The 355,020-nt window shown below is 66.2% G+C and carries 319 protein-coding genes, 6 tRNA genes and 6 pseudogenes; 150 read left to right on the top strand and 181 right to left on the bottom strand.

Features of this window, described 5'->3' with window-relative positions; all coding sequences use genetic code 11:
- From HOP52_RS05590 to hutI, 3 genes are all read right to left on the bottom strand, one after another.
- Positions 1-157: hypothetical protein (locus HOP52_RS05590; protein WP_238976384.1), on the bottom strand; the 157-nt coding region annotated here is incomplete at its 3' end.
- A 28-nt stretch (positions 158-185) separates the two neighbouring features.
- Complete coding sequence (gene hutG, locus HOP52_RS05585; RefSeq protein WP_238976359.1) at positions 186-1,136, bottom strand: formimidoylglutamase; 951 nt, start codon at positions 1,134-1,136, stop codon at positions 186-188.
- Positions 1,129-2,364 (bottom strand): imidazolonepropionase, encoded by a 1,236-nt coding sequence (gene hutI / locus HOP52_RS05580; RefSeq protein WP_238976357.1) that lies wholly within the window; start codon positions 2,362-2,364, stop codon positions 1,129-1,131. The genes hutG and hutI overlap by 8 nt, the downstream gene beginning before the upstream one ends.
- 323 nt (positions 2,365-2,687) lie before the next feature.
- On the opposite strand from hutI, the gene HOP52_RS05575 reads away from it, so the two are divergent.
- Positions 2,688-4,016, top strand: a complete 1,329-nt coding sequence (locus HOP52_RS05575; protein ID WP_238976356.1) for a YjiH family protein — start codon at positions 2,688-2,690, stop codon at positions 4,014-4,016.
- A 77-nt stretch (positions 4,017-4,093) separates the two neighbouring features.
- On the opposite strand, the gene HOP52_RS05570 is transcribed toward HOP52_RS05575, so the two are convergent.
- Both HOP52_RS05570 and hutC read right to left on the bottom strand, forming a co-directional pair.
- Entirely contained in the window at positions 4,094-4,579 is a 486-nt protein-coding gene (locus HOP52_RS05570) for a cupredoxin domain-containing protein (RefSeq protein WP_238976354.1), read from the bottom strand.
- Between the two features lie 272 nt (positions 4,580-4,851).
- Positions 4,852-5,568, bottom strand: a complete 717-nt coding sequence (gene hutC / locus HOP52_RS05565) for a histidine utilization repressor (protein ID WP_238976352.1) — start codon at positions 5,566-5,568, stop codon at positions 4,852-4,854.
- Positions 5,569-5,818: 250 nt separating this feature from the next.
- Between hutC and rluF the strand changes: the two genes are divergently transcribed.
- Together rluF and HOP52_RS05555 are read left to right on the top strand one after the other, a co-directional pair.
- On the top strand, positions 5,819-6,925 hold the full coding sequence (rluF, locus tag HOP52_RS05560) for a 23S rRNA pseudouridine(2604) synthase RluF (RefSeq protein WP_238976351.1): 1,107 nt from the start codon (positions 5,819-5,821) through the stop codon (positions 6,923-6,925).
- A gap of 23 nt (positions 6,926-6,948) precedes the next feature.
- A complete protein-coding gene (locus tag HOP52_RS05555) occupies positions 6,949-7,551 on the top strand; it encodes a DUF938 domain-containing protein (RefSeq protein ID WP_238976349.1) in 603 nt (200 codons plus the stop codon).
- 15 nt (positions 7,552-7,566) lie between these two features.
- Here HOP52_RS05555 and HOP52_RS05550 read toward each other — a convergent pair whose 3' ends face one another.
- On the bottom strand, positions 7,567-7,761 hold the full coding sequence (locus HOP52_RS05550; protein ID WP_238976348.1) for a hypothetical protein: 195 nt from the start codon (positions 7,759-7,761) through the stop codon (positions 7,567-7,569).
- A gap of 274 nt (positions 7,762-8,035) precedes the next feature.
- On the opposite strand from HOP52_RS05550, the gene HOP52_RS05545 reads away from it, so the two are divergent.
- Positions 8,036-8,515 carry a hypothetical protein gene (locus tag HOP52_RS05545; RefSeq protein WP_238976346.1) on the top strand — a complete coding sequence of 160 codons (480 nt, stop codon included), beginning with the start codon at positions 8,036-8,038 and terminating at the stop codon, positions 8,513-8,515.
- Between the two features lie 131 nt (positions 8,516-8,646).
- On the opposite strand, the pseudogene HOP52_RS05540 reads toward HOP52_RS05545, so the two are convergent.
- Positions 8,647-8,772: pseudogene (locus HOP52_RS05540) on the bottom strand (aldehyde dehydrogenase family protein); the annotation flags it as partial.
- Positions 8,773-8,796: 24 nt separating this feature from the next.
- On the opposite strand from HOP52_RS05540, the gene HOP52_RS19835 reads away from it, so the two are divergent.
- Entirely contained in the window at positions 8,797-8,958 is a 162-nt protein-coding gene (locus tag HOP52_RS19835; protein ID WP_459076822.1) for a hypothetical protein, read from the top strand.
- A 33-nt stretch (positions 8,959-8,991) separates the two neighbouring features.
- Here HOP52_RS19835 and HOP52_RS05535 read toward each other — a convergent pair whose 3' ends face one another.
- Positions 8,992-10,149, bottom strand: coding sequence for a transposase (locus tag HOP52_RS05535; protein WP_238976344.1), 1,158 nt, complete (start codon positions 10,147-10,149; stop codon positions 8,992-8,994).
- Between the two features lie 192 nt (positions 10,150-10,341).
- Here HOP52_RS05535 and HOP52_RS05530 point away from each other — a divergent pair, with 192 nt between their 5' ends.
- A complete protein-coding gene (locus HOP52_RS05530) occupies positions 10,342-10,521 on the top strand; it encodes a TyrR/PhhR family helix-turn-helix DNA-binding protein (protein ID WP_238976343.1) in 180 nt (59 codons plus the stop codon).
- 43 nt (positions 10,522-10,564) lie between these two features.
- Here the strand turns inward: HOP52_RS05530 and HOP52_RS05525 are convergent, their stop codons facing one another.
- The 8 genes from HOP52_RS05525 to HOP52_RS05490 all read right to left on the bottom strand — a co-directional run bounded on the left by HOP52_RS05525 (position 10,565) and on the right by HOP52_RS05490 (position 19,607).
- Entirely contained in the window at positions 10,565-11,671 is a 1,107-nt protein-coding gene (locus HOP52_RS05525; RefSeq protein ID WP_238976341.1) for a pyridoxal phosphate-dependent aminotransferase, read from the bottom strand.
- A gap of 54 nt (positions 11,672-11,725) precedes the next feature.
- Positions 11,726-12,184, bottom strand: a complete 459-nt coding sequence (locus HOP52_RS05520; protein ID WP_238976339.1) for a GNAT family N-acetyltransferase — start codon at positions 12,182-12,184, stop codon at positions 11,726-11,728.
- Entirely contained in the window at positions 12,181-13,107 is a 927-nt protein-coding gene (locus HOP52_RS05515) for a DMT family transporter (protein ID WP_238976338.1), read from the bottom strand. The genes HOP52_RS05520 and HOP52_RS05515 overlap by 4 nt, the downstream gene beginning before the upstream one ends.
- A gap of 7 nt (positions 13,108-13,114) precedes the next feature.
- Positions 13,115-14,506: an FAD-binding oxidoreductase gene (locus HOP52_RS05510; RefSeq protein ID WP_238976337.1), complete on the bottom strand. Its 1,392-nt coding sequence runs from the start codon at positions 14,504-14,506 to the stop codon at positions 13,115-13,117.
- A gap of 17 nt (positions 14,507-14,523) precedes the next feature.
- The gene (locus HOP52_RS05505) at positions 14,524-16,140 is read right to left on the bottom strand and encodes an ABC transporter ATP-binding protein (protein WP_238976336.1); all 1,617 of its coding nucleotides are present in this window, start codon (positions 16,138-16,140) and stop codon (positions 14,524-14,526) included.
- Between the two features lie 12 nt (positions 16,141-16,152).
- Positions 16,153-16,989 carry an ABC transporter permease gene (locus HOP52_RS05500; protein WP_238976334.1) on the bottom strand — a complete coding sequence of 279 codons (837 nt, stop codon included), beginning with the start codon at positions 16,987-16,989 and terminating at the stop codon, positions 16,153-16,155.
- Positions 16,986-17,963, bottom strand: coding sequence for an ABC transporter permease (locus tag HOP52_RS05495; RefSeq protein ID WP_238976332.1), 978 nt, complete (start codon positions 17,961-17,963; stop codon positions 16,986-16,988). Before HOP52_RS05495 ends, HOP52_RS05500 begins: the two co-directional genes overlap by 4 nt.
- A gap of 90 nt (positions 17,964-18,053) precedes the next feature.
- On the bottom strand, positions 18,054-19,607 hold the full coding sequence (locus HOP52_RS05490) for an ABC transporter substrate-binding protein (protein WP_238976383.1): 1,554 nt from the start codon (positions 19,605-19,607) through the stop codon (positions 18,054-18,056).
- A 191-nt stretch (positions 19,608-19,798) separates the two neighbouring features.
- Between HOP52_RS05490 and HOP52_RS05485 the strand changes: the two genes are divergently transcribed.
- Entirely contained in the window at positions 19,799-20,482 is a 684-nt protein-coding gene (locus tag HOP52_RS05485) for a GntR family transcriptional regulator (protein WP_238976330.1), read from the top strand.
- Positions 20,483-20,566: 84 nt separating this feature from the next.
- On the opposite strand, the gene HOP52_RS05480 is transcribed toward HOP52_RS05485, so the two are convergent.
- Complete coding sequence (locus HOP52_RS05480) at positions 20,567-21,772, bottom strand: CaiB/BaiF CoA transferase family protein (protein WP_238976328.1); 1,206 nt, start codon at positions 21,770-21,772, stop codon at positions 20,567-20,569.
- A 285-nt stretch (positions 21,773-22,057) separates the two neighbouring features.
- Between HOP52_RS05480 and HOP52_RS05475 the strand changes: the two genes are divergently transcribed.
- Positions 22,058-22,519, top strand: a complete 462-nt coding sequence (locus HOP52_RS05475; RefSeq protein ID WP_238976326.1) for a tellurite resistance TerB family protein — start codon at positions 22,058-22,060, stop codon at positions 22,517-22,519.
- 124 nt (positions 22,520-22,643) lie between these two features.
- Entirely contained in the window at positions 22,644-23,894 is a 1,251-nt protein-coding gene (locus tag HOP52_RS05470; RefSeq protein ID WP_238976324.1) for an NAD(P)/FAD-dependent oxidoreductase, read from the top strand.
- Between the two features lie 11 nt (positions 23,895-23,905).
- On the opposite strand, the gene HOP52_RS05465 is transcribed toward HOP52_RS05470, so the two are convergent.
- The gene (locus HOP52_RS05465; RefSeq protein WP_238976323.1) at positions 23,906-24,319 is read right to left on the bottom strand and encodes a hypothetical protein; all 414 of its coding nucleotides are present in this window, start codon (positions 24,317-24,319) and stop codon (positions 23,906-23,908) included.
- Positions 24,320-24,486: 167 nt separating this feature from the next.
- Between HOP52_RS05465 and pyrC the strand changes: the two genes are divergently transcribed.
- The gene (pyrC, locus tag HOP52_RS05460) at positions 24,487-25,524 is read left to right on the top strand and encodes a dihydroorotase (protein ID WP_238976321.1); all 1,038 of its coding nucleotides are present in this window, start codon (positions 24,487-24,489) and stop codon (positions 25,522-25,524) included.
- Between the two features lie 72 nt (positions 25,525-25,596).
- Here the strand turns inward: pyrC and mtnN are convergent, their stop codons facing one another.
- Together mtnN and folD are read right to left on the bottom strand one after the other, a co-directional pair.
- Positions 25,597-26,337 (bottom strand): 5'-methylthioadenosine/S-adenosylhomocysteine nucleosidase, encoded by a 741-nt coding sequence (gene mtnN, locus HOP52_RS05455; protein ID WP_238976319.1) that lies wholly within the window; start codon positions 26,335-26,337, stop codon positions 25,597-25,599.
- Between the two features lie 109 nt (positions 26,338-26,446).
- Complete coding sequence (folD, locus tag HOP52_RS05450) at positions 26,447-27,313, bottom strand: bifunctional methylenetetrahydrofolate dehydrogenase/methenyltetrahydrofolate cyclohydrolase FolD (RefSeq protein WP_238976317.1); 867 nt, start codon at positions 27,311-27,313, stop codon at positions 26,447-26,449.
- A gap of 227 nt (positions 27,314-27,540) precedes the next feature.
- Between folD and HOP52_RS05445 the strand changes: the two genes are divergently transcribed.
- The 11 genes from HOP52_RS05445 (at position 27,541) to HOP52_RS05395 (ending at position 37,941) form a co-directional block, all read left to right on the top strand.
- Positions 27,541-27,617 (top strand) — tRNA-Pro (locus HOP52_RS05445).
- A 68-nt stretch (positions 27,618-27,685) separates the two neighbouring features.
- A tRNA-Arg gene (locus tag HOP52_RS05440) sits at positions 27,686-27,762 on the top strand.
- Between the two features lie 48 nt (positions 27,763-27,810).
- Positions 27,811-27,885 (top strand) — tRNA-His (locus HOP52_RS05435).
- Positions 27,886-27,912: 27 nt separating this feature from the next.
- Positions 27,913-27,987 (top strand) — tRNA-His (locus HOP52_RS05430).
- Positions 27,988-28,273: 286 nt separating this feature from the next.
- Positions 28,274-29,644 (top strand): trigger factor, encoded by a 1,371-nt coding sequence (gene tig / locus HOP52_RS05425; protein WP_238976316.1) that lies wholly within the window; start codon positions 28,274-28,276, stop codon positions 29,642-29,644.
- 93 nt (positions 29,645-29,737) lie between these two features.
- A complete protein-coding gene (gene clpP / locus HOP52_RS05420; RefSeq protein WP_238976315.1) occupies positions 29,738-30,358 on the top strand; it encodes an ATP-dependent Clp endopeptidase proteolytic subunit ClpP in 621 nt (206 codons plus the stop codon).
- Positions 30,359-30,434: 76 nt separating this feature from the next.
- A complete protein-coding gene (clpX, locus tag HOP52_RS05415; protein WP_238976313.1) occupies positions 30,435-31,712 on the top strand; it encodes an ATP-dependent Clp protease ATP-binding subunit ClpX in 1,278 nt (425 codons plus the stop codon).
- Between the two features lie 153 nt (positions 31,713-31,865).
- On the top strand, positions 31,866-34,274 hold the full coding sequence (gene lon, locus HOP52_RS05410; protein ID WP_238976311.1) for an endopeptidase La: 2,409 nt from the start codon (positions 31,866-31,868) through the stop codon (positions 34,272-34,274).
- A gap of 176 nt (positions 34,275-34,450) precedes the next feature.
- On the top strand, positions 34,451-34,723 hold the full coding sequence (locus tag HOP52_RS05405) for an HU family DNA-binding protein (protein WP_238976310.1): 273 nt from the start codon (positions 34,451-34,453) through the stop codon (positions 34,721-34,723).
- 191 nt (positions 34,724-34,914) lie between these two features.
- Positions 34,915-36,732: a SurA N-terminal domain-containing protein gene (locus HOP52_RS05400; protein WP_238976308.1), complete on the top strand. Its 1,818-nt coding sequence runs from the start codon at positions 34,915-34,917 to the stop codon at positions 36,730-36,732.
- Positions 36,733-36,900: 168 nt separating this feature from the next.
- Entirely contained in the window at positions 36,901-37,941 is a 1,041-nt protein-coding gene (locus HOP52_RS05395; protein ID WP_238976307.1) for a CobW family GTP-binding protein, read from the top strand.
- A 37-nt stretch (positions 37,942-37,978) separates the two neighbouring features.
- Here the strand turns inward: HOP52_RS05395 and HOP52_RS05390 are convergent, their stop codons facing one another.
- Positions 37,979-38,740 (bottom strand): UDP-2,3-diacylglucosamine diphosphatase, encoded by a 762-nt coding sequence (locus HOP52_RS05390; RefSeq protein ID WP_238976306.1) that lies wholly within the window; start codon positions 38,738-38,740, stop codon positions 37,979-37,981.
- A gap of 84 nt (positions 38,741-38,824) precedes the next feature.
- Positions 38,825-39,322, bottom strand: coding sequence for a peptidylprolyl isomerase (locus tag HOP52_RS05385; RefSeq protein ID WP_238976303.1), 498 nt, complete (start codon positions 39,320-39,322; stop codon positions 38,825-38,827).
- Positions 39,323-39,653: 331 nt separating this feature from the next.
- On the opposite strand from HOP52_RS05385, the gene HOP52_RS05380 reads away from it, so the two are divergent.
- From HOP52_RS05380 to HOP52_RS05345, 8 genes are all read left to right on the top strand, one after another.
- Positions 39,654-41,351: a glutamine--tRNA ligase/YqeY domain fusion protein gene (locus HOP52_RS05380; protein WP_238976302.1), complete on the top strand. Its 1,698-nt coding sequence runs from the start codon at positions 39,654-39,656 to the stop codon at positions 41,349-41,351.
- A gap of 1 nt (position 41,352) precedes the next feature.
- A complete protein-coding gene (gene cysS, locus HOP52_RS05375; RefSeq protein ID WP_238976301.1) occupies positions 41,353-42,747 on the top strand; it encodes a cysteine--tRNA ligase in 1,395 nt (464 codons plus the stop codon).
- Between the two features lie 189 nt (positions 42,748-42,936).
- Complete coding sequence (locus HOP52_RS05370) at positions 42,937-44,283, top strand: type II toxin-antitoxin system HipA family toxin (RefSeq protein ID WP_238976299.1); 1,347 nt, start codon at positions 42,937-42,939, stop codon at positions 44,281-44,283.
- The gene (locus HOP52_RS05365) at positions 44,280-44,585 is read left to right on the top strand and encodes a helix-turn-helix domain-containing protein (RefSeq protein ID WP_238976297.1); all 306 of its coding nucleotides are present in this window, start codon (positions 44,280-44,282) and stop codon (positions 44,583-44,585) included. The genes HOP52_RS05370 and HOP52_RS05365 overlap by 4 nt, the downstream gene beginning before the upstream one ends.
- Before the next feature lie 12 nt (positions 44,586-44,597).
- Positions 44,598-46,142 carry a TIGR02677 family protein gene (locus HOP52_RS05360; protein WP_238976296.1) on the top strand — a complete coding sequence of 515 codons (1,545 nt, stop codon included), beginning with the start codon at positions 44,598-44,600 and terminating at the stop codon, positions 46,140-46,142.
- A complete protein-coding gene (locus HOP52_RS05355; RefSeq protein ID WP_238976295.1) occupies positions 46,130-47,386 on the top strand; it encodes a TIGR02678 family protein in 1,257 nt (418 codons plus the stop codon). Before HOP52_RS05360 ends, HOP52_RS05355 begins: the two co-directional genes overlap by 13 nt.
- Entirely contained in the window at positions 47,379-51,533 is a 4,155-nt protein-coding gene (locus HOP52_RS05350) for a TIGR02680 family protein (protein ID WP_238976294.1), read from the top strand. The genes HOP52_RS05355 and HOP52_RS05350 overlap by 8 nt, the downstream gene beginning before the upstream one ends.
- Positions 51,533-52,777, top strand: coding sequence for a TIGR02679 family protein (locus HOP52_RS05345; protein ID WP_238976292.1), 1,245 nt, complete (start codon positions 51,533-51,535; stop codon positions 52,775-52,777). Before HOP52_RS05350 ends, HOP52_RS05345 begins: the two co-directional genes overlap by 1 nt.
- Here the strand turns inward: HOP52_RS05345 and HOP52_RS05340 are convergent.
- Positions 52,768-53,739 (bottom strand): DUF1853 family protein, encoded by a 972-nt coding sequence (locus HOP52_RS05340; protein ID WP_238976290.1) that lies wholly within the window; start codon positions 53,737-53,739, stop codon positions 52,768-52,770. The genes HOP52_RS05345 and HOP52_RS05340 overlap by 10 nt on opposite strands.
- 92 nt (positions 53,740-53,831) lie before the next feature.
- On the opposite strand from HOP52_RS05340, the gene osmF reads away from it, so the two are divergent.
- The 8 genes from osmF to HOP52_RS05300 all read left to right on the top strand — a co-directional run bounded on the left by osmF (position 53,832) and on the right by HOP52_RS05300 (position 63,627).
- On the top strand, positions 53,832-54,749 hold the full coding sequence (gene osmF / locus HOP52_RS05335) for a glycine betaine ABC transporter substrate-binding protein OsmF (protein ID WP_238976288.1): 918 nt from the start codon (positions 53,832-53,834) through the stop codon (positions 54,747-54,749).
- Positions 54,750-54,800: 51 nt separating this feature from the next.
- Positions 54,801-55,922, top strand: coding sequence for an ABC transporter permease (locus tag HOP52_RS05330; RefSeq protein ID WP_238976381.1), 1,122 nt, complete (start codon positions 54,801-54,803; stop codon positions 55,920-55,922).
- Positions 55,919-56,860 carry an ABC transporter ATP-binding protein gene (locus HOP52_RS05325; protein WP_238976286.1) on the top strand — a complete coding sequence of 314 codons (942 nt, stop codon included), beginning with the start codon at positions 55,919-55,921 and terminating at the stop codon, positions 56,858-56,860. The genes HOP52_RS05330 and HOP52_RS05325 overlap by 4 nt, the downstream gene beginning before the upstream one ends.
- A 47-nt stretch (positions 56,861-56,907) precedes the next feature.
- Positions 56,908-57,615 carry an ABC transporter permease gene (locus HOP52_RS05320; protein WP_238976284.1) on the top strand — a complete coding sequence of 236 codons (708 nt, stop codon included), beginning with the start codon at positions 56,908-56,910 and terminating at the stop codon, positions 57,613-57,615.
- 225 nt (positions 57,616-57,840) lie between these two features.
- Positions 57,841-59,067 carry a thiamine pyrophosphate-dependent dehydrogenase E1 component subunit alpha gene (locus tag HOP52_RS05315; protein WP_238976283.1) on the top strand — a complete coding sequence of 409 codons (1,227 nt, stop codon included), beginning with the start codon at positions 57,841-57,843 and terminating at the stop codon, positions 59,065-59,067.
- 1 nt (position 59,068) lies between these two features.
- Positions 59,069-60,046, top strand: coding sequence for an alpha-ketoacid dehydrogenase subunit beta (locus HOP52_RS05310; RefSeq protein ID WP_238976281.1), 978 nt, complete (start codon positions 59,069-59,071; stop codon positions 60,044-60,046).
- 28 nt (positions 60,047-60,074) lie between these two features.
- Positions 60,075-61,712, top strand: coding sequence for a dihydrolipoyllysine-residue acetyltransferase (locus HOP52_RS05305; RefSeq protein ID WP_238976279.1), 1,638 nt, complete (start codon positions 60,075-60,077; stop codon positions 61,710-61,712).
- A gap of 70 nt (positions 61,713-61,782) precedes the next feature.
- Positions 61,783-63,627 carry a protein kinase domain-containing protein gene (locus tag HOP52_RS05300; protein WP_238976278.1) on the top strand — a complete coding sequence of 615 codons (1,845 nt, stop codon included), beginning with the start codon at positions 61,783-61,785 and terminating at the stop codon, positions 63,625-63,627.
- A 1-nt stretch (position 63,628) separates the two neighbouring features.
- On the opposite strand, the gene HOP52_RS05295 is transcribed toward HOP52_RS05300, so the two are convergent.
- The 4 genes from HOP52_RS05295 to HOP52_RS05280 are packed head-to-tail and all read right to left on the bottom strand — an operon-like array spanning position 63,629 to position 67,093.
- Positions 63,629-64,162, bottom strand: a complete 534-nt coding sequence (locus HOP52_RS05295; RefSeq protein WP_238976277.1) for a winged helix DNA-binding protein — start codon at positions 64,160-64,162, stop codon at positions 63,629-63,631.
- Positions 64,162-65,460 carry a TRAP transporter large permease gene (locus tag HOP52_RS05290; RefSeq protein ID WP_238976276.1) on the bottom strand — a complete coding sequence of 433 codons (1,299 nt, stop codon included), beginning with the start codon at positions 65,458-65,460 and terminating at the stop codon, positions 64,162-64,164. The genes HOP52_RS05295 and HOP52_RS05290 overlap by 1 nt, the downstream gene beginning before the upstream one ends.
- A 16-nt stretch (positions 65,461-65,476) precedes the next feature.
- Positions 65,477-66,028 (bottom strand): TRAP transporter small permease, encoded by a 552-nt coding sequence (locus HOP52_RS05285; RefSeq protein ID WP_238976274.1) that lies wholly within the window; start codon positions 66,026-66,028, stop codon positions 65,477-65,479.
- A gap of 60 nt (positions 66,029-66,088) precedes the next feature.
- The gene (locus HOP52_RS05280; RefSeq protein WP_238976272.1) at positions 66,089-67,093 is read right to left on the bottom strand and encodes a TRAP transporter substrate-binding protein; all 1,005 of its coding nucleotides are present in this window, start codon (positions 67,091-67,093) and stop codon (positions 66,089-66,091) included.
- A 219-nt stretch (positions 67,094-67,312) separates the two neighbouring features.
- On the opposite strand from HOP52_RS05280, the gene HOP52_RS05275 reads away from it, so the two are divergent.
- Genes HOP52_RS05275 through HOP52_RS05265 form a run of 3 tightly spaced genes read left to right on the top strand, consistent with a single transcriptional unit; the run spans position 67,313 to position 69,761 of the window.
- Positions 67,313-68,068: a 5-oxoprolinase subunit PxpA gene (locus tag HOP52_RS05275; protein WP_238976270.1), complete on the top strand. Its 756-nt coding sequence runs from the start codon at positions 67,313-67,315 to the stop codon at positions 68,066-68,068.
- Positions 68,065-68,793, top strand: coding sequence for a 5-oxoprolinase subunit PxpB (gene pxpB, locus HOP52_RS05270; protein ID WP_238976268.1), 729 nt, complete (start codon positions 68,065-68,067; stop codon positions 68,791-68,793). Before HOP52_RS05275 ends, pxpB begins: the two co-directional genes overlap by 4 nt.
- Positions 68,790-69,761 carry a 5-oxoprolinase subunit C family protein gene (locus HOP52_RS05265; protein WP_238976266.1) on the top strand — a complete coding sequence of 324 codons (972 nt, stop codon included), beginning with the start codon at positions 68,790-68,792 and terminating at the stop codon, positions 69,759-69,761. The genes pxpB and HOP52_RS05265 overlap by 4 nt, the downstream gene beginning before the upstream one ends.
- A gap of 5 nt (positions 69,762-69,766) precedes the next feature.
- Here the strand turns inward: HOP52_RS05265 and HOP52_RS05260 are convergent, their stop codons facing one another.
- From HOP52_RS05260 to HOP52_RS05230, 7 genes are all read right to left on the bottom strand, one after another.
- Positions 69,767-69,988, bottom strand: a complete 222-nt coding sequence (locus HOP52_RS05260) for a hypothetical protein (protein WP_238976265.1) — start codon at positions 69,986-69,988, stop codon at positions 69,767-69,769.
- 244 nt (positions 69,989-70,232) lie between these two features.
- Entirely contained in the window at positions 70,233-70,919 is a 687-nt protein-coding gene (csiR, locus tag HOP52_RS05255; RefSeq protein ID WP_238976264.1) for a DNA-binding transcriptional regulator CsiR, read from the bottom strand.
- A 116-nt stretch (positions 70,920-71,035) separates the two neighbouring features.
- Entirely contained in the window at positions 71,036-71,650 is a 615-nt protein-coding gene (locus HOP52_RS05250; protein WP_238976262.1) for an ABC-type transport auxiliary lipoprotein family protein, read from the bottom strand.
- Positions 71,647-72,585: an MlaD family protein gene (locus tag HOP52_RS05245; protein WP_238976260.1), complete on the bottom strand. Its 939-nt coding sequence runs from the start codon at positions 72,583-72,585 to the stop codon at positions 71,647-71,649. Before HOP52_RS05245 ends, HOP52_RS05250 begins: the two co-directional genes overlap by 4 nt.
- 5 nt (positions 72,586-72,590) lie before the next feature.
- The gene (locus HOP52_RS05240; RefSeq protein WP_238976258.1) at positions 72,591-73,376 is read right to left on the bottom strand and encodes an ABC transporter ATP-binding protein; all 786 of its coding nucleotides are present in this window, start codon (positions 73,374-73,376) and stop codon (positions 72,591-72,593) included.
- The gene (locus tag HOP52_RS05235; protein ID WP_238976256.1) at positions 73,373-74,494 is read right to left on the bottom strand and encodes an MlaE family ABC transporter permease; all 1,122 of its coding nucleotides are present in this window, start codon (positions 74,492-74,494) and stop codon (positions 73,373-73,375) included. Before HOP52_RS05235 ends, HOP52_RS05240 begins: the two co-directional genes overlap by 4 nt.
- Before the next feature lie 63 nt (positions 74,495-74,557).
- Positions 74,558-76,270 carry a SulP family inorganic anion transporter gene (locus HOP52_RS05230; RefSeq protein WP_238976254.1) on the bottom strand — a complete coding sequence of 571 codons (1,713 nt, stop codon included), beginning with the start codon at positions 76,268-76,270 and terminating at the stop codon, positions 74,558-74,560.
- 130 nt (positions 76,271-76,400) lie between these two features.
- Between HOP52_RS05230 and HOP52_RS05225 the strand changes: the two genes are divergently transcribed.
- Positions 76,401-77,675 carry an O-acetylhomoserine aminocarboxypropyltransferase/cysteine synthase family protein gene (locus HOP52_RS05225; protein WP_238976252.1) on the top strand — a complete coding sequence of 425 codons (1,275 nt, stop codon included), beginning with the start codon at positions 76,401-76,403 and terminating at the stop codon, positions 77,673-77,675.
- A 198-nt stretch (positions 77,676-77,873) separates the two neighbouring features.
- Positions 77,874-79,475: a methyl-accepting chemotaxis protein gene (locus HOP52_RS05220; protein ID WP_238976251.1), complete on the top strand. Its 1,602-nt coding sequence runs from the start codon at positions 77,874-77,876 to the stop codon at positions 79,473-79,475.
- A 150-nt stretch (positions 79,476-79,625) separates the two neighbouring features.
- Here HOP52_RS05220 and rarD read toward each other — a convergent pair whose 3' ends face one another.
- Positions 79,626-80,543, bottom strand: coding sequence for an EamA family transporter RarD (rarD, locus tag HOP52_RS05215; protein WP_238976250.1), 918 nt, complete (start codon positions 80,541-80,543; stop codon positions 79,626-79,628).
- 142 nt (positions 80,544-80,685) lie between these two features.
- Between rarD and HOP52_RS05210 the strand changes: the two genes are divergently transcribed.
- Together HOP52_RS05210 and HOP52_RS05205 are read left to right on the top strand one after the other, a co-directional pair.
- Positions 80,686-81,501, top strand: coding sequence for an amidohydrolase (locus HOP52_RS05210; RefSeq protein ID WP_238976249.1), 816 nt, complete (start codon positions 80,686-80,688; stop codon positions 81,499-81,501).
- Entirely contained in the window at positions 81,501-82,199 is a 699-nt protein-coding gene (locus HOP52_RS05205; protein ID WP_238976247.1) for a pseudouridine synthase, read from the top strand. The genes HOP52_RS05210 and HOP52_RS05205 overlap by 1 nt, the downstream gene beginning before the upstream one ends.
- Positions 82,200-82,274: 75 nt before the next feature.
- On the opposite strand, the gene HOP52_RS05200 is transcribed toward HOP52_RS05205, so the two are convergent.
- From HOP52_RS05200 to gloB, 6 genes are all read right to left on the bottom strand, one after another.
- A complete protein-coding gene (locus HOP52_RS05200) occupies positions 82,275-83,873 on the bottom strand; it encodes an ABC transporter ATP-binding protein (RefSeq protein WP_238976245.1) in 1,599 nt (532 codons plus the stop codon).
- The gene (locus HOP52_RS05195; protein WP_238976244.1) at positions 83,866-84,960 is read right to left on the bottom strand and encodes an ABC transporter permease; all 1,095 of its coding nucleotides are present in this window, start codon (positions 84,958-84,960) and stop codon (positions 83,866-83,868) included. Before HOP52_RS05195 ends, HOP52_RS05200 begins: the two co-directional genes overlap by 8 nt.
- Before the next feature lie 4 nt (positions 84,961-84,964).
- Positions 84,965-86,038, bottom strand: coding sequence for a microcin C ABC transporter permease YejB (locus tag HOP52_RS05190; RefSeq protein ID WP_238976243.1), 1,074 nt, complete (start codon positions 86,036-86,038; stop codon positions 84,965-84,967).
- A gap of 21 nt (positions 86,039-86,059) precedes the next feature.
- Positions 86,060-87,901 carry an extracellular solute-binding protein gene (locus tag HOP52_RS05185; RefSeq protein WP_238976241.1) on the bottom strand — a complete coding sequence of 614 codons (1,842 nt, stop codon included), beginning with the start codon at positions 87,899-87,901 and terminating at the stop codon, positions 86,060-86,062.
- 105 nt (positions 87,902-88,006) lie between these two features.
- Complete coding sequence (locus HOP52_RS05180; RefSeq protein ID WP_238976239.1) at positions 88,007-89,164, bottom strand: transglycosylase SLT domain-containing protein; 1,158 nt, start codon at positions 89,162-89,164, stop codon at positions 88,007-88,009.
- Between the two features lie 70 nt (positions 89,165-89,234).
- Positions 89,235-90,002, bottom strand: coding sequence for a hydroxyacylglutathione hydrolase (gene gloB, locus HOP52_RS05175; RefSeq protein ID WP_238976237.1), 768 nt, complete (start codon positions 90,000-90,002; stop codon positions 89,235-89,237).
- Positions 90,003-90,206: 204 nt separating this feature from the next.
- Between gloB and HOP52_RS05170 the strand changes: the two genes are divergently transcribed.
- From HOP52_RS05170 to nudC, 4 genes are read left to right on the top strand one after another with little or no spacing between them, the layout of a single operon-like run.
- Positions 90,207-90,980, top strand: a complete 774-nt coding sequence (locus HOP52_RS05170) for a methyltransferase domain-containing protein (protein WP_238976235.1) — start codon at positions 90,207-90,209, stop codon at positions 90,978-90,980.
- Positions 90,973-91,458 (top strand): ribonuclease HI, encoded by a 486-nt coding sequence (gene rnhA / locus HOP52_RS05165; RefSeq protein WP_238976234.1) that lies wholly within the window; start codon positions 90,973-90,975, stop codon positions 91,456-91,458. The genes HOP52_RS05170 and rnhA overlap by 8 nt, the downstream gene beginning before the upstream one ends.
- 50 nt (positions 91,459-91,508) lie before the next feature.
- Entirely contained in the window at positions 91,509-92,270 is a 762-nt protein-coding gene (gene dnaQ / locus HOP52_RS05160; protein ID WP_238976233.1) for a DNA polymerase III subunit epsilon, read from the top strand.
- Positions 92,270-93,043, top strand: a complete 774-nt coding sequence (gene nudC / locus HOP52_RS05155; RefSeq protein ID WP_238976380.1) for an NAD(+) diphosphatase — start codon at positions 92,270-92,272, stop codon at positions 93,041-93,043. Before dnaQ ends, nudC begins: the two co-directional genes overlap by 1 nt.
- A gap of 59 nt (positions 93,044-93,102) precedes the next feature.
- Here the strand turns inward: nudC and HOP52_RS05150 are convergent, their stop codons facing one another.
- Positions 93,103-93,414: an SCP2 sterol-binding domain-containing protein gene (locus HOP52_RS05150; RefSeq protein WP_238976231.1), complete on the bottom strand. Its 312-nt coding sequence runs from the start codon at positions 93,412-93,414 to the stop codon at positions 93,103-93,105.
- A 163-nt stretch (positions 93,415-93,577) separates the two neighbouring features.
- Here HOP52_RS05150 and sohB point away from each other — a divergent pair, with 163 nt between their 5' ends.
- On the top strand, positions 93,578-94,633 hold the full coding sequence (gene sohB / locus HOP52_RS05145; protein ID WP_238976229.1) for a protease SohB: 1,056 nt from the start codon (positions 93,578-93,580) through the stop codon (positions 94,631-94,633).
- Between the two features lie 3 nt (positions 94,634-94,636).
- On the opposite strand, the gene HOP52_RS05140 is transcribed toward sohB, so the two are convergent.
- Positions 94,637-94,957 carry an ArsR/SmtB family transcription factor gene (locus HOP52_RS05140; RefSeq protein WP_238976227.1) on the bottom strand — a complete coding sequence of 107 codons (321 nt, stop codon included), beginning with the start codon at positions 94,955-94,957 and terminating at the stop codon, positions 94,637-94,639.
- Positions 94,958-95,304: 347 nt separating this feature from the next.
- On the opposite strand from HOP52_RS05140, the gene HOP52_RS05135 reads away from it, so the two are divergent.
- Positions 95,305-97,215, top strand: a complete 1,911-nt coding sequence (locus HOP52_RS05135; protein ID WP_238976225.1) for a propionyl-CoA synthetase — start codon at positions 95,305-95,307, stop codon at positions 97,213-97,215.
- 239 nt (positions 97,216-97,454) lie between these two features.
- Positions 97,455-98,243 carry an alpha/beta fold hydrolase gene (locus HOP52_RS05130; protein ID WP_238976223.1) on the top strand — a complete coding sequence of 263 codons (789 nt, stop codon included), beginning with the start codon at positions 97,455-97,457 and terminating at the stop codon, positions 98,241-98,243.
- On the opposite strand, the gene HOP52_RS05125 is transcribed toward HOP52_RS05130, so the two are convergent.
- Complete coding sequence (locus tag HOP52_RS05125) at positions 98,237-99,385, bottom strand: ABC transporter substrate-binding protein (RefSeq protein WP_238976222.1); 1,149 nt, start codon at positions 99,383-99,385, stop codon at positions 98,237-98,239. The two genes, HOP52_RS05130 and HOP52_RS05125, sit on opposite strands and share 7 nt — an antisense overlap.
- A gap of 290 nt (positions 99,386-99,675) precedes the next feature.
- Between HOP52_RS05125 and HOP52_RS05120 the strand changes: the two genes are divergently transcribed.
- Positions 99,676-101,382 (top strand): potassium/proton antiporter, encoded by a 1,707-nt coding sequence (locus HOP52_RS05120; RefSeq protein ID WP_238976220.1) that lies wholly within the window; start codon positions 99,676-99,678, stop codon positions 101,380-101,382.
- A 51-nt stretch (positions 101,383-101,433) separates the two neighbouring features.
- On the opposite strand, the gene HOP52_RS05115 is transcribed toward HOP52_RS05120, so the two are convergent.
- Positions 101,434-101,979 (bottom strand): YaeQ family protein, encoded by a 546-nt coding sequence (locus tag HOP52_RS05115; RefSeq protein WP_275298070.1) that lies wholly within the window; start codon positions 101,977-101,979, stop codon positions 101,434-101,436.
- 189 nt (positions 101,980-102,168) lie between these two features.
- Here HOP52_RS05115 and HOP52_RS05110 point away from each other — a divergent pair, with 189 nt between their 5' ends.
- Positions 102,169-102,828, top strand: coding sequence for a metallophosphoesterase (locus tag HOP52_RS05110; RefSeq protein WP_238976217.1), 660 nt, complete (start codon positions 102,169-102,171; stop codon positions 102,826-102,828).
- A 108-nt stretch (positions 102,829-102,936) separates the two neighbouring features.
- On the opposite strand, the gene HOP52_RS05105 is transcribed toward HOP52_RS05110, so the two are convergent.
- Positions 102,937-103,026: transfer RNA gene (locus HOP52_RS05105), tRNA-Ser, on the bottom strand.
- 75 nt (positions 103,027-103,101) lie between these two features.
- Here HOP52_RS05105 and HOP52_RS05100 point away from each other — a divergent pair.
- The 7 genes from HOP52_RS05100 to HOP52_RS05070 all read left to right on the top strand — a co-directional run bounded on the left by HOP52_RS05100 (position 103,102) and on the right by HOP52_RS05070 (position 106,441).
- On the top strand, positions 103,102-103,548 hold the full coding sequence (locus HOP52_RS05100; protein ID WP_238976215.1) for an NUDIX hydrolase: 447 nt from the start codon (positions 103,102-103,104) through the stop codon (positions 103,546-103,548).
- 109 nt (positions 103,549-103,657) lie between these two features.
- Complete coding sequence (locus HOP52_RS05095; RefSeq protein WP_238976213.1) at positions 103,658-104,329, top strand: Bax inhibitor-1/YccA family protein; 672 nt, start codon at positions 103,658-103,660, stop codon at positions 104,327-104,329.
- A gap of 75 nt (positions 104,330-104,404) precedes the next feature.
- Positions 104,405-104,797, top strand: a complete 393-nt coding sequence (gene tusD, locus HOP52_RS05090; protein WP_238976212.1) for a sulfurtransferase complex subunit TusD — start codon at positions 104,405-104,407, stop codon at positions 104,795-104,797.
- A 9-nt stretch (positions 104,798-104,806) separates the two neighbouring features.
- On the top strand, positions 104,807-105,187 hold the full coding sequence (gene tusC / locus HOP52_RS05085) for a sulfurtransferase complex subunit TusC (RefSeq protein ID WP_238976210.1): 381 nt from the start codon (positions 104,807-104,809) through the stop codon (positions 105,185-105,187).
- A 33-nt stretch (positions 105,188-105,220) separates the two neighbouring features.
- Positions 105,221-105,511: a sulfurtransferase complex subunit TusB gene (gene tusB, locus HOP52_RS05080; RefSeq protein WP_238976208.1), complete on the top strand. Its 291-nt coding sequence runs from the start codon at positions 105,221-105,223 to the stop codon at positions 105,509-105,511.
- Positions 105,511-105,864: a TusE/DsrC/DsvC family sulfur relay protein gene (locus HOP52_RS05075; RefSeq protein ID WP_238976206.1), complete on the top strand. Its 354-nt coding sequence runs from the start codon at positions 105,511-105,513 to the stop codon at positions 105,862-105,864. The genes tusB and HOP52_RS05075 overlap by 1 nt, the downstream gene beginning before the upstream one ends.
- A 10-nt stretch (positions 105,865-105,874) precedes the next feature.
- Positions 105,875-106,441, top strand: a complete 567-nt coding sequence (locus tag HOP52_RS05070; RefSeq protein ID WP_238976204.1) for an acyl carrier protein phosphodiesterase — start codon at positions 105,875-105,877, stop codon at positions 106,439-106,441.
- A gap of 196 nt (positions 106,442-106,637) precedes the next feature.
- Here the strand turns inward: HOP52_RS05070 and HOP52_RS05065 are convergent, their stop codons facing one another.
- Genes HOP52_RS05065 through HOP52_RS05055 form a run of 3 tightly spaced genes read right to left on the bottom strand, consistent with a single transcriptional unit; the run spans position 106,638 to position 108,688 of the window.
- Positions 106,638-107,846: a molybdopterin molybdotransferase MoeA gene (locus HOP52_RS05065; RefSeq protein ID WP_238976203.1), complete on the bottom strand. Its 1,209-nt coding sequence runs from the start codon at positions 107,844-107,846 to the stop codon at positions 106,638-106,640.
- Positions 107,839-108,360, bottom strand: a complete 522-nt coding sequence (moaB, locus tag HOP52_RS05060) for a molybdenum cofactor biosynthesis protein B (protein ID WP_238976201.1) — start codon at positions 108,358-108,360, stop codon at positions 107,839-107,841. Before moaB ends, HOP52_RS05065 begins: the two co-directional genes overlap by 8 nt.
- A gap of 1 nt (position 108,361) precedes the next feature.
- Positions 108,362-108,688, bottom strand: a complete 327-nt coding sequence (locus HOP52_RS05055; RefSeq protein ID WP_238976199.1) for a DUF1244 domain-containing protein — start codon at positions 108,686-108,688, stop codon at positions 108,362-108,364.
- Positions 108,689-108,855: 167 nt separating this feature from the next.
- Between HOP52_RS05055 and HOP52_RS05050 the strand changes: the two genes are divergently transcribed.
- Complete coding sequence (locus HOP52_RS05050; protein WP_238976198.1) at positions 108,856-109,701, top strand: formate dehydrogenase accessory sulfurtransferase FdhD; 846 nt, start codon at positions 108,856-108,858, stop codon at positions 109,699-109,701.
- 17 nt (positions 109,702-109,718) lie between these two features.
- Here the strand turns inward: HOP52_RS05050 and HOP52_RS05045 are convergent, their stop codons facing one another.
- Together HOP52_RS05045 and HOP52_RS05040 are read right to left on the bottom strand one after the other, a co-directional pair.
- Positions 109,719-110,351, bottom strand: a complete 633-nt coding sequence (locus HOP52_RS05045) for a helix-turn-helix domain-containing protein (protein WP_238976196.1) — start codon at positions 110,349-110,351, stop codon at positions 109,719-109,721.
- Between the two features lie 116 nt (positions 110,352-110,467).
- Complete coding sequence (locus HOP52_RS05040; protein WP_238976195.1) at positions 110,468-111,403, bottom strand: histone deacetylase family protein; 936 nt, start codon at positions 111,401-111,403, stop codon at positions 110,468-110,470.
- 110 nt (positions 111,404-111,513) lie between these two features.
- Here HOP52_RS05040 and HOP52_RS05035 point away from each other — a divergent pair, with 110 nt between their 5' ends.
- Positions 111,514-114,261: a bifunctional acetate--CoA ligase family protein/GNAT family N-acetyltransferase gene (locus HOP52_RS05035; RefSeq protein ID WP_238976194.1), complete on the top strand. Its 2,748-nt coding sequence runs from the start codon at positions 111,514-111,516 to the stop codon at positions 114,259-114,261.
- 60 nt (positions 114,262-114,321) lie between these two features.
- On the opposite strand, the gene pdxH is transcribed toward HOP52_RS05035, so the two are convergent.
- Positions 114,322-114,963, bottom strand: coding sequence for a pyridoxamine 5'-phosphate oxidase (gene pdxH, locus HOP52_RS05030; protein WP_238976192.1), 642 nt, complete (start codon positions 114,961-114,963; stop codon positions 114,322-114,324).
- Positions 114,964-115,099: 136 nt separating this feature from the next.
- Between pdxH and HOP52_RS05025 the strand changes: the two genes are divergently transcribed.
- Positions 115,100-115,780, top strand: coding sequence for a cytochrome b/b6 domain-containing protein (locus HOP52_RS05025; protein ID WP_238976190.1), 681 nt, complete (start codon positions 115,100-115,102; stop codon positions 115,778-115,780).
- Between the two features lie 79 nt (positions 115,781-115,859).
- Here HOP52_RS05025 and HOP52_RS05020 read toward each other — a convergent pair whose 3' ends face one another.
- The 5 genes from HOP52_RS05020 to HOP52_RS05000 all read right to left on the bottom strand — a co-directional run bounded on the left by HOP52_RS05020 (position 115,860) and on the right by HOP52_RS05000 (position 118,321).
- A complete protein-coding gene (locus tag HOP52_RS05020; protein WP_238976189.1) occupies positions 115,860-116,333 on the bottom strand; it encodes a c-type cytochrome in 474 nt (157 codons plus the stop codon).
- A gap of 93 nt (positions 116,334-116,426) precedes the next feature.
- Positions 116,427-116,828, bottom strand: coding sequence for a DUF2069 domain-containing protein (locus tag HOP52_RS05015; protein ID WP_238976187.1), 402 nt, complete (start codon positions 116,826-116,828; stop codon positions 116,427-116,429).
- Positions 116,825-117,448 (bottom strand): NAD(P)H:quinone oxidoreductase, encoded by a 624-nt coding sequence (gene wrbA / locus HOP52_RS05010; protein WP_238976186.1) that lies wholly within the window; start codon positions 117,446-117,448, stop codon positions 116,825-116,827. The genes HOP52_RS05015 and wrbA overlap by 4 nt, the downstream gene beginning before the upstream one ends.
- Positions 117,449-117,493: 45 nt before the next feature.
- On the bottom strand, positions 117,494-117,847 hold the full coding sequence (gene arsC / locus HOP52_RS05005) for an arsenate reductase (glutaredoxin) (RefSeq protein WP_238976184.1): 354 nt from the start codon (positions 117,845-117,847) through the stop codon (positions 117,494-117,496).
- Positions 117,848-117,880: 33 nt separating this feature from the next.
- Positions 117,881-118,321: a gamma-glutamylcyclotransferase family protein gene (locus HOP52_RS05000; protein ID WP_238976183.1), complete on the bottom strand. Its 441-nt coding sequence runs from the start codon at positions 118,319-118,321 to the stop codon at positions 117,881-117,883.
- Between the two features lie 121 nt (positions 118,322-118,442).
- On the opposite strand from HOP52_RS05000, the gene smrA reads away from it, so the two are divergent.
- Positions 118,443-119,036, top strand: a complete 594-nt coding sequence (gene smrA, locus HOP52_RS04995; RefSeq protein ID WP_238976181.1) for a DNA endonuclease SmrA — start codon at positions 118,443-118,445, stop codon at positions 119,034-119,036.
- A 67-nt stretch (positions 119,037-119,103) separates the two neighbouring features.
- Here smrA and HOP52_RS04990 read toward each other — a convergent pair whose 3' ends face one another.
- The 4 genes from HOP52_RS04990 to metH form a co-directional block, all read right to left on the bottom strand.
- A complete protein-coding gene (locus HOP52_RS04990) occupies positions 119,104-119,640 on the bottom strand; it encodes a DUF934 domain-containing protein (RefSeq protein ID WP_238976180.1) in 537 nt (178 codons plus the stop codon).
- Positions 119,633-121,285 (bottom strand): nitrite/sulfite reductase, encoded by a 1,653-nt coding sequence (locus HOP52_RS04985; RefSeq protein ID WP_238976179.1) that lies wholly within the window; start codon positions 121,283-121,285, stop codon positions 119,633-119,635. Before HOP52_RS04985 ends, HOP52_RS04990 begins: the two co-directional genes overlap by 8 nt.
- 137 nt (positions 121,286-121,422) lie before the next feature.
- On the bottom strand, positions 121,423-122,778 hold the full coding sequence (locus HOP52_RS04980; protein ID WP_238976379.1) for an MATE family efflux transporter: 1,356 nt from the start codon (positions 122,776-122,778) through the stop codon (positions 121,423-121,425).
- Positions 122,779-122,786: 8 nt separating this feature from the next.
- Positions 122,787-126,488, bottom strand: coding sequence for a methionine synthase (gene metH / locus HOP52_RS04975; RefSeq protein ID WP_238976177.1), 3,702 nt, complete (start codon positions 126,486-126,488; stop codon positions 122,787-122,789).
- Positions 126,489-126,729: 241 nt separating this feature from the next.
- On the opposite strand from metH, the gene nfuA reads away from it, so the two are divergent.
- Positions 126,730-127,320 carry a Fe-S biogenesis protein NfuA gene (gene nfuA / locus HOP52_RS04970; RefSeq protein WP_238976175.1) on the top strand — a complete coding sequence of 197 codons (591 nt, stop codon included), beginning with the start codon at positions 126,730-126,732 and terminating at the stop codon, positions 127,318-127,320.
- Between the two features lie 27 nt (positions 127,321-127,347).
- Here nfuA and HOP52_RS04965 read toward each other — a convergent pair whose 3' ends face one another.
- Positions 127,348-128,430, bottom strand: a complete 1,083-nt coding sequence (locus tag HOP52_RS04965; RefSeq protein ID WP_238976174.1) for a DNA-binding protein — start codon at positions 128,428-128,430, stop codon at positions 127,348-127,350.
- Between the two features lie 309 nt (positions 128,431-128,739).
- Here HOP52_RS04965 and HOP52_RS04960 point away from each other — a divergent pair, with 309 nt between their 5' ends.
- Complete coding sequence (locus tag HOP52_RS04960; protein WP_422677687.1) at positions 128,740-129,948, top strand: tyrosine-type recombinase/integrase; 1,209 nt, start codon at positions 128,740-128,742, stop codon at positions 129,946-129,948.
- Between the two features lie 28 nt (positions 129,949-129,976).
- A complete protein-coding gene (locus HOP52_RS04955) occupies positions 129,977-130,402 on the top strand; it encodes a SufE family protein (RefSeq protein WP_238976173.1) in 426 nt (141 codons plus the stop codon).
- A 131-nt stretch (positions 130,403-130,533) separates the two neighbouring features.
- On the opposite strand, the gene yidD is transcribed toward HOP52_RS04955, so the two are convergent.
- From yidD to gorA, 10 genes are all read right to left on the bottom strand, one after another.
- Entirely contained in the window at positions 130,534-130,881 is a 348-nt protein-coding gene (gene yidD, locus HOP52_RS04950; RefSeq protein ID WP_422677686.1) for a membrane protein insertion efficiency factor YidD, read from the bottom strand.
- Between the two features lie 14 nt (positions 130,882-130,895).
- Entirely contained in the window at positions 130,896-131,336 is a 441-nt protein-coding gene (hisI, locus tag HOP52_RS04945) for a phosphoribosyl-AMP cyclohydrolase (protein WP_238976171.1), read from the bottom strand.
- Between the two features lie 44 nt (positions 131,337-131,380).
- Positions 131,381-131,836: a Fur family transcriptional regulator gene (locus HOP52_RS04940; protein WP_238976169.1), complete on the bottom strand. Its 456-nt coding sequence runs from the start codon at positions 131,834-131,836 to the stop codon at positions 131,381-131,383.
- A gap of 33 nt (positions 131,837-131,869) precedes the next feature.
- Positions 131,870-132,871: an alpha-L-glutamate ligase-like protein gene (locus HOP52_RS04935; RefSeq protein WP_238976167.1), complete on the bottom strand. Its 1,002-nt coding sequence runs from the start codon at positions 132,869-132,871 to the stop codon at positions 131,870-131,872.
- Between the two features lie 4 nt (positions 132,872-132,875).
- Positions 132,876-134,381 carry an inactive transglutaminase family protein gene (locus HOP52_RS04930; protein WP_238976165.1) on the bottom strand — a complete coding sequence of 502 codons (1,506 nt, stop codon included), beginning with the start codon at positions 134,379-134,381 and terminating at the stop codon, positions 132,876-132,878.
- A 32-nt stretch (positions 134,382-134,413) separates the two neighbouring features.
- A complete protein-coding gene (locus HOP52_RS04925) occupies positions 134,414-135,265 on the bottom strand; it encodes a putative ATP-dependent zinc protease (protein ID WP_238976164.1) in 852 nt (283 codons plus the stop codon).
- Positions 135,266-135,585: 320 nt separating this feature from the next.
- Entirely contained in the window at positions 135,586-135,996 is a 411-nt protein-coding gene (locus tag HOP52_RS04920) for an ectoine synthase (protein ID WP_238976162.1), read from the bottom strand.
- 138 nt (positions 135,997-136,134) lie between these two features.
- Complete coding sequence (ectB, locus tag HOP52_RS04915) at positions 136,135-137,400, bottom strand: diaminobutyrate--2-oxoglutarate transaminase (RefSeq protein ID WP_238976160.1); 1,266 nt, start codon at positions 137,398-137,400, stop codon at positions 136,135-136,137.
- 97 nt (positions 137,401-137,497) lie between these two features.
- A complete protein-coding gene (gene ectA, locus HOP52_RS04910; RefSeq protein ID WP_238976159.1) occupies positions 137,498-138,076 on the bottom strand; it encodes a diaminobutyrate acetyltransferase in 579 nt (192 codons plus the stop codon).
- A gap of 225 nt (positions 138,077-138,301) precedes the next feature.
- Positions 138,302-139,663 (bottom strand): glutathione-disulfide reductase, encoded by a 1,362-nt coding sequence (gorA, locus tag HOP52_RS04905; protein ID WP_238976158.1) that lies wholly within the window; start codon positions 139,661-139,663, stop codon positions 138,302-138,304.
- Between the two features lie 122 nt (positions 139,664-139,785).
- Between gorA and can the strand changes: the two genes are divergently transcribed.
- The 10 genes from can (at position 139,786) to HOP52_RS04855 (ending at position 149,925) form a co-directional block, all read left to right on the top strand.
- On the top strand, positions 139,786-140,433 hold the full coding sequence (gene can, locus HOP52_RS04900; protein WP_238976156.1) for a carbonate dehydratase: 648 nt from the start codon (positions 139,786-139,788) through the stop codon (positions 140,431-140,433).
- A gap of 161 nt (positions 140,434-140,594) precedes the next feature.
- The gene (locus HOP52_RS04895) at positions 140,595-142,163 is read left to right on the top strand and encodes an ABC transporter substrate-binding protein (protein ID WP_238976155.1); all 1,569 of its coding nucleotides are present in this window, start codon (positions 140,595-140,597) and stop codon (positions 142,161-142,163) included.
- Between the two features lie 79 nt (positions 142,164-142,242).
- Positions 142,243-143,292: an ABC transporter permease gene (locus tag HOP52_RS04890; RefSeq protein ID WP_238976153.1), complete on the top strand. Its 1,050-nt coding sequence runs from the start codon at positions 142,243-142,245 to the stop codon at positions 143,290-143,292.
- Positions 143,289-144,245 (top strand): ABC transporter permease, encoded by a 957-nt coding sequence (locus HOP52_RS04885; RefSeq protein WP_238976152.1) that lies wholly within the window; start codon positions 143,289-143,291, stop codon positions 144,243-144,245. The genes HOP52_RS04890 and HOP52_RS04885 overlap by 4 nt, the downstream gene beginning before the upstream one ends.
- 10 nt (positions 144,246-144,255) lie before the next feature.
- Positions 144,256-145,278: an ABC transporter ATP-binding protein gene (locus HOP52_RS04880; RefSeq protein ID WP_238976150.1), complete on the top strand. Its 1,023-nt coding sequence runs from the start codon at positions 144,256-144,258 to the stop codon at positions 145,276-145,278.
- Positions 145,275-146,333: an ABC transporter ATP-binding protein gene (locus HOP52_RS04875; RefSeq protein WP_238976148.1), complete on the top strand. Its 1,059-nt coding sequence runs from the start codon at positions 145,275-145,277 to the stop codon at positions 146,331-146,333. Before HOP52_RS04880 ends, HOP52_RS04875 begins: the two co-directional genes overlap by 4 nt.
- A gap of 78 nt (positions 146,334-146,411) precedes the next feature.
- Positions 146,412-147,329 (top strand): LysR family transcriptional regulator, encoded by a 918-nt coding sequence (locus tag HOP52_RS04870; protein ID WP_238976146.1) that lies wholly within the window; start codon positions 146,412-146,414, stop codon positions 147,327-147,329.
- A gap of 31 nt (positions 147,330-147,360) precedes the next feature.
- Positions 147,361-148,671, top strand: a complete 1,311-nt coding sequence (pepQ, locus tag HOP52_RS04865; protein ID WP_238976144.1) for a Xaa-Pro dipeptidase — start codon at positions 147,361-147,363, stop codon at positions 148,669-148,671.
- 272 nt (positions 148,672-148,943) lie between these two features.
- Positions 148,944-149,507: a hypothetical protein gene (locus HOP52_RS04860; RefSeq protein ID WP_238976142.1), complete on the top strand. Its 564-nt coding sequence runs from the start codon at positions 148,944-148,946 to the stop codon at positions 149,505-149,507.
- 139 nt (positions 149,508-149,646) lie between these two features.
- Positions 149,647-149,925 (top strand): helix-turn-helix domain-containing protein, encoded by a 279-nt coding sequence (locus HOP52_RS04855; RefSeq protein WP_238976141.1) that lies wholly within the window; start codon positions 149,647-149,649, stop codon positions 149,923-149,925.
- 33 nt (positions 149,926-149,958) lie between these two features.
- On the opposite strand, the gene msrA is transcribed toward HOP52_RS04855, so the two are convergent.
- From msrA to galU, 6 genes are all read right to left on the bottom strand, one after another.
- The gene (gene msrA / locus HOP52_RS04850; protein ID WP_238976139.1) at positions 149,959-150,573 is read right to left on the bottom strand and encodes a peptide-methionine (S)-S-oxide reductase MsrA; all 615 of its coding nucleotides are present in this window, start codon (positions 150,571-150,573) and stop codon (positions 149,959-149,961) included.
- Between the two features lie 2 nt (positions 150,574-150,575).
- On the bottom strand, positions 150,576-154,595 hold the full coding sequence (gene tamB, locus HOP52_RS04845) for an autotransporter assembly complex protein TamB (RefSeq protein ID WP_309674561.1): 4,020 nt from the start codon (positions 154,593-154,595) through the stop codon (positions 150,576-150,578).
- 41 nt (positions 154,596-154,636) lie between these two features.
- Complete coding sequence (gene tamA / locus HOP52_RS04840) at positions 154,637-156,454, bottom strand: autotransporter assembly complex protein TamA (RefSeq protein ID WP_238976138.1); 1,818 nt, start codon at positions 156,452-156,454, stop codon at positions 154,637-154,639.
- A 157-nt stretch (positions 156,455-156,611) separates the two neighbouring features.
- Positions 156,612-157,544 carry a coiled-coil domain-containing protein gene (locus HOP52_RS04835; protein WP_238976137.1) on the bottom strand — a complete coding sequence of 311 codons (933 nt, stop codon included), beginning with the start codon at positions 157,542-157,544 and terminating at the stop codon, positions 156,612-156,614.
- A gap of 79 nt (positions 157,545-157,623) precedes the next feature.
- On the bottom strand, positions 157,624-158,937 hold the full coding sequence (locus HOP52_RS04830; RefSeq protein ID WP_238976135.1) for a UDP binding domain-containing protein: 1,314 nt from the start codon (positions 158,935-158,937) through the stop codon (positions 157,624-157,626).
- A 5-nt stretch (positions 158,938-158,942) separates the two neighbouring features.
- A complete protein-coding gene (gene galU / locus HOP52_RS04825; protein WP_238976134.1) occupies positions 158,943-159,833 on the bottom strand; it encodes a UTP--glucose-1-phosphate uridylyltransferase GalU in 891 nt (296 codons plus the stop codon).
- Between the two features lie 175 nt (positions 159,834-160,008).
- Between galU and ubiG the strand changes: the two genes are divergently transcribed.
- A complete protein-coding gene (ubiG, locus tag HOP52_RS04820; RefSeq protein ID WP_238976133.1) occupies positions 160,009-160,749 on the top strand; it encodes a bifunctional 2-polyprenyl-6-hydroxyphenol methylase/3-demethylubiquinol 3-O-methyltransferase UbiG in 741 nt (246 codons plus the stop codon).
- A complete protein-coding gene (locus HOP52_RS04815) occupies positions 160,749-161,402 on the top strand; it encodes an HAD-IA family hydrolase (protein WP_238976132.1) in 654 nt (217 codons plus the stop codon). Before ubiG ends, HOP52_RS04815 begins: the two co-directional genes overlap by 1 nt.
- 45 nt (positions 161,403-161,447) lie before the next feature.
- Here the strand turns inward: HOP52_RS04815 and HOP52_RS04810 are convergent, their stop codons facing one another.
- From HOP52_RS04810 to HOP52_RS04750, 13 genes are all read right to left on the bottom strand, one after another.
- The gene (locus HOP52_RS04810) at positions 161,448-162,212 is read right to left on the bottom strand and encodes a YciK family oxidoreductase (protein ID WP_238976131.1); all 765 of its coding nucleotides are present in this window, start codon (positions 162,210-162,212) and stop codon (positions 161,448-161,450) included.
- Positions 162,213-162,238: 26 nt separating this feature from the next.
- Entirely contained in the window at positions 162,239-163,009 is a 771-nt protein-coding gene (gene ybgF, locus HOP52_RS04805) for a tol-pal system protein YbgF (RefSeq protein WP_238976130.1), read from the bottom strand.
- Between the two features lie 36 nt (positions 163,010-163,045).
- Positions 163,046-163,585 (bottom strand): peptidoglycan-associated lipoprotein Pal, encoded by a 540-nt coding sequence (gene pal / locus HOP52_RS04800; protein WP_238976129.1) that lies wholly within the window; start codon positions 163,583-163,585, stop codon positions 163,046-163,048.
- A gap of 44 nt (positions 163,586-163,629) precedes the next feature.
- Positions 163,630-164,907 (bottom strand): Tol-Pal system beta propeller repeat protein TolB, encoded by a 1,278-nt coding sequence (gene tolB / locus HOP52_RS04795; RefSeq protein WP_422677685.1) that lies wholly within the window; start codon positions 164,905-164,907, stop codon positions 163,630-163,632.
- A gap of 11 nt (positions 164,908-164,918) precedes the next feature.
- Positions 164,919-166,175: a cell envelope integrity protein TolA gene (gene tolA, locus HOP52_RS04790; RefSeq protein WP_238976127.1), complete on the bottom strand. Its 1,257-nt coding sequence runs from the start codon at positions 166,173-166,175 to the stop codon at positions 164,919-164,921.
- A gap of 16 nt (positions 166,176-166,191) precedes the next feature.
- Positions 166,192-166,629, bottom strand: coding sequence for a protein TolR (gene tolR, locus HOP52_RS04785; RefSeq protein ID WP_238976126.1), 438 nt, complete (start codon positions 166,627-166,629; stop codon positions 166,192-166,194).
- 11 nt (positions 166,630-166,640) lie between these two features.
- Positions 166,641-167,336, bottom strand: coding sequence for a protein TolQ (tolQ, locus tag HOP52_RS04780; RefSeq protein WP_275298069.1), 696 nt, complete (start codon positions 167,334-167,336; stop codon positions 166,641-166,643).
- Between the two features lie 17 nt (positions 167,337-167,353).
- Complete coding sequence (ybgC, locus tag HOP52_RS04775) at positions 167,354-167,749, bottom strand: tol-pal system-associated acyl-CoA thioesterase (RefSeq protein ID WP_309674554.1); 396 nt, start codon at positions 167,747-167,749, stop codon at positions 167,354-167,356.
- Complete coding sequence (gene ruvB / locus HOP52_RS04770; RefSeq protein WP_238976124.1) at positions 167,746-168,783, bottom strand: Holliday junction branch migration DNA helicase RuvB; 1,038 nt, start codon at positions 168,781-168,783, stop codon at positions 167,746-167,748. The genes ybgC and ruvB overlap by 4 nt, the downstream gene beginning before the upstream one ends.
- A 47-nt stretch (positions 168,784-168,830) precedes the next feature.
- On the bottom strand, positions 168,831-169,445 hold the full coding sequence (ruvA, locus tag HOP52_RS04765; protein WP_238976123.1) for a Holliday junction branch migration protein RuvA: 615 nt from the start codon (positions 169,443-169,445) through the stop codon (positions 168,831-168,833).
- 171 nt (positions 169,446-169,616) lie between these two features.
- On the bottom strand, positions 169,617-170,159 hold the full coding sequence (gene ruvC, locus HOP52_RS04760) for a crossover junction endodeoxyribonuclease RuvC (RefSeq protein ID WP_238976371.1): 543 nt from the start codon (positions 170,157-170,159) through the stop codon (positions 169,617-169,619).
- Positions 170,160-170,449: 290 nt separating this feature from the next.
- The gene (gene aspS, locus HOP52_RS04755; RefSeq protein ID WP_238976122.1) at positions 170,450-172,231 is read right to left on the bottom strand and encodes an aspartate--tRNA ligase; all 1,782 of its coding nucleotides are present in this window, start codon (positions 172,229-172,231) and stop codon (positions 170,450-170,452) included.
- Positions 172,232-172,282: 51 nt separating this feature from the next.
- Entirely contained in the window at positions 172,283-172,561 is a 279-nt protein-coding gene (locus tag HOP52_RS04750) for an FmdB family zinc ribbon protein (RefSeq protein ID WP_238976121.1), read from the bottom strand.
- A gap of 155 nt (positions 172,562-172,716) precedes the next feature.
- Here HOP52_RS04750 and HOP52_RS04745 point away from each other — a divergent pair, with 155 nt between their 5' ends.
- The 3 genes from HOP52_RS04745 (at position 172,717) to HOP52_RS04735 (ending at position 175,687) form a co-directional block, all read left to right on the top strand.
- Positions 172,717-173,652: a D-2-hydroxyacid dehydrogenase gene (locus HOP52_RS04745; RefSeq protein ID WP_238976120.1), complete on the top strand. Its 936-nt coding sequence runs from the start codon at positions 172,717-172,719 to the stop codon at positions 173,650-173,652.
- Positions 173,653-173,803: 151 nt separating this feature from the next.
- Positions 173,804-174,709: a ribokinase gene (locus tag HOP52_RS04740; protein ID WP_238976119.1), complete on the top strand. Its 906-nt coding sequence runs from the start codon at positions 173,804-173,806 to the stop codon at positions 174,707-174,709.
- A gap of 36 nt (positions 174,710-174,745) precedes the next feature.
- The gene (locus HOP52_RS04735) at positions 174,746-175,687 is read left to right on the top strand and encodes a nucleoside hydrolase (RefSeq protein WP_238976118.1); all 942 of its coding nucleotides are present in this window, start codon (positions 174,746-174,748) and stop codon (positions 175,685-175,687) included.
- Positions 175,688-175,710: 23 nt separating this feature from the next.
- On the opposite strand, the gene yccX is transcribed toward HOP52_RS04735, so the two are convergent.
- Entirely contained in the window at positions 175,711-175,983 is a 273-nt protein-coding gene (gene yccX / locus HOP52_RS04730; RefSeq protein ID WP_238976117.1) for an acylphosphatase, read from the bottom strand.
- A gap of 182 nt (positions 175,984-176,165) precedes the next feature.
- On the opposite strand from yccX, the gene HOP52_RS04725 reads away from it, so the two are divergent.
- Positions 176,166-177,206, top strand: a complete 1,041-nt coding sequence (locus HOP52_RS04725; protein WP_238976116.1) for a Glu/Leu/Phe/Val family dehydrogenase — start codon at positions 176,166-176,168, stop codon at positions 177,204-177,206.
- 43 nt (positions 177,207-177,249) lie between these two features.
- Here the strand turns inward: HOP52_RS04725 and HOP52_RS04720 are convergent, their stop codons facing one another.
- Entirely contained in the window at positions 177,250-178,155 is a 906-nt protein-coding gene (locus HOP52_RS04720) for a YihY/virulence factor BrkB family protein (protein ID WP_238976115.1), read from the bottom strand.
- A gap of 294 nt (positions 178,156-178,449) precedes the next feature.
- On the opposite strand from HOP52_RS04720, the gene HOP52_RS04715 reads away from it, so the two are divergent.
- Complete coding sequence (locus HOP52_RS04715; RefSeq protein WP_238976114.1) at positions 178,450-179,526, top strand: bifunctional nicotinamide-nucleotide adenylyltransferase/Nudix hydroxylase; 1,077 nt, start codon at positions 178,450-178,452, stop codon at positions 179,524-179,526.
- A 139-nt stretch (positions 179,527-179,665) separates the two neighbouring features.
- Here the strand turns inward: HOP52_RS04715 and HOP52_RS04710 are convergent, their stop codons facing one another.
- From HOP52_RS04710 to HOP52_RS04680, 7 genes are all read right to left on the bottom strand, one after another.
- The gene (locus tag HOP52_RS04710; RefSeq protein ID WP_238976113.1) at positions 179,666-180,583 is read right to left on the bottom strand and encodes a LysR substrate-binding domain-containing protein; all 918 of its coding nucleotides are present in this window, start codon (positions 180,581-180,583) and stop codon (positions 179,666-179,668) included.
- Between the two features lie 112 nt (positions 180,584-180,695).
- Positions 180,696-182,114, bottom strand: coding sequence for a cardiolipin synthase (gene cls / locus HOP52_RS04705; protein WP_238976112.1), 1,419 nt, complete (start codon positions 182,112-182,114; stop codon positions 180,696-180,698).
- A gap of 244 nt (positions 182,115-182,358) precedes the next feature.
- Positions 182,359-183,864: a fumarate hydratase gene (locus HOP52_RS04700; RefSeq protein WP_238976111.1), complete on the bottom strand. Its 1,506-nt coding sequence runs from the start codon at positions 183,862-183,864 to the stop codon at positions 182,359-182,361.
- 207 nt (positions 183,865-184,071) lie between these two features.
- A complete protein-coding gene (gene nei / locus HOP52_RS04695) occupies positions 184,072-184,896 on the bottom strand; it encodes an endonuclease VIII (RefSeq protein WP_238976110.1) in 825 nt (274 codons plus the stop codon).
- Positions 184,897-185,144: 248 nt separating this feature from the next.
- A complete protein-coding gene (gene uvrB, locus HOP52_RS04690) occupies positions 185,145-187,166 on the bottom strand; it encodes an excinuclease ABC subunit UvrB (protein ID WP_238976109.1) in 2,022 nt (673 codons plus the stop codon).
- Positions 187,167-187,232: 66 nt separating this feature from the next.
- Entirely contained in the window at positions 187,233-187,640 is a 408-nt protein-coding gene (locus tag HOP52_RS04685; RefSeq protein WP_238976108.1) for an OsmC family protein, read from the bottom strand.
- The gene (locus HOP52_RS04680) at positions 187,641-187,838 is read right to left on the bottom strand and encodes a hypothetical protein (protein WP_238976107.1); all 198 of its coding nucleotides are present in this window, start codon (positions 187,836-187,838) and stop codon (positions 187,641-187,643) included.
- A 145-nt stretch (positions 187,839-187,983) separates the two neighbouring features.
- Between HOP52_RS04680 and ygfZ the strand changes: the two genes are divergently transcribed.
- Positions 187,984-189,033: a CAF17-like 4Fe-4S cluster assembly/insertion protein YgfZ gene (gene ygfZ, locus HOP52_RS04675; protein ID WP_238976106.1), complete on the top strand. Its 1,050-nt coding sequence runs from the start codon at positions 187,984-187,986 to the stop codon at positions 189,031-189,033.
- Positions 189,034-189,046: 13 nt separating this feature from the next.
- On the opposite strand, the gene HOP52_RS04670 is transcribed toward ygfZ, so the two are convergent.
- The 3 genes from HOP52_RS04670 to HOP52_RS04660 form a co-directional block, all read right to left on the bottom strand.
- On the bottom strand, positions 189,047-189,835 hold the full coding sequence (locus HOP52_RS04670; RefSeq protein WP_238976105.1) for a TatD family hydrolase: 789 nt from the start codon (positions 189,833-189,835) through the stop codon (positions 189,047-189,049).
- A gap of 269 nt (positions 189,836-190,104) precedes the next feature.
- Complete coding sequence (gene prfC / locus HOP52_RS04665) at positions 190,105-191,694, bottom strand: peptide chain release factor 3 (protein ID WP_238976104.1); 1,590 nt, start codon at positions 191,692-191,694, stop codon at positions 190,105-190,107.
- A gap of 288 nt (positions 191,695-191,982) precedes the next feature.
- Positions 191,983-192,468, bottom strand: a complete 486-nt coding sequence (locus HOP52_RS04660; RefSeq protein WP_238976103.1) for a methylenetetrahydrofolate reductase C-terminal domain-containing protein — start codon at positions 192,466-192,468, stop codon at positions 191,983-191,985.
- 510 nt (positions 192,469-192,978) lie between these two features.
- Between HOP52_RS04660 and HOP52_RS04655 the strand changes: the two genes are divergently transcribed.
- Together HOP52_RS04655 and HOP52_RS04650 are read left to right on the top strand one after the other, a co-directional pair.
- On the top strand, positions 192,979-194,241 hold the full coding sequence (locus tag HOP52_RS04655) for an ATP-binding protein (protein ID WP_238976102.1): 1,263 nt from the start codon (positions 192,979-192,981) through the stop codon (positions 194,239-194,241).
- Between the two features lie 24 nt (positions 194,242-194,265).
- Positions 194,266-194,805 carry a response regulator transcription factor gene (locus tag HOP52_RS04650; RefSeq protein WP_238976101.1) on the top strand — a complete coding sequence of 180 codons (540 nt, stop codon included), beginning with the start codon at positions 194,266-194,268 and terminating at the stop codon, positions 194,803-194,805.
- 33 nt (positions 194,806-194,838) lie between these two features.
- Here HOP52_RS04650 and HOP52_RS04645 read toward each other — a convergent pair whose 3' ends face one another.
- Both HOP52_RS04645 and hybE read right to left on the bottom strand, forming a co-directional pair.
- Positions 194,839-195,612 (bottom strand): 3-hydroxybutyrate dehydrogenase, encoded by a 774-nt coding sequence (locus tag HOP52_RS04645; RefSeq protein ID WP_238976100.1) that lies wholly within the window; start codon positions 195,610-195,612, stop codon positions 194,839-194,841.
- 92 nt (positions 195,613-195,704) lie between these two features.
- Complete coding sequence (gene hybE, locus HOP52_RS04640; protein ID WP_238976099.1) at positions 195,705-196,139, bottom strand: [NiFe]-hydrogenase assembly chaperone HybE; 435 nt, start codon at positions 196,137-196,139, stop codon at positions 195,705-195,707.
- A gap of 100 nt (positions 196,140-196,239) precedes the next feature.
- On the opposite strand from hybE, the gene HOP52_RS04635 reads away from it, so the two are divergent.
- The 3 genes from HOP52_RS04635 to HOP52_RS04625 all read left to right on the top strand — a co-directional run bounded on the left by HOP52_RS04635 (position 196,240) and on the right by HOP52_RS04625 (position 198,337).
- Positions 196,240-197,061 carry an inositol monophosphatase family protein gene (locus HOP52_RS04635; protein ID WP_238976098.1) on the top strand — a complete coding sequence of 274 codons (822 nt, stop codon included), beginning with the start codon at positions 196,240-196,242 and terminating at the stop codon, positions 197,059-197,061.
- Positions 197,062-197,159: 98 nt separating this feature from the next.
- Positions 197,160-197,435, top strand: coding sequence for a GrxA family glutaredoxin (locus tag HOP52_RS04630; RefSeq protein ID WP_238976097.1), 276 nt, complete (start codon positions 197,160-197,162; stop codon positions 197,433-197,435).
- 134 nt (positions 197,436-197,569) lie between these two features.
- The gene (locus tag HOP52_RS04625; protein ID WP_238976096.1) at positions 197,570-198,337 is read left to right on the top strand and encodes a VOC family protein; all 768 of its coding nucleotides are present in this window, start codon (positions 197,570-197,572) and stop codon (positions 198,335-198,337) included.
- Positions 198,338-198,515: 178 nt separating this feature from the next.
- Here HOP52_RS04625 and HOP52_RS04620 read toward each other — a convergent pair whose 3' ends face one another.
- The gene (locus HOP52_RS04620; protein ID WP_238976095.1) at positions 198,516-199,181 is read right to left on the bottom strand and encodes a CoA transferase subunit B; all 666 of its coding nucleotides are present in this window, start codon (positions 199,179-199,181) and stop codon (positions 198,516-198,518) included.
- 72 nt (positions 199,182-199,253) lie between these two features.
- On the bottom strand, positions 199,254-199,955 hold the full coding sequence (locus tag HOP52_RS04615) for a CoA transferase subunit A (RefSeq protein ID WP_238976094.1): 702 nt from the start codon (positions 199,953-199,955) through the stop codon (positions 199,254-199,256).
- A 132-nt stretch (positions 199,956-200,087) separates the two neighbouring features.
- Between HOP52_RS04615 and HOP52_RS04610 the strand changes: the two genes are divergently transcribed.
- From HOP52_RS04610 to HOP52_RS04595, 4 genes are all read left to right on the top strand, one after another.
- Positions 200,088-200,996, top strand: a complete 909-nt coding sequence (locus HOP52_RS04610; RefSeq protein ID WP_238976369.1) for a LysR family transcriptional regulator — start codon at positions 200,088-200,090, stop codon at positions 200,994-200,996.
- 103 nt (positions 200,997-201,099) lie between these two features.
- Positions 201,100-201,969, top strand: a complete 870-nt coding sequence (locus HOP52_RS04605; RefSeq protein WP_238976093.1) for an acyltransferase — start codon at positions 201,100-201,102, stop codon at positions 201,967-201,969.
- Positions 201,918-202,880 carry a LysM peptidoglycan-binding domain-containing protein gene (locus HOP52_RS04600; RefSeq protein ID WP_238976092.1) on the top strand — a complete coding sequence of 321 codons (963 nt, stop codon included), beginning with the start codon at positions 201,918-201,920 and terminating at the stop codon, positions 202,878-202,880. The genes HOP52_RS04605 and HOP52_RS04600 overlap by 52 nt, the downstream gene beginning before the upstream one ends.
- A gap of 11 nt (positions 202,881-202,891) precedes the next feature.
- Positions 202,892-203,500, top strand: a complete 609-nt coding sequence (locus tag HOP52_RS04595) for an alpha-ketoglutarate-dependent dioxygenase AlkB family protein (protein ID WP_238976091.1) — start codon at positions 202,892-202,894, stop codon at positions 203,498-203,500.
- Between the two features lie 176 nt (positions 203,501-203,676).
- Here the strand turns inward: HOP52_RS04595 and gcvT are convergent, their stop codons facing one another.
- Entirely contained in the window at positions 203,677-204,789 is a 1,113-nt protein-coding gene (gene gcvT / locus HOP52_RS04590; protein WP_238976090.1) for a glycine cleavage system aminomethyltransferase GcvT, read from the bottom strand.
- A 118-nt stretch (positions 204,790-204,907) separates the two neighbouring features.
- Positions 204,908-206,314, bottom strand: a complete 1,407-nt coding sequence (locus HOP52_RS04585) for an alanine/glycine:cation symporter family protein (protein ID WP_238976089.1) — start codon at positions 206,312-206,314, stop codon at positions 204,908-204,910.
- A gap of 637 nt (positions 206,315-206,951) precedes the next feature.
- On the opposite strand from HOP52_RS04585, the gene gcvH reads away from it, so the two are divergent.
- Both gcvH and gcvP read left to right on the top strand, forming a co-directional pair.
- Complete coding sequence (gene gcvH / locus HOP52_RS04580) at positions 206,952-207,344, top strand: glycine cleavage system protein GcvH (RefSeq protein ID WP_238976088.1); 393 nt, start codon at positions 206,952-206,954, stop codon at positions 207,342-207,344.
- Positions 207,345-207,418: 74 nt separating this feature from the next.
- Complete coding sequence (gene gcvP, locus HOP52_RS04575) at positions 207,419-210,313, top strand: aminomethyl-transferring glycine dehydrogenase (RefSeq protein WP_238976087.1); 2,895 nt, start codon at positions 207,419-207,421, stop codon at positions 210,311-210,313.
- Positions 210,314-210,398: 85 nt separating this feature from the next.
- Here the strand turns inward: gcvP and HOP52_RS04570 are convergent, their stop codons facing one another.
- Complete coding sequence (locus HOP52_RS04570; protein WP_238976086.1) at positions 210,399-211,313, bottom strand: LysR family transcriptional regulator; 915 nt, start codon at positions 211,311-211,313, stop codon at positions 210,399-210,401.
- A gap of 153 nt (positions 211,314-211,466) precedes the next feature.
- Here HOP52_RS04570 and ppnN point away from each other — a divergent pair, with 153 nt between their 5' ends.
- Positions 211,467-212,855 (top strand): nucleotide 5'-monophosphate nucleosidase PpnN, encoded by a 1,389-nt coding sequence (gene ppnN / locus HOP52_RS04565; RefSeq protein ID WP_238976085.1) that lies wholly within the window; start codon positions 211,467-211,469, stop codon positions 212,853-212,855.
- A gap of 117 nt (positions 212,856-212,972) precedes the next feature.
- Here the strand turns inward: ppnN and HOP52_RS04560 are convergent, their stop codons facing one another.
- Positions 212,973-213,335, bottom strand: a complete 363-nt coding sequence (locus tag HOP52_RS04560) for a hypothetical protein (protein ID WP_309674535.1) — start codon at positions 213,333-213,335, stop codon at positions 212,973-212,975.
- A gap of 2 nt (positions 213,336-213,337) precedes the next feature.
- Positions 213,338-213,802 (bottom strand): flavodoxin domain-containing protein, encoded by a 465-nt coding sequence (locus HOP52_RS04555; protein WP_238976083.1) that lies wholly within the window; start codon positions 213,800-213,802, stop codon positions 213,338-213,340.
- Between the two features lie 140 nt (positions 213,803-213,942).
- On the opposite strand from HOP52_RS04555, the gene HOP52_RS04550 reads away from it, so the two are divergent.
- Positions 213,943-214,152 (top strand): DUF2788 domain-containing protein, encoded by a 210-nt coding sequence (locus HOP52_RS04550; protein ID WP_238976082.1) that lies wholly within the window; start codon positions 213,943-213,945, stop codon positions 214,150-214,152.
- A gap of 98 nt (positions 214,153-214,250) precedes the next feature.
- Here HOP52_RS04550 and ihfA read toward each other — a convergent pair whose 3' ends face one another.
- The 14 genes from ihfA to HOP52_RS04480 all read right to left on the bottom strand — a co-directional run bounded on the left by ihfA (position 214,251) and on the right by HOP52_RS04480 (position 227,342).
- Positions 214,251-214,610 (bottom strand): integration host factor subunit alpha, encoded by a 360-nt coding sequence (gene ihfA, locus HOP52_RS04545; protein ID WP_275298076.1) that lies wholly within the window; start codon positions 214,608-214,610, stop codon positions 214,251-214,253.
- Positions 214,607-216,988 (bottom strand): phenylalanine--tRNA ligase subunit beta, encoded by a 2,382-nt coding sequence (gene pheT, locus HOP52_RS04540; protein WP_238976080.1) that lies wholly within the window; start codon positions 216,986-216,988, stop codon positions 214,607-214,609. Before pheT ends, ihfA begins: the two co-directional genes overlap by 4 nt.
- Before the next feature lie 43 nt (positions 216,989-217,031).
- Entirely contained in the window at positions 217,032-218,051 is a 1,020-nt protein-coding gene (gene pheS / locus HOP52_RS04535) for a phenylalanine--tRNA ligase subunit alpha (RefSeq protein ID WP_238976079.1), read from the bottom strand.
- A gap of 186 nt (positions 218,052-218,237) precedes the next feature.
- Entirely contained in the window at positions 218,238-218,591 is a 354-nt protein-coding gene (rplT, locus tag HOP52_RS04530; protein WP_013332273.1) for a 50S ribosomal protein L20, read from the bottom strand.
- Between the two features lie 37 nt (positions 218,592-218,628).
- Positions 218,629-218,823: a 50S ribosomal protein L35 gene (rpmI, locus tag HOP52_RS04525; protein WP_238976078.1), complete on the bottom strand. Its 195-nt coding sequence runs from the start codon at positions 218,821-218,823 to the stop codon at positions 218,629-218,631.
- Between the two features lie 87 nt (positions 218,824-218,910).
- Positions 218,911-219,450, bottom strand: a complete 540-nt coding sequence (gene infC / locus HOP52_RS04520) for a translation initiation factor IF-3 (protein WP_309674564.1) — start codon at positions 219,448-219,450, stop codon at positions 218,911-218,913.
- Between the two features lie 34 nt (positions 219,451-219,484).
- A complete protein-coding gene (thrS, locus tag HOP52_RS04515) occupies positions 219,485-221,383 on the bottom strand; it encodes a threonine--tRNA ligase (RefSeq protein ID WP_238976076.1) in 1,899 nt (632 codons plus the stop codon).
- Between the two features lie 273 nt (positions 221,384-221,656).
- Positions 221,657-222,316 (bottom strand): OmpA family protein, encoded by a 660-nt coding sequence (locus HOP52_RS04510; RefSeq protein WP_238976075.1) that lies wholly within the window; start codon positions 222,314-222,316, stop codon positions 221,657-221,659.
- 264 nt (positions 222,317-222,580) lie between these two features.
- Complete coding sequence (locus tag HOP52_RS04505) at positions 222,581-223,048, bottom strand: DUF2489 domain-containing protein (RefSeq protein ID WP_238976074.1); 468 nt, start codon at positions 223,046-223,048, stop codon at positions 222,581-222,583.
- Positions 223,049-223,115: 67 nt separating this feature from the next.
- Entirely contained in the window at positions 223,116-223,904 is a 789-nt protein-coding gene (gene cysQ / locus HOP52_RS04500) for a 3'(2'),5'-bisphosphate nucleotidase CysQ (RefSeq protein ID WP_238976073.1), read from the bottom strand.
- On the bottom strand, positions 223,901-224,779 hold the full coding sequence (cyoE, locus tag HOP52_RS04495) for a heme o synthase (protein ID WP_238976368.1): 879 nt from the start codon (positions 224,777-224,779) through the stop codon (positions 223,901-223,903). The genes cysQ and cyoE overlap by 4 nt, the downstream gene beginning before the upstream one ends.
- A 58-nt stretch (positions 224,780-224,837) precedes the next feature.
- On the bottom strand, positions 224,838-225,890 hold the full coding sequence (locus HOP52_RS04490) for a COX15/CtaA family protein (RefSeq protein ID WP_238976072.1): 1,053 nt from the start codon (positions 225,888-225,890) through the stop codon (positions 224,838-224,840).
- 118 nt (positions 225,891-226,008) lie between these two features.
- Positions 226,009-226,581, bottom strand: coding sequence for a hypothetical protein (locus HOP52_RS04485; RefSeq protein WP_309674530.1), 573 nt, complete (start codon positions 226,579-226,581; stop codon positions 226,009-226,011).
- A complete protein-coding gene (locus HOP52_RS04480; RefSeq protein WP_238976071.1) occupies positions 226,563-227,342 on the bottom strand; it encodes an SURF1 family protein in 780 nt (259 codons plus the stop codon). Before HOP52_RS04480 ends, HOP52_RS04485 begins: the two co-directional genes overlap by 19 nt.
- Between HOP52_RS04480 and HOP52_RS04475 the strand changes: the two genes are divergently transcribed.
- Positions 227,341-227,535: a DUF2909 family protein gene (locus HOP52_RS04475; protein WP_238976070.1), complete on the top strand. Its 195-nt coding sequence runs from the start codon at positions 227,341-227,343 to the stop codon at positions 227,533-227,535. The two genes, HOP52_RS04480 and HOP52_RS04475, sit on opposite strands and share 2 nt — an antisense overlap.
- A 96-nt stretch (positions 227,536-227,631) precedes the next feature.
- Here HOP52_RS04475 and HOP52_RS04470 read toward each other — a convergent pair whose 3' ends face one another.
- The 5 genes from HOP52_RS04470 to HOP52_RS04450 form a co-directional block, all read right to left on the bottom strand.
- Positions 227,632-228,489 carry a cytochrome c oxidase subunit 3 gene (locus HOP52_RS04470; protein WP_238976069.1) on the bottom strand — a complete coding sequence of 286 codons (858 nt, stop codon included), beginning with the start codon at positions 228,487-228,489 and terminating at the stop codon, positions 227,632-227,634.
- Complete coding sequence (locus HOP52_RS04465) at positions 228,486-229,085, bottom strand: cytochrome c oxidase assembly protein (RefSeq protein ID WP_238976068.1); 600 nt, start codon at positions 229,083-229,085, stop codon at positions 228,486-228,488. Before HOP52_RS04465 ends, HOP52_RS04470 begins: the two co-directional genes overlap by 4 nt.
- A 31-nt stretch (positions 229,086-229,116) precedes the next feature.
- Entirely contained in the window at positions 229,117-230,751 is a 1,635-nt protein-coding gene (ctaD, locus tag HOP52_RS04460) for a cytochrome c oxidase subunit I (protein WP_238976067.1), read from the bottom strand.
- Between the two features lie 76 nt (positions 230,752-230,827).
- Positions 230,828-231,946, bottom strand: a complete 1,119-nt coding sequence (gene coxB / locus HOP52_RS04455; protein WP_238976066.1) for a cytochrome c oxidase subunit II — start codon at positions 231,944-231,946, stop codon at positions 230,828-230,830.
- Positions 231,947-232,132: 186 nt separating this feature from the next.
- Positions 232,133-232,306, bottom strand: a complete 174-nt coding sequence (locus tag HOP52_RS04450; RefSeq protein ID WP_238976065.1) for a DUF2970 domain-containing protein — start codon at positions 232,304-232,306, stop codon at positions 232,133-232,135.
- Between the two features lie 207 nt (positions 232,307-232,513).
- On the opposite strand from HOP52_RS04450, the gene HOP52_RS04445 reads away from it, so the two are divergent.
- Positions 232,514-232,870, top strand: coding sequence for a hypothetical protein (locus HOP52_RS04445; RefSeq protein WP_238976064.1), 357 nt, complete (start codon positions 232,514-232,516; stop codon positions 232,868-232,870).
- An 86-nt stretch (positions 232,871-232,956) separates the two neighbouring features.
- Here the strand turns inward: HOP52_RS04445 and HOP52_RS04440 are convergent, their stop codons facing one another.
- From HOP52_RS04440 to HOP52_RS04405, 8 genes are all read right to left on the bottom strand, one after another.
- On the bottom strand, positions 232,957-233,688 hold the full coding sequence (locus HOP52_RS04440; RefSeq protein ID WP_238976063.1) for an LrgB family protein: 732 nt from the start codon (positions 233,686-233,688) through the stop codon (positions 232,957-232,959).
- On the bottom strand, positions 233,685-234,047 hold the full coding sequence (locus tag HOP52_RS04435; RefSeq protein WP_238976062.1) for a CidA/LrgA family protein: 363 nt from the start codon (positions 234,045-234,047) through the stop codon (positions 233,685-233,687). The genes HOP52_RS04440 and HOP52_RS04435 overlap by 4 nt, the downstream gene beginning before the upstream one ends.
- A 66-nt stretch (positions 234,048-234,113) precedes the next feature.
- Positions 234,114-235,742: a BCCT family transporter gene (locus HOP52_RS04430; protein WP_238976061.1), complete on the bottom strand. Its 1,629-nt coding sequence runs from the start codon at positions 235,740-235,742 to the stop codon at positions 234,114-234,116.
- Positions 235,743-235,847: 105 nt separating this feature from the next.
- On the bottom strand, positions 235,848-236,165 hold the full coding sequence (locus tag HOP52_RS04425; protein ID WP_238976060.1) for a cytochrome C oxidase subunit IV family protein: 318 nt from the start codon (positions 236,163-236,165) through the stop codon (positions 235,848-235,850).
- Between the two features lie 16 nt (positions 236,166-236,181).
- The gene (locus HOP52_RS04420) at positions 236,182-236,889 is read right to left on the bottom strand and encodes a cytochrome c oxidase subunit 3 (RefSeq protein WP_238976059.1); all 708 of its coding nucleotides are present in this window, start codon (positions 236,887-236,889) and stop codon (positions 236,182-236,184) included.
- Between the two features lie 31 nt (positions 236,890-236,920).
- Positions 236,921-237,604: a cytochrome c oxidase subunit 3 gene (locus tag HOP52_RS04415; RefSeq protein WP_238976058.1), complete on the bottom strand. Its 684-nt coding sequence runs from the start codon at positions 237,602-237,604 to the stop codon at positions 236,921-236,923.
- Positions 237,601-239,415, bottom strand: a complete 1,815-nt coding sequence (locus HOP52_RS04410) for a cytochrome c oxidase subunit I (RefSeq protein ID WP_238976057.1) — start codon at positions 239,413-239,415, stop codon at positions 237,601-237,603. The genes HOP52_RS04415 and HOP52_RS04410 overlap by 4 nt, the downstream gene beginning before the upstream one ends.
- Before the next feature lie 3 nt (positions 239,416-239,418).
- Positions 239,419-240,819, bottom strand: a complete 1,401-nt coding sequence (locus HOP52_RS04405; RefSeq protein ID WP_238976056.1) for a c-type cytochrome — start codon at positions 240,817-240,819, stop codon at positions 239,419-239,421.
- Positions 240,820-241,098: 279 nt separating this feature from the next.
- Here HOP52_RS04405 and HOP52_RS04400 point away from each other — a divergent pair.
- Positions 241,099-241,175: transfer RNA gene (locus HOP52_RS04400), tRNA-Pro, on the top strand.
- A 530-nt stretch (positions 241,176-241,705) separates the two neighbouring features.
- Here the strand turns inward: HOP52_RS04400 and HOP52_RS04395 are convergent.
- On the bottom strand, positions 241,706-242,182 hold the full coding sequence (locus HOP52_RS04395; protein ID WP_238976055.1) for a hypothetical protein: 477 nt from the start codon (positions 242,180-242,182) through the stop codon (positions 241,706-241,708).
- A 7-nt stretch (positions 242,183-242,189) separates the two neighbouring features.
- Positions 242,190-242,483 carry a hypothetical protein gene (locus tag HOP52_RS04390; protein ID WP_238976054.1) on the bottom strand — a complete coding sequence of 98 codons (294 nt, stop codon included), beginning with the start codon at positions 242,481-242,483 and terminating at the stop codon, positions 242,190-242,192.
- A gap of 371 nt (positions 242,484-242,854) precedes the next feature.
- On the opposite strand from HOP52_RS04390, the gene HOP52_RS04385 reads away from it, so the two are divergent.
- Positions 242,855-243,667 (top strand): helix-turn-helix domain-containing protein, encoded by an 813-nt coding sequence (locus tag HOP52_RS04385; protein ID WP_238976053.1) that lies wholly within the window; start codon positions 242,855-242,857, stop codon positions 243,665-243,667.
- 237 nt (positions 243,668-243,904) lie between these two features.
- Here the strand turns inward: HOP52_RS04385 and HOP52_RS04380 are convergent, their stop codons facing one another.
- The 7 genes and pseudogenes from HOP52_RS04380 to HOP52_RS19695 form a co-directional block, all read right to left on the bottom strand.
- Complete coding sequence (locus HOP52_RS04380) at positions 243,905-244,285, bottom strand: histone-like nucleoid-structuring protein, MvaT/MvaU family (RefSeq protein ID WP_238976052.1); 381 nt, start codon at positions 244,283-244,285, stop codon at positions 243,905-243,907.
- Between the two features lie 376 nt (positions 244,286-244,661).
- Complete coding sequence (locus HOP52_RS04375) at positions 244,662-245,246, bottom strand: anti-virulence regulator CigR family protein (RefSeq protein ID WP_422677689.1); 585 nt, start codon at positions 245,244-245,246, stop codon at positions 244,662-244,664.
- Positions 245,247-245,384: 138 nt separating this feature from the next.
- Positions 245,385-245,999 carry a PAS domain-containing protein gene (locus tag HOP52_RS19700; RefSeq protein ID WP_309674523.1) on the bottom strand — a complete coding sequence of 205 codons (615 nt, stop codon included), beginning with the start codon at positions 245,997-245,999 and terminating at the stop codon, positions 245,385-245,387.
- Between the two features lie 71 nt (positions 246,000-246,070).
- Complete coding sequence (locus HOP52_RS04360) at positions 246,071-247,666, bottom strand: methyl-accepting chemotaxis protein (RefSeq protein WP_238976050.1); 1,596 nt, start codon at positions 247,664-247,666, stop codon at positions 246,071-246,073.
- Positions 247,667-248,252: 586 nt separating this feature from the next.
- Positions 248,253-248,351 (bottom strand): annotated as a pseudogene (locus HOP52_RS19770) (type II toxin-antitoxin system RelE family toxin); the annotation flags it as partial.
- 29 nt (positions 248,352-248,380) lie between these two features.
- Positions 248,381-249,439, bottom strand: a complete 1,059-nt coding sequence (locus tag HOP52_RS04355) for a transposase (RefSeq protein ID WP_238976049.1) — start codon at positions 249,437-249,439, stop codon at positions 248,381-248,383.
- Between the two features lie 187 nt (positions 249,440-249,626).
- Complete coding sequence (locus HOP52_RS19695; protein WP_422677684.1) at positions 249,627-250,013, bottom strand: prepilin-type N-terminal cleavage/methylation domain-containing protein; 387 nt, start codon at positions 250,011-250,013, stop codon at positions 249,627-249,629.
- 339 nt (positions 250,014-250,352) lie between these two features.
- Between HOP52_RS19695 and pilB the strand changes: the two genes are divergently transcribed.
- The 8 genes from pilB to HOP52_RS04310 all read left to right on the top strand — a co-directional run bounded on the left by pilB (position 250,353) and on the right by HOP52_RS04310 (position 259,479).
- Positions 250,353-252,119, top strand: a complete 1,767-nt coding sequence (gene pilB / locus HOP52_RS04345) for a type IV-A pilus assembly ATPase PilB (RefSeq protein WP_238976048.1) — start codon at positions 250,353-250,355, stop codon at positions 252,117-252,119.
- Between the two features lie 63 nt (positions 252,120-252,182).
- Positions 252,183-253,415 carry a type II secretion system F family protein gene (locus tag HOP52_RS04340; RefSeq protein ID WP_238976047.1) on the top strand — a complete coding sequence of 411 codons (1,233 nt, stop codon included), beginning with the start codon at positions 252,183-252,185 and terminating at the stop codon, positions 253,413-253,415.
- 152 nt (positions 253,416-253,567) lie between these two features.
- Complete coding sequence (locus HOP52_RS04335) at positions 253,568-254,413, top strand: prepilin peptidase (RefSeq protein ID WP_238976364.1); 846 nt, start codon at positions 253,568-253,570, stop codon at positions 254,411-254,413.
- Positions 254,414-254,423: 10 nt separating this feature from the next.
- Complete coding sequence (gene coaE, locus HOP52_RS04330; RefSeq protein WP_238976046.1) at positions 254,424-255,056, top strand: dephospho-CoA kinase; 633 nt, start codon at positions 254,424-254,426, stop codon at positions 255,054-255,056.
- 28 nt (positions 255,057-255,084) lie between these two features.
- A complete protein-coding gene (gene yacG, locus HOP52_RS04325; protein WP_238976045.1) occupies positions 255,085-255,312 on the top strand; it encodes a DNA gyrase inhibitor YacG in 228 nt (75 codons plus the stop codon).
- Complete coding sequence (locus HOP52_RS04320; RefSeq protein WP_238976044.1) at positions 255,309-256,199, top strand: DNA replication terminus site-binding protein; 891 nt, start codon at positions 255,309-255,311, stop codon at positions 256,197-256,199. Before yacG ends, HOP52_RS04320 begins: the two co-directional genes overlap by 4 nt.
- 96 nt (positions 256,200-256,295) lie before the next feature.
- Positions 256,296-258,716 (top strand): Lon protease family protein, encoded by a 2,421-nt coding sequence (locus HOP52_RS04315; protein WP_238976043.1) that lies wholly within the window; start codon positions 256,296-256,298, stop codon positions 258,714-258,716.
- Positions 258,706-259,479: a universal stress protein gene (locus HOP52_RS04310; protein ID WP_238976042.1), complete on the top strand. Its 774-nt coding sequence runs from the start codon at positions 258,706-258,708 to the stop codon at positions 259,477-259,479. Before HOP52_RS04315 ends, HOP52_RS04310 begins: the two co-directional genes overlap by 11 nt.
- A 10-nt stretch (positions 259,480-259,489) precedes the next feature.
- On the opposite strand, the gene HOP52_RS04305 is transcribed toward HOP52_RS04310, so the two are convergent.
- From HOP52_RS04305 to trhP, 3 genes are read right to left on the bottom strand one after another with little or no spacing between them, the layout of a single operon-like run.
- Positions 259,490-259,681: a DUF2283 domain-containing protein gene (locus HOP52_RS04305; protein ID WP_238976041.1), complete on the bottom strand. Its 192-nt coding sequence runs from the start codon at positions 259,679-259,681 to the stop codon at positions 259,490-259,492.
- A gap of 2 nt (positions 259,682-259,683) precedes the next feature.
- On the bottom strand, positions 259,684-259,938 hold the full coding sequence (locus tag HOP52_RS04300) for a DUF4258 domain-containing protein (RefSeq protein WP_238976040.1): 255 nt from the start codon (positions 259,936-259,938) through the stop codon (positions 259,684-259,686).
- Between the two features lie 40 nt (positions 259,939-259,978).
- Positions 259,979-261,403 carry a prephenate-dependent tRNA uridine(34) hydroxylase TrhP gene (gene trhP, locus HOP52_RS04295; protein ID WP_238976039.1) on the bottom strand — a complete coding sequence of 475 codons (1,425 nt, stop codon included), beginning with the start codon at positions 261,401-261,403 and terminating at the stop codon, positions 259,979-259,981.
- A gap of 231 nt (positions 261,404-261,634) precedes the next feature.
- Between trhP and HOP52_RS04290 the strand changes: the two genes are divergently transcribed.
- The 5 genes from HOP52_RS04290 to HOP52_RS04270 are packed head-to-tail and all read left to right on the top strand — an operon-like array spanning position 261,635 to position 268,660.
- Entirely contained in the window at positions 261,635-262,795 is a 1,161-nt protein-coding gene (locus HOP52_RS04290) for a TAXI family TRAP transporter solute-binding subunit (protein WP_238976038.1), read from the top strand.
- A gap of 46 nt (positions 262,796-262,841) precedes the next feature.
- Complete coding sequence (locus HOP52_RS04285; protein WP_238976037.1) at positions 262,842-264,851, top strand: TRAP transporter permease; 2,010 nt, start codon at positions 262,842-262,844, stop codon at positions 264,849-264,851.
- Between the two features lie 44 nt (positions 264,852-264,895).
- Complete coding sequence (locus HOP52_RS04280) at positions 264,896-266,335, top strand: enoyl-CoA hydratase/isomerase family protein (RefSeq protein WP_238976036.1); 1,440 nt, start codon at positions 264,896-264,898, stop codon at positions 266,333-266,335.
- Complete coding sequence (locus tag HOP52_RS04275) at positions 266,332-267,528, top strand: acyl-CoA dehydrogenase family protein (protein ID WP_238976035.1); 1,197 nt, start codon at positions 266,332-266,334, stop codon at positions 267,526-267,528. Before HOP52_RS04280 ends, HOP52_RS04275 begins: the two co-directional genes overlap by 4 nt.
- 10 nt (positions 267,529-267,538) lie before the next feature.
- A complete protein-coding gene (locus tag HOP52_RS04270) occupies positions 267,539-268,660 on the top strand; it encodes an acyl-CoA dehydrogenase family protein (RefSeq protein ID WP_238976034.1) in 1,122 nt (373 codons plus the stop codon).
- Between the two features lie 237 nt (positions 268,661-268,897).
- Here the strand turns inward: HOP52_RS04270 and HOP52_RS04265 are convergent.
- Positions 268,898-269,080: pseudogene (locus HOP52_RS04265) on the bottom strand (electron transfer flavoprotein subunit alpha/FixB family protein); the annotation flags it as partial.
- A gap of 135 nt (positions 269,081-269,215) precedes the next feature.
- Between HOP52_RS04265 and HOP52_RS04260 the strand changes: the two are divergent.
- Positions 269,216-269,474, top strand: a pseudogene (locus HOP52_RS04260) (STAS domain-containing protein); the annotation flags it as partial.
- A 110-nt stretch (positions 269,475-269,584) separates the two neighbouring features.
- Here the strand turns inward: HOP52_RS04260 and HOP52_RS04255 are convergent.
- The gene (locus HOP52_RS04255; RefSeq protein WP_238976033.1) at positions 269,585-270,274 is read right to left on the bottom strand and encodes a TetR/AcrR family transcriptional regulator; all 690 of its coding nucleotides are present in this window, start codon (positions 270,272-270,274) and stop codon (positions 269,585-269,587) included.
- Positions 270,275-270,734: 460 nt separating this feature from the next.
- Here HOP52_RS04255 and HOP52_RS04250 point away from each other — a divergent pair, with 460 nt between their 5' ends.
- The 10 genes from HOP52_RS04250 (at position 270,735) to HOP52_RS04205 (ending at position 288,657) form a co-directional block, all read left to right on the top strand.
- Complete coding sequence (locus tag HOP52_RS04250; RefSeq protein ID WP_238976032.1) at positions 270,735-272,312, top strand: DUF1302 domain-containing protein; 1,578 nt, start codon at positions 270,735-270,737, stop codon at positions 272,310-272,312.
- 31 nt (positions 272,313-272,343) lie between these two features.
- Positions 272,344-273,681 (top strand): DUF1329 domain-containing protein, encoded by a 1,338-nt coding sequence (locus HOP52_RS04245; RefSeq protein WP_238976031.1) that lies wholly within the window; start codon positions 272,344-272,346, stop codon positions 273,679-273,681.
- Between the two features lie 65 nt (positions 273,682-273,746).
- Positions 273,747-274,901 carry a WD40/YVTN/BNR-like repeat-containing protein gene (locus HOP52_RS04240; protein WP_238976030.1) on the top strand — a complete coding sequence of 385 codons (1,155 nt, stop codon included), beginning with the start codon at positions 273,747-273,749 and terminating at the stop codon, positions 274,899-274,901.
- Positions 274,902-274,913: 12 nt separating this feature from the next.
- Entirely contained in the window at positions 274,914-277,361 is a 2,448-nt protein-coding gene (locus tag HOP52_RS04235; protein WP_238976029.1) for an efflux RND transporter permease subunit, read from the top strand.
- 105 nt (positions 277,362-277,466) lie between these two features.
- On the top strand, positions 277,467-280,211 hold the full coding sequence (locus tag HOP52_RS04230; protein ID WP_238976028.1) for a LuxR C-terminal-related transcriptional regulator: 2,745 nt from the start codon (positions 277,467-277,469) through the stop codon (positions 280,209-280,211).
- A gap of 90 nt (positions 280,212-280,301) precedes the next feature.
- Positions 280,302-281,957 (top strand): fatty acid--CoA ligase, encoded by a 1,656-nt coding sequence (locus HOP52_RS04225; RefSeq protein ID WP_238976027.1) that lies wholly within the window; start codon positions 280,302-280,304, stop codon positions 281,955-281,957.
- Between the two features lie 190 nt (positions 281,958-282,147).
- Positions 282,148-283,953, top strand: coding sequence for an FAD-dependent oxidoreductase (locus HOP52_RS04220; protein WP_238976026.1), 1,806 nt, complete (start codon positions 282,148-282,150; stop codon positions 283,951-283,953).
- Positions 283,950-285,404: a coniferyl aldehyde dehydrogenase gene (locus HOP52_RS04215; RefSeq protein WP_238976025.1), complete on the top strand. Its 1,455-nt coding sequence runs from the start codon at positions 283,950-283,952 to the stop codon at positions 285,402-285,404. The genes HOP52_RS04220 and HOP52_RS04215 overlap by 4 nt, the downstream gene beginning before the upstream one ends.
- A gap of 441 nt (positions 285,405-285,845) precedes the next feature.
- Positions 285,846-287,588: an alkyl sulfatase dimerization domain-containing protein gene (locus tag HOP52_RS04210; protein WP_238976024.1), complete on the top strand. Its 1,743-nt coding sequence runs from the start codon at positions 285,846-285,848 to the stop codon at positions 287,586-287,588.
- 148 nt (positions 287,589-287,736) lie between these two features.
- Positions 287,737-288,657, top strand: a complete 921-nt coding sequence (locus HOP52_RS04205; RefSeq protein WP_238976023.1) for a LysR family transcriptional regulator — start codon at positions 287,737-287,739, stop codon at positions 288,655-288,657.
- A 69-nt stretch (positions 288,658-288,726) separates the two neighbouring features.
- On the opposite strand, the gene HOP52_RS04200 is transcribed toward HOP52_RS04205, so the two are convergent.
- Together HOP52_RS04200 and HOP52_RS04195 are read right to left on the bottom strand one after the other, a co-directional pair.
- Positions 288,727-289,002, bottom strand: coding sequence for an MDR/zinc-dependent alcohol dehydrogenase-like family protein (locus tag HOP52_RS04200; protein WP_238976022.1), 276 nt, complete (start codon positions 289,000-289,002; stop codon positions 288,727-288,729).
- 223 nt (positions 289,003-289,225) lie between these two features.
- The gene (locus tag HOP52_RS04195) at positions 289,226-289,558 is read right to left on the bottom strand and encodes a cupin domain-containing protein (protein ID WP_238976021.1); all 333 of its coding nucleotides are present in this window, start codon (positions 289,556-289,558) and stop codon (positions 289,226-289,228) included.
- Positions 289,559-289,790: 232 nt separating this feature from the next.
- Here HOP52_RS04195 and HOP52_RS04190 point away from each other — a divergent pair, with 232 nt between their 5' ends.
- The 5 genes from HOP52_RS04190 (at position 289,791) to HOP52_RS04170 (ending at position 296,943) form a co-directional block, all read left to right on the top strand.
- Complete coding sequence (locus HOP52_RS04190; protein WP_238976020.1) at positions 289,791-291,593, top strand: acyl-CoA dehydrogenase; 1,803 nt, start codon at positions 289,791-289,793, stop codon at positions 291,591-291,593.
- 79 nt (positions 291,594-291,672) lie between these two features.
- The gene (locus HOP52_RS04185; protein WP_238976019.1) at positions 291,673-293,802 is read left to right on the top strand and encodes a 3-hydroxyacyl-CoA dehydrogenase NAD-binding domain-containing protein; all 2,130 of its coding nucleotides are present in this window, start codon (positions 291,673-291,675) and stop codon (positions 293,800-293,802) included.
- A 38-nt stretch (positions 293,803-293,840) separates the two neighbouring features.
- A complete protein-coding gene (locus HOP52_RS04180) occupies positions 293,841-295,025 on the top strand; it encodes an acetyl-CoA C-acyltransferase (protein ID WP_238976018.1) in 1,185 nt (394 codons plus the stop codon).
- Positions 295,026-295,270: 245 nt separating this feature from the next.
- Complete coding sequence (locus HOP52_RS04175; RefSeq protein ID WP_238976017.1) at positions 295,271-296,044, top strand: SDR family NAD(P)-dependent oxidoreductase; 774 nt, start codon at positions 295,271-295,273, stop codon at positions 296,042-296,044.
- A gap of 119 nt (positions 296,045-296,163) precedes the next feature.
- Positions 296,164-296,943 (top strand): enoyl-CoA hydratase/isomerase family protein, encoded by a 780-nt coding sequence (locus HOP52_RS04170; protein ID WP_238976016.1) that lies wholly within the window; start codon positions 296,164-296,166, stop codon positions 296,941-296,943.
- Positions 296,944-297,052: 109 nt separating this feature from the next.
- Here the strand turns inward: HOP52_RS04170 and HOP52_RS04165 are convergent, their stop codons facing one another.
- The 3 genes and pseudogenes from HOP52_RS04165 to HOP52_RS04155 all read right to left on the bottom strand — a co-directional run bounded on the left by HOP52_RS04165 (position 297,053) and on the right by HOP52_RS04155 (position 299,224).
- On the bottom strand, positions 297,053-297,475 hold the full coding sequence (locus HOP52_RS04165; protein WP_422677683.1) for an NAD(P)H-dependent flavin oxidoreductase: 423 nt from the start codon (positions 297,473-297,475) through the stop codon (positions 297,053-297,055).
- Positions 297,476-297,528: 53 nt separating this feature from the next.
- Positions 297,529-298,463 (bottom strand): annotated as a pseudogene (locus tag HOP52_RS04160) (electron transfer flavoprotein subunit alpha/FixB family protein).
- Positions 298,460-299,224 (bottom strand): electron transfer flavoprotein subunit beta/FixA family protein, encoded by a 765-nt coding sequence (locus HOP52_RS04155; protein ID WP_238976015.1) that lies wholly within the window; start codon positions 299,222-299,224, stop codon positions 298,460-298,462. The pseudogene HOP52_RS04160 and the gene HOP52_RS04155 overlap by 4 nt, the downstream one beginning before the upstream one ends.
- Before the next feature lie 561 nt (positions 299,225-299,785).
- Between HOP52_RS04155 and HOP52_RS04150 the strand changes: the two genes are divergently transcribed.
- The 4 genes from HOP52_RS04150 to HOP52_RS04135 all read left to right on the top strand — a co-directional run bounded on the left by HOP52_RS04150 (position 299,786) and on the right by HOP52_RS04135 (position 303,984).
- Positions 299,786-301,189 (top strand): solute carrier family 23 protein, encoded by a 1,404-nt coding sequence (locus tag HOP52_RS04150; protein ID WP_238976014.1) that lies wholly within the window; start codon positions 299,786-299,788, stop codon positions 301,187-301,189.
- A gap of 188 nt (positions 301,190-301,377) precedes the next feature.
- Positions 301,378-303,171, top strand: a complete 1,794-nt coding sequence (locus HOP52_RS04145) for an acyl-CoA dehydrogenase C-terminal domain-containing protein (RefSeq protein WP_238976013.1) — start codon at positions 301,378-301,380, stop codon at positions 303,169-303,171.
- Between the two features lie 190 nt (positions 303,172-303,361).
- The gene (locus HOP52_RS04140; RefSeq protein ID WP_238976012.1) at positions 303,362-303,745 is read left to right on the top strand and encodes a hypothetical protein; all 384 of its coding nucleotides are present in this window, start codon (positions 303,362-303,364) and stop codon (positions 303,743-303,745) included.
- 8 nt (positions 303,746-303,753) lie between these two features.
- Complete coding sequence (locus HOP52_RS04135; protein WP_238976011.1) at positions 303,754-303,984, top strand: hypothetical protein; 231 nt, start codon at positions 303,754-303,756, stop codon at positions 303,982-303,984.
- 279 nt (positions 303,985-304,263) lie between these two features.
- On the opposite strand, the gene HOP52_RS04130 is transcribed toward HOP52_RS04135, so the two are convergent.
- The 7 genes from HOP52_RS04130 to HOP52_RS04100 all read right to left on the bottom strand — a co-directional run bounded on the left by HOP52_RS04130 (position 304,264) and on the right by HOP52_RS04100 (position 311,850).
- Complete coding sequence (locus HOP52_RS04130) at positions 304,264-305,202, bottom strand: electron transfer flavoprotein subunit alpha/FixB family protein (RefSeq protein ID WP_238976010.1); 939 nt, start codon at positions 305,200-305,202, stop codon at positions 304,264-304,266.
- A 14-nt stretch (positions 305,203-305,216) separates the two neighbouring features.
- Positions 305,217-305,966 (bottom strand): electron transfer flavoprotein subunit beta/FixA family protein, encoded by a 750-nt coding sequence (locus HOP52_RS04125; protein WP_238976009.1) that lies wholly within the window; start codon positions 305,964-305,966, stop codon positions 305,217-305,219.
- Positions 305,967-305,979: 13 nt separating this feature from the next.
- Positions 305,980-307,161, bottom strand: coding sequence for an acyl-CoA dehydrogenase (locus HOP52_RS04120; RefSeq protein WP_238976008.1), 1,182 nt, complete (start codon positions 307,159-307,161; stop codon positions 305,980-305,982).
- Positions 307,162-307,290: 129 nt separating this feature from the next.
- A complete protein-coding gene (locus HOP52_RS04115; RefSeq protein WP_238976007.1) occupies positions 307,291-308,673 on the bottom strand; it encodes a hypothetical protein in 1,383 nt (460 codons plus the stop codon).
- Positions 308,670-309,101 (bottom strand): PaaI family thioesterase, encoded by a 432-nt coding sequence (locus tag HOP52_RS04110; protein ID WP_238976006.1) that lies wholly within the window; start codon positions 309,099-309,101, stop codon positions 308,670-308,672. The genes HOP52_RS04115 and HOP52_RS04110 overlap by 4 nt, the downstream gene beginning before the upstream one ends.
- Positions 309,098-310,699: a class I adenylate-forming enzyme family protein gene (locus tag HOP52_RS04105; RefSeq protein ID WP_238976005.1), complete on the bottom strand. Its 1,602-nt coding sequence runs from the start codon at positions 310,697-310,699 to the stop codon at positions 309,098-309,100. The genes HOP52_RS04110 and HOP52_RS04105 overlap by 4 nt, the downstream gene beginning before the upstream one ends.
- Positions 310,699-311,850: an acyl-CoA dehydrogenase family protein gene (locus HOP52_RS04100; protein ID WP_238976004.1), complete on the bottom strand. Its 1,152-nt coding sequence runs from the start codon at positions 311,848-311,850 to the stop codon at positions 310,699-310,701. The genes HOP52_RS04105 and HOP52_RS04100 overlap by 1 nt, the downstream gene beginning before the upstream one ends.
- Positions 311,851-312,061: 211 nt before the next feature.
- Here HOP52_RS04100 and HOP52_RS04095 point away from each other — a divergent pair, with 211 nt between their 5' ends.
- Positions 312,062-313,609: a 3-hydroxyacyl-CoA dehydrogenase gene (locus HOP52_RS04095; RefSeq protein ID WP_238976003.1), complete on the top strand. Its 1,548-nt coding sequence runs from the start codon at positions 312,062-312,064 to the stop codon at positions 313,607-313,609.
- Positions 313,610-313,620: 11 nt separating this feature from the next.
- Positions 313,621-314,829, top strand: coding sequence for a 3-oxoadipyl-CoA thiolase (locus HOP52_RS04090; RefSeq protein WP_238976002.1), 1,209 nt, complete (start codon positions 313,621-313,623; stop codon positions 314,827-314,829).
- Positions 314,830-314,935: 106 nt separating this feature from the next.
- On the opposite strand, the gene HOP52_RS04085 is transcribed toward HOP52_RS04090, so the two are convergent.
- Genes HOP52_RS04085 through HOP52_RS19690 form a run of 4 tightly spaced genes read right to left on the bottom strand, consistent with a single transcriptional unit; the run spans position 314,936 to position 321,065 of the window.
- Complete coding sequence (locus HOP52_RS04085; protein WP_238976001.1) at positions 314,936-316,864, bottom strand: TRAP transporter permease; 1,929 nt, start codon at positions 316,862-316,864, stop codon at positions 314,936-314,938.
- A 50-nt stretch (positions 316,865-316,914) separates the two neighbouring features.
- Positions 316,915-318,042 carry a TAXI family TRAP transporter solute-binding subunit gene (locus HOP52_RS04080; protein ID WP_238976000.1) on the bottom strand — a complete coding sequence of 376 codons (1,128 nt, stop codon included), beginning with the start codon at positions 318,040-318,042 and terminating at the stop codon, positions 316,915-316,917.
- 60 nt (positions 318,043-318,102) lie between these two features.
- Positions 318,103-319,299 carry a CaiB/BaiF CoA transferase family protein gene (locus HOP52_RS04075; RefSeq protein WP_238975999.1) on the bottom strand — a complete coding sequence of 399 codons (1,197 nt, stop codon included), beginning with the start codon at positions 319,297-319,299 and terminating at the stop codon, positions 318,103-318,105.
- A complete protein-coding gene (locus HOP52_RS19690; RefSeq protein WP_238975998.1) occupies positions 319,296-321,065 on the bottom strand; it encodes an acyl-CoA dehydrogenase family protein in 1,770 nt (589 codons plus the stop codon). The genes HOP52_RS04075 and HOP52_RS19690 overlap by 4 nt, the downstream gene beginning before the upstream one ends.
- Before the next feature lie 133 nt (positions 321,066-321,198).
- Between HOP52_RS19690 and HOP52_RS04065 the strand changes: the two genes are divergently transcribed.
- The 6 genes from HOP52_RS04065 (at position 321,199) to HOP52_RS04040 (ending at position 325,583) form a co-directional block, all read left to right on the top strand.
- Positions 321,199-322,098, top strand: coding sequence for a LysR family transcriptional regulator (locus tag HOP52_RS04065; protein ID WP_238975997.1), 900 nt, complete (start codon positions 321,199-321,201; stop codon positions 322,096-322,098).
- Positions 322,099-322,143: 45 nt separating this feature from the next.
- The gene (locus HOP52_RS04060) at positions 322,144-322,965 is read left to right on the top strand and encodes an IclR family transcriptional regulator (protein WP_238975996.1); all 822 of its coding nucleotides are present in this window, start codon (positions 322,144-322,146) and stop codon (positions 322,963-322,965) included.
- Positions 322,966-323,120: 155 nt separating this feature from the next.
- Positions 323,121-323,831: a 7-cyano-7-deazaguanine synthase QueC gene (queC, locus tag HOP52_RS04055; RefSeq protein ID WP_238975995.1), complete on the top strand. Its 711-nt coding sequence runs from the start codon at positions 323,121-323,123 to the stop codon at positions 323,829-323,831.
- The gene (gene queE / locus HOP52_RS04050; protein ID WP_238975994.1) at positions 323,831-324,475 is read left to right on the top strand and encodes a 7-carboxy-7-deazaguanine synthase; all 645 of its coding nucleotides are present in this window, start codon (positions 323,831-323,833) and stop codon (positions 324,473-324,475) included. Before queC ends, queE begins: the two co-directional genes overlap by 1 nt.
- On the top strand, positions 324,475-325,320 hold the full coding sequence (locus HOP52_RS04045) for a 6-carboxytetrahydropterin synthase (protein ID WP_238975993.1): 846 nt from the start codon (positions 324,475-324,477) through the stop codon (positions 325,318-325,320). The genes queE and HOP52_RS04045 overlap by 1 nt, the downstream gene beginning before the upstream one ends.
- Entirely contained in the window at positions 325,317-325,583 is a 267-nt protein-coding gene (locus HOP52_RS04040) for a YkgJ family cysteine cluster protein (protein ID WP_238975992.1), read from the top strand. Before HOP52_RS04045 ends, HOP52_RS04040 begins: the two co-directional genes overlap by 4 nt.
- Before the next feature lie 96 nt (positions 325,584-325,679).
- On the opposite strand, the gene HOP52_RS04035 is transcribed toward HOP52_RS04040, so the two are convergent.
- The 3 genes and pseudogenes from HOP52_RS04035 to HOP52_RS04025 all read right to left on the bottom strand — a co-directional run.
- Positions 325,680-329,597, bottom strand: coding sequence for an ATP-binding protein (locus HOP52_RS04035; protein WP_238975991.1), 3,918 nt, complete (start codon positions 329,595-329,597; stop codon positions 325,680-325,682).
- Between the two features lie 29 nt (positions 329,598-329,626).
- A complete protein-coding gene (locus tag HOP52_RS04030; protein ID WP_422677688.1) occupies positions 329,627-330,211 on the bottom strand; it encodes a MiaE family protein in 585 nt (194 codons plus the stop codon).
- Positions 330,212-330,598: 387 nt separating this feature from the next.
- Positions 330,599-330,742: pseudogene (locus tag HOP52_RS04025) on the bottom strand (DUF1289 domain-containing protein); the annotation flags it as partial.
- A 266-nt stretch (positions 330,743-331,008) separates the two neighbouring features.
- On the opposite strand from HOP52_RS04025, the gene acnB reads away from it, so the two are divergent.
- On the top strand, positions 331,009-333,612 hold the full coding sequence (acnB, locus tag HOP52_RS04020) for a bifunctional aconitate hydratase 2/2-methylisocitrate dehydratase (RefSeq protein WP_238975990.1): 2,604 nt from the start codon (positions 331,009-331,011) through the stop codon (positions 333,610-333,612).
- Positions 333,613-333,764: 152 nt separating this feature from the next.
- Here the strand turns inward: acnB and HOP52_RS04015 are convergent, their stop codons facing one another.
- Positions 333,765-334,361 carry a biliverdin-producing heme oxygenase gene (locus tag HOP52_RS04015; RefSeq protein WP_238975989.1) on the bottom strand — a complete coding sequence of 199 codons (597 nt, stop codon included), beginning with the start codon at positions 334,359-334,361 and terminating at the stop codon, positions 333,765-333,767.
- A gap of 170 nt (positions 334,362-334,531) precedes the next feature.
- Here HOP52_RS04015 and HOP52_RS04010 point away from each other — a divergent pair, with 170 nt between their 5' ends.
- The 3 genes from HOP52_RS04010 to HOP52_RS04000 all read left to right on the top strand — a co-directional run bounded on the left by HOP52_RS04010 (position 334,532) and on the right by HOP52_RS04000 (position 339,156).
- Entirely contained in the window at positions 334,532-336,604 is a 2,073-nt protein-coding gene (locus HOP52_RS04010) for a sensor domain-containing diguanylate cyclase (protein WP_238975988.1), read from the top strand.
- A gap of 81 nt (positions 336,605-336,685) precedes the next feature.
- Positions 336,686-337,174 carry a ribonuclease E activity regulator RraA gene (gene rraA, locus HOP52_RS04005; protein WP_238975987.1) on the top strand — a complete coding sequence of 163 codons (489 nt, stop codon included), beginning with the start codon at positions 336,686-336,688 and terminating at the stop codon, positions 337,172-337,174.
- A 98-nt stretch (positions 337,175-337,272) separates the two neighbouring features.
- Entirely contained in the window at positions 337,273-339,156 is a 1,884-nt protein-coding gene (locus tag HOP52_RS04000) for a glycerophosphodiester phosphodiesterase family protein (RefSeq protein ID WP_238975986.1), read from the top strand.
- Between the two features lie 71 nt (positions 339,157-339,227).
- Here the strand turns inward: HOP52_RS04000 and ggt are convergent, their stop codons facing one another.
- Positions 339,228-341,054, bottom strand: a complete 1,827-nt coding sequence (gene ggt / locus HOP52_RS03995) for a gamma-glutamyltransferase (protein ID WP_238975985.1) — start codon at positions 341,052-341,054, stop codon at positions 339,228-339,230.
- A gap of 139 nt (positions 341,055-341,193) precedes the next feature.
- Positions 341,194-343,566, bottom strand: coding sequence for a phosphoenolpyruvate synthase (ppsA, locus tag HOP52_RS03990; RefSeq protein ID WP_238975984.1), 2,373 nt, complete (start codon positions 343,564-343,566; stop codon positions 341,194-341,196).
- A gap of 246 nt (positions 343,567-343,812) precedes the next feature.
- On the opposite strand from ppsA, the gene ppsR reads away from it, so the two are divergent.
- On the top strand, positions 343,813-344,646 hold the full coding sequence (gene ppsR / locus HOP52_RS03985) for a posphoenolpyruvate synthetase regulatory kinase/phosphorylase PpsR (protein ID WP_238975983.1): 834 nt from the start codon (positions 343,813-343,815) through the stop codon (positions 344,644-344,646).
- A 126-nt stretch (positions 344,647-344,772) separates the two neighbouring features.
- On the opposite strand, the gene HOP52_RS03980 is transcribed toward ppsR, so the two are convergent.
- The 6 genes from HOP52_RS03980 to HOP52_RS03955 form a co-directional block, all read right to left on the bottom strand.
- The gene (locus tag HOP52_RS03980; protein ID WP_238975982.1) at positions 344,773-345,978 is read right to left on the bottom strand and encodes a CaiB/BaiF CoA transferase family protein; all 1,206 of its coding nucleotides are present in this window, start codon (positions 345,976-345,978) and stop codon (positions 344,773-344,775) included.
- A gap of 243 nt (positions 345,979-346,221) precedes the next feature.
- Positions 346,222-347,403 (bottom strand): acyl-CoA dehydrogenase, encoded by a 1,182-nt coding sequence (locus HOP52_RS03975; RefSeq protein WP_238975981.1) that lies wholly within the window; start codon positions 347,401-347,403, stop codon positions 346,222-346,224.
- Positions 347,404-347,508: 105 nt separating this feature from the next.
- Complete coding sequence (locus HOP52_RS03970) at positions 347,509-348,891, bottom strand: MATE family efflux transporter (RefSeq protein ID WP_238975980.1); 1,383 nt, start codon at positions 348,889-348,891, stop codon at positions 347,509-347,511.
- Positions 348,892-349,023: 132 nt separating this feature from the next.
- Complete coding sequence (gene mmsB, locus HOP52_RS03965; protein WP_238975979.1) at positions 349,024-349,926, bottom strand: 3-hydroxyisobutyrate dehydrogenase; 903 nt, start codon at positions 349,924-349,926, stop codon at positions 349,024-349,026.
- A gap of 65 nt (positions 349,927-349,991) precedes the next feature.
- Entirely contained in the window at positions 349,992-351,146 is a 1,155-nt protein-coding gene (locus tag HOP52_RS03960) for an enoyl-CoA hydratase/isomerase family protein (RefSeq protein ID WP_238975978.1), read from the bottom strand.
- Between the two features lie 33 nt (positions 351,147-351,179).
- Entirely contained in the window at positions 351,180-352,346 is a 1,167-nt protein-coding gene (locus tag HOP52_RS03955) for an acyl-CoA dehydrogenase family protein (RefSeq protein WP_238975977.1), read from the bottom strand.
- A gap of 266 nt (positions 352,347-352,612) precedes the next feature.
- Between HOP52_RS03955 and HOP52_RS03950 the strand changes: the two genes are divergently transcribed.
- Both HOP52_RS03950 and HOP52_RS03945 read left to right on the top strand, forming a co-directional pair.
- Positions 352,613-353,065 carry a MerR family transcriptional regulator gene (locus tag HOP52_RS03950; RefSeq protein ID WP_275298066.1) on the top strand — a complete coding sequence of 151 codons (453 nt, stop codon included), beginning with the start codon at positions 352,613-352,615 and terminating at the stop codon, positions 353,063-353,065.
- A gap of 124 nt (positions 353,066-353,189) precedes the next feature.
- Positions 353,190-354,881, top strand: a complete 1,692-nt coding sequence (locus HOP52_RS03945) for an AMP-binding protein (RefSeq protein WP_238975976.1) — start codon at positions 353,190-353,192, stop codon at positions 354,879-354,881.
- The last annotated feature ends 139 nt before the right edge of the window (positions 354,882-355,020 follow it).

Raw genomic sequence — 355,020 nt, 5'->3', positions numbered from 1 at the left:
CCACCAGGTCCTCGGGGCGCTCGGCCACGTCCGGGTGGAGGTTGTTCATCAGCATGCGCAGCGGCGCCTCGGTGAGCCAGCTCTTGCAGCTGAGCTCGGTGCCGGTGGGGGCGGCGATCTTACGGGACGGGTCGTGACGCTTGTCGGAGAGGGTCATGGTCAAGGGCCTCGTGTTGTGGATCATGTCAGCTGTTCAGGGTCAGGTGGTGGATCAGCCGCGCCGCCGCCTTGGCGGTGTGGCCGTCGATGTCGAAGTCGGGGTTGAGCTCGGCCAGGTCGACCAGGGCCAGCTTGCCGCTGTCGCGGACCCGGCTGAGGAGCGGTTCGAGCAGGGCCAGCGGCACGCCGTGGGCGGCGGGGGCGCTGACGCCGGGGGCCTCGGCGGCGGGCAGCACGTCCAGGTCGAGGGTCAGGTAGATCAGGTCGCAGCGGCCGATAAAGGCGTCCAGCTCGCTACCGACGGCCGCCAGGCGGGCCGGGGTGATCTCGTGGTCCTCGCGGACCAGCACCCCAAGCTCCTGGGCACGGTTAAAGAGCGCCCGGGTGTTGGCGGCCCGACTCACACCCAAACAGGCGTAGTGGAAGGGCCAGCCGCGGGACTCGCAGCCCTCGGCGATCTGGGCGAAGGGGGTGCCGGAGGAGCGGACATGGGCCGGGTCGCGCAGGTCGAAGTGGGCATCGAAGTTGATGATGCCGACCCTGGGCGCCGGGCCGTCGCCGGCCTCCAGGTGACGGGCCAGGCCCGACCAGCTGCCGAAGGCCACCTCGTGGCCACCGCCCAGCACGATGGGCAGCAGACTCTTGGCGAGCAGGGCGTCGACCCGCTCGGCCAATCGCCCCTGGGCGGCTTCCATGTCGCTGTCGCCGTGGCAGGCGATATCGCCGGCATCATAGGCGGGGCCGAGGCGGTGCCAGGCCAGGGGCGCCAGGGCCTTGCGCAGGGCCCGGGGGCCCTTGGCGGCGCCGACACGGCCCTGGTTGCGAGCCACGCCGGCGTCGCAGGCGAAGCCCACCAGGGCCACGCCGGGGGTGGCGGGGGCCTGGGGGAGCGGCTCGACCACCTGGTGCCAGCGCAGGCTATCCGCCTCGGGATCCTCGCGGCCGGCCCAGGGGGACATATCGATGGGCTTAGTCATGGGTCACCTCCCCGTTAAACACCCGCTGGCGCAGGCGGCCGGGCTGGACCGCATAGGCCAGCGCCGCTGGGGTGTCGACGTTCCACAGGCAGAGATCCGCCGGCGCACCGGCCTCGATCCGCCCCAGCGCCAGGTCACTGAATCGCCGATCGTCAAGCCCTAGGGCCCGGGCGCCATGGGCGGTCATGCCGGCCAGGGCCTCCTGGGGCGTCAGGCGGAACAGGGTGCAGGCGAAGTTGAGCATCAGGGTGGGGTCGAAGATCGGCGAGCTGCCCGGATTGGCGTCGGTGGCCACGGCCATGGGGACCCCGGCCTCGCGCAGGGCGGCGATGGGCGGCAGCTTGGTCTCGCGCAGGGTGTGGAAGGCCCCGGGCAGCAGCACGGCGACGCTGCCGGCCTCGCGCAGGGCGGCCACGCCGGCCTCGTCCAGGTACTCGATATGATCGGCGGACAGCGCCCCATGCCGCGCCGCCATGGCGCTGCCGCCCAGGTTGGAGAGCTGCTCGGCGTGGGCCTTGATGGGCAGGCCGTGGGCCTCGGCAGCCTCGAAGACGCGCTCGCACTGGGCCACCGAGAAGGCGATGGTTTCGCAGAAGACGTCCACGGCGTCGGCCAGGCCCTCGGCGGCGGCCGCCGGGATCATCTCCTCGCAGACCAGGCGAATATAGCCGTCGCTGTCGTCCTTGAACTCCGGGGGCAGGGCGTGGGCGCCGAGCAGGGTGGTGACCACCCGCACCGGCAAGGCTTCGCCCAGGCGCCGGGCGACCCGCAGCATCTTCAGCTCGTCGGCCACGCTCAGGCCGTAGCCGGACTTGATCTCCACCGTGGTCACGCCCTCGTCGATCAGCGCCTGAAGGCGCGGCCGGGCGGCGGCGAAGAGCGTCTCCTCGCTGGCCTCACGGGTGGCGGCGACGGTGCTGAGGATGCCGCCGCCACGGCGGGCGATCTCTTCGTAGCTGACACCCTCGAGGCGCTGCTCGAATTCGTCGGCCCGGGAGCCGCCGAAGACCAGGTGGGTATGGCAGTCCACCAGGCCGGGGGTCATGACCCCGCCGCTGGCCATCACCGTGCAGCCGGCGAGGGTCTCGGGGTCGAGCTCGCTCATTGGCGCCACCCGCTCGATGCGCTCGCCGGCCACGATCACCCCCATGGGGGCGGGTAGGGTGGCGATCCCATCGAACAGGGTGATATCGCGCCAGATCATTCGGGTTGGCTGGTTGCCTGGCATGGCGGCCTCCTCGCTGGGCTGAGTCATGTATATACAATTAGCGTAGCCGGAAAAAGCCGTCAAGTCACCCCGTGGGGCGGTATCTCCCGTGACGGAAGTTGTGGCGTCACAGCCGCTATTAAATAGATGTTAATCAGTGGTGTAGAAGAATTCGTCTTGGGCGCGCGACGTCGATATGGGATGGGTTTAGACTAAAGTCTAAGGCGTTTCGGTAGGCGTGGTGGGCGCATTTGTCTATTGTATTGTATATACATGGCAAGGACGCCGCTCCACCCGTTCCCTGCCCATGACGCGGGCCAACAATCACAAGCGAGGCATTACCCGTGGACACTTCTTCCTTCAAGGCATCCTCTGAGCGGCGAGGCTCCGTCGCCACCATCCTGAAACTCTTCGTGCCCAGTCTGCTGGGCATCCTGATCTTCTTCGTGCCCGTCGAGCTCGGCGGGCGCAACACCATCCTGCTCGACCATATGGTCACCGGCGCGAGGGGGCTGCTGGGTGAGGCCAGCGGCTTCTATGCCCTGGCGCTGATCGTGGCCGGGGCCGCCTATCCGCTGATCAAGGGCTACTGGCGGCGCAGTCTCACCGAGCGCATCTTTACCGTGCTGAAGATCGCCGGGGTGGCCGCGGCGCTGATGGCGCTGACCGGCTGGGGGCCGGCTTTCCTGCGCGAGCCGGACATGCTGCCCTTCCTGTTCGACAAGCTGGTGATCCCGGTGGGGTTGATCGTGCCCATCGGCGCGATCTTCCTGGCGCTGTTGATCAGTTACGGCCTGCTGGAGCTGATCGGGGTGCTGGTGCAGCCGGTGATGCGGCCCATCTGGCGCACTCCGGGGCGCAGCGCTATCGATGCGGTGGCCTCTTTCGTGGGCAGCTACTCCATCGGTCTGCTGATCACCAATCGGGTCTATCAGGCCGGGCAGTACTCGGCCCGGGAGGCGGCGATCATCGCCACCGGTTTCTCCACTGTCTCCGCCACCTTCATGATCATCGTGGCCCGGACCCTCGACCTGATGAGCGTCTGGAACTACTACTTCTGGCTGGCACTCGCGATCACCTTCATCGTCACCGCCATCACCGTGCGCTTGCCGCCGCTGTCGCGCATGGATGATGGCAAGGGCGACGGCGAGCCGGCGGCCGTCCCCGGCAAGCGGCTGACGACCGCCTGGCAGACCGGCCTGGCGGTGGCCGAGAAGGCGCCGGGCCTGCATCGCAGCGTGGCGCTCAATTTCAAGGAGGGGCTGGTGATGGCGATCAGCATCCTGCCGTCGATCATGTCGGTGGGCCTCTTGGGGCTGCTCGCCGCCAAGTACACGCCGCTCTTCGAGTGGCTGGGCTGGCTCTTCTACCCCTTCGTCGCCATCTGGGGGCTCGACGATGCACCGGCCCTGGCCCAGGCGGCCGCCTCGGGGCTCGCCGAGATGTTCCTGCCGGCGCTGCTGATGGCCGAAGCGGAGTTCGTGGCGCGCTTCGCCGCCGGGGTGGTCTCGGTATCGGCGGTGCTCTTTTTCTCCGCCTCGATCCCCTGCATCCTCTCCACCAGCATCCCGCTCTCGGTGGGGCGCATGCTGGTGATCTGGTTCATTCGCGTGGCGTTGAGCCTGCTGCTGGCCGTGCCGGCGGGTTACCTGGTACTGGCCGTATCAGGCTAAGCGATAACGATCCGAGGATAGAGCGATCGCAGCGGGGCCGGGAGATATCCCGGCCTCAGCGCGTGGCAGGGGAGGTGCTAGGATTCCTTGGCCGAGGCTGGTTGGACCAGCAGCTGCGCCGTCATCGAGGGCTGGTGCTCCGCGCAGATCACGTTGAACAGCCCCGGCTTGTCGGCGGTGAAGACGACCCGTGTCAGTTCGCCGCGGCGCACGACGAACTCCAGGTCGTAGCCTTCGATGAGGGTGCTGTGGTGATCGCCGTTGATGCCGAAGAACTCCAGGGCGACCCGTTCTCCTTCGTTCACGACGATGACCCCCGGCGCCCATTGGTAGCTGCGGGCCCGCCATTCGCCGGTATTATCGGGAGGCGTCAGCCGGTAACCGCCGCCGGCTTCGAGGTCGGGATACGTTTCCAGGGTATCGGGGAAGGGGGTACGCTCCTGTGATCGGCGCATCTCATATTCGACCGATGTGATGGTGATAATGCGATCGACGCTATCGCCCTGGGCGCTGACTGATATCGCGACTAGCGCGGCAGCGGCAAGATGGAAGGCATTCCTCATGGGCAATTCTCCATGTCATTGTTCTTGTGGTAGCGCATTGACTGCTTATCCGCAGGCTCGGTGCAGCCGGGGAGGAGGGCTGCGGCACGCTGGTGGGGCGATGGCCGTACCTATCGGAGATAGCTTAGGTAACCCTTACCGCAGGCGGACATGAGACCTTGGTGTCCTTGCCATCCTCTTGTGGTCGTGGTGTGCAAGCAGCAGTCACCAAGAGCCCCTAGCGAGGCCATGGGGGGCCGCCACGGCCTCCCACCACTTGTGTGCCTGTGCAGTCAGCGTGGGTCCCGATGCACCGACGAGCGCAGCTTGTAGCGATCGCCCGGGTGGATCAGTCGCGCATAGCTGATCAATTGCTCGCCGGACCAGGTGCGGCGCACCATGCTCAAGCAAGGGGTGGCGGTGTCGATGGCCAGCCAGTCGGCGGTCTGGGCATCCACCAGCACCGCCTCGACGATATGCTCGATATCGGTGATGGGGCAGGCGGCCACCAGCACCTCGTTGGGGGTGTGGCGGGAAAAGTCGCTCTCCAGGTAGTCGGGCACCCAGCGCGGATTGACGTAGCGGTTCTCCAACTGGATGGGCACGTCGTCCTCGTAGTGCACCAGCAGGGTATGGAAGACCCGGCTCCCCAGGCGCATGCCCAGGCGCAGGGCCACCTCGTCGTCCGCCTCGATCGCCTCACGGGTCAACACCTCGTTGCGATAGGCGTGGCCCCGGCCCCGCACCTCCTCGGCGATATTGTGCACGTCGAGCAGCGGCGACTCCGCCTTGCGGTCGGTGACGAAGGTCCCCAGGCCCGGCTGGCGGGTCAGATAGCCCTTCTGCACCAGGTCGCGGATCGCCTTGTTGGCGGTCATGCGGCTGACCCCGAAGTCCCGGGCCAGCTGCTCCTCCGGGGGAATCTGGTGGTGGGCCGGCCAGTCGCCGCCGTGAATTTTCTCCAGCAGGTGCTGCTGGATCTGCAGGTAGAGCGGGGGTGAGCTGCCCATGGTCTGCGCCGAGTCCTTTCACAACCAGCAAATGTATAGACGAATAGTCTACCTGGCTCAGGGACGTCAGGCACGCGACATTCGGCCCCGCGGCGTGAGTCTGGCGTTCCATCGGGCCGGGGCGATGGTCGCCGGTTGGTGCCGTCGTGAGTCGGCATGCTATGTTGTCGCCACGCAAGTGACAGCGCGCCCTGGGTGCCCCACCAAGGGGATCGGGCGGGCGGAATGACCCGGGAGCTCTTGGACGGCTATGGCCCGCAAACCATCGACACGCATCAATAAATACATCAGCGAGAGCGGCCTGTGCTCACGCCGCGAGGCGGATCGCTACGTGGAGCAGGGCAATGTCCAGCTCAACGGCAGGCGCGCCACCACCGGGGACCAGGTGTATCCGGGCGATGTGGTGAAGGTCAACGGCCAGCTGATCGAACCCCAGGAGGCCGAAGACTTGGTCTGCATCGCGCTCAACAAGCCGGTGGGGATTGTCAGCACCACCGAGCCCAGCGAAAAGGCCAACATCGTGGATTTCGTCAAGCACGGGGTCCGCATTTTCCCCATTGGCCGCCTGGACAAGGATTCCCAAGGGCTGATCTTCTTGACCAACAACGGCGACCTGGTCAACAAGATTCTCAGGGCCAGCAACAACCACGAGAAGGAGTACCGGGTCACGGTGGACAAGCCGATCACCGACGACTTCATCGCGGGGATGGCGGCCGGGGTGCCGATCCTGGGCCAAGTCACCAAGCGCTGCCGCGTGGTCAAGGAGTCCACCTTCGACTTCAGTATCACCCTGGTGCAGGGGCTGAATCGCCAGATTCGTCGCATGTGCGAGGTCTTCGGCTATGAGGTCACCCGGCTCGAGCGCATTCGCATCATGAACGTGACGCTCAAGGGGCTGGCCCTGGGCGACTGGCGCGACCTGACCCCAAGCGAGGTCGAGACCCTCATCGCGCTCACCGAGGATTCCAGCGCCGAGGCGCAGGAGACCCGCCGGCCGGGCGCGGGGAAGCGTGCCGCCGGCAAGCGTCGAAGCACCGCTCGGGGGGCGGCGCCTCGCTCGGCGAAAATGTCATCGGGGGCGGGAAGGTCGACCTCCGGCAAGAAGGCCGCGGGCGGTAAGCAGGTCGCGGCAAAACCCGCGGGCGCAAAGCCGTCGCCCAAGCAGCGGGCCGCGAAGCCATCGGTGAAGAAGACCGGGAAGGGCGCTGCCAAGGGGGGGCATGCACAGGCGGCGGGCAAGCAGACCGCGAAGGGGGCCCGGGGACAGCGCCAGGCCGGTCCGTCTCAAAAGCCCGGCGGTCGTTCGGCCAAGCCTGGCAAGCCGGGCAGGGGCCGCGGGTCGAAGTCGGGACGTTAGCCGTTCACTAGGGGGAAAATGCCATGTCCGCTGCTCGCCTGAAAAGTCCCGCTGCCGGGCGCAATCGTCAGCCGATCCTCGAGGTGCTGCAGCAGGTGCTGCCGACCGAGGCCCGGGTGCTGGAGGTGGCCAGCGGCAGCGGCGAGCACGGGGTTCACTGCGCCGCCGCCATGCCCGGGTGGAGATGGCAGCCCAGCGACCCCAATCCCCATGCGCGCGCCTCGATCGACGCCTGGCGTGAGCATAGCGGGCTGTGCAACCTGCAGGCGCCTCTGGCGCTGGACGTGACGCTGAGCTGCCCGCCGGGGCCTTTCGACGCCGTGGTGGCGATCAATCTGATTCATATCTCGCCCTGGGAGGTGACCGAGGCGCTGATGGCCTGCGCCGGGCAGCGACTCACCCCGGGCGGCGTGCTGTATCTCTACGGCCCCTATCGGCGCGACGGGCGCCATACCTCGCCCAGCAATGCGGCCTTCGATGCCGACCTCAAGGCGCGGGATCCCCGCTGGGGCGTCCGCGACCTCGAGACGGTGGTGGCCGAGGCCGAGCGTCACGGGCTGCGGCTCTCGCGGGTGGTGGCGATGCCCGCCAATAACCTGAGCGTGGTGCTGCGCCGCGGCGGTTGATCCAACTCGTTGAGCCTACTCCTCGATCTCACCGGGTACGCGGTAGCGTACCCCCTCGGCCTGGCGGTCGTCCTCGTAGCGGTGGGTCTCCGGCTCGGCGGGGACGCCCCAGAGTGTTTCACGGCTGCCGTCTTGGAAGGTGTAGGTGGTGCAGCCGGCCAGCAGGGCGAGGGCCAGGCCGGCGACGGCCAGCGCAATCGAGCGATTCATGCGGCGTCCTTGGTGGTGGAGTGGGGTGGTCTCGGACGAGGCGTCGTCACGGCCTCATCATCGCCTGCTCGGGCCGCCGATCACAAGTGGCCATGTCGCCTTCAGCCCGACCAGCCCGCGAGGAAAGGTAGGAGGCCGAGCGGCAAGGGCGATGCTACGTCATCACGTCGTCGAAGCAATGCCCCAGCCACTACAAACCGTTACCCCGGGGGGTGTCGTCGGCGGGGGCAAACGCGTTAGGGTAAGCGTATCCATGTATGGCAACGGAGATTTCATGACCTCAGCCAAGTATTTCGCAGCGGCGCTACTGGCGCTGGCCATGGCGGCCCCGGCGGCGGCTCAACAGATGGCCCCGCAGGGTGCTCCCCCGACCCCGGAGCAGCAGGTGGACCAGCTCGATGAGCTGCTCAACCTCGAGGCTGGACAGCGCCAGGAGCTGGTCTCGCTGTTGACCGAGATGCAGAACGGCATGCAGCAACAGCAGCAGGAGGCCCAGGCGCTGCAGCAGCAGCTGCATGCGCATATCGGCCCCGACTTCGACGAGCAGGCGATTCGTCAGGATGCCGCGCGCCTCGGTGAGCTAACCGGTGAAATGGCGGCCAACAACGTGCTGTTCCAGGCGCGGATGGAGTCGGTCTTCACCGAGGAACAGCGCGCCGAGCTGGAGCGTCAGGCCCAGCAGCGCGAGCAGCAGATGCGCCAGATGCGGGAGCAGATGCAGCAGCAACAGCAACAACAACAGGCACCGCAGTAAGCGCGGCGCCTGGGCGGTGACCCGTCAAGTCACCGCCCCCACGCAAAACGGCGGCCCATTAAGGGCCGCCGTTTTGCGTGGGGCATGCCTGCACCCTGCCTGAACGGCGAGTGCCGGTGCCACGACTGCCCTCAGCTTGCCGGTCCCACCAGATGCTTGACCTCCAGATAGGCGGCAAGCCCCCACGGGCCGAGCTCGCGGCCGATGCCGCTGCGCTTGAAGCCGCCCCAGCCGGTTTCGGGCGGCAGAAGCTGCTCCACGGCAGCGTCTGGTCGACGCTGATGAGCGGCGACTGGCCGGGCAACGTGCACGAACTCGAGAACTGGCTCGAGCGTGCCTGGCTTTCCAGTCCCGAGGTTGACAATCCTCCTCTCCCTGAAGGAAGAGGATCCCCGGGTTGTCGCCTTCCCGGTTCCTGCTTCAACGCCCGTTGCCCTTGGTGATGACACCGCCGGTCTTACACAGGCTCCACAGGCTTAACCTCCCGTGTGCCCCACGGTAGTTTGCTCGTGATGGCGGAGTTTGTCGGCCCCCGCCAGGATCGCCTTACCCGCCTGCAAGATGTTGCGGGCGGCATTGATGTCGCGGTCGATGCCTTCGGCGCCACAGGCCGCGCAGTCCCAGGTGCGGACGCTTAGCGGCAACTTGTCGGCGATATGGCCGCAGTGAAAACAGCGCTTCGAGCTGGGATACCACTTGTCGATCTGAACGAAATCGCGACCGTACCACTCGGCCTTGTAGGCAAGCTGAAGTGTGAGCTGATGCCAGCCCACATCGCTGATCGCCTTGGCCAGTGAATGGTTCTGGAGTAGGTTCTTGACCTGCAAGCTCTCCGCCGCAACGACTTGGTTTTCGTGAATGAGTTGCGTGGTGAGCTTATGGATGGCGTCGAGACGCTGGTCAGCCAGCTTGGCGTGCAGTCGTGCCACCCGATGCCGGGCCTTGGCCCGGTTACTGGAGCCACGCTGCTTGCGTGACAGCGCCCGCTGGGCGCAGGCCAGCTTGCGCTCGGTGCGGCGCAGGAAGCGTGGGTTGGGGATCTTGGCACCGTCGCTGGTAATGACGCGATGCGTCAGCCCCAGGTCGATGCCGACCATCATCGGCGTCACCGGCAGCGCGGCCTGCTCCTCTTCCACCAGGAAGCTGACATGATAGCGGCCGGCGGTATCGAGGCTGACGGTGATGCTGCTCGGCTCGCCGCTGAAACGCCGGCTCCAGCGGATGTCCAGCGGGTCTTTCTGCTTGGCCAGCCACAGCTGACCGTCGCGCCAGCGGAAGCCGTTGGCCATGTAGGTGGCTGACTGCTTGCGGTGCTTCTTCTTGAAGGTGGGGTAGCGGGCCTGCCCTTTGAAGAAGTTGGCAAAGGCCCGATCCAAGTGGCGCAACGACTGCTGGAGGCAGACGTTGGAGACTTCGGCCAGGAACGCCGTCTCCGGCTGCTTCTTGAGGGTGGTGAGCGCCTTGGCGGTGGCATTGTAGCCCATCCGCTCCTGGCGCTCGTACCAGGCATCCGTGCGCTCGCGAAGGAAGTGGTTGTAGACGTACCGCACGCAGCCAAACGTCCGGGCAAGCTGTTCGGCCTGCTCGGGCGTTGGGTAGAAACGATAGCGATAAGCGCGAAGCACGGTAGCCATGGAGTCAATCTAGCGTGCTATGTTTAGCCTATCAACAGAGGCGCTGCCGCGCCTCGCGCTACCCTTCCTCGCACTAAAAGTACGAGGTTTGACGCGCATTCTGATCAGATACTGGCCCCGACTCTGGGGGAGCCCCACGCTGGAGCCGAGGCGTCGTCAACTCGGCCTGCCGAAGGTGTGGGGCTGGCGCCCATGCAAGCCGGTGAGACCCTCAAGGCTTACCTCGCCCGAGCCGAGCGGGACGTGCTGGCCGCGCTGTGCAAGACGCAGCCCAGCACCTATGCCCTCGCCGAGCAGCTGGGAATCAGTCAGCCCAGCGTGGTGCGCAAGCTCAGGCGCCATGGGTTGACGATAGGTCGGCCTGCCGGGTGAGCCGCGTTTCTCCCGGCGCCACTCGGGCGATTGTCCGGCCGCCTCAACCCTGGCCCAGGGCTCGCTCAAGGATCTCGAAGCGCCCCGGCTGCAGGGCATCCTCCACCGCGGTGATGCGCAGGATATGCCCCAGGTCCGGATGGGCGGGGCGGGCGATCAGCCGGCCGGCCTCGAGCAGCTCACGGTTGAGGCGACCCGCCAGGTCGGCATCGGCGAGGCGCAGGGCGATGAAATTGGTGGCGCTGGGCAGCACCTCGGTGCCGAGCCCGCGGAAGTAGTCGGCGAGCCGATCGCGACGTGCCTTGACGTCGCCGATATGCCGAACCACTTCGTCGTTGTGGTCGAGCACCGTCTCGGCGGCGGCCTGGGTTAGAGTCGAGACGGCGTAGTGAATCCGCACCTTCATCATCACCGCCAGAGTCTCCGGCTCGGCGATAGCGTAGCCGATGCGCAGGCCGGCCAGGCCGTGGGCCTTGGAGAGGGTGCGCAGGCGCACTACGCCGGGCAGTACTTCCCGGCTGAAGGGGGAATCGGCATCGTCGCGAAAGTCGTGGTAGGCCTCGTCGAGCAGCAGCCAGCAGTCATCGGGCAGCGCCTCGCGCAGGCGGCGGATGGCGTCGTCGTCGTGAAGATGGCCGCTGGGGTTGTCGGGGTTGGCCAGATAGACCAGCCGCGCGTCTTCCTTGATGGCCGCGCTGAGCAGGCGTTCCAGGTCGGGGGCGAGCACCCCCGGCGCTTCATGGTAGGGGGGCTCCACCAGTTGGCAGCCGTGTCCCTGGGCAAAGTAGCCGAAGGTTGGGTAGGTGCCGCCGGCGCTGATCACGCGGTCGCCGGCGACGGTCAGCGCGCGCAGCGCCAGCGCCATCAGGCTGTCGGCACCGGCGTCCACCAGGGTGTGTTCCAGTGCCAGGCCGTGCAGGGTCTGCAGCCGCTGGCGGACCCCCAGGGCTTCGGAGTCCCCGTAGCAGTAGACATGCTCGGCCAATGCGTCGCCGAAGCGCTCGCGCAGGGCCCGGTGCGGCATGTCCAGGCCCTCGTTGGAGCCCAGGCGATGGGGAATTTCGCGGCCGATGCGGCGCTCCAGCACCTTGATGCCGGGGAAGGGGTTGTCGGGGCCTTGGCCGGTGAGGTGGTCGGGAAAGCGGGGCATAGGGAGCCTATCGAATCATCCAGGGTGAAGGGAAGGGAGGCGAGCAGGCGCGGCTCAGTCGGCCGCCGTTACGGTCAGTTCATAGGTCTGCCAATCGGTATGACGCGCGCAGCGGTCGTAGACGGCGCGGGCCCGGTAGTTGTGCTCGCGGGTGATCCAGCGTACCAGCGGCCAGCCCTGACGGCGCGCCTCTTCGCCCAGCGCTTCCAGCATGGTATCGACGGTGCCGCTGCCGCGATGGGCAGGGTCGACGAAGAGGTCGTCGAGAAAACCGATACGGGTGCCGCGCAGCGGCGAGGGCATGGCCCGGTAGTGCATCAGGCCGATGGCCTCGCCCGCGCTGCTGCGGGCCAGGCGGCAGTAGAAGGGCTCGTCCGGTGCGTGAATCCAGCCCCATACGGTGTCGAGGATCTCCTCGCTCATGGGCTTGCCATAGTAGTCGGCGTAGCCTCGGTAGAGGCGCTGCCAGTCGGCGCGATCCTGCTCGGTGGGGGAATAAAGCGATGTGGTCATGCTGACGGTCTCCTCTGAGTCATGACGATACCCACAGCCGACAGGGTAAAGGCAAGGGCTACCAGCACTCTTAAGCTGAGCGGCTCGCCGAGCAGCAGGGCGGCGCTGATCACGCCGACCACCGGAATGATCAGGGTGCTGATTGTCGACTGGCCGATGGTCAGGCGATTGACGTTGCGAAACCACAGCATCTGGGCGAGGCAGATGGCGAAGATCAGATGGTAGCCGAGCCCCAGCCAGGTAGTGGCTTGCCAGTGGGATGGCGCAGGGGGGGATTCGAGCCCGATGGCGAGCAGCACCATGGGAATGGCGCAGAGCGCGAACTGCCAGCCGGTGATGACCACCGGATGGCTCTCCCAGGCGCCGCGCCGCTTGATCAGCACGGTGCCGAAGGCCCAGGAGAGTGCGGCCCCCAGCACGAACAGCGGCCCGACGAGCCCGTCGAGACCGGCGGCCATGGCGGCCGGGCCGAGCAGCAGCAGCAGGCCCGCCTGGCCCAGGCCGAGCCCCAGCCACTGGCGCCCTGTGACCCGCTCGCCGAGCAGGCCGATGGCCATTAGCAGGGCCCAGCAGGGCATGGTGAAGGCGATGATGGCCGCCTGGGAGGTGGGCATGTTGAGCTGGGCGAAGGCGGTGCCGATGTTGAAACCGAGAATGGTGAAGACGCCGGCCACCGCCAGCCAGGGCCACTCCTGGCGGCTGACGCGCAGCGGCAGCCGGCGGACCCAGGCCCAGCCCAGCAGCACCAGGGCGCCGCTGGTGAAACCGATGGCGCGTAGGCTGAAGGGCGGCAGGTCCATCAGGGCGAAGCGCACCGCCGGCCAGTTGCCGCCCCAGAACAGACCGATGGCGGCGATCAGCAGGGTTGCCGAGACGCCGGGGCGAGCCAGTAGCCTGGTGGCCAAGGAGGGAGACATCGACATGGGCGTCTCAGGCGTCCGGCGCCAGGACCTTGTGGCGGTTGAGCAGTCCCTGGGGGTCCAATGCCCGCTTGAGGGTGCGCATCAGGGCGATCTCTTCGGGGCTTCGCGACACCGCCAGGTAGTCGCGCTTTTCCAGGCCGATGCCGTGTTCGGCGGAAATCGAGCCGCCGAGCTCGGCCAGGGGGGCGTAGACCCGCCGCTCGACGGCTCGGCGCGTCTCGGGGTCACTGCTGCCCACGCTGATCGAGACGTGCAGGTTGCCGTCGCCCAGGTGGCCGAAGACCACCATCCGGGCCTGGGGCCATTGCTGGATGAGGGCGGTTTCAAGGGCGTCCACATAGGCTTGCATGGCAGGAATCGGCAGGCTGATGTCGAAGGTGAACATGGGGGCCAGCGCCTCCAGCAGTCCCTCGATATCCTCGCGGATGGCCCACAGGCCCTGACGCTGGGCGTTGGAGTGGGCCACCACGGCGTCGTGGATCAGGCCGGCGTCGAAGGCCGACGCCAGCGCCTGATTGAAGCGTGCCGCGTTGCTTTCATCCTCCACGCCGAGCGATTCGATCAGCGCATAGTAGGGGGATGTCGTGGCCAGCGGCGGGGCATGCCGGCCGCTCTCTTCGGTGAGCAGGCGATAGTGGCTTTGCCACATCACCTCGAAAGCGCCCAAGGCGCCGCCCAGCTGGTGCCCCATCTGCTGCAAGAGCCCGGTCAGCGCCTCGAAGGAGGGGCAGGCCACCAGTGCCGTCTGCTCGCTGGGCAGGATCGGCTGCAGCTTGAGGACGGCGCGAGTGACGATCCCCAGGGTACCCTCGCTGCCGATGAACAGCTGCTTGAGGTCGTAGCCGGCGTTGTTCTTGAGCATGCGGTTCATCGAGCTGACCACGCTGCCGTCGGCGAGCACCGCCTCGAGCCCCAGCACCTGCTGGCGCATCATGCCGTAGCGGATCACCCGCACGCCGCCGGCGTTGGTGGCGATATTGCCGCCGATCGTACAGGAGCCGCGGGCGCCCAGGTCCAGCGGGAACTGCAGGTCGTGGCCCGCGGCAGCCTCCTGGACCCGCTGCAGCGCCACCCCGGCCTGGACGGTCATGGTGCCGCCCACCGGATCGATGGCCTCGATGGCGGTCATTCGCTCCAGGGAAATGACGACTTCGTCGGGGGCCGCCTCGCCACCGTGCACCAGCCCCGTCAGGCCGCCATGGGTCACCACCGGCTGGTCGGCGTCATGGCACAGGCGCATGACCGCGGCCAGCTCGTCGGTGTCGGCGGGGCGCACGATGGCGCCGGCCCGACAGCCGGCGCCGGTCATCCAGTCGACGGGCCGGGCGGCGACGTCATCGCCGGTGAGCAGGCCGGCGCGGCCGACACGGTCGGCGATATCCTTCAAGAGTGCATCCATGGGGTGTCCTGTGTGCGTCACGCGCTGGCCAGCTCCGTTGCTCGGCCGGGAATGGCGTCCAGCAGCTGCTTGGTATAGGCCTCCTGGGGCGAGAGGAAGACCGCCTCGGCGCTGCCCTGCTCGACGATGCGGCCGTGCTGCATGACGATGATGCGGTCGCAGATCTGGGCGGCGACGCGCAGGTCATGGGTGATGAACAGCAGCGACAGCGACAGCTTCTGCTTGAGATCCTCCAGCAGCTCGAGGATCTGCGCCTGGATCGAGACGTCCAGTGCCGAGACCGCTTCGTCGGCGACGATCAGCTCGGGATTCAGCGCCAGGGCCCGGGCGATGCCGATACGCTGGCGCTGGCCGCCGGAAAACTCATGCGGAAAGCGGTCCACGGCGACAGCGCCGAGGCCCACCAGGTCGAGCAGTTCGCCGGCCTGTTTCATGGCGTCTCGGCGGGAGACACCGTTGGCCATGGGGCCCTGGGCGATGGCGTAGCCGACCCGGGTCCGCGGATTGAGCGAGGCGTAGGGGTCCTGGAAGATCATCTGCACCCGCCAGCGCTGGCGGCGCAGTTCACTCTTATTGAGCGCCGAAAAGTCGGTGCCGGAGAGCAGCAGGGTACCGCTGTCGGGCCGCTCCAGGCGCACCACGCAGCGGCCCAGGGTCGACTTTCCCGAGCCCGATTCGCCGACGATGCCGACGGTTTCACCGGGCGCCAGCTGGAAGGAGACGTCGCGCAGCGCCACCACCTCCCGGGCCGGCTTGAAGAGCCCGCCCCGGGAGCGGAATACTTTGTTGAGGTCCCGCACTTCCAGCAGCGGTGCCTGCTGCCTGGGGCTCTGGGCCTGGGGAATGAGGTTGCTGGGAATGGCCTCGATCAGCGCCCGGGTATAGGCGTGTTGGGGGTGGTTGAGCACCTCGTCGGCACTGCCCAGCTCGACGATCCTGCCTTCGCGCATCACGCAGACCCGGCTGGCCACCTCGGCCACCACGCCGAAGTCGTGGGTGATAAACATCACTGCCATGCCGCGACGCTGCTGCAGGTCGCGGATCAACTCGAGGATCTGCGCCTGGGTGGTGACATCGAGCGCGGTAGTCGGTTCGTCGGCGATCAGCAGCTCGGGCTCCAGGGCCAGCGCCATGGCGATCATCACCCGCTGGCGCTGGCCGCCGGAGAGCTGGAAGGGGTAGGCGCGAATGGCCTTGTCGGGCTGGGGAATGCCGACCTCTTCCAGCAGCGCGAGGGCCCTTGCCTGGCGCTCCTTGGCGGAATATTGGCCATGGGCCTCGAAGACCTCGGCGATCTGGGCGCCGACCCGCATCAAGGGGTTCAAGGCGGTCATCGGCTCCTGGAAGATCATGCCGATGCGCAGGCCGCGCAGCCGGCGGTGCTGCTTCTCGGTGAGCGTGAGCAGGTTCTGACCGTCGAAGATCACCTCGCCGTGGGTGGCCCGCACGCCCTTGGGCAGCAGGCCCATGAGGGCGTTGGCGGCCATCGACTTGCCGGAGCCGGATTCGCCCACCACGCACATGATCTCGCCGCGCTCCACGTCATAGCTGACGTCTTCCACGGCATACCGGCGGTCGGCGCCCTTGGGCAGGGCAATGGTCAGGTCGCGAATGCTCAACAGGGGGTCGGTCATGGGAGGTTCCTCTCAGGAGCGTTCGCGGGCAAGTTTGGGATTCAAGGCGTCATCGAGCCCTTCCCCCACCAGGTTCAGCGCCAGCACCGTAAGCAGGATGGCCACCCCGGGGAAGAAGCTCAGCCACCAGGCCTGGCGGATCACGGTGCGCGCCGCGCCGATCATGTAGCCCCAGGACATCACGTTGGGATCGCCGAGGCCGAGAAAGGAGAGCGCGGACTCCAGCAGTATCGCCGTGGCCACCATCAGCGAGGCCAGCACGATGATCGGCGACAGGGTATTGGGCAGGATCTGGCGCAGGATGATGGTGCGGTTGGTCTGGCCGACAAGCCGTGCCGCCTCCACGTATTCGCGATGGCGCAGCGACATGAACTCGGCGCGGACCAGGCGTGCCACCGGGGGCCAGCTGACGATGGCGATGGCCAGCACGATGGAGGTGATGCTGGGCTGCATGATCGCCACCAGCACGATGGCCAGGGCGAAGTTGGGAATGGTCTGGAAGAACTCGGTGAAGCGCATCAGGGCGTCATCGACCAGGCCGCCATAGTAGCCGGCGATGGCGCCCAGGGGTACGCCGATCATCAGTGCCACGCTGGTCGAGACGAGCCCGATCAGCAGCGAGACCCAGGCGCCGTGCATGATCCCGGCGGCGACGTTGCGCCCCATGGTGTCGGTGCCGAGCGGAAAGCCCTCGACCTCCATGGGGGGCAGGAAGGGCCGCTGGACCATGCGCCAGGGGGATTCGGGAAACACGAAGGGTGCCAGTATCGCCATCAGGATGATCGTCATCAGGATGATCAGCCCGACCAGGGCGCCGCGGTTCTGAGCAAAGCGGGCAAAAAAACTCATGACGCCTCCTTGATGCGTGGGTCGGCCAGCCGGTAGACCAGGTCGGTGATGATGTTGAAGACAATGACCAGTGCCGCGGAGAAGAAGAAGATGCCCAGCAGCAGGTTGTAGTCGCGCTGCTGCAGTGCCTCGAACATCAGTCGGCCGATACCGGGCCAGGCGAATACCGTCTCGGTGAGGATGGCGCCGCCCACCATCTGTCCCGCCTGCAGGCCGGCCAGGGTGATGATCGGTAGCAGGGCATTGCGCAGGATGTGACGGCGCTGGATGACGCTGTTCTTGAGGCCCTTGGCGCGGGCGGTCTTGACGAAGTCCTGCTGACTGGCCTCGAGCATGGAGGCGCGGGTCATTCGCGTGTAGATCGCCATGAAGAAGAGCGCCAGGGTGGTGGCCGGCAGGACCAGGTGCTTGGCCACATCGAGCACCAGTGCCATGCCGGTGTGGCCGGCACCCACGGTGTACATGCCGTAGGCGGGCAGCAGGTCCAGGTAGACCGAGAAGAGCACCACCGACATCAGCGCGACCCAGAACAGCGGGGTGGCGTAGAACAGCAGCGCCAAGGCCATGATGATCGAGCCGGAGGGCTTCTTGACGCGGGCGGCGGCCAGGGAGCCGGCCACGATGCCCAGTGCCAGGGAGAGCACGAAGGCCGTGCCGGTGAGCAGCAGGGTGGCCGGCAGGCGGGCGAGGATCAGGTCGAGGACGGGCATCTGCTGGCGATAGGAGAAGCCGAAGTCGAGCATGGCAACGCCCGAGACGTAGCGCCACAGCTGCACGTACATGGGCTGGTCGAGGCCGAAGCGCTCGCGTAGCTGGCGCAGAAACTCCTCGTCGGTGGCGCCGGCTTCGCCGGCGAGAATCGCGGCGGGGTCACCGGGGGCCAGCTGAATCAGCACGAAGTTGAAGATGATGATCATGAACAGCACGACGACGGCCTTCAACAGCCGCATCGTGATCAGTCGGACGTAGAGCATGCGAAGGCCTCGGCGGCAAGGGGGACGCGATGACTAGTGGGAGGGGCGACCTTCGCCGCCCCTCTATCAGATCAAGCCGATGTCGATGTTTCAGCGGTCGAGCCAGGCGTCCTTGAAGCCGTCGTTGACCCCCACCCCTGAGGTGATCAGGTTGCGGACGTCGCAGCGATAGATGGTCGGAAAACCGAGCTCCATCAGCCAGCCCACCGGCACGTCCTCGTGGATGATTTGCTGGGCCTCGTGATACAGGGCCTCGCGCTCCTCCTCGGGGAAGGCGGTGGCGGCGGCGTTGAACAGCTCGTCGACCCGCTCGTTCTCGTAGCCGCCGACGTTGTTCCAGGGCGAGCCCCGCTCGATATTGTCGGACAGGTAGGAGCGGGTGATGCCCAGCGCCGGGTCGCCGTACTGGTAGAGGAAGGTAAACGCCAGGTCGTAGTCCCACTCCGAGAGTCGCTGGTTCCAGCCGCCCACGTCGGTGGACTGGGTGCGCACGTTGACGCCCACCTCGCGCAGGTTCTGCTGTACCGCCTCGGCCCAGCGGGTCCAGGTCTCGCCGTAGGGCAGCGGCAGCAGGCGCACCTCCTCGCCGTCATAGCCCATCTCGTCGAGCAGCTCACGGGCGCGTTCGGGATTGTGATCGTAGGGGTCCAGCCCGTCGTGCTGGAAGCGGGCGTTGGAGCCGAACGCCGAGAGGGGCACCTGGCCCAGCTCGTTCCACAGCACGCTGTGGGCGAAGTCGCGATCCATGGCGTACATCACCGCCTGGCGGAAGCGCTTGTCGGCGGTGGGACCCTCGCGGTTGTTCATCCACAGCATGGCGAAGGGGCTGAAGTATTCGTGCCCTTTATCGGTGATGCAGGTGTTGTCCATGGCGGAGAGCCGGGGGATGTCGAAGTTCTCCACGGTGCCGTTGGGCAGCACGTCCACGGTGCCGTTTTCGTAGGCCACGGCGCGGGAGGCGCCATCGGGGATGATGTGCCAGTTGATGCCGTCCAGGTAGGGCAGCCCTTCCTCGTAGTAGTCGTCGTTGCGAACCAGCTGGATGACGGTGCCGCGGTCCCAGTTCTCGAACTTGAAGGGGCCGGTGCCGATGGGATGGTTGTTGTGCTCGTTGTCCCGGAAGTCGGTGCCTTCATAGAGGTGTTTGGGCACCATGGTGAAGGTCCCTGCCTCGAAGGAGAGCAGGAAGGGGCCAAAGGGCTCGGCGAGGGTGAACACCACGGTGTGGTCGTCGGTGGCCTCGATGCTTTCGACATGCTGAAGCACGGCCCGGGCACTGGGGTTCAGCTCGCGATGAAAGGCATCGGCCGAAAACACCACGTCTTCGGCGGTGAACGGCTCGCCGTCGTGCCAAAGCACGCCTTCCCGTAGCTGGAAGGTCCAGGTCAGGCCGTCGTCGCTGACTTCCCAGGACTCGGCGAGCTGCGGCATCGGTTCGAGGTCGGTGGAGTAGCGCAGCAGGCCCTCGTAGATGTTGCCGGCCACGGTGCGCGTTGGAGCGTTCTGGATCATGCCCAGCACCAGGCCCGGGGGTTCGGGCTGGATGATGGTGTTGATGGTGCCACCGCTTTTCGGCTCGTCGGCACTGGCGAAGGTGGCGGTAAAGGCGATGGCGGCGATGGCGGTGGCCAACGGGGTCTTCATCATGGTGCGGTACCTTGTTGTTGTGTCGTTGCCATGGACGGGATTCCATCGAATCGGCCTCTCTGGGCGACCGATGGCGAAGCAGCCTTCTTGAACATAGCAGCGGTTGGGAAAACTGTCGACAGTCGACATCGTGACTCGTTGCGCCATACTGACGGCAGCGATTCGCGATGCTATAGAGCCTAGCCAGTATGTCCTCATCCAGCGGCGTTGGAGATTTCACGGTCATTCAGCAGCGCAACCTGGTGGACCAGGTCGCCGACCTTCTCACCCAGGCCATCATCGACCAGCGTTTTGCTCCTGGGGAGCGCCTGTCGGAGGTGCAGCTGTCGCGGGAACTGGGGGTGAGCCGTGCACCGGTCCGCGAAGCGGCGCGGCTGCTGGAGAGCCGCGGGCTGCTGGTCAGCCAGCCGCGCCGGGGCTTCTTCGTACGCGCGCTCGATGCCCGAGAGCTGGACGATATCTTCGACCTGCGGCTGTGTCTGGAGCGTCACGCCATCGAGCGGCTAGCGCTCGACGCCTCGTCAGCTACTCTGGCCGCCCTTGCCCGCCAGGTGGAGGTGCTGTGCGAGGCGGCGGTGAGCGGTAACGAGAGCCGGCGTATCGAGGAGGACCTGAACTTCCACCGGCTGCTCATCGCCTCGGCGGGCAATCGCCGCCTGCTCAAGACTTTCGATGACCTGGCCCACGAGCTGCGCCTGTGCATCACCCTGATCACCAAGACCCATGAGAGTCCCGACACCATCGCCGACAGCCACCAGTGGCTGCTCGATGCCCTGGCCAGCGGCTCGCCGGCGCGTTGCCGTGAGGCCATCGATTACCATATTGGCGTGGCCAGGGACTACGTGGTGCGGGGGATCGGCGATTCAACATGAAAGGCGACGCTCCGGGTCATCGTCTGGGCATGGGATAGCGCCGGTCCGCCTTGCCTACCATCAATCCGCCTCGAAGTGGCCCGATCAGATGATGCCGGCCTGGCGCAGCTTCTCGCGTGTGGCGGTATCGATGCCCAGTTCGTCGAGCACCTCGTCGGTGTGCTGGCCCAGCGCGGGGCCGCCGTTGCCCAGCCGTCCCGGCGTAGCGCTGAGCTTGGGCAGCACTCCCGGCACCTTGAGGGGCTTGCCGTTGGGTCGGGTGATGCTCTGGATCATCTCGCGGGCCAGATAGTGGGGATCGTGGGCGATGTCGGCGGCGGTATAGGGGTAGCCGGCCGGCACACGGGCGGCATCGAGCCGGGTGAGAATGTCATCGCGTTCGTGCTGAAGGGTCCATGTCTCGATGGCGCTGTCGATACGCTTGGCCTGTCGGGCTCGCCCGTCATTATGAGCGAGCGCCGGGTCGTCGGCGAGATCGGGGCGTTTGATCACCTGCATCAGGCGCTTGAAGATGCTGTCACCGTTGCCCGCGATCAGTACGTAGTCGCCGCTGCGCGTACGGTAGGCGTTCGAAGGTGTGATGCCGGGCAGGGCGCTGCCGCTCGGCTGGCGGATTTCACCGCTGGCATCGTACTCGGGCAGCAGGCTTTCCATCATGGCGAAGACCGACTCGTACAGCGCGATGTCGACCTCCTGGCCCTGGCCGCTGCGGGCACGCTCCTGAAGGGCGAGCAGGGTGCCGATGACGGCATACAGGGCCGACAGCGAGTCGCCGATGCTGACCCCGACCCGCACCGAGGGTTGGTCGAGGTGGCCGGTGAGATAGCGCAGGCCGCCCATGGCTTCGCCGATGACGCCGAAGCCGGGCTTGTCCCGATAGGGGCCGGTCTGACCGTAGCCCGAGACGCGCACCATGATCAGGCCGGGGTTGATGGCACAGAGCGCTTCCCAGCCGAGCCCCCAGGACTCCAGCGTACCCGGGCGGAAATTCTCCACCAGGACGTCGGCCTCGGCGACCAGGCGGCGTACCAGGTCCTGGCCCTCCGCACTGCGCAGGTCCAGCGAAACCGAGCGCTTGTTGCGGGTCTGAACATGCCACCAGAGCGAGGTGCCGTCCTCGATCATTCGCCATTTGCGAAGCGGGTCGCCGGTACCGGGCGGTTCGATCTTGATCACATCGGCGCCGAATTCGCCGAGCAGCTTGGTGGCGAAGGGGCCGGCGATCAGCTGGCCCAGCTCGAGAACCTTCAGGCCATCCAGCGGCAGGCGCCGGAGATCCGGTGTTGTCATGATTGGCACTCCTTGGGCGGGATAGGATCAGCATGGGCGAGAGCGAGCGGCTCAACAATTCAGTAAAAATCCGCGAGAACCCTCACCCGCTAGGGCGGGGAGCAGTCACGAAAGGGGAAGTGTGATGTCGTGCTCAACGAAGCCTTGTCGTAGCATGGTGCTTCCCTGCCTGGCGAGCCAGGAGGCGCGGTGCGCCGATTCGACTTTGTCACCCCCCAGGTGGCCCCGGACGGAACGCACGGAGCCGCCGTGGGTCACAAGCGAGAACCTCGCAGGGGATTCCACATGCTCGATACCATCCAGCGTTTCTTCCAGCAGACCCTGGCCGAACCCGAGGCCGCGTCCGATCCTGCTCCGACCCTGGAGCTGGCCGCAGCGGCGCTGCTCTGCGAGGTGATGCGGGCCGACTACCATACCGACCAGACCCAGCTCGAGGCCCTTCGCGAGCTGCTCAAGACCCATTTCAAGCTGTCGGCGACGGCGGTGGAGGAGCTGATGGAGATGGCCCGCGAGGAGGTGGAAGCCGCGGTCGACCACTACCAGTTCGTCAGCCTGATCAAGCAGCACTACTCCTATGATCAGCGCTGCGAGCTGGTGCGCATGATGTGGGTGCTGGCCTACGCCGACGGCGGTCACAATGCCCTGGAGGAGCATCGCATTCGCCGTCTAGCCGACCTGCTGCATGTCAGCCATTCCGACTTCATTCGCACCAAACTGCAGGTGCAGGAGGCCGGCGGCATGGCCTGAGCATCGCCATCGCGCCTTGCCATGGCGCCGATCCCGGCGGCGGGTTTCGTCGCGGGCTGCTAGAATGGCCGCTTCGCTCCGGAGTCATTGTCGGAGCTTTTCGTCTGTGAAACGGAGGAGCGGCATGTCTCGCGAAACCATCGTCCTCGGGGCCGGTATGGTCGGAGTTTCCATCGCTTGGCACCTGGCCCGCCGCGGCCGGTCGGTGCTGCTGGTGGATCGCCGGCCGCCGGGGCGGGAGACCTCGTTTGGCAACGGTGGGCTGATTCAGCGCGAGGCGGTGCGTCCCTATCCCTTTCCCCGCGAGGTCGGCAAGCTGCTCAAGGTGCTGCCCAACCGTCGGGCCGACATCCGCTACAGCCTGGGCGGGATACTGAAGGCGGCGGGGCCGCTGTTCAGCTATTGGCGCCACTCGGCGTCCAATCAGCATGCGCGGATCATTCCCGAATATGCCTCGCTGATCATGCTCTCCACCCAGGAGCATGAGCCGATGATCGAGGCGGCGGGGGCGTCTGAGCTGGTGAGAAAAGAGGGCTGGCTGGAGGTCTATCGCAGCGCAGCCGAACTCGACGCCCGTGCCGAAGAGGCGCGCGACGCCGAGCAGCGCTTCGGCGTGACCCACGACCTGCTGGATCAGGCGGCGCTTCGCCAGCGCGAGCCGCGGCTGTCCGAGCGTCCGGTGGGTGCGATTCACTGGACCAACGCCTGGAGCGTGGCGGACCCTGGTGGTCTGGTGGCGGCCTATGCCGAGCTCTTCGAGCGTGAAGGCGGTCGCTTCCTGCAGGCGGACGTTCGCGGCCTGAGCCGGACCGGCAAGGGCTGGCGGCTTGAGACCGATGCCGGTGCCCAGGAGGCGGAGGAGGTCGTGGTGGCGCTGGGCCCCTGGGCCGGCCAGATGCTCGAGCCGCTCGGCTACCGGCTGCCGACCTTCGTCAAGCGCGGCTATCACATGCACTACGCTGCTCGGGAGGGGCAGCGTCTTCACCACTGGCTGCTGGACGCCGAGGTGGGCTATATCCTGGCTCCCATGAGCGCCGGCATACGCTTGACCACCGGGGCCGAGTTGAAACCGCTCGATGCGCCGCCGGATTACGGCCAGCTGGCGGCGGCCGAGCGGGTGGCCCGGGAGCTATATCCGGCGCTGGGCGAGCGCCTCGACGATGAGCCCTGGAAGGGCGCGCGGCCCTGCCTGCCGGACATGAAGCCGATCATCGGCCCGGCCCCTCGGCACGACGGGCTCTGGCTAGCCTTCGGTCACGGCCACCAGGGTTTTACCCTGGGGCCGGCGACCGGGCGCCTGCTCGCCGAGATGATGGAAGGGGAGGCACCGGCGGTCGACATGACCCCCTTCCGTGCCGACCGTTTCGGCCGCTGATTGGCCAGGCCTCAGCGACGCCGGCTGAGCTGGTGGATGATGAACTTCATCACCAGTGTCATCACATAGACCACCCAGCCGGCGGTGGCGAGCACGTTGAACAGCAGCATTTTCTGCTGAGCGCTGAGCGGCGCGAACAGCCACTCCAGCACGATGCCCAGCAGGAGCGCCAGGGCCATGGGCAGGGCCAGGATATGCATCCACATCTCGGTGCGTCGCTTGCGCACGTGATAGCGGCTGAGATGAACGCGAAAGGGGCGGTGCACGAAGCTGACCAGGATCATCGCGCCCAGGGCGAGCAGGGCGGCAAGGAAGGGTTCGATGCTATCCATCCGGGCCGAAATGCTGATCGACCAGAACACCAGTATCCACATGAGACCGGCCAGAATGGCTACGATATCGGCATAGTGGCGTACCCTGGGCATGGCGACTCTTCCTGACGACGATGAACGGCGAAGATGATACGGGAAAATGCGCCGAGGTGCTGCCGGTCTCGCGGCTGACAGGGCATGGCGGCAGATCCCGGCAGCGCTTCGCCGCTGGCCTCCGGTATACTGTTGCCGCCCAATCCACGCTGACGACAGGACATGCCGTGAACGCTATTACCCTGACCCGCCCCGATGACTGGCATCTGCATCTGCGCGATGGCGAGGCGCTGAACGCCGTGGTGGCCGCCACCGCTCGCCAGATGGGGCGCGCCATCATCATGCCCAACCTCAAGCCGCCGGTGACCACCACCGAGCAGGCGCTGGCCTATCGCGAGCGTATCCTGGCCGCACTGCCGGCGGGCTCCTCCTTCGAACCGCTGATGACCCTCTACCTCACCGACATGACCTCGGCGGAGGAGATCGAGCGGGCCAAGGCCAGCGGCCTGGTGCAGGCGGTGAAGCTCTATCCGGCCGGAGCCACGACCAATTCGGACTCCGGTGTGACCGACCTGGCCCACTGCGATGCGGCAATTGCCGCCATGGCGCGTCTTGGCGTGCCGCTGCTGGTTCACGGCGAAGTGACCGACGCCGAGATCGATATCTTCGATCGTGAGGCGGTGTTCATCGAGCGGGTGATGAAACCGCTGCTGGCGCGTCATCCCGACCTCAAGGTGGTCTTCGAGCATATCACCACCGCCGATGCCGCCGAGTTCGTCGCCCAGGCGCCGGCCAATGTCGCGGCCACCATCACCGCCCATCATTTGCTGTTCAACCGCAATCACATGCTGGTGGGCGGCATTCGTCCGCACTACTACTGCCTGCCGATCCTCAAGCGCGAGCGTCACCGGCAAGCGCTACTGGCGGCGGCCACTTCGGGCAGCCCCAAGTTCTTCCTGGGAACCGACAGCGCTCCCCATGCCCAGGGCGACAAGGAGAGCGCCTGTGGCTGTGCCGGGGCCTATACCGCGCCGGCGGCCATCGAGCTGTATGCCACCGCCTTTGAACAGGCCGGTGCCCTGGAGCGGCTGGAGGGCTTTGCCAGCCACTTTGGCCCCGACTTCTACGGCCTGCCGCGCAATGCGGACACCGTCACTCTGGTGCGCGAGCCCTGGCGGATGCCGGATACGCTGCCCTATGCCGGCGACCAGCAGATCGTGCCCCTCAAGGCCGGCGAGACGCTGGACTGGAAGCTTGGCGACTGAGCGGAGACGATTCGACCGATGCAAGACGCCAGCGGCCGCCCTCGGGCGGCCGCTCTTTCGTCGGGCCGGGAGCTAGCCCGCCACTGTCTCGGCGTCGGCGGGCTGGCTATGGTTGGCCAGGCGGGCCACCATCGTTTCGACCATGCGCGCCGAATGGGCCGCGGCCTGTTCGAGGAACTGCTCGAAGGAGAGGTGGTTATCGCCGCCGCCGGCGATGTCCGACAGCGAGCGGATGACCACGAAGGGGCAGCCGTACAGATGGCAGGTCTGGGCGATGGCGGCGGCCTCCATCTCGGCGGCCATCATGGTCGGAAAGCGGCTGCGTGTCTTGGATACCAACTCGGGACAGGCCATGAAGACGTCGCCGGTGGCAATCAGGCCCTCGGCCACCCGCACCTCGCCCAGCGCCTCGACGCACTCCCGCGCCAGCGTCACCAGCCGTTCATCGGGCAGGTAGGCGGCGGGCATGTCGGGGACCTGGCCGTGCTCGTAGCCGAAGACCACCGCGTCCACATCGTGGTGGCGCACCTCGGTGGACACTACCACGTCACCGATCGACAGCCCCTCACCGAAACCACCGGCCGAGCCGGTGTTGATGATCGCCTCGGGCTTATAGACATCCAGCAGTAGGGTGGTGCCGATGGCGGCGTTCACCTTGCCGATGCCGGACTGCAGGATCACCACGTCGACGCCGTGCAGGCGGCCGTGGTGGAAGGTGCAGCCGACATGGGACCGCGTACGCCGCCCTTCGAGCAGTGAGGCGAGATAGGCCACTTCCTGGGCCATGGCGCCGATGATGCCGATGCGTTTCATTGTGAGTCCTGTCTCCATAAGCCTGGTCGCACGTGCAGCCTGGTCGATGGCCGAGGCTGCGGGGCCGGCAAGGCGGAAGCGCGAAGTCTAGCGAAGGTGCGCTCGGCTGTCAGGCCGGGGTCATGGTGTCGTGCAGATCCGCGGCGGATAGGGTGTTCTCCAGCAGCGAGGCCACCGTCATGGGGCCGACCCCCCCCGGTACCGGGGTGATCCAGGCAGCGCGGCGGGCGGCGACGTCGAATTCGACATCGCCGACCAGCCGGCCGTCCTCTTCGCGATTGATGCCCACATCGATCACGATGGCGCCATCGCGCACCCATTCGCCCTTGACCAGCCCCGGCTTTCCAACCGCAACCACCAGCAGTTCGGCGCGTCGCACGTGCGCTTCCAGATTGCGCGTGAAACGGTGGCAGACGGTGGTGGTGCAGCCGGCCAGCATCAGTTCCAGGGCCATGGGCCGGCCGACGATGTTGGACGCGCCCACCACGGTGGCGTCCAGACCGCGGACGTCTAGGCCGCTCTCCTGGAGCAGGGTCATGATGCCCTTGGGGGTGCAGGGGCGCAGCATCGGCAGCCGCTGAGCGAGGCGGCCCAGGTTGTAGGGGTGGAAGCCGTCGACATCCTTGTGGGGCAGGATGCGTTCCAGGATGGGGCGGGGGTCAAGGTGCTCAGGCAGCGGCAGCTGGACGAGGATGCCGTCGATGCGGGAGTCGCTGTTCAGCTCGTCGACCAGCCGCTCCAATGCTTGCTGGCTGGTATCGACCGGCAGCGCGTGCTGGAAGGAGAGGATGCCGGCCTGCTCGCAGGCGCGGTGCTTGTTATTGACGTAGACATGAGACGCCGGGTCATCGCCCACCAGGACGACGGCCAGGCCGGGAGTCCGCTTGCCCTCCGCCTGGCGCGCTTTCACCCGGTGCGCGACCTGCTGGCGGACTTGGGCGGCAATGGCCTTGCCATCGATGAGTTGGGCGGTCATCGTCTCTCCCCCGTTGGTGAGTAGTGAACGGCTCGGGCCGCCGGTCCGGGGCTCTGCCGGGATTCCTGGCGGTCCTGCATGGCTGGCGATTTTCGCATGCCGAGGCCCTCAGGCAAAGGGCAAAAGGCCCGCCACGTCAGGCGGCTATTGACCGGCGGTGATTCTCGCGTAGAATACGCAGCGCTCGATGAGGCCCTGTGGCGGCATCGAGGCCGTGCGAAGGCCGGCGGGGTGTAGCGCAGTCTGGTAGCGCGCCTGCTTTGGGAGCAGGATGTCGGGGGTTCAAATCCCTCCACCCCGACCACAACTTCCTGTTTGTGCTCGGAATTTTATCAATCAGGGGTTGCGGTCAGGCGCCATGAGACGTAGAATGCGCCCATAGCTCAACCGGATAGAGCAACGGCCTTCTAAGCCGTAGGTTGCAGGTTCGAGTCCTGCTGGGCGTGCCACCTAGGTGCGTTCGTGGCGGCGATCCGGATTGAGTGTTTGTCGATATGGTGGATGTAGCTCAGTGGTAGAGCCCCGGATTGTGGCTCCGGTGGTCGTGGGTTCGATCCCCATCATCCACCCCACATCGACGCTTGTTGGTTCTTGCAATGGTGGATGTAGCTCAGTGGTAGAGCCCCGGATTGTGGCTCCGGTGGTCGTGGGTTCGATCCCCATCATCCACCCCATTGCATCGGATTTGGCTGCTGTTCCTTTCTCTCGTGTTTCCCTGGTTGGGTCTATTCCGGTTGCCGATGCGCTGCTGTGCGCTGTCGCGACGCCGCGTCGTCGGTGAGCCTGCGGTGGCTTGTCGCGGGCTTGTCCGCCTTCTCCCCTTGAAACCTTGAAATTGTGCTGCAGGGCCCCCATTCAGTCGGGGTGACGCTTGCCAGCGCAAGGCGGGATTCTTAGAATCAGCCTTTTGACCTTTTCTACGCATTCAACAGAACGCCCCCAGTCGGTAGAGGACTATTCATGCAAGTTTCCGTCGAAACGACCTCCCAGATCGAACGCCGTGTCACGTTTCAGGTGCCTGCGGCCGAGGTCGACGAAGCCGTCGAGGCACGCCTCAAGGACACGGCCAAGAACGTGCGCCTGAACGGCTTCCGCAAGGGTCGTGTGCCCATGTCCGTGGTGCGTCAGCGCTATGGTCGCGATGTGCGCGACGAAGTGGTGGGCGAGCTGATGCGCGAGCGCTATGTTCGTGCCATTACCGAGCAGAACCTCAATCCGGCCGGTTTCCCGAGCATCGAGCCCAAGGTCAACGAGACCGGCAAGGATCTCGAGTTCGTTGCCTCGCTGGAGGTCTATCCGGAGATCGAGCTGGCGTCGATCGAGGGCGCCGAAGTGGAGCGTCCGGTGGTCGAGGTGACGGAAGCCGACGTCGACGAGATGATCGACACCCTGCGCAAGCAGAACGCCGCCTGGGAAGAGGTGGCGCGCGCGGCGCAAGAGGGGGATCAGGTCACCATCGACTTCCAGGGCTTCCTGGGCGATGAACCTTTCGAGGGCGGCAGTGCCGAAGGGCACGATCTGGTGATCGGCTCCGGCAGCTTCATTCCCGGCTTCGAGGAGCAGCTGGTGGGCGCGGCGGCCGGCGAGGAGAAGGAGATCCAGGTCACCTTCCCCGAAGACTATCAGGCGGAGCACCTGGCCGGTAAGGACGCGACCTTCAAGGTCAAGGTCCACAAGGTCAGCGGCCAGGCACTGCCGGAGATCGATGCCGAGTTCATCCAGCGCTTCGGCGTCGAGGATGGCGACCTCGACAAGTTCCGCGAAGAGGTCAAGCGCAACATGAGCCGCGAGGCCAAGCAGGCCATCGACAACCGCGTCAAGCAGCAGGTGCTCGAAGCGCTCAAGAAGGCCAACGACGTGCCGGTGCCCCAGACGCTGGTGCAGCAGGAGACCGATGCCCTCAAGCGTCAGGCGGCCCAGCAGTTTGGCCTGGGGGAGGACTTCGACGTCTCCCAGCTGCCCAACGAGCTGTTTGCCGATCAGGCCAAGGGGCGCGTGCAGGTGGGGCTGCTGCTGGCCGAAGTGATCAAGGCCGGTGAGCTCGATGCCGACGATGACGAGATCAGGGGCCGTGTCGAGGAGCTCGCCGAACAGTATCAGGACCCCCAGCAGGTCGTTGACTATTATATGAGCAACGACCAGCTGAAGGCCCAGGTCAAGTCAGCGATCCTGGAAGAGAAGGCCGTCGACAAGCTGCTGGAGCAGGCCAGCGTCAAGGACGTGGAAATGAGCTATCAGCAGGCCCTCGCGGCGGCTCAGCAGCAGGCCGAGCAGGATGACGCCGAGGACGAAGCGCAGACTGCTTCGGAAGACGAGCAGAGCAAGGCCTGACACTCCGGCCAGAGTTCCCTTCCGGGCGGCCGGGCAGGCCCCCGGGAGGTGGCGCGATAGCTTCCATTCATCGGATGCAAGGACATCACATTGATGAGCAATGAGTTCGAGACCCTGAACGCTGGCGGCCTGGTGCCGATGGTGGTCGAGCAGAGCGCGCGCGGCGAGCGGGCCTATGACATCTATTCCCGCCTGCTCAAGGAGCGCGTGATCTTCCTGGTGGGTCCGGTGGAAGACTACATGGCCAACCTGGTGGTGGCACAGTTGCTGTTCCTGGAGTCCGAGAACCCGGACAAGGATATCCACCTGTATATCAATTCGCCGGGTGGCGCGGTGACCGCCGGCATGGCGATCTATGACACCATGCAGTTCATCAAGCCCGATGTGTCTACCGTCTGTGTCGGCCAGGCGGCCAGCATGGGTGCCCTGCTGCTGGCCGGCGGTGCCGCGGGCAAGCGCTACTGCCTGGCCAACTCGCGGATGATGATCCATCAGCCGCTGGGTGGCTATCAGGGGCAGGCGTCGGATATCGAGATCCATACCCGCGAGATCCTGGGGATCCGCGATCGGCTGAACCGGATCCTGGCCCACCATACCGGTCAGGACTTCGAGACCATCGCGCGGGACACCGATCGCGACAACTTCATGGATGGCGAGCAGGCGGTAGAGTACGGGCTGATCGACGCCACGCTGGATAAGCGGCCGACATCCTGATAGCGTGATTTCTATACACGCCCCAAATACGTGATTCCCGGCGGCACCAGGCCGCCGAAGCGACAGAGGTACGCGAATGGCCGACGGCAAAGGCAAGGACGAAGGCGGTAAGCTGCTCTACTGCTCGTTCTGCGGCAAGAACCAGAACGAGGTACGCAAGCTGATTGCCGGCCCGTCCGTGTATATCTGCGACGAGTGTGTCGATCTGTGTAACGACATCATTCGCGAGGAAGTTCTCGATGCCGATGCCGAGAGCGATGAGGAGCGTCTGCCCGTTCCTCGCGAGATTCGTCGCACCCTGGACGACTACGTGATCGGGCAGGATCGTGCCAAGACGGTGCTGTCCGTGGCGGTCTACAACCATTACAAGCGTCTGCGTGCCGGCATCAAGGGCGATGACGTCGAACTGGGCAAGTCCAATATCCTGCTCATCGGTCCCACCGGCAGCGGCAAGACCTTGCTCGCGGAGACCATGGCGCGGCTGCTCAACGTGCCGTTCACCATCGCCGATGCCACCACCCTGACCGAAGCCGGCTATGTGGGTGAGGACGTCGAGAACATCATCCAGAAGCTGCTGCAGAAGTGCGACTACGATGTGGAGAAGGCCCAGCGCGGCATCGTCTATATCGACGAGATCGACAAGATCTCGCGCAAGTCGGACAACCCCTCGATCACTCGCGATGTGTCGGGAGAGGGCGTGCAGCAGGCGCTGCTCAAGCTGATCGAGGGGACGACCGCCTCGGTGCCGCCCCAGGGCGGGCGCAAGCATCCGCAGCAGGAATTCCTGCAGGTCGACACCGCCAACATCCTGTTCATCGTCGGCGGCGCCTTCGCCGGCCTCGACAAGGTCATTCGCGACCGTGCCGAGAAGGGCGGTATCGGCTTCAATGCCACGGTGAAGAGCAAGGATGAGGCGAAGGGGGTCGGCGACCTGCTGCTCGACGTCGAGCCCGAGGATCTGGTCAAGTTCGGCCTGATTCCCGAGTTCGTCGGTCGTCTGCCGGTGATCGCCACCCTGACCGAGCTGACCGAGGATGCCCTGGTCCAGATCCTGACCGAGCCGAAGAATTCGCTGGTCAAGCAGTATGCCCGGCTGTTCGACATGGAGGGCGTGGAGCTCGAGTTCCGCGACGATGCGCTGCGGGCGGTGGCCGGTAGGGCCATGGCGCGCAAGACCGGCGCTCGCGGCCTGCGCTCCATTCTCGAGTCGGTGCTGCTCGATACCATGTATGAAATTCCCTCCATGGAAGGGGTGACCAAGGTGATCATCGATGCCTCGGTCATCGCCGGCGAGAGTGAGCCGCTGCTCCTCTATTCCCAGCAGGAGCAGCGGGTCGACGGCACCGACGGCTGAAGCCGGTTGGGCTTCCCGCTCGACACCGCTGACGTGGAAAGGGGTCGCCTGGGCGGCCCCTTTCCGCGTGCGCTGCCTGTCTTGCCCTTGCAATGGGGCGTCCACGCCCCCATTCCTTCCGTATCCACCCGATTCGTTTGAGGAACGTCTGCGATGCAGCAGAACGCCGACCAGACCTTGAGTCTGCCCCTCCTGCCACTGCGCGATGTGGTCGTCTATCCGCAGATGGTGATACCGCTGTTCGTTGGCCGGGAAAAGTCGATCCAGGCGCTCGATGCGGCCATGGCGGCCGACAAGCGCGTGCTGCTGGTGGCCCAGCGAGAAGCCGGTCAGGATGACCCCGGCACCGAGGATCTCTTCGCCATCGGCACCGTGGCCGAGATCATGCAGCTGCTCAAGCTGCCGGACGGCACCGTGAAGGTGCTGATCGAGGGCACGTCGCGTGCCGACGTGCGCGAGGTGCATCACATCGACCAGGGCTACAGCCTGGCCGAGGCGGTGCTGCGCGACAGTCAACCGCTCTCCGAGCGCGAGCAGGATGCGCTGGTGCGCGTACTGCTCAACCAGTTCGAACAGTACGTCAAGCTCTCCAAGAAGGTGCCCAACGAGGTCCTCAACTCCCTGTCGGGCATCGAGGATCCCAGCCGCCTGGTCGATACCATCTGCGCCCACCTGTCGCTGAAGATCGGCGACAAGCAGGAGCTGCTGGAGATGGACCGCGTGCGCGACCGTATCGAGCACCTAATGGCGTTGATCGAGTCCGAGATCGACCTGCTCCAGGTGGAGAAGCGGATTCGTTCGCGGGTCAAGGACCAGATGGAGAAGTCCCAGCGCGAGTACTATCTCAATGAGCAGATGAAGGCCATCCAGAAGGAGATGGGCGAGCTCGAGAACGTGCCCAACGAGGCCGAGAAGTACGAGAAGGCCATCGAGGAATCGGGCATGCCCAAGGAGGCGCGTGACAAGGCGACCCAGGAGCTGGGCAAGCTGAAGATGATGTCGCCCAACTCCGCCGAGGCCACGGTGGTGCGCTCCTACCTCGACTGGCTGGTGTCGGTGCCCTGGAAGAAACGTACCCGGGTCAAGCATGACCTGGTGCATGCGCACAAGGTGCTGGATGAGGACCACTACGGCCTGGACGAGGTCAAGGAGCGGATCCTGGAGTACCTGGCCGTGCAGAAGCGGGTCAAGAAGCTCAAGGGGCCGGTGCTCTGCCTGGTGGGCCCGCCCGGGGTCGGCAAGACCTCGCTTGGGCAGTCGATTGCCCGGGCCACCAACCGCAAATATGTGCGCCTGGCGCTGGGTGGAGTGCGTGACGAGTCCGAGATCCGCGGCCATCGCCGCACCTACATCGGTTCGCTGCCCGGCAAGATGATCCAGCGCATGAGCAAGGCGGGGGTGAAAAACCCGCTGTTCCTGCTCGATGAGGTCGACAAGATCGGCATGGATCACCGCGGTGACCCGGCATCGGCATTGCTCGAGGTGCTCGATCCGGAGCAGAACGACAAGTTCAGCGACCACTATCTCGAGCTGGACTACGATCTGTCCGACGTCATGTTCATCTGCACCGCCAACTCCATGAATATTCCCGGTCCGCTGCTGGACCGCATGGAGATCATCCGCCTGCCCGGCTACACCGAGGATGAGAAGCTGGCCATCGCCCGGCGCTACCTGGTGCCCAAACAGCTGACCGCCAATGGGTTCAAGGATGATGAGCTGAGCTTCTCCGACGAGGCGCTGCTGGAGCTGATCCGCTACTACACCCGTGAGGCAGGGGTGCGTGAGTTGGAGCGCCAGATCGCCAAGGTGTGCCGCAAGGTGCTGCGCCAGCGCCTGGAGGCCGAGGGCAAGGAGGGCGCCCAGGCCGCACAGACGCTGTCGGCGGCCGATATCGAGGCCCATGCCGGCGTTCGGCGCTATAGCTACGGCCTGGCCGACCTCGAGGACCAGGTGGGTCGCGTCACTGGCCTGGCCTGGACCTCCGTGGGGGGCGAGCTGCTCAGCATCGAGTCGGTGGTGACGCCGGGCAAGGGGCGCATCAACAAGACCGGCTCGCTCGGCGACGTCATGAAGGAGTCGGTCAGTGCCGCCCATACCGTGGTCAGGGCGCGTGCCGACAGGGTGGGGATCGACCCCGAGCGCTTCGAGAAGGAAGACCTGCACATTCATGTGCCCGAGGGGGCAACGCCCAAGGACGGTCCCAGCGCCGGCATCGCCATGGTCACCGCCATGGTCTCCGCCTACACCGGACGGCCGGTGCGCTGCGACCTGGCCATGACCGGTGAAGTGAACCTGCGCGGGGAGGTCATGCCCATCGGCGGGTTGAAGGAGAAATTGCTGGCCGCTCGGCGGGGTGGTATAAAGTCCGTGCTTATTCCGGAAGAGAACCGCCGGGACCTCAAGGAGGTGCCGGACAATATCAAGGACGCACTGGATATCCGGCCCGTCCGCTGGATCGACGAGGTGCTGGAGGCAGCGCTGGCCGAAAGGGGCGATGCCAAAGGCGATGAATCACGAGCGGAAGACTCGACATCCTCGCCCTCGATGATCAGCACGCATTGATGATGATTTTCGTGCCATGACCGGGGTGAAACCCCGGCATGGCGCGGTTTTGCGCCGCAGTTTGCTTGACACATCTTTTACGGCATTGCTATAAACTGCAGCCATGCTGTGATCGCGTTGCTCGCCGAACGTTGCGCTGATTAGAGCCATTTTCCGAAACAGTCAAGGGGTGAAGTGTGAACAAATCCGAGCTGATCGAAGCCATCGCCGCGTCTGCCGATATTCCCAAGGCCGCGGCGACTCGTGCGCTGGATGCCATGGTCGATACCGTCGCCGATAGCCTCAAGAACGGCGAGACCGTTTCCCTGGTGGGCTTTGGCACCTTCTCCGTCAAGGAGCGTGCGGCGCGCACCGGGCGCAACCCGCAGACCGGCGAGCCGATTCAGATCAGCGCAGCCAAGGTGCCGACCTTCAAGGCCGGCAAGGCGCTCAAGGACTCCGTGAACTGAGCCGACGGGCCGTTTGCGCCGAAGACAGTTGAAGTCGTCAGACGCGCTGACGACGGCAAGACACAGGCGCATCGCCATGGCGATGCGCCTTCTTTATGGGCTGGTAGGCCGCCCACACCGTGGTCGAGGCATCGCCGCAAGGCGTATACTATGGCGCGACTGCCAGCCAACCATCATCAGCCGAGGCCTGCATGCTGCAAAGTATTCGTGATCGTTCCAGAAGTTGGGGCGCCAAGATCATCGTCGGCGCCGTGGTCGTGACCATGGCGCTGTTCGGCGTCGAGTCGCTGGTCGGGCTGTTTGGCGGAAGCGGTGACGAGGTGGCCAAGGTCAATGGCCAGACGATCACGCGCCAGCAGCTCGAGATGGAGGTCCAGCGGGCGATTCGCACCGGCCAGGTCCCTCCCGAGCAGGAGCGGGCGCTGCGCGGGCAGGTGCTCGACGAGCTGATCGGCGAACGTCTGCTCACCGCTTTCGCCGAGGACGGTGGCCTTTATCTCTCCGAGGAGCAGCTCGATCAGGTGATCGTGACCCTGCCGGAATTCCAGGACCAGAGCGGTCGTTTCGACAGCGACCTGTTCCGCAATCGCTTGGCCAGCGCCGGCTTCACGCCAACCAGCTTTCGGGAAGCGCTGAGGGTCGATCTCAAGCGTCAGCAGCTGCAGCAGGGCCTGGCGGTCAGCGACTTCACCCTTCCGAGCGAACGCGAGACGCTGGCGGCGCTGCAGCGCCAGACCCGCAGCTTCCGCCACCATACGCTCGACGTTGAGGACCTGCCCGAGCCGGTCAGCGTCAGCGAGGCCGACCTCCTGGCCTATTACGAGGACAACGCCGAGCGCTATCAGCGTCCCGAGCAGGTACGGCTCGAGTACGTCATCGTCGATCGTGAAGAGATGGCCGAGCGGGTCGAGATCAGCGAGGCGTCGCTACGAGACGCCTGGGAGGCGCGAGGGCGCGACGCGGATCGACGTGTGTCCCACATCATGGTCACCTTCAACGGTGAACGAAGCCGCGACGAGGCCGTTACGCGACTCGAGGCGGTGCGCGAGCGACTGGCCGAGGGCGATGCCTTCGCCGATCTGGCCCAGGAGTATTCGGATGATCCCTCGACGGCCGAGCAGGGTGGTGATCTCGGAGTGATCAGTCGCGGCTTCTTTGGTGACGACTTCGATGAGGCTGCATTCGGTATCGGTCCCGGGCAGGTGTCGAGCATCGTCGAGACCAGCAGCGGCCTGCATCTGGTCAAGGTGACCGAGCTCGATCAGCCGCCGCTGGAGGAGATGCGCGATGAGCTCACCCGCGAGCTGGCGCTCGCCCAGGTCAGCGATACCTTCAATCGACGCGTGCAGACGCTGATCGACGAAAGCTTTGCCGCCGATGACCTGGCCAGCGTCGCCGAGAGCCTCGACCTGCAGCTCTACCAGAGCGACTGGGTGTCCCGCGACGGCGGCGAGGGGGTTCTCTCCGAGCCGGGCGTCATGAGCGAGGCCTTCAGCGAGGACGTGCTCGTCGAGGGCTTCAACAGCGAGGTCATCGAACTCGATCAGGATCGTCGCATGGTGCTGCGGGTCGCCGAGCATCGTGAGGCCACGGTGCTGCCCCTCGATGACGTTCGCGATCAGGTCATGGCGGCCGTGGAGCGCCGCAAGCAGCGCGAGGCGCTGCTCGAAGTGGCACGCGAGCGTGTCGACGAGCTGCGCGCCGGGGCCGACCCCGAGCTCGACTGGGAGCGTGTCGAAGGCGCAACCCGGCAGAGCGGTCAGGTGCCCCAGGCCGTACTGCGGGCGGCTTTCCGGCTGCCGCATCCCGCGGATGACCAGCCGGTCTTCGGTCACGCCAGCGATGGCGACCGGGTGGTGCTGATTGCCCTGGAGGCCGTCGATGAGGGTGAGATCGACCCTCAGGTGGAAGCCTTCGTGGCGCGGATGGCCGAGCAGCTGCGCGGGCAGGCCGCTGTCCAGGGGCTGCAGGTGCACCTTCGCGATACCGCCGACATCGAACGCCGCTGACAGAGGGTGTCGCGAGAAGGGGTGCTTGAGCGCCCCTTTCTTTCGGCGTGACTTTATACCGTTATCTATGCTGTCCATTGCTTTGTGGGAGACATCGTCGACAGGCTGTAGGCGCAATGGCCTAGATGTTATCCTGTAACATTAATTCTTTCTTGGGGGCTGACGTCCATGGCCAATGCGCCGCTTGAAGCGATTCCCGTTCATCTGATTACCGGCTTTCTCGGCAGTGGCAAGAGTACGCTGATCCGGCAATTGATCGAGCAGAAGCCGGCGCATGAGACTTGGGCCATCGTGATCAACGAGTTCGGCCAGGTCGGCATCGACCAGACGATGTTCGCCGAGCGCCGCGATCTGGTGGTGAAGGGGCTGCCCGGCGGCTGCCTCTGCTGTCAGCTGGCCTTCGTGATGCAGGCCTCGCTGGTCAATCTGCTGCATCGTCATCGTCCCGATCGGGTGATCATCGAGCCCTCCGGGCTGGGGCATCCGGCGGGGCTGCTCGACGTGCTGCGCGGCGAAGCGTTCCAAGGGGTGCTGGAGGTTCGCGATATCATCGCGGTGCTCGATCCGCGGCGCCTCGACGATCCGCGCGTCCTGGAGCACGAGACCTTTCGTGATCAGCTGGCGATGGCCGATGCGGTGGCCTTGACCATGACCGACCTGGTGTCGGCTGACAAGCGAGACGCCGCCCGACGCTGGGCACTGGATCACTGGCCGCGCCGCAAATGGGTGGTCGATGCCCCGCACGGTGCGTTGCCGATGGCCCGGCTGACGGCAAGCGATACCAGCCGTGCGCCGCGCGGTGCTGTCGATCACCGCCATGCGGCGCTTCGCGTCGACGTTGGGGAAGGGGGGCTGCCCGAGGGCGATGAGTCGCCGCTACCCGAGCCGGGACGGCCACAGCGCGAGGCCGGCGCTGCGCTGGGGTTTGCCACCCTGGGCTGGCGCTGGCATCCGGCGGATCGTTTCGATCTGGATCGGCTGAGTGCGCTGCTCGGCGACCTGCCTGCCGGGCTGCGTATCAAGGGGGTGCTGCATACCGAGGCGGGTTGGAAGCTCTACAACCGCGCCGAGGGCGCGGTGAGCCTGAGTTCCAGCGTTTGGCGTCGCGACTCGCGTCTGGAGATCATCGGCGACAGCGCCCGCCTGCCGCCTGCCACGGAGCTGGAAGCGGCGCTGGCCGCCTGCAGGCTGGCGCCAGCGTCCGAGTGAGTCGAGCCGACGGCCGTGCTGACGTGGGGGCGCTCGGTTAGCTGAGGGGAAAACGGTTCAGCTGCGGCTGGCCGCCCTCGTCGGCGACGATCTCCCAGCCCTCCGTGGGCCGCCAGTCGCCCAGCACCATCCGCGTGGCGGGGCGTTCGTCGATGGTGAGTTCGTGCACCGCCGGCCGATGCGTATGCCCGTGGATCAGCGTGGTGACGCCGTGTTCGCGCATCACGCGAACCACTTCGTCCGGCGTCACGTCCATGATGTCGTCGGCCTTGTTGGACGTGGCCTCGCCGGATTGATCGCGAAGCTGCTTGGCCAGGGCGATGCGCTCGAGAATCGGCATCGCCAGGACCTGCTGCTGCCAGGCCGGATGGCGCGCCTGGGCGCGAAAGCGCATGTAGGCCTCATCGCGGGTGCAGAGGCTGTCGCCGTGCATCAGCAGCACCGATTGCCCATCGATGGCAACCACGGCCGGATCGGCCAGCAGCTGGGCGCCGGCGGCCCGGGCGAAGCGCTCGCCAAGCAGGAAGTCGCGGTTGCCGTGCATCAGGTAGATGTCGGTGCCGTTGTCGGAGAGTCGCTTGAGGGCCGTGGCGACACGCGCTGCGAGGAGCGCATTGCCGGTGGGGTCGCTTTCGGCCAGATCGAGCAGGTCGTCGCCGATCCAGGCTTCGAACAGATCGCCAAGGATATACAGTGCGTTGGCACCCTGGGCGCGCTCCTGCAGCCAGCGCAAGAAGCCCTCAGTGATCTCGGGGGCATCGGGTTGCAGGTGCAGGTCGGAAATCAGCAGTGTGGTCATGAGGGGTGTCGATCCTGGTCCGGGCGAGGCGTGGCGAACACGATGCCCGCCCGGGGCGGGCATCGCTGTCTCGGGCGTGGGCCATCAAGCGTCCTTGACGTAGGCCTTCTGGATGACCACGTCCTCGGCGGGCACATCGGCATGCATGCCGCGGCGGGTGGTGGACACCGACTTGATCTTCTCGACCACCTCCATGCCGTCGACTACCTCGCCGAACACGCAGTAGCCCCAGCCCTGGATGGACTTGCCGCTGTGGTTCAGGAAGTCGTTGTCGGCGACGTTGATGAAGAACTGGGCGGTGGCGGAGTGGGGGTCCTGGGTGCGGGCCATGGCCAGGGTGCCGGTAGTGTTCTTCAGGCCGTTGTCGGCCTCGTTCTCGATGGGGTCGCGGGTGGGCTTCTGGTTGAAATCGGTATCGAAGCCGCCGCCCTGCACCATGAAGCCGTCGATGACGCGGTGGAAGAGGGTGTCGTCATAGAAGCCATCGCGCACGTACTGCTCGAAGTTGGCGGCTGTCTTGGGCGCCTTGTCATGGTTCAGCTCAACGCCGATATCGCCGAAATTGGTCTGTAGAACGATCATCGATAAGTTCCTGTCCAGTAAAGGGGGTCACGCCTTGGCGTTGCCCGTGGGCGTGACGCTATAATAGCGGTTTTGCTTCGATGCGCGAAGCGAGCACCGGGATGTTCAGGGCTATCGCAGACAGCGGCATCGCTCGGGGCTTATCCGGCGGCAGGCCTGCGAGGAGGCGCTGTGAACCCCTCCCTGGGCGCTACCGACGCCATCCCTGGCGTAGGACCTCCTCTCCGGCCTGCCCCCGGCGCCCCTCGCTGTGGGCAACTCCGTTAGCCCTGGAAGTCGCCAACGCTCGCCGCCAGGCCCGCACCTTCAACCAGAGGTTGTTTTTCCAACCATGACCACCGACACCACCAGCGCGCCGAATTTCATCCGTAACCAGATCCGCGAGGAGATCGAGGCCGGCCGCACCGGCAAGATCGTGACTCGCTTCCCGCCGGAGCCCAACGGCTTCCTGCATATCGGCCACGCCAAGTCGATCTGTCTCAACTTCGGCCTGGCCGAGCAGTTCGGTGGTGACTGTCACCTGCGCTTCGACGATACCAACCCGGCCAAGGAGGAGCAGGCCTACATCGACGCCATCAAGGAGGACGTGGAGTGGCTGGGCTTCCAGTGGGCCGGGCCGGTGCGTCACGCCTCGGACTACTTCGACCAGCTCTACGCCTGGGCTCAGCATCTGGTGCGCGAGGGCAAGGCCTATGTCGACGACCTCTCGCCCGAGGAGATGCGCGAGTATCGCGGCACCCTGACCGAGCCGGGGCGGCCGAGTCCTTACCGAGAGCGCGGCGTGGAGGAGAACCTCGACCTGCTCGAGCGCATGCGCGCAGGCGAGTTCGCCGAGGGCGAAAAGGTACTGCGGGCGAGGATCGACATGGCCTCGCCCAACATCAATCTGCGCGATCCGATCCTCTATCGGATCCGCCACGCCCATCACCACCAGACCGGCGACAAGTGGAAGATCTATCCGTCCTACGACTTCACCCACGGACAGTCCGACGCCATCGAGGGCATCACTCACTCCATCTGTACCCTGGAGTTCGAGGATCATCGCCCCCTCTACGAGTGGTTCCTGGATAACCTGCCGGTGCCGGCAAAGCCGCGCCAGATCGAGTTCGCGCGGCTCAACCTCAACTACACCCTGACCTCCAAGCGCAAGCTCAAGCTGCTGGTGGATGAGGGCATCGTCGACGGCTGGGACGACCCGCGCCTGCCGACTATCTCCGGGATGCGTCGCCGCGGCTACACGCCGGCCTCGATTCGCCGGTTCTGCGAGATGATTGGGGTGACCCGGGCCGACGGCGGGCTGGTGGATATCGCCATGCTCTACCATGCGATCCGCGCCGACCTGGAAGACAATGCGCCCCGGGCCATGGCGGTACTCAAGCCCTTGAAGGTGGTGCTGACCAATGTGCCGGAGGGGCAGGAAGAGGTCTATGAGGTGCCGGGGCATCCGGCCCGGGATGATCTGGGCGTGCGCCGGATCCCCTTTACCCGGGAGCTCTATATCGACCAGGACGACTTCATGGAGGAGCCGCCCAAGAAGTTCTTCCGCCTGGCCCCCGGCAAGGAGGTGCGCCTGCGCAACAGCTACGTGATCCGCTGTGACGAGGTGGTCAAGAACGACGCCGGAGAGGTCGTGGAGCTGCGCTGCTCGGTGGACTTCGACACCCTGGGCAAGAACCCCGAAGGCCGCAAGGTGAAGGGGGTGATCCACTGGGTCAGCGCCACGCACGGCGTGCCCATGGAAGTGCGCCTCTACGACAATCTCTTCCAGGTGGAGCAGCCGGACAAGGACAAGGACGCCGACTTCCTCGACCACCTCAATCCCGACTCGCTGGTGGTCTGCCAGGCCATCGGCGAGCCGAGCCTGGCCGAGGTCACGCCGGAAAGCCGCTTCCAGTTCGAGCGGGTCGGCTACTTCTGCGCCGACCGTCACGCCTGTCGCGAGGGCCGGCTGGTGTTCAATCGCACCGTGGGGCTCAAGGACAGTTGGGCGAAGATCCAGAAGAAAGCGCACGATCAAAAGAAGGGCTGATATGCAGATCTACAATACGCTGACCCGTCGCAAGGAAGCCTTCACGCCCATCGAGCCGGGCAAGGTGCGCATGTACGTCTGCGGCATGACCGTCTATGACTACTGCCATCTGGGTCACGCCCGGGTGATGGTGGCGTTCGACGTTATTACCCGCTATCTGCGGCAGCGCGGCTATGACGTCACCTACGTGCGCAATATCACCGACATCGACGACAAGATCCTCAGGCGCGCCGAGGAGAACGGTGAGCCGATCGACTCGCTGACCGAGCGCATGATCGCCGCCATGCACGAGGATGAGGCGCGCCTCTCCGTGCTGCGGCCCGACCACGAGCCCCGTGCCACCGGCCATATCGGTGAGATCATCAGGATGATCGAGACACTGATCACCAAGGGCTATGCCTACGCGGCGGACAACGGCGACGTCTACTACCGGGTGCGCAAGTTCGAAGGCTACGGCAAGCTCAATAACCGCGACCCCGATGAGATGCGTTCCGGCGCTCGGGTCGAGGTGGATGAGCACAAGGAGGACCCCCTGGACTTCGTGCTGTGGAAGGCGGCCAAGCCCGGGGAGGCGAGCCACTGGCCGTCGCCCTGGGGCGATGGGCGTCCCGGCTGGCATATCGAGTGCTCGGCCATGTCCACCTGCTGTCTGGGTGAGACCTTCGACATCCACGGCGGCGGGCCGGATCTGACCTTCCCCCACCATGAGAACGAGATCGCCCAGTCGGAGGCGGCCACCGGCAAGACCTACGTCAACACCTGGATGCATGCCGGGGCGGTGCGGGTCAACCAGGAGAAGATGTCCAAGTCGCTGGGCAACTTCTTCACCATCCGGGAGGTGCTCGAGCACCATGACCCGGAGGTGGTGCGCTATCTGCTGGTGGCCAGCCACTATCGCAGCCCCATCAACTACGCCCCGGAGTCGCTTGCCGAGGCGCGCAAGTCGCTGGAGCGTTTCTATAATGCGCTGGCGGACGTTGCGCCCAGGGAGGGCGCCATCGATGCCCGCTTCGCCGAGCGCTTCACCGTGGCCATGGACGACGACTTCAACACGCCGGAAGCGCTCTCGGTGCTCTTCGAGCTGGCCCGCGAGCTCAACCGTGCCAAGAAGGAGGCGCCGGAACAGGCCCCGGCGCTCGCCGCCGAGCTTCGCCACCTGGGGGGCGTGCTGGGACTGCTGCAGCAGGATCCCTCCACCTTCCTCAAGGGGGGGGCCGGCGAACTGCCGCTGGCCGAGTCCGAGATCGAGGCGCGCATCGCTGCCCGCGCCGCGGCCAAGCAGGCCAAGGACTTCGCCGCCGCCGATGCGATCCGCGACGAGCTCGCCGCGCTCGGGATCATCCTCAAGGACTCCCGCGAGGGTACCGCCTGGGTGTACGAGAAGCCCGAGGGGTAGCTCCGCGCCGCCAGCTGGCAGACGCCCGGCCCACCGCAAGGTGTGCCGGGCGTTTTGCTGAGCGGCCTGCTGGATTGGGTGTGCATATTTCTGCTCAAATATCCTGTCTATCGAATAGACTGTGAGTCATACTGCTCAAAAATGCGTTGCACTGCCATTTATGAGCATAATTTTGCGCAGGAGGGTGTCTTGGTACTGACGATACAGATTCATTTCGACCAAGCCTGGCGCGATGCGGCCGAGCTGACACTGCCGGAACCTGAGCGTGGTGTGCGAGGCACCTCACGTCTGCGTTATTCACCTGACTACGCCCTCGACCGGATGTTTCGGGATGACCTGCACGCCTGCAGCATGCTGCTTCCGGTGGAGCTGATGCTGACCCACGAGTCACCGCGCTGGTTCGGCTTTCTGGAAGACATCATGCCGGCAGGCGCCAGCCGCCGCTTCTGGGTCAACTACCTGGGGCTGCAGGATCTCCCGGAAGGGCACCAGGACACCGAGCTGCTGGCCCGTGGCACCATCGCGCCGATAGGCAACCTGCGGATCAAGGAAGCCGTGCCCGACCCCTCGGCCAAGGATGTGCTGGGGGAGCGACGCTTTGCCATGCGGAGCGTAGTGGAGCGAGATACGGACTTTCTGGAATATGCTCAGCAGATGGGGGCCGCCAGCGGTGGTGCCACCGGAGCGGGCGGTGAGGCTCCCAAGCTGCTGCTGCGCCTTTCCGGCGACGAAGAGGTCTGGATCGACACCTGGCAGGATGACTGTCACCAGCCGGATATTCCGATGTTGGTGAAGTTTCCGCGTGGACGGCGCTCCATCGATGACTGCGATATCCTGCGCGCGGAGTATCACTATTACCAGGAGCTGGCGGCGCTGGGTGTCGATACGATCGGGACGAGCGATATGCGATTGGTCGAGGGGGAGCGTTACCCCTCCCTGTGGCTGCCCCGCTTCGATATGCAGTACCTCGACGGCGCCTGGGTTCACTATGGCCTGGAGTCGGTTTATTCGTTGATGGAGGCGGCGCCCGGCAGTTTCCTCAAGCATGGGGACACGCTACGCCGGCTGGTTGGTCTGATGGAAGGGCAGCACCGGGTGCGAGAGCTGGGCGCCGTCTTCGACGCTCAGGCCTTCGTCATCGAATGGGTCAGGCGCGACCTGCTGAATGTGGCCTTCGGTAACTCCGATAATCATGGCCGCAATTCGGCGCTGCTCAAGCGGCCGGAGGGTAGCTGGCTCTCGCCGGTCTATGACTTTGCCCCGATGAAAGCGGATCCAGAAGGGGTGACCCGCACCACCCAGTGGGGAGCGCCGCTAGAGGTAGGCGGTGAGTTCGACTGGGTCGCCATTGCGGACTCCCTTGGCGACCTGGCGGAGCCCGATCGACTCCTGGCAGAGCTGCGGCAGCTTGCTGTCGCGCTGGAGGGGTTGGATGAGCGACTGGCGGCGAGAGGCGTGCCGGCGCGTATTCTCGATATGCCTGCCGTGGGGCTTCGCTCCCTGGATGAGCGGCTGCGCCGCTGGGGCCTGCTATGAGATCCCGCTACCCCGATGATCCCGAAGCGGCGCTGGTGGCCCTGCTCCGCAAGCTCTACGCCGGCGACCTGACCGAAGGCCAGCTATTGAGGTCGCTGAGGCGCGATGTGCTGGGGCTCTCTCAAACACGCTATGCCGAAATGGTCGGCATCAGCCGTCGCACCCTTTCCGACCTTGAGAGGGACACGGGCAGCGTCACCCTGGAGGTCATGAACCGTGCCTTCAAGCCGCTGGGCCTGGAGGTGAGTCTGGTGCCACGCAAGAGGAGCCTGCTGAAGCAGGCGCTGATACCCATCGAATAAACCGGAGCCAGCTTGGACTATACCCCCTTCAGCTATGTCACCGCCGAGAAGGCCGACCTCTACCGCCGGGTGATGCGCGCCTTCGTGGAGGCGAAGTCCCACTTTCTGGTGCATCTGCGCCCGGAGGATGTGCAGCAGCAGGTAGGCGAGCCGGAGCTTGCCACCGTGCAGGCGGCCCTGACCCAGCTGGTGACCTGGGGCAACCTGGACGCCGAGCGCGACAATGCCCGGGTGACCAGCGTGGAGGACTACTATCGCGCCCTCTACGTCTATCAGATCACCCGCCAGGGCGAGGCGGTGGAGGCGGCATTGGCCACCTTCGAGCAGGAACTGGGGCGGCGCGGCGCCCTGCAGAGCGTGGCGCTGGAGGATATCCGCACCCGCCTACGCGCCCTGCTGACCCTGGCCCAGAGCGACGCGCCCTCGGCTACCGAGAGTCAGCTACTGCTGCGCGACCTGGCCGGGGTCTTCGCCGACCTGGCCGAGAATGCTCGGGCCTTCATGACCGGGCTGAACCGCACCCTGGAGGGGCAGGGCAGCGATGCCGACGCCTTCTTGCTCTACAAGGAGCGGGTGATCGGCTATATCGAGCGCTTCCTCGGCGACCTGACCACCGCCTCCGGCGAGATCGCCGAGCTGATCCGCGCCCTGGATGGCGACGGCGATGCAGAAGCGCCGGTGGCCCGACTGCTGCGTCAGGCCGCCGAGCGCGAACTCACCGACCTGGCCCCGGGCGAGTCCCCGGACGACGAGGAGCGCGCCCAGGCCTTCGCCGAGGCGTGGCGGCGCTGGCACGGCCACTGGGAGGGGCTGCGCGCCTGGTTCCTCGACCAGCCGGGGCGCCAGGCCCAGGCCCGGCTGCTGCGCAGCAGCGCCCGGCGCGCCGTGACCCAGCTGCTGGAGATGGTCGGCCGCCTCAACGAGCGGCGCATGGCGCGCAGCGACCGCTCGGCGGACTTCCGCACCCTGGCGCGCTGGTTCCTGGAGTGTGACAACGACGGCGAGGCCCACCGCCTGTGGCGCACCGCCTTCGGCCTGACGCCGGCCCGCCACCTGGTGATCGACGCCGAGACCGCCGAGCAGTGGCAGCAGACGCCGGTACCGGCCACCACACCCTGGGCCGAAGCGCCGGGCCTGCAGGTACAGGCACGGCTGCGCGCCACCGGCAGCTACCAGAAGCCCGGCGCGCCGCCCAAGCTGCGCAGTCGCGCCCGGGAGCGCGAGCTGCTGGCCCGCCAGCTTGCCGAGGAAGCCAGTGCGGCCCGGGCCGCCCGGCGTCAGCTGGTGGAGCGTCGCGCCGAGCGGCTCTCCGAGCTGGGCACGCTCGACGACGGCGCCTTTCGCCTGTTGCTCAACCTGCTCGGCGATGCGTTGGCGGCAAGCCCCGGGGATGACACGGCGGTGACCACCACCACCGGCGATGGTAGCCTGCGCATCACCCTGGCGCCCCTGGGACCAGAGACCACCGCGACCCTGCGCACCGACGCCGGGGAGCTCAGCGGTCGTGACTACCGCCTGGAGATCGTCGATCTGGAGGAGAGCCCATGGACGAGCTGAGCGATGCCCTGACGCGCCAGCGTCAGGAGGAGCAGCGGCGTGCCCTGCGCGCCCTGCTGGCCCGGCCGCTGATCCGCAGCGATGATCCCGTCTTTCCCCTGATCCGTCGCCATGGGGCGACGCTGCGCGACTGGCTGGCCCGGGAGACCGGCTGGCATCTGCAGAGCGAGCGCGACTTCGTGCGCCTGCACAAGCGCCCCGCCGATCTCGGCGACCCCACTCGCCCGGCGGTGGTGGGCCGCGGCACCCAGCGCAAGACCTTCAATCGCCGCCGCTATGCGCTCTTTTGCCTGCTGCTGGCCGACCTCGAGCGGGGCGATGCCCAGATCACCCTGGGCCGCCTGGGCGAGGGACTGGGCCAGGCGGTCGGCGACCCGGGGCTGGCCGAGCGGGGGCTGGCGTTCTCCCTGGACCACCAGGAGGCGCGGCGGGATCTGGTGGTGGTAGTGCGCCTGCTGATGGAGCTCGGCGTGCTGTTGCGCGTGGCCGGCGACGAGGAGCAGTTCCTGCGCCGCGGCCTGGAGGGCGACGTGCTCTACGACGTGGATCGCCGACTGCTCTCGGCGCTGCTGGTCACTGCCCGGGGCCCCTCCCTGGTGGCCTTGAACGGCGCCGATGGCGAGCTCGACCTGGACGCGCGTCTGCGCGCGCTGAGCGAGACCTTCGTGCCGGATACCCCCGACGGGCGCAACCGTGAGCTGCGGCATCGCCTGGCGCGGCGCCTGCTGGATGATCCGGTGATCTACCGGGAGACGCTCGACGAGGACGAGGCCGCCTACCTGGCCAATCAGCGCGGGCCCCTGCTGCGCCGGCTGCAGCAGGCCACGGGCCTGGTGGCCGAGGTGCGTGCCGAGGGGCTGGCGCTGGTGGACCCCGAGGGGGAGCTGACCGACGAGAAGCTGCCGGCCGAGGGCACCGAGGGCCACCTGGCGCTGCTCATGGCCGAGCGGCTGGCCGCTGCCGGCCCCGACGGCCTCGCGCTCCAGGAGGCCGAGGCCTGGATCCAGGAGTGGCAGCAGACGTTTCGCCGCTACTGGCGCAAGTCCGCCTGCGAGCCGGGGGCCGCCCACGGCCTGGCCCGCCAGACCCTGGCTCGCTTGGCGGCGCTGGGCCTGGTGAAGCGCCAGGGCGAGTGCGTCCTGCCGCGGCCGGCGCTGGGGCGCTTCTGCGTTGAGTCGCCCTCTCTCCCCGATGTTCCCGACAACCCCCAACCCGATCTGGCCGAGTCCGCTTTCAATGATTGAGCTTCCCGAATCGCAAAGCCAGCGCTGGCAGCCTCTGCGCTGCGGCCTGGTGGAGATTTTCTACTACGACGAGGAGACCTTCCACTTCCACGATGGCCGGCTGCTGCTGCGCGGCAACAATGGCACCGGCAAGTCCAAGGTGATGGCGCTGACCCTGCCGTTTCTGCTCGATGGTCAACTGATCCCCTCCCGGGTGGAGCCCGACGGCGACAGCGCCAAGCGCATGGAGTGGAACCTGCTGGTGGGCGAGTATCAGGAGCGTCTGGGCTACACCTGGCTGGAATTCGGGCGTCAGGGGGAGGCGGGGCCCGAGACCTTCACGGTGGGCTGCGGCCTCAAGGCGGTGGCGGGGCGTCCGGTGCGCTCCTGGTTCTTCACCACGCCCCAGCGCATCGGCCGCGACCTCTTTTTGATTGACAAAGGACGCAGCCTCAGCCGAGAGCGCTTGGGCCAGTCACTGGGCAGCCAGGGGCAGCTGTATGATCGCGCCGCGGACTACCGGCGCGCCATCGACGAGCGGCTCTTTCGCCTGGGTGAGCAGCGCTATGGCGCCCTGCTCGATCTGCTGCTGCAGCTGCGCCAGCCGCAGCTGGCCAAGAAGCCCGACCCCAACCGCCTCTCCCAGGCGCTCAGCGACGCCCTACCGCCCCTGGGGCGTGGCCTGATCGGCGAGGTCGCTGAGGCCTACCGCAGCCTGGATGTCTATCGCGAGGAGATTCAGGGGCTGGAGGAGACCGCCCGGGCGGTGGACGCCTTCCTGGGGCACTACCGCCACTATGCCGGCATCGCGGTGCGCCGCCGGGCCGAGGGGCTGACTGGCGCCAACGCTGAGTACGAGCGGGTTCGCCTGCAGCTGGGGCGCGATCGCCAGGCCCACGAGCAGACCCTGGAGACCCGCGATGCCCTCGGCGCATCGCGGGAGGCCCTGGCCGGGCGGCAGCGTGACCTGGCGGCCCGCCAGCGCACCCTGGAGGCCAGCGACGCCATGCGCTCGGCGGAGGCGCTGGGCAACGCCGAGGAGTTGGCGCGGCAGCGCCGTAACCAGGCCGAGCGCCAAGCGCATCAGTTGGACCGGGAGCAAGAGAACCATCGGCGCGCCGAAACGCGCCTCGCCGAGGCCGAGCAGGCCCTGGAGACCGACGTCTCGGCGCTGGCACGCAAGCGAGAGGCGAGCGCCGAGCTCGCCGATGGGGCCGGCGTGGGGGCCGAGCATCGCCGGCAGGTGGCGGTGATGCTGCCGGCAGCGGACAGCGCCGACCCGGCACCTCCCGCCCCTGGAGAGATCGACGCCCTGCAGCAGGCCCTGCGGGACCTGCATCGCCGCCGCGAGGAGGGCGTGACCTACCTCAATCGCCGCCTCGACGAGGTGGGGCGCGGCGAGGGGGCCTTCCATCGGGTCGAGCATGAGGCGCGCCGGGAGGAGGAGACCCTGGCGAGTCGCGAGGAGGAGTGGCAGGAAGCGCTGACCGTTCGCCTGGAAGCCGCCGAGGCGCTCCAGGCAAGCTGGCGTGAGCGCTTCGCCACCCTCAAGGAGCTGACCCCCGAAGACCCCGAGGCGCTGCTCGCCGAGCTGGCGCCCTGGTGCGACCACCTGAGCGGCAGTGACCCCGCCGAGGCAGGACTCTCGGCGGCCCGGGACGCCCGGCGAGAGGGCCTGAACCAGCAGCGCCATGGGTTGGCGCAGCAGCGTCGGGAGCTCGACGCCGAGCGCGCCGAGCGGGAAGCGGAGCGCCGCCGCCTGGAGGCCGGCGATGAGCGGACACCGCCCGAGCCCTACACCCGCGGCGAGGGCGCCCGTGACGCTCGCCCGGGCGCGCCGCTATGGCAACTGGTGGATTTCCACCCTTCCCTGGGTGAGGGCCAGCGTGCCGGACTGGAGGCGGCCCTGGAGGCCGCGGGACTGCTCGACGCCTGGGTACTGCCGGAGGGTGAGCTGCTCGCCCCCGACACCTGGGACACCCTGCTGGCGCCGATGGCCGATGGCGATGCCCCTATGGGGGAGGCGAGCCTGGCCGGCGCCCTGCGCGCCGATCCCCCCGCCCACTCCCCGGTCGCCGCCGACGTCGTCGAGCGGCTGCTGGCCGGCATCGGCCTGGGGGATTCCGAGGCCTTCGCCTGGGTGAGCCCCGACGGGGCCTGGCGGCTGGGCCAGCTCAGCGGCCGCTGGGGCAAGCCGGCGGCGGTCTATATCGGTCATGCGGCGCGGGAGGCCGCCCGGCAGCGCCGGTTGATCGAGATCCAGCAGGCATTGGACGCCCTGGCCACTCAGGACGCCGAGATAGTGGCGGCGCTCGAGATCCTGGAGGCGCGCCTCCAGGTCGTCGAGCAGGAGTGGCAGCAGCGCCCCACTGCCCAGGCGCTGCGCGACGCCCATGCCAACGAGGCGGCGGCGCGGCGCGCCCGGGACACCCAGGCCGATCGCCTGGACCAGGCCCGCGAGGCGCTGGAGGAGGCTCGTGAGGCGCTGGAGGCCCTGCGCGGCGAGCTCTACCAGGCCGCCGAGGATCTGCGCCTGCCCGCCGAGCGCGAGCCCCTGGGCCGGATCCAGGCCGCGCTCAACGACTATCGGCTCGCCGCCAGCGAGCTGGTGCAGGCCATCACGACCTGGCGACAGGCGAAGACACGCCATGACGAGCAGCTGCAGGAGCGGCAGGTGGCAGGCGAGGCGCTGCAGCAGGCCCAGTGGGAGCACGCCGAGGCCCTCGAGCAGGCCCGGGAGGCCGAGGTACGCCGGGATACCCTGCGCGAGACCATGGGCGCCGAGGTGCAGGAGCTGGAGCGTCAGCTGGCGGCCATCCAGGAACGTAGCGAGGCGCTGACCCTGGAGCAGCGCGAGCAGGCGCAACGCTTCGAGACGCTGCTGGGCGAGGTGGCGCGTTTGGCCGAGAAGGTGGCCCACGGTGAGCAGCGCCTGGCGGAGCTGGATGAGCGCCGAGCCGAGATGATCGCCGCCTTCCGTGCCCTGGTGGAGGAGGGGCTGCTGCGCGTCGCCGCCCCCGAGGCCTTCGCGGCGGAGGAGCCCGCCTCCTGGGCGGCGGATCCCGCCGTACGCCTGGCCCGCGCCGCCGCCCAGGCGACTGCCGGCGCCGACGCCTCCGACGAGAGCTGGCACGCCCATCAGGGGCGGCTCCACGAGCACATCAAGGGGCTCACCGATGTGCTCTCCCGCGGCGGCCACGACTGCCTCGCGGAGGCCCGCGACGACCTGTTGCTGGTGCGCATCGTCTTCCAGGGGCGGCGCCAGGACCCCGATGCCCTGTTTCGCCAGCTCAACGACGAGATCGGCCAACGCCAGGCGCTGCTCAATGCCCGCGAGCGGGAGCTGCTCGAGACCTACCTGATCGACGAGGTGGCCAGCCATATCCAGGAGTGTATCACCGCCACCGAGCGCCATGTGCTAGCCATGAACCGCGAACTGGAGAGCCGTCCCACCAGTACCGGCATGCGGCTGCGCATCCGCTGGCAGCCGCTGACCGAAGGCCAGATCGCCGGCGGTATGGCGGCGCCAGCGGGGCTGGCCGACGTCTGTCAACGGCTGCGTCGCCAGGCCCTGGATGCCTGGTCGCCGGAGGATCGCGAGGTGGTGGGCGACTTCCTCCGCCGACGCATCGAGGAGGCGCGGGCCAGCGACGAAGGCGGCGCCCTCCAGGAGATCCTCGAGCGCGCCCTAGACTACCGTTTCTGGCACCGCTTCGTGGTGGAGCGCCACCAGAACGGTCAGTGGCGTCCCGCCTATGGTCCTGCCTCCGGGGGCGAGCGGGCCCTGGTGATCACCCTGCCGCTGTTCGCCGCCGCGGCCAGCCATTACGGCAGCGCCCATGAGGATGCGCCGCGCCTGGTGATGCTCGATGAGGTGTTCGCCGGCATCGATGACGACGCCCGGGCCAAGAGCATGGGGCTGCTGGCCCAGTTCGACCTGGACGCCGTCATGACCTCGGAGCGGGAGTGGGGCTGCTATCCGGACGTGCCGGGGCTGGCTATCGCCCAGCTGGTACGCCGGGAAGGCGTCGATGCCGTCCACGTCACCCGCTGGAAGTGGGACGGCAAGCGCCGGGTGCGGGATGAGCTGCCCGCCAGTCAGATGCGGGAGCCGCAGCGGGAAGCCATTGGCAGTGAGTCGGAGGGCGGCATGGATAGCCTGTTCTGATGGACCTCGAACGCCTGCAGCGCCTGCTGGGTGGCTCTGGGCTTGCCCGTCTGCGCCAGCGTTTATCCCGCAAGCTGATGCGCGATGGCGAGGGACGTCTGACCCTCAGCCGGGTCAGCGACACGGAGCGTGCCGCCGTCGAACGACTAGTCGGGCGGGCCCCTCGCCAGGGGAAGTCGCTGAGCGTTGATCTCGAGGCGCTCTCCCATGCCCTGGCGCGAGCCGGCGTGGCCAGCGATCTGAGGGCCGCCCTGGAGGCGCTGGATGGCCCCCTGGTGGACGGCCGGGCCGAGCGCGAGGAGGTACGGCGACGCTGGCGCGAGCTGCTCGACGCCTATCATCCCGAGGCCGAGCGTCTGGAGGTGAGCGGCTGGCTGGAGGATCTGCGCGGTGGTGGCCAGCTCAAGCGCCTGGCGGGACGCAGCGAACGGCAGGGCCGACGGCTGCTCGAGCAGTCGCTCAGCGTGCTCAAGCGACTACCGACACAGGGCATGACGCTTAGCACCCTGGCAGCCGAGTGCCTGGGGGATGCCCACGCCCTGGATGCCGGACGGCCCGTCTCGGCACTGGTGCGGCGCGCCCTGGCCCGCCACTGGCGTGGTGGCGTGGCCCTGCCACACCCCGATGAGCGCTCGATATGGGCCCATGCCGGCGTGCTGCTGGGCGGCGATATCACCAGCGCGGTGCTGATCCACCGTCTGCCACTGCTTGGCGAACACGCCCTGGACCCGGCGCTGAGGCAGTACCATGATCTTGCCGAACCGGCCTGGTTGACCCTGCGTCAGCTGCTTCGCCATCCGCCGCAGTGGGATGTGGCGGGGCGTCAGGTTTTTGTCTGCGAGAACCCCGCCGTGGTGGCCGAGGCCGCCGAATGTCTGGGGTCGAGGTGTGCTCCCTTGATGACCACCTGGGGGCGCCCCGGTGCCGCCGCGTTGACGCTTCTCGAACAGCTGCAAGCCGCCGGTGCCGTGCTGTACTACCACGGGGACTTCGACTGGGCGGGTGTCAGCATTGCCAACTCGCTTCTGACGCGCTTCGCCATGCGTCCCTGGCGGATGAAGGCAGTCGATCTCGAGGAATGTGTCCGTCTGCCCGGCAGGCCACTGGAGGGAAAGCCGCTGGATGCCTGCTGGGACCCTCAGCTGCGCGCTGTCCTGGAAGCACGGAACAGGGCACTGCATGAGGAGCAGTTGATCGAGACACTGCTGGAGGATCTCCGGCTGCCGGTACGCCCTCAGGTGTAGGGAGGCAATGGAATCTGCCTTGGCCAGTCGTCGGCGACGACGAACAGCCGCCGCCAGCCGCGCTCGGCGTGCCAGAGGGCCAGCTGGGTTGGTGAGGCCGGTTTTCTGAAGTGCTCCGCCAGCCGTGCCTCGAGCTCCCGCAGCGCCAGCAGCCGCTCAGGGCGGGGTAGGGCGAGCCAGTGGGGCTTGGTTAGCCAGGCGCCCCGGGTCCCGGCGGCCAGGCCGTCGCGATAGCTGCGCCATTGTCGCCAGAACAGCCAGGTGCCGCGCAGGTGCGTGTGGCAGGCATCGAGCGGTGCCGGCAGGTGAAAACGCCAGGGGTAGAACAGCACCCCGGGCATGGCCAGCTGGGGATGGATGACCAAGGGACGGTCGGCGCCTACCGCATCGCTGCCCAGCAACTCGAATAGCGCCTGCCGGGTCTCCGGCCGCTCGGTCAGGCGCAGCTGATGGTGGTGCAGGCGATGGCGTTTACTGGCCAGGCTGTCGGCACCGCCGGGGCCGATCCAGCGTGCCTGATGGGTGTCACCGCCCGGACCTTCCGGCAGGCCCAGGTAGAACTTGATGGCCACTTCCAGGTGGATGTGGGCGGGGTCTTCACGGCGGCGGTAGAGCAGGTCCAGTTCCCCCAGCGTCTGCTTGCCGCTCTGCACCCGCAGGTTGTGGGCCAGCAGCTGGGTTGCCGGGGCGGTATCGAGCAAAAACTGCCAGAGCCGCTCATGATAGAGCCCCATGCGGCCGTTGACGGTATTGCCGACCCGGCGCTCCAGCGGCTCGGGATTGGCCTCCAGTGCCAGCAGGAAGTCGCGGAAGCGGGCGTCGTCCGCCAGCCCCAGCTGCTCCCGGGTGGGGCGCCCCTGCCACCGTGTCGCGATCAGGTCCGGAGCAAGCACGACCCACGCCAGGTCTCTCACCAGCGGGTGGTGGCAGCAGTCCAGAGGGGCGGTGGGGCGTTGCAGCATGATGAAGGGGATCCGCGTTGAGAATCGGGTCTGACAGGCAAACTGTACACGCCTTATACTCAGCGTACATTCACAACCGATGGGGGATAGCGATGAACCGCTCCCTGACCGGCTTGGCGGCACTGGCCGCCGGCTCGCTACTCACCCTAGCCACCGCCCAGGCCAGCGATCCCGTGGTGGTGTCATCCAAGATCGATACCGAAGGCTCGGTGCTCGGACAGCTGATTCTGCAGCGCCTCGAGCAGGGTGGGATCGAGACCCGCGACCGCCTGCAGCTCGGCGGCACCAGCATCGTGCGTGGTGCACTGCTGGCCGACGAGATCGATCTCTATCCGGAGTATACCGGCAACGGTGCCTTCTTCTTCGACATGACCGACAGCGATGTTTGGCACGACCCCGAACAGGCGCTGGCGACCGTGCGCGAGCGTGATGCTGACAACGGCCTGGTGTGGCTGACCCCGGCGGATGCCAACAACACCTGGGCGATGAGCGTGCGCGGCGACCTGGCCCGCGAGCACGGTCTGGCGACCCTGGAGGATCTGGCGGTCTTTCTCGGCGAGGGTGGCGACTTCAAGTTTGCCGCCAGCGCGGAGTTCGTCGAGTCCGAGCAGGCCCTTCCGGCTTTCCAGCGCGCCTACGGCTTCGAACTCAGCTCGGATCAGCTGCTGGTGCTGTCCGGCGGGAACACCGCCGCCACCATGCGTGCCGCGGCCCAGCAGACCAGCGGCGTCAATGCGGCGATGACCTATGGCACCGATGGCGGCCTGGGAGCCCTGGATCTGGTGGTGCTGGAGGACACCCTTGGCGTGCAGCCGGTCTATCAGCCGGCCCCGGTGGTCCGCGAGTCCGTACTCGAGGCCCATCCGCAGATCGAGTCGCTGCTGGCCCCGGTGTTCCAGGCCTTGGATCTGGAGACCCTGCAGCGGCTCAACGGGGAGGTGGCGGTCAATGGCCTGGACCCTCGTCAGGTGGCAGCCGACTTCCTTGCCAAGCTGGACGCAGCGGAATAGGTCGTGGCGGCTGAGCGACACGCTTCGCCCAACTGGGTACTGCTGAGCCTGATGCTGGCAGGGCTCCTGGCCTGGCTGTCACTCGATGCGGTCAGTGTCGCCCCCAACCGTATCGTGGCGGGGGCGCCCCACCGTGCCTATGAGGTCATGGGGGGCTGGCCGATGTTGCTGGTCACGCTGCCGATGCTGGGGGTTATGGCCCTGGCCTGGCGCCCCGACAGCCGACGCCTGCGCCTGGCGGTGGCGCTGGTGGTGGCCTTGCTGGCGGCGCTGCCGCTGTGGCTTGCCGCGGCGGTGTGGGCCTTGGTGGATCCCTCGCTCCCCCAGGCGCGGCTGGGGATCGGTGCATCGGTCTGGCTGCTGCTGTTCCTGTGGCTGCTGGTGCTGCTGGAGCTGCGCACCCGCCTGGGGCTCGCGCGGTGGCAAGGTTGGGCGCTGCTGCTGCCGGTCCTGGCCGCCTGGTGGCTGGCGCTGGCCCACTGGCTGGAACCCCTGGCGCTCAACCGTGAGTACCAGGGACGCAGCGATCAGTTCGTCGCCGCTATCGGCTATCACCTTGCCTTGGTGGGCGCCGCCGTGGGGGCGAGCCTGCTGCTGGGGGTTGCCCTGGCGCTGGCCATGCGGCGTCATGCCGGCCTGCAGCGGGCCGGGTTCGCGGTGCTCAACTTCCTGCAGACCATTCCCAGCCTGGCGCTGTTCGGCCTGCTGCTGGCGCCGCTGGCCTGGCTCTCGGCCCGGGTCGAGTGGCTCTCGGCGCTGGGCGTGAGCGGCATCGGCTGGGCACCCGCCTGGCTGGCCCTGGTGGCCTACAGCCTGCTGCCCATGGTGCGTAATACCTTCGTGGCGCTGGAAGGGGTAGACGCGGGGGTGCTCGAATCGGCTCGCGGCATGGGCATGAGCCGCCAGCAGGTCTTCTGGCAAGTGCGCCTGCCCCTGGCACTGCCGGTGATCCTCGAAGGGGTGCGTATCACCACGGTGCAGGCGATCGGGCTCACCGCCGTGGCGGCGCTGATCGGTGCCGGCGGGCTCGGCACCTTCATCTTCCAGGGCCTGGGGCAGGCGGCCATGGACCTGGTGCTGCTGGGCGCCTTGCCGATCATCGCCCTGGCGCTGCTGGCCGACGCGCTGTTCGGGGCCCTGGCGGACGGCCTGCGCCATGGAGGGGCGAGATGATCGAACTGTTCGACGTGACCAAGCGCTTTGGCGACGAGATCGCCGTGAACGACATTTCACTGCGCGTCGAGAAAGGCGAGCTGTGTGCCCTGGTGGGCACTTCCGGGTGCGGCAAGTCCACCACCCTGCGGATGATCAATCGCCTGATCGAACACAGCGAGGGCGAGATTCACCTCGACGGCCAGCCGGTGAGGACCTTCAACGAGCAGCTCCTGCGTCGCCGCATCGGCTATGTGATCCAGAGCACCGGGCTCTTCCCCCACTGGACGGTGGCACGCAACATCGGCCTGGTGCCGCGGCTGCTCAAGTGGCCCAGGACGCGTATCCGCGAGCGCGTGGCGGAGCTGATGGGGCTGCTCGGCCTGCCGCCGGCGGAGTTCGCCGCCAAGTATCCGCATCAGCTCTCCGGCGGCCAGGCGCAGCGGGTCGGGGTGGCCCGCGCGCTGGCCGCCGACCCGGAGATCCTGCTGATGGACGAGCCCTTCGGGGCGCTGGACCCCATTACCCGGGAATCGCTGCAGCATGAGCTGCGCGATCTGCAGGCGCGTCTGCACAAGACCATTGTCTTCGTTACCCACGACATGGACGAAGCCCTGGCCCTGGCGGATCGGCTGGTGGTGATGCATCGGGGGCGCATCGTCCAGCAGGGCCGCCCCATCGAGCTGCTGCGCGAACCGGTCGACAACTTCGTGGCCTCGCTGCTGGGGGGCGTCGAGCGTGGTCTCAAGGAGGCGGGCTTGACGCGCGTCAGCGAGCGGATGCTGCCGCTGGGGCCGCGCCTGTTGGCCCGTGAACGGGTGGCGCAGACGGCGCCGCTGCGCGATGCCCTGTCGATGATGCTATGGCACCGGGTCGACCGCCTGACGGTGGTGGATGACGACGATATCCCCATCGGCGAGCTGTCGCTGCGCCGGCTGGTGGGGGGGAGGCCGGAGTGAATCGCGCAGTGCGGTCTTCCCCCCCGGTGTCCGGATGGCGCTGGGCCATGCCGCTGCTTTGGCTGGGCCTGCTGCTGGCGGCGACCCTCGGCATGGAGCAGTTGGAAGGCGTGTTGCGGCTGATCGAACCCGATAGCCGCGAGGTGATCTACCGTCGCGACACTTTCCTGGCGCTGCTGGTACAGCATGTCATGGTGGTGTTGGTGGCGTCGCTGCTGGCCGTCGCTATCGGCGTCGGCGCCGCCATTGCCGTGACCCGGCCGGCCGGCCGGGATTTTCGCCCGCTGGTCGGCCAGCTCGCCTCCATCGGCCAGACTTTCCCGCCGGTGGCGGTGCTGGCGCTGGCGGTGCCGGTGCTGGGTTTCGGTACCCTGCCAATCATCATGGCGCTATTGCTCTACGGGCTGCTGCCGATCGTGCGCAACACCCTGGCCGGCATCGAGGGCATTGATCCTGCCGTCCACGAGGCGGCACGCGGCATGGGCATGACCGGTGTTCAGGTCCTGCGCCAGGTGGAGCTGCCGCTGGCGGCGCCGGTCATCCTGGCCGGAATCCGCACCTCGGTGACCATCAATATCGCCACGGCGGCCATCGGCGCCACCGTGGGGGCCAGCAACCTCGGTGATCCGATCATCTCCGGCATCGTCAATGGCAACACCGCCTATGTGGTGCAGGGCGCCGTGCTGATCGGCCTGCTGGCGATCAGCGTCGACAGCCTCTTTGAGCGCTTCATGCCGCGCCTGGCACCTCGCTGATCGGGCTGGGTACGTCACCGTCAGAAGGTACTTTGGCAGAGCAATCCTCAGCTTTTTGACTGGCCGGCAGCAAAATAGATGCGTTCGGCGCCGTTTTACGTTAACGTCAACTGCGATCCGTTGGCTGAACGCTGGAGCTAACCCCTGGCGTGCGGCTACAGTAGAGTCAACACTGCCCTCACAAGGGGCGGTTTCTCCTCCTGCCACTACCCAAGGACCAGGATGATGACAACAACACAAGACACCCATTCGCTGGCCTTCATGACCGGCGACGAGTTCCATATTCCGACCTTTCGGCTCCTGCAGCAGGACGGCACCCTCTTCGAGGGAGCCGAGGCGCCCGACCTCGATCAGCAGAAGGCGCTGCGCATCTACCGCGCCATGCTGTTCACCCGGGTGCTCGACGAGCGCATGCTGGCGGCCCAGCGTCAGGGCCGGCTCTCCTTCTACATGCAGTGCACCGGAGAGGAGGCGGCGGTCATCGGCGCCGCGGCGGCCCTGGACGATGCCGACATGATCATGGCGCAGTATCGTGAGCAGGGCGCGCTGGCCTATCGTGGCTTTACCTACGACGAGTTCATGAACCAGCTGTTCGGTAATGAGCTCGATTACGGCAAGGGCCGCCAGATGCCGATCCACTACGGATCGCGCAAGCTCCACTACATGACCATCTCCTCGCCGCTGGCCACCCAGATCCCCCAGGCCGCAGGCTATGCCTATGGGCAGAAGCTGGCCGGCGAGGGCCACTGCACCATTACCTTCTTTGGCGAGGGGGCGGCCTCGGAGGGTGATTTCCATGCCGCCCTCAACATGGCCTCGGTGCACAAGGCGCCGGTGATCTTCTTCTGTCGCAACAACGGCTATGCGATTTCCACGCCGGCCAGCGAGCAGTTTGCCGCCGACGGCATCGCCCCGCGCGCCTTCGGCTACCGCATGCACGTGATCCGCGTCGACGGCAACGATGTCCTGGCGGTCTATCAGGCCACCCAGCAGGCGCGCGTCATCGCCGTGGAGCAGAACCAGCCGGTGCTGATCGAGGCCATGACCTATCGCCTGGCCGCCCACTCCTCCTCGGACGACCCCTCCGGCTACCGCTCGCGCAAGGAAGAGGAAGCCTGGCGCGAGAAGGACCCCATTCTGCGCATGCAGCGCTGGCTGATCGACCTGGGGTGGTGGAGCGAAGACGAGGAGAAGGCCCTTCAGGAGAGCCTGCGTCGCGAGGTCCTCGAGACCCTCAAGCGCGCCGAGAAACGGCCGCCGCCGCCCCTGGATAGCCTGGTCAGCGACGTCTATGCCGATGTTACCCCGGCGCTGCAGCGTCAGCTCGACCGCCTCAAGTCGCACATTCGCCGCCACCCGGAGGCCTATCCGAAGGGGGCACGGTCACTCGACCCGGATGTCAGCGCAACGGCGGATGCCGACAAGCCCAATGGCGAGCAGGGAGGAGCCTGAAATGCCCAAGATGAACATGCTGCAGGCGATCAACAATGCCCTCGACATCGCCATGGCCGAGGATGAAAAGGTGCTCTGCTTCGGCGAGGACGTGGGAGTGTTCGGTGGCGTCTTCCGCGCCACCAGCCATCTCCAGGAGAAGTACGGCCGCGCCCGCTGCTTCAATACGCCGCTGGTCGAGCAGGGCATCATCGGTTTCGCCAACGGCCTGGCCGCCCAGGGCTCGGTGCCGGTGGCCGAAATTCAGTTTGCCGACTATATCTTTCCGGCCTTCGACCAGATCGTCAACGAAACGGCCAAGTTCCGCTTTCGTTCCGGGGATCTGTTCAACGTCGGTGGCCTGACCATCCGCACTCCCTACGGTGGTGGGATCTCCGGCGGGCTCTACCACTCCCAATCGCCTGAAGCCTACTTCGCCCATACGCCGGGTCTCAAGATCGTGGTGCCCCGCAATCCCTACCAGGCCAAGGGCCTGCTGCTCTCCGCGATCCGCGATCCGGATCCGGTCATCTTCTTCGAACCCAAGCGGCTCTATCGCGCCTCCACCGGCGAGGTGCCGGAAGACGATTACCAGCTGCCGATCGGGGAGGCCGAGGTGACGAAGGAGGGCAGCGACATCACGGTGCTCGGCTGGGGCGCGCAGATGGAGCTGATCGAGAAGGCCGTGGAGATGGCCGAAAAGGTGGGCATTTCCTGCGAGGTGATCGACCTGCGTTCGATCTTGCCCTGGGACGAGGACAGCGTAGTCGAGTCGGTGCTCAAGACCGGTCGCTTGCTGATCAGCCATGAGGCGCCCCGCACCGGCGGCTTCGCCGGCGAGATCGCCGCCACGATCCAGGAGCGCTGCTTCCTGTACCTGGAGTCGCCCATCGAGCGGGTGACCGGCCTGGACACTCCCTTCCCGCTGACGCTGGAGAAGGAGTACATGCCGGACCACCTCAAGATCTACGAGGCCATTCGGGCCTGCGTGGAATTCTGACGTTCGATATCAGGACAGGAGATGCAAGATGAGTGACTTCATGCTGCCCGATATCGGCGAAGGTATCGTGGAATGCGAAATCGTCGACTGGCGAGTCGCCGAGGGCGATGTCATCGAGGAAGACCAGCCGGTGGTCGAGGTGATGACCGACAAGGCGCTGGTGGAGATCACCGCCCCGGAGGCGGGGCGGGTGACCCGGCTGTATGTCCCCAAGGGGGAGATCGCCAAGGTGCATGCGCCACTATTTGCCTATGAAACGGAGGGGGCAGCGGTGAGCGCCGAGACGGCCGAGCCGCCGCGGCCGGTCGCCGACACGGCGGACGAGGTGGCGAGCCCGGCGGCGGAAGCCCCGGCGCCCACGTCGCAGTCCCCCGCAACGGCTTCATCCGCTGCCGCGACGAAGGATTTCATCCTGCCCGACATTGGCGAGGGCATCGTCGAGTGCGAGGTGGTCGAGTGGCGCGTGGCCGAGGGCGAGACGATCGAGGAGGACCAGCCGCTGGTCGATGTCATGACCGACAAGGCGCTGGTGGAGATCACCGCGCCCGAGGCCGGGCAGGTGACCAAGCTGTACGTCCCCAAGGGCGAGATCGCCAAGGTGCATGCGCCGTTGTTTGCCTATCGGCCGGCCCAGGCCGACCCGGCAAGCCAGCCGGCACCCGCCCCGTCAGCGGCCGCCCCAGCGAGCCCCGCCGCCAAGCCGGTGACGGCCGCCCCGGTAGCCAGCGGTGGGCGCGGCCCCTACGGGCGGGTACCGGCCAGTCCCGCGGTACGTCGCCTGGTGCGTGAACACGGTGTTTCGCTGGAGGCTATTCCCGGCTCCGGCAAGGATGGCCGGGTGCTCAAGGAGGATGTGCTGCGCTTCCTCGAGCAGGGCGCCGAGACGTCGGCGCCCAGTGATCGGCAGGCTGCCGGCGAAGCCGCGGCCCGGCCGGCCGCGCGCGCCGCAGCCCCGGAGGGCGAGGTACGCGTCGAGCCGATTCGCGGCATGCGGGCGGTGATGGCCCGGCGCATGGTGGAGTCCGCCAGCACCATCCCGCACTTCCAGTACGGTGAGGAGATCGATGTTACCGAGCTGCTGGCGCTGCGCCAGCGACTCAAGCCCCAGGCCGAGGCTCAGGGCACCCGGCTGACGCTGATGCCGCTGTTCATGAAGGCCATGGCGCTGGCGGTGCAGGAGCACCCGATCCTCAACGCGAGGCTCAATGCTGACGTCAGCGAGATCCACTACCTGCCGTCGTGCAACGTGGGCATGGCGGTGGATAGCCGTTCAGGCCTGCTGGTGCCCAACGTCAAGGGCGTCGAGCGTCGCACCCTGCTCGACGTGGCGCGGGAGGTCGAGCGGCTGACCACCTCGGCGCGGGAGGGCCGCGTCGACCAGGCTGATCTCAAGGATGGCACTATTACCATCTCCAACATCGGCGCACTGGGCGGCACCTATGCGGCGCCGATCATCAACGCCCCGGAGCTGGCCATCGTTGCCATCGGCAAGACCCAGTGGCTGCCGCGCTTCGACGACCGGGGCGAGGTGACGCGACGAGCGATCATGACCGTGACCTGGGCCGGGGATCACCGGGTGATCGATGGCGGCACCATCGCCCGCTTCTGCAACGCCTGGAAAGGGTATCTGGAGAGCCCGGAAACGATGCTCCTCCACCTTGGGTGAGACACGCCGGTTCATGTCGTATCGCTTCGACCGCGACCTGGACCGGCGCAATCTGATGAGCAGGTGACGTATGACCCAGGCGCCTCTCCAGCAGTTCTATATCCCCGAAGAGCAGTCGATCTATCTGCTCAGTCACGACGATGCCCGCAAGCTCAAGGAGTGGGTGGCGCTCTGTCAGGCTCAGCTCGAGCAACTGGGCTATCGCGACATCGCGCTGATCGGCAAGGGTGCCTACGGCTTCGTCTTCGCCGGGGTCACGGCGCTGGGGGCGGAATACGTCTTCAAGTTCACCCGGGTCAACCTGCCCCAGCATCTCCAGGACCGCCTCGAGGAGGAGGCCTTCATGCTGGAGCAGGTCGACCATCCGCGAGTGCCGAGGCTGATCGTCTTCCAGCGGGTGCGCAATCAGTCGATCCTGGTCATGGAGCGCGCTCCCGGGCTCAACCTGGAGGAGGTGTCGCTGCGCGAGGGGCGCCTGTCGCCGCGTCTGGTGGTGCATATTGCCGATCAGCTCGCCGATATCCTGCGCACCCTGCGCAAGGAGTCGGGGCCGGCGGGCAAGCCCATCGTGCATGGCGACATCAAGCCCTCCAACCTGGTGTTCGATGCCGCCAGCGAAGCCATCGCCCTGATCGACTGGGGGTCGTCGGTGTTCGCCCAGTTGGACGCCAACCGGCAGTTCGTGGCGTCCAACGTCATGGAGCTGATGTCGGACAACCTGCAGCAGACCAATGCGCGCCTGGGTGATGTCTACTTCATCGGCGAGGAGCAGTTGAACGGTGCCTTGTCGTCGCCGCGTTTCGACGAGCAGGGCGCCGCCGGCACCCTCTATGCCCTGGCCTCGGCGCAGTCATGCCGCTTTGGCCACCGGGCGATTCCGGCCACTTCGCTGGGCCTGCCCATGGAGTTCGCCCGCATGCTCGACGGCATGCTCGACCCCGATCCGCGCATCCGCTGGCGGGCGGGGGACCACTTCATCAGTGAAATGCCCAGGCTGGCGCGGCTGGTGATGATCGACCTTCCCGAACCGGCGGAAACGCCGCTGGTGCCCGCCTGGGTGCGACCCTCGAACCGTGAGATCGACACCGTGGTGTACAGCTCGCGCAAGGCGTTCCTGCGCGAGGAGGGGGGCGAGGAGACCCTCAACGACGTCAACGACGTCCAGCTCGACCGCTATTACAAGAACTTCATGCAGGGCATGGGCGAAACCGAAAAGGCCTTCCTGGCGGCGGTCAGCCGCTTGGGGAAATATCCGGTGGTGGGTGGGCTGGCGGTTCGCTGGGAAGCCGAGGGGGTGTATATCGATACCTCGCTCAGCCTGCACGACCCGACGCTCAAGCCGGCCTTCGTGGCGGCGGTGAACAACATGGTCAACCTGGCGCGCGCCATCTACCGCCAGGGGATCTTCAAGAGCTGCCTGTTCAATGCCCGCGATACCCTGCACCTGGACCGCGACGATCCCACCCAGCCCTTCGTGCTGGCGCCGGACATGCGGCTGCGCTACGAGGTCAGCGCCGTGCCCGAGCTCGAGGACCGCTCACGCCTGCACAGCTACTTCGAGGATGGGCCGGACCCGGAGGAGTTCCTGGTACTGCCCGAGGCGATCATCGCCTCGCTGGAGGCGCTCAACGAGATCCACCATACCGGGATGATCATCTTCGAGGCACTCCCCCAGCACCTCAAGATTCACAGCTACTATCGGCTGCTCGACCCGTCGCGGGAAGCGGAGTTTCGCCGGCGGCTCGACGACATCCTGGCCGCCGTGGGGCTGATCGAGGGCCTGGGGGTTTCCGGGTTCATGAAGATGCCCTACAAGGATACCCGCTTCTTCGCCCATACGGAGCGACAGCCGGAGCGCTACTATCCGCGTGACCCTCGGGCGGTGCTGGCCGATGCCAGGCGGGAGGGAGGCTGACTCACAGCGAGGCGGCGGCTCTGGCGGCCTGGTCGTAGAGCCCCGACATGGCGCGCAGCATGCCGGCTAATCGGCTCATCTCTTCACCCTCGATCCCCAGCGACGAAAGCGACTCCACCAGGCAGTCTTCGCGAATCTCGGCATAGCGCTGGCAGACCTCACGGCCCTTGTCGGTGGTGCGAAAGAAGGTCTCCTTGCCGTGCTTCTCACTGGCTACGAGCTCTAGTTTGGCGAGCTTCTTCAGCGCATAGGTCACCGTGTGAGAGTCTTCGACGTTCAGCACCAGACAGATATCGGCGAGCCGTTTGGCGCGCTTGCGGTGGTTGACGCTGTGCACGACCAGCACATCGAGCGAGCTGAGCTCGGGATATCCGGTCGCTGTCATGCAGCGCACCATCCAGCGGTTGAAGGCATTGGAGGCGATGATCAGTCCAAATTCGAACTCGGACTGTTCCATGGCACGGTGGGAGAGGTGTTCGGACGAGACGATGGGGCCGCGTGAGCGGCCCCTGTCCCGATCGGGTGTGTCGGTCATCAGCGTCGACTCATGGCTTCTGGCAGGTAGGTGACGATTTCCGGGAAGATCGAGATCAGCACCACGCCCACCATCATCAGGAAGAAGAAGGGCATGGCCGCCCAGGCGATGCTGAGGAGGTCCTTCCCCGTCATCCCCTGAAGGACGAAGAGATTGAAGCCGACCGGGGGCGTGATCTGCGACATCTCCACCACGATCACCAGGTAGATGCCGAACCATATCAGGTCGATACCCGCCGCTTCCACCATGGGCAGCATGATGGAGGTGGTTAGGACCACCACCGAGATGCCGTCCAGGAAGCAGCCCAGGATGATGAAGAAGACCGTCAGGGCGGCAAGCAGCATCCAGGGGGAGAGCTCCATGGTGCCGATCCAGGCGGCCAGCTCCCGGGGCAGGCCGGTGAAGCCCATGGCGGCGGTCAAGAAGGCGGCGCCGGCCAGGATGAAGGCGATCATGGTCGAGGTGCGCACGGCGCCCAGGACCGCATCGCGAAATACCGCCATGTTCATGCTGCCCTGCACCTTGGCGAGTATCAGCGACAGAACGACGCCGACGGCGGCCGCTTCAGTGGGGGAGGCCAGGCCGGTATAGATCGATCCGATCACGCCCACGATCAGCGCCAGCATGGGCAGCAGCCGGCGGGCGCGGCGCAGCTTTTCGGTGAAGGGCAGGCGCTCTTCGGCGCTGGGCACCCGGTCCGGATAGCGCCACGCCCAGACCATCAGATAGAGCGCAAACAGTGAGATCAGCATCAGCCCCGGGAAGACGCCGGCCATGAACAGCCGTGCAATGGACTGGTCGGTGGCCACGGCAAAGACGATGAGGATGATGGAGGGAGGAATCAGCAGTCCAAGAGTGGCGGAGCCGGCCAGGGTCCCGATCACCAGCCGCTCGTCATAGCCGCGACGGGTCAGCTCGGGGATGGTCATCTTGCCCATGGTGGCGCAGGTCGCCGCCGAGGAGCCGGAAACCGCGGCGAAGAGGCCGCAGCCCACCACATTGGTGTGCAGTAGGCGACCGGGAATGCGCTGCATCCAGGGCGACAGTCCGGTGAACATGTCGTCAGCGAGCCTGGAGCGGAACAGGATTTCTCCCATCCAGATGAACATCGGTAGGGCCGTGAGCTCCCAGCTGTAGCTGGAGCCCCAAATATTGGAGGCCATGACGTCACCGGTGGGTATCGAGGTGAACTGTGAGAGCCCGAGCCAGCCAAGTCCGAGCAGGGAGAAGGCGACCCAGACGCCGCTGCCGAGCAGCATCAGCAGGACCGCGAAGAGAATGATCATCATCAGGAGCATAGGGGGTCTCCGGGGCTCACTCGTGGCCGCTGTCGTCGATGGTGAAGGTGCCGGGGCGAGTCACCGCAATGCGCAGGGTGTACAGCCAGGTTTCGATAAGCGCCAGGCAGAATAGGACGACCCCGGTCAGCATGGCGGTCTGCGGGATCCAGAGCGGAATGCGCAGGAGGCCATAGGAGGTTTCGCCGAAGGTGATGCTGTCATCCAGCAGCCAGTAGAGGTTTCTTGCCAGGTAGAGGCAAAGCGCGAGGGCTATGCTGAGACAGAAGATCTCGATCCAGGCGCGGGGCGCCGGGGCGAGCCGGCCGATCAGCAGGGTGACGCGAATATGGCCGCCGTGCACGAAGGTGTAGGCAAGCCCAAGGAAGCTGGCGCCGACCAGCAGGAAGCCGGAGATTTCGGAGAGGCCTGGAATCGCCAGGCCGATACGGTCGCCGCCGATTGCAACGGCGGCACGGTCGATCATGCGCCCGATGATCTGGGCGGTGATCAAGGCGCAGATGAAGGTCAAGCAGGCGGCAGCCAGATAGCCGCCGAGCGTATAGAGAGGGCGGAGTCGGTAGCGCATTTGAGGGGTCCCGTGGTGGTCGAGTAGCGCCTCGGGAGGGGCCGAGGCGCTCGGGAAGGATTACTCCCGGATGGCCTCATAGGCCTCGAGGATTTCCGCGCCCTGGTCGCCGGCGCGCTCCGACCACTCCTGGGTCATGGTGGCGCCGACATCGCGCAGCAGTTCTTCAAGGGCGGGAGAGGGCATGCTGACGTGAATACCGTTCTCCTCCAGCACGGCGATGGCGTCGTCGGTCTCCTGGCGGCTCATCGTCCAGCCGCGCTTCTCGGCGGCCTCGGCGGCCTCGAGCACCGACTGCTGGGTCGCCTCATCGAGCTGGGAGAAGGCGCGCTCGCTGACGATGACCATGTTCTTGGGCAGCCAGAGCTGAGCGTGATTGAAGTGGCTCAGGTAGTCCCAGGCCTTGGTATCGGCACCGGTGGCGGGAGAGGTCACCATCGCCTCGACGCGGCCCGTGCTGAAGGCGGTGGGAATGTCGGAAACCTCGACCTGGGTCGGTACGGCGCCGGTCAGCTGAGCGAGACGCTCGCTGGCGGTGTTGTAGGCCCGCATGCTCAGGTTGCGCAGGTCGCCCGGCTCCTCGACGAGCTGGTTAGTGTAGATGCCCTGGGGCGGCCAGGGCACGGCGAACAGAATGCGCAGCTGCTGCTTGGCCAGCTCCTCGGCGATGATCTCGCGAGACGCCTCCCAGAGCGCCCAGGCCTCTTCATAGCTGGCGGCCAGGTACGGCACCGAATCGACCTCGTAGATGGCGTTCTCGTTGGCCAGCCGCGACATGATCAGCTCGCCGATGGGCACGATGCCGCGGCGCACGGAGTTCTTGATCTCGGCGTGGCCAATCAGGGAGTTATTGGAGTGGACGGTGATGTCCAGCTCGCCATCGGTGCGCTCGCGGACGTCGTCGGCAAACTCACGAATGTTTACGGTGTGGAAGGTGCGGTCGCCATAGGGCGTCGGCATGTCCCAGCTAGTGGCGGCCTGGGTGCCGGTGCTCAGGGTGGCCAGGCCGGCGCCGAGCGCTGCAGCCAGAGTGAGGTGGGGGAGGCGAGAGAAACCGGTTGTCATGGTGAATCCTCGGCTGATGGAAGTTGTTGTCGAGTCGAGTTGAAGCCGTCTGCAGGGCCCAATGGCCCGCCTGGCGTCCCTGTCAGCATAGCGGCCGTTCGAGAGGAAGGTTAGGGATTTAGGTAGCAATTAGTCAACGCTATGTAGACTAATGGGTGATGTTTTGAAGTAAAAACGTTGATAAATTCACGACGTTTTCACAGCAAACCAGGGAGAGCCATGATGACGCTGCTGCTCAATGCCGATATGGGGGAAAGCTACGGCCCCTGGGTGATGGGGCTCGACCATGAGGTGATGCCCCACGTGGACCTGGCCAATGTCGCCTGCGGCTTCCACGCCTCTGATCCCGACGTGATGCGCCGCACGGTTCGCCTGGCGAAGCAGCACGGTGTTCGGATCGGCGCCCATCCGGCCTATCCGGACCTGGTCGGCTTTGGGCGTCGTTCCATGGCCTGTTCGCCCGAGGAGATCGAGAACCTGGTGCTCTATCAGCTGGGGGCGCTTTACGGTATGTGCCGGGCCGAAGGCCATGCGCTCAGCTATGTGAAACCCCACGGGGCGCTCTACAACGACATGGCCCGGGATCCTGTGATCATGACCGCGGTGATGCGGGCGATCCTGGCTTTCGATCCCGCGCTGCCATTGATGAGCATGGCGACCCGCGACACTTCGGCGGTCAGAAAGCTGGCGGCTGAACACGGTGTCACCCTGTGGTTCGAAGCCTTCGCCGACCGCGCCTATGACGGCGAGGGTCGGCTGGTGTCACGCCGGGAGGTAGGAGCGGTCCATCACGATGCCGAGCTCATCGTCGGTCAGGCGACGCGCATCGCCCGGGGGCATCCGCTGACCGCCAAGGATGGCAGTCAACTGGTTCTGGCTGCCGATACCCTCTGCGTACATGGCGACAACCCCGAGTCCATTGCTGCGGTGAAGGCGATTCGCCAGGCCCTGCGCGATCTCGGGACGGTCTCATGAGTCGTACCGCTGCCATGGCCCTGCCGCGCATCGAGTCCGCCGGCCTGGACGGCTGGATGGTGAGGCTCTTCGAGCGAATCGACGAGACCAATCTGGGCTGGATCATTGCTCTGACGCGGCGCTGCGAGGCGGCCTTCGGCGAGGCCTTGGTGGACCTGGTGCCCTCCTACACCACCCTGCTGGTGGTCTTCGATCCGCTCAGGCTCTCCCCCGAAGAGGCCTATCGTTGCCTGCAGGGGCTGCTGGGCGACCTGGTGCCGGATGAACAGTCCGACGCTGGAGATATCCTTGAGCTGCCCACCTGGTACGACCCAAGCGTGGGGCCGGACCTTGAGCGGGTTGCAAGATACGCGGGCATGAGCGTGGAGGAGGTGATCGCCTGCCACGCTGACACCGCCTATCGCGTCTTTGCGCTCGGCTTCGCCCCCGGCTTCGCCTTCATGGGGCTGCTGGATGAGCGTCTGGAGGTGCCGCGGCTCGATACTCCCCGCCAGCGGGTGCCCGTCAACAGCGTGGCCATCGCCGGGCGACAGACCGCTGCCTATCCGGCGGTGACCCCGGGCGGCTGGAACCTGCTGGGTCGCACCTCGGTGCGGCTCTTCGACCGCGACCGGGAAGGTTTCAGCCTGCTGGCCGTTGGTGACCGGGTGCGTTTCGTGCCGGTGAGGCGAGAGGCCTTCGAGGCACAGGGAGGCGATACCACCCCGATGGAGGCAGGGCGATGAAGAAGTATACCGTTATCGGTTTCTGCGTCGAACAGGCGGGTCCCCTGGCGCTGCTACAGGATGCTGGGCGATTCGGCGTGCGTCGCCTGGGGGTTACCCAGGGCGGGCCGGCCGATCTCTATGGTTGGGCCTGGGCCAATCACCTGGCTGGTAACCCTTGGGGAGCGCCCGCACTGGAGGTCACCTTCGGCGGCCTGACCCTGGTGGCCGAGCGGGAGCTGACCATCGCGGTGGCGGGTGCTGACCTCGGCGCCACCCTGGACGGTGCCGAGTTGCCGCTGTGGCAGCGAGTCACCTGCAAGGAAGGGCAGCGGTTGCGCTTTACCGCACCCCGCAACGGGCTTCGCGCCTACCTGGCGGTGGCTGGCGGCTTCGTCGCCGAGCCGGTGCTTGGCAGCGTGGCCTGCGTGGTGCGTGAGGGACTGGGTGGGTTTGATGGGCAGGGCAGCAAGCTGGCCGAGGGAGACCGCCTGAGCGTGGGGGAGGCGTCGTTCGCTGGTGCCTCGATCAGCGAGGCCCCTCAGGAAGCGCGTTTCGACTACCGGGCTCCCGCGAGGCTCTCGCTGCTGCCCGGCGCCCAGGTCGGCGAATTCACCGGACAAAGTTTGTTCCAGGCTTTCAACGCCGCCTGGCGGGTGGATGATCGCGCTGACCGGATGGGGGTGCGGCTGACCGGGCCCCGGCTGCGGTGCCGCATCGAATCACTGATCTCGGAGGGAATCGGCCTTGGGGCCGTGCAGGTGCCGCCGGACGGCCAGCCCATCGCGCTGCTCAATGACCGTCAGACCATCGGCGGCTACCCGCGCCTGGGGGCGCTGACACCCTTGGCCGCGTCGCGTCTGGCCCAGTGCCTGCCGGGCCAGGAGGTCCAGCTGGTGGCTGCCTCACGGGAAGGCTGCCTAGCCGAGCACCGGCGCTTCCTGGCAAGTGTCGCAACCCCATCGGTCAGTGCATACCATCCGCCGTGACCGGCTTATGCACCCAGGCCGCTTTCTCGAAGCACCTGATCGAGGCTCGGAGCAGCGCCCGTAGCGGGGCGTTTCTCGGCGCCTTCCACGAGCAGCTGGCTCTCGAGGTCGGCGAGGCCGGTGGCGACGCAGCGTTCGATCAGCACCGACTTGCTCATGCCGGTCTGCTGGCAGAGCCGCTCGAGACGGGCTTCGATGTCATGGGAAAACCGCAGCAAGTGTGGCATGTCGATATCTCCTTGGCGCGCGTCCCCGGGTAGCCTGTGATCGGACCCATGACGCGCTGGCTATGCCATCAAGATAAAACGCATGTTTGAGTTTGTCACCTTTCGAGTCTGCCTGCCGATGGTGACACTGCGATGACTGCCGCGGTTATCCGCGCCCGCTCCCTTCGATCCTGACGCTGATGGCCATGGTGGCCAGTGTCTATTGGCTGGCGCAGGCCAATGAAGCCGCTGCCGGGGAGACCGCCTAGGCCAGCCCCTGGCGCTTCATGACCTCGGTAATGATGGGCACCGGAGTCATCAGGTGGTCGCGCATCATCTCGGCGGCGCGCTCGGCTTGGCGCTGGAGGATCACCTCGACCAGGGCGGCATGCTCCTGGCGCTTGCGCTCGAGCGCGGCTTCCGAGAGCACGGTCTCGCGCAGCCACAGGTGGCGGTAGCGTTCGACCTGGTCGAACAGGCCTTCACGTACCTGCAGCAGGTTGTGGGAATTGCAGCCGCTGGCGATGGCGGTGTGAAACGCCTTGTGACGGGTATCCCAGACCTCCATGAGCTCGTCCGGGGTATTGACCTCCATCACCTTGGCCAGGGTGTGGGCCTTGGCCAGGATCTCCGCCTCCCAGGCATCGTCGCCGCGCTCGATGGCGAGCCGCAGGATCAACCCCTCTAGCTGGGCGCGGGCGTCATACAGGTCGGCGAGCTCGGCCAGCGACATGGGGGCAACGCGATAGCCGCGCTGGCTGATGGCCACCACCAGACGCTCGGCCACTAGCTGCGAAAGCGCCTCGCGCAGCGGACCGATGCCCAGCTCGTATCGCTCCTTGAGCGCGCTCATCAGCAGTTTCTCGCCCGGCGGGAAGACGCCGCGGATGATGTCGCGCTTCAGCCAGCGGTAGGCCGTGATGCCGAGGTTTTGTCGGGGGGAGGTGTCCATGATCGGTATTCCTTGCCTTTACCGAACATGATACCGAATTGTGAGCTAAGCCGGTAACCGTCGATATTGCCAATAGGCATTGAGCCTCTTAAGAAGTATCGATGTCGCGCGGTCTGCTAACGGTGCCGGTGCGCCTCGCCCAGGGTCCAGTCCACCAGCTCCTGGACCAGGCGGTCCGTGGCCAGACCGAGCGCCGCGACCACATCCCCGATCTCGGTCGTTGCGGCGGCTTGGCGCTGGGAGAAGCGCTGGCTGGCCAGCAGTCGCCGGGAGCGGGAATCGACCAGCCGCACGTCGATCGTTACCACCGCGTCGGGAAGGTCGTTGATATATTCGCTCTGGAAAGCGCGCAGGTCGCTGACCAGGGTCAGGTCGCTGGGTAGCGACGACTCCCCATGGGTGAGGCGTGACAGACGGCCATCCTCGCGAAAGCCATCCAGTAGGCGGTCGCGGAGCAGCACCGGGGCGTCATCCGTCCAGCGCGCTCCCTGGTAGACGCTGGGGCGATGGGGCTCGGGCAGGACCACGATCCGCGCACTGTCGAGCAGGCGGCCGGCTTGCGGAGTGGCCAGGTGAAGGGTCATCTCCGGGGCGGTACCGACCGCGGTGCCTTCGGCCAGCGGCTCGGCGGGCAGGGCGTAGAGGCTTGATGGCTCGCGCGTCGGTACCAGGGTGCAGGCGCCGAGCAGCGACACTGCCAGCAGCAGCGAGGCGATGGTCAGGTGTCTCATGGTGAGAACTCCTCGATGCCGTCGCGGCCCATCAGGAAGTCGGCGGGGCTTTCCTCGAGACGGCGAACGATCCGGTTCAGGGTCCCGAGGGTGCGGCGCAGCTCCGCCGAGGCGGGCCCCAGCCCCTGGATTCCCTGCAGGCCGCTTTCCAGCGCACCCTGATGATCGGCCAGCAGCGACTCGAGCCCGCGGGCGGTGCGGGCGAGGCTCTCAGTGGTCTCCCGGGCGCCGAGCACGATGCGTTCGCCCTGGTTGTCGAGCAGGGTGCCGGTCTGGCGCGTCACGGCGCCAAGCTCGCCGATCGCACCGATTGCCTCCTCGATGAGTGCTTCGAGCTGCTCCATCAGCTGTGAGGAGCCGCCGCCCAGGGCCGCAAGCTGGTCACTGGTGCGCTCCAGGTTGGCGATGATGCGGGTCACCTTGGCGGTGTTCTCTTCCGAGAGTAGCGCCTCCAGGCCGGCCAGCACACTGTTGACGCTGGCCATCAGCTCTTCGCTATCCTCGAGCAGCGCGCCGATCGGGGAGGGGTCGGCCACGATACGCGGCGGCCGCTCTCCCACGGCGAGCAGCGGCGGGCTTTCCGGCGTGCCGCCGTGGAGCTGAATGGACATGCTCCCGGTGATATTGGCCAGCGCCAGGCGCGCTCGGGTGTCCTGCTTGACCGGCACGTCACTGCGGACCCGGATGCGGGCCAGCACGTTGCGCGGATCCGTTGGGTCGAGCCGTAGGTCGGTGACATCGCCGACCCGCACGCCGCTGTACTCCACGGCGTTGCCAACGCTCAGCCCGCTGACCGAGCGATCGAAGAACACCTCGAAGTGGGCGAAATCCCGGTCGGCGGTGCCTTGCCCCAGCCAGACGGCAAACAGTACGCCGCCGGCAGCGGCCAGCACGGTAAAGAGGCCGATAATGACATGGTGGGCGCGGGTTTCCATGGGTGTTACTCCTTTCGCTGCGCGGCCTGGCTGGCTGCGCGTCCCCTGGGACCGTGAAAGTAGTCGCGAATCCACTCATTGTCGGTGGCTTCCACCACCGCGAGGCGTTCGGCGACCAGTACTCGCCGGTCTGACAGCACTGCCACCCTGTCGCAGGTACTGTACAGCGTATCGAGATCGTGGGTGACAAGAAAGACGCTCAGTCCCAGAGCATCGCGCAGGGTCAGCAGCAGGCGGTCGAAGGCGCCGGCGCCAATGGGGTCGAGCCCGGCCGTCGGTTCGTCGAGGAACAGTACCTCGGGGTCCATGGCCAGGGCCCGCGCCAGGGCCGCTCGTTTGACCATCCCGCCGGAGAGGGCATCCGGGGTGAGCCGGGCCGCCTGGGGGGGAAGACCGACCAGGGCCAGCTTGACCCGGGCCAGATGCTCGGCATCGGCGCGCGTGAGCCCGCTGTGCTCGATCAGCGGCAGGGCAACGTTCTCCTGGAGGTTGAGCGAGGTAAACAGGGCGCCGCGCTGGAACAGCACGCCGAAGCGGCGCTCGAGTCGTGAGCGCTCATCGGCAGGCAGGCGCTGCAGATCCTCGCCGAGTACCCGGATGCTGCCGGCATCGGGGCGCTTGAGCCCGACGATGCTGCGCAGCAGGACCGACTTGCCGGTTCCCGAGCCGCCGACCACGCCGAGTATCTCGCCGCGGTAAATGTCCAGGTCGAGGTTCTCGTGCACGCAATGGCTGCCGAAGCGGTTGACCAGGTCGCGCACCTCAATGACCGTCTCGCCGGCGCCGCTCACCAGCCCATCTCCATGAAGAAGAGCGCGGCCAGGGCATCGAGCAGGATGACCATGAAGATCGACTGTACCACGCTGGAGGTGGTGTGCTCCCCGACCGACTGGGCGCTGCCGGCGGCCTTGAAGCCTTCCAGGCAGCCGATCACCGCGATCAGGAAGGCGAACAGCGGCGCCTTGGCGAGGCCGACCAGGAAGTGGTTGAGCGGGATGTCGCGCTGCAGGATGGCCAGGAACTGCGCAAGGGGGATCTCCAGCGCCAGGCTGCATACCAGGGCGCCCCCCAGCATACCGCTGAGCATGCCGACCAGGGTCAGGATCGGCAAGCTGATCATCATCGCCAGCACCCGCGGCAGCACCAGCAGCTCTACCGGGCTCAGGCCCAGGGTGCGGATGGCATCGAGCTCCTCGTTGGCCTTCATGGCGCCGATCTGGGCGGTAAAGGCGCTGGCGGTTCGCCCCGCCAGCAGGATGGCCGCCAGCAGCACGCCGAACTCCCGCAGGAAGGAGTAGGCCACCAGGTTGACCGTGTAGATGGTGGCGCCGAAGTCCCGGAGCACGGTGGCGCCGAGAAAGGCCACCACGGCACCGACCAGGAAGGTGAGCAGGGCCACGATGGGAATGGCGTTGAGCCCGCTCTGCTGCAGCTGGGCCACCAGCGCGGTGATACGCCAGCGGCGGGGGCGCAGCAGCCCGCTTACCAGGCTGGCCAGCGTCACGCCGATGAAGCCGATCAGTTGAAACTGCTGATGCCCCAAGCCGGCGACCCGCTGGCCGAGGTCGGCCAGGGCGGCCAGCGGCGGAAAGACCGAGGGCGGGGCAATGTCGAGTGGCTCGCGCATGGCATCGGCGACCGCCACCAGCAGCGCCTGCTGTTCGGCGGGCAGGGCCGGGGCCCAGTCGCCCACCCTGAGCACCCGCTGGGCCCCGAGCAGCTCCACCAACAGCACGGCGCCGGAGGTGTCGAGCCGGCCAAGCGGCGTCAGATCCAGCGTCTCGGTGCCGCGCACCTTCGCCACCTCGCGCCTTAGCCGTGAGTGGTGGGGCAGCGTCCAGTCGCCGACGGCGCGCAGACCCTCGTCTCCCTGCTCGAGGGTGCCGGCATGTGTCGCGGTATGAGTCATCGGATCCCCCCTCGCTCCCTGAAGGTGGCCGTCATGGCAAGGCATGTGCCGGCCACTATAGCGTCATGTGGCGTCACGTGACAGCTCGTGCCAGGCGGCGTAGGTGCTGAGAAACACCCGACCGGTCATGTCATCGAGGAAGTCGCTGCGCTTGAGCCGGTCCATCACCGGCCCCTTGACCTCGGCCAGATGGAGGGTGACGCCAGAGTCCTTGAGCCGGGCGTTGATGGCGTCGAGGCTCTCCAGTGCCGAGGCATCGATCAGGTTCACCGCCGAGCAGATCAGCACCACGTGTTCGAGCGCCGGTCGGCTGGCCACTAGGGCATAGACGGTGTCCTCCAGGTAGCGGGCGTTGGCGAAGTAGAGGCTCTCGTCGATGCGCAGCAGCGCCACGTGGCTGGCGCTTTCGGTGTCGTGGCGCTCGACGTTGCGGAAGTGCTCTGTGCCGGGTATCCGGCCGACCAGGGCGCTGTGGGGGCGGCTGGTGCGATACAAAAAGAGCCCGATGGAGAGCAGCACCCCGGCGATGATGCCGGCCTCGACGCCCTCGACCAAGGTTAGGACGATGGTCACCGCCATCGCCGAAAAGTCGCTGCGGGAGTAGCGCCAGGTTTGGCGAATCATGGGAATATCGACCAGGGTCAGCACCGCGACGCTGATCGTGGCGGCCAGGGTGGCGATCGGCAGATGGTAGAGCAGCGGTGTCAGGGCCAGGGTGACGGCGGCGATGCCGAGGGCGGCGAAGAGCCCCGCCATCGGCGTCTGGGCGCCGGCGTCGAAGTTGATGACCGTGCGTGACAGGCCGCCGGTGACCGGCATGCCGGCCGAGAAGGCCGCGGCGATGTTGGAGCCCCCCAGGGCGACCAGTTCCTGATTGGGCGAGATGCGCTGGCGGCGCTTGGCGGCCAGCATCTGGCCCATGGAGACCGACTCGACAAACCCTACCATGCTGATCAATAGCGCCGGGACCAGCAGGGCCCGCCATAGCGAAGTGTCGTAGCCAGGCAGGGTGAAGGGCGGCAGCCCGCCGGGGATGTCGCCGATCACCGCCACGCCCCGCTGGTCCAGCGCCAGCCACCAGGCAAGCAGGGTGGTGACCACCACGGCGAGCACCGGCCCGGCCCTTGCCAGCAGCGCGGCCAGTGCGGTGGGAAGCCCAAGCCGCAGCAGTGCCGCCTTGCCCCGCCGGCGCACCCAGACCAGAAAGACCAGGGTCCCGCCTCCAATGGCAAGTGTCGGCCAGTGGGTCTCGCCGATGTTGCCGGCCAGGCTTAGGCTGAGGCTGGCCACCGTATAGCCGCTGGCCTCCACCCCGAGCAGATGGGCGGCCTGGCTGGCGGCGATCAGGATGCCCGAGGCGGAGAGGAAGCCGGCGATCACCGGATGGCTCAAAAAGTTGGTGAAAAAACCCAGGCGCAGCAGACCCATGAGGGTCAACATCCCGCCGGAGAGCAGCGACAGAACCAGGGCCGCCTGGAGATACTCCGGTGTGCCGGGGGTGGCCACCCCCGCCAGCGCGGCGCCGGTCATCAGCGCAATGATCGCCACCGGCCCCACGGCCAGCGTGCTGCTGGTTCCCAGCAGGGTATAGGCAAGCAGCGGCAGGATGCTGGCATAGAGGCCGACCACCGCCGGCAGGCCGGCGAGGATGGCGTAGGCCAGCGACTGGGGGATGACCATCACGGTGACGATCACCCCGGCCAGCAGATCGGCGCCGCACAGCCGGCGGTTGTAGTGGGGCAGCCAGGTGAGAATGGGCAGGTAACGCTTGAGCATGCGGTTTCGCCGTTGGGTCAGGGGAGAGCGGGCGATAGCGGTTTTCCATCGAGACTAAACGATATTGGTGCCCGGGGTGAGTGTTGGGTAGCATCGGATGACATTCCAGACACACCAGCAAGGACACGCCATGAAGCTCGAGACCCTCGCCCTGCACCACGGCTACCAGCCCGACAATCAGAACGCCGTGGCCGTGCCCATCCATCAGACCACGTCCTTCGCTTTCGACAGTGCCCAGCACGGTGCCGACCTCTTCGACCTCAAGGTCGAGGGCAACATCTATTCGCGGATCATGAACCCCACCTGCGCGGTGCTCGAGCAGCGTCTGGCGGCGCTGGAGGGGGGGATCGCCGGCCTGGCGGTGGCCTCGGGCATGGCGGCCATCACCTATGCGATCCAGACTATTGCCGAAGTCGGCGACAACATCGTCTCGATCAGCGAGCTCTACGGTGGCACCTACAACCTGTTCGCCCATACGCTGCCGCGCCAGGGCATTGAGGTGCGCTTTGCCGATAAGGACGATCTCGCCGGCATCGAGTCGCTGATCGATGCGCGCACCAAGGCGGTCTTCTGTGAGAGCGTGGGCAACCCCTCCGGCAGCGTGGTGGACTTGGCGAGACTCGCCGAAGTGGCGCACCGCCACGGGGTGCCGGTGATCGTCGACAACACCGTGCCGACGCCTTTCCTGTGGCGACCCATCGAGCACGGCGCCGATATCGTGGTGCACTCCGCCACCAAGTATATCGGCGGGCACGGCACCACCGTAGGCGGGGTGATCGTCGATTCCGGCAAGTTCCCCTGGGCCGAGCACGCCGAGCGCTTCCCGCTACTCAACGAGCCGGATGTCTCCTATCACGGGGTCTGCTATACCCGGGACCTGGGCGAAGCCGCCTTTATCGGCCGTGCCCGGGTGGTGCCGCTGCGCAACATGGGGGCGGCGCTCTCGGCCCAGGCGGCCTGGAACCTGCTGCAGGGGCTGGAAACCTTGTCGCTGCGCATCGAGCGTGTCTGCGACAACGCCCTGACGGTCGCCCGTTATCTCCAGGACCATCCGCTGGTCACCTGGGTCCAGTATGCCGGCCTGCCGGACCACAAGGACCACGGCCTGGCCCAGGAATACATGGGCGGTCGGGCTTCGGGCATCCTTAGCTTCGGCATCCAGGGCGGGCGCGAAGCCGGTGCCCGCTTCTACGACGCGCTGGGACTGATCCTGCGCCTGGTCAATATCGGCGACGCCAAGACCTGCTCGTCGATCCCCGCCTCCACCACCCATCGTCAGCTCAATGACGAAGAGCTCAAGGCGGCCGGGGTCACCGCCGACATGGTGCGCCTCTCCATCGGCATCGAGCATGTCGACGACATCATCGCCGACCTGGATCAGGCGCTGGCCGCCAGCCAAGCCTGACACCCGCCGCCATGCTGTCACTTCGCCGCCGCCCACCCGGGCGGCGGCGGTCCGTTGGGACGGAGGCGAGCACCTGTTATCGGCAGAGACGGCAGTCACTTGAGTCGGGCTTTGGTCTGTCAGGCCAAAGTACAAGACAGCCCTCGATGACAAGGCGGTAAGCTGCTTGGCACATCAATAACAAAGAGGGATGTCGCCATGCGGATGCTGATGTGGCTGGCAGGCTTGATTCTGCTCGCTGCTGGCCTTTTCTTGCTGAGTCTGGTCGGGGAGGCGCGCTTGGCCGCCGCGGCCCTGATCTGCGGTGTGCTGGCCGGCGCGCTGCTGGCGCTGTCGGGGGTGGTCGGGGTGTTCCGGGCCAGCGCCAATGAGCTGGAAGAGGCGCGGGTGAGCGCCTGGATGGCGCCAACCCGGGACTACCTGTCGCTGCGTCGCATGGCCCATGGCTTGATCGACCGGGCCAGCAATGCCGCCATTGCCTCGGCCGAGGTATCCCACCACGCCGATCAGATGGACCAGCGTCTGGACCGTCAGGAGGCGGTGGTACGTGAAGCCTCGTCGAGCATGGCCGCGATCACCTCGGCCATCGAGCAGGTCGCCGCCAGCGCCTCCAATGTGGCGACCCTGGCGAGTCGGTCTCGTGACGCAAGTCATGTCAGCCGTGAGTCGCTGGACCAGGTGATCGAGGAGATGCAGGCCCTGGCGGAGCGTTCCGAGGAGGCGCTGGGGCTGCTCAACGCGCTCAGCGAGAAGGCCGACAGCGTGCGCCATGTGACCTCGCTGATCGAGGAGATCGCCGAACAGACCAATCTGCTGTCGCTGAATGCCTCCATCGAGGCGGCGCGCGCCGGCGAGCATGGCCGAGGGTTCGCCGTGGTTGCCGGCGAGGTACGCCAGCTGGCCGGACGCACCGCAGATGCGACACGCAACGTGGAGGCGCTGGTTGGCGACATCGGTGAGAGCAGCCATCGCGTGGTGGACACCATCGGCCACCTGATGCAGCGGGTGGGGGAGCGGGCCAAGGAGATGCACGGTGTGGGAGAGCAGCTCTCCTCGATTACCGGCGATTTCGATCAGGTCGAGAGCGAGATCCGCTCCATTGCCGAGGCCATGGATGACACCAACCGCCATACCCAGCGGGTCGCCGGCACCCTGACGACCCTGGAGACGGAGACCGAGGAGGGCAACCGCGATATGCACGGGCTGGCCTGCCAGGCGCGCTCGCTGATGGAGGCGGCGGAAGCCGTGGACGGTGCCCTGGCCCAGCAGCGCCTGGAAGGGCGCCACCAGCAGGCGCTGGAGGCGGCCCGACAGGCGGCGGAGCGGGTCGGCAAGCTGCTCGAAGGAGCCCTCAAGCGCGGCGAGCTGGATGAGCGCAGCCTGTTCGAGCCGCGCTATACACCCATTGCCGGCACCAACCCCGTGCTCTACCGAACCGAGTACGACAGCTTCACCGATCAGCACTTCCCCGACATTCAGGAGCCGATGCTCGACGAGCTGGGGCTGGCCTACGCCATTGGCATCGATCGCCGGGGCTATGTGCCGACCCACAACCGCAAGGTCAGCCAGCCGCCGAAGGGCGACTATGAGCACGACCTGAAATTCTGCCGCAGCAAGCGGATCTACGAGGATCCCACCGGCCAGCGCTGCGCGACCCATCAGGAACCGCTGCTGCTGCAGACCTACAAGCGGGATACCGGCGAGATCATGCACGACCTCTCGGTGCCGGTCTTCGTGGCGGGCAAGCACTGGGGCGGTTTCCGGGTCGGCTACCAGCCCGAGCAGCCCGAGGCGGCCTGACCCGGTCAGTCGCGATACTGACGCAGAAAGCGCCGGTCCAGCCCTTCCAGGCCGGCCCGCGTCCGGGCTCACGGCAGCGCCAGGCTCTCGACAAGCGTCGGCGGCGACCGCTGGCCCAAAAAAGGCAGGTTGCGAACAGCGCTCGGGGGGTCAGCGAGGCTTGCCAGCCGGCACGGCGCTCGCCCGAGACTGCCAGGCCGACCAGGAGTAGAGTGCCAGACTCGCCCAGATCATCATGAAGGAGGCCAACTGGACGGGCACCAGCGGCTCGCGAAACACCAGCAAAGCGATGAAGAACTGGATGGTCGGGTTGAGGTACATCAGAAAGCCCAGGGTGGCCAGCCGCAGGCGCCGGGCGGCGCCGGCGAAGGCCAGCAGCGGCAGGGCGGTGACGACGCCGCTGGCCATCAGCAGCAGGCTGGCGTTCGGGGCCGAGAAGAAATTCGATAGCTCGGCCATCGACAGCCAGGTCAGGGCCATTAGCGCCAGGGGCAGCAGCAGCAGGGTCTCCACGAACAGCCCCGAGAGACCGTCCAGCGGCACCTGCTTGCGCAGCAGGCCGTAGGTGCCGAAGCTCAGCGCCAGGATCAGGCCGATCCAGGGCACCTTGCCCAGCAGCACCAGCTGGATGGCGATGGCCAGCGCCGCTATCAGTACCGCAATTCGCTGTAGGCCGGCCATGCGTTCGCGCAGCACCAGCAGGCCTAGCGCCACGTTGACCAGCGGGGTCAGGAAGTAGCCGAGGCTGGCCTGGAACACCTGGCGGGTTTCCACCGCATAGATATAGACCCCCCAGTTGACGGCGATCAGCACCGCGCAGCCCAGCACCCGCCATAGCCGCTGCGGTTCGGCCAGTGCCAGGCGAACCGGCCCCCAGCGACGCAGCAGCGAGACCACGCCGATCAGGAACAGGCAGGACCAGAGCACGCGGTGGATCAAGATCTCGAAGGCGGGAACCCCCTCGAAGAGGGCGAAGAACAGCGGGAAGCAGCCCCACATGACGTAGGCCGCCAGGCCGTATGTCACGCCGTGGGCGGTTTCGCGATCCGGAAGGGATTGGGTCGGCATGGGACACTCGTGCAAAAGCCAATAACTTAGCAGCCTATTGGACTGGACGCCATCCGGCGTGTCGCTTGTCGGCGGGCTGACGAAAGTGGCGCGCTGCGTTAGGCTGAACGCCATGGCCGACATCACCGTAAGGGACCCCGAAATGAGCGAGCTGCGTACGACTCTGGTGCAGTGCGACCTGCGCTGGGAAGACCCGGAAGCCAACTGCCGGATGCTGGAAGAGACGCTCGGCGAACTGGGCCAGGCGGATACCGACCTGATCGTGCTGCCGGAGATGTTTGCCACCGGCTTCACGATGAATTCTCGCGAGATGGCCGAACCCATGGCCGAGAGCCGCAGCGTGGCGTGGCTACAGGAGCAGGCGCGTCGGCGCGGCTGCGTGGTGACCGGCAGCGTGGCGGTGTATGAGGAGGGCAACTACTTCAATCGCCTGATCTGGGCACGCCCCGACGGCAGCCTGGTGCACTACGACAAGCGCCACCTGTTCCGCATGGCCGGTGAGCACGAGCGTTACTCTATGGGGCATGAGCGCGTGATCGTCACCCTCCATGGCTTTCGCATCCTGCTCAGCGTCTGCTATGACCTGCGCTTTCCGGTGTGGCTGCGCCAGCAACCGGGCCCCGGCGAGCACTTCGAATACGATGCCCTGCTGTGTGTGGCCAACTGGCCGGCACCGCGCCGCCACCCCTGGCGTATCCTGCTGCAGGCGCGGGCGATCGAGAACCTCTGCCCGGTGATCGGCGTCAATCGCGTCGGCGAGGATGCCAACGGCATGGCCTATGCCGGCGACTCGATGCTGGTGGATTTCAAGGGCGAGACGCTGATCGACGAGCCCGCCGACCGGCCGTTCGTCCAGACCGGCACCCTGTCCCGGGACGCACTCGACGCTTTCCGCGAGAAGTTCCCCGCCTGGCGCGACGCCGACCACTTCAGCGTTGCCGACGGGGTGGGCTTCTGATGCGACTCGACCGTTTCCTGGCCGAGACCACCGAGCTGACCCGCAGCCTGGCCAAGAAGGCGCTGCAGCGCGGCGAGGTGTGCGTCGACGGGGAGACCGTCAGGCAGGCGGCCACCCAGGTAGACGAGAGGAGCCAAGTGACCTGGAGGGGTGAACCGCTGGCGCTGGTGGGACTGCGCTATGTCATGCTCCATAAACCGGCGGGAGTGGAGTGCAGCGCGCGCCGCGGGCTCTACCCGCTGGCCAGGGACCTCATCGAGCTGCCGCGGGTGGAGCGTTTGCAGACGGTGGGGCGGCTCGATGTCGATACCTCCGGCCTGGTGCTGCTCACCGACGACGGCCAGTGGTCCCACCGGGTCACCTCGCCTCGCAAGCGCTGTGGCAAGGTGTACCGCGTGACTCTGGCCGAGCCCCTGGAAGGGGAAGCGTTGGCGGCGGCGGTCGCCCACTTCGCCGATGGCGTGCTGCTCGACGGCGAAGCGAAACCCACGCGCCCGGCGGACCTGATCATGCGCTCGCCCACGGAGGCTGAACTGACCCTCTATGAGGGCAAGTATCACCAAGTCAAGCGCATGTTCGCCGCGCTCGGCAATCGGGTCATCGCACTGCATCGGGAGTCGATCGGCCCGCTGTTGTTGGGCGACCTGGCTAGCGGCGAGTGGCGCGAGCTCGATGCGAGGGAAGTGGCGCTGTTCTAAATCAGCGCCGGGGGATTATACCGTTATCTTCCTTGCTCGAACACTCTAAAACGGCCTTGGTGCTAAACCAGATCTTCAGGCCGCGGGGGAAAGCCCTGCGGCGCTCACCAAGGCTCGCGTGTAGTCGTTAGTAGGGCGCTCCAGCACTGTGCGACAATCGCCACTCTCCACCACTTCGCCATCCTTCAGGACCATCACGCGGTGGGCCATGGCCCTCACCACGGCCAGGTCATGGCTGATGAAGAGATAGCTGAGTCCGCGCCGTGACTGCAGGTCGCGCAGCAGCTCGACCAGCTGCTTCTGCACGGTGCGATCCAGCGCCGAGGTGGGCTCGTCGAGTACCACCAGCTCCGGCTCGAGGATGATCGCCCGGGCCACGGCGATGCGCTGACGTTGGCCGCCCGAGAACTCATGGGGATAGCGGGATGCGCAGTCGGCCGGCAAGCCGACCTCCTTGAGGGTCGCTTGCACACGCCACGATACCTCGGCGTCACTCAGGGAGGGGGAGTGGTAGCGCAGCCCTTCGCTGATGATCTCCGATACCGGCAGTCGCGGTGACAGCGAGCCGAAGGGATCCTGGAAGACCACCTGGAAGCGGTGACGCTGGCGGCGCAGCTCGCCGCCGCTCAGCCGGTCGAGGCGCACATCGCCGAAGCGTATCTCCCCGCGACTCTCGGTGAGTCGCATCAGCGCCAGGGCCAGGGTGGTCTTGCCGGAGCCCGACTCGCCGACGATCCCCAGGGTTTCTCCCGGGGCGAGGGTCAGCGTCAGCGGTTTGACCGCCTCGAAGGCCGGCGGTCGTTTGGCAAAGAGGCGCTTCGGCCGCGGGAAGCTGACCGATACGTCGTTGGCCTGCAGCAGCGGCTGAGACGATGCCACCGGCGCGGGCTGGCCCGCGGGCTCGGCCTCGATGAGGGTCCGGGTATAGGCGCTGCGCGGCGATCGGAACACCTCGGCGACCCCACCGGCTTCCTGTTCGCGCCCCCCATACAGCACGCAGACGCGGTCGGCGTGACGGCGCACCAGATTGAGGTCGTGGGTAATGAACAGCATGCCCATGCCGTATCGCTGGCGCAGCTCGTCGAGCAGGGCGAGGATCTCCTGCTGCACGGTGACATCGAGCGCGGTGGTCGGCTCGTCGGCGATCAGCAGCTCCGGTTCGTTGGCGATGGCCATGGCGATCATCACCCGCTGACGCTGTCCCCCGGAGAGCTGGTGGGGCCAGGCGCCGAGCAGCTCATCGGGACGCGGCAGCTTGACCTGGGCGAGCAGCTCCCGGGTTCTTTCGCGTGCCCCTCGGCCCGACAGCCCCTGATGCAGGCGCAGAGTCTCGCCGATCTGCTTGGCTACGGTGTGCAGCGGATTGAGCGAGGTCATCGGCTCCTGGAAGATGAAGCCGACTCGCCCCCCGCGCAGGGCCTGCCAGTCGCGGCGCCGCAGCCGGTTGAGGTCCGTGTCACCCAGCCAGCGCTGCCCCTCGATGCGTGCGTTGTCGGGCAGCAGGTTCATGGCCCCCAGAGCGCTCACCGATTTGCCCGACCCGGATTCGCCGACCAGTGCCAGGGTTTCACCGCGGTGCACTTCGAGGCTGAGGCGCTCCACCACGGTCGACCGATCGAAGGCCACGCTGAAATTCTCCAGACGCAGCAGGGCAGGAGGGGTTCTGTCACGCATCGGTCTGGGTCCTCGGCAACGGGGTGGCAGGCGCACTCAGCTGAATATGGCGCGGGTCGAAGGCATCGCGCAGCCCCTCGCCGATGAACACCAGCAGCGACAGCATCAGCGACAGGCTGACGAAGGCGGTAATGCCGAGCCAGGGGGCGTGCAGGTTGTTCTTGCCCTGGGCGACCAGCTCGCCCAGGGAGGGCGAGCCCGGTGGCAGGCCGAAGCCGAGGAAATCCAGGGCGGTGAGGGTGGTGATGGCCCCGGTGAACAGGAAGGGGATGAAGGTCAGCGTCGCCACCATGGCATTGGGCAGCACATGGCGCCACATGATCAGGTGTGACGGCAGCCCCATCGCCTTGGCGGCCCGCACATACTCGAGGTTGCGGGCGCGCAGGAATTCCGCGCGCACCACATCGACCAGCCCCAGCCAGGAGAACAGCAGCATGATGCCGAGCAGCCACCAAAAGCCGGGCTGCACGAAGCTTGCCAGGATGATCAGCAGGAAGAGCACCGGCAGTCCCGACCAGATCTCGGTCAGGCGCTGGCCGATCAGGTCGGTCTTGCCGCCGAAATAGCCCTGGATCCCCCCGATCACCACGCCCATCACCAGCGAGCCGGCGGTCAGCACCAGGGCGAAGGCCACCGAGAGGCGAAAGCCGTAGATGACCCGCGCCAGGACGTCGCGCCCCTGGTCGTCGGTGCCCAGCCAGTGCCGGCCATCGGGCGCTGCCGGGGAGGGACGCATCATCTGCATGTCCAGGGTCTGGTAGGAGAAGGGAATTGGCGGCCACAGGGCCCAGCCGTGCTCGGCGATCTGCGCCTGGATGAAGGGGTCGTGATAGTCGGTGCGGGTCGGCAGGAAACCGCCAAACTCGGTCTCCGGGTAGTCCACCAGCAGCGGTACGTACCACTCGCCGTCATAGTGCATGATCAGCGGCTTGTCGTTGGCGATGAGCTCGGCAACCAGGCTCACCGCGAACAGGGCGAGGAACAGCCACAGCGACACCCAGGCACGCCGGTTGCCGCGAAAGACGGCCAGCCGGCGCCGGGTGATGGGGGAGAGACGATCCGTCAAGGTCGTGGAATGAGGGGTCATCGGCTCAGGACTCCCTTGTCTCGAAGTCGATGCGCGGGTCCACCCACACATAGGTCAGGTCGGAGATCAACTTGAGGATCAGCCCGATCAGCGTATAGAGGAAAAGGGTGCCGAAGATCACCGGGTAGTCGCGTTGCATCACCGCCTCGAAGCCGAGCAGGCCAAGCCCCTCCAGCGAGAAGATCACCTCGATCAGCAGCGACCCGGTGAAGAAGATGGTCACCAGGGCGCCGGGCAGGCCGGCGATGATGATCAGCATGGCGTTGCGAAACACATGGCCGTAGAGCACGCCGCGGTCGCTGGCCCCCTTGGCTCGGGCGGTGAGCACGTACTGCTTGTGAATCTCGTCGAGAAAGCTGTTCTTGGTCAGCATGGTCAGAGTGGCGAAGCTGCCGATGGTCATGGCCACCACCGGCAGGGTGATGTGCCAGAAGTAGTCCTTCACCTTGCCCCAGGCCGAGAGCTCATGAAAGTCGGGGGATGTGAGCCCACGTAAGGGAAAGAAATCCCAGTAGCTGCCCCCGGCAAACAGCACGATCAGCAGGATGGCGAACAGAAAGCCGGGGATGGCGTAGCCAACGATCACCAGCCCGGATGTCCAGACATCGAAGCGTGAGCCATGGCGCAGTGCCTTGCGGATACCCAGCGGGATCGAGATCAGATAGACCAGCAGGGTGGTCCATAGGCCGAGCGAGATCGATACCGGCAGCCGTTCGATCATCAGCTCGATGACCGGCCGGTCGCGGAAGAAACTGTTGCCGAAATCGAAGGTGGCGTAGTCGCGCATCATGCCGAGAAAGCGCACATGGGCGGGCTGGTCGAATCCGAACTGCGCCTCGAGCTGCTCGATGAAGCGCGGGTCGACCCCGCGGGCGCCGCGCGATTCGTCACGTACCACCACATCGCCGCCGCCGGCGTCGAGTCGCGTGCTGGCCATGCTGTCGACGCCCTCGAAGCGGGCCAGCATCTGGTCGATGGGGCCGCCGGGGGCGGCCTGGACGATGATGAAGTTGAGCAGCATGATGCCGATCAGGGTCGGTATCATCAGCAGCAGACGGCGCAGGATATAGCGGCTCACGATGGCACTTTCCTTATGGCCTCAGCGACGGCGCAGCCGACGGTTGATCTCGGCTTCGCGTTCGACGTCGACCCACCAGGCGGAGAGGTCGAGCCCATAGGTCGGGAAGGGTTCGGGATAGCCGAACTTGTCCCAGACCGCGATGCGGGTCTCGCCGGAGTGATAGTGGGGAATCATCACGAAATTCCACAGCAGCACCCGGTCCAGGGCGCGTGCGATGGTGTTGAGCTCTTCGCGACTGTCGGCGCGAATCATGCGCTCGACCAGGTCGTCCACCACCGGGTCGGCGAGCCCCATCAGGTTACGGCTCTGCGGGCTCTCGGCGAAGTCGCTGGTCCAGAACTCGCGCTGCTCGTTGCCCGGATTATTGGATTGCGGAAACTGCCCGGTGACGATGTCGAAATCGAAGCTGCGCAGCCGGTTGAGGTATTGGTTGATGTCGACGATGCGCAGACTGCCCTGGATGCCCAGGCGCGACATGTTGCGCAGCATCGGCTGGACCACACGCTCGAGGCCGCTGTCGAAGAGCAGCACCTCCAGGCTCAGCGGCTCCCCGGTCTCGCTGTGCACCAGCCGGCCCCCCTCGACCGCATAGCCCGCCTCCTGGAGCAGTTCGAAAGCCAGTCGCAGGCGTTCGCGCAGCTCGCGCGGATGTTCGATGGGCGTTGGCTCTTCGAACACTCGCTCAGGCAGGGCGTCGCGATGGGGCTCGAGCAGTGCCAGTTCGGCTTCGCTCGGCAGCCCCCGGGCGGCCATCTCCGAATTCTGGAAGAAGCTTTCGGTGCGCCGATAGGCGTCGTAGAAGATATTGGCATTGAGCCAGGGGAAGTCGAACGTCAGGCTCAGCGCTTCGCGAACGCGCGGGTCCTCGAAGGTGTCGTGGCGCAGGTTGAAGACGAATGCCTGCATGGTGGCCGGCTGACCATCTGGCACGGTGATGCGCTTGACCAGCCCATCACGATAGGCCGGGAAGTCGTAGCCGATGGCCCAGGTGGCGGCCCGGGCATCGGTGCGGTAGTCCATGACCCCGGCCTTGAAGGCTTCCCAGGCGATGTCGCGGTCGCGGTAGTAGTCGTAGATCAGGCGGTCGATATTGTGACGCCCGCGATTCACCGGCAGGTCCTTTCCCCAGTACGCCGGGTCGCGCTCAAAGACGATCCGCCTCCCGGGGTCCACCTCGCCGATGCGATAGGGCCCCGAACCGGGGTGGCGTGCCAGGGTCGGAGCGCTGAAGTCGCGCTCCTCCCAGTAGTGCTTGGGCAGGACCGGCAGCTGGCCGACGATCAGCGGCAGCTCGCGGGAGTGATTGCTGCGGAAGGTGAAGCGCACGGTGTGCGCGTCCAGGGCTTCGACGCCCTCCACATCGGCATAATAGGCACGATAGAAGGGGTTGCCTTCATCGCGCAGCAGCTCGAAGCTGAAGACCACGTCCTCGGCGCCGAGCGGCTCGCCGTCGTGGAAGTGCGCCTCGGGACGCAGGTCGAACTCGATCCAGTAGCGCTCGGGATCCAGGCGTATTCCTTCGGCCAGCAGACCGTAGACGCTGAACGGCTCGTCGGGGTTGCCCTCGACCAGGGTGTCGTAGATCTGTCCGAGGCCGATGGCGGGGGTGCCGCGAATGATGAAGGGGTTGGTGGAATCGAAGCTGCTACCCACGGCCGCCCGGGTGATGCTGCCGCCCCGGGGGGCGTCGGGCTCAACGTGGGGAAAATGGGAAAAGTCCTCGGCCAACGCCGGCTCGTCATAGAGTGCGAGGCCGTGGACCGTCGGCACTTCGGCGGTCGCGGCGGCCTGCAGCGAGCCGAGGCCGCCAGCCACGGCGACGACGATGCCGAATAGCTGGCGACGTAGTGCTTGGGTCATCGATGCCTTCCTTGAGGGGTCCCGGCCCGGTCTCCCGGGCATGACAACCGCCATAAGGTGTCAGGCCGGCCGTGACTTGTAAACCACTACTCCTCTATCAGGCGCTTACCGTGACGCCAAGCTGCGGCGAGGTACCTCGAGCGTCTCTCCTTCCTGGATGACGTCGCCGTTGAGGCCGTTGTGCTGCCTGAGTTCGGCCACGCTGATGCCGTAGCGAGAGGCGATGGACGAGAGGCTGTCGCCACGCTGTACCAGGTGCTGCTCGGCGCCTCCCGGCGACGGTTCTGTGGTTGGCGTATTCAGCCGCGCCAGAACCACCTCTTCGTACTCGGCCGGTACCAGGACGACTTCGGAAGTCGAAGGATGGGCGCTGCCGTTGGACAGGGCGGGATTCAGTGCCGCAAGCTCGCTACGACTGACCCCGGCCTGGCTGGCCAGCTGGCCCAGGTCGAGGGGCCGGTCCACCGGTATCTTGGCGAAGGCCGGGGTATCCTCGATGTCGGGTAGCTCGACGCCATGGGCTTCCGGCTCGGCAATGATCGCCGCGATGGCGTGGAGCTTGGGGACGTACTGCATGGTTTCGTTCGGCAGCCGGAGGTGCCAGTAGTCGGTGGGCTCACCCCGCGAGCCTGCGGCATGGCGCGCCCGGTTCACGGTTCCCGCTCCCGCGTTGTAGGCGGCCAGCGAGAGCTCCAGGTCCCCCTCATACCACTGCTCGGCCTGAAGCTCGATATAGTCCAGGGCCGCACGGGTAGCGGCCACCACGTCCAGCCGACCGTCATAGCCGCGCTGGCGACGCAGGCCCAGGGCATCGCCGGTGCCGGGCATGAACTGCCAGAGGCCCGCGGCGCCGCGATGGCTGCGCGCCTTGGGATCGAAAGAGCTCTCGACGAACGGAATCAGGGCGATCTCGCCGGGCAGGCCGCGGGCTTCTACCTGCGCGATGATCCAGGCCATCCAGGGCCGGGCGCGCTCGGTGATCTCCACCACGTTGTGGGGATTGGCGCGGTAGTGCTCGATCCAGCGTTGAACCCGTTCGTCGTGAGCCCTCTCCTGCCACGCCAGGTTGTCACGCAGCCGGGCCCAGGTATCGCCGGGGCTGGGCTTGAGCTCCAGGGCATCCCAGAAGTGGTGCTCCTGTATAGGAAGGGCGGTTGTCGGTGTGGCGGCCTGGCTGGCGGAACCCGCTATTACCAGGGCGCCGATCAGGGCGATGCTGCTGGCCAGGCCGATAGCCCGGCCCCTTGCCGTTCGATAGGTCATGCCTTCTCCTCCTGGCCGCTGGGCGGGATCGGGGAACCCGATGCCTCACCGCGGCGTCCGGGATAGTGGATCAGAAGTGGTTTTTCCAGGCTCGCAGGGTCGCGAAGGTGGCCTGGTCGCTGTCGGTGTCGCCGTGGGCCGCCGCGGCGCTGCGCACCTCGGGGGCGGCACAGCGCAGGAAGGGGTTGATACGCCGTTCACGCCCCAGGTGGCTGGGCAGGGTAGGGCGATCGAGTTCCCGGGCGCGCTCGGTGTTGGCCAAGGCCGTCGCCACGTCGGGGTTGTGAGGATCGGCGGCGCTGGCGAAGCGCAGGTTGGCCAGGGTGTATTCGTGTGCGGCGAATACCAGGGTGTCATCGGGCAGCTCGGCGAGACGCTGCAGCGAGTGGTACATCTGTTCCGGAGTGCCCTCGAACAGCCGGCCGCAGCCGCCGGAGAAGAGGGTGTCGCCGCAGAACAGCAGCGGCGGGATGCCGGCCGTGAAGAAGGCAATGTGGTCCAGGGTGTGGCCGGGGACTTCCATCACCTCGAAGCGGCGGCCCATGACCCGGCAGGTGTCGCCTTCGCCGACTCGCTCGTCGATACCTGCAATCTTGGGATTGTGCGGGCCGATGACGCGGGGGGAGTAGCGGCGTATCAGTTCCGGCAGGCCCCCCACATGATCCTGGTGATGATGAGTGATGAGTACGCTGCCCAGGGTGAGGTTCTCGCGCTCCAGCGTCTGAATGACCGGGTCCGCGTCACCGGGGTCCACGACACAGACCGCGGTGTCCGCATCCTGACGGAGTAGCCAGATATAGTTGTCGCCAAAAGCGGGAATCGGTGTCACGCTCAGCATGGGCAGTATGTCCTCGTCGCGTCGTCAACCGGATAAGCGGCATGGCGCCGCAGGAGCAGGGCACTCGTTCCAGGCCATCGCCCGGCTGCGAGCCCAAGCGAACCCAAGAGGCGGGCTCGAGGAGCTGTTGGCCAGGCGGCTGGGTGCTGCCAACATGACGCTATTGGCCTGCAAAACCGGGAATCTTGGAGGGTCTGGCAGACAATGTCAAACGCGCACGATGCCATTGCACTGGCACGCCTGTTTCGCGAGGGACGCCGCTACTGGGCGACGGACGACGGCAGTGCACACTGGCGCAGCGAGCGTGCCTGCCTCGGTCCCGTCTGTGAGCAGCTGCACGGTGGACACAGCCTGGAACTCGGCATGGCGCCCACGCTGATCGACATGTGCCCGATACGCCACGGCATGCGCTGGGCGCCGACCGCAGAGCTGGCCGAGGACCCTGCCACCCTGGTGTGCCCCCACGATGCGCTACCGCTGCCCGACGAGAGCCTCCACCTCGTGGTTCTGCATCATCTGCTGGAGATCCTGCCGAACCCCCATCGTCTGCTGCATGAGGCCGCTCGCGTCACCGCGCCAGATGGACGTCTGATCATCTTCGGCTGGGCGCCGCTGGGGGCGGCTGCCCTGTCTCGCGCCTTGCCGGGGCGTCGCCGGCGGCTGCCCTGGCGTGGCCAGTGGCGGACCCCGGGGCGTCTGCGGGACTGGCTGGCGTTTGTCGACTTCCAGATCGAGCGGGTAGACTATTGCGGATTCCACCTGCCCGGCAGCCTGCCGCGCAATGCCACGCTGGAAACCTTGGGACGTCGACACAATGTCCCGCTGGGCGACAGCTACATCATCTGTGCCCGACGCCGCTCGCAGCGGGTGCAAACACAGAAGCCGCGCCTGCGCCTGGGCGGTGCGCTCGGCGGCACTGCCCTGGGCCATGCCACCCGCGTCGGGCGACAAAGCGAAAGGACCACAGAGGTTGAATGAATCCCGCCAAAGTGACCCGCTACCGCGGGTCACCGTCTATACCGATGGCGCCTGTCGCGGCAATCCCGGGCCGGGCGGCTGGGGTGCCGTGCTCATCAGCGGTCGCCACGAGAAGATCCTGAACGGCTTCGAGCCCAAGACCACCAACAATCGCATGGAGCTGATGGCGGCGATCATGGCGCTGCGTGAGCTGAAGCGCGAGTGCGAGGTCGAACTGTGGACCGACTCCGAGTATCTGCGCAAGGGGATCACGGAGTGGATTCACGGTTGGATCAAGCGGGGCTGGAAGACCGCTGCCCGCCAGCCGGTCAAGAATGCCGAGCTGTGGCGTGAGCTGCTGGCCGAGACCGAACGCCACCGGATTCATTGGCACTGGGTCAAGGGGCATAGCGGACATCCGGGCAACGAGCGTGCCGACGCCCTGGCCAATGAAGCCATCGATGCGCAGCGTGGCGTCGCCCGGTCTACCGTCGAGTAGTCGGCGGCTCCCCCTCCACATCCCGAACCACCCGATTCACGAGCGAGCCAATGCGCCAGATTGTCCTGGATACCGAGACCACCGGCATCGACCCGAAAGAGGGCCATCGCCTGATCGAGATTGGCGCGGTGGAGCTGGTCAACCGCCGCCTCACCGGCAACAACTACCATCAGTACATCAACCCCGAGCGGGAGATCGAGGCCGAAGCGGTCGGGGTGCACGGCATCACCAATGAGCGGGTGGCCGACGAGCCGCGTTTCGCCGAGATTGCCGATGCGTTCTGGGAATACATTCGCGGCGCCGAGCTGGTCATTCACAATGCCGCCTTCGACGTCGGCTTCATCGACCACGAGTTCGAACTGCTGCGGGCCGAACGCCGCGAGCCGCGACTGGGGCCGGTGGCCGAGCACTGCCGCATTCTGGATACCCTGAAGCTGGCCCGTGACCGGCACCCGGGGCAGCGCAACAACCTCGACGCACTGTGCAAGCGCTACGAGATCGACAACGGCCGCCGGGTGCTTCACGGCGCCCTGCTTGACGCCGAGATTCTTGCCGAGGTCTACCTGGCCATGACCGGCGGGCAGACCGCCCTGACGCTGGATGCCGAGCACCGCGGGGGCAATGAAGCCCACACCGGCGGGCTGGCGATTCGCCGGCTGTCGCTCTCCCCCGGCAGTCTGCGTGTCCCGCAGCCCGCCGAGGAGGAGTGGGCCGCCCATCGCGCCAAGCTGGAGCAGATCCGCCAGGCGGCGGGCAACTGCTGCTGGGACGAACTGGCAGCGTCGCCGAGTCAGGACAAGGCCGGGGTATGATGCTGCGCCGTGAACTGCCGCCTGCGGACTGCGTGGGTCGGGTGATTCGCGTCGCCCAGGGACGCATTGCGCCGGGGCCGGATGGCTCTCCGCTTCAGCCCGAGCAGCGCTGGGGCAAGCAGCTTCAGCCGCTGTGCTACTGGAACGATACCCCGGTGGCCCTGGCGCTGGAAGCCGAGCCCGAGGAGGCTTGGCCGGATGGCAGGTGCTGGCTGTCACAGCTGGCGGAATCCTGGTTCCCGCTGCTCTCCACGGCGCTGCAGGTGGCGGCCTGGCTGCACGATCACCGCTTCTGTGGCCGCTGCGGGGCCCCGGCCTCGCCCCTGGATGCCGAGTTTGCCATGCGCTGCCAGCACTGCGGGCACCGCAACTATCCCCGCATTTCACCCTGCATCATCACGCTGGTGACCCACGGGGAATCCCTGCTGCTGGCCAGAAGCCCGCGCTTCCCGCCGGGGCGCTACTCGACGCTGGCGGGCTTCATCGAGCCGGGCGAGTCGGCCGAGGACGCGGTGCGGCGCGAGATATTCGAAGAGGTGGGGCTGACGGTGGGGCGAGTGCGCTACTATCGCAGCCAACCCTGGCCCTTCCCGCACTCGTTGATGCTGGGCTTCTTTGCCGAAGCCGCCAGTCGGCGAATTCGCATCGACGGGGTGGAGATCGCCGACGCCGCCTGGTTCAGCCCGCGCCAGCTCCCTCAGCTTCCCCCGCTCTATTCGATCTCACGGGCGCTGATCGAAACACATCTCGCCGAGGTGGGCGGGGGGCAGTAAGCCGTCTCGGCGGGGCCGCCCGTAGGGCGGCCCGCGGCGATGTGACGCGTCCCGGGCGTTCAGCGGGCCGGGAACAGGCTGGTCAGCTTGGTGGCCAGCATCACGTTGCCGGTTGCCTTGAGCTTACCGGTCATGAAGGCGGTCATGCCGTTGATCTGGCCGTTCATCACCCCTTTCAAGGTATCGGTGCTCAGGCTCAGGGTGACGCTGGGGTCATCATGCTCGCCGTCTTCGATCATCAGGCTGCCATCCTTGACCACCAGATAGTGGCTGCCGGCATCGCTGAAATGGAACTGGAAGACATCGTCCAAGCCTTGGGCGGCCTGAGGATCGAATCGGTCATGCAGCTTTTCAAGGGTGGTGCTGGACATCTGCGGCTTTCCTCTGTGAAAGGGGCTGGGTATGCGGGTCGCGGCAGGGCAGGGCCCGAACTCGGTCGAGAATATTTCAAACGATTGTTTCAATCAAGGCCATTGTGTCGGCCGACTGCCGTCGGCAGGATGATGGCATCATCAGGGAAGCGAGGGAATCGAGGTGAACGATTGGCTGTTGGATATCGGGATGTTCGTGGTCCAGCTGATGATCCTGGTGCTGGCGGTGGGCCTGGCGGTGGGCCTGGTGGTGGCCGTGATCGCCCGGGTACGCGGCGAGGGTGGCGAGCGGATGCGGCTGCGCCTGGAGGAGCTCAATCAGAGCCGCGAGTATCGGCGGCGGCGGCTGGCCCTGGCGGCGACCGAGCCCAGTGCCCGCAAACGCCTGCTCAAGGCGTTTCGACGCAATGACAAGGCTCGGGGGTGCCGCGGTGGAGACAAGCAGAAGGGGATGCCGCGACAGACGGTCTGGGTGCTGGCATTTCGTGGCGATCTCAAGGCCAGCGGGGCCGGGCGTCTGGCCGAGGAGATTTCCGCCGTGACCGCGGCCGCCGAGGAGGGCGACGAGGTCGTGGTTCGGCTGGAGTCGGCGGGAGGCCTGGTGCACGCCTACGGCCTGGCCGCCGCCCAGCTTGACCGCCTGAAGGAGGCCGGCCTCAGAACCACGGTCTGCGTCGACAAGGTGGCCGCCAGCGGCGGCTACATGATGGCCTGCGCAGCCGATGAGGTGAGGGCCGCCCCCTTCGCGGTGCTGGGCTCGATCGGCGTGGTGGCCCAGCTACCCAACGTGCACCGCCTGCTGAAGCGCCATGATATCGACGTGGAGCTGCTGACCGCCGGCGAGTACAAGCGCACCCTGACGATCTTCGGCGAGAATACCGACGAGGGGCGGGAGAAGTTCAGGGCGGATCTGGAAAACACCCATGAGCTGTTCAAGGCCCATGTCGCCGAGCGCCGCCCCAATCTGGATATCGAGGCGATTGCCACGGGCGAGATCTGGTACGGACGCGATGCGCTCGGGAAAGGGCTGATCGATGCCCTGGGCACCAGCGAGGCCTATCTCGTCTCACGGATGGAGGAGGCGAGGGTGGTGAGCGTGGCGCTCGAGCCGCGGCGGGCCATGGGGGAGCGACTGGGCCTGGCGCTTTCCCATGGGGTCGAGCGCGGTATCGAGCGCCTGCTGGAACGCCTCGATGCCGGGCGTTGGGAGCGGCGCTGACCGCTACAACTGCTGCAGGCGGGTCAGGACTTCCACCATCTGGCGCGCCTGTTCGCCCTGCAGGGAGTAGTAGATGGTCTGTGAGGCACGCCTCGTGGTGACCAGGCCTTCACGACGCAGGATCGCCAGGTGTTGCGACAGCGCCGACTGGCTCAGCGACAGTTGCTGGTTGAGCTCGGTGACCGACACCTCTTTGCCGTCGAGCAGGCAGAGAATGCGCAGTCGGTTATCGTTGGCCAGGGCCTTGAGCAGCGCCGTGGCCTGATCGATGGCGGCATCGCCGGCCTCGAGGAGGCGGGCGGCAGCGCTCGCTGAGGTGCTCATGATGGTTTCCCCGTATTGGTTGCCCGGACGCTTGTGGCGAAAGCGAGGCGGGCGACTGCGGGCGGCTCCCTCAGCCCGTGAAACGCCTCGTCGGTACGCCATCACCGGGAGGCAACGCTCATGGCTTACTCATTTAGTCATCATTGATAGTGGAGCGGCGGCTGTCAAACGTCGAATCAACGCAATTTCCCGCCCAAGAAACCGCTAGCGGCCCGGCTGTTGTCAACAATGTTCGCAGGCTCTGCTTTTTATTTCCCCAAATTAGCCGATGGTATGAGGGAAAATCCCGGGAAAATCTCTAGAGTGTCAACAATCACCGCAGCAACTCGACTCCGGACGGGACACTCATGGCCAATTATCAATTAGAATTTCAACACTCCATCGACCAGCCCGAGTCATTCTGGGCAGAGCAGGCGCGCCGGATTCCCTGGTTCACGCCGCCGACCACCATCCTGGAATACGACGAACAGCAGCACGCCCGCTGGTTCACCGATGGCGAACTGAATATCTGCCACGCCGCCCTCGACTATCACGTGGAGCAGGGCCGCGGCGATCAGCCCGCCGTGCTCTGGGACTCTCCCGTCACCAACAGCAAGCGCACCCTGAGCTATCGCGACATGCGCGACCAGGTCGCGCGTTTCGCCGGAGCGCTCAAGGGACTCGGGGTTGAGAAGGGCGATCGCGTCGTCATCTACATGCCGATGGTCCCGGAAGCGCTGATGGCCATGTATGCCTGTGCACGCCTGGGGGCCGTTCACTCGGTGGTATTCGGCGGCTTTGCTCCCCACGAGCTGGCAGTTCGCATCGATGATGCGCGTCCCAAGGCCGTGGTGGCCGCCTCATGCGGCATCGAGATCGACCGCGTCATCCCTTACAAGCCGATCATCGATGCAGCCATCGAACAGAGCGAGCACAAGCCCGATGCCTGCGTGATCCTGCAGCGCGAACAGCTGGCCGCCGAGCTCGGCGCACGCGACCATGACTGGGCGGCGCTGATGGAGACGGCCGAGCCGGCCGATTGCGTGCCGGTCAAGGGCAGCGATCCGCTCTATGTGCTCTATACCTCGGGCACCACCGGCAAGCCCAAGGGCGTGGTGCGCGATACCGGCGGCTATGCGGTGGCGCTGCACTATTCGATGGAGACGATCTACGATATGGCCCCTGGCGAGGTTTTCTTCTCCGCCTCGGACGTGGGCTGGGTCGTGGGCCACTCCTATATCGTCTATGCGCCGCTGCTGCGCGGCTGTACCACCGTGGTCTACGAGGGCAAGCCGGTACGTACGCCGGATGCGGGGGCCTTCTGGCGCCTGATCAACGAATATCAGGTCAAGAGCTTCTTTACCGCACCCACCGCGTTTCGCGCGATCAAGAAGGAGGATCCGGACGGCAAGCTGCTGCAGCAGTACGATATCTCCTGCCTCAAGGCGCTGTTCCTGGCCGGTGAGCGCCTCGATCCGCCGACCTTTCACTGGCTCGACGACCTGCTGGATGTCCCGGTGATCGACCACTGGTGGCAGACCGAGACCGGCTGGCCGATCGCCGCCAATCTGCAGGGCCTCGAGCCCATGCCCACCAAGGCCGGTTCGGCGACGGTGCCGGTGCCCGGCTTCAACGTCCAGGTGCTCGACCGGGAAGGCGAGCCGGCCAAGCCCATGGAGCAGGGCAGCGTGGTCATTCAGCAGCCCATGCCGCCGGGCTGCCTGGTGGGCGTCTGGGAGGATCCCCAGCGCTTCCATAGCGCCTATATGGCGGCGTTTCCCGGCTACTACCTGACCGGCGACGGTGGCTACTTCGACGAGGACGGCTATCTGTTCATCATGGGCCGCACCGACGATGTCATCAATATCGCCGGGCACCGCCTCTCCACCGGTGAAATGGAAGAGGTGGTCGGCGCCCACCCGGCGGTCGCCGAATGTGCGGTGATCGGCATCAATGACGCCCTCAAGGGGCAGCTGCCCGTCGGCCTGGTGATCCCCAAGGATGGCTTCGATGGTGACGAGGTGGCCCTGGAGGAGGAGCTGATTGCGCTGGTGCGTGACAAGATCGGCCCGATTGCCTGCTTCAAGCAGGTGCTGGTGGTCAACCGGCTGCCCAAGACCCGCTCCGGCAAGATCCTGCGCAAGCTGCTGCGGACCATTGCCGACGGCAAGGAGTACGGCGTGCCTTCGACCATCGACGATCCGGCCAGCCTGCAGGACGTGCATGACGCCATGAAGGAGCGCTCCGTGGGTGCCGCCCACGAGGCCCGCCAGGTCTGATTCCTGCTCTGATCGGAACCAGGGCGATCGACACGCCTTGACGGATGAACCAGGACGCCGCCCCCCGGGCGGCGTCCTGCTGTCGGCTACGTCGTCATCGCAGCGCGTGGTGATCGCCTCAGTGGAGCCGGTTCGCATTGGTCAGCGCAGACGGCAGGCGCGTATAATCCTCGCCTTGCTTGGCCGGCATGCCCGTCCGCGCTGCTCGCCTGAACCTGACCAACGATACGGGAGTCCCGATGACCGTCGAACTCAATCACCTGGATGCCGGGGGGAGCGGCACGCCGCTGATAGTGGTGCATGGCCTGCTGGGCAGCGCCGACAACTGGCGTTCGCACGTCAAGCAGTGGCAGGCGGAGCGCCGCGTCGTGGCGGTAGACCTGCGCAATCATGGTCGTTCACCCCATGCCGATGGCATGCGCTACGAGGAGATGGCCGACGACCTGCTGGCCCTGATGGATCGGCTGGACATCGGGCGCGCCCATCTGCTGGGGCACTCGATGGGTGGCAAGGTGGTCATCAGCCTGGCGCGACGGGCCCCGGAGCGGGTTGCCTCGCTGATCGTCGCCGATATCGCTCCCGTCGCCTACGGCCACGGACACGATGCAGTGTTCGCCGGCCTGCGGCGGGTGCAGAGCGGTCAGCCCGCCAACCGCCGCGAAGCCGATGCGCTGCTGGCCGAGCATGTCGAGGACCGGGCAACCCGGCTGTTTCTCGCCACCAACCTGGAGCGCGACGACTCGGGTGGGCTGACGCTGCGGCTGGGGCTGGATCAGATCGAGGCAGGCTATCCGGATATCATGCAGGCCCCGCCAGGCGAAGCGGCCTTCGAGGGGCCGACGCTGGTGCTACGCGGCGGCCGTTCCGCCTATGTCACCGACGACATGCTGCCGGGGCTGTATGCGGTGCTGCCCCAGGCACAGCTGGTCACCCTGGAGACGGCGGGGCACTGGCTGCATGCCGAGCAGCCCGAAGCCTTCCAGGCCGCGGTCAACGACTTTCTTTCCAGCTTGCCGGACGCTCACTGAGCGGGGCTGGAGCTGCCCAGGTCCACGGCCAACCGCTCGATGGGGGTGCTTTCCTCGAGGATGCCGGCGTCGAGCAGGAAGCGCTCGAAGCGGTGGTAGCGCCCCTGGTCCACCGCGGCGGGGCGCCGTGTCAGGCGTGGCAGGATGTCGTCCCAGGCCTCACGCATGTTGGGGTCGTCCAGGGCCGGCTCCGCCGAGATCAGCAGCTCCCAGGCCTGTTCCCGGTGGTCGAGAATCCACAGACTGGCTTCCTCCAGGGCGGCAACCAGGTGCCGCAAGGCTTCCCGCTGGCCGTTGAGCCGGTCCCGGTTGGCCATCAGGATCAGGCCATCGTGAATCGGTATGCCATGCTCTTCGATGCGCAGGGTGCGGGTGGGGACACCCTCATCGGCCAGCTGGCGAGGCAGCAGGTAGCGCTGGTTGATGATCACCCCGTCCAGCCCTTCGTCCCGCATGGCGTCCAGCGCCGAGAAGTTCACATCTGAGAGGGCGGCCTGATTGAGCCCTCCCGCTTTCGCCAGCAGACCGGCGAGGACCACCTCGTGACTGTCCTGATCGGTATAGCCCAGGCGCAGCCCGGCCAGGTCGGGCTCTCCGCCTGGCGCGTCCCGAGACTGTTTCAGGATCAATCCCGCCAGCGGAGAATCGATGAGGGTGGCGACTCTGACCAGCGGCAGGCCCCTGCCTGCCTGTAGGTGCAGCAGCGATTGTCGGCCCAGCGCCAGGTCGGTGCGCCCCGCCGCCAGGAGCTTGGCGGGTACGTTAGGGTCGGCTGGGCTGATCAGAGTAACCTGCAGGCCACGGCGCTGGAACATGCCCTTCTCACGGGCGACCAGCAGGGCGGCATGCTGGGGGTTGAGGTACCAGTCCAGGGTGATCTCGAGCGCTGTCATGGGCGGGGGTGCAATGGGCTCAGCGGGCTCGATGGCCACCGAGGGAACCGGCTCATCCGTCACCGTGGCCTCGTCCTCGGCAGGCAGGGGGGCGAGCAGCGGACCCAGGTCGATACCGGGCGGGATCTCGGTCACCGGTGGCACCGCCACCCTGGGAGGCGTCTCGTCGCGAGCCTCGACATAGGGCGGCACCGGGAAGGGCTGTGCCGACGCCTCGGCAGTCGCTTCGTCGGGGAGCGTTGGCACCATCACCTCGCTCTCCAGGCTCAAGGTCGGCGTTTCATCGGCGGCGTCTTCGGAACTGTCGGCTATGACGAGGCTCGGAACCAGGGCTGCGGCAGTCAGCATCAGGATCAAGGCGTGAGAGGCAAACCATCGAAGCGCGGGGGTGGCCATGGGGGCGGGAGTCTCCAGCGGTGGCAGGGGCCATCGGTGAGCGCCCAGTGTAGCCTCGTCAATGCCTTGGTGACCACCCGCAGGCCACTGCTCTGTCATGACGCTCATGGCATAATGGATTTCGTTGCGTTTCGAGGAATGGCATGGACACCATCAACACCCTCTTTCTCCTCAGCGGCTTTCTCATCGCCCTGAGCGTGCTGGGCAGTCGTCTCTCCACCCTGGTGGGGCTGCCTCTGCTGCTGATTTTTCTGGGCCTGGGGATGCTGGCGGGAGAGGATGGCCTGCTCGGCATCGAGTTCGACGACCACTCCCTGGCCTTCATCATTGGCCACCTGGCGCTGGCCATGATCCTGCTCGACGGCGGGCTGCGCACCCGCCTCAAGACCTTCCGGGTGGGGTTCAAGCCGGCGCTGACGCTGGCCACGCTAGGAGTTTTCCTGACCAGTGCGCTGGTTGGCCTGATCGCCATGTGGGTCTTCGATCTGACACTGGTACAGGGCCTGCTGGTAGGGGCCATCGTCGGCTCCACCGACGCGGCGGCGGTGTTTTCCATGCTCAGCGGCCGTGGCGTTCACCTCAACGAGCGGGTCAGTGCCACCCTGGAGATCGAGTCGGGGACCAACGACCCCATGGCGATCTTCCTGACCATCATGCTGGTCGAGCTACTGGTGGGTGAGATCGGCAGCGTAGGCGAGACCCTGCTGTTCCTGGTCACTCAGTTCGGTCTGGGGCTGTTCATCGGCCTGGGGGCCGGCTGGCTCATTGCCCGGCTGCTGCGCTGGGTCGACCTAGCACCGGGGCTCTACTCGCTGTTGGCCCTGGCCCTCGGGTTCGCGGTCTTCGGCCTGACCGGCTTTCTCGGCGGCAGCGGTTTTCTCGCCATTTACCTGACCGGGCTGATGATCGGCAACCAGCCCGGACGCCATCTCAATTTCATCCTGCCGGTGCACGATGGGCTCGCCTGGCTGAGTCAGATCGGCCTCTTCCTGATCCTGGGGCTGCTGGTCAGCCCCATGGAGCTGCTGGAAGTGGCGGTGCCGGCATCGCTGGTTGCCCTCGCGCTGATCTTCGTGGCGCGCCCCCTGGCCGTGCTGATCAGCATCAAGCCGTTCTTCAAGTTTCGCTGGCGGGAGATCGGCTTCATCGCCTGGGTAGGCCTGCGCGGGGCGGTCCCTATTGTGCTGGCGATCTTCCCGGTGATCGGCGGCGTCGAGAACGCCTCGCTCTATTTCAACGTGGCCTTTGCCGTGGTACTGATGTCGCTGCTGATCCAGGGCGGCAGCCTGCCGCTGATGGCGCGCTGGATGCGTGTCGAGGTCCCCTTGGGCGTGACGCCCAACCACCGCGGCCCACTGGGCATCCTGCCGGAAAACGACTACGAGATGTTCGTCTACAAGGTCGAAAATCAGGACCTGGATGACGTGCCCATTCGCCTGCTGCGCTTCCCCTCCGGTGCCGTGATCTCGGCGCTGTTTCGTGAACACGCCATGCTTCACCCCAAGGGCAGCACGCGCCTTAAGATCGGCGATGTCATCTGCGTCATCGGCCGCGCCGATGACCTGCCGGCATTGAATCGGCTGTTCAGCGGCGATGCCAAACTCAAGCAGGAGCGTGCCTTCTTCGGTACCTTCACCTTCGATGGCGACGCCCTGATGCACGATATTGCCGGCGTCTATGGCCTGACGCTCAGCCCCGGTGAGCAGGAGATGACACTGGCGGAGTTCGTCTCGCTGCGGGTCGGCGGCCATCCCGTGGTGGGCGACGACGTGGACTGGCACGGCATCCATTGGGTGGTCAGCGAGATGGAAGGCAACAAGGTGACGCGAGTGGGCCTGCGACTCTACTAGGCGGGAAAGCTGGCGGCGCGCGCCAGTATGAGATGGGCGCCGCGGGGTCGCTCAGCCCCGCTGTTTGCGCCAGGTGAGCGCCACGTCTACCGAGCGTTCGGGGGTGGTCATCCAGGTCATGCCATCCTGCAGGGTGCAGTTCAAGGTCATGCTCCTGTCCACCAGCTCAGCCAGCGCCTCTACCGACCGCGGGGCGACGTCCACCACCGTCAAATTGTCGAGCGCCGCGAGCCGGCCGGCATTCTGCTCCCACCAGAGCTCGGCGGCGTTGCCGCCGTAAGTGTAGAGCGTTACCTGCCCGGCGCGGGCGCAGGCCCGGCGAACGCTCTTCTCATCGGGCTGGCCCAGCTGAATCCAGTGCTCAATGGCGCCGGTGAGGTCCTTCAGCCAGAGGTCGGGCTCATCCTCGGTGCTCACCCCGCGGCCGAAGGCCAGCGATTCGTCGGCATGCCGGGCAAAGGCCAGCAGTCGTAGCATCATGCGCCCATCGGTTTCCGACGGATGCTGGGCCACGGTCAAGCCATGCTCGGCGTAGTAGTGCCGCTCCATGTCGGCGACCTGGAGTTGAACCCTGTGTATTTTTGCCTTCAATGCCATCTGTCCGCGTTACCTGCGCCGGTGGAGAAAACCTGAGCCCGCTATCATGCCACAGCGGTCGGTACCCGGGTATCGTCTCTGTGTGGCGGTCGAGGGTGGATCTCTGCCATGTTGGAAGCAGGCAGAGTCGTAGCGGCACCGCTGGCGACTGAGGTGATACGCAAGCACCGCTTGCATGGAGGCCGCATCATGCTGATCAGGCACCGGGCCAACACTCGTGGTCGCGACTTCTTCGTTGGTGATCTTCACGGCCAGTATCGGCTGTTGGAACAGGCGCTGGCGGATGTGCAGTTCAACGGCGACGCGGATCGCCTGTTCGCGGTGGGAGATCTGATCGATCGTGGCGTGTCATCGCTGGAATGTCTGGCACTCGTCGACGAGCCTTGGTTCTTCAGCGTGATGGGCAATCACGAGCAGCTGGCCAAGGCGGCGCTTTGCGACGGCAGCAGCCGGGCCTGGGGGCTCTGGCTGCTGAACGGGGGAAGCTGGGCATTACGCCGTGGCCTGGGGGAGGCTCGCCGGCGCCTGGAGATCGCACTGCAGCACCTGCCCTATGCGCGCGAGGTCGAGGTCCAGGGCAAGCGCATTGGCATAGTGCACGCCGACCCTCCGGACGACTGGGGGCAGATCGAGCAGGCCGACACCGAGCGGCTGCTCTGGGGGCGGGAGCGCATCGCCCGGGGCGATCAGACGCCGGTGGCGGGGATCGACATGGTGGTCGTGGGCCACAGCATCATCGATGCGCCGCAGACGCTGGGCAACGTCTACTATATCGATACCGGCGCTTTCCACACCGGGCGCCTGACGCTGGTGGAGGCCGGCGAACTGGTGACCCGTTGCCGCCAATAGCAGCAGTAACCAGCCGAGCGCGCCCCCGGCTCGATTTTGCCAGCTGAACATAGACCAGCCGAACATAGAAAAGGGGAATCGGCCAGTGACCGATTCCCCTTCAAATGGTGGCGGAGGGACAGGGATTCGAACCCTGGGTAGGCTCTCACCTACGCCGGTTTTCAAGACCGGTGCATTCAACCGCTCTGCCATCCCTCCGGCTTACGGCGGAGAATACTACCAGTATTCCCCGCTAGGTCAAGGGGTTCCGGCAGCTTTCAATGGAGAAGCGCCATGTCAACCGCAGCGCAAGCCGCCCGCCCCATGCCATGTCCTGCCGTGTCCGCGGCAGTGGTGGAGGAAGGGAGGGTGCTGATGGTCCGGCGCGGCAAGCCGCCCAACCTGGGCATGCTGGCTCTCCCCGGCGGACGCATCGAGCCCGGTGAGGAGCTACTGGCGGCCGCCGTTCGCGAGCTGCGCGAGGAGAGCGGCATCGAGGCCGAGCCGCTCCGTGTGCTCACCGCGATCGACCAGCTACACTATGATGATCGGGGGCGACTCGCTTACCACTACGTGGTCGTGGTGGTACTGTGTCGCCGGATACACGGCTCGGGCGTGGCCGGCGATGATGCCACAGAGGTCAAGTGGCTCGATGCGTCAGCACTGTGCAGCGAACAGACACTCTGTGACAGCGCACGCGACATCGCGCTGGGACTGCTGGGCAGCGACCCGCTGCGCTGAGCAGACGTTGACACTCGTGCAATCGAGGACTTGCGTCGGGAACCAAGCACCGGCATTCTTTGTCCACTGCCGAGATCAACCAAGATCAACCACAGGGAGCTCTGGATCGATGGCCTATAACGAAACACATGTGACACAGACCCAGCAGCAGTCGGCTCTGACGACTAACAAGGTATTGCGCAACACCTATGGCCTGCTGGCCATGACGCTGCTGTTCTCTGCTGTGACCGCCGGCGCCGCCATGGCCATGGGCATCGAGCGCATGAACATCCTGGTTTTCTTCATCGGCGCCTACGGCCTGATGTTCCTGGTGCACAAGACCGCCAATTCGGCGGCCGGGCTGCTGGCGACCTTCGCCTTCACTGGCTTCATGGGCTTCACGCTCGGCCCGATCCTCAGCGCCTACCTGGCGCTGCCCAACGGTGCCGCGCTGATCATGAACGCCCTGGCGATGACCGGCCTGACCTTCATTGGCCTGTCCGCCGTGGCGCTGGTCTCCAAGAAGGACTTCAGCTTCCTCGCCAACTTCCTGATGGCCGGCGCCATCGTGCTGATCCTGGCCATGGTGGCGGGGCTGATCTTCCAGATTCCCACCCTGATGCTGATGGTATCGGCTGGCTTCGTGCTGTTCGCTTCCGCCGCCATCCTCTACCAGACCAGCGAGATCGTGCACCGCGCCGGAGAAACCAACTACATCCTGGCGACCATCACCCTCTATGTGTCGATCTACAACCTCTTCGTCAGCCTGCTGGCCCTGCTGGGCATCATGAGCAACGACTGACGGCGACACGCCAGCTAACCGGCAGGCCCCGCTCCGGCGGGGCCTGCGCGTTTGAGATAGCGGGAACCCGCCACGATGCGCTACGCACTGCTTGTACAGGGGCCGCCCTACAGCCGACAGGCAGCCCACTCGGCCCTGCGCTTCGCCAGGGCGCTGCTCGCCAGGGGGCACACCCTGGAGAGCGTTTTCTTCTATCACGATGGTGTCTACAATGCCGCCCGGCTGGCCGCGCCCCCTCAAGACGAGCCCCACCTGGTGGATGCCTGGCGCGCCCTGCACGATGAGCACGGCACCCGGCTCCAGGTCTGTATCGCGGCGGCCCTGCGTCGCGGGCTGCTCGACGAGCGCGAAGCCAGCCGCCACGGCAAGACCGGCCACAGCGTCGAGCCGCCCTTCGAGCTGACCGGGCTCGGTCAGTTGATCGATCTGGGGCTCGGCTGCGACCGCCTGGTGACCTTTTCCCCCTGAGGAGGCGCGATGCACGATCGGGACACTCAACTCGGTGGCGATGTGCTGGTTATCCTGCGCCACCCACCCCACGGCAGCAGCTGGCTGCGCGAAGGGCTCGATGCTGCCCTGGTGGCCGCCGCCTTCGGCCAGGCGGTGAGCCTGCTGTTCATGGGCGATGGCGTCATGGCGCTGGCAGGCGGGCAGGGCCAAGGCCCCCTGGGGCAGAAGGGAACCGCGCCCACCCTGGACATGCTGGCCATGTACGACATCGAGGCGCTCTACCTGGAGAGTGGCGCACTGAGCGCGCTGGGGTTGAATCGCGATGCGCTTCAGCTGCCCGCTCAGCCGCTCGAAGCAGCCGATATCGCCAACTTGATCGCCGCCCATCGGCTGGTGCTAACCTTCTGATAGCGCCCGGGACACTGCAACGTCGAGGCATCCATGATCCTGCATATTCTTAATCGCCCCCCCAGCAGCAGCTTGACCTATCGCGAGGCCCTGGCCAGCATGGGACCGGAGGATCGGCTGCTGTTGATCGAGGACGGCGTCCTGGGCGCGCTGCCGTCACAGGTACGCCACTTCGAGTCGGTCACCGGCCGCCTGTTTGCCCTGCGTGAGGACCTGGCCGCGCGCGGGCTCGACGGCCACTGCGATGCCGCCGTACAGGTGGTCGATGTCGACGGCTTCGTGCAGTTGACCGAAGAGGCCGACAAGACGGTGAGCTGGTCCTGATGGCCTCCACGGCAGTCGAGCGCTATCTGCAAGTAGGCGAGCGCAGCGTTCCCTTGGACCCGGAGGGCTATCTGGTCGAGCTCGACGACTGGAGCCCGGCGGTGGCCCGCGCCATGGCGGAGGAGGAGGGCCGGGTGCTGACCGAGGAGCATTGGGAGGTGATCGAGGTATTGCGGGCCTTCTACGCGCGCTTCGAGGCCTCTCCGGCCATGCGCCCCCTGGTCAAGGCCGTGGGCCAGTCCCTGGGGCCGGAGAAGGGGCGCTCGCTGCATCTGATGCGGCTCTTCCCCGACAGCCCAGCCCGGGTTGCGGCGCGCCTGGCAGGCCTTCCCAAGCCGGCCAACTGTCTCTGATGCCCCTGGCATGAACTTCCTGGCCCACGCCTGGCTGGCCCGCGGCGGTAGCGACGACTTCCTCTACGGCAACCTGATCGCCGACGGCGTGAAGGGCAGCGATCTTTCGGCTTGGCCGACCGCGGTGGCGCTGGGCATCCGTCATCATCGCCGCGTCGACGGCTTCGTCGATGCCCATCCGGTGGTGCGCGAGGCGCGCCACCGGGCGCCGAAGGAGCTGCGGCGCTTCACCGGTATCGCGCTGGACCTGGTCTGGGATCACTTCGTGGCCGAGACGCTATGTGCCCGGGGAGACGATCGACAGCTGGTACCGCGCTGCTACCGGCTGCTGGCCTCCCGGCCGGCACCGAGGCGCCTGGCGGCCATGATGCCGCTGCTGGTCGAGCAGGACTGGCTGCGCCGCTATGCCGATTTCGCCTTCACCTGCCGGGCCGTGCAGGGGGTTGGCCGCCGCCTCTCCGGCCCCAACCGCCTGGCCGAGCTGGTTCCCTGGCTCGAAGCCGACTATGCGCGACTTGCCGACGACTTTCGGCGGCTCTGGCCCGAGCTGGAGGCAGCCCTGGGCGATGAATCCTGATGTCGTCACCCAGGCCCTGGCACTGTCTGAAAACTGGCTGCGCTCGACTATACGGTGTTAAAAATCGGCTCGTGCGCGAGTCCGATCAAAGTACTCATTTACACCCCGTAAACTCCGCCTTTTCGCCGATTTTTGCCTTGTCTGGCCTTCGCTCGCCGACCTTTCAGACAGAGCCTTGTGTCCGTCTCTTGTCGCGTCAGGGCACCTGCAGCCAGAGGCACTGGACCGGGTCGCCCGGCTGGATGCTGCCGTGTTCGGGAATCACCGCCAGGGCGTCCGCCTCCACGCAGGAGGAGAGCACCGCCGAGTTCTGATCGCCGAAGGCAAGGGCGTGGGCGCCGCCCTCATCGAAACCGAGCTGCACGCGCATATAGTGGCGTCGCGGCCCGGTCTTTGCGGCGAAATCCGCCCGCGCCGTGAGCGTCGGCAGGCCCGCCAGCGACGGGCAGCCGAGCAGCGCCCCCATCAACGGGCGCAGAAACAGCCAGGCCCCGACGAAGCTCGACACCGGGTTGCCGGGCAGCCCGACGAAGCGTGCCTCACCCGCCGCACCCCGGGACAGGCGGCCCAGTGCCAGCGGCTTGCCCGGGCGCATGGCGAGGCGCCACAGGTCGAGCCGCCCCAGCTCCGCGACCGCCTGCTTGACGTGATCCGCTTCCCCCACGCTGACCCCGCCGGTGGTGACCACCACGTCGGCCCGCCTGGCGGCCTCGCCGAGCAGCCGCCGCGTCTCGTCGGCACTGTCCGGCACCTCGGCCCGCCAAACCACCTCGGCGCCGAAACGCTCTAGCAGGCGTGTCAGCATGGGACGGTTGGAGTTGTAGATCTGGCCGGGGCCCAGCGGCTGCCCCGGTGCGACGATTTCATCGCCGGTGGAGAGCAGGGCGACCCGCGGCCGCCGGCGAACCGCCACCCCGGTGATCCCCTGTCCCGCCAGATGTCCCAGCGCGGCCGCCTCGAGCCGCTGGCCGGCGTCGAGCAGTCTGGTGCCGGCCGCCACGTCGCGGCCGCGTCGACGGATGTTATTGCCGGCGGGAATGCCCGTCGGAATCACCGCCTCGCGGTCGATCAGCTCGACCTGTTCCTGCATCACCACGCAGTCCGCGCCCGGCGGCAGCTCACCCCCGGTGAAGATGCGGGCGCAGCTGCCGCGCGCCAGCGGCGCCGCGGGCTGGCCGGCCACGACCCGCTGGGCAATCGGCAGGGCGCGCCCTGTGTCGTCATGGTGCAGGGCGTAGCCGTCCATCGCGCTGTTGTCGAAGGCGGGCACGTCGAGCCGGGCCGACACCGCTTCGGCGAGGACCCGGCCGGCGGCCGCCTCGCAGCTTAGCGTTTCCGCCGGGAGCGGCGATACCCCATCCAGCAGGGCCGACAGCGCCGTCTCCACGGATTGCAGGTCAGCCATGCTGGCCTCGCTCGGGGATCACCAGGTTGGCGAAGTTGCAGGGTTTGTGCCGGCTGTCGAGCTGTTCGGCCAGGATGCCATCCCAGGCGGTACGGCAGGCGCCGGTGGAGCCGGGCAGGCAGAAGATTACGGTGGCATTGGCCAGCCCGCCCAGGCAGCGGCTCTGCACGGTGGAGCTGCCGATCTCCTGCCAGGAGAGGTGGCGGAACAGCTCGCCGAAGCCTTCGACCCGCTTGTCGAGCAGCACCGACACCGCCTCCGGGGTGGAGTCGCGGCCGGTAAAACCGGTACCGCCGGTGGTCAGGATCACCTGGATATCGGGGTCGGCGATCCAGGCGGCGACCACAGCGCGAATGCGGTAGACATCGTCGATGACGATCTGACGGTCGGCGAGGCGATGCCCGGCCTCGGCGAGTCGCTCGGCCAGCAGCGCGCCGCTGCGATCGGTGCTCATGTCCCGGGTATCGGAGATGGTCAGCACCGCCATGTTCAGGGGGATCATCGGCTCGCTCATCTCAGGATGTCTCCCCGGCCTGACGCTTTTCTGCCTGCCGGGCCTCGAACGCCGCCTGCTGCTCGGGGGTGGCCGGCTGCTGGTGCTGCTGCTTCCATTCGGCGTAGGGCATGCCGTAGACGTACTCGCGAGCCGCCTCGTAATCGAGCTCGGCGCCGCGCTCCTCGGCCGCGGCCACGAGCCATTTGGACAGACAGTTGCGGCAGAAATCGGCCAGTATCATCAGGTCGATGTTCTGAACTTCCTTGTGCGCATCGAGATGCGTGAGCAGACGGCGAAAGGCCGCCGCCTCGAGTTCGGTACGGGTGGCATCATCCAGGTGCTGCATGGGGTCTCTCCCGGCCATCTTGGGGGTCACTGTGATCCGGCCAGCATAGCAAAAGTGACGGCTCGGGCGCGCGGCCCATCGAATCCAGATTGCGGTGTCTTTTCAACAGGACAGCGCGAACCGAGCATGCCATCATCTCAGCTGTGAACCTGACCAGGGAGCCGGCAATGTCCGTTATCAGCCGCAGTCATGCGCGCCTGCCCACCACGCTCGAGATCGCGGTGTACGATGAGTTTGGCGAGCGTCGCACACAGGCCATTGCCGCCGAGCGAGCCTTGACGCTGTACCTCAATCGGCGGGAGATCGTCACCCTGATGACCCTGGGGGCCGACCCGGAGGCCCTGGTGGCGGGCTATCTGCGCAATCAGGGGTTGATCGAGCGGTGCGAGGACCTGCTGGCGGTGCACGTGGACTGGGAGGTGGAGGCCGCCGCCGTGGTCACGCGTGGCCAGCCCGAGGATCTCGAGGCGCGGCTGGGGCAGCGCACCGTGACCACCGGCTGTGGCCAGGGCACGGTGTTTGGGCGGCTGCTGGAGGCGACCTCGCTGCAGGCGCTGCCGCAGACCGTGCTGTCGCAATCGGTGCTCTACGCCCTGCTCAAGCGGCTGGGCGACTACAACGAGACCTACCGCAGCGCGGGCGCGGTACATGGCTGTGCCCTGTGCCGCCAGGCCGAGGTGCTGGACTTCGTGGAGGATGTGGGGCGCCACAACGCGGTCGATACCCTGGCCGGACGCCAGTGGCTGGCAGAGGCCGACAGCGCCGATGCGGACATCTTCTATACGACGGGCCGTCTGACCTCGGAAATGGTGCTCAAGGTGGCGCAGATGGGCATCAGCGTGCTGGTGTCACGCTCCGGGGTGACCCAGAAGGGCGTAGAGCTGGCCGAGCGCTTCGGCGTGCTGCTGATCGCCCGCGCCAAGGGGCGTCACTTCCAGGCCATCCATTCCCCCGGGCGGCTGCGGCTAGACGCTATCCCGCCGCGCCGCCCGGGGGATCGCCGCCCCGGCTGAGCCTTGCAGGCGCCGGCTCAGGCATCGCCGCCGGGGGTGCAGACCGACAGCACCACGGCGTCCTTCTCGCTGATCGACACCAGCGCATGGCCCATATCGCTATCGAAGTAGATGCTGTCGCCGCGCGAAAGCGGCAGGGGCTCGTAGAATTCCGTATAGAGTCGCACCTCGCCCTCCAGCACGGTCAGGAACTCCTCGCCGTCGTGGCGCACCCATTCGCTGAACTCATCGAAGCTGCGGGCCCGCACGATAGTCTTGAACGGAATCATCCGCTTCTGGGCCAGCTCGCAGCTGAGTAGCTCATGCTCGTAGGTGGGGGTGGGGTGGTGCTGGCCGTCGCCCTGGCGCGTGAGGTCGCGGCGCCCCATGGTGCGCGGCTGTACCCGCGGTGGCGTCAGCAGCTGAGGCAGGTCGATGCCGAGACCGTTGATCAGCTTCTGCACGGCGGTGAAGGTGGGCGAGATCTGGTCATTCTCGATCTTGGACAGGGTCGAGCGGGCCAGGCCGGTGCGCTGGCTGACGTCTTCCAGCGTCCACTGGTTGGCCAGGCGAATTTCCTTGAGGCGCTCACCGAGTCGCAGCGGCTCCACGAAAGGCTTGCGGCCGGAGGCGATGCGCAGCGCGGCTTCCTGGTCGGTGGTAGCGGTCATTGGCAGGTACACTATCGGAAACAGAGTTTCCTGAAGCGTAACACAAATGGCCGGCCGCGCATCGCCCCGACGACGTCGCCAGGCGGGGTGGAGCACACCCCTTGGGTTGCCGGGCCTCAGCCGCCGAAGGGCTGGCCGAGCAGCGCCTTGAGGTGCGCTTCGGCACAGCGGCCGAGGGAGTCGAGGTCATAGCCGCCTTCCAGCACCGACACCAGGCGGTTGTCGGCGTACAGGGCGGCGATCTCCATGGCCAGGTGGGTGACCCAGTAGTAGTCCTCGTCCTCCAGGCACAGCTCGGCCATGATGTCTTCACGGTGGGCGTCGAAGCCCGCGGAAACCAGCACCAGCTCGGGCTTGAAGGCATGCAGGGCCGGCAGCCAGTCGTCCTCGATGGCGCGGCGGAAGGCGGCACTGTCGGTACCGGCCTCCAGTGGCGTGTTGACCACGTTATGCCATTCGCTGCGCAGGTAGCGCCACGGATAGAAGGGGAACTGGAAGCTGGTGCAGATCAGCACGTCGGGGTCGTTCTTGAAGATATCAATAGTGCCGTTGCACTGATGGACGTCGAAATCGAGAATGGCGATGCGCCTGGCCCCATATTTGGCCCGGGCATGGGCGGCGCCGACGGCCACGTTGTTGTAGAAGCAGAAGCCCATGGCATCGGTGGCTTCGGCGTGATGACCCGGCGGGCGCACGGCACAGAAGACATTGTCGGCCTGGCGCCGATAGACCTGGTCGACGCCGCGCACCACCGCGCCCGCCGCCACCCGCGCTGCCTGCAGGCTGTTCGGGTTCATCAGGGTGTCACTGTCCAGTGTCACGATACCGGATTCCGGCACGCACTTGTCCAGGGCGCGAAGGTGGCGCAGCGGATGGACCCTGGCCAGCTCCTCTTCGGTGGCCTGGCGCGCCTCCGACTGCATGGTCTGCTGCAGCAGCCCCGCCAATGCCAGTCGGGCGCGGATCGCTTCCAAGCGCAGCGGGCTTTCGGGATGCTCCGGCCCCATGTGGTGAAGGTCGCAGTCGGGGTGCGTTATGTAGGCCGTGATCATGCGTATGCTCCAGAATGACTGATGTCACTTTAATAGCCCTAAACCCTTGCACGACAGTGTCAATAAGTCGTACACAGGGTGGCAGGAACTGAGCTGGTGGAGGGAGCGACTTGGGTACCCGATTTCTGCGACACTTCTTCGAACCTCGCACCATTGCGGTGATCGGCGCCTCGGAGAAGCCCCACTCCATAGGTGGGCTGGTCATTCGCAACCTGCAGGATGCCGGCTTCCCCGGGACGATCTGGGCGGTCAACCGCAAGGGCTACCCCTCGGTGTTCGGGCAGCCCGGGGTGTCGCGCATCCGTGACCTGCCGGAGCCTCCCGACCTCGCGGTCATCTGCTCCCCGGCGCATAGCCTGCCGAAGGTGATCGCCCGTCTGGGACGCTTCGGCGTCAAAGCCGCGCTGGTCCTGTCCGGCGGATCCGACCTGGACGACGCCAGCGATGGGCGGGGGTCGATCCGCGAACAGATGCTCGCGGCGGCGCGGGAGTCGGGCATTCGGGTGCTGGGCCCGGAGTGCATGGGGTTGATCGTACCGGGGCGCAAGCTCAACGCCTCCTATGCCAGTCAGCCGGTGAAAGCGGGGCGCGTGGCCTACCTGGGGCAGTCCGGCATGCTGGGCAACGCCATGATCGACTGGGCGGCCGGCCGGGGCATCGGCTTCTCGCACCTGATCACGGTGGGCGACAGCGTCGATGTGATGCTCCCCGACCTGATCGACTACATCAACCAGTACGCCCCGACCCAGGCGATCCTGCTGCATTTGGAGCGCATCCAAGATGCCCAGCACTTCATGACGGCCCTGCGCGACGCCTCGCGCCACCGCCTGGTGCTGGCCATCAAGAGCGGGCGCACGCCCGAGTCCGACCTCTCCAATATGCCGCCAACCCCGGGGGTGGCCAACCGCGACGTGGTGTTCGATGCGGCCTTCTCGCGGGCCGGCGTGGTGCGGGTCAATGACTCCGATGAGCTCTTCGACGCGCTGATGACCCTGTCGCAGATGAAGCCGCTCAAGGGCGACCGCCTGGCCATCGTCTCCAACGGCCTGGGCCCGGCCATGCTGGCCATCGACAAGCTGATCAGCGCCGGCGGCCGGCTGGCGAATTTTGGGGAGGAAACCCGCCGCGCCCTGCGCAAGGGCGACTTCGACATGAGCAAGCCCGGCGAGAATCCGGTCGACCTGGGCGGCAACGCCACGCCCGAGAAACTGGTCGAGGCGCTGGAGATCGTCGCCGCCGACCCCGGGGTCGACGCCGTGCTGGTGGTGCATGCGCCGACCCGGCTGGCTCCCTCGAAGACCACCGCCCAGGCCATCATCGCCAATCGCAAGCGCTTTCGCCGCAACCTGCTGACCAGTTGGATGGGGCTCGAGGGCGCGCTCTATGCGCGGCACGAGTGCAGCATGGCCGGCATTCCCACCTACGTCTCGCCGGAGAAGGCGGTCAAGGCCTTCATGCACATGGTGGACTACCAGCGCGTCCAGGCGCTGCTGCAGGAGACCCCGCCGAGCCTGCCGTTCAGCACCACCCCCGATATCCGCGCCGAGTGCCGTACGCTGATCGAGCAGGCCAAGGCCGAAGGGCGAGAGACGCTCTACCACTCCGAGACGGCGCGGGTGCTCGAGGCCTACGGCATCCCGGTGGCGCCCAGTCGTCACGTGCATACCGCCCAGGAGGCCGCTGAGGCGGCCGGCGAGATCGACGGTCCCCTGGCCCTCAAGGTGGTCCACGAGGGCAACTGCCAGCCGTTTCGCTATCGTCGCCACCCCCACCGCCTCTCCGCCGGCCTGCTGCAGGACCTGCATACGCCACAGCAGGTCGCCGAGGGGGTAGAGCGGCTGGCCGACCAGGTCCGCGAAAAACTTCCCTCGCTGGTCATTCGCGAGTACTGCCTGCAGCCGATGCAGCGCGGCAAGCACTCCATGCAGCTCTGCGCCGGTATCACCCGCGACCCGATCTTCGGTCCGATCATCGTGTTCGGCATCGGCGGCTACAAGGTCAATATCCTGGCCGACCGCCAGGTGGCGCTGCCGCCGCTGAACATGACCCTGGCCGCCGACGTGGTGGGGCGCACCCACGCCGCTCGGCTGATTCGCGAACACTCCAGCGACCCGGAGCGTGACCTCGAGCGGCTCTGTCAGCTGCTGGTCAAGCTGTCGCAGATGGCGTCGGACCTGCTCGAGTTGCGCGGACTGGAGCTCAATCCGCTGCTGCTCAACCGCGACGGCATGATCGCGGTGGACTTCGCCATGGACCTCGGTGCCCCGGCGCGCTTCGCGATCATGCCTTATCCGGAAGAGCTCAGGGAGTGGGTGACCCTGAAGAACGGCATGGACGTCGAGGTGCGGCCGATTCGCGCCGAGGACGCCCCGCTGATTACCAGTTTCCATACCCAGCTATCGGAAGAGAGCATCCGCTTCCGCTACTTCCACAACAAATCCGATCTCACCCAGCGCGACCTGTCGATTCTCTCGCATATCAACTACGACCGGCAGATGGCCTTCATCGCCGAGCATCGGCGCGAGGATGGCAGCAAGGAGATGCTGGGGGTCGTGAGGGTCTGGAATGACCCCGACAATATCCGCACCGAATTCTCGGTGATTGTGCGTGACGACATGAAGGGACAGGGGCTCGGCAGCCTGCTGATGAAGAAGATGATCGCCTACTGCAAGAGCGTCGGGACCCTGGAGATGATCGGCAAGATCATGGTCGACAATCACCCGATGCGGGCGCTGATGAAGCACCTGGGCTTTCGTTGCCGCTACAACATGGAGGAGCAGGTCGTGGATGCGGTCCTGCGGCTCAACGAACCGGTGAGTGAGTGGCAGCGCCACCGGTTGGAGAGCCAGCCGGATTGAACAGGCCCCGATTCAGACCGTTCGACGGGAGAGTCGGGGCTTGATTGGGTGCCAAGGGTATCAGGGCGCCATGCGGAAATGCTGCCAGCGGCTGTCGCGGTTCTCGTAGCGGATACGGTCGTGCAAGCGGCTGGGCTGGCCCTGCCAGAACTCGAACATCTCGGGAATCACGCGGTAGCCGCCCCAGTGGATGGGGCGGGGAATGTCCTGCCCCTCATAGGCCTGCTCGAAGCGGTGCTGACGCTCCTCGATCCAGCTACGGCCGGGGATCACCACGCTCTGGGTAGCGATCCAGGCGCCGAGCTGGCTGGCCCGCGGCCGGCTGTTGAAATAGGCGTCCGACTCATCGCTAGCGACCTGCTCGACGCGACCCTCGACGCGCACCTGCCGGCTCAGCGAGGGCCACCAGAAGACCATGGCGGCGTGGGGTACGTTGGCCAGCTCGCTGCCCTTGTGACTGTGGTAGTTGGTATAGAAGACCAGGCCACGCTCATCATAGCCTTTGAGCAGCAGGATGCGTGCATGGGGAAGCCCCTGGCTGTCCACCGTGGCCAGCGTCATGACATTGCCGTCATTGCCTTCGACGTCCAGCGCCAGGGTCATCCACTCGTCGAACAGGACCATGGGGTCCTCGGGGACCTGGGTCTCTTCCAGCCTGCCGCCCTCGTAGTCCCGTCGGATATCGGCAATATTGCGTGTCATGGTGTTCTCCTCGTAAATTTTGCTCATGGTCGCCGCTGAGCAGCCGAAGCACAACACCCGATTTTGCCGGCTCGCGATGCTCAGCCGGGCGTATGGGCCTGCTGAACCCTCCCAGGCAATACGGCAAGGAGGCGAGATGCACTATCCGGTATGGGACCTTCCGACCAGGCTCTTCCACTGGGCCTTGGTGGGCGGCGTGGCGCTGTCCTTCTACACCATGAAACTGGGCGGCGCCCCCTTCCTGTTTCCCGTCGAAATCCATGCCAAGGCGGGCTATGTGGTGATGGGGCTGCTGCTTTTTCGGTGGTGCTGGGGGCTGGTCGGCAGCCCCCACGCCCGCTTCTGGAACTTCCTCTATGGCCCGCGGCGCATGCTGACCTATGCCCGGCGCCTGCTGACCGGTCCGCCGCCCCCCTATGCGGGACACAACCCGCTGGGCGGCCTGATGGTGATGGTCATGCTGGCGTCGCTGACGTTTCAGGCGGTCAGCGGCCTCTTCCTGACCGATGACATCTTCTTCCGGGCGCCGCTGTATGGCGTATTCGGCCGCGATGTGAGCCGTGCCTTGCTGACTCTACACCATCTCAACGCCAACCTGCTGATGGGGCTCATCGCCGCCCACCTGCTGGCCCTGGTCGTCCATCGCCTGAAGGGGGAGCGCCTGGTGGTGGCCATGCTCACCGGACGCAAGCTGCTGCCGAAGGAGCCCGAAGACGCGCCTGTTGGAGCGACACATCGCCAGCGTGCCAATCCCTGGCTCTTGCTGGTCTCGATGGCCGTGGCAGCCGCCCCGGTGATCTGGCTATGGAATGCGTGACAGCCCTGAATCAGCGTCCGAGCAGCGCACGGGCGGCCCAGCGGCCGCCCGTGTTAGCACAACGATGGCGTCTTGGCCGTCAGTCGGCACGGTAGTTGTCGTGGCAGCCACGACAGGTATCGGCCACGGCGGCCACCTGTTGGCGCATGGCACCAAAATCATCCCCCTGAGCCAGTTCGGCCAGCTCGGCGGTTTTCTCGATCAGCGTTTGCTGCCGGGATTCGAAATCGTCCCAGTCGTCGGCGATCACGGCCAGGGCATCGGTGTCGATACCGTGTCCGTCGCCCCGCAGCGACCCCTCCACGAAGCCTTCCCAGGGCAGGGAGGCCAGGAAGGCGAGGTTGTCGGCGCGATGGGCGAACTCCTCGGCATCGTAGTCGATGTCGCCCTGGGCCATGGCGCCCAGCGGGCCGATATGCCAGCCGATCACGCTCAGCGCACTCTGACGGTAGTGGATGGCATCCTCGATGTCACTGGCCTGGGCAACGGCGGCGAACGCCAGACCTGCGGACAGACCGCAGGCGGCCAGGCTGGTTTTCAGCGTCATGTTCATCACGATCTCCCTTCGCGCAGGTGTGTTGTCGATTTAGCGTAGCTGTAAAACCCATATCAATTTAGCAGGCTGTGAGAAAAATACCCGCCGAGATCAAGATTGGCTGTCACCGCGCAGCTGGCGACTGCGAAAGCGCGCATAGAACATGCAGCCGGTAAACAGTGCGAGCGCTGTCAGCGCCTCCAGCCCACCGCGCAGCCCTTGTCCGGGCAGGGTCGCCACCATCACTCCCTGAGTAAAGTAGAGCAGGCTGACGAATGCCAGCCAGGCATGTCCCCGCGGACGCTGACCGATGACCGAGGGCAGGAACAGCAGCAGCGGCAGGATTCGCACGATGATCGGGGTCAGGGGGTTGTCGCCGGCCTGCATCGACAGACTGCCCCACACCACCAGCACCACCAGCAGGGTGAAACTGCCCAGCACCAGCCGGCGCGCTCGCTCGGTCAGCTCATCCAGGCCATGGCGGGCCTCCAGCCCTTCCAGCCAGCGTCTCATCGCTCCTCCCGGCGCATGGCGTCCAGAGCAAGGGCCAGTCGGGCGAGTCGCTTGCCCTGGGCCTGGGCCAAATGACGCTCATCGTCGTCGAGGGGGCGATCGCTGCGCTTGCCGGCAACATGACTGGCCCCATAGGGGCTTCCCCCGCTGGTGGTGTTCATCACCTCGATCTCGCTGTAGGGCAGACCCGCATAGACCATGCCGTGGTGCAGCAGCGGCAGCAGCATGGAGATCAGGGTGGTCTCCTGGCCGCCGTGCAGGCTCGAGGTCGAGGTGAAGGCGCTGGCCGGCTTGTCGGTGAGCGCCCCGTTGAGCCATAGCGCGCTGGTCGAGTCGATGAAGTGCTTCAGCGGCGCCGCCATGTTGCCGAAGCGGGTTGGGCTCCCCAGGGCCAGGGCGGCGCAGTTACGCAGGTCGTCCAGGTCGGCATAGACGGCGCCTTCGGCGGGGATCTCCGGGTCCACCGCCTCGCAGGTCGGTGATACCGGCGGGACGGTGCGCAGCCGGGCGGCAACGCCCGGGCAGGATTCGACCCCGGCGGCCAGCTGTTCGGCCATGGCGCGGGTGGCACCGTGGCGGGAATAGTACAGGATCAGCACATAGGGCAGGGTGTCGCGCATTGGGTTTCCTGATGGTCTGTGGCAAGCGGGAGGGCGGGAAGGGGATCAGTCATCGTCATGAATGAGGCTGAGAACGTCTTCCGGCGGCCGGCCGATGATGGCGCGTTTGCCATCGTCGGCAATCGGGCGTTCGAGCAGTCGTGGGTGCGCCACGATGGCCCGGATCACCTGCTCCTGGTCCTGGATGTCGGCGTCCAAGGCCTTCCATTCGGCCTCCTGGGTGCGCACCAGGGCGGTGCCGTCGGCATCCAGCCGCGACATCAGCTCGCGCAGTTCGGTCTCGTCCAGCGGTTCATCCAGGTAGCGGCGCACGCGGACTTCGGCGCCGTGCTCCTGGAGCAGGGCCAGGGCCTGGCGCGACTTGGAGCAGCGGGGGTTATGGAAGAGGGTAATGACCATGGTGGTGCCTCGAGTCGGACGCTAGAATGGCGGCTATTGTAGAAGCAAGGCGGAGGCGTCGGCCAGCCGTCGATAGACCCAGGCCTCACGGCCATCCTCCAGCTCCAGGCGCACCCGCTCATAGCGAATGCCCAGGCGCTCGTAGCGATCCAGCCGGGCGAGCTCCCGGGAACTCACTTCGATCACCTGGCCGTCGACGCGCTCCCCGGGCGCCTCGGCTAGGTCGAGCCCTTCGCGCCGAAAGCCCTCGAGCAGAGCCGGCTCGGACTCGCTGGCGCGCCCCATCACCACCCAGCGCACCGCCGCAAAGCGCAGCGTGCCATAGACGAAGACCTCGTGGGGGCCCTCGTCGATAGCCGGCAAATGCTCGGGTCGGTCGTAGGTGAAGGGGCTGAGCATGGTCCACCACAGCCAACCGGCCAGCCCCAGGGGGGGCAGCAGCAGGCACAGCAGCACAAGGCGCAGGCGTGTCATGGGAACTCCTTGTCGAACACGGTAGGGACATGCTGCCATGCCTGGCCCATGGTTGTCTGATTCAACCTCACACATCGGCTCTGGTAGGATGACAACAGAACCGTAATCGCGGAGGTGGCCCATGACCCAGTCGGCTCGTAGTGATCAGGACTTCCAGGCGCTGATGGGCGATGTGACCCCGCTGGCGGGGGCGACCAACCGCGCCGATCCGGGGCGTCGGCGTCGTCCGCCCAGCGAAGCCCAGCTGGCCCGCCGCGAGAGTGCCCAGGCCGAGACCGGCCAGGACAGTTTCCTTTCCGACGACTTCGTCGATCTATTGGCGCCCTTCGACCCCATCGAGTACCGTCGCGACGGCATCCAACGCGGGGTGCTCGACCGCCTGCGCTATGGCGGCTATGCCGCCCAGGCGCGGCTCCACCTGCTGCGACGCCCCCTGGCCGAGTGCCGGCGAGCGCTGCCGCCCTTCATCCAGGAAGCCTATGCCCATGACCTGCGCTCGGTGCTGATTGTTCACGGCCGCGGCCGCGAGATCGATAGCCCACCCAACGTGCTGCGCTCCTACCTGGCCAAGTGGCTGGCCCAGTTCGACGAGGTACAGGCCTTCGTGTCCGCCCAGCAGGCGGACGGCGGCCTGGGCGCCACCTGGGTGATGCTGCGCAAGAGCGAACGAGCGCGAGCCGCCAACCGCGAGCGCCAGCAGAAACGTCGGGGGTAAACCATAGATACGCCGATGCCGGCCCCGATCGGGGCCGGCATCGCATGCAGCAGGTAGCGGCAGGGGGTCAGGCCATGGCCGACGCCAGCTCCTTCGAGGCCTCGCGCAGGCGATGGCGAAACAGCGGCTCGGGCTCGTCCACGGCCGGCTGATAGGCGCGGCTGAAGGCGTTGAGGGCGTAAAGGGCATCCTCGAGCCACTGGTCCTCACGCAGCGACAAAGCGTCGAAGCCGCAGCGGGTCAGGAAGAACACCTGATCGACCAGCACGTCGCCTACCGCACGAATCTCACCTTCATAGCCATAGCGTTCGCGCAGCAGCCGCGCCAGGCTGTAGCCACGCCCGTCGGTGAACTTCGGGAAGTCGATGGCGATCAAGGGGGCGTTGCCGAGCTCATCGGCGAGCTCAGGCGTCAGCTCGGTATCGCTGGAGAGCCACGGTGCGAGCTCTGCGCTCGCCTCGCTGGCCTGCCAGCGCGCCAGCGGCACGATGACGGGGCCCTCGGGCAGCGCCGCCTGATCGTCGCGCACCAGCGTCCAGCGATCCTCGGCCGGCTTCCCCTGACGGATGAAGGGGCGTGTGGTGAGAGTGTCTTGATCAGGCATAGACCCGCTCCTTGAAGGGTTTGAGGCCGATTCGGCGATAGGTTTCGAGAAAGGTTTCGCCGTCGAGTCGCTCGCCGACGTAGACCTGCAGGACCTTGTCGATCACCTCGGGGACGCTCTCACGGCTGAAGGAGGGGCCGAGGATCTTGCCCAATGAGGCCGCATTGCCCTGAGCGCCGCCCAGCGAGATCTGGTACCACTCCTCGCCTTTCTTGTCGACGCCAAGGATGCCGATATGGCCGACGTGATGGTGCCCACAGGCGTTCATGCAGCCGGAGATATTGAGTTCCAGCGGCCCCAGGTCGTAGAGGAAATCCAGGTCCTCGAAGCGCTCCTGGATGGCGTGGGCAACGGGGATCGACTTGGCGTTGGCCAGGCCGCAGTAGTCGCCACCCGGGCAGCAGATCAGATCCGCCAGGGTGCCCACGGTGGGGTTGGCCAGCCCCAGCTCCCCGAGCCGCTGCCAGAGGGATTCGAGTCGATCCACCGGCACATCGGAGAGCACCAGGTTCTGCTCGTGGGTCACGCGCAGCTCGCCGTGGCTGTACGCGTCGGCCAGATCCGCCACCTGGTGCATCTGCTCCCAGGTCAGGTCTCCCGGCGAGTGGCCGCTGCGCTTGAGCGACAGGGTCACCGCCTTGTAGCCGGTCACCTTGTGGCTGTGGACGTTGTTGGTCACGAAGCGGCCGAAAGCGCGATTCTCCTTGCGCAGCCGCTCGAAGTCGGCAATGGCCTCGGCGCTCACCGGGCGCCGCTCGGGATCGACGAAGTGGCGCTGCATGTCGCTGACGGTATCGCGGGTCAGGGTCTGGGGGCCATCCTTGAGATGGGCCCATTCGGCGTCCACGCGACGGCGGAACTCCTCGACGCCCAGCGCCTTGACCAGGATCTTGATGCGCGCCTTGAATTTGTTGTCGCGACGACCGAACTGGTTGTAGACCCGCACCAGGGCCTCCAGGTAGGTCAGCAGGTGCTGCCAGGGCAGGTCCTCGCGCACGGTCTCGCCGATCATCGGCGTGCGCCCCAGGCCGCCGCCGGCCATCACCTTGACCCGCACCTCGCCCTGGGCGTCGCGCCACAGACGCAGGCCCACGTCGTGCACCTGGATGGCGGCCCGATCCTCCTCGGCGCCGGTCACCGCGATCTTGAACTTGCGCGGCAGGTAGGTGAACTCCGGGTGGAAGGTGGACCACTGGCGGATCAGTTCGCACCAGGGACGCGGATCGACCTCTTCGTCCTCGGCCACGCCGGCGAACTGGTCGGTGCTGGTGTTGCGGATATCGTTGCCGCTGGTCTGGATGGCGTGCATCTGCACGCTGGCGAGCTCCGCCAGCATGTCCGGTACCGTCTCCAGCTTGGGCCAGTTGAGCTGCAGGTTGGTACGGGTCGTGAAGTGGCCGTAGCCGCGGTCATAGTCGCGGGCCAGGTCACCCAGCTTGCGCAGCTGGTAGGAGGCCAGCATGCCGTAGGGAATCGCGATGCGCAGCATGGGAGCATGACGCTGGACATAGAGACCGTTCTGCACGCGCAGCGGCAGAAACTCCTCTTCGCTGAGCCGCCCGGCCAGATAGCGATTCATCTGGTCGCGAAACTGGGCGACACGTTCATTGACCAGGGTCTGATCGTGGTTGTCGTAGCGATACATTCAGCCGATCCTGCTGCAGTGAGAGTGGCGAAGCGTCAAGGGCACCTTAACGCCCCGGCATTATTCTATGAAAGAATAAATATTCATAGTTTTTATACAAAAAGTAATATAAGAGCTCGAGTCCGCACCGCGCGGGCCTATACCCGCAGCCGCTGCCAGCGCCGCCGCTGCCAGATCATCACGAACCACGCCGAATTGAGGCAACGATAGCCGAGCTGCGCCCACCAGATGCCCAGCAGCCCCAGCTCCAGCTCCACCCCGACCCACCAGGCCAGGGGCAGGAAGACCAGCCACTGCAGGGTCAGGGTGGTGGTCATCACAGTGCGGTTGGCTCCGGCGCCGAGCAGCGCCTGACCCAGCACCAGGGCGGCGGCGTCGAGCACGATCATGGCCGCGGTGAGCTGCAGCGGCAGGCGCCCCAGCGCGATCAGTGCCGGGTCGTGGAGAAAGAGTCCCAGCACCCGGTCGGGAAACAGGGCCATGGGCAGCGCCAGCAGCGCCAGGCACAGCCAGGCCAGCCGTACCACGTCCCAGCCCCAACGGTGGGCCTCGCGGTGGGCGCGCTGTCCCAGCGCCTCGCCGACCAGGCTCATGGCCGCCATGCCCAGGCCGACCCCGGGCAGGATCAGCAGCAGCGAGAGGTTCACCAGCACATGGCCCACCGCCACGCTGGCGGTGCCGATCTGGCCAAGGATCCAGAACAGCACCGCGTAGCCGGCGGCAAACCACAGCTGCTGGAAGGAGTGGGGCGCGGCCAGGCGCAGGGTGGTGACGAAGGTCAGGCGGCGTGGCAGGGCGGCCAGAAAGCCGCTGGCGGTGGCGTGCCGCACGCTGAGCAAGGCCCAAACGGCGAGCCCCGCAAACAGCGACAGGGTGGTGCCGGCACCGGCCCCCGCGGCGCCCATGGCGGGCAGCCCCAGATAGCCAAAGATCAGGCCGATGCTGGCCAGTACGTTGACCAGATGCATGAACAGGATGATGCGCAGGTAGATGCCGGTCTGCTGGATACCGTTCCAGTAGCCGCGAAAGCAGAAGATCATCGCCACCGCGACCAGCGACAGCACCCGCCAGCGGAAGTACTCCACGGCCACGGCGTTGACCGCCGGGTCCTGGTTGATCAGGGCAAGCAGCCGCGGCGCCTGCCACAGGCAGAGTGCCGTGATCGGCAGCGCGGCCAGGACGGCGAGCACCAGCCCGGCGTTGAGCGCCACGGCGCGCTGTGCCCAGTCCGCCTCGCCGTGGCGCCGCGCGGTCTGGGCCTGGACGCCGGAGGAGAGCCCGAACACCAGGGCGGTGATCAGGAACATGGCATAGCCGCCGATGCCCACGCCGGCCAGCGGCACCTCGCCCAGAGACCCCACCAGGGCGGCATCGATCAGGTTGATTAGGCTCTGGGAGAGCATGCCGGCGATGATCGGCAGGGCCAGGCGCAGGATCTTCTGGCGCCGCGGGGGAGTCGGCAAGATGCCGGCCCCCGCGGGCGGGTGACGCATTGCGGCCATCAGCTCGGATCGTAGGAGAGCACCGGGGCGAGCCAGCGCTCAAGCTCCACGAGGGACATGCCCTTGCGGTCGGCCAGCGCTTCGACCTGATCCCGGGTGATCTTGCCGGTGGAGAAGTATTTCGACTGCGGGTGGGAAAAGTACCAGCCCGACACCGCTGCCGCCGGCCACATGGCGAAATTCTCGGTCAGGTCGATGCCGGCGTTCTTGGTGGCATCGAGCAGGCGGAACAGGGTCGTCTTCTCAGTATGGTCGGGGCAGGCGGGGTAGCCCGGCGCCGGGCGGATCCCCTGGTACTTCTCGGCGATCAGCTCGACGTTGTCCAGCTGTTCGTCAGGTACATAGCCCCAGAACTCCTTGCGCACCCGCTCATGCATGCGTTCGGCGAAGGCCTCGGCCATGCGGTCGGTCAGGGCCTGCACCATGATCGCGCTGTAGTCGTCGCCGGCAGCCTTGTAGCGCTCGGCCAGGGCCTCGACGCCATGGCCGGTGGTCACGGCAAAGCCGCCAATCCAGTCGGGCTTGCCCGACGCCTTGGGCGCCACGAAGTCGGCCAGGCTGTAGCAGACGCCGTCGCGATTCTTGGTGGTCTGCTGGCGGATGTGGTGCAGCCGCTCGATGACCCGGGTGCGCGACTCATCGGCATAGACCTCGATGACATCGTCATCGACGCTGTTGGCCGGCCACAGGCCGATCACGCCACGGGCCTGGATGTGCTTCTCATCGATCAGTTTGCGCAGCATCGCCTGGGCATCGGCGAACAGGCTTCGCGCGGCTTCACCGACCACCTTGTCATCGAGGATCTTCGGGTACTTACCGGCCAGCTCCCAGCTCATGAAGAAGGGGGTCCAGTCGATGCGCTCGATCAGCTCCTCGATATCATAGTCGTCGAAAACCTTCAGGCCGGTGATGGCGGGGCGCGGCGGGGTGTAGCCGGCCCAGTCGATGGGCAGCTTGCGCTGGCGGGCCTCGGCATAGCTGAGGTCAGCCGCCTTGGGGCGGCGCTTGGCGTTGCGTTCGCGAACCTGCTCGTACTCGGCGCGGATCTCGGCGGTATAGGCCGGCTTGAGCTCGGCCGATAGCAGCTTGCCGGCCACGCCGACGGCCCGCGAGGCGTCTGCCACGTAGATCACCGGGTGCTCGTAGCCGGGGTCGACCTTGACCGCGGTGTGGGCCTTGGAGGTGGTGGCCCCGCCGATCAGCAGCGGAAGGTTGAAGCCCTGGCGCTGCATCTCCTTGGCCACATGGACCATTTCATCCAGCGACGGGGTGATCAGCCCGGACAGCCCGATGATATCGGCCTTCTCGTCCCGGGCGGTCTGCAGGATCTTCTCTGCCGGCACCATCACGCCCAGGTCGACCACATCGTAGTTGTTGCACTGCAGGACCACGCCGACGATGTTCTTGCCGATATCGTGGACGTCGCCCTTGACCGTGGCCATGACGATCTTGCCCTTGGCCTGGGTATCACCGCTCTTTTCGGCCTCGATGAAGGGGATCAGGTAGGCCACCGCCTGCTTCATGACCCGTGCCGACTTGACCACCTGGGGCAGGAACATCTTGCCGGCCCCGAACAGGTCGCCGACCACGTTCATGCCGTCCATCAGCGGGCCTTCGATCACCTCGATGGGGCGAGCGGCACGCTGCCGGGCCTGCTCGGTATCCTCCTCGATGTGGGCGGTGATGCCCTTGACCAGGGCGTGGGAGATGCGCTTTTCCACCTCCCAGCTGCGCCACTCCAGGTCCTCCTTCTTGGCGGCGCCGCTGCCGTCGCCCTTGTACTTGTCGGCCAGGTCGAGCAGGCGCTCGGTGCCGTCGCTGCGCCGGTTGAGCACCACGTCTTCCACCGCCTCGCGCAGCTCGCCGGGCAGGTCGTCATAGACGGCCAGCTGGCCGGCGTTGACGATGCCCATGGTGAGGCCGGCGCGGATGGCGTGATAGAGAAACACCGAGTGGATCGCCTCGCGCACCGGATTGTTGCCGCGAAAGGAGAACGACACGTTGGAGACGCCGCCCGACACCATGGCGTGGGGCAGGTGTTCGCGGATCCAGCGAGTGGCCTCGATGAAGTCCACCGCGTAGTTGTCGTGCTCCTCGATACCGGTGGCGATGGCGAAGATGTTGGGGTCGAAGATGATGTCTTCCGGCGGAAAGCCCACCACGTCCACCAGGGTGCGATAGGCGCGCTGGCAGATCTCGGTCTTGCGGGCGAAGGTGTCCGCCTGCCCCTGCTCATCGAAGGCCATCACCACCACCGCCGCGCCATAGCGGCGGCACAGGGTGGCCTGCTCGACGAAGGCCGCTTCGCCCTCCTTGAGCGAGATGGAGTTGACCACCGCCTTGCCCTGCACGCACTTGAGCCCGGCCTCGATAATCTCCCACTTGGAGGAGTCGATCATGATCGGCACCCGGGCGATGTCGGGCTCGCCGGCGATCAGGTTGAGGAAGCGCACCATGGCCTCCTCGGACTCCAGCATGCCCTCGTCCATGTTGATGTCGATGATCTGGGCGCCGTTCTCTACCTGCTCCAGGGCCACTTCGAGGGCCGTATTGTAGTCCTCGTCGACGATCAGACGCTTGAAGCGCGCCGAGCCGGTGACGTTGGTGCGCTCGCCGACGTTGACGAACAGCGAGCCCTTCTCGATGTTGAAGGGCTCCAGGCCCGACAGGCGGCAGGCCCGGGCCCGTTCGGGGACCCGGCGCGGCGTCATGTCGGCGACGGCCGCATGGATGGCGGCAATGTGTTCGGGGGTGCTCCCGCAGCAGCCACCGATGATATTGACCAGGCCGCTCTCGGCGAACTCGGCGACGATGGTCGCCATCTCCTCCGGCGTCTGGTCATACTCGCCGAACTCGTTGGGCAAGCCAGCGTTGGGGTGGGCGGAGACGAAGGTGTCCGCCTTGGTGGCCAGCTCTTCCAGATAGGGGCGAAGCTCCGCGGCCCCCAGGGCGCAGTTCAGCCCGATGGAGAGCGGCTGGGCGTGGCGCACCGAATTCCAGAACGCCTCGGTGGTCTGACCGGAAAGGGTGCGGCCGGAGGCGTCGGTGATGGTGCCGGAGATCATCACCGGCAGGCGCTCGCCGCGATCGCCGAACAGCTGCTCGAGGGCGAAGATCGCCGCCTTGGCATTGAGCGTGTCGAAGATCGTCTCGATCAGGATCAGGTCGCTGCCGCCCTCGATCAGCGCCTCGGCGGCCTCGTAGTAGTTGTCGCGCAGCGCATCGAAGGTGACGTTGCGCTTGGCCGGGTCGTTGACGTCCGGTGACAGCGAGGCGGTGCGCGAGGTGGGCCCCAGCACCCCGGCCACATAGCGCGGCACCCCGGTCTCGGCGGCCACGGCATCGCACACCTGGCGAGCCAGGCGCGCCGCTTCGAGGTTGATCTCCGGTACCAGGTCTTCCATGCCGTAGTCGGCCTGGGAGAGGCGGGTGCTGTTGAAGGTGTTGGTCTCGACGATGTCGGCCCCCGCCTCCAGATACTCCCGGTGCAGGCGCGAAATCAGCTCGGGGCAGGTCAGCACCAGCAGGTCGTTGTTGCCCTTGAGATCGGAGGGCCAGTCAGTGAAGCGCTCCCCGCGGAAATCGGCCTCGTCGAGTCCGGCGTTCTGAATCATGGTGCCCATGCCGCCATCGAGCATCAGGATGCGATCGTTGAGGCGCTCGGTGAGGGTAGCAGTCAGGGCAGAGGGAACGGCGGCCATGGGTAGGGTCGGTCTCCAGCGTAGTCACGTCCAGGGTGGGGGCCGCGCCAGCGCCTATGAAGCGTCTTCTCGTGCGACGGCCGAATTAGCCGCCCATAGTAGCAAAAGCGGCTTCGCGAGGGCAGGGTATGGTTAAAAACCGACCAAAATGGTCGGGATTGTCTCGCTCCGCGCTTTTGCTTACCATGTCGGTATGTCATCTATGGCCAGCCCGCCGGGCGGCCCGACCAGCGAGACGACCATGAGCGAGATCATCCAGATTACCGACAGCGCCCAGGACTACCTTGCCGAGCTGCTCGAGAAGCAGAACGTCGAGGGAATCGCCGTGCGCATCTTCATTACCCAGCCCGGCACTCCCTATGCGGAAACCTGCCTGGCCTACTGTCGCCCCGGAGAGGAAGAGCCCAGCGACGAGCGTCTCGATCTCGACAAGCTCGGCGTGTTCGTCGACAAGAACAGTATCCCTTTCCTCGAGGAGGCCGTGGTCGATTTCAATGCCGACCGCATGGGCGGGCAGCTGACCATCAAGGCCCCCAACGCCAAGATGCCCAAGGTCAATGCCGACAGCCCCCTGGAGGATCGCGTCAACTATATCCTCTACAGCGAAATCAATCCCGGCCTGGCCGCCCACGGCGGCGAGATCAAGCTGATCGAGCTGACCGAGCAGAACGTCGCCGTGCTGGCCTTCGGTGGTGGCTGCCAGGGCTGTGCGGCGGTGGACCTGACCCTCAAGGAGGGCGTCGAGAAGACCCTGATGGAGCGCATTCCCGAACTGGCCGGCATTCGCGATGTGACCGACCATACCGACACCACCAACGCCTACTATCGGTGACTGCCGCCTGTCCCTGGCGTCTGCCGCCTACCGGCTGTCGCCCCCGTCGCTAGACTCTGCACGAGCATGTGGTTGAGAAGGCCCCGCCGAGGCGGGGCCTTCTTCGTTGATTGCCCCTTCGTCGTCATCCACCGCTGCCTCAGCGGGTTGCGTTCGCGCCTGCCGCTCCTGGCGGGCCAGCGCAGCCTCCAGGGCCCGCAGCCTCGCGCCCTGTTCGTCCAGGTGGCGGCGCTGATCATCGACCCGCCCCTGCAGCAGCGCCTGGGCGTGGCGCAGGGTGTCGGCCCGCTCCTCGGCGCGGGACCTGGCCCACTGGGTCTCCCGGTGTGCCTTCTCCTCCTGGGTAAGCGCCTGACGCGCCTCCTGCAGCTCCCCCTGTAGCGCCTCCAGGCGGCCTTCCAGCTGCTGTTGCCTGGCCGCCTGCCGCTTGTCCGCCGCCAGGCGCTCCTGGCGAAGATCGTCCAGCAGCGCCATCAGGCGGGCCTCGGCGGCTTCGTGGCGCTGCTCCTCCTGGGCCTCCTGCGCCTGGTGGCGGCCCTCGAGCTCGGCCAGCGCCTGGTGCTGGACCTGAGCCTGGCGTTCGAGCTCGGCCTGCAGCGCTTCACCGCGTCGGGTAGCCTGCGCGAGGCGCTCCTCGAGCCGCTCGCGCTGCCGGTTGGCCTGGTCGCGTTCGGCCTCGGCCCGGGCGAGCTCGGCGCCGCGCGCCTCCAGGCGCTGCTCGATGCTGGCCAGGTGAGCGGCCAAGGCGGCCTCGCGCTGCGCCGCATCCTCGGCGTTACGGCGTGCGTCCTCGGCCGCCTGCCGGGCCGAGGCGACCTTGCCGTCGGCCTCCTCGCGATAGTGGGCAAGTGCCTCGCCGGCGGCCTCCTGGGCCTGCTCCCACAGCTGTTCGGCCAGCTGCTGGATACCCTCGGGCATAGTGCGCGGCGGTGGGCGGTCGCGGTTTTCCTCCCGGCGCGTACGCCACTCCCTGAGGTGCTCGCTAATGGTGGTGAAGCTGCCGGTGCCCAGCACTTCACGAATCTTCTGCACGCCGGGAGCGTCGCCCCTGGCGAGCAGGGTGTCGATCGCCCGCCGGACGTCCTCGTACTGCACACCGCTGCGTGCCATCTCACTCTCCTCGTTGCGCCGCCGTCGCGCCGGCAGTCTCCATGCGCGTCATGGGACTTGATGTCGGCGGCAGGATAGCGCGGCAGGCCTCGAAAAGGAAGAATATTACATATTACGTAACTGTATTATTATTTATCTTATTAAACAAAAAAGCATGATTACGCTCATTATCTTGCATTTATTGAGAGAGGACGGAGATACTGAGGGGCAAGGGGCAAGGGGCAAGGGGCAAGGGGCAAGGGGCAAGGGGCAAGGGGCAAGGGGCAAGGGGCAAGGGGCAAGGGGCAAGGGGCAAGGAGCAAGAAGAGAGTGAGTCGCCAGAAACATAACGAAACAGGCCTGCAGGGCTGGCCGGCGCCTGCAGGGGAGCTGCTGCCCGCCGAGCCGGGCGGGCAGGGTGCCTATATCGCCGCAAGCAGCGACGCGGAGGCGGTGGGGCAGTGGCTGGCCGAGTATCGGGCCAGCCCGCAGACGCTGCGCGCCTATCGACGGGAGGCCGAGCGACTGCTGCTGTGGCTGAGCGAACAGGGCAGGGGGCTTGGCGAGCTCAGGCGAGAGGACCTCGATGCCTTCGAGGCCTTTCTCGTCGACCCGCGGCCGCGCAGCCGCTGGGTCGGGCCGCCGCGGCCGCGGCACAGCCCCGAGTGGCGGCCGTTCCGAGGCCCGCTGTCGCCGGCCAGCCGACGACAGAGCCTGGTGATCCTGCAGGGCCTGTTCGCCTGGCTGGTGGAAGCCGGCTGGGTGGCGCACAACCCGTTCCGGCTGATGCGCGACAAACGTCGCCGGCTCAACAACCGCCAGCAGGGGGTGGAGCGCTACCTGGAGCGCCCGCTCTGGGAATGGCTATGGCAGTGGCTTGCCCGCCAGCCGGAGGAGGGTGTCGGCGAACGGGAGCACTTCGAGCACGGGCGTCGCCGTCTGGTGTTCGGCTTCGCCTACCTGCTAGCCCCGCGGATCAGCGAGATGGCCGGGGCACGCATGGGCGACTTCGAGCGGCGCGAGGGGCGCTGGTGGTGGCGAGTGGTGGGCAAGGGAGACAAGGTCGCGCGCATCCCGGTGCCGCCGGATATGCTCGCCCTGCTGACCCAGTGGCGCGAACGGCTGGGCCTGCCGTCTCATCCGGCCCCGGACGAGACGGCCCCGCTGCTACGTAGCCTGGACGGCCGACGCGGCCTCGGCGACAACCGGCTCTACCGGCTGATTCGCGAGACCTTCCAGCAGGCCGCCGCAGCGCTGGAGAGCGAGGCCGGGGAGGGGGCCAGAGCCGAGGTGCTGCGGCTGCGTCAGGCCACGCCGCACTGGCTTCGCCATACCGCCCTGACCCATCAGGCTCAGGCCGGGGTGGAATTGCGCTACCTGGCCGGCACCGCCCGCCATGCCCGGCTCGACACCACCGCTCGCTACCTGCACGCCGAAGATGAGGAGTGGCATCGCCAGCAGTCGGCCCACCGCCTGCCGTTCGACAGCCGCGGCCGGTCCTACGCGGATGATCGTGATGGGGCCGCTGAACCGATATAATGGGGTCCATCCCCTTCAAGGAGTCACCATGAATTCCGAGACCACAGCCGAACAGGCCCAGCAGGCGCTGCTGGATGAGTTCGAGATGTTCGACAACTGGATGGACCGCTACCAGTACATCATCGACATGGGCAAGCAGCTCCCCGAGTTCCCCGAGGAGTGGAAGACCCCCGAGCGCAAGATCCAGGGCTGCCAATCCAATGTCTGGCTGCACCACCGCCACGAGGGGGGGCGCCTGCGTTTCGACGCCGTCTCGGATGCCGCCATCGTGTCGGGACTGATCGCGGTGCTGATGCGCATCTACAATGACCGGCCGGCGGCGGAGATTCGGGACACCAGCCCACACTTCCTCGCCGATCTGGGCCTCGACAAGCACCTGTCGCCGACGCGCAGCAACGGCTTGAACAGCATGCTGGCACGCATCTACGAGATCGCCGAGCAGGAAGCGGCCTAAGCGCTAGCCCTGCTCATATAATCATTTTTATGGACTAGGCTTTAAAAATAATCGTTTTTAAGGCGGGATAATCATTTTGGTGGCGAGTGGGCCGGGTGGTCGCGGGCTACCACTATTTGTTCAGCGCTTCCTTAGCGGTGACGGCAGGCGCCGCCGCGGGGCCGGAAGTGCTCGTCGAGTTCCGGATCCTCCCGGCAGAGACGCTCGCTGGGCCCGCCGGGCACCGGGTCGATGCCGCCCTGGCTGCCGGGGTGGCAGCGTACGATACGGCGAGCGGCCAGCCAGCCACCCTTCAGCGGCCCGTGGACCTGAATTGCTTCTGCCGTGTAGTGGGAGCAGCTGGGCCAGAAGCGACAGCGGGGGCCCAGCAACGGGCTCAAGGCGACCTGGTAGAGTTTTACCAGCCCGAGCATGAGCAGGCCGAGCCCGCGGGTCAGCAGGCGCCCTAAGCGGTAGAGCCAGGCCGCAAGGCAATTCATGGATCGGTACTCCCCTAGGGCTTCTGGTAGAGCGTATCGGGGTCGATCAGCGGATCGCTGGTGATGCGCGCGCCGGTTTCCTCGAGCGCCACATAGAAGCAGCTGCGCCGCCCGGTATGACAGGCGGGGCCGGTCTGATCCACCCGCAGCAGCAGGGTATCGCCGTCGCAATCGAGGCTGGCAGAGCGTAGGTGCTGCTGCTGGCCCGACGACTCGCCCTTGCGCCACAGCTTGCCGCGGGAGCGCGACCAGTAGCAGACGCGGCCGGTGCGCAGGGTCTCGTCCAGCGCCTCGCGGTTCATCCAGGCCATCATCAGCACCTCGCCGCTATCGTGCTGCTGAGCAATGGCGGGCATCAGGCCGTCGGCGTTGAAGTGGGCGGCATCGAGAATCGCGGCACGCGGCCAGCGCGAGTCGCGTTCGGCACGCTCCAGTTCCTTGAAGGTTTCGGCCATGGGAGCTCCTGGGGTGAGAATGGTGTGGGTCAAGGCGGTCGGCATCAGCAGGCCTGGGAGGCGGCCTCCTGACAGTCGTCACAGCGTCCCAGCAACTCGATGGTCTGACGCTCCACGCGAAAGCCCAGCGCCTGGGCGCGGGCGTCGAGCTGCGCATTGACATCGTCGAGATGCAGCTCTTCGACCCGACCGCAGTTGCGACAGATCAGCAGCTGGAAGCCGTGGGCGTGCTCGGGACAGGGGCAGGCGACATAGGCGTTGAGCGACTCGATGCGATGCACCAGGCCCTGCTCGATCAGGAAGTCCAGGGCGCGGTAGATGGTCGGCGGCCGGGCGGCGGCATGCTCCATGGCCAGCCGGTCGAGCAGCTCATAGGCCTTGAGCCCGCCGCTAGCACTGGCGATCATCTCCAACACGCGGCGGCGAATGGGGGTGAAGCGCGCGCCGTGCCGCTGACACTGTCGTTCGGCCTGCAGGAGCAGGGTGGTGGAGTCGGCCATGGTCGATCCGCTGCTGGAAAACAAGCCTCTATTCTACGCGCTGGGCGCCGAGGCCACCACCGAGGGGCGGGGTTGGTGGGGACGGCACAGAACGCCCCGGCGGGCGAAATGGCGCTGGGCGAAGGCGACCCGCTGCTCGGGGCCGACGCCTTCACCCTGCTGCTCGATGAGGTCCAGGCGTGGCCGCAGGCCTTCGCCGTTGGCCATCTGGATCGCCAGTCCCGGACGGGCATTGAGCTCCAGGAGCATCGGCCCTCTGTGCCGGTCCAGCACCATGTCGGTGCCCAGGTAGCCGAGCCCGGTCATCTCGTAGCAGCCGGCCGCCAGCAGCAGCAGGGCATGCCAGTCGGGAATGCGCAGGCTCGCCAACTCGTGCCCCGTATCAGGATGGTCCAGGCGGGTGCGGTCGAACTGTACGCCGCGCAGCGCCGCCCCAGTGGCAATATCGAGCCCGACGCCCACGGCCCCCTGGTGCAGATTGGCCTTGCCGTCGGATGCCGCCGTCGACAGGCGCATCATGGCCATCACCGGGTAGCCGCGGAAGATGACCACGCGAATATCGGGGACGCCTTCATAGGTGTAGGCGGAGAGCGTCTCGTCGAAATTGATCAGCGCCTCGACCACGGCGACGTCCGGCGACCCCCCCAAGGAGTAGAGGCCGGAGAGGATATTGGAGACATGGCGCTCCAGATCCGCGAGTGTGAGCCTTGCGCCGCTGGGCTTGATATAGCCGTCGGGGTCGCAGCGCTCGATCACCAGGATACCCTTGCCGCCGCTGCCCTTGGCCGGCTTGATCACGAAACCGGCGTGGCCGGTCACCATCTGGCGAAGCTGCTTGACGCCGAACTGGGTCGTCACGGTGCCGACCAGCGCCGGGGTGGTGATGCCGTGCTTTTCGGCCAGCAGCTTGGTCTGCAGCTTGTCGTCCACCAGGGGGTAGAGTCGGCGGTCGTTGTAGCGCCCGATATAGCGGATATTGCGCCGGTTCATGCCGATGATGCCACGGCTGAAGAGTTGGCTGGGGCGTGCCCACATGGCGTCAGTCCTCGGTCACGGGCTTGAAGCGGCGCAGTTCGAGCAGTCGGTAGCCGGTATAGTTACCGAGCAGCAGGATCAGCGCCATCAGGATCAGCTGCACCCCCAGGAAATTGAAGGTGATATGGCGAATCCAGGGGTTGTTCATGGCCAGATAGGCCAGCACGGCGGTGACCAGGCTGCCGCCCCCCTGGATCAGCACCTCCTTGGGGCCTTCTTCCTCCCATAGGATCGACATCCGCTCGATAGTCCAGGAGAGGATGATCATCGGGAAGAAGGTGATGGTCAGTCCCGCATTGAGGCCCACCCGATAGGAGAGCACCGAGAACAGCGAGATGATGGCAATGACCGTGATGATCACCGCCGAGACGCGCGCCACCAGCAGCAGGTTGAGATAGGAGAGGTAGTTGCGGATCACCAGGCCCACGGCAACGATCAGCAAAAAGCCGATCAGCCCGGTGAGCAGCGTGGTCTGGATGAAGGCCAGGGCGATCAGTACCGGCATGAAGGTGCCGGAGGTCTTGATCCCCACCATGATGCGCAGGAACACCACCACCAGGGCGCCGATGGGAATCAGCAGGATGGTCTGGAACAGCGCCTGTTCCTCGAGAGGCAGGCTGTGGATCGAGAAGTTAAGCAGGGTGTCATTGGCCAGCTGGCTTCGAACGGCTGCCGCGGCCGGCTGGTTGCGCGAGAGCATCGAGAAGGTCACCCGAGAATTGGTGCCGCCCTGCACCTCCAGCACCGCCTGACCGCCGGTCTCCCATAGCAGCAGGTTGTCGGGTCGCCCCTGTTCGCCGGTAACCGGATTGAACAGCGACCAGCGCCTTTCATCCTCGTAGACCTGAATCCAGGGCGTCAGGGTCTGGCGGCGCCGGCCGTCGTTCAGCATCAGCCCGCTGACCTCACGGGCATGCACGCCGGCTTGATTGAGCAGCCGCACCAGCAGAGGGCCGCGGTCGAATTGCGTCAGCAGCAGACGGGCGTTCTCGCCCTGGCGATCGTCGCTGAAGTCGCGAATCAGCTCCCGGGCGAAGGTATAGGGATCGGCGCTGCGCGCCCAGGCGCGCTCGATGACCTGGGCGGCCGCCGTGTCATAGGGCCGTTCCCAGGCGCTATTGCGCAGCGCAGGACGCGGTATCGGTTGCTGGTCGCGGTCGTCGGTCACCAGCAGGCGAATGGAGTAGTAGAGCTGCTGGCTGCCGGTCGCCTCGCGGATCGACCACTGGGCGCGGCGGGCGGCGTCATCCTGGAGGAATGACAGGCCATACCCCGGCGAGGCGGTGTTTTCGGTCAGGATACGATAGCCACGCTGGTGAGAGGGCAGGGCAAAATCAACGCGAACGGGCTCCCCTAGGGCCGTGAAGTCGACGACGGCCTCTACCTCCCAGGTTTGCCGCTGCTCACCCGGTGTCCAGGGGACTTCGAGCTGAACGTGCCGGTGCACGCTGAAGCCGATGCCGAGCACCAGCAGCAATCCCACGATCAAATAGAAGGGCAGTCGCGACATGTAGGTTCCTTGGAGGGCAGGGTGGGCGAGGCTCAGCGCTCGTCTTCATCCTGGTCATCGATCTCGTCCTCGTGGGCCTCGTCGGCGGGCCGGCCACCGGGAAACTCGGGACGGGGATGGAGATAGGTCTCGGCCACATCGATCACCGCCAGGTCCATGAGGAAGCGGCGCCCTAGCAGCACCGGGTAGTTGAGGTGGGTGCGATCACTGAGGGTGAACTCGACCGGCTCATGGATAGCCCCCAGGCTCATGATCAGGCTGACCACCGGGCGGGACTCGGTGCCGGCGGCCTGCAGGATGCGCACCCGACGCACCACCGGTGCTTCGATCCATTCATCGCGTACATCGTCCACCGCCACGTCGTCGTCGGTCAGGCCGAGCTTGAAGCGAACCCAGTTTTCACCGTCGCGCTCGAAGCGGGTAATCTCGGTGGCCGACAGCGAGGAGGTGCTGGCTCCCGAGTCGACGCGGGCCTTGAGGTAGGTGCCGATATCGGGCAGACCGATCCACTCGGAACGGCCGACCAGTTCCTTGCCCTCGAGTACGTCGCCGGCCCGGTCATTGCAGTCGGCGGCGATGATCACCGGCTCATCGTCGCGCTGCTCGAGCCGCGCGATATCGCTACGCAGACGACGCAGCAGGCCGCCGACCTCGCGCACATCCGCCTGCAGCTCGCCTTGGCGCAGATCCTGCTGCGCCTGCCACTGCAACTGGGCGTCACAGCGCTGTCCCAGGTTCTGCTCCAGGTGGGCGATACGCGCCTCGAAGGCGTCAGGCGTCAGCGTCGGTTCGGGCTCGGCCTGTTGGCCAGGAGCCAGGGCGCAGCCGGTCAGCAGCAGCGAGGTCAGCAACCAGGGCACAGCGGTCAGCGATAAGAGACGCATGCGGGACAAGGACCTCCGGGGCGGCGACCCTCAATGCAGGGACTGGCGAGGGTGGCAAGTGGGCTGGCGTAGCGAAGAAGGGATGATAAGGAGTCCGGCGCCGGTTTGTCCAACTCGGCAGCATCTATGATTTAACATAATATACATTATGCGAACTACTGGATACCATCCCCAATAATGCCCAACCAATCGATACCCAAGCCCTCGTGCCGTAACGTTGGGAAACCGGCGCCACCCGCAAGACACAAACACCCCCGGCACCACCAGGTGTCGGGGGCAACGACCGTCATGCCAGGCATCCGGGTTGGCACTGGTTGCAGTTAGAGCGGCTTCTCGTCGTCGGCTTCGGCCGGCGCATAGGAGCCATCCTCACGGTGCACTTCCTTGCCGCTGAGACCCGGCGTGAACACGCAGGCCAGGTGCATGGTCTTGAAGGCGCGCAGCAGATGCTCGTCGTGCTGGTCGAGAATGTAGATGTCGCCCTGCTTGATCGGCCAGATCTTGCCGTCGGCCAGGGTCTCGACCTCACCGTCCCCTTCGATGCAGTAGACCGCCTCGAAGTGGTGCTTGTAATGGATATGCGTCTCGGTACCCGCATAGATCCGCGTGATATGGAAAGAACAGTTGCCACCATCGTCGGCGAGGCTTAGACGGGTACTGTCCCAGTTGCCGTTCTCGGCCTTGACCAGGCGGTCAGTCTCCCGCGCGACTTCGAGGTTGCGTACGATCATGGGTCTCTCTCCCGGTAATTCGGTAGTTGGGCAGCCGCTGTGCGTGCTGCCCAGGGACTGACTGCTGCACTAGGTCAGCAGACGCACCTTGATTTCAGCAGATGCCGAGGCGCTTGTCGTGCTCGGCATCTGGCTCACTCAGCTAAGCGCCTGCTTGGTGCTGGCCTCGAGGATATCCAGGCCCTCGACCAGGTCTTCGTCGCTGATGGTCAGCGGGCAGAGGCACTTGACCACTTCGCCGTCCTGACCGCTGGTCTCGATCACCAGGCCATTCTCGAAGGCCTGGGCGGTGATCTTGTCGGCCACCTCGCCGCTGCCGACATCGATGCCGCGCATCAGGCCGCGGCCGCGCTCGCTGGCCTCGATGCCCTGCTCGCTGATCCAGGCCGCAATGCGCTGGAAACGCTCGGCAACCGCCTGCCCCTTGCGCTCCACCTCCTTGGCGAAGGCGTCATCGGACCAGTACTCGCGCAGCGCCGCGGCGGCGGTGGTGAAGGCCAGGGCGAAGCCGCGGAAGGTGCCGTTGTACTGGCCGGGTGACCAGACATCCAGCTCGGGGCGCATCAGCACCTGGGAGAACGGCAGGCCCAGGCCGGAGAGCGACTTGGAGTTGGTGACGATATCCGGCGTGACGCCGGCGTGTTCGAAGCTGAAGAACTTGCCGGTACGCCCGCAGCCCGCCTGAATGTCGTCGACGATCAGCAGGATGTCGTGGGCGCGGCAGATGCCTTCCAGGCGCTTGAGCCACGCGTTGCCGCAGGCGTTGATACCGCCCTCCCCCTGCACGGTCTCGACGATGACCCCGGCCGGCACATCCAGACCGCCGGACTTGTCGGTGAGCAGCTTCTCGAAATAGTCGAGGGTATCGGTACCGTCACCCAGATAGCCGTCATAGGGCAGGAAGGTACCGCCGACGGTGGGCACCCCGCCGGTGGCCTCGCGGAACTTGCGATTGCCGGTGGTGGCCAGCGCCCCCATGGTCACGCCATGGAAGCCGTTGGTGAAGGTCACGATATTGTGGCGCCCCTTGGCATTGCGCGCCAGGCGAATGGCGGCCTCGACGGCGTTGGTGCCGGTCGGCCCGGGGAACTGGACCTTGTAGTCCAGGCCGCGGGGCTTGAGGATCACCTCGTCCAGCGCCTCGAGGTAGTTGCGCTTAGCGGCGGTCCAGAAGTCCAGCCCGTGGATGATGTTGTCCTCGGCCAGATAGTCGAGCAGCGCCTGCTTGATCTTGGGGTTGTTGTGGCCGTAGTTCAGCGTGCCGGCACCGGCCAGGAAGTCGATGTACTCGCGGCCGTCCTCATCGGTCAGCCGCGCATTGCGGGCCTGGGTGAAGACCACCGGGAAGGAGCGTGAATAGGTACGGACTTCGGATTCCATGCGTTCGAGAAGCTGGGTCTGCATTGGGCGACCTCCTTGCTGAGAGTAACGGGGAGCGTGGACGGCCGGGCATGGCCGTCCAGCGCAAATGACGGGGTGTTGCCTATGGGGGCGGGACCTGTTAGAGACGGCCGGTATCGAAGGGGCCGATACGCACCAGGTTTTCGGGATCATGCTCGCCGCCGAGCTGATCCGTGGAAAAGTACTCGCGGCTGTTGAGCGGCGCCTGCCAGCGATCGGCGAGCCGCCGAAACAGTCCCCAGGACGCCTGGTTATCCGGCGTGATGGTGGTTTCCAGGTGGTGAACCTCGGCGAGTTCCGGGCGGCTCATGACGGCATCGACCAGCCGGCGCGCCAGACCGGTGCCGCGGGCCTTCTCGCCCACGGCGACCTGCCACAGGAAATAGGTATCGGGGGCATTGCTCTTCACGTAGCCGGAAACGAAGCCGACGATTTCCCCCTCTTCATTGGTTGCCACGGCGCAGGTATCACGAAACTGCGTGGCCAGCAGCAGATAGGCGTAGGCAGAGTTCACGTCCAGCGGCGGACAGGACTTGACCAGCTCATAGATCCCCCAGCCGTCATCCGGGTTGGGCTTGCGAATGAACAGCGGTGCGGCATCGCTGCCGACCACGGCGTCGGCCACGCTGGGGCGCGCCAGATCGGCAGAGGGGGTAAAAGGCTGCGGTGTCACGTTCATGGTTAGGCTTCGCTGTTGCGATGTCGGAAAGCATGATATCAGGGGCTTGTGGCCAAATCAAAGTTGCCATTATGGCTGCCAGCAGCTTCCATAACACCAGTTTATGAAAGCTCCTCCCCTCACCTTTATCTTCCCAGTTTAGCCCAGTCTCGCCGACACTCTGCTTCCCTACGGTCAACGGGCCACCCGAAGGTGGCCCGTCGAAACCGCACCGCCGACTGCCGATCAGCGGCGTGTCGGCGTACGCAGGGTCACGAACTCTTCCGCGCCGGTGGGATGGATGCCGACGGTCGCATCGAAATCGGCCTTGGTCAGACCGGCACGCACGGCGATGGCGATGCCCTGGATCACCTCGCCGGCCTCCTCGCCCACCATATGGGCCCCCACCACCACGTCGCTGGCGCCGTCGACGATCAGCTTCATCAGGCAGCGCTCCTCGCTGCCCGAGAGCGTGTGCTTCATGGGGCGAAAGTCGGTGCGGTAGACGCGAATCGCGCCGTGGCGCTCCCGGGCCGCCTCCTCGGAGAGTCCCACGGTGCCAATATTGGGGTGGCAGAACACCGCGGTGGCGATCCTGGCGTAATCCAGCGGCGCCGGCGCTTGCTCACCGAAGTGAGCCTGGGCCATCTGCATCGCCTCGGCCAGGGCCACCGGGGTCAACTCAGGGCCACCGGTGATGTCGCCAAGCGCCAGGATCGAAGGCACCGAGGTCTCGAACCGCTCGTTGACCTTCACGCTGCCATCGGCCTTGAGGTCGATGCCCAGAGCATCCAGGCCCAGCCCGGCCAGATTGGGCCTGCGCCCGGTGGCCGCCAGCACCGCATCCACCTCGACCACCTCACCGCCGGTCAGGGTCACTCGAAAAGCGTCATCGACGCGCTCAATGGATTCGATATTGGTCTCGAAATGCAGCCTGACGCCCTTCTTGGTCATCTCATCACGGGTGAACTCCCGCACCTCGTTATCGAACCCGCGCAGGAAGAGATCGCCCCGATAGACCAACTGGGTGTCGCTGCCCAGCCCATTGAAAATACTGGCAAACTCCACGGCGATATAGCCGCCCCCCAGCACCAGGAAGCGCTTCGGAAAATGCTCCAGATCGAAGATCTCGTTGGAGGTCAGGGCGTGCTCGCTGCCGGGAAATTCCGGCACCCAGGGCCAGCCGCCCACCGCCACCAGGATCTTCATGGCGCGGATGGTTTCACCGGCCACTTCAACACGGTGAGCGTCCAGCACCCGGGCCCGGCCGTTGATCAGGCGCACCCCCGCACCGTCGAGCAGCCGGGCATAGATCTCGTTGAGGCGCTTTATCTCGCTGCTCTTGTTATCGCGCAGGGTCGCCCAGTCGAACGACGGCGGCGCCGGCAGCTGCCAACCGAACCCCCCGGCATCCTCGAAGGCATCGTGAAAGTGGGCGGCGTAGGAGTAGAGCTTCTTGGGCACGCAGCCTACGTTGACACAGGTGCCACCCAGGTAGCGGTCCTCGGCGATGGCGACCCGGGCACCCATGGCCGCCGCGGTCCGGGCGGCGCGCACGCCACCGGACCCGGCGCCGATTACGAAGAGGTCATAGTCGAACTCGGACACGTCGTTCTCCTGAAGCCGTGGGTCATTGGTGCGGCGATGATACCATTCCCCCTCGTCGAGGCAGACAGCCACCGCTTCGCTCAGCATCACCCCAACCTTCAGCGCAACGAAAGAGTGACGCCATGAAAAAAGAGATCAAGCAGCTCGTCGAACGCAACCGCCAGTGGGCCGAGGGCATCCGCCGGGAGGACCCGGCCTTCTTCGACCGGCTGTCGGAGCAGCAGAACCCCGACTATCTGTGGATCGGCTGCTCCGACAGCCGGGTGCCGGCCAACCAGATCATCGACCTACCTCCCGGGGAGGTGTTCGTTCACCGCAACGTGGCCAACCTGCTCCACCACAACGACCTCAACGCCCTGTCGGTGGTGCAGTACGCGGTGGATGTGCTGAAGGTGCGCCATATCATGGTGGTGGGCCACTACGGCTGTGGCGGCGTCCGGGCGGCGGTCACCGGCGGCGACAACGGTATGGTCGATATCTGGCTGCACTCGGTGCGTGAACTCTACGCCCGGCATCGCGAGGAGTTGGACGCGCTCGAGCTCGATGATCGAGTCGACCGGATGTGCGAACTCAACGTGAAGGCTCAGGTCACCAACCTCAGCCACACCAAGATCGTTCAGCATGCCTGGCAGCGCGGCCAGCCGTTGGCGATACACGGCTGGGTCTACGGCCTCAAGGATGGCCACGTCACCGATCTGGACTGCACGGTGGAGAGCCTCGAACAGGTCACCGAGCTGTATCGCATCGAGCGTCTCGATCCTGGCGCTTGACCCACGCCCCTTTCTACAACAATAACTTGCCCTCCCATGCGCGGCAGTGATTCAGGCTGCGCATGAGCCCAGTCACTATTTCGATTGTCCCGCGTCTCGGTGGCTCACTATGGTGGTCGCCGAATCGACAATACACAACAAGCCACCATCCGGGACGCGACATGACCCTCAAGAAGACTCTACTGGCCTCCGTGATCGGCGCCGCCCTGGCCGCCACCCTACCGGCCACTGCCGCCGCCGAGACCTTGCGCATCGGCTACAGCGCCGACCCCGAAACGCTGGATATCCACGAACAGCTGTCGGGCGGCATGCTGCGCTTTTCGCACCTCGCCTTCGACCCTCTGGTGCGCTGGACCCAGGATTTCGACTTCGAGCCGCGTCTGGCCAGTGACTGGGAGCAGGTGGACGCAACCACCCTGCGCATGACCCTGCGCAAGGGCGTGACCTTCCATTCCGGTAACCCCTTCACCGCCGAGGACGTGGCCTGGACTATCGAGCGCCTCAAGGCGAGCCCGGACTACCGCACCATCTTCGAGCCGATCGCCGACGCCCGCGCCCTGGACGACCACACCCTGGAGATCACTACCCACGCGCCCTACCCGCTGCTGCTCAACCTCGCCACCTATATCTTCCCGCTGGATCGCGAGTTCTACAGCGGCTCGACCGATAACGGCCAGGACAAGGCAGAGATCGTCAAGGCCGGCAACTCCTTCGCCTCGCGCCATCTCTCCGGCACCGGGCCCTTCATCGTCACCGAACGCCGCCAGGGCGTGCGGGTCGAGTTCGAACGCTACGCCGACTATTGGGACGAGGCCTCCGAAGGCAATGTTTCACGCATCGTGCTGACGCCCATCGCCGAGAATGCCTCGCGGGTCGCCGCCCTGCTGTCCGGAGGCGTCGACTTCATCGATGCCGTCCCACCCAACGACCTGGACCGGGTTCGTCAGGCCCAGGACACCAACCTGGTGGAGATCCCCGGCACCCGCATCATCGGCTTCCAGCTCAATGAGGCACGCGTTGAAGCCTTCCGCGACCCGCGTGTGCGGCAGGCCGTGGCCTATGCCATCAACCAGCAAGGTATTGCCGACCGTCTGATGCGCGGCTTCGCCACCCCGGCCGCCCAATTCTCCCCGGCCGGCTACTCGGGTCACAATCCCGAGCTGATGCCGCGCTATGACGTAGAGCGTGCCCAGCAGCTGATGGCCGAAGCCGGTTACGAGGATGGCTTTCGCATCGACATGATCGCGCCCAACAACCGCTATGTGAATGATGCCCAGATCGCTCAGGCGGTGGCCAATATGCTGGCGCGCATCAATATCGACGTGAACCTGCGCACCATGCCGCTGGCCCAGTATTGGCCCGAGTATGATACCCGCAGCTCGGATGCGGCGATGATCGGCTGGCACTCTGATACCGAGGACAGCGCCAACTTCTTCCAGTACTTGACCGCTTGTATCGACACCGACACCGGTGCCGGTCAGTACAACTACGGCAGCTACTGCAACGAGGCGCTGGATGCCCTAGTGGCCGACGCTGACGCCGAGACCGACCTCGAGACCCGCAACGCCATGCTGCGCGAGGCCGAGCAGATGCTCTACGACGATGCCGGCTACATCATGCTGCACTGGCAGAATCTGGCCTACGGAGCTCGCGATGGCATAGCCATCGACGCGGTGGTCAATGCCACCGACTTCCCCTATCTGGGGGACCTGGTCATCGGCCGCGACTAGCTTCGCCCGGGTACCGCCTGCCCCACGCCCGGGGTAGGCGGCTTCCGTTCGTCATTACCCTCCCTGACAGGCAAACGCCATGATCGCCTTTCTGACCAAGCGGCTGATGCACGCCCTGCTGGTGATGTTCGTCATCAGCGTTATCGCCTTCGCCATCCAGGGCAACCTGGGCGACCCCATCCAACAGATGGTTGGCCAGTCGGTACCCGAGAGCGAGCGCGCCGCCCTGCGCGACCAGTTGGGGCTCAACGATCCCTTCCATGTCCAGTACCTGCGCTTTGCCGGCAACGCCCTGCAGGGCGATTTCGGCTACTCCTATTTCTACCGGGAGCCGGCCCTGGAGGTGATCGCACGCCATCTTCCGGCCACCTTGGAACTGGTGTTCGGGGCCAGCCTGCTGATCGTGCTGCTGTCCGTGCCCATCGGCGTGTTCAGCGCCATCAAGCCGCATGCTCTGCTGTCCCGCTTCTTCATGGGAGTCTCCATCGTGGGGATCTCGGTACCGGTGTTTCTTACCGCGATCATCCTGATCCAGATCTTCTCTATTGGTATCAGCGTCACACTTTTTCCGGGATCCACGGCCTGGGGCGCCTGGCTCAATGCTGCGCTGTCCACCCAAGGCCACATGCCCTCCTTTGGCCGCGGCTATGAGCTGGTGCATGTGATGGGCCACTGGGATACCAACCTGGCGAGCTTCGACGGGCTCAAGCACCTGGTGCTGCCCTCTATCGCACTGGCCTCGATCATGCTGCCGCTATTCATTCGCCTGATCCGCGCCGAGATGATGGAAGTGCTGCAGTCAGAGTACGTCAAGTTCGCGCGCGCCAAGGGCATCGCCCCGCGGCGGATCCACTTCTTGCATGCGCTGAAGAACACCATGCTGCCGGTGATCACCGTCGGTGGCGTGCAGATCGGCACCATGGTGGCTTACACCATTCTTACTGAGACCGTGTTCCAGTGGCCAGGCCTGGGGCTGATGTTCCTTGATGCCATCAACCGCGCCGATATTCCGCTGATCGTCGCTTACCTGATGATCGTTGGGGTCATCTTCGTGGTCACCAACACCCTGGTCGACCTGATCTATGGCCTCGTGAATCCCACCGTCAAACTGACAGGCAAGCCCGCATGAGCACCAATACCTCATCCCCTGCGGCGACTCCGGCCGTCGGTCGCTGGCAGAGGCTGCGCGACTCCTATTTGGCCTACAGCTTCAAGCGAGACTGGGGGGCCCAGCTGTGCCTGGCGATCCTGCTCGGCCTAATCAGCATGGCGTTGCTGGCGCCGTGGCTGGCGCCCACCGACCCTTACGACCTGGCCCAGATCGATATCCTCGATTCCGAGCTGCCGCCCTTCTGGGTCGACGGCAGTGACGCCCGCTATACCCTGGGTACCGATGCACAGGGCCGCGACCTCTGGTCGATCATCCTCTACGGCACTCGGGTATCTTTGTTGATCGGCTTCGGCGCCGTGCTGCTGCAGGCGCTGCTGGGGGTAGTCTTCGGCCTGATGGCGGGTTACCTAGGCGGTCGCGTCGACGCCTTTCTGATGCGTCTGGCCGACATCCAGCTCTCCTTCTCTACGCTGATGGTAGCCATCGTGGTCGGTGCCGTGGTCAAGGCCACTCTCGGCGGCGCTTTCTACAGCGACTATGCGGTGCTGATGTTGATCCTGATCATCGGCCTGGCTGAGTGGCCGCAGTACGCGCGCACCGTGCGCGCCTCGGTGTTGGGCGAGAAGCGCAAGGAGTATGTGGACGCCGCCAAGACCATGGGGCTCGGCAGCCGCCGGATCATGTTCCGCCACGTGCTGCCCAACACCCTGACGCCGATCTTCGTCATCTCCACGGTGCAGGTGGCCAACGCAATCATTTCTGAGGCCGCCCTCTCCTTCCTCGGCCTGGGCATGCCAGAGACCCACCCCTCCCTGGGCTCGCTTATCAAGGCCGGCTTCGACTACCTGCAGTCCGGTTCCTGGTGGATCACCCTGATCCCCGGCGCGGTGCTGGTAGTGCTGGTGCTATCGATCAACCTGCTTGGCGACTGGCTGCGTGACGTCATGAATCCCCGACTCTACAAGGGCTAAGGAGCGTAACATGGCACTACTCGAAGTCCGTGACCTGGATGTGCGCTTCGCCCTGCGTCATGGCGAGGTCCGCGCACTGCGCAATGTCAACTTCACACTCGACCGCGGCGAGCGGCTGGGTATCGTCGGCGAATCCGGCGCCGGCAAGTCAGTAGCGGCCTTCAGCCTGCTCAACCTGATCGCCAGGCCCGGCTTCATCGCGGGCGGCAGCATCCGTTTCGACGGCCAGGAACTCACTGGCCTCGGTGAGCGCGGCCTGCGCAAGATTCGCGGCAACCGCATCTCGATGATCTTTCAGGATCCGATGATGACCCTCAACCCGGTGCTCTCCATCGGCGAGCAGATGGTCGAGTGCCTCAAGGCCCATCGTCGTATCTCACGCCGGGAGGCTCGGGCCATCGCCCTGCACAAATTACAGCAGGTGCAGATCCCTTCGCCGGACACGCGCCTCGACCAGTACCCCCATGAACTCTCCGGAGGCATGCGGCAGCGGGTAATCATCGCCATCGCCCTGCTGCTCGACCCAGACATCATCATCGCCGATGAACCGACCACAGCGCTGGACGTGACCATTCAGGCCGAGATCATGGCGCTGCTGCGCGAGCTATGCGAGAAGCACAACGTCGGCCTGGTACTGATCACCCACGACCTGGGGGTGGTCAGCCAGGTCACCCAGCGCATGTTGGTGATGTATGCCGGTCGGGTCATCGAAGCCGGCCCCACCCGGGAGATCATCAACGACCCTCAGCACCCCTATACCCAGGGACTGATGAACGCTCTGCCGCAGATGGCCACGCCCGGAAGCCACCTCAACCAAATTCGCGGCAGCATGCCGTCGCTGGCTAACCTTCCCTCGGGCTGCGCCTTCCATCCTCGCTGCGACTTCATCGACCGCGCCGACGGCAGCCCGCGACCCGCCTGCACCGAGCGTATTCCGGCGTTCGTCGACTCTGGCAACTGCCGAGTGGCCTGCCACATGGTGGCAGAGATGCTGGCCCGAGAGGCCACGCCCATCAAGGAGAAAGTCCAATGACCACCATCGCCGAGCCCCTGGCCACGCCCGGCTACGACAGCGCGAGTGCCACACCGCTGCTGGAGATTTGCGGTCTGGAGAAACGTTTCGATCTCTCCGGTGACTTCCTGGAGCAGCTGCGCTTCAAGGGCGGCCGCCTGGTGCGCCACCAGGAGTTCGTGCATGCCATCAACGGCGTTGATCTGACTATCCAACGGGGCGAGGCACTCTGTGTGGTGGGCGAGTCCGGCTGCGGCAAGTCCACGGTGGCGCGCACCGTGATGGGACTGCTCTCGCCCAGCGCCGGCGAGATCCACTACGATGGGGCGCGCATCGATGCCCTCTCGCCTCGTGCCCTGCTGCCCTATCGCAAGCGCATGCAGATGATCTTCCAGAACCCCTATGCCTCGCTGAATCCGCGCATGACCATTCAGCAGACCCTGGAGGAGCCGATCCGCCTTCACCATCCCGACTGGGACCGGGAGCGGGTCGTCGCCAAGGTGCGCGAGGTGATGGCCTCGGTGGGCATCGACCCGGACTGGGGCGGGCGCTTCGGTCACGAGTTCTCCGGCGGCCAGCGCCAACGCATCGCCATTGCACGGGCGCTGGCCGTCGACCCGGAGTTCATCGTCGCCGACGAGCCGATCTCGGCGCTGGACGTCTCCATCCAGGCCCAGGTGCTCAACCTCTTGATGGATGCTCAGCAAGAGCGCCACCTCACCTATCTGTTCATCACTCATGACCTGGCGGTGGTGGAGCACTTCGGTACCCGGGTGGCGGTGATGTACCTGGGCACGGTGTGCGAAGTAGCACCAACCCGGACGCTGTTCGCCACCCCGCGTCACCCCTATACCCAGGCACTGCTGTCGGCGATCCCACGGCTGGAGGATGACCGCCCCCAGCCGATCCGACTAAGCGGCGAGGTGCCCACCCCCGTCGACTTGCCCTCGGGCTGCGTTTTCCATGGCCGCTGCCCTTACGCCGAACCTCGCTGCCGCCGGGAGGTACCCAAGCTAAGGCCCCAGGCCGACGGCAGTCAGGTGGCGTGCCATGCAGTGGAAGAGGATCGGCTATAGCCCTTTTCGCTATTGAATGGCATTATCCGCTGCTTTTCATAAAAATATCGACAATATATTCGGAAAAAGCGGTGACCCATGGAAATTCGTTGGCTAGAAGATTTCATCACCCTGGCCCGCACCCGGCACTTTTCACGGGCGGCAGACGAACGCCATGTCACCCAGCCGACCTTCTCCCGACGTATCAAGTTGCTCGAGGAGGAAATGGGGGCCGTGCTGATCAACCGGCAAAGCCTACCGCTGTCTCTGACTCCCGCCGGCGAGGAGTTTCTCGGTCTGTGCGAGCAGGTCACCCAGCGCGTCGTTGCCACCCGTGAGCGGCTCTCACGGCTGGCCGACACCCAGGCAAACCAGTTGCGCCTCGCCGCGCCGCAGAGCCTGCTGTCATGCTTTCTACCCGACTGGCGTGATTCACTAGCGCTCGAGCCGCCCCTTCAGCCGTACCTGCGGGCCACCGGCTGGCTGGTGGGTGACTATTTTCAGGCATTGAGTCACGGTGAATGCGATCTGGCACTATGCTACTGGCCACGCTTGGTCGAGCCGCCGTCGATAGATCGCCAAGGCTGTGAGCAGCGCTGGGTCAGCGAAGAATGCCTGGTGCCGGTCACGGTACCCAATGCCGACGGCACTCCCCGCTTCTGCCTGGAGACCTCACATCGCGATGCCCTGCCGCTGATTGCCTACCATCATCGCGGGCTGCTGCATGCCGCCATCGGCGCACACCTGGCCGGCTTGAACCGGGTACCGAAGTTCCACGTGCTCAGCGAAGGCATTCAGAGCAGCAACATCCGCGAGCTGGTAGGGCTAGGCTATGGACTGGGGTGGCTGCCGTTGCGAGTGGTGGCCCCTGCCCTCAGGGCCGGCGAATTAGTCGCCGCTGGCGATGCCCGTTGGCAAGTGCCCCTGGATATCCTGCTGTTCCGGCATCCGGAACATCGACACCCGGCGCTGGACGCCCTTTGGCAGCAGCTGCCGGAAACCCATCCGATTGCATGAGAGGCGTCACCTCGCCTTCTGGAGCCCCTTCATGACTCACTCGCTCGCCGATGCCCAGAGGCTGCATCTCGAACGCCTCGAGCGGGAGTACGCCTGTCTGCTCGACGCACTCGGCTATGATGGGGTGCTGCTGTATAGCGGCCACCCGCATCGCCATTTTGCCGACGACCAGGAGGCCAGCTTCGCCACCTACGGGCACTTCCTGCACTGGGTGCCGCTGGCCGGTGTGACGCGCAGCTGGCTGCTGCTGCGTGCCGGGCAACGCCCCGCGCTCTACTTCCATGCCCCCCGGGATTTCTGGCACCTGCCCCCGGCGCTGCCGGATGAGGCCTGGACCCAGCGCTTCGCCATCGAGCTTCGCCAGTCGGAGACGCCGCCGCCGCTGCCGGCCGGTCGCTTCGCCGTGCTCGGCGAGGTGGCCCCGGCCACGGCCGCGGCGCTGGGCGCCGAGCTCAATCCCGAACGGCTGACGGCGGCGCTGGACGAGCTGCGGGTCTGCAAGAGCGACTACGAGGTCGCCTGCCTGCGGGAGGCCAACCGGCGGGCCATGCAAGGACATCTGGCGGCCTGTGATGCCTTCCGCGGCGGCGCTGCCGAGCTCGACGTCCAGTTGGCCTACCTCAAGGCGTCACGCCAGCGGGAAAGCGACGTGCCCTACGGCAACATCGTCGGGATCAACGCCCATGGCGGTGTGCTGCACTACCAGCACTACGATCTCAAACCGCCCGATCGGCAGCACAGCCTGCTGGTCGATGCCGGCCACCGGGTGCGTGGCTACTGCGCCGATATTACCCGCACCTGGTCTGGCGCCGACGCCGACTCCTGCTTCCCTGCGCTGATCGATGGGGTCACGGCGCTGCAGCGGCGGTTGATTGCGGCGCTGCGCCCCGGCGTCAGCTATGTGGCGCTACATGAGCGAATGCACGACGAGCTGGGGGCGCTGCTCGCCGACCAGGGGGTGATACGCTGCTCGCCAGAGGCGGCGGTGGCCGCCGGCATCACCCGGGCCTTCTGTCCCCATGGGCTAGGCCACCTGCTGGGCCTGCAGGTACACGACGTCGCCGGGCGCTGTCGCGGTGACGGCAGCCCGCTGCCGCCGCCGCCCGAGCACCCTGCTCTGCGCCTGACCCGTGAGCTGGAGGCAGGCATGGTGGTCACCGTGGAACCGGGGCTCTACGTTATCCCCATGCTGCTGGATCCGCTACGTGATGCGCCCGTCGGGCGCGACATCGACTGGACGCAGGTCGAGCGCCTCGCCCCCCACGGCGGCATCCGCATCGAAGACAACGTGCTGATCACCGCACAGGGCGCCGACAACCTGACGCCAGGCGACGCGGGGTGAGCGATAGGCCGGGCGCCGGGGTCAGCCGATCGGACCGCGGACGCCGGTCCCCTTGAGGCCGCAGTCACCGCTCGGGTGGATGGGACTAAATATAAAGTGCCCAAAATAAGAGGGGGATTAACCCAGGTTAGCAGACGTCAGCGGCGCCTTTGACTAGCCTGTTTTCCAGGCATAGTCAAAGGCGCCCGTTAGGCGCCGACGGCATATGTGCCCTCATCCCGACGGCATATGTGCACCGCAAAAGTCCCGCAATACTAGAGGTGAGGCTCATCGTGAACATGTCACGTCTTCCCCCACTGGGCGCTCTTGCTTTCAGGCAAAAGAGCCAGCCGACAGGCGTCATCAGTCTTATTGAGGATATCCTAACCCGGGCCAATGAGCATGAGCACCAGGAATATCATCGCTATCGCAGGCTTTGCCTGCGCTTCTTGACCTACCACATTGGCATTAGCCAACTCATGCAGACCCTGGCCATTGAGAGCCAGCAGCGTATCCAGACGCTGATCGAGGTGTCAGCGTCCCTGCCGATCGAGCAGTCTCTGCTTCGCGATCCGTCCCTGCGCTCCGAACAGCGCCTGCAGGTCAACCCCCACTTCTTTATTTTCGATGATGAGGTGGCAGCGCAAGAGCTCAGCCGAGCGCTACTGGAGGAGTGGCGATCACGGCGCTTCTATGAGCGCCTGCAGGCCTATAATGCCATCCCCGGCCTGGATGCCTGGCTGAACGACTGCATTGGCCAGCGCCGGGCACAGTTCCAGATTCTCCAGGAAGCGCGAGACCAGCTTCCTGCTGCCCTCACGCTGCCCGCCCCGACTAGTCGAGACGAAACGCGATAAAACGCGATAGGTTCAAGCCGCCGGCGACGACCCGCTGGCGATCGCGCTCTTCGCCTGCATTAGCCGCCAGGAGGCCCTGCTCACCGAACGCATGCTCGTCACCCTCCATCGCAGCGCGCGTTCGCAGGTGCTGCATTTCATGGTCGAGACTTACCTTCGACTCGAGAAGCTGAAAACCGTCGACCTGGCGTCATTCGAGTTTCCCGTTTCCCAGCGGCTGCTGGGTCAGATTCTTGGCCTGTCGCCGGTGCATATCAATCGCACGCTCAAGGAGCTGGAGCAGGATCGCGTGCTCAAGAAGCACCGCAGCCACCTCGAGGTCTACGACCCGCCGCGGATGATCGAGGAGGCGGAGTTCGACGCCGAGTATCTGAACGATGAGTTGAGCGGACTGAAGGCACGCCTGGCGCGGCTTTAACCGCCAGAAGCCAGGCATTCCCCTCCGCCGTGCTCACCCAATCGGACAGCTGACCCCGGTTCCCTTGAGGCCGCAGTAGCCGCCCGGCTGCTTGTGCAGGTACTGCTGATGGTACTCCTCGGCGTAGTAAAAGGCCGTCAGCGGGGCGATCTCGGTGGTGATATCGCCCTTCCCCGCCCGGGTCAGCGAGCGCTGATAGGCCTCTCGACTGCGCTCGGCCTCGGCCAGCTGAGCGTCATCGGTCGTGTAGATCGCCGAGCGATACTGGCTGCCGATGTCGTTGCCCTGGCGCATGCCCTGGGTCGGGTCGTGAGCTTCCCAAAAGACCCGCAGCAGCTCGACCAGAGGTAGCGTGGCCGGGTCATAGACCACCTGCACCACTTCGGTATGGCCGGTCAGGCCGGTACAGGTCTCCTCGTAGGTGGGGTTGGGCGTGATGCCGCCGGCATAGCCGACGGCGGTCACGTAGACCCCGGGCAGCTGCCAGAACAGTCGCTCGGCGCCCCAGAAACAGCCGAGCCCCAGCACGATGACGGCATGCTCCGCCGGGAACGGCGGCAGCATCGAGCAACCGTTGACGGCATGCACACCCGAAAAGCTGAGCGGCGTATTGCGGCCCGGCAGGGCGCGGGAGGGATCGAGAATCATGGTCAATCTCCTGTGGAAGAGGCGTCGATCTGCGGCGGCTTACCCGGCAGGCTGAAGGTATAGACCAGATCGACGGCCTGGGCCGCCCCTGAGACCGCCTGCAGGTAGAGGTTTCGCCACAGCGTATAGCGCAGGGTGAGCTCGGCGATGGGCGAGAAGATCCCCACCCCGTAGCTCACCCGCAGGTCCTCGGTGATATAGCCGCTGACGACGATCTGTCTGTCGTCTCCGGCCCCGGCGGCCTCCAGCGCCAGGTCCGCGATGCCGAAGACCTCGCCGATGGCCCCCACCGCCCCGCCGGTCCGGCCCAGGGTCAGACCGATCAGCGCCGAGGTCAGGGCGCCGTCGGCGTCGCCGTCCCGTGGGGCGCGCCCGCGCAGCAGGTAGGAGAGCGCCCGCGCCTCGTCCATGGCGGGTTCGGAGAAGATCGCCAACCGCGGCTCGGCGGCGAAGCCGGAGACGCGCAGCCCGGCGATCACACCATCCTCGGTGACATCCGGATTGCGGATGGCCTCGAAGTCCAGCAGCGGCTGGTCGGGCGGGCCGCTGAAGAACAGCTGGCCCTGGCGGATCAGCAGGTCCTGGCCAAAGGCGCGGAAACGCCCGTCGACCAGGTTGACGTCACCGAACAGCTGAACCGGCCCGGCCTGCTGGCGCACCTCCAGGATGCCACGCAGCCCGGCCTGCAGGCCATAGGCCTCCAGCTGCATATCGGGGCCCAAGCGCAGATCGATACGCACGTCCATGGCCATGCCGGCCTCGCGCAGGGCGGCCGCGGCGGTTTCGTCCACCCCGGCATCTTCATCGAGGCCTTCCCGCTCCGCGGCGCGCCGTGCCCGCTCCTCATCGCGGCGGGTGATGATGATCTCGTCGGGGCTCGGGCTGACCGCGGCGGCCGGCACTTCGCCCACTTCGAGCCGCGCCCAGGGCACCTGCACTGCGCCGCGTACCTGCAGGCGGCTGGGGTCGATGCGCACGCGAATGTCCGGAGCGACGCGCAGCCGACCGAACTCCGGCATGGTCACCAGCAGCGGCTGACGCGTCCCGTCCAGGTCGATCGCCAGCCGCCAGTCATCCGGCGACGGCCAGGCGGCATCGCCGACGATCTCCAGGCGGCCATCATCGGTGACCAGGTGGCCATCGATATCGCCACGATCACCGGCCAGGCGTATACGAACTCGACCGTCCTGCACCATCAGCGGCAGGTCGAGGCCGCTGGCGCGCAGTCCCTCAAGCGTGATGCTGCCATCGAGCTGCGGTGCCTCGCGGCGACCGGTGATGTTCACGTCGCCGACCAGGCGCCCTTCCAGCTCATCCATGCCGGTGACCAGGGTGCGATAGCGCGACAGCTGAATATCGTCGAGGATCAGGCGCCCGTCCAGGCTGCCTCCCGTCAGGGGGTCATCCAGCCTCAGCGCCAGGCCGATGCGCCCCGCATCGTCCAGCTGCAGGCCCAGATCGAGATCGACCCTGGCCTGGCTGGCATCCACCTCCAGGGTCAGCCGGCTGTTCGGCAGCTGCCATGGCTGACCGTAGGCGTCGAGTCCCTGCAGAGAGAGCGTGGTCTCCAGATCTGCCCGGGCACCCCACTGGGCGCCGGCCTGGCGCCACTCGACCACCAGGGAGAGGAGTGTCTCGCCCTCGGCGGCCCAGTCCGGCGGCAGCCACTCCTCAAGGATCGTCATGGACAGGTCGCGCACCGAGAGCACCGCCCGCCCCTGGTCGGCGCTGGCTTCGAGAGTCTCGTCGAGACACACCCTTCCCCCCTGCTCACGGCGCAGGCAGAAGGGCTGCACCCGGGCACTGGCCGCGGCGATATTCACGTCGAAGGTCAGCGGGTCCACGAGGCGAATATCGCCGTTCTCGCTGTCCACCTCCAGCGGCGTCAGCTGTCCGGCATAGCGCTGACGATCCTCGCTGAGCCCCCCCTCCACCGCCAGGACCGCCCGCGACAGCGGCATGCCCCGCCCGGCGATCGCCTCCAGCGTCAGGCGATGGGCGGAGAGCCGTCCGTCCAGGTTCAGGCTGACCTCGCTGAAGCGCTGGCCGCCGGCATTGAGGCGCTCGATGGCCAGGCTCAGGTCGAGATCCGGATCATCGATCCCGCTGACCCGGCCCGAGAGCCGCAGGCTGTCGAGGCGATTTTCGGCAAAGGCAAGGCCGTCACCACTCAGCTCGAAGTCGAGCTGCGGCGCCTCCAGGCTGCCAGAGGCGGTGAAGCGGCCTGCCAAGGTGCCGCCGAGCTCATCGTGGAGGCTGGCCAGGGCCGGCAGGTCGAACTCGCCGCCGAGGTCCAGCTGTGTGTCGGAGACGCGACCGCTGGCGGTCAGCCGATTGGCGCCCTGGCGAAAATCCAGCTCGTCGATGGTCCAGCGCATCTCGCTGTCCCCCGCCAGCCGGGCCTGCAGCGACAGCGGCAGCGACTGCAGCTCACCGCCGATGGCCAGCCGCGGCACCTGCAGCCGCCAGCCCTGGGCCGACTGAACGAAGTCCAGCTCGATATCGCCGCTGAGCCGCCCCTGGACGGCCTCGGTGAAGGCGCCGGGGTCGAGGTTATCGAGTCGCAGCACGGCCTCGACATCGAGGCCCTCGGCCCAGCCGACGCGACCGCGGCTGACCACCGAGGCACGCCCCAGGGTGAGCGACAGCGGCGTCCAGGCGAAGTGTTGAAGATCACCGCTGCCCGAGAGGGCCACCCGGGTGAGCGGTACCTCCGGTCCTTCCACGCGCATCGACAACGCGGCGCGGTAGGCCAGCAGACTGCCTTCCAGTTGGAGAGTCAGGTCCTCGATCACATAGGGGTCCCCGACGGGCGGCGGCGCCTGGTCATCCGTTTCGTCGCCAACGGTGCCCTCGTGGGGTGGCAGCGGCCACTGCAGGAGCTCGCTCTTGAACGCGGCGCTGAACGGCAGGGTCGGGTCCAGGGCGTCCAAGTGCGCCGTCAGGCGGGCGTTGACGGGGCCCCAGGTCTGGAGATCAACGTCCAGCCCCCCCAGACTGCCGTCCAGGCGCAGGTCAAGCCGCTTACCGGCCAGCTCCGGCATGATCTCGGGCAGCCACAGCGAGGCCTCCAGCCGCGCCTCGAGGGGATAGTCATCGCGCAGCTCGACCCGCGCCGAGAGCCGGGCATCGGTATCCTGGGTGGCCAGTTCCAGGGGCGCAATCTCGACCACCTGGCCGCGGGCCTCGAGGCTCAGCGACAGGCGTTGGATGGCGTAGTCCAGGGGGCCTGACAGCGCGGCATCCTCGACGATCAGCTCCGGCACCCGCAGCCGCAGCGGTAGCTCGATTTCGGGGAGTGAAAGGCGTTCTCGATCCTCCAGCGGCCGGGCGGCCAGGTCCTGCAGTTCCGCCGCGGCCACCGCCGGAAGCGGCGACTGCACGGCGATGGCGGCATCGATCGCCTCCGCCGTCAGCCGTGGCCCGTCGTGTTCGGCCTCGCTCAGGGCCAGCCGCACGCCGGCGGACAGCGGCAGTTGCACGCGCAGGCCCCCGAGCCGCGTCGGCAGCAGGGTCAGCGTCGACGCCTCGGCCTCGGCACCGGTGGTGAATTCCTCAAAGGTGACGCGTGTGCCATCGGCCAGCTGCAGGTCGACATCGATCAGCGACAGCGCGCGGATCGACAGGGGAAATGGCAGGCGAATTTCGTCCAACGGTTCGCCCACCGCCGGCGCCTCGGCCTCCACGTCGGCATCGCCGGCCCCCAGGCGAATGCGCGCGCCCTCCACGGCCAGCCGCTCGATGCACAGCTGCCCTCTCAGCAGGCAGTCGTCCGCCCAGGCCAGTTCCAGTCGCTGGAGACGCACCCGGGCCGGGCCGGCCTCGAGCTTGAAATCATGCAAAACCAGCCGGTCCAGCGGAGCCCCCTCGGCATCGGCCAGTTCATAGAAGCCGCGCTTGGCGCCCTCCTCCAGCAGCAGCCCGCTGCCCCAGGGCGACAGGGCCAGGCCGAGCACCAGCAACACCAGACCCAGGCACCACAGCGGCACCGCAACCAACAGCCACAGCAGGGCCCTCAACAAGGCCCAGCTGCGCGGGAAACGTACACAGGGAAAGCGAGTTCTCAGAACTCCGGTCCAATGGCGAAATGAAGGCGCCACGCATTCTCCTCGTCGTCGAAGGGGTGAGCCACGTCGAAGCGAATCGGGCCGACCGGCGATATCCAGCGAACGCCTAGCCCGGCCCCGGTGTTGAGTGAATCGGGCGCCCAGTCATCGAAGGCGTCGCCGGTATCGACGAAGGCCGCGCCCCACCAGTCGCCGGTCACCCGCCGCTGGATTTCGGCGCTGGCGGTCAGCAGTTGCTGGCCGCCGCGCAGACGCCCCTCCTCGTTGCGCGGCGCCAGGCTCTCGTAGGCGTAGCCGCGCACGCTGCGATCCCCGCCGGTGAAAAAACGCAGCGAAGGAGGAACCTTGGAAAAGTCGTCGGTCTCGATCGCCCCCAGCCCGAGGCGCGTGACGAAACGCTGGTTGTCGCCCAGCATGCGGATCCACTCGGTATCCCCGGTCATGCGCAGGAAATCGGCATCGGAGCCCCACACTGAGTCGGAATACTCGAAGGCGATACGCTGGCGATCACCCCAAGTGGGAAAGCGCGGGTCGCGGGTGCGGGTGCGCGACCAGCTGACGCCGGGATAGTAGATCAGGACGCTGTCGGCCTCACCCCCCTGGGTGAAGTCCTCGAAGGTGGCCCGCACGAACACCGTCTGGACCCAGCGGTTGTCGAACTCCCAGCGTCGGGCCAGTTCCACGCTGCTTTCGAGGGTTCGCGTATCGCCTGTGTCGCGATGCCGCAGGCCGTACTGGGCCCGGTACTGGTCGCGCAGCGGGTTGTCCAGCGGCATCAGGTAGGTGCCGGTCAGCTGCTGCTCCGGCTGGGAGACGAAGAGGTCATGATCGAGACTGTGGCCGTAGCGGTTGATCCACGGCTGATCCCAGCCGAAGCGCAGCCGCGGCCCCACATCGGTAGCGTAGCCGACGCCGACCTCGAACTGGTGGCGATCGGCCGGGGTGACCACCACGTCGATCGGCATTTCGGGCCGCTCCGGGGCCCGCAGCGTCGCCACCGTCGTCAGGGCATCGGGGGTCAATCGCGATACGCTGATCTCAGGAGTGGCATCGGCCGCCGCCTCGCCGGCGGCGTCCACCTCGTTCCACCAGCCCAGACGCGGCGGCGGCAGGGCGAGCTCCCGGCGCACGTCGAGTCGTGGGCGCACGCTGACCGAGCCGAACCATCCGACCTGCCCCAGGCGCTGGTTGTAGAGGGCGACATCCCCGGCCAGGTAGGGGTCGCCGGGGGTGAAGGGCGCCATGCGCCGCAGCCGCTCCTCGACGATATGGCTGCCGCGTATGGCCACTTGACCGAAGCGATAGCGGGCACCGCTGTCCAGGGCGAGGTAGAGCCGGGCGCTCTCGTCGAAGGGGCGCACCTCCATGCGCCGGTCGGTGAAGCGCCAGTCGAAGTAGCCGCGCTCCAGCGACAGGGCGGCGAGGCGATTGCGCAGTCGGTCCCAGGGGGCGTGGCTCAGCGGGTCGCCCAGCGCCAGGGGGAAGTCATCCACGGCCTGGCGAAAAGGGGGATCCCGGGCGGCGTCGCCGTCGAGGCGGATATCCAGCACCTCGATGCGCACCTGGGGGCCCGGCTCGATGGTCAGCGTGACGCGACGCGGTGGGTCGCGATCGTCCAACTGATGCTCTATCTCAGGCTCGTAGTAGCCATAGACCCGCATCGCCTCGCGGGTGCGCCGCCGGATCTCGCTCTCCAGCCGAGCTCGTCCGTACTGCTCGGCCTCCAGGCCGCTCAGGTAGTGGCGCACATTGTCGGCCACATCGCCTTCGATCCCGTGAATCCGGGCATCGAGGGCCCACGCAGCGTGAGTCATGCCAAGACACAAGGCCGCTGCCACCAGGCGTGGTATCACGCGTCTTCCCATATCAACGGCTTCCTGACCGACTCCCGTTGCCTGGCGACGACTCCATCCACCAGGCGACTCTGCTTCGTCGAAGGCGGTCCAGGGATGGCCGACTCCGGAGACGAAGCTACTGACGCAGGGCCTCCAGCCCCGCGCTGAGGGCGAGCTGCGACTGTCGCAGTTCACGCAGCTCGCCCTCCATGGCCGTCAGCCGCCCCTGCAGGGCGACGACTGCCTCTTGCTCATCTTCATGACTGGCCGCCTGGGCTTCAAGTTCATCGGCCAGGGCACGATACTCTGCCGACAGCGCCTCGAGGCGCTCCTCCTGCTCGCCCTGGCGCCGTTCGACGAGTGCCTGAAGCCAAGCCATTTCCTCCGCCAGTGCCTCGCGAGCCTGCCGCCCTTGCGCCAGGTCGTCGGCCAGCGGATCGAGACGGGACTGCCACGCCTCTCTTTCGGCGGCCAGGGCTTCATTCAGCGCTTCCAGCTCGGCCTCCAGCCGCTGGGTACGCCGCTCGCCGGCCTCGTCCAGGGTCTCCAACCGCGTTGCCAGCGCCTCGCGCCCCTGCTCACCGACGCGCTCCAGGGCATCCAGCGACACCTGCAGGGCGCCCAGCATGGCATCGCGGGTCGCCGCCTGGTCGGCGAGCTCCTCCTGGCGCTCGGACAGCGCTTCGATCCAGGAAAGGTCTCCGACGGCCGAGCGCTGCAGCTCGAGCTCCAGCCCGGTGGTACGCGCGGCGATGGAGTCGCTGCGCTCCTCCAGGGCACCGAGCCTTGCCATCACCCCCTCCAGGCGCGCCCCCCTTTCCTCTTCCACATCGAAGCGCGCATGCACGTTGGACATCTCGCCGGCCAGCCGCTCCCACTGGGTGTCCAGCCGCTGGCTCTCCTGCCAGCCGAGCCAGCCCAGTGCGCCCACCGCGGCCAGCAGCAGCAGGAGAAGAACGTACAGTGGCCAGAGGCGCGGGGCCGGCGGCCGCGCCCGGTGCAGGCGTGACACGCTGGCATCCGGGTCCGGCACGATCGGGCGCCGCTCGGGCGGTCGCGCTTCGGACATGGCTAACTCCTTGTCTCCATGGGCAGGCAGGCGCCTGCCCATTGTAGGCGGCCCGCCCTACTGGACGCACGCCATCGTCTCAACGCCGCACACACCGCTCGGCGGCATCGGCCCGACGCCCGATGCCGCGATAGGTCAGCCCCCAGCTGGCCACGTGGTTCGGGTCGTAGATGTTGCGGCCATCGAGCAGCAGCCGCTCACGCAGCTGCCCGGCCAGGCGCGCCCAGTCCGGATTCCAGTAGTGCTTCCATTCGGTGACAAGCATCAGCGCATCGGCTCCCTCGCAGGCGGCATAGGGGTCGCCGTCGAACAGCTCCAGCAACGGGTGGTCGCCGAGCGCATCCCGCAGCGCCGCCGTGGCGGCCGGATCGTGCAGCCGTACGCGTACGCCCTGGGCCCACAGCGCCCGCAGCAGGGTCAATACCGGCGCATGGTCGATGCGCGCGGAGCCAGGCTTGAAGGCCGCTCCCCAGATCGCCAGGGTGCGGCCCTCGAGGCGTCCCTGGAAATGCGCCCAAAGTTTGCGAAACAGGGTCTCCTTCTTCTGCTCGTTGATGTCGAGCACCTGCTCGAGCAGCGCCGAATGACGGCCGCTGGCCTCCTGGACATCGGCCAGGCGCATCAGGTCCCGGGAAAAGTGGGGACCGCCGAAGCCGCAGCCCGGGTAGAGGTATTCGTAGCCGATTCGCGAGTCGGCCCCCATGCCCTGACGCACGTACTCGACGTCGACACCGAGGGTGTCTGCCAGGCCGGCGATCTCGTTCATATAACTGATGCGCGTGGCCAGCATGCCGATGGTGGCCAGCTTGGTCAGCTCGGCGGCGCGACGCGGCATACGCTGAAAGGCGTCGCGTCGCCGGTTGAAGGCGCGCAGCAGCTCGCGCACCTGGGCCTCGGCCCAACCGTCGTCGCAGCCCAACAGCCAGCGCGAGGGGCGCGTGAAGGTCTGCCAGGCGCGCCCCTCCTCGAGCATGTCGACCAGCGTCACGGCGCGCGACTCGACGCCGTTCAGGCTCGCCTCGAGCCGCTCGGTCTCACCGACCGGGAACGTCGAGTTGTTAACCAGCACCAGTGGCTGGTTGGCTGCGATAGCCGCCGACGCCACCAGCTCACCGGCCTCGGTGCGCTGCTCCGGCGAGAGGGCCAGCCATACGATATCGACCCGCCCCGCTTCGCGCCGATCACCGCTGCCGTCCACGGTCAACGTGCCCTGTTCGCGCCCCTCCGCCAGTCGAGCCAGCAGCTCGGGCTCGCGCTGCAGCCAGTCGGCCTCGGCCAGCGTCGACCAGGGCATGCTGGCATGGGGCACCCAGTGCACCCGATGCCCCACCCAGGACAGCGCCGCGGCCGCCGTGGCCGCCGCCAGCTCACTGCCGTGAATTACCACATGCATGGCGTTTACTCCCTCCGGCCGTAGCGGTCGATCAGCGCGCGCACCTCCTCCCCGAGGCGAGGGTGACGGCAGCCATAGGCCAGGATGGCCTCCAGATAGCCGAGCGGATGGCCGCAGTCGTAGGTCTTGCCCCGCATACGCCAGGCATCGACGCCGTCGCGGCGGCGCAGCGTCTCGATGGCATCGGTGAGCTGGATTTCGTTACCCGCCCCCGGCGGCGTCTCGGCCAGCAACGGGAAGATATCGCCCGGCAGTACGTAGCGGCCGATCACCGCCAGGTTGGAGGGCGCCTGGTCACGGGGCGGTTTCTCCACCACGCCTGACAAGGGGCAGCCCGCGCCGGGACCGGGTACCGGACCCTCCGGGGCCACGATGCCGTAGCGATCGACGCGCTCCCAGGGCACCTCCTCGACCATTAGCTGGGCACGACCGCTGGACGCATAGGCCTCGAGCATGCAGGCCAGATCGTTGGCGGCGCCCGCCTCGCCGGCGACCAGTACATCGGGCAGCAGCACGGCAAAGGGCTCGCTGTCACCCACCACCGGGCGCGCGCAGAGCACCGCGTGGCCAAGACCCAGCGGCTGTGGCTGCCGCACGCTGATGATATTGACATCATTGGGCACGATAGCGCTCAGTTCATCGAGCAGTGCCTGCTTGCCCTTGGCCTTGAGGCTGGCCTCGAGTTCATGGTTCGCGTCGAAGTGGTTTTCGATGGCGCTCTTGCTGGCATGGGTTACCAGCACGATATCGCGAATGCCGGCGGCCACCGCCTCTTCCACCACGTACTGGATGACGGGGCGGTCGACGATGGTGATCATCTCCTTGGGGATCGCCTTCGATGCCGGCAGGCAGCGGGTGCCGAAGCCGGCCACGGGGAGAACGGCCTTGCGAATCATGATGCCTTCCTTGTCAGGGTAAACGGCGGTTGGCCGCTGTCGCCGGGTGCATGATGCTCGGGCAAGGAAATGCGCAGGCATGGGAAAGCGGCGGCGGCTGCAGGTAGAATGGGTCCATGATACCGAAGGCGCCGGTCGATGCCACGTGCGCCGCCCTCTTATACGGAGAGATCAGATGAGTGCACCCCTCCAGGACGGTGTATCCCCCCACCGCCACAACGTCGACCAGGCCGAGGTAGCCAAGTTCGAGGCGCTGGCCAGCCGCTGGTGGGACCCGCAGAGCGAGTTCAAGCCCCTCCACGACATCAACCCGCTGCGCCTGGATTTCATCGACGCCCGCTGTGGTCTGGCCGGCCGGAAGGTGATCGACGTCGGCTGCGGCGGCGGCATTCTCGCCGAGGCCATGGCCCACCGTGGCGCCCGGGTGACCGGCATCGACATGGGCGAGGCGCCGCTGGGCGTGGCGCGCCTGCACGCCCAGGAGAGCGGCGTGGCGGTGGAGTACCGGCAAGCCAGCGCCGAGGAGATGGCCGATGCCCATCCCGGGGAGTACGACGTGGTCACCTGCATGGAGATGCTTGAGCATGTCCCCGATCCCGGCTCGGTGATTCGCGCCTGCGCGACCCTGGTCAAGCCCGGCGGCCACGTCTTCTTCTCTACCCTCAATCGCAATCCCAAGGCCTATGCCCTGGCAATCCTCGGCGCCGAGTACCTGCTCAACATGCTGCCCCGGGGCACCCACGACTACCGCAAGTTCATTCGCCCCTCGGAGCTGGCCGGCTGGTGCCGCGAAGCGGATCTGGCGGTACGCGAGCAGAGCGGCCTGGTCTACAACCCCGTGACCCGCCACTACCGGCTCTCGGATCGCGATGTCTCGGTCAACTACCTGATGCACTGCCGCCGGGAGTTGGTGTGATGCAGCGCCCCCAGGCCCTGCTGTTCGACCTGGACGGCACCTTGGTCGACACCGCCCCCGACCTGGCGCGGGCCACCAATGCGCTGCGTGCCCACCACGGCCTGGCGCCCCTGCCCTATCCGGTGATCCGTGCCCAGGTCTCCAACGGCGGCAGCGCCCTGGTGGCGCTGGCCCTGGGCCTGGAGACCGGCCACCCGGCCCATGCCGATGCCCGGCAGTTCCTGCTCGACGCCTATGGGCGGGCCGTGGCGGCCGAGAGCCGGGTGTTCGCGCCACTGGAGCCGCTGTTGAGCTACTGGGAGGCGCAGAAGAGGCCCTGGGGCATTGTCACCAACAAGCCGCGCGCCTACGCCGCACCGCTGGTCGAGGCGTTGGGCATGACCCCCGGCGCCCTGCTCTGCGCCGACGACCTGCCGGTCAAGAAGCCGGCCCCTGAGCCGCTGTGGGCCGCGGCTCGACGGCTGGGCGTGGCGGCCGAGTCATGCTGGTACATCGGCGATCATTTACGCGACATGCAGGCGGCCCGCGCCGCCGGGATGGCCGCCATCGCGGTTGGCTACGGCTATATCGAGGAGGGCGACGACTATCGTGGCTGGCCGGCCGACCGCTGGTTCGATACCGGCGAGGCGCTGGTAGCAGCGCTGATGGACTGACGGCCTCGCCCCGTTGCCGCAGCAACGGGGCAGGCGTGGGCGCGATCAACCCTGGCGGGGCGGCTGGGCATCGAAGCGCTCGCCGTTGTGGCCACGGCTGTCCGGCCCCATCAGCCACAGGTAGGTGGGCATGATCGCCTCCGGCGTCGGCAGGCTCTCCGGGTCTTCGCCGGGATAGGCATTGGCCCGCATGCGCGTGCGGGTCGCGCCGGGATTGAGGCTGTTGACGCGAATCATGCCGCGGTGCTCCACCTCGTCGGCGAGCACCTCCATGAAACCTTCGGTGGCGAACTTGGAGACCGCATAGGCCCCCCAGTAGGCGCGCCCCTTGCGCCCGACGCTGGACGAAGTGAACACCACCGAGGCGTCCTTCGACGCTTCCAGCAGCGGCAACAGGGCCTGGGTCATCCACACGGGCCCGTTGATATTGACCTGCATCACCTGCTCCCATAGCTCGGGGCTGTACTGCTCGAAGGGGGTGATCTTCCCCAGCAGGCCGGCATTGTGCAGGATGCCGTCGAGACGCCCGAACTCCTTGTCCAGGGTCTCGGCCATGTCATGGTAGTCCTTGAGCGTTGCCCCCTCGAAATTTAGCGGGACGATGGCCGGCTGTGGCCCGCCGGCCGCCTCGATCTCGTCGTAGACCTTATCCAGCTTGCTGGTGGTGCGTCCCAGCAGAATCACGGTGGCACCATGGCGGGCAAAGCTCAGGGCCGCTGCCCGGCCGATCCCGTCACCGGCGCCGGTGACCAGAATGATGCGGTCCTTCAGCAGATCGGCCGGTGCCTGGTAGTCGATCTTGCAGCTCATGGCGGCTCCTTGGTCAATGGCCAGCCTCACAGGGACTGGCGAAGAAAGTCGTTGGCAAGGCTCGCCGCGCTGCTGTCGGGGTAGTCCTCGCGTACGCGTTCGAGCAGGCCGCGGCTGGCGTCCGGCTCCCCCTGGCGGGCCTTGATCAGGCCCAGCTTGTAGAGCGCATCGGGCACCTTGCTGCTCTGCGGATAGTCATCGATGACCCGGCGGAAGGCCGTTTCCGCGGCTCCCAGGTCGCCCTGGGCAGAATGCAGCTCGCCGAGCCAGTAGTGGCCGTTGGCGGTCAGGCTGTTGTCGGGATGCTCGACCACGAAGGCCTCGAAGGCGCTGATCGCTTCCTCGAACTCTCGGGCCTGAACCCGTGCAAAGGCGGACTGGTAGGCGGCCTGGGCATCGGCGCTCACACCGCTGGACGGCGATGCCTGTACCACCTGACGGGCCGATTCCGCATCGACCTCGGGGGACGGCTCGATACCGGCGCTGCCGGCCATCAGACGCTCATCGAGATCCAGATACTGCTGGCGGGTCTGATTGCGCAGCTGCTGGAGCTGATGGCGCAGCTCCTCGATCTCGCCGCGCAGCTGCTGGATCTCGCGCTGGTGCTCCTGGACCTGGTTGAAGATGACCAGGCTACCCCCCGCCTCTTCACGCACCTCCGCATGATCGAGGAAGGTGCGGGACTGGGCCGTGAGGTCCTCCACTATCGGGCGCTGCTGCGCCATCGCTGGGCTCACTACGAGCAGCGGGAGCACCATGGCTCCCGCGCCGCACAGCCCTTTCAGACCGTGTCTCATGCATGACTCCATCCGGCGCAGGCTGCGCCAGTTCGATCAGTAGGCGAAGACCACCCGACGGTTCTGGGCGTAGGCTTCATCGTTGTGCCCGCGCACGGCCGGACGCTCCTCCCCGTAGCTGACGATTTCCAGCTGCGAGGGCGAGACGCCCTGGACTCCCAGGAAGCGCTCGACCGAACGCGCCCGGCGCTCGCCCAGGGCCATATTGTATTCGCGGGTGCCGCGCTCGTCGGTATGTCCCTGGAGTACGACCCGTGCGTTGGGATTGGAGCGCAGGTAGCGGGCATGAGCAATCAGTACCGACTCGAATTCGGAACGGATATTGTCCCGGTCGAAATCGAAGTAGATGGTGCGCACTTCGGGGATGCGACCGTCGACCTGCTGGCCGGCTCGCTGCCCGTTGGTCCCCATCCCGGTACCACTGACCTGGCCGGTGCCGGCCACACCGGTACCCGCGGCACCGTCACGGCTGCGATCCACAGTCCCGTCCTGGGTGCCGCCGGTGCTGGAACAGCCGGCCACGAACGCCAGCGACAGGGCGATGGCCAGGGTTCTGGCATGCGACTTGAATTGCATCGTCAAACTCCTTGGAGGATTCGATTGACAGGGTTCATCGAGCATCAGTTTAAGAATGGTGACCAGGCGGGCTCACGCACGTCACCCTGCGCCGAGGGCAGCCGGTAGGAGGCACGCCCATCGGCCGATACGGCACTCAGCACCCCGCTGTTTCCTGCCTGGGTGGCGAAGATTACCATGGTCCCGTTAGGGGCAACACTGGGAGATTCATCCCAGCGCGATTCGCTGAGCACCACCAGGCGACCCGACTCCAGGTCCTGGCGCGCCACCTGATAGCCGTTGCTTGAGCGGTGGATCAGGAAGATCGCTTCGCCGTCCGGTGCAAAGCGGCCCCGGGCATTATAGTTGCCGGTGAAGGTCAAGCGCTCCACCTGGCCGCTACTCATGTCATGGCGGTAGAGCTGGGGGCCACCGCTGCGGTCGGACGTGAACAGCAGGCTGCGGCCATCCGGGGACCAGGCCGGTTCGGTATCGATGCTGGAGTTGTTGGTGATGCGCTCGAAGCTGCGCGCGCCGACATCCATCACGTAGATCTCCGGCTGCCCGTCCTTGGAGAGCGTCATCGCCAGCTTGCGGCCGTCGGGTGACCAGGCAGGGGCCCCGTTGATCCCCTCGAAGGAGGTCGCCCTGACACGCTGCCCGGTGGCCAGCTCCTGAATATAGATGGCCGGCCGCTCGGTCTCGAAGGAGACATAGGCGAGCTTGCGACCGTCCGGCGACCAGGCCGGCGAGAGGATGGGCTCGCGGGAGCTGAGCACCTGCTGGCCGTTGCGACCGTCGGCATCGGCGACATAGAGACCAAACTGCATGTCATCGCCGACGCCCCGGGCGGTGACGTAGGCGATGCGGGTGGCGAAGGCGCCGCGAATCCCGGTGATCGCCTCGAAGATCTGGTCGCTGATGTAGTGCGCTCCGCCACGCAGCTCGCCGCTGCTCGCCGTCACCGTCTCGCCGAGCATGCGGCGGCCACCGCTGACATCCAGCAGTTCGTAGCGGACCCGGTAGCCGTCCCCCTCCCGCGCGACGCGCCCCACCACCAGGTAGCGCACGTCCAATGCTCGCCACTCACCGAAGCTGACCTCTTCACCGGTGGCGGGACGGTTGAACATGGCGCTGCGCGGTAGCGGCTCGAAGTAGCCGCTGCGCTCCAGGTTGTCGCTGATCACCTCGGCGACGTCCTCGGGCAGGGACTGTCCATCCTCGGCAAAGGGCACCACGGCAATCGGAGTGGCGCGGTCGCTGCCGCGGGTGATCTCGATGGTCAGGTTGGCGTGGGCCAGGGTGCCGAACAGCAGCAGCATGGCGCCGAGCCAGGTGGTCATGAAGGCTCTCATCAGCGTACATCCCCCGGTCTGAATCGCAGATTGAATTGACGGAAGTCACGTTGCGCGGCAGCGGGTAGCTGTCGCAGTTCACCGAACGGCGCGGCGGCCTCTACCGCCTGGATGGCGGAGCGGTCAAAAGCACTATCCCCGCTACTCTGAGTCACGCTGGCACCAAACAGTTCGCCCGACGGCCCCAGCTGGACCTGCACGGTAGCCGCCAGCCCGCCGCCGGCCCCGGGCGGAATCACCCAGGCCTGCTCCACGGCACGCCGCACCAGGTTGATGAAGCTGTTGGCCGCCTCCTGAGCCTGGCGGGCATTGGCCACCGCGTCGGACTCGCCCTCGATGGCGCGGTCCAGGCCCTGGCTGGCGGCCTCGGCGGCACGTCGCGCCTCCTCTTCGGCCCGGCGCTGGCGCTCGGCCTCCTCCTCGGCGCGGCGGCGCTCCTCCGCTTCGCGCTCACGGCGGGCCTGCTCTTCCGCCTGGCGCTGGCGCTCGGCCTCCTCCTCGGCCCTGCGCTGCTCTTCGGCTTCACGCTCACGGCGGGCCTGCTCCTCCGCCTGGCGCTGGCGCTCGGCCTCCTCCTCGGCCCGGCGCTGCTCTTCGGCTTCGCGCTCACGGCGGGCCTGCTCCTCCGCCTGGCGCTGGCGCTCGGCCTCCTCCTCGGCCCTGCGCTGCTCTTCGGCTTCACGCTCACGGCGGGCCTGCTCTTCCGCCTGGTGCTGACGTTCGGCCTCCTCCTCGGCACGCCGCTGGGCCTCGAGCTGACGCTGCCGCTCGGCCTCGGCGGCCTCCTCCTGTTGGCGCTGGCGTTCGGCTTCCTGCTGCTCGCGCAGCTCGGTCTGGCGCTCGGCCTCCTCGGCACGGCGCTGGGCCTCGGCCTCGGCGGCCTGGCGGGCCTCTTCGCGGGCGCGTGCCTCCGCTTCCCGGGCAGCCTGCTCCTCGGCCTCCCGCTGGGCGGCCTCGGCGGCGGCCTGTTCCGCCTCGCGCTCTGCCTGGGCCTGCTGCTCTGCTTCTTCCGCCTGGCGCGCCGCCGCCCGGGAACGGGCCTCCTCGGCGCGCTGGGCCTGGTCGGTAGTGGTCTCGGTACTCACCAGGGTGGCCTGGACGATGGAGCTGGTTTGGTGCTCCGGCTCGCGCTGGGGCAGGGTGACCACGCTCAGCACCACCACCACCAGATGCAGCCCCACGGCCAGCACCGTGGGCAGGCCGTAGCCGACCGGCCGGTCATCCCGTGAGTGTAGCTGCGGCTCCTGTCGCGCCATGACGTCTGTTCTCTCCTCAGTCACGCGGGGGAGGCTCGGAGATCAGCCCGACATTGACCACGCCGGACACCTGCAGGGTGCTCATCAGGGTCACCACCTCGCCGTAGGGCACGCTGCGGTCGCCACGCACCATGACCGGTGTACCGGGCTGGCGATCGAGCAGGATGATCACCCGCTCGGCGAGCTCATCGAGGTCGACGCGAATCTCATCGCCGCCCAGCTGCAGGTAGTAGCCGCCCTCGCGGTCTACCGACACCACGATCGGCTCGTTGTCTTCCTGGGCGTCGATCGCTTCGGAGGTCACCTGCGGCAGGTCGACCTGGACCCCCTGAGTCAGCATTGGCGCGGTGATCATGAAGATCACCAGCAGCACCAGCATCACGTCGATGAAGGGCACGACGTTGATCTCGCCCATCGGCTTGCGCCGTCCGCCGCGGTTGAAAGGTCCGTTCATGTGCGACTCCCTCAGGCGGCGTCGGCGTCGCCGCGACCCTGCAGGTTACGATGCAGGATGGAGTGGAACTCCTCGGCAAAATCCTCGTACTTGCCCAGCAGCCGGCCCGACTCCGCGGAGAGCCGGTTGTAGAAGATGACCGCCGGAATCGCGGCAAACAGCCCCATGGCGGTAGCGATCAGCGCCTCCGCGATCCACGGCGCCACCGTGGCCAGGGTCGCCTGCTGGGCCATGGAGAGCGACTGGAAGGAGCCCATGATGCCCCAGACGGTACCGAACAGGCCGATGTAGGGGCTGGCGGAGGCCACGGTGGCCAGGAACACCAGGTGCAGGGTGAGGCGATCCTCCTCCCGGGACCAGGCCACCCGCATGCTGCGCTGGACGCCGTCGAGGATGGCCTCGGGGCTGCGCGTCTTGGTCAGCAGGCGGTTGAACTCGCGAAAGCCGGCGCGAAAGACGTGCTCGGCGCCCTGGGTCTCCTGTTCGGCAGGGGTGTCGCGATACAGCTCATTGAGGTCGACGCCGGACCAGAAGCGCTCCTCGAAGGCCTGATGGGTGCGGCGCGCCCGGCGCATCACGAAGGTGCGCTGGAAGATCACCACCCAGGAGAGAATCGAACCGATCGTCAGGATCAGCATGACCAGCTGCACCACGGTGCTGGCACTCATGATCAGGTGGGGAATGGACATGGAGTCGTTCACGGGCATCCTCGTCAGTCTTGCAGTTAACCGGTAAGGACCGCGGCGAGCGCCGGCGGCCATGGTGTGGGCCTAAGGCGGGCAGCATCCAGACAGGCGATGTCGACCCTGGCGTCGCACAAGGGTTCCCCGCCGCGCCGCACCGTCTGAGCGAAACTCAGCCGACAGCGACCGTGAGACTGGATGGCGGCGCTGACCTCCAGGCCATCATCCAGCCGGGCGGGCTTGGCATAGCGACACTCCAGCCGATGGACCACCAACTGGATACCGGCATCGAACAGCTCGCGCTGGGTGATGCCGTGACTGCGCAGCCACTCGCTGCGGGCCCGCTCCATGAACTTGAGGTAGTTGACGTAGTAGACGATGCCACCGGCGTCGGTGTCCTCGATGTAGACGCGCACCGGCAGGCGAAACTCGCTCACGGCCGCACCTCGCCGCTGGCGTCCTGGGCCTGGTCGTGGGGCGCCAGGTCGAAGTGCTGCCAGGCCTGGCGGGTGACCACCCGCCCCCGGGCGGTACGCATCATCAGCCCCTGCTGGATCAGGTAGGGCTCGATGACATCCTCGATGGTGTCGCGCTCCTCGCCGATGGCCGCCGACAGCGAATCGACCCCCACCGGGCCACCGTCGAATTTCTCGATCATCGCCAGCAGCAGGCGACGATCCATATGGTCGAGCCCATGGTGGTCGACGTGAAGCATGTTCAGCGCCCGGTCGGCGACCTCGGCATCGATGCGCCCGGCCGCCCGCACCTCGGCATAGTCGCGTACCCGTCGCAGCAGGCGATTGGCGATCCGCGGCGTACCCCGCGAGCGCCGCGCCACCTCGAGGGCACCGGGCCGGTCGGCCTCGACGCCCAGCAGCCGCGCCGAGCGCGAGACGATCTCGGTGAGGTCATCGATACCGTAGAACTCCAGGCGCTGGACGATGCCGAAGCGGTCGCGCAGCGGTGACGTCAACAGCCCCGCCCGGGTGGTGGCACCCACCAGCGTGAAGCGCGGCAGATCGAGTTTGATCGAGCGTGCCGCCGGCCCCTCGCCGATGACGATATCGAGCTGGAAGTCCTCCATGGCGGGATAGAGGATCTCCTCCACCACCGGGGAGAGTCGATGAATCTCGTCGATGAAGAGCACATCGCCGGGCTGCAGGTTGGTGAGCATGGCGGCGAGATCCCCCGCGCGCTCCAGCACCGGGCCGGAGGTGGCCTTGAGCCCTACGTCCATCTCGGCGGCGATGATATTGGCCAGGGTGGTCTTGCCGAGCCCCGGCGGGCCGAACACCAGGGTATGGTCGAGGCTTTCGTCGCGACCGCGTGCCGCGCTGATGAAGATCTCCAGCTGCTCGCGCACCCGGGGCTGACCGATGTACTCGGCCAGCCGTTTGGGACGAATGGCGTGATCGACGCCGGTCTCGCCCTCGCGCTCGTCGGCGGCGATCAGTCGGTCGGTGTCAAGCATGCCGGCAACTCGCGTTCACGGTAAGAATCCCTCGCCTGATGTGAGTATCAGCCTGCCAGGCGGCGCGTCAGCGCCGCCTTGATCAGCGCCTCGGTGGGGAGCGTTTCATCCAGGCCGGAGAGCATCCTGGCGGCCTCGGCCGGTTTGTAGCCCAGGCTGACCAGGGCGGACTCGGCGTCGGCCAGAGCGTCCCGGGGGCCAGCCTCGGCGGCGGGCGACGCCGCCTGCTCCAGCGCCGCAGCGCCCTGGCTCGCCTCCCAGTGGGGGAAGCGGTCGCGCATCTCGATGATCAGGCGCTCGGCGGTCTTCTTGCCCACCCCCGGCAGACGCGTCAACGACTTGACGTCGTCATCCATCACGCAGCGGATGAAGGCTTCCTCGTCCATCCCGGAGAGAATCGCCAGAGCCAGCTTGGGACCGATGCCGTTGACCTTGATCAGGGCACGGAACAGCGCCCGCTCCTGCTCGCGGGCAAAGCCATAGAGCAGATGGGCGTCGTCGCGCACGCTGAGATGGGTATACAGCGACACGCTTTCGCCGGTGCCCGGCAGGGCCACCAGGGTGGTCATCGAGGCTTCCAGCTCGTAGCCGACCCCGGCTACGTCCACCACCAGCCAGGGCGGCTGCTTGTCGAGAAGGGTGCCACGCAGGCGTCCAATCATGAGGCTGTCTATCCTGCCAGGGTTCATCGGCGGCGGGCAGCCGCCATGTCATGGGGCCACTATCATCATGGGCCACTATACTGGTCGCTCAGGCGGCTGACCAGTCTGCCAACAAACGGTGTTCGAAAACGGTATTCGACAATCATCGAGCGTCGCCAAGGGGCGACGCCGTCACGGTTTGAAGTCCCGCCAGGAGGTGCCCTTTCGCCGGGTGCGGTGCCCACCGAAGCTGCCCGAGGTCAGCAGCCCGAGGCGGGCGTGAGCGTGAGTCAACGCAATGGCCAGCGCATCGGCGGCATCGGCCTGGGGCGTGCCGGAGAGCCCCAGGATGGCGGCCACCATATGCTGCACCTGGGTCTTGTCGGCGGCGCCGCTCCCGGTCACCGCCTGCTTGATCTGACGCGGCCCGTACTCGCTCACCGGCAGGCCGTGATTGGCCGCGCAGACGATGGCCGCCCCACGGGCCTGGCCGAGCTTGAGCGCCGAGTCGGCATTCTTCGACATAAACACCCGCTCGATGGCGAACTCTCCCGGCCCATGCACCGCCACCAACTCGCTGATGCCGGCGTAGACCTGGGCCAGGCGCTGAGCGACCGGCTGAGCGACGTCGATGCGCACGCAGCCACTGGCCACGTAGCGCGGCACGCTGCCCGACACGTCCAGCACCCCGTAACCAGTGATCCGCGAGCCGGGGTCGATCGCCAGGATCAGCATCGCAGCGGGGCCGTGACGGCACAGTGGCATGGGGGCATAGCGGCCTCCTTAGGCTTCGTCCGAAAAGTGCCTACGCTCGGCCATACGGCGTTAAAAATCGGCTCGTGCGCGAGTCCGATCAAAGTACTCATTTACAGCTCGTAAACTCCGTCTTTTCGCCGATTTTTGCCTTGTCTGACCATCGCTCGTCGACTTTTCAGACTGAGCCTAGGCAGGCACCAGAGTATCGTCGGCAGACGACACCGGCGCCCCAGGGCGCCGGTGTCATGCCGCTCAGGGGAAGGCGAGACTCACGCCTGCGGCTCTTCCACCTTGGCCTTCTGGCGCAGGCGGATGTTGAGCTCGCGAAGCTGCTCCTGGCTGACGCCCCCCGGCGCGTCGGTCATCAGGCAGCCGGCGCTCTGGGTCTTCGGGAAGGCGATGACTTCGCGGATGGTGCGGGCACCGGCCATCAGCATCACCAGGCGGTCGAGACCGAAGGCCAGGCCACCGTGGGGAGGCGCGCCGTACTGCAGGGCATCGAGCAGGAAGCCGAACTTCTCGCGGGCCTCCTGCTCGTCGATGCCCAGCACCTCGAGCACCGCCCGCTGCATCGCCTGGTCGTGGATACGGATGGAGCCGCCGCCCAGCTCGGTGCCGTTGAGCACCATGTCGTAGGCCCGCGACAGCGCCGAGACGGGATCGCGCTTGAGCGTCTCCACGTCGCAGGAGGGGGCGGTGAAGGGGTGGTGCAGGGCCTGCATCCGCGCGCTGCCGTCGTCCTCGAACATCGGGAAGTCCACCACCCACAGCGGGGCCCACTCGCAGGTGTAGAGGCCCAGGTCCTCGCCCAGCTTGACGCGCAGCGCGCCGAGCGCCTCGTCGACGATGCGCTTCTGGTCGGCGCCGAAGAAGATGATGTCGCCGTCCTCGGCGCCCACGCGGTCGAGCAGCGCCTCGACCACATTCTCCATGAACTTGACGATGGGCGACTGCAGCCCCTCGAGCCCCTTGGCCCGCTCGTTGACCTTGATCCAGGCCAGGCCCTTGGCACCGTAGATGCCGACGAACTTGGTGTAGGCGTCGATCTCCTTGCGCGAGAGCTTGGCCCCGCCCGGCACGCGCAGCGCGGCCACGCGACCATCCTCGGCGCTGGCCGGGCCGGAGAACACCTTGAAGTCCACCTGGGACATCAGGTCGTCGACGTCGGTCAGCTCCAGCGGAATGCGCAGGTCCGGCTTGTCGGAGCCGAAGCGGGCCATGGCCTCCGCGTAGGCCATGCGCGGAAACTCGGGCAGCTCCACCTGGAGCACTTCCCGGAACAGCTGGCGAATCATCGCCTCGGAGACGCCCATGATGTCGTCCTCGGAGACGAAAGAGGCCTCGAGATCGATCTGGGTGAATTCGGGCTGCCGGTCGGCGCGCAGGTCCTCGTCGCGGAAGCACTTGGCGATCTGGTAGTAGCGGTCGAAGCCGGCCACCATCAGCAGCTGCTTGAACAGCTGGGGCGACTGCGGCAGGGCGAAGAAGCTGCCGGCGTGGGTACGGCTCGGCACCAGGTAGTCGCGGGCACCTTCGGGTGTGGCCCGGGTCAGCACCGGGGTCTCGATGTCCAGGAACCCCTGCCCCTCGAGGAAGGCGCGCACGCTGTGGGAGATCCGCGAGCGCAGGCGCAGCTTGTCGATCATCTCGGGGCGGCGCAGGTCGATATAGCGGTACTTGAGCCGCACTTCCTCGCCCACCTTGCCGTGCTCGTCGAGCTGGAACGGCGGCGTGGCGGCGGTATTGAGGACCTCCACCTCCTTGGCCAGCACCTCGATCAGGCCGGTGGGCATGTTGGGGTTCTGGGTGCCTTCCGGGCGCAGCCGCACGCGGCCCTGGATGCGCAGCACGTACTCGCTGCGGGCACGGTCGGCATTGGCGAAGGCCTCGGCGGTATCGGGGTCGACCACGACCTGGGCAACGCCATCGCGATCGCGCATATCGAGGAAGATCACCCCACCATGGTCACGGCGACGGTGTACCCAGCCGCACAGGGTGACCGTCTGGTCCACCAGGGTCTCGTTCAGCTGGCCGCAATAATGGCTGCGCATGTCGTATCCTGTACTGTTGCGTTGATCGAAGGGTGGAACAGCGGGCGGCCCTCAGGCCGCCGCGCCATCTTTCTTGGAGGACGTCTTGGTGTCCTTGGCGGCGGGCTTGGTATCGCCTGAAGAGTCGCCGGCAAGATTCTTCTTGCTGCCGGACTTGAAGTCGGTCTCGTACCAGCCACCGCCGGCCAGGCGGAACCCCGCCGCCGAGACCAGTCGTTGAAGCTCACTGGCCTGGCAGGCGGGACAGTCGGTCAGGGGGGCGGCGCTGATCTTCTGCAGTTTTTCCAGACGATGGCCGCAGGCCTTGCACTGATACTCGTAGATGGGCATGGTTCAACTCTCTCCTGAATTCGACGGCGCGTTACCCGCAGCGATATAGGGCCGGCCGACGCGAAATCCAAGCCTGCCGCAAAAGCCACGTATTATACCTGCCCGGCACGACCTGTCCCAGCCCGGCGCACCGTCAAGCCAAAAGGAATCTCCTCATGAAAGCCGTGATTCTCGACGCCGCCAGCCTAGGCACCCAGATTGACCTCTCGCCCCTTCGCGACTGCGTGGAACGGCTGGAGGTGCATGCCCACAGCCCCGCCGCCAAGCTGCCCGAGCGGCTTGCCGATGCCGAGGTCGCCATCGTCAACAAGGTGGTGATGGATGCCGCTATCCTGGAAGCACTTCCGGAGCTGCGGCTCATCTGCGTTCTCGCGACGGGGACCAACAATATCGACATGGCGGCCGCCGAGAGACTCGGCATCGAGGTGCGCAACGTCACCGCCTACGGCACCGCCAGCGTCGCCCAGCACACCCTGATGCTGATGCTGGCACTGGCCAACCGCCTGCCCCGCTATCAGCGGGACGTGGCCGAGGGGCGCTGGGGGGAGAGCCCCTTCTTTTGCCTGATGGATCACCCCACCCTGCAGCTCGAGGGCAAACAGCTGGTGATCGTCGGCCAGGGCGAGCTGGGCTCTCGGGTGGCTGACCTGGCCGAAGCCTTCGGCATGGCGGTGACCTTCGCCGCGCGGCCCGGTAACGAAGCTAACGACAGCCGCCCTTCCCTCGCGGCGCTGGCGCCGCAGGCGGATGTCATCAGCCTGCACTGCCCGCTGAGCGATGCCACTCGCCACCTGGTCGATGCCGCCCTGCTGGCCAGCGTCAAGCCCGGCGCCCTGCTGATCAACTGCGCCCGCGGCGGCATCATCGACGAAGTGGCGGCCCTGGCCGCCCTGCGCGAGGGTCGCCTCGGTGGTCTCGGCGTCGACGTGCTGCCCGTGGAGCCACCCCGTGAAGGGCATCCCCTGCTGGACGCGCTGAACGAGAAATTGAACCTGGTCGTCACCCCGCACAACGCCTGGATCAGCCCGGAAGCGCGTCAGCGTATCGTTGACCTTACCGCGGAGAATTTACGTCGCTGGCACCAGGCTTGATCCTCACCTGATTGCGAGCATTCCACTGTTGTAAGGGGTTATAGATGCAAGATAACGGTATAAAGGCGTAGCAAAGGCGCGGCAAGGTTGCAGCCCACGGGCTGCGCTTCGATACTCAGGACACTCTCTTGAAGCCGCCACAGGGCCGACCATGCTCTACAACTTCGGGTCCATCAACCTCGACCACTTCTATCGGGTGCCCCATCTGGTGCACCCCGGCGAGACCCTCACCAGCCGCACCTACCGTGTGGGGCTGGGGGGCAAGGGCGCCAACCAGTCGCTGGCCATGGCGCTGGCGGGTGGCCGCGTGACCCACTGGGGACGACTCGGCCGACAGGACGGCTGGGCAAAGGAGACCCTCTCCCGGGCCGGCGTCGATGTCTCCCGCCTCGAACTGGTCGACGAACCCAGCGGCCACGCCATCATTCAGGTCGATGATCGCGGTGAGAATGCCATCATCCTCCATCCCGGCGCCAACCATGGCTTTAAGACCGCCACCCTCGCCCAGCTCATCGAGACGGCCCGCCCCGGCGAGTGGCTGCTGGCCCAGAATGAGTGCAATGGGCTGCCCGAACTCATGGAGCACGCTCGCTCCCGCGGGCTCAACATCGCCTTCAACCCGGCGCCGATGACCGATGCCGTCCAGACGCTGCCACTTGACGCCTGTCGACTGCTCTTCGTCAATCGCGGTGAAGCCGCTCGACTGGCCGAAGTCGATGAGGCAACCGATGCCCAGTCACTGCTGACAACACTTGCGCAGCGGCTACCCGAGACCGCCACGGTATTGACCCTGGGCGGGGAAGGCGCCTGGTACCAACACGACGAGGAGCGCTTCTATCAGCCGGCCATCCCGGTACGGCCCGTCGACACCACCGGTGCCGGCGATACTTTTATCGGCTACTTCCTGGCCACCCTGCAGACCGGCGCTTCCGTGCCGGCCTGCCTGGAGCGCGCCGCCATGGCCGCCGCTCTCGGCGTGCAGCAGCCCGGCGCCGCCGAGAGCATCCCGGCGAGCGAAGCGGTCGACCGCGCTCTACGCGACGGCCTGCCGGCCTGAGCCCTATCCACTGGAACACCCCCACAAGGAGCCAACGTGCCTCACCCGATTATCTTCGATACCGACCCCGGCGTGGATGACGCCCAGGCCATCGCCATCGCCCTTCGCCACCCGGAGATCGAGCTGCTGGGCCTGACCACCACCTACGGCAACGTCGACGTGGAAACCGCCACCCGTAACGCCCTGCTGCTGTGTCAACTAGCCGAACGCACTGTGCCGGTAGCCCAGGGCGCCGCCGCCCCCATGGTCAAGCCCCGACACCCGGCGCCGGCCCATATTCATGGCGCCAACGGACTCGGCGATATCCCGCTGCCGGCGGTCAGCGGCTCGCCCGAGCCGCGCAGCGCGCCCCAGTTCATCGTCGACACCGTCAACGCCAGGCCCGGGGAGATAACCCTGGTCAGTGTCGGGCCGGTGGGCAACCTGGCCGCGGCGCTGCAGCTCGACCCGCAGCTGGTCGACAAGGTCAAGCGGGTGGTGGTGATGGGCGGTTCGATCCGTGAAGGGGGCAACGTGACGCCGGTGGCCGAGGCCAATATGTTCAACGACCCGCACGCTGCGGCGCGCGTGCTCACCGCCGGCTGGCCGCTGACTCTGGTGGGCCTGGATGTCACCCACCGCTGCGTGCTCGGCCCTGCGCACATGGCACGCATTGCCGCCGGCCAGGGTGCGCTCGGCGAGGTGCTGGCGGGCAGCTATGCCTTCTACCGGGACTTCTATCGCGACTTCCTGGGCATCGACGGCTGCTGCCCCCACGACAGCTGCGCCCTGGCCTGGCTGCTGCGTCCCGACCTCTTCACTACCGCCCCGGGGCACCTCACGGTGACAACCCACGGAGACGCCGAGGGACAGACCCTCTTTGCGCCTGAAGGGCGCGCCTTCATCGAGCCGCGCTGGTCGCGCACGCCGCTGGTGGAGGTCTGCCTCGAGACGGATGGCCCCGCCGTGGTGGAGTGGATCGCCGACACCCTCGGCTAACCGAGGGTGTCGCCTACGGCATGCTACAGCGTCAAGAAGTTGTCCGGGTCCCGAGGCTCGATCGACTCGAGCTCCACATGGGTGACCCGGGCATTGGGCGGCCCCTGCCAGAGCCAGGCCGCCACCTGATTGACCGCCTCACCCTCGCCGCACAGCAGCACCTCCACGCTGCCGTCGGGCAGATTCTTGGCATGCCCGGTGACACCGCGCTGTAGGGCCTGCTCCTGTACCGCCCGGCGATACCAGACGCCCTGCACCTTGCCCGCCACCAATGCCTTCACGCAGCGTTTGCTCATTGCACTTCCTCCACTGGTCATCCATCCCGGTTCGGTTTCTGCGTGCCGCCTCGCCCAGGGTTCCCGCGACGTGCGGAATGCTCTAACCTGAACACTAGGGCGCGCCACCGCCACAAGCAACGGCCGCCCACCAACGCCCTGATCGGGCACAACAACAAGCGTCCTCACAAGGGAGACACGTCATGCCGGTCTTTGACCACCCCGAATTCGATCACCATCAGCAGATCGTCTTCGGCAGCGACGAAGCGAGCGGCCTGCGCGCCATCATCGCCATTCACGATACCCGACGCGGCCCCTCGCTGGGCGGCCTGCGCATATTCCCCTACGCCAGCGAAGCCGACGCCCTCACCGACGTGCTGCGGCTCTCCCGCGGCATGACCTACAAGTCGGCCCTGGCCGACCTGCCGCTGGGCGGCGGCAAGGCGGTGATCATCGCCGACCCGCGCCGCGACAAGACCCCCGAGCTGCTGCGCGCCATGGGCCGCCTGGTCGACTCCCTGGGGGGGCGCTATATCACCGCCGAGGATTCCGGCACCAGCGAAGCGGACATGCGCATCATCCACGAAGCCACCGACCACGTCAGCGGCCTGGGGCGTCGTCCCGGCGAGTCCGGGGACCCCTCTCCCTATACCGCCCACGGCGTCTTCTGCGCCCTGAACAGCGCCGTCCGCCACGGCCTGAAGCGCGAGCACCTGCAGGGCCTCCGGGTCGCCGTGCAGGGGGTCGGTCACGTCGGCGAATACCTGGCCCGCCAGCTGCATGCCGCCGGCGCCCAGCTGGTGCTGACCGACATCAACCGTGATGCCCTCGGGGCGCTGGCCGAGGAGCTCGGCGCCGAGACCTGCGCGCCGGAGGCGATCTTCGATGCCGACGTTGACGTCTTTGCCCCCTGCGCCATGGGCGCGGTCCTCACCCCCGCCGTCGTCGACCGGCTGAAGGCCAGCGTGGTCTGCGGGGCGGCCAACAACCAGCTGGCCACCCCCGCCGTCGCCGAGCAGCTGCATGCCCGCGGCATCCTTTATGCCCCGGACTATGTCGCCAACGCGGGAGGGGTCATCGAGGTGGAGTGGCAGCGCCGCGGCGACTACGCGCGCGACGCCGTGATGGCCCATGTGGAGCGTATCGCTGACACCCTGGACGAGATCTTCGTGCGCGCCATCGCCGAGCAGACCAGCCCCGCGGTGATCGCCGACCAGTTGGCACGCGAACGCCTCGACGGCTGATCCAGCGGCCGACGCTTCGGGCGGCGCCAGCCGCCCGAAGCCCTCATTTGTCCAGCAGTTCGCGCCGGACGACCACCGCGGTGCTGCGAGGCACGATCTTTCGCCCCCGGGCCAGCAGGTGACTACGGGTGAAGGCGGCGCCGAACAGCAGGATCAGCGAGCTGTAGTAGACCCACAGCAGCACCATCACTACCGAGCCGGCGGCCCCGTAGGCCGACGCCGTGGCCGTGTAGGCCAGATAGGCGGCGATCACGCTGCGCCCCACGGAGAACAGCAGCGCCGTTACCACGGCCCCCACCAGGACATCTCTCCAACTCAACACCACGTCGGGCAGCACCTTGAAGATGGTGGCGAACAGCAGCGTCACCATGAGCAGGGAGATCAGGAACTCGGCGCCGGTGCCCAGCAGGCCGATGAAGGGCACCAGGTTATCCCCGGCGCGCAGCATGGCGCGCACCATCACCCCGAGCACCAGCGACACCAGCAGAATGAAGCCGATCGCCAACACCACCGCCAGGGAGAGCAGCCGGTTCTTGAGAAATACCAGCAGGCTGTTGGTGCTGGGCTTGGCGGTCACCCCCCAGAGGGTATTGAGCGAGAACTGCATCTGGGCGAAGACCGTGGTGGCCCCCACCAACAGCGCACCGACGCCGAGCAGCGTCGGCAGCAGGCCGCTCTCCTCGATCCGCGAAGCGGCCACGGTCTGCTCGATGGCGTGCGCCGCCTCGGTACCCAGGGTGCCCTGCAGCTGGGCGACGATCTGTCCCTGGGCCGCATCTTCACCCAGCACCACGCCGATCACCGTCACCGCGATGATGATGGTGGGGGCCAGCGAGAATAGCGTATAGAACGCCAGTGAGCCGGCGTAGCTGAAGGCGTTACGCTCCAACCACACTTTCACGGCGCTATGCGTGACCTGCCACCAGAACTGCCATCCGCTCGCTCTCACCTCACCTCCCTGTTCCTTGAGCGTCCTGCCTCAGCATATGCGATTCCGACATGACATGCTGCCCCCTGGGAGTCTGTCGGATCTGACCGTTCGTCGCGAGAAAGCCGGATTGCGAGACAGGTTTATCGATCCGATAAGGCGAAAAGTCCGCTGATAATGAATCAGATCGATGACATTGGCCGGAAGCCCGGATGTCAACGTAGGTCAGCGTTAAGTTCAACTGGCTTCTGGATTGCAGCGCCGCAGGGCCCCGCCCATAATGGGCGCCCCGAGCCGCCAGCGAAGGATCCGCCGATGCCCCCTCCTACGCCCGATTTCGACTGTCTGGTCTTCATCGGCCGTTTTCAGCCACCCCACCTCGGGCACCTGGCGGTCATCAACGAGGCGTTGCGCCATGCCCGGCAGGTCATCGTGCTGGTCGGCTCCGCCTGGCAGGCACGCTCCCTGCGCAACCCCTGGCGCTTCGATGAACGCCAGGCGATGCTGCGCGGCTGCTTCGACGAGGAGGACAATGCGCGCCTGGCGATCGTGCCGTTGCTCGATGCCCTCTACAACGACGACGTCTGGGTACGCGACGTGCAGCGCAAGGTGCGCGACATTGCCGGCCACCACCATGCCCGACTGCCGCGCATCGGCCTGATCGGCGCCAGCCGCGGTCAGTCGAGCTACTATCTGTCGCTGTTCCCACAGTGGGAGTCGACGAGCGTCCCGCTGGTCGAAGGGATTTCCGCCAGCCAGATTCGCGAGCGGCTGTTTCGCTCGGCCTCATCGGCCGCCGATTACCTGAGCACCGGTGCCACCCACGACCTGCCGCCCGGCGTCTGCAGCGCCCTACGTCAGTTCATCGAAGGGGAGGCCCACCGCCAGCTGCTGGAGGAGCAGCAACTGCTCGAGCAGTACCGCCAGGCGTGGGCCCAGGCGCCCTACCCGCCCATCTTCGTGACCGTCAATGCGGTGGTCGTCCAGTCGGGTCATGTGCTGCTGGTGCGGCGCACGTCGGCCCCCGGCAAGGGCCTGCTGGCGCTTCCCGGAGGCTTCATCAACCCCCATGAGCGGCTGCTCGACGCCTGCCTGCGCGAGCTGCGCGAGCGAGTGCGCCTCAAGGTGCCGGAGCCGGTGCTGAAGGGGTCGTTGCGCGGCCAACGGCTGTTCGACGAACCGCATCGCAGCTGGCGCGGCCGCACCCTGGCCGAGGCCTTCTATTTTGCGCTGCGCCCCGAACAGCAGCTGCCCCGGCTCAAGCCGGTCAAGGGCGGCGACCACGCCCGCTGGGTCCCCCTGGCAGAGCTGGAGCCCGAAAGCCTGTTCGAGGACCACTTCTTCATCATCCAGAACTTTCTTGGCCTGCCAGCGGATTTCGGCGGGGCCTAAAAGTGCTTCACGGATCGGCGAGCGGCCCAAGCACAAGGCGCCCGGAGCGCAGGAGGTGGAGCATATGGGGTATATGTGACGCCTCCGAGCACCGCGTAACGCAGTGATTGGGCGGCGCAGCCATTCGTGGAGTGCTTTTCTAAGCTTGGAGGAAGTCGCGGGGAAGTTTCTGCATCTGCCGCCACAGTTTCTCCACGCCCGGCTTGTGGACCAGCGAACAGCGATAGAGGCGAATCTCCAGCGGCACGTCCCACTTCTCGCTGCCGGCCCGCACCAGCCGGCCGCTGTTGAGATCCTCGCGAATGCAGAAGTCGGGAATCCAGGCCAGCCCCACCCCCTGCAGCACCATGCCCTTGAGCCCCTCGGCCATGGCGGTCTCGTAGACGGTGCGCAGCTGCAGCCGCAGCGGGTCGTTCTTGAGCACCATGCGCACGCTGCGCCCCAGGAAGGCGCCCTGGGTATAGGCGAGGTAGGGAATCGGCTCCTGGCTGTCGAGGCTGAAGCGGGGCCGCCCCGCGTCGTCCGCCAGGCTCACCGGCAGCATCTTGACCTGGCCGATGGAGAAGGAGGGAAACACCTCGGCGTCGAGCTGCATGGTCGCGTGCTGGTCATGGTAGGCGAGCATCAGGTCGCAGTTGCCCTCGCGCAGCACATGGATCGCCTCGCCGACGTTCATCGCCACCAGGCGGGTCGGCAGCTCCCCCAGCCCTTCCTGGAGTCGCGAGATCCACTGGGGATAGAAGCTCAGCGCCAGGGAGTGGGCAGCGACGATATCGAGAGCTTCGCGGGCCATGGAAACGCCGCGTAGATGACCCAGGCATTCGTTGAGCTGTTCCACCAGGTTGCGCGCGGTGATCAGGAACAGCTGCCCTTCCGGGGTCAGATTGATCGGCGTGGTGGAACGATCCACCAGGGTCACCCCTACCGCCTGCTCCAGCGAGCGGATGCGGCGACTGAAGGCCGGCTGGGTGACATGCCGCTGGCGGGCGGAGGCCGAAAAGCTGCGTGTATTGGACAGGGCAACGAAGTCTTCCAGCCATTTGGTCTCGAGGTTCACCGCGGCTCCCGATGACAGGCGTTGATTCTAGGTGGCGCAGGCGGCTCCGCGCTGCGAAACGGCCGATTTGGCAGGCCCTAATGTACCCCAGCGACGAGTCGAACCCAAGCGGCTACTGGATCGGCGAGGTCAGGTAGGCCGCCCGGGAGATCAGCTTGCGCCACAGCGGTCGATTCTGCAGTTCGTCATAGCCGATTCGCCGGCAGGCGGCGAAGTCGCGCTCGAGCATCAGCCGTACCTCGGCGGCGAAGCGCCGGTCCGGAATGAAGGCGGTGATCTCGAAGTTGAGCCTGAAGGAGCGATTGTCCAGGTTCACGGTGCCGACGCTGGCTGCACTGTCGTCGATCAGTATCACCTTCTGGTGCAAGAAGCCGGGCTGGTAGCGATACACCTTGACCCCGGCCCGCACCATGTCGGGCAGGAACGAGAAGGCCGACAGATACACCAGCAGGTGATCCGGGTGCTCGGGAATCATGATGCGCACGTCGACGCCGCGCATGGCGGCTAGCCGCAGCGCATCCTGTACGCCCTGATCCGGCACGAAATAGGGGCTGGTCACCCACAGCCGCTCGTGGGCGCTATGAATGGCGTGCTGTACCAGCAGGCTGGCGGTCTCCTGACGATCCGCCGGGCCGGAGGGCACGATCACCACGTTCTGGCATTCCACGCAGGTGGTCTGGGGCTCCCAGCACAGCCAGATCACCTCGCCCGTCGCCCAGTGCCAGTCCTCCCAGAACGCCTCCTGGAGCCCCAGCACGCTGGGGCCGGTAAGCTTCAAGTGAGTGTCCCGCCAAGGACCGTGACGGGGGTGCTGACCGAGGTACTCGACCCCGACGTTGAACCCGCCCAGCCAGCCCTCGCGCCCGTCCACCACCAGCACCTTGCGGTGGTTACGAAAGTTGAGCTGAAAGCGATGCTTGAAGCCGCGGGATGAGCGGAAGGCGGTGACTTCGATACCGACATCGGTCAGTTCACGCAGGTAGCCTTCGGGCAGCTTGCGACTGCCCACCTCATCGAACAGGAAATAGACCCGCACGCCGCGCTCGGCGGCGGCCTGCAGATGCTCCTTGAGCCGCATGCCCAGGGCATCGTTGCGCACGATGAAGAACTGCACCAGCACGTAGTCCTCGGCGGCGTCGATGCCGGCGAAGATACTGTCGAAGGTCGCCCGGCCGTCGATCAGCAGCTCGGCCCGGTTGCCGCTGGTCAGCGGCATCATGGCCAGTTGCTCCACGGCGCGGATATCCGGGTCGCGGGCATCCGCCAGGTAGGGTTCGATCAGTACCCGGTAGCGCGCCAGGACCCGGCGCAGCACGGTATCGCGCTCACCGCGGGCGGAGACGTAGCCGTAGAAGCGCGGCCGCCCGAAGATCCAGTAGGCCGGCACCGCCAGGTAGGGCAAGGTCACCAGGGAGATGATCCAGGCCACGGCGCCCTGGGAGGTACGGCTCGACATCAGCGCCAATCCCGCCGACACGAACCCCAGCAGATGAACCAGGGGAATTACCAGGCCGAACAGCCAGGAGGTCATGCTCTCTCCCTGAAAAAACAGCGTTCTACATCATACCCCAAACGGCTGCGGCCCCGCCAGATGGCGGGGCCGAGAGGTCGCATGGCCACAACGGCTTATAGCGAGAGGCGCCGGAGACAGCTCAAAGAGGGGGTCCGATGCCAGGGATGGCATCGGTAGCGCCCCAGGAGGGGTTCACAGCGCCCCCTCGTAGAGCTGTCGCCGGATCAGCCTCGAGCGTCACCGCCAGAAGCGATAGACGCGATCAGGCGCGCTCGGCGATGATCTCCTTCCACTTGGCCGGGCCGGTCTGATGCACCGAGGTACCCTGGCTGTCCACCGCCACGGTGACCGGCATGTCCTCCACCTCGAACTCGTAGATGGCCTCCATGCCCAGGTCCTCGAAGCCCACCACCCGCGACTTCTTGATCGCCTGGGCGACCAGGTAGGCGGAACCGCCCACCGCCATCAGGTAGACGGCCTTGTTGTCGCGGATCGCCTCGATGGCGGCCGGGCCGCGCTCGGCCTTGCCGACCATGCCCAGCAGGCCGGTCTCTTCCAGCATGGTACGGGTGAACTTGTCCATGCGGGTGGCGGTGGTGGGACCGGCCGGGCCGACCACCTCGTCGCCCACCGGGTCCACCGGACCCACGTAGTAGATGAAGCGCCCCTTCATGTCGACGGGCAGCGGCTCGCCCTTGGCGATCATGTCCACCATCCGCTTGTGGGCGGCGTCGCGGCCGGTGAGCAGCTTGCCGTTGAGCAGCAGGGTGTCGCCGGGCTGCCAGGTCTGCACTTCTTCCGGCGTCACGCTGTCGAGGTCGACGCGCTTGACGTTGTCCCCCGCCTCGCGGGTGATCTCAGGCCAGTCCTCGAGTTTCGGGGCCGGCAGCGCGGCGGGGCCGGAGCCATCCAGGGTGAAGTGGGCGTGGCGGGTGGCGGCGCAGTTGGGGATGATCGCCACCGGCTTGTTGGCGGCGTGGGTCGGGTAGTCCTTGACCTTGATATCGAGCACCGTTGTCAGGCCACCCAGGCCCTGGGCGCCAATGCCGCTCTTGTTCACCTTGTCGAACAGCTCCAGGCGCAGCTCTTCGGCGCGGTTGGAGGGGCCGCGGGCCTGCAGCTCCTGGATGTCGATGGGATCGAGCAGCGCCTCCTTGGCGATCTCCATGGCCTTCTCGGCAGTGCCGCCGATGCCGATGCCCAGCATGCCGGGTGGGCACCAGCCGGCGCCCATCTTGGGCAGCTGTTCCATCACCCAATCGACAACGTTGTCGGAGGGATTGAGCATGGCGAACTTGGACTTGGCCTCGCTGCCGCCGCCCTTGGCCGCCACGTGCACCTCGACGCTGTCGCCGGGCACGATCTTGTGGTGGATGATCGCCGGGGTGTTGTCGCCGGTATTCTTGCGGGCGCCGTCCGGGTCGGCCAGCACCGAGGCACGCAGCACGTTGTCGGGCAGCTGGTAGGCGCGGCGCACCCCTTCGTTGATCATGTCGTCGAGGCTCATCTCGGCGTCCCAGCGCACGTTCATGCCCACATGCACGAACACCGTGACGATGCCGGTGTCCTGACAGATCGGGCGATGGCCTAGGGCGCACATCCGCGAATTGATCAGGATCTGGGCGATGGCGTCCTTGGCCGCGGGGTTCTCCTCGCGTTCATAGGCCGCCGCCATGGCGTCGATGAAGTCCTTGGGATGGTAGTAGGAGATGTACTGCAGCGCATCGGCGACGCTGTCGATCAGATCGTCCTGGCGGATCACGGTCATGGGCAAGGCACTCCTCGGCATGGTCGGCATGCCCGCTTCTGGATTCGCGGCGCGAAGCGGCGGGCTCGAACGGGGGCGGATTATACCCTAACAACTCCTTGCCGGCAGCGGATTGCCGCCAAGGTCGTAGAACCCGCTGGCCACAAGACAAGATAACGGTATAAATTTCGCCTCACGATTCTCGCGGAGCTCGCCGTGACCCGGCGACTACGGATCGGGCTGGCAGGCGGGACAGCGATACAGGCGACGCGAGGCGACCATCAGCCGCTCGATGGCGGCCCCACAGGCGTGGCACGGCAGGCCATCGCGCTCGAAGACGGCAAAGCGCCAGCGCCGAAAACCGGCCCCGCGCGACCGCTCGGCCTTCGCCCAGTCGTCGCGATTGGTCACCCCCGCCTGCGTGTAGGCCTGATGGGTCACCTCCAGCACCGCTCGCGCCAGCCGCACCAGTTCCGGCTGCGACAGCGCCTCGGGGCGAACCTTGTGGGACAGCCCGGCAAAGTAGAGGATCTCCGAACGCAAGTAGTTGCCGACACCGGCGAACAGCCGCTGATCGAGCAGCAGTCCGCCCAGGCCGCGGCGGCGAAACGGCGCCGACTGAAGGCGCGCGGCGGCCTGCTCCACCGTCACGCCGTGGGTGAGCAGATCGGGGCCCAGCCGGGCCAGGAAAGGGTGCCTACCCAGGCTGCCCTCCTCCCACAGCGACACGTCCGAGGCGCTGTAGAGGCTGGCCGCCCTGCCCTCGGCCATCAGCCGGACCCGCAGCGAGCGCTCGGTATCGGGCTCGCGCTCGGCGTCGTGGAGCTTCCAGACACCGTAGAGCTGGTTGTGGGAGTAGAGCACGCGCCCATCATCGAAGCGGGTCAGCAGCGCCTTGCCCCAGCTGTCCACCGCTGAGACTCGCCGCCCCACCAGGGAGTCGGCCTCGGGCGCCAGTTCGGGGAAGGCGAACCAGACGTGCTCCAGGCGACGGCCGGCCAGCTGCTCATGAACCCGATCGGCGGCACGGCGAATTTCAGGGCCTTCAGGCATGACGCCTCTCTCCTTAGACGAGTGAACGGCACCGAGGCCAAGACCGATGCGGTGGCTCGTAGCGAGGGGCGCCGCTGACCGGCCGAAGGGGAGGTCATTCGACAGGGATGTCGAATGTAGCGCCCAGGGAGGGGTTCACAGCGCCTCCCCGGCGGCCGGTCAGCGGATCAGCCCCGAGCGGTGCGGCCGGGCTCGATGGCCTTGATCCAGGAGCCGAACAAAACATCCGCTGACCACCGAGACTGCGATCACCCCAGCGCCAGCTGACGCTCCTTGAGCTCATGCAGCCGGTCGCGGAGGCGCGCGGCCTCCTCGAACTCCAGGTTCTGGGCCGCCTCGAACATGGCATCCTCGACCCGCGATACCTCCTTGAGCAGATCGGCAGGCGACAGCGAGGCGGGGTCGTAGACGGCGCTTGCCTCGGCCACCTTGCGCTCGGACTTGCGGCGGCTGCCCTTCTTCCCCGGCGCCTGGGCGGCCTCGAGGATATCGGCCACCGAACGGGTCACGGTGGTCGGGGTGATGCCGTGGCGCTCGTTGTGGGCGATCTGCTTGGCGCGCCGCCGCTCGGTCTCCTCCATGGCGCGGCGCATGGAGTCGGTGACCCGGTCGCCGTAGAGAATCGCCTTGCCGTGGGCATTGCGGGCCGCGCGGCCCATGGTCTGGATCAGCGAGCGCTCGTTGCGCAGGAACCCCTCCTTGTCGGCGTCGAGGATCGCCACCAGGGAGACCTCGGGGATATCGAGCCCCTCGCGCAGCAGGTTGATGCCCACCAGGACATCGAACTTGCCCAGGCGCAGGTCGCGGATGATCTCGACCCGCTCCACGGTGTCGATGTCCGAGTGCAGGTAGCGCACCCGTACGTCGTGCTCGTCCATGTATTCGGTAAGATCCTCGGCCATGCGCTTGGTGAGCGTCGTCACCAGCACCCGCTCGCCGACATCGGCCCGCAGGCGAATCTCGGAGAGCAGATCGTCCACCTGGGTGCTCGCCGGGCGCACCTCCAGCTCCGGGTCCAGCAGGCCGGTGGGACGCACCACCTGCTCCACCACCTGGCCGGCATGCTCGGCCTCGTAGGGGCCGGGGGTGGCGGAGACGAAGATGGTCTGGGGGCAGATGCGCTCCCACTCCTGAAAGGTCATGGGGCGGTTGTCTAGCGCCGAAGGCAGCCGGAAGCCGTACTCCACCAGGGTCTCCTTGCGCGACCGGTCGCCCTTGTACATGCCCCCCACCTGGGGAACGCTGACGTGGCTCTCGTCGATGAACAGCAGGGCGTCATCGGGAAGATAATCGAAGAAGGTGGGCGGCGGCTCTCCCGGGTTGCGCCCCGACAGATAGCGCGAGTAGTTCTCGATGCCGTTGCAGTAGCCCAGTTCCAGCATCATCTCTATGTCGTAGAGGGTGCGCTGTTCGAGGCGCTGGGCCTCCACCAGCCGCTCGTGCTGGCGCAGCCAGGCCAGGCGGTCGACTAGCTCCGCCTTGATGTGGTCGATGGCGCCGAGGATCGTCTCCCGCGGCGTCACATAGTGGGACTTGGGATAGATGGTCATGCGGGGCACCTTGCCCCGCACCTCGCCGGTGAGCGGATCGAAGAGGCTGATGGTGTCGATCTCGTCGTCGAACAGTTCGACCCGAACGGCCTCCTCGTCGGAGTCCGCCGGGTAGATATCGATGACGTCGCCGCGCACCCGGTAGGTGCCGCGGCGGAAGTCCATGTCGTTGCGGGTGTACTGCAGCTCCGCCAGGCGGCGCAGGAAGGCGCGCTGATCGATCAGCTCGCCGCGGGTGAAGTGCAGGCGCATCTTCAGGTACTGGTCGGGGTCGCCCAGGCCGTAGATCGCCGACACCGACACCACGATCAGCGCATCGCGACGCTCCAGCAGCGCCTTGGTGGCGGAGAGGCGCATCTGCTCGATATGGTCGTTGATCGAAGCGTCCTTCTCGATGAAGGTGTCCGACGAGGGCACGTAGGCCTCGGGCTGGTAGTAGTCGTAGTAGGAGACGAAGTACTCCACGGCGTTGTCGGGGAAGAACGCCTTGAACTCGCCGTAGAGCTGGGCCGCCAGGGTCTTGTTGGGCGCCATGACGATGGTCGGGCGCTGCAGCCGCTCGACCACGTTGGCCATGGTGAAGGTCTTGCCGGAGCCGGTCACCCCGAGCAGGGTCTGGTGGGCCAGGCCCGACTCGAGCCCACCGACCAGCCCGGCGATGGCATCGGGCTGGTCGCCGGCGGGCTGGAAGTTCGACTGCAGACGAAAGGGCTTGCTCATGGAGGCTCCTGGCAGGGGACGGGAATCGACGACGTCACCCGACGGCGAGCGCTGGCGGCGGCGCGCTCAGCCCAGGTCGCTGCGCGTGGTGATCTCTACCGTGGAGGTGGTCATCAGGCGGTGAATCGGACACTTGTGGCTGATCTGTTCGAGCCGCTCGCGCTGGGCCGGGTCCTTGATGCCGTGAAAGGTCATGTTCACCTCGAGACGGTAGACGCCTTTTGCCTCTTCGCGTTCATCGCGTTTCACCGTGACGCTCACGCCGTCGAGCGACCACTCCTTGCGCCGCGCATACATCTGGGCGGTGATCGCCTTGCAGGCGCCCAACGACAGGTCGAAGTAGTCGTGGGGGTCAGGCGCCGTGCCGTCGCCGCCGTAGGCCGTGTCCACATCGACAAACAGATCCTCGAACCCCTCGATGTCCACGCACTGCCGATAGCGGCCGTTATGCTCCGTCACGATCCGGATGCTCATCTACTCCACCTCGATTCCGAGTTTCAGGGACTTCACCGCCTCGATCAGCGACTCGCGGCGCACCTTTCCTTCCACCTCGGCGCCGTGACGGCCGACCTCAACGCTCTCGACGCCATCGAGCATCATCAGCGCCGTGGTAATGCGATTGACCTGATCGGCATTCTCGACGCCCCGAAAGGTGAGCGACTGCTGGGCCATGTGCGCCTCCTGATGTGGCAAGCCTGGGAAGGGCGAGTCTAGCACGGGCGCCGGGAGCTCGGCAGCCGCTTGCAATCCCCGCCCGCCGCCCGCATAACCTTCATGAATAACGATTCCCCGACACGAAGCAGCTGGAGCCATCGGAATGAGTGACTGGATTGCCGCCCTGGGCGGGCGGCGTACAAGCGACGACCGCGTCGAGTTCCCGCCCCCGCCCGAGGAGACCAACCCGGCCCGACAGGCCCTGGAAGGCACCGTGGTCGCCCCCCTCGCCCACCTGGGCATCCTCGACGTGACCGGTGCCGATGCCGCGCGCTTCCTGCAGGGGCAGACCAGCGCCCAGGTCGACCTCGCCGACGGCGACTTCGCGCCCTTGACCTGCTTCTGCACCCCCAAGGGGCGCATGCTGGCCAATGCCCAGCTGCTGCGCGTGGGTCCGGACCATTACCGGCTGCTGATGCATCGCGGGCTGGTCGAGCCGCTGGCTACCCACCTGAAGAAATTCGCCGCCTTCTACAAGGTCGAGCTGCGCGCTCGCGAGGATCTGGCACTGATCGGGCTGATCGGCCGGGAGGCGCTGGCGCTCGGCGAGGTGCGCTTCGACGCCGTGCCGCCGGCGGTCTGGCACCAGGTCAGCCAGGGCGATACTCAGCTGCTGGCACACCCTGGCACCCGCCCGCGCCTGCTGGCCTGCCTGCCGAGCGAGCGTGCGGCAGAGGCCTTCGGCCAGCTCACCGCCCAGGCGGCGCCGGTGGGCAATGCGGTCTGGTGCCTGCACGATATCCAGGTCGGCCTGGCCTGGCTGACGCCCCATCACCAGGATGCGCTGCTGCCGCAGATGCTCAACTGGGAGGCGCTCGGCGGCATCAGCTTCAAGAAGGGCTGCTACACCGGTCAGGAGGTGGTGGCACGTGCCCACTTCCGCGGCCAGGTCAAGAAGCGCCTGGTGCGGGCGCAACTGGAGGGCGACAGCCTACCGGCCCTGGGCGCAGCGGTGACCGACGCCAACGGCAAGTCCCTGGGCGAAGTGGTCGCTGCGGAGCTCGACGCCTACGGCCAGCCCGAGATTCTCGCCGTGGTGAGTCAGAAGGAAGATGCCGGGCCACTCCAGGTCGATGGCCAGCAGCTCAAGCGGCTGAAACTGCCCTACCCGATCGAGCGCCTGGACCCGGAGCAGCTGGCAACGACGGGGTGACCGGATCCAGCCGCTACGGCTGCGCCTGCGCCAGCCCAAACAGCCGCCTGGCGGTGGCGGTACTCTGCGTCGCCACCGCTTCCGCCGGCTGACCGCGAAGCGCTGCCACCGCCCGGGCCACCTCGGCGACCCGGGCGGGCTCATTGCGCTCGCCCTGGTGGCCGGCGAGCGGCATGTCGGGGCTGTCGGTCTCCAGCACATAGCCGTCGTCGGGCAGCGCGACCACCGTGCGACGCAGCCGCTGGGCCCGCTCGAAGGTCGCAGCCCCGCCCAGCCCCACCACGAACCCCAGGTCGAGGAAACGACTGGCCTGCTCGGGTGAACCGGCGAAGGCGTGGATCAGCCCGCCGGCGGGCAGGTCGAGCTGTCGCAGCCGCTTGGCCACCCGGTCGTTGGCGCGCACGCAGTGGATCACCACCGGCAGACGCTGCGCCTTGGCCAGACGCAGCTGAGCATCGAAATATCGCCACTGGGCCTCCAGGCTCTCCTCGAAGCGGGCGTCGATGCCGCACTCGCCCACCGCCACGATCCTTGGGGTCACTCCACCGGCATGCGCCTCAAGGGCCCGCGCCAGGGCGTCCAGGTCGCTCTCAACGTGCGAATCCATAAAATAGGGATGCAGCCCCAGGCAGACGCTGACGTCGTCGCGCTCCCCCAGCGCCAGCACGTCCGGCCAGCGCGCACGGGTGGTCCCCGGCACCACGAAATGGCGCACGCCCGCCGAGTGGGCCCGGGCGAATACCGCCTCGCGGTCGGCGTCGAAGTCGGGGAAATCGAGATGGCAGTGAGCGTCGATCAGCATCGCCGATACCTCTGTTGCTGGCCTCGAGTCGCAGCTATCCCGTCAACAGCCCTCCGCGGAGGCGCTGTGAATCCCTCCCTGGACGCTACCGATGCCCTGCTGCGCTCTCGCGTCCTGCTCCGCTTGCAGGGCCGGTGCTGGCCATCCATGGCCAGCCCGTTCGGAGCAGTGCTCCTCACCCCTGGCATCGGACCTCCGCTTCGGGCTGTCCCCGGCGCTGCTTAGCTTGGCACTATCCTGTTCGCCCCTCGCCCCTCGCCCCTCGGCCCTTAATGCTCCCGCGTGGCGGCGAAGCGGATCTCCGGCCAGCGCTCCTGAGTCATCTGCAGGTTGACCCGGGTCGGGGCGATGTAGGTCAGGTAGCCGCCGCCGTCCAGGGCCAGGTTGGCGCTGGCCTTGCGTTTGAATTCGTCGAGCTTCTTGGCATCGTCGCAGTAGATCCAGCGGGCGGTATTGACGTTCACCGGCTCGTAGACGCAGTCGACCTTGTACTCCTCCTTGAGGCGGTGGGCCACCACGTCGAACTGCAGGGTCCCCACGGCACCGAGGATCAGGTCGTTGTTGTCCAGCGGCATGAACAGCTGGGTCGCGCCCTCCTCGGAGAGCTGCTGGAGCCCCTTCTGCAGGGCCTTGAGCTTGAGCGGATCCTTCAACTGCACGCGTTTGAACAGCTCCGGGGCGAAGTGGGGAATGCCGGTGAAGCGCATGTCCTCGCCCAGGGTGAAGGTGTCGCCGATCTGGATGGTGCCGTGATTGTGCAGGCCGATGATATCGCCCGGCCAGGCCTCCTCGACGTGGGAGCGGTCTGAGGCCATGAAGGTCAGGGCGTCGGCGATCTTCACATCCTTGCCGATGCGCACATGGCGCATCTTCATGTTCTTCTCGTACTTGCCCGAGCAGACCCGCAGGAAGGCGATGCGGTCGCGGTGGCGGGGATCCATGTTGGCCTGGATCTTGAAAACGAAGCCGGTGAAGCGCTCGTCGGTGGCCTCGACGGTGCGGGTATCGGTCTCCCGCGGCTGGGGCGGCGGCGCATACTCGACGAAGCCGTCGAGCATCTCGCGCACGCCGAAGTTGCCCATGGCGGTCCCGAAATAGACCGGGGTCAGCTCGCCGCGGCGGTAGGCGTCGAGATCGAACTCATGGGAGGCGCCGCGCACCAGCTCCACCTCCATGCGCAGCTCCTCGGCGGCGTCTTCGCCCAGCACCGCGTCCACCTCGGGATTGTCGAGCCCCTCGATGCGCTTATCATCGGGAATCCGGCTGCCCTGCCCCTGGGTGTAGAGATGAATCACGTCATTGTAGAGGTGGTAGACCCCCTTGAAGTGGCGCCCCATGCCGATCGGCCAGGTGATGGGCGCGCACTGGATGTTGAGCACCGTCTCCACCTCGTCCATCACCTCGATGGGGTCGCGGATATCGCGGTCCATCTTGTTGATAAAGGTGAGGATCGGCGTGGTGCGCAGGCGACACACCTCCATCAGCTTGATGGTGCGCGCTTCGACACCCTTGGCGCCGTCGATCACCATCAGCGCCGAGTCCACCGCGGTCAGGGTGCGGTAGGTATCCTCGGAGAAGTCCTCGTGGCCCGGGGTATCGAGGAGGTTGACGATGCGCCCGCCGTAGGGAAACTGCATCACGGAGGTGGTCACCGAGATGCCCCGCTCCTGCTCCATCTTCATCCAGTCGGAGGTGGCGTGGCGGTCGTTGCGCTTGCTTTTCACCGAGCCGGCCAGCTGGATGGCGTTTCCAAACAGCAGCATCTTCTCGGTGATGGTGGTCTTGCCCGCATCGGGGTGGCTGATGATCGCGAAGGTGCGTCGCAGCCCGACTTCCCGGGCCAGGGAGGATTCCGACATGAAGTCTGTGTCGCCGTCAGAGCGGTACCGGACCAGCCGGCACCGCGCGTGAATGAAGGATTGCGCGCATTCTAAGCCTTCAGGGCCGCCAGTTGTAGGGCCGGCAGCTGTATGCCCTACAGTTATCAGGCCGAAGCACCGCTTCGACGAGTGCGGTGTAGACGCGAGCAAGACGGCGCTCAGGAGATGTCTTCGGTATCGCGGGGCTGGTGCGGAGGTGGCGCCCCGGAGAGGCATGCCCCGGCAGGATCGGCAGCGAGTAGCCGGGGACCGGCTCGTCATCGAACTTCATGGCCCGCCCTCGCCGCCGGAGGCTCCGGGCTTCGGCGACGGGTCCCCTTCACGCATCACGGCCAGCCAGGAGGAGCGGCCGATGAGGCGGTGATCCACCGGGGCCTGAACCACCTGGATGCGATCGCCATAGTGCATTCGCCGGCTGCCTTCCCAGGCCTCTAACCAGACGCACTTCATCTCCGGCACCACCTCGCAGCCGCCGTCGCTGCGCACCCCGCCGCAGGGGCCGTTGCGCATCTGCTTGGGGCAGTTCATGGGGCACGCCATCCCCGTGTCGCTGAGCACGCACTGGCCGCACATCCGGCAGTCGAACAGCGCCCCCTTGATCGCCTTTTCGACGCCACGGACCGGGGCTTCCAGTCGCTTAAAGCCAAGGCGTCGGCATAGCGGCTCGAGCCGCCGCAGCAGCGGTTCAAAGCGCCGATACAGGCGCTCGAAGGCCCCGGCATGGCGCACCACCCAGTGACGTACCCGGTACATGGAAACGCTCCTCGCTCGACATCGAGCCATGGGGCTGTCGGTGAGCCATGGCGTCTCATGGCTCGAGCAGCGACGTTGCGTTTGCAGGGTAGGTGGCGCCGGGGCCCTTGTCATCAGTGTCAGCGACGTCGATATGCCGAGCGGCGACTTGGCCGAGAATAACTAGCGCGGCATCGCAGCCCCTGCTGGCGGTGTCCCGCTGAGCCTGGACCGCCCTTGCTGGGGTTACCCCGTCACGCTGCGCAGATCGCCCAACGGATAGTAGGGCGCGATAAACAGCCGCCCTTCGATGCCTTCGGCGTGGGCCGCGCGGCGTAAGTGGATGTCGCTCTTAGCAAGCCTTGCCTGCCTCTGGCAACCCGCTAGCCACTCGGGCGGCGCCGCTGCCGTGGAGATCGACAAGACATTGCGTATGGCAGCTGGTCGATAGGCTCCAACAATCCGCGCCGAGCGCGTGACCCACGGTCAGCTCGGGTTATGATACCGCCCACACGCTGAAACGGAGCCAATATGCCCGCCGCACCGCCCCTGCCGCTGTCGACGCCCGGCCGCAACCTGGTCCGCCTGACCATCGTTCGCGGCATCACCTGGACCGGCTTTCTCGGGGCCATCGTCGTCGGGGTGGAACTGCTCGACTTCGCGCTGCAGGTGGCGGCGGTGATCGGGGTGATCGTCGGCATGGGCCTGGTCAACCTCTTCACCTGGTGGCGTCTCGGCCGGCAGTGGGTCGTCACCCATACGGAATACGTCTTCCACCTGCTCGCCGACGTACTGGGCCTGACGCTGCTGTTCTACTTCACCGGGGGGTCCACCAACCCCTTCATCAACTACTATCTGGTCCCGGTGACCATCGCCGCCGCCACCCTGCCCTGGCGACATGCCTGGGTGATCGCCGCCACCGCCATGGCCTCCTATACCCTACTGATGGTGACCTACCACCCGGTGCCCCAGCTGACCCATCCCAGCGACGAGCCGTTCAACCTGCATATCCTGGGCATGTGGATCAACTTCGGGCTGTCGGCCGGGCTGGTGACCTTCTTCATCTACAAGATGGCCCATGCGCTGCGCAACCGCGACCAGGCCCTCTCGCGCACCCGCGAGGCCGCCCTGCGCAACGAGCAGGTGGTGGCGGTGGCGACCCAGGCGGCCGGTACCGCCCATGAGCTGGGCACGCCCCTGTCGACCATGGCGGTGCTGCTCAGCGAGATGCGTGAGGATGCCCGCGGCGACCCGGCCCTCGAGAAGGATATCGACCTGCTGCGTCAGCAGGTCGACCTCTGCAAGTCGCGGCTGCGCCATCTGGTGGAGCAGGCCGACCGCCGGCGCATGGCCGAGCCCGAGGTCCACGACGCGCGAGAGTGGCTGAAGAGCGTGGTGCAGCGCTGGCTGGTCCTGCGCCCGGACGTCAGTCATCGCCTGGAGATCGCCGGCAAGCGCAGCACCCCCTGGCTGACCGTGGACACCACCCTGGAACAGGCCCTGACCAACCTGCTCAACAACGCCGCCGACGCCAATCCCGATAACATCAACATTCACCTCGACTGGAACGACGACGAGGTGACCATCGATATCCGCGACCACGGACCGGGCGTCGCCATGGCCATTGCCGATCAGCTCGGTGAGACCTTCGTCTCCACCAAGAGCAAGGGCCTGGGCATCGGCCTGTTTCTGACCCACGCGACCATCAACCGCTTCGGTGGCGGCGTGAGCCTGTATAATCACCCGGAGGGGGGTACGCTGACAGAAGTGACCCTGCCGCACAGCGCGCCCTGAGCCACCCCAACCAACGAGGATGCCATGCAAGATGCCGATTCACGCCTGCTGATCATCGATGACGACGAGATGTTCTGCCATGTGCTGTCGCGTGCCATGGCCAGACGCGGTTACGAGGTGCTAGTGGCTCATGACGCCGAGCAGGCGCTGGCCCAGGCCCGCCGCCACCGCCCAGGCCTGGCGACCCTGGACCTCAAGCTGGAGCACAGTTCAGGTCTCAAGCTGCTGCCGGAGCTGCTGGCGGCGCTGCCCGACTGCCGGGTGGTGGTGCTCACCGGCTACTCGAGCATCGCCACCGCCGTCGAGGCGATCAAGCTCGGCGCCGTCAACTACCTGTGCAAGCCGGCCGACGCCGAGGAGATCCTCATCGCCCTGGGCCGCGAGAAGGGCGACCCGGATGCCGAGGTCGCCGACAACCCGCCCTCGATCAACCGCATCGCCTGGGAACATATCCAGAAGGTGCTGCAGGAACACGATGGCAATATCTCCGCCACCGCCAGGGCCCTGGGCATGCACCGGCGCACCCTGCAGCGCAAGCTGCAGAAGCGCCCGGTTCGGCACTGAGCCCGGTGACGCCGGGCGCTGCAAGCCTGGGTGTTATTGCGCCGTCCAGCCCAGGTCGATATTGAAGCTCGAGCCGGTCACTGCGCCGGCGGCGTCGGAGGCGAGATAGGCCACCAGCTCGGCCACCTCGTGCGGCTCGATCAGACGCTTGATGGCGGCGTTCTTCAGCATGATCTGCTCGACCACCTCCTGCTCGTCCATGCCGTGCAGCTTGGCCTGGTCGGCGATCTGGTTGTCCACCAGCGGTGTCTTCACGTAGGCCGGGCAGACGGCATTGGCGGTGATGCCCTGGGGCCCACCCTCCAGCGCGGCGGTCTTGGTGAGCCCGATCATGCCGTGCTTGGCGCTGATGTAGGCCGACTTGCCGGGCGACGCCACCTGGGCATGCACCGAGGCAATATTGACGATGCGTCCCCAGCCGCCCGCGCGCATCGACGGCCAGGCGGCCTGGCTGAGCAGAAACGGCGCGGTGAGCATCAGGTCGAGGATCTGGCGCCACTTGGCCTCCGGGAAATCCTCGATGGGCGACACGTGCTGGATGCCGGCGTTGTTGACCAGGATATCCACGCGCTCGAAGCGCTTGATCGCCTCGGCCACGGCGGCCTTGCAGGCCTCGCCGTCGGTCAGGTCGGCACGAAAGAAGGCCGCTCCGACGGCATCCGCCTTCTCCTGGGCCTGCTCATTGAAGTCAACCGCCAGCACCTGATGGCCCAGCTCGCGGAAATGGCGTACCACGGCCTCCCCGATCCCGCTGGCGGTGCCGGTTACCAGGGCGACCCGCGGCGTGGTAGTCGTTGCATTCGTCATTGACACCTCCTCGTGCTCAGCGATGGCTCAGGGCCTCGTCCAGCCCCTCGCGACAGGGCCAGCATAAGCCCAGCCCCGCGGCGACACCAGCTTCATTCCCCGGGCGCTGGCGTCATCACCCGGTCCATCAGTCGCTGGGCCAGACGGCTCGCCTCCTGGCGCGAGGCCAGGTCGGAGAGATCGTCCATGAGCTCGCAGCGCCACAGCCACAGCGGCGATGCCAGCCGTTCCGCCTGGAACGCATAGCGGCCGGAGGGCAGCGTGAACAGCTGGCGCTCGCCCTGCGCAGGCGCTACGACCTCGGCATCGACCGGCACCAGCACCAGTGACAGCGACAGCGGCGTCACCAGGGCGCCGACCAGGTGCTCGTCGCCGCCCTCGAACGACCAGCGCTGGAAGCAGAGCGCATCGACGCCCAGCCGCGGGTTGGTGTGCGGCGCCTCCTTCAAGTGACGCCCCTGCTGGTGCTGCCAGGCCGACGCAAGGTCGCGTAGCCGTTCATACTGCTCGGGGCTCAGGGCCTGCATGGGGTCTCCTCGAGTTGCTCACAAACGGTCTGCGGCCCATTCCAGCAAGGCCGCCTCGCGACTGCTATTCTGGCAGTTCCCCCCGCGACGAGGAATGCCCATGACTCCGCAACAGCGCCTCGAGCTGGCCGTCTCGATTGCCAAGGAAGCCGGCGAGTGCATCATCGACGCCCGTCACCGCCAGGTCTTCGGCCAACGCTACAAGTACGGCCAGGAGCTGGTCACCGACGTCGACCTGGAAGTCGACACCCTGATCGGTGACCGACTGGAAGCCAGCCTGCCGGGCGAGACACGCCTGAGCGAAGAGCTCGCACCGGATCGCGAGGTGCTGAGCCGCGCCGCTGACCTCTGGGTGATCGATCCCATTGACGGCACCGTCAACTTCGCCCACGGCCTGCACCATGTGGGCGTCTCCATCGCCTGGTTCAGCGAGGGCAAGACCCGCCTGGGCGTGGTGCACGCGCCCTTTCTCGGCGAGACCTTCAGCGCCCTGCTGGGACAAGGCGCCTGGTGCAACGATCAGCCGATTCATGCCAGCCGCACCACCGACCTGCAACGCTGCCTGGTCGGCACTGGCTTTCCCTATCGTCGCGACAGCCGCCCGCCCCTGATCCGTCGGCTGATGGCGGTGCTCACCCACTGCCAGGACGTGCGTCGCAACGGCTCCGCGGCGCTGGACCTGTGTGACGTGGCTTGCGGCCGCCTCGATGCCTATTACGAGAGCGTTTCCCCCTGGGACTTCGCCGCCGGCTGGCTGATCGCTCGGGAAGCCGGCGCCCAAACCGGCCACCTCTACCCCTGCCCGACGGGCATTCCCGAAGACCTCTATGGCGAAAACCTGCTGGTCGCCGGCCCCGAGATTCATGCCGAGCTGGGCGAGCTACTGCGCGCCGCCGATGCCAACGAGCTGGATATCCGCTGACCCGATAGCCCGCAACAATGACACGGCTAGCAGGCCGCTATTGGCACCGAGCGCTGCGATCAGTCAGAATGGCGCCACTTTTTGCTAGGAGTAACGCCATGTTCGTCGTGATTTTCGGGCGCCCCGGCTGCCCCTTCTGCGTCCGCGCCCAGGCGCTGGCCGAGCGGCTGGAAAGTGCCGGGGCCATTCAGGGGCACCGCTACGTGGACATCCAGGCTGAGGGCATCACCAAGGCCGATATGGAGAAGACCATCGGCAAGCCGGTCACGACGGTACCGCAGATCTTCGTCGATCAGTCCCATGTGGGCGGTTTCACCGAGTTCGATCAGTACGTCCGCGACCAAGCCCTGCTGGCCCCCGCCACCACCGGCTGACCCGCCCTGCACCGGACCGCCTGCGGGCGGCTCCCGCGCCCTTCAAGCGTCGTCCCCGCGTTGAAAGCTCTGCTTCGCCAGCACCTATACTAACGTCGTTATGATAGGGGCATCAGGACAGAGGGATAGGGACGATGCAACGGGAAGAGTTTGTCCAGCAGCTGTGGCTCGACTACATCCACCAGCACCCGGATGTGGGGGCCCTGCGCCTGTGGCCCACGGATGCCCCGGCGGAGTACCTGGCGCTGCTGACCCTCAACCAGAGTCCCTTCTCGGCCGCCGAGCTGGTCCCGACCCTGAGCCACCTCGGCTATCGCCCCATGCATCACTATGCCATGGCCGACCGGGGCCTGCTGGTCACCCTGCTGATGCCGCCGGACGATGGCGCCTGGCTGGTGCTGGCCGAACTGCAGCTGGGCACCCTCTCTCGCCATCCCCGCGAACGGCTCACCCGACTGGTGTCACAGACCCACCCCCAGGACCGGCGCGGCCAGAACCTGCTGTGTCGCGGCCGTCCCTGGCCGATGCCCGACTGGGCGACCTACCGGGCGCTGTGCGACGACCACCCCCTGGCCGGCTGGCTGGCGGTCATGGGCCCGAGCATGCACCATGCCGGCTTCGACTGTGAACGTCTCGGCCACGACCTGGCCACCCTGGACGCCGGGCTGGCCCAGGCCGGCCTGCGCGGCAACCCGGACCGTCATCACGGCATCTTTCCGATCTCGCCGCTGCTCGACTACAGCTTTTACCCGACCTGTTCCCGCCGCTTGGCCTTCGCCCACGGCGATGAGCATCGCATCGACCTGGGCGGACTGGCGCTGGTCCAGAAGTGTCTGAGCCATGACCACGAGCGGGCGGTCGAACTGCTGCTGCCCCACCACACGCGCTGCGAGATCGCCTGACGGCCATGGGGGTTATCCACAGAATCTGTGGATAACACTGTGCAAGGCGGCGGGGTAAATCGTCCCTGCCGAGAGGGCAGCGGGTAAGCACATAAGTTGGTCAGATTTTCATCAGTGAGATACGACGAGGCCCGGGCGCTGGACGCCCGGGCCTCGTCGTTGACTTGCCTGACCGCGATCAGGCGGGATCGAAGGTCATTTCCGGCACATGCTCGGGCACGACCAGCTTGCCAGCGGTCTTCTCGACGATCTCCTCGACCGACACCCCCGGCGCCCGCTCCTTGAGGATGAAGGCGCCGTTCTCGATCTCGAGGTAGGCCAGATCGGTAAGCACCCGGTTGATGCAGCCCGCGCCGGTCAGCGGCAGGGTGCACTGCTCGAGCAGCTTGGATTCACCGTGCTTGGACGCGTGGGTCATGGTGCAGATGATGTTCTCGGCGCCGGCCACCAGGTCCATGGCGCCGCCCATGCCCTTGATCAGCTTGCCGGGAACCATCCAGGAGGCGATGTTGCCGTGCTGGTCCACCTCGAAGGCGCCGAGCACCGTCAGGTCGACGTGGCCGCCGCGGATCATGGCGAAGGATTCCGCCGAGGAGAAGATCGCCGCCCCGGGACGCGCGGTCACCGTCTGCTTGCCGGCGTTGATCATGTCCGGGTCGACTTCGTCTTCGGTGGGGAAGCGCCCCATGCCCAGCAGGCCGTTCTCGGACTGCAGCATGACGTCGATGCCCTCGGGTATGTAGTTGGCCACTAGGGTGGGGATGCCGATACCCAGGTTCACGTAGAAGCCGTCCTGGAGTTCACGCGCCACGCGCTGTGCCATCTGTTCGCGAGTCAGTGCCATCTTGTTGCCTCTTGTGTTCGGTTGAGAAGCGCCGGCATCGAAGGCCGGCCGTCAGGAAACCGTGCCGTGCGCTTAGCCCTCGCGCACGGTACGCTTCTCGATGCGCTTCTCGAAGGAGCCCTGGATGATGCGGTCCACGTAGATACCCGGAGTATGGATCTGGCTGGGTTCCAACTCCCCCGGCTCGACGATCTCTTCGACCTCGACCACGGTGATCTTGCCGGCGGTGGCCGCCATGGGGTTGAAATTCTGCGCGGTGTGGCGATACACCACGTTGCCGTAGCGGTCGGCCTTCCAGCCCTTGACGATGGCAAAATCGCCGGTCATGGCCTCTTCGAGAATGTAGTGGCGGCCGTTGAATTCACGCACCTCCTTACCCTCACCGATGGGCGTGCCATAGCCGGTGGCGGTATAGAAGGCCGGGATACCGGCGCCGCCGGCGCGCATCTTCTCGGCCAGGGTGCCCTGGGGGGTGAGCACGACCTCGATCTCGTCGTTGAGCATCTGCTTCTCGAACAGGGCATTCTCGCCGACGTAGGAGGCGTAGATCTTGCAGATCTGGCGATCTTCCAGCAGCACGCCCAGGCCGAACCCGTCGACGCCACAGTTGTTGGAGATCACGGTCAGATCGGTGACGCCACGGCGCTTGATCTCGGCAATCAGGTTCTCGGGGATACCGCACAGCCCGAAGCCCCCGGCGATCACGGTCATGCCGCTCTCGATGCCTGCCATTGCCTCTTCGTAGGAGTAGACGCGCTTGTCGAATCCGGCCATCGCAAAGCCTCGTTTTGTTGTGGGATGGATGAATGACGATACTCGGTCAGTGTTGACCCGGCCAATATATTTGTTAAGTTTGTTTTTTTTATCAATTAATCGGATTGGCAAATAAATGACCCTCCCATGAGCATGACCGCCAAGCAGCTGCGCGCCTTCCTCGCCGTCTCCCAGACCCTGAGTTTCACTCAGGCCTGTGAACGGCTGCACCTCTCCCAGCCGGCGCTGAGCCTCGCCATCAAGGGTCTGGAGGAGAGTCTAGGCGGTCCCCTGCTGATTCGCAGCACCCGCAGCGTGCGCCTGACCCCCGAGGGCGAAACCCTGCTGCCGCTGGCCAAGCGCCTGCTGGCCGACTGGGACAACGCCGAGGAGCTGTTGCGCCAGCGTTTCACCCTGCAACTGGGCAGGGTCGCCGTGGCCGCCATGCCCTCTTTCGCCTGCAATCGCCTGCCCCCTGCCCTGCGCGTCTTTCGTGAGCGCTTTCCACGGGTCAACGTGACAGTGCACGACGTGATCAACGAGCAGGTCATCGACATGGTGCGCCGCCAGCAGGTGGAGCTCGGCATCGCCTTCGAGCCGGAAACCTGCGAGGGCATCGACTTCATTCCGCTCTTCGAGGACACCTTCGTGGCGGTGGTGCCCCCGGATTCGCCGCTCGCCCAGGAAAGCGAGGTGCACTGGCAGGCGCTGTTGACCTACGACTTCATCACCCTGCAGCGTCCCTCGATGGTGCGTATCCTGCTCGAACAGGCGCTGGGCCGCCACCACACCGAGCTGCCGGTGGCTTTCGAAAGCCATCAGCTGGCCACGGTCGGCCATATGGTGGCCAGTGGTCTGGGCGTCAGCGCGGTACCGGCCCTGTGCCGCGACCAGATGCGGGAGCTGGGGGCCCGCTGCCTGCCGCTGCACGATCCGCAGATCCGCCGCACCGTGGGGGTCGTCATCGGTGCCGGACAGGAGCTCTCGGTGGCCGCCCGCGCGCTGCACGAGGTGCTGCAAAGCACCCTGGCGGCCGAGCCGAGCCCCACCGCCTCCCCCTGAGAAGCGGCATGCGCAGGGGAAGCGCTGGGCAGTCTCACCGCGATCCATTAGCATGATCGACTGGCGCGGTTACCATTACCACTTGTCGTCTAAGGAGAGCGGCATGTCGACCCTCAAGGGGATCGTCAGCATCCTGCTGCTGATTATCACCACCCTGGGCTGGGGCATCCCCCTCATCGCCCTGACACTGGTCAAGCTGATCACCCCCGGACGCCGGCTGCGTCGGCTGGTGCTCAGGGGCCTCAACGCCGTAGCCCTCAACTGGATCGGCACCAACCTGTGGTGGATGCGTCACTGGCTCAAGCCGCGTCTGGATATTCGCCTCCCCGAGGGGCTGTCCCGGAACCAGTGGTGGCTGGTGCTCTCCAACCACCGCAGCTGGACCGACATCTTCATGCTGTTTTTCGCCCTGCATCGGCGCATCCCCATGCCGCACTTCTTCGTCAAGCGCCAGCTGATCTGGGTGCCGATCGTCGGCCTGGCATTCTGGGCCATGGAGTTCCCCATGCTGCGCCGCCTGAGCCGTGAACAGCGTGAACGCCATCCCAAGCTGGCACGCCGTGACCGGGAAGCGACGGAGCGCATGTGCCGCCACGCCCGCGAGCGGCCCATCGCCATCTACAACTTCGTCGAGGGCACCCGCTTCACGCCGGCCAAGCATCGCGCCCAGGGCTCTCCGTATCGCCACCTGTTGAGCCCCAGAGCCGGCGGCATCGCCCAGGTCATCAAGCTGCTGGGGGACCGGCTGAGCGGTATCATCGACGTTACCCTGAGCTACGAGAACCCCTCGCCCAGTTTCTGGGACTTCCTGTGTGGCCGCGAGGGGGCCGTCACGCTCGAGGCGCGGCGTCTGCCGGTCCCCGACTGGATGCTGGAAGGCGACTATCACGACGACCCGGACTACAAGGAACGCTTCCACTCATGGCTCAACGCCCTGTGGCAGGAAAAGGACGCGGCGCTCGACTCGCACTGAGCCTGCTGATGCTGCTGATCCTGGCCGCCTGCGCCTCGTCGGGTGGCGAGGTGCAACGCAGCGGCGATCCCGGCATCGCCGGCCACTGGATCACCGTGCAGCGCGGCGATACCCTGGGCGCCCTCGCCGCCAGGGCCGACGTGCCCCTGGCCCGCCTGGAGCGCTTCAACCCCGGCGTCGATCCCCGCCGCCTGGCGGTGGGCCAACGCCTGCTGGTCCCGACTCACCAGGAGCGTGCGCCTTCCGGCGGCCCCTATCGCTACCAGGTGCGTCCCGGCGACACCTACTCCGGCATCGCCCGGCGCTTCAACACCACGGCATCGCGCATTCAGTCCGCCAACCCCGGCACCCAGCCCACTCAGCTCAGGGTCGGGCAGGTGATCCAGGTGCCGCTGCGCGGCAGTGGCGCCGCTGCATCGGCCACGGCGAGTCGCCCCTCTCCGAGCAGCGGCGGGGCTCGCCGAAGCGCGGCCAGCGGGTCGTCGCGCGCCTCGCCGACATCATCGGCCTCTGGCAGCAACGGTGCGCTGCCCGCCTCGGCGGGCAACTGGCCCTGGCCGCTGGACGACTACCGGGTGGTGCGCTCCTTCGGCGCCGACAGCCGCGGCACCCTGCAGCCCATGCTGCTGGCCACCGGCAACGGCGCGAAGGCCAAGGCCGTCGCCGACGGCGATGTCCGCTTCGCCGGTAGCATGCGCCAACTCGGCCGGGTGGTGATCGTTCATCACAGCGGCAACCTGCAGAGCGTTTATGCGCTGTGCGACTCGCTGCTGGTGGAGGACGGCGCCAGGGTCAGCCGGGGCACACCGCTGTGTGAGGTGGGTTTGAGCAACGCCACCGAGCGCCACGACCTGCTGTTCGATATTCGCCAGGGCGGCAAGCCCATCGACCCCCGGCGCGTGCTGCGCTAAGGCTAGATGCGATGTCGAATCCCGACACCCTGATTGTCACATCGCCACCGCTGCGCCGCTTCCCCGAGCTGCTCGGTGAGCCGGCGGCCACCCAGGTGCTGGCTCGCCTGGAGACCGAACTCGACTGGCAGCAGCCACGCCTGCGCCTCTACGGGCGCGAGCACCCGACCCCTCGCCGCCAGGTATGGATGGGGGATAGCGATGCCGACTACCGCTACTCCGGCCGGCAGTTCAGCCCCGAGCCCTGGCATCCCGCGGTCGCGAGCATCCGCGAGGCCGTGATCGCGCGCCTGGCGGCTAGCGGCATTAGCGCCGACTTCAACAGCGTGCTGCTCAATCGCTACGCCGACGGCGAGGAGCGTATGGGCTGGCACAGCGACGACGAGGCGGAGCTCGGCCCCGACCCGCTGATCGCGGCGCTCAGCCTGGGGGCCGAGCGGCCGCTGCGTTTTCGTTGGAAGGATCGCTCGCGGGAGGCGTTCAACGTCTGGCTGCCCCACGACAGCCTGCTGCTGATGGGCCCCGGCGTGCAGCGCCAGCTGCAGCACGCCCTGCTGCCGCGGCGACGCCTGGGGCTGCGTATCAGCCTGACCTTTCGCCAGGTGCATCCTCTCCCCTGACTTGGGGTGCTCTTCTCGTCCCCAAACCATAACATGAGGAGGCGCTGATTTACGTCGCGAGCGATGATAGGCTGGTCGCCGCCGGAGCGCAGCTCCCGGAGTGTAGCCCGCTACATGAGGAGAGCGAGCACCGCCGGCGGCCAGGATATCGAGCGCAGCAGTAAATCAGTGCCTCCTCAACCGCGATAGTAGCCCGGAATAACAAACGGCATCTTGCTCACGGTCATCGGCAGCCGCTTGCCACGCACCTCGGCATAGACGGTGGCACCGATTTCCGCCTGTTCGATGTCCAGGTAGCCCATGGCCACCGGCTTGCCGACGCTGGGCCCGAACCCACCCGAGGTCACCGTACCGATCCGGTGCCCATCGGCATCGAACAGCTCGCTGCCTTCACGAACCGGCGCCCGCCCCTCGCCGAGCAGACCCACGCGCTTGCGGCGATGATCCTTGACCTCGACCTGATGCAGGATCAGGTCCGCGCCGGGGAAGCCGCCCGCCCGCTCGCCGCCGCGCCGGCGCGGCTTGCCGATGGCCCAGATCAACCCCGCCTCGACCGGCGTAGTCTCGGTGTCGATATCGTGACCATAGAGGCAGAGACCGGCCTCCAGGCGCAGCGAATCGCGTGCGCCCAGGCCGATTGCCTCGACCTCCGCTTCTGCCAGCAGCCGACGGGCCAGGGCGTCGGTCCGTTCGGCCGGCACCGAGATCTCGAAGCCATCCTCGCCGGTATAGCCGCTGCGGCTCACCCACACCTCGATGCCCTCGATCTCGAAGCGACCGTGCTGCATGAAGACCATCTCGCAGGCCGCCGGGCAGAGGCGCTGCATGACCGCCGCGGCCTGGGGGCCCTGCAAGGCCAGCAGGCCGCGGTCGAGCACCTCGATGCGGTGCTCGCTATCCAGCCCGGTCTCCAGCAGCGCCACGTCCTGATCCTTGCACGCCGCGTTGACCACCAGATGCAGAGACTCGCCGACATTGGCCACCATCAGGTCATCGAGGATGCCGCCCTCCTGAGCGGTGAATAGCGCGTAGCGCTGCATGCCCACGGGCAGGCCGACGATATCGGCCGGCACCAGGGTTTCCAGCGCCTGCGCCGGGCGCGGGCCGTGCAGCAGAATCTGCCCCATGTGCGAGACATCGAAGAGGCCGCAGGCCGTTCGGGTATGCTCGTGCTCTTTCTTGACGCCGAGCGGGTACTGGACCGGCATCTCATAGCCGGCGAAGGGCACCATCCTGGCCCCCAGTTCGCCGTGCAGGGCATGCAGCGGCGTGTGCTTGAGATCGCTCATGTCGTTTTCCTCATCTGATGTTGCGTTCAGGCCCGCACCGGTCGCGGCGACTGCCGCAAGGAAAGACCCAACGCAGCGGGGTGTCCCGCGGGGCACCCCTGGTGGTCGAGTCCGGCGATCAGCTCTGGCTGTGGTCGAGGTCCTCGCCCGGCAGCACTTCCTTGCCGTCGAAGTAGTCCTTGGTGAGCTTGAACACGACCGGCGACAGCAGCGCCAGGGCGATCAGGTTGGGAATCGCCATCATCGCATTGAAGGTATCGGCCATCAGCCAGATGAAGCCCAGGTTGGCGATGGCGCCCAGCGGAATGGCCGCCACGAACAGCACCCGGTAGAGCATGATCGAACGGGTACCGAACAGGAACTGGAAGCACTTCTCGCCGTAGAAGGACCAGCCGAGAATGGTGGTGAAGGCAAAGATGGCCAGCGCCACCGACACGATCTGGTTGCCGAAGCCGGGCAGGGCCGCATCGAAGGAGAGCGCCGTCAGCGATGCCCCGGCCTCACCCTCGATCCACACCGTCGAGGTCAGGATCACCAGGGCGGTGATGGTGCAGACGATAATGGTATCGATGAAGGTACCCAGCATGGCGATCATGCCCTGGCGCACCGGATTCTTGGTCTTGGCCGCCGCGTGGGCAATGGGCGCGCTGCCCAGACCCGCTTCGTTGGAGAAGATGCCACGGGCCACGCCGAAACGAATCGCCGCCATCACCGCCGCCCCGGCGAAACCGCCGACGGCCGCATGGGGATTGAAGGCGTAGTAGAAGATCATGCTGAACGCCTCACCGATCTGACCGGCATTGACGATCAGCACCAGCAGCCCCGCGATGATATAGGCGATCCCCATGACCGGCACCAGCTTGCCGGCCACCTTGGCGATACGCTTGATCCCGCCGAGGATCACCGCCCCAGCCAGCACCATGATCACCACGCCGGTGAGCCAGTGCGGGATATTGAAGGTGGAGTCCAGGGCATCGGCCACCGAGTTGGACTGCACGGTATTGCCGATGCCGAAGGCCGCCACGGCACCGAAGAAGGCGAAGGCGCCCCCCAGCCACAGCCACTTCTTGCCCAGGCCATTCTTGATATAGAACATCGGCCCACCGATGTGATAGCCGGTGCTGTCGGTTTCACGGTAGCGAACGGCCAGCACCGCCTCGGCGAACTTGGTGGCCATGCCCACCAGGGCGGTGATCCACATCCAGAACACCGCACCGGGGCCACCCAGGGCGATGGCCGTGGCCACACCGGCGATATTGCCGGTACCGATGGTGGCAGAAAGCGCCGTCATCAGGGCATTGAAGGGCGAGATTTCCCCCTCTTCTTCCTTGGTCTTCTTCACACCCGGCGCCGGTTTGGCGTCGCGCCCCTGCCACATCAGCTTGAAGCCGGTGCCGAGCTTGCGGATCGGCATCAACTTCAGGCCCAACTGCAGGTAGAGCCCCACCCCGAGCAGCAGGATGAGCATCAACGGGCCCCACACCACGCTGTTGATGGCGGTAAAGATCGATGTCAAGGTTTCCACGAGCGCCTCCCTCAAGTTGTCTGCAATTCTTGTTATGCCCGCCGATGACGCTGACCGACGACAGACGGCCCGCAATGAGTCTTCGACATGCCGTGAGGCGACATCCAGGAACTATCACCATGGCGAACCGGCGTACCATAGCGGAAATCACCATTCATGTGCCACCCCGGCAAAAGGTCGCCTATCGCCTGGCCAGTTGCTAGGCCAACCTCCAGACCACTCTCGCATGGCGCACCCACTGCCTATGCCCTTGGTGACAGGCTCTTGATGACACACCGTTGGCGGCAGGACGATAGCATGCCAAATGTTTCGTATCGGAAACAAACGCAACGCCGCCATTCACTCGAGGCCACGCCCGGCAACGCCCACGCACCCACCGAAGCGCCCGGCACGCCCTTTAGCCTAGTGAGGGGCGCAAAGCCTGTCGAACTCCTCCTGCCGGCACGGGCTCGGCCAGCCGGCACGGCTCCTTACGCTGGACGACTGGACGACTGGACGACAGTCGCCAAGCAGGCCACCCTGAAAAGGCGCCAGGCAGCGGCATCTTGCCCTGAGTGATACACCCAGGCTCGCCAAATGCCGCCAATAGCGTTAGCATCACCCCGGTCAGAAAACCTTTTTCGTATAGGAAATCATCATGAGCACGATTCCTGCCAACCTGCGCTACAACGACAGTCACGAATGGGTGCTGGACAACGGCGACGGCACCGTCACCATCGGCATCAGCGATCACGCCCAGCAGGCCCTGGGCGACGTGGTCTTCGTCGAACTGCCCGAAGTGGGACGTAGCCTGGAAAAGGGCGATGAGTTCGGCGTAATCGAATCCGTCAAGGCCGCCTCGGATCTCTACGCCCCTCTGGCCGGGGAGATCATCGAGGTCAATGAAGCCCTGGAAGATGCTCCGGAGACCGTCAACGAAGCGCCCTACGAGGACGGCTGGATCATGAAGGTACGAGTGGCCGATACCGCCAGCCTCGACGAGCTGCTCGACGCCGATGGCTACCGCGCCGTGGCCGACGCCGACGACTGATCCCCGGCCCCCGGCCCTGGCGCCGGGGCCTTCCCCCCCTTTCGATTCCAACCCGCCACTGCACAGGGTGCCTCATGGTTCTCGACAATCGCCGCCTGGCCCAACTGGCCGACCACGACGCCTTCATCCGACGCCACAACGGCCCCGGAGCCGATGATGTTGCCGCCATGCTGGCAACCCTGGAGCTGGACAGCCTCGATACGCTGATCGAGCGCACCGTTCCTGCGGACATCCGCCTTGGCCGCGAACTCGATCTGGACCCGCCGAAGGGCGAGGCCGAGGCACTCGACTACCTGAAGCGCCTGGCCAGGCAGAACAAGGTCTTCAAGACCTATATCGGTCAGGGCTACCACAACACCCACGTGCCGGCGGTCATCCAGCGCAACGTGCTGGAGAACCCCGGCTGGTACACCGCCTACACCCCCTACCAGCCGGAAATCGCCCAGGGGCGCCTGGAGGGCCTGCTCAATTTCCAGCAGATGGTCATGGACCTGACCGGCATGACACTGGCCAACGCCTCGCTGCTGGATGAAGCCACCGCCGCCGCCGAGGCCATGGCGCTGTGTCAGCGTGCCAACAAGAAGGTCAAGAGCAACGCCTTCTTCGTCGCCGACGACGTGCTGCCCCAGACCCTGGACGTGGTGCGTACCCGCGCCCACTACTTCGGCTTCGAGCTGATCGTCGGTCCCGCCGACGATCTCGCCGCCCAGGATGTCTTCGGCGCCCTGCTGCAGTATCCCGGCCAGAGCGGCTGTGTTCGCGACCTGGCCCCGCTGCTCGACGCCGCGCGTGACAAGGGCATCATGACCTGCGTGGCCGCCGACCTCATGAGCCTGGTGCTGCTCACCGAGCCCGGCGCCCTGGGTGCCGATATCGTGGTTGGCAACACCCAGCGCTTCGGTGTGCCCATGGGTTTCGGCGGCCCCCATGCCGCCTTCTTCGCCACCACCGACAAGCTCAAGCGCTCGATTCCGGGGCGCATCATCGGCGTGTCGAAGGACAGCCGGGGCAACACCGCCCTGCGCATGGCCATGCAGACCCGCGAGCAGCATATTCGTCGCGAGAAGGCCACCTCCAACATCTGCACCGCCCAGGCGCTGCTGGCCAATATCGCCGGCTTCTACGCGGTCTATCACGGCGCCGAGGGCCTCACCACCATCGCCTCGCGCATCCACCGGCTGACCACCATTCTCGCCGAGGGCTTGGCTCGCAAGGGCATAGCGCTGGCCCATGACAGCTGGTTCGACACCCTGCGGCTGACCGGCGTGGATGCCGGCAAGATCCACGGTCGCGCCATGACCCATGAGATCAACCTGCGCTACTTCGAGGGTGGCGATATCGGCGTCAGCCTCGACGAGACCACCACGGCCCACGATCTCGACGTGCTGTTCGACGTGCTACTCGGCGAGGAGCACGGCCTGTCGGTGACCGCCCTGGACGAGACGGTAGCGGCCGAGGGCAAGAGCGGCATTCCCACCGCCTGCCGCCGCCGCTCCCCCTTCCTGCAGCATCCGACCTTCCAGCGCTACCGCAGCGAGACCGAGATGCTGCGCTATCTCAAGCGCCTCGAGAACAAGGACCTGTCGCTGACCCACGCGATGATCCCGCTGGGCTCCTGCACCATGAAGCTCAACGCCACCAGCGAGATGATCCCCATTACCTGGCCGGAGTTCGCGCAGATTCACCCCTTCGCCCCCCAGAACCAGGCGGTGGGCTACAAGCAGATGATCGACGAGCTGGCGGCCTTCCTGGTGGAAATCACCGGCTATGAGCACATCTCCATGCAGCCCAACTCCGGGGCCCAGGGCGAATACGCCGGCCTGGTGGCCATCCGCCGCTACCAGGCCGCCCAGGGCCAGGGGCATCGCGATATCTGCCTGATCCCCAGCTCCGCCCACGGCACCAACCCCGCCTCCGCGGCCATGGCTCACATGAAGGTAGTGGTGGTGGAGTGTGACAGCGAGGGCAACATCGACATCGATGACCTGCGCGCCAAGGCCGAACGCCACAGCGACAGCCTCTCGGCGATCATGATCACCTACCCCTCCACCCACGGGGTCTTCGAGACCAACGTGCGCGAGGTGTGCGAGATCGTCCACCGCCACGGCGGGCAGGTGTATATCGACGGCGCCAACATGAATGCCCAGGTCGGCCTGGCCCGCCCGGGCGACTTCGGCGGCGATGTCAGCCACCTCAACCTGCACAAGACCTTCTGCATTCCCCACGGCGGCGGCGGCCCGGGCATGGGGCCGATCGGCGTCAAGGCGCACCTGGCGCCCTTCGTCTCCAACCACGTGGTGACACCGATAAGTGGCGTCAACGCCGACTGCGGCGCGGTCTCGTCGGCGGCCTACGGCTCCGCCTCGATCCTGCCGATCTCCTGGGCCTACATCAAGATGATGGGGGAGCGCGGCCTGCGCCAGGCCACCGAGCTTGCCATCCTCAACGCCAACTATGTGGCCCGGCGGCTGGAAGCGCACTACCCGGTGCTCTACAAGGGCGAGAACGGCAGCGTGGCCCACGAGTGCATCATCGACATCCGCCCGCTCAAGGCCGCCTCCGGCATCAGCGAGGAGGATATCGCCAAGCGCCTGATGGACTACGGCTTCCACGCCCCGACCATGTCCTTCCCGGTGCCTGGCACCCTGATGGTGGAGCCCACCGAGTCGGAGTCGCGCTACGAGATCGACCGCTTCTGCGACGCCATGATCAGTATCCGCAAGGAGATCGCCCGGGTCGAAGCCGGGGAATGGCCGGCCGACGACAACCCGCTGGTGCATGCCCCCCACACCATGGCCGACCTGATGGACCCGGACTGGGAGCGCCCCTACTCCCGCGAGCTCGGCGCCTTCCCCTCCGAGGCGGTGAAGGCGGCGAAGTACTGGCCGGCGGTGAACCGGGTCGACAACGTGCACGGCGACCGGCAGCTGATCTGCTCCTGCCCGAGCATCGACGAGTATCGCGACTGAGCGGCAGACGGCGACTGCCTACCCGGCAAGACACAGCGGCCCCGCCATCCGGCGGGGCCGCTGCGTAAGGGCCCGCTGCTGGAGGTTAGAGCGGTGTGACCGCCTCTGCGTGACCAAAGCGCTCGCGCAGGCGCTGATCGCGAAATCCGTCCAGCAGTCGCGCATAGCGACGCGGCACCCGGGTCCCGGAGCGGGTCACCAGGTGCAGCGCCTCATGCTCGGCGACCGCCAGATCGAGCTCCTTGACCTGGCGCTGCCAGGGGGAGGTCTCCAGTACCAGCCGTGAGACCACGGTGAAGCCCAGGCCCCGCGCCACCGCATCCAGCACCATGGCCACCTCGTTGGTGAAGCCCTGGCGTCGAAACTGACTCATGGAGCGAAACTCCCCGGGGTAGTTGCTGCGCAGCAGGGCGCCGGCATGATTGACGCCGTCGGAGTAGTTGATGAAGCCGATGCCCATCAGCTCGGCTAGGCTGGTCCCGGCAAAGTCCGCCGGCACCACCAGGCATAGCGGCTCCTGGTGCCACAGGGTGCAGTCCAGCTCCGCATGGCGCACGGGCTCGGTGATGATTCCCAGGTCATGACGCCCGGCCAGCACATCGGCGACGATTTCCTGGCTGAAGGCGAAGTTGTAGCTCACCGTAAGCCCGGGATACATCTGCTGCTGACCCAGGATATAGGGGTAGAACATCAGCCCCACGCTGCCCGGCGAGGCGATCCGGCACTCACCGGTATCCAGCGCCTCATCGTCCAGGGAGTGGCGGAACTGCTCGTGCTCGGCAAACAGGCGCAGCCCGTAGTCATAGGCGCGACGACCCGCCTCGGTCAGGGAAAAGCGCCGGCCCCGGCGATCCAGCAGCGACTTGCCAAGGTACTGTTCCAGCTTGCGCACATGCTGACTGACCCCGGGCTGAGTCATCTCCAGACGCTGGGCGGTGCGAGTGAAGCTGCCGGTCTCGACGAGGGTGATGAAGGTACGAAAATAGAGGGCGTTGAACATGAGCATCGCTTGCGGCATCGGGGAGGACCGGGTCCCGCCATTCTAGCAGCCCCGCCCCGCTGACGCAGCGCTGCGCCCTTCCCGCCGGCATGTTAGCATCACAGCAGTACCCATCGCGTTACGCCGACAACCTCCGACACGGACGTTTCCTTCATGCCCGATTCCGCCGTTCCCATGTCGCCACAGACCCTCTCCAGCACCGTCTCGCCGCTGCGCAGCCTCGAGGTGCTCTCCCAGCACGAGGTGAATCGCCTGCGCGATACGTCCAAGAGCGGCCTGCACGATATCCTGCGCCGCTGCGCCCTGGCGGTACTGAGCACCGGCAGCATGACCGACGACAGCATCGAGCTGATGGAGGCCTACAAGGACTTCGACATCGAGGTGCTGCAACAGGACCGGGGCATCCGTCTCAAGCTGAGCCATGCGCCCGCCGAGGCCTTCGTCGACGGCAAGATGATCCGCGGCATCCGCGAGCACCTCTCCTCGGTGCTGCGCGACATCGTCTATGTCTACAACGAGATTCAGACCCACAAGCGCTTCGACCTCTCCACCGGCGAAGGCACCACCAACGCGGTATTCCATATCCTGCGCAAGGCCGGCACCCTCAAGCCCGGCCGCGACCCCAGCATGGTGGTGTGCTGGGGCGGGCACTCCATCACGCGCGAAGAGTACGAATACACCAAGGACGTGGGCTACCACCTGGGACTGCGCGACCTCGACATCTGCACCGGCTGCGGCCCCGGCGCCATGAAGGGCCCGATGAAGGGCGCCAACGTCGCCCACGCCAAGCAGCGCCGCAGCGAGGGGCGCTACCTCGGGGTTTCCGAACCCGGCATCATCGCCGCCGAAGCCCCCAACCCGCTGGTCAACGAACTGGTGGTGATGCCCGACATCGAGAAACGCCTCGAAGCCTTCGTGCGCCTCGGCCACGGCATTATCGTCTTTCCCGGCGGCGTGGGAACTGCCGAGGAAATTCTTTACCTGTTGGGTATCCTGCTCCACCCCGACAACGCCGACATGGAGATGCCACTCATCTTCACCGGGCCGGCCAGTGCCGCCGACTACTTCCGGCGCATCGACGAGTTCCTGGCCTATACGCTGGGCGACAGCGCCCGCTCCAAGTACCGGATCATCGTCGACGACCCCGTCGAGGTGGCCCGCACCATGCGCAAGGGCGTCGATGCGGTCACCCACTACCGCCGCGAGCAGCAGGACGCCTTCCACTTCAACTGGCGCCTGACCATTGCCCGGGACTTCCAGGCGCCTTTCGATCCAACCCATGCCAGCATGGCCGGTCTGGCCCTGCACCGCCAGCAGCCCATCCACGAGCTGGCCGCCAACCTGCGCCGCGCCTTCTCCGGCATCGTGGCCGGCAATGTCAAGGAGCAGGGCATCCGCGCCATCGCCGCCCAGGGTCCCTTCACCCTGCACGCCGAACCCGAGCTAATGACCCGCCTCGACGACCTGCTCGGCTCCTTCGTGGCCCAGGGCCGAATGAAGCTGCCCGGCAAGGCGTACGAGCCCTGCTACCGGCTGGGGTAGCAGCCCTTACCACCTAGCCCCTACGACAGGGCCCCGACGGATAGCGTCCGTCGGGGCCCATTAGTTGGCGTGTAGTCGCTGGCGCGGGGCGGAGCGACGCCCCGCCGCCAGACAGCGTCAGTCGGCCATGCGCACCCACAGCCAGACGGCGTGCAGCAGCAGCCCCAGGGTAGCCCCGTGGGCGAGCAGCAGCTGCCAGCTGATCCAGTCGGTGAACAGCGCATGCCAGGCGCCCATCAGCACCCCGCCCGCCACCAGGCAGAGGCCGAAGCGCTTGAACAGGGCAGGCAGGCGGGTCCGCTCGGCCGCCTCCAGCATGCGCCAGTGGGCCACCGACACCGCCGCCACTGCCGCCGCCGCCATCAGGATCAGCGTCAGTTGGGTGTCGTGTCCGGTCGCCAGGTAGCGCGGGACGTTGGCCAGCATCAGCACCACCAGCCCCAGCATGACGCTGAGCCGCTCGGCCGTCGGCGTCGCCATCATCAGGCCACCTTCAGCCGCTGGGCCTCGATCCACTCCTCCACCCAGGGCAGCGCGGCGTCATCGGCCATGAAGGTCTCCATGGCATCGACCTCCAGGCGCTCGCCCAGGCGGCTGGCCCCGAGCGACTGCAGCATCTCATCAAGCCGCCTTCCGGCCCCGCAGAAGGTCTCTCCGTAGGAGCTGTCGCCCAGGGCAATCAGGCCATAGCGCAGGCCGACAAGTGCCGGGCTCTGCTCGTCCAGGCCGCGGACCAGGGGCACGAAGTTGCCCGGAAAGTCACCGCTGCCGGTGGTGGAGACGCAAAACAGCGCCAAATCCGGCAAGGCCTCGACCAGGTCGTCCAAGCTGGGCTGCTCGAGGATCGCCACCTCGTAGCCAGCCGATTCGAACAGCGGCGCGACCTGCTCGGCGACATCGAGGGCGCCGCCGTACATGGTTCCAACGTAGATTTTCAGCATTGGCATGTCGTGGGTATACCTGAGTGTTTCAGTCGAATGGTTACACAGCCCTGAAAGGCCGGTCGGTGGCCGCCCCGCCCGAGTGCCTGCATGCAGCGCGGATAGAGTCCGAGTATAATACTCGGACTTTATCCGGTGGAGGCGACATGCAAGAAACCTTCGAAGCCTGGATCACCCCGATCATGATCGGCGGCCTGATCCTGTTCATGGGCTTTATCATCTGGGACCTGGCGCGCAAGTCCCGTGCCGGTACCTTCGGCACCCTGATGCTGTTCGTGGTGCTCGGTGCGGGCGTCCTGGGCTATGTGTTCAAGGTGGTCATCACCTGGCTGATCGAACGCGGCGGCGGCGTCTAGCGCCGCCGCCTTGAGCGGCAGGCAAGGCCCTGCTCGCGGCCTTGCCTGCCCACTCGCCGCGACGCGCCGGTGCCTCTCACATGCCCGGCGCAGTGCGCTCAGCGCGGCGGCGGCCCCTCGTAGGCCTCGACCTGGCTCTTCAGCTTCTGGCCGGGCCGGAAGGTCACCACGCGACGCGCGGAGATCGGAATCTCCTCGCCGGTCTTGGGATTGCGGCCCGGCCGCTCGCGCTTGTCGCGCAGGTCGAAGTTGCCGAAACCGGACAGCTTCACCTGCTCGTTCTCGCGCAAACAGGCCCTTATCTCCTCGAAGAAGGCTTCCACCATCGCTTTGGCTTCCCGCTTGGTCAAGCCCAGCTCGGCGTGAAGGTGCTCGGCCAACTCCGCCTTGGTCAACGCGCCCATGTCTACTCCTTCATGGTGGCGGTCCCGCCCGCCGCCGGTTCTCTCCGGCTTCAGCCGCGCAGCTCGGCACCCAGGTGCTGACGCGATTCGGCGACGATGGCATCGACCAACTGATTGATTTCCTCGTCATTCAGCGTGCGCGAAGGATGCTGCCAGGTCAAGCCCAGGGCCACGCTCTTGTGCCCTTCGGGCACGCCCTTGCCCTGATAGACATCGAACAGCCGCAATGCCTCGAGCCACTGACCGGCCTGCGCATGCACGCAGTCCAGCAGCGCCTGGACCGGCTGCTGCTCGTCGACCAGAAACGCCAGGTCGCGACGCACTTCCGGATAGCGCGACAGCGGCGTGAAGGCCGGCAGGCGACCGCGCAGCAGGGCATCCTGGCGAACCTCGAAGAGCAGCGCCTCCGCCTTGAGTCCCAGGGACGCCCGGACTCCTGGATGCAGGGCGCCGATCCAGCCCACCTGCTCGCTGCGATAGAGAACCCGCGCGCTCTGCCCCGGATGCAGCGCCGGGTGCTCACCGGGTTCGAAGCGCCAGGCCTCGGGCTCGCCGCCCATGGCAATCAGGCTCTCCAGATCGCCTTTGAGGTCGAAGAAGTCGACCGGCCGCTTGTCGCCGCTCCACCCCTCGGGCTCACGACTGCCGCACACCAGGCCCCCCAGCATGGGAATCTGCTGGAGATCGTCCAGATCGCCGCGAAAGATCAGCCCGGTCTCGAACAGCCGCACCCGGTTCTGCTGGCGGTTGAGGTTGTGCTCAAGGGCACGCACCAGGCCGGGGAAGAGGCTCGCCCGCATCACCGACAGATCGCTGGAGATCGGGTTGGCCAGCCGCGGTGAAACGGCGTCGGGGAGTAGCGCCTGCTGGAGTTCCGGGGCCACGAAGCTGTAAGTCACGGCCTCCTGGTAGCCCCGCGCCACCAGCTGACGGCGCAGCCGCGAGAGCGGCGTGCGCGCCTCGTGATCGGGGCGCAGCGCCAGACGCGCCGCCGGGCGTCGCACCGGCAGGCGGTTGTAGCCGTGGATGCGCGCCACCTCCTCGATCAGGTCCTCCTCGATGGCGATATCGAAGCGCCAGCTCGGCACTTGTGCCTGCCAGGCCTCCGCCTCGGCGCTGACCCGCATGCCCAGCCGCTGGAGGATGTCGGTCACCTCCTCGGCGGGCAGCGCCTTGCTCAGCGCCTGCTCCAGGCGCGCCGCGCGCAGGGTCACCCGCCGCGGCTCAGGCAGATGCGCCTCGCTCGCCGCCTCCACCAGCGGCCCCGGCTCGCCGCCGGTGATCGAGAGCAGCAGCGCCGTGGCCCGCTCCACCGCCTCGCGGGTCAGCTGGGGGTCGACGCCGCGCTCGAAGCGGTGCGAGGCATCGGTATGCAGGCCGTAGGTGCGCGCCTGACCGGCCACCGCCAGCTGTGTAAAGAAGGCCGACTCGAGAAAGATGTCGCGGGTTTGCGGACTCACCCCGGAGTGCTCGCCGCCCATCACCCCGGCGATCGCCAGCGGGCCGCGCTCGTCGGCGATCACCAGGGTGTCGCCGCGCAGGGCGATCTCCTGGCCGTCGAGCAGCACCAGCCGCTCGCCGTCGCGCGCCAGGCGAACCACCACCGCCTCGTGGAGGTTGGCCCGGTCGAAGGCGTGCAGCGGCTGACCGAGCTCGAGCATCACGTAGTTGGTGACATCCACCACCGGGTCGATGGCGCGGACCCCGCTGCGACGCAGGCGCTCGACCATCCACAGCGGCGTGGCGGCGGTCACGTCCACGTCCTTGATCAGCCGGCCGATGTAGCGTGGGCACTGCGCCGGCGCCTCGACGCGCACCGGAAAGGCTTCCTCGTGGGTCGCCGCCACCGGGGCGATCTCGGGGCCTTCGACCCCTAGCCGGTTGAGCACCCCGACCTCGCGGGCCAGCCCCTTCAGGCTCAGGCAGTCGCCGCGGTTGGGCGTCAGATCCACCTCGATGGTGTGGTCGTCGAGCCCCATCCAGGCACGGAAGTCCTCACCCACCGGGGCCGCGGCCGGCAGCTCGAGGATGCCATGGGAGGTCTCCTCCTCCAGGCCCAGCTCGGAGGCCGAGCAGATCATGCCGCGGGACTCCTGGCCGCGCAGCTTGGCCTTCTTGATCTTGAAGTCACCGGGCAGCACGGCGCCGACCCGCGCGAAGGCCACCTTCTGGCCAGCCGCCACATTGGGCGCGCCGCACACCACCTGCACCGGCTCGCCGCTACCGTCCTCGACCCGACAGACGCTGAGCTTGTCGGCATCGGGGTGCTGGCACTTTTCCAGCACTTCGGCCACCACCACCCCCTGGAAGGCCGCGGCCACCGGCTCGACGGCGTCCACTTCCAGCCCGGCCATGGTGATCTGGTCGGCCAGCGCCTGGGCCCCCAGCTGCGGCGAGACCCAGTCACGCAGCCACTGTTCGGAAAATTTCATGTCAATTCCTGTGTTCTGCCGAAGTTCATGTCACGCCGCTCGATCAGGCGAACTGGCGCAAGAAGCGCAGGTCATTGTCGAAGAACAGCCGCAGGTCGTTGACCCCGTAGCGCAGCATGGCCAGACGCTCGGCCCCCATGCCGAAGGCGAAGCCGGTGTAGCGCTCGGCGTCGATGCCCGAGTGGCGGAACACCTCCGGGTGCACCATGCCGCAGCCCATCACCTCCAGCCAGCCGCTGTGGGAGCAGACCCGGCAACCCTCGCCGCTGCACATCACGCACTGGATATCCACCTCGGCGGAGGGCTCGGTGAAGGGAAAGTAGGAGGGGCGAAAGCGCACCGAGAGATCGGCACGCTCGAAGAAGGCGTGCAGGAAGTCCTCGATGGTGCCCTTGAGGTCGGCGAAGCTGACGTCCTCGTCCACCAGCAGCCCCTCGACCTGATGGAACATGGGGGTGTGGGTCAGATCCGAGTCGCTGCGATAGACGCGCCCGGGGCAGACGATGCGGATCGGCGGCGCCTGCTCCTTCATGGTACGTACCTGCACCGGCGAGGTGTGGGTGCGCAGCAGCCGGGTGGCATCGAAGTAGAAGGTGTCGGCCATGCCCCGCGCCGGGTGGTGAGCGGGGATGTTGAGCGCCTCGAAGTTGTGGTAGTCGTCCTCGATCTCCGGCCCCACCGCCACGTCGTAGCCGATGCGGGTAAATAGCCCCTCGATGCGCTCCAGGGTGAGGGTCACCGGGTGCAGCCCACCGCTGGGCTGGCCCCGGCCGGGCAGGGTCACGTCGATGCGCTCGGCGGCCAGTCGAGCCTCCAGGGCCGCCCTGGAAAGCGACTGGCGCCGCGCCTCCAGCTCCTCGGCCAGGGCCTGCTTGGCCTGGTTGATGCGCTCTCCTGCGGCGGGGCGCTCCTTGGCCGGCAGCTTGCCGAGCCCCTTCAACAGAGCGGTGATCTCGCCCTTCTTGCCGAGATAGCGGACCCGCAGCTCATCGAGTGCCGGCATGCTGTCGGCGGCCTGGATGGCCTGTCGGGCCTCGGCAACCAGTGTGGGAAGGTGGTCCATCCGTTGAGCTCCGAAATCGTTGATCTTGCCGGCGAGCACCTGTCATGGCGGTCACCGCGCTACTTCTGGGCCAAGATAGCCTCGGACAAAAAAACAGGGGAAGAGCGGCTGCTCTTCCCCTGCGACAGGATGGCGACTGAGCGGACCGGCCAACCGCGCCGGCCCGTCACCATCGGTCGATGTCACTTACTGGGCAGCCTTGGCCTTCTCGACGATGGCGGCAAAAGCGGCCTTCTCGTTCACGGCCAGGTCGGCCAGCACCTTGCGGTCGATCTCGATCCCGGCCTTCTTGAGGCCACCGACGAAGCGGCTGTAGGACAGGCCGTGCTGACGAGCGCCGGCGTTGATCCGCTGGATCCACAGCGCGCGGAACTGGCGCTTGCGCTGGCGACGGTCGCGATAGGCGTACTGGCCGGCCTTGATGACGGCCTGCTTGGCCACGCGAAAGACGCGCGAACGCGCACCGTAGTAGCCCTTGGCCTGCTTCAGAATCTTCTTGTGACGACGACGAGCGACGACACCACGCTTGACACGAGTCATGGCATTCTCCTGACGTTAAAGTTGGTCGACCAGCGGCTTAGAGGTTGGGCAGCATGCGCTGCACCAGGGCCTTGTCGGCGTCGTGGATCTGCTTCATACCGCGCAGGTGACGCTTACGCTTGGTGGACTTCTTGGTCAGGATGTGGCTACGAAAGGACTGCTTGTGCTTGAAGCCGTTGCCTGTCTTCTTGAAGCGCTTGGCAGCGCCGCTGTTGGTCTTGATTTTCGGCATGAGAAATACTCCGCTCGAGGTTTTTTCAGAAAATCCGGGGCCGATGGCCAGCGATGTCGCCAGCCACCCGTTGAACGGGCCTTCGGATCACTTCTTCTTGGGGGCAATGATCATGATCATCTGGCGCCCTTCCATTTTGGGGAAGGACTCCACGGTCCCGATCTCCTCGAGATCCGCGGCGATCCGCTCCATCAGCTTGCGGCCGATGTCCTGGTGCGCCATTTCACGGCCGCGAAACCGCAGCGTGACCTTGCCCTTGTCGCCACCTTCGAGGAAGCGCGTCAGGTTCTTAAGCTTGACCTGATAGTCGCCCTCGTCGGTGCCAGGCCGGAATTTGACTTCCTTGACCTGAATCTGCTTCGTCTTCTTCTTCTGAGCCGCTTTCTGCTTCTTCTGCTCGAAGACGAATTTGCCGTAATCCATGATCTTGCAGACGATCGGATCGGCATTGGAAATCTGTACGAGATCCATTCCGGCCGCTTCGGCGCGCTCCAGCGCTTCACTGGTGGGCACGATGCCCAGCTGCTCGCCGTCGCTGTCGATCAGGCGAACCTGATCCTCGGTAATGCGCTCGTTCATCGGGGGGCGCTTATCCTGGACGCGCCCTCTTGGGTTGCTTCGCTTGATGGTTCCGTCTCCACTTTAGCCTTGGAAGATGTCGCTACTGCCGCTCGGCCTGAATCCGGTCAACGAAGGCATCCACGGTCATGGTGCCCAAATTGTCGCCGGTACGCGTCCGTACGGCCACCGAATCGGCTTCGACTTCCTTATCTCCCACCACCAGGAGATAGGGGACCTTCTGCAACGTATGCTCGCGGATTTTAAAGCCGATCTTCTCGTTCCTCAAGTCCGCCTTGACGCGAAGGCCAACTTTCTGCAAACGCTGCTCCAATTTCAGGGCATAATCGCGCTGCGCATCGGTGATGGTCAGCACCACCGCCTGCTCGGGCGCGAGCCACAGCGGCATGGCCCCGGCGTAGTGCTCGATGAGGATGCCGAGGAAGCGCTCGAAGGAGCCGAGGATCGCCCGATGCAGCATGACCGGAGTCTTGCGCGCCCCGTCCTCGTCCACGTACTGCGCCCCCAGCCTGCCCGGCAGGTTGAAATCGAGCTGCAGGGTGCCGCACTGCCAGACCCGGTTGAGGCAGTCGCGCAGGGAAAACTCGATCTTGGGCCCGTAGAAGGCCCCCTCACCCGGCTGCAGGTCCCAGTCCAGATCGATGGCGTTGAGCGCCGCCTCGAGTCCCGCCTCGGCGCGATCCCAGAGGTCCGGCTCGCCCATGAAGTCGTCCGGCCGGGTCGAGAGCTTGAGCTCCACGTCCTCGAAGCCCATCTCCCGGTAGACCTGCAGGGTCAGTCGAATGAAGGCTTCCGCCTCGGCCTGGATCTGCCCCTCGGTGCAGAAGATATGCGCATCGTCCTGGGTAAACCCGCGCACCCGCATCAACCCGTGCAGGGCCCCGGAGGGTTCGTTGCGATGGCAGCTGCCGAACTCGGCCAGGCGCAGCGGCAGGTCACGGTAGCTCTTAAGCCCCTGGTTGAACACCTGCACGTGGCAGGGGCAGTTCATGGGCTTGATGGCATACTCACGCTTCTCGGACTCGGTGATGAACATCAGCTCACTGTAGTGGCCCCAGTGGCCGGACTTCTTCCACAGCGACAGATCCACCACCTGGGGCGTCTTGATCTCCTGATAGCCGTTCTCGATCTGCACGCGGCGCATGTACTGCTCCAGCGCCTGGTACATGGTCCAGCCGTTGGGGTGCCAGAACACCATCCCCGGCGCCTCTTCCTGCAAATGGAAGAGGTTCATGCGCTTGGCCAGCTTGCGGTGATCGCGCTTCTCGGCCTCTTCGAGACGCTTGAGGTAGCCCTTGAGCTGCTTCTTGTCGCCCCAGGCGGTGCCGTAGATGCGGGTCAGCATCGGCTTGGAGGCATCCCCCCGCCAGTAGGCGCCGGCCAGCTTGGTCAGCTTGAAGGCCTTGAGGTGCCGGGTGTTGGGCACATGGGGGCCCCGGCACATGTCGGTGTATTCATCGTGATGGTAGAGGCGAATGGTGTCGCCCTCGGGGATCTCGCGGACGATTTCCTGCTTGTAGGGCTCGTCGCGATGCAGGAAGGTCAGCATCGCCTTGTCCCGGTCGACGTATTCGCGCACCACGTCGTACTCGGTGTCGATAAGCGCCTTCATGCGCTTCTCGATCGCCTCGAGGTCCTCCGGCGTGATCGACTGGCCGAAATCGATATCGTAGTAGAAGCCGTCGTCGATCACCGGCCCGATGGCCATCTTGGCCTCGGGGTAGAGCTGCTTCACCGCATGGCCGATCAGGTGGGCACAGGAGTGGCGGATGATCTCCAGGCCTTCCGGGTCGCGGGCGGTGATGATGGCGACCTCGGCGTCATGGTCGATGACGTCAGCGGCGTCCACCAGCTCGCCGTCGATGCGGCCGGCCACGCAGGCCTTGGCAAGGCCGGGCCCGATGGATTCGGCCAGCTGCATCACGGAAAGGGGTTCGTCGAAGGATCTTTGGCTGCCGTCCGGCAGGGTCACGATGGGCATTGAAGCGTCCTTTGCGCAGTGGTGATCCATACCAGGGATCACATGTCGCGGTTGATGGCATGAAACAAGTACGGGGTCGAGGCGTGAGCGCACGGCCCGCCCACTACTCTGGGCGATACGGGTGCGGCCCAAGGCCGCCCCGCCGGGCGTCACGGCAGCCGCCTAGCCTATCAGAAGCGAGACGCTCCTCGCCACGCTAACGCAGCAGGGGCGCCCTAAGGCGCCCCTGCTATGCGCGGCCCGCTCATCGGGCCGTGGAACCGACAGTCCAGATCAGTCCCAGTTGAGGATTTCCACGCGACGGTTCCGAGCGCGGCCTTCATCGGTCTCGTTGGTGGCGACCGGGCGCGCCTCACCGTAGCCGCGGGTCATAAGGCGATTCTCGGCGATGCCCTGGGAGACCAGGTACGCCTTGACGGAATCGGCGCGACGCTGGGACAGCCCTTCGTTGTACTGGGCCGAGCCGATGGAGTCGGTATGACCCTCGATGCGGACGCGGATCTCGGGGTTCTCCCGCAGGGTGCGGACCACACCATCCAACACCGGGCGTGCCTCGGGGCGTAGCTGGGAGGAATCGAACGCGAAGGTAACGGCACTATCGAGCACCACCGGCTCGAAAACGGGCGGGGGCGGCGGCTCCGGCATGGGCTCGGGTTCCGGCTCGGCGACCGGCTCTGGCGTGCGGTCGGCACACAGCATGGCGCCGATACCGGCACCCACGGTACCCGCACGGGCCGCGTTGCGCTCTTCATCGGAGCTGCCGCTGGTAGCATAGCCGATGCTGCCGCCGATCAGGCCGCCAGCGATGCCGCATACCACCGGCTGCTGGTACCAGGGACGGTCGGAAGAGGGTTCGGTTGTCGGGGTCGCACAGCCGGACAGGCCAATCGCCAGTGCGGAACCCAACAGCAAGCCAGTCGTAGATTTTTTCATACAAGACTCCTTCTTGATTCGTTTTCGAGCAATCCGCTTACGAGGACCCCGAAAGTTCCGGACATTCTGTGACCCGGCGTAATGAAGTGTAGGCTCAATTTGCCCCTGCTCAAAGCTTTACCGGATAACAGAGTTTCCACGGAATGCCGCCTGCCCAAGGCCCTCGTGTCGTCCATCAGCCTGAGGGAAAGCAAAAAATGATACAAGAGCTAGACTTAACTACAGCTAGATAACGTTACGGGGCCTGTCAAGCGCCGCGCGGTGTCAGTGAAGGCTATTGGGCCAGCCGCGACGGAACTCCAGCACCGCCCGGGCCGCTTCGAGGACCGGTTGGCGCATCTCCGCTTCCACCTCGAGCCGCTCGCGATCCTCGCGCATGCGCTCGCGGGGTGTCAGCGCCTTGCGCGCTGAATGGGTGTGAAGGTGTCGGGTACGGGCGTGAACGTCCCCGAATGGCTGGAAATCAGGGCGCTCATTCAGGCGCGGATCGAGGATCTCCAGCAGCACCTTGATGCGCCACGCACCCTCGGTGATGTCGACCTGCTCCTGAAGCAAGGCGGAGGCCACCAGATCGAGATTCTCCAGGCAGTTCTCATGGGCGCGTTGCAGCTCGTCCTGACGCCAGGCTTCTCGGCGCTTGACCTCCTGCCATAGGGTATAGGCATAGGCCCCCAGGCCGGCAATGATGGCCAGGCCCAGCGCCAGCAGGATCAGGGCAGTCGTTGTCGTCATGGGATCGTCCAGGCTGTCGTGAGATGGGGCGCAGATTGTACCGCAAGCCGCACCGGAACTTCGATGCTCAACCAGCGCCGCGGCCGGGGATAAGCGACGGATCGGCGGCGGCCACGAAAGCCCCGTTGAGCAGACTCTCGGTGCCGTTATAGCGCAGCGCCCGCCCCGAGGCGAGGCTCACCACCACGCCGCCGGCGCCTTCCAGAACGCCCTGACCGGCGGCCGTGTCCCACTCGCAGGTGGGACCGAAGCGGGGATAGAGATCGGCTCGCCCTTCGGCGATCAGGCAGAACTTCACCGAGCTCCCGCAGCGCATGAGTTGCGAATCTGGATAGTCGGCCAACCAGTCCCGGGTGGCCTTATCCAGATGGGCCCGGCTGGCAAGAATGCGCGGTGGCCTTTCGGGATTGACCGTAATCGAAGCGCACAGGTCGCTTTCCCATCGCCAGGCCCCCAGCCCCGCGCCCCCCGCCCAGGTCACCCCCCGCGCCGGCGCATGCACCACGCCCAGTCGCACCGCTCCCTCTTCGACCAGCGCCACATTGACCGTGTAGTCGTCGAAGCCATCGACAAATTCCCGGGTACCGTCCAGAGGATCCACCAGCCAGTAGCGATGCCAGCCACGACGCACCGGCCAGGGCGTCGTCTCCTGCTCCTCGGAAAGCACGGGCAAGTCGAGCAGGCCCGGCAACCCGGCTACAAGACAGCGGTGGGCGGCGATATCGGCCTCGGTGACCGGGGTACCGTCGGCCTTGAGGCGTCGCCCCCAGTCGCTGCGGCGCACCGACTGGATCGCCTCGCCGGCCGTTTCGGCGAGCCGGCGCAGCGACTCCAGATCCGGCAGGGGGGCGCTCACAGTACCCAGATACCGGCGTAGTGATCGAGCAGCAGCACGCCGAACACCCCAAGGATATAGCGGATCGAGAACCAGAAAGCGGCCAGCGGCGCCCGCGGGTCGCGCCCGCGCCACACCCGCCAGTTCCAGACCATGAAGCGCGCATTGAGCGCCATGACCCCGACCAGATACACCGCGCCGCTCATGCCGATGACGAAGGGCATCAGCGTCACCGCTACCGTCAGCCAGCCATAGAGCCAGACCTGCAGGCGGGTGAAGGCCTCGCCGTGGGTGACCGGTAGCATCGGCACGCCGGCCCGTGCATACTCATCACGCTTGTGGATGGCCAGGGCCCAGAAGTGCGGGGGGGTCCAGGCGAAGACGATCAGCATCAGCAGCAGCGGCTCGGGGCCGAGCTGGCCGGTCACCGCCGTCCAGCCCAGCAGCGGCGGCGCCGCCCCGGCCACCCCGCCGATCACGATGTTCTGCGGGGTGGCGCGCTTGAGAAAGGCGGTATAGATCAGCGCATAACCGATCAGCGAGCCTAGCGTCAGCCAGGCCGTCAGCGCATTGACCTGCCACAGCAGCAGCGCGATACCGGCGACCGACAGCAGCGTGGCCCAGCCCAGCGCCAGCGGCGTGGGCATGCGCTGACTGGCCAGGGGGCGACGCGCCGTGCGCAGCATCATCGCATCGAGGCGGCGGTCGACCACATGGTTGAAGGCCGCGGCGCCGCCGGCCGCCAGGCCGATGCCGGCCAAGCCGAAGACCACCGTGGCCGGGGACGGCAACAGCGGCGTGGCCAGGGCCATGCCCACCAGAGCACAGACCAGCATCACCACCACCACCCGTGGCTTGCATAGCGTCAGCAGATCCTGCCAGGTCCAGTCGGCCATGAGCTGATCTCCCAGCAGCGTCAACGCGCGTTTGGGCTGGGCCCGTTTCCATACTGCATTAGCCATGCACCCACTCCTTGTCCACTCTTGTCGTTCCCGTCTTCACGTCGACGGCGGACTCTCGCCACTGCCACAGGGCCAGCGCCAGCAGCAGCACCAGGGCAACGGCGCCGGCGGTATGCAGCAGCGCCAGCCACAGCGGCAGCCACAGCAGCACATTGGCGACGCCAAGCCCGAACTGCACCCCGTAGACCGCCATCAGGGCGCCGAGCCAGGGCCTCAGCCGGGCCTCCTGCCAATGGCGTATCGCCAGCGCCAGCAGCCCCAGGCCCAGCGCCAGCGCACCCAGCCGGTGGCCCTGCTGGATGGCCACCCGGGCGTCGGCATGCAGCTGGCCGTGCAGATAGTTGGGACCGACGGTCTGGGTCAGGTGGAAGCCCTCGCTCCAGTCCATGGCCGGCCACCACTGGCCGTTACAGGTGGGAAACCCCTGGCAGGCGATACCCGCATAGTTGCTCGACACCCAGCCGCCCAGGGCCAGCTGCAACAGCAACAGCAGCATGGCGAGCCCCCACAGCGGGGTCAGGCGCCGCCGTGGCGCGCGTCCGTCGTCACCGGCGGTGAAGCGGCGCAGTCGCAGGTGCAGCCACAGGAACAGCAGCAGCACGGCGAGCCCCCCCAGCAGGTGCAGGGTCACCACCTGAGGCCACAGCTTCAGGGTCACCGTGAAGGCACCGAAGGCCCCCTGCACCAGGATCACCGCCAGCAGCGCCACGCTCACCCCCCAGGGGTAGCCGGGGCGGCGCCGCAGCCGTGCCCCCAACACCAGCAGGGCAATGACCAGCAGCCCCAGGGCCGAGGCCACGTAGCGATGAATCATCTCGACCCACGCCTTGAAGACTTCCAGGGGCGCATCGGGACTGTGCGCCATGGCCCGTTCGGCGTCCGGTACCACCAGCCGGCCATAGCAGCCGGGCCAGTCCGGACAGCCGAGCCCGGCGTCTACCAGCCGGGTCCAGACCCCGACCAGGATCACCACGCTGGTGAACACCACGCCGATCAGACTCAGCGAGAGCAGTAGGCGCAGGCGGCCTGCGACCTCCTCGCCCATCGTGTCACGTCCCCCTGCCGTCGACGCTATCCGCATTGTCGTGTTCCTTGTCAGATCCGCCCGATCACCGCTTCTACTCAGCTTGCCTCCCCATTACGTTCAAGTACAAACGCCATGATCAACGCTGGCTGACCTGACGCTCACGCTGACTGCGGCTCTCCGGATTCACTCGCAGCAAGTGATTGATATCGTCTAGCACATCGCGTGCCTCCACCTCTGAACTATAGGTCAGCAGCGCCTCTCCGCCCGGGGCCAATAGCCAGACACGCCCCGGCGTCTGCCAGGCGGGGGCTTGGCCTTGCCAGCGTGCCAGCCGCTCACCCGGGAGCGCCTCACCAGCGCCGCCGATGCGCAGCCGGGCAAGCCGCGGCGCCTCACGGCCCAGGGCGCGGTGCAGCCGCCACCACTGATCGGCCAGCGCGGCGCAGTCGAGCGAGCAATCGAAGGCCAGCAGCCAGGTGTCCGCGTCGGCTTCGCTGTCGCGGTCGGTCAGCGGCCACTGCGCCAGCGGGGGAATGTCCGGGACGAGCTCACCATGCGCGGTGCGCTGCTCGGGAATGCCGATGCGCCACTCCACCATGGCCCAGGCGGTCATCAGCGGCAGGGCGAAGATGGCGATCAGCGCCAGCAGCTTGAGCCGCTGACGGCGAGGATCCAGAGGACGACGGGGTCTCATGACTTGCTGTGGCACGTCGGACACTCCTTGGAAGGGACAAGACGGCGGTTCTCATCGCGGTCGAGCGCCAGGCGGCGCCCGCCGATCAGCATGACCGCCAAGGCGGCCAGGGCAAGGCCCCACCACTGTACCGCATAGCCCAGATGGCGGCTGGGCGGCATCACGCTGGGCTGCCACCAGGGCGCCAGGGCACCGCCGCCCACTTCCAGATGCAGCCAGCCGGGATGAGCGAAGTCACCTAGCTCGTGCCAGGCCTCGAGGTCGATCCGCTGCAGGCGCCGCCCTTCCTGGTTGGGGCCATAGAGGGGGCCCGAACTGCCGGCGGCCTGCCAGCGCCCCTGTACGGTCACGCCTTCCTCCGGAGTCGCCACGCTCGGCGTGTCGCGGGTCGGGCCGGTCGCCAGAAAGCCACGCTGAACCAGCCACAGGCGGCCGTCGCCGGTACGCAGCGGCGTCAGCGCCGCTACGCCCAGGCGGCCATCGAGGGTGCGGTTGTCGAGAAACAGCGTCTGGTCGGCCAGGTATTCGCCGTGCAGGGTCAGCCGGGCGCCCTCGGGCGGCGCCGCCGCCGGGGCCTCCAGCTCGGGGGCAGCCTCCAGCCGGGCAAGATAGTCGCGCTTGGCGCCGGCCCGCTCCCACTGCCATAGTCCCAGTATCAGGCCAAGCGCCACCAGCAGCGTCCACAGGGTGCACCACAGGCCCAGCCGACGACCCAATGAGCGCCTCGCCTGTACGCCCCTCCCCCCTGACAATCGATTCTCGACGGAGTCTGCCATGCTGCTTAAGATCCTGATTGCGGTGGTATTTATCGCCATGCTGATCAGCCTGGCGGCCGGCGCCGGCTTCCTGCTGCGCAGTGACGACCAGCCCCAGCGACTGCTGCTATCCCTGAAGATCCGCGTCGCCCTGGCGGTGGTGCTGCTCGGCCTGCTGCTGTACGGCTTCTATATGGGCGAGCTGGGCGTCTAGGCCATCCTCAGGCCTGGCCCCCCGGCCTGCCCGGTTGGCCGTCCTGCCCCGGGCACGAGCCACCGAGACGCCATGACCTGGAACACGAGCGTGGATCTAGAACACATAGACGAAGAGGAACAGCCCGATCCAGACCACATCCACGAAATGCCAGTACCAGCAGGAGGCTTCGAAGCCGAAGTGCTCCTCCCGGGTGAAATGGTCGCGAATGATCCGCACCAGCATCACCGCCAGGATGATCGTGCCCACGATGACGTGCAGGCCGTGAAAACCGGTGAGGATGAAGAAGGTGGCGCCATAGATACCCGCATCCAGGGTAATGCCGTAATGGGCATAGGCCTCGTAGTACTCGACGCCCTGGATCACGATGAAGCACAGGCCCAGCAGTACCGTTCCCGCCAGCCAGTTGCGACAGGTACGCCGGTAGCCCGCCCGCAGCGCCTCGTGGGCCACGGTCAGGGTGATGCTCGAGGAGATGAGGATCAGGGTATTGACCAGCGGCAGATGCCAGGGGCTGAAGACCTGGGCCGGCCCAGACACCGACGGGTCCGGCGGGTTGAGCAGCGGCCAGTGGGCGGTGAACTCCGGCCACAGCAGGGCGCTGATGCCCTTCTCCCCTTCGCCCCCCAGCCAGGGAATGGCAAAGGTACGGATATAGAACAGCGCCCCGAAGAAGGCGGCGAAGAACATCACCTCGGAGAAGATGAACCAGCCCATCCCCCACCGGAAGGAGCGGTCCATCTGGCTGTCATATAGGCCGCTGCGCGATTCACGCACTACGTCGCGAAACCACAGCGCCATGACGGCCACCACCGCGACAAGGCCGGCCACCATGATCAGGCTGCCCCGGTCATAGACCAGCACCATGCCGATACCCACCATCATCACGCCGATCGCCAGGGAGCCGAGCACCGGCCACTTGCTGGTTGCAGGAACGTAGTAGCTACCGCTCATACCTCATCTCCTTCCAGGACCTTGGCGCCTGCCTGAAGCTGCGCCTTGCGCGTCTCTACCGGGTAGAGGGTGTAGACCAGAGTAACGCTGTTGACCTCCTCGGGCAGGTCGCGAGCCAGCTGGAAGACCAGCGGCAGCTCGAGCCGTTCGCCGGCCTCGAGGCGCTGCTCGTCGAAGCAGAAGCAGCTGACCTTGCGCAGATGTCGAGTGGCGCTGGACGGCGAGACGCTGGGCACCGCACGCCCCCAGCTCACGCCGTCGCTCTGGTTGTTGAAGGTGAAATTCACCTCGGCCGACTGGCCGGGATGCACCCGGATCTGGCGCGTCTCGACGTCCATGCGCCACGGCAGCCCCGAGCCATTGCGGGTGATGAACTGCACGGTCACGTAGCGGGAGTCATCGATTTCCTCGTTGACCAGTGCCTGGGCGGAGGTCTCCACCTTGCCGTTGATGCCGGTGACCTCGCAGAAAACGTCGTAGAGCGGCACCAGGGCGAAGGCGAAGGCGAACATGCCCACCAGCGCCGCCACACTGCGCCACACGGTGCGGCGAATCGCGCTGCGCTGGTCGTCGTTTCCCATCTCGATCCGGCTCATGGCCTTCTCCTCGTCATGCCTCCGTGGGCAGTCAGTGCGCCGGACGCTGGTAGGTCGGCGGCGTCTCGAAGGTGTGCAGCGGGGCGGGGCTCGGCACGGTCCACTCCAGGTCCTCGGCGTAGTCCCAGGCCTGGGCCGGCGCCTTCCTGCCCCCGCGCACGCAGAGGATCACCACCGCCACGAACAGCAGCTGGGAGAAACCGAACAGGAAGGCGCCCAGGCTCGACACCAGGTTGAAATCGGCGAACTGCAGGGCATAGTCGGGAATCCGCCGCGGCATGCCGGCCAGCCCCGAGAAGTGCATCGGGAAGAAGGTCAGGTTGACGCCGATCACCGACAGCCAGAAATGCCACTGGGCGAGACGCTCATGGGGATAGTGGCCAGTCCACTTGGGCAGCCAGTAGTAAACCCCGGCCATGATCGCGAACACCGCCCCGGGCACCAGCACATAGTGGAAGTGGGCCACTACGAAATAGGTGTCGTGATACTGGAAGTCGGCCGGAGCGATCGCCAACATCAGCCCCGAGAATCCGCCGATGGTGAACAGCACCACGAAGGCCAGCGCGAACAGCATCGGCGGCTCGAAGCTGATCGAGCCGCGAAACAGGGTGGTGATCCAGTTGAACACCTTCACCCCGGTGGGCACCGCGATCAGCATGGTGGTGTACATGAAGAACAGCGTGGCGGCCAGCGGCAGCCCCACTACGAACATGTGGTGCGCCCAAACCAGAAACGACAGGATGGCGATGGAGGCCGTGGCATAGACCATGGAGGCGTAGCCGAACAGCGGCTTGCGCGCGAAGGTGGGAATGATCGCCGAGACGATGCCGAAGGCCGGCAGGATCATGATGTAGACCTCGGGGTGGCCGAAGAACCAGAACAGGTGCTGGAACAGCACCGGGTCCCCCCCGCCGGCGGCATCGAAGAAGCTGGTGCCGAAGTTGATGTCCATCAACATCATGGTGATCACCCCGGCCAGCACCGGCATTACCGCGATCAGCAGGAAGGAAGTGATCAGCCAGGTCCAGACGAATAGCGGCATATCCATCATGCGCATCCCCGGGGCGCGCATGTTGAGGATGGTGGCGATGATGTTGATCGCCCCCAGGATCGAGCTGATCCCGGCGATGTGCAGTGACAGGATGAAGATCGTCGTCGACGGCGGCGCATAGGTGGTGGAGAGCGGTGCATAAAAGGTCCAGCCGAAGTTGGGCCCGCCTCCCGGCATGAACAGCGTTGACAGCAGCAGGATGAAGGCCACCGGCAGCAGCCAGAAGCTGAAGTTGTTAAGCCGCGGCAGGGCCATGTCCGGCGCCCCGATCTGCAGCGGGATCATCCAGTTGGCCAGGCCGGTGAAGGCCGGCATCACCGCCGCGAAGACCATGATCAGGCCATGCATGGTGGTCATCTGATTGAAGAACTCGGGCTGTATCAGCTGCATCCCGGGCTGATAGAGCTCGGCGCGTACCACCAGCGCAAAGATCCCGCCGATGAAGAACATGATCAGCGAGAAGATCAGATAGAGTGAGCCGATCTCCTTGTGGTTGGTGGTCAGCAGCCAGCGCAGGATGCCCTTGGGCGGGGCGGCATGAGCCAGGCCGTGACCCGCCGCCGTGGCCGTGCTGCTCTGTTCGAGGGAGGGCTGGGGAGGTACCTTAGGGGCCATCAAGAATCTCCATCTGTCATTGTTATCATCCTGGCGCGGGGCGCGGCGCCCGCCCCGGCGTCATGGCGCCGGGGACTCACTGCCCGAGCCGCTGGGCAATCGTCGAGGGCTGCACCTCGCTGCCGGTATCGTTGCCCCAGGCGTTGCGGGTATAGGTGACCACCGCCGCCAGCTCGACCGGATTCAGAGTGCTGCGAAACGCCGGCATCGCCGTGCCGGATACGCCATCGATAATGACGTTGGTGTGCCATTCACGGTCTTCTAGCATGCGCTGATTGCCCGCCAGGGCCGGGAAGGCCGGCGGAGAGCCCTCGCCGTCAGGCTGGTGGCAGGAGGCGCAGATGCTGGCATAGACCGCCTCGCCGCGCTCCATCAGCTCCTCCTTCTGCCACTCGCGTTCGACGCCCAGCGCCTCCTCGGCGGCGGCCTCCTTGCGCTCGGCCAGCCAGGTATCGAAGTCGTCCTCCTCCATGGCGTGCACCACGATCGGCATGAAGGCGTGATCCCTGCCGCACAGCTCGGCGCACTGGCCGCGGTAGATGCCCGGCTCGTTGATCCGCACCCAGTTCTCGTTGATGAAGCCCGGAATGGTGTCCTGCTTGACCGCGAAGTCGGGCACCCACCAGGCGTGGATGACATCATCTGCGGTGAACAGGAAGCGCACCTTGCGATTGATCGGCAGCACCAGTGGCTGGTCGACCTCCAGCAGGTAGTTCTCGCCGAACGGCTCGTCGCCACGTATCTGCGCCCGCGGGGTGCTCATGTTGGAAGTGAAGGCGACGTCTTCCCCCAGGTACTCGTAGTGCCAGCGCCACTGCTGGCCGGTGACCATCACGTCGAGCTCGGCGTCCGAGGTGTCGTACATCTTCTTGAGCGTCGCGGTGGCGGGAACCGCCATGCCCACCAGGATCAGCAGCGGAATCGCCGTCCAGATCACCTCCACGGTGGTGTTCTCGTGAAAGTTGGCGGCCTTGGCCCCCTTGGCGTGGCGGTAGCGGATCAGCGAATAGAACATCACCGCGAACACGATCACCCCGATGACCACGCAGATCCAGAAGATGGTCATGTGCAGATTGTAGATCTCGCGACTGAGGTCGGTGACCCCCACCGGCATGTTCCAGCCGCTGGCCAGAGCCGCCTGACTCGAGCCGGCAAGGGACAACGCCCCCGCCAGCCAGACGAGCAGAGTGCGCATCGACGCCTCCCGATTGTGATGTTGTCGTTGTCATGGGCAGCGGCAGCCCCGAGGGTCAGGGAGCGGGGCACTCATGCAGAGCCGTGGAGAGTCGCCGCTTGCGGAATGAGTATAGAAGTGAAAAGCGAAGCAGCGCCGTGGCGGCTGGCTAACGCACCAGTCAACGCAAGTCAGGACGCCACGCGATCAGCGCGATACCAAGATCGCCACGAAGGCGAGGATCCCCACCAGGAAGGCGGCCATCACCAGGCCGGTGACGATGAAGGCCCCGGGACGCCCCTGCTCGAAATCCTCACGGCGCTGCTGCTCCTTCTGCACGCCGAAAAAGGCCGCCAGCACTGATTTGATCACAGTCCACATGGGCAAGGCTCCGCCGCTGAGGAGTGGGTAAGCTCAGCATGGCACAGCCACCGGCGGCGGGCGAAATCAACGCATATTGATGTGCATCAACGGCATGACCGACAAGGCCCTTCGCGTGCAATCCGCCAGGGGGACTGGCCTATACTGCTAGTGGTTAGCCACCCCTTGACCGCCCCCAGCAAGCAACAGGAGGCATAGGAGTTCGACATGAGCAATAGCAAGCCCGACAGCGTCACCACTCCCGGACTGGACAACGGGAACCCGATGATGGAGTGGTGGAGCCAGCAGTGGATGCAGGGCATCAACCCCATGACCCGCATGCAGCTGGCCTGGATGGAAAGCGTGTCGGAGGTCATGCACCAGGAGGCCCTCTTCCTGAAGGCGATGGCCGAGGCCAGCGAACGTCTGGCCCAATGCTACGATACCCATAACGGTGACCCCAGCAAGGTCAGCGCGTGCTACCAGAACATCGCCAAGGAGATGGCCGACCACCAGATGCAGCGCATGCACCACGTCGCCAACCTGCCCAACGATTTCCGCCAGCGCATCTGGGAGGAGATCTAACCGCCCTGCCCCGGTATCCTGCGGCGCCCTGCCGGGGCGCCGCCCGAAGACGGCCCAAACCGCCGCCGTCGTAGCCCCTACGACGGCTACCCCAGCCCGAACAGCCTGACCAGCAGCGGCAGCAGAAAGGCGGTCAACAGCCCGGTCAACCCCATGGCCAGCCCCGAAAAGGCGCCAGCCATTGCTCCGATTCGGGCAAAGGCATGGGCGGTACCGAAGCCGTGGGCAGAGAGCCCCAGGGCAAAACCCTGCACCGCCGGATCCCGGATACGCAGCAGGCGAAAGATCCCTGGCCCCAGCGCACAGCCGATGGAACCGGTCAGCAGCACCAGCCCCGCCGCCAGCGAGGGAATGCCGCCGATCTGCTCGGCGATGCCCATGGCGATGGGCGAAGTCACCGAGCGCGGTGCCAGCGTCAGCAGGGTCTCGGGCTGGGCGCCCAGCGCCAGGGCCAGCCCCAGGGTGGAGCCCACCGCCGTCACGATGCCCACCACGCAGGCCAGCAGCAGCGGCCCCAGCAGGCGGCGAATGCGCTCGCGATGGTCATAGAGGGGAATGGCCAGCGCCACCGTGGCCGGCCCCAGCAGGAAATGGATGAACTGCGCCCCCTCGAAGTAGGCGGCATAGTCCATGTCCACCAGCAGCAGGAAACCGATCAGCATGGCGATCGACAGCGTCACCGGATGCACCAGGGGGGTGCCGCCCAGGGCGCGGTTGATCCGCACCGCCAGCGCGAACGCCAGCAGGGTGACCAGCAGCGAGAGCAGCGGATGACCGGAGAGGTAGACCCAGAGCTGGTCCAGCGGCACCACGGTCATGGGACGTGGTCCCCAGGCATGCGGCGCCGTAGACGATCGAGCACCCAGGCGGTGACCGCCAGGGTCAGCGCGGTAGACACCACCAGGGTCACCAGGATCGCCACCAGATCCATGCCAATCAGCCGCGCATGCACCATCAGCCCCACTCCCGCCGGCACGAACAGCAGCGTCAGGTAGCGCAGCAGCCCCTCGGCGGTCAGCCGCAGGCTGTCCGGCACGCGCCCCCGGATCACCAGCCCCACCAGCAGGATCACCATGCCGAGCACCGGGCCGGGAACCGGCATCGCCAGCCCCCGGGCCAGGAGTTCCCCGGCAAACTGGCAGGCCAGCAGCACACTCATTCCCATGATCAACGGCATGACACCCCCTCTACGCTCTGTCTAAACACTGTCTGGGCATGCTGACGTTTCAGGCAACGCTTAGGATCAGTTGGGCTTATGGGCCTCGTCCTCGGATACCGGCACCGGCTCGGCACCGGCGTCGTCGAGATCGGCCCAGGGCTCGCGGGGGGCCTCCGCCCGCTCACCGGTACGCGCCGCATAGCGCTCGCGATGCAGCGCCTTGAGCAGGCCGGCGATCATCAGCATGATCACCACCGAGAACGGCAGCGCCGCCATGATCACCGCCGCCTGTAGGGTTTCCAGCCCACCGGCCATCAGCAGCACGGCGGTCAACAGGCCCAGCAGGCCGCCCCATAGCAGGCGGTGGGCAGTGGGTGGCTCCGGGTCGCCACCGGCCAGGATGGTATTGATCACCAGGGTTCCGGCGTTGGCCGAGGTGATCAGGTAGGTGCCGATCAGCACCACCAGCGCCGCCGACACCAGCGTGCCCACCGCGCCGAGCCCCATCGCCTCGATGGTGGCGAACAGCGCCGTGGCCACGTCCTCTTCCACGGCGGCGACGATGCCGCCCACGCCGAACAGCTCGTGGTAAAGCGCCGTGCCACCGAACAGTCCGATCCACACCACGGTGATCACCGTGGGCACCAGCAGCACCCCCATCACGAACTCCCGGAAGGTGCGCCCCCGCGAGACCCGGGCGATGAACATGCCGACGAAGGGCGACCAGGCCAGCCACCACCCCCAGAAGAAGACCGTCCACTCCGCCTGCCAGCCGTCGTCCCGGGTGGCGTTGGTGTGGAAGGTCATGCCCAGCAGGTTCTGGATGTAGTCCCCCGCCGACTCGATGGTGATGGCCACCAGGTACTGGGTGGGCCCGAACAGCAGCAAAAACACCACCACCGCGATGCTCAGCCAGAAGTTGGCCTCGGAGAGCAGCCGCACCCCGTGCTTGACCCCCGACACCACGGAGAAGGTGGCCACGCTCATGATCGCCGCGGTCACGATCAGCTGCAGGGTCAGCGACGAAGGCAGGCCGAACACCGCCCCCAGCCCCGCGTTCATCTGCTGCACGCCCAGCCCCAGGGTGGTGGCGATGCCGAACACCGTGCCGAACACCGCCAGCACATCCACCGCCTCTCCCAGCGGCCCCTCGGCCCGTTTCCCCAGCAGCGGCTGCAGCCCCGAACGGATGGTCAGGGGGAGATGCCAACGGTAGGCGAAATAGGCCAGCACCAGGGCCACGAAGGAGAAAATCGCCCACCCGTTGAGCCCCCAGTGGAAGTAGGTCAGGCGCATTGCCACCCGCGCCGCGTCCGGGGTCATCCCCTCGGCGATAAAGGGATTCTCCTGAAACTGCAGGATCGGCTGGGCCACCGCCCAGAACAGGATGCCCACGCCGGTACCGGCGGCAAACAGCATGGCCACCCAGGAGAAGAAGGTGAACTCCGGCTGCTCGAAGTCGGCCCCCAGGCGCACGTTCTTGTAGCGGCCCACCCCTAGCCACACCATAAAGAGCAGCAGGAAGGCCACCAGCAGCACGTAGTACCACTCCAGGAAGGGGTCGAGCACGCTGCGCATCAGCGCGAGCCCGCGCCCCAGCTGCTCGGTATAGAAGGCCCCGTAGACCAGCGATACCGCCACGATTACGAAGGTCACCAGAGTGACCCTGGGACTCATTCCCTTGAGAAGGCCCCGCTGCGCCTGCTGATACATGGGCTACGTCCCTGTCGCTTCGCTGAAATGTCACCGCGACACATGGTACCCCAGCGGCGTTCGGCCTTCACGACCGCCGGCGAAATGACCCAGCAGGCATCGGCATCAATTGGCAAAGAAAGTCAGGCGCGACACCAGGGTGTAGTTCGACTCCAGCGCCATCAGCCCGGCCAGAAACAGCAGCACCCCGGGCGGTATCAGCACCGTATAGATGATCGCCAGGCGCTCCCAGATCATATGCATGAAGAAAGCGACGATCAGCCCGGCCTTGAGCAGCATGAACAACGTGATCAGCGACCACTTCAGCAAGCCCTCGATCCCCGAGATATCCACCAGGTAGGAGAGCACGCTCAGGATGAACAGCCACAGCCAAGCCCAGAGATAGACGCGCAGCGGATGCTGTTGAGTGTCGTCATGCGCCATGTCAGCCTCCCGTCATCTACCACAGGTAGAAGAAAGCGAAGATGAAGACCCACACCAGGTCGACGAAGTGCCAGTAGAGTCCCAGGGTCTCGACCATCTCGTAGCGACCCTTGCGGCCAGTCAAAAAGCCGGGGCGCTGGCTGTCCAGGGAGCCGCGCATGACCTTGACTGCCATGATCAGGATGAAGATCACCCCGATGGTCACATGGGTACCGTGAAAGCCGGTGATCAGGAAGAACACCGCACCGAACTGGGCCGCCCCCCAGGGATTACCCCAGGGCCGCACCCCATCATTGATCAGGATGTACCACTCGAAGGCCTGCATGCCGACGAACAGGGTGCCGAGCAGCGCGGTGAGCAGCAGCAGCACGGTGGTCATGCCGCGGTTCTTTTCATAGCCGTACTTGACCGCCAGCGCCATGGTGCCGCTGCTTGAGATCAGGATGAAGGTCATGATGGCGATCAACAGCAGCGGGATCGACTGCCCACCCACCGTCAGCGCGAACACCTCGCTGGCATCCGGCCAGGGCTCCACGGTGGACATGCGTAGCACCATGTAGCCGACCAGGAAGCAGGCGAAGATGAAGATGTCGCTGAGAATGAACAGCCACATCATCGCCTTGCCCCAGGGGACATTGAACACCCGCCGCTCCGCCGACCAGTCGGCGACGAAGCCCTGCATGCCCTCCGGCGCGGAGGTGTCTCGGGAGCCTGTATCCACCATGGTGATCCTCCTATCGGCTCGCCTCACCGACTCAGGTATTCAGCAACAGCGCGAAGAGCACGACCCAGAGCAGCAGCAGGAAGTGCCAGTAGAGCGCACACAGCTCGACGCTTGCCCGCACCGCCGCCGGCGCGGCGCCGCGTTGTACCCGGAACAGAGTGCGGGCCCAGGCGGCGAGCCCGCCGAGCAGATGCAGCGCGTGCAGGGCCGTCAGCAGGAAGAAGAAGGCATTGGCCGGATTCTCCACCAGGTAGTAGCCGGCCGCGTTGAGCTGCTGCCAGGCCAGGCCCTGGCCAAGCACGAAGGCAATGGTGAAGCCCCCACCCAGGCCGAGCCCGAGGCGCAGCGAGCGCTCATCGCCGCGCCGGGCGCCGTTCCAGGCCCACTGCAGGGCGATGCTGCCCAGCACCAGGCAGGCGGTGTTAAGCCACAGCAGCCCCGGCGTCGGCAGGGTCCGCCAGTCATGGCCCATCTCCATGCGCATCAAATAGGCGCTGATGGTCAAGGCAAACAGCGCGGTGGCCACCGCCACGAACACCGCCAGCCCCACTCGCGGCGCGGTCACCCCGGGCGGCAGCTGGCCGTTACGGCCCATGGGCGTGCTGCCGGTATCGGCGGGCGCGGCCTCCCAGGGCCGCACGTTGATCGAGTGGCTGAACAGCCAGCCGCCGAAGATCGCCATCATCACTGCGATGAACACCAGCGTAATGGTCATGGGCGCACCTCGTCCGGGCTTGCAGCGCTACCGCCGCCGCGGCCGCCATCCTCGTACTCCACCGCCTCGGGCGGCATGTTCTGCGGCAGATAGTCCTGCTTGGCCCCCGGCACGGAGAAGTCGTAGGCCCAGCGATACACCACCGGCAGCGTCTCGCCGAAGTTGCCGTGGCGCGGCGGGGTGTGCTCGGTCTGCCACTCCAGGGTGGTGGCCTGCCAGGGGTTGGGGCCCGACTCGCGGCCGCGGTAATAGCTCCATACCAGGTTGAAGAAGAACAGCAACTGGGTCAGCGCCACGATGATCGCCGCCACGCTCATGAAGGCGTTGAGGGCCTGGGCCGACTCGGCGATATAGCCGGTCTCGCCATAGGCGTAATAGCGCCGCGGCACGCCGGCAAAGCCCAGGAAGTGCATGGGATAGAAGATGGCGTAGGAGCCCAGGAAGGTGATCCAGAAGTGGATCTTGCCCAGGGTGTCGTTGAGCATGCGCCCGGTCATCTTGGGGTACCAGTGATAGATGGCGCCGAACACCACCAGCACCGGCGCCACGGCCATGACCATATGGAAGTGGCCGACCACGAAGTAGGTATCCGCCAGGGGCACGTCCACGGTGACGTTGCCCAGGTAGAGACCGCTCAGGCCGCCGTTGACGAAGGTGAAGATGAAACCGATGGCGAACAGCATCGGCACCGTCATGCGGATATTGCCCCGCCACAGGGTCAGCACCCAGTTGTAGACCTTGATCGCCGTGGGCACGGCGATGATCAGGGTGGTGGTGGCGAACAGGAAACCGAAGTAGGGATTCATGCCGCTGACGAACATATGGTGGGCCCAGACCACGAAGCTGAGCACGGCAATGATGATGATCGCCCACACCATCATGCGGTAGCCGAAAATGTTCTTGCGCGCATGGGTCGCCAGGATGTCCGAGACGATACCGAAGGCGGGCAGCGCCACGATGTACACCTCGGGGTGGCCGAAGAACCAGAACAGGTGCTGATAGAGCAAGGGGCTGCCGCCCTCGTGCCCCGACTGCTCGCCCAGGGTCAGCATCGCCGGCATGAAGAAGCTGGTGCCCAGCAGCATGTCGAACAGCATCATCAGCACCGCCACCAGCAGCGCCGGGAAGGCCAGCAGCGCCATCACCGTGGCCATGAAGATGCCCCAGATGGTCAGCGGCATACGCATCAGGGTCATGCCCCGGGCACGCGCCTGGAGTACCGTAACGATATAGTTGAGGCCGCCCATGGTGAAGCCGGCGATAAACACCATCAGCGAGATGAACATCAGCAGGATACCGCCGTCGATACCCGGCGTACCGGGACTGATCGCCTGGGGCGGATAGAGCGTCCAGCCGGCCCCCGAGGCCCCGCCCGGCACGAAGAAGCTCGCCACCAGGATCAGCACCGCCACCAGATAGAACCAGTAGCTCAGCATGTTGAGATAGGGAAAAGCCATATCCCGGGCGCCGCACATCAGCGGAATAAGATAGTTACCAAAGCCCCCAAGGAACAGCGCGGTGAGCAGGTAGACCACCATGATCATGCCGTGCATGGTCACATACTGCAGATAGCTGCCCGGGTCGATCAGCGCGAAGGTGCCGGGAAAGCCGAGCTGCAGGCGCATCAGAATCGACAGCACCAGGGCCACCACACCGATGGCCATGGCCGTGATGCCATACTGGATGGCAATCACCTTGGCATCCTGGCTCCAGATATACTTGCCGAGAAATGTCTTGGGGTGGCTGAGCTCCATGTCGTCGAATTCGCCCGCCGGAGCATAGGAGACGCTCTCCCGTCCTGGTTCCGCCATGGTTCACTCCTCCCCGCCGCCAGGGTTTGCCGCCGCCAGCGTCTGTTCGGACCGTGGCAGCGTCATGATGTAGGCAACCACGTCATGGATGGCCTTCTCATTGACCAGCATCTGGACCATGTCGATCATCTGGTTGCCGTAGGGGTCCCGCTCATGCCGCCCACGCACCCCTTCCCGGAACAGCTCGAGCTGCCGGGCCAGATACCAGTCCGGCATGCCGGCCAGCCGCGGCGCATTGGTCGCCTTGATGCCCTGCCCCTGGCTGCCATGGCAGGAGGCGCAGGTGCGATAGAGCCGCTCGCCGCGCCTGGCATCGCCGGACAGCGTCGTCTCCACCTCGGTCTCCGGCAGCTCAGCGATATAGGCGGCCACGTCGGTGACGGCCGCCCGGTCAGGCAGCATGGTCGCAAAGGGGCGCATCTGCTGGCCGTAGGTGTCCGCTTCATGGGTACCGCGCGCGCCCTCGCGGAACAGCATCAGCTGGCGCTCCAGGTACCAGTCCGCCAACCCGCTCAGCCTGGGGGCATTGACCGCCGGGTTGCCCTCGCCCTGGGCGCCATGGCAGGCCACGCAGGCCGCGTAGTGCTCCTGCCCCGCCTCGCGGTCGGGCGGCTCCCGGGCGGCCAGCTCGGCATAGGTGGGCTGGCTTGCCAACCACTCCTCGAAGACCTCTTCTTCCACCACCTCGACGGTGCCGCGCATGGCGAAGTGGGCAATCCCACACAGCTGGGCACAGACGATCTCGTACTCGCCCAGCCGCGTCGGGGTGATCCAGAAGTAGGAGACCTGGCCCGGCAGCATGTCCATCTTGGCGCGGAAGTTGGCCACCTTGAAATTGTGCAGCACATCCTTGGAGCGCAGCAGGAACTTCACCGGCCGGTCCACGGGCAGCAGCAGGCGCGGGCTCTCTACCAGGATATCGTCCTGGCCCGCGGGATCGTCGATCATGCCGAAGGGGTTGTCGTCGGTGATATAGCGGTTGTGCACCGCCCCGAAGCGGCCGTCCTCGCCGGGAAAACGATAGCTCCAGTGCCACTGCTGGCCGACCACCTCGACCTCGTGGGCGTCCTCGGGAGGCGAAACGAAGGAGCCCCAGACCACCAGGCCGGGGGCCAGCAGCGCGGCAATCCCCACGGCGGTCAGGCCGGTGAGCCAGGCCTCGAGCTTCTTGCTCTCGGGCTCGTAGTGAGAGCGTCGGTGCCGGTTGAAACGGTAGCGAAAGATCACATAGGCCAGAAACAGATTCACGGCCACGAAGACCGCGCCGGTCACCCAGGCGGTAGTGTGCATGGTGGTATCAATGGCGCCCCAGTTGGACGCCAGCGGGGTCAGATTCCAGGGGCTGAGGACGTAGAAAAGCACCGAGCCCAGGGTCAGCACGATCACCACGAGCACCATCACCATCGCTACCCCCTTGCGCTCCGGCGCGGGTTGTTACACAAAGTCACGATTAGGATCAGGTCATGGACTCAATATAGTGACTGGTCGGAAAACCCGCCAACCCGCTTGCTCGCCCGCCCCTCCCGGCGCCCTGACCCGCCCGGCCGACGGAAGATCGTCGCCCGGCCTGCCAAGCAATTGAATGGGAAGTACAAAAGGGGCTTTTCATTTGCCCGCCGACGCGCTAGTATACGCCTCGTTCTCGGGGGCACTGGCCACGGCCACCCAGCCCGAAAACCGCGTCGGAGCGTGGCGCAGCTTGGTAGCGCGCTGCAATGGGGTTGCAGAGGTCGCAGGTTCGAATCCTGTCGCTCCGACCATGAACACAGAAAACCGCCACTTACGGGTCATGCCGGGTGGCGGTTTTTCGTTGTGTGCTGTCCGCGTCGGTTCGACTGCCAAGCTTGGGAAGAGTTGAAAGGCAGGAGCTCGAGACGGTGGAAGCGTTTGAGACAATGGATAAAGGAGGTGCGGCTGAGGTGGCGAGGTGAGGTACGGCGAGCTCGGCAATGCGGCCGCGGCGGTTCGGCGGACCTTCCCTGGCCCGGTATAGCGCTTCACCACTAGAACACTGCCTGCTACTCCCGGAACAGGCTGGCGATGGCGTCATGCGCGGCCAGCTGGGCCAGAGCGCTGGACGTCCAGTGGGTAAGCACTTCACAGGTAAGGGTCGCTGCATACTGGTGAGATGGCATGAGTCTTCTCCTTGTGTGTGTGACGAGAAACATCATGCCCCAAGCGGCGGGCGATCGGTTAAAGCGCGACACTCTGTCGCATTTTTCCTGCACAGCCTGATATAGACAAAGGCGCCCAACGGGGTAACGCGCTGCCCAGGTGCTTGCACCGCCCCTCAGCCGGCTCGACGGCAGCGCCAAGCCGCCAGCCAGGCCACCAGCGCCAGCAGGACAAGTCCCGCGGCCAGCCAGCCGAGTGCCGTCACCAGACTGTGAAAGCCGCCGGGAGCGGCGTGGGGCGGGCGAAAACTCATGCCGTGCTCTGCCAGACGCGCCACGAGGTAGGTCAGCGTGCCCACGGCGGCCAGCGGCAGCGCCGCCTGACAGCCCGCCAGCCAGCGGGTGAGAGCCCAGGGCGGTCGGCTCGGTTTGGGGTTGGGCTTCGAGGAGGCCGTGGCGGCGGGCCTTGCCGACTTGGCCGGCGCCTTGCGCCCGGCGGCCGCCTGACGCGCCGGCTTACGGGGCGACCTGGCACGCCCTCCGACCCCGCCCGGCAACAGGCCCGCCACCCAACGCAGGCCACGCCACAGCGCCCAGCCCAGGGTGAACAGCACCGATAGCGCCAGGCTGCCCATCACCAGGACATAGGTCATACGCGACTCAAGCGATACGGCCGAGGGATTTCAGGGTACGCAGCAGAAAGGCCACGCTCTCGCGCGGCTGGGCATACTCGGTCATCAGCGCCTTCAGTCGCTGCTCGAACGCCTGCTGCCGCGACCGCTCATCATCCTGCTGGGCTTCCAGGCTGCGCACCGGCGGGCCGGTAGGAATCTCCGGACGCGCCTTGGGGTCGTCGAGTTCGCGCAGCGCCTGGGCGAAGGCATCATCGAGTTCACGAAACTGGCGCAGCTTTTCACGCTCATCCAACTGTCGATGGGTTTTTTGATATTTCATCTGCATCCGAAATTATTCAAATACCGGCGGCTCTCGTATAACGACAGACCTCGAGTATACCGCCATTATCGGTCGCGGCGAAGCCGCGCTCTCTTCTTGCTTCTTCTCCTGTTTGCGCCGCCACTCGGGGCCAGGACGCGGCCAAACCATCCGCCATGATCGCGAAAAATGTGCACAAACGCTACAACAACGATCCCAAACTTGCCTTTGCCAAGCACCTCTAGGCATAAAGGGTAAAACAATCAGTCTAGATACTCTATGGACACCAACAGGAGCACTCGCAAACCTGCCCTTAGCACAGTGCAGATGATCATTTCAAGTAGTCGACAGCCCTCAACAGGCTGTACGCAAGTATGCAAGGGGCCAGATATATGTCCAACGAGATGGTGCAGGCGGAAATCTGGCTACAGGAAACCCTGGAAAGCCAACACAGCATCGATGAACTCGCCACACGCTTGGGTTATTCGACATCGCAGGTCCGGCGTCGGTTCAGACAGCGCTTCGGCCTGTCACCAGGCGCCTACCGCGACATGCTGCGGCTGGAAATGGCCGCTCGCCTACTCACGCTGACGCCGTACAGCATTGCCGAGATCGCCCGGCAGTGCGGCTATCACAACCACTCGGCGTTTAGCCGCGCCTTCCACCGCCATCATGGGCAGACACCGCGCCACTACCGCCAGGCCCAGCGGCAGGCGCTGCGCCACCAGTGCCACGGCGGCGACCCACCAGCCTTCGAGATACGCCAGCAGCATACCCGTCGGGCATTGGTCACCCGTCTCTATCGCGCCTCGCGGCGCCTGCACGACCTGACCCACTGGGCCCGACATGCCAACGCCGCCACGCCCCTGCCCAGTCGCCTCAAGCACTCCCCCGCCGTGGCGATCGTCCACAATCTGCCGCTTCCAGGCGCCGTGGAGCGCATCGATATCGGCCCGCTGGTCACCGAACAGACCGCCCCGCACATCGCCATCCCCTCCAGCTTTCGCCTGCTGGAACTGCCCGCCAGACAGCACGCCTGCCTGGTGCTGGAGGACGTCGAGGAGATTCCTAGGGCGGTACGAACGCTGATCGCCCTGGGACTGCCGCTGCACGGTCGCTACGCCAGCGGCGAGCCCGCCCAATTGCTTTCGCATCCGCAGGGAGTGGAAGTGCAGCTGCCGCTATTGGCCGAGCCGCTGCCCTGACGTCGTAACATGAGGTAGCATGACGCACACCTCTTCTCGCCAAACATCACGGCCGAGCCTCTGCGGCCCGGCCGTGATGACGACTGCTGGAGTGCCGACACGCACTCTTTGCACGCACCATCTTGACGTACGTACTATTTTCGCGCGCCACGTTGAACGCGCTACGACCACCTACTACAGGCGCCTCATGAACCAGACATCTTTACCGATATCTCGTCCACACCCGACGCGCCATCATCACTCTTCGACGCGTACCAGCCAGGTTTCCACCAGCTCGGGGCCATATTCGTCTTTCCACGCCTTCAGCGTCTTCTGGTTTCCGCCGCGAGTTTCCACGACTTCACCGGTATTGGGGTTCTTGTAGATCTTCAGCTTGCGCTTGCGACGCCCGGCACCGCTTGCCACTGACTTGGCGGCCGCGGGCTTGGCCGCGCCCTCGGGGTCCAGCAGGCTGATGACATCGGCAGAGCTCTTACCGAACTCGCGCATCAGCGCCTCGAGTTTGTCCTTGAACTCCAGCTCCGCCTTCAAGCGCTCATCGTTCTGGAGCTTGTCCATTTCGGCCTGGAGCTGCTTGAGCTGTTGCTCTTTCTGGATGAACTCGCTGAGAAGTGACATGGATTCGTTTCCTTAACAAGGGAGAGTAAACATGATGCGGAGCCATTGATACCTGAAGTCAGCGCCCATGACAATACCTTGGTCGATTTTTTAACTTTTCGCCATGAAAAAGTGAAGCTCGGACATACGAGCCTAGGCTTGCCACAACAGCAGACAACCGCAGGTGCATTAAGGGTGACAGAGCGCCTTGACAGGAAAGCGGCTTTAGCGTTGTGAGCTAGGCAGCGATGAATTCGAGCTGATGCTGCTAAGCGAGTAGTGAGACCTGGCCATTCAGCGCCAACCGCTGATCGCCGATATCACCCTAACTTCTCGACCATGCCGCTCGACTGATCGAGCAGGCATAGTCCGGAGAGAACTGCTGCCCCCCTTTATCTCAATACAGCAGATCACGCAGCACGGCGTAGACGATCTCGTTAGCGAGTTCGACCAATACCACGTCGGGGCCCACCCGGCGCCACTCATAACCGTCGTAGCGGGGCAGTTCGCGATAGAGGCGGTCGTCGAAACGTTTGGCGATGCCCGGGGGCAGCGGCTTGCCGCGCTCCAGGTTCATGCGGATGCCCGGCGGCAGGCTATCGCGGCGGCGGTCGATTTCCACCCAGTCGCGACGCTCACGAAAGAGCCGGCGGATCTCGCGCTCATCGATACGCGGGCCGCTGCGAAACTCGCCGCGCTGGCGGTCCCAATCGCCCCGGCGATCCTGGCGGTGCTCTTGGCGGTGCTCTCGGTGAAAGCCCTGTTCGCCTCCGCCCGCCGTATCGCCGGCCCGCGGGCCACGCTCACCGGCCTGGCTTCGCCCCTGCCCCGGGTGTCCCTGGCCCTGTCGTCCCTGGCCGGGCTGGCCCTGGGCCTGACTCGCGCCCTGCCCCTGGCCGCGGGGTTCTGGGGGCTGGGCCAGGGCCGGTGCGGCCAGCAGCGAAACACTCAGGGCACTCGCCGCAATGATCAAGATGGGCACTCGTGCTGACAGTGGGGTTCGTAATGACATGGCGTCTACCTCCCGGTGGCTGGGCGCTATCGACAGCCTAGCCGAGGAATACGCAGGTAAGGTGCAAGTCATCATTTGGGCCAGCACGTCCTGTCGACGCTCGCAACGCTAGTGCTCCAACTCTTTCATTAGCCCGGCAATTTTTTTGGCTGAACTATTGGTATCGTCAGCGAGCTTGCGCACGTTGTCGGCCACCACGGCGAAACCGCGCCCCGCCTCCCCGGCACGAGCCGCCTCAATGCCCGCATTGATGCTCAAAAGGCTAAGCATTTTCAGCGCGTGCATTATCTGCTCAGTTTCCAAGGCGATACCACGGCTGATCGTTGCCAGGCGCTCTTCGCCTTGCCGGCGCGATTCAATATCGGTCACAACCCCTTCCAGGTACACTACCTCGCCGCCATCATCCATGACCGCACCGCCATACTCGCTAACCCAGCGTAAACCGCCATCTGCCATCCTGATACGGTAGTCCGCTTGCCAGTTTTCGCCCGCCTCGATGGCCTTTTCGATCGCAGCATCAAGGGCGCCGGCATCATCGGGGTGAATCAGCGAAACATAGGAGTGCCGCGCATTGTACAGCAGGTCATCTATTCGGTAGCCGATCACCGCTTCGACACGGCCGGTCAGATTGAGCATGGTGTAGTGCTCATCATTCCGGCAGCGATACAAAAAGCCGTTCATGCGACTGGCTATGCTCTCGTAAACGCTATCACTCTCTGCCACGCCCCCTCCCTTTACTTTGGCATGTGGGCCGCCCGTACAGACTGGCAGACAGCCCATTCTCGTATTCCTGATTAACCCGCGGCGATCTCCGGGCGCAGCTCACGACCGTCGCTGACGGTGCGAAAGGCACGAGTGGCGTTGATCAGCTGATGGGTCTCTGCCTCCAAGGCCTGGGTGGCGGCATCGGTTGCCCGCAGCTGGCTTGTCGTATGCTGCCCCCCTTGCTCCATTTGACTCAGGGCACCGGCGATCTGCGCAATCCCCCCGCTCTGCTCAGTCGAGGCCGCACTGATCTCGCTCATGATGTCATTCACGCGATTGCTCGCCTCCACCACCCGCGCAATGGCCGACTCGGTATCTTCCACCACCTTGGCGCCCGCCTCAATCTCGCCGTTGGTTGTCTGAATCAGGCGGTGAACCTCCTTGGCCGCCTCGGAGGAGCGGTTGGCCAGTGAACGCACCTCACTGGCCACGACAGCAAAGCCCTTGCCGAACTCGCCGGCACGCGCCGCCTCGACCGAGGCATTGAGCGCGAGAATATTGGTCTGGAAGGCAATGGTATCGATCAACGAGACGGTCTCGGCCATATGCTTGGCGCTTTCGGTGATCGAGGCCATGCGCTCGACGACCCGCGCCATCCCTTCACCGGCGCCTTGCACCTCCTGCACGTTGGACCGCGCCAGCCGACTCGCCTGCTGCGCATTATCGGCGTTCTGAGTGACGGTGGCGGCGAGCTGCTCGGTGCCGGTCGCGGTCTGCTGGACCGAGGCGGCCAGCGCCTCGCTTTCGTGAGTGATCGAGGCATTGCTCTGGCGAATCCCGGCCACCGAGGGGCTGACCCGGCCGGTGCCTTGATTGACGTCCTGAACGATGCCGCGCAGCCCCTTCTTCATGGTCGCCAGGGCCTCGACCAGCCGGCCCATATCGTCACGACGCTGGGCGGGCGGCTCGACGGTAAGGTTACCCGCCGCCACCTGCAGCACGAACCCCCTCAGCCGATCGATGGCGCGCGGAATACCCGACCAGACACCCAGCCCCAGACCCAGCACCCCGGCAAGCCCCGCCAGGCCGGCGGCAAGGGGCAGCAGCTCGCCGGACAGCCGCCACTGGTGGTGCAACAGCCCCCCGATGGTGACGGCGGCCAGCAGGGTCAGCAGTCGCGTCTGCAGCGTCAACGAGCGCCACTGCAGCCCAGCAAGCCAACTCAATGGGTGGCGCCTGCGAATCTGGCCACGCTGCAGGGTATACCCCTTGCCCCGGCCCTCGCGCCAGGCGGCATAGACTGCCTCGGCCTGGGCGACCTCCGCGGCGCCGGGCTTGACCCGCAGTGAAGCATAGCCGACCACGCGCCCCTGCTCCTTGACCGCCACGACATTGGCGCGCACCCAGTAGTGATCGCCGTTCTTGCGGCGGTTCTTGACCAGCCCCGACCACACCTCGCCACGCTGAATGGTCTCCCAGAAGTTGGCGAAGGCCGCCGGCGGCATATCGGGGTGTCGCACCAAGTTGTGGTTGGCCCCCAGTAGCTCTTCCAGGCAAAAACCGCTGACCCGGACGAAGGCCGGGTTGGCGTAGGTGATCTCGCCCTTGAGATTGGTGCGGGAAATCAGTAGATCGTCATCCGCCAGCGGATACTCGTTCTGTGTCACGGGAAGAATATTGCGCATGCCTGTCCCTTTGCCTCGCTTGCCGCGGGTGAGTGCCAAGGAGGGTCTTGTCGCCCCTTTAGTCCATTACTTACTGCAGCATTGTCGACTTCCGAGCCAGGAACTTTAGGGTTTCATGCCAAATTATTTACACTTAAAAGCCATCATAACAAGCAGACGAGATACCTTTATCCCGCCACATAAAGAAACAGGAAGAAGTAGATAAAATGCCTTAATCTTGTCGCATAGGCCGCGTAATCACGGCACCACGCTACGGCATTCACAGCCGCGAGAGATTCGCAGCGCCAGCTGCGTCTACAGAACTCGAGTTAGCTATCGCGCGCTGTTTTGCCACTGCCGGATGCCCGGCAGGATCGGCCGGATAGATCCGTCACGTCACCCAGACGGCCTGGTATTCAGTGTATAGCGCCTCCTGCGCCAAACCGCCGACCGGCTTGGCCGGCACAAGGCACGCGGCACGCCCGGGAGCAACCCCAACCACCGCACGAGGAGTAATTCTCTCGACTCTCACAATGCCAGCGGCCGGCATCGCTGCCGGCCGCTGGGTCATACTAAACGGGAAATGAGGCCTGCCCCCTACCCGCGTTTAACCCTCACAGACATCCTTGCGATGGGCCGCCCGGACCACCAGCACCACCAGTTTCTCATCCTCGAGGTGACAGATGACACGATAGTCCCCGACTCGATAGCGCCAGAACTCCTAACGCGAACAGATCACGCCGCCCGGCGTTCGAAGAGCTCCCGCGCCATACGCATCCCGCGCAGGTGGCGTGCCTGGCGGGCGGCAGTGCGGGCGGTAAGGCTGGCAGGCGTGCCCACGGCGCTGCCGAAGCGCTGAAGCAGCGTGGTGGAGGCGGCGATGAAGGCATCCGGATCGATGCCCAGCCGGTCAAGCAACCTCGGAACCCGCTCCTCGATCAGCCCGCGCTTGTTCGCTCGCTGGCAGCGGCCGGTGGTCTCGACCAGTTCAAGATAGTCCTCGAAGCTGAACGGAATGGCATTGGGCAGTTGGGCGGTGGCATCGAACGGCATCAGCGGCTGATACGGCAGGTTGTCACACCAAGCCAAGGCGCCGGACACCCTGGACAACGGCGCCTGGCCGATTGAAGCTTGGGTATCGGCAGCGGGCTCCGCCCCTAAGCCGGCAAGCCGCTCGGCCACCGAGGTATGCTCGGAGGTTTCCGGCGTCTCGGCGATACCGGCACGAATGGGATTCAAATCGACATAGGTCATGGCGCTAAGGATCGCCGCCTCGTCGAGCAGCGCCTGGCTCTTGAAACGCCCCTCCCAGAAGCGCCCCTTCGCGTCGTCCTCGGCGTTGGCCTGGCGGGCAATGGACTCGTTGAGTACCCGCATGAACCAGGAGACATCCCGCAGCCGTTCACGGTAAGTCTCAACCAGCCCCTTCACCGCCTCGACTTCCGCCGGCACCAGCGCCGCCCCGGCCCGGTAGCGCTGCACCAGTAGCGGGCCGGTAAACAGCGCCGTCCAGCGCCGCAGCACCTCGTCGTCGCTCCAGCAGGCGGCACGCTCCACATCCACCCTCACCACCAGATGGTAGTGATTGCTCATCACCGCATAGGCCGCCACATCGATGGCGAAGACACCCGCCAGCTGATGCAGGCGATCCGCAATCCAGCCCCGCCGATGCTCATAGCACTGCCCACTGACGGAATCCGTGCCGCACAGGAAGGCGCGGCGCACGCAGCGATTGACCAGGTGATACCAGGGCGTGGCATCCAACGACACCAAGGCGGAACGGGGCAAGGTCATGGCGGTGAGCCTTGGGCAGGAAGCGATACGTTCAACATAGCCGTGCCGGGCGGGGTGTCAAATAGATGGGTGTCCTTTTTTTATTTGCAGCGGCCGGCATCGCTGCCGGCCGCTGGGTTATGCTACTAGGCGGGAAATGGGGGTCTGTCCCTCATTACCACATTACTACCCCTCGTACCCCTCGTGTTTATCCCAAGTTGAGAGTAACAACCTGATCTTCGGTGCCATCTGTGTCCCTGGTCGGTGTGCCAGTGAGAGTACCGCCATCAGCCGCATCAAAGGCAATTTGACTACATGCATTATCTTCGCTCGTGATATACTCATCCTCATCATAAGTATACGCTTCACCGCTATTCTCAGCATCAAGAATGTCTGAGACTACGAGGGCTGCAATGGAGCGGGTTTCCGCCAAGCATGCACTGTTAGCGGACCTATCAAGATAATTTCCATACTGCGGAATCGCTATCGCCGCCAAGATCCCAATAATCGCCACCACGATCAGCAGTTCGATCAGGGTAAAACCGCCCTGCCGTCGGCCCGCTGCGCTGTGCTGCATTTTTTTCATTTCACTCATGGTTAGGTTCCCCTCACCCTTGGCTTGCCGGTTGTGGTCGTTTTGTCATCATCGTCGACCGTGCGAATCGTGGCAGGCGGTGGCCGCTCTGCTGCGGGTCGCCACCCGCCCTTGATTTACGTTAAATAACAGAACGACACCCTTCAAGCACAACAGTCTTTACTCTGGTGGCTCGACTCATCGTATCGTATGAGTAGCATGGTACCGTAGCTGAGTCCAGGCCGAGAAGCCCTCTGTGCTGCACCACGGCAAACGATTAGAATGGCCGGTACGCACTTAGCACTCAGACGGTATCAGGAATCGCCGCCCCGCCAGCCGGGGAACCACACGCGAGGCGCCATGAACGAGTATCGAACGCCCCCCGGCGACGCCGCCGCCCAGCCGCAGGCGGCCAGCGACCTGCGCGGGCTGGCCAAGCGCCTGGTGGAGTACGACCTGCTCTCCCGGGCCGCGGCGGAGCGCGCCGAGCTGGAGGCCCGGGAGACCGAGGTCACCCTGCTGCAGCACGTCATCCAGGCCGGGCTGGTCACCGCCCGCCAGGCCACCCTGACCGCCGCCTGGGAGTACGGCCTGCCGATCGTCGACCTGGACGCCCTGCGCCTGACCAGCCTGCCGCCGGCCGGCGATTTCCCCGAAAAGCTGCTGCGCAAGCTGGGCGTGGTGCCGCTGGCCCGACACAGCCACCGGCTGACGGTGGCGGTGCCCTACCCCTCCACCCTGGCCCAGCTCGACGAGCTGCAGTTCGCCACCGGGCTCAGCATCGAGGCGGTGCTCGCCCCGGTGGACCAGCTCGCCCCGGTGCTGGAGGCCTACCTGGCCCAGGGCGAAGCCAGCCTGATGGACGAGCTGGCCGGGGTCGACGACGCCGTCGGCGCGCTGGAGTACGCCGACAGCCAGGACATCAGCGACGAGGGCGCCACCGATGTCGCCCAGAGCACCGCCGACGACGCCCCCATCGTCAAGTTCGTCAATAAGGTGCTGCTCGACGCCATTCGCCGCGGTGCCTCGGACATCCACTTCGAGCCCTACGAGACCAGCTATCGGGTACGCATGCGCATCGACGGCATGCTGCTGGAGGCGGCACGCCCACCCTTCGCCATGCGCAGCCGTATCGCCGCGCGCCTCAAGGTGATGTCGCGGCTGGATATCTCAGAGCGCCGCCTGCCCCAGGACGGCGCCATCAAACTCAAGGTTTCGAAGTCGCGCTCCATCGACTTTCGCGTCAACTCGCTGCCCACCGTCTACGGCGAGAAGATCGTGCTGCGTATCCTCGACCCCGCCTCGGCGAAGATCGGCATCGACGCGCTGGGTTTCACCCCCGCCCAGCGCACCATGTACGAGGCGGTGCTGGCCCACCCCCAGGGCATGATCCTGGTTACCGGCCCCACCGGCAGCGGCAAGACGGTGACCCTCTACACCGGGCTCAATATCCTCAACCTGGTGGAGCGCAATATCTGCACCGCCGAGGACCCGGTGGAGATCAAGGTGCCCGGGGTCAACCAGGTCAACGTGCTGCCCAAGATCGGGCTCGACTTCGCCAGCGCCCTGCGCGCTTTCCTGCGCCAGGACCCGGACGTGGTGATGGTCGGTGAGATCCGCGACCTGGAAACCGCCGAGATCGCCGTCAAGGCCGCCCAGACCGGCCACCTGGTGCTCTCCACGGTGCACACCAACTCCGCCGCCGAGACCCTCACCCGTCTGGCCAACATGGGCGTGCCGCCCTTCAACATCGCCAGTTCGGTGAGCCTGATCATCGCCCAGCGCCTGGCCCGGCGGCTGTGCAAGAGCTGCCGGCAGCCGGCGGAGATCCCCCGCGAGGCGCTGCTGCAGGAGGGCTTCACCGAGCAGGAAGTGAAAGAGGCCACCGTCTTCGAGCCGGTGGGCTGCATGCACTGCACCCACGGCTACAAGGGCCGGGTGGGCATCTACGAGGTGGTGCCGATCTCCGAGGCAATGAGCCAGCTGATCATGCGCAACGGCAACTCCATGGACTTCGACCGCCAGGCCCGCGAAGAGGGCCATCCCGACCTGCGGCGCAGCGGCCTGCTCAAGGTGATGCAGGGCATCACGAGCTTGACCGAGGTCAACCGAATTACCAAGGATTAGTGTTAACTAGCACCATAACCCTAGCAAAATGACCAGACACGCAGACTGGCAGGGAACTCCCTCATGGCGACCAAGACCGCAAAACCCCCGCAGAAGATGAAGCTCTACCGCTGGCGCTGGTCCGGCAAGGGGCCAGGCGGGCGCATGGTGAGCGGCGAGATCGTCGCCCCCGGCAAGATCGAAGTGGAAAAGGAGCTCTCCGGGCAGAACATCATCGTCAAGAACGTGCGCCGCAAGGGCGGCCTGGGCGGCGGCATGGGCAAGATCAAGCCCCGCGACGTGATGCTCTTCGCCCGCCAGATGGCCACCATGATCCGCGCCGGGGTGCCGGTGCTGCAGGCCTTCCAGGTGGTGGCCGAGAGCATCCGCAAGCCCGCCATGAGCGCGGTGGTGCAGCAGATGATGAACGCCGTGGCGGCAGGCTCGAGCTTCTCCCAGGCGCTGCGCCAGCACCCCGAGCACTTCGACTCGCTGTTCTGCAACCTGGTGGAGGCCGGCGAGAGCTCCGGCTCGCTGGACCGCATGCTCGACCGTATCGCCACCTACAAGGAGAAGATCGAGTCGATCAAGGGCCGGGTCAAGAAGGCGCTGTGGTACCCGGCGGCGGTGATCGCGGTGGGTTTCGGGGTGACGGCACTGCTGCTGATCAAGGTGGTGCCGCAGTTCGAGAGCCTGTTCCACGGCTTCGGTGCGGAGCTTCCGGCCATGACCCAGATGACCATCGCGATGTCGGAATTCGCCCAGCAGTACTGGCTGTGGGGGCTGAGTATCCTGGTGGCAAGCATCTACCTGCTGCGCCAGGGCGTGAAACGCTCCGAGGCGTTTGCCTACCGCATGCATAAGTTCTCGCTGAAGATCCCGGTGATCGGCGATATCCTCGACAAGTCGGCAGTGGCGCGCTATTCGCGCACCCTGGCCACCACCTACGGCGCCGGGGTGCCGATGGTCGATTCATTGGACATCGCCGCCGGCGCCGCCGGCAACATGGTCTACGAACGCGCCACCCGCCAGGTGCGCGAGGACGTGGCCACCGGCCAGCAGCTGCACTTCGCCATGCGCCTGACCGAGCGCTTCCCCCCGCTGGCGGTGCAGATGGTGGGCATCGGCGAGGAGTCCGGCTCGCTGGACGCCATGCTCAACCGGGTGGCCGACTACTACGAGGAGGAGGTCGACAACAAGGTCGACGCCCTGACCTCGCTGCTCGAGCCCTTCATCATCGTGGTGCTGGGCGTGCTTGTAGGGGGCCTGGTGATCTCCATGTACCTGCCGATCTTCGAGCTGGGCACGGTACTCTAGAAGACCCAGGGACGAGGAACGAGGGGCAAGCAGCACCCTCGAACCTCGAACCTCGAACCTCGAACCTCGAACCTCGAACCTCGAACCTCGAACCTCGAACCTCGAACCTCGAACCTCGAACCTCGAACCTCGAACTCAAGGATACCCTCTTGCTGGACCTTCCCCCCGCTCTGCTGTGGCCGCTGGCGGCCTTCCTCGGCCTCTGTCTGGGCAGCTTTCTCAACGTGGTGATCGTGCGCCTGCCGGTAATGCTGATGCTGGGCTGGCGTGCCGAGGCCCGCGAGGCCCTGGAGCTGCCCGAGGAGGGCGCAAGCCGCTTCAACCTGCTGGTGCCGCGCTCGATCTGCCCCAACTGCGAGACGCCCATCGCCTGGCACGACAACTTGCCGGTGGTGGGCTGGTTCAAGCGCCGCGGGCGCTGCGCCCACTGCCAGGCGCCGATCAGCCTCCAGTACCCGCTGGTGGAGCTGGCGGGCGGCGCCCTCGCGCTGGCGGTGCTGGCGCTCTATGGCCCTACCTGGCCGGCGCTGTTCGTCTACGGCGCCTGCCTGGCGCTGCTGGCGCTGGCGGTGATCGACCTGCGCACCCAGCTGCTGCCCGACCTGATCACCCTGCCGCTGCTGTGGGCGGGGCTGGCCTATCAGCTGCTGTTCCAGCCGCTGATGCTGCCAAGCGCGGTGATCGGCGCCATGGCGGGCTACCTCGCCCTGTGGAGCTTCTACTGGCTGTTCAAGCTGGTCACCGGCAAGGAGGGCATGGGCTACGGCGACTTCAAGCTGCTCGCCGCCCTGGGCGCCTGGCTGGGCTGGCAGTACCTGCCCATGGTGCTGATCCTCTCCGCCGGCGTCGGCGCCCTGGTGGGCATCGCCGCCCAGCTCGCCCTTCCGCGCCTGCGCGGCGCCCCCATGCCCTTCGGCCCCTTCCTGGCCATGGCCGGCTGGATCGCCCTGCTGGTGGGTGAGCCGCTGATGGCGACCTATCAGGGGTGGCTGCTTTAGGAGACTTGCTGTGATCATAGGCGTAACCGGCGGCATCGCCTCGGGAAAATCCACGGTGGCGCACGCCTTCGAGAAGCGCGGCATTCCCTGGGTGGACGCCGACGACGTGGCCCGGGAAGTGGTCGCACCGGGGGAGCCGGCGCTTGCCGAGATTGCCGAGCGCTACTCCCGACAAGAGGGCCCTGAGGTGCTTCAGGATGACGGCACCCTGAACCGCCGGGCGCTTCGCGAGATCGTCTTCGCCGACGCCGCCGAGCGGCGTTGGCTGGAATCGGTCACCCACCCGCGCATCCGCGAGCGCCTGCACGAGCACCTGGCCCGGCTGCAGGCCCAGGGCGCCCCCTATGTGCTGCTGGTCTCACCGCTGCTGTTCGAGTCCGGCCAGCACGAGATGGTCGACCGCTGCCTGGTGATCGACGTGCCGGAGAGCGTGCAGATCGCCCGCACCGCCGAGCGCGACGGCGTCGACGAGGCCCAGGCGCGAGCCATCGTCGCCGCCCAGCTGCCGCGTGCCGAACGCCTGGCCCGGGCCGACGAGGTGATCGACAACGGCGGCAGCCAGGCCGACCTTGACGCCCAGGTAGCCAAGCTCGACCGATATTACCGGCGACTGTCGCAGCCCGGTGCTTCCCCGCTAGAATGACGACACATCCTCTGACAAAGCGTGCCCCATGAGCCCGACCCCGCAACGCCCCCTGGAAGTCGCCTGCCCCGAATGCCGCCGCAAGGTGGAGTGGCGCGAGGACAACCCCCACCGCCCCTTCTGCAGCGAGCGCTGCAAGCTGCTCGACCTGGGCGCCTGGGCCGAGGAGTCCCACCGCATCGCCGGAGAACCCGCCATGGATGAGACCAGCATCGATGAGTGGGTGGCCCGCGCCGAGCGAGACGCCGGCCAGTGAGTTCACCCCCCTCCGCCACGGATCGGCCGACCTACCGCCTGCTGGCCGAGCTGGAGGCGGCCTTCGATGCGCTGATCGCGCGCACCGAAGCGCTGTTGGCCGCCTTTGAACGCGCACCCTGCGAGGCCTGGGCCTTCGACGCCTCCACCGCCGACGCCGCCTGGCTACGCCGCGCGCTGCTCGATTTCTGGTATCAGGACGGCCAGGACGGCCGCGCCACCAACAGCCACGTGGGTCTGGTGGCCGCCGATGAGGCGCTGCTGGCGCATGTGGCGGAGGTGAACGTCGCCAAGGCCGAGTTCGCCGCCCGGCTGGCGCAGATCCGCGAGCAGCATCCGCCACTGATCGCCGAGGCCAAGGCGGTGCTGCCCTTCCGCCACCCCGAGCTGCATACCCACCTGCGCGGCAGCGGCCTGGCGCGGTTGCACCTCAAGCAGTGCTGGCGGGCGATCCCGGTGGCCGAGGCGCCGGTGGCCCGGGTGCGCCTGGCCTGGTACACCAGCGGCCGCTCGATCAAGCGGCTCAGTGTGCGCGAGGCCGAGCGCAAGCTGCTGGCCCTGGATAGCGACGCCCCCCATGTGCGCATCCAGCTGCGCCGGCTGGCCGGCATCCCCGACGGCGAGCCGCTGGCCCAGGTTCAGGCCCAGGCGCCGCTGATGCGCGCCAACCTCTTCTACTGCGAGCCGCTCGAGGATGGCCGCACCCGCCGCGCCATGAACGTGGCGCTGCCGCTGTTCCTGCCCGCCCCGCGCGGGCGCCTGCCCGACTGCAACCAACCACCCGCCGCGCCGCCCACCCAGCGCACCCGCGCCCGGCGCAGCGACGAGCGCCTGGAGGAGACCCCCTTCCTGCCCAGCCTGCGGGTCTACCGCTACCGCAGCGCCTGACCGAAGCGCTCCCCTTGATCCCTGTCATGCAGCCTCGGCACAACTCCGCCATACTGAGATGAGCATTCGGCGCCCACAGGGAGAGGAGACGGCCGCTTGAACCCCCTTGACGTGACAGAGGTTTACCGCGAGTGTCCGGAGGATTCCCTCGACTTCGAAGTGAGCAGCGAGCTGACCTCGCTGGACCTGCTCAGCGGCCAGCCCCGCGCCCGGGAGGCGCTGGCCTTCGGCACCGCCATGCGCAGCGAAGGCTTCAACCTCTTCGTGCTGGGCCACCCCGGCCACGGCATGCACGACCTGGTGGGACGCTTTCTCTCCGAGCGCTCCCGGGACGCGGCCACCCCACTCGATCTTGCCTACCGCTACAACTTCGACGAGCCGGCAAAACCGCTCTACCTGACGCTGCCCACGGGCACCGGCCGGGTGCTGCGCGCCGACCTGGAACAGCTGGTGGAGGAGCTGGGCACGGCGATTCCCGCGGTGTTCGAGGGCGAGGAGTACCAGAACCGCCTGCACGAGCTGAAGCAGGCCATGACAGAGCGCCAGCGCGATGCCATCGAGGCGGTGCGCCGCGAGGCCCGGGAGCACGATGTTCTGCTGCTCTCCACCCCCAACGGCTTCACCTTCGCGCCGGCCGGCCAGGACGACAAGATGATGCCCCCGGGGGAGTATGAAAAACTCCCCGACGACGACCGGGAACGCATCGAGGGCACGGTGGCGGTGCTGCAGAAGAAACTGACCCGGGCCATTCGTCAGATGCCACGCCTGGCCAAGTCGCTGCGCGAGCAGATCAACGCCCTCAACGAGGAGATGCTGCAGTCGGCGATTGGCACGCCGCTGGCCGAGCTGGAGGAGCGCTACGCCGACCACGACGGCGTCCTCGCCCATCTGAGCGCGATTCGCGAGGCGATCCTGCTGCACGTGGACGCCTTCATCGACGATGACCCGGACATCCCCCCGGAGGCGGTGTTCAGCCGCTGCCATCTCAACCTGATCGTCGACAACACCGGCTGCGAGGGGGCCCCGGTAATCTATCTCGACCTGCCCACCCACCAGCACCTGGTGGGGCGCATCGAGCATCACGTCCACAACGGCACCCTGCTCACCGATTTTTCGCTGATTCGCGCCGGCGGCCTCCACCGGGCCAACGGCGGCTACCTGGTGGTGGACGTGCGCAGCCTGCTGCTGCAGCCCGGCGCCTGGGAGACCCTCAAGCGGGTGCTGCGCGCCGGTGAGATCCGCACCGAGTCCCTGGAGCAGGCCTACGGGCTGATCAGCACCACCAGCCTGGAACCCCAGCCGGTGCCTCTGGACCTCAAGGTGGTGCTGCTCGGCGAGCGGCTGTTCTACTACCTGCTGTGCGAACACGATCCCGACTTCCTGGAGCTGTTCAAGGTCCAGGCCGACCTGGAGGACGAGCTGCCGCGCAGCACCGAGAACCAGCCGCTGTTCGCCCGCATGGTGGCCACCCTGGCCCGGGAGTCGGCGCTGCGCCCCCTGGCGCGCAGCGGGGTGGCGGCGGTGATCGAGCAGGCCAGCCGCCTGGCCGACGACCAGCACAAGCTGAGTGCCCGCCACCGCGGGCTCAGCGACCTGCTGCAGGAGGCCAACCACTGGGCCGGGGCCGACGACACCGCGGTGATCGAGCGCCGCCATGTCGAGAAGGCGGTGGATCAGCAGCGCTGGCGCGCCGGTCGCCTGCGCGAGCGCAGCCACGAGCAGATCACCCGCGGCACCGTGGCGATTGCCACCGAGGGCCGGCGGGTTGGCCAGGTCAACGGCCTGGCGGTGCTGAGCCTGGGCGACTTCCGCTTCGGCCAGCCCACCCGGATCACCGCCACCGCCCGCCCGGGTCCCGGCCAGGTAGTGGACATCGAGCGCGAATCGCGGCTCGGCGGGCGCATCCACGCCAAGGCGGTGATGATCCTGTCGCGCTGCCTGGCCAGCCGCTATGCGCCGGACACCCCGCTGTCGCTCTCCGCCAGCCTGGCCTTCGAGCAGTCCTACGGCGGCATCGAGGGCGACAGCGCCTCGGTGGCCGAGGCCTGCGCGCTGATCTCGGCCATCGCCCGGGTGCCGCTGGCCCAGGGCCTGGCGGTGACCGGTTCCATCGACCAGCACGGCCGCGTCCAGGCGGTGGGTGGGGTAAACGAAAAGATCGAGGGGTTCTTCGATATCTGCCAGGCGCGGGGGGCGCTCAACGGCCAGGGGGTGCTGCTGCCGGCCAGCAACGTCGAGCATCTGATGCTCAGGGGCGAGGTGCGCGAGGCCATCGCGGCCGGCACCTTCCATGTCTACGCCATCGAGGAACTGGACCAGGCACTGGCCCTGCTCAGCGGCATGACGGCGGGCCAGGCGGACGACGACGGCCGCTACCCCGAGGGCAGCCTCAATGCCCGGGTGGTCGAGCGTCTGGCCGCCTTCCACCGGGTGGCGAAGAAGGCGGGCGCCGGCCACCGCGGTGAAGCGACCGCCGGTGCAGACGGCGAGGCGGAGCGCTCCGACGATGAGCGCTGAGCCCACCCGCCCCACCGCGACCGAGCCGCCGCCCCCCGAGGCCGCCCGCGTGCTGGCGCTGCTGGACGCCTCGCGCCATAGCCTGGCGGCGCTGGCGGCGGCGGTGGATCTCGCCAGCAGCCGCCACGCCGAGCTGGTGGCACTCTACGTGGAGGATATCGACCTGCTGACCTGCGCGGCCTTTCCCTTCTCGCGGGAGATCGGCGCCCAGTCTGGGCTCGCGCGGCCGCTGTCGGTGGACGCCCTGGAAGCCGGCATCGCCCGCCAGCTGGCGCGCATTCATCAGGCCCTGGAGCACGCCGTGGCGGGACGTGAGCTGCGCCACCGGCTGGAAGTGCGCCGCGGCCAGGTGGCCAGCGAAGCCTTGGCCAACGCCGGCCCCGGCGACGTGCTGGTGCTGGGCAAGGCGGGCGCCACCGAACGCTGGGGCACCCGGCTCGGCTCCACCAGCCGCCGACTGATTCTCGAAGCGCCCTGCACGGTGCTGGTCTGGGATGACCGCCACCCCTATCGGCGCGGCCCGTTAAGGCTGATCGACGGTGGCCAGGCGCCGCTCTCGGCCGAGGACGTGCCCGACTGGCTGGCGGCCCTCTTCGACGGCCTGGCTCCGCTGCCGGTCCACCACGCCGGCGAACTCGAGCGGATGCTCGACCGCGCCGACGCCGGCGGCCTGCTGCTGCACCGCCCCGAGCTCACCCGCCTGCTCGACGAAGACCCCCAGTTGCTGGCGCGCCTTCCCCTGCCGTTGGTGGTGGTGGCATAGGCTTAGAACGTCACGCCGCGTGACTGCGCAGCAGCGGCCAGGCCCCCTGTTTGGAGGCTTCAAGAATCACGATTTCAACGATAGTACCATCGTCGGCATAGCTGATATGGGTATTCCAATCCTGCGAGGACTCTTTGGCAATCGGCTTTTCCGAAAGGTGCAAAACCAGAATGTCATCCGCTTCGTCATACATAGTGCGCATGATCAGGCCTCCCATACAAAATGATGCATGATCGTCTTGATAATCAATCTATCTTCCAATACGACCGCAGCACATACCAGATTATCATCCCGCCCAGGCATCGACTTGGCAATCCACATTCGACTATCGTCCTTGTATTTCGCCCGCCCCGTTTCCAGTAGCTCAACGACTTCCGCTTCGCTAATGGCTCGCTGCGTCATCCGTTCGCGCGCATGGCGCGTAATATAGACGTCACGAGCAAATCGTTTAGAGTGCATTGCCTCACTCGCAATGGATAGAGGGTTGTCGTTCAGGCAATTACAGATCCCGCATTAGCAGCGCGTACTCGATGCGCTCGGGGTCGATGGCCTCGCCGGGCACTGGGATCCGCACCACATGGCCCGACCCCGGGGCCGCGCCCACCGACTCGCCGCGCTTGTTCTCGATATGCTCGAGCACGAAGCGGCGGTTGCCGCCGGGCAGCATCAGCTCCATGCCGTCCCCCACCTCGAAGCGGTTCTTGACGTCCACCTCGAGCACGCCGCGGTCGGGATCGTAGCCGATCACCTCGCCGACGAACTGCTGGTGCACCCCCACCGAGTGGCCGCGCTCGTAGTTCTGGTACTCGTCGTGGACATGGCGGCGATAGAAGCCTTCCGTATAGCCGCGGTTGGCCAGGTTGTCGAGTTCGTCCATCAGGCGCATATCGAAGGGGCGGCCGGCCACGGCGTCGTCGATGGCGCGGCGGTAGACCTGGGCGGTGCGCGCCACATAGTAGTGGGACTTGGTACGGCCTTCGATCTTCAGCGAGGTGACGCCCATCTCGGTGAGCCGGGGCACGTGCTGCACGGCGCGCAGGTCCTTGGAGTTCATGATGTAGGTGCCGTGCTCGTCCTCGAAGATCGGCATCAGCTCGCCGGGGCGAGTGGCGTCCTCGATCAGCGCCGAGAGCTCGTCCTGGCCCTCCCGGCCCCCCGCCGTCGCCGTGCTGAGGTGACGGGTGCTGCCGCCACCGGAGGCGATCAGGCCACCCTGCGCACTCCCCTGCTCCGGCGTCCAGACGCCGCTTGCCGCATGGGCCGCCGCCGAGTTGGCCGGCACCAGGTCGCCGGTCTCGTCGTGGGCCGCGGCCACGGTGTTGTATTGCCAGCGGCAGGCGTTGGTGCAGGTGCCCTGATTGGGGTCGCGGTGATTGAAGTAGCCGGAGAGCAGGCAGCGCCCGGAGTAGGCGATGCAGAGCGCCCCGTGGACGAAGGTCTCGATCTCCAGGTCCGGACACTCGGCGCGGATCTCGGCGATCTCCTCGAGTGACAGCTCCCGGGAGAGGATGATCCGGCTGATGCCCTGCTGCTGCCAGAACTTCGCCGCCGCCCAGTTGACCACGTTGGACTGCACCGAGAGGTGAATCACCTGATCGGGCCAGCGCTCGCGAATCATCATGATCAGCCCCGGGTCGGACATGATCAGCGCATCCGGGCCGGCCTCGATCACCGGCGCCATGTCGCGCAGGTAGGTCTTCAGCTTGCTGTTATGCGGCGCGATGTTCGAGGCCACGTAGAACTGCTTGCCCCGCTCGTGGGCGTAGGTGATGCCCTTGTGCAGGTTGTCGATCTTGAAGTCGTTGTTGCGCACGCGCAGCGAATAGCGCGGCTGGCCGGCATAGACGGCGTCCGCACCGTAGGCGAAGGCGTAGCGCATGTTCTTGAACGTCCCCGCCGGGGAGAGCAGTTCGGGAGCTTGCATGGGAGGTCACCGTTGTCAGGACGATGGCGCCGAAGCGCTTGGGGAAAGGGGCGGGATTATACCAAGGGCGAGGGGCAGTATCACCAGGAGCCTGTGCATGCGAGTTCGCCGAATAAAGCAGGATCGGAATCAATCATTGACACCCAGGCTCCCCCTTTCCTAGTATTGATCGTGTTTCGGAACACAATACCGCATAGCAAAACAAAGACGACAAATCACTAGGAGATGCTTATGCATCCGCTTGCCCGGAATCTCGCCCTCGCCAGCCTTCCCTTCGCCTTGCTGGGCAGCAGCATCGCCCTGGCCAACGACGTCAACCTCCCTCGAACCATGGCGTGGACCGCCTACGGCACCAACTCCAGCGGCTATGCCCAGGCCGTGGCTATCGGCAACATGCTGCAGTCCAACTACGGCACCTCGGTTCGGGTGCTACCCGGAGACAACGACGTCTCGCGCATGACGCCGCTGAAGCAGGGGCGAGTCGACCTCTGTGCCTGCGGCATTGCCAGCTACTATGGCGTCGAGGGGGTGATGATGTTCGCCCACCCCGACTGGGGTCCTCAGCCCATTCGTCTGATTACGACGTCTACCGCCTCATTCGGCCTCTCGCTTGCGGTGGCCGGTGACCTGGAGGTCGAAACCCCGGCGGACCTGCGCGGCAAGCGCATCGCCTACATCCGCGGCGACGACGCCCTCAACAAGGGCACTGAAGCCTACCTGGCCTTCGGTGGACTGACCTGGGATGACGTTGAGCGCATCGACTATCCCGGCTATGGCCGCTCCTTCGACGGCATCATCGCCGGCAACGTCGACGCCTCCTTCACGACCACCGTCACCCCTCCCGCCCAGCAGCTGGCCAGCAGCCCCCGCGGTATCAGCTGGCCGGTCCTCGATCCAAACGATGAAGAGGCATGGGAACGCATGCGGGCGGTCGCCCCCTACTTCCACCCCCATGAAATCACCTCCGGTGCCGGGGGCATCAGTGCCGACAACCCCGTCAACAGCGCCAGCTACCCCTATCCCATCGTGGTAGGTAACGCCGATCTCGACGATGACATCGCCTATGGCCTGATCCGTGCCCTGCAGGACAACTACGACGACTACAAGGACAGCGCTCCCGGTGCCGTTGGCTATGCCCTCGAGTATCAGGATCTGCAGTGGGTGATCCCCTTCCACGACGCCGTCGTGGACTACTACAAGGAGATCGGCGTCTGGACCGATGAAATGCAGGCGCACCAGGATGCTCTGGTGGAGCGCCAGCAGGTGCTGCTGGAAGCATGGAATGCCTTCGCTGACGACGCCCCCAGCGACGAGGATGCGTTCCGCGAGGCGTGGATGGACGCTCGGTCAGAAGCACTGACCAACGCCGGCTTCGACCCCGTCTTCGAGTGATCCCCACGGGGCGGCTTGGGCCGCCCCCAGCATTCTGGACACCGCCATGACGCATACTGCTGACAACGACGGCACCCGGCAGGCCAAGGAGAAGATCCGCCAGATGCGGACCCTGCCGCTGCCACTGCGCTGGATTCCCGGCGCCGTGACGGTGGCCCTGCTGCTGATGACCCTGGATTACCTCTTCAATCTCGGCCACTTGACCTTCATCACCGGACTGGAAACCCAGTTCTACTATGCGGTGGTGGCCCTTCTACTGCCGCTGATCTACCTGCTCTGGCCGCTGAGGCCGGCGGGCCAGTATCGCCCTATTCCCTGGTACGACTACCTGCTCAGCGCCGTAACTCTGGGGGTCAGCGGCTACTTCGTAATCAACGCCGACTCCATCCTGGAGCGGGGCTGGGCCTTCGCGGCGCCGGATACCGCCCTATGGGTCAGCTACGCCTGGTGGCTGCTGATCATCGAGGCAGCGCGCCGCGCCGGCGGCTGGCCCATCGCCGTGATCGTCACCCTCTTTTCACTTTACCCCCTGGTAGCCGACGTGATGCCGGGCCCCATTCAGGCCTTTCCCTCCTCCCTCTCCGAAACCGCCATGTACCACACCATGAGCACCGAGAGCATCATGGGCATTCCGCTGCAGGCCTTCGCCGGCCTGGTGATCGGCTTCCTGGTATTCGGGGTGGTGCTGCAGAAGAGCGGCGGTGGCAAGTTCTTCATCAATCTGGCCTTCGCCCTGCTCGGCCATGTGCGGGGCGGCCCAGCCAAGGTATCGATCTTCTCCAGCGGCCTGATGGGCTCGATGAGCGGCAGCGTGATCAGCAACGTGCTGACCACCGGCGTGCTGTCGATTCCCGCCATGCGACGCATCGGCATGAGCCGCTCCTTCGCCGGCGGGGTGGAGGCCTGTGCCTCCACTGGTGGGGTACTGATGCCACCGGTGATGGGCGCCACCGCCTTCGTCATGGCGATGTTTCTCGACGTGCCCTATTCCGCCGTTGTCCTGGCCGCCATCATCCCGTCGATCCTCTATTTCCTCGGCCTGTTCATCCAGATCGATGCCTACGCCGCGCGACACGACATCAAGGGGCTGCCCACTGTCGAATTACCATCACTCTGGCAGACGCTGAAAGAGGGCTGGTACTTCATCTTCGTCTTCGCGCTGCTGGTCTGGATGCTGCTGGTGATGCAGCGCGAGGCCGTAGCCCCTTTCTACGCCACCGCTCTCCTGCTGGTCCTCAACCAGTTCTCCAGGCACAACCGCTGGGGCTGGAAAGAGGTCGGTGAGGCGCTGTCGGGTGCGGCCAAGCTGTTCGCCGAGCTGATCGCCATCCTGGCAGGCGTTGGGATGCTGGTGGGCGCGCTCTCCATGACCGGGCTCTCCGGCACCATCGCCAACGACTTCATCCATCTCGCCGGTGGCAGCGTTCCATTGCTGCTGATCATGGGTGCCCTGACCAGCTTCGTGCTGGGCATCGGCATGACCGTTACCGCCGCCTACATCTTCCTGGCGGTGGCCCTGGCGCCGGCGCTGATCCAGGGCGGCGGCCTCGACCCGATGGCGGTGCACCTGTTCATCCTCTACTGGGGCATGCTCAGCTTCATCACGCCGCCAGTGGCCCTGGGCGCCTTCGCTGCCGCCACCGTCGCCGGCGCTCGCCCCATGACCACCGGACTCCAGGCCATGCGGCTGGGCAGCGTGATCTACTTCATTCCCTTCCTGTTCGTGCTCAACCCGGCGCTGATCATGCAGGGCGAGCCGCTGCAGATCGCGATGGTGTTCGTCCAGGCACTGGTGGGCGTCGTGCTGTTCGCCTCGGCCATGCAGGGCTATCTAATCGGGGTCGGGCGCCTGGGCCGGGGAGCGATCCAGGAAACGGTGATCCGCGCCCTGGTGCTGATCTCGGGGCTCACCCTGGCCCTCCCCGGGGGTGGCATGGTGCCGCTCAGCCAGGTCGAGCTGCTCGGTATCTCGCTGGCCGCCCTGGTGCCTGCCGTCCTGCTGGCACGCTGGAGTCAACGCCACCCCCGTAACGGCTCGCACCCGCAGGGCCTGTAACGCAGGCCCGCCCCACACGCCGCCCCTTACCTGGAGCTCACTGCATGACAGCCTGTGTCCACTACCAGCGCCATGACGACATCGGCGTGATCCGCATCGACAACCCGCCCGTCAACGCCCTCGGCCATGCCGTGCGTAGCGGTCTGCTCGACGCCCTCGACCAGGGCCTGGCCGATGACGGCGCGCAGGCGCTGGTGCTGATGGCCGACGGCCGCACCTTTATCGCCGGCGCCGATATTCGCGAATTCGGCCGGCCTCCCCAACCGCCGCTACTGCCGGAGGTGATCGCACGCCTCGAGGCCTGCGCCAAGCCGCTGGTGGCGGTGCTGCACGGCACCGCCCTGGGCGGCGGGCTCGAGGTGGCACTGGGCTGCCACTACCGGGTGGCCCTGCCGGGGACCCGGGTCGGCCTGCCCGAGGTCAAGCTCGGTCTGCTCCCCGGTGCCGGCGGCACCCAGCGGCTGCCTCGCCTGGTCGGCGTGGACATCGCCCTGGACCTGATCACCAGCGGGCGTTTCGTACCCGCCGAGGAGGCATTGGCGCTGGGCATCATCGATGCCATCGACGCGACCGATACTCCGCTGGATGCCGGCCTCGGCGCCGCCCGCGCCGTTCTGGAGGGCCAGCGCACCGCCCGCCGGACCGGCGAGCTGCCCGCGCCCGCCGCCGACCCCGAGGCCATCGCCCGCCACCGGGCTCGGCTCGAGGCCGAGGCGCCCGAGCTGTTCTCGCCATTTCGCTGTATCGAGGCCGTCGCGGCCAGCACCGACGGCAGCCTGGCCGAGGGACTGGACCGCGAGCGCGAGCTGTTCCTCGCCTGCATGGACTCCCCCCAGCGGGCCGGACTGATCCACGCCTTCTTCGCCGCCCGCGCACCGCACCGGGTACCCGAGGCCGATGCCTCCCCGGCGCTGACCCGCATCGCCCTGCTCGGCGAGCACCCCCTCTTCGAGCGCCTCAAGGGCAAAGCCGGACGCACCGGCATCGAGTTGACCGACCGGCCGGACGAATCGACACAGGCCTGCCTGATCGCCACCGCCGATGCGGCCTGCGACTGTCCAGCGGCTTGCCTACGTATCGCCCTGCAGCCGGCCGAGGGCATCGGCCGGCTGGGTGAAATGGACGCAGACCTCGTCCTGGTCATGCCGCCTCAGGGCGCGCTGATGGAACTGGTCGCCACTGGCGCCAGCGCCGAGCAGCAGCAGGCCGTGGCCTCTGCCCTCAAGGCGCTGAAACAGGCCGTCGTGGTGAGCCGTTGCGAGAGCCTGCTCGCCGCACTGCACCGGGCGGCAAACGCTGCGTCGGATGAGCGGTGCGCCGCCATGGAGGCGACAAGCCTGCTACTCGCCGAGCAGGGACTCTGCTACCGCACCAGCGATATCGACCTGCTCGCCGTCGAGGTCCTGGGCTACCCGCGTCACCTCGGCGGCCCTCACCGCCAGGCCACCCTCTCTGCATCCGCCACCTCGGAGACATCCCCATGAACCTGACCTACAGTGCCGCGGAGCAGGCGTTTCGTCAGGAAGTCCGCGACTTTCTCACCGCTTCCCTCCCCGACGACATCCGCGAACGCGTGAGGCTTGGCCGGCGGCTCTCCGCCGACGATCACGTGCGTTGGCAGAACATTCTCAGCGAGCGCGGCTGGCTGGCCGCCAACTGGCCAGAAGAGCACGGTGGTCCCGGCTGGGGCCCGGTGCAACGGCACATCTTCGACGAGGAGTGTGCCGCCGCCCATGCCCCCACCGTGGTGCCGTTTGGCGTCAACATGGTCGCGCCGGTGATCATGAAATTCGGCAGCGAGGCGCAGCAGCGCCACTACCTGCCGCGCATCCTGGCCAACCAGGACTGGTGGTGTCAGGGCTACTCCGAACCCGGGGCCGGCTCCGACCTGGCCAGCCTCAAGACCCGCGCCGTGCGCGAGGGTGACCACTATATTGTCACCGGGCAGAAGACCTGGACCACCCTGGGACAGCACGCCAACATGATGTTCTGCCTGGTGCGTACCGACCCCGACGCCAGGAAGCAGGCCGGCATCAGCTTTCTGCTGATCGACATGGCGAGCCCGGGCATCACGGTACGCCCGATCATCACCCTGGATGGCGCCCACGAGGTCAACGAGGTCTTCCTCGACGAGGTCCGCGTGCCGGTGGCCAACCGCATCGGCGAGGAGGGTCAGGGCTGGACCTGCGCCAAGTTTCTGCTGACCCACGAGCGCACCGGGATCGCCGGGCTCGGCCACGCCAAGCAGGCGCTGCGTCACCTCAAGTCATTGGCCACAAGGGTGCAGCATCGCGGACGCCCGCTCCTCGAGCTGGCGAGTTTCCGCCAGCGGGTGGTAAAGGCCGAGCTCGAGTTGATGGCCCTGGAGGTCACCAACCTGCGGGTCATCGCTGCCGCCCAGGACGGCAGCGTGCCGGGGGCGGAGAGTTCGCTGCTCAAGGTGCGCGGCTCGGAGCTGCGCCAGGAGCTGAGCGATCTGACCCGCCGCGCCCTGGGGCCGGCCGCCCTGCCCTTCTTCCCCGACTTCCTGCATGGCGACGGCGAGCTGGACGACCCGGCCCTGGCCGAGAGCGCCGCAGGCACCGCCCAGTACTTCAACCGTCGCAAACTCTCGATCTATGGCGGTGCCAACGAGATCCAGAAGAGCATTGTCGCCAAAACCATTCTTGGCATGTAAGGAGCCGCCCATGGACTTTTCCCTGACCGACGAGCAGCGCATGCTCGTCGATACTCTCGACCGCCTGATCGCCGACCGTGTCGCCCCCGAGCAGCGCCGCGCCATGCTCGAGACGCCTGCCGCAACGCCGTCGGCGCTATGGCAGACCTTCGCCGAACTGGGGCTGCTGCACATGCCCTTCACCGAGGAGGTTGGCGGCCTCGGCGGCGACGGTACCGATCTGATGCTCATCATGCAGGCCCTGGGACGCGGCCTGGTGCCCGACGCCTACCTGGCCGGTCTGGTGCTGCCCGGCGACCTGCTGGCCCGCCTCGGCGACGACCCGCAGCGGGAGCGCTGGCTCACCCCGCTGCTGGACGGTGAGCACCAGCTGGCGCTGGCCTGGCAGGAGAGCGAGGCCCGCTACGATGCCCATGGCATCACCACCGCGGCGCGCCGGGATGACGATGGCTGGCGCCTGGATGGCGACAAGCAGCTGGTGCTCAATGCCGCCTCGGCCGCGGCCCTGCTGGTCACCGCCCGGCTCGACGACGGCCGCCTGGGCCTGTTCGTGGTCCCCGCCGACGCCACCGGCCTGTCACGCCGCGACTACCTGACCTTCGACGACCGCTCCGCCAGCGATCTGATCCTGGATGACGTCTCGTTGAGCGTCGACAGCTGCCTCGGCCTCGACGCCGCCGCGGCCCTCGATGCCACCCTGGCGCTTGGCCGCGCGGCGCTCTGTGCCGAGGCGGTCGGTGCCATGGAGGCCGCCTGCGAGCAGACCCTCGACTACCTCAAGGAGCGCCAGCAGTTCGGCACTCCCCTGTCGAGGTTCCAGAGCCTGCAGCACCGCATGGTCGACATGCACCTGCACCTGGAGCAAGCCCGTTCCATGGCGATTCTCGCCGCCACCAGCCTGACCCTTCCCGATGCCGAGCGCGACTATCGCCTCGCCGCGGCCAAGGCCTACTGCGGCGAGGCCGCCCGCTTCGTGGCCGAACAGGCCATCCAGTTGCATGGTGGCATGGGCATGAGCGCAGAGTGCTACGTCTCCCACTATGCCAAGCACCTGGTGATGTTCGATCATTATCTGGGTGACGTCGATCACCACCTGGACCATGTCAGCGACCACCTTGTCGACGCGGCCTGACCCCTGATTGCAACAAAGGAGAACGCCGTGGCAACAACCTAACCACCGAGCCGGCCAGCTGCTACTGGCCGGCCGGCGTCTAGGAGGTGATCGAGGGCGACGACGGCAAACCGATGAACCGCTGCTGGGCGACCCGGTCGTCCCGCGCCAGTTCGTCCACGATCTCGGCCACGCGCTGCCGGAACTGGATAGACAAAAGGCCCACCTAAGTGGGCCTTTTGTTGATTTTTTGAACCGTTACAGCTTGCTCTCCAGCTCCGGCAGGGCCTCGAACAAGTCGGCGACGAGGCCATAGTCCGCCACCTGGAAGATCGGCGCCTCCTCGTCCTTGTTGATGGCGACAATCACCTTGGAGTCCTTCATGCCGGCCAGGTGCTGAATGGCACCCGAGATGCCCACGGCGATGTAGAGCTCCGGCGCCCGCGCTGATCGGACGCCTCGACGAGCTCCACCCGCCGACCCTGGCGATCGGCGCCAGCACCCTAGCCTTCCTGGTGCTGGTGCGGCGCCACGGTGAGGCGGCGCTGCGCCGCCTGGGCCTGGGGACGACACGCCCTGGTGGCGAGCCGGCCGGAGCTCGAGCACGTTGGTGCTGATCTGTTCGGCGATCAACCTGATCGATGCCTCGGCGCTGGAGAGCCTGGATGCCATCAACGTCCGCCTCAAGGATGGTGGCGTCACCCTGCACCTGGCCGAGGTCAAGGGTCCGGTGATGGACCGCCTCAAGCGCAGCGACTTCCTCGACGCCCTCACCGGCCGCGTCTTCCTCAACACCTACGCCGCCTGGACCGCGCTGCCCCCCCGGCGAGATTAAACCGGGCAGTGAGGCGGCAATCCGGCTAGCACAGGCGATTCAGGTCAACCCACAACCGCAGCAGATCGGGAATGGTAATTCGGCCGTCGATCAAGCCAGGCGACCGTGCCTCAGCGTGTATCGATGGAGCGGCGCGCCTCCTGGTCGATGAAGAACTGGCGATAGCAGCCGATCGCGAACTCGAGCCGGCGCTCAGCGGCCGCCTCGTCCCGATCGAGATGGGCGTAGATGCTCTCCATGTCGAAGATCATCACCACGGCATCCACCAGGGCATGGAAGCGCTCCCGGTCCTGCACCATGTCCGGGAACACCTTGAGGGCGGCCTCGCGGATCCACTGGCGAGACTCATACAGGACCACGGACATCTTGTCTTGGAGAGTCTCGTCGGTCCGTGAGGCCATGACCAGCTCGAACCAGGCCTTGGCCATTTGGGAGTGGCAAATCTCCCGGGTGAAGCGGACCCCGCGCTCGATGGGGTCGTCGGGCAGCCGCTCATCGCTGAAGTAGCGGGATTCGAAGTCGCCGACCAGTCGCGACCGGACCTCGTCGGCCACATGGGTCATGAAGTCCCCCCGGGTGGGAAAGTGGCGGAACAGGGCACCCTGGGAGACCCCGGCCCGCTGACAGATTTCGTTGGTACTGGCCTTGGCGTAGCCGAGCGCCACCAGGGCCTCGATGGCGGCGTCGGTCAGCTTGGCGATGGTCGCCGAGCGCCGCTCCTCCTGGCTGCGCGGCCGCCGTCTGGCAGACTCCGGCACGGCATTGCGTGGCTTGAGGGTCTGGGAATCGGGGTTTGGCAATCTCTCGTACCCTTTGAAGAGGCTTGGCACTGGTCGGCTGGCGGCAACTCGCCCCGCGAGCGCCCATCCGGCGGAATGAAAGGCCCTCCCTCCCCCCGCCTCGGAGGTATGCGACGCCTGTCACGTCACCCGCTCAGCAGGCGCCTAAGCCTGAAAAAGGGGCAGAGAAAGCAATTGGCTGCTTGCCATGATAGGCGGTGGCCGTCCTGCCTGACAAATTCCCGCCGGGTCGCGCCGACCGATCTCGACATGGCGTGGCCCCAGGCACATAGGAGCACGTTGGCCAGCGACTCACGATACGAAGGCCCGACAGCAGCAGGATCTTGCAGTCGGCGCAAAGATAGGGTAGCGTTCCCCATCAAGATAGAAAGCATTTACATGCTATTTATCTTAAGCCTGCGAATCAATAAGTTATAAAACAAACAACGAGCACACCAATAAGAAGCGGAGCACTGACCTCATGAGACTGCGCGCACCACGACACTCCCAAGCACTGGACGCCCCACACCCTTCACACAGCACCCTCCCGCGACTCCTGCTCGTGGGGCTGATTGCCTCGGCCTCCGGCAGTGCCTATGGGATCGACATCCCGCTCGGAGAGTCAGCCAGCCTCAGCTGGGATACCACCCTGCGCTACTCGGCCGGCTGGCGCGTACAAGGGCAGGACAAAGCCTTGTTGGCCAACCCCAACGCCGACGACGGCAACCGCAGCTTCAAGCGCGGCCTGATGCAGAACCGTGTGGACCTGCTCACCGAAGCCGATCTCAATTTCGGCAACGTCGGGGCCTTCACCCGTGGACGCGCCTACTACGATGATGCCTACTTCGGCGCCAACGATCACGACTCGCCGGCAACCAGCAACAACCAGTCGGTACCCCATGATCGGTTCACCCGCGACACGCGCCGGTTGATGGGCAGGAAGGCCGAAGTCCTGGATGCCTTCGTCTATGGGAGCTTCGGCATCGGCAGCTTGGACCTCGACCTGCGGGCCGGCAATCAGGTGATCAACTGGGGGGAGAGCCTGTTCCTGCAGGGCGGCATCTCCTCCGCCCAGGGACCGCTCGACGCCACGCGCGCCAACTCGCCCGGGGTCGAACTCCGCGAAATCTTCCTGCCGGTGGGCCAGCTCTTCGCTCAGCTCGATCTGACCGGCTCATTGAGCCTGAGCGCCTACTACCAGTACGAATGGGACAAGACCCGCCTCAACGCGGCCGGCAGCTACTTCAGCAGCGCGGACTTCCTGGACGAGGGCGGCGAATCTTTCATTCTGCTTCCAGGGGTATTGAGTGCCCAGCGCAGCGACGACAATGAGGCCAGCGACAGCGGCCAATATGGCCTGGCGCTGCGCTATTTGGCAGAAGCATTGAACTTTACCGAGTTCGGCCTCTACCACATCAACTATCACGACAAACTTCCTCAGCTGCAGTTCGATGACTTCGTGATGCAGGGTCCGGGGATGGTGATGCCAACCTCCTATCGCCTGGAGTACGAAGAGGACATCAAGCTCTATGGCGCCAGCTTCAGTACCGTCATAGGTGGCGCCAACGTCTCCGGGGAATTCTCCTTCCGTGACGGCCAGCCGGTACGGCTTGCCGCTCCCCTGCCGACCTATGAGCGCGCCAATACATGGCAGGCACAGCTCTCCAGCATCAAGGTGTTGGGCGGCAACCGGCTGATGGACAACCTCAATGTCGTAGGCGAGGTGGGGGTCAATCGCGTCAATGGCCATGATGCTGGCGAATTGCATGACGACCGCTCCGCCTGGGGCTTCACGGCGCGCATGATCCCGCAGTACTTCAACGTACGCTCCGGCCTCGACCTCGATGTCCCGATCACCGTCAGTCACGGCGTCAACGGCACCTCATCCATTCCCGGCACCTTCACAGAGGGCGTGACCAACGTGGATGTAGCAGCCCAATTCCGCTACCTCGATAACTATCAAGCCTCCCTAGGCTATACCGGTTTCTTTGGCAGTGCGAACAGCAATCCCCAGAAGGACCGCGACTTCGTCTCCTTGAGCGTCTCGTACACCTTCTAATACAAGCACAACACCCATGGGAGTCTCTGACATGAGCGGACAACACTCCACCAAGCATCATCTGATGGCCACGCTGCTGGCCACTTCCATCGCCCTGCCCCTCTGCGCACAGGCTGCGGTTCCCCCCGAAGTTGCCGCCCAACTGGGTGCCAACCTGACCCCCTTCGGCGCCGAGGGCAGCGGTAATAAAAGCGGCACCATTCCCGCCTGGTCTCCCGAGCCGATGAGCCTCGATCAGGTGATGCAGGACCAGCCGAGGCTCGCCATCTCCTCTACCAACTACCGGCAACATGCCGATCAGCTGTCGGCCGGCATGAAGGCCATGTTCGAGAAATATCCAGACAGCTTCAAGATGAACGTCTACCCCACCCGGCGTACCCATCATATGCCGCAGTGGATCTATGACAACACCCTGAAGAATGCCACCGAGGCAATCCTGGTAGACGGAGGCAATGGAGTTGATAACGCCTTCGGCGGCGTCCCCTTCCCGATTCCCCAACAGGGTGAGGAGGTGATCTGGAACCATGTGCTGCGCTGGCGAGGGCTCGGCCACGAGAGCGATGTCGCCACCTATACCGTCTACCCTAATGGCAACATCACCGAGACTAGCAACAGCGTGGTCGAGACGGTCTCCTACTACGATCGCAGCTTGAAGGATAACTTCAACGGCATGGTCGGCTACTACTATCAGGAAACCACCGCGCCGAGTCGCCGCAGCGGCGAGCTGCTGCTGATCCACGAACCGCTGAACCAGGCCGCTGAACCACGCAACGCCTGGCAGTATATCCCCGGGCAGCGCCGCGTGCGCCGTGCACCTACCGTGGCCTACGATACCCCGGTCCCCACCGCCAACGGCATCAACGTCTATGATGAGGTCTATCAGTTCAATGGCGCTCTGGACCGCTACGACTGGCAGCTGGTCGGCAAGCAGGAACTCTACATCCCCTACAATGACAACCGCTTCATCAACGCCCTGAGCGAAGGTGTCGCACCCAGCGCGCTGTTTCCGGCCAACCACCCGAATCCGGACTACAAGCGCTGGGAGCTTCACCGTGTCTGGGTAGTGGAAGCCAACCTCACCGAAGGACAGCGCCACGCCTACGCCAAGCGCCGTTTCTACGTCGACGAGGACAGCTGGCAGATCGTGATGTCCGAGTCCTACGACGGCCGCGGTGACCTGTGGAAGGTTAACTACGCCAGCCCCTACTATCACGGGGAGCTGCCGGGGGTAGCAGTCGCCGGCCATATCCACCAGGACCTGCTCTCGGGCAACTATGTGGTCGACCAGTACGTCCACCACAACTTCACTGCAGGAAGGAGCGACGAGTTCTACTCGCCCCAGAACATGCGCCGTCAAGCACGCCGCTAACCCCTGCATGACAGCGGCGCTCGCCATGATGTTAGCGCCGCGGTCACTTTTTTCAGGCCATGATCATGATGCTGAAATCTCCTTTTTGCAGGTCCCGCTGCACGCTATGGCATGCGCTTCGGCTCGCCCACCTGGCGCTGTGTTGTTTGCTCGCAGCCCCGCACGCCATGGCACAATCCATAGAAGATCCCCTGGTGGCAGCTGCGATGCCAAGCAGTCTCACCGAGCATTCGCTGCTGCTGGATGTCACGCGTGCCGGGGAGCGCCTGATCGCCGTAGGCGAGCGAGGCCACATCCTCTATTCGGACGATGAGGGCAAGAGCTGGCACCAGGCCCTGGTACCAGTCCGCGTCACTCTCACCGCCGTCGACTTCCCCACTCCTCGCCACGGCTGGGCGGTCGGACATGAGGGGGTCATCCTGCACAGCGAGGATGGAGGCGAAAGCTGGACCAAGCAGCTCGATGGGCATGAGGTGAACCGCATCGTCAACGAACGCGCCCGATCACTGCTCGACGCGGCCGAGGCTCAGGCGCATGGTGATGAGCGACTGGCCGTCTCACTGGATGACTTGGTATTCCTGTACGAAGAGAGCGAAGCTTTTCTCGATGAAGGCCCCAGCCGTCCGTTGCTCGACGTCTCCTTTCATGACGAGCGGACAGGTCTGGCGGTCGGCGCCTTCGGGCTATTCCTGGAAACCCGCGATGGCGGAAACACCTGGCAATCACTCCTCGGTCATCTCGACAACCCCTATGGTCTCCATTTGAATCATATCGCGCGGTTCGATGACACCCTGATCATCGCCGGCGAAGCCGGCAGCCTCTTTCGCTCATGGGATGGCGGAGCACATTGGGAGACCTTGTCATCACCCTATGAAGGCAGCTTCTTCGGCGCCCTGGGAGACCCTGAGGGCGGTCAACTCTTCGTCTTCGGCTTGCGAGGCCATCTCTATCGCTCCGTGGATAAGGGCGATAGCTGGGAGCCGATACGGCTCGATACCGACACCACGCTGACCGGCGCCACCCTCTTGGCGGATGGAACTCCGCTGCTGGTGGGATATGGCGGAACCATCCTGACGGGAAGCCCGGCAGGCAACGGATTTACGCTGCAGATGCTTGCGGATCGCCGCGCCTACAGCGCAGTCACGGGGAGCAACGATGGCCACCTGATCCTGGTGGGACAAGGTGGCGTTCGTCGCATCCCTCAGCCGGCATCTCTGTAGAGGTAAGATAACATGACAAACCGGCACTCAGAGTCCCATAATGCCCTGTTACATCCCTTGCAGGAGTCGGAGCCGCTGCTGGAGCGATTCTTCTTCCTGAACCGTGTCGTGATCCTGGCAATTTTCGCCGCACTGACGCTCTTTCTCGGTTATCAGGCCTCGACGCTTCGCCTCGAAGCAAGCTTCGAGAAGATGTTGCCGACTGCCCACCCCTATATCCAGAACCATCTTCAGTATCAAGATCAGCTCAGGGGAACCGGCAATGCCGTACGTATCGCCGTGGAGACCACCGAGGGCGATATCTTCACACACGAGTTTCAGGAAACACTCCAGAATATCCATGATGAGGTGTTCTTCATCAATGGCGTCAACCGCTCTGCTCTAGAGTCCATCTGGTCGCCCGGCGTGCGCTGGAGGGAAGTCACCGAGGAGGGTTTCGACGGCGGCCCTGTACTTCCCGATGGGTATGATGGCTCCCCTGAGAGCCTCGAAACATTGCGAGAAAACGTATATAAGTCCGGGCAGATTGGCGCCTTGGCTTCCAATGATTTACGCTCTGCCGTGGTCTATGCTCCCCTTTACGATCGAGATCCACAAACCGGTGAAGCACTGGATTATCACCAGTTCGCACAAGATCTCGAGCGCCAGATTCGAGACAAGTACGAATCGGATACGATCCGCATCCATATCATCGGGTTTGCCAAGTTGGTAGGCACCCTGATCGAAGGGGCCTCCCAGGTCACCCTGTTCTTCGCTGTGGCCCTCGGGATCACGGCCGTACTGCTCTATCTCTATTCACGTTGCCTCCGGGCCACCAGCGTGGCGATCACCTGCTCGGTAATGGCCGTAATCTGGCAGTTGGGACTGCTATCGGCACTTGGTTTCAGCCTGGACCCCTACTCCATGCTGGTGCCCTTCCTGGTGTTCGCCATCGGCGTCAGTCACAGCGTGCAAGTCATCAACGCCATTGCCCACGAAGCCGCGCGTGGCGCCAGCCGCCTCATGTCATCGCGCCTTGCCTTCCGCAGCCTCTATGTCGCGGGACTGGTCGCCCTGATCAGTGATGGCTTCGGTTTCGCCACCCTGATGGTGATCGAGATCCAGGTCATTCGCGATCTCGCGGTTGCGGCCAGCCTGGGAGTTGCCGCCATCATCCTCACCAATCTGATCGTGCTGCCGATCCTGATGTCCTATGTCGGCGTGAGTCGCAGCAGTCTCGAGCACCTGGCGCGCGTCGAACGCAAACCCCGCCACCCCCTCTGGGATCGGATGGTGGCGGTGACCAATCCACGTGTAGCAGGCATCACCGTACTGGTGGCCCTGGCCGCAATGGGCTATGGCCTGTGGAAACAGCAGGACCTCAAGATCGGGGACCTGGATGCCGGGGCACCGGAACTGCGTCCAGACTCTCGCTACAATCGGGATGTGGCCTTCTTTGGCGACTACTATTCGACCAGCACGGACCTGTTCGTGGTGATGGTCGAAACCCCACCGCAGCAGTGTGCGGATTATGACACCCTCTACGCCATCGACCAGTTACAGTGGAAACTGCAAAACCTGCCAGGGGTTCAGTCCACTCGGTCACTGGCTGATTTTGCCAAACGTTATATGTCAGCCTCCAACGAAGGGGCGATCAAGTGGCATGCCATCAATCGCAACCAGAGGCTGATGGATGCTGCGTCGATTCAGGCGCCCAGCGATGTCGTTAACTCGAACTGCAGCCTGGCCCCTGTCCTGATCTATCTGGATGACCACAAGGCCGAAACCCTGGAGACGGTGGTCACTGCGGTGGAGGCCTTCACTCAGCAGAATGATCTTGACGGCGTCAACTTCCTGATGGCGTCTGGCAATGCCGGCATCGAAGCCGCCACCAACATCGTCATCGGTGATGCCCATATCAAGATGCTGATCTGGGTATATGGCGTCGTGATCCTGCTCTGTCTCTTGACATTCAGGTCGATCCGCACCGTCGTGTGCATCATTCTGCCACTAATGCTGACGTCGGTGCTGTGTCAGGTGCTGATGTATTACCTCAACATCGGAGTCAAGGTAGCCACTCTTCCGGTTATCGCGCTAGGTGTTGGAATAGGTGTCGACTATGGCATTTACATCTACAGCAAGCTGGAGAGCTACCTGAAACAGGGAATGCCGCTGCGTGACGCCTACTTCAACACCCTGAACACCACTGGCAAGGCCGTCGCCTTTACCGGCTTCACACTTGCCATCGGTGTGGGCACCTGGATCTTCTCGCCGATCAAGTTTCAGGCGGATATGGGGATCCTTCTAGCCTTCATGTTCCTCTGGAACATGCTCGGTGCCATGGTGTTGATGCCTGCCCTGACGTGTCTCCTGATGCCCAAGCGTATCGGTGCGACCGGCAGTCAGTCGCAACATCCATCGCCATCCGATCACCCGCAGAGCCGGCATAGCCAACAGGCACTGCAGGAAGAGCTGTCATAAATCCGAGCCGCTCGGACCCTGTCATGCAGCCCCGGCTCGCCATGATCCTCGAACGAGGACCATGGCAGCCCCCGACGAGCGCCCCTTGCCGCAAGAGTGAGACCGATGCAGCGAACTCCGATCCTACTCAGCAAGTTAGCACCGCAAGCCGCCTCCTCTCTGCACATCAGGCGGACTCGGCTGCTGGATTGGCTCCAGAATCAGGGAACTCCACGCCTGATCCTGGTTATCGGCCCGCCAGGTTACGGCAAGAGCGCCCTTCTACAGCAGTGGTACCGGCAAGGCGAGGCGACCGGAGCCTGGCTGCGGCTCGATGAACGAGACAGCCGCCTCGATCGACTGATGGCCCATCTGCTGGCCACCTTTCACAAGGCCGGAGTGCTCAGCGACACCCTCCTGGCCCAGGGCCTCGAGTGCCTCCCCAGGGAACGCGAACGCGCCTGGACTCTGATGCTGAATGCACTCAACGGCTACGGTAAGGCACTTCGCCTGGTGCTCGACAATGCTGACAGCCTCCAGGGCAAGCGTGCAACGCGCCAGATCAACCTGCTGCTTGACGAGGCACCGGAGAATCTCCAGGTGGCCATTGCCGCACGCCGACACCCCAGGATCATGACGGCACGCCTACGCGCCCAAGGCGGCATCAGGGTGATCACGGACAGCCAACTGGGTTTCTCCGCAAACGAAATCGCGACGCTATGCGGTCTGATGCAGATGCCGGTCAGCGCCGAGGATATCTATCACCTCCATGCTCGCACCGAAGGCTGGATTACCGGCATACGACTGTGGCTTGCCGCCCAACTCGATCTGGCAAGCGAGTCGCCGTCTTCCCTGTTCGATGAGGCCACCACCCAGCGTGCCGAGGCCTATCTGACCGACTACTTCGCAGAAGAGGTCCTCAGCCATGTCCCTCCGACCCTGCATGGCTTGCTGCTGCGTACCAGCCTGCTTAACCACTTCAATGAGTCTCTGGTCTCCCACATCAATGTAGGGGAAGCCCAGGACTCTCTCAAGGCACTGCACCGGCTCGTCCCATTTCTCAAGGTGGGAGCGGAAGAGGGCTGGTATCGTTACCACCCGCTGTTCCAGCAGGCGCTTTATCACCAGCTCGAGGAGCAACACCCTGAGACCGCGACTCGATTGAGCCGCGAAGCGGCTGACTGGCTGATCGAGCACCACTATTATGGCGAAGGAATCTATCATTACGTTAGAAGCCGGGACTACACTACCCTGCTGTCGGTTGTTGAACAGCACACCTTCGACCTGATGAGAGAAGGCAAGATCAATGAACTCTTCGCCTCCTTTCACCGCTTGCCCACGACGCTTTACGATGACCATATGGCATTGGCCATTACCGAGTCTGCCATCGTCAGCGTTACTCAGGAGCTCCCTTCAATCATCGGCTGCCTCCGCCGCCTACAACGGATTTCACACCGCGGGGAGTTCAAGCACCATGACAGGCTGGCTCAAACGATCATCCAGCTGCGCAGTAGCATTGCTCACCTAACCGGTAATCTTCAACATGGTATCCGCTTGAGTACTAGACTGCTCTACCGGCCGGAAGAGGCCAATGCTGCCAGGTCGATGTTGCGTTGCGCGCGAGCCAGATGCTATTTATCACTCGGTTTTCTCGATGATGCGTATCAAGACACACGGCAAGCCACAGAAGAGCTAAAGACGTTTGGCCTCACCGGTTATACGAATACTCTGGATTATCTGCTTGGTCATATCGAGGTCGCCAAAGGCGAGGTAGCGAAAGCCGAGATTCGCTTCCAGGATATGGAGCCTCCTCAGGGTGACAATGGTTTCTATGATCTCTTCTATTTTCAGGGTCTCGGCTTGGTTCGTCTCGAACAGCATCGGCTCGATGAGGCAGAAGCCCTGTTCAGCCAGGCTGCGGATATCGCACTGAAACTCCCCCCATCAGCCGCCCTCCCCTGGGTCTTCCACCACTTGGCGACCCTACATTGCGCAAGGGGAAACCTTGCACAAGCCGCTGAAATTTGGGATGAATCTCGCAGGGTGGCACACCGTCACAAGCTCTGCAACATCTATCGGCTGTGTGGCACTTATCGTTTTCGTCTTGCATTAATCCGCAACGAGACGGATGTCATCTCCCGATGGATAGAGGAGTGGCAAGACATCACGAGACTTCACGGCGAGGACATCCTTCCCGAGGAGCGTATCGCTTATGGCTGGCTGCAATACCACCAGGGAAATTTTGGTGAAGCACTTCGTATCGGCGAGATGATAATCGACTATCTCGTCGAGCAGGGAAACAAGGCATTGCTGATCGATGCTTACCAACTGCAGGCGGCTACACAGCATGCACTTGGCTCGACCACCCTCGCACTGGACAACCTGAATCAGGCCGTCGAGCTCGCCGTGGAGTACCAGCTTCTGCATCTCTTCCATCTGGAAGGAAGAGAGCTGAGGGATCTGTACCGGCTCGGCCTGTCCGGGAAAGCTCGCCGGACCGATAATTCGTCGATACGCCTCTCGCATGCCGAGCTGGTCCAGTCGCTGCTCTCGAGTGACCAGCCTCTCCGTCAAACCATCGATACCAGCGGATTACCGATCGAAGCGCTTACCAACCGCGAACTGGAGGTCTTGACTCTTGTTGCCAAAGGCCTCACCAACCAAGATATTGCGGACAGCCTCTTCGTGGGTGTCAGTACAGTCAAGACTCATATCAATAGCATTTTCAGGAAGCTCGATGTCAAGTCTCGCACCAAGGCCATTGACAAGGCCATACAGTATCGATTGATAACCTCCTGTTCTCTCCACCCTGCCGGCGGGCTGTCTCCACCCGACAACCCACCCGGCAGGTGGACGCTGAGCAGAGGGTGATCTGATACAAGAGCAGTAAGCAGACTCCGGGAAGAGTTCCCCGGGTGTCAGTTACAACGCATGACAACAACAGCGTCATAGGAGGTAGACATGAAAACCAGGGTGATCGAGCCGGCCAGCTCCGCATACCAGACCCCCTTGCTGATCAAAAGCATCCTGCAAGCCTCTCAGCGTCACGAAGTGGACAATGAGATCATCTACCGTGGCGATAAAAGCTACGACTACCGAACCTTCCACGAGCGAGTCTGCCGTCTGGCGAACATGCTCGAGATGCTAGGCATCGGTCCGGGAGATACTGTCGGGGTTCTGGACTGGGATAGCCATCGCTACCTGGAGTGCTATTTCGCGGTGCCGATGATCGGCGCGGTGCTTCATCACGTCAATATTCGCCTTTCTGACGAGCAGATCCTTTACACCATCAACCATGCCGAAGACCGTTTTCTCTTCGTGCATGAGGATTTCCTGCCCATCATTGAGCGAATCCATCCTCAGGTCAGCACGGTAGAACACTATGTACGGCTCGCCGACAATCCTGGACAAACCGAATCACGCTTTCCGTTTCGTGGTGAGTATGAGTCACTGATGGCCGAGGCGTCGCCGAGCCATGACTTCCCCGATTTTGACGAGAACTCGATCGCCACGACCTTTTATACATCCGGGACGACGGGCAACCCCAAGGGGGTCTATTTCACCCACCGCCAGCTGGTACTCCATACCCTGAATACCCTGAGCTTCGGAGCGGCTTATGCCAGCCTTCCGATGCTGAACTCTGATGACATCTACATGCCACTCACCCCGATGTTTCATGTGCATGCCTGGGGCGTTCCTTATGCCGCCACCATGCTGGGCATGAAGCAGGTCTATCCGGGGCGGTATGAACCCAATGCACTACTTCACCTGATTCAGGAAGAAGGCGTCACCTTCTCTCACTGCGTGCCGACCATTCTGCAAATGATTTTGAGCTGCCCCGCGGCCGCGAAGGCAGATCTCTCCGAGTGGAAGGTCGTGATCGGCGGCAGTTCCTTGTCTCAAGGGCTGGCGCGGCAGGCTCTCGAAAGGGGTATCGACATCTACAGTGGCTACGGCATGTCCGAGTCCTGTCCCATGATTAGCCTTTCGCACCTCAGCAGTGCCGTCCGCGATCTGCCTTTGGAAGAGCAGATCCCCTACCGCATCAACACTCGGATTTCCAACTTCGTCGAGGTCCGCCTGCTCGACTCCGAAGGCAAGGAGCAGCCACATGACGGCAAGAGTGCCGGCGAGATCGTGGTCCGCGCCCCCTGGCTGACGCAGGGCTACCTGCATGAGCCGCACAAGAGCGAGGAGCTGTGGGAAGGCGGCTGGCTGCACACCGGCGACATCGGCTGCCTGCACCCCGACGGCACCCTCGAGATCAAGGACCGCCTCAAGGACGTTATCAAGACCGGTGGCGAGTGGATTTCCTCGCTTGAGCTCGAGGATCTGATCAGCTCCCATCCCGGGGTCGATAGCGTGGCAGTGATCGGCCTGGCTGATACGGAGTGGGGCGAGCGCCCCCATGCCGTTGTCAAGCCGAGCCAGGAGGGGCTGCTTGCTGAGGAGATACGCCAGCATCTACAGCAATTCGTCGACCAGGGTCGCATCAACAAGTGGTGGATCCCCGACACGATTCGATTCGTGGAGGAGATTCCCAAGACCAGCGTTGGAAAGCTCGACAAGAAGGTCATCCGGGCTCAGATCCAGTCCGAAATCGAAGGTCGCGCGTGAGTCAGGCAGCCCGGGAACATGATCTGATCATGTTCCTTTCGTGACCACTGGGCTGGGACTGGAATAGGCACCTGCTAGCTAGCCTGCGCTCAGTCCCACCTTCACTCCAGGGGAGAATCGACCCACCAGGCCTCCCCGTTGTAGGGCCTGTGGGACACCCCGCAGGCCCCCTTACAAAGTGTAATTAACCATGGCCGACGCATTCGATTACGACCAGATCATCATTGGTTCCGGCTTCGGTGGCTCCTGTAGCGCCTTGCGCCTCAGCGAGAAAGGCCACCGGGTCCTGGTGCTCGAGCAGGGCCGGCGTTGGAAGGACGAGGACTTCTCCGACAACGCCTGGAAGCTGCACAAGTCCCTCTGGGCCCCGGGACTAGGACTCAGGGGCAACACCAGGATGAGTATGACCCGCAAGGTCACCGCCGTGCACGGCATCGGAGTCGGCGGCGGCTCGCTGGTCTATGCCAATGTGCACCTGATCCCCAAGGACGAGGTCTTCGCCTCCCCATCCTGGTCCAAGGTGCATGACGACTGGAAGGCACGGCTGATGCCCTTCTACGGCCTGGCCCAGCGCATGATCGGGGTCACCAAGAGCCAGTACGAGAACGCCGCCGACGAGGCTCTCGAGGACACCGCTCGGCGCATGGGGAAGGCCGACACCTACCGGACGGTCAATACGGGCATCCTCTTCCCCGAGGACCCCGCAGACGACAGCGGTGCCGACCGCGGGGACCCCTACTTCGCGGGGAAGGGCCCGCGACGCAACAGCTGCCGCTACTGTGGCGGCTGCATGCTGGGCTGTCGGCACAACGCCAAGAACACCCTGGTCAAGAACTATCTCTGGTTCGCCGAGGGCAACGGCGTGGAGATCCGCGCCGAGAGCGAGGTGACCCGTATCGAGCCCCTGCCCGGCCCCGATGGCGAGCGCGACGGCAGCGCCGGCTACGAGCTCACCGTTCGGTCCTCCACCACCCCCGTCCGCAAGAAGCCCTATACCCTGCGTTGCCGGGGCGTCGTGGTGTCGGCCGGCGTGTTCGGCACCATCCCCCTGCTGCTCAAGGCTCGGGACATGGATCGCACCCTGCCCAATATCTCCAAGAAGCTCGGCCGCCAGGTACGCACCAATTCCGAAACCCTGATCATGGTCTCAGGCCGTTATCCGGGTAAGGATGGGCAGCCCCAGGATATCTGTGACGGCCCCAGCATTACCTCGATGTTCGATCCCGACGACGAGACTCGAATCGAAGTCACCCGGTTTCCCCGCTATGGCGATGGCGCCCTGGCCCTGCAAACGACGGTGCCCCTGACCGATGTTCAGGGCAAGGTGCCCCGGCCGCTGAGCATGCTGGCCAACATGCTGCGCCAGCCGATCAAGACCCTGCGCATGCTCAACCCCGTCGGCAAGGCTCGCCATACCATCATCTTCCTGGTGATGCAGACCAAGGACACCTTCGTCCATATCCGCATCAGGCGACCCTGGTACCGGCTATTCCGTCCCACCTGGTCCGTCTACCAGGACAAGGAGGACAACGCCTTGTCCAACTACTTCCCCATCGCCCACGAGGCGGCCCGTCACTATATCGAGGCGGCCGGCGGCGGCCAGGCCGGCAACATCGCCACCGAGATCCTCACTGGCGCCCCCGTCACCGCCCACCTGATGGGCGGCGTGGGCATCGGCAACGGCCCCGAGGATGGCGTTGTGGACGATACCGGACGGGTGTTCGGCTATCACAACCTGAGGGTCATCGATGGCTCGCTGATCCCCGGCAACCTGGGGGTCAATCCTTCCCTAACCATCCTGGCGCTGAGCGAGTACGCCTGGTCGAAGGAGCCCATCTTCGATGCCGAGCGGGCGTCCCGCATCAAGCCAATCCACTTCTCCTCGCCCCTGCCGGGCCAGACCTCGCACTTGACCGGCAGCGGCGACCTGCACGCGGCCATCGTCACCGCTGGGCAGGCTGGCGAATCCCGACCGACTCCAGGAGTCCATGTATGAACGCTCCCGCGTCCTCTCTGCGCGATCATGATGTCGACAGCTTGCAGACGCTGCTGTCACGGCAACACGAGGCCTATCTGGCCGATCCGGTACCCGACTATAGTGCCCGCATCCAGGACCTCAAGTCCCTCGCCCGGATGCTGAAGACCCATCGCGAGGAGATCCTCCAGGCGATCAGCGATGACTTCGGAAATCGGTCCCGACACGAGACGCTGCTCTGTGAATACACGGTGGTGCTCAGCGATATCCAGCATGCCCTCAAGCATCTCAAGCGGTGGATGAAGCCGCAGCGCCGCGCGGTCGACCACAACCTCTACCCCGGCGCCAGGAACCGCGTGATTCCCCAGCCGCTGGGCGTCATCGGCGTGATCGTGCCCTGGAACTTTCCGCTTAACCTGAGCCTGTGCCCCCTGGTCGGCATCTTTGCCGCCGGGAACCGGGCCATGGTCAAGATGTCGAGCAATTCCAGTCGATTGGCCGCCCTCCTCGCCCGGGTCAGTCCAGACTTTTTCCCTGAGGAGAAACTCGCCTTCGTGGGCGACAGCAAGTCCGGGCTCGGTTCCGCCTTCTCCGCCCTGCCCTTCGATCACCTGCTGTTCACCGGTTCTTCCGAGACCGGCCGCAGGGTGATGGCCAGTGCCGCTGCCAACCTGACTCCCGTGACCCTGGAGCTGGGCGGCAAGTCACCGGCCATCGTCGCCGACGACTTCCCCCTCGAGACCTCCGCGGGGCGCCTGATGCAGATCAAGCTGCTCAACGCCGGCCAGATCTGCACCACCGTGGACTACCTCTTCCTGCCACCGGACAAGGTGGAGCGCTTCGTTGAGCTGGCCAGGGAGCTGGTGGCCAAGCGCTACCCGGATCTCGCCAGCGACGACTACACCTCGATCATCGACGAGGCCTCCTACCAACGGCTGTGGGAGACGGTGGAGGACGCTCGCCTCAAGGGCGCCCGAGTGATTCGCCTGAGCGAGGGCGAGGGCGACGAGCGACGGCGCAAGTTCCCTCCCCACATCCTGCTCGACGTCACCGACGACATGCTGGTGATGCAGCGCGAGATATTCGGTCCGCTGCTGCCCATCAAGACCTACCGCAGTATCGACGAGGTGATCGACTATGTGGCAAGTCGTCCGCGTCCCCTGGCCCTCTACCCCTTCACCAGGGATGCCAGGCTGCGCGACCGGCTCATTGAGCGGCTGATCTCCGGCGGCGTCTCGGTGAATCACTGCCTGATGCATGTCGGCCAGCACGAACTTCCCTTCGGCGGTGTCGGCGAGAGCGGCATGGGGCACTATCATGGTCGCGACGGCTTCTTGAACTTCTCCAAGCTACGCCCCGTGTACCACCAGGGTCCCATCGACGCCTTGGGCATGCTGGCCCCTCCCTACGGGAAGCGCGCCGATCGGATCCTCGGCCTGATGCAGTGGCTCCATCGCAATCTCGGCAAATGACACTCCTGGCCCAGTGGTTGCTGGGCCATCGTCTGAAAGGCGCGCCCTGATACTGCGATCGCACCTCGAATCACACCAAAATGAGCACTCCACGATGCGCTTAATGACAACATGCCACCCTGTCCTTGCGACGTGGAAAGGCCGGCCTGGCCGGGCCAATCGAGGAGGGGCGCGCCGAAGTGCATAGGGGCGAACATCCGCCACCCAGGGACCGGAGCCCTCGGCCTCCTCCCGTTCACCACCGCCTGCCGCGGCCGAGCATTTCCGGCAAGCCTCATAGCGTCCTGCCAAATCCACAAGGCACGTCGCAGGCCCAGATATTCAGCTTAGCAAAAGATTTATTTTCAAAATTTCTATTTGCCAGAATAAGCAAATGGGACGAGCATCGGGAGTGCGACGCCGAGGCGCTCGCGCACGATACGAACAGAGGAAGACTCGAACATGAACAAGACGGCACTATTGTATGGATTGCTGCTGGCCGCTGGCCTCACCCAGGCGCAGGCCAGCATGGCGGCAGAGCCTGCCAGCCTCTTCGCCACCAGCCCGGTTCCCATCGCCGGGCCACTAGCGACACATAGCGAGGAGTTTCGCGAGGAGGTCATCGAGGTCGTGGACGGCGTGTATGTCGCCATCGGCTTTGCTCTCGCCAACTCGATCATGATCGAAGGCGATGACGGTGTGATCATCGTCGACACCACCGAGTCCATGGAAGCTGCCCAACGAGTTGCCGAACGCTTCCGCGCCATCACCGACAAGCCTGTCAAGGCGTTGATCTATACCCACTCCCACCCGGATCATATCTTCGGTGCCGGCGCCTTCGTCGACCCGGAGATGCCGATCGAGGTCTATGCCCACGAGACCCTCGAGGAAGAAACGGATCGCATCTTCAGCGTGCTGCAACCGGTCATCACCCGTCGCTCCATGTTCATGTATGGCAACTTCCTGAAAGATGAGGATCGGGCCAACAACGGTATCGGGCCCTTCGTGGACACCAACGAAGACACCACGGTACACATGATTCGCCCCACCCACACCTTCAGCGATCGCCTGGAATTGACGATCGCCGGCGTCCGGATGGAGCTGATCTATGCGCCCGGGGAGACCGACGACCAGATCAACATCTGGCTACCCGACAAGAAGGCCCTGCTCCCGGGTGACAACTTCTACCGCGCCTACCCCAACCTCTACACCATCCGCGGTACCGGCTTCCGCGATCCCAAACAGTGGGCCGACAGCATCGACCTGGTTCGCCAACTGGAGGCGGAGTACCTCATTCCCCACCACTCCCGCCCCATCGTCGGTGCCGACAATGTCGAGCGTGCACTGACCGACTATCGTGACGGCATCCGCTATGTCTATGACCAGACCCTGCGCATGATGAATGCCGGCCTGACGCCCGACGAGATCGCCCACCGTCTCGAGCTGCCGTCCCACCTGGCCGAATCGCCCTATCTGCAGGAGTTCTACGGCAAGCCGGAGTGGAGCGCACGCATGATTTATCAGGGCTACCTGGGCTGGTTCGACGGTAACCCGAGCAACCTGCACCCCCTGGAGCCCACCGATCGTGCCCACCGCCTCACCGCACTCGTGGGCGGCGAGTCACGACTGGCCGAGGCCGTGCAGCAGGCGGCTGAGGCCGACGAACACCAGTGGGTACTGGAGCTGACCGACCTCCTGCTGCGCATCGACCCCGAGCATGTCGCCGGGAAACAGGCTCGCCACACGGCACTTCGTACCCTGGCAGAGCAGGAGGTCAACCCCAACGCACGGCACTGGTACCTGACCGCGGCCGGGGAACTGGCCGGGGAGTTCAGGGTGCCGACACGGCTGGTGACGCCCTCCGATAGAATGTTGGCGGAGATGCCGCTGCAGGCCTTCTTCGATGGCCTGGCCGTCGCCCTGGACGCTCAGGCCGCCCAGGATATCGAGCAGCGAGTCGTCTTCGAGTTCCCCGACCTCGATGAGGCCTATACCTATATCGTGCGGCGCGGGGTCAGCGAGCTGGTCGAGGGTATCGACCCAGATGCCGAGATCCACGTCAGCACCGACAGCCTGGACTTCAAGCGTCTCCTGGCCGGCCTGGCGTCTCCCGAGGAGACGATCACCCAGGTCTTCACCTACCCACAAGGCGACCCCATGGCGTTCGCCGCCTTCCTGGCGACGTTCAACTCGACCATCGAGTGATAGCGTCTCATCGGAACCACGCAGAGGCCGGACTAGCCCGGCCTCTCCCTCTGCCGTTACGACGACAGCGGCATCCTTCATACTCGCTTGACAAGCCGGTACAGAGACCCATCATGCGAATGGTCTGGGGATACCGCGGAAACATCTCATGAAACTGAATTTCAGGTCGATCGACCTGAACCTGCTGCCGGTCTTCGCTGCCGTCGTGGAAGAAGGGCAACTGGCCCGTGCCGCCGAGCGGCTCGGCATGAGTCAACCCGCAGTGAGCGCGGCACTCAAGCGCTTGCGCCTGACCGTCGGCGCCCCCCTCTTCAGTCGCTCGCGGGCCGGCCTGTCGCCCACGCCGCTAGCCCAGGAGCTGTACCAGCGCATCTCCCAGGGCCTTTCGGTATTGGCCGAGGCACTGGATCCCGAGCAGGTCTTCGACCCCACACGTAGCGACCGAGACTTCCGCCTGGTCGCAGGGGACTACTTCGATACCCTGCTGCTGGGGCGCCTGATCGCCTCCCTGCGACGGCAGCAAGCACCGGTGACGGTGCAGGCACTACCGCTTCGAGGGGAATGGCTGACGGCATTGTTGCATGCCGATGTGGATATCGTCCTGGACACCGTTGCCATCGATGATCATCGGGTGAACTACGTCGTCATCAGCGAAGACTCTCCCGTTGTCGTGGCTCGCCAGGATCACCCTTGTATTCGTGACCGGATCACTCTGGACGATTTTTTCATGGCCGAACACGTGGTCCTGCCTCCGCGGGAGCGAGGGGTGCTACCGCTGGATCAGATTCTCGCCGACGAGCGCTGGCCCCGACGACAGCGGCGAATCGGGGTGCAGGTTTCACAATTCACCAACCAATTCGCCGTAGTCGCCGAGAGCGACCTGATCGCCACCGTCCCCAGACGCCTGGCGAAACATCTGGCACCCTCGCTGGGACTGCAGGTGATGGAGTTCCCGATCTCGGTTCCTCGGGTACCGATCTACCTGCTCTGGCCGAAGGTCCTGGATCATGACCCTGGGCACCAGTGGTTCAGGGAACAGCTCACCGAGCAGGTCAGGCTACTGGACTGATGCGAGCCTGATCCGCTTCCCCACGAACGCAGCGCAGCGGCTTGCCGAGCCGGCCCGACGCCGGCTGACTCAGAGGCTGAAATCGATCAGGATCATGGCCTGCGCTTCGGCCGACGCCAGGGGCGAGTAGTCGGCGGCGACGATGGGCCGAGCGCCGCGCATCTTGAGCACGGCGATCACCGCCAGGCCGATAGGACCGCAGCCGACCACCTGGGGAACGTCGCGGGCCGACAGTTCGGCAAGCCCCACCGCATGCAGGGCCACGGCCATCGGCTCGGTGAGCGCGGCGCTTTGGGTCGACAGGCCATTGGGCACCGGCAGCATCAGCGCCTCGGTGAGCAGCATGGATTCCGCATAGCCACCCGCCGGAGAAGCCGATGAAGGCCGGTCCCTCGCTTCTCAGCAGATAGGGAGGCGCAACCACTCGGGTTCCCGGGGCCAGGCGTCGTACCGTGTCAGGCCCATAGCCCTCGATCTCGGCACAATACTCATGGCCGACGAGGATGATCGGGCGCGACAGGTCGATCATCTCGCCGCCGGTCACCTCTCGGCCGGCGACAACGCACCGTCATACGGCGTCCATGAAGACGATCAGTTCGCCGCCCTTGTCGCTGTACGGATAGTGGTTGTTGCCGATCAGCTCATAGGCGGCATCACCCTCCTCGAAGGAGCCATCATCGTAGGCCCACTCCCCGCTGAGGGTATAGCCGATCGCCCGACAGTGATGCACGTGGCGTGCGCCGTAGCCACCGGGCGCGAACCGGAACTTCACGATCACGTTATGGTTCACCTTGTCGACGTGGTAGACCTTGATGCTGATGCCCTGGGTGCCGGGTAGCTCGACGGGCAGCCAGTCTGCGGGCTCACGAATGATGGTGGTCTCTTCGCTGGCACTGGTCATGGGGAATTCTCCTTGTCATTGACGTTATGGCGATAGCGCCAGGCCAGTCTGCAGCGAGCGCCACGCCGCGAGCTTGACATCGCGCGCCAAGCGATTGACATCTGGCGCGTCGCCCACGCCCCCCTCCCCTCCGCGAATTCCACCCCAATTTCCACCCTCGGGTGGACGCCGTCGCCTTGCCCCGCTTGATACAAACGGGTGAATCCTAGGACCCTCAAGGGGAAGAGTGATCATGACCCAAACGCTGCTGAACGACCGTGACATTAGCTTCCAGCTCTACGAGGTGCTGGACACCGAGGCACTGCTCCGGCGCCCCCGCTACCTGGAACACAGCCGCGAGACCTTCGATGCCACCTTGGAGACCGCCCGCAAGGTGGCCGAGCGCTACTTCGCCGATCACAACCAGAAGGGCGATGCCCAGGAGCCGACCTTCGACGGCGAACGGGTCCACCTGATCCCCGAGACCCAGGCCGCCTGGGACGCCTTCGCCGAGGGCGGCTTCCTGGCCGCCCATCACGACTTCGAGGACGGCGGCATGCAGCTGCCGGAGGTGGTACTGCGCAGCTGCATGGCCTACTTCAACGCGGCCAACGTCGCCACTACCGGCTACCCCTTCCTGAGCATCGGCGCGGCCAACCTAATCAAGTCCTTCGCCAGCGACGCGCTCAAGGCACGCTTCCTGCCGCCCATGCTGGCGGGCCACTTCAGTGGCACCATGGCGCTCACCGAGCCGGGCCAGGGCTCGGCTCTGGCCGACATCAAGACCGCCGCCGAACCCGACGGCGAGGGCCGCTATCGCCTGCGGGGCCACAAGATGTTCATCTCCGGCGGCGACCATGAGCTCACCGAGAACATCGTCCACCTAGTGCTGGCCAAGCTGCCCGACGCCCCACCCGGGGCCAAGGGCATCTCGCTGTTCATCGTGCCCAAGATCCTGGTCAACGAAGACGGCAGCCTCGGCGAGCGTAACGATGTGGCCCTGGCCGGCCTGCTGCACAAGATGGGCTTTCGCAATACCACCTCCACCGTTCTCAACTTCGGCGAGAACGGAGGGGCCATCGGCTATCTCGTCGGCGAGCCCCACCGCGGCCTGCAATACATGTTCCAGATGATGAACGAGGCGCGCATCGGCGTGGCCCTGACGGCCGCCTGTCTGGGCTACCAGGGCTACCGGTACTCGCTGGACTACGCCCAGCAGCGCCCCCAGGGCCGCCTGCCCTCCAGCAAGGACCCGGCCAGCCCCCAGGTGCCCATCGTCGCTCACGCCGACGTGCGCCGGATGCTGCTGGCCCAGAAGGCCTATGTCGAGGGGGCGCTATCGCTGTGCCTCTACGCCAGCTCGCTGTACGAGGACCAGCACAGCGCCGAGGACGAGGCCACTCGCCGGCGCGCGGGGGAACTGCTCGACCTACTCACCCCCATCGTCAAGTCCTGGCCTTCCCGCTATTGCCTGCAGGCCAACGACCTGGCCATCCAGGTTCTGGGCGGCTCCGGCTACATCCGCGAGTACCCGGTGGAGCAGTACTACCGGGACAACCGCCTCAACCCCATCCATGAGGGCACCGAGGGCATCCATGGCCTCGATCTGCTGGGTCGCAAGGTGATGCGCGATCCGGCCGCCTACCGGCTATTCCGGGAGGAGGTCAAGGCGACCCTGGGCGACGCCTCTCGCCACCCGGCGACCCAGGACTTCATCGGCCCGCTCGGCGACGCCCTGCAGCGGCTGGACGCGGTCACCGAGTCGCTACGCGGCCAGGTCGCCGCGGATCCGGACAGGGGCCTGGCCAATGCCACCCTCTACCTGGATCTTTTCGGCCGCCTGGTCGTCGCCTGGATCTGGCTGCGCCAGGGCCTCAAGGCCGCCCAGGGCCTCGACCGTGACGATCTCGCCGAAGCGGACCGCGACTTCTATCGCGGCAAGCTCCAGGCCACCCGCTACTACCTGGACTGGGAGCTACCGCAGATCAACCCGCAAGCGGAGCTCCTCCTACAGGGCAACCGAACCTGCTTCGACATGCACGACGCGTGGTTCTGAATGCTTACGCATGGTGCCAACACCCCAGAGCATTCAACCGACAGACGACCATGACAGAAGGCCATAGAGGAACCAGATGATGACTGAACCCGTCCACTACCAGCAGATAGGCCGAATCGCCGTCTTGCGCATGAATCAGCCGCCGATCAATGCCTTGGGGCATGCCATGCGAACAGCGCTCCAGGCGGCCTATCAGCGTGCCATCTCGGATGATGCCGTTGCCGCTATCGTCCTGCTGTCCGACATCGGGATATTCTGCGGCGGGGCCGATATCGGTGAGTTCGGCACCGAGGCCGTACGGCAACCCCCTTCCCTTCCCGAGCTGTGCTCGACACTGGATCAGTCGCCCAAGCCCATCGTCGCCGCCCTGCACGGCACCGCGCTGGGCGGCGGGCTGGAGATCGCCTTGGGATGCGATTACCGTATCGCCACCCCTCAGACACGGCTTGGCCTTCCTGAAGTGAATATCGGCCTCGTGCCGGGCGCCGGTGGAACTCAGCGTCTGCCCCGCCTGGTCGGGGTTCCTGCGGCCCTGGAGATGATCACCTCGGGACAACCGATACCCGCCGCCAAGGCGCATGAAATCGGGTTGCTCGACCGTCTGGTCGAAGGGGATCTGTTGACGGCCGCCGTCCACTTTGCCGAGGAGCTGATCAGCACCTCCGCCCCGTTGCGCTCCTGCACCACGCTTTCCGTGGATACCCGCACACTCTCCCCGAGCCATTTCGATGATTTTCGGGCCAGCATCGCCAGGAAAACCCGTGGCTTCGTGGCGCCTGAGCGCTGCATTCAAGCCGTGGAAGCGGCCTGCCGCCTGCCACTGGCAGAAGGTCTGAAGAAGGAGCACGACCTCTTTCTGGAGTGCATGGCGACCCCCCAGGCCCGGGCCCAGCAGCATCTCTTCTTTTCGGAAAGGAAGGCGACCAAGGTTCCCAATGTCTCTCCCCAGGCCACTGCCCGGCGCATCGAACGCGTCGCCATCATCGGCGCCGGCACCATGGGCGGTGGCATCGCCATGAACTTCGCCAATGCCGGTATTCCGGTCAAACTGCTGGAGCTCAAGCAGGAGGCCCTCGATAAGGGGCTAGCGGCGATCCGCAACAATTACCTGATTTCCGCCAAGAAAGGGCGCATGACCGAGGCTCAGGTCGAGCAGCGAATGGCCTTGCTCGAGGGAACGCTCCATTACAATGACCTTGCCGATGCGGACCTGGTCATCGAAGCCGCCTTCGAGAGCATGGATATCAAGCGCACCATCTTTACCAAGCTGGATGAGGTCTGCAAGCCCGGCGCCATTCTGGCCTCCAACACCTCGACGCTCGACTTGAACGAGATTGCCAGTGCTACACGCCGCCCCCAGGATGTCATCGGCCTACACTTCTTCAGTCCCGCCAATGTGATGCGGCTGCTGGAGATCATCCGAGGTTCCGCCACCTCCGACGAGGCCATCGTCACCGCCCTCAAGATGGCGAAGATCATCCGCAAGGTGCCGGTGGTGGTCGGCGTCTGCTTCGGCTTCGTGGGCAACCGCATGCTCGAACCCTATGGCCGCGAAGCCCATCGGCTGCTGCTAGAAGGCGCGACGCCCGCCCAGATCGACAGGGCATTGACCCGTTTCGGCATGGCCATGGGGCCTTGCTCCATGTTCGATCTCGCCGGCAACGACGTGGGCTATCTGGTGCGCGAGTCACGCCGCGGCGATATCGCACATGACCCCAGCTACAACCTGATCGGCGACCGGCTCTATGCACTCGGTCGCTATGGGCAGAAGAGCGGTCGCGGCTTCTATCGCTATGAGAACCGGGAGCAGCTCGAAGACCCCGATGTCATCGAGCTTGCCGAGACGATCGCCAAGGAGCTGGGCATCGAGCGCCGTGCCATCGAGGACGAGGAGATCGTCGAACGCTGCATCTTTTCGCTGATCAACGAAGGGGCGGCGATTCTCGATGAAGGCATCGCCTACCGCTCCAGCGACTGCGACCTGGTCTGGGTCAACGGCTACGGCTTCCCTGTCTGGCGTGGCGGCCCCATGCACTATGCCGACGAGATCGGCCTCGACACGGTCCTGGCGGGCATCGAACGCTACCGCAGCCGGCTTGGTACCCATGGGGAAACCTGGTTCACGCCTTCTCCTCTGCTCGAGCGCCTGGTAGCCGAGGGCCGCCGCTTTGGCGATGCACTCACTCAGGTTGCTGCCAATACCCGCTGAGCTCATACGACGATCCACGAACCACAAGCAGGTACTCCATGAAAGAAGCCGTTATCGTCTCGACTGCCCGCACTCCGATCGCCAAGGCGTTTCGCGGTGCCTTCAACAACACGACCTCCCCTACCCTAGCGGCTCATGCCGTGCGTGCGGCGGTGGAACGCGCCGGCATCGACCCCGGCGAGGTGGAGGATCTGGTGATGGGTACCGCCCTCCAGGCCGGCACCGCCGGCTGGAACCTGGGGCGGATGACCGCCCTCGCCGCCGGCCTGCCCCTGGAGGTCAGCGGCCAGACCCTGGATCGCCAGTGCGCCTCGGGGCTGATGGCCATCGCCACCGCCGCCAAGCAGGTCATGGTGGATGGCATGGACGTGGTGATCGGCGCCGGCCAGGAGAACATCAGCGCCGTCCAGAACCAGGCCCTGGAGTGGGCCTTTGCCACCAAGGACGAGCAGGTCCTGCGCCATGCCGAGCATGCCTACCTGCCCATGCTGTATACCGCCGAGAACGTGGTGAAGCGCTACGCCATCGGCCGCGACGTTCAGGACGCCTATGCCCTGCAGTCGCAACGGCGCACCGCCGAGGCTCAGGCCGCCGGTCGCTTCGATGAGGAGATCGTCCCCATCACCACCACCAAGGCGGTGGTAGACAAGCAGACCAAGGCCGTGAGCTACCAGGAGGTCACCCTGACCCAGGACGAGGGCAACCGCCCCCAGACCACGCTGGAGAGCCTGCAGGGCCTGGAGCCGGTGCTCGAAGGCGGCACCATCACCGCCGGCAACGCCAGCCAGCTCTCCGACGGCGCCTCCGCCTGCGTGGTCATGGAGCGCCGCCTCGCCGAGCGCCGCGGCCTGAGCCCCCTGGGCATCTACCGGGGCATGGCCGTGGCCGGCCTGGCCCCGGAGGAGATGGGCATCGGCCCGGTCTTCGCGGTACCCAAGCTGCTCAAGCAGCATGGCCTGACCGTCGCCGACATCGGCCTGTGGGAGCTCAACGAAGCCTTCGCCTGCCAGGTCCTCTACTGCCGCGACAAGCTCGGTATCGACGACGACCGGCTCAACGTCAACGGCGGCGGTATCTCCATCGGTCATCCCTATGGCATGACCGGCGCCCGGCTGGTCGGGCACGCCCTGATCGAAGGCAAGCGCCGCGGCGTGCGTTACGTGGTCGTCACCATGTGCGTGGGAGGCGGCATGGGTGCCGCCGGCCTCTTCGAGGTCTGCTGAGCCGACTCATTCACCGTGGCCCGAGGAGCCTGTCGGATTTGACCGATCGTCGCGAGAAGCACGGATTTCGAGTCAAGTTAATCGATCTGATGAGGCGAATAGCCCGCTATTTAACGAATCAGATCGAATGAAATTGGCCGAAAGCCCGGGTTTCGCAGCAGATCAGCGTTAAGTCCGGCAGGCTCCTGGCAACAGGCTGCTAGCGGGCCGCGGTGCCCTGTTTCGTTCCTACCGGAGAATTCTTCATGACTGCATCCCGCTTCTCATTGGAAGGCCGCATCGCCCTGGTCACCGGTGCCTCGAGCGGCCTGGGCCGCCACTTCGCCACCGTGCTTGCCGAAGCCGGCGCCCGCGTTGTGGTCGGTGCCCGACGCCGTGAACGCCTAGAGGCCCTGGTAGCCGAGATCCAGGCCGCCGGCGGACAGGCCCTGGCGGTCTCCCTGGACGTCACCGACGCCGCCTCCATCATCGCCGCCTTCGACGCCGCCGAGCAGGAGTTCGGCATCATCGACCTGCTGGTCAACAATGCCGGCCTCGGCGACACCGAGGGCTTCCTCAAGATGAGTGAGGCGAGCTGGGACGCCATGCTGGACACCAACCTCAAGGGCGTCTGGCGCCTCACCCAGGAAGCCAGTCGGCGCCTGGTGGCAACCGGCAAGCCGGGCAGTATCGTCAACATCGCCTCCATCCTCGGCCTGCGCGTCGCCCCCAAGCTCAGCCACTACTCCGCGGCCAAGGCCGGGGTGATCCAGTTGACCCGTTCGCTATCCCTAGAGCTGGCACGGCATGACATTCGCATCAACGCCATCGCCCCCGGTTACTTCCGTACCGAGATGAATGAGGATTTCTTCTCTACCGTGAAGGCCCATGCCTACATCGATCAGGTGGTGCCCATGCAGCGCCTCGGCAACCTCCAGGATCTGGATGGCGCCCTGCTGCTGCTGGCCAGCGATGCCGGTGCCTTCATGACCGGCACCGTCATCGCCGTGGATGGTGGCCACTCCAACAGCTCCCTCTGAGTCTTGCCGGACCGGCCTACGCCGAGGCCGGTCCCCTTCTCGCCACGGCTCGCCAGACAACCCCCGGAGCCGTAGCCTCGTTCATTTCCGCTTCAGTACAGCCGGGCCATGGAGTCACCATGCATCTCAATGTCATCACCGAAGGATTGAGCCTTCAGCGCCACCCCGACGGGCTGCTCGAGCTCGTCCTCACCCGCCCTCAGGTCCGTAATGCGCTGGACGAGGCGACGGCCGTGGCGCTACGCGACCACTTGCAGGCGGCAGCCGACGATTCGCAAGTGAAGGCGGTCATCCTGCGCGGCGAGGGCGGCGCCTTCTGCGCCGGTGCGGATCTCTCCGCCTTCGAGGGAACAGCGGATAGCCTGCTCAGCGAGGCACTGGCACGGCTCTTCGAGCCGGCCCTGAACGCCATCATGGCCATGGACAAGCCGGTGATCGCCGCCGTGGAAGGCCCCACCGCCGGCATCGGCGTCTCCTACCTGCTGGCCAGTGACCTAGTGGTGATGGGCGAATCAGCCTTCCTCAAGCTGGGTTTCATCGACATCGGCCTGGTCCCGGATGGTGGCGCCAACTGGCACCTAGTGCACCGTCTGGGGCATGCCCGGGCCTTCGAGTTGACCGCCCTGGCCCCCGAGATCGACGCCGCTCGCTGCCTGGCCCTGGGACTGGCCAACCGGGTAGTGGCCGAGAGTCAGGCTAGCGAGACGGCACGCGAAATCGCCAGGCAACTGATCAATCAACCGGCTCGAGCGCTGGCCGCCACCAAGCAACTGCTGCGCACCGCCGCGGAGGCGAGCCTCCTCGACACCATGGCACTGGAAGGCAGGCTTCAGGATAGCTGCCGCCTGGAGCCGGACTTCCGGGAGCGGGTGCAGGCCCTCCTGCACCGGCGGCGTTGAGGCACCGCTCCCCGCCGAGGCCCAGCACAGCAGCCTGCTGGGCCGCCGCCGATGCCGCCTCACCAGCGAACGGCGGCAGCACCTGATTCACCTCCCGCCTGACGAGACGTCAGTCCATGGCCTCCGCACGCGCCGCCGGCTCGGCATACCGCGCCACCTCTGCCAAGCGCTCCCGGACGGCGGCGTATTCCCGGCGCAAGCCAGCCACCACCTCCGCCACCGACGTTACCGACGTTACCGCATCGATGTTACCCACCCCCTGACCGGCGCCCCAGATATCGCGCCAGGCCTTGGAGGCGCTGCTGCTGCCGGAACCGAAGCGCATGGCGCTCTTGTCGGACGTCGGCAGATCATCCGGATCCAGGCTGGCCTTGACGATGCTGCCGCGCAGACAGTTGCCATGCACTCCCGTGAACAGGTTAGTGTAGATGATGTCGCTGGCCTCGGACGACAAGATGAGTTGCTTGTAGTCCTCCACGGCATTGGCCTCATGGGTGGCGATGAAGCGCGTGCCCATATAGGCCAGGTCCACACCCAGAGTCTGGGCATGATCACTGGTCGAGAGCGCGACCTGGAGGATCCTCCTTACAACGTGCTTTCCAGCTCCGGCAGGGCCTGGAAGAGATCCGCCACCAATCCGTAATCGGCCACCTGGAAGATCGGCGCCTCCTCATCCTTGTTGATCGCCACGATCACCTTGGAGTCCTTCATCCCCGCCAGGTGCTGGATCGCCCCGCTGATGCCCACGGCGATGTAGAGCTCGGGGGCGACGATCTTGCCGGTCTGGCCCACCTGCATGTCGTTGGGCACGAAGCCGGCATCCACCGCCGCCCGCGAGGCGCCGATGGCCGCCCCCAGCTTGTCGGCGATGCCCTCGAGCAGCGTGAAGTTCTCGCCGCTGCCCATGGCCCGCCGGAGATCACCACCCGGGCACTGCCCAGCTCGGGGCGGTCGGACTGGGCCAGTTCCTCCTTGACGAAGCGCGACTGGCTGTTCTCCACCACGCTCGCCACCGCTTCCACCGGGGCATGGCCGCCCTGATCGTGTCGAGAGCCGACGGCATCGAAGGCCGTGGCGCGCACGGTGATCACCTTGAGCGAGTCACCGCTCTGCACGGTAGCGATGGCGTTGCCGGCGTAGATCGGCCGCCGGAAGGTGTCGGCGGACGCGACGCCGATGATCTCGGAGAGCTGCGCCACGTCCTTGAGCGCGGCGAGGCGCGGCAGCACGTTCTTGCCGGTGGTGGAGGCCGCCGCCAGCACATGGGTGTAATCATCGGCGAGTGCCGCCAGCAGCGCCGCGCTGGGCTCGGCCAGTTGGTGGGCATAGACGGCGTGATCGGCGACGCGCACCCTGGCGACGCCGTCGAGCTTGGCGGCGGCCTCGGCCACGGCGCCGACGCCCTCCCCCACCACCAGTACGTCGATCTCGCCGCCGATCTGCTGCGCCGCCGCAACGACGTGGGCGGTGATGCTGCTCAGTTGGCCATCGTGATGTTCGGCCAGGACCAGGATGCTCATGAGATCACCTTCGCTTCGTTCTTCAGCTTGTCGAGGAGCTCGTGCACCGAGCCCACCTTGATGCCGGCCTGACGCTCGGGGGGCGGCTCGACCTTGAGCAAGGTGACCTTGCTGGCCACCTCGACACCGAGATCCGCCGGCGTCTTGACTTCCATCGGCTTCTTCTTGGCCTTCATGATGTCGGGCAGCTTGGCGTAGCGCGGCTCGTTGAGGCGCAGGTCGGTGGTGACGATGGCCGGCAGCGTGAGCTCCAGGGTCTGCAGGCCGCCGTCCACCTCGCGGGTCACCTGCAGCTTTTTATCGCCCCCGTCACCGCTGATCGTCACTTCCGAGGCGAAGGTGCCCTGGGGCAGGCCGGTCAGCGCCGCCAGCATCTGCCCCACCTGGTTGTTGTCGCTGTCGATGGCCTGCTTGCCCAAGATCACCAGACCCGGCTGCTCGGCCTCGACCACCTTGGCCAGCGCCTTGGCGGCGCCCAGCGACTCGACACGCTCGTCGGTCTCGATGTGAATGGCCCGCTCGGCGCCCAGCGCCAGGGCGGTGCGCAGCTGCTCCTGGGCGGCCTTGGGGCCGACGGTCACGGCGACAATCTCGGTGGCCACGCCTTTTTTCTTCAGGCGCACCGCCTCTTCCACGGCGATCTCGCAGAAGGGGTTCATGGCCATCTTGACGTTGGTGAGGTCGACGTCGGAGTGGTCCGGCTTGACCCGGATCTTGACGTTGTAGTCGATGACGCGTTTGACCGCGACGAGGATCTTCATGGTGACTCTCCCATGACGGTTTCCACTGAAAGCCGTGCGAACTCGATATGGCGCTGAGGCTAGATTCCGCAGCATGAAGCCAGGCTCTGCATATCATCACGGGCAATGCGAGGATTCCCGCCTCCTCGAGCTCGCCTGACGATTGGCCAGAAGCCTTGGGATCGTTGTAACAGGGAGGCGCATCTCGGGGCATCCATGCGGGGGTGGAACCGAGGGTGGAAATCGGCCCCTTGCCAGGCGATGGTCAGGTCGGTGGCGGCGTGACCCGGCTTGCCGCGACTCTTGACGTCGCCACGCGGCATGCTTCCTGGCGACAGGAGGGTGCGGCACGGACGCCTCCAGGCAGCCCCCTGCGCGCAAATCCACCCCAGAATCCACCCGCGGGTGGAGGCCCGACCAACCGCTCCTTGCTACAAACAAGGCTCGGAACGCACTCATCTTTTCCGCTCTTTCCCAGCGCGCCCCCCGGACACGAGGAGAGGCGCCCATGGACGGACGGGGTGAAGGCGCTTCTCTCACAATGACGACAACCGAGAGCCGACTAACGTCAGGAGTCGCGTTATGCAGATGATGCACCGCCAGCATGGCGAAGAAGCCCCCTACTGGCCCGCAGGCCCCTTCAAGGTCCGCCTGCCATTCATCCACTACCGCTGGGAAATGGCCGAGATGTTCCAGGCACTGATCATGTTCGTGGTCAGTCTGGCAATGATCCCATTGCTCGAGCACTACCTGGGCCTCCCCTACGAGGTGGCGCTAGCCTACGTGGTGATTGGCAATGCCTTGACGCTCCTACCGGCCTTGCTCGGGGTACCCCTTGTGCCTGGCTGGATCACCCCGGCCGTGCCTCTGGTCCTCGCCTTTCTGGGGGATTTCGAGCCCGGCCCAGAGGCGATCCAGGCGATGTTCGCCTTGAACTTCATGGTCTTCCTCATCTTCCTGCTCATGGGCCTCACGGGGCTTGGCGCTCGACTGGTGCGCCTGGTACCCAAGTCGCTGCAGGCAGGCATCATCCTCGGTGCCGGCCTTGCCGCCTTCATCGGCGAAATTCAGGAAGGCGGCCGCCTGGCCAGTACGCCCATCTCCCTGACGGCGGGCGTACTGGTTGCCCTTTTCCTGATGTTCTCGGTTGCCTTTCGCCGTTGGGCACAACATCACAGCCTGGCACGGCGCATCGCCAACTACGGACTGGTGCCCAGCATGGTGATCGCCATCCTGGTCGCCTGGTCGATCGGGGAATACCCCCTACCCACCATCGAATGGGGCATCACCCGGCCCAACTTCGCCGAACTCTGGAACTATCTGCCCTTCGTGGTGGGCTTTCCCAGCCTCGATGTCTTCCTGCTGGCCATACCCACGGCGTTGATCGCCTATATCATCGCGTTCGGCGATATCGTGGTGGGTGACGCCCTGATCGCCCAAGCCGACGAGACTCGCAGCGATGAGAAGATCGACTGCGACACCAGCCGGGTGCATCACGTCACCGCCATCCGTAACGCCTTCCACGCTTTCTTCTGCCCGGCCCCGGGACTGGCCGGCCCCATCTGGACCGCCCTGACCGCCACCGTTGCCGAGCGCTACAAGTTCGGCCGGCATTCCATGGATTCCATCTTTGGCGGTGCCGGCACCTTCATGATCACCATGTTCCTAGCCACCTTTATTCTTCCGCTGGTCAGCCTGTTCCAGCCGGTCCTGCCGATCGCCCTGTCGATGACGCTGATCCTCACCGGCTACGTCTGCCTGATGATCGGCATGGAACAGGCGACAACCCCCGCGCAGCGCGGTGTCGCCGGCACGACTGCCATAGTGCTGGCCATCTATGGCGCGGGCTGGGGGATCATCGTCGGCCTGACACTTTACTACCTGGTCGAGAAACGGAGCCTGCTAGGACGCGAGACAGTGGCAGCCGATGACAGCGTCGCCTCCGAGGCGGCGGCCTCCAAGACAGTCCCGGCGCAAGACGCCTGACACGCCAGAGCCCAACGCGGCACATAAGGAAGCGCTGATCCATATCGCGAGCGATGGCAGTAAATGAGGATCTTGAGGGTCCAACGCTACGCTACCGCCGGCGGTCAGGATATCGAGCGCAGCAATGAATCAGCATCTTCATAAGCCCGACAGGCTGCTAGAGCCTGCTCCATTTCCGAGGACATCCCATGCCACAGTACAAGACCCCCTTGCGCGATATTCGCTTCGCGATCAATGAGGTACTGGATTTTCCAGACCACTATGCCCGCCTGCCCAATAATAGTAGCGACGCCTCCCCGGACCTGGTCGACGCCATCATCAACGAGGGCGCCCGCTTCGCCGAGGAAGTCCTATCGCCGCTCAACGCCGTCGGCGACCGGGAGGGATGTCGCTGGCAGGACGGCGCAGTCTCCACACCACCGGGCTTCGCCGACGCCTACCGGCAGTTCGTCGACGGCGGCTGGCTGTCTCTGGCACAGGAAACCAGTTGGGGCGGCCAGGGGCTGCCCCCCTCCCTGGGCACGGTGATCAACGAGATGCTCCAAAGCGCCAACCATGCCTGGGCCATGTACCCGACGCTCAGCCTTGGCGCCATCGACACCATCGCCGAGCACGGCACCGACGAGCAGAAGCAACGGTTCCTGCCCAACCTGGTGGCAGGCCGCTGGAGCGGCACCATGTGCCTGACCGAAGCCCACTGCGGCTCCGACCTCGGGCTGCTTCGCACCAAGGCCGAGCCCCAGGCCGATGGCAGCTACCGCATCAGTGGCAGCAAGATCTTCATCTCCGCCGGTGAACATGATCTGACCGAGAACATCGTCCACCTGGTGCTGGCCCGTCTACCGGACGCACCGGAAGGCATCAAGGGCATCTCGCTCTTCCTGGTGCCCAAGTTCCATGTCCAGGCCGACGGCCACCTCGGTGAACGCAACACCGTCAGCTGCGGTGCCATCGAGCACAAGATGGGTATCCACGGCAACGCCACCTGTGTGCTGAACTTCGACGGCGCCACCGGCTACCTGATCGGCCCTCCGAACAAGGGCATGCACTGCATGTTCACCTTTATCAACGAGTCGCGCCTGGGCGTGGCACAGCAAGGCCAGGGCCATACCGAGGCGGCCTTCCAGGGCGCCCTGAACTACGCCCGCGAGCGATTGCAGATGCGCGCCCCCAAGCGCATTCGCCCGGACCGGCCCGCCGACCCCATCATCGCGCACCCGGACGTTCGGCGCATGCTGCTGACGCAAAAGGCCCTGGCCGAAGGCGGACGCTTGCTGAACTACTATTGCGCCCAGCAGGTGGACATGGCGCACCGGGGCACGGATGCCGCCACCCGCGAGCAAGCGCAACAACGCCTGGCCCTGCTGACCCCGATCGCCAAGGGCTTCCTCACCGAGGCCGGCATCGAAGCGGCCAATCTTGGTATCCAGGTGCTCGGCGGCCACGGCTACATCAGCGAATCGGGTATGGAACAGATCGTCCGCGACGTGCGCATCACCGCGATCTATGAAGGCACCAGCGGCATTCAAGGCCTCGACCTGCTGGGCCGCAAGGTGCTGGCCTCCGAAAGCGAGCTGCTGGCGCCCTTCGCCGCCGAGATCGAGGCCTTCTGCGACGCCGGCCAGTCCCGCCTTGACGAATTCGTGCAGCCGCTACGGCACCAGGTACGCCAATGGCTGATGTTGAGCAAGCAGATCGGCGACGCCGCCCGTGACAACCCGGACGAGGTCGGGGCCGCCGCCTTCGACTACCTGCTCTACTCGGGCTATACGGTTCTGGCCTGGTGCTGGGCACGCAGTGCCGACGCCGCCCAGGCCGCGCTGGACGCGGGAAGCAACGACATCGATTTCTACCAGGCCAAGCAACAAACCGCTCGCTTTTACTTCCACCGCCTGTTGCCACGAGCCCAGGCACACGCCGCCGCTATCGCCTCGGGGGCAGAGAACCTGATGGCAATGGCCGAGGAGCAGTTCGCTTACTGAGCCTTCTGCCCACCATCGCCTCTTCGACCGGCGCCTTCTCCCAGGCGCCGTTTCTTGCCGCGGGCGACGGGCAATGCCGAACGTAGGCCCCGCCGCTCTTCGGGCGGCGGGTTTATTCCGCATAGAGGAATATGATTTTTCTTTATTGACAGGGGCGACGCAGCCCGACATGATGGCCCATGTTGTCGGAATGAGATTTCTCTTTGCGAAACAGGGAGAGTTCCATGCCCCTGTCGTGCACTATCGGCGCCTGGATGAGCTGGGCGTGATCCAGATCGACAATCCCCCGGTCAATGCCCTCGGCCAGGCCGTGCGCGCCGCCATCACCCTGTCGACGAGCGCCGAAGGGGCCGAGGCCTGCCTGCTCGCCCCGGGCAGCCATTGCCCGGCGGATGGAGCGCTGCGCGTGGCCCTCGCCGCTCCCGAGACGGCCGACCGGGCAGACGAGGCCGAACTGCTGCTGGTGGTTCCCGAGGGGAGTCGCTGCGTGGAGCTGGTCGATCTGGGCACCGGGCCGCAACGCCAGCAGGCCGTCGCCGAGATGCTCAAGGCCTTGTCAAGGCCTTGGGCCTGACCGTGGTCGTGAGTCGCAGCGCCAGCATCCTCGCTCACCTGCAGCAGGCCACGCTGGGCGCCAAGCCTTTCCGCGAGGCCCTGGTGCGAGCGGCCCTCGAGGCCGACGCGGCGGGGCTCGCCTATCGCCCCAGTGACATCGACCTGCTGGCCATCGAGGCCCTCGGCTACCCCCGCCACCTCGGGGGGCCCCACTACCAGGCCAGCGCTGACATCACGAACAGGGAGAACCGCCACTGAACCTCCACTGCCCGCCCGACCCTCAAACCGGCACGACTGGCTGGCGGCCAACCGGCCCCGAGAGCCGGGCCGCGCCCTGCGCCGAGTCCGCCTGATTCCCTGCACCAGCGTGCCAGCATGCAAGACCCCACCGAATTGAACTGCACCCCGATCGGCGACCCCGGACGGCTTGCCGATCGTCGTCACAGCTTCTGCTCGAGTTCCGGCAGGGCCTGGAAGAGGTCGGCCACGAGGCCACCGATCTTGTAGAAAGCGCCACCTGGAAGATCCCGATCTTCCTTACAGCTTGCTTTCCAGCTCCGGCAGGGCCTCGAACAAGTCGGCGACGAGGCAATAGTCCGCCACCTGGAAGATCGGCGCCTCCTCGTCCTTGTTGATGGCGACAATCACCTTGGAGTCCTTCATGCCCGCCAGGTGCTGGATGGCCCCCGAGATACCCACGGCGATGTAGAGCTCCGGGGCGACGATCTTGCCGGTCTGGCCCACCTGCATGTCGTTGGGCACGAAGCCGGCGTCCACCGCGGCGCGGGAGGCGCCGATGGCCGCGCCCAGCTTGTCGGCGATGCCCTCGAGCAGCGTGAAGTTCTCGCCGTTGCCCATGCCGCGGCCGCCGGAGATCACCACCTTGGCCGCCCCCAGCTCGGGGCGATCGGACTGGGCCAGCTCCTCCTTGATGAAGGTGGACTGGGCGTTGTCGGCGACGAACTCGACGGCTTCCACGCTGGCGGAGCCGCCCTCGCTCCCTCTATCAGGGCAGGCATCGAAACCGGTGGGGCGCACGGTGATCACCTTGAGGGCGTCCTCGCTCTGCACGGTGGCGATGGCGTTGCCCGCGTAGATCGGGCGCTTGAAAGTGTCCGGAGACTCGACGGCGATGATCTCGGAGATCTGCGAGACGTCCTTGAGCGCGGCCACCCGGGGCAGCACGTTCTTGCCGGTGGTGGAAGCGGCCGCCAGCACGTGGCTGTAGTCGCCGGCCAGCTCCGCGATCAGCGCCGCGGTGGGCTCGGCCAGCAGGTGAGCGTAGGCGGCGTGGTCGGCCAGGCGCACCTTGGCCACGCCGTCGAGCTTGGCCGCGGCCTCGGCCACGGCGGCGACGTTCTCGCCGGCCACCAGGACGTCGATGTCGTCGCCGATGGCCTGCGCCGCCGCGACCACGTGGGCGGTGGCGCCAGCCAGGGCGCCGTCGTGATGTTCCGCGAGTACCAGAATGCTCATGCGATCCGCTCCTTTCAAAGCACCTTGGCTTCGTTCTTCAGTTTGTCCACGAGCTCGTCCACGGAGCCCACCTTGATGCCACCCTGGCGCTCGGCCGGCGGCTCGACCTTGAGCAGTTTGACCTTGGAGGCCACCTCGACGCCGAGGTCGGACGGGCTCTTGACGTCCATCGGCTTCTTCTTGGCCTTCATGATGTCGGGCAGCTTGGCGTAGCGCGGCTCGTTGAGGCGCAGGTCGGTGGTGACGATGGCCGGCAGCGTGAGTTCGATGGTCTGCAGGCCGCCGTCGATCTCGCGAGTCACCTGGAGCTTGTCCCCCTCCACGGCGACCTCGGAGGCGAAGGTGCCCTGGGGCAGGCCGGTCAGGGCAGCGAGCATCTGGCCGGTCTGGTTGTTGTCGGTGTCGATGGCCTGCTTGCCCAGGATCACCAGACCCGGCTGCTCGGCCTCGACCACCTTGGCCAGCGCCTTGGCGGCGCCCAGCGACTCGACGCGCTCGTCGGTCTCGACATGAATGGCCCGGTCGGCGCCCAGCGCCAGGGCGGTGCGCAGCTGCTCCTGGGCGGCCTTGGGGCCGACGGTCACGGCGACCACCTCGGTGGCCACGCCTTTTTCCTTCAGGCGCACCGCCTCTTCCACGGCGATCTCGCAGAAGGGGTTCATGGCCATCTTGACGTTGGTGAGGTCGACGTCGGAGTGGTCCGGCTTGACCCGAATCTTGACGTTGTAGTCGATGACGCGTTTGACCGCGACGAGAATTTTCATGGCTTGCTCCTTGTTAACAGAAGGCCTGGATGCCGGTCTGCGCCCGGCCGAGAATCAGGGCGTGGACGTCATGGGTCCCCTCGTAGGTGTTCACCACCTCGAGGTTGACCAGGTGGCGCGCCACCCCGAACTCGTCGCTGATGCCGTTACCCCCCAGCATGTCGCGGGCCTGGCGGGCGATATCCAGGGCGCGGCCGCAGCTGTTGCGCTTCATGATCGAGGTGATCTCCACCGCGGCGCTGCCCTCGTCCTTCATCCGGCCCAGCCGCAGGCAGCCCTGCAGGGCCAGGCAGATATCGGTCTGCATGTCGGCCAGCTTCTTCTGGATCAGCTGGTTGGCGGCCAGCGGCCGACCGAACTGCTGGCGGTCCAGGGTGTACTGGCGGGCGGTGTGCCAGCAGTCCTCGGCGGCGCCCAGCGCGCCCCAGCTGATGCCGTAGCGGGCCGAGTTGAGGCAGGTGAAGGGCCCCTTGAGGCCGCGCACCTCGGGGAAGAGGTTCTCCTCGGGCACGAAGACATCGTCCATGACGATCTCGCCGGTGATCGAGGCGCGCAGGCCCACCTTGCCGTGAATCACCGGGGCGGAGAGGCCCTCCCAGCCCTTCTCCAGCACGAAGCCGCGGATGTCGCCCTCGTCGTCCTTGGCCCACACCACGAAAACGTCGGCGATGGGGCTGTTGGTGATCCACATCTTGCTGCCGGTGAGGCGATAGCCGCCGTCGACCTTGCGGGCGCGGGTGACCATGGCGCCGGGGTCGGAGCCGTGGTTGGGCTCGGTGAGGCCGAAGCAGCCGATCCACTCGCCGCTGGCGAGCTTCGGCAGGTACTTCTGCTTGGTCGCCTCGTTGCCGAACGCGTGGATCGGCACCATCACCAGGGAGGACTGCACGCTCATCATCGAACGGTAGCCGGAGTCGACGCGCTCGACCTCCCGGGCAATCAGGCCGTAGCAGACGTAGTTGAGGCCGCTGCCGCCGTACTGCTCGGGGATGGTGGCACCCAGCAGGCCGGTGTCGCCCATCTCGCGGAAGATGGCCGGGTCGGTCTGCTCATGGCGGAAGGCCTCCAGCACGCGGGGGGCGAGCTTGTCGGCGGCGAACTGGGCGGCGCTCTGCTGCACCATGCGCTCTTCGTCGGTGAGCTGCTGGTCGAGCAGCAGCGGGTCTTGCCAGTGGAAAGCGGGGTTCTGGGACATGTCGGAATTTCCTCTACTTGTCGTTACGGCCTGTCGTGACGGGCCACCTTATTCTGCTTTGCGAAATCTAGTTTCATTTATATTATGGTGCTGAACGGCCGCGCCGCAGTCAAGCGCCAATTGTCGCGCTCAAAAGCGAGCTGCCAGGAACCACGCCGCCAATAGCGGCATGGCGAGACAGAGAAAAAGGCCATTCCAGCGATAGCCGATCCGCAGCGATGAAACACCAGTGAATCTAGAGAGAATCAGCATCGAGACGGTCATGGGGGATGACATCAGCGCCAGCGTCCACCCCACCAGCAGGGAGACCGCAAGAATGGGCGGCGACAGTCCCTCGATGCCCAGCGTCGGCAGGATACCGACCAGCAGGGTGACGCTGACGATGGGGTTGACGCCAACCTGCGCCAGCACGGCCACCAGCAGCATGGCGATCACCGCCGTGCCTGCTCCCAGCGACGACAGGAAGCCGAGACTCCCGGCCAGGGCCGAACCATCCACCAATCCCACGCAGAGGTGCCCCAGATAGCCTGCCGCCCCCAGCACCACGATCTCGTTGGACGCCGGCGAAACCAGCCTGGGAAACCCGCGATGCAGGGCAACCGTGGCGGCCGGCATCCCCGCCAGGCCATGGCCACGGAACTGCCAGCAGAGCCACAGGAAGGCCCCCAGGGGCGCCCCCAACAGCACGGCAGTGGGCAACTGAAGTTCGAGTCCCCAGGCGAGAGAGAAGATCAACGCCACCAGCGAGAGCAGCAACAGGGAGAAACGCCCCAAGGGCCTCAGCGAGGGAACCGCATGCTCCCTGGTCTGCTGCAGTCGCGGGCCGGTGACGCGATCGACCCCCCAGCCGACCAGGAACAGCAGCAGCGCCGCGCCCAGGGCGTAGGGGGCCAGTTCGATCCAGCGCAGGCCCTCCATGCTGGAGAGCACGACCGCCATGCCGATGCCCATGGGGGACACCAGTGGCGCCAGGGCAAAGCCGCGCAGCAGCGCCAGCATCATGCGCCGCTGGCGTGCCTGCTGGACCCACAGACGCCCCTGAGCGGCCGCCAGGGTATTGCTCTTCTCTATCATGGCGGCCACGAGATTGAGCACGCCGATGTTGAGAATGATGCCGAACAGCGCCGAGCCCAGCGACAGGATCGGATAGCGTCGACTGGGCGGCTGAAGCAGCATGGCATGCCCGCAGCGTTTCACCAGCCTCGACCGATAGGCGGGTAGCCGCAGCAGGCCCAGGGCGACCAGAAAGGTCGCGAAGAAGGCGAAGCGTCCCGCCGCCTCGCGCAGCAGCGCCAGGGGGGCGGTGTGGTGCCACAGCGCGACCAGGCTAAGCAGGGCCGCCGCGCCCAACAGGGTGAGGGCCATGGTCGAGAGTCCACGCAGGGTGAGCAGATACCCCCCCAGGGCGACCATGGCCAACCACTGAGCCTGGGCGTTGACAAACACCAGGTCTGCCAGGGTCGCCAGCGTCACGACCAGCAGCAGGGAAGCCCTCAGGCGATCCCGGCTCACTGATCCTCTCCCTCCTTGGCCTCGCTGCCCCGACGCCGGCGGAAGGTTCCTTCCCCCATGGCCACGAGACTGCCTTCGCTGTCGAACACCTTGCCGCTGGCCATGTAGGTGCTGCGCCCTCCCCCTTCCAGCCGCCCGACGGCGCGCAGCGTCGCTCCCTTGGCCGGCGCAACGAAGGTGGTGGAGAGCGACAGCGTCATCGCCTTGCGCAGCTGATCCGGCGCCTCGCAGTAGAGGCCCGCAAAGCTCGTGGCGACATCCAGCAGGGTACAGAGAACGCCACCGTGGACGATGCCGCTGCGGTTGAGGTGATGCGGCTCGACTCTCAGCGCGAGGGTCACCCGATCCGGCTCCCAGTCGACGACGCGAACGCCCAGCAGCTCCTGGAAGCCCACCATCCGCCACGACAACGGCAAGGAATCACTCATGACGGCTCCTCCCCTTGTGCCATGTCGCGAAGGCGCCCCTTGAGGATCTTGCCGCTGGCCGTCGCGGGCAGACTCTCCACCAGCACGATCCGCGAGGGCCGCTTGTAGGGCGCCAGCCGCTCGGCAATGAACGTCCTAAGCGCTGTCTCCTCGAGGTCCGCCCCCGGCTCGCACTGCACGAAGGCCACCACTTCCTCGTTGCCCGCTACCTGGCGTCCCACCACGGCCGAGAGTGTCACATCGGGATGTTCGTTGATCACCGCCTCCACATCGGGTGGGTAGATATTGAACCCGGAGCGGATGATCAGCTCCTTGCTGCGCCCCACGATATAGAGCTGGTCATCCTCGTCGAAGCGTGCAATATCACCGGTGTTGAGCCAGCCATCCTCGCTGAGACAGGCACGCGTTGCCTCGGGCTGACGAAAGTAGCCCTTCATCACATTGGGCCCGCGCACCCAGAGCTCACCCACCTCGTCACCGTCATCGGCGTTATCGCCGCTCGCATCCAGGGGCTCGAGGCGATACTCCAGCAGCGGCAGGACACGCCCCACGGTATTGTTGGCGTGGCGATCATCGATACGCGTCTGGCTGATGGTCGGACTGGCCTCGGTCAACCCGTAGCCGTTGTGCAGGGTCAAGCCGAACGCCGCCTCCACTCGCCCCTTGATGTCGGCATCCAGGGGCGAGCCGCCCGCGGAGATATAGATTAGCGCGGGTATCTCGAGGGCCTGCCCCTGCCGGCGCAGAAACTCCAGGGTTCGCGCGTACATGGCCGGAACCCCCTGCAGCACGGTGATGCGTTCCCGCTTCAGGGCGTCGAGCAGCATCGCCGCATCGAAGCGCGGCACCGTATAGAGGCAGGCGCCATTGTAGAGCGATCCCATGCACACCGAGGAGAGACCGAAGACATGGGACATGGGCAACACCCCGTAAACGCGCTGCCCCTCACTGAGATGGCGCATGCCACCCGAGATCGAGGCGATATAGAGGATGCCACGATGGGTCAGCATGACGCCCTTGGGCGTGCCGGTGGTGCCCGAGGTGTAGATCATCGCCGCGACCTGCTCGGCGCCACTGGCCGCCACCGGTTCCGGATCGCTGTCGGCAAGCGCTCCTACCTGCAATGCGCCCAGGCTGGAGTGCGCCAGGGGCTCGGCAGCGTGGCGACGGCCGTGCGCTTCCGCATCGGGGGACGCCTCGCTGGTATAGAAGATGCGCCGGGGCAGACAGTTATCGCGGATCAGGTCGATTTCCTTGGCCGTCAGGCGAGAATTGACGATCGCCACCCAGGCATCGAGTTCGCTGGCCGCCAGCAGCACCACCACCAGGGCACGACTGTTCTCGCCGACCGTCATCAGGCGGTCGCCCGGACGAATCCCCAGCGAGACCAGCCACTCCCGGGCCTCGAGAATCTCGCGCCCCAGGTCGGCATAGCTCCAGCGGACCTCGCCATCGACCAGTGCCGCCCGGTCGGGAAGGCGCCGGGCATTGTCGAGCACGCGGTGACTCAACCGGTCGGGCAACTCCGCCACAAGCTCGCTGGCCAGACGGCCGAAGATGGCCTCATCGGGTGCCCGGCGTGTCACGGAAAGGGCCATCAGGATGCCTCCCGCACCATGTTGCGGGCGATCACCAGCTGCTGGATCTGGGTGGTGCCCTCGTAGATACGGAACAGCCGCACGTCCCGGTAAAAACGCTCGACGGCGTACTCCGCCATGTAGCCCGCTCCGCCGTGAACCTGAACCGCACGATCGGCGACGCGGCCGACCATCTCGGCACAGAACAGCTTGGCGCACGAGGCCAGCGTCGAGACATCCTCGCCGGCATCCTTGCGGCGTGCGGCGTCGAGGACCATGGTGCGGCCGGCATAGGCCTCGGTCTTGCTGTCGGCGAGCATCGCCTGGATCAGCTGATGACCGGAGAGCGGCACACCGAACTGCTGGCGCTCCATGGCATAGCTGAGCGACTCCGCCACCAGCCGATCGGCGACACCGACACAGACGGCGGAGATATGCAGGCGGCCGCGGTCGAGTACCTTCATCGCCGTCTTGAAACCCTGCCCCTCGCGCCCGCCGATGATGTTCTCGGCCGGCACCCGGCAGTCGTTGAAGATGATATCGCAGGTATGGGCACCCTTCTGACCCATCTTGTTGTCGGCAGGCCCGCGCTCGAGTCCGGGGGTGTCGCCTTCGACGATAAAGGCCGAAATGCCACCGGCACCTTTGTTGTCGGGATCCGTTCGTGCCATCACGGTGAACAGATCCGCCTCGGGACCATTGGTGATGTAGCGCTTGGTGCCATTGAGGATGTAGTGATCGCCGTCGCGTACGGCCGTGGTGCGCAGGCTGGCAGCGTCGGAACCGACATCGGGCTCGGTGAGGCAGAACGAGCTCAGGATCTCGCCGGTGGCCAGTGGCGGCACGTAGCGTTCTTTCTGCTCCGGGGTACCGTCGATCAGGATGCCCTGGGCGCCGATGCCGTTGTTGGTGCCGAAGACCGAACGAAACGCCGGTGAGGTCTTGCCGATCTCCATGGCCACCAGCGCCTCTTCCTCCATGGTCAAGCCGAGACCGCCGTACTCTTCGGGGATCGACAGGCCGAACAGCCCCATCTCCTTCATCTCTGCGAGCAACTCGGGGGGGACGGCATCGTCCTCGGCCAGGCGCGCCTCATTGGGAATCAGTCGTTCGCGCACGAAACGGGAAATGGTATCGAGAAGCTGATTCAGGAGTTCCGGATCGCGAATCATGGCGTGTCCTCACAGATCGAGTGGCAGGCGGGTCCCAGGGAGTCAGCAACGTCAAGAGAGCCGGTTCTGCATCATGGAATTGTCGTTTGCATCTATTGCCAGGCACTTTTGCATAGCCTAGGATGTGAGTCAATAAACGAAATACGATTCCGCTTTGCAAAACAACAGAGCCCTATCTGTCCCGATACCCAATCGTGAGGAGAATCCCGCCATGTCGACCGTCGCCCCCCCGGAGGTCACTCCGCCCCTTCGTTTCCGACGCCTCGGCCTCGTCGGTACCGGCGCCATGGGCCGCGGCATCGCCCAGCTGGCCGCCCAGGCCGGCCTCGAGGTCACCCTCCATGATGCCCGCCCGGGCGCGGTCGATGAGGCGAGGGACTTCATCAACGCGGTCTGGTCACGCGGGGTGGCGAAGGGGCGCCTGAGTGAGGAGGACCTGGCGTGCTACCGAGCCCGACTGCACGAAGCCGCCGATCTGACGGACCTGGCCGACTGCGATATCGTGGTGGAGGCCATCGTCGAGAAGCTGGAGGCCAAGCAGGCCCTGTTCGTCGAACTGGAGGACGTGCTGCACGAGGAGGCGGTGCTGGCCACCAATACCTCCTCGCTGTCGGTCACCGCCATCGCCTCGGCCTGCCGGCGCCCGGAGCGGGTGATCGGCTTCCACTTCTTCAACCCCGTGCCGCTGATGAAGATCGCCGAGGTGATCCCCGGGGTGCGCACTGCTCCCGAGGTGACCGCGGCGGTGGAGGCGCTGGGTCAGGCCATGGGCCACTTCACCGCCCGCGCCACCGACACCCCAGGGTTTCTGGTCAACCATGCCGGCCGCGCCTATGGCACCGAGGCGCTGCGCCTGCTCGGCGAAGGCGTCGCCGACACCATCACCATCGACCGCCTCCTGGAAGATCTGGGCGGCTTCCGCATGGGGCCCTTCGCCCTGCTCGACCTGACCGGCCTCGATGTCTCCCACGCGGTGATGGAGTCGATCTATCACCAGTACTACCAGGAGCCCCGCTTCCGGCCGTCGCCGCTCACCGGCCAGCGTCTCATCGCCGGGCTGCTGGGCCGCAAAAGCGGCGAGGGCTTCTATCGCTACGTGGATGGCCAGGCGGTGGTGGCGGCGGAACCGGCTCCACCGGCAACCGCTCCCCTGCCCGTGTGGGTCAGCCCCGAAGACCCCGAGGCCGCCCAGGCACTCTCGGCGCTCGTCTCGGCCGCCGGCTGGCCCCTGGAGGCGGGCGAGCGGCCCGCCGCGGGGTCGCTTTGCCTGCTGACGCCGCTTGGCGAGGACACCACCGACTGTGCCCTGCGCCAGGGCCTCGATCCGAGCCGCTGCGTGGCGGTGGAGACCCTGGGCGGCCTCGCCGGGCGGCGCTGCCTGATGGCCAGCCCGGCCACCGAGACCCGCTATCGGGATGCCGCCTGGGCCCTGCTGGGCCACGACGACACCCCGGTGAGCGTGCTCAACGACAGCCACGGCTTCGTGCTGCAGCGAGTGATCGCCTGCATCGTCAACGTGGGCGCCGAGATCGCCCAGCAGCGGGTCGCCGAGCCGGCCACCATCGACCGTGCCGTGGAGCTGGGGCTCGGCTACCCCCGCGGCCCCCTGGCGCTGGGCGACCACTATGGCAGCCGGCGCATCCTGACCATCCTCGAGACCCTGCTGGCCGCGACCGGCGACCCCCGCTACCGCCCCAGCCCCTGGCTGCGCCGGCGCGCCCGCCTCGGCCTGCCCCTGACCACCCCCGATCCCTGCTGAGAGGAACCCCCATGCTAGACGCCTATCTCTACGACGGCATCCGCACCCCCTTCGGTCGCCACGGCGGCGAACTCGCCACGCTGCGCCCCGATGACCTGCTCGGCCAGGTGCTGGCCGCCCTGGTGGCACGCAACGGCTTCGCCTCCGAAGACTACGAGGAGGTGCTGGCCGGCTGCACTAACCAGGCCGGCGAGGACTCCCGCAACGTGGCCCGCCACGGCGCCCTGCTGGCCGGCCTGCCCGTCGAGGTCGCCGGCCAGACCCTCAACCGCCTGTGCGGCAGCGGTCTGGCCGCGGTGATGGACGCCGCCCGGGCGATCCACAGCGGCGAGGGGCAGCTGTTCCTGGCCGGCGGCGTGGAGTCCATGTCCCGTGCTCCCTATGTGCTGGGCAAGGCGGACTCCCCCTTCGCCCGCAACCAGCCGCTCTACGACACCGTGATCGGCTCGCGCTTCCCCAATCCGCGGCTCACTGCGGAATATGGCAATCACAGCATGCCGGAGACCGCCGACAACATCGCCCACGACCTGGGGATCGGCCGGGCGGCCTGCGACGCCTTCGCGGCGCGCTCCCAGGCCCGCTACGGCGACGCCCTAGGCCAAGGCTTCTACGACGCGGAGATCCTCGGTATCGAGGTATCCCAGGGACGCAAGCAGCCCCCTCGCCGGGTCGAGGGCGACGAGCACCCGCGACCCGGCACCGATGCCGACAAGCTCGGCCGACTGTCACCGCTGTTCGAGGGCGGCGTGGTCACCGCCGGCAACGCCTCCGGCATCAATGACGGCGCCGCCGCCCTGATCGTCGGCAGCCGCGCCGCCGGCGAGCGCGCCGGAGTGCGCCCCCGCGGCCGTCTCCTGGCCGGTGCCGTGGCCGGGGTGGCGCCGCGGGTGATGGGCCTGGGGCCGGTGCCCGCCTCGCAGAAGGCCCTGGCCCGGGCGGGACTCGGCCTCGACCAGATGGACCTGATCGAGATCAACGAGGCCTTTGCCGTCCAGGTGCTGGGCTGCCTGGAGGGGCTAGGCCTTGCCGCCGACGACTCGCGCCTCAACCCCAACGGCGGCGCCATCGCCATCGGCCACCCGCTGGGGGCCTCCGGCGCCCGCCTGGCGCTCACCGCCCTGCGTCAGTTGGAGGCCTCGGGCGGCCGTTACGCCCTGGTCACCATGTGCATCGGCGTGGGCCAGGGCATCGCCTGCGTGATCGAACGCCTGGAGGGCTGAGCCGCGGGGCGGGCACCGCCCGCTCACTGTCTCGTTGCCTATCACCATAAGAACAACGCCGCCGCCCTTCGGGCGGCGGCGTTGTTCCTGGTGCGTCAGGCGGGCGTCAGCCGGCGCGCGGCTTCTCGCTCACGCCCGTGAGCGGCGCCCGGCGGCGAAAGGGGCCTGCCAGCCACAGGTAGCCGCCTCCCAACAATGCCAGGCCGATCAGGTCGCTGCGCCACTCCGGATAGATCAGCAGGCTGGCGGCCAGCAGCAGCAGCAGGCGCGGCAACCAGCCGATCGTGCCGACCCGGTAGAGATAGCCCTCCATGGCCGCCGCTACCAGCCAGATGGCCGTGAGGGCGGTGAGCGACGACAGCAGGATGCGATCCAGGGGCCCCTGCAGGATCAGCGCCGGGTTGAGCACGAACAGGAAGGGCAGCACGAAGAGCACCCCGCCGAGGCGCACCGCGTGCAGGCTGGTGCGGGTGTTGTTGGCCCCCGCCACACCCGCGGCGGTGATCGCCGCCAGCGCCACCGGTGGCGTGATATAGGAGAGCATGCCCCAGTAGAGGATAAACAGATGGCTGCCCAGAGGATCAAGTCCCGCCCCCACCAGCGCCGGCGCCAGCAGGATCGACAGGAAGATGTAGCAGGCGCTCACCGTCATGCCCATGCCCAGCACGAAGCTGGTCACCGCCCCCGCCGCCAGCATCAGCGGAATGCTGCCGCCGGCATAGAGCAAGAGCTCCCGGGAGAAGGAGCCGGCCACCCCGGTATAGGAGAGCCCCCCCACCACCAGGCCGATGCCCGCCAGCACCGCCACCAGGTTGCCGATGCCGTGGGCCAGCCGATAGAGGAAGTCGAGCCCCTTGGCGAGACTCAGCCGCTGCCGGCGCCGGAACAGCGAGATGGCCAGCAGCACCAGGGTCGCATAGTAGGGGGCGTAGCTCTCCAGACGCATCACCAGCAGCATGTAGATCAGCACCACCAGGCTGAGCAGATAGGGCCAGCCTTGTTTCAGGGTGTCGAGCACCCGCGGGATCTCCTCCGGGCGCATGCCCTTGAGCCCCTTGCGGGCCGCATAGTGGTCCACCTGCAGCAGCAGCGCCAGGTAGAAGAGGATCGCCGGCAGCAGCGCCGCGATCATCACCTCGGCATAGCTCACCCCCAGGAAGGAGGCCATGATGAAGGCCACAGCGCCCATCACCGGCGGCATCAGGGTTCCCCCGGTGGAGGAACAGGCCTCCACGGCGGCGGCATACTCCCGCGAGTAGCCGCTGCGCCTCATGGCGGGGATGGTGATGGTCCCGGTGGTGAGGATGTTGGAGACGGCGCTGCCCGAGAGGCTGCCCATGAAGGCGCTGGAGACCACCGCCACCTTGGCCGGGCCGCCGCGACTCCGGCCCATCAGGGCGGTGGCGAAGTTCATGAAGAACTCCCCGCCGCCGGTGATGGTCAGGGCGATGCCGAACACCACGAAGCCGATGATCAGGTTGGCCACCACCTGCATGGGCACGCCGATGATGCTCTCCGCCCCCATCACATGGGCACGGATCGTCTCGTCCAGGGCGAAGGGGTTGCTCCACAGGAAGCCCGGCATATGGCCGGCATAGAGCGGGTAGAGGCCGAAGACGAGGGCCACCGTGAAGATCGCCCAGCCGCCGCAGCGGCGCACCCCCTCCAGCACCAGCAGGATCGTCAAGGTGGCCACCAGGGTCGCCTCAACCGGGGCGAAGAACTCCCAGCCCTCCTGGGTCATGCGCAGCCCGTTGAGCCCCAGGTAGCCGGCACAGCCCAGGGCGGCAGCGGCCAGCCCCCAGTCGTACCAGGGCAGGCGGTCGGTGTCGGCGGCCCGGGCGGGATAGCAGAGCAGCGCCGCGGCCAGGAAGATGCCGATCAGGTAGTAGAGGAAGGCGTTGCCGAGGGGATAGAAGCCGAACAGCTTCAGCCCGAAGGTCTGGTTGATGGCCATCAGCAGCCCGGTGAGGCCGAGGATCATCACCACGCCTCGGGCAACGCCGTTCAACCGCGTGTTGTGGGTATCACTCATGGTCGGGGCCCTTGCGAGAGAAGGCCGGGGCCGACGCCCCGGCCGGAGCATTACGAACGTTCGGCGAGGACCGCCTGGCGACGCTCCTCCCAGAGCTCGGCGAAGGCCGCATCGTCCAGGCTCTCGCCCTCCACGATGGCCTGCTCCCAGGCCGCCTTCAGGGCCTCGAGACGGGCCAGGCGCGCCTCGTTCCAGGCCTGCATCTCGTCGTCCCAGATGCCCTTCTCTTCCAGGTAGCGCACCGCGCCCGGGTGGAAGGGAATGTCGATGGGCGGCACCCCGGCGTCCTCGATGGCCCAGCGGTGAATGGCCGAGGTGGCATCCTTGTAGAGATCATAGGTCTCGTCGAGGGCCTTGACGAAGGCATAGACCTCGTCGTCGCTGCGGTCGGCGAGCGAGACGATGATCGGATAGCGATAGGCCAGCATGTTGGCGGGATTCTCCGCCGAGAGCCCGGCGCCGATGGTCTCCTGGAAGGGCTGGAAGACCGGTGCCACCCGATTCATACGCTCCCACCCCTCCTCATTATCGGCGGGAATGTCGACCCAGCGAAGCCCTCTCGATGACTCCTCCAGCTCATAGAGCTGGCTGGCCGTGGTCGTGGTACAGGCGGCATCGGCACGGTTCTGCACCAGGGAGCTCATGGCCGCGCCGTGCGCCGGAAACATGACCGCATCCACGTCATCGCGGGTCAGCCCGCCGAAGGCCAGGATAGCGTCGCACTTGACGTTAACGGATGGGTTGCCAGCGACATAGGCGACCCGCTTGCCGCGCAGATCCTCCAGGCTGTGGATGTTGGCATCGGCAGCAGTGGGCACGCCGAAGGTGGAGGGACGACCGGCCACGGCGCGCAGGTCCTGGGGTCCCCAGCGGCGCTCGGCAAAGTCATAGGTGCCCTCCGAGGCGAAGAAGGACTCGGTGGCCAGATAAGCATAGTCGGCACGCCCGCTAAGCAGGGGCTGCAGGCGCCCGATCGCCGAGCCGGCGGGCTGGATGCGAATGCGCGTGTTGTGGGCTCGCCCGAAGGCGTCGGCGATGGCCGAGGCCTCGGAGTGGCCCTGGGAGCCTACGTCGTAGGCGGTCCAGGTCATGGTGTCGGGCAAGCCCTCGGCCTGGGCGGAACCAAGGCCGATCAGGGAAGCGGCCAGCAGGCCGGCGGTCAGTGTCTTGGGGGTCATGGCATGGTGCTCCATTTGTTGTTGATGTTAATTGTCGTGGGTAGTGGACAGGGATGCGCCTCACTCGAGGCGCGGCTCGGGAATCACCCCCTGGGCGCGCAGTTCGGCCAGCCTGGCCGGGACGATGCCCAGTTCGGTGAGGACTTCATCGGTGTGCTCGGCGAAGCGCGGCGGTGGCCGCCGATAGCAAGCCGGCGTCCGCCCCAACTTGATCGGCGAGCCGGTGCCCCGATAGGCGCCGATATCGACGATCATCTCCCGATGGGCGGTGTGCGGGTGCGCCAGGATGTCATGGGTCTCCATCACCGGTCCGCAGGGCACCCCGGCGCGGATCAGGCGCTCCGCCAGTGTCGTGCCGTCCTGGTCGGCCAGCACCGCCTCCAGGGCCTCGCGCAGCGCCTCGCGATGGGTCAGGCGCGCCCCGTTGTCGACGAAACGCGGATCCTCCACCAGTTCGGGACAGCCGAGCATCTCGCACAGCTTGGCGAACTGGCCGTTGTTGCCCACGGTCAGGAAGAGCGGCCGGGTAGCGGTGCGGTACACCTCGTAGGGCGCGATGTTGGGATGGGCATTGCCGGTGCGCCGCGGCGCCGGCCCGCCGTAGAAGACATTGGGGAAGTGCGGGTGCATCAGCGACAGTCCCGAATCGAACAGCGCCGCCTCGACGAACTGCCCCTCCCCGCTGCAGGCCCGCTCGTGCAGCGCCAGACTGATCCCGATCACCGCATTGAGGCCGGTGACGATGTCGACGATGGGCAGGCCGACCCGCAGCGGCTCACCGTCGGCCTCGCCGTTGACGCTCATCAGCCCGGCCATGGCTTGGATCACCGCATCGTAGCCGGGCAATCCGCCGAGGGGGCCGTCGGCGCCGAAGCCGCTGATCCGGCAGTGGATCAACCACGGAAAACGCGCCTTGAGGATCTCGTAGCCCAGCCCCCACTTCTCCAGGGTGCCCGGTTTGAAGTTCTCCACCAGCACGTCGGCGGTTTCCAGCAGCTCGAGCAGCAGCGCCCGGCCCGCCTCCTGGCGCAGATCCAGCGCCATGCCCCGCTTGCCGCGGTTGAGGCCATGGAAGTAGGAGGAGGCGTCCCCCGAGAAGGGGGGGCCCCAGCCGCGGGTCTCGTCGCCGCTGGGTGGCTCGATCTTGATCACGTCGGCGCCGTGGTCGGCGAGCACCTGGGTGCAGTAGGGGCCGCCCAGCACCCGGCTCAGATCGATGACACGAATGCCGTTCAGGGAGGTAAGCGGTACGTTCATGCCGTCACCCCCTCGGCGTGCGGCGCCGCCTCGGGCAGCCCCAGGCCAGCGATCAGCCGCTCGACCGCCGCGGCGTCCAGGGGCGTCTCGGCGAGCAGCTCGGCGAGCGACGCCGCGGGCACCTCGTCCACCGCCAGCGGATCCTGGGGCAGCAGGCGGTAGCGCATCACCAGGGCGGCCAGGGCCTGACGCCGCCGGTCATCGTGCTGTTGCCCCGCCTCCCAGGCCAGGAAGACCGCCGAGGCGAGATGGTAGAGGGTAGTGGCGATGCGCCGCACCTCGGCCTCGTCCTGGGGATTGGCGGCGACGCGCTCGGCGGCGCTCACTCCCTTGGCCAGCAGCTCGCCCAGCAGCGCACGCTCGCCCTGGCCCAGCGCCGACTCGTCCAGCAGACGCCGCAGGTAGCTCGCCAGCACCGGCAGGGTGCCCTCGCGACGGATGGCGCGGAAGACGTCCAGGGCCACGATGTTGCTGGTGCCCTCCCAGATGGAGCCGAGATGGGCGTCGCGCAGCACCCGGGCATCCGACCACTCCTCGATGTAGCCGCAGCCGCCGCGCACCTCCATGCCGTCGCCGGCCACCTTGCGGGCATCCCGGGTGGTGCGGAACTTGATCAGGGGGGTGAGGATACGCAGCAACTTGGCGGCCTCCGCGTCACCACCATCGGCGCGGCGCAGACAGTCGGCGGTATGGAAGACCAGGCTGCGCCCCTGCTCGGCGGTGAGCAGCATCTTGAGCAGCTGACGCTGCATCAGGGGCAGGTCGATCAGCCGGCGACCGAAGGCCACCCGGTGGCGGGCGATGAACAGTGCCTCGTTGACCGCCCGGCGCATCAGGCCGGCTGAGCGTACACCGTTGGAGAGCCGCGACATGTTGATCATGTCGGTCATCTGCTTGAAGCCCTTGCCCGACTCGCCCACCACATAGGCCTCGGCCCCCTCCAGGACGATCTCACCGCTGGCCATGGAGCGGGTCCCCAGCTTGTCCTTGAGGCGCAGGATGCGGTAGCGGTTGAGGCTACCGTCGGCCAGGCGGCGCGGCAGCAGGAAGAGCGTCAGGCCGCGGGTCCCCGGCTCGCCGCCCACCGGGCGCGCCAGCACCATGGCCAGGGCAGCATCCGGATTGGAGCAGAACCACTTGTCGCCATAGAGGCGCCAGACGCCCTCCTCGAAGCGCGCCTCGGTGGTGATCGCCCCCACGTCGGAGCCGGCATCCTGCTCGGTCATGAACATGGCGCCCTGGAAGAGCTGCTCCTCGTCCTGGGCGGTCAGGTTGCCGAGATAGCGCTCGATCAACTCCTCGGAGCCGAACTTGCGCAGGGTGCGGGTCAGGGAGTCAGTCATGCTGAGCGGGCAGCAGAGCCCGAACTCCGCCTGCACGAAGAGATAGGTCAGGCCGTACTTGGCGATGGGCGGCAGCGGCTCGGGCCAGCCGAGCACCCCGCCACGATGGGACATGGCGGCCAGCCCGAAATGAGAATAGGCGTAGTGCTCGAGCCGGCGATAGGCCGGATGCTTGTCGATGCGCTGCAGGTCGGCACCGTTGCGGGTGCGCAGCTGCAGCACCGGGGGATGGCGGTCGGCCTCCAGGGCCAGGGACTCCAGCTCGTCGCCCACCAGCTCACCCAGTTCGTGGAAGGCCGGGGCCAGGTGCTCGCGCAGCTCGGGTTCCAGATAGATCGCCAGCAGCCGCGCAAACTCGGGGTCCACGGTGAAGGCGTTGTGGCCCCGACTGTCGGGAATGTTGCGGTGGATGGACTCGGACACGCTCGTCTCCTCTTCTGCGGTTTTGATATTATATTCCGCATACTAGAAGCCGATTCCGCGCCGCTTCCAATACCGATTACCGAAGATACGATAGTATTTTCCATATGATTGCCCGCCCCAGCAGGAGACTCCCATGGCCCTGACCTTCCGCCAGCTACGCTACTTTCTGGTGCTCGCCGAGGAGCTCCACTTCGGTCGCGCCGCCCAGCGGCTGCATATTTCCCAGCCGCCGTTAAGCGCCAGCCTGCGCCAGCTGGAAGAGGAACTCGGCGTGCAACTGCTGGCGCGCAGCAGCAAGCACGTGGCCCTGACCAGCGCGGGCGAGGCCTTCCAGCGCCAGGCACGCCGGCTGCTGGAGGATCTGGAGGAGTCCCGAAAGCTGGTACGCCGTATCGCCGAGGGGGCCTCGGGGGTGCTGCGGGTCGGCTTCACTCCGGCGATGCTCTTTCGCCGCCTGCCCCGGGCATTGCAGGCGCTGCAGGCCACCCATCCCGGGATCGAGATCCAGCTGCTGGAGCGCAACTCCGCCGACCAGGTCCAGGGACTGGAGACGGGGCAGCTGGATATCGGCTTCATCCACGCCATGCCGCTGCCCGAGACGCTGGACACCCTGGCACTGGCCGACGAGCCCTTCCTCGGCTGCCTGCCGCGCCACCACCCCCTGGCCTCGCGCAGCGCGCTGAGCCTGCGCGATCTCGCCGGCGAGCCGCTGGTGATGTTCCGCCGCGACCTCTCGCCCCACTACTACGACCGTATCCTCGGCCTCTTCCATGTCGCCGACCTGAAGCCCACCATCACCCACGAGGTTTCCCAGTGGCTGACCATCGTCGCCCTGATCGCTCACGGCATGGGGGTGGCCCTGGTGCCCGCGGCACTGGCCGGCAGTCACTTCTCCAACGTGGTCTTCCTGCCCCTGAGCGATGTAACCATCCGCCACCAGTCCCTGTGCGTCTGGTTAAAGGAAGGCGAGACCCCCAACCGCGACCTGTTGATCGATATCGTCGAGGGGATCGGGCAGGCAGACGGCGCCTGATATGCGATACTAGGTTCCGAAATGCTTAGCTCAGGATGGCTGCCGATGACACAGACGATTCCCCGTGAAGACGAGCCGGAACAGGCCAGCAAGGACCGCAACTTCGTCACTGCCCTGGCTCGCGGCCTGGAACTGCTGCGCGCCTTCGGCGCCGGCGAGGAGTACCTGGGCAATGCAGACCTCTCCAGCCGCACCGGTATCCCGCGGCCCACGGTGTCGCGGCTTACCTACACCCTGACCCAGCTCGGCTACCTGCAGCGCAACCCCGACATAGAGAAGTACCGCCTCGGCGCCGGGGTGCTGGCACTCGGCTATCGCTACCTGGCCAACATGGGCATTCGCGATATCGCCCGCCCACATCTGCAGCGTCTCGCCGATGCCACCGACTGCAACGTCAGCCTGGGCACCGCCGATCGCACCTCGATGATGTACCTGGAGACCTGCCACGGCAGCGGCCCCCTTATCATGCGACTCGAGGTGGGATCACGCCTGCCCATGGCGACGTCGGCGATCGGACGGGCCTGGCTCTGCGGCATTTCCGCCGAGCGACGTCAGCAGGTCATGGAGGAACTCAAAGAGATCCACAAAGGAGACTGGACCAGGATCAAAGCCGGCATTGAAAAGAGCCTGGCCGATTACAGGGAGTATGGTTTCTGCCTCTCCGAAGGAGACTGGCAGCCCGAGGTCAGCGCCGTGGCGCTGCCGCTTATCCTCGAGGGCGGTGCCGAGGTGATGGCCATTAACTGCGGTGGCTCCAGCCTGCGACTCACCCGAGACAAGCTGGTCGAAAGCCTGGGCCCCAAACTAAAATCAGTTGCCAAGAACATCAAAAATGAACTTGAGCCTCGTAGGCTGAGTGACCTTTAGCGTTTGCAATGGTCAGTGAATCACCTGGGGCAACTGGATCGCTGCATGATTTCACACGACGCAGCAGCATTTCCCCTCCTCTTTGCAGTCAAGTAGAATATGGCCCCTGCCGGACCGGACCCCGGCCATCTAAATTCTCCGACAAGAGTTTCCCCATGACGGATTCAACAACCGACCCGGCGGCCGGCCGCGCCACCGTGGTGATCTATTCCGGCGGCATGGACTCCTTCACCGTGCTGCACCGCGCCCTGCGCGAAGGCCTCGAGGTCCACGCCCTCTCCTTCGACTATGGTCAGCGCCATTCCCGTGAACTCGAGGTGGCGACCCAGGTGTGCCGGGAGCTCGGCGTGCCCCATCAGGTGGTGGATATCCGCGCCATCCATGGGCTGATCGACAACTCGGCGCTCACCGATGCCAGCCGCGCGATGCCCGAGGGCGACTACGGCGAGGAGAACCTCACCGCCACCGTGGTACCCAATCGCAATATGATTCTGCTGTCGCTGGCCATCGCCAAGGCAGTGAACATCGGTGCCCGGCGGGTCGACTACGGCGCCCACGGCGGCGACCACGTGCTCTATCCCGACTGTCGCCCCGAGTTCGTCGAGGCGATGAACGCCGTGGCCGGTATCGCCAACTTCGAGGCCGTGGAACTCCACGCCCCCTATCTGCGCGCCAGCAAGGCCGAGATCCTCGCCGAGGGCCTGGCCATGGGGCTGGACTACGCCAACACCTGGACCTGCTACCTGGGCGAGGAGCTGGCCTGCGGGACCTGCGGCAGCTGCCGCGAGCGGCTGGCGGCCTTTGCCGCCAATGGTGCCGTGGACCCCATCGGCTATGTAAAGCGGCCCACCCCGGGAGAGCACTGATGTATCACGTCAAGGAGGCCTTCTACACCCTGCAGGGGGAAGGCGGCCAGGCGGGGCGCGCCAGCGTCTTCTGCCGCTTCACCGGCTGCAACCTCTGGTCGGGACGCGAACAGGACCGCGCCACGGCGGCCTGCACCTTCTGCGACACCGATTTCGTCGGCACCGACGGCCAGAACGGCGGGCGATTTGCCAGCGCGGAGGCCCTCGCCGAGCACCTCACGGCGCTGTGGCCCGACCAGGACGGTGTGGCGACCCCCTATGTGGTGTTCACCGGCGGCGAACCGCTGCTGCAGCTCGACGAGCCGCTGATCCGCGCCATGCACGCGCGCGGTTTCGAGGTCGCGGTGGAGACCAACGGCACCCTACCCGCCCCCGCCGGCATCGACTGGCTGTGCGTCAGCCCCAAGGGCGCCAGCGAACTGGCGATCACCGCCGGCGACGAGCTGAAGCTGGTCTACCCCCAGGCTGATGCGCCGCCGGCGCGCTTCGCCGGGCTCGACTTCGACCACTTCTTCCTGCAGCCCATGGACACCGCCCCGCTGGGCGAGCCCGGTGCCCGCATGGCCGACACCGTGGCCTACTGCCTGGCCCATCCCCAGTGGCGACTGTCGCTGCAGACCCACAAGATCGCGGGGATCGACTGATGACGCTATTCGTCAACCGCCTGACCCAGCTCGATGTCTCGCTGTGGTGTCCGCAGCGCGGGCTGATCGGCGCCAGCTGGCTGGTCGACGCCGAGCTCGACGGCGAGCTGGGCGAGGACGGCATGCTGTTCGATTTCGGCGAGGTGAAACCCTGGATCAAGTCGCGCCTGGACGCCGGCGCCGATCACACCCTGCTGATTCCCACCCGGGCGCCCGGCGTGACCGTCAGTGACTGTCCCGAAGGGCTCTGTGTGCGCACTACCCAGCCCTACGCCATGGAGATTCGTGCGCCGCGCCAGGCCATCACTCTGCTGCCCTGGGAGGCGATCACCCCGCAGCGGCTGGGCGAGCACCTCGGCGAGACGCTGACCCGCCAGCCCCCCGAACGGGTCGAGGCGATTCGCCTGACCCTGCGCGACGAGGCCATCGACGGCGCCGCCTATACCTACAGCCACGGGCTGCGCCGGCATGCCGGCAACTGCCAGCGCATCGCCCACGGCCACCGTTCGCGCCTGCATATCTGGCAGCAGGGGCAGCGCTGTCCGGAGCTGGAAGCCGAGTGGGCCGAGCGCCTGGCGGACAGCTATCTGGTGGATGCCCAGGACATCGTCGCGGAAACGGAGCCGAGCTATCCGCCCCGGCTCACCACCCGCTACCGCTCGGCGCAGGGCAGCTTCTTCCTGCGCCTGCCCGCCAGCCGCTGCCATACGCTGCCCACCCCCACCACCGTCGAGCATATCGCCCGCTGGCTGGCCGAGCGGATCGCCGCCGACACCGGGCACAGCACACGGGTACAGGCCTATGAGGGGGTCGACAAGGGCGCCATCGCGGAAGCGGCGCCGTGAGCGACACTGTAAGCAAGGACTGCCGGCCGGGCTGCGGCGCCTGCTGTATCGCGCCCTCGATCAGCTCACCGATTCCCGGCATGCCACGTGGCAAGCCGGCCGGCGAGCGCTGCGTGCAGCTGGACGACGCCAATCTCTGCCGCCTGTTCGGCGACCCGCGGCGCCCGGCGGTGTGCGCGGCCTTCCGCTTCGACCGCGAGCTGTGCGGCGAGCACCGTGATCAGGCGCTGGCCCGCATCAGCGCGCTCGAGCTCAGCACCTGAGCCGCCCGGCGGCTGCCATTCCCCCGAATGCCAAGACGGCCGCCCCCCTGGGGCGGCCGTCTTGACGTTGGCGGTCTTGGCTGAGGGCGAGCCGGCTCAGCCTTCGATATCGGCGGGACGCGGCAGGCGGCGGTCAAGCAGGGTGTGCCAACGCACCAGCACCGGGGCGTCGCTGTGGCTCACCTCGCCGAGCAGGGTGCGGAAGACGTCCCGGGCCGAGGCGTCGTGGCTGTCGACCAGGGTCAACCAGGCCTCCAGGGCACACAGCTGCTGGTGGCGGTTCTCGTGCTGGCGGGCAAACGCCAGCGCCTGCTCCACCAGCACCCGCACCTCGTGGCGCGGATGCCCCAGGCGCTGTCGCACCCCGGCCAGCTGCAGGGCCAGCTCGGGTACGAAGAGGGTGCTACGCTCCCGGGCGATCATCAGGCACTGATCCAGGTAGTCTTCGGCGGTGACCAGCTCCCCCAGCGCGACGCAGGCGTCGCTGTACCACAGCGCCGGACGGTGATAGCGATCCCGCCCGGTGATCTCGCTGAGCTCCTCGAGGGCCACTTCGATCTTCTCCAGGCCGCCGCGGTCGCCGGAGAGCGCCCGGCGCCAGCCGAGCACGCCCTGGGCGGAGACCTGCCAGAGGTGCAGGTCCGGGGTCTCGGTCAGCGCCACCGCCTGCTCGGCGCGGCGTGCCGCCAGGTGCACATGGCCCAGCTGACGGTAGAGCGCCGCAGCAAACAGCAGCGACATGGCCAGCGACCCGGGGTGGCCGATGCGCTCGGCCAGGCGAATGGCCGATTCCACCTGCTGCTCGGCGCGACGGTAGTCGCCGCGCAGGCACAGCGCCCAGCCCTGGAAGCAGGCAGCGGCCACCTGGGGATGCTCGGAGAACGGCAGCCACTCGATGGTCATCGGCTGCTCGAGCGGGTTGATCTCGTCGAGGTGCTCATAGGCCTGGCTGATCCGCCCCGCCCAGTATTCACAGTTGGCCCTGGCGTAGTCGGCCAGTCGCCGGTAGCGCGGGTCGTCGAGCCGGCCGGCGATATCGGCCAGCCGGGCGGCCAGCGAAAAGGCGTCGGCGTGGGCGTGACGCTGGCTGCAGCCCACCCACAGGCCCCACTTGACCAGGAAGGCCTGCTCCAGGTCGTCGCTCTCCTCGCCGCTGCAGCTCTCCAGGGTGACCAGCAGTTCGCGGGCGCGCACGAAGCTCTCGTGGGCGGTGGGCGAGCCGTGGCCCTCCAGGGCGAAGGCGGCCTGGCCGCGCACGGTCAGCAGGCTGACCTCGCGTTCGGCCTGCTCCTCCACGTGGCGCAGGCTGGCCAGACCGAAGTCGGCCATTCTCAGCGCGGTGCGGTTGGCGCTGACCTTGAGCGCCTCCCGGGCGGCCAGTTCGAAGTAGCGGGCGCCGCGGGCGTAGTGGCCGCTGCGCCTCAGGTGAGTGGCGAAGTCGCCGGGGTGGCGGCCGATCCACATCGGGAAGCGCTCCTCGATGAGACTGACCACCTGGCGATGGATGCGCACCCGCACGTCGCGGGGGCAGGAGAGATAGGCGGCCTCCTGCAGCAGCTGATGGCTGAACTGGTACTCGCGACCGCCCTCCTCGGCGCCCACCGGCTCGATGATCTCCAGGCGGCGCATCTGCTCCAGGGCGCGGTTGAGCCGAGGCAGCTCCCAGCCGCTGCACTCGGTGAGGAAGTCGAGCCGGAAGCGACGCCCCAGCACCGCCGCCACATGGGCGACCTCGCGGTCGCCGTCGAGCTGGTCGATGCGGCTGGCCAGCAGGCCGAGCAGGCCACGGGGCAGTTCGTCCAGGTGGACACTACGGCCTTCGCGGCGGTCCATCTCCAGGCGCCGGCAGATCTCCTGCATGTAGAGCGGCACGCCGTCGCAGCGCTCGATGATCTGCCCGCGCAGGCGCGGGCTCAGGTGCAGGCGATAGCGACGCGCCAGCTGGGAGAGCAGCCGTGAGGACTGCATGGCGTCCAGGTGGCTCAGGGTGAGCTGCTGGTCCCAGTGCAGCCGGCTGGGCAGTGCTTCGCGGCCGTGATGGCTGGCCACCAGCAGGAAGGCGCAGTTGATGGGCAGCCGCGCCTGGAGACCGGCCAGCACCCTGAAGGAGGGCTCGTCGAGCCACTGCAGGTCGTCGATCATCAGCACCAGGGTGCGCTCGGCGGCCTGGCCCTCGATGACCCGGCACAGCAGCGCCACCACCAACTCGGCGGCCTCGCCGCTCTTGGCCAGCCGCGTCACCTCGGGGGACTCGCGCACCCCCAGGGCCTCTTCCAGCAGCGCCAGCTGGTCGTCGCTAAGGGGCATGTCCGGATGCTCGGCGAGCAGGCCGGTCAGCGCCTCGGCGTCGAGCTCCCCTTCCAGCCGCCAGCGCAGCAGGGCACGCGCCACGCCATAGGGCTCCAGCACCGACAGCCGAGTGGTCGGCTGCCAGCAGATGGCGGCGTCGCGGCTGAGCTCGAGCTGACGAAAGCCGACCATCAGCGCCGATTTGCCCATGCCCGAGGCGCCGCGCACCAGCACGCTCTGGCGCAGGCCAATGCCGGCCCGGGCCAGAGCGTCGCGCAGGGTACGCAGAGCGGATTCGCGCCCCACCAGGCTGGGCGGCATGGCGTCGCGGCCGCCCTCGTTGTGGCCCAGCACCAGGGCCCGCAGGCGCACCCGACCGTCGCTTGCCACCAGCCGCGAGGCCAGGCGCGGCTGCAGATCCAGCGCCGGCGGCATGTGCTGGCTGGCCTCCTGGGAGATCACCAGCTCGCTGCCCTCGGCGGCGCTCATCAGCTCCAGCGAGCCCTGGGTGACCTGACCCAGCGGGTCGACCAGTTGACGCTCGGGCAGGTAAACCACCCGGCCGCTGTTGAGGCCGGCGGCCAGCTCGATGCGCGGCGGCTCGTCCTCGCCGCTCCAGTGGCGGGCGATCTCGTCGGGCAGCACCCGACGGCAGTGTTCGTAGAGCGCCACCAGCTCGGCGAGCTGGTGGGCAGGGCCGTGGGTGCCGAAACAGGCCAGGCCCAGGCCGCCGGTGGCGCCGGGCAGCCAGAAACCGCCCAGGTGGTGGCACTGCTGCTCGAGCCAGCGCATCAGCTCGATCTGCAGGGCCAGGCTGGCGCGGGTCTCGTCGCGAGCGGAAAGCTCGCCCTTGAGGCGCAGGCGAATAGCCATCACCGAGAGCTGGCGCTGCTCGATCTCGTCCTCTCGCAGCGGCGTGCTGTCGGCGGCCAGGGCGCGGGAGAAAGCCCCCTGGGGGGAGAGCCCCTGCAGATCCGGCTTGCCGTCGGACCAGTAGCGGGCCAACTGCAGGAAGGCCGGCTCGGGCTGCTGGCCGGACAGCGCCAGCAGCTGCAGATAGGCGTTATACTGTTCGTGGGCGGCGGCCAACTGACCCTCGTCGGCGAGCTGGCGCACCAGCCGCTCGTGGAAGGGGCCGTATCCGGAGAAACGGCTGACCAGCGCCTGCAGGAGGGCGTCGGGCACGTCGTCATGGCGCTCCAACACGCCCTCGGCAAAGCGGATCACCCGCTGGCGCCACTCGTTGCGCAGCTGGACCAGCCAGCGCTGGAACTCGGTGCAGGACGGCAGCTGTAGCTCTTCGACCAGGTCACCGCGATAGCGCTCCAGAAGCCGCTCCAGAGTGGCAACGTCGTGGGGGCCCTCCAGCAGGCGCTGCAGCTCGTGGAGGTCGAAGCGCCAGGTCTCGGGGAGACGGAAGGCGATGGTCTGGCGCGACACCACCAGCACCCGTTCGGCCTCCTCGCCCAGCGACTGGCGCAGACAGTGCAAGGCGTGACGCAGGTTGGTGCGCCCCGATGAGAGCCCCTGGTCGGGCCACAGCAGTTCGGCCAGGCTGGCGCGATTGACCGGCTGGCTGTGCAGCAGCAGATAGACCAGCAGCGCCTTGACCTTGTCATAGCTGAACTGGGTCAGGGCGTCATCGCCCAGCGTCAGCGAGAAATGGCCGAACAGTGCTAGCTGATCCGAATCAGGGTGTTGCACGTCGTCGCAAGCGTCCTGCATGTTGGAGTCCTGCATGGCTAGCGGCGGCCTCAGGCCGGGACGCCACTATGGAAACGAAACGCCGTGTCCGGCGTGACTATCAGCTCGGCCTCGCGCTCGGCGAAGAAGGCGACCCGGTCGTCGATGGCGGCCGGCGCCTGCTGCCGAGCCAGCATCAGGTAGTCCTCGTAATGACGCCCTTCCGACTTAACCAGACTGCGATAGAACTTGGCAAGTTCAGCGTCCAGGTGCGGAATCAGCCGAGCGAAGCGTTCACAGCTGCGCGCCTCGATGAAAGCGCCGATGATCAGGATATCGACCAGTCGCTCAGGATCTTTAGCCCGCACGTGACGCCTCAGCCCCTCGGCGTAGCGCGCGGCGCTGAGGTGCCGGTATTGAATACCGCGGTTCTCCATCAGCTTGACCACCTGCTCGAAGTGCAGCAGTTCCTCGCGCGCCAGCTGCGACATCTTGGACAGCAGCAGCGGCTGGTCCACATAGCGGTAGAGCAGGCTCATGGCGGTAGAGGCCGCCTTCTTCTCGCACTGGGCATGATCGATCAGCAGCAGCTCGGGATTGTCCAGCGCCCAGGCGATCCACGCATCCGGGGTGCGACAGGCCAGGAAATCGAGCATGTCGGGAGGCAGCAGCGACTCGGCGCTGCTGTCCGGCTCGGCAGTTAGCAGGGTTTCATGCATGGCGATTCCAGCGCTCGTCGATGTGTCGGCCACCTGGGCCAGCGCCTGGCGGCGAGACTCGGCGGCGGCGAACAGGGCCTGGCTCAGGCCGGCGTGCAGGGCTGCGGCCGTCAGGCCTGCCCCCGGCCCCCGGGCCGTGAGGCCATAGCGCTCCAGGTCACGGATGCGCTCGCGCCCGACCCGCAGCAGCTCCACCGCCCGGGACAGCGGTGGCTGTTCGGGACGCACCCGGATGCGGTGGCGGGCCAGCTGAGCGTCCAGCCGCTCGCGGTCAGTCACCGCCAGCCACTCGCCGGCCACCGCCTCGCGCAGGGCGTCGAGCTCGGCCATGCGCGAGGCCCGCGGCCCGTCGCCGAGCGCCAGCCAGTCGGCGATCTCGGCTTCGCTGCGCTGACACCCGCGGCAGACGCTGTCGCCCAGGGCGGTGGAGCAGAGCCCCACACAGGGTGACACGATTTTGGCAGACATATTCATACTCTCGTTCGAGGTTGCCATGGTACCGCGCGCGACGCCCAATCACACCCTCCATGTCGCCGCATTTCAGCGCCGCCGACCAAAGTTCAAGGCGGCAACCACGGGCCTCAGCTTAACATTGTCGACAGTTTGGCGTAGAATCACGCCACCCAGTGACACGCTGCTTGTCCAGATCGTTTCACCCGTCAAAGCGCGTATTTCGGCGACGATCCTCGCCAGATACGGCGTTTTGGCCACCACAACAGATGAGGGCCCCCAACGTGCTTGAAGCCTATCGCCAACATGTCGAAGAACGCGCCGCCGAGGGCGTCCCGCCGAAGCCCCTGAATGCCGAACAGGTCGCCGATCTGGTCGAACTGCTCAAGAATCCGCCCGCCGGTGAAGAGGAGTTCATCCTCGACCTGATCACCAATCGCGTTCCCCCGGGGGTCGACGAGGCCGCCTACGTCAAGGCCGGCTTCCTGACCGCCATCGCCAAGGGCGAGGCCACCTCCCCGCTGATCGACAAGGTCCACGCCGTCAAGCTGCTGGGCACCATGCAGGGCGGCTACAACATCGTCTCCCTGGTCGAGCTGCTCGATGATGCCGAGCTCGCCAAGGAAGTGGGCGAGCAGCTCAAGCACACCCTGCTGATGTTCGATGCCTTCCACGACGTGGAAGAGCGCGCCAAGGCGGGCAACGCCGTGGCCAAGGATGTCATCCAGTCCTGGGCCGAGGCCGAGTGGTTCCTGTCCAAGCCGGCCCTGGAAGAGAAGATCACCCTCACCGTCTTCAAGGTACCGGGCGAGACCAACACCGACGATCTCTCCCCCGCCCCGGACGCCTGGTCGCGCCCCGATATCCCGGTGCACGCCAACGCCATGCTCAAGAACGAGCGCGAGGGCATCAAGCCCGAGGTGCCCGGCACCACCGGCCCGCTGAAGCAGATCGAGGAAGTGAAGGCCAAGGGCTTCCCGGTCGCCTACGTGGGCGACGTGGTCGGCACCGGCTCCTCACGCAAGTCCGCCACCAACTCGGTGCTGTGGTTCTTCGGCGACGACATCCCCAACGTGCCCAACAAGCGCGCCGGCGGCTTCTGCTTCGGCGGCAAGATCGCCCCGATCTTCTTCAACACCATGGAAGATTCCGGCGCCCTGCCCGTGGAGATGGACGTCTCCAAGCTCGAGATGGGCGACGTCATCGACGTCTACCCCTACGAGGGCAAGGTGTGCAAGCACGGCACCGACGAGGTACTCACCACTTTCGAACTCAAGACCCAACTGATCCTTGATGAGGTGCGTGCCGGCGGGCGTATCCCGCTGATCATCGGCCGCGGCCTGACCACCAAGGCGCGTGAGTCCCTGGGCCTGCCCGCCTCCGACGTCTTCCGCCTGCCCGAGCAGCCCGCCGACACCGGCAAGGGCTTCACCCTCGCCCAGAAGATGGTCGGCAAGGCGTGTGGCCTCGAGGGCGTACGCCCGGGCATGTACTGTGAGCCCAAGATGGCCACCGTGGGCTCCCAGGACACCACCGGCCCCATGACCCGCGACGAGCTCAAGGACCTGGCCTGCCTGGGCTTCCAGGCCGACCTGGTCATGCAGTCCTTCTGCCACACCGCCGCCTACCCGAAGCCGGTCGACGTGGACACCCACCACACCCTGCCCGACTTCATCATGAACCGCGGCGGCGTCTCGCTGCGTCCGGGCGACGGCATCATCCATAGCTGGCTCAACCGCATGCTGCTGCCCGACACCGTGGGCACCGGCGGCGACTCCCACACCCGCTTCCCGCTGGGCATCTCCTTCCCGGCCGGCTCGGGCCTGGTGGCCTTCGCCGCCGCCACCGGCGTGATGCCGCTGGACATGCCGGAGTCGGTGCTGGTGCGCTTCAAGGGCAAGCGTCAGCCGGGCGTGACCCTGCGTGACCTGGTCCACGCCATCCCCTACTACGCCATCAAGGAAGGCCTGCTGACCGTCGAGAAGTCCGGCAAGAAGAACGCCTTCTCCGGTCGCGTGCTGGAGATCGAGGGCCTCGAGGACCTCACCGTGGAGCAGGCCTTCGAGCTCTCCGACGCCTCCGCCGAGCGCAGCGCCGCTGGCTGCACCATCACCCTGGGGGAAGAGAGCGTCGCCGAGTACCTGAAGTCCAACATCACCCTGCTCAAGTGGATGATCGCCAACGGCTATGGCGACCGCCGTACCATCGAGCGTCGCATCCAGGGCATGGAGGAGTGGCTGGCCAACCCGAGCCTGATGCGCGCCGACAAGGACGCCGAGTACGCCGAGGTCATCGAGATCGACCTCGAGGAGCTCAAGGAGCCGGTGCTGTGCGCCCCGAACGATCCGGACGACGCCCGCCTGCTCTCCGAGGTGGCCGGCGAGACCATCGACGAGGTGTTCATCGGCTCGTGCATGACCAACATCGGTCACTTCCGCGCCGCGGGCAAGCTGCTCGAGAAGCAGCCGGCCGGCAGCCTGAAGACCCGCCTGTGGCTGGCGCCGCCGACCAAGATGGACCAGCACCAGCTGACCGAAGAGGGCTACTACGGCATCTATGGCCGCGCTGGGGCGCGCATGGAGATGCCGGGCTGCTCGCTGTGCATGGGTAACCAGGCCCGTGTCGCCGCCAAGAGCACCGTGGTCTCCACCTCCACCCGCAACTTCCCGAACCGCCTGGGCGATGGCGCCAACGTCTACCTCGCCTCCGCGGAGCTGGCGGCGGTGGCCGCGGTGGAAGGTCGCCTGCCAAGCGTCGAGGAGTACCAGCGCTACATGGGCGAGTTCGATGCCATGGCCGGCGAGATCTACCGCTACATGAACTTCCACGAGATCGAGGAGTATCAGAACGCCGCCTCGAATGTGATTCCGATCGCCGAGGAAAGCTGATAGGCTTTCGCTCCCGGAATCCGATTTCGACTCCGATGCTCGCAACATCGACGGCCGCCGGCTCCGGCGGCCTGAGCCGATGACCAAAGCGCCCCGCAAGGGGCGCTTTTTTTGTATCCTGCCGCTCTCCCTCCTGCCGCGCTTCCTGCCCCTCAGTCCTCGGCATCGAGCGCGGCGAGGTAGTTCGCGAAAGCCGCCTGCGCCGCTGCCACTGCCCTGTCGACGCCCTCAGGCGGACAGTGTCGCTCGGCAAAGGCCAGAAAACGTGCCCAGTGCCGCTCAGCGTCGCAGGCCGAGAAGTAGGCCAGCGGAAGCGTGGTCCCCAGCGCCGTGGCGAGGCGACCGGCAATGAACGTTCCGCCCAGACGCGACCCGTCGAGGACGTAGCGCTGACCCACCAGCGCGGCCGGCGTCGCCGCCACCGGCCAGGCCGGCCGCGACACCCGGGGCACCGACCTGCCCAGCGCATCCAGGTCTCGCCCCAGCGCGTCCAGCCGCCGGGGGGACGGAGCATCGTCGCCCCGGTTGAGCCCCAGGGCCGCACTCCCCGACGCCACGCAGCGCTCCAGCTGCACATGGGGCACATAGAGGGCGGAGAGCGCGGCCGCGTAGTCCGGCCGGCTGACATCGTCTCGCACCAGCTGTTGCAGCAGCGGATGATGATCGAGCCGCCGGTGTGCCTGACGCGTTGCCAGCCGCAGCTGGCGGACCACCGACGGGGTGTCGACAGGCTCAACGGGCTTGGACACGTGCGTTCCTCCCTGGCCGCTCTCTGGATTCGCCACCAAGCTTACCCGCCCGACCACCGACACGCGATATCGAAAGCGTTCGAGGCGGTCAGGGACGCGCCACGACGGTTGCGTTCTGGTAATGTACGACTAGCTGTCATCAGGCACGCTGACACAAGGCTACCGATACCGTGAACGGCCCATCCAAACGCTTCAGCAAAGCCGAACTCGATGCCGCCCTGGACGCCTGCGCCAGGGAGCCGGTGCATAGTCCTGGCGCCATTCAGCCGGTCGGCTGTCTGATCAGCCTGGACGCCGAACTAGGCCGGGTGCGGCAGGTCAGCGCCAACCTTGAAACCTACCTCGATGTGGCGCCCGAGCAGGCGCTGACCGCATCGGCCCGCAGGCTTCTGGGCGGCCCATTGATCGAACGCCTGCAGCAGGCGCTTCTCGCGCCTGGCCCCCAGACCCGCGAGCTGACCGTCAACCTGGGCGTCGGTCGCTGGCGACGGCGCTTTCATGTGATTGCCTATCGCAGCGGGCAGCGCGTGGTGGTGGAGCTCGAGCCCCTGCTCGCCCAGAACGAGCATCACCTGCTGGCGGTGCTGAACCGCTGGCTGATCACCGCGGGCGAAGCGTCATCCGTTGAGCAACTTCACCAGCGACTGGTGGAGGAAGTGCACCGGCTGACCGGTCTCGATCGCATCATGCTCTACCGCTTCGACGAGTACTGGAACGGCAGCGTCGTTGCCGAAAGCCGTACCGGGACCGCCCAGAGTTTCCTTGGCCACCACTTCCCCGCCAGCGACATTCCGGCCCAGGTGCGCCGGCTCTATGACATCAACCGCCTGCGCAGCATCCCCGATGCGGCGGCAGCGCCGGTGCCGCTGATCCCCGCAGCAGACCCCCTCGACCCGGCACCGCTGGACCTGTCGCCGGGCATACTACGCGCGGTATCCCCCATTCATCAGACCTACCTGAGCAACATGGGCGTGGCAACGGCCCTGTCGGTGGCGCTCCACGATGACGAAGAGCGCCTGGGCGGTCTGCTGACCTGCCACGGCCTGACGCCACAGCGACTCTCCCCCGGAGTGCGCGACACGGTGCGCGCCCTGGTCCAGATCGCCGTGCCCCAGCTGATGCTGCTGCACACCAAGGCCGAAGCCCGCCTGATGGGCGAAGTCAAGCTACCCCATGGGCTGCAGGCGGAGCCTCATGGCCAGCTGATCAATCCCGCCCAGCTGCTCCAGCAGCACGGCGAGACGTGGCTGTCGCTGTTCGGGGCCGACGGCATCGCGCTCTACCATCGCCAGCGCCATGGGCGCTGCGGCAGCGTACCCGAGGCAAGCGACATCGAGGCGGTCATCGACTGGCTGCCCCAGTCGTCACCTGAGGCAAGCCTGTGGCACAGCCACTGCCTCAAGGAGACGCCCCTGGGACCGTGGCGGGGCCAGAGCTGTGGCCTGCTGGCCGTGCCGCTGCCGCTGGACTCCCAGTCGCCGAGCTGGCTGCTGCTGTTTCGCGATGAGCAGGTCGATACGCGACGCTGGGCCGGCGAGCCCTGCGACCAGGCTGAATACCGCAATGCCCGCCTGGTGTTGACGCCACGCCGCTCCTTCGCCGAATGGCAGGAGGCGGTTCACGATCAAAGCCGGGTATGGCGACGCATCACGCGCCGCGCCGCGGTAGAGCTGGCCGACAACCTGGCGACCCTGATTGCCAGCCACGAGATCCAGCTACTCAATGCCCGCCTTCGCCAGGTCAACGACCGCCTGGCAAAGATGGCCACTCATGACAACCTGACCGGGGCCTGGAACCGCTACGGCAGCGAGGAGGCCATCGATGCCGAGATCGCTGCCGCAGAGCGCTATCATCGCCCCTGCGCCCTGCTGCTGTTCGACGTGGATCACTTCAAGGTGGTCAACGACCGGCATGGCCACGATATCGGCGACCAGGTACTGGCCAGGCTCGCCGCCGTGGTGAGAGACAACCTGCGGGAAAGCGATCACCTGGGACGCTGGGGCGGCGAGGAGTTCCTGGTACTGGCCACCTCCACCGACGCCGACGGTGCCCGGGAGCTTGCCGAGCGGCTGCGCAGCAGTATCGCCGGGACCGATTTCGGCCAGGCCAGCCCGGTGACCATCAGCATCGGCATTGCCGATTTCCGCCAGGGCGACACCCCCAAGACACTGGTCAAGCGCGCCGACGACGCCATGTACCAGGCCAAACAGGCCGGGCGGAATTGCGTGCGCTACAGCGACTGAATCACCCACCAAAGCCGTCTTTCCCCGGGCCACGGATGTGGCATCATCTGGGGCCCTTTGATCCGCAACAGGAGCCAGGCGATGAGTGCCATCATTACCCCGGACATCTGCGATGCCCACCCCGAGGTCAGGGTGCTGGACCCGATCTTCATCAACTTCGGCGGACGCGAGGCGTTCTGCGGCCCGGTGCGCACGGTCAAGTGCTTCGAGGACAACTCCCTGGTCAAGCAGGCGGTGGCCGAGCCCGGCGAGGGGGCCGTGCTGGTGGTCGATGCCGGCGGCTCCAGCCGCTGCGCCATGCTCGGCGACATGCTGGCCGAACAGGCCGTGGACAACGGCTGGGCCGGCGTGGTGATGTACGGCTTCGTGCGCGACGTAGACGTGCTGGCCGAGACCGACCTGGGGGTCCAGGCCCTGGGCACCCACCCACGCAAGAGCGAGAAGCGTGGCGAAGGCCAGCGCGACATCCCCGTCACCTTCGCCGGGGTGACCCTGACGCCCGGCGAGTGGCTCTACGCCGACAACAACGGCATCCTGGTCGCCGAGGAGCGCCTGCCGCTGGAGGGGTGACCGACACCCTCGGGGCAAGGCCGGCCATCCGTCACCTTGCCCTTCCCGCTCGATGGGTGCCACTCTAATGGCATGATATTGCTCTCGTTGATCTCGCCATGCTGTCGCTGAGTTCGCTCAGTGTGGATCTACTGCGCAGCCTGCGTGAGCACCTGCGGCCGCTGGTGGCCTACCACCTATTCTTCACGCTGCTGGCTTCGAGCCTGCTGCTCCCGGCGGGTGCCTGGACCCTGACCCACCTGCTGGGCCGCTTCGACCGGCCGGTGATCACCAACGCCGATCTGCTCGACCTGCTGCTGAGCCCCGGCGGCGTGCTGTGGGCGCTGGCCGCCATCGGCTTGTTCTTCCTGGTGCTCTATGCCCAGCAGGCGGGCATGATCCTGGTGGCCATTCGCCGCCAGGATAACCATTACCGCCTGGCCTTCGTGGCGCTATGGCAGACCCTGCGGCGCCTGCCCGCCCTGGCCGGGCTGGTGGTCCTGCAGGTCGGCACGCACCTGCTGCTGATCGTGCCGCTGGCACTGCTGCTGGGTTGGCTCTACGGCGTGTTTCTCGGCGGGCTGGACCCCTACTACGTCCAGCGCGTGCGTCCCACGGCGCTGTGGTACTTCCTGGCCGTGGCGCTGCCCCTGGTGGCGGGCTGGGCCTTCGTCGCCGCCACTCTCTATTTCCGCTGGATCCTGGCCCTACCGCTGGTCACCCTGGAGCCCATTTCGCCGCGCCGGGCACTGGCCCGCAGCCGCGAGCTGACCCGCGGCCGCCAGGGGCAGGTGGCCGTGGCGGTGATCTCGCTGCTGCTGGTGATCATTGCCCTGCCGGTGGCGGCCACCTGGGTCTTCGACCGACTGTTCACCCCCATGCTGTGGTGGCTACCCGAGCGCAACGCCGTACTCATTCCGGCGATGCTCGGCTATCTCACCGGCTACGTGCTGGTGACCCTGGCCATCGCCTTCGTGGGTATCGCCGCCAACGCCCTACTCTCGGCCTGCCTCTACCTGCGCCTGGTCCACCGCGAGCCGCGCCCCCCCGCGCCGCCGCCGGACGCCCACCCGGGGCGGCTGGCCTGGGGCGTGGAGCTGGGGGTGATCGTGTTCGCCCTGAGCCAGGCCTGGTGGATCGTCAACAGCTTCGAACTGCGCGACGAGGTGACGATCATCGCCCACCGCGGCAGTTCCATGGTGGCGCCCGAGAACACCCTGGCCGCGGTGGAACAGGCCATCCTGGACCGCGCCCACTACGTGGAGATCGATGTGCGACTCAGCGCCGACGGTGCAGTGGTGCTCTATCACGACCGCAGCCTGCAGCGCCTGGCCGGCGACCCACGCAACGTTCGCGACCTGACCCTGGAAGAACTCCAGCGGGTGGACGTGGGCAGCTGGTTCGGCGATGCCTTTATCGGCGAACACATCCCCACCCTCGAGGAGGCCCTGGCCACGGTGCGCGGCAGGAGTGCGCTGATGATCGACATGAAGCCCGACCCCGGCAGCGAGATCGAGCTGGTGGAGGGGGTGCTGCGGGCGCTGGAGCGCGAGTCGGCGTCCCGGCAGCTGTGCCACGATGGCGTGCCCGACGGCGCCCCCACCGCGCACTGCGGCGATATCGACGTCGCCGCGGAAACCCGCCTGGCGGTGATGTCGCCCTGGGTGGTGGACGAGATCAAGCAGCGCGAGCCCGAGCTTCGGGTCACCCTGCTGGCTCAGTTGGTCATGCCCGGCACCCTGGAGCGGCGCGGTTTCGACGCCCTGGGGCTGCGCCACAACCGTATCACCGACAGCGAGATTCGCCTGGCGCGCCAGTTCGGCTACGAGGTGCACGCCTGGACGGTGAACGACCGCGCCCGGATGTCCGAGATGATCGACCTCGGCGTGGATGCCATCATCACCGACTACCCGGACCGCCTGCGCGAGCTGATCGACGAGCGCCGCGAACTCAGCGACGGCGCCCTGCTGCTGGTCAAGCTGCGCAACTGGCTGAGGCAATAAGGTAAGAGGAGCGAGGGACGAGGTTCGAGGGCCTAGGGACTTCCTCGAACCTTGAACCTCGAACCTCGTTCCTATTCCCCCATCACCACACCTTCACGCCGCGGGTCGGCGCCGCCGAACAGGCCCGTTTCGGTCACCTGCAGCGCCTGCAGGCCGCTGACCAGTTCGCGTTCGCTGGCGTCGTGACCGCGGGCGTTGAGGGCCTCAAGGGTCGCGGCGGGGAAGCGCCCCTCCTCCAGGAAGGCCGGCCCACCGAGGGTGATGGCGTGGGGCAGATCGAGCGCCTCCTGGGCATTGAGCCCCCAGTCGAGCATCGCCACCAGCGCCTTGGCGGTGTAGTGGATGATCGCCGCGCCGCCCGGCGAGCCGAGGCTTGCCACCAGCTCACCGCTGTCGCGCTCGAAGACCAGCGTCGGGCTCATGCTCGAACGGGGACGCTTGCCGGGCTCCACCCGGTTGGCGATTGGCGTGCCCTCGGCGTCCGTGGGGCTGAAGGAGAAGTCGGTGAGCTCATTGTTGAGCAGGTAGCCGCCCGCCAGGCCGGTGCTGCCGTCGGCGAGGATGCGCGCGCCGAAGGCGGCCTCGATGGTGGTGGTCATGGCGATGGCATTGCCCTGCTCATCGATGATGCTGATATGGCTGGTGCCGTACTCCGGCTGCTCGGGCTGAATCGCCCAGGCGGTGGCCAAGGCGGCGGGATTGCCGGGTTCGGCGTTGCCGCTGCCGATGCTCTGCTCGCCGATCAGCTCGGCGCGGCTGGCCAGGTAGTCCGGATCGAACAGGGTGGCCCAATCGCTCCCCGGGGCCTCAACAAAGTCGGGGTCAGCGATATAGAGGCCGCGATCGGCGAAGGCGAGCCGCGAGGCCTCGAGGAACTGGTGGAGCCAGGGCTCGCTGGGAAGGCCATCGGCGACCGGCGCCTCCAGTTCGGGCAGGTGCTCGAGAATGCCGAGAATCTGCATGATGGTCAGCTGCCCCGACGAGGGGGGCGGGAAGCCGCACAGGGTGTAGGCCTTCCAGTCACCGCACAGGGGCTCGCGGCGCTTTGCCTCGTAGCCGGCCAGATCCTCCAGGCCGAGCGCCCCAGGCCGGGTGTGGTGAGAACGCACCCGTTCCACCAGGTCCTCGGCGATGGGGCCCTCGTGCAGGGCGGCGCTTCCGTGCTCGGCGATCTCACGCAGGATGGCCGCCAGGGCCGGGTTACGCAGCTCATGGCCCACCGCCAGGGCTTCGCCGTCGGGGTAGTAGAAGGCGCCGCCCAAGGGGTCGTCGCGCAGGTGCTGCTCCTCGGCGAGGCTGGTATGCAAGCGGCGGCTCACCGGGAAACCCTGTTCGGCCAGGGCAATGGCCGGGCCGAACAACTGCGCCCAGGGTAGTCGGCCGTGCTCGGCGTGGGCCAGCTCGAGCATGCGCACGGTGCCCGGCACGCCCACCGAGAGGCCGCTGGCGGCGGCGTCCATGAAGTCCAGCGGCTCGCCGCTGTCGTCCAGGAAGAGGCTGCCGTCCACCGCGCTCGGTGCCGTTTCACGGCCGTCGAAGGCGCTGACCGTCTCACCGTCGTAATGCATCAAGAAGGCGCCACCGCCAATCCCGCTGGACTGGGGCTCGACCAGCGTCAGCACCATCTGCACCGCCACCACCGCATCGACGGCGTTGCCGCCGGCCCTGAGCACCTGGTAGCCGGCATCGGTGGCCAGCGGATTGGCCGCGGCCACGGCAAAGCGCTCGGTGGCCCAACCCGGCTTCTCCTCGTAATCCGAGGCTACCTCGGGGGCGATCTCCGGCATGTCGTAATCGAAGGCCACCTCGGCGTGAACCGAGAGCGGCAGGCCCAGCATCAGGGCGGCGGCCAGCGGCACCAGCCGCTGCCGTGAACGTAAGACCCAGGGACTCATCATGGCGAAACGCTCCGTGTGACAGCTCGTCGTCGAACAGGGTGAGTCTCAGCATAGACGAGCCTGAACAAACAGCACCCGGCTGAGTGGGATCAGCCGGGTGCTGTAAAGCCCGCTTGCCGCTTAGGCGATAGTCTTCCGCTTAGGCGATGGTTTCGCCGGCCAGCATGAACCAGGTCTCGAGCACCGCATCCGGGTTCAGGGAGACGGAATCGATGCCCTGCTCCATCAGCCATTTGGCCAGATCCGGATGGTCGGAGGGGCCCTGGCCGCAGATGCCCACGTACTTGCCCTGGGCCTTGCAGGCCTGGATGGCCATGGCCAGCAGCTTCTTGACCGCCGGGTTACGCTCGTCGAAGAGGTGGGCGACGATGCCGGAGTCGCGGTCCAGCCCCAGGGTGAGCTGGGTCAGGTCGTTGGAGCCAATGGAGAAGCCGTCGAAGTGCTCCAGGAACTCATCGGCCAGCAGGGCGTTGGCCGGCAGCTCACACATCATGATCACCTTGAGCCCGCCCTCGCCGCGCTTCAGGCCGTTGGCCGCCAGCAGCTCGACGACCTCGCGCGCCTCCTCGGTGGTGCGCACGAAGGGCACCATGATCTCGACGTTGTCCAGGCCCATCTCGTCACGCACGCGCTTGAGCGCCTGACACTCCAGCTCGAAGCAGGGGCGGAAGGCATCGGAGATATAGCGTGACGCCCCGCGGAAGCCGAGCATGGGATTCTCTTCGCCGGGCTCGTAGAGCTTGCCGCCGATCAGGTTTTCGTACTCGTTGGACTTGAAGTCGGACAGCCGCACGATCACCCGCTGGGGATGGAAGGCCGCGGCCAGGGTTGAGATGCCTTCGACCAGCTTGTCGACGTAGAAGCTGACCGGGTCGGCGTAGCCGGCGGTGCGCAGGTCGATGGTCTGCTGCAGCTCCAGCGGCAGGGTCTCATACTCCAGCAGCGCCTTGGGGTGCACGCCGATCATGCGGTTGATGATGAACTCCAGCCGCGCCAGGCCCACCCCGGCATGGGGCAGCCCGGCGAAGCCGAAGGCGCGGTCCGGATTGCCCACGTTCATCATGATCTTGAAGGGGATCTCGGGCATGGCGTCGACGCTTGAGACCTTGCAGTCGAAGTCCAGCAGCCCCTCGTAAACGTGGCCGGTATCGCCCTCGGCGCAGGAGACGGTGACGTCGCGGCCGTCATCCAGCGCCTCGGTGGCATCGCCGCAGCCCACCACCGCCGGAATGCCCAGCTCGCGAGCGATGATCGCCGCGTGACAGGTGCGCCCGCCACGGTTGGTGACGATGGCCGAGGCGCGCTTCATGATCGGCTCCCAGTCGGGGTCGGTCATGTCGGTGACCAGCACGTCGCCGGGCTTGACCTTGTTCATCTCGTCCGGGGAGAGGATGATCTTGACCGCGCCGCGACCGATGCGCTGGCCGATGGCGCGACCGGCCACCAGGGTGCGGCCCTTCTCGCGCAGGTGGAAGCGCTCCAGCTTGCCGCCCTCCTGCTGGGAAACCACCGTCTCTGGGCGGGCCTGGACGATGTAGAGCTCGCCGTCGTCGCCGTCGAGCGCCCATTCGATATCCATGGGACGGCCGTAGTGCTGCTCGATGGTCACCGCCTGGCGGGCCAGGGCCATGACCTGGTCGTCGTTGATGCAAAAGCGGCCACGATCCTTGAGCGGCACGTCCACGGTGGCCACCGACTTGCCGGCGCTGGCATCGTCGCCGTAGACCATCTTGATCAGCTTGGAGCCGAGGTTACGGCGCAGCACCGCGGGGCGTCCGGCGGCGAGCGTCGGCTTGTGCACGTAGAATTCGTCGGGGTTGACCGCGCCCTGCACCACCGTCTCGCCCAGGCCCCAAGAGGCGGTAACGAAGACCGCGTCACGGAAGCCGGACTCGGTGTCCAGGGTGAACATCACCCCACTGGCGCCGGTCTCGGAGCGCACCATCTTCTGGACGCCAGCGGAGAGCGCGACATTCTCGTGGGCGTAGCCGCGATGCACCCGATAGGAGATGGCGCGGTCGTTGAACAGCGAGGCGAACACCTCGTGGACCGCCCGCTTGATGTTGTCGAAGCCTTCGATGTTGAGGAAGGTCTCCTGCTGGCCGGCGAAGGAGGCGTCCGGCAGATCCTCGGCGGTGGCCGAGCTGCGCACCGCCGCCTTGAGATTGGGGTGCTGGGCGACCAGGGTGTCGTAGGCGTCGCGCAGGGCGGCCTCGAAGGCGGGCGGCAGCGGGGTGTCGATGACCCACTGGCGGATCTCGGCACCGACCCGGGCCAGTTCGCCCACGTCGTCCACATCGAGACGCGAAAGGGCCTGATTGATCCGTTCGTTGAGCCCCTCATGGGCGAGGAACTCACGATAGGCGTGGGCGGTGGTGGCGAAGCCACCGGGCACGGTGACCCCGGCTCCCGACAGGTTGGAGATCATCTCGCCGAGCGAGGCGTTCTTGCCACCGACGCGCTCCACGTCGTCCATGCCGAGCTGATCGAACCACAGGATGTAAGCTTCCACGAGACCCCCTTGATCTTCGATGCCGAGGCACTCGGCCATCAATTGCGATGGTCGCCACCATACCGGCAAGACGCCATATTCGCCATTGGTCTAACATCGAAGTCACTGGAGGATTTTTACAACAGTGGCCGCTATCGCCCGATTCCTGTAGTGGGCGCCGCTGCGTGCCGCTCGGCGCCGGCTTGCCCGCACGGCCGTCTGCCACGACAATGGACGCCTGCCCTTCGCCATGAAAGCCTCATCGCCATGACCCGTACCGCCTTCTTCATTTCCGACGGCACCGGCATCACCGCCGAGTCCCTGGGCCGCAGCCTGCTGGCCCAGTTCGAGAACGTCGATATCCGCATGCTCACCAAGCCGTATATCGACTCGGTGGACAAGGCGCGCACCCTGGTGGAGGTGATCAACGCCACGGCGGTACGCGACGGCCAGGAGCCGATCATCATCGATACCATCGTCGACGAGACGATCCGCGGGGTGATCCGCGAGGCCACCGGTTTCAAGATCGACATCTTCTCGACCTTTCTCAAGCCGCTGGAGGAGGAGCTGGCCACCCGCTCCACCTACAGCGTGGGCCGCACCCACTCCATCGGCCGCGATGACGTCTACATGGACCGCATCCACTCGGTGCACTTCGCCCTGGACAACGACGACGGTGCGCGCACCCATCAGTACGACAAGGCGGACGTGATCCTGGTCGGCGTCTCGCGCTGCGGCAAGACCCCTACCTCGCTCTACCTGGCGCTGCAGTTCGGCATCCGCGCCGCCAACTACCCGCTCACCGAGGACGACCAGGACGAGGATGGCACTCTCAAGCTGCCCAAGGCGCTGGCCCAGCATCGCCACAAGCTGTTCGGGCTGACCATCGACCCGCGCCGCCTGGCGGCAATCCGCCATGAGCGCCGCCCCAACAGTCGCTACAGCTCCATGGACCAGTGTGCCCAGGAGGTGGGGCAGGCCGAGGCGCTGTACCGCCAGCTGCATATCCCCTATATCGACACCACCCGCTTCTCGGTGGAGGAGATCTCTACCCGGATGATCGCCGAAACGGGGCTGACGCGGCGCTTCTCACCCAGATAAGGAGCAAGGAGCAAGGAGCAAGGAGCAAGGAGCAAGGAGCAAGGAGCAAGGAGCAAGGCAGTCTGTCGCCGGCAATACCGGCTTGTCAGGTTCCGTTCCTCGCCCCTCGTCCCTTGTTCCTCGTTCCTATCTCACTACCCCTTCCCGCCGGAGGCGGGCAATATCATCCGAGGTGAGCCCCATCTCGGCCAGTATCGTGTCGCTGTCCTGCCCGAGCCTGGGCGGCGCCACCTCGCTGGTGGCCGTCTCGCCGTCGAAGCGCAGGGGATTGGCCACCTGGGGCACGTCGAGCTCGCCGCGCTTCAGGGTGCATTGCATGCCGCGATGACGAACCTGAGGGTCGTCGAACACTTCGGTGAGGGTGTTGATGGGGCCGGCCGGAATACCACTCGCCTCCAGCTCGGCCAGCCAGTCGTCGCGCTCGCGGGTGCGAAAGATCGCCTGGATCATCGGCACCAGCACCTCGCGATTGCCGACCCGCGCCGCGTTGGTGGCATAGGCCGGATCCGCGGACCACTCGGGGTGGCCAAGCAGGCGCGCCAGACGGGCGAACTGGCTATCGTTGCCCACGGTGAGCACCAGGTAGCCATCGGTACAGGCGAAGGCCTGATAGGGCACGATATTGGGGTGAGCGTTGCCGTGACGCTGGGGCGACTGCCCGCTGACCAGGGCATTGAGGGCCTGGTTGGCCAGCGCCGCCACCTGGACGTCGAGCAGCGCCACGTCCACATGGCGCCCCACGCCGGTGCGGGAGCGCTCCTGCAGGGCCGCCAGCACCCCGATAGTGGCATAGAGGCCGGTCATCACGTCGGTGATCGCCACCCCAGTCTTCATCGGCATGCCGTCCGGCTCACCGCCGATGCTCATCAGCCCGCCCATGGCCTGGATCATGAAGTCATAGCCGGCCCGGTGGGCATAGGGTCCATCCTGGCCGAAGCCGGTGATGGAACAGCCGATCAGCCGCGAATTGCGTTCGCGAAGGCTGGCGTAGTCGAGCCCGTACTTGGCCAGCCCCCCGACCTTGAAGTTCTCGAGCAGAATGTCGGCCCCTTCGGCCAGCTGTCGAATCAGCTCCTGCCCCCTCTCGCTGGCGATATCCACCGCCAGCGACTGCTTGCCACGGTTGGCGCAGAGGTAGTAGGCGGCGGTGGTCTCCAGGTCATCGCCCTCGGCCAGCCAGGGCGGCCCCCAGCCGCGGGTATCGTCACCGCGCTGGGGATGCTCGATCTTGATCACCCGCGCACCCAGGTCGGCGAGCAGCTGACCGGCCCAGGGGCCCGCCAGAACCCGCGACATATCGAGCACCGTGATACCGTCCAGCGGTCCGCTCATCTTGAGCTCCTTGCTCACTCGGGGCTGATCCGGCGGCAGGCCTGCGAGGAGGCGCTGTGAATACCTCCCTGTACGCTACCGATTCCCTGCGGCGCTCTCGCGTCCCGCTCCGCTTGCAGGGCCGGTGCTGGCCATCCATGGCCAGCCCGTTCGGAGCAGTGCTCCTCACCCCTGGAATCGGACCTCCTCTTCGACCTGCCCCCGGTGCCCCTCGTTATCGACAGCTTGTATCGTCCTAGTAGATCAGCCAGTAAAGGCCTGCAGTCCGGTCTGGGCCCGCCCCAGAATCAGCGCATGGACGTCGTGGGTGCCCTCATAGGTGTTCACCGCCTCGAGGTTCATCATGTGGCGAATCACGTGGTACTCGTCGGCGATACCGTTGCCGCCGTGCATGTCACGCGCCACCCGGGCGATATCCAGCGCCTTGCCGCAGTTGTTGCGCTTGATCAGCGAGATCGCCTCGGGCACCAGCTGGCCGTCGTCGATCATGCGCCCGACCCGCAGCGCCGCCTGAAGGCCGAGGGCGATCTCGGTCTGCATGTCGGCGAGCTTCTTCTGGATCAGCTGATTGGCGGCCAGCGGGCGGCCGAACTGCTTGCGCTCCAGGGTGTAGTCACGCGCGGCATGCCAGCACGCCTCGGCGGCGCCCATGGCCCCCCAGGCGATGCCGAAGCGCGCCCGGTTGAGGCAGGAGAAGGGTCCCTTGAGCCCGGTGACATTGGGCAGGCGCTGGTCATCGGAGACCTCCACGTCCTGCATGGCGATCTGGCCGGTGATGGAGGCGCGCAGGCTGAATTTGCCCTCGATCTTCGGCGCCGACAGCCCCTGCATGCCCTTTTCGAGGATGAAGCCGTTGATCACGCCTTCATCGTCCTTGGCCCACACCACGAAGACGTCGGCGATGGGGGAGTTGGTGATCCAGGTCTTGGTGCCGTTGAGACGCCAGCCGCCGTCGGTGCGGGTGGCGCGGGTCACCATGCCGCCCGGGTCGGAGCCAAAGTCCGGCTCGGTGAGGCCGAAGCAGCCGACCCACTCACCGCTGGCCAGCTTGGGCAGGTACTTCTCGCGCTGGGCCTCGCTGCCGAAGGCATGGATGGGGTACATCACCAGGCTCGACTGGACGCTCATGGCACTGCGGTAGCCGGAGTCGACCCGCTCCACCTCCCGGGCGATCAGGCCGTAGCTGACGTAGTTCATGCCGGCACAGCCGTAGCCGTCGATGGTGGCACCGAGCAGGCCCAGCTCGCCCATCTCGTTCATGATCTCACGATGGAAGACCTCGTGACGGTTGGCTTCCAGCACCCGCGGCAGCAGCTTCTCCTGGCAGTAGTCGTGGGCGGTCCGGTGGACCATGCGCTCGTCTTCGTCGAGCTGGTCGATCAGGCGGAAGGGGTCTTCCCAGGTGACGGGGGTGATCTGACTCATGGCGGGCTCCTGATTTAATTTCTACATTTTTTTAAAATGTAGACCAATAAGCCGACACTGCCAACCCCCCGGCGCAAGTTTTCTTTCGTCGTGGCCCGATTTCGCTCAGCCGACGGGGATCACATCGAGCCGACGCCGCAGCTGCCACCAGGCGAGCATCGCCATCACCGCATTGGCGATCAGCATGCCGAGGAAGATTCCGCTGGTGCCAATCAGCCAGCCGCCCAGCCAGGCCAGCGGCACGCTCAGCACGAACAGCCGTATCACCGATAGCCGCATGGCGCGAGCGGGTTCATGCAGCGCATTGAGTGATGAGACCGCCAGGATCACCACGCCCTGGGCACCCAGGCCCAGCGGTACCCACCACAGGAAGGAGCGCAGCACGCCGGCCATGGCCTCACCCTCGGCATAGCTGCCCACCAGCCAGGGGGCCAGGGCCTGCAGCAGCAGCCAGACGCCGAACTGCCACACCAGCACGAACAGGAAGCAGCCGAGGATGGCGCGACGCACCCGCTCGGGTTGGCCGGCGCCCAGGTTCTGACTGACCAGCGGTGGCAGCGTCATGGAAAGCGCCAGCACGGCGATCTGGGCGATGGCATCGATGCGTGTGCCCACCCCGAAGGCGGCCACGGCAGGATGGCCGTGGCCGGCCACGATACGGGTAAGCACCGCCATGGCCAGCGGGGTGAACACGCTGGTGATGGCCGCCGGCAGGGCGATCCGCGACAGCTCCCGCCAGGACGCAAGCAGCTCCGCCCCGCTCATCCGACGCAGGTCCAGGCAATCGCGCAGCTCGCGCTGCCACAGCAGAGCCAGGGTCATCAGTCCCCAGCTGAGCACCGTGGCCAGCGCCGCCCCCTGGACGCCGAGGGCCGGAAAGGGCCCCTTGCCAAAGATCAGCAGCCAGTCGAGCAGACCGTTGAGCAGCGCCGCCAGGGCCATCATCAGCCCCGGAATCAGGGTGTTGCCCTGGGCGCGCAGCACGCTGTTGAGCACCCTGGGCACGATCACCATGGCGGCGCCCAGGTACCAGATGCCCATGTAGTCGCGCACATGGGGCATCAGGGCGGCGTCGGCGCCGAGCAGGCGGAACAGCGGCTCCAGGGTCGCCAGGCCCAGCAGGCTAACGCCCAGCCCCACGGCCAGCGCCAGCAGTGCGGCATCGGTCGCGCGGCGGCGCACCGTGTCGAGATCCCCCTGCCCCAGGCGCCGCCCCACCACCGCCGAGGTGCCGATGCCCAGTCCGATGGCCAGGCTGATCACCGTGAACACCACCGGAAAGGTAAACGAGACCGCCGCCAGCGGCTCGGTGCCCAGGCGGGCGATGAACCAGGCGTCGACCAGGTTGAAGCTGAGCATCGCGATCATGCCCGCGGCCACCGGCAGGCTCTTGCGCAGCAGGGTCAGGGCAATCGGGCCTTCGAGGAGTTCGCGGCGGACCGGCCGGCGCGGCGCTGCGGCTGAAGTCGGGGGTGTGGGTACGCTCATCTGGGCTCTCGACGGAAAACGGGCACACGATTGTGCCCGTTTCCCGAAGCCGTGCCAAAAGGCGCCTTGCCGGGGCGCCTGGCCGCGCTCTCACAAGGTCTCAACTACCGCATTGAAGGAAGCCCTCTCCCTTCAATCCTCTTCCCCCGCGCGATAGAGCTTCTGAATACTGGAGAAGTCGAGCTGGCCATTGCCCTGGGCGGCGTGCAGGGCGAACAGGTTGCGGGCCTGGGAGCCCATGGGCACGGTGGCCTTGGAGCCCAGCGCCAGCTCCCAGGCCAGGCCCAGGTCCTTGGCCATGAGATCGGTCAGAAAGCCGCCCTGATAGTCGCGGGAGGCCGCCGAGCCCTCCATCACACCCGGCCAGGGATTGTAGACGTTGAGCGCCCAGTTGCCGCCGCTGCTCTGCTTCATGATCTCAGAGAGCACCGCCGGGTCGAGCCCATTCTTGACCCCCAGCCCCAGGGCCTCGGCGGTACCGCTCATCAGGATGCCCAGCAGCATGTTGTTACAGATCTTGGCCACCTGGCCGGCGCCGATGCCACCGGCGTGGAAGATGTTCTTGCCCATGCCCTCGAGCACCGGTTTGGCCTGCTCGAAACCGGCCGCGTCGCCGCCCACGATAAAGGTCAGGGTGCCCGCCTGGGCGCCGCCCACCCCGCCGGAGACCGGCGCGTCCAGATAGGTCAGGCCGCGCTTGGCCGCAGCGTCGCCGACAAAGCGGGCATCGTCCGGCGAGATGGTGGAGGCATCGATGATCAGCGGCTTGCCTTCCAGGGCATCGAACAGCCCCGGTGACTCGTCGCGCCCCAGATAGAGGCGGCGCACATGCTGGCCGGCCGGCAGCATCGAGATGATCACCTCGGCGCCGCTGGCAGCGCTCTGGGCGCTGGCACAGGCCTGGGCACCGGCCGCTTCCAGCGCTTTCATGGCGCTATCGACCAGGTCGAAGACGCCGACCTCGTGGCCGGCCTTGACCAGGTTGGTCGCCATCGGCGCGCCCATGTTACCTAGACCAATGAAGGCGATTTTCATGCGTGTGGCTCCTGAATGTCGTTATTGATTGTGGTCGTATCGCGTTTTTGAGCCTGGGCCAGACATCAGCTGACCCGCTGCCCATAGCCAAGATCCCGCAGCGGATGCGCCTCATCGCTCCACATCGGCGTCATCAGCGCCTGGATATCGGCCTCCGGCACGCTGGCCGCATCCGCATGCTGCCAGCGCGGCATCTTGTCCTTGTCGATCAACAGCGCCCGCACCCCCTCGGCGATATCGCCCTGACGGCAGCACTGCACCGAGAGGTTCAGCTCATCGCGGAAGGCGTCGGCCAGGCTGGTATGGGCGTGTCGCTCGAGCATGCGCCAGACCAGGTGCGCACTCATCGGGCTGCCCGCCTCGAGGCGCGCCCGATTGGCGGCGAGCCAGGCATCCTCGGGGGCATCGTGCAGGATGCGCTGCACCGCGCTGGCGGCATCCACCTGCCCCACCAGCGCCTGAATATGATCGAGGCGCGGCCACACCTGAGGCTCGGGCGCCTGGGCGCGATCCTCCATCTCGTCGAGGGCCGTCTGCACACCGGCGCGCAGATCCCGCAGGCTGCGCGTGCCGTAGTCCGCCTCGGCAAGCGCCTCCAGCAGCGCCTCGCGGCATTCCCGCGGCACGAAGTGGTCGGCCATGCCCAGGTCCAGCGCATCACGGGCATTGAGCTGGGCACCGGTCAGCCCCAGGTAGGCGCCGACCCCGGTCGGCATGCGGTTGAGAAACCAACTCGCCCCGATATCGGGATACAGGCCGATGGTGATCTCCGGCATGGCGATCCGCGTGGTTTCGGTGACCAGCCGCTGGGAAGCCCCCGCCATCAGGCCCAGGCCGCCGCCCATCACGATACCGTCGCCCCACAGCAGCAGCGGCTTAGGATAGGTGTGGATCCGGTAGTCGAGGCGATATTCGGCGGTGAAGTAGGTCTCGGCGAAGACGCTGTCGCGCCCGGCACCACGATTCTCGCCCTCCTCGGTCATGGAGCGATACAGCGCGACGATATCGCCGCCCGCACAGAAGGCCTTGTCACCGGCGCCCTCCAGCCATACCGCCACCACGCTGCGATCCACCGCCCAGGCGTCGAGCTTGGCCAATAGCTGCTGAGCCATCTCCAGCGACAGGGCGTTGAGCGACTTGGGGGCGTTGAGGGTGGCCACGCCGATTCGGCCCCCGTCCCGGGTGGGCAGTTCATCGAAGATGACCGCAAGATCCGTCATGCGAATGTCTCCTGACTGTTTTTGTCCTGATAGTTATTGAAGCGCCTCGATCACGCCGTCCGCCAGCAGGCGGCGGGCCACGATCACGCGCATGATCTCGTTGGTGCCCTCGAGAATCTGATGCACCCGGGTATCGCGCACCAGGCGCTCCAGCGGGTACTCCTTGATATAGCCGTAGCCACCGTGCAGCTGAAGGGCGTCGTTGCACAGCGTGAACCCCATGTCGGTGGCATGCCGCTTGGCCATGGCACAGTAGACAGTGGCCTCGGGGTCGTTGTGGTCGAGGCGCCAGGCGGCATGACGCACCATCAGCCGCGCCGCGGTCAGCTCGGTGGCCATGTCGGCGAGCTTGAACTGCAGCGCCTGGAAGCTCGAAAGCTCGCGACCGAACTGCTTGCGGTCGGCCATGTAGTCGCGAGCCAGGGTCAGGGCCTGCTGGGCGGCACCCAGGGAACAGCTGGCAATATTCAGACGACCGCCGTCAAGCCCCTTCATGGCCAGCTTGAAGCCCTCGCCCTCGGCGCCCAGACGATTGGCCACCGGCACGCGCACGTTGTCGAAGCTGATCAGACGAGTCGGCTGGCTCTTCCAGCCCATCTTCTCTTCATTCTTGCCGTACTCGATGCCGGCGGCATCGGCCGGCACGGCGATGGCCGATACGCCCGCCGCGCCACTGTTAGGTTCACCGGTACGCGCCATCACCACCAGCATATCGGTGGCGCCGGCCCCCGAAATGAACATCTTGGAGCCGCTGATCAGGTAGTCGTCGCCGTCACGCACGGCCTTGGTGCGCAGGCTGGCAGCATCGGAGCCCGAGCCAGGCTCGGTCAGACAGTACGACCCCAGCAGCTCGCCTGCTATCATGCCCGGCACGAAGCGCTCACGCAGCGCATCCTCTCCCCAGGTAGCCATCATCCAGGTGACCATGTTGTGAATGGTCAAATAAGCGGTGGTGGCGATACAGCCCTGGGAAAGCTGTTCGAAGATCAGCGAGGCATCCAGGCGGGACAGCCCCATGCCCCCCTGCTCCTCTGGTGTATAGATGCCGAGGAACCCCGCTTCTCCGGCACGGCGAATGACATCGACCGGGAAATGCGAGGTGGCATCCCACTCCGCGGCATGGTCCGCCAGCTCGGCTTTGGAGAAGTCGGCAGCCGCCTGGACTAGCGCCTTCTGGTCATCGGTCAGAGAGAAATCCATCGGGGTATCCTCATGGTTGCGGCTTCAAGGGTCAGGAAACGCTTCAGAGCCCTAGAAACAATTCAGGGTTCTGGAAACAACAGCTTGGTAGAACATCGGCGGACTGTCAGTAGCCGGCCCGGCCCTACCAACCTAGCACTTGCTAGGTTTTAACGTACTCCACCCTTGGTCGACAAGCACTTTACGTTAACGTCAACGTCGTCTAGTGTTGCGGTTTAGGTGGAGCAAGACCGCAGGACGGCCCGCCCAGTCACAGGAAGGTAGCGATGAGCACACTCAAACCGGAAGCCACTCCCCCGGTCAACGGCACCCTGCCACGGCAGCGCCGCACCTACGCCATTGGTGAACTGGCCCGGATGTTCGAGGTGACCCCGCGCACCATCCGCTTCTACGAGCAGGAAGGTCTGCTGGCGCCGGAACGTCGCGGCCAGACCCGCATCTATCACGAAAAAGATCGGGTGCGCCTGAAACTGACGCTGCGCGGCAAGCGACTGGGCTTCTCCCTGGCCGAGATTCGCGAAGTCATCGAGATGTACGACGCCATGCCCGACGGCAACGCGCGTCAGCTCAAGCGACTGCTGGAGATCCTCGCCGACAAGCGCCACAACATGGAGCGTCAACTCGAGGACATTCGCCTGATGCAGCGCGAACTCGATGACGTCGAGGCGCGCGCCCGCGACGTCCTCGGCCGGCTCGACCAGGACCCGCCGTCGCACTGAGCAACCGCCTGCCGGGTGACGGCTCCACCCCGAACATTGCAGCCGGGGTCCGCTCGAGCGAGGGCGAGGCGCCCAGCGACACAATCGAGTTTCACGCTTTCGCAACAACAAGACGGGTACTACGATGACACGCCAACACGTCCAGAACAGCTATGTCAGCGGCACCAGCGACACGCCTCTCAAGGGCCAGACCATCGGCGACTGCTTCGACGAGACGGTCTCACGCTTTCCCGACGGCGACGCCCTGCTGAGCCTGCATCAGAACCAGCGCTACACCTGGAAGGAGCTACAGCAGGCGGTGGATCAGGCGGCCCGCGCCCTGCTCGCGCTGGGGGTCAACAAGGGCGACCGGGTGGGCATCTGGTCGCCCAACTGCGCCGAGTGGACCATCACCCAGTTCGCCACCGCCAAGATCGGCGCGGTGCTGGTCAACATCAATCCCAGCTACCGCACCCATGAGCTGGAGTACGCGCTCAAGCAGTCCGGCACCTCGACGTTGATCCTGCAGGGCAAGTTCAAGGCCTCCGACTATGTCGCCACCCTCGCCGAACTGGCCCCAGAGCTGCGCGACGGCGCACCGAGTACCTTCACCAGCGCCAAGCTGCCGGAGCTCAAGCGGGTGATCTGCCTCGACGCCGACCGGGCGTTGACCGGCATGTTCAGCTGGCAGAGCATGCTCGCCCATGCCGACGAGGTCTCCGCCGAGCACCTGGCCGAGATCCAGGCGACCCTGCAGTTCGACGAGCCGATCAACATCCAGTACACCTCAGGCACCACGGGGGCCCCCAAGGGCGCCACCCTCTCCCACCACAACATCCTCAACAACGGCTTCTTCGTCGCCCGCACCATGGGCTTCTCGGAGAAGGACCGGCTGGTGATCCCGGTGCCGCTCTATCACTGCTTCGGCATGGTGATGGGCAACCTGGGCTGCATGACCCACGGCGCCACCATGATCTATCCGGGCGACGGCTTCGAGCCGGAGGCGACCCTCAAGGCGGTGGCCGACGAGAAGGCCACGGCGCTGTACGGCGTGCCGACCATGTTCATCGCCGAGCTGGAGCACCCGAACTTCGCCCAGTACGACCTCTCGACACTGCGCACCGGCATCATGGCCGGCTCGATCTGCCCCATCGAGGTGATGCGCCAGGTCATCGACAAGATGAACATGGAAGACGTCACCATCTGCTACGGCATGACCGAGACCAGCCCGGTGAGCTTCCAGACCCAGACCGATGCGCCGCTGGATAAGCGCGTGACCACCGTGGGCACCATCCATCCCCACCTGGAGGTCAAGCTGGTCAGTCCGGAAACCGGCGCCGTGGTCCCACGCGGCGAGACCGGCGAGCTCTGTACCCGCGGCTACAGCGTGATGCTCGGCTACTGGGAAAACCCGGAAGCCACCGACAAGTCCATCGACGCCGCCGGCTGGATGCACACCGGCGACCTGGCGACCATGGACGAAGAGGGCTACGTGGCCATCGTCGGGCGCATTAAGGACATGATCATCCGCGGCGGCGAGAACATCTATCCGCGCGAGATTGAGGACTTCCTCTACACCCACCCGGCCATCTCCGATGTCCAGGTCATCGGTGTGCCCGACGAGAAATACGGCGAGGAGGTCATGGCCTGGGTCAAGTTGAGCGAAGGCCAGCAGTTGACCGGCGACGAGCTGAAGGAATTCTGCAAAGGCAAGATCGCCCACTACAAGGTGCCGCGCTACGTGAAGTTCGTCGATGAGTTCCCGATGACCGTCACCGGCAAGATCCAGAAGTTCAAGATGCGCGAGGAGGCCACCCACGAGCTGGGATTGGCATAACAGGAGGTTCGAGGTTCAAGGTTCGAGGTTCGAGGTTCGAGGTTCGAGGTTCGAGGTTCGAGGTTCGAGGTTCGAGGTTCGAGGTTCGAGGTTCGAGGTTCGAGGTTCGAGGTTCGAGGTTCGAGGTTCGAGGTTCGAG

The organism is Billgrantia campisalis, from assembly GCF_022341425.1.
Classification (GTDB): domain Bacteria; phylum Pseudomonadota; class Gammaproteobacteria; order Pseudomonadales; family Halomonadaceae; genus Halomonas; species Halomonas campisalis.
The sequence above is the reverse complement of the archived record's forward strand: the minus strand, read 5'-3'. Positions and strand labels throughout refer to the sequence as shown.

Coding starts and splice junctions, on each gene's coding strand:
- hutG (WP_238976359.1), bottom strand. CDS start 1,136: ATGACTAAGCCCATCGATATGTCCCCCTGGGCCGGCCGCGAGGATCCC.
- hutI (WP_238976357.1), bottom strand. CDS start 2,364: ATGCCAGGCAACCAGCCAACCCGAATGATCTGGCGCGATATCACCCTG.
- HOP52_RS05570 (WP_238976354.1), bottom strand. CDS start 4,579: ATGAGGAATGCCTTCCATCTTGCCGCTGCCGCGCTAGTCGCGATATCA.
- hutC (WP_238976352.1), bottom strand. CDS start 5,568: ATGGGCAGCTCACCCCCGCTCTACCTGCAGATCCAGCAGCACCTGCTG.
- rluF (WP_238976351.1), top strand. CDS start 5,819: ATGGCCCGCAAACCATCGACACGCATCAATAAATACATCAGCGAGAGC.
- HOP52_RS05555 (WP_238976349.1), top strand. CDS start 6,949: ATGTCCGCTGCTCGCCTGAAAAGTCCCGCTGCCGGGCGCAATCGTCAG.
- HOP52_RS05550 (WP_238976348.1), bottom strand. CDS start 7,761: ATGAATCGCTCGATTGCGCTGGCCGTCGCCGGCCTGGCCCTCGCCCTG.
- HOP52_RS05545 (WP_238976346.1), top strand. CDS start 8,036: ATGACCTCAGCCAAGTATTTCGCAGCGGCGCTACTGGCGCTGGCCATG.
- HOP52_RS19835 (WP_459076822.1), top strand. CDS start 8,797: ATGAGCGGCGACTGGCCGGGCAACGTGCACGAACTCGAGAACTGGCTC.
- HOP52_RS05535 (WP_238976344.1), bottom strand. CDS start 10,149: ATGGCTACCGTGCTTCGCGCTTATCGCTATCGTTTCTACCCAACGCCC.
- HOP52_RS05530 (WP_238976343.1), top strand. CDS start 10,342: ATGCAAGCCGGTGAGACCCTCAAGGCTTACCTCGCCCGAGCCGAGCGG.
- HOP52_RS05525 (WP_238976341.1), bottom strand. CDS start 11,671: ATGCCCCGCTTTCCCGACCACCTCACCGGCCAAGGCCCCGACAACCCC.
- HOP52_RS05520 (WP_238976339.1), bottom strand. CDS start 12,184: ATGACCACATCGCTTTATTCCCCCACCGAGCAGGATCGCGCCGACTGG.
- HOP52_RS05515 (WP_238976338.1), bottom strand. CDS start 13,107: ATGTCGATGTCTCCCTCCTTGGCCACCAGGCTACTGGCTCGCCCCGGC.
- HOP52_RS05510 (WP_238976337.1), bottom strand. CDS start 14,506: ATGGATGCACTCTTGAAGGATATCGCCGACCGTGTCGGCCGCGCCGGC.
- HOP52_RS05505 (WP_238976336.1), bottom strand. CDS start 16,140: ATGACCGACCCCCTGTTGAGCATTCGCGACCTGACCATTGCCCTGCCC.
- HOP52_RS05500 (WP_238976334.1), bottom strand. CDS start 16,989: ATGAGTTTTTTTGCCCGCTTTGCTCAGAACCGCGGCGCCCTGGTCGGG.
- HOP52_RS05495 (WP_238976332.1), bottom strand. CDS start 17,963: ATGCTCTACGTCCGACTGATCACGATGCGGCTGTTGAAGGCCGTCGTC.
- HOP52_RS05490 (WP_238976383.1), bottom strand. CDS start 19,607: ATGAAGACCCCGTTGGCCACCGCCATCGCCGCCATCGCCTTTACCGCC.
- HOP52_RS05485 (WP_238976330.1), top strand. CDS start 19,799: ATGTCCTCATCCAGCGGCGTTGGAGATTTCACGGTCATTCAGCAGCGC.
- HOP52_RS05480 (WP_238976328.1), bottom strand. CDS start 21,772: ATGACAACACCGGATCTCCGGCGCCTGCCGCTGGATGGCCTGAAGGTT.
- HOP52_RS05475 (WP_238976326.1), top strand. CDS start 22,058: ATGCTCGATACCATCCAGCGTTTCTTCCAGCAGACCCTGGCCGAACCC.
- HOP52_RS05470 (WP_238976324.1), top strand. CDS start 22,644: ATGTCTCGCGAAACCATCGTCCTCGGGGCCGGTATGGTCGGAGTTTCC.
- HOP52_RS05465 (WP_238976323.1), bottom strand. CDS start 24,319: ATGCCCAGGGTACGCCACTATGCCGATATCGTAGCCATTCTGGCCGGT.
- mtnN (WP_238976319.1), bottom strand. CDS start 26,337: ATGAAACGCATCGGCATCATCGGCGCCATGGCCCAGGAAGTGGCCTAT.
- folD (WP_238976317.1), bottom strand. CDS start 27,313: ATGACCGCCCAACTCATCGATGGCAAGGCCATTGCCGCCCAAGTCCGC.
- tig (WP_238976316.1), top strand. CDS start 28,274: ATGCAAGTTTCCGTCGAAACGACCTCCCAGATCGAACGCCGTGTCACG.
- clpP (WP_238976315.1), top strand. CDS start 29,738: ATGAGCAATGAGTTCGAGACCCTGAACGCTGGCGGCCTGGTGCCGATG.
- clpX (WP_238976313.1), top strand. CDS start 30,435: ATGGCCGACGGCAAAGGCAAGGACGAAGGCGGTAAGCTGCTCTACTGC.
- lon (WP_238976311.1), top strand. CDS start 31,866: ATGCAGCAGAACGCCGACCAGACCTTGAGTCTGCCCCTCCTGCCACTG.
- HOP52_RS05400 (WP_238976308.1), top strand. CDS start 34,915: ATGCTGCAAAGTATTCGTGATCGTTCCAGAAGTTGGGGCGCCAAGATC.
- HOP52_RS05395 (WP_238976307.1), top strand. CDS start 36,901: ATGGCCAATGCGCCGCTTGAAGCGATTCCCGTTCATCTGATTACCGGC.
- HOP52_RS05390 (WP_238976306.1), bottom strand. CDS start 38,740: ATGACCACACTGCTGATTTCCGACCTGCACCTGCAACCCGATGCCCCC.
- HOP52_RS05385 (WP_238976303.1), bottom strand. CDS start 39,322: ATGATCGTTCTACAGACCAATTTCGGCGATATCGGCGTTGAGCTGAAC.
- HOP52_RS05380 (WP_238976302.1), top strand. CDS start 39,654: ATGACCACCGACACCACCAGCGCGCCGAATTTCATCCGTAACCAGATC.
- cysS (WP_238976301.1), top strand. CDS start 41,353: ATGCAGATCTACAATACGCTGACCCGTCGCAAGGAAGCCTTCACGCCC.
- HOP52_RS05365 (WP_238976297.1), top strand. CDS start 44,280: ATGAGATCCCGCTACCCCGATGATCCCGAAGCGGCGCTGGTGGCCCTG.
- HOP52_RS05355 (WP_238976295.1), top strand. CDS start 46,130: ATGGACGAGCTGAGCGATGCCCTGACGCGCCAGCGTCAGGAGGAGCAG.
- HOP52_RS05350 (WP_238976294.1), top strand. CDS start 47,379: ATGATTGAGCTTCCCGAATCGCAAAGCCAGCGCTGGCAGCCTCTGCGC.
- HOP52_RS05345 (WP_238976292.1), top strand. CDS start 51,533: ATGGACCTCGAACGCCTGCAGCGCCTGCTGGGTGGCTCTGGGCTTGCC.
- HOP52_RS05340 (WP_238976290.1), bottom strand. CDS start 53,739: ATGCTGCAACGCCCCACCGCCCCTCTGGACTGCTGCCACCACCCGCTG.
- osmF (WP_238976288.1), top strand. CDS start 53,832: ATGAACCGCTCCCTGACCGGCTTGGCGGCACTGGCCGCCGGCTCGCTA.
- HOP52_RS05330 (WP_238976381.1), top strand. CDS start 54,801: ATGCTGGCAGGGCTCCTGGCCTGGCTGTCACTCGATGCGGTCAGTGTC.
- HOP52_RS05325 (WP_238976286.1), top strand. CDS start 55,919: ATGATCGAACTGTTCGACGTGACCAAGCGCTTTGGCGACGAGATCGCC.
- HOP52_RS05320 (WP_238976284.1), top strand. CDS start 56,908: ATGCCGCTGCTTTGGCTGGGCCTGCTGCTGGCGGCGACCCTCGGCATG.
- HOP52_RS05315 (WP_238976283.1), top strand. CDS start 57,841: ATGACAACAACACAAGACACCCATTCGCTGGCCTTCATGACCGGCGAC.
- HOP52_RS05310 (WP_238976281.1), top strand. CDS start 59,069: ATGCCCAAGATGAACATGCTGCAGGCGATCAACAATGCCCTCGACATC.
- HOP52_RS05305 (WP_238976279.1), top strand. CDS start 60,075: ATGAGTGACTTCATGCTGCCCGATATCGGCGAAGGTATCGTGGAATGC.
- HOP52_RS05300 (WP_238976278.1), top strand. CDS start 61,783: ATGACCCAGGCGCCTCTCCAGCAGTTCTATATCCCCGAAGAGCAGTCG.
- HOP52_RS05295 (WP_238976277.1), bottom strand. CDS start 64,162: ATGACCGACACACCCGATCGGGACAGGGGCCGCTCACGCGGCCCCATC.
- HOP52_RS05290 (WP_238976276.1), bottom strand. CDS start 65,460: ATGCTCCTGATGATGATCATTCTCTTCGCGGTCCTGCTGATGCTGCTC.
- HOP52_RS05285 (WP_238976274.1), bottom strand. CDS start 66,028: ATGCGCTACCGACTCCGCCCTCTCTATACGCTCGGCGGCTATCTGGCT.
- HOP52_RS05280 (WP_238976272.1), bottom strand. CDS start 67,093: ATGACAACCGGTTTCTCTCGCCTCCCCCACCTCACTCTGGCTGCAGCG.
- HOP52_RS05275 (WP_238976270.1), top strand. CDS start 67,313: ATGATGACGCTGCTGCTCAATGCCGATATGGGGGAAAGCTACGGCCCC.
- pxpB (WP_238976268.1), top strand. CDS start 68,065: ATGAGTCGTACCGCTGCCATGGCCCTGCCGCGCATCGAGTCCGCCGGC.
- HOP52_RS05265 (WP_238976266.1), top strand. CDS start 68,790: ATGAAGAAGTATACCGTTATCGGTTTCTGCGTCGAACAGGCGGGTCCC.
- HOP52_RS05260 (WP_238976265.1), bottom strand. CDS start 69,988: ATGCCACACTTGCTGCGGTTTTCCCATGACATCGAAGCCCGTCTCGAG.
- csiR (WP_238976264.1), bottom strand. CDS start 70,919: ATGGACACCTCCCCCCGACAAAACCTCGGCATCACGGCCTACCGCTGG.
- HOP52_RS05250 (WP_238976262.1), bottom strand. CDS start 71,650: ATGAGACACCTGACCATCGCCTCGCTGCTGCTGGCAGTGTCGCTGCTC.
- HOP52_RS05245 (WP_238976260.1), bottom strand. CDS start 72,585: ATGGAAACCCGCGCCCACCATGTCATTATCGGCCTCTTTACCGTGCTG.
- HOP52_RS05235 (WP_238976256.1), bottom strand. CDS start 74,494: ATGACTCATACCGCGACACATGCCGGCACCCTCGAGCAGGGAGACGAG.
- HOP52_RS05230 (WP_238976254.1), bottom strand. CDS start 76,270: ATGCTCAAGCGTTACCTGCCCATTCTCACCTGGCTGCCCCACTACAAC.
- HOP52_RS05225 (WP_238976252.1), top strand. CDS start 76,401: ATGAAGCTCGAGACCCTCGCCCTGCACCACGGCTACCAGCCCGACAAT.
- HOP52_RS05220 (WP_238976251.1), top strand. CDS start 77,874: ATGCGGATGCTGATGTGGCTGGCAGGCTTGATTCTGCTCGCTGCTGGC.
- rarD (WP_238976250.1), bottom strand. CDS start 80,543: ATGCCGACCCAATCCCTTCCGGATCGCGAAACCGCCCACGGCGTGACA.
- HOP52_RS05210 (WP_238976249.1), top strand. CDS start 80,686: ATGAGCGAGCTGCGTACGACTCTGGTGCAGTGCGACCTGCGCTGGGAA.
- HOP52_RS05205 (WP_238976247.1), top strand. CDS start 81,501: ATGCGACTCGACCGTTTCCTGGCCGAGACCACCGAGCTGACCCGCAGC.
- HOP52_RS05200 (WP_238976245.1), bottom strand. CDS start 83,873: ATGCGTGACAGAACCCCTCCTGCCCTGCTGCGTCTGGAGAATTTCAGC.
- HOP52_RS05195 (WP_238976244.1), bottom strand. CDS start 84,960: ATGACCCCTCATTCCACGACCTTGACGGATCGTCTCTCCCCCATCACC.
- HOP52_RS05185 (WP_238976241.1), bottom strand. CDS start 87,901: ATGACCCAAGCACTACGTCGCCAGCTATTCGGCATCGTCGTCGCCGTG.
- HOP52_RS05180 (WP_238976239.1), bottom strand. CDS start 89,164: ATGACCTATCGAACGGCAAGGGGCCGGGCTATCGGCCTGGCCAGCAGC.
- gloB (WP_238976237.1), bottom strand. CDS start 90,002: ATGCTGAGCGTGACACCGATTCCCGCTTTTGGCGACAACTATATCTGG.
- HOP52_RS05170 (WP_238976235.1), top strand. CDS start 90,207: ATGTCAAACGCGCACGATGCCATTGCACTGGCACGCCTGTTTCGCGAG.
- dnaQ (WP_238976233.1), top strand. CDS start 91,509: ATGCGCCAGATTGTCCTGGATACCGAGACCACCGGCATCGACCCGAAA.
- nudC (WP_238976380.1), top strand. CDS start 92,270: ATGCTGCGCCGTGAACTGCCGCCTGCGGACTGCGTGGGTCGGGTGATT.
- HOP52_RS05150 (WP_238976231.1), bottom strand. CDS start 93,414: ATGTCCAGCACCACCCTTGAAAAGCTGCATGACCGATTCGATCCTCAG.
- HOP52_RS05140 (WP_238976227.1), bottom strand. CDS start 94,957: ATGAGCACCTCAGCGAGCGCTGCCGCCCGCCTCCTCGAGGCCGGCGAT.
- HOP52_RS05135 (WP_238976225.1), top strand. CDS start 95,305: ATGGCCAATTATCAATTAGAATTTCAACACTCCATCGACCAGCCCGAG.
- HOP52_RS05130 (WP_238976223.1), top strand. CDS start 97,455: ATGACCGTCGAACTCAATCACCTGGATGCCGGGGGGAGCGGCACGCCG.
- HOP52_RS05125 (WP_238976222.1), bottom strand. CDS start 99,385: ATGGTGCCAACGCTCCCCGACGAAGCGACTGCCGAGGCGTCGGCACAG.
- HOP52_RS05120 (WP_238976220.1), top strand. CDS start 99,676: ATGGACACCATCAACACCCTCTTTCTCCTCAGCGGCTTTCTCATCGCC.
- HOP52_RS05115 (WP_275298070.1), bottom strand. CDS start 101,979: ATGGCATTGAAGGCAAAAATACACAGGGTTCAACTCCAGGTCGCCGAC.
- HOP52_RS05110 (WP_238976217.1), top strand. CDS start 102,169: ATGCTGATCAGGCACCGGGCCAACACTCGTGGTCGCGACTTCTTCGTT.
- HOP52_RS05100 (WP_238976215.1), top strand. CDS start 103,102: ATGTCAACCGCAGCGCAAGCCGCCCGCCCCATGCCATGTCCTGCCGTG.
- HOP52_RS05095 (WP_238976213.1), top strand. CDS start 103,658: ATGGCCTATAACGAAACACATGTGACACAGACCCAGCAGCAGTCGGCT.
- tusD (WP_238976212.1), top strand. CDS start 104,405: ATGCGCTACGCACTGCTTGTACAGGGGCCGCCCTACAGCCGACAGGCA.
- tusC (WP_238976210.1), top strand. CDS start 104,807: ATGCACGATCGGGACACTCAACTCGGTGGCGATGTGCTGGTTATCCTG.
- tusB (WP_238976208.1), top strand. CDS start 105,221: ATGATCCTGCATATTCTTAATCGCCCCCCCAGCAGCAGCTTGACCTAT.
- HOP52_RS05075 (WP_238976206.1), top strand. CDS start 105,511: ATGGCCTCCACGGCAGTCGAGCGCTATCTGCAAGTAGGCGAGCGCAGC.
- HOP52_RS05070 (WP_238976204.1), top strand. CDS start 105,875: ATGAACTTCCTGGCCCACGCCTGGCTGGCCCGCGGCGGTAGCGACGAC.
- HOP52_RS05065 (WP_238976203.1), bottom strand. CDS start 107,846: ATGGCTGACCTGCAATCCGTGGAGACGGCGCTGTCGGCCCTGCTGGAT.
- moaB (WP_238976201.1), bottom strand. CDS start 108,360: ATGAGCGAGCCGATGATCCCCCTGAACATGGCGGTGCTGACCATCTCC.
- HOP52_RS05055 (WP_238976199.1), bottom strand. CDS start 108,688: ATGCAGCACCTGGATGATGCCACCCGTACCGAACTCGAGGCGGCGGCC.
- HOP52_RS05050 (WP_238976198.1), top strand. CDS start 108,856: ATGTCCGTTATCAGCCGCAGTCATGCGCGCCTGCCCACCACGCTCGAG.
- HOP52_RS05045 (WP_238976196.1), bottom strand. CDS start 110,351: ATGACCGCTACCACCGACCAGGAAGCCGCGCTGCGCATCGCCTCCGGC.
- HOP52_RS05040 (WP_238976195.1), bottom strand. CDS start 111,403: ATGATCACGGCCTACATAACGCACCCCGACTGCGACCTTCACCACATG.
- pdxH (WP_238976192.1), bottom strand. CDS start 114,963: ATGACACGCAATATTGCCGATATCCGACGGGACTACGAGGGCGGCAGG.
- HOP52_RS05025 (WP_238976190.1), top strand. CDS start 115,100: ATGCACTATCCGGTATGGGACCTTCCGACCAGGCTCTTCCACTGGGCC.
- HOP52_RS05020 (WP_238976189.1), bottom strand. CDS start 116,333: ATGAACATGACGCTGAAAACCAGCCTGGCCGCCTGCGGTCTGTCCGCA.
- HOP52_RS05015 (WP_238976187.1), bottom strand. CDS start 116,828: ATGAGACGCTGGCTGGAAGGGCTGGAGGCCCGCCATGGCCTGGATGAG.
- wrbA (WP_238976186.1), bottom strand. CDS start 117,448: ATGCGCGACACCCTGCCCTATGTGCTGATCCTGTACTATTCCCGCCAC.
- arsC (WP_238976184.1), bottom strand. CDS start 117,847: ATGGTCATTACCCTCTTCCATAACCCCCGCTGCTCCAAGTCGCGCCAG.
- HOP52_RS05000 (WP_238976183.1), bottom strand. CDS start 118,321: ATGACACGCCTGCGCCTTGTGCTGCTGTGCCTGCTGCTGCCCCCCCTG.
- smrA (WP_238976181.1), top strand. CDS start 118,443: ATGACCCAGTCGGCTCGTAGTGATCAGGACTTCCAGGCGCTGATGGGC.
- HOP52_RS04990 (WP_238976180.1), bottom strand. CDS start 119,640: ATGCCTGATCAAGACACTCTCACCACACGCCCCTTCATCCGTCAGGGG.
- HOP52_RS04985 (WP_238976179.1), bottom strand. CDS start 121,285: ATGTATCGCTACGACAACCACGATCAGACCCTGGTCAATGAACGTGTC.
- HOP52_RS04980 (WP_238976379.1), bottom strand. CDS start 122,778: ATGCGTCACCCGCCCGCGGGGGCCGGCATCTTGCCGACTCCCCCGCGG.
- metH (WP_238976177.1), bottom strand. CDS start 126,488: ATGGCCGCCGTTCCCTCTGCCCTGACTGCTACCCTCACCGAGCGCCTC.
- nfuA (WP_238976175.1), top strand. CDS start 126,730: ATGAGCGAGATCATCCAGATTACCGACAGCGCCCAGGACTACCTTGCC.
- HOP52_RS04965 (WP_238976174.1), bottom strand. CDS start 128,430: ATGGCACGCAGCGGTGTGCAGTACGAGGACGTCCGGCGGGCGATCGAC.
- HOP52_RS04955 (WP_238976173.1), top strand. CDS start 129,977: ATGAATTCCGAGACCACAGCCGAACAGGCCCAGCAGGCGCTGCTGGAT.
- yidD (WP_422677686.1), bottom strand. CDS start 130,881: ATGAATTGCCTTGCGGCCTGGCTCTACCGCTTAGGGCGCCTGCTGACC.
- hisI (WP_238976171.1), bottom strand. CDS start 131,336: ATGGCCGAAACCTTCAAGGAACTGGAGCGTGCCGAACGCGACTCGCGC.
- HOP52_RS04940 (WP_238976169.1), bottom strand. CDS start 131,836: ATGGCCGACTCCACCACCCTGCTCCTGCAGGCCGAACGACAGTGTCAG.
- HOP52_RS04935 (WP_238976167.1), bottom strand. CDS start 132,871: ATGTGGGCACGCCCCAGCCAACTCTTCAGCCGTGGCATCATCGGCATG.
- HOP52_RS04930 (WP_238976165.1), bottom strand. CDS start 134,381: ATGTCGCGACTGCCCTTCTATTTGATCGTGGGATTGCTGCTGGTGCTC.
- HOP52_RS04925 (WP_238976164.1), bottom strand. CDS start 135,265: ATGCGTCTCTTATCGCTGACCGCTGTGCCCTGGTTGCTGACCTCGCTG.
- HOP52_RS04920 (WP_238976162.1), bottom strand. CDS start 135,996: ATGATCGTACGCAACCTCGAAGTCGCGCGGGAGACTGACCGCCTGGTC.
- ectB (WP_238976160.1), bottom strand. CDS start 137,400: ATGCAGACCCAGCTTCTCGAACGCATGGAATCCGAAGTCCGTACCTAT.
- ectA (WP_238976159.1), bottom strand. CDS start 138,076: ATGAACGTGACACCGCAGCCTTTTACCCCCTCTGCCGATCTGGCGCGC.
- can (WP_238976156.1), top strand. CDS start 139,786: ATGAAAAAAGAGATCAAGCAGCTCGTCGAACGCAACCGCCAGTGGGCC.
- HOP52_RS04895 (WP_238976155.1), top strand. CDS start 140,595: ATGACCCTCAAGAAGACTCTACTGGCCTCCGTGATCGGCGCCGCCCTG.
- HOP52_RS04890 (WP_238976153.1), top strand. CDS start 142,243: ATGATCGCCTTTCTGACCAAGCGGCTGATGCACGCCCTGCTGGTGATG.
- HOP52_RS04885 (WP_238976152.1), top strand. CDS start 143,289: ATGAGCACCAATACCTCATCCCCTGCGGCGACTCCGGCCGTCGGTCGC.
- HOP52_RS04880 (WP_238976150.1), top strand. CDS start 144,256: ATGGCACTACTCGAAGTCCGTGACCTGGATGTGCGCTTCGCCCTGCGT.
- HOP52_RS04875 (WP_238976148.1), top strand. CDS start 145,275: ATGACCACCATCGCCGAGCCCCTGGCCACGCCCGGCTACGACAGCGCG.
- HOP52_RS04870 (WP_238976146.1), top strand. CDS start 146,412: ATGGAAATTCGTTGGCTAGAAGATTTCATCACCCTGGCCCGCACCCGG.
- pepQ (WP_238976144.1), top strand. CDS start 147,361: ATGACTCACTCGCTCGCCGATGCCCAGAGGCTGCATCTCGAACGCCTC.
- HOP52_RS04855 (WP_238976141.1), top strand. CDS start 149,647: ATGGTCGAGACTTACCTTCGACTCGAGAAGCTGAAAACCGTCGACCTG.
- msrA (WP_238976139.1), bottom strand. CDS start 150,573: ATGATTCTCGATCCCTCCCGCGCCCTGCCGGGCCGCAATACGCCGCTC.
- tamA (WP_238976138.1), bottom strand. CDS start 156,454: ATGACTCACGCTGCGTGGGCCCTCGATGCCCGGATTCACGGGATCGAA.
- HOP52_RS04835 (WP_238976137.1), bottom strand. CDS start 157,544: ATGTCCGAAGCGCGACCGCCCGAGCGGCGCCCGATCGTGCCGGACCCG.
- HOP52_RS04830 (WP_238976135.1), bottom strand. CDS start 158,937: ATGCATGTGGTAATTCACGGCAGTGAGCTGGCGGCGGCCACGGCGGCC.
- galU (WP_238976134.1), bottom strand. CDS start 159,833: ATGATTCGCAAGGCCGTTCTCCCCGTGGCCGGCTTCGGCACCCGCTGC.
- ubiG (WP_238976133.1), top strand. CDS start 160,009: ATGAGTGCACCCCTCCAGGACGGTGTATCCCCCCACCGCCACAACGTC.
- HOP52_RS04815 (WP_238976132.1), top strand. CDS start 160,749: ATGCAGCGCCCCCAGGCCCTGCTGTTCGACCTGGACGGCACCTTGGTC.
- HOP52_RS04810 (WP_238976131.1), bottom strand. CDS start 162,212: ATGAGCTGCAAGATCGACTACCAGGCACCGGCCGATCTGCTGAAGGAC.
- ybgF (WP_238976130.1), bottom strand. CDS start 163,009: ATGAGACACGGTCTGAAAGGGCTGTGCGGCGCGGGAGCCATGGTGCTC.
- pal (WP_238976129.1), bottom strand. CDS start 163,585: ATGCAATTCAAGTCGCATGCCAGAACCCTGGCCATCGCCCTGTCGCTG.
- tolB (WP_422677685.1), bottom strand. CDS start 164,907: ATGACCACCTGGCTCGGCGCCATGCTGCTGCTGTTCGGCACCCTGGCC.
- tolA (WP_238976127.1), bottom strand. CDS start 166,175: ATGGCGCGACAGGAGCCGCAGCTACACTCACGGGATGACCGGCCGGTC.
- tolR (WP_238976126.1), bottom strand. CDS start 166,629: ATGAACGGACCTTTCAACCGCGGCGGACGGCGCAAGCCGATGGGCGAG.
- tolQ (WP_275298069.1), bottom strand. CDS start 167,336: ATGCCCGTGAACGACTCCATGTCCATTCCCCACCTGATCATGAGTGCC.
- ruvB (WP_238976124.1), bottom strand. CDS start 168,783: ATGCTTGACACCGACCGACTGATCGCCGCCGACGAGCGCGAGGGCGAG.
- ruvA (WP_238976123.1), bottom strand. CDS start 169,445: ATGATTGGACGCCTGCGTGGCACCCTTCTCGACAAGCAGCCGCCCTGG.
- ruvC (WP_238976371.1), bottom strand. CDS start 170,159: ATGCTGATCCTGGCGATCGACCCCGGCTCGCGGATCACTGGTTACGGG.
- aspS (WP_238976122.1), bottom strand. CDS start 172,231: ATGCGCAGCCATTATTGCGGCCAGCTGAACGAGACCCTGGTGGACCAG.
- HOP52_RS04750 (WP_238976121.1), bottom strand. CDS start 172,561: ATGCCCATCTACGAGTATCAGTGCAAGGCCTGCGGCCATCGTCTGGAA.
- HOP52_RS04745 (WP_238976120.1), top strand. CDS start 172,717: ATGAAAGCCGTGATTCTCGACGCCGCCAGCCTAGGCACCCAGATTGAC.
- HOP52_RS04740 (WP_238976119.1), top strand. CDS start 173,804: ATGCTCTACAACTTCGGGTCCATCAACCTCGACCACTTCTATCGGGTG.
- yccX (WP_238976117.1), bottom strand. CDS start 175,983: ATGAGCAAACGCTGCGTGAAGGCATTGGTGGCGGGCAAGGTGCAGGGC.
- HOP52_RS04725 (WP_238976116.1), top strand. CDS start 176,166: ATGCCGGTCTTTGACCACCCCGAATTCGATCACCATCAGCAGATCGTC.
- HOP52_RS04715 (WP_238976114.1), top strand. CDS start 178,450: ATGCCCCCTCCTACGCCCGATTTCGACTGTCTGGTCTTCATCGGCCGT.
- cls (WP_238976112.1), bottom strand. CDS start 182,114: ATGACCTCCTGGCTGTTCGGCCTGGTAATTCCCCTGGTTCATCTGCTG.
- HOP52_RS04700 (WP_238976111.1), bottom strand. CDS start 183,864: ATGACCGTGATCCGCCAGGACGATCTGATCGACAGCGTCGCCGATGCG.
- nei (WP_238976110.1), bottom strand. CDS start 184,896: ATGCCTGAAGGCCCTGAAATTCGCCGTGCCGCCGATCGGGTTCATGAG.
- uvrB (WP_238976109.1), bottom strand. CDS start 187,166: ATGAGCAAGCCCTTTCGTCTGCAGTCGAACTTCCAGCCCGCCGGCGAC.
- HOP52_RS04685 (WP_238976108.1), bottom strand. CDS start 187,640: ATGAGCATCCGGATCGTGACGGAGCATAACGGCCGCTATCGGCAGTGC.
- HOP52_RS04680 (WP_238976107.1), bottom strand. CDS start 187,838: ATGGCCCAGCAGTCGCTCACCTTTCGGGGCGTCGAGAATGCCGATCAG.
- ygfZ (WP_238976106.1), top strand. CDS start 187,984: ATGAGTGACTGGATTGCCGCCCTGGGCGGGCGGCGTACAAGCGACGAC.
- HOP52_RS04670 (WP_238976105.1), bottom strand. CDS start 189,835: ATGCTGATCGACGCTCACTGCCATCTCGATTTCCCCGACTTCGACGCC.
- prfC (WP_238976104.1), bottom strand. CDS start 191,694: ATGTCGGAATCCTCCCTGGCCCGGGAAGTCGGGCTGCGACGCACCTTC.
- HOP52_RS04660 (WP_238976103.1), bottom strand. CDS start 192,468: ATGTACCGGGTACGTCACTGGGTGGTGCGCCATGCCGGGGCCTTCGAG.
- HOP52_RS04655 (WP_238976102.1), top strand. CDS start 192,979: ATGCCCGCCGCACCGCCCCTGCCGCTGTCGACGCCCGGCCGCAACCTG.
- HOP52_RS04650 (WP_238976101.1), top strand. CDS start 194,266: ATGCAAGATGCCGATTCACGCCTGCTGATCATCGATGACGACGAGATG.
- HOP52_RS04645 (WP_238976100.1), bottom strand. CDS start 195,612: ATGACGAATGCAACGACTACCACGCCGCGGGTCGCCCTGGTAACCGGC.
- hybE (WP_238976099.1), bottom strand. CDS start 196,139: ATGCAGGCCCTGAGCCCCGAGCAGTATGAACGGCTACGCGACCTTGCG.
- HOP52_RS04635 (WP_238976098.1), top strand. CDS start 196,240: ATGACTCCGCAACAGCGCCTCGAGCTGGCCGTCTCGATTGCCAAGGAA.
- HOP52_RS04630 (WP_238976097.1), top strand. CDS start 197,160: ATGTTCGTCGTGATTTTCGGGCGCCCCGGCTGCCCCTTCTGCGTCCGC.
- HOP52_RS04625 (WP_238976096.1), top strand. CDS start 197,570: ATGCAACGGGAAGAGTTTGTCCAGCAGCTGTGGCTCGACTACATCCAC.
- HOP52_RS04620 (WP_238976095.1), bottom strand. CDS start 199,181: ATGGCACTGACTCGCGAACAGATGGCACAGCGCGTGGCGCGTGAACTC.
- HOP52_RS04615 (WP_238976094.1), bottom strand. CDS start 199,955: ATGGCCGGATTCGACAAGCGCGTCTACTCCTACGAAGAGGCAATGGCA.
- HOP52_RS04610 (WP_238976369.1), top strand. CDS start 200,088: ATGACCGCCAAGCAGCTGCGCGCCTTCCTCGCCGTCTCCCAGACCCTG.
- HOP52_RS04605 (WP_238976093.1), top strand. CDS start 201,100: ATGTCGACCCTCAAGGGGATCGTCAGCATCCTGCTGCTGATTATCACC.
- HOP52_RS04600 (WP_238976092.1), top strand. CDS start 201,918: ATGGCTCAACGCCCTGTGGCAGGAAAAGGACGCGGCGCTCGACTCGCA.
- HOP52_RS04595 (WP_238976091.1), top strand. CDS start 202,892: ATGTCGAATCCCGACACCCTGATTGTCACATCGCCACCGCTGCGCCGC.
- gcvT (WP_238976090.1), bottom strand. CDS start 204,789: ATGAGCGATCTCAAGCACACGCCGCTGCATGCCCTGCACGGCGAACTG.
- gcvH (WP_238976088.1), top strand. CDS start 206,952: ATGAGCACGATTCCTGCCAACCTGCGCTACAACGACAGTCACGAATGG.
- gcvP (WP_238976087.1), top strand. CDS start 207,419: ATGGTTCTCGACAATCGCCGCCTGGCCCAACTGGCCGACCACGACGCC.
- HOP52_RS04570 (WP_238976086.1), bottom strand. CDS start 211,313: ATGTTCAACGCCCTCTATTTTCGTACCTTCATCACCCTCGTCGAGACC.
- ppnN (WP_238976085.1), top strand. CDS start 211,467: ATGCCCGATTCCGCCGTTCCCATGTCGCCACAGACCCTCTCCAGCACC.
- HOP52_RS04560 (WP_309674535.1), bottom strand. CDS start 213,335: ATGGCGACGCCGACGGCCGAGCGGCTCAGCGTCATGCTGGGGCTGGTG.
- HOP52_RS04555 (WP_238976083.1), bottom strand. CDS start 213,802: ATGCCAATGCTGAAAATCTACGTTGGAACCATGTACGGCGGCGCCCTC.
- HOP52_RS04550 (WP_238976082.1), top strand. CDS start 213,943: ATGCAAGAAACCTTCGAAGCCTGGATCACCCCGATCATGATCGGCGGC.
- pheT (WP_238976080.1), bottom strand. CDS start 216,988: ATGAAATTTTCCGAACAGTGGCTGCGTGACTGGGTCTCGCCGCAGCTG.
- pheS (WP_238976079.1), bottom strand. CDS start 218,051: ATGGACCACCTTCCCACACTGGTTGCCGAGGCCCGACAGGCCATCCAG.
- rplT (WP_013332273.1), bottom strand. CDS start 218,591: ATGACTCGTGTCAAGCGTGGTGTCGTCGCTCGTCGTCGTCACAAGAAG.
- rpmI (WP_238976078.1), bottom strand. CDS start 218,823: ATGCCGAAAATCAAGACCAACAGCGGCGCTGCCAAGCGCTTCAAGAAG.
- thrS (WP_238976076.1), bottom strand. CDS start 221,383: ATGCCCATCGTGACCCTGCCGGACGGCAGCCAAAGATCCTTCGACGAA.
- HOP52_RS04510 (WP_238976075.1), bottom strand. CDS start 222,316: ATGAAAAAATCTACGACTGGCTTGCTGTTGGGTTCCGCACTGGCGATT.
- HOP52_RS04505 (WP_238976074.1), bottom strand. CDS start 223,048: ATGACGACAACGACTGCCCTGATCCTGCTGGCGCTGGGCCTGGCCATC.
- cyoE (WP_238976368.1), bottom strand. CDS start 224,779: ATGGCCGACTGGACCTGGCAGGATCTGCTGACGCTATGCAAGCCACGG.
- HOP52_RS04490 (WP_238976072.1), bottom strand. CDS start 225,890: ATGGGCGAGGAGGTCGCAGGCCGCCTGCGCCTACTGCTCTCGCTGAGT.
- HOP52_RS04475 (WP_238976070.1), top strand. CDS start 227,341: ATGCTGCTTAAGATCCTGATTGCGGTGGTATTTATCGCCATGCTGATC.
- HOP52_RS04480 (WP_238976071.1), bottom strand. CDS start 227,342: ATGGCAGACTCCGTCGAGAATCGATTGTCAGGGGGGAGGGGCGTACAG.
- HOP52_RS04470 (WP_238976069.1), bottom strand. CDS start 228,489: ATGAGCGGTAGCTACTACGTTCCTGCAACCAGCAAGTGGCCGGTGCTC.
- HOP52_RS04465 (WP_238976068.1), bottom strand. CDS start 229,085: ATGAGCCGGATCGAGATGGGAAACGACGACCAGCGCAGCGCGATTCGC.
- ctaD (WP_238976067.1), bottom strand. CDS start 230,751: ATGGCCCCTAAGGTACCTCCCCAGCCCTCCCTCGAACAGAGCAGCACG.
- coxB (WP_238976066.1), bottom strand. CDS start 231,946: ATGCGCACTCTGCTCGTCTGGCTGGCGGGGGCGTTGTCCCTTGCCGGC.
- HOP52_RS04450 (WP_238976065.1), bottom strand. CDS start 232,306: ATGTGGACTGTGATCAAATCAGTGCTGGCGGCCTTTTTCGGCGTGCAG.
- HOP52_RS04445 (WP_238976064.1), top strand. CDS start 232,514: ATGAGCAATAGCAAGCCCGACAGCGTCACCACTCCCGGACTGGACAAC.
- HOP52_RS04440 (WP_238976063.1), bottom strand. CDS start 233,688: ATGACCGTGGTGCCGCTGGACCAGCTCTGGGTCTACCTCTCCGGTCAT.
- HOP52_RS04435 (WP_238976062.1), bottom strand. CDS start 234,047: ATGCCGTTGATCATGGGAATGAGTGTGCTGCTGGCCTGCCAGTTTGCC.
- HOP52_RS04430 (WP_238976061.1), bottom strand. CDS start 235,742: ATGTATCAGCAGGCGCAGCGGGGCCTTCTCAAGGGAATGAGTCCCAGG.
- HOP52_RS04425 (WP_238976060.1), bottom strand. CDS start 236,165: ATGGCGCATGACGACACTCAACAGCATCCGCTGCGCGTCTATCTCTGG.
- HOP52_RS04420 (WP_238976059.1), bottom strand. CDS start 236,889: ATGGTGGATACAGGCTCCCGAGACACCTCCGCGCCGGAGGGCATGCAG.
- HOP52_RS04415 (WP_238976058.1), bottom strand. CDS start 237,604: ATGACCATTACGCTGGTGTTCATCGCAGTGATGATGGCGATCTTCGGC.
- HOP52_RS04410 (WP_238976057.1), bottom strand. CDS start 239,415: ATGGCGGAACCAGGACGGGAGAGCGTCTCCTATGCTCCGGCGGGCGAA.
- HOP52_RS04405 (WP_238976056.1), bottom strand. CDS start 240,819: ATGGTGATGGTGCTCGTGGTGATCGTGCTGACCCTGGGCTCGGTGCTT.
- HOP52_RS04395 (WP_238976055.1), bottom strand. CDS start 242,182: ATGACCTATGTCCTGGTGATGGGCAGCCTGGCGCTATCGGTGCTGTTC.
- HOP52_RS04390 (WP_238976054.1), bottom strand. CDS start 242,483: ATGAAATATCAAAAAACCCATCGACAGTTGGATGAGCGTGAAAAGCTG.
- HOP52_RS04385 (WP_238976053.1), top strand. CDS start 242,855: ATGTCCAACGAGATGGTGCAGGCGGAAATCTGGCTACAGGAAACCCTG.
- HOP52_RS04380 (WP_238976052.1), bottom strand. CDS start 244,285: ATGTCACTTCTCAGCGAGTTCATCCAGAAAGAGCAACAGCTCAAGCAG.
- HOP52_RS04360 (WP_238976050.1), bottom strand. CDS start 247,666: ATGCGCAATATTCTTCCCGTGACACAGAACGAGTATCCGCTGGCGGAT.
- HOP52_RS04355 (WP_238976049.1), bottom strand. CDS start 249,439: ATGACCTTGCCCCGTTCCGCCTTGGTGTCGTTGGATGCCACGCCCTGG.
- HOP52_RS19695 (WP_422677684.1), bottom strand. CDS start 250,013: ATGAGTGAAATGAAAAAAATGCAGCACAGCGCAGCGGGCCGACGGCAG.
- pilB (WP_238976048.1), top strand. CDS start 250,353: ATGAACGAGTATCGAACGCCCCCCGGCGACGCCGCCGCCCAGCCGCAG.
- HOP52_RS04340 (WP_238976047.1), top strand. CDS start 252,183: ATGGCGACCAAGACCGCAAAACCCCCGCAGAAGATGAAGCTCTACCGC.
- yacG (WP_238976045.1), top strand. CDS start 255,085: ATGAGCCCGACCCCGCAACGCCCCCTGGAAGTCGCCTGCCCCGAATGC.
- HOP52_RS04310 (WP_238976042.1), top strand. CDS start 258,706: ATGAGCGCTGAGCCCACCCGCCCCACCGCGACCGAGCCGCCGCCCCCC.
- HOP52_RS04305 (WP_238976041.1), bottom strand. CDS start 259,681: ATGCGCACTATGTATGACGAAGCGGATGACATTCTGGTTTTGCACCTT.
- HOP52_RS04300 (WP_238976040.1), bottom strand. CDS start 259,938: ATGCACTCTAAACGATTTGCTCGTGACGTCTATATTACGCGCCATGCG.
- trhP (WP_238976039.1), bottom strand. CDS start 261,403: ATGCAAGCTCCCGAACTGCTCTCCCCGGCGGGGACGTTCAAGAACATG.
- HOP52_RS04290 (WP_238976038.1), top strand. CDS start 261,635: ATGCATCCGCTTGCCCGGAATCTCGCCCTCGCCAGCCTTCCCTTCGCC.
- HOP52_RS04285 (WP_238976037.1), top strand. CDS start 262,842: ATGACGCATACTGCTGACAACGACGGCACCCGGCAGGCCAAGGAGAAG.
- HOP52_RS04280 (WP_238976036.1), top strand. CDS start 264,896: ATGACAGCCTGTGTCCACTACCAGCGCCATGACGACATCGGCGTGATC.
- HOP52_RS04275 (WP_238976035.1), top strand. CDS start 266,332: ATGAACCTGACCTACAGTGCCGCGGAGCAGGCGTTTCGTCAGGAAGTC.
- HOP52_RS04270 (WP_238976034.1), top strand. CDS start 267,539: ATGGACTTTTCCCTGACCGACGAGCAGCGCATGCTCGTCGATACTCTC.
- HOP52_RS04250 (WP_238976032.1), top strand. CDS start 270,735: ATGAGACTGCGCGCACCACGACACTCCCAAGCACTGGACGCCCCACAC.
- HOP52_RS04245 (WP_238976031.1), top strand. CDS start 272,344: ATGAGCGGACAACACTCCACCAAGCATCATCTGATGGCCACGCTGCTG.
- HOP52_RS04240 (WP_238976030.1), top strand. CDS start 273,747: ATGATGCTGAAATCTCCTTTTTGCAGGTCCCGCTGCACGCTATGGCAT.
- HOP52_RS04235 (WP_238976029.1), top strand. CDS start 274,914: ATGACAAACCGGCACTCAGAGTCCCATAATGCCCTGTTACATCCCTTG.
- HOP52_RS04230 (WP_238976028.1), top strand. CDS start 277,467: ATGCAGCGAACTCCGATCCTACTCAGCAAGTTAGCACCGCAAGCCGCC.
- HOP52_RS04225 (WP_238976027.1), top strand. CDS start 280,302: ATGAAAACCAGGGTGATCGAGCCGGCCAGCTCCGCATACCAGACCCCC.
- HOP52_RS04220 (WP_238976026.1), top strand. CDS start 282,148: ATGGCCGACGCATTCGATTACGACCAGATCATCATTGGTTCCGGCTTC.
- HOP52_RS04215 (WP_238976025.1), top strand. CDS start 283,950: ATGAACGCTCCCGCGTCCTCTCTGCGCGATCATGATGTCGACAGCTTG.
- HOP52_RS04210 (WP_238976024.1), top strand. CDS start 285,846: ATGAACAAGACGGCACTATTGTATGGATTGCTGCTGGCCGCTGGCCTC.
- HOP52_RS04205 (WP_238976023.1), top strand. CDS start 287,737: ATGAAACTGAATTTCAGGTCGATCGACCTGAACCTGCTGCCGGTCTTC.
- HOP52_RS04200 (WP_238976022.1), bottom strand. CDS start 289,002: ATGCTGCTCACCGAGGCGCTGATGCTGCCGGTGCCCAATGGCCTGTCG.
- HOP52_RS04195 (WP_238976021.1), bottom strand. CDS start 289,558: ATGACCAGTGCCAGCGAAGAGACCACCATCATTCGTGAGCCCGCAGAC.
- HOP52_RS04190 (WP_238976020.1), top strand. CDS start 289,791: ATGACCCAAACGCTGCTGAACGACCGTGACATTAGCTTCCAGCTCTAC.
- HOP52_RS04185 (WP_238976019.1), top strand. CDS start 291,673: ATGACTGAACCCGTCCACTACCAGCAGATAGGCCGAATCGCCGTCTTG.
- HOP52_RS04180 (WP_238976018.1), top strand. CDS start 293,841: ATGAAAGAAGCCGTTATCGTCTCGACTGCCCGCACTCCGATCGCCAAG.
- HOP52_RS04175 (WP_238976017.1), top strand. CDS start 295,271: ATGACTGCATCCCGCTTCTCATTGGAAGGCCGCATCGCCCTGGTCACC.
- HOP52_RS04170 (WP_238976016.1), top strand. CDS start 296,164: ATGCATCTCAATGTCATCACCGAAGGATTGAGCCTTCAGCGCCACCCC.
- HOP52_RS04155 (WP_238976015.1), bottom strand. CDS start 299,224: ATGAAGATCCTCGTCGCGGTCAAACGCGTCATCGACTACAACGTCAAG.
- HOP52_RS04150 (WP_238976014.1), top strand. CDS start 299,786: ATGCAGATGATGCACCGCCAGCATGGCGAAGAAGCCCCCTACTGGCCC.
- HOP52_RS04145 (WP_238976013.1), top strand. CDS start 301,378: ATGCCACAGTACAAGACCCCCTTGCGCGATATTCGCTTCGCGATCAAT.
- HOP52_RS04140 (WP_238976012.1), top strand. CDS start 303,362: ATGAGATTTCTCTTTGCGAAACAGGGAGAGTTCCATGCCCCTGTCGTG.
- HOP52_RS04130 (WP_238976010.1), bottom strand. CDS start 305,202: ATGAGCATTCTGGTACTCGCGGAACATCACGACGGCGCCCTGGCTGGC.
- HOP52_RS04125 (WP_238976009.1), bottom strand. CDS start 305,966: ATGAAAATTCTCGTCGCGGTCAAACGCGTCATCGACTACAACGTCAAG.
- HOP52_RS04120 (WP_238976008.1), bottom strand. CDS start 307,161: ATGTCCCAGAACCCCGCTTTCCACTGGCAAGACCCGCTGCTGCTCGAC.
- HOP52_RS04110 (WP_238976006.1), bottom strand. CDS start 309,101: ATGAGTGATTCCTTGCCGTTGTCGTGGCGGATGGTGGGCTTCCAGGAG.
- HOP52_RS04105 (WP_238976005.1), bottom strand. CDS start 310,699: ATGGCCCTTTCCGTGACACGCCGGGCACCCGATGAGGCCATCTTCGGC.
- HOP52_RS04100 (WP_238976004.1), bottom strand. CDS start 311,850: ATGATTCGCGATCCGGAACTCCTGAATCAGCTTCTCGATACCATTTCC.
- HOP52_RS04095 (WP_238976003.1), top strand. CDS start 312,062: ATGTCGACCGTCGCCCCCCCGGAGGTCACTCCGCCCCTTCGTTTCCGA.
- HOP52_RS04090 (WP_238976002.1), top strand. CDS start 313,621: ATGCTAGACGCCTATCTCTACGACGGCATCCGCACCCCCTTCGGTCGC.
- HOP52_RS04085 (WP_238976001.1), bottom strand. CDS start 316,864: ATGAGTGATACCCACAACACGCGGTTGAACGGCGTTGCCCGAGGCGTG.
- HOP52_RS04080 (WP_238976000.1), bottom strand. CDS start 318,042: ATGACCCCCAAGACACTGACCGCCGGCCTGCTGGCCGCTTCCCTGATC.
- HOP52_RS04075 (WP_238975999.1), bottom strand. CDS start 319,299: ATGAACGTACCGCTTACCTCCCTGAACGGCATTCGTGTCATCGATCTG.
- HOP52_RS04065 (WP_238975997.1), top strand. CDS start 321,199: ATGGCCCTGACCTTCCGCCAGCTACGCTACTTTCTGGTGCTCGCCGAG.
- HOP52_RS04060 (WP_238975996.1), top strand. CDS start 322,144: ATGACACAGACGATTCCCCGTGAAGACGAGCCGGAACAGGCCAGCAAG.
- queC (WP_238975995.1), top strand. CDS start 323,121: ATGACGGATTCAACAACCGACCCGGCGGCCGGCCGCGCCACCGTGGTG.
- queE (WP_238975994.1), top strand. CDS start 323,831: ATGTATCACGTCAAGGAGGCCTTCTACACCCTGCAGGGGGAAGGCGGC.
- HOP52_RS04045 (WP_238975993.1), top strand. CDS start 324,475: ATGACGCTATTCGTCAACCGCCTGACCCAGCTCGATGTCTCGCTGTGG.
- HOP52_RS04035 (WP_238975991.1), bottom strand. CDS start 329,597: ATGCAGGACGCTTGCGACGACGTGCAACACCCTGATTCGGATCAGCTA.
- HOP52_RS04030 (WP_422677688.1), bottom strand. CDS start 330,211: ATGCTCGATTTCCTGGCCTGTCGCACCCCGGATGCGTGGATCGCCTGG.
- rraA (WP_238975987.1), top strand. CDS start 336,686: ATGAGTGCCATCATTACCCCGGACATCTGCGATGCCCACCCCGAGGTC.
- HOP52_RS04000 (WP_238975986.1), top strand. CDS start 337,273: ATGCTGTCGCTGAGTTCGCTCAGTGTGGATCTACTGCGCAGCCTGCGT.
- ggt (WP_238975985.1), bottom strand. CDS start 341,054: ATGATGAGTCCCTGGGTCTTACGTTCACGGCAGCGGCTGGTGCCGCTG.
- ppsR (WP_238975983.1), top strand. CDS start 343,813: ATGACCCGTACCGCCTTCTTCATTTCCGACGGCACCGGCATCACCGCC.
- HOP52_RS03980 (WP_238975982.1), bottom strand. CDS start 345,978: ATGAGCGGACCGCTGGACGGTATCACGGTGCTCGATATGTCGCGGGTT.
- HOP52_RS03975 (WP_238975981.1), bottom strand. CDS start 347,403: ATGAGTCAGATCACCCCCGTCACCTGGGAAGACCCCTTCCGCCTGATC.
- HOP52_RS03970 (WP_238975980.1), bottom strand. CDS start 348,891: ATGAGCGTACCCACACCCCCGACTTCAGCCGCAGCGCCGCGCCGGCCG.
- mmsB (WP_238975979.1), bottom strand. CDS start 349,926: ATGAAAATCGCCTTCATTGGTCTAGGTAACATGGGCGCGCCGATGGCG.
- HOP52_RS03960 (WP_238975978.1), bottom strand. CDS start 351,146: ATGACGGATCTTGCGGTCATCTTCGATGAACTGCCCACCCGGGACGGG.
- HOP52_RS03955 (WP_238975977.1), bottom strand. CDS start 352,346: ATGGATTTCTCTCTGACCGATGACCAGAAGGCGCTAGTCCAGGCGGCT.
- HOP52_RS03950 (WP_275298066.1), top strand. CDS start 352,613: ATGAGCACACTCAAACCGGAAGCCACTCCCCCGGTCAACGGCACCCTG.
- HOP52_RS03945 (WP_238975976.1), top strand. CDS start 353,190: ATGACACGCCAACACGTCCAGAACAGCTATGTCAGCGGCACCAGCGAC.